This window comes from Streptomyces actinomycinicus, from assembly GCF_016741775.1.
GTDB classification, from domain to species: Bacteria; Actinomycetota; Actinomycetes; order Streptomycetales; family Streptomycetaceae; genus Streptomyces; species Streptomyces actinomycinicus.
Genome location: NZ_JAERRK010000001.1, coordinates 224761 through 686133 on the forward strand (window position 1 = coordinate 224761; position 461373 = coordinate 686133).

At 72.2% G+C, this 461373-nt stretch carries 384 protein-coding genes, 8 tRNA genes and 5 pseudogenes (2 of these 397 cut by a window edge); 221 read left to right on the forward strand and 176 right to left on the reverse strand.

Annotated features, from left to right (window positions below; genetic code table 11):
• The 5 genes from iolC to mmsA (JK359_RS01075) all read left to right on the forward strand — a co-directional run.
• Nucleotides 1–160 carry the end of a 5-dehydro-2-deoxygluconokinase gene (gene iolC / locus JK359_RS01055; RefSeq protein WP_201830618.1) on the forward strand. Its footprint begins 791 nt before the window's first position, so only the last 160 of its 951 coding nucleotides appear in the window; its start codon lies beyond the left edge, outside the window; it ends in the stop codon at nt 158–160.
• Nucleotides 161–234: 74 nt separating this feature from the next.
• Nucleotides 235–1104 carry a Cgl0159 family (beta/alpha)8-fold protein gene (locus JK359_RS01060; protein WP_201831638.1) on the forward strand — a complete coding sequence of 290 codons (870 nt, stop codon included), beginning with the start codon at nt 235–237 and terminating at the stop codon, nt 1102–1104.
• A 7-nt stretch (nt 1105–1111) separates the two neighbouring features.
• Nucleotides 1112–1951 carry a 5-deoxy-glucuronate isomerase gene (gene iolB / locus JK359_RS01065; RefSeq protein ID WP_201830620.1) on the forward strand — a complete coding sequence of 280 codons (840 nt, stop codon included), beginning with the start codon at nt 1112–1114 and terminating at the stop codon, nt 1949–1951.
• On the forward strand, nt 1948–3825 hold the full coding sequence (gene iolD, locus JK359_RS01070; RefSeq protein WP_201830621.1) for a 3D-(3,5/4)-trihydroxycyclohexane-1,2-dione acylhydrolase (decyclizing): 1878 nt from the start codon (nt 1948–1950) through the stop codon (nt 3823–3825). The genes iolB and iolD overlap by 4 nt, the downstream gene beginning before the upstream one ends.
• 16 nt (nt 3826–3841) lie before the next feature.
• Entirely contained in the window at nt 3842–5344 is a 1503-nt protein-coding gene (mmsA, locus tag JK359_RS01075; protein WP_201830624.1) for a CoA-acylating methylmalonate-semialdehyde dehydrogenase, read from the forward strand.
• Nucleotides 5345–5399: 55 nt separating this feature from the next.
• Here the strand turns inward: mmsA (JK359_RS01075) and JK359_RS01080 are convergent, their stop codons facing one another.
• A complete protein-coding gene (locus tag JK359_RS01080; RefSeq protein ID WP_201830625.1) occupies nt 5400–6230 on the reverse strand; it encodes an SCO4651 family lipoprotein in 831 nt (276 codons plus the stop codon).
• 431 nt (nt 6231–6661) lie between these two features.
• On the opposite strand from JK359_RS01080, the pseudogene JK359_RS01085 reads away from it, so the two are divergent.
• The 4 genes and pseudogenes from JK359_RS01085 to JK359_RS01100 all read left to right on the forward strand — a co-directional run.
• Nucleotides 6662–8047 (forward strand): annotated as a pseudogene (locus JK359_RS01085) (APC family permease); the annotation flags it as partial.
• Nucleotides 8048–8328: 281 nt separating this feature from the next.
• Nucleotides 8329–10980 (forward strand): CocE/NonD family hydrolase, encoded by a 2652-nt coding sequence (locus JK359_RS01090; RefSeq protein WP_201830627.1) that lies wholly within the window; start codon nt 8329–8331, stop codon nt 10978–10980.
• A complete protein-coding gene (locus tag JK359_RS01095; RefSeq protein ID WP_201830628.1) occupies nt 10977–11831 on the forward strand; it encodes an ABC transporter permease in 855 nt (284 codons plus the stop codon). Before JK359_RS01090 ends, JK359_RS01095 begins: the two co-directional genes overlap by 4 nt.
• Before the next feature lie 109 nt (nt 11832–11940).
• The gene (locus JK359_RS01100; protein ID WP_201830630.1) at nt 11941–13959 is read left to right on the forward strand and encodes an AMP-dependent synthetase/ligase; all 2019 of its coding nucleotides are present in this window, start codon (nt 11941–11943) and stop codon (nt 13957–13959) included.
• A 52-nt stretch (nt 13960–14011) separates the two neighbouring features.
• On the opposite strand, the gene JK359_RS01105 is transcribed toward JK359_RS01100, so the two are convergent.
• Nucleotides 14012–14416: a rodlin gene (locus JK359_RS01105; protein ID WP_201830632.1), complete on the reverse strand. Its 405-nt coding sequence runs from the start codon at nt 14414–14416 to the stop codon at nt 14012–14014.
• A 247-nt stretch (nt 14417–14663) separates the two neighbouring features.
• Between JK359_RS01105 and JK359_RS01110 the strand changes: the two genes are divergently transcribed.
• Nucleotides 14664–15062: a rodlin gene (locus JK359_RS01110; protein WP_201830634.1), complete on the forward strand. Its 399-nt coding sequence runs from the start codon at nt 14664–14666 to the stop codon at nt 15060–15062.
• 237 nt (nt 15063–15299) lie between these two features.
• Nucleotides 15300–15527 (forward strand): chaplin, encoded by a 228-nt coding sequence (locus tag JK359_RS01115; RefSeq protein WP_201830635.1) that lies wholly within the window; start codon nt 15300–15302, stop codon nt 15525–15527.
• Between the two features lie 250 nt (nt 15528–15777).
• Here JK359_RS01115 and JK359_RS01120 read toward each other — a convergent pair whose 3' ends face one another.
• Both JK359_RS01120 and JK359_RS01125 read right to left on the reverse strand, forming a co-directional pair.
• On the reverse strand, nt 15778–17034 hold the full coding sequence (locus JK359_RS01120) for an FAD-dependent oxidoreductase (protein ID WP_201830636.1): 1257 nt from the start codon (nt 17032–17034) through the stop codon (nt 15778–15780).
• Complete coding sequence (locus JK359_RS01125; RefSeq protein WP_201830637.1) at nt 17034–18317, reverse strand: carboxylate--amine ligase; 1284 nt, start codon at nt 18315–18317, stop codon at nt 17034–17036. Before JK359_RS01125 ends, JK359_RS01120 begins: the two co-directional genes overlap by 1 nt.
• A 179-nt stretch (nt 18318–18496) precedes the next feature.
• Between JK359_RS01125 and JK359_RS01130 the strand changes: the two genes are divergently transcribed.
• Complete coding sequence (locus JK359_RS01130; protein ID WP_201830638.1) at nt 18497–19672, forward strand: glycoside hydrolase family 26 protein; 1176 nt, start codon at nt 18497–18499, stop codon at nt 19670–19672.
• Between the two features lie 83 nt (nt 19673–19755).
• Here the strand turns inward: JK359_RS01130 and JK359_RS01135 are convergent, their stop codons facing one another.
• The 8 genes from JK359_RS01135 to JK359_RS01170 all read right to left on the reverse strand — a co-directional run bounded on the left by JK359_RS01135 (nt 19756) and on the right by JK359_RS01170 (nt 29860).
• On the reverse strand, nt 19756–20883 hold the full coding sequence (locus JK359_RS01135) for a GNAT family N-acetyltransferase (RefSeq protein WP_201830639.1): 1128 nt from the start codon (nt 20881–20883) through the stop codon (nt 19756–19758).
• On the reverse strand, nt 20880–21530 hold the full coding sequence (locus JK359_RS01140) for a YveK family protein (RefSeq protein ID WP_201830640.1): 651 nt from the start codon (nt 21528–21530) through the stop codon (nt 20880–20882). The genes JK359_RS01135 and JK359_RS01140 overlap by 4 nt, the downstream gene beginning before the upstream one ends.
• A complete protein-coding gene (locus tag JK359_RS01145; RefSeq protein ID WP_201830642.1) occupies nt 21527–22729 on the reverse strand; it encodes a glycosyltransferase in 1203 nt (400 codons plus the stop codon). Before JK359_RS01145 ends, JK359_RS01140 begins: the two co-directional genes overlap by 4 nt.
• Complete coding sequence (locus JK359_RS01150; protein WP_201830643.1) at nt 22726–23487, reverse strand: polysaccharide deacetylase family protein; 762 nt, start codon at nt 23485–23487, stop codon at nt 22726–22728. The genes JK359_RS01145 and JK359_RS01150 overlap by 4 nt, the downstream gene beginning before the upstream one ends.
• A complete protein-coding gene (gene murJ, locus JK359_RS01155; RefSeq protein ID WP_372445341.1) occupies nt 23471–25423 on the reverse strand; it encodes a murein biosynthesis integral membrane protein MurJ in 1953 nt (650 codons plus the stop codon). Before murJ ends, JK359_RS01150 begins: the two co-directional genes overlap by 17 nt.
• A gap of 475 nt (nt 25424–25898) precedes the next feature.
• Nucleotides 25899–27263 (reverse strand): O-antigen ligase family protein, encoded by a 1365-nt coding sequence (locus tag JK359_RS01160; RefSeq protein ID WP_201830645.1) that lies wholly within the window; start codon nt 27261–27263, stop codon nt 25899–25901.
• A 3-nt stretch (nt 27264–27266) separates the two neighbouring features.
• Complete coding sequence (locus JK359_RS01165) at nt 27267–28688, reverse strand: exopolysaccharide biosynthesis polyprenyl glycosylphosphotransferase (RefSeq protein WP_201830647.1); 1422 nt, start codon at nt 28686–28688, stop codon at nt 27267–27269.
• On the reverse strand, nt 28685–29860 hold the full coding sequence (locus tag JK359_RS01170) for a glycosyltransferase (RefSeq protein WP_201830648.1): 1176 nt from the start codon (nt 29858–29860) through the stop codon (nt 28685–28687). The genes JK359_RS01165 and JK359_RS01170 overlap by 4 nt, the downstream gene beginning before the upstream one ends.
• 520 nt (nt 29861–30380) lie before the next feature.
• Here JK359_RS01170 and JK359_RS01175 point away from each other — a divergent pair.
• From JK359_RS01175 to JK359_RS01210, 8 genes are all read left to right on the forward strand, one after another.
• Complete coding sequence (locus JK359_RS01175) at nt 30381–30620, forward strand: chaplin (RefSeq protein WP_201830650.1); 240 nt, start codon at nt 30381–30383, stop codon at nt 30618–30620.
• 197 nt (nt 30621–30817) lie between these two features.
• Nucleotides 30818–31846, forward strand: coding sequence for a hypothetical protein (locus JK359_RS38720; RefSeq protein ID WP_236677114.1), 1029 nt, complete (start codon nt 30818–30820; stop codon nt 31844–31846).
• A gap of 134 nt (nt 31847–31980) precedes the next feature.
• On the forward strand, nt 31981–32268 hold the full coding sequence (locus JK359_RS01185; RefSeq protein ID WP_201830652.1) for a hypothetical protein: 288 nt from the start codon (nt 31981–31983) through the stop codon (nt 32266–32268).
• A 154-nt stretch (nt 32269–32422) separates the two neighbouring features.
• Nucleotides 32423–32926: a DUF5949 family protein gene (locus JK359_RS01190; protein WP_201830654.1), complete on the forward strand. Its 504-nt coding sequence runs from the start codon at nt 32423–32425 to the stop codon at nt 32924–32926.
• Nucleotides 32926–33510 carry a vitamin K epoxide reductase family protein gene (locus JK359_RS01195; protein WP_201830656.1) on the forward strand — a complete coding sequence of 195 codons (585 nt, stop codon included), beginning with the start codon at nt 32926–32928 and terminating at the stop codon, nt 33508–33510. Before JK359_RS01190 ends, JK359_RS01195 begins: the two co-directional genes overlap by 1 nt.
• A 100-nt stretch (nt 33511–33610) precedes the next feature.
• Nucleotides 33611–34123: a hypothetical protein gene (locus JK359_RS01200; RefSeq protein WP_201830658.1), complete on the forward strand. Its 513-nt coding sequence runs from the start codon at nt 33611–33613 to the stop codon at nt 34121–34123.
• A gap of 123 nt (nt 34124–34246) precedes the next feature.
• On the forward strand, nt 34247–34774 hold the full coding sequence (locus tag JK359_RS01205; RefSeq protein ID WP_201830660.1) for a tyrosinase family oxidase copper chaperone: 528 nt from the start codon (nt 34247–34249) through the stop codon (nt 34772–34774).
• Nucleotides 34758–35624, forward strand: coding sequence for a tyrosinase family protein (locus JK359_RS01210; protein WP_201830661.1), 867 nt, complete (start codon nt 34758–34760; stop codon nt 35622–35624). The genes JK359_RS01205 and JK359_RS01210 overlap by 17 nt, the downstream gene beginning before the upstream one ends.
• A gap of 141 nt (nt 35625–35765) precedes the next feature.
• Here JK359_RS01210 and JK359_RS01215 read toward each other — a convergent pair whose 3' ends face one another.
• Nucleotides 35766–36062, reverse strand: coding sequence for a chaplin (locus tag JK359_RS01215; protein WP_201830663.1), 297 nt, complete (start codon nt 36060–36062; stop codon nt 35766–35768).
• Between the two features lie 213 nt (nt 36063–36275).
• Here JK359_RS01215 and JK359_RS01220 point away from each other — a divergent pair, with 213 nt between their 5' ends.
• Nucleotides 36276–36926, forward strand: coding sequence for a DUF2087 domain-containing protein (locus tag JK359_RS01220; protein ID WP_201830665.1), 651 nt, complete (start codon nt 36276–36278; stop codon nt 36924–36926).
• Nucleotides 36927–36928: 2 nt separating this feature from the next.
• On the opposite strand, the gene JK359_RS01225 is transcribed toward JK359_RS01220, so the two are convergent.
• The 3 genes from JK359_RS01225 to JK359_RS38725 all read right to left on the reverse strand — a co-directional run bounded on the left by JK359_RS01225 (nt 36929) and on the right by JK359_RS38725 (nt 39841).
• Nucleotides 36929–37888 carry a D-2-hydroxyacid dehydrogenase family protein gene (locus tag JK359_RS01225; protein WP_201830667.1) on the reverse strand — a complete coding sequence of 320 codons (960 nt, stop codon included), beginning with the start codon at nt 37886–37888 and terminating at the stop codon, nt 36929–36931.
• Between the two features lie 364 nt (nt 37889–38252).
• Nucleotides 38253–38426, reverse strand: coding sequence for a hypothetical protein (locus JK359_RS01230; RefSeq protein ID WP_201830668.1), 174 nt, complete (start codon nt 38424–38426; stop codon nt 38253–38255).
• A 92-nt stretch (nt 38427–38518) separates the two neighbouring features.
• Entirely contained in the window at nt 38519–39841 is a 1323-nt protein-coding gene (locus JK359_RS38725) for a GNAT family N-acetyltransferase (protein WP_236677116.1), read from the reverse strand.
• Nucleotides 39842–40190: 349 nt separating this feature from the next.
• On the opposite strand from JK359_RS38725, the gene JK359_RS01240 reads away from it, so the two are divergent.
• Nucleotides 40191–40850, forward strand: coding sequence for an NADPH-dependent FMN reductase (locus tag JK359_RS01240; protein ID WP_201830670.1), 660 nt, complete (start codon nt 40191–40193; stop codon nt 40848–40850).
• 212 nt (nt 40851–41062) lie between these two features.
• Here JK359_RS01240 and JK359_RS01245 read toward each other — a convergent pair whose 3' ends face one another.
• The gene (locus tag JK359_RS01245) at nt 41063–41311 is read right to left on the reverse strand and encodes a DUF7660 family protein (protein WP_201830672.1); all 249 of its coding nucleotides are present in this window, start codon (nt 41309–41311) and stop codon (nt 41063–41065) included.
• Nucleotides 41312–42036: 725 nt separating this feature from the next.
• Nucleotides 42037–42109: transfer RNA gene (locus JK359_RS01250), tRNA-Arg, on the reverse strand.
• A gap of 321 nt (nt 42110–42430) precedes the next feature.
• Here JK359_RS01250 and JK359_RS01255 point away from each other — a divergent pair.
• From JK359_RS01255 to JK359_RS01295, 9 genes are all read left to right on the forward strand, one after another.
• Complete coding sequence (locus JK359_RS01255) at nt 42431–44038, forward strand: dynamin family protein (RefSeq protein WP_201830674.1); 1608 nt, start codon at nt 42431–42433, stop codon at nt 44036–44038.
• A gap of 273 nt (nt 44039–44311) precedes the next feature.
• Nucleotides 44312–46570: a GTPase gene (locus JK359_RS01260; protein ID WP_372445342.1), complete on the forward strand. Its 2259-nt coding sequence runs from the start codon at nt 44312–44314 to the stop codon at nt 46568–46570.
• Between the two features lie 542 nt (nt 46571–47112).
• On the forward strand, nt 47113–47586 hold the full coding sequence (locus tag JK359_RS01265; RefSeq protein ID WP_201830684.1) for a single-stranded DNA-binding protein: 474 nt from the start codon (nt 47113–47115) through the stop codon (nt 47584–47586).
• 247 nt (nt 47587–47833) lie between these two features.
• Nucleotides 47834–49270 (forward strand): Cys-Gln thioester bond-forming surface protein, encoded by a 1437-nt coding sequence (locus JK359_RS01270; RefSeq protein ID WP_201830686.1) that lies wholly within the window; start codon nt 47834–47836, stop codon nt 49268–49270.
• A 410-nt stretch (nt 49271–49680) separates the two neighbouring features.
• Nucleotides 49681–50295 carry a DUF1326 domain-containing protein gene (locus JK359_RS01275; protein WP_201830687.1) on the forward strand — a complete coding sequence of 205 codons (615 nt, stop codon included), beginning with the start codon at nt 49681–49683 and terminating at the stop codon, nt 50293–50295.
• A complete protein-coding gene (locus JK359_RS01280) occupies nt 50292–51056 on the forward strand; it encodes a DUF2182 domain-containing protein (protein ID WP_307787924.1) in 765 nt (254 codons plus the stop codon). Before JK359_RS01275 ends, JK359_RS01280 begins: the two co-directional genes overlap by 4 nt.
• Before the next feature lie 169 nt (nt 51057–51225).
• Complete coding sequence (gene ettA, locus JK359_RS01285) at nt 51226–52890, forward strand: energy-dependent translational throttle protein EttA (RefSeq protein ID WP_201830689.1); 1665 nt, start codon at nt 51226–51228, stop codon at nt 52888–52890.
• 6 nt (nt 52891–52896) lie between these two features.
• Complete coding sequence (locus JK359_RS01290) at nt 52897–53310, forward strand: acyl-CoA thioesterase (RefSeq protein WP_201830690.1); 414 nt, start codon at nt 52897–52899, stop codon at nt 53308–53310.
• On the forward strand, nt 53307–53984 hold the full coding sequence (locus JK359_RS01295) for a DUF8185 domain-containing protein (protein ID WP_201830691.1): 678 nt from the start codon (nt 53307–53309) through the stop codon (nt 53982–53984). The genes JK359_RS01290 and JK359_RS01295 overlap by 4 nt, the downstream gene beginning before the upstream one ends.
• 464 nt (nt 53985–54448) lie before the next feature.
• Here JK359_RS01295 and JK359_RS01300 read toward each other — a convergent pair whose 3' ends face one another.
• The gene (locus tag JK359_RS01300) at nt 54449–54853 is read right to left on the reverse strand and encodes a globin (RefSeq protein ID WP_201830693.1); all 405 of its coding nucleotides are present in this window, start codon (nt 54851–54853) and stop codon (nt 54449–54451) included.
• A gap of 75 nt (nt 54854–54928) precedes the next feature.
• Between JK359_RS01300 and JK359_RS01305 the strand changes: the two genes are divergently transcribed.
• Nucleotides 54929–55906, forward strand: a complete 978-nt coding sequence (locus tag JK359_RS01305) for a methyltransferase domain-containing protein (RefSeq protein WP_201830695.1) — start codon at nt 54929–54931, stop codon at nt 55904–55906.
• 154 nt (nt 55907–56060) lie between these two features.
• On the opposite strand, the gene JK359_RS01310 is transcribed toward JK359_RS01305, so the two are convergent.
• The 15 genes from JK359_RS01310 to JK359_RS01380 all read right to left on the reverse strand — a co-directional run bounded on the left by JK359_RS01310 (nt 56061) and on the right by JK359_RS01380 (nt 76677).
• On the reverse strand, nt 56061–57914 hold the full coding sequence (locus JK359_RS01310; protein ID WP_201830698.1) for an FHA domain-containing protein: 1854 nt from the start codon (nt 57912–57914) through the stop codon (nt 56061–56063).
• Between the two features lie 84 nt (nt 57915–57998).
• A complete protein-coding gene (locus tag JK359_RS01315; protein WP_201830699.1) occupies nt 57999–59342 on the reverse strand; it encodes a vWA domain-containing protein in 1344 nt (447 codons plus the stop codon).
• Between the two features lie 104 nt (nt 59343–59446).
• On the reverse strand, nt 59447–60736 hold the full coding sequence (locus JK359_RS01320; RefSeq protein WP_201830701.1) for a PP2C family protein-serine/threonine phosphatase: 1290 nt from the start codon (nt 60734–60736) through the stop codon (nt 59447–59449).
• Nucleotides 60737–60739: 3 nt separating this feature from the next.
• A complete protein-coding gene (locus tag JK359_RS01325; RefSeq protein WP_201830702.1) occupies nt 60740–63211 on the reverse strand; it encodes a serine/threonine-protein kinase in 2472 nt (823 codons plus the stop codon).
• Entirely contained in the window at nt 63208–64488 is a 1281-nt protein-coding gene (locus tag JK359_RS01330; RefSeq protein WP_201830703.1) for a coiled-coil domain-containing protein, read from the reverse strand. Before JK359_RS01330 ends, JK359_RS01325 begins: the two co-directional genes overlap by 4 nt.
• 41 nt (nt 64489–64529) lie before the next feature.
• On the reverse strand, nt 64530–65558 hold the full coding sequence (locus JK359_RS01335; RefSeq protein WP_201830705.1) for a glutamate ABC transporter substrate-binding protein: 1029 nt from the start codon (nt 65556–65558) through the stop codon (nt 64530–64532).
• A gap of 14 nt (nt 65559–65572) precedes the next feature.
• Nucleotides 65573–67012 (reverse strand): GlnX family signal transduction membrane protein, encoded by a 1440-nt coding sequence (locus JK359_RS01340; protein WP_372445331.1) that lies wholly within the window; start codon nt 67010–67012, stop codon nt 65573–65575.
• Nucleotides 67013–67173: 161 nt separating this feature from the next.
• The gene (locus tag JK359_RS01345; protein ID WP_201830706.1) at nt 67174–68625 is read right to left on the reverse strand and encodes a purine-cytosine permease family protein; all 1452 of its coding nucleotides are present in this window, start codon (nt 68623–68625) and stop codon (nt 67174–67176) included.
• A gap of 66 nt (nt 68626–68691) precedes the next feature.
• Nucleotides 68692–69678 carry an N-acetylglucosamine kinase gene (locus JK359_RS01350; RefSeq protein WP_201830708.1) on the reverse strand — a complete coding sequence of 329 codons (987 nt, stop codon included), beginning with the start codon at nt 69676–69678 and terminating at the stop codon, nt 68692–68694.
• A complete protein-coding gene (locus JK359_RS01355) occupies nt 69669–70934 on the reverse strand; it encodes a 6-phospho-beta-glucosidase (protein ID WP_201830709.1) in 1266 nt (421 codons plus the stop codon). Before JK359_RS01355 ends, JK359_RS01350 begins: the two co-directional genes overlap by 10 nt.
• Before the next feature lie 90 nt (nt 70935–71024).
• Nucleotides 71025–71918 (reverse strand): carbohydrate ABC transporter permease, encoded by an 894-nt coding sequence (locus tag JK359_RS01360; protein WP_201830711.1) that lies wholly within the window; start codon nt 71916–71918, stop codon nt 71025–71027.
• 2 nt (nt 71919–71920) lie between these two features.
• The gene (locus JK359_RS01365) at nt 71921–72862 is read right to left on the reverse strand and encodes a carbohydrate ABC transporter permease (protein WP_201830712.1); all 942 of its coding nucleotides are present in this window, start codon (nt 72860–72862) and stop codon (nt 71921–71923) included.
• A complete protein-coding gene (locus JK359_RS01370; RefSeq protein ID WP_201830713.1) occupies nt 72862–74205 on the reverse strand; it encodes an ABC transporter substrate-binding protein in 1344 nt (447 codons plus the stop codon). Before JK359_RS01370 ends, JK359_RS01365 begins: the two co-directional genes overlap by 1 nt.
• 114 nt (nt 74206–74319) lie before the next feature.
• A complete protein-coding gene (locus tag JK359_RS01375; protein ID WP_201830716.1) occupies nt 74320–75543 on the reverse strand; it encodes an ROK family transcriptional regulator in 1224 nt (407 codons plus the stop codon).
• 306 nt (nt 75544–75849) lie between these two features.
• A complete protein-coding gene (locus JK359_RS01380; protein WP_201830717.1) occupies nt 75850–76677 on the reverse strand; it encodes a hypothetical protein in 828 nt (275 codons plus the stop codon).
• Between the two features lie 307 nt (nt 76678–76984).
• Between JK359_RS01380 and JK359_RS01385 the strand changes: the two genes are divergently transcribed.
• On the forward strand, nt 76985–77617 hold the full coding sequence (locus JK359_RS01385; RefSeq protein WP_201830718.1) for a hypothetical protein: 633 nt from the start codon (nt 76985–76987) through the stop codon (nt 77615–77617).
• Between the two features lie 93 nt (nt 77618–77710).
• Here JK359_RS01385 and JK359_RS01390 read toward each other — a convergent pair whose 3' ends face one another.
• Entirely contained in the window at nt 77711–78820 is a 1110-nt protein-coding gene (locus tag JK359_RS01390; RefSeq protein WP_201830719.1) for a mechanosensitive ion channel family protein, read from the reverse strand.
• A gap of 316 nt (nt 78821–79136) precedes the next feature.
• Here JK359_RS01390 and JK359_RS01395 point away from each other — a divergent pair, with 316 nt between their 5' ends.
• The gene (locus JK359_RS01395) at nt 79137–79673 is read left to right on the forward strand and encodes an HNH endonuclease (RefSeq protein WP_201830720.1); all 537 of its coding nucleotides are present in this window, start codon (nt 79137–79139) and stop codon (nt 79671–79673) included.
• A gap of 107 nt (nt 79674–79780) precedes the next feature.
• On the opposite strand, the gene JK359_RS01400 is transcribed toward JK359_RS01395, so the two are convergent.
• The 5 genes from JK359_RS01400 to JK359_RS01420 all read right to left on the reverse strand — a co-directional run bounded on the left by JK359_RS01400 (nt 79781) and on the right by JK359_RS01420 (nt 84595).
• The gene (locus JK359_RS01400) at nt 79781–80419 is read right to left on the reverse strand and encodes a hypothetical protein (protein WP_307787927.1); all 639 of its coding nucleotides are present in this window, start codon (nt 80417–80419) and stop codon (nt 79781–79783) included.
• Entirely contained in the window at nt 80416–81735 is a 1320-nt protein-coding gene (locus JK359_RS01405; protein WP_201830721.1) for a hypothetical protein, read from the reverse strand. The genes JK359_RS01400 and JK359_RS01405 overlap by 4 nt, the downstream gene beginning before the upstream one ends.
• Nucleotides 81735–82505 (reverse strand): ATP-binding cassette domain-containing protein, encoded by a 771-nt coding sequence (locus JK359_RS01410; protein ID WP_201830728.1) that lies wholly within the window; start codon nt 82503–82505, stop codon nt 81735–81737. The genes JK359_RS01405 and JK359_RS01410 overlap by 1 nt, the downstream gene beginning before the upstream one ends.
• Nucleotides 82506–82889: 384 nt before the next feature.
• Nucleotides 82890–83990 carry a zf-HC2 domain-containing protein gene (locus tag JK359_RS01415; protein ID WP_201830729.1) on the reverse strand — a complete coding sequence of 367 codons (1101 nt, stop codon included), beginning with the start codon at nt 83988–83990 and terminating at the stop codon, nt 82890–82892.
• Nucleotides 83987–84595, reverse strand: a complete 609-nt coding sequence (locus tag JK359_RS01420) for an RNA polymerase sigma factor (RefSeq protein ID WP_201830731.1) — start codon at nt 84593–84595, stop codon at nt 83987–83989. Before JK359_RS01420 ends, JK359_RS01415 begins: the two co-directional genes overlap by 4 nt.
• Before the next feature lie 156 nt (nt 84596–84751).
• Here JK359_RS01420 and JK359_RS01425 point away from each other — a divergent pair, with 156 nt between their 5' ends.
• Genes JK359_RS01425 through JK359_RS01435 form a run of 3 tightly spaced genes read left to right on the forward strand, consistent with a single transcriptional unit; the run spans nt 84752 to nt 87447 of the window.
• Nucleotides 84752–84997, forward strand: coding sequence for a hypothetical protein (locus JK359_RS01425; RefSeq protein ID WP_201830732.1), 246 nt, complete (start codon nt 84752–84754; stop codon nt 84995–84997).
• Nucleotides 84998–87118, forward strand: a complete 2121-nt coding sequence (malQ, locus tag JK359_RS01430; protein WP_201830733.1) for a 4-alpha-glucanotransferase — start codon at nt 84998–85000, stop codon at nt 87116–87118.
• 47 nt (nt 87119–87165) lie between these two features.
• Nucleotides 87166–87447 carry a hypothetical protein gene (locus JK359_RS01435; protein ID WP_201830734.1) on the forward strand — a complete coding sequence of 94 codons (282 nt, stop codon included), beginning with the start codon at nt 87166–87168 and terminating at the stop codon, nt 87445–87447.
• A 279-nt stretch (nt 87448–87726) separates the two neighbouring features.
• Here the strand turns inward: JK359_RS01435 and JK359_RS01440 are convergent, their stop codons facing one another.
• On the reverse strand, nt 87727–88227 hold the full coding sequence (locus tag JK359_RS01440) for a MarR family winged helix-turn-helix transcriptional regulator (protein ID WP_201830735.1): 501 nt from the start codon (nt 88225–88227) through the stop codon (nt 87727–87729).
• A gap of 119 nt (nt 88228–88346) precedes the next feature.
• Here JK359_RS01440 and JK359_RS01445 point away from each other — a divergent pair, with 119 nt between their 5' ends.
• The 3 genes from JK359_RS01445 to JK359_RS01455 are packed head-to-tail and all read left to right on the forward strand — an operon-like array spanning nt 88347 to nt 91254.
• Nucleotides 88347–89291: an EamA family transporter gene (locus JK359_RS01445; protein WP_201830737.1), complete on the forward strand. Its 945-nt coding sequence runs from the start codon at nt 88347–88349 to the stop codon at nt 89289–89291.
• A gap of 34 nt (nt 89292–89325) precedes the next feature.
• Nucleotides 89326–90282 carry a DMT family transporter gene (locus tag JK359_RS01450; RefSeq protein WP_201830738.1) on the forward strand — a complete coding sequence of 319 codons (957 nt, stop codon included), beginning with the start codon at nt 89326–89328 and terminating at the stop codon, nt 90280–90282.
• Between the two features lie 54 nt (nt 90283–90336).
• Nucleotides 90337–91254 carry a LysR family transcriptional regulator gene (locus tag JK359_RS01455; protein WP_201830739.1) on the forward strand — a complete coding sequence of 306 codons (918 nt, stop codon included), beginning with the start codon at nt 90337–90339 and terminating at the stop codon, nt 91252–91254.
• A gap of 52 nt (nt 91255–91306) precedes the next feature.
• Here JK359_RS01455 and JK359_RS01460 read toward each other — a convergent pair whose 3' ends face one another.
• The 4 genes from JK359_RS01460 to JK359_RS01475 all read right to left on the reverse strand — a co-directional run bounded on the left by JK359_RS01460 (nt 91307) and on the right by JK359_RS01475 (nt 96294).
• On the reverse strand, nt 91307–91789 hold the full coding sequence (locus JK359_RS01460) for a DUF1203 domain-containing protein (protein WP_201830740.1): 483 nt from the start codon (nt 91787–91789) through the stop codon (nt 91307–91309).
• A gap of 178 nt (nt 91790–91967) precedes the next feature.
• Nucleotides 91968–94535 (reverse strand): aminopeptidase N, encoded by a 2568-nt coding sequence (gene pepN / locus JK359_RS01465; RefSeq protein ID WP_201830741.1) that lies wholly within the window; start codon nt 94533–94535, stop codon nt 91968–91970.
• A gap of 181 nt (nt 94536–94716) precedes the next feature.
• Nucleotides 94717–94968 (reverse strand): hypothetical protein, encoded by a 252-nt coding sequence (locus tag JK359_RS01470; RefSeq protein WP_201830742.1) that lies wholly within the window; start codon nt 94966–94968, stop codon nt 94717–94719.
• Nucleotides 94969–95274: 306 nt separating this feature from the next.
• Entirely contained in the window at nt 95275–96294 is a 1020-nt protein-coding gene (locus JK359_RS01475) for an aspartate-semialdehyde dehydrogenase (RefSeq protein WP_201830744.1), read from the reverse strand.
• 473 nt (nt 96295–96767) lie between these two features.
• Here JK359_RS01475 and JK359_RS01480 point away from each other — a divergent pair, with 473 nt between their 5' ends.
• Both JK359_RS01480 and JK359_RS01485 read left to right on the forward strand, forming a co-directional pair.
• On the forward strand, nt 96768–97301 hold the full coding sequence (locus tag JK359_RS01480) for an RNA polymerase sigma factor (RefSeq protein WP_201830746.1): 534 nt from the start codon (nt 96768–96770) through the stop codon (nt 97299–97301).
• A gap of 1 nt (nt 97302) precedes the next feature.
• Entirely contained in the window at nt 97303–98445 is a 1143-nt protein-coding gene (locus tag JK359_RS01485) for a hypothetical protein (RefSeq protein ID WP_201830748.1), read from the forward strand.
• Nucleotides 98446–98659: 214 nt separating this feature from the next.
• On the opposite strand, the gene JK359_RS01490 is transcribed toward JK359_RS01485, so the two are convergent.
• The 4 genes from JK359_RS01490 to JK359_RS01505 form a co-directional block, all read right to left on the reverse strand.
• Nucleotides 98660–99316: a class F sortase gene (locus JK359_RS01490; RefSeq protein ID WP_201830749.1), complete on the reverse strand. Its 657-nt coding sequence runs from the start codon at nt 99314–99316 to the stop codon at nt 98660–98662.
• A gap of 44 nt (nt 99317–99360) precedes the next feature.
• Nucleotides 99361–99834 carry a sortase gene (locus JK359_RS01495; RefSeq protein ID WP_236677118.1) on the reverse strand — a complete coding sequence of 158 codons (474 nt, stop codon included), beginning with the start codon at nt 99832–99834 and terminating at the stop codon, nt 99361–99363.
• A gap of 355 nt (nt 99835–100189) precedes the next feature.
• The gene (locus tag JK359_RS01500; protein ID WP_201830751.1) at nt 100190–103486 is read right to left on the reverse strand and encodes a S8 family serine peptidase; all 3297 of its coding nucleotides are present in this window, start codon (nt 103484–103486) and stop codon (nt 100190–100192) included.
• Between the two features lie 154 nt (nt 103487–103640).
• Nucleotides 103641–104183 (reverse strand): CGNR zinc finger domain-containing protein, encoded by a 543-nt coding sequence (locus tag JK359_RS01505; RefSeq protein WP_201830752.1) that lies wholly within the window; start codon nt 104181–104183, stop codon nt 103641–103643.
• Nucleotides 104184–104289: 106 nt separating this feature from the next.
• Here JK359_RS01505 and JK359_RS01510 point away from each other — a divergent pair, with 106 nt between their 5' ends.
• The 6 genes from JK359_RS01510 (at nt 104290) to JK359_RS01535 (ending at nt 110766) form a co-directional block, all read left to right on the forward strand.
• Nucleotides 104290–104736, forward strand: coding sequence for a VOC family protein (locus JK359_RS01510; protein ID WP_201830753.1), 447 nt, complete (start codon nt 104290–104292; stop codon nt 104734–104736).
• 2 nt (nt 104737–104738) lie between these two features.
• Nucleotides 104739–105704 carry a pyridoxamine 5'-phosphate oxidase family protein gene (locus JK359_RS01515; protein WP_201830754.1) on the forward strand — a complete coding sequence of 322 codons (966 nt, stop codon included), beginning with the start codon at nt 104739–104741 and terminating at the stop codon, nt 105702–105704.
• A gap of 16 nt (nt 105705–105720) precedes the next feature.
• Complete coding sequence (locus tag JK359_RS01520) at nt 105721–106209, forward strand: NUDIX hydrolase (RefSeq protein WP_201830755.1); 489 nt, start codon at nt 105721–105723, stop codon at nt 106207–106209.
• Nucleotides 106210–106409: 200 nt separating this feature from the next.
• Nucleotides 106410–108182, forward strand: coding sequence for a TIGR03767 family metallophosphoesterase (locus tag JK359_RS01525; protein ID WP_201830757.1), 1773 nt, complete (start codon nt 106410–106412; stop codon nt 108180–108182).
• Nucleotides 108183–108276: 94 nt separating this feature from the next.
• Nucleotides 108277–109431 carry a serine hydrolase domain-containing protein gene (locus tag JK359_RS01530; protein ID WP_201830759.1) on the forward strand — a complete coding sequence of 385 codons (1155 nt, stop codon included), beginning with the start codon at nt 108277–108279 and terminating at the stop codon, nt 109429–109431.
• 141 nt (nt 109432–109572) lie between these two features.
• On the forward strand, nt 109573–110766 hold the full coding sequence (locus JK359_RS01535; protein ID WP_201831644.1) for a glycosyltransferase: 1194 nt from the start codon (nt 109573–109575) through the stop codon (nt 110764–110766).
• 19 nt (nt 110767–110785) lie between these two features.
• Here the strand turns inward: JK359_RS01535 and JK359_RS01540 are convergent, their stop codons facing one another.
• From JK359_RS01540 to pepN (JK359_RS01550), 3 genes are all read right to left on the reverse strand, one after another.
• Nucleotides 110786–111592: an SGNH/GDSL hydrolase family protein gene (locus JK359_RS01540; protein WP_201830761.1), complete on the reverse strand. Its 807-nt coding sequence runs from the start codon at nt 111590–111592 to the stop codon at nt 110786–110788.
• A 173-nt stretch (nt 111593–111765) separates the two neighbouring features.
• Entirely contained in the window at nt 111766–112815 is a 1050-nt protein-coding gene (locus JK359_RS01545; protein WP_201830763.1) for a hypothetical protein, read from the reverse strand.
• Between the two features lie 207 nt (nt 112816–113022).
• Nucleotides 113023–115605, reverse strand: coding sequence for an aminopeptidase N (pepN, locus tag JK359_RS01550; RefSeq protein ID WP_201830766.1), 2583 nt, complete (start codon nt 115603–115605; stop codon nt 113023–113025).
• Between the two features lie 141 nt (nt 115606–115746).
• Between pepN (JK359_RS01550) and JK359_RS01555 the strand changes: the two genes are divergently transcribed.
• Nucleotides 115747–116409 carry a DsbA family protein gene (locus tag JK359_RS01555; protein ID WP_201830768.1) on the forward strand — a complete coding sequence of 221 codons (663 nt, stop codon included), beginning with the start codon at nt 115747–115749 and terminating at the stop codon, nt 116407–116409.
• Nucleotides 116410–116429: 20 nt separating this feature from the next.
• Here the strand turns inward: JK359_RS01555 and JK359_RS01560 are convergent, their stop codons facing one another.
• From JK359_RS01560 to JK359_RS01595, 8 genes are read right to left on the reverse strand one after another with little or no spacing between them, the layout of a single operon-like run.
• Nucleotides 116430–117857 carry an FGGY-family carbohydrate kinase gene (locus JK359_RS01560; RefSeq protein ID WP_201830769.1) on the reverse strand — a complete coding sequence of 476 codons (1428 nt, stop codon included), beginning with the start codon at nt 117855–117857 and terminating at the stop codon, nt 116430–116432.
• Between the two features lie 16 nt (nt 117858–117873).
• The gene (locus tag JK359_RS01565) at nt 117874–118899 is read right to left on the reverse strand and encodes a 2-hydroxyacid dehydrogenase (protein WP_201830770.1); all 1026 of its coding nucleotides are present in this window, start codon (nt 118897–118899) and stop codon (nt 117874–117876) included.
• Nucleotides 118896–119969: an ABC transporter ATP-binding protein gene (locus JK359_RS01570; RefSeq protein WP_201830771.1), complete on the reverse strand. Its 1074-nt coding sequence runs from the start codon at nt 119967–119969 to the stop codon at nt 118896–118898. The genes JK359_RS01565 and JK359_RS01570 overlap by 4 nt, the downstream gene beginning before the upstream one ends.
• On the reverse strand, nt 119947–120771 hold the full coding sequence (locus JK359_RS01575; RefSeq protein WP_201830777.1) for a DeoR/GlpR family DNA-binding transcription regulator: 825 nt from the start codon (nt 120769–120771) through the stop codon (nt 119947–119949). Before JK359_RS01575 ends, JK359_RS01570 begins: the two co-directional genes overlap by 23 nt.
• Nucleotides 120768–121856, reverse strand: a complete 1089-nt coding sequence (locus JK359_RS01580) for an ABC transporter ATP-binding protein (protein WP_201830778.1) — start codon at nt 121854–121856, stop codon at nt 120768–120770. The genes JK359_RS01575 and JK359_RS01580 overlap by 4 nt, the downstream gene beginning before the upstream one ends.
• Nucleotides 121853–122737 (reverse strand): carbohydrate ABC transporter permease, encoded by an 885-nt coding sequence (locus JK359_RS01585; RefSeq protein ID WP_236677119.1) that lies wholly within the window; start codon nt 122735–122737, stop codon nt 121853–121855. Before JK359_RS01585 ends, JK359_RS01580 begins: the two co-directional genes overlap by 4 nt.
• Nucleotides 122734–123618 (reverse strand): carbohydrate ABC transporter permease, encoded by an 885-nt coding sequence (locus JK359_RS01590; RefSeq protein ID WP_201830780.1) that lies wholly within the window; start codon nt 123616–123618, stop codon nt 122734–122736. Before JK359_RS01590 ends, JK359_RS01585 begins: the two co-directional genes overlap by 4 nt.
• The gene (locus JK359_RS01595; protein WP_201830782.1) at nt 123618–125054 is read right to left on the reverse strand and encodes an ABC transporter substrate-binding protein; all 1437 of its coding nucleotides are present in this window, start codon (nt 125052–125054) and stop codon (nt 123618–123620) included. Before JK359_RS01595 ends, JK359_RS01590 begins: the two co-directional genes overlap by 1 nt.
• Before the next feature lie 180 nt (nt 125055–125234).
• Here JK359_RS01595 and JK359_RS01600 point away from each other — a divergent pair, with 180 nt between their 5' ends.
• Entirely contained in the window at nt 125235–126656 is a 1422-nt protein-coding gene (locus JK359_RS01600) for an FGGY-family carbohydrate kinase (RefSeq protein ID WP_201830784.1), read from the forward strand.
• Between the two features lie 125 nt (nt 126657–126781).
• Nucleotides 126782–127393, forward strand: a complete 612-nt coding sequence (locus JK359_RS01605; protein ID WP_201830786.1) for a histidine phosphatase family protein — start codon at nt 126782–126784, stop codon at nt 127391–127393.
• Between the two features lie 108 nt (nt 127394–127501).
• On the opposite strand, the gene JK359_RS01610 is transcribed toward JK359_RS01605, so the two are convergent.
• The 8 genes from JK359_RS01610 to JK359_RS01645 form a co-directional block, all read right to left on the reverse strand.
• Nucleotides 127502–128149: a superoxide dismutase gene (locus tag JK359_RS01610; RefSeq protein ID WP_201830788.1), complete on the reverse strand. Its 648-nt coding sequence runs from the start codon at nt 128147–128149 to the stop codon at nt 127502–127504.
• Between the two features lie 120 nt (nt 128150–128269).
• Entirely contained in the window at nt 128270–129652 is a 1383-nt protein-coding gene (locus tag JK359_RS01615) for an amino acid permease (protein WP_201830790.1), read from the reverse strand.
• Nucleotides 129653–129773: 121 nt separating this feature from the next.
• Nucleotides 129774–130670 (reverse strand): TauD/TfdA dioxygenase family protein, encoded by an 897-nt coding sequence (locus tag JK359_RS01620; RefSeq protein WP_201830792.1) that lies wholly within the window; start codon nt 130668–130670, stop codon nt 129774–129776.
• Nucleotides 130671–130684: 14 nt separating this feature from the next.
• Complete coding sequence (locus tag JK359_RS01625) at nt 130685–132031, reverse strand: LLM class flavin-dependent oxidoreductase (RefSeq protein WP_201830794.1); 1347 nt, start codon at nt 132029–132031, stop codon at nt 130685–130687.
• Nucleotides 132028–132762, reverse strand: a complete 735-nt coding sequence (locus JK359_RS01630; protein ID WP_201830796.1) for an ABC transporter ATP-binding protein — start codon at nt 132760–132762, stop codon at nt 132028–132030. Before JK359_RS01630 ends, JK359_RS01625 begins: the two co-directional genes overlap by 4 nt.
• The gene (locus JK359_RS01635; RefSeq protein ID WP_201830798.1) at nt 132738–133586 is read right to left on the reverse strand and encodes an ABC transporter permease; all 849 of its coding nucleotides are present in this window, start codon (nt 133584–133586) and stop codon (nt 132738–132740) included. The genes JK359_RS01630 and JK359_RS01635 overlap by 25 nt, the downstream gene beginning before the upstream one ends.
• Nucleotides 133583–134626 (reverse strand): ABC transporter substrate-binding protein, encoded by a 1044-nt coding sequence (locus JK359_RS01640; RefSeq protein WP_201830806.1) that lies wholly within the window; start codon nt 134624–134626, stop codon nt 133583–133585. Before JK359_RS01640 ends, JK359_RS01635 begins: the two co-directional genes overlap by 4 nt.
• A gap of 217 nt (nt 134627–134843) precedes the next feature.
• Nucleotides 134844–136043, reverse strand: coding sequence for an ROK family transcriptional regulator (locus JK359_RS01645; protein WP_201830808.1), 1200 nt, complete (start codon nt 136041–136043; stop codon nt 134844–134846).
• A gap of 424 nt (nt 136044–136467) precedes the next feature.
• On the opposite strand from JK359_RS01645, the gene JK359_RS01650 reads away from it, so the two are divergent.
• The gene (locus tag JK359_RS01650) at nt 136468–137049 is read left to right on the forward strand and encodes a biotin transporter BioY (protein WP_201830809.1); all 582 of its coding nucleotides are present in this window, start codon (nt 136468–136470) and stop codon (nt 137047–137049) included.
• A 94-nt stretch (nt 137050–137143) separates the two neighbouring features.
• Here the strand turns inward: JK359_RS01650 and JK359_RS01655 are convergent, their stop codons facing one another.
• Nucleotides 137144–138562 carry an amino acid permease gene (locus JK359_RS01655; RefSeq protein WP_201830810.1) on the reverse strand — a complete coding sequence of 473 codons (1419 nt, stop codon included), beginning with the start codon at nt 138560–138562 and terminating at the stop codon, nt 137144–137146.
• A 214-nt stretch (nt 138563–138776) separates the two neighbouring features.
• Between JK359_RS01655 and JK359_RS01660 the strand changes: the two genes are divergently transcribed.
• Together JK359_RS01660 and JK359_RS01665 are read left to right on the forward strand one after the other, a co-directional pair.
• Complete coding sequence (locus JK359_RS01660) at nt 138777–139262, forward strand: ribose-5-phosphate isomerase (protein ID WP_201830811.1); 486 nt, start codon at nt 138777–138779, stop codon at nt 139260–139262.
• A 314-nt stretch (nt 139263–139576) separates the two neighbouring features.
• Nucleotides 139577–140386, forward strand: a complete 810-nt coding sequence (locus tag JK359_RS01665; RefSeq protein WP_201830812.1) for an Fpg/Nei family DNA glycosylase — start codon at nt 139577–139579, stop codon at nt 140384–140386.
• A gap of 49 nt (nt 140387–140435) precedes the next feature.
• Here the strand turns inward: JK359_RS01665 and JK359_RS01670 are convergent, their stop codons facing one another.
• Nucleotides 140436–141677: a GNAT family N-acetyltransferase gene (locus tag JK359_RS01670; RefSeq protein WP_201830813.1), complete on the reverse strand. Its 1242-nt coding sequence runs from the start codon at nt 141675–141677 to the stop codon at nt 140436–140438.
• 161 nt (nt 141678–141838) lie between these two features.
• On the opposite strand from JK359_RS01670, the gene JK359_RS01675 reads away from it, so the two are divergent.
• Together JK359_RS01675 and JK359_RS01680 are read left to right on the forward strand one after the other, a co-directional pair.
• Entirely contained in the window at nt 141839–142996 is a 1158-nt protein-coding gene (locus JK359_RS01675) for a PP2C family protein-serine/threonine phosphatase (protein WP_201830815.1), read from the forward strand.
• A gap of 147 nt (nt 142997–143143) precedes the next feature.
• Nucleotides 143144–143617 (forward strand): HD domain-containing protein, encoded by a 474-nt coding sequence (locus JK359_RS01680; RefSeq protein WP_201830817.1) that lies wholly within the window; start codon nt 143144–143146, stop codon nt 143615–143617.
• Here JK359_RS01680 and JK359_RS01685 read toward each other — a convergent pair.
• The gene (locus tag JK359_RS01685) at nt 143607–144692 is read right to left on the reverse strand and encodes an acyltransferase family protein (RefSeq protein WP_236677120.1); all 1086 of its coding nucleotides are present in this window, start codon (nt 144690–144692) and stop codon (nt 143607–143609) included. The genes JK359_RS01680 and JK359_RS01685 overlap by 11 nt on opposite strands.
• Before the next feature lie 531 nt (nt 144693–145223).
• On the opposite strand from JK359_RS01685, the gene JK359_RS01690 reads away from it, so the two are divergent.
• Nucleotides 145224–145418, forward strand: a complete 195-nt coding sequence (locus JK359_RS01690) for a hypothetical protein (protein ID WP_030648672.1) — start codon at nt 145224–145226, stop codon at nt 145416–145418.
• Nucleotides 145419–145689: 271 nt separating this feature from the next.
• Here the strand turns inward: JK359_RS01690 and JK359_RS01695 are convergent.
• A tRNA-Gly gene (locus JK359_RS01695) sits at nt 145690–145760 on the reverse strand.
• 161 nt (nt 145761–145921) lie between these two features.
• On the opposite strand from JK359_RS01695, the gene JK359_RS01700 reads away from it, so the two are divergent.
• The 5 genes from JK359_RS01700 (at nt 145922) to clpX (ending at nt 150713) form a co-directional block, all read left to right on the forward strand.
• A tRNA-Pro gene (locus tag JK359_RS01700) sits at nt 145922–145998 on the forward strand.
• 179 nt (nt 145999–146177) lie between these two features.
• Nucleotides 146178–147548: a trigger factor gene (tig, locus tag JK359_RS01705; RefSeq protein WP_201830821.1), complete on the forward strand. Its 1371-nt coding sequence runs from the start codon at nt 146178–146180 to the stop codon at nt 147546–147548.
• 367 nt (nt 147549–147915) lie between these two features.
• Nucleotides 147916–148521, forward strand: coding sequence for an ATP-dependent Clp protease proteolytic subunit (locus JK359_RS01710; protein WP_201831645.1), 606 nt, complete (start codon nt 147916–147918; stop codon nt 148519–148521).
• Nucleotides 148522–148590: 69 nt separating this feature from the next.
• The gene (locus tag JK359_RS01715) at nt 148591–149256 is read left to right on the forward strand and encodes an ATP-dependent Clp protease proteolytic subunit (RefSeq protein WP_201830822.1); all 666 of its coding nucleotides are present in this window, start codon (nt 148591–148593) and stop codon (nt 149254–149256) included.
• Between the two features lie 170 nt (nt 149257–149426).
• Complete coding sequence (clpX, locus tag JK359_RS01720; RefSeq protein WP_030648610.1) at nt 149427–150713, forward strand: ATP-dependent Clp protease ATP-binding subunit ClpX; 1287 nt, start codon at nt 149427–149429, stop codon at nt 150711–150713.
• Nucleotides 150714–150784: 71 nt separating this feature from the next.
• Here clpX and JK359_RS01725 read toward each other — a convergent pair whose 3' ends face one another.
• Entirely contained in the window at nt 150785–151741 is a 957-nt protein-coding gene (locus tag JK359_RS01725; protein WP_201830823.1) for a hypothetical protein, read from the reverse strand.
• A 134-nt stretch (nt 151742–151875) separates the two neighbouring features.
• Between JK359_RS01725 and JK359_RS01730 the strand changes: the two genes are divergently transcribed.
• The 11 genes from JK359_RS01730 to JK359_RS01780 all read left to right on the forward strand — a co-directional run bounded on the left by JK359_RS01730 (nt 151876) and on the right by JK359_RS01780 (nt 167587).
• On the forward strand, nt 151876–154500 hold the full coding sequence (locus JK359_RS01730) for a valine--tRNA ligase (RefSeq protein ID WP_201830825.1): 2625 nt from the start codon (nt 151876–151878) through the stop codon (nt 154498–154500).
• 355 nt (nt 154501–154855) lie between these two features.
• Nucleotides 154856–156370 (forward strand): bifunctional tetrahydrofolate synthase/dihydrofolate synthase, encoded by a 1515-nt coding sequence (folC, locus tag JK359_RS01735; protein ID WP_201830827.1) that lies wholly within the window; start codon nt 154856–154858, stop codon nt 156368–156370.
• 9 nt (nt 156371–156379) lie between these two features.
• Nucleotides 156380–156742, forward strand: coding sequence for a DUF4233 domain-containing protein (locus tag JK359_RS01740; protein WP_201830829.1), 363 nt, complete (start codon nt 156380–156382; stop codon nt 156740–156742).
• A gap of 66 nt (nt 156743–156808) precedes the next feature.
• Nucleotides 156809–157222 (forward strand): nucleoside-diphosphate kinase, encoded by a 414-nt coding sequence (gene ndk / locus JK359_RS01745; protein WP_201830831.1) that lies wholly within the window; start codon nt 156809–156811, stop codon nt 157220–157222.
• Nucleotides 157223–157521: 299 nt separating this feature from the next.
• On the forward strand, nt 157522–158541 hold the full coding sequence (locus JK359_RS01750; protein WP_031158632.1) for a rod shape-determining protein: 1020 nt from the start codon (nt 157522–157524) through the stop codon (nt 158539–158541).
• A 166-nt stretch (nt 158542–158707) separates the two neighbouring features.
• Entirely contained in the window at nt 158708–159646 is a 939-nt protein-coding gene (mreC, locus tag JK359_RS01755) for a rod shape-determining protein MreC (RefSeq protein ID WP_201830833.1), read from the forward strand.
• 14 nt (nt 159647–159660) lie between these two features.
• A complete protein-coding gene (gene mreD / locus JK359_RS01760) occupies nt 159661–160338 on the forward strand; it encodes a rod shape-determining protein MreD (RefSeq protein ID WP_201830836.1) in 678 nt (225 codons plus the stop codon).
• 146 nt (nt 160339–160484) lie between these two features.
• Nucleotides 160485–162737, forward strand: a complete 2253-nt coding sequence (mrdA, locus tag JK359_RS01765) for a penicillin-binding protein 2 (protein WP_201830838.1) — start codon at nt 160485–160487, stop codon at nt 162735–162737.
• Nucleotides 162734–163930: a rod shape-determining protein RodA gene (rodA, locus tag JK359_RS01770; RefSeq protein ID WP_201830840.1), complete on the forward strand. Its 1197-nt coding sequence runs from the start codon at nt 162734–162736 to the stop codon at nt 163928–163930. Before mrdA ends, rodA begins: the two co-directional genes overlap by 4 nt.
• 122 nt (nt 163931–164052) lie before the next feature.
• Nucleotides 164053–165555, forward strand: a complete 1503-nt coding sequence (locus JK359_RS01775) for a CYTH and CHAD domain-containing protein (RefSeq protein ID WP_201830841.1) — start codon at nt 164053–164055, stop codon at nt 165553–165555.
• Nucleotides 165556–165625: 70 nt separating this feature from the next.
• Nucleotides 165626–167587 (forward strand): TIGR03960 family B12-binding radical SAM protein, encoded by a 1962-nt coding sequence (locus tag JK359_RS01780; protein WP_201830843.1) that lies wholly within the window; start codon nt 165626–165628, stop codon nt 167585–167587.
• A gap of 306 nt (nt 167588–167893) precedes the next feature.
• On the opposite strand, the gene JK359_RS01785 is transcribed toward JK359_RS01780, so the two are convergent.
• A complete protein-coding gene (locus JK359_RS01785) occupies nt 167894–168364 on the reverse strand; it encodes a hypothetical protein (protein WP_201830845.1) in 471 nt (156 codons plus the stop codon).
• Between the two features lie 1340 nt (nt 168365–169704).
• Nucleotides 169705–170442 carry a hypothetical protein gene (locus JK359_RS01790; RefSeq protein ID WP_201830847.1) on the reverse strand — a complete coding sequence of 246 codons (738 nt, stop codon included), beginning with the start codon at nt 170440–170442 and terminating at the stop codon, nt 169705–169707.
• A 111-nt stretch (nt 170443–170553) separates the two neighbouring features.
• Here JK359_RS01790 and JK359_RS01795 point away from each other — a divergent pair, with 111 nt between their 5' ends.
• Nucleotides 170554–170985 (forward strand): hypothetical protein, encoded by a 432-nt coding sequence (locus JK359_RS01795; RefSeq protein ID WP_201830849.1) that lies wholly within the window; start codon nt 170554–170556, stop codon nt 170983–170985.
• Between the two features lie 502 nt (nt 170986–171487).
• Here the strand turns inward: JK359_RS01795 and JK359_RS01800 are convergent.
• From JK359_RS01800 to JK359_RS01810, 3 genes are read right to left on the reverse strand one after another with little or no spacing between them, the layout of a single operon-like run.
• Complete coding sequence (locus tag JK359_RS01800) at nt 171488–171907, reverse strand: arsenate reductase ArsC (protein ID WP_201830851.1); 420 nt, start codon at nt 171905–171907, stop codon at nt 171488–171490.
• A 30-nt stretch (nt 171908–171937) separates the two neighbouring features.
• On the reverse strand, nt 171938–172681 hold the full coding sequence (locus tag JK359_RS01805) for an MIP/aquaporin family protein (protein WP_201830853.1): 744 nt from the start codon (nt 172679–172681) through the stop codon (nt 171938–171940).
• Entirely contained in the window at nt 172678–173058 is a 381-nt protein-coding gene (locus JK359_RS01810) for an ArsR/SmtB family transcription factor (protein ID WP_201830854.1), read from the reverse strand. Before JK359_RS01810 ends, JK359_RS01805 begins: the two co-directional genes overlap by 4 nt.
• Nucleotides 173059–173141: 83 nt before the next feature.
• Here JK359_RS01810 and JK359_RS01815 point away from each other — a divergent pair.
• From JK359_RS01815 to JK359_RS38730, 11 genes and pseudogenes are all read left to right on the forward strand, one after another.
• Nucleotides 173142–173330, forward strand: a pseudogene (locus JK359_RS01815) (hypothetical protein); the annotation flags it as partial.
• 105 nt (nt 173331–173435) lie between these two features.
• A complete protein-coding gene (locus tag JK359_RS01820; protein ID WP_201830855.1) occupies nt 173436–174050 on the forward strand; it encodes a nucleotide-binding protein in 615 nt (204 codons plus the stop codon).
• Entirely contained in the window at nt 174047–174277 is a 231-nt protein-coding gene (locus JK359_RS01825; RefSeq protein WP_201830856.1) for a hypothetical protein, read from the forward strand. Before JK359_RS01820 ends, JK359_RS01825 begins: the two co-directional genes overlap by 4 nt.
• Before the next feature lie 293 nt (nt 174278–174570).
• Complete coding sequence (locus JK359_RS01830; RefSeq protein ID WP_201830857.1) at nt 174571–175839, forward strand: vanadium-dependent haloperoxidase; 1269 nt, start codon at nt 174571–174573, stop codon at nt 175837–175839.
• Between the two features lie 170 nt (nt 175840–176009).
• Nucleotides 176010–177083 (forward strand): zinc-dependent alcohol dehydrogenase family protein, encoded by a 1074-nt coding sequence (locus JK359_RS01835; protein WP_201830858.1) that lies wholly within the window; start codon nt 176010–176012, stop codon nt 177081–177083.
• Between the two features lie 472 nt (nt 177084–177555).
• Complete coding sequence (locus tag JK359_RS01840) at nt 177556–178314, forward strand: SDR family oxidoreductase (RefSeq protein ID WP_201830859.1); 759 nt, start codon at nt 177556–177558, stop codon at nt 178312–178314.
• Between the two features lie 143 nt (nt 178315–178457).
• The gene (locus tag JK359_RS01845) at nt 178458–179075 is read left to right on the forward strand and encodes a VOC family protein (protein WP_201830861.1); all 618 of its coding nucleotides are present in this window, start codon (nt 178458–178460) and stop codon (nt 179073–179075) included.
• Nucleotides 179076–179176: 101 nt separating this feature from the next.
• On the forward strand, nt 179177–179710 hold the full coding sequence (locus JK359_RS01850) for a hypothetical protein (RefSeq protein WP_201830863.1): 534 nt from the start codon (nt 179177–179179) through the stop codon (nt 179708–179710).
• A gap of 7 nt (nt 179711–179717) precedes the next feature.
• Nucleotides 179718–180728 (forward strand): hypothetical protein, encoded by a 1011-nt coding sequence (locus JK359_RS01855; protein ID WP_201830864.1) that lies wholly within the window; start codon nt 179718–179720, stop codon nt 180726–180728.
• 23 nt (nt 180729–180751) lie between these two features.
• The gene (locus JK359_RS01860; RefSeq protein WP_201830866.1) at nt 180752–182086 is read left to right on the forward strand and encodes a Dyp-type peroxidase; all 1335 of its coding nucleotides are present in this window, start codon (nt 180752–180754) and stop codon (nt 182084–182086) included.
• Between the two features lie 450 nt (nt 182087–182536).
• On the forward strand, nt 182537–185173 hold the full coding sequence (locus tag JK359_RS38730; RefSeq protein WP_307787929.1) for an amino acid permease: 2637 nt from the start codon (nt 182537–182539) through the stop codon (nt 185171–185173).
• A 45-nt stretch (nt 185174–185218) separates the two neighbouring features.
• Here the strand turns inward: JK359_RS38730 and JK359_RS01870 are convergent, their stop codons facing one another.
• The gene (locus JK359_RS01870; protein ID WP_201830868.1) at nt 185219–186175 is read right to left on the reverse strand and encodes a GlxA family transcriptional regulator; all 957 of its coding nucleotides are present in this window, start codon (nt 186173–186175) and stop codon (nt 185219–185221) included.
• 94 nt (nt 186176–186269) lie between these two features.
• Nucleotides 186270–187385 (reverse strand): tetratricopeptide repeat-containing glycosyltransferase, encoded by a 1116-nt coding sequence (locus JK359_RS01875; protein ID WP_201830870.1) that lies wholly within the window; start codon nt 187383–187385, stop codon nt 186270–186272.
• Nucleotides 187386–187538: 153 nt separating this feature from the next.
• On the opposite strand from JK359_RS01875, the gene JK359_RS01880 reads away from it, so the two are divergent.
• Nucleotides 187539–189032: a glycosyltransferase family 39 protein gene (locus JK359_RS01880; RefSeq protein WP_201830872.1), complete on the forward strand. Its 1494-nt coding sequence runs from the start codon at nt 187539–187541 to the stop codon at nt 189030–189032.
• Between the two features lie 261 nt (nt 189033–189293).
• On the opposite strand, the gene JK359_RS01885 is transcribed toward JK359_RS01880, so the two are convergent.
• Nucleotides 189294–190085 (reverse strand): hypothetical protein, encoded by a 792-nt coding sequence (locus JK359_RS01885; protein ID WP_201830874.1) that lies wholly within the window; start codon nt 190083–190085, stop codon nt 189294–189296.
• Nucleotides 190086–190450: 365 nt separating this feature from the next.
• Here JK359_RS01885 and JK359_RS01890 point away from each other — a divergent pair, with 365 nt between their 5' ends.
• The 14 genes from JK359_RS01890 to JK359_RS01955 all read left to right on the forward strand — a co-directional run bounded on the left by JK359_RS01890 (nt 190451) and on the right by JK359_RS01955 (nt 212649).
• A complete protein-coding gene (locus tag JK359_RS01890) occupies nt 190451–191050 on the forward strand; it encodes a DUF3159 domain-containing protein (RefSeq protein WP_201830876.1) in 600 nt (199 codons plus the stop codon).
• Nucleotides 191051–191087: 37 nt separating this feature from the next.
• Nucleotides 191088–192221: a hypothetical protein gene (locus JK359_RS01895; RefSeq protein WP_201830878.1), complete on the forward strand. Its 1134-nt coding sequence runs from the start codon at nt 191088–191090 to the stop codon at nt 192219–192221.
• Between the two features lie 46 nt (nt 192222–192267).
• On the forward strand, nt 192268–193044 hold the full coding sequence (locus JK359_RS01900) for a TIGR03936 family radical SAM-associated protein (protein WP_201830880.1): 777 nt from the start codon (nt 192268–192270) through the stop codon (nt 193042–193044).
• A 261-nt stretch (nt 193045–193305) separates the two neighbouring features.
• Nucleotides 193306–197814 (forward strand): Rne/Rng family ribonuclease, encoded by a 4509-nt coding sequence (locus JK359_RS01905; RefSeq protein ID WP_201830882.1) that lies wholly within the window; start codon nt 193306–193308, stop codon nt 197812–197814.
• Nucleotides 197815–198157: 343 nt separating this feature from the next.
• Entirely contained in the window at nt 198158–198478 is a 321-nt protein-coding gene (gene rplU, locus JK359_RS01910) for a 50S ribosomal protein L21 (protein WP_030653874.1), read from the forward strand.
• A 14-nt stretch (nt 198479–198492) separates the two neighbouring features.
• Nucleotides 198493–198747 carry a 50S ribosomal protein L27 gene (gene rpmA / locus JK359_RS01915; RefSeq protein WP_023550764.1) on the forward strand — a complete coding sequence of 85 codons (255 nt, stop codon included), beginning with the start codon at nt 198493–198495 and terminating at the stop codon, nt 198745–198747.
• 140 nt (nt 198748–198887) lie between these two features.
• Nucleotides 198888–200336, forward strand: a complete 1449-nt coding sequence (obgE, locus tag JK359_RS01920; protein WP_201830884.1) for a GTPase ObgE — start codon at nt 198888–198890, stop codon at nt 200334–200336.
• Nucleotides 200337–200500: 164 nt separating this feature from the next.
• Nucleotides 200501–201916: an FG-GAP-like repeat-containing protein gene (locus JK359_RS01925; RefSeq protein WP_201830889.1), complete on the forward strand. Its 1416-nt coding sequence runs from the start codon at nt 200501–200503 to the stop codon at nt 201914–201916.
• A gap of 30 nt (nt 201917–201946) precedes the next feature.
• Nucleotides 201947–203443: an FG-GAP-like repeat-containing protein gene (locus JK359_RS01930; RefSeq protein ID WP_201830892.1), complete on the forward strand. Its 1497-nt coding sequence runs from the start codon at nt 201947–201949 to the stop codon at nt 203441–203443.
• Nucleotides 203444–203472: 29 nt separating this feature from the next.
• Complete coding sequence (locus JK359_RS01935; protein WP_201830902.1) at nt 203473–204936, forward strand: FG-GAP-like repeat-containing protein; 1464 nt, start codon at nt 203473–203475, stop codon at nt 204934–204936.
• Nucleotides 204937–205217: 281 nt separating this feature from the next.
• On the forward strand, nt 205218–206765 hold the full coding sequence (locus JK359_RS01940; protein ID WP_201830909.1) for an alkaline phosphatase D family protein: 1548 nt from the start codon (nt 205218–205220) through the stop codon (nt 206763–206765).
• Nucleotides 206766–207403: 638 nt separating this feature from the next.
• Nucleotides 207404–208900, forward strand: coding sequence for a bifunctional cytidylyltransferase/SDR family oxidoreductase (locus tag JK359_RS01945; RefSeq protein WP_201830910.1), 1497 nt, complete (start codon nt 207404–207406; stop codon nt 208898–208900).
• Between the two features lie 157 nt (nt 208901–209057).
• Nucleotides 209058–211178, forward strand: coding sequence for a CDP-glycerol glycerophosphotransferase family protein (locus JK359_RS01950; RefSeq protein ID WP_307787931.1), 2121 nt, complete (start codon nt 209058–209060; stop codon nt 211176–211178).
• A gap of 265 nt (nt 211179–211443) precedes the next feature.
• Nucleotides 211444–212649 carry a glycosyltransferase family 2 protein gene (locus JK359_RS01955; protein ID WP_307787932.1) on the forward strand — a complete coding sequence of 402 codons (1206 nt, stop codon included), beginning with the start codon at nt 211444–211446 and terminating at the stop codon, nt 212647–212649.
• A 238-nt stretch (nt 212650–212887) separates the two neighbouring features.
• Here the strand turns inward: JK359_RS01955 and JK359_RS01960 are convergent, their stop codons facing one another.
• Nucleotides 212888–214294, reverse strand: coding sequence for a polysaccharide pyruvyl transferase family protein (locus JK359_RS01960; protein WP_201830911.1), 1407 nt, complete (start codon nt 214292–214294; stop codon nt 212888–212890).
• A 244-nt stretch (nt 214295–214538) separates the two neighbouring features.
• On the opposite strand from JK359_RS01960, the gene proB reads away from it, so the two are divergent.
• From proB to JK359_RS01985, 5 genes are all read left to right on the forward strand, one after another.
• The gene (gene proB, locus JK359_RS01965; protein WP_201831652.1) at nt 214539–215666 is read left to right on the forward strand and encodes a glutamate 5-kinase; all 1128 of its coding nucleotides are present in this window, start codon (nt 214539–214541) and stop codon (nt 215664–215666) included.
• Between the two features lie 157 nt (nt 215667–215823).
• A complete protein-coding gene (locus tag JK359_RS01970) occupies nt 215824–216249 on the forward strand; it encodes a DUF8830 family protein (protein ID WP_201830912.1) in 426 nt (141 codons plus the stop codon).
• Nucleotides 216250–216409: 160 nt separating this feature from the next.
• Entirely contained in the window at nt 216410–217696 is a 1287-nt protein-coding gene (locus JK359_RS01975; protein WP_201830913.1) for a glutamate-5-semialdehyde dehydrogenase, read from the forward strand.
• Nucleotides 217697–217814: 118 nt separating this feature from the next.
• On the forward strand, nt 217815–218378 hold the full coding sequence (locus tag JK359_RS01980) for an SCO2584 family spore wall biosynthesis protein (protein ID WP_307787933.1): 564 nt from the start codon (nt 217815–217817) through the stop codon (nt 218376–218378).
• 87 nt (nt 218379–218465) lie between these two features.
• Nucleotides 218466–219536, forward strand: a complete 1071-nt coding sequence (locus JK359_RS01985) for an SCO2583 family membrane protein (RefSeq protein ID WP_201830917.1) — start codon at nt 218466–218468, stop codon at nt 219534–219536.
• 51 nt (nt 219537–219587) lie between these two features.
• Here the strand turns inward: JK359_RS01985 and JK359_RS01990 are convergent, their stop codons facing one another.
• Nucleotides 219588–220673 carry a M48 family metallopeptidase gene (locus JK359_RS01990; RefSeq protein WP_201830919.1) on the reverse strand — a complete coding sequence of 362 codons (1086 nt, stop codon included), beginning with the start codon at nt 220671–220673 and terminating at the stop codon, nt 219588–219590.
• A 101-nt stretch (nt 220674–220774) separates the two neighbouring features.
• Here JK359_RS01990 and JK359_RS01995 point away from each other — a divergent pair, with 101 nt between their 5' ends.
• From JK359_RS01995 to JK359_RS02025, 7 genes are all read left to right on the forward strand, one after another.
• Nucleotides 220775–220939 carry a hypothetical protein gene (locus JK359_RS01995; RefSeq protein WP_201830921.1) on the forward strand — a complete coding sequence of 55 codons (165 nt, stop codon included), beginning with the start codon at nt 220775–220777 and terminating at the stop codon, nt 220937–220939.
• 166 nt (nt 220940–221105) lie between these two features.
• Complete coding sequence (locus JK359_RS02000; RefSeq protein ID WP_201830923.1) at nt 221106–221270, forward strand: hypothetical protein; 165 nt, start codon at nt 221106–221108, stop codon at nt 221268–221270.
• Nucleotides 221271–221326: 56 nt separating this feature from the next.
• A complete protein-coding gene (gene nadD, locus JK359_RS02005; RefSeq protein WP_201830925.1) occupies nt 221327–222013 on the forward strand; it encodes a nicotinate-nucleotide adenylyltransferase in 687 nt (228 codons plus the stop codon).
• Nucleotides 222014–222029: 16 nt separating this feature from the next.
• Complete coding sequence (locus JK359_RS02010; RefSeq protein ID WP_201830927.1) at nt 222030–223748, forward strand: LCP family protein; 1719 nt, start codon at nt 222030–222032, stop codon at nt 223746–223748.
• Nucleotides 223749–223862: 114 nt separating this feature from the next.
• Nucleotides 223863–224306 carry a ribosome silencing factor gene (gene rsfS, locus JK359_RS02015; protein ID WP_201830933.1) on the forward strand — a complete coding sequence of 148 codons (444 nt, stop codon included), beginning with the start codon at nt 223863–223865 and terminating at the stop codon, nt 224304–224306.
• Nucleotides 224306–224974 (forward strand): histidine phosphatase family protein, encoded by a 669-nt coding sequence (locus JK359_RS02020; RefSeq protein WP_201830934.1) that lies wholly within the window; start codon nt 224306–224308, stop codon nt 224972–224974. Before rsfS ends, JK359_RS02020 begins: the two co-directional genes overlap by 1 nt.
• Nucleotides 224975–225095: 121 nt before the next feature.
• A tRNA-Ala gene (locus JK359_RS02025) sits at nt 225096–225168 on the forward strand.
• Nucleotides 225169–225243: 75 nt separating this feature from the next.
• Here JK359_RS02025 and JK359_RS02030 read toward each other — a convergent pair.
• Nucleotides 225244–225408, reverse strand: a complete 165-nt coding sequence (locus JK359_RS02030) for a hypothetical protein (RefSeq protein WP_372445333.1) — start codon at nt 225406–225408, stop codon at nt 225244–225246.
• A gap of 585 nt (nt 225409–225993) precedes the next feature.
• Here JK359_RS02030 and JK359_RS02035 point away from each other — a divergent pair.
• On the forward strand, nt 225994–226227 hold the full coding sequence (locus tag JK359_RS02035) for a hypothetical protein (protein ID WP_030653820.1): 234 nt from the start codon (nt 225994–225996) through the stop codon (nt 226225–226227).
• On the opposite strand, the gene JK359_RS02040 is transcribed toward JK359_RS02035, so the two are convergent.
• The gene (locus tag JK359_RS02040) at nt 226217–227428 is read right to left on the reverse strand and encodes a glycosyltransferase 87 family protein (protein ID WP_236677123.1); all 1212 of its coding nucleotides are present in this window, start codon (nt 227426–227428) and stop codon (nt 226217–226219) included. The two genes, JK359_RS02035 and JK359_RS02040, sit on opposite strands and share 11 nt — an antisense overlap.
• 114 nt (nt 227429–227542) lie before the next feature.
• On the opposite strand from JK359_RS02040, the gene JK359_RS02045 reads away from it, so the two are divergent.
• Nucleotides 227543–227615: transfer RNA gene (locus tag JK359_RS02045), tRNA-Ala, on the forward strand.
• A gap of 218 nt (nt 227616–227833) precedes the next feature.
• Here JK359_RS02045 and JK359_RS02050 read toward each other — a convergent pair.
• Both JK359_RS02050 and JK359_RS02055 read right to left on the reverse strand, forming a co-directional pair.
• On the reverse strand, nt 227834–229444 hold the full coding sequence (locus tag JK359_RS02050; protein ID WP_201830937.1) for an NADH-quinone oxidoreductase subunit NuoF family protein: 1611 nt from the start codon (nt 229442–229444) through the stop codon (nt 227834–227836).
• A complete protein-coding gene (locus JK359_RS02055) occupies nt 229441–230712 on the reverse strand; it encodes a cytochrome b/b6 domain-containing protein (RefSeq protein WP_201830938.1) in 1272 nt (423 codons plus the stop codon). The genes JK359_RS02050 and JK359_RS02055 overlap by 4 nt, the downstream gene beginning before the upstream one ends.
• Before the next feature lie 401 nt (nt 230713–231113).
• Here JK359_RS02055 and leuS point away from each other — a divergent pair, with 401 nt between their 5' ends.
• The 9 genes from leuS (at nt 231114) to JK359_RS02100 (ending at nt 243311) form a co-directional block, all read left to right on the forward strand.
• Nucleotides 231114–233987 (forward strand): leucine--tRNA ligase, encoded by a 2874-nt coding sequence (leuS, locus tag JK359_RS02060; RefSeq protein WP_201830942.1) that lies wholly within the window; start codon nt 231114–231116, stop codon nt 233985–233987.
• A 288-nt stretch (nt 233988–234275) separates the two neighbouring features.
• Nucleotides 234276–234995, forward strand: a complete 720-nt coding sequence (locus JK359_RS02065) for a hypothetical protein (protein ID WP_201830943.1) — start codon at nt 234276–234278, stop codon at nt 234993–234995.
• 72 nt (nt 234996–235067) lie between these two features.
• A complete protein-coding gene (locus JK359_RS02070) occupies nt 235068–235913 on the forward strand; it encodes a DegV family protein (protein WP_201830944.1) in 846 nt (281 codons plus the stop codon).
• Nucleotides 235914–236866: 953 nt separating this feature from the next.
• Nucleotides 236867–237607 (forward strand): ComEA family DNA-binding protein, encoded by a 741-nt coding sequence (locus JK359_RS02075; protein ID WP_201831654.1) that lies wholly within the window; start codon nt 236867–236869, stop codon nt 237605–237607.
• Entirely contained in the window at nt 237604–240369 is a 2766-nt protein-coding gene (locus JK359_RS02080) for a ComEC/Rec2 family competence protein (RefSeq protein WP_372445334.1), read from the forward strand. The genes JK359_RS02075 and JK359_RS02080 overlap by 4 nt, the downstream gene beginning before the upstream one ends.
• 86 nt (nt 240370–240455) lie before the next feature.
• Nucleotides 240456–241295 carry an arylamine N-acetyltransferase family protein gene (locus JK359_RS02085; protein WP_201830945.1) on the forward strand — a complete coding sequence of 280 codons (840 nt, stop codon included), beginning with the start codon at nt 240456–240458 and terminating at the stop codon, nt 241293–241295.
• Nucleotides 241296–241510: 215 nt separating this feature from the next.
• A complete protein-coding gene (locus tag JK359_RS02090) occupies nt 241511–241756 on the forward strand; it encodes a hypothetical protein (RefSeq protein WP_201830946.1) in 246 nt (81 codons plus the stop codon).
• An 87-nt stretch (nt 241757–241843) separates the two neighbouring features.
• Nucleotides 241844–242833: a DNA polymerase III subunit delta gene (gene holA / locus JK359_RS02095; protein ID WP_201830952.1), complete on the forward strand. Its 990-nt coding sequence runs from the start codon at nt 241844–241846 to the stop codon at nt 242831–242833.
• An 82-nt stretch (nt 242834–242915) separates the two neighbouring features.
• Entirely contained in the window at nt 242916–243311 is a 396-nt protein-coding gene (locus JK359_RS02100) for a nuclear transport factor 2 family protein (RefSeq protein WP_201830954.1), read from the forward strand.
• 190 nt (nt 243312–243501) lie between these two features.
• On the opposite strand, the gene rpsT is transcribed toward JK359_RS02100, so the two are convergent.
• Nucleotides 243502–243768, reverse strand: a complete 267-nt coding sequence (gene rpsT / locus JK359_RS02105) for a 30S ribosomal protein S20 (protein WP_201830956.1) — start codon at nt 243766–243768, stop codon at nt 243502–243504.
• A 225-nt stretch (nt 243769–243993) separates the two neighbouring features.
• Here rpsT and lepA point away from each other — a divergent pair, with 225 nt between their 5' ends.
• The 4 genes from lepA to hemW all read left to right on the forward strand — a co-directional run bounded on the left by lepA (nt 243994) and on the right by hemW (nt 251308).
• Nucleotides 243994–245868 (forward strand): translation elongation factor 4, encoded by a 1875-nt coding sequence (gene lepA, locus JK359_RS02110; protein WP_201830958.1) that lies wholly within the window; start codon nt 243994–243996, stop codon nt 245866–245868.
• A gap of 262 nt (nt 245869–246130) precedes the next feature.
• Nucleotides 246131–248005 (forward strand): AMP-dependent synthetase/ligase, encoded by a 1875-nt coding sequence (locus tag JK359_RS02115; protein ID WP_201830960.1) that lies wholly within the window; start codon nt 246131–246133, stop codon nt 248003–248005.
• A gap of 217 nt (nt 248006–248222) precedes the next feature.
• Nucleotides 248223–250049 (forward strand): SpoIIE family protein phosphatase, encoded by a 1827-nt coding sequence (locus JK359_RS02120; RefSeq protein WP_236677125.1) that lies wholly within the window; start codon nt 248223–248225, stop codon nt 250047–250049.
• Between the two features lie 26 nt (nt 250050–250075).
• The gene (gene hemW / locus JK359_RS02125; protein WP_201830962.1) at nt 250076–251308 is read left to right on the forward strand and encodes a radical SAM family heme chaperone HemW; all 1233 of its coding nucleotides are present in this window, start codon (nt 250076–250078) and stop codon (nt 251306–251308) included.
• 175 nt (nt 251309–251483) lie between these two features.
• Here hemW and JK359_RS02130 read toward each other — a convergent pair whose 3' ends face one another.
• Both JK359_RS02130 and JK359_RS02135 read right to left on the reverse strand, forming a co-directional pair.
• On the reverse strand, nt 251484–252350 hold the full coding sequence (locus JK359_RS02130; RefSeq protein ID WP_236677126.1) for a DUF3097 domain-containing protein: 867 nt from the start codon (nt 252348–252350) through the stop codon (nt 251484–251486).
• Nucleotides 252351–252436: 86 nt separating this feature from the next.
• The gene (locus JK359_RS02135) at nt 252437–253159 is read right to left on the reverse strand and encodes an MBL fold metallo-hydrolase (RefSeq protein WP_201830963.1); all 723 of its coding nucleotides are present in this window, start codon (nt 253157–253159) and stop codon (nt 252437–252439) included.
• Nucleotides 253160–253323: 164 nt separating this feature from the next.
• On the opposite strand from JK359_RS02135, the gene hrcA reads away from it, so the two are divergent.
• The 10 genes from hrcA to JK359_RS02185 all read left to right on the forward strand — a co-directional run bounded on the left by hrcA (nt 253324) and on the right by JK359_RS02185 (nt 264368).
• Entirely contained in the window at nt 253324–254340 is a 1017-nt protein-coding gene (gene hrcA, locus JK359_RS02140) for a heat-inducible transcriptional repressor HrcA (RefSeq protein WP_201830965.1), read from the forward strand.
• The gene (dnaJ, locus tag JK359_RS02145) at nt 254341–255477 is read left to right on the forward strand and encodes a molecular chaperone DnaJ (protein WP_201830967.1); all 1137 of its coding nucleotides are present in this window, start codon (nt 254341–254343) and stop codon (nt 255475–255477) included.
• A gap of 301 nt (nt 255478–255778) precedes the next feature.
• Nucleotides 255779–256855 carry a nitronate monooxygenase gene (locus tag JK359_RS02150; protein ID WP_201830969.1) on the forward strand — a complete coding sequence of 359 codons (1077 nt, stop codon included), beginning with the start codon at nt 255779–255781 and terminating at the stop codon, nt 256853–256855.
• Nucleotides 256852–257598 (forward strand): 16S rRNA (uracil(1498)-N(3))-methyltransferase, encoded by a 747-nt coding sequence (locus tag JK359_RS02155; RefSeq protein ID WP_201830971.1) that lies wholly within the window; start codon nt 256852–256854, stop codon nt 257596–257598. The genes JK359_RS02150 and JK359_RS02155 overlap by 4 nt, the downstream gene beginning before the upstream one ends.
• Nucleotides 257599–257615: 17 nt before the next feature.
• Nucleotides 257616–258008: a VOC family protein gene (locus tag JK359_RS02160; RefSeq protein WP_201830973.1), complete on the forward strand. Its 393-nt coding sequence runs from the start codon at nt 257616–257618 to the stop codon at nt 258006–258008.
• 126 nt (nt 258009–258134) lie between these two features.
• Complete coding sequence (locus JK359_RS02165; RefSeq protein WP_201830974.1) at nt 258135–258647, forward strand: hypothetical protein; 513 nt, start codon at nt 258135–258137, stop codon at nt 258645–258647.
• Nucleotides 258648–258750: 103 nt separating this feature from the next.
• Entirely contained in the window at nt 258751–261945 is a 3195-nt protein-coding gene (locus tag JK359_RS02170) for a S41 family peptidase (protein WP_372445343.1), read from the forward strand.
• A 147-nt stretch (nt 261946–262092) separates the two neighbouring features.
• A complete protein-coding gene (locus tag JK359_RS02175) occupies nt 262093–262446 on the forward strand; it encodes a histidine triad nucleotide-binding protein (RefSeq protein ID WP_201830975.1) in 354 nt (117 codons plus the stop codon).
• A 6-nt stretch (nt 262447–262452) separates the two neighbouring features.
• Entirely contained in the window at nt 262453–263358 is a 906-nt protein-coding gene (locus JK359_RS02180; RefSeq protein ID WP_201830976.1) for a ribonuclease Z, read from the forward strand.
• 20 nt (nt 263359–263378) lie between these two features.
• Nucleotides 263379–264368 carry an adenosine deaminase gene (locus JK359_RS02185; protein ID WP_201830977.1) on the forward strand — a complete coding sequence of 330 codons (990 nt, stop codon included), beginning with the start codon at nt 263379–263381 and terminating at the stop codon, nt 264366–264368.
• Nucleotides 264369–264469: 101 nt separating this feature from the next.
• Here JK359_RS02185 and JK359_RS02190 read toward each other — a convergent pair whose 3' ends face one another.
• Nucleotides 264470–265789: an MFS transporter gene (locus JK359_RS02190; protein WP_201830978.1), complete on the reverse strand. Its 1320-nt coding sequence runs from the start codon at nt 265787–265789 to the stop codon at nt 264470–264472.
• 277 nt (nt 265790–266066) lie between these two features.
• Here JK359_RS02190 and JK359_RS02195 point away from each other — a divergent pair, with 277 nt between their 5' ends.
• The 7 genes from JK359_RS02195 (at nt 266067) to JK359_RS02225 (ending at nt 273144) form a co-directional block, all read left to right on the forward strand.
• On the forward strand, nt 266067–266963 hold the full coding sequence (locus JK359_RS02195) for a 5-dehydro-4-deoxyglucarate dehydratase (protein ID WP_236677127.1): 897 nt from the start codon (nt 266067–266069) through the stop codon (nt 266961–266963).
• Nucleotides 266960–268249 carry a glucarate dehydratase family protein gene (locus JK359_RS02200; protein ID WP_201830980.1) on the forward strand — a complete coding sequence of 430 codons (1290 nt, stop codon included), beginning with the start codon at nt 266960–266962 and terminating at the stop codon, nt 268247–268249. Before JK359_RS02195 ends, JK359_RS02200 begins: the two co-directional genes overlap by 4 nt.
• Before the next feature lie 75 nt (nt 268250–268324).
• Nucleotides 268325–269479: a carbohydrate kinase family protein gene (locus JK359_RS02205; RefSeq protein ID WP_201830982.1), complete on the forward strand. Its 1155-nt coding sequence runs from the start codon at nt 268325–268327 to the stop codon at nt 269477–269479.
• A gap of 415 nt (nt 269480–269894) precedes the next feature.
• Nucleotides 269895–270965 (forward strand): PhoH family protein, encoded by a 1071-nt coding sequence (locus JK359_RS02210; RefSeq protein WP_201830983.1) that lies wholly within the window; start codon nt 269895–269897, stop codon nt 270963–270965.
• Between the two features lie 15 nt (nt 270966–270980).
• Complete coding sequence (gene ybeY / locus JK359_RS02215) at nt 270981–271478, forward strand: rRNA maturation RNase YbeY (RefSeq protein WP_201830985.1); 498 nt, start codon at nt 270981–270983, stop codon at nt 271476–271478.
• Nucleotides 271479–271486: 8 nt separating this feature from the next.
• On the forward strand, nt 271487–272788 hold the full coding sequence (locus JK359_RS02220; protein WP_201830987.1) for a hemolysin family protein: 1302 nt from the start codon (nt 271487–271489) through the stop codon (nt 272786–272788).
• Nucleotides 272785–273144 (forward strand): MmcQ/YjbR family DNA-binding protein, encoded by a 360-nt coding sequence (locus JK359_RS02225; protein WP_201830988.1) that lies wholly within the window; start codon nt 272785–272787, stop codon nt 273142–273144. Before JK359_RS02220 ends, JK359_RS02225 begins: the two co-directional genes overlap by 4 nt.
• 130 nt (nt 273145–273274) lie before the next feature.
• On the opposite strand, the gene JK359_RS02230 is transcribed toward JK359_RS02225, so the two are convergent.
• On the reverse strand, nt 273275–274696 hold the full coding sequence (locus JK359_RS02230) for an MFS transporter (RefSeq protein ID WP_201830989.1): 1422 nt from the start codon (nt 274694–274696) through the stop codon (nt 273275–273277).
• A 147-nt stretch (nt 274697–274843) separates the two neighbouring features.
• Between JK359_RS02230 and JK359_RS02235 the strand changes: the two genes are divergently transcribed.
• The 5 genes from JK359_RS02235 (at nt 274844) to JK359_RS02255 (ending at nt 279397) form a co-directional block, all read left to right on the forward strand.
• Nucleotides 274844–275665, forward strand: coding sequence for a helix-turn-helix transcriptional regulator (locus JK359_RS02235; protein ID WP_201831670.1), 822 nt, complete (start codon nt 274844–274846; stop codon nt 275663–275665).
• Nucleotides 275666–275693: 28 nt separating this feature from the next.
• Nucleotides 275694–276047 carry a cytidine deaminase gene (locus JK359_RS02240; protein ID WP_201830990.1) on the forward strand — a complete coding sequence of 118 codons (354 nt, stop codon included), beginning with the start codon at nt 275694–275696 and terminating at the stop codon, nt 276045–276047.
• A gap of 239 nt (nt 276048–276286) precedes the next feature.
• On the forward strand, nt 276287–276763 hold the full coding sequence (locus JK359_RS02245; RefSeq protein ID WP_201830991.1) for a hypothetical protein: 477 nt from the start codon (nt 276287–276289) through the stop codon (nt 276761–276763).
• Between the two features lie 185 nt (nt 276764–276948).
• Nucleotides 276949–278277, forward strand: coding sequence for a WxL domain-containing protein (locus JK359_RS02250; protein ID WP_201830992.1), 1329 nt, complete (start codon nt 276949–276951; stop codon nt 278275–278277).
• Nucleotides 278278–278377: 100 nt separating this feature from the next.
• On the forward strand, nt 278378–279397 hold the full coding sequence (locus tag JK359_RS02255) for a WxL protein peptidoglycan domain-containing protein (protein ID WP_201830993.1): 1020 nt from the start codon (nt 278378–278380) through the stop codon (nt 279395–279397).
• On the opposite strand, the gene JK359_RS02260 is transcribed toward JK359_RS02255, so the two are convergent.
• Together JK359_RS02260 and JK359_RS02265 are read right to left on the reverse strand one after the other, a co-directional pair.
• Nucleotides 279291–279629 carry a P-II family nitrogen regulator gene (locus JK359_RS02260; RefSeq protein ID WP_201830995.1) on the reverse strand — a complete coding sequence of 113 codons (339 nt, stop codon included), beginning with the start codon at nt 279627–279629 and terminating at the stop codon, nt 279291–279293. The genes JK359_RS02255 and JK359_RS02260 overlap by 107 nt on opposite strands.
• Complete coding sequence (locus JK359_RS02265; RefSeq protein ID WP_372445335.1) at nt 279626–280981, reverse strand: ammonium transporter; 1356 nt, start codon at nt 280979–280981, stop codon at nt 279626–279628. Before JK359_RS02265 ends, JK359_RS02260 begins: the two co-directional genes overlap by 4 nt.
• Before the next feature lie 221 nt (nt 280982–281202).
• Between JK359_RS02265 and era the strand changes: the two genes are divergently transcribed.
• Complete coding sequence (gene era, locus JK359_RS02270; RefSeq protein WP_201831000.1) at nt 281203–282156, forward strand: GTPase Era; 954 nt, start codon at nt 281203–281205, stop codon at nt 282154–282156.
• 93 nt (nt 282157–282249) lie between these two features.
• Here era and JK359_RS02275 read toward each other — a convergent pair whose 3' ends face one another.
• The gene (locus JK359_RS02275) at nt 282250–283110 is read right to left on the reverse strand and encodes a helix-turn-helix transcriptional regulator (RefSeq protein WP_201831001.1); all 861 of its coding nucleotides are present in this window, start codon (nt 283108–283110) and stop codon (nt 282250–282252) included.
• A 134-nt stretch (nt 283111–283244) separates the two neighbouring features.
• On the opposite strand from JK359_RS02275, the gene JK359_RS02280 reads away from it, so the two are divergent.
• A complete protein-coding gene (locus JK359_RS02280) occupies nt 283245–284090 on the forward strand; it encodes an NAD-dependent epimerase/dehydratase family protein (protein ID WP_201831002.1) in 846 nt (281 codons plus the stop codon).
• A gap of 1 nt (nt 284091) precedes the next feature.
• Here JK359_RS02280 and JK359_RS02285 read toward each other — a convergent pair whose 3' ends face one another.
• The 4 genes from JK359_RS02285 to JK359_RS02300 form a co-directional block, all read right to left on the reverse strand.
• A complete protein-coding gene (locus JK359_RS02285; RefSeq protein ID WP_201831003.1) occupies nt 284092–285345 on the reverse strand; it encodes an MFS transporter in 1254 nt (417 codons plus the stop codon).
• A complete protein-coding gene (locus JK359_RS02290; RefSeq protein WP_201831004.1) occupies nt 285342–286655 on the reverse strand; it encodes a GH1 family beta-glucosidase in 1314 nt (437 codons plus the stop codon). Before JK359_RS02290 ends, JK359_RS02285 begins: the two co-directional genes overlap by 4 nt.
• Nucleotides 286656–286851: 196 nt before the next feature.
• The gene (locus JK359_RS02295; RefSeq protein ID WP_201831006.1) at nt 286852–287118 is read right to left on the reverse strand and encodes a protealysin inhibitor emfourin; all 267 of its coding nucleotides are present in this window, start codon (nt 287116–287118) and stop codon (nt 286852–286854) included.
• Nucleotides 287119–287139: 21 nt separating this feature from the next.
• Nucleotides 287140–288210, reverse strand: a complete 1071-nt coding sequence (locus tag JK359_RS02300; protein ID WP_201831014.1) for a M4 family metallopeptidase — start codon at nt 288208–288210, stop codon at nt 287140–287142.
• 333 nt (nt 288211–288543) lie between these two features.
• Here JK359_RS02300 and leuA point away from each other — a divergent pair, with 333 nt between their 5' ends.
• The 6 genes from leuA to JK359_RS02330 all read left to right on the forward strand — a co-directional run bounded on the left by leuA (nt 288544) and on the right by JK359_RS02330 (nt 296619).
• Nucleotides 288544–290265: a 2-isopropylmalate synthase gene (gene leuA, locus JK359_RS02305; protein WP_201831016.1), complete on the forward strand. Its 1722-nt coding sequence runs from the start codon at nt 288544–288546 to the stop codon at nt 290263–290265.
• Between the two features lie 272 nt (nt 290266–290537).
• On the forward strand, nt 290538–291233 hold the full coding sequence (locus tag JK359_RS02310; RefSeq protein ID WP_201831024.1) for a TerB family tellurite resistance protein: 696 nt from the start codon (nt 290538–290540) through the stop codon (nt 291231–291233).
• A gap of 137 nt (nt 291234–291370) precedes the next feature.
• On the forward strand, nt 291371–293452 hold the full coding sequence (locus tag JK359_RS02315; RefSeq protein ID WP_201831029.1) for an MMPL family transporter: 2082 nt from the start codon (nt 291371–291373) through the stop codon (nt 293450–293452).
• A gap of 22 nt (nt 293453–293474) precedes the next feature.
• Nucleotides 293475–294689: a sensor histidine kinase gene (locus JK359_RS02320; protein ID WP_201831030.1), complete on the forward strand. Its 1215-nt coding sequence runs from the start codon at nt 293475–293477 to the stop codon at nt 294687–294689.
• Complete coding sequence (locus tag JK359_RS02325) at nt 294686–295348, forward strand: response regulator (RefSeq protein WP_201831032.1); 663 nt, start codon at nt 294686–294688, stop codon at nt 295346–295348. Before JK359_RS02320 ends, JK359_RS02325 begins: the two co-directional genes overlap by 4 nt.
• A gap of 80 nt (nt 295349–295428) precedes the next feature.
• On the forward strand, nt 295429–296619 hold the full coding sequence (locus tag JK359_RS02330; RefSeq protein ID WP_201831034.1) for a sialidase family protein: 1191 nt from the start codon (nt 295429–295431) through the stop codon (nt 296617–296619).
• 130 nt (nt 296620–296749) lie between these two features.
• Here JK359_RS02330 and JK359_RS02335 read toward each other — a convergent pair whose 3' ends face one another.
• Genes JK359_RS02335 through JK359_RS02355 form a run of 5 tightly spaced genes read right to left on the reverse strand, consistent with a single transcriptional unit; the run spans nt 296750 to nt 303270 of the window.
• Nucleotides 296750–297697 carry a dihydrodipicolinate synthase family protein gene (locus JK359_RS02335; RefSeq protein WP_201831036.1) on the reverse strand — a complete coding sequence of 316 codons (948 nt, stop codon included), beginning with the start codon at nt 297695–297697 and terminating at the stop codon, nt 296750–296752.
• Nucleotides 297698–298702, reverse strand: a complete 1005-nt coding sequence (locus JK359_RS02340) for an oligopeptide/dipeptide ABC transporter ATP-binding protein (protein ID WP_201831038.1) — start codon at nt 298700–298702, stop codon at nt 297698–297700. It abuts the gene before it with no gap.
• Nucleotides 298699–300675 (reverse strand): dipeptide/oligopeptide/nickel ABC transporter permease/ATP-binding protein, encoded by a 1977-nt coding sequence (locus tag JK359_RS02345; protein ID WP_201831039.1) that lies wholly within the window; start codon nt 300673–300675, stop codon nt 298699–298701. Before JK359_RS02345 ends, JK359_RS02340 begins: the two co-directional genes overlap by 4 nt.
• Complete coding sequence (locus JK359_RS02350; RefSeq protein WP_201831040.1) at nt 300675–301631, reverse strand: ABC transporter permease; 957 nt, start codon at nt 301629–301631, stop codon at nt 300675–300677. Before JK359_RS02350 ends, JK359_RS02345 begins: the two co-directional genes overlap by 1 nt.
• Before the next feature lie 4 nt (nt 301632–301635).
• The gene (locus JK359_RS02355) at nt 301636–303270 is read right to left on the reverse strand and encodes an ABC transporter substrate-binding protein (protein ID WP_201831041.1); all 1635 of its coding nucleotides are present in this window, start codon (nt 303268–303270) and stop codon (nt 301636–301638) included.
• Between the two features lie 225 nt (nt 303271–303495).
• On the opposite strand from JK359_RS02355, the gene JK359_RS02360 reads away from it, so the two are divergent.
• Nucleotides 303496–304131, forward strand: coding sequence for a hypothetical protein (locus JK359_RS02360; protein ID WP_201831042.1), 636 nt, complete (start codon nt 303496–303498; stop codon nt 304129–304131).
• Here JK359_RS02360 and JK359_RS02365 read toward each other — a convergent pair.
• Complete coding sequence (locus tag JK359_RS02365) at nt 304128–304403, reverse strand: DUF397 domain-containing protein (RefSeq protein WP_201831672.1); 276 nt, start codon at nt 304401–304403, stop codon at nt 304128–304130. The two genes, JK359_RS02360 and JK359_RS02365, sit on opposite strands and share 4 nt — an antisense overlap.
• A gap of 21 nt (nt 304404–304424) precedes the next feature.
• Nucleotides 304425–305068, reverse strand: a pseudogene (locus tag JK359_RS02370) (helix-turn-helix domain-containing protein); the annotation flags it as partial.
• Nucleotides 305069–305314: 246 nt separating this feature from the next.
• Between JK359_RS02370 and JK359_RS02375 the strand changes: the two are divergent.
• The 6 genes from JK359_RS02375 (at nt 305315) to JK359_RS02400 (ending at nt 310644) form a co-directional block, all read left to right on the forward strand.
• Nucleotides 305315–305530 (forward strand): hypothetical protein, encoded by a 216-nt coding sequence (locus JK359_RS02375; protein WP_201831043.1) that lies wholly within the window; start codon nt 305315–305317, stop codon nt 305528–305530.
• A 111-nt stretch (nt 305531–305641) separates the two neighbouring features.
• On the forward strand, nt 305642–306073 hold the full coding sequence (locus JK359_RS02380) for an effector-associated constant component EACC1 (protein WP_201831044.1): 432 nt from the start codon (nt 305642–305644) through the stop codon (nt 306071–306073).
• Nucleotides 306060–307613, forward strand: coding sequence for a caspase family protein (locus tag JK359_RS02385; protein WP_201831046.1), 1554 nt, complete (start codon nt 306060–306062; stop codon nt 307611–307613). The genes JK359_RS02380 and JK359_RS02385 overlap by 14 nt, the downstream gene beginning before the upstream one ends.
• Before the next feature lie 39 nt (nt 307614–307652).
• Entirely contained in the window at nt 307653–308399 is a 747-nt protein-coding gene (recO, locus tag JK359_RS02390; RefSeq protein ID WP_201831048.1) for a DNA repair protein RecO, read from the forward strand.
• A gap of 30 nt (nt 308400–308429) precedes the next feature.
• Entirely contained in the window at nt 308430–309278 is an 849-nt protein-coding gene (locus JK359_RS02395; protein ID WP_201831050.1) for an isoprenyl transferase, read from the forward strand.
• Nucleotides 309279–309318: 40 nt separating this feature from the next.
• Entirely contained in the window at nt 309319–310644 is a 1326-nt protein-coding gene (locus JK359_RS02400) for a histidine-type phosphatase (RefSeq protein WP_201831056.1), read from the forward strand.
• 238 nt (nt 310645–310882) lie between these two features.
• On the opposite strand, the gene JK359_RS02405 is transcribed toward JK359_RS02400, so the two are convergent.
• The 4 genes from JK359_RS02405 to JK359_RS02420 form a co-directional block, all read right to left on the reverse strand.
• Nucleotides 310883–311293 (reverse strand): Fur family transcriptional regulator, encoded by a 411-nt coding sequence (locus tag JK359_RS02405; RefSeq protein WP_201831058.1) that lies wholly within the window; start codon nt 311291–311293, stop codon nt 310883–310885.
• Nucleotides 311294–311354: 61 nt separating this feature from the next.
• A complete protein-coding gene (locus tag JK359_RS02410; RefSeq protein ID WP_201831060.1) occupies nt 311355–312257 on the reverse strand; it encodes a metal ABC transporter permease in 903 nt (300 codons plus the stop codon).
• Nucleotides 312257–313027, reverse strand: coding sequence for a metal ABC transporter ATP-binding protein (locus JK359_RS02415; RefSeq protein ID WP_201831062.1), 771 nt, complete (start codon nt 313025–313027; stop codon nt 312257–312259). The genes JK359_RS02410 and JK359_RS02415 overlap by 1 nt, the downstream gene beginning before the upstream one ends.
• Nucleotides 313028–313038: 11 nt before the next feature.
• Nucleotides 313039–314001, reverse strand: coding sequence for a metal ABC transporter substrate-binding protein (locus JK359_RS02420; protein WP_201831063.1), 963 nt, complete (start codon nt 313999–314001; stop codon nt 313039–313041).
• Nucleotides 314002–314161: 160 nt separating this feature from the next.
• On the opposite strand from JK359_RS02420, the gene JK359_RS02425 reads away from it, so the two are divergent.
• A complete protein-coding gene (locus tag JK359_RS02425) occupies nt 314162–315544 on the forward strand; it encodes a glycine--tRNA ligase (protein WP_201831065.1) in 1383 nt (460 codons plus the stop codon).
• Nucleotides 315545–315719: 175 nt separating this feature from the next.
• On the opposite strand, the gene JK359_RS02430 is transcribed toward JK359_RS02425, so the two are convergent.
• Nucleotides 315720–316832 (reverse strand): endonuclease/exonuclease/phosphatase family protein, encoded by a 1113-nt coding sequence (locus JK359_RS02430; RefSeq protein WP_201831067.1) that lies wholly within the window; start codon nt 316830–316832, stop codon nt 315720–315722.
• 203 nt (nt 316833–317035) lie between these two features.
• Nucleotides 317036–318091, reverse strand: coding sequence for a chitinase (locus JK359_RS02435; protein WP_201831069.1), 1056 nt, complete (start codon nt 318089–318091; stop codon nt 317036–317038).
• Between the two features lie 187 nt (nt 318092–318278).
• Between JK359_RS02435 and JK359_RS02440 the strand changes: the two genes are divergently transcribed.
• Both JK359_RS02440 and JK359_RS02445 read left to right on the forward strand, forming a co-directional pair.
• On the forward strand, nt 318279–319289 hold the full coding sequence (locus JK359_RS02440; protein ID WP_201831077.1) for an aldo/keto reductase: 1011 nt from the start codon (nt 318279–318281) through the stop codon (nt 319287–319289).
• 26 nt (nt 319290–319315) lie between these two features.
• The gene (locus tag JK359_RS02445; protein ID WP_201831079.1) at nt 319316–319909 is read left to right on the forward strand and encodes a TetR/AcrR family transcriptional regulator; all 594 of its coding nucleotides are present in this window, start codon (nt 319316–319318) and stop codon (nt 319907–319909) included.
• 258 nt (nt 319910–320167) lie between these two features.
• Here the strand turns inward: JK359_RS02445 and JK359_RS38740 are convergent, their stop codons facing one another.
• Together JK359_RS38740 and JK359_RS02450 are read right to left on the reverse strand one after the other, a co-directional pair.
• The gene (locus JK359_RS38740; protein WP_236677130.1) at nt 320168–320368 is read right to left on the reverse strand and encodes a hypothetical protein; all 201 of its coding nucleotides are present in this window, start codon (nt 320366–320368) and stop codon (nt 320168–320170) included.
• Between the two features lie 112 nt (nt 320369–320480).
• Nucleotides 320481–321908, reverse strand: a complete 1428-nt coding sequence (locus JK359_RS02450) for an MFS transporter (RefSeq protein WP_201831081.1) — start codon at nt 321906–321908, stop codon at nt 320481–320483.
• 101 nt (nt 321909–322009) lie between these two features.
• Here JK359_RS02450 and JK359_RS02455 point away from each other — a divergent pair, with 101 nt between their 5' ends.
• Together JK359_RS02455 and JK359_RS02460 are read left to right on the forward strand one after the other, a co-directional pair.
• Entirely contained in the window at nt 322010–322921 is a 912-nt protein-coding gene (locus JK359_RS02455; protein ID WP_201831082.1) for a helix-turn-helix transcriptional regulator, read from the forward strand.
• A 52-nt stretch (nt 322922–322973) separates the two neighbouring features.
• Nucleotides 322974–323384: a PALP domain-containing protein gene (locus JK359_RS02460; protein WP_201831083.1), complete on the forward strand. Its 411-nt coding sequence runs from the start codon at nt 322974–322976 to the stop codon at nt 323382–323384.
• Between the two features lie 187 nt (nt 323385–323571).
• Here JK359_RS02460 and JK359_RS02465 read toward each other — a convergent pair whose 3' ends face one another.
• Nucleotides 323572–325023 carry an MFS transporter gene (locus JK359_RS02465; protein WP_201831084.1) on the reverse strand — a complete coding sequence of 484 codons (1452 nt, stop codon included), beginning with the start codon at nt 325021–325023 and terminating at the stop codon, nt 323572–323574.
• Nucleotides 325024–325104: 81 nt separating this feature from the next.
• On the opposite strand from JK359_RS02465, the gene dusB reads away from it, so the two are divergent.
• Nucleotides 325105–326244 (forward strand): tRNA dihydrouridine synthase DusB, encoded by a 1140-nt coding sequence (gene dusB, locus JK359_RS02470; protein ID WP_201831086.1) that lies wholly within the window; start codon nt 325105–325107, stop codon nt 326242–326244.
• A 289-nt stretch (nt 326245–326533) separates the two neighbouring features.
• On the opposite strand, the gene JK359_RS02475 is transcribed toward dusB, so the two are convergent.
• From JK359_RS02475 to JK359_RS02490, 4 genes are all read right to left on the reverse strand, one after another.
• Entirely contained in the window at nt 326534–328102 is a 1569-nt protein-coding gene (locus JK359_RS02475) for an alkaline phosphatase family protein (protein WP_201831673.1), read from the reverse strand.
• Nucleotides 328103–328670: 568 nt separating this feature from the next.
• Nucleotides 328671–329321, reverse strand: coding sequence for a tetratricopeptide repeat protein (locus JK359_RS02480; protein ID WP_201831087.1), 651 nt, complete (start codon nt 329319–329321; stop codon nt 328671–328673).
• 76 nt (nt 329322–329397) lie between these two features.
• Nucleotides 329398–331335 (reverse strand): amylo-alpha-1,6-glucosidase, encoded by a 1938-nt coding sequence (locus JK359_RS02485; protein ID WP_201831089.1) that lies wholly within the window; start codon nt 331333–331335, stop codon nt 329398–329400.
• A complete protein-coding gene (locus JK359_RS02490; RefSeq protein ID WP_201831091.1) occupies nt 331332–332822 on the reverse strand; it encodes an MGH1-like glycoside hydrolase domain-containing protein in 1491 nt (496 codons plus the stop codon). The genes JK359_RS02485 and JK359_RS02490 overlap by 4 nt, the downstream gene beginning before the upstream one ends.
• A gap of 120 nt (nt 332823–332942) precedes the next feature.
• Here JK359_RS02490 and JK359_RS02495 point away from each other — a divergent pair, with 120 nt between their 5' ends.
• Nucleotides 332943–334163 carry an ROK family protein gene (locus JK359_RS02495; RefSeq protein ID WP_201831093.1) on the forward strand — a complete coding sequence of 407 codons (1221 nt, stop codon included), beginning with the start codon at nt 332943–332945 and terminating at the stop codon, nt 334161–334163.
• 415 nt (nt 334164–334578) lie between these two features.
• Nucleotides 334579–337299 (forward strand): pyruvate, phosphate dikinase, encoded by a 2721-nt coding sequence (ppdK, locus tag JK359_RS02500; protein WP_201831094.1) that lies wholly within the window; start codon nt 334579–334581, stop codon nt 337297–337299.
• A 288-nt stretch (nt 337300–337587) separates the two neighbouring features.
• Here ppdK and JK359_RS02505 read toward each other — a convergent pair whose 3' ends face one another.
• Nucleotides 337588–338316, reverse strand: coding sequence for a DUF5710 domain-containing protein (locus JK359_RS02505; RefSeq protein WP_201831095.1), 729 nt, complete (start codon nt 338314–338316; stop codon nt 337588–337590).
• A 270-nt stretch (nt 338317–338586) separates the two neighbouring features.
• On the opposite strand from JK359_RS02505, the gene JK359_RS02510 reads away from it, so the two are divergent.
• The gene (locus JK359_RS02510; protein WP_201831097.1) at nt 338587–339807 is read left to right on the forward strand and encodes an MFS transporter; all 1221 of its coding nucleotides are present in this window, start codon (nt 338587–338589) and stop codon (nt 339805–339807) included.
• A 48-nt stretch (nt 339808–339855) separates the two neighbouring features.
• Here the strand turns inward: JK359_RS02510 and JK359_RS02515 are convergent, their stop codons facing one another.
• Nucleotides 339856–340533 (reverse strand): TetR/AcrR family transcriptional regulator, encoded by a 678-nt coding sequence (locus JK359_RS02515; RefSeq protein WP_201831099.1) that lies wholly within the window; start codon nt 340531–340533, stop codon nt 339856–339858.
• A gap of 80 nt (nt 340534–340613) precedes the next feature.
• On the opposite strand from JK359_RS02515, the gene JK359_RS02520 reads away from it, so the two are divergent.
• Nucleotides 340614–342068, forward strand: a complete 1455-nt coding sequence (locus JK359_RS02520; protein WP_201831101.1) for an MFS transporter — start codon at nt 340614–340616, stop codon at nt 342066–342068.
• Nucleotides 342065–342481, forward strand: a complete 417-nt coding sequence (locus tag JK359_RS02525) for a cupin domain-containing protein (RefSeq protein WP_201831103.1) — start codon at nt 342065–342067, stop codon at nt 342479–342481. Before JK359_RS02520 ends, JK359_RS02525 begins: the two co-directional genes overlap by 4 nt.
• A gap of 58 nt (nt 342482–342539) precedes the next feature.
• On the opposite strand, the gene JK359_RS02530 is transcribed toward JK359_RS02525, so the two are convergent.
• On the reverse strand, nt 342540–343052 hold the full coding sequence (locus tag JK359_RS02530; protein WP_201831104.1) for a DUF4232 domain-containing protein: 513 nt from the start codon (nt 343050–343052) through the stop codon (nt 342540–342542).
• Nucleotides 343053–343324: 272 nt separating this feature from the next.
• On the opposite strand from JK359_RS02530, the gene JK359_RS02535 reads away from it, so the two are divergent.
• From JK359_RS02535 to JK359_RS02545, 3 genes are read left to right on the forward strand one after another with little or no spacing between them, the layout of a single operon-like run.
• Nucleotides 343325–344575, forward strand: coding sequence for an ABC transporter substrate-binding protein (locus JK359_RS02535; RefSeq protein WP_201831105.1), 1251 nt, complete (start codon nt 343325–343327; stop codon nt 344573–344575).
• The gene (locus JK359_RS02540; protein ID WP_201831106.1) at nt 344572–345474 is read left to right on the forward strand and encodes a carbohydrate ABC transporter permease; all 903 of its coding nucleotides are present in this window, start codon (nt 344572–344574) and stop codon (nt 345472–345474) included. Before JK359_RS02535 ends, JK359_RS02540 begins: the two co-directional genes overlap by 4 nt.
• Nucleotides 345467–346300 (forward strand): carbohydrate ABC transporter permease, encoded by an 834-nt coding sequence (locus JK359_RS02545; protein WP_201831107.1) that lies wholly within the window; start codon nt 345467–345469, stop codon nt 346298–346300. The genes JK359_RS02540 and JK359_RS02545 overlap by 8 nt, the downstream gene beginning before the upstream one ends.
• A gap of 183 nt (nt 346301–346483) precedes the next feature.
• Here JK359_RS02545 and nirD read toward each other — a convergent pair whose 3' ends face one another.
• From nirD to JK359_RS02565, 4 genes are all read right to left on the reverse strand, one after another.
• A complete protein-coding gene (nirD, locus tag JK359_RS02550) occupies nt 346484–346834 on the reverse strand; it encodes a nitrite reductase small subunit NirD (RefSeq protein ID WP_201831108.1) in 351 nt (116 codons plus the stop codon).
• A complete protein-coding gene (gene nirB / locus JK359_RS02555; RefSeq protein ID WP_201831111.1) occupies nt 346831–349449 on the reverse strand; it encodes a nitrite reductase large subunit NirB in 2619 nt (872 codons plus the stop codon). Before nirB ends, nirD begins: the two co-directional genes overlap by 4 nt.
• Nucleotides 349450–350739, reverse strand: a complete 1290-nt coding sequence (locus JK359_RS02560; RefSeq protein WP_201831112.1) for an NAD(P)/FAD-dependent oxidoreductase — start codon at nt 350737–350739, stop codon at nt 349450–349452.
• A gap of 414 nt (nt 350740–351153) precedes the next feature.
• Nucleotides 351154–352041 carry an NAD(P)-dependent oxidoreductase gene (locus JK359_RS02565; protein WP_201831114.1) on the reverse strand — a complete coding sequence of 296 codons (888 nt, stop codon included), beginning with the start codon at nt 352039–352041 and terminating at the stop codon, nt 351154–351156.
• Nucleotides 352042–352139: 98 nt separating this feature from the next.
• Here JK359_RS02565 and JK359_RS02570 point away from each other — a divergent pair, with 98 nt between their 5' ends.
• Nucleotides 352140–352484: a winged helix-turn-helix transcriptional regulator gene (locus tag JK359_RS02570; protein ID WP_201831116.1), complete on the forward strand. Its 345-nt coding sequence runs from the start codon at nt 352140–352142 to the stop codon at nt 352482–352484.
• A 144-nt stretch (nt 352485–352628) separates the two neighbouring features.
• Here JK359_RS02570 and JK359_RS02575 read toward each other — a convergent pair whose 3' ends face one another.
• From JK359_RS02575 to JK359_RS02585, 3 genes are all read right to left on the reverse strand, one after another.
• On the reverse strand, nt 352629–353267 hold the full coding sequence (locus JK359_RS02575; RefSeq protein WP_201831118.1) for a class F sortase: 639 nt from the start codon (nt 353265–353267) through the stop codon (nt 352629–352631).
• A 155-nt stretch (nt 353268–353422) separates the two neighbouring features.
• On the reverse strand, nt 353423–353950 hold the full coding sequence (locus JK359_RS02580; RefSeq protein WP_201831120.1) for a hypothetical protein: 528 nt from the start codon (nt 353948–353950) through the stop codon (nt 353423–353425).
• A 322-nt stretch (nt 353951–354272) separates the two neighbouring features.
• A complete protein-coding gene (locus tag JK359_RS02585) occupies nt 354273–355922 on the reverse strand; it encodes a M4 family metallopeptidase (protein WP_201831121.1) in 1650 nt (549 codons plus the stop codon).
• 138 nt (nt 355923–356060) lie between these two features.
• Between JK359_RS02585 and JK359_RS02590 the strand changes: the two genes are divergently transcribed.
• Nucleotides 356061–356489, forward strand: coding sequence for a gamma-glutamylcyclotransferase family protein (locus JK359_RS02590; RefSeq protein WP_307787937.1), 429 nt, complete (start codon nt 356061–356063; stop codon nt 356487–356489).
• A 227-nt stretch (nt 356490–356716) separates the two neighbouring features.
• On the opposite strand, the gene JK359_RS02595 is transcribed toward JK359_RS02590, so the two are convergent.
• The 3 genes from JK359_RS02595 to JK359_RS02605 form a co-directional block, all read right to left on the reverse strand.
• Complete coding sequence (locus tag JK359_RS02595; protein WP_201831123.1) at nt 356717–358819, reverse strand: molybdopterin oxidoreductase family protein; 2103 nt, start codon at nt 358817–358819, stop codon at nt 356717–356719.
• A 110-nt stretch (nt 358820–358929) separates the two neighbouring features.
• Entirely contained in the window at nt 358930–360399 is a 1470-nt protein-coding gene (locus JK359_RS02600) for a membrane-associated oxidoreductase (protein WP_201831124.1), read from the reverse strand.
• A gap of 1 nt (nt 360400) precedes the next feature.
• Nucleotides 360401–361081 carry a SanA/YdcF family protein gene (locus JK359_RS02605; protein WP_201831129.1) on the reverse strand — a complete coding sequence of 227 codons (681 nt, stop codon included), beginning with the start codon at nt 361079–361081 and terminating at the stop codon, nt 360401–360403.
• Between the two features lie 161 nt (nt 361082–361242).
• Here JK359_RS02605 and JK359_RS02610 point away from each other — a divergent pair, with 161 nt between their 5' ends.
• From JK359_RS02610 to JK359_RS02630, 5 genes and pseudogenes are all read left to right on the forward strand, one after another.
• The gene (locus tag JK359_RS02610) at nt 361243–362097 is read left to right on the forward strand and encodes a sirohydrochlorin chelatase (RefSeq protein ID WP_201831131.1); all 855 of its coding nucleotides are present in this window, start codon (nt 361243–361245) and stop codon (nt 362095–362097) included.
• A 152-nt stretch (nt 362098–362249) separates the two neighbouring features.
• Nucleotides 362250–363524 carry a deoxyguanosinetriphosphate triphosphohydrolase gene (locus JK359_RS02615; RefSeq protein WP_201831132.1) on the forward strand — a complete coding sequence of 425 codons (1275 nt, stop codon included), beginning with the start codon at nt 362250–362252 and terminating at the stop codon, nt 363522–363524.
• Between the two features lie 104 nt (nt 363525–363628).
• Nucleotides 363629–364891: an NAD(P)/FAD-dependent oxidoreductase gene (locus JK359_RS02620; RefSeq protein WP_201831133.1), complete on the forward strand. Its 1263-nt coding sequence runs from the start codon at nt 363629–363631 to the stop codon at nt 364889–364891.
• Between the two features lie 126 nt (nt 364892–365017).
• Nucleotides 365018–366925: a DNA primase gene (gene dnaG, locus JK359_RS02625; protein WP_201831134.1), complete on the forward strand. Its 1908-nt coding sequence runs from the start codon at nt 365018–365020 to the stop codon at nt 366923–366925.
• 171 nt (nt 366926–367096) lie between these two features.
• Nucleotides 367097–368300, forward strand: a pseudogene (locus JK359_RS02630) (RNA polymerase sigma factor).
• Between the two features lie 121 nt (nt 368301–368421).
• Here the strand turns inward: JK359_RS02630 and JK359_RS02635 are convergent.
• The 4 genes from JK359_RS02635 to JK359_RS02650 form a co-directional block, all read right to left on the reverse strand.
• Complete coding sequence (locus JK359_RS02635) at nt 368422–370350, reverse strand: ABC transporter ATP-binding protein (RefSeq protein WP_201831136.1); 1929 nt, start codon at nt 370348–370350, stop codon at nt 368422–368424.
• Nucleotides 370350–372083 (reverse strand): ABC transporter ATP-binding protein, encoded by a 1734-nt coding sequence (locus JK359_RS02640; RefSeq protein WP_201831137.1) that lies wholly within the window; start codon nt 372081–372083, stop codon nt 370350–370352. Before JK359_RS02640 ends, JK359_RS02635 begins: the two co-directional genes overlap by 1 nt.
• A gap of 148 nt (nt 372084–372231) precedes the next feature.
• Entirely contained in the window at nt 372232–373683 is a 1452-nt protein-coding gene (locus JK359_RS02645) for a xylulokinase (RefSeq protein ID WP_201831139.1), read from the reverse strand.
• Nucleotides 373684–373839: 156 nt separating this feature from the next.
• Nucleotides 373840–374145, reverse strand: a complete 306-nt coding sequence (locus tag JK359_RS02650; protein WP_201831140.1) for a YtxH domain-containing protein — start codon at nt 374143–374145, stop codon at nt 373840–373842.
• A gap of 158 nt (nt 374146–374303) precedes the next feature.
• On the opposite strand from JK359_RS02650, the gene JK359_RS02655 reads away from it, so the two are divergent.
• The 6 genes from JK359_RS02655 to JK359_RS02680 all read left to right on the forward strand — a co-directional run bounded on the left by JK359_RS02655 (nt 374304) and on the right by JK359_RS02680 (nt 378090).
• Nucleotides 374304–374376, forward strand: a tRNA-Asn gene (locus JK359_RS02655).
• A 6-nt stretch (nt 374377–374382) separates the two neighbouring features.
• Nucleotides 374383–374455: transfer RNA gene (locus JK359_RS02660), tRNA-Asn, on the forward strand.
• Nucleotides 374456–374630: 175 nt separating this feature from the next.
• Nucleotides 374631–374707, forward strand: a tRNA-Ile gene (locus JK359_RS02665).
• Between the two features lie 228 nt (nt 374708–374935).
• Nucleotides 374936–376405 carry a serine/threonine-protein kinase gene (locus JK359_RS02670; protein ID WP_201831141.1) on the forward strand — a complete coding sequence of 490 codons (1470 nt, stop codon included), beginning with the start codon at nt 374936–374938 and terminating at the stop codon, nt 376403–376405.
• Nucleotides 376406–376732: 327 nt separating this feature from the next.
• Entirely contained in the window at nt 376733–377140 is a 408-nt protein-coding gene (locus JK359_RS02675; RefSeq protein WP_201831142.1) for an STAS domain-containing protein, read from the forward strand.
• Nucleotides 377137–378090 (forward strand): anti-sigma factor RsbA family regulatory protein, encoded by a 954-nt coding sequence (locus JK359_RS02680; protein ID WP_201831145.1) that lies wholly within the window; start codon nt 377137–377139, stop codon nt 378088–378090. The genes JK359_RS02675 and JK359_RS02680 overlap by 4 nt, the downstream gene beginning before the upstream one ends.
• Nucleotides 378091–378265: 175 nt before the next feature.
• Here JK359_RS02680 and JK359_RS02685 read toward each other — a convergent pair whose 3' ends face one another.
• The 5 genes from JK359_RS02685 to JK359_RS02705 form a co-directional block, all read right to left on the reverse strand.
• Nucleotides 378266–379303: a rod shape-determining protein gene (locus JK359_RS02685; RefSeq protein WP_201831146.1), complete on the reverse strand. Its 1038-nt coding sequence runs from the start codon at nt 379301–379303 to the stop codon at nt 378266–378268.
• A gap of 159 nt (nt 379304–379462) precedes the next feature.
• Nucleotides 379463–383074 carry an SAV_2336 N-terminal domain-related protein gene (locus JK359_RS02690; protein WP_201831147.1) on the reverse strand — a complete coding sequence of 1204 codons (3612 nt, stop codon included), beginning with the start codon at nt 383072–383074 and terminating at the stop codon, nt 379463–379465.
• Nucleotides 383064–384080, reverse strand: a complete 1017-nt coding sequence (locus tag JK359_RS02695; protein ID WP_201831148.1) for an AAA family ATPase — start codon at nt 384078–384080, stop codon at nt 383064–383066. Before JK359_RS02695 ends, JK359_RS02690 begins: the two co-directional genes overlap by 11 nt.
• Nucleotides 384081–384122: 42 nt before the next feature.
• Nucleotides 384123–385913, reverse strand: coding sequence for a VMAP-C domain-containing protein (locus JK359_RS02700; protein WP_201831149.1), 1791 nt, complete (start codon nt 385911–385913; stop codon nt 384123–384125).
• Nucleotides 385913–386314, reverse strand: coding sequence for a CU044_2847 family protein (locus JK359_RS02705; RefSeq protein WP_201831151.1), 402 nt, complete (start codon nt 386312–386314; stop codon nt 385913–385915). The genes JK359_RS02700 and JK359_RS02705 overlap by 1 nt, the downstream gene beginning before the upstream one ends.
• A gap of 224 nt (nt 386315–386538) precedes the next feature.
• On the opposite strand from JK359_RS02705, the gene JK359_RS02710 reads away from it, so the two are divergent.
• Nucleotides 386539–390207, forward strand: a complete 3669-nt coding sequence (locus JK359_RS02710) for a S8 family serine peptidase (RefSeq protein WP_201831152.1) — start codon at nt 386539–386541, stop codon at nt 390205–390207.
• A 37-nt stretch (nt 390208–390244) separates the two neighbouring features.
• On the opposite strand, the gene JK359_RS02715 is transcribed toward JK359_RS02710, so the two are convergent.
• A complete protein-coding gene (locus tag JK359_RS02715; RefSeq protein ID WP_201831153.1) occupies nt 390245–391600 on the reverse strand; it encodes a carboxyl transferase domain-containing protein in 1356 nt (451 codons plus the stop codon).
• A complete protein-coding gene (locus tag JK359_RS02720) occupies nt 391593–393077 on the reverse strand; it encodes an acyl-CoA synthetase (RefSeq protein ID WP_372445336.1) in 1485 nt (494 codons plus the stop codon). Before JK359_RS02720 ends, JK359_RS02715 begins: the two co-directional genes overlap by 8 nt.
• 197 nt (nt 393078–393274) lie before the next feature.
• Here JK359_RS02720 and JK359_RS02725 point away from each other — a divergent pair, with 197 nt between their 5' ends.
• Nucleotides 393275–394153 (forward strand): ATP-grasp domain-containing protein, encoded by an 879-nt coding sequence (locus tag JK359_RS02725; RefSeq protein WP_201831154.1) that lies wholly within the window; start codon nt 393275–393277, stop codon nt 394151–394153.
• Nucleotides 394154–394226: 73 nt separating this feature from the next.
• Here JK359_RS02725 and JK359_RS02730 read toward each other — a convergent pair whose 3' ends face one another.
• Entirely contained in the window at nt 394227–394793 is a 567-nt protein-coding gene (locus tag JK359_RS02730) for a hypothetical protein (protein ID WP_201831155.1), read from the reverse strand.
• Nucleotides 394794–394938: 145 nt separating this feature from the next.
• On the opposite strand from JK359_RS02730, the gene JK359_RS02735 reads away from it, so the two are divergent.
• Together JK359_RS02735 and JK359_RS02740 are read left to right on the forward strand one after the other, a co-directional pair.
• Nucleotides 394939–395712, forward strand: coding sequence for an IclR family transcriptional regulator (locus tag JK359_RS02735; RefSeq protein WP_201831156.1), 774 nt, complete (start codon nt 394939–394941; stop codon nt 395710–395712).
• Nucleotides 395709–396554, forward strand: a complete 846-nt coding sequence (locus tag JK359_RS02740; protein WP_201831157.1) for an SMP-30/gluconolactonase/LRE family protein — start codon at nt 395709–395711, stop codon at nt 396552–396554. The genes JK359_RS02735 and JK359_RS02740 overlap by 4 nt, the downstream gene beginning before the upstream one ends.
• A gap of 104 nt (nt 396555–396658) precedes the next feature.
• On the opposite strand, the gene JK359_RS02745 is transcribed toward JK359_RS02740, so the two are convergent.
• The 4 genes from JK359_RS02745 to JK359_RS02760 form a co-directional block, all read right to left on the reverse strand.
• Nucleotides 396659–398053 (reverse strand): NAD(P)/FAD-dependent oxidoreductase, encoded by a 1395-nt coding sequence (locus JK359_RS02745; RefSeq protein WP_201831158.1) that lies wholly within the window; start codon nt 398051–398053, stop codon nt 396659–396661.
• The gene (locus JK359_RS02750) at nt 398046–399275 is read right to left on the reverse strand and encodes an MAB_1171c family putative transporter (protein ID WP_201831159.1); all 1230 of its coding nucleotides are present in this window, start codon (nt 399273–399275) and stop codon (nt 398046–398048) included. Before JK359_RS02750 ends, JK359_RS02745 begins: the two co-directional genes overlap by 8 nt.
• On the reverse strand, nt 399272–399901 hold the full coding sequence (locus JK359_RS02755; RefSeq protein ID WP_201831161.1) for a toxin-antitoxin system, toxin component family protein: 630 nt from the start codon (nt 399899–399901) through the stop codon (nt 399272–399274). Before JK359_RS02755 ends, JK359_RS02750 begins: the two co-directional genes overlap by 4 nt.
• 127 nt (nt 399902–400028) lie before the next feature.
• On the reverse strand, nt 400029–402983 hold the full coding sequence (locus JK359_RS02760) for a glycoside hydrolase family 35 protein (protein WP_201831163.1): 2955 nt from the start codon (nt 402981–402983) through the stop codon (nt 400029–400031).
• Nucleotides 402984–403058: 75 nt separating this feature from the next.
• On the opposite strand from JK359_RS02760, the gene JK359_RS02765 reads away from it, so the two are divergent.
• The 3 genes from JK359_RS02765 (at nt 403059) to JK359_RS02775 (ending at nt 404812) form a co-directional block, all read left to right on the forward strand.
• The gene (locus JK359_RS02765) at nt 403059–403517 is read left to right on the forward strand and encodes an RrF2 family transcriptional regulator (protein ID WP_201831165.1); all 459 of its coding nucleotides are present in this window, start codon (nt 403059–403061) and stop codon (nt 403515–403517) included.
• Nucleotides 403518–403609: 92 nt separating this feature from the next.
• Nucleotides 403610–403813, forward strand: a complete 204-nt coding sequence (locus tag JK359_RS02770; RefSeq protein WP_201831167.1) for a hypothetical protein — start codon at nt 403610–403612, stop codon at nt 403811–403813.
• 348 nt (nt 403814–404161) lie between these two features.
• A complete protein-coding gene (locus tag JK359_RS02775; RefSeq protein ID WP_201831169.1) occupies nt 404162–404812 on the forward strand; it encodes a DUF4360 domain-containing protein in 651 nt (216 codons plus the stop codon).
• A 212-nt stretch (nt 404813–405024) separates the two neighbouring features.
• Here JK359_RS02775 and JK359_RS02780 read toward each other — a convergent pair whose 3' ends face one another.
• The 8 genes from JK359_RS02780 to JK359_RS02815 form a co-directional block, all read right to left on the reverse strand.
• Nucleotides 405025–406860, reverse strand: coding sequence for a pyridoxal phosphate-dependent aminotransferase (locus tag JK359_RS02780; protein ID WP_201831171.1), 1836 nt, complete (start codon nt 406858–406860; stop codon nt 405025–405027).
• Nucleotides 406861–406979: 119 nt separating this feature from the next.
• On the reverse strand, nt 406980–408134 hold the full coding sequence (locus JK359_RS02785; protein ID WP_201831173.1) for an aldose epimerase family protein: 1155 nt from the start codon (nt 408132–408134) through the stop codon (nt 406980–406982).
• 137 nt (nt 408135–408271) lie between these two features.
• Nucleotides 408272–409516, reverse strand: a complete 1245-nt coding sequence (mmsB, locus tag JK359_RS02790) for a multiple monosaccharide ABC transporter permease (protein ID WP_201831175.1) — start codon at nt 409514–409516, stop codon at nt 408272–408274.
• On the reverse strand, nt 409513–411063 hold the full coding sequence (mmsA, locus tag JK359_RS02795; protein WP_201831176.1) for a multiple monosaccharide ABC transporter ATP-binding protein: 1551 nt from the start codon (nt 411061–411063) through the stop codon (nt 409513–409515). Before mmsA (JK359_RS02795) ends, mmsB begins: the two co-directional genes overlap by 4 nt.
• Before the next feature lie 43 nt (nt 411064–411106).
• The gene (gene chvE, locus JK359_RS02800) at nt 411107–412207 is read right to left on the reverse strand and encodes a multiple monosaccharide ABC transporter substrate-binding protein (protein WP_201831177.1); all 1101 of its coding nucleotides are present in this window, start codon (nt 412205–412207) and stop codon (nt 411107–411109) included.
• Between the two features lie 5 nt (nt 412208–412212).
• The gene (locus JK359_RS02805) at nt 412213–413214 is read right to left on the reverse strand and encodes a hypothetical protein (protein ID WP_201831178.1); all 1002 of its coding nucleotides are present in this window, start codon (nt 413212–413214) and stop codon (nt 412213–412215) included.
• Between the two features lie 188 nt (nt 413215–413402).
• A complete protein-coding gene (locus JK359_RS02810) occupies nt 413403–414416 on the reverse strand; it encodes a zinc-dependent alcohol dehydrogenase (protein ID WP_201831180.1) in 1014 nt (337 codons plus the stop codon).
• Nucleotides 414413–415570 carry a mandelate racemase/muconate lactonizing enzyme family protein gene (locus JK359_RS02815; protein ID WP_201831181.1) on the reverse strand — a complete coding sequence of 386 codons (1158 nt, stop codon included), beginning with the start codon at nt 415568–415570 and terminating at the stop codon, nt 414413–414415. Before JK359_RS02815 ends, JK359_RS02810 begins: the two co-directional genes overlap by 4 nt.
• 200 nt (nt 415571–415770) lie before the next feature.
• Here JK359_RS02815 and JK359_RS02820 point away from each other — a divergent pair, with 200 nt between their 5' ends.
• Nucleotides 415771–416649: an SCO2400 family protein gene (locus JK359_RS02820; protein WP_201831183.1), complete on the forward strand. Its 879-nt coding sequence runs from the start codon at nt 415771–415773 to the stop codon at nt 416647–416649.
• A 187-nt stretch (nt 416650–416836) separates the two neighbouring features.
• Complete coding sequence (locus tag JK359_RS02825; RefSeq protein WP_201831185.1) at nt 416837–417994, forward strand: serine hydrolase domain-containing protein; 1158 nt, start codon at nt 416837–416839, stop codon at nt 417992–417994.
• Between the two features lie 70 nt (nt 417995–418064).
• On the opposite strand, the gene JK359_RS02830 is transcribed toward JK359_RS02825, so the two are convergent.
• Both JK359_RS02830 and JK359_RS02835 read right to left on the reverse strand, forming a co-directional pair.
• Entirely contained in the window at nt 418065–418484 is a 420-nt protein-coding gene (locus tag JK359_RS02830) for an organic hydroperoxide resistance protein (RefSeq protein ID WP_201831186.1), read from the reverse strand.
• A gap of 98 nt (nt 418485–418582) precedes the next feature.
• On the reverse strand, nt 418583–419611 hold the full coding sequence (locus JK359_RS02835; RefSeq protein WP_201831187.1) for an NADP-dependent oxidoreductase: 1029 nt from the start codon (nt 419609–419611) through the stop codon (nt 418583–418585).
• Between the two features lie 89 nt (nt 419612–419700).
• On the opposite strand from JK359_RS02835, the gene JK359_RS02840 reads away from it, so the two are divergent.
• Nucleotides 419701–420138, forward strand: a complete 438-nt coding sequence (locus tag JK359_RS02840) for a MarR family winged helix-turn-helix transcriptional regulator (RefSeq protein ID WP_201831196.1) — start codon at nt 419701–419703, stop codon at nt 420136–420138.
• Nucleotides 420139–420177: 39 nt separating this feature from the next.
• A pseudogene (locus JK359_RS02845) lies at nt 420178–420966 on the forward strand (EI24 domain-containing protein).
• On the opposite strand, the gene JK359_RS02850 reads toward JK359_RS02845, so the two are convergent.
• A complete protein-coding gene (locus tag JK359_RS02850) occupies nt 420956–422248 on the reverse strand; it encodes a pyroglutamyl-peptidase I (RefSeq protein WP_201831198.1) in 1293 nt (430 codons plus the stop codon). The pseudogene JK359_RS02845 and the gene JK359_RS02850 overlap by 11 nt on opposite strands.
• A gap of 324 nt (nt 422249–422572) precedes the next feature.
• Between JK359_RS02850 and JK359_RS02855 the strand changes: the two genes are divergently transcribed.
• Nucleotides 422573–425011: a glycoside hydrolase family 3 protein gene (locus JK359_RS02855; RefSeq protein WP_201831200.1), complete on the forward strand. Its 2439-nt coding sequence runs from the start codon at nt 422573–422575 to the stop codon at nt 425009–425011.
• 123 nt (nt 425012–425134) lie between these two features.
• Here JK359_RS02855 and JK359_RS02860 read toward each other — a convergent pair whose 3' ends face one another.
• Nucleotides 425135–426019, reverse strand: a complete 885-nt coding sequence (locus JK359_RS02860; RefSeq protein ID WP_201831202.1) for an SGNH/GDSL hydrolase family protein — start codon at nt 426017–426019, stop codon at nt 425135–425137.
• Between the two features lie 256 nt (nt 426020–426275).
• On the opposite strand from JK359_RS02860, the gene JK359_RS02865 reads away from it, so the two are divergent.
• The gene (locus tag JK359_RS02865) at nt 426276–426770 is read left to right on the forward strand and encodes a DUF3145 domain-containing protein (RefSeq protein WP_201831204.1); all 495 of its coding nucleotides are present in this window, start codon (nt 426276–426278) and stop codon (nt 426768–426770) included.
• A gap of 71 nt (nt 426771–426841) precedes the next feature.
• Here JK359_RS02865 and fabF read toward each other — a convergent pair whose 3' ends face one another.
• The 5 genes from fabF to JK359_RS02890 all read right to left on the reverse strand — a co-directional run bounded on the left by fabF (nt 426842) and on the right by JK359_RS02890 (nt 431812).
• Nucleotides 426842–428104 carry a beta-ketoacyl-ACP synthase II gene (gene fabF / locus JK359_RS02870; RefSeq protein WP_201831206.1) on the reverse strand — a complete coding sequence of 421 codons (1263 nt, stop codon included), beginning with the start codon at nt 428102–428104 and terminating at the stop codon, nt 426842–426844.
• 86 nt (nt 428105–428190) lie between these two features.
• Complete coding sequence (locus JK359_RS02875; protein WP_030341284.1) at nt 428191–428439, reverse strand: acyl carrier protein; 249 nt, start codon at nt 428437–428439, stop codon at nt 428191–428193.
• Nucleotides 428440–428520: 81 nt separating this feature from the next.
• Nucleotides 428521–429552 carry a ketoacyl-ACP synthase III gene (locus tag JK359_RS02880; protein ID WP_201831208.1) on the reverse strand — a complete coding sequence of 344 codons (1032 nt, stop codon included), beginning with the start codon at nt 429550–429552 and terminating at the stop codon, nt 428521–428523.
• A gap of 17 nt (nt 429553–429569) precedes the next feature.
• Entirely contained in the window at nt 429570–430517 is a 948-nt protein-coding gene (locus JK359_RS02885) for an ACP S-malonyltransferase (protein ID WP_201831210.1), read from the reverse strand.
• A gap of 89 nt (nt 430518–430606) precedes the next feature.
• Nucleotides 430607–431812, reverse strand: a complete 1206-nt coding sequence (locus JK359_RS02890; protein ID WP_201831212.1) for a PucR family transcriptional regulator — start codon at nt 431810–431812, stop codon at nt 430607–430609.
• 165 nt (nt 431813–431977) lie between these two features.
• Between JK359_RS02890 and JK359_RS02895 the strand changes: the two genes are divergently transcribed.
• Nucleotides 431978–432628 (forward strand): pirin family protein, encoded by a 651-nt coding sequence (locus JK359_RS02895; RefSeq protein ID WP_201831681.1) that lies wholly within the window; start codon nt 431978–431980, stop codon nt 432626–432628.
• A gap of 95 nt (nt 432629–432723) precedes the next feature.
• Here the strand turns inward: JK359_RS02895 and JK359_RS02900 are convergent, their stop codons facing one another.
• Together JK359_RS02900 and JK359_RS02905 are read right to left on the reverse strand one after the other, a co-directional pair.
• A complete protein-coding gene (locus JK359_RS02900; protein ID WP_201831214.1) occupies nt 432724–433545 on the reverse strand; it encodes a serine hydrolase domain-containing protein in 822 nt (273 codons plus the stop codon).
• A 19-nt stretch (nt 433546–433564) separates the two neighbouring features.
• The gene (locus JK359_RS02905; protein WP_201831216.1) at nt 433565–434041 is read right to left on the reverse strand and encodes a GNAT family N-acetyltransferase; all 477 of its coding nucleotides are present in this window, start codon (nt 434039–434041) and stop codon (nt 433565–433567) included.
• Between the two features lie 94 nt (nt 434042–434135).
• Between JK359_RS02905 and JK359_RS02910 the strand changes: the two genes are divergently transcribed.
• A complete protein-coding gene (locus tag JK359_RS02910; protein WP_201831218.1) occupies nt 434136–434600 on the forward strand; it encodes a MerR family transcriptional regulator in 465 nt (154 codons plus the stop codon).
• Nucleotides 434597–435613 (forward strand): aldo/keto reductase, encoded by a 1017-nt coding sequence (locus JK359_RS02915; RefSeq protein ID WP_201831220.1) that lies wholly within the window; start codon nt 434597–434599, stop codon nt 435611–435613. The genes JK359_RS02910 and JK359_RS02915 overlap by 4 nt, the downstream gene beginning before the upstream one ends.
• A 49-nt stretch (nt 435614–435662) precedes the next feature.
• Here JK359_RS02915 and JK359_RS02920 read toward each other — a convergent pair whose 3' ends face one another.
• From JK359_RS02920 to JK359_RS02930, 3 genes are all read right to left on the reverse strand, one after another.
• On the reverse strand, nt 435663–436514 hold the full coding sequence (locus JK359_RS02920; RefSeq protein WP_201831222.1) for a DUF4429 domain-containing protein: 852 nt from the start codon (nt 436512–436514) through the stop codon (nt 435663–435665).
• A 66-nt stretch (nt 436515–436580) separates the two neighbouring features.
• Nucleotides 436581–437798, reverse strand: a complete 1218-nt coding sequence (locus tag JK359_RS02925; protein ID WP_201831224.1) for an alpha/beta hydrolase — start codon at nt 437796–437798, stop codon at nt 436581–436583.
• Between the two features lie 104 nt (nt 437799–437902).
• The gene (locus tag JK359_RS02930; protein WP_201831226.1) at nt 437903–438529 is read right to left on the reverse strand and encodes a TetR family transcriptional regulator; all 627 of its coding nucleotides are present in this window, start codon (nt 438527–438529) and stop codon (nt 437903–437905) included.
• Between the two features lie 111 nt (nt 438530–438640).
• Here JK359_RS02930 and JK359_RS02935 point away from each other — a divergent pair, with 111 nt between their 5' ends.
• Nucleotides 438641–440260 carry an MFS transporter gene (locus tag JK359_RS02935; protein WP_201831228.1) on the forward strand — a complete coding sequence of 540 codons (1620 nt, stop codon included), beginning with the start codon at nt 438641–438643 and terminating at the stop codon, nt 440258–440260.
• 236 nt (nt 440261–440496) lie between these two features.
• A complete protein-coding gene (locus tag JK359_RS02940) occupies nt 440497–440799 on the forward strand; it encodes a small hydrophobic protein (RefSeq protein ID WP_201831230.1) in 303 nt (100 codons plus the stop codon).
• A gap of 22 nt (nt 440800–440821) precedes the next feature.
• Here the strand turns inward: JK359_RS02940 and JK359_RS02945 are convergent, their stop codons facing one another.
• Both JK359_RS02945 and aceE read right to left on the reverse strand, forming a co-directional pair.
• Entirely contained in the window at nt 440822–441565 is a 744-nt protein-coding gene (locus JK359_RS02945) for a potassium channel family protein (protein ID WP_201831232.1), read from the reverse strand.
• 328 nt (nt 441566–441893) lie between these two features.
• A complete protein-coding gene (gene aceE, locus JK359_RS02950) occupies nt 441894–444641 on the reverse strand; it encodes a pyruvate dehydrogenase (acetyl-transferring), homodimeric type (protein WP_201831237.1) in 2748 nt (915 codons plus the stop codon).
• 396 nt (nt 444642–445037) lie between these two features.
• On the opposite strand from aceE, the gene JK359_RS02955 reads away from it, so the two are divergent.
• From JK359_RS02955 to JK359_RS02980, 6 genes are all read left to right on the forward strand, one after another.
• Complete coding sequence (locus tag JK359_RS02955; RefSeq protein ID WP_201831239.1) at nt 445038–445475, forward strand: DUF3052 domain-containing protein; 438 nt, start codon at nt 445038–445040, stop codon at nt 445473–445475.
• 129 nt (nt 445476–445604) lie between these two features.
• Nucleotides 445605–446063, forward strand: coding sequence for a peroxiredoxin (locus JK359_RS02960; RefSeq protein WP_201831241.1), 459 nt, complete (start codon nt 445605–445607; stop codon nt 446061–446063).
• Between the two features lie 138 nt (nt 446064–446201).
• Nucleotides 446202–446777, forward strand: a complete 576-nt coding sequence (locus tag JK359_RS02965) for a calcium homeostasis/redox stress adaptation protein (RefSeq protein WP_201831249.1) — start codon at nt 446202–446204, stop codon at nt 446775–446777.
• 96 nt (nt 446778–446873) lie between these two features.
• Nucleotides 446874–447452, forward strand: a complete 579-nt coding sequence (locus tag JK359_RS02970) for a TerD family protein (protein WP_201831251.1) — start codon at nt 446874–446876, stop codon at nt 447450–447452.
• 76 nt (nt 447453–447528) lie between these two features.
• Entirely contained in the window at nt 447529–448668 is a 1140-nt protein-coding gene (locus JK359_RS02975) for a DUF475 domain-containing protein (protein WP_201831252.1), read from the forward strand.
• 88 nt (nt 448669–448756) lie between these two features.
• The gene (locus JK359_RS02980; protein ID WP_201831254.1) at nt 448757–449494 is read left to right on the forward strand and encodes a TerD family protein; all 738 of its coding nucleotides are present in this window, start codon (nt 448757–448759) and stop codon (nt 449492–449494) included.
• 109 nt (nt 449495–449603) lie between these two features.
• Here JK359_RS02980 and JK359_RS02985 read toward each other — a convergent pair whose 3' ends face one another.
• Complete coding sequence (locus tag JK359_RS02985) at nt 449604–450371, reverse strand: TerD family protein (RefSeq protein ID WP_201831256.1); 768 nt, start codon at nt 450369–450371, stop codon at nt 449604–449606.
• A gap of 177 nt (nt 450372–450548) precedes the next feature.
• Here JK359_RS02985 and JK359_RS02990 point away from each other — a divergent pair, with 177 nt between their 5' ends.
• Genes JK359_RS02990 through JK359_RS03000 form a run of 3 tightly spaced genes read left to right on the forward strand, consistent with a single transcriptional unit; the run spans nt 450549 to nt 455110 of the window.
• Nucleotides 450549–451754 (forward strand): HpcH/HpaI aldolase/citrate lyase family protein, encoded by a 1206-nt coding sequence (locus JK359_RS02990; protein WP_201831258.1) that lies wholly within the window; start codon nt 450549–450551, stop codon nt 451752–451754.
• 27 nt (nt 451755–451781) lie between these two features.
• Nucleotides 451782–454280, forward strand: coding sequence for a phosphoribosyltransferase (locus JK359_RS02995; protein ID WP_201831259.1), 2499 nt, complete (start codon nt 451782–451784; stop codon nt 454278–454280).
• The gene (locus JK359_RS03000; protein ID WP_201831260.1) at nt 454280–455110 is read left to right on the forward strand and encodes an HAD family hydrolase; all 831 of its coding nucleotides are present in this window, start codon (nt 454280–454282) and stop codon (nt 455108–455110) included. The genes JK359_RS02995 and JK359_RS03000 overlap by 1 nt, the downstream gene beginning before the upstream one ends.
• A gap of 180 nt (nt 455111–455290) precedes the next feature.
• On the opposite strand, the gene JK359_RS03005 is transcribed toward JK359_RS03000, so the two are convergent.
• Nucleotides 455291–455521, reverse strand: a complete 231-nt coding sequence (locus tag JK359_RS03005) for an FmdB family zinc ribbon protein (protein WP_201831261.1) — start codon at nt 455519–455521, stop codon at nt 455291–455293.
• Between the two features lie 416 nt (nt 455522–455937).
• Between JK359_RS03005 and JK359_RS03010 the strand changes: the two genes are divergently transcribed.
• The 3 genes from JK359_RS03010 (at nt 455938) to JK359_RS03020 (ending at nt 460553) form a co-directional block, all read left to right on the forward strand.
• On the forward strand, nt 455938–457929 hold the full coding sequence (locus JK359_RS03010) for a transglycosylase domain-containing protein (RefSeq protein ID WP_201831263.1): 1992 nt from the start codon (nt 455938–455940) through the stop codon (nt 457927–457929).
• Nucleotides 457930–457972: 43 nt separating this feature from the next.
• Nucleotides 457973–459265 (forward strand): polysaccharide deacetylase family protein, encoded by a 1293-nt coding sequence (locus JK359_RS03015; protein ID WP_201831265.1) that lies wholly within the window; start codon nt 457973–457975, stop codon nt 459263–459265.
• 187 nt (nt 459266–459452) lie between these two features.
• Complete coding sequence (locus JK359_RS03020) at nt 459453–460553, forward strand: amidase domain-containing protein (RefSeq protein ID WP_201831266.1); 1101 nt, start codon at nt 459453–459455, stop codon at nt 460551–460553.
• Here the strand turns inward: JK359_RS03020 and JK359_RS03025 are convergent.
• Nucleotides 460541–461134: a DUF4383 domain-containing protein gene (locus JK359_RS03025; protein ID WP_201831268.1), complete on the reverse strand. Its 594-nt coding sequence runs from the start codon at nt 461132–461134 to the stop codon at nt 460541–460543. The two genes, JK359_RS03020 and JK359_RS03025, sit on opposite strands and share 13 nt — an antisense overlap.
• Nucleotides 461135–461216: 82 nt before the next feature.
• Nucleotides 461217–461373 carry the final stretch of a coiled-coil domain-containing protein gene (locus JK359_RS03030; RefSeq protein ID WP_201831270.1) on the reverse strand. It continues 1250 nt past the right edge of the window, so only the last 157 of its 1407 coding nucleotides appear in the window; the start codon falls outside the window, past its right edge; the stop codon is at nt 461217–461219.

Below are 461373 nucleotides of genomic sequence, written 5' to 3' on the forward strand. Positions count from 1 at the left end.
CTCCCTCTGCGACGGCCTCCTCGAGGGCCGGGACCTGGAGACGATCATGCGGCACGCCAACGCGGCCGGCGCCATCGTCGCCTCCCGCCTGGAGTGCTCCTCGGCGATGCCCACCCCGGCCGAGGTGGCCGCCGCGCTCGAGGCCGGAGCGGTCCGGTGAGGGCGGGCCGCGTCGCGGGGACGCACGCCCACGGCGGCGACGGCGTCCGGCGCTCCCGCGTCGACGTCGCCGAACTGGTCCGCCTCCGCACCTACCACCCCGAGGCGATCGCCGAGGCCGCCGCCCGGCGGGCCCGCCGGCCCCTGCTGAACGAGAACGGCAGGCTGATGATCGTCGCCGCCGACCACCCGGCCCGCGGCGCCCTCGGCGTCGGCGACCGCAGGCTCGCCATGGCCAACCGCGCCGACCTGCTCGAGCGCCTCTGCCTCGCGCTGTCCCGGCCCGGCGTCGACGGCGTCCTCGCCACCGCCGACATCCTGGACGACCTGCTCCTCCTCGGCGCCCTCGACCACAAGGTCGTCATGGGCTCCATGAACCGAGGCGGCCTGCAGGGCGCGCGCTTCGAACTGGACGACCGGTTCACCGGACACCGCCCCGAGGACATCCAGCGCCTCGGCTTCGACGCGGGCAAGCTGCTGCTGCGCGTCGACTACGACGACCCGGGCTCCCTGACCACCCTGGAGTCCACCGCCCGCGCCATCGACGCCATGGCCGAGCGCCGGCTGCCGGTCTTCGTGGAGCCGTTCATCAGCCGCCGCACCCCCGAGGGGAAACTGCGCAACGACCTGTCCGCCGAGGCGGTCACCCGGTCCATCGCCATCGCCTCCGGCCTCGGCGGCTCCTCCGCCTACACCTGGCTGAAGGTGCCGGTCACCCAGAACCCCGACGACATGGCCCGGGTCATGGAGACCTCCACGCTGCCCGCCGTGCTGCTCGGCGGGGACATCGGCGACTCGCCCGAGGACCAGGTCGCCGCCTACGAGAAGTGGCGCGGCGCGCTCCAACTCCCCACCGTGCGCGGCCTGGTGGTCGGCCGCTCACTGCTGTACCCGGCGGACGGCGACGTGGCCGCCGCCGTGGACACCGCCGTAGGACTGCTGTGAGGGCCGTATGACCAGCACCGACCTGCATCTGCCCGCGGGCACCACCGCGAACGCGCAGTACGCCGTCGACATCGACCCCAAATCGGCCGGCTGGACGCACAGCAGCCTGCGCGTGGTCGAGCTGGCACCCGGTGGCAGTCACACGTTCACCACCGGGGACAGCGAATGGATCGTGCTTCCGTTGCAAGGCGGATGTACCGTACAAATCAAGACCCCGCCGACCGAGAACGGCGAGTTCCAACTCCGGGGCCGTGAGAGCGTGTTCGCCGGAGCCTCCGACTTCGTGTACGCCCCCCGGGACACCCGGGTCCTGATCGCCTCCGGCGCGGGAGGCCGCTTCGCCCTGGCAGGAGCGAAGTGCGAGCGACTACTCCCCGCCCGCTACGGCCCCGCGCCGGAGGTCCCCGTCGAGGAGCGCGGCAGCGGCAACTGCGCCCGCCTGGTGCGCAACTTCGCGTCCGCGGACTCCTTCGACTGCGACAGGCTGATCGCCGTGGAGGTGATCACTCCGGGCGGCAACTGGTCCTCGTACCCGCCGCACAAGCACGACGAGCACCGGCCGGGCGAGGAGTCCGAGCTGGAGGAGATCTACTACTTCGAGATCGACGGCCCGGGCGGCCTCGGCTATCAGCGGGTGTTCCCCTCACGCGAGGGCGGCTCCGACCTCCTCGCCGAGGTCCGCACCGGCGACGCCGTCCTCGTCCCCGACGGCTGGCACGGCCCGTCGATCGCCCAGCCCGGACACGACATGTACTACCTCAACGTCATGGCGGGCCCGGGCGAGACACGGGAGTGGCGGATCTGCTTCCACCCCGGCCACACCGACACCACAGGGGGCTACCGATGACGACCCGGCTCACCGTCGCCCAGGCACTCGTCCGCTTCCTCGCCGCCCAGTACACCGAGCGGGACGGCCGGCGGCAGCGGCTGATCAGCGCCACCTGGGGCATCTTCGGCCACGGCAACGTCGCCGGGATCGGCCAGGCCCTGGTCGAGTACGCCGACGCCATGCCGTACCACCAGGGCCGCAACGAGCAGTCCATGGTGCACGCGGCGGTCGGCTACGCCCGCCAGTCCAACCGCCTGTCGGCACACGCGGTCACCACCTCCGTCGGCCCCGGCGCGACCAACCTCGTCACCGGCGCCGCCCTCGCCACCATCAACCACCTCCCGGTCCTGCTGCTGCCCGGCGACGTCTTCGCCACCCGCCCCGCGGACCCGGTCCTGCAGCAGCTGGAGGTGCCGTACGCGGGCGACGTGTCGGTCAACGACACCCTGCGCCCGGTGTCGAGGTACTTCGACCGGATCACCCGGCCCGAACAGCTGATCCCGAGCGCGCTCCAGGCCGTGCGGGTCCTCACCGACCCCGTCGAGACCGGCGCCGTCACCCTTGCCCTGCCGCAGGACGTGCAGGCTGAGGGCTTCGACTGGCCGGAGGAGTTCTTCGCCGAGCGGGTGTGGACCGTACGCCGGCCGGGCGCCGACCCGGCCGAGCTGGCCGAGGCGGTGACCGCGATCCGGGCCGCGAAGCGGCCGCTCCTCGTCGCCGGCGGCGGAGTCCACCACAGCCGCGCCGAGGCGGCACTCGCCGAGTTCGCCGAGGCCACCCGCATCCCGGTCGCCTCCACCCAGGCCGGCAAGGGCTCGCTGCGGTACGACCATCCGCAGGACGTCGGCGGGATCGGCCACACCGGGACCGCCACCGCCGACGAGCTGGCCCGCACCGCGGACCTGGTGATCGGCGTCGGCACCCGCTGGACCGACTTCACCACCGCCTCCGGCACCCTCTTCGCCCACCCGGACGTCCGCTTCCTCAACCTCAACATCGCGCCCTTCGACGGCCACAAGCTGGGCGGGCTCGCGTTGGTCGCCGATGCCCGCAGCGGGCTGGGCGAGCTGACCGAGGCGCTGGTCGTGCACGGGCACACGGCCGCAGGCTCCTACGTCACCGAGTACACCGAGGACAAGGAGCGCTGGGAGCAGCGCGTCGACGCCTGCTTCGAGGCCGACGAACCGGACGCCCGGCCGACCCAGCCGCAGGTCGTCGGCGCCCTGGACGCCCTGGTCGACGAGTCGGACATCATCATCAACGCCGCCGGCTCCCTCCCCGGCGACCTGCACAAACTGTGGCGGACGCGGTCGTACGACCAGTACCACCTGGAGTACGGCTACTCCTGCATGGGCTACGAGATCCCGGCCGCGCTCGGCGTGAAACTCGCCGCGCCGGAACGCAACGTGTGGGCGCTGGTCGGCGACGGCACCTATCTGATGATGCCCACCGAGATCGTGACGGCCGTGCAGGAGGGCGTCGCGATCAAGATCCTGCTGGTGCAGAACCACGGGTACGCCTCGATCGGAGGCCTGTCGGAGTCGGTGGGCGGCGAGCGGTTCGGCACCGCCTACCGGTTCCCGACGGACGAGGGGACGTACACGGGCGCCCCGCTGCCCGTCGACCTGGCCGCCAACGCCGCCAGCCTGGGCATGCGGGTGCTGCGCGCGAGGACCGTCCGGGACCTGCGGGAGGCGCTCGCCGAGGCGCGGGCAGCCGACACTCCCACATGTGTCTACGTGGAGACCGAAACGTCCGACACTGTGTCGGGCGCGCCTCCGGCGCAGGCCTGGTGGGATGTTCCTGTGGCCGAGACCGCGACCCGACCGTCGGCGGTCAAGGCACGTGAGCTGTACGAACGGCACGTCTCGACCCGACGCCGTCATCTGTAATAAGGAGTCTCTGGGCATGACGAAGATCGTCAACCACTGGATCGGCGGCAAGACCGTCGAAGGTGCGTCGGGTACGTACGGGCCGGTCACGGACCCGGCGACCGGCGCGGTCACCACGAAGGTCGCGTTCGCGTCGGTCGAGGAGGTGGACGCGGCGGTCGCGACGGCCAAGGACGCCTTCGCGACCTGGGGCCAGTCCTCGCTGGCCCAGCGCACCTCGATCCTGTTCAAGTTCCGCGCGCTGCTCGACGCCAACCGGGACGCCATCGCGGAGCTGATCACCGCCGAGCACGGCAAGGTGCACTCGGACGCCCTGGGCGAGGTCGCCCGCGGTCTGGAGATCGTGGACCTCGCCTGCGGCATCAACGTGCAGCTGAAGGGCGAGCTGTCCACCCAGGTCGCCAGCCGCGTCGACGTGGCCGCGATCCGCCAGCCGCTCGGTGTCGTCGCGGGCATCACGCCGTTCAACTTCCCGGCGATGGTCCCGATGTGGATGTTCCCGATCGCCATCGCGACCGGCAACACCTTCGTGCTGAAGCCGTCCGAGAAGGACCCGTCGGCCGCCGTCAAGATCGCCGAGCTGCTCTCCGAGGCCGGCCTGCCCGACGGCGTCTTCAACGTCGTGCACGGCGACAAGGTGGCCGTCGACCGTCTGCTCGAGCACCCGGACGTCAAGGCCGTCTCCTTCGTCGGCTCCACCCCGATCGCCCGCTACATCCACACCACAGCCTCCGCCAACGGCAAGCGCGTGCAGGCCCTGGGCGGCGCCAAGAACCACATGCTGGTGCTGCCGGACGCGGACCTGGACGCGGCGGCCGACGCCGCGGTGTCCGCCGCCTACGGCTCCGCGGGCGAGCGCTGCATGGCCATCTCGGCGGTCGTGGCGGTCGGCGCCATCGGTGACACGCTGGTGGAGAAGATCCGCGAGCGCGCCGAGAAGATCAAGATCGGCCCGGGCAACGACCCGGCCTCCGAGATGGGCCCGCTGATCACCAAGGTCCACCGCGACAAGGTGGCCTCCTACGTCGAGAACGCGGCGGCCGAGGGCTGCGAGGTCGTCCTGGACGGCACCGGCTACACGGTCGAGGGCTTCGAGGACGGCCACTGGATCGGCATCTCGCTGCTCGACAAGGTGCCGACCAGCGCCAAGGCCTACCAGGACGAGATCTTCGGCCCGGTGCTGTGCGTGCTGCGCGCCGAGACGTACGAGGAGGGCGTGGCCCTCATCAACGCCTCGCCGTTCGGCAACGGCACCGCGATCTTCACCCGGGACGGCGGCGCCGCCCGCCGCTTCCAGCTGGAGATCGAGGCCGGCATGGTGGGCGTGAACGTGCCGATCCCGGTGCCGGTGGGCTACCACTCCTTCGGCGGCTGGAAGGACTCGCTCTTCGGCGACCACCACATCTACGGCAACGACGGCACGCACTTCTACACCCGCGGCAAGGTCGTCACCACGCGCTGGCCCGACCCGGCCGACGCCCCGGCCGGCGTGGACCTGGGCTTCCCGCGCAACCACTGAGCCGGACAGCACGGTGCCCCCGGCCTCCTCGCGGAGGACGGGGGCCCCGGTGTGTTCAGCCCTGCTGCCTCTGCTGCCTCGCGATCACGTCGGTGAGGTCGGCGGTGCGCGCGGCGGGCGGGGGCGTGACGCTGACCGTCTTGCCGAACTTCTCGAAGTCCATGGTCACCGTCATGGCACCCATCTTCTGCTTCAGCCGCACCGGGAGGTCGTCGGAGCCGACCCACACCTCCATGACGATCGAGCTCGCCCCGGTCGCCCGGCTCAGCGGGCTGCCCTCGCCGTAGGCGTCCTTGAGCTTGCCCATGTGGTCCTGGTCGACCACGGCACGGTAGTGCGTGGTGCTCCGGCCGTTCACGGTCTGCTTGCCGAGGTTCTCGGTGTCGTGGGCGTACTTCAGGCCCTTCATGGACGCCGAGGGGCTGCCGTTGTCGCCGGCGAGGGCCTGGGCGCCCTTCTTCCCGAACACGGCCGAACCGTCGACCTTGATCCAGTCCTTGCCCTTGTAGGGGCCGGCAGTGAAGGCGTCGACGTCGTAGTAGTAGACACCCTTGACGAACAGGACGTGCGTCTTCGGGGCGTGGTGCACGGCCTGCATGTTCGCGGCCCTGGTGTCCATCTGCACGTCGAAGAGGTAACCGTCGCCCCAGGAGTAGGTGCCCTCCATGGCGATCGGGCCGCTGGTGCCGGTGTCGGTCGTCATGCGCACCTCGGCCGAGCCGAGGGCCTCCGTCCGGTCCGTCGCCCGGGTCAGCGCCGCCATCACGCCGTCGGCCTTGCCGACCGCCTTGACGGCCGACTGCGCGCTCTCCGTGCCGCAGCCGGAGACGGCCACCAGCGCCGCCGTCGTGCATCCCACCCAGGCAGCGGTGTGCCGCTTCCTCATGTCCCACCCCAAATCCCGTGTGCCTGTCGTGCGGGGCGCACTCTATCGGCCACTACTGACATGAACGCGACCGATTTAGCGGTCCGGATAGCGGACAGCTGACATTTTTTTGAAACGTCGGTTGCGGTTCCCGTTCAGGCAGGACGAAACGGGTGACGAAGGAGATGGCGCGAGATGTCCTTCGAAACCAAGGTCACATCCGGCTGGGGCTTGATGGATGCACCAATCGGGCGTCATGACCTGGGAAAGTGATGTGACGCCTGATCCTTCGTAAGTACGGATTCCGAAGGTAAACGGGCATTGACGTGCTGGTTTTCGTCGGGGTTCGCTATGCAGCGCCGGGAGCGGACGAGATGACGTACGACGATCCGCCGGAGGCGATAGCGCTCCCGCCCCCCACCCTCATCGCACGAGTCGATCGGAACCGCCGTATGAGCGACACGCTCCAGAAGTCCGTGGCCGACACCGCCCCAGCCCCCGCACCGGGGCTGAAGCGTTCCATCGGTGTCGTCGGCGGCACCCTGCTGACGCTGTCCTGCGTCACGCCCGCCTCCACGCTCTTCGTCGTCGTCCCCGACCTGTTCGGTTCCCTCGGCACCGCCACCGCCCTGACGATCGCCATCGGCTCCCTCCTCTGTATCGCCGTGGCCTTCTGTTACTCCGAGCTGGGCACCCTCATCCCCAGCGCGGGCGGCGAGTACGCCATGGTGTCGACGATGGCCGGGCGGCTCGCCGGCTGGCTGGTGTTCGTGCTGTCCCTGCTGGTCGTGATGATCGTCCCGCCGGTGATCGCCATGGGCACGGCGGACTACCTCGCCCCGATCGTCCACCTCGACCCGTCGATGACCGGTGCCGGCGTCATGCTGCTCGCGACCCTCGCCGGCCTGCTCGACCTGCGCGCCAACGCCTGGATCACCGGCATCTTCCTGGTCCTGGAGGTCGTCGCCGCCGGCGTCGTCGCCGTGCTCGGCTTCTCGCACAGCCACCGCGGGGCGGGCAGCCTGGTCTCCCTCCAGGTGGCCGGCGCGAACGGCCACACGGACACCGTGACGGCCATGCTGGTGGTCTCCGGGCTCGCCATCGCCCTCTTCGTCACGCAGGGCTTCTCGACCGCCGTCTACCTCTCCGAGGAACTCGAGAACCCGCGCCGCAACGTCGCCCGCACCGTGCTGGCCACCCTCGCGATCTCCACCGTCGTCATCCTCGTGCCGGTCGCCGCCATCACCATGGGCGCCGGGAGCCTGACGGAGCTGACCGGCGGCGACATCAGCTCCATGGTCACCGCCTGGTCCAACTCCGCGGTCGGCACCTTCGTCAGCCTCTGCGTGGCCCTCGCGATCATCAACGCGGGCATCGTCATGGTCATCCAGAACTCCCGGGTGCTGTTCGCCTCCGCCCGCGACAAGGCCTGGCCCGGCCCGGTCAACACCGTCTTCGCCAAGCTCGGCCGCTTCGGCTCCCCCTGGGTCGCCACGCTCGCCGTCGGTGTCCCCGGCGCGGTGCTCTGCTTCGTCAACCTGGACACCCTGTACGGCGTCACCGGCGTCTCGGTGACCGGCATGTACCTGCTGGTCGCGGTCGCCGCCCTGCTGAGCCGCCGCGGCTCCCACAAGCACACACCCGCCTGGCGGATGCCGCTGTGGCCCGCGGTGCCGGTCCTGCTGATCGCCGTCCTCGCCTACATCCTGACCCAGCAGGAGACCGGCTACCTGCTGTGGACCGGCGGCATCACCGCCGCCGCCACCCTCTACTGGGCCCTGTACCTGCGTCCGCGCCGCGACACCCGCTGGCTGGTGTCGATCCCGGAGGACGCCCGGCTGCCGGAGGTCCACCTGCCCGCCCAGGCCCAGGAGTCCCCGCTGCCCGACCCGGCCGCCGACCCGGCCCGGGCCTGAACCGCGGCCGGGGGTGCCTCCCCCGACACCCCCGTCCGCAGGCCGCCGCCCCCGTCACCCACTGCCAGGTTGGGTGCCGGGGGCGGCGGCGTTCGCGTACCGCGCCCGGTGTACGCCGGGCCGGGGCCGTACTCCTCGAGGAGGGGCCGGGGTTCCGCCCCACGGCAGCAGCGGTTCCCGGTGGCGGCCCGTACCGTTGACGCATGGATCTTCGACTGTCCGCGCTGCGGGCGCTGCTGCGCCGGCCGCGCCGGCTCACCGCCGCCGCGGCCGCCGTCGTGGTGCTCGCCGGCGCCGGGACGTGGACGGCGGCCGTCGCCTCCGACGACCCGCGGACCGTGCGCAGCAGCGAGCGGGTCATGGCGGTCGACGGAGTACGCCTGGACACCTCGTTCTTCGCCCCGGCAGACGGTGGCCGCCACCCCGCCGTGCTGCTCGCGCACGGCTTCGGCGGCAGCAAGGACGACGAGCGGCAGCAGGCCGAGGACCTCGCCCGGGACGGGTACGCGGTCCTCACCTGGTCCGCGCGCGGCTTCGGCCGGTCCACCGGGAAGATCGGGCTCAACGACCCCGAGGGCGAGGTCGCCGACGTCTCCCGGCTCGTCGACTGGCTGGCCGAGCGGCCCGAGGTGCGGCTCGACCGGCCCGGCGACCCGCGCGTGGGCATGGCCGGCGGCTCCTACGGCGGCGCGATCTCCCTGCTCGCCGCCGGACACGACCGGCGCGTCGACGCCATCGCCCCGGCGGTCACCTACTGGAACCTCGCGGACGCCCTGTTCCCGAACGGGGTGTTCAAGAAGCTGTGGGCCGGCGTCTTCTTCAACACCGGCGGCGGCTGTGAGGAGTTCCAGCCCGAGCTGTGCCGGATGTACGACCGGGTCGCCGAGTCCGGCACCCCGGACGAAGCCGCCCGCAAGCTGCTCCAGGAACGCTCGCCGTCCGCCGTCGGCGCCCGCATCAAGGTCCCGACCCTGCTGGTGCAGGGGCAGACCGACTCCCTGTTCACCCTGGGTCAGGCCGACGCGGCCGAGAAGGCGATCCGCGCGAACGGCGCACCCGTCGCCGTCGACTGGATCGCCGGCGGACACGACGGCGGCGACATGGAGACCAGCCGGATCGAGGCACGCGTGAGCGCCTGGTTCGACCGGTACCTGAAGGACGACGAGAACGCCGGCACCGGCCCGGCCTTCCGGATCACCCGCAGCGGAGGCGTCGACTCCACCGACGGCACCGCCCAGCTGCGCGGCGCGAGCGCGGCGGCCTACCCCGGCCTGCGCGACCACCGGCGCACCATCGCCCTCACGGGCGGCACCCAGCACGTCACCAACCCGGCCGGCGCCAGCCCGCCCGGCGTGTCCGCCCTGCCGGGCCTCGGCGGCTCCGGCGGCCTCGCCCAGCTCTCCGCGGTCGGGCTCGGCGTCTCCCTGGACTTCCCCGGCCAGTACGCGAAGTTCGACTCCGCGCCCCTCGCCCGCGACCTGCGGATCACCGGCGCCCCGACCGCCACCGTCCGCATCACCTCCACCCGCGACGACGCCGTCCTCTTCGGCAAGGTCTACGACGTCGGCCCCGACGGCGCCCGGCAGGTGCTGCCCGCCCAGCTCGTCGCGCCGTTCCGGGTGACCGGCGCCAAGGCCGGCAAGGACGTCACCGTCACCCTCCCGGCGATCGACCACGAGGTGCAGAAGGGCCACCGGCTCCGCCTGGTCCTGGCCTCCACCGACCTCGGCTACGCCTCACCGGCCGCACCGGCCGGCTACACCGTCTCCCTGAAGGGAGCCCTGAGCGTGCCGACGGCACCCGCGGTCACCACGGGCACCGCGCCGCTGCCCGCCTGGGTCTGGTGGCTCCCCGCGGCCGGCGCGGCCACCGCCCTCGCCCTGCTGCTCACCGCCCGCCGCCGCGCGGACGCCCCGGCACCCGATCCCGAGCTGGCCGAAGTCCCGCTGGTGATCACGGACCTGAGCAAGCGGTACGCGAAGTCCACCGACAGGTACGCGGTGCGGGAGCTGTCCTTCCGCGTCGAGAAGGGCCAGGTCCTCGGCCTGCTCGGACCCAACGGCGCCGGCAAGACCACCACCCTGCGGATGCTCATGGGCCTGATCCGGCCGGACGACGGCGAGATCCGCGTCTTCGGCCACGCCGTCCGGCCCGGCGCGTCCGTACTGTCCCGGGTCGGCGCCTTCGTGGAGGGCGCGGGCTTCCTGCCGCACCTGTCCGGCCGGGAGAACCTGGAGCTGTACTGGCGGGCCACCGGCCGCCCGCCCGAGGACGCCCACCTGGCCGAGGCCCTGGAGATCGCCGGGCTCGGCGACGCCCTCGCCCGCGCGGTGCGCACCTACTCCCAGGGCATGCGCCAGCGCCTCGCCATCGCCCAGGCCATGCTCGGCCTGCCCGACCTGCTCATCCTGGACGAGCCCACCAACGGCCTCGACCCGCCCCAGATTCGGGAGATGCGCGAGGTGATGATCCGCTACGCGGCCGGCGGCCGCACGGTCATCGTCTCCAGTCATCTCCTCGCCGAGGTCGAGCAGTCCTGCACCCACCTGGTGGTGATGGACCGCGGCCGGCTCGTGCAGGCCGGCCCGGTCCGGGAGATCGTCGGCTCCGGCGACACCCTTCTGGTCGGCACCGCCACGCCCGTGGAGGAGCCGGTGGTGGACAAGGTGGGCGCACTGCCCGGCGTCGCCACCGCCGTGCGCACCGACGACGGGCTGCTGATCCGGCTCGACCCCGGCGGCACGGCCGAGCGGCTGGTCGTGGAGCTGGTCCGGCTCGAGGTGCCGGTCGCCTCGGTCGGCCCGCACCGTCGTCTGGAAGACGCCTTCCTCACCCTGATCGGAGGTTCCGCATGAGCACGCTCACCGAGGTCGCCTCCGGCTATCAGGCGGGCCGCACCCTGCCGCTGCGGGTGGAGCTGGCCCGCCAGCTCAAGCGGCGCCGCACCCTGGTCATGGGCGCGATCCTGGGCGTACTGCCGTTCGTGCTGCTGATCGCCTTCGCCGTCGGCGGTGACCCAGGCAGCCGGAACGGCCAGATCACCCTGATGGACACGGCCACCGCCTCCGGAGCCAACTTCGCCGCCGTGAACCTCTTCGTCTCGGCGGGCTTCCTGCTGGTGATCCCGGTCGCCCTGTTCTGCGGGGACACGGTCGCCTCGGAGGCGAGCTGGTCCTCGCTGCGCTATCTGCTCGCCGCGCCCGTGCCCCGGGCCCGGCTGCTGTGGTCCAAGCTCGCCGTGGCGCTCGGGCTGAGCCTCGCCGCGATGCTGCTGCTGCCGCTGGTGGCCCTCGCCGCCGGTACGGCCGCCTACGGCTGGGGGCCTCTGCAGATACCGACCGGCGGCGCGCTGGACACCGGCACGGCGGCCCAGCGGCTGGCACTGGCCGTGGCGTACGTCTTCGTGTCCCAGCTGGTCACGGCCGCGCTGGCGTTCTGGCTGTCGACGAAGACGGACGCCCCGCTGGGCGCGGTCGGCGGCGCGGTCGGCCTCACCATCGTCGGCAACGTCCTGGACGCCGTCACCGCCCTCGGCCACTGGCGCGACTTCCTGCCCGCACACTGGCAGTTCGCCTGGGCCGACGCCGTCCAGCCGCATCCCGAGTGGTCCGGCATGATCCAGGGCACCGCGCTCTCCGTCACGTACGCCCTGGTGCTGTTCGCCCTGGCGTTCCGCGGCTTCGCGCGCAAGGACGTCGTCAGCTAGACCGCCGCCGGCCGATCCCGTCCGCCCCATTGACCTTCTCTTACCTGTGAGTAAGTTAGCTGTCCCGCACAGGGATTCGGCACGCCACGCACCGCGACCGGGAGCCGTCATGGGCGCACGCAGGGATCTGGAACGGGCACGGAGGCGCACCGGTCCGGCGGCTCGCGCCCCGGTGGAGGTCGTCCGGGACGCGACCGGCACGGTCCGTGAGGTGCGTGCCGCGCCCCTGGCACCCCCGCTCACCACGGGTTCCCTGGCCGATCTGCCCTTCGCACACGCGGCCGAGGCGCCGGACGCGGTGCTGCTGCGCCGCCGCGGGCAGGGCGCCTGGCAGCCGGTCACGGCGGCCGTGTTCGCCACGGAGGTGACCGCCGCCGCCAAGGGCCTGATCGCCGCCGGACTCGAACCCGGCGGCCGGGTCGTCGTCATGTCCCGCACCCGTTACGAGTGGACCGTCCTGGACTTCGCCGTCTGGGCGGCCGGCGGCCAGTCCGTGCCGGTCTACCCGACCTCCTCCGCCGAACAGGTCGAGTGGATCGTCCGCGACTCCGGCGCCCGGTTCGCCGTCACCGAGACCGCCGAGCACACGGCCGTCGTGACCGCCGGCACGGCCGGCCACCCCCGGCCGCCGCGGATGTGGCAGATCGACCCGGGTACCCCGGGCGGCGCAGCGCCCCGAGACGGCACGGGGGACCGCACGGCGGTCCACGACGTCGCAGCCGGTCCACGGCCCGCGACGGCCCGCCCGGCGGAACCCCTGGCCGGCCTCGTCGCACTCGGCCGGGACGTCCCCGACGACGACGTCACCAAGCGGCGCGGCGCACTGACCCCCGACACCATCGCCACCGTCTGCTACACCTCCGGCACCACCGGCCGACCCAAGGGCTGCGTGCTCACCCACGCCAACCTGCACGCCGAGGCCGCCAACGCCGTCGAGCTGCTGCACCCCGTCTTCCGGGCCGCCACCGGCCTGGACGCCTCCACACTGCTCTTCATGCCGCTCGCCCACATCCTCGGCCGCACCCTGCAGCTCGCCTGCCTGCTGGCCCGGATCGAGACCGGCCACTTCCCGAGCGTGAAACCCGACGAACTGCGGCCCGCGCTCAAAGAGTTCCGGCCCACGTTCCTGGTCGGGGTGCCGTACCTCTTCGAGAAGATCCACGACACCGGGCGCGCCACCGCCGAGAAGATCGGCCGCGCCGCCTCCTTCGACCGCGCCGAGCGCATCGCCGTCCGCTTCGCCGAGGCCCACCTGCGCAAGTTCCTCGGCACCGGCAAGGGGCCCGGTCCCGGCCTGTACGCCGCCTGGGCCCTGTACGACCTGCTGGTCTACCGCCGTATCCGCGGCGAGCTGGGCGGCCGGGTGCGGTACGCCATCAGCGGCGGCTCCCCGCTCGACCGCAACCTCAGCCTGTTCTTCCACGCGGCCGGCATCGTCGTGTACGAGGGCTACGGCCTGACCGAGACCTCCGCCGCCGCCACCCTCGTGCCCCCGCTCGGCCCCCGCCCCGGCACGGTCGGCCTGCCGGTCCCCGGGGTGTCCGTACGCATCGCCGACGACGGCGAGGTGCTGATCAAGGGCGGGATCGTCTTCGGGTCGTACTGGAACGACCCCGCCGCCACGGACGCCGTGCTCCACGACGGCTGGTTCGCCTCCGGCGACCTCGGTGCGCTCGACGAGGACGGCTACCTCACCATCACCGGCCGCAAGAAGGACCTCCTCGTCACCTCCGGCGGCAAGAACGTCGCCCCGGCCGTCCTGGAGGACCGGCTGCGCAGCCGGTCGCCCGTCGGCCAGTGCCTGGTCGTCGGGGACAACCGGCCCTTCGTCGCCGCCCTGATCACCCTGGACCCGGAGGCGGTCGCCCACTGGCTGGCCGTCCGGGGGCTGCCGCGGGACACCCCGACGGCCGAGCTGCTCCGCGACGAGCGGCTGCGCGCCGAGGTGCAGAAAGCAGTCGACTACGCCAACGAGGCCGTCTCCCGGGCCGAGTCCATCCGCGCCTTCGCCCTCGTGGAAGGGGAGTTCACCGAGGAGAACGGACTGCTGACCCCCTCGCTGAAGGTCAAGCGGCACGCGGTCACGGCCGCGTACGCCGAGCAGATCGAGGCGCTGTACCGCCGCTGAAACGGCGGAGCGGGCCGCCGAGCCACTCGGCGACCCGCTCCTGCGGCCGGGATCAGCTGCCCGCCTCGGTGTTCTGGGACAGGACCGACACGTCCTCCAGCAGGTGCGCCAGCGCGCCGTCGCGCTTGACGTTCGAGGAGTTCTCGGTGCACTGCTGCTGCATGTGGTCCGACAGGATCGGCAGGTCCTGGACATTGACGCCGATGAGGGCGCCGACTCCCACCGGAATGTCGTTGACCGCGATGCACGGCTTGTTGAACGAGCCCTGGATCAGGGCGATCTGCGGGCTCATGTTCCCGTACGTGGCCGAGTTCCCGTAGCTCTGCCACCCCGCGTTGCCGTTCGCGACGGTCGGGCCGTCGTCGTTGCCGATCGCCAGCGCCTGCGGTGCCGCGGCAGCGGAGGCGCCCACGGCGGAAGCGGCGACGGCCGCAGTGGCAACAATCTTCTTGATCACTGGCCAGTCCTTTCTGAGGAAACCCCGTCCACCGGAGCCATCTGGTCAACTCCGCGGGGTGCCGGTGGTTTCTCCCGTTCACCCCGACGGCCGACGGGGCGGACTGGTCGTGTGTTTTTCGGATTGGTGACCTCCCGTCACCTCCCGGGCGTTTGCGATCCAACCGAGTGAATCAGCGGAACCATTCCCGATGCGCCGGGTTGATCTCGCCGTAGGGCATGCGTCGCTACGAGGAAAGGAACGCGAAGTGCTCAAGAAGGCAATGGTCGCCGCTGCGACCGCCGCTTCTGTCGTGGGAATGGCGGTGGCGGCCGCGCCGCAGGCGCTTGCCATCGGCAACGACGACGGACCGACCGTCGCGAATGGCAATGGTGCCGTGTCGTCGTTCGGCAACTCGGCGACGAAGGGCGACATGAGCCCGCAGCTCTCGCTGGTGCAGGGCACGCTCAACAAGCCGTGTGTCGGCGTCCAGGACGTCGACGTCGCCGTCGACGCCCTCATCGGTGTCACGGTCCAGGACATCCCGATCGCGTCGGACCACCTGCAGCAGCAGTGCTCCGACAACTCCTCGAACAGCAAGCGGGACGGTGCCGTCTCGCACGTTCTGGAGGACCTGTCGGTTCTCTCGGCCAACGGCGAAGGCTGAGCCGTCCTGGCCGGCCCGGGCCGCCCGCTGCATCGTCTGCGGGCCGCCCGGGCCTTTTTCGCGAATTCAGAAGAGGGAAAACGTATGAGGAAACGGTGCGATCGGGTGATTGTCGCGCGATCCGCGTTCCGTGCTCTCCCGTTGTGTCAATCCCTCGTTCCGTGTCGTGCCCGTTCTCGTGGTGCGCACACGGTTCTGGCCGTCATCGGGGCATGACCCCAGAGGAAGGGACTATTCATGAAGAAGACCGCTGCTCTCGTTACGGGTGCCATCCTGGCCCTGGGCCTGGCCGGACCCGCCTTCGCCGACGCCGACGCCACGGGCACGGCCAACAACTCCCCGGGCGTCCTGTCCGGCAACGTCGTCCAGGTCCCGATCCACATCCCGATCAACCTCTGCGGCAACACGATCGACATCATCGCCCTGCTGAACCCGGCGCTCGCCAACCACTGCTCCAACAGCTGACGGCGCAGCACGTCACACCAGCCCCGGCTGTGTACCGGCCGGCCTCGGACGCGTCGAACACCGGTTCTTCGCCCCGAGGCCGGCCTCTCCACTTCCATGAGCAGGAACAGCACAGCATGCGCCTCCCGCCGGGGAGCACAGCACGCTTCGGGGCGGCGGGCACGGTACGCCTCCCGGCGCGGGCCAGACCCCGCCTGCGCACGCCGGCGGTGGCGGTGCGCCCCCTCCGCCCCGCCGGCCCCGCCACCGCTCAGCCTCGTACCGTCTCCGGTTCCCCGGTGGGCCGGGCGGCCGGGATCTGCCGGTGCGCCGGGCCCTTGCGCAGCCGTCGCCTCACCCCGCGTACCAGCGTGCCCGCCGTGAAGGCCGCGCCGTGCACGAACCGCATCGCCGGACCGAAGCCCGAGGCCGTGATCAGACCGGCCAGGAACAGACCGGGATACGAGGACTCGAACTCCGGCCCCACCGCCGGTGCGCCGTCGGCGCCCGTCGCCAGCAGCGCGCGCAGGTCGGGGGAGAGCAGCCGCAGCCGGTCACGGGTGGCCCGGAACCCGGTCGCGGCGATGACGTGCCCGGTCTCCAGCACCACCGGACCGCCCCGCCGGGACAGGGTCTCCAGGCGCAGCCCTTCCGGGACCTCGTGGGCCGTCACCACCTCACGGCCGAGCAGCAGTTCCACCCGGTGTTCCACCCGCTCGCGCACCCACCAGGCGCCGGCCGGACCGAGCGCGCCGGCCGCGATCCGGGTCCGGGTGCGCTCGGGCAGCCGCCGGTACAGGCCGGGCCGCTCGGCGTAGAACCAGTTCCGCCAGCCGGGGCCGAGGCCACTGTGCGGGGAGCGGGCCGAACGCCACCAGGGGCGCTCCCACGGTGGTGGCGCGTCGTTCCAGCACAGCCGGTCGGCGCGGGCCAGCACCCGTACCCGGGTGCCCTGTTCGGTGAGGAGCGCGGCCGTCTCCAGGGCCGCCTGACCGCCGCCGATCACGGTGACGTCCTGGTCGCGGAACCGGCCGAGGCCGCCGTGGTGACTGCTGTGCGACACCAGATCCGCCGGCAGGCCGTGCAGGGCGGCCGGGACCTCGGCGAACGGCAGTACGCCCACGGCCAGCGCGACCGTCCTCGCGGTGCAGGCCTCCCCGTCCTCGGCGACGGCCTCGAAGCCGCCCGCGCACCGTGCGACCCGGACCACGGTGCGCTCGTCGACGCCGGGGACGGCGTTGCGTGCGAACCACAGGCCGTACTCGGCGAACACCTCCAGCGGGATCGGCTCGGCGTGCCGGGCCGTGATGCCGCGGAAGGCGCAGAAGACGTCGAGCCGCCAGCGGCCCTCGGGGTCCGACAGGTTGGAGGCCCACGGCTCCGACTTCAGGAACATGCCGCTGGGCATGTGGTCCCGCCAGGAGGCCATGGGCCGCCCGAAGACGCGGACCTTGAGCCCGGCCGTGGCGGCGTGCGACGCGATGGACAGGCCGTACGGGCCGGCGCCCACCACCAGCAGGTCGTACATCAGCAACTGCTCGCTTTCTCGTCGTCGGACAAGCCGTGGGGGAGGGCCGCGACACCTGCCCGGGGGCCCGGGACGGGCAGGGGAGCCGGCGGCGCCGCCGGTGCCGGCCCGGGATGCAGCCGGCCGGCGATCCGGCCCGCCACGTGCCGGGCCCACAGTGCCCGCATCGCCCGGCCCGGCGCCGGGTCGTCGGCCGCGTGCCAGGCCAGTTCACGGCCGCGGGGCGCGGGGCGCAGCGCGGCCAGCGGCGCGTAGTTCTCCACCACGAACTCCCGCCCCGGCCGCGGCACCCCGTCGGGCAGCGGACGGTGGGTCAGGTCCAGATGCAGGGCGCGTACGACGTCCAGGCCGGCACTGTCGGTGAACAGCCGGAACTGGGCGCCGGGGCGCGGGTTGAAGTCGAGCAGGTGGTAGCCGCCGGTGCCGGCGCCGCGGCGGAAGTCCAGGTCGAAGATGCCCCGGTAACCCAGCCCGCCGGTGAGCCGCTCGGCCAGCGCCTGCACCTGCGGGTTGGGCGTCCAGCGGCCGACGGCGGTCAGCCCCGCCCCGCGCGGCCAGGCCAGCTGCTTGCGGCCGGGCCCGCCGGCGCGGAGGGCCCCGGTGCGGTCGGCGTACCCGTGGAAGAACCAGTCGCGGTCCGGGCCGGGCGGCAGGAACGCCTGGAGCAGCAGCGGGCTGCCCGCCTCCCCGGAGCGCAGGAACAGCTCCCGCGCCTGTGCCGCCGAGCGCAGCAGCACGGTGGAGCGCAGCCCGCTGCCGGCCGGCAGCAGCCAGGGCCGGCTCCACTTGGCCACCACCGGCAGCCCGAGCCGCCGGGCGGCAGCCGCCGCCTCCGCGGCGCCGTCCGGGATCAGCGTGGGCGGGTGCGGGACGCCGGAGGCGGCACACATCTCGGCCAGCCGCGCCTTGTCGGCCACCCGGGCGGGCAGTGTGCCGGGCTGCTGCGGCAGCAGGTAGGCGGGTGCCAGCTCCTCGCGCAGGCGGCCGGCCGCGAGGGCGCTCGCGTCGTCCAGCGGGATCAGCACCGCCGGCCGGGCGACCCGGGACGCGACCTGGCGCAGCACGGCGGCGATGTCGGCCAGGGCCGCGCCGGGCGCCGGTGGGGGATGCAGCTGGCGCACGAATCGAGAGGTGCGTACCGGGCTGTCCGCGGTGTCGGCGACGACATGGACCTCGACGCCGGCTCTGCCGAGCGAGCGTACGGCTCCCAGGGTGCCGTGGTGGAAGGGATTCCGGTCGATCCGCAGCAGTACCGCGGGGACTTGGTCGTCCAGCAGCGACACGGTTTTTTCCTTTTCTCGATCCGTTCGCCCGTGCGGGGGTTCGGGCCACCTGAAAGCCGTAATCGCACTGGCGGAATTCATATCTGTATGACTGTGTGTCAATAACGCTTGGCGTTGCCCGGTCTCTGTCACCGGTGCGCGTGGCGCGACGAAGCGGTCGAGCGGAGAGAGGCGCAGGCATGGCTCCACAGCAGCGACGGAACCGGCACCGGCGGCTGACCGTGGCCGCGGCGGCGGTCGCCGCGGCGGTCGCCCTGGCGAGCGGTCCCGGGTCCGCGGTGGGGGTGGTGCGGAGCGCCGGCCCTCCCCCGCCCGCCACGGCGCTACCGCCCTTCGGGGCCTTCCTCGACTCCGGGCCCCGCGGGGTCGCGCGCATGGCCGAGCTGAGCCGCTGGCTCGGCGGGACCGAGCTGAAGGTCGCCCACACCTATCTGCCCGGCGACCGCTGGCGGGACATCGAGGGCCCGCCCGGCTTCCTGGACGCATGGGCGCGCTGGCGGCGCCAGAAGGCGGACCGGACGCTCGTCCTCAACGTGCCGATGCAGGAACGCAACGAGGAGAACGTACCGGACGGCGAGGTGCGGGAGCTGCTGCGGCAGGCCGCCGCCGGTGCGTTCGACTCCCACTTCAAGACCCTCGCCGAACGGCTGGTGAAGCTGAAGGTGCCGGACACGGTGATCGTGCTCGGCTGGGAGATGAACGGCATCACCTACACCCACCGCTGCGGACCGGACCCCCGGGCCTGGAAGACGTACTGGAACAGGATCGTCACCACCATGCGCTCGGTGCCGGGCCAGCATTTCCGGTTCGACTTCACGCCGAGCCGCGGCCGGGACGCCGTGCCCTGGACCGAGTGCTATCCGGGGGACCCCACGGTCGACATCATCGGCATGGACTCCTACGACCAGCCGAGCGGACTGACCTTCGACGAACAGGTCGACGAGCCCTACGGGCTCCAGCAGCAGGTGGACTTCGCGAAAGCCCACGGCAAGCCGATTTCCTACCCGGAATGGGGACTCTTCCGCAACGGGGACAACGCCGAGTACATGCGGCGCATGCTCGCCTGGATCGCCGAGCACAGACCGCTCTACAACACGCTGACCGACTACTGCCCGCACGGCGTGTGGCAGTGCACCGCCAACCCCCGGTCGTCGCTCGTCTACCGGACGGCCCTGTACGGCCGCACCGACCAGCCGGCGCCCGTGACCACACCGACCCCGACCCCCACGCCCGAGCCGGCGCCGACGCCCGATCCACAGGTCAACTGCGCCCCGCTGGACCTCGGCGACTGGGTCGAGTACTGGCTCGGCGGGAAGCTCTGCGTCCGCTTCGACTGGTGGTCGCGGAGCCGCTAGGGCCTCTCTTCCGGATCTTGCCGGGGTCGCGGTCGGCCGGAAGGCATCGTCGCCCGGAGCCGGCCTGATCCGAAAGAAAGGCCCTAGCCCCGCCCGCGTTCCCGCCACCGGTGCAGCACCTCCTTGCCCCGCTGCCGGGCGGCCGCGTCGCACAGCGCGGCCGCCAGCAGCGGGGCGGTGCGCCGCCGTGCCATGAGCAGCCGCCGGTTGACGACCCGTTCGGGCCGCCAGTGATGCTTGTACGGCTCCTCGCCCCGCAGCAGGCTCAGCGTGCCGCGCTCGCCGCCGCCCGAGTGCTCGGCGCAGGCGTCCAGCAGCATCACCGCCACGTCCGCCTTGTGCCTGCGCAGGTCCGGATGGGCTCCGTAGAGGTAGCCGCCGGCCAGGCTGCGCGAGAGCAGGGTCAGATCGACGGCCACCACCTCGTCGTCGACCCGGAACTCGGTCACCGCCGCGGTCCCCGCCCGCACCATCGGGCCCACGGCCCGCACCAGGTGCTCACGGAACCGGGGCTGCATGTGCTCGCTCGTCACCTTCCGCCCCTGCCACTGGAGCCGGTGCAGCGCCAGCAGCCGGCCGAGCGCCGCGTCCACCTCCTGCGCTCCCACCGTCTGCCGCTGCACGCCCAGCGCGGTGAGCCTGCGCAGCTTGGCCCGGACCCGCTGGCTGGACTTGGCCGACGGCAGCCGGGCGATCAGCTCGTCCATGGGTACGGCTGGCAGTTCCAGGCACACCGAGTCGCACACCGTCCGGCGCGGCCCGCGCCAGCGGTCGTAGACCCGCTCCACCGCGCCGCCCGGACGCACCTCGCGGAAGTCGACCAGCGCCGTGCGGGCCGCGCCGGCGAGCGCCTCGGCCAGGGCGCCGGCCGCCCGCCCGTCGTCCGAGTCGTCCAGCAGCACGTCCGCATAGTCGGAGATCGCCCCGCCGAGCGGTACCAGCGCGGGCAGCGGCCGGCGGACCAGCATCAGGGGCGCGACGGCCGCAAGCTCCGCGCCGTCCCGCACCACCAGCAGCCGGAGCCGCCCCGGCCTGCCGTAGGACAGCCACCACGAGTGCAGCCAGGCATGGCTCTGGAACGGGGTCGCGGCGGCGCACCGCCCGTACAGCCGCCCCCAGGCCGGGCCCAGCGCGGCGAAGACGTCCTCGTCCGTGACGAGTTCCGCGGTCGGGGCGGGACGCGCGGTGCGCGCCGTGAAGGTCGCGGTCACAGCTTGCCGTGCGCGTCGGCGGCGACGGCGGGGCCGGGCACCGAGACGGCGCGGACGGTCTCCTCCGGCCGGCTCCGCGGCCTGGCCAGCAGCGCGAGGGCGCCGAGCAGCCCGCCCGCGCTCGCCCCGACCAGTCCGGTCACCGCGGCCGGGGCCGAGGCGGGCTCGGCCGGCTTCACCGCGCGCGAGAACTGCAGGAGTCCGACGTGCGTGTCCGCCTTGGACGCGTTGGCGTGCCGGGTGAGGGCGCGGGCGACCGCGTTGGCCATGTCGGCCGCCTCGGCCGGCCGGGCGGACGTCGCGGAGACGGCGACCATCGGGGCGTCCGGCGAGGTCGCCGTGCGCACACTGCTGCGCAGGGTCGACAGCGGGACCCCGGCCCAGACCTGGGCGTCGCCGAGCACCGCGACCTGGGTGGCGACCCGGCCGTAGGCCTGTGCGAAACCCAGCGCGGTGGCGGTGTCGGACCGCTCGGCCGGGACGGCGACGACATAGCTGGTCGCCGTGTACTCCGGCGGCTTGAGCAGGCCGTACCCGCCGCCGAGCAGGCCGCCCGCGAGGACGCCGGCAGCCACCAGGGACCAGGGCGGCAGCACGCGGGCACGGGAAAGACGGGAGGTGCGGAGCTGGGCGTGGTGGTCGGTCATGACGGGCTGACTCCCTGAGGGGACTGAGGGGGCTGGGGGCACTGAGGGGACTGAGGGGGCTTAGGGGAGCGGGCCCCGGGGGCCGTGCGGGCGAGCGCCGCCGCGTAGACGTCCATGAGCCGGGCGGCGCTGCGGGTGATGCAGTAGTGGCGGGCCGCCTCGGGGGCGGCACGCGGGCCGGGCCCGGCGGCGCGCACCCCGGCGAGCGCGCGGGCGTACGCGCCGGCGTCGCACGGGACCCGCAGCGCGCCCGGGGCGGCCCCGGACGGCAGGTCCTCGAGCGCCGGGCAGGAGGTGTAGCGCACCGGCAGCCCGGCCGCGAGCGCCTCCACGACGGCGAGGCCGAACGCCTCCTCGGGGGAGGGAGCGGCCAGCACGTCCATAGCCGAGGCCAGCGCGGGCAGGTCCGGGCCCGACGAGCCGTCGGGCAGATACGGCCGCTCCCCGGCGAACAGCACCCGGCCGGCGACCCCCGCCCTCTGCGCGGCCCGCCGCAGCGCCGGCTCCTGCGGGCCGCCGCCCACCAGCAGCAGCCTGCAGTCGGCGGGGAGTCCGGCGAGGGCGTCGATCAGGACGTCGAAGCGCTTGCCGGGCGCGAGCCGGCCGACGCCGCCGACGACGAACGCGTCCTCGGGCAGCCCGAGCAGGGCCCGGGTGCGCCGGCGGGACGCCGGGTCGAAGCCGAACCGCGCCAGTTCGATGCCGTTGGGCACGACCGCGATGCGCGGCTCGGGCACACCCCAGCGGGCGAGCCGGGCGGCGACGGTCGGCGAGACGGCCACGGTGGACCGGCCGAGCCGCTCGCCCATCAGATACAGGGCGCGGACCCCCGAGGTCAGCGGCCGTCCCTCCATCTGCGAGTCACCGAGGGAGTGTTCGGTGGCGACGACCGCCCGCACCCCGGCCAGCCGGGCGGCGATCCGCCCGTACAGGCAGGCCCGGTACAGGTGCGTGTGCACGAGGTCGTACCGGCCGCGCCGGACGAACCGGGCCAGCCGGGGCAGCGCGGCCAGGTCCCGGTTGCCGGCCATACCGAGGTGCACCACCCGCACCCCGTCGGCCGTCAGCCCCGCGGCGACCGGCCCGGGGTTCGTCAGCGTCACCACGTCGCACTCGACGGGCAGGTGCCGCAGCAGCAGCCGCAGTTGCTGCTCCGCACCGCCCACGCCGAGCCCGGTGATGACGTGCAGGACCCTCACCGCAGCCCCGCCACGGGCCGCCGCCGCAGCCGGTGCAGCCGGTACTTCAGGAACAGGCGTACGGCGGTGTCGTCCTGCCCCACGTGCACGCGCGGCAGGACGTGCAGGCCGGACAGCTCACCGGGGTCGATGGCGCAGGCGTAGCCGTAACCGGCCTCCTGCACGGCCGCCACGGCACGGCGGTCGACCGTGCCGTACGGATAGCAGAAACCGGTGACCGGCGCGCCCGTCAACTCCTCCAGCACGGCCCGGCTGCGCGCGGTCTCGGCCGCCAGCAGGGTGTCGTCGGCGCGGGTGAGGTCGACGTGGGTGAGACCGTGCGAGCCGATCTCCACACCCGCGGCGGCGGCCTGCCGGACACCCTCGGCACTCAGCAGCGGCTTGCGCGGGCCCAGCGGATCCCACGCGTTGTCGCCGCCGAGCCGGCCGGGCAGTACGAACAGGGTGGCCGTGCACTCCCAACGCGTCAGCAACGGTAAGGCGTTGTCGAGGAAGTCGGCGTAGCCGTCGTCGAAGGTGAGGCCCACCAGATCCCGTCCCCCGCCCTGCGCCCGGGCGGCGAGCAACTCGGCCACCGACACCCCGCGCAGCCCTCGCCGGCGCAGCCACCGCAGCTGTCCCTCCAGCCGGTCCGGGGTGACCGTGATGCGGTACGGGTCGTCGGAGCAGTCGCCGACCGAGTGGTACATGGCGATCCACGGGACCGGGCCGGCGGCTGCTGTCCGGGTCGGTACCGGGGACTCAACGGAGGACGGCATGGACGAGCCTTCCGGTCAGGGTGCGGACGGAACGGAATGCGGACGCGAAGCCCTGGGCGCCCAGGGCCCGGCCGAGCAGGACGAACACCACGGTCACCGTGGCGCCGCCGGCGGCGAGTCCGGCGAGCGGAGCCGACGTCCAACTCGCCACCAGGCCGCCGGCCACGGCGGCCACGGCCGCCGCCCGCAGCGGCCGGCTCAGCTCGCGCAGCAGCGGCCCGGTCCGGATCGGCATGCCGCGGCGCCCCGTGCCGGCGAGCAGCAGGACGGCGGTGAGGGTGATGCCGGCGGCGTTGGCGGCGGCGATCCCGGTGACTCCCCACGGACCGACCGTCAGGGCACCGGTCCAGGAGGTCGCGACGACCCCCGCGGCCATCGCCGACACCGGGTACCAGGTGGCCCGGCCGGCCGAGAAGTAGGAGCGGACCAGGACGCCGGTCAGGGTCTGGGCGAGCAGCCCGAGCGCGTACACCCGCATCACGCCGGCCGTCGCCGCGGTGTCCCGGGCCGTGAACGCGCCCCGCTGGAACAGCAGCCCGACCAGCTGCGGGGCACAGGCCACGACCACGGCCGTGCCGAGCAGCACCAGGCAGGCGGCCAGCACCAGATCCCGCTCCACCCGGCTCCGGGCGCGCTCGGTGTCGCCGTCGGCCAGCGCCCGCGCGACCACCGGGAAGGTGACCGTCGACAGCATCGTCGACAGGCTCATCGGGATCTGCGCGACCTTCTGCGCGTAGTTCAGGTGCGAGATGGCACCGGCGGTCAGACCGGAGGCGAGGAACCGCTCGATCAGCACCTGCGACTGCCGGCACAGCGCGAACAGCAACACGGTGGCCAGCAGCGCCACGTCCATGCCCGCCGCCCCGGCGGACCCCTTCGGCGCGGGGGATGCGCCGGGGGGCGGGGTGGGGGCGGGGTACTTGGTGGTGAGCCGTGTGCGGGTGGGGGGAGTGCGGGTGGGGCGCTCGGTGGCGGCGGGTGCGCCGGTGGGCCGGGCCCGGGTTGAGTCCTCCGCTGCCGGGGGTACGGCCGTCGGCCGGGCTTCGGCGGAGTCCCCGGCCGCCGGGCCGGCGGTCCGTCCGCGACACAGTTGCCGCACGAGGGACGGCAGCTGGACCAGGATCATCAGACAGCCGCCCGCCGCCACCCCGAACGCGGCCGACCGCACCCCCCACTGGGCGCCGAGGGCGTACATCGCCGTGACGATGCCGACGTTGTAGACGATGTAGATCGCGGCCGGCGCCAGGAACCGGCGGTGCGCCCGCAGGGCCGCGCTGCAGTACCCGGCGACACCGAAGCTCAGCACACAGGTCGCCGTGAGCCGGGTGCAGTCCACGGCGAGGGCCGGGTCGGGAAGACCCGGCGCGAGCACCGCGACGAACTGCGGCGCGGCGAGCGCGAGCAGCGCACCGACCGCCGCGAAGGCCAGCGCCAGCCGCGGCAGCGTGCCGGCGACCAGCGACCGCACCGGATCCCCGGGGGCGCCCTGTGCCCGGCGGGCCAGCGCCTTGCTGAACGCCGGGATCAGCGCGAAGGCCAGCCCGTCCTCGATGAGCAGCGTGGCCGCGAACTCCGGCACGGTCCAGGCCACCAGAAAGGCGTCCGTGTCCCGCCCGGCGCCGAACAGCCGGGCCAGCGACTGGTCCCGCACCAGCCCGAGCAGCGCCGCGGCGACCGAGAGCCCGGCGGTGATCAGCGTGGCCCGCGCGAGGAACCGCCGGGTGAGCGGGGTGTGCTCGGGCGCGGGGGGCGGTGCGTCGGGGGCGCACCGAGCGGGGGGTACGGCGGAGCGAGCCACCGGCAGTGCGACCGCGCCGGACGCGCCCTCACCCCCCGACCCCGCGTCCACAGCCGGCTGAGCCGCACCGGCCATCGGCTGAGCCGCACCGGCCATCGGCTGAGCCGCACCGGTCATCGGCTGAGCCGCGCCGGTCATCGGCTGGGCCGCGCCGGCCGTCCGCTGAGCCGCGCCGGTCATCGGCTGAGCCGCGCCGGTCATCGGCTGGGCCGCGCCGGCCGTCCGCTGAGCCGCGCCGGTCACCGGCTGAGCCGCGCCGGTCATCGGCTGGGCCGCGCCGGTCATCGGCTGGGCCGCGCCGGCCGTCCGCCGAGCCGCGTGGCCCGCCGGCTGGACCGCTCCGCCCTCCGGTCCAGGCACCCCACCGGTTCGAGGACCCGTCATCGCACCGGCCTCCGGCCTGCCCCGAGCGAACGCCTCCGGCACTGACCGGGCACCGGCCTCCGGCACTGACCGGGCACCGGCCACCGGCACTGACCGGGCACCGGCCACCGGCACTGACCGGGCACCGGCCACCGGCATCGACCCGGCCCCGGCCCCGGCATCAGCACCCGCACCCGCACCCGGTTCCGGTTTCGGGTCGCCGCCCGGGGTGTGCACGGTGCCGTCCTCCTCATCGCCGGGCCGCCTTCACGGTCGCCGCATCCCGCGCCGCCGGTGCGGTGGGGGGCTCGTCGGGGCGGATGCCGTCGCCGCCCACCAGGGACCACCAGGCGACCAGGCCGAAGCACACGGCCGTCAGCACGGTGGAGGGGCCGCCGATGTCGGCGTACGCGAAGTCCACGAGCTGCCACACCAGGAGCCCGCACGAGACGAGCGCGCAGTCCAGGCCCCGGCCGCCGGCCGCGTGGGTCCGCCACAGGCCGCGCAGGGCACGGACCAGCAGGGCGAGCCAGCCGCCGGCGAGACAGAGCAGACCGATCAGGCCCTGCTCGCTCAGCACCAGCAGGTACATGTTGTGCGGGGAGAGCAGCGGCTGCCGGCGGAAGGCCGCGCCCGCGCCCTCGGTGTCGCTGCCGGAGGACAGCGCGAGCGAGGCGTGCCCGTCGCGGTACTCGGGAAAGCCCTTGAGGCCCACACCGGTCAGCGGGCGGTCGCGCCACATGTCGGTGGCCGCAGCCCACATCGTGTACCGGTCGGTGACCGACTGGTCGGGCGCGTCGGTGACCTGGGTGATGCTGTCGATCCGCTCCTGCAGCATCGCCGTACCCACCCCGATCCCGCCCACCAGCACCACGCCCGCCGCGACCACGACCGCCGCGACCCGTACCGCCCGGCGCGGGCCGGCCAGCACCAGCTGGACGACGAGCGTGACCGCGGTGGCGATCCAGGCGCCCCGGCTGAAGGACAGGGCGAGGGGAACCGTCAGGGCGAGCGCACAGCACGCGGCGACCGCGCGCTCCCGGGCGGCGGGGCGGCCCAGCGCCAGACCCACGGCGCACACCAGCCCGAACGCCACCACCGTCGCCATGCCCATCACGTCCGACGGCCCGAAGGTGCCGACCGCGCGGATGTCCTCGCCCTGGTACGAGGCGCCGGTCCCGGTGACGTACTGGTGCACGCCGACCGCACCCTGCCAGCCCGCCAGGCCCACGAACGACCAGGCCAGCAACCGGAAGTCGGCCCGCCCCCGGACGAGGAGCACGACGGCGGCGGGGACCAGCACGAAGACCTGGAGGTAGCGGCCCAGGCCGGTGATCCCGGCGCCCGGCGAGACCGCGTGCACGGCGGCCAGCGCGAGCCCGGCCACCGGCAGGCCGAGGATCACCGCGGCGGTCCGGCCCAGCGGACGGCGGCGCGCGCGCAGCAGGCGTACCGCGCAGAAGACGACGACCAGCGCGGACAGCGCGTCGGCGGGTCCGGCGCCGCCGCCGTCGCCGGGAGCGAGCGGCAGCGCGAGCAGCGCGACCACGGCCACCACCGGCAGCACCGGAGAGAGCCGGACCGGACGGCGGCGGATCGGCAGGGCGAGGGCCATCGGTCAGCTCCCCGTGGGACGCACGAGCGTGGCGGCGGTGCGCAGCAGGATGCAGACGTCCTGCCACAGCGACCAGTCGTCGATGTAGGCGTTGTCGAAGCGGGCCCGGTCCTCGATGGAGGTGTCGCCGCGCAGCCCGTTGACCTGGGCGAGCCCGGTGATCCCGGTCTGCATGCGGTGGCGGGCCGCGTAGCCCGGGTAGGTCCTGCTGAACTGGGCGACGAAGTACGGCCGTTCCGGGCGTGGCCCGACCAGGCTCATGTCACCCCAGAAGACGTTCCACAGCTGGAGCAGCTCGTCCAGCGAGGTCTGCCGCAGGAAGCGGCAGAAGGGGCTCATCCGCCGCTCGCCGGCCACGCTCCACCGGGTGGCCGCCTCGTGCTCGTCGACCGGGCGGTGCGTGCGGAACTTCAGCAGCGTGAAGGGCCGGCCGCCCTTGCCGATGCGCTCCTGCCGGAAGACCACCCCGGGCCCGTCGGTGAGCCGCAGCACCACCGCGCACACCAGCAGCACCGGACTGACCAGCACCAGCAGCGTCCCGGAGACCAGCACGTCCAGCAGCCGCTTGCCGGCGTTGCCACGCCGCCGGGGGCCGAGGTCGAGCCGGCGTACCGAGAACCCGGCGAGCCGGTCGCGCATCTCGTACGCCGGGGTGTCCGCCTCCACCTCCCACAGCGAGCAGCCCGACCCGGCGAGCGCCCGCAGCAGCGGCCCCTTCTCGGCGCGCACGGTCGGGTGCACGGTGAGCACGACCCGCACCCCGTTCTGGATCAGCGCCCGCTCCACCTCCTCGTCGGTGGTCAGCACCGGCAGACCCCCGGCGCCCTCCGGGCGCTCCGCGACCACACCCACCGGCCGCACCCCGCAGCGCGGATGCCTGAGCAGGGCGGACGCCACGCGCTGGGCCGTCGCGGCGGACCCGATCACCAGGGCGGTACGCGGGTGGCGCACCAGCGCCACCCGGCGCCGCCAGTGCACCGTGCCCCGGCCGGCACAGGCCGCCACCGCGTGCAGCGCCCAGCCGAGCAGCAGGGCCGGGGCGGTGAGGGCCCGTTCCGGGTCGTGGGCGGCGAGCAGCGTGGCGAGGCCCAGCCAGGCCACCGCGATCCGCCCGCACACCCGGGGCAGTTCGTCGAGCACACCGGGCACCGGCCGCGCGGGCTGCGGGCGCAGCAGCAGCGCACCGGCGGCCAGCACGGCGACCAGCACCGGCCGGCGGGTGGCCTCGTCCAGCGAGACCGCGCCCACCAGTGCGGCGAGCAGGTCGGCGGCGAGCAGGGGCAGCGGTGAGGCGGGCCGCGCGGGCGGGCGCCGCGGCGGCAACCGGAAGCTGCCTGAGGCGCGGGCCGGCAGGACCGAGACGGATGGGAATCCGTGGTCCCGCGGCTGCGCGCCGGGCGAGGAGACGGTACTTTCCGCAGTCACGAGTGGATGGACTCCCTGCGCTCGGAGGGCACGGGCTGGGCTGTTTCCGTGTGCGCCGCGGGGGTGCGGCCGAGAAGCTCGCGGTAGAGCGCGGCGACCCGTTCGGCGGTGAGCCGAACGTCGTGCGTGGCCAGGACGTGCCGGCGGCCTCGGTCGCCGAGTTCCGCGAGCGACCGCGGATCGGACAGCAGACCGACGACCGTCCCGGCCAGCGCCACGGGGTCCTCCGGCGGCACCAGGCAGCGTGCGGCCAGGGCGGCCGGCAGGCTCTCGCGGGCGCCGTCGACGTCGGTGAGCACCACGGGCCGGCCGCAGCCGAGCGCCTCCAGCGGGGCGAGCGCCATGCCCTCCCAGCGCGAGGGCAGCACCACCAGGTCGGCGGCCCGGTACCAGGGCACGACGTCGTCCACCGCGCCGGCGAACTCCACGGACGGGTGCGCCCGTTGCTCCAGGGTCGCCCGGTCGGGACCGTCACCGACCAGCACGAGCCGCGCCCGCGGCAGCACACCGACGACGTCCTGCCAGGCCCGCAGCAGCACGTCCTGACCCTTCTGGCGGCACAGACGGCCCACACAGACGACGAGGGGCCCGGTGCCGTCGGCGGACCGCGGTGCCGGCGGGTGCGCCGGGGCGAAGCGGAGGGTGTCGATGCCGTTCGGGATCACGGCGTACGCGGCGTGTACCCCGGCGCGCAGTCCCGTCGTGCGCTCCGCCTCGCTGACGCACACCACCCGGTCGGCCCAGCGCGCCCCCCACCGCTCCCAGCGCAGGGCGACCGCCGCGGTGAGTCCGCCGACCGCCTCGAAGGACCAGGCATGCGGCTGGAAGACGGTCGGGACCCGGCCCCGGACGGCGAGCCGTGCGGCGAGGCCCGCCTTGGCGCTGTGTGCGTGCACCAGTGCGGGCCGTACCTCCGCGATCAGATGTGCGAGCCGTCGCACCTCGCCGGGCAGCGCCGGCCCCGGCGAGCGGCCCGCCCGCCAGTCGCGTACGTCGGCGCCCAGTTCGCGCAGGCCCGCGGCCAGTGCGCCGCCGGGGCAGGCCGCGGTGACCTGGACACCGGCCGCGAGCTGAGCCCGCGTCAGATCGAGCACGACCCGGGCGACGCCGCCGTCGACGGGTTGCGCGAGGTGCAGTACCCGGGGCGGAGGGTCGGCTGCTGACTGGTGCATTCGCGGGTTACCTCGCTCACGGGGGCGCTCGGACTGCGGTCGTGAACGCGCCTCGGTTGCCGGCGTGCAGGGCGACGAAGAGCACGCCGGAACCACGCCGCGTCCGCGTGGGGAACGAGCCGGAAGCCCTGCTGGTCACCACTGTGAAGCAGAGCCGTGCCGAGATCGAACACGTCGGGGCCGTGGCTGAGCGTGTCGGCCTAGGCCGGAACCTGGAGGGCCGGTACGGCGCCCGGTGCGACGGGTGTGCGCCGGAGCCCGGAGGAGAGCGTGAGCGTCGCGCCCGCCCCGCCCCCGCCGCCCTTGCCCCCGCGCCGTCCCCGTCGCCCTTGCTCCCCGCTGCCCCTTGCCCCCGCACCGCCCCCGCCGCCCTTGCCCCCGCCGCCCCTTGCCCCCGCACCGCCCCCGCCGCGCCTGCGCACATCACTCCATCGGCGGCACAACTCCCGGAGCCGCCGCGCGTTGACACAGCGCCGGGCATCCGCCCGGATGTTGTGTCGATCCCAAGGAGCACCTCTCCATGTCGCGTATCGCGAAGGGCCTGGTCCTGACCTCCGCCGCCGTCGCGGCCGTTGCCGGCGGCGCCGGTGCGGCCTCTGCCGACTCCGGGGCCAACGGTGTCGCTGCCAACTCGCCCGGCGTGATCTCGGGCAACGTCATCCAGGTCCCGATCCACATCCCGATCAACGTCTGCGGCAACACCGTCGACGTCATCGGGCTGCTGAACCCCGCGTTCGGCAACGCCTGCGTCAACGACTGACGTCAGTACGCAACCCTTCGGCCGGCCGTCCGCCCCGCGCATCCGCCGCGGGGCGGACGGCCGGTTTTCCGCTCCTTGCCGTTACTCCCTCGGACGGATCACAAGGAGTGTCGAGCGGTTGCGGAGAGCGACCGGTGAACAGACGGTGGGCTCAGGTCCCACCGTTCAGGTCCCATCGTTCACCGAAAGGAACTCCCATGCGTGATCTGCCTGCCCGGCGTCTCGCGTCCACCGTTCTCTGCGCGGCCGTCCTGGTCGGCATCACCGGCCCGGCTGCCGTCGCCGCCGACTCGGCCCGGGAGCACGACCGCGCCGCGTCCCGGGCGCCGGTTCCCGCAGCGGAGAGGGAGAAGCTGCTCGCCCAAGTGAGGGCCCTCGGCAATACCGGCGCCGTCCTCGACCCGGTCGTCGATCTGCTCAACCAGTCCCTGCAGAAGGGCCGGCTACCCGCCGACGAGGCCAGAAGACTGGGCGAGGCCGCGAAGAAGGCCATCGCCGACGCCGTGGCGGACCCGGCGTCCCTCACCCCCGCCGCCCTGGCCACCCCCACGGCTCCGGCCCAGCAGGCGACCCCCACCGCCCCGGCCCAGCAGGCGACCCCCACCGCCCCCGCCGAGCAGGCAGCACCCACGACCTCTGCCGCGCCGACGACTTCGGCCTCGCCTGCGACGGCCACCAAGCCCGCCGCACCCACGGCTCCGGCTTCGCCCACGACCGCTGCCAAGCCCGCCGCACCCACGGCTCCCGCGTCCCCGACGGCCACGAAGCCCGCCGTTCCCACCGCCCCGGCGTCCCCGACGGCTTCGGCCGCCCCGGCGACCGCCGCGAAGCCCACGACCCCCGCCTCGCCCACGGCGCCCGCCGCGTCCAGCAGCCCGGCCGCCCCCACCGTCCCCGCGGCTCCGTCCATCCCGGCGGCCTCCGCCGCCATGATGCCGGTGAAGCACACGGTCGTCGTCGGCAGACTGCCCTCGTCCCGTGACATCACCAGCGACGCGCTCGCCGCCCTGGAGGACGCGATCGACAACCTGGTGAAGGCGGTCACCGACAACCTCAGCGGCCTGCTGTCGTCCGCGACCAGCGTGGTCGGCGGCCTGGTCGACCTGCTGACGTCGACGCTCCTCGGCAACGACCTGCCCGCCCCGGACGTGGCCGCGCTGCCGTCCCTGCCCTCGCTGCCCCCGGAGCCGAGCCTGCCGGGTCTGCCGTCGGCGACGACCAGCTGACACGGGCGACCCCGGCCGGCTCCACAGGGATCTCATATGTCTTCTCCGCACGCAGTTTCCGGCCCGCCCGGCAGTCGTTAGGCACGGCGTCCGGATTCCCTGGGGTGACGTGAGTCGCCGAGGAAAGGAACACGATGAAGTCCCTGAAGGCTGCCGCCGTTGTCGCCGGTACCGTGGCCCTTGCCGGCGTCGCCGCTCCCGCGTTCGCCTACAACGCCCACGACCTGCCGCCGATGAGCCTCAACGGCGCGCTCGCCGAACTCGCCGAGAAGCCCCCCACCTTCAAGGACCTGATGCCGTTGCAGCACCAGTCGGACGCACTCGACACCGAGAACAAGGGTTCCGCGCTGAGCACCGTCAAGGGCGCCACCACGACCCTCAACCGGAAGGGACTGCTCGGCGGCCTGCCGTTGCAGCACTGACGCCCCGTCCCCGCACGGGCCGGTACCGCACCGCGGTGCCGGCCCTCGGCGTGTCAGGGACGGGTCCCTCGTTCGTGTGGAGCGTCCCCGGGCGTTGCTCCGGAAGGGTGAGAAGCCGCCGGGGCCCGCCGCGGCCCGTCGGTATGGTCGCGCGGTGACCTCAGTATCGAGCGAAACCCGTCCCTCCCGCACCGCCGACCTCGGCACGCTCGCCCTGCTGGCCTGGATGGCCAGGAACCAGGAGGGCGAAGGCAGGACCCCCTGTCTCCTGGCCTGCTCCCTGGGCGACGGCCCGGGCGGCCCGGAGGCCGCGTCCGCCGCAGTCGAGCGGCTCCTCGGGGACATGGGTCTGCCCGTCGGCGGTGAGCCGGTCAACGGCACGAGGCGGCCGAGCCTGAAGGTCAGCATGCTGGTCGCCGCCGGGCAGATCGTGCTGCAGATGCCGAACGTCACCAGCCAGGTCAGCCCGCCCGCGGACTGGCTGAAGGCGGTCGAGAAACTCGGTTACACCTACTTCATGTTCACCACGCGCATCTGCCCCTCCACCGGGCCGCGGCAGCCGGTGGCCGGGAAGGAACTGGCCGCGTTCGCGGGCGACCCGGAGACCACGAAGGCCGCCGCGCACGTCTACCTGCCCGCCCGCAGCCTGCGCGTCTGATGCGCCCCCAGGTGGGCGGCGGGCGCGGCCCCGCCCTGCTGCTGGTGCTCTGCGGGGCGGCCGGGCTGCTCGCCTCCTGGGTCATCACCCTGGACGAGTTCAAGCTGCTGGAGAACCCGGCCTTCGTCCCCGGGTGCAGCCTGAACCCGGTGGTGTCCTGCGGCAACGTGATGAAGAGCGACCAGGCGTCCGTCTTCGGCTTCCCCAACCCGATGCTGGGCCTGGTGGCCTACGGCATCGTCGTCTGCGTCGGCGTGAGCCTGCTGGCCGGCGCCCGCTTCCCCGGCTGGTACTGGCTGCTCTTCGAGGCCGGCTGCCTGTTCGGCGTCGGATTCGTGTCCTGGCTGCAGTTCGAGTCGCTGTACCGGATCAACGCACTGTGCCTGTGGTGCTGTCTGGCCTGGGCCGCCACGATCCTGCTGTTCTGGTACGTCACGTCCGTCTGCGTGCGCCACGGCTTCATCCCCGCGCCCGCCTGGCTGAAGACGTTCTTCGCGGACTTCACCTGGGTGCTTCCGGTGCTCCACATCGGTGTGGTCGGCATGCTCGTACTGACCCGGTGGTGGGACTTCTGGACGAGCTGACCACTACGGCATTCGGGGGAATTGTGCACTGTGGGGGTTTTCCGCTCGTTACGCGGTACGGACGTCGAATCCCCGCATCCTGAAAGGGACCGTACCTGACATGAAGCCGACCACCCGAGGAACCCTTGCCGCCGTCGTCACGGGCGTCGCGGCCACTGTGGGGGCAGCCGGTCCCGCCGCGGCGGCCGGCACGGTCCCCGTCCCCGTGCCCATGGGCGGTGTCTCCAAGGCCCTCAGCATGGAGGTGCCGCACCTCGGCGCCCAGCTGCCGCTGCTGACGGCGGGCGCCCCCGACGGGCCCCGGTACGTCACGGGCCGGCTGCTGCCCGACCGGACACTGCCCCAGCTGCCGGTGTACAGCGGGCTGCCCGGCCTGGACGCCAGGGCCCCGCTGCCGCACCCCCTCGGTGACGACTTCGACCACCTCAGCGTGGGCGCCCCCGCCAACGACCTGCGGGCGCTCACCCCCGGCCTCTCCCTGGACGCCCCCCTGACCGCGCCCGGCGCGAACACCTCCGGGCTCCCGGGCCCCAAGCTCCCCCAGGCCGGCGTCCTCGCCCCGGCCCTGCAGACCGTCGGCGACGCGAACCTGGCCACGGGCCCGGGGCGGTAGCCCCCGTCGGTGAGCCCGGCCGTACCTCCTACTCCCTACGGCTCCGCGGCAGTGACCCCGCGCGGCCTTCGCCGGTTAGCCGGTACGGACATCTGAACCCGGACGAGGGACGAGGAGCGAGCGATGGTCGTCGGTGTCGGCGGAGCGCCGGTCGGTGCGGAGCAGCAGGCCAGAGCGGGGGCGGCCGGGCCGTCCCGGAGGGAGGTGGCGCGCGGGCTGGTGGCCTCCGCCGCCGCCGTGGCACTGGCCCCGCTGGTCGCCGCCTCCCGCCCCGTGCCCCCCGCCGACGGCCTCGTGGGCAACTCCTTCGACGAGGTCTACCGGGGCCGCCGCATCCAGGGCGCCCTGGTGTCCGCGGAAGGAGCCGTAGCGGCCCGGCGCGACTGGCGGATCACCGTCGACGGCCGCCCGCTGCACCTCATGCGCCGGGCCGACGGCGGCTGGCTGAGCATGGCCGACCACTACACGTCGTACCGGACGCCGTTGGAGGCGACCCGGGCGGCCGTCGACCAGATCGGCCCCGGTCAGCGGCTGCGCGACCTGGCGCCGGGACCGGTCGGCGGTGTGCAGGGGGTACCGGGGGCTCAGGGAGTACCGGGCGTGCAGGGGGGACACATGCACATGGGGGGACGGCATGGCGTACGTGCGTAAGGACGTCAGCACGCTCACCCGCACCGAGCGCCGGCGGTTCGTCAACGCGCTGCTGGAGCTGAAACGGCGCGGCGAGTACGACGAGTTCGTGCGCATGCACATCGACTTCTACACCTCCGACGGCGAGGACGGCCTGCGCACGGCCCACATGGCGCCGTCCTTCCTGCCCTGGCACCGCCGGTTCCTGCTGGAGCTGGAGCGGGCACTGCGGCGCGTCGACTCGTCGGTGACGGTGCCGTACTGGGACTGGACGCGGGACCGTACGACCACCTCCGTGCCCTGGACGAGGGACCTGCTCGGCGGGAACGGGCGCCGCTCCGACCGGCAGGTGACGACCGGTCCCTTCGCCTACTCGGCGGGTCACTGGACCATCCGCGAGGGCGTCACGAACGGCAAGTTCCTCACCCGCGACCTGGGCCGTGCCGCCGCCCCTATCCACCTCCCCACCCGCAGTGAGCTGCAGGGGGCGCTCGACGACCCCGTCTACGACGCCTGGCCCTGGGACTCGACCGTGCGCAAGGGCTTCCGCAACAAGCTCGAGGGCTGGGGCAGCGGCACCGGCAGCGCCTCCTGGCGCAATCACAACCGCGTGCACCGCTGGGTCGGCGGCGCGATGCTCGGCGGCGCGTCCGTCAACGACCCGGTGTTCTGGCTCCACCACGCATTCGTCGACCTGGTCTGGTACCGCTGGCAACGGGCCCACCGCACCCACCGATACCTCCCGGCCCAGCCGCCCGGAGCCTCCGACCACCAGCACGGGCGGGTCGTCGCCCGCCACGAGAAGCTGCCGCCGTGGGAGGAGACCCCGGACCAGCTGGAGGACGTCAGCCACATCTACCGGTACGCGTGAGGCAGCGGACTCGGTGAGGGACAGAAGCGTGAGGCACCGGACCCGGTGAGGGACAGAAGCGTGAGGCACCGGACTCGGTGAAGTAAGGGAAGAGCCCCGGCGCTCGGAATGCCGGGGCTCTTGACTGTGGTGCCGGTCGGCTCAGTTGCCGTAGCCGTCGTCGTGGCCCGGGCCGGGCTTACCGGGCGTGTCGTGGCCGCTCTGGTTCGCGCAGACGTTGCCGAACGCCGGGTTGAGCAGGGCGATGACGTTGACGGTGTTGCCGCACACGTTGACGGGCACGTGCACCGGCACCTGGACCACATTGCCCGACAGGACGCCGGGGGAACCGACGGCCGCGCCGTGAGCACCGGCGTCGGCCATGGCCAGCCCGGATCCGCTGATCACCACGGCGCCGGTGCCCAGAGCGACCGCGGCCGCCTTCGCGATGCTAGACATCACGTTCTCCTTTTGTAGCTCGGAAAGTGCAGGCGGCAGACCAGCCGCCGCACTTCCCGTTCAACGGCGCCGCGGGGGGCTGGTCACGGTGATCAGCCCCGGATCACTCTTTCAACGGTTACCGCCCCCACCAGGCAGCCCAGGCGGCGGCCCCCCGCCGGCCCCGCCGTTATTCACGGGCACCGCACCGGGAGGGTCGCCTACCCTCCGGCCATGGACAAGGACAACGTTCCCGACGCACGTGAGCGGTCCCGGCAGCTGATCGGTCTGCTCGCCGACGAGAACCGGCTGCGGGCCTTCGCCGCGGTGGCGCTGGGCGCGACCAGCCCCGAAGAGGTCGCCGGAAGGGCCGGTCTGTCACCGAAGGCCACGGCGCTCGCGCTGCTCAGACTGCGCGAACAGGGCGCCGTGACGGGGGCCGGGACGGGGACCGGGACCGGGGCCGGGGCCGGGGCTTCGGCAGGCGCCGTGACTGGGACCGGGACTGGGACCGGGACCGGGAGCGGGAGCGGGGCGGGCGGGGCCCTGGCCGTTTCCTACGGCCTGCTGCGCGAGCTGGCCCGCCCGGACCGGTCCGCGCGCCCGGCCGGCACCGACGTGGTGAGCACCTTCGTACGGGACGGCCGACTGCTACGGCTGCCGGCCCAGTGGACCCGTAAGCAGCAGGTGCTGCGGCACATCGCGGAGCAGACCTTCGAGCCCGGCGTCGCCTACCCGGAGCGGGTCGTGAACGAGCGGCTGCGGACCTGGTGCGAGGGCTCGGACGAGATCGACCATGTGACGCTCCGGCGCTACCTGGTGGACCTCCACGAGCTGCGCCGGAGCGACGGTGTCTACGAGCGGGCCGCGGCCCCGGCCCCCTGACCTCAGGGCAGTCGCCGTACCGGAGAACCCGCCAGATAGGCCTGGATGTTCTCCACCGCCTGACCGTAGTACGTCGTGTAGTTGGCGTGCGAGACGTAGCCGAGGTGGGGGGTGGCGAGCAGCCGGGGCGCGGTGCGCATCGGGTGGCCGGCGGGCAGCGGCTCGATGTCGAAGACGTCGACACCGGCGCCCGCGATCCGGCCCTCGTGCAGGGCGGCCAGCAGCGCCTCCTGGTCCACGATCGCCGCGCGGGAGGTATTGACCAGATAGGCGGTCGGCTTCATCAGGGCGAGTTCGGCGGCGCCGACGAGTCCGCGGGTACGGTCGCCGAGCGCGAGGTGCACGGAGACGAAGTCACTCTCGCGCAGCAACTCCTCCTTGGAGGCGGCCAGTTCGACCCCGGACTCCGCGGCCCGCTCCTTGTCGAGGCTCTGGCTCCATGCGCTCACCCGCATCCCGAAGGCGAGCCCGACCTGTGCCACCCGGCTGCCGATCTTCCCCAGCCCGAGGAGACCCAGCCGGCGACCGTGCAGATCGGCCCCGACGGTCGACTGCCAGGGGCCGTTGTCCCGAAGGGCGTTGTTCTCCTGCACGATGCCCCGGGCCAGTCCGAGCAGCAGCGCCCACGTCAGCTCGACCGGCGGAGTGCTCGAACTCGCCGTACCGCACACGGTCACCCCGTGCGCCTCGGCGGCGGCGTAATCGATCACGCTGTTACGCATCCCCGAGGCGATGAGCAGCTTCAGCCGGGGGAGCCGGGCGATCAGCGAGCCGGGAAAGGGAACGCGCTCGCGCAAGGTGACGACGATGTCGTAGCCGACGAGAGCCGAGGCGAGAGCGTCCTCGCCTTCGATGTGCTCCCGCAGCGCGACGACCTCCACCCGCTCCCCGACCGCCGCCCAGTCGGCCGACGCGACGGCCACACCCTGAAAGTCATCCAGCACGGCACAACGAAGCAGCACGCCATCTCCTTTCCGGAATCCGACTGTAACGACCAGCGCCTGGCCAGGCCCATCCCGGGCCCTCCGCCCGCGACCCCGGCCCCCGCACGTGCTCCAGATACTTCTCATCACTGGGCTGCGTCACGTACGGGAAGCAACCTGGGAGTTGGGACACGCGACCTGGAACGCCCGGCGGAAGCCACGAATACCGCTCGCGTACACCGGGTGGGATGCCGCCGTCACCGGAACACGCTCAGGCGTAGCAGTCCTCCGCGTCTCCGAGTGGACGGCCCGCGAATGACGCATCAGTGCCGCGTACTCGTCGGACGAGACGGGGAAGACCTTCTTCCCCGGTCCGTCGGCGGGCAGCCGCTTCGTGACCGCGTCATCTGCTGCAGGCGGCAACGATGCCCAGAATCACCAGGGCCACGAAGAACATCGCCACGCAGCCGCCTACGGCGCTCTCCGTCTCCGCGACGATCCCCTTCGGCTTCGGGCGGGACTTCTCGTAGTCCCGTATCCCTCGTGCCACCGCGCGCCTGATCTCGTCTTCGTCCACCGTGTGTCCCCCAAGCCGGCCCGCTGTGCTGCGAACGGTCACGGTGAAAACTACCTGCCGCACCACCTCTGCGCGCCCCATCGGCGGGTGAGTCAGTCATGCCGCGAACTCGGTACGCCGGTGTCGGAGCCGAGGCCGGTGGAGGTGGTCAGCGCGTGGGCCGCGGTTCTCAGATCGTGTTCCCATCCCGGAAGCAAGTCGGGGCTGAGCCATTCGCTGTACTCCGCTGCGACGGAGAGGAACCGGGTTTCCTCCTGGGTGCGGGCTGCGACCGTCATCGACAGCCGGTCGGCCACGTCCCTGGGACTCAGCTCGCCCCGCGTGAGACCGGACGCGAGGCTCGCGAGGAGGCGCCGTCCGGCTGTCTCCTCGTCGGGAAGAGGTATGCCGAGTTCGTGCAGGGCTTCGACGTACAGGTCACGGATCTCGGCCACGTCGCCCCTGCGCGGCAGTCCCGCCAGCTCGCGCAGGGCCGGGGAATCACACCCGTCGACGAGCGCATGAGCGGCGAGCATCGGGAGGTCCTCGGGTGCGAGTACCTCCGCCACGTACTGCCAGGCGCTGCGCTGCAACCGATCCGTGCGGCCGTCGCGGAGGCGATCCACGCGGCCGTCGCGGAGGCGATCCACGCGGCCGTCGCGGAGATGATCCACGCGGCCGTCGCGGAGATGATGCCGCCCGCCTGCGACGCGGGCGGCTGCGAGGGGACGCCAGGACAGGCCGAGGCTGCGGTGGAGGCGGACGGCGGCGGTGTTCCAGCCGTCGACGATCAACGCGGCCACGCCGTGGTCGGCGACGAGGCTGTCCAGGACGAGACTGCACACGGCCGTGCCCATACCGCGCCCACGCGCTTGTTCCGCGGTGGCGACCCCCGCAAGGAATCCGACGGTCGGCGCGCTCCAGGCGTCGGCCGCACATGCCAGCAGCGTGCCGTTTGCATCGCGGGCGCCGGCCCAGCGACGCACGCCCGGCCGATCCGGCCGGGCGTAGGAATCCGGGAACGCCTCGTCCAGCAGCGCGGTGATGTCGGAACGATCCGACGCGGTCAGCCACGCGGCTCCGTCACGGCGGCTGGTGGCGGTCTCCGTCTGCATCCACCCGAAAGCGTCGGCGATCTCCAGTTCCGGAACGCATGTCACGAGGGTGCGGATGAGTTCCTCGTCGCCGATGGGCCGGAAGGTCGGGCCGACTTGCGGCAGAACCGCGCGGATCAGGTCTGCGGCGTCGGCGGCCGGGCCGGTGACGGCGAGCCGGTCGCGGCAGGACAGCGCCGGCGCCACCACCGCGCTGGCCTCACCGAGGGCGAAGGCCCGCGTGCCGTGCGGTAGATCGCCCGCGGCCCACAGCAGCAGCGGATCACCGTTCGCTGCGCTGCGGACGTCGCGGATGGAACACAGCTCACGCAGGTCGGCCATGGGCGCAGGATAATCGGCGCGACGGTCAGGCTGCTCTCGTCTTTTCCCGGGTGTGAACCGGTGCCCGCTCACCGCGGTGCAGGTGCCGTCAGGCCGATGACCCCCAGGTACGGGGGAGTGGATGAGAGTTCAATGAAAAGCGGGACGGAGAGTGGCCGAACCGGAACATCGAGGCACGGGTGAGCCTCCCGGCACCGGTCGCTGCGCACGACTCAGTGACCGAGCCACCGTCCTGACCGGCTCCGGGCCTGCCGGTTTCCGGCCCTGTCGCAGGACGCCGACCGGGAAACCACACTGGTGGGTGGGGCGTCGTCTCGGCGGCGCCCGCCCGCGACGGAAGGACGACTCCATGCCCACGGACACGCTTCCCGGCCCGCTGCGATTCCTCGTCTTCGGCGCGGCCCTGCGGGCCGATTCGAGCAACGTTCGCCTCGCCTCCCTGGTGGCCCGGCTCATCTCCGACACCGGTGCCGCCGTCGACCTCGCCCACATGCGCGACTTCGACATGCCCCTGTACGACGGCGACATGGAGGCCGGCGAAGGGCTGCCGCCCGGAGCCCTCGCCCTGCGCGACCGACTTGAGCAGTGCGACGCCTTCGTCATCTCCTCGCCGGAGTACAACGCCTCGGTGCCGGGAGTGCTGAAGAACGCGATCGACTGGGTCTCGCGTGTCCGGCCGCAGCCGTTCAAGACCAAGCACGCGCTGCTCGTCTCCGCCTCGCCTTCGCTGATCGGGGGCAACCGCGGGTTGTGGGCTCTGAGGGTTCCCTTGGAACATCTGGGCACCCGCGTCTACCCGGACATGTTCAGCGTGGCCAACAGCTACCAGGCCTTCGCCGAGGACGGAACGCTGACGGACCCAGGGCTGCAACAACGTCTCACCGAGACCGTGTCGGGCTTCCTCAGCCTCGTCGAAGCGGACGTGCGTTACGTCTGCCTCGAACGCCGCTGGTACGAGTTCCTGGGAGACCGCACCGAGGCGGCCATTACTCAGCGGGCCGAGAAGTGAGTCCTCGGAGTACGAGGACGCCGGTCGGCGTCAACTCGGCGGCGGCGGCCGGAAGAACATCGCGAAGCCCCTGACCGCGGCCCCCATCGCCCTGCTACGGCCGGGCCCGCCGAGTTCGCACCGGTCCTGCCGAGTTCGCACCGGTCCTGCCGCCCTTTTCATGCCGCGCGCGTCATCGACTGCTCTTCTACACGCATCCGACACGGCCCGCCCTACTCGTACATGGTCGCCGCTTGCAGAGCCCGGGCGAAGAACGTCCAGTCACCGCCGGGCGGCAACTCCCGGCCGGTGTTTCCGTACCAGCCGTCAGCGTCGTCGATCCAGGCGGCCAAGGCCTCCAAGAAGCCCGACAGGTCCGTGTTCTCCCATGAGTCTCCGTCCTCGGCATGACCGCGGTGCAAGGAACGAACGAAGGCCGCCAGGTCTTCTCTGCTGCCGACGCGATCGGGAGAGGTGGTCATGCCTGGGGACCCTACTCGGCACGCCGGTATGCGGCGCCCCGTGAGCGGAGTACGACAACCGTCATGACCATGATGCCCTCAGCCGGGAGAGCTGCTCCTGCGTGTGCCATCTGCTCCCCCTCGGATCGACACGCCCCACGGGCCACCGCAGCATCACGGCACGTAAGACACAGGTCAAGCCGTGATCACAATGAGGGCCGCCGTCGCGCTGTTGCGGGCGCAGTCAGCCCAGTTCGCACCTGCGGCCGTCCGGACGGCTCCTCGCGCATGCGGGTTCAACACGAACCGGCGCCCGGACGCACCCCGCACGTGGTGACCATTCTCAAGTGGATCGAGAGCAACTGCGGCCCACGACCCGGAACAGCCGTGCGGGTGGAGGACGTGACACTGCCCGAGCCCGACGCCGATGACCAGTGCCCTCACGCGCATCCTGCGGCAGCACATCGCCCACGGACAGCTCCAGCCGGGTGATTCGCCGTTCCGAGGTGAATCCGACGGCGTCGTCCTCACCGGCTCCGGCAGCCGCCGGCGTGGCGCAGCACGCGGAGGGCCGTGCTGCCGGCGGCGGCGTCGCCGTGCTCCTGGCCGCCGGTGCCCCTTGTGCGGACGGGCAGCTGCCGCGCCTTTGATCACCAAGGGGTGTCTGGGGCTGCCGTATCGAGCGGAACCACCCCTGCGTACCTGACCAGCAAAAAGCCCTCCCGAGGGGGAGGGCTGAGGGTGGGCGCCCCCGGCAGGACTCGAACCTGCGGCCAAGCGCTTAGAAGGCGCCTGCTCTATCCACTGAGCTACGGGGGCCGGGTGGGTTGGCCTCGTGAGCGGGGCCCTGGTGCGGGCTGGTCCGTGACGTTGCCGGGGTCAAGGATAGGGCTCCCGGTTCCTTGACCCGGTCGCTTCGCCTCCGTGGCTCGATGTGGAGGTTCGGTGAAGCGGTCCTGATAATCGCAGGCAGGTACGAATCGTGCACCGCTTTTGGCGGCTGACGCACCGGGTGTTGTGTACTCGTTATGCCTGGACTGCGCCCGCGTCCCGGTCGTCCCATCCGTCCGTTCCGTTCCGTCGGCGCGCAGACATGTCCATATGCTTCAGAATTCCCCTAAAATTGGGCATTCTTCGCATGTGGTGACCTTGGACGTACGGCCTCAGCTGCTCGACACACTCTCCGCTCTGCGCGACCGTGTCGCCGCCGCACGCTTTCCGCTGCCCCTGGCCGGGGCCCCACGCGCGCGTGCCAACCGCGACGAACTCCTCGCGCAGCTCGACGACTATCTCGTACCCCGCCTACGGGCGCCCGAGGCGCCGCTGCTGGCGGTCGTCGGCGGCTCCACCGGCGCGGGTAAGTCGACGCTCGTGAACTCGCTCGTCGGCCGCCGGGTGAGCGAGGCGGGCGTGCTGCGGCCGACCACCCGGACACCGGTGCTCGTCTGTCATCCGGAGGATCATCACTGGTTCAGCGGCATGCGTGTGCTCCCCGACCTCACGCGCGTGTGGGTGCCCCATCGGGATCCGGCGGACGACCTCCTGGGGACGGAGGCGGATCCGGGGCGCGTACTGCGCATCGAGACCGCCGACACCCTCCCGCGCGGCCTCGCCCTCCTCGACGCCCCGGACATCGACTCCCTGATCGCCGGCAATCGAGTCCTCGCCGCCGAACTGATCTGCGCCGCCGACATCTGGATCATGGTCACGACGGCCGCCCGGTACGCCGACGCGGTCCCCTGGCACCTGCTGCGCACCGCCAAGGAGTACGACGCGACCCTCGTCACCGTCCTAGACCGGGTCCCCCACCAGGTCGTCTCCGAGGTCTCCCGGCAGTACGGCGCCCTGCTCACCAAGGCCGGGCTCGGCCACGTACCCCGCTTCACCGTGCCCGAGCTGCCCGAGTCCGCGTGGGGCGCGGGTCTGCTGCCCGGCACCGCCGTCGCACCTCTGAAGACCTGGCTCGTCCAGCACGCACAGGACCCCGCCGCCCGGCAGCACGCGATGGCGCGCACGGCGTACGGGCTCCTCGACTCGCTCAAGTCGCGCATGCCGGAGCTGGCCGGCGCCTCCGCCGCACAGTACGCGGCGGCCCTCCGGCTCACCTCCGCCGTGGACAGCGCCTACGACAGCGAGCACGCGCGCGTGCGGGGCCGGCTCCAGTCCGGTGCCGTACTCGCCGGGGACGCCCTCAAGCGCTGGCGCGCCTTCCCGCTGGACTGCACCGCCGGGGAACTCCTGGACGCCCTCGTGGAGAGCCTGGCGGCCCTGCTGCTGTGCGTCGTCACCGCCGCCGACGAGCGCATCGACGACACCTGGCGGCGCGAGCCCGCCGCGGGCGCCCCGGGCCTCGCCGACCGTGTCACGTCACTGGAGCACGCCGAGCACCGCATCGGCCTTGCTGTACGGCGCTGGCGGCGCGAACTGGAGGAGTACGCCGAGGACGAGGTACGGCACCTGGAGCGGTCTGCCGCCGTCGACGCGGAGGTCGTCGCCGCACTCGTCGCCACGGCGGTGCTCGGCGGGCGCCGGGCGCGGTCCGCGGGCGAGGGACTCGCCGAGCGGCTCGGCGCCCACGGTGCGCTGCGGCTGCGCGACCGGGCCGGGAGGCTGCTCGGCGAGCACGTGGACCGCGTCATGCAGGGCGAACGCGAACGGCGCCGCGCCCCGCTCGACGCCCTGGACGTCCACGCCGAGCAACAGGCCGAACTCATCGCCGCGCTGTCCGTACTGCAGAAGGAGAGGTGACCGGTGACCGCCGTCACTGACCACGACCACACGGATCACACCGACCACATGACGCGCATCGATCACGGCAGCGACAGCGACAGCGGCAGCGCCGAACACGGCAACGGCAGCGCTGGACACGGCAACGGCAGTGGCAATGGCAGCGGGAACGGCAACGGCAGCGGCAACGGCAACGGCGAGCGGTCCATGGAGCACCAGCACTCCGGTTCCGGTGGCGCGGGGGACGGTGACGCCGGGCGCGCCGACGGTCCGACGGACGACGGTCTGAGCCTCGTGAAGGGCGGCCGCGGGTCCGGTACCGGCCGCACCGCGGACGCCTGCCCTGCCGAGGGAGCGGAGGCGCCCAGGGGCGGGGATTGGAACGGAGGCGGAGGCCCGGACGCGGGCGGGGACCGGAGCGGGGGTGGCCACCGGAGCGGCGGCGACCTGGACGAGGGCAGGGGCAAGGATGCCGTCGGCGGGCCGCACGCGCGCGTGAAGGAGGCGAACGCCGAGCGTGACCGCCCCGCGCGCGGGCTCGGTACCGAGGACGCCGTGCCCGTTCCACGTCCGCACTCCCCCTCGTCGAAGCTCCTCTCGCCCAAGCCCCGTACCGCCGCGGAAGCCGCGCCCAAGCCCCTCGCCGCCCCCGCCCCGGCCGATGACGGCGCCGGCGGGACCGACTGCGCCGCCGCTCCGGACTCCGCCGGCCCGGATTCCTCCGCTTCGGATTCCGCCGGCCCGGATTCCCCCGCCTCGGATTCCGCCGCTTCGGGTTCCACCGGCCCGGATTCCGCCGCCGGCTCCGGTTCCCCCGCCGACTCCGACTCCCAGGACGCGTGGGACGACGGACTCATCGCCCGGCGCGTCACCGAGACCTCCGCCGCCGCCCTCGCCGTCGAGCGCGCCTCCGCGCTGGAGACCACGCACCGCGGCCCGGGCAGCCGCGTACCCGCGCCGCTGGCGTACGACGGCCCGCTGCGCTCCCGCCTGGACGCCCTGCGCGAACTCGTCGGTCTCTCGCGCACCCGCCTGGACAGCCACACCCTCGCCGAGGCGGGCCGCGTCCTGGACGAGGCCGCCGCGCGCCGCAAGCTGTCCGGCCGGCACACCGTCGTCGCCCTCGCCGGAGCCACCGGCAGCGGCAAGTCACAGCTGTTCAACGCCCTCGCCGGGGTGGCCATCTCGGAGACCGGCGTGCGACGCCCGACCACGGCCGCGCCCATCGCGTGCAGCTGGAGCGACGGCGCCGCGAGCCTCATCGACCGGCTCGGCATCCCGGGCCGGCTGCGCCGCCGCCCGCTGCACAGCCCGGAGAATGAGGCGCAGCTGCGCGGCCTGGTCCTGGTCGACCTGCCCGACCACGACTCCGCGGCCGTACAGCACCGCGAACAGGTCGACCGGATCCTGAAACTCGTCGACGCGGTCATCTGGGTGGTCGACCCCGAGAAGTACGCCGACGCCGTCCTGCACGAGCGCTATCTGCGGCCCATGGCCGGCCACGCGGAGGTCATGTTCATCGTCCTCAACCAGGTGGACCGGCTGCCCGGCGACGCCGCCGACCAGGTCCTGGACGACCTGCGGCGGCTGCTGGACGAGGACGGCATCGCGCTCGGCGAGCACGGCGAACCCGGTGCCACGGTGCTGGCGCTGTCCGCGCTCACCGGCGACGGTGTCGCTGATCTGCGTGAGTCGCTCGGCCAGTTCGTGGCGGAACGCGGCGCTGCGGCCCGCCGGGTGGCGGCCGACCTGGACGCCGCCGCGGTCGAGCTTCGGCCCGTCTACGCCACCGGGCGGCGCAGCGGCCTGACCGAGGAGGCGCGCGAGGAGTTCGCCGCGCGGCTCGCGGACGCGGTGGGCGCCACGGCGGCCGGCGAGGCCGCCGAGCGTGCCTGGCTGCGCAACGCCAACCGCGCGTGCGGCACGCCCTGGCTGCGGCTGTGGCGCTGGTACCAGGGCCGGGGCGAGTCCACGACCGGCCGTATCGCGGTGCGTGCCCAGGCGGACGAGGAGACCACGGCGCGCCAGCGGGTGGAGCAGGCGGTCCGTACGGTGTCCGAGCGGGCGTCGGCCGGGCTGCCCACGCCCTGGGCACAGGCGGTGCGCGAGGCGGCGGTGCGCGGCGCGAACGGGCTGTCGGAGGCGCTGGACGACCTGGCGGCGCGGGCCGGACTCCCGCCCGGCCGCCCGCCGCGTCCGGGGTGGTGGCCCGTGGCCGTGCTGGTCCAGGCGGCGATGACCCTGCTGCAGATCGTGGGCGGCGCGTGGCTGGCGGGGCAGATCGCCGGTGTGATGGCGCCCAACCTGGGTGTTCCGGTGCTGCTGATGGTGTGCGGCATCGTCGGCGGGCCACTGGTGGAGTGGGGCTGCCGGATGGCGGCGCGGGGGCCCGCACGGCGCTACGGCCAGGACGCGGAACGGCGGTTGCGGGAGGCGGCGGCGAGCTGCGGCCGGGCCCGCGTGCTCGACCCGGTGGCGGCGGAACTGCTGCGGTACCGGGAGGTGCGCGAGCAGTACGGGAAGGTGGTGCGGAGCGGGGCTTCGGGCGGGTGAGGCCGGAGCCGGTCGGCGGGGCGCACGAGCGGGGAGCCCTCCGGGTGGGCGCGGGGGCGCCGGTTGTGTGGGTGGGGTGTCAGCGGCGTCGGTGGTGTGGATGTGCGGGCGAGCCGCGCACGGTGCTGGTGATGCGGGGCGGGCCGGAACGGGGCTCGTGATGCGTGGCGGGGCCGGAACGGTGCTGGCGGGGGCCGGTTGTCCGGAACGGTGCTGGTGAGGGCCGGTTGTGAGGGGGTCGGCGAGGGGGTGGGTGAGGCGTGCGGTGATGGGTGGTCACTCGTGCGGGTGGTGGGGTTTTCCACAGCCTGGTGGCCGTCCACAGCGCTCAGCGGGCTCGGCCCGGCGGAGGCAGTCTGAGGTCACGGCGATCGCACGGCGGGTCCGGCCGGAGGCACGGCGGACACGGCGGGCTGTCGGCGGGACGTGCGGGCGCGTACGGAAGTCGTGCGCGCCGGCGCGGCAGACGCAGCCGTACGGGACGGGCCCGTAGGCGTGTCCGCCCGGCCTGCGGGCCACGGGCGGTGGAGGGGAGCGAGGACGTGAACGAGACCTTCGTGTGTGTGGTGGGCAACGTGGCGACGCAGCCGGTGTACCGCGACGTGGCGGCCGGGCCGTCGGCCCGGTTCCGGCTGGCGGTGACCGCGCGCTACTGGGACCGCGAGAAGAGCGCCTGGACGGACGGGCACACCAACTTCTTCACGGTGTGGGCCAACCGCCAGCTCGCGGTCAACGTGGCCGCGTGCGTGGAGGTGGGGCAGCCGGTCGTCGTGCAGGGCCGGCTGAAGGTGCGTACGGAAGCGCGCGAGGGACAGCAGCAGTGGGCCTCCGCCGACATCGACGCCGTGGCGATCGGCCACGACCTGGCGCGGGGTACGGCGCTCTTCCACCGCGCGGCCAAGCAGGACACGCCACCGGCGGCCCGGCCGGAGCCGAACTGGGAGACACCGCCGCCGGCCGACCCGCAGGACGGCGGAGCGGCACAACAGCGGCAGGAACCAGCGGTGGTGACATGACGTCAGTCACATCTGCCGCCACCGGCCACGGTGCCACGTTCCGGACGGACTGTGGATACCGCGTGAACACGCTGTACAGGCCGGTGGATTTGTCGATACGGCCAGCTCACGGACGGGGCCCGGCGATAACGATTATGGATCGGATCGGCCATCGGATGATCGGACCGGCCGGTGAGGCTGCGGCTGATCCATAGGATGCCGGGCGTGCCCCTAGGGGCTGCCGATTCTGCTGGTGGGACCGTCCCCCATGTCCAACGGGTCCTGCTCGAAGGGGAATTCTGTGCTTGCTGCGCTCTCTGGGATCTGCCGGTCCACCGGAACGGCCCGTCTGGCGGCCGCCACGGTGACCGGGCTCGTGGCGGCCGGTGTGCTGTCCGGCGCCGGTACGGCCGTGGCCGAGGAGGCACCGCAGACCCAGGGCGGCGCGACGGCGACGATCAACGGGCTGAAGACCTACGGCCAGGCCGTGTTCCACGAGAGCGGCGGCGAGCAGCGGGTCGCCGCGGGCCTGTTCGAGATGTCGGTGGACGGCGGGGGCGCCCTGCAGACGTACTGCGTCGACCTCCACAACCCCACCCAGGGGGACGCCAGATACCAGGAGACACCCTGGAGCGGCACCTCGTTGGGCACCAACAAGGACGCGGGCCGGATCCGCTGGATCCTGCAGAACTCCTACCCCCAGGTCAACGACCTCGCCGCCCTCGCACGACGGGCGGGTGCCAGCGGGCTGACCGAGCAGGACGCGGCCGCCGGCACGCAGGTGGCGATCTGGCGCTACTCCGACGGCGCGAAGGTCGACGCCGTCGACCCGCAGGCCGAGAAGCTCGCCGACTACCTGGAGAAGAGCGCCCGCAACGTCGCCGAGCCGCAGGCCTCGCTCTCCCTGGACCCGCCCGCGGTCTCCGGCCGGCCCGGCGACCTGCTCGGACCGGTGACCGTGCACACCAATGCGGGCGCGGTCACGGTGACCCCGCCGGCGGACGCGGCCACCAGCGGGCTGCGGATCATCGACAAGACCGGCAAGGTGATCACCACGGCGAAGAACGGCACCCGGCTGTACTTCGACGTACCCGAGGACGCGGCGGACGGGACGGCCGAGCTGACCGTCCAGGCGTCGACGACCGTGCCGGTGGGCCGGGCCTTCGCCTCGGAGAGCCGCAGCCAGACCCAGATCCTGGCCGGCTCCAGCGAGTCCACGGTCTCCGCGACCGCGACGGCCGGCTGGTCCGCCGAGGGCGCCATACCGGCGATCTCGGCCCGCAAGAACTGCGCCGGGGGAGGCGTGGACATCATCGCGGCCAACAAGGGCGACAAGCCGTTCACCTTCACGCTGATGGGCGGCGAGCACACCATCCCGGCCGGCACGACCCGCACGGTGACCGTCCCGGTCCAGGAGGACCAGGCCTACGACTTCACGATCACCGGACCCGCCGGCTTCAGCCGGCGCTTCACCGGCGTCCTGGACTGCAAGACCCAGGGAGCGATCACGACGGAGACGGCCCAGCTCCGCAGCGACCCCAGCCCCGCCACGGTGGGCGGCGACACGGTGGACACCACCGACCTGGCCGCGACCGGCGGCTCGGCGATCACACCCCTGATCGCCGGACTGGCCATCGGCCTGGTCGTGATCGGCGGCGCGGTTCTGATCCTGCTGCGCCGGAAGGAAACCCGCACCGGCGACTGACCCCGCCCCTGCCCCCGCCCCCGGCCCGTCCCGCACGGCCCGCCCCAGCCGGGTCCGTCCCGCCCCGCCCCAGCCGGGGCCTGGCCCGCCCCGCCCCGGCCTCGGCCCCCGGCTCGACCCGGCACGTGGCTCGGCGGTCGCCGGGCAGGCGGCGCTCGCCGGGCAGGCGGACGAACGGCCCGATCCCGGGTCCGGGGCTAGCCTGGGAAGTGCTCGGGCGGCCGTTTCGGCTGAGGACTCTCCCGATGCCGGTCATGTGGTCGGCGGACGCGTGGCAGTCGTCCGCGGCCCCGAATTCCCCCTGAGGCCGAGACGCCGCACAGGCGGCGCCCGCATCGGGCCATGCCCTCCGCCGGCCGGACACGGCTTCGCGTCACCGACAGGCGGGTGAACCAGGCAGGAGTACGGAGATGGCTTGGAACGTGAACGGTACCTACCTCGAAAGCTGCAACTGCGACAGCGTGTGCCCGTGCACCACCTCGGGCCTGACGGCCCCCGCCGACAACGAGCGCTGCCAGGTGACTCTCGCCTTCCACGTCGCACAGGGTGAGGTCGACGGCGTGGACGTGTCGGACCGCAGCGTCGTCGTCTTCGCGGACGCGCCGCGCGTGATGGCCGACGGCGGCTGGCAGGTCGCGCTGTACGTGGACGCCTCGGCCGACGACCGCCAGGCGGACGCGCTCGGCAAGGTCTTCTCCGGGCAGGCGGGCGGACCCATGGCGGCGCTCGGCCCCCTCATCGGCGAGGTCCTCGGTGTGGAACGCGTCCCCATCGAGTTCCACGACGACGGCAGACGGCACACCGTCCAGGTGGCGAACGCCATCGACATCGAGATCGAGGACCAGGTGGCTCCGCAGTTCGGCGAGAGCGGTCCCGTGATGAGACTGACCGGCATGTTCCACCCCGCGAACAGCACGCTGACCGTCGCCCGGTCGACGCGGGCCGTCGGCCACGGCGTACACGGGCGCTCCTGGGACTTCACCGGCCGCAACGCGCACTCGGCGCCCTTCTCATGGTCGGCGTGACCCGGACGGCGATCACCGCCCGCCGCCCCGTGGCCGGCATCGGACTGCTGCTGCTCACGGCTGCCGCCGCCTGGGCCTGGACGGTACTGCGCCGGGACGACATGGCTTCCCCGGACATGACAGGGGAACTGCCCGCCTTCCTGGGCACCTGGACGATCATGATGGCCGCGATGATGCTGCCGGCCACCGCGCCGGCCGCCTCGCTGTACGCACGGACGGCGCCCGTGCACCGGACGCCGCGCCTGGTCGCGTTCACCGCCGGCTATCTGCTGATCTGGGCGGCAGCGGGGCTGCCGGCCTACGCCCTGGCCTTCGGTGCGACGCAGACCGCGGCCACGTATCCGGCGGCGGGGACGGCACTGGCCGCCGCCGTGTTCGCCGTCAACGGGATCTACCAGCTCACCCCGCTCAAGGACCTCTGCCTCACCAAGTGCCGCTCACCGGTCGCTCTGCTGCTGCACTACGCGTCGTTCCGCGGCCCCGCGCGCCACGTGCGTTCCGGAGCCCACTACGGGGCGTTCTGCCTGGGATGCTGCTGGTCCTTGATGCTGCTGCTGACCGCGTTCGGTGTGATGGACCTCTGGGCCATGGTGGGCCTGGCCGCCGTCATCACCGCGGAGAGACGCCTGCCACGGGGACATCTCCTCGCCCGCGTCGTCGGGGTCACCTCGCTCGCACTCGCGATCGCCGTCTTCTGGGTGCCGTCGCTGGCCCCGAATCTCACCGGCGGCGGCATGACCGAGATGAGCCTCGGCCACTGAACCGAAAAAACGCACCACCGGAGCGCGCCCCGTCTGCGTCCACCGCGGCCGATAAGGAAAGCGCAGGTCAGCGGGCCGGACTGCGGCGGGTTACCACCCAAGGCTGGCGGTCAGGCAAGATGGGGTGTATCTGCCCACTGCCAGATTTCAAGCTGCCGGACGGTTTCTCTTGGCTGAGTACATCTACACCATGCGCAAGACGCGCAAGGCCATCGGCGACAAGGTCATCCTTGACGACGTCTCGCTGAACTTCCTGCCCGGCGCGAAGATCGGTGTGGTCGGCCCGAACGGTGCCGGTAAGTCGACCATCCTGAAGATCATGGCGGGACTGGAGCAGCCGTCGAACGGCGATGCCTACCTGTCGCCGGGCTACACCGTCGGCATCCTCCTGCAGGAGCCGCCGCTGAGCGAGGACAAGACCGTCCTGGAGAACGTCCAGGAGGGTGTCGCCGAGGTCAAGGGCAAGCTCGACCGGTTCAACGAGATCGCCGAGCTGATGGCGACCGACTACTCCGACGCGCTGCTCGACGAGATGGGCAAGCTGCAGGAGGAGCTCGACCACGCCAACGCGTGGGACCTCGACGCCCAGCTGGAGCAGGCCATGGACGCGCTCGGGTGCCCGCCCGGCGACTGGGCCGTCACCAACCTCTCCGGTGGTGAGAAGCGGCGCGTGGCGCTGTGCAAGCTGCTGCTCGAAGCCCCCGACCTGCTGCTCCTCGACGAGCCCACCAACCACCTCGACGCCGAGTCGGTGAACTGGCTGGAGCAGCACCTCGCCAAGTACGAGGGCACCATCGTGGCCGTGACCCACGACCGGTACTTCCTCGACAACGTCGCCGGCTGGATCTGCGAGGTCGACCGCGGCCGTCTCCACGGCTACGAGGGCAACTACTCCAAGTACCTCGAGACCAAGCAGACCCGTCTCAAGGTCGAGGGGCAGAAGGACGCCAAGCGCGCCAAGCGCCTCAAGGAAGAGCTGGAGTGGGTGCGGTCGAACGCCAAGGGGCGTCAGGCCAAGTCCAAGGCCCGTCTCGCCCGCTACGAGGAGATGGCGGCCGAGGCCGACAAGATGCGGAAGCTGGACTTCGAGGAGATCCAGATCCCGCCGGGCCCGCGGCTCGGCAACATCGTCGTCGAGGTCTCCAACCTCACCAAGGGCTTCGGCGACAAGCTCCTCATCGACGACCTCAGCTTCACCCTGCCGCGCAACGGCATCGTGGGTGTCATCGGCCCCAACGGCGCCGGCAAGACCACCCTCTTCAAGATGATCCAGGGTCTGGAGACCCCGGACTCCGGTGACATCAAGGTCGGCGAGACCGTCAAGATCTCGTACGTCGACCAGAGCCGCGCGAACATCGACCCGAAGAAGACCCTCTGGGCCGTGGTCAGCGACGAACTCGACTACATCAACGTCGGCCAGGTCGAGATGCCGTCGCGGGCCTACGTCTCCGCCTTCGGTTTCAAGGGCCCCGACCAGCAGAAGCCGGCCGGTGTCCTCTCCGGTGGTGAGCGCAACCGCCTCAACCTGGCGCTCACCCTCAAGCAGGGCGGCAACCTGCTGCTCCTCGACGAGCCGACGAACGACCTCGACGTCGAGACGCTGTCCTCCCTGGAGAACGCGCTCCTCGAGTTCCCCGGCGCGGCCGTGGTCGTCTCCCACGACCGCTGGTTCCTCGACCGGGTCGCCACCCACATCCTCGCCTACGAGGGCGACTCCAAGTGGTTCTGGTTCGAGGGCAACTTCGAGTCGTACGAGAAGAACAAGATCGAGCGGCTCGGTCCGGACGCCGCGCGTCCGCACCGTGCCACCTACAAGAAGCTGACCCGGGGCTGATCGGTCTTGCGCCACCTCTACCGCTGTCCCCTGCGCTGGTCCGACATGGACGCGTACGGACATGTCAACAACGCGGTCTTCATCCGCTACCTGGAGGAAGCCCGCATCAACTTCCTGTTCCGCCCGGACAAGGAGTTCAAGCAGGGGTCCGTGGTGGCGCGCCACGAGATCGACTACAAGCGGCAGCTCGTCCACCGGCACCACCCGGTCGACATCGAGCTGTGGGTCAGCGAGATCAGGGCCGCGTCCTTCACCATCACCTACGAGGTGAAGGACGACGACCTGGTCTACGTGCGCGCCTCGACGGTGGTCGTGCCGTTCGACTTCGAGGCCCAGCGTCCGCGCCGGATCACCGCGGAGGAGCGCGCCTTCCTCGAGGAGTACACGGACGAGGCCGACGAGGAGGCCGTCGCCGCATGACGGTGCTGCACCTGGCCGACGAGACGGAGGCGGCGGACCTCGCCGCCTTCCTCGCCCGGCTGCTCCACTACGACCGTGGAGCCGCGGTGCGCCTGCAGGCGGCCGGCACGGCCCTCGCCGTCTTCGGCCGGCCGCCGTCCTTCGAGGTGCTGGCGGTCCGCGCCGTGCGGCTGGCGAAGCCGTACGAGCACGGGCTCGACGTCACCCTGGACGTGACGGTCTCCGCCGGCGAGTTCCTGGAGTCCGTGGACGAGCGGGCGGCCACCGCCGCGGTGCCGCGGGCCGTCACCGGACCGCCGTGGGCCGGTGTGCTGCCGCCGCGGGCCGGCTGGCAGTCCGAACCGGGGCTGCCCGCGCCGGACGCGCTGCGGACCACGGTCGCCGCCGCGGTCGCCGAGTTCCGGGCGCGTACCGAGGAGCTGGCGCCCGAGGGACGTACCCGGGCGGAGCTGGACCGGATCGGGCGGGACATCTGGTCGAGGCAGATCAAGGGGACCCGGCTGCCGGTCCGTGCCGTGCACGCGGCCCAGTCCCTCGGCTTCCTGCGGCCCGGGACCCGGGCGGAGGACATGGGGCTGCTCTCCTCGGGGGCGTGGCTGCGGCTGCGCACCCCGTACGGCTCGGTGGCCGTACGACAGGCGGGGCTCGGGTCCTTCGGACTCAGCGTGCGCTGACCGCACGCCTCCGACTCCGTTCCTCCGGCTCCGCTTCTCCGGACCCCGGCGTGCGCTGAGCCGCGCATGGCGTACTCGCGGGGCCGGCCGCGGGGAGCGGGGCAGGGCGTACGGTCCCGAGCGGTGCAGGGTCCGTACGTGCACCGGTAAGCCGTCGAAGGTCCTGCGGGCACCCGCGCGAACGGCGGCGGCCCGTTCGGCCGGCCCGGAATCCGACCTTCAGTGACAGGCCGTCAGTCCACGAGTCCGTCCCGCATCACGGCCCCGCATGACACTCCCCGATGGCCGTCCCGCATCTCGGTCCCGCGTGACACTCCCCGATGGCCGTCCCGCATCACGGCCCCGCATGACACTCCCCGATGGCCGTCCCGCATCTCGGTCCCGCATGGCGCTCCCGCATCACGTCCCGCATGACGGCTCCGGATGACGGTCCCGCATCACTCCGGCCTTACCGTCCCGGGCGATCACTCCGGGGTGTTCACCATCGACGCCGCGGCATACGTCAGGTAGTTCCACAGCGTCTGCTCGTGCTCCTCGGATAGCCCCAGTTCGTCCACGGCCACCCGCATGTGCCGTAGCCAGGCGTCGTGCGCCGCCCGGTTCACCGTGAACGGGGCGTGCCGCATGCGCAGCCGGGGATGGCCGCGGTTGTCGCTGTAAGTGGTGGGGCCGCCCCAGTACTGCATCAGGAACAGCGCGAGCCGCTCCTCGGCCGGGCCCAGGTCCTCCTCGGGGTACATCGCCCGGAGTTCCGGGTCCTCGGCGACCCCTTCGTAGAAACGGTGGACGAGCCGGCGGAAGGTCTCCTCCCCGCCGACCTGCTCGTAGAAGGTCTGCTCCTGAAGCGTGCCGCGCCGAATCTCTTTCACGGCTCCATGGTCTCAGACCGCGCGACCCAGGACTCAAGCCCTAGGACCCGGCCCGCTCGCCCCTACTGTGGACCCATGGGCGCCTACGACACGGAGATCGAGGGTCTCGCCGCCGCGGCGCGGGCCGCGCTGGTGCGGGAGATCGACGCCGACGGAGCCTGGGGCGGGGACCCGGTGTGGCGGGAGGCGTTCGCGGCGGTGCCCCGGCACCTGTTCGTGCCGTACTACTACGTCGCCGGACCCGGCGGCTACGAACGCCGCTGGGGCGAGAGCCGCGATCCGCGGGCCCGGGAACGCTGGGTGCGCGGCGCCTACGAGGACGTACCGCTGGCCACCCGGCTGCGCGACGGCGAACTGCTCTCCTCCAGCAGCCAGCCCTCCCTGATGGCGCGGATGCTGACCGCCCTGGACGTCGAGGACGGCGACCGCGTGCTGGAGGTGGGCGCCGGCACCGGCTACAACGCGGCCCTGCTCGCCCACCGGCTCGGCGACGACGGCCTCGTCACCACCGTCGACCTCGACCCGGAGATCACCGAGTCGGCCCGTCGGCACCTGTCGGAGGCCGGCTTCCACCCGGTCGTGGTCACCGGCGACGGAGCGCGCGGGGTTCCCGAACGCGCCCCCTTCGACCGGATCATCGCCACCTGCGAGCTGCCGACCGTCCCCCGTGCCTGGCTCGCCCAGTGCCGTCCCGGTGCCCGCATCCTCACCCCGCTCGCCACCGGGCTGCTCGCCCTGTCCGTGCGGGACCCGGAGCACGCCGAGGGCCGCTTCCTGCCCACGGCCGCCTTCTTCGTGCCGCTGCGCGGCGAGGGCAAGGCGGAACCGGAGGGCGTCTCCCTGGCCGGGCTGCCGGGCCGGGCCCGCGAGCAGGAGCCGTTCCGCTTCCTGCTCACGCTGACCCGGGGCACGCTCGAGCCGGCCGAGGCGTACGCGCTGTGGAAGCGCGAGGGCGAGCCGGACCGCGAGCGGTACGGCGTCACCGTAGACGGCGAGCACGCCTGGGCCTGGCTGGACGAACCGGAGGGGCCGTTCGCCTGGCCCCTGCCCTAGTCGTAAGCCTCGCCGGTCGCCGGTCGCCGGTCGTCACCAGCTGCCGGTCGCCGGTCGTCACCGGCTGCCGGTCGCCGGACATCACCGGCCACCGGACATCACCGGCTGCCGTTCGCTGTCGTCGGACGTCACCGGCTGCCGTTCGCCTGTCGGCTCAGCCCCGGCGGACCGTGATCGTCGTCCAGGCGCCCACGTGCACCCGGTCGCCGTCCTGCAGCGGAACCGGCACGAACGGCTGGATCGGCTCCTCCGACATGTTGACCGTCGTGCCGTTCGTCGAGTTCTGGTCGACGACCGCCCAGCTGCCGTCCGGCTGCTGCACCAGGACCGCGTGCTGGTGCGAGACGCCCGGGTCCTCCGGCGGCACCGCCAGGTCGATGTCGGGGGTGTCGCCGGTGGAGTGCCGGCGGCGGCCGATGGTGACCTGGTTGCCGCCGAGGGTGCGCTGCTGCTCGGGCGAGTACGCGGGCAGGTTCAGGCCCGCGGCCTCGGGGCCGGAGCGATGCATCATCGCCATGAAGTACTCGCGGTCCGGGCCGATGGTCGCGGTCCACGTCGCCGGACCCTGCGGCGCCGGCGGGAAGCCGTTGCCGGGCGGGGCCTGGGTGGCGCCGGACTGCGGGTAGCCGTACCCGCCGCCGGGGCCCTGGCCGGGTGCCTGTCCCGGTCCGGACTGGCCGGCGGAGGAGGGCGGGGAGATCACCCAGTCGTCGTCACCGCCGCCGAACGGGCCGGCGGACGGGCCGCCGGCCGGGGGACGGCCGGTCTCCTGCGGGAACGCGGGCGGCGCCGACGCACCGGCCTGCTGGAACGCCTGCGGCGCACCGCCGGGACCGCCGGGCGGCGGCACGGCACGTGACGGATCGCCGCCGAAGCCGGAGGGCTCGCGCCCGAACCCGGGCTGGCCGGGCTGACCGGTGCCGGGACCCTGCCCGGGGCCGCCGAAGCCGGACGCGCCGCCGGGACCGGGTCCCTGCCCGGGGCCGCCGAAGCCGGACGGGCCGCCGGGACCGGGACCCTGTCCGCCGCCGAAGCCGGGCTGGCCGGGCTGACCGGTGCCGGGTCCCTGCCCGGGGCCGCCGAAGCCGGACGCGCCGCCGGGACCGGGACCCTGTCCGCCGCCGAAGCCGGGCTGACCGGGCTGACCGGAGCCGGGGGTCTGCCCGGGGCCGCCGCCGAAGCCGGACGCGCCGCCGGGGCCCTGCCCCTGCCCCTGTCCGCCGCCGAAGCCGGGCTGGCCGGGCTGGCCGGAGCCGGGACCCTGCCCGGGGCCGCCGCCGAAGGGGGGCCGGCCGGACGGGCCGCCGGGCCCCGGAGGCTGGTTCTGGCCGCCGCCGAAACCGGACGGGCCCGCGGGGCCGCCGGAACCCTGGCCCGGCACCGTGCCCTGGCCGCCGCCGAAGGCCGGCGGAGGGCCGGGCGGACGCTGGTTGCCGCCGCCGAAGGCGGACGGGCCCGCGGGGCCGGGGGAGGTCGGCGGGCCGGACGGGGCGCGCTCGCCGCCGAACGGCGTGGGACCCGACGGCTCGCTGCCGAAGGACGGGATCGGCTCGGCGGGACGGTTCATCTGCGAGGGCCGCGAGCCCTGGTACTCGTACGCGTCACCGCCGCCGTACGTCGCGCTCGGCGGCTGGAACCGCGGCTGCGGCGAACGCGGGGCGGCCGGGGTGTACGAGGTCGCCGTGTTGGTCAGGAAGTTCCACCGGCACTCCTCGCAGAAGGGCGCGCCGCCCTCCCGGGGCGTACGGCACTGCGGGCACAGCTCCGGCTCCGGGGCGGGCCCGGCGGACGGGTGCGGACGGCCACCGCCCTGCGCGCCGGGACCGCCCTGCGCGCCGGGACCGCCCTGCGCGCCGGGACCACCCGGTCCGGCGGGCGGCGGAAAGCCGTAGCCACCGCCGGCCGGGGGCGGCGGAGGGGGCGGAGGTACGGCACCGGCCATGCGGTGACCGCAGACCTCGCACCAGTCGTCGGAACCCGACTGGTGTCCGTTCGGGCAGGTCGGCATGTCGGTGCTTCCCCTTCTCCTCAGGGTCCGTCTGGATCGCCGCGGCCGCTGTGAGCGCTGTGAGCGCTGCGACCGCTTCCGAGGTCACTTCTTTACACGGACAGTCTTCGTGGACCGGGTCTCCAGAGTCATCTCGTCGGCCTCCGCGATCCTCGTCTTCAACCGCACAGTACCTGTCGCGGCGTCGACCACGTCCACCACCTTCGCAAGCAGTTTCGCAGTATCCGCGTTCCCCGAGGCGCTCGCGAGCTGAACCGCGCGCCCCAGTTTGGCCGTTGCCCCATCGAAATCGCCCACTTTGCGCAGATCGAGTCCTTGCTGGATGACTTGCGCCAGTTCGGCCTGGCCGGTGTAGTGGGCGACTTGGGGGTTCATCGCGGTGGAGGCCGTCATGTCGTCGGTCCACACGGCCCGTACGAGTCCCTGGGCGCCGAGGTTCTCCACGCTGCCGTCGGGTTGCGGCACCACCAGCGACACCCGTGCGGCGAGCATCTCGCGGCCGATCCCGGCCGGCGGGACCGTCACGCACAGGTGGTAGTCGCGGGACTCGTCGCCCCAGGAGCCGGTCGGGTAGTCCCCGGCACGCGGTCCGGCCTCGGTGCGCCGGACGGTCAAGTCCTCCACGCTCGGGGCGACTTGCTTGACGAACCGGATGGTGCTGCCGACCGGCGTCCACACCCGCAGGGCGACGTCGGCGACCTCCTTGCCCATCGCCGTCTCCATCATCCGCGTGAAGTCGGCGGCGAGACCGGCCGGGTCGGCGACGATGTCGGCGGTGCCGAGCAGCGCGGAGGCGATCCCTGTGACTTCTTTCACTTCCCAGTCGGTGCCCACGCCCCGCGCGTCGCAGGTGAACCGGCCGGCGCACGCGTCCAGCGCGGCCCGCAGGTCCTCCGCGGACTCGTGCTCGTTACGGCCGTCGGTGAGCAGGATGCCGTGCCGGATGGTCACGTCCGCCGACGACAGCAGCCGGTCGGCGAGCCGCAGCCAGGTGCCGATGGCCGTACCGCCGCCCGCGCTCAGCCGGCGCAGCGCCTGCTTGGCCTGCTCACGGGTGACGGCGTCGGCGACCGCGACCCGCCCGCCGCCCGGGTAGACCTCCTTGGCGACATGCGTGCCGCCGATCACCGCGAAGTGTGTGCCGTCGCGCAGGGTGTCGATCGCGGCGGACGTGGCGTCCCGGGCGTTGCGCATCTTGGTCGCCGGGTAGTCCATGGAGCCCGAGCAGTCGACCATGATCGCCACGGCGGCGGACGGCCGCCGCCCCGGCGTGTACACGGGTGCGGCGGCGGCACCGCCGATGGTGCCGCCGCCGGTCGCCGTCACCGTGACGATGGCGTTGACCTCGCTGCCGCCCTCGGGCAGGTACTCGTTCTGGTAGACGTCCACCGAGAACTGCGGCACGTTCGGCTTCGCGAAATTGGCCATGCTGGTTCACATCCCCCTCGGATACCCCGCTCGCGCGAGGCAGCAGCGCATGACGACGGACCGGTCCCCTCCGGTCCGTCGAGGCCTCCCCGTTCTGTACGGCCTCAGGCCGATCCTGCCCCCTGCGACGGCGCCGGGAACGGCAGGACCGCCACTGTTACGTTGTCGTGGCCCCCGCCGTCGAGGGCGTGGCCGACCAGCACCCGGGCGCTGTGCAGCGGGCGGACGGCCGCGTCCGGCGGTACGGCCTCGCACATCTCCTCGGCCGTCTCGGCGTAGTTCCACAGCCCGTCGGTGCACACCACCACGGCCCCGGGCCGGTCCGGCTTGAAGGAAGCGGTGTGCGGCTCCAGTTCGTAGGCGTCCGCACCGAGCCAGCCGGTGATCGCGTGGGCCCGCTCGTCGGCGTACGCCTCGGCCTCGCTCATCAGGCCGGCGGCCACCATCTGCGCGGCCCAGGAGTCGTCCTCGGTCAGTCGCGCGGGCGGTGCGCCGCGGTCGTCGGGAACCCAGTAGGCGCGGCTGTCGCCGACCCAGCCGACGACGAGCAGCCCGGAGGTGACCACCGCGCCGACGATCGTGCAGGCCGGCGCGTTCTGGTGCGGGGCGTGCTCGCGGGCCGTGGCGGGCTCCTCGGCGAGCGCGTTGACGGCCTGCGAGGCGGCGACGATCGCCTCGTGCATCGCCGTCTGCGGGTGGGTGCCGCGCGGCAGCGCGGCCAGCAGGGTGTCACCGGCCACCTGGGAGGCGGCCAGTGAGGCCTCGTCGGGGCGGGTCGCGGAGGACACGCCGTCGCAGACGATCGCCACCGCGGCCGGGGTGCCGTCGGGCAGCACGGTGTGGCCCACGGCGAAGGCGTCCTCGTTGCGGTGGTGGCGCAGCCCGCGGTCGCTGACCGCGGCGACCGGACCCGACTCCCGCTCGACGTGGTCGCGTTCGCGCGGCTGGGCGTGCCCGCAGTTCTCGCAGTAGCCGTCGCTGTCCACCCGGCCCGCCCGGCAGGCGACGCAGACCTGCGCCGGGTCGGCCGGGGCGGCGGCACCGGCCAGCCGCGGGTCGGGTGCCTGCAGCGGGTACTCGTCGGGCTCCGCGGGCCGGTCGAACCGCACCCCGGAACCGGTGGACCGCTCGGGCTCGTGCCCCGGCAGCGGTGTGCCGCCGGAGTCCGTCCCGGGCCGGCCGGCCGGCTGGTGCGCCGGCGGGTTGCCGGTGCCGCCCGGGCCGTCCCCGGGCTCGGCGACGCCGGTCATGGCCAGCGTCGGATGGTCCTGCGGAGGGGCGGGCACCACCGAAAGGTCGTGTCCGCACGCTCCGCAGAACAGGTCTCCCGACTCGACGGGCTCCGCGCAGCTCGGGCACTTCTGCAGTGCGGCCTGCTGGGGCTTCTGCGACATCGACTACACCCACGTCCGGGGGCGGTAACGGTTGGCCCGTTCCACCAGCTCGATCCTCTCCTCGCCGCCGGGCGCCAGCCGGGCCAGCGTGCGGTAGGCGCGTTCCAGGCCGAAGCGGAGGCCCCGCTCGTCCAGCCCGCTGCCCAGCAGCACCCGGCCTCCGGCGGCGGGCCCGGTGCCCTGACCCCCGGAGAGTATCCAGTCCAGCGCGCAGCCGAGCACCTCGGCCGACAACTGCTCACGCCGGGCCGGGTCCAGACCGTAGGCCTGGAGCGCCTCGACCTGACCGGCGGCGGCCGTCAGGTCGTCCAGGAACGGTACGTCACCGGCGCTCGCCGTGCGTTGTCTGAGCCGGGCCCGGACGGCGGCGACCCGGGCGGCCGTGTAGTGGATGGAGGACTCCGCGACCGACTCGAGCGTCCGTACGGCGCTGTGCCGGTCCCCGGCCGCGAGCTGCACCCGGGCCAGCCCGAACGCGGCGCTCACATAGCTGGGATCGGTCGCCCACACCAGCCGGTAGTACTCGGCGGCGTTGTCCAGCTGGCCGAGCACCTCGGCGCACAGACCGAGCGCCAGCTTGGGCGCGGCCTCACCCGGGAAGGCGTCGTAGATCGCGTCGAAGGCGAGCGCGGCGCCCTCGAAGTCGCCGGTGACCAGGGCGGCCACGCCCCGGTACCAGACGACCCGCCAGTCGTCGGGCCGCTCCTCGTCCAGTTTGGCCAGGGACATCAGCGCCGCCTGGTGGTCGCCGCTCTCCAGCCGGGCGCGGATCTGCCGCAGCCGGGTCTCCACGGTCTGCGCGGGCGCCGCCGCCAGCGCGCCGATCAGCTCGGCCGGCGCGGAGGCCATCAGGCCCGCCAGGAAACCGGCGTTGGGGTCGTTCGGGTCGACCAGCGGCACCGGCAGGGCGAGGGCGGCGGCCCGGACGTCGACGGGCCTGACCAGGGCCGGCGGCACGGCGACCGGTGCCCCGGACCGCGCGGCCTTGCCCACCGGACGCGCCCCCAGCCGCGACACGTCCCCGTCCAGCCGCGGGAACAGCTCCGTGTCGGTGACCTTCACCTCGGGCCCGAACAGGGTCGACAGCGCGGGCCGGGCCTGCCCGGTCTGCAGCGAGACGACCTCCCGCAGCACGCCCGTCAGCTGCTCGGACATCTCCTGCGCGGAGGCGAACCGGCGGGCCGGGTCGGGGTCGGTGGCGCGGACCAGGAGCCGGTAGAACGACTCGTACCGGCGGAAGACCTCGATGGTGTCGGGGTCGGGCAGGGAGTCCACGTAGACGTTCGTGTAGCCCTGGAAGTCGAAGGTGAGCACCGCGAGGGTCCGGCCCACCGTGTACAGGTCGCTGGCCACCGACGGGCCGACGTCGGCCACCTCGGGCGCCTGGTAGCCGACCGTGCCGTAGATGGCCGACTCGTCGTCGTCCATCCGCCGGACCGCGCCCATGTCGATCAGCTTGAGCTGGTCCTCGGTCTGGATGGCGTTGTCGACCTTGAAGTCGCAGTACAGCAGGTTGCGGCTGTGCAGATGGCCGAGCGCCTCCAGCGCCTCGATGCCGTACGCGCAGGCCTGCTCCACCGGCAGCGGGTCGCGCCGGCCGTCGGACGTGCGGCGGGCGTTGGCGATCTCCTTCAGGGACTTGCCGCCGACGTACTCCATGACGATGTAGCCGTCGAGGGAGCCGGTGCGCTGGTCCAGGTGCTCCACGAAGTTGTAGATCCGCACGATGTTGGCGTGCTCGATCTCCGCGAGGAACCGCCGCTCGGAGATCGCCGCGGCCATGGCGTCCTGGTCCCCGGTGTCCAGCAGGCCCTTGAGGACCACCCACCGGTCGGACACGGCACGGTCGACGGCGAGGTAGACCCAGCCCAGGCCGCCGTGCGCGAGGCACCCCGCGACCTCGTACTGGCCGTGCACGATGTCCCCGGCCTTCAGCTTGGGCACGAAGGAGTACGGGTGCCCGCACTTGGTGCAGAAACCTTCCGTGCGGCCCGGCCGGTCACCCCGGGCCCGGCCCACCGGCGCCCCGCAGTCCGACCGCGAGCAGAACCGCTTGCGCTCGGGCACCTCCGGGTTCTCCAGCACCATCGCGCGCGGGTCGGGCCGCGGCACCTGCGGCACGGAGACCAGCCCGGCGCCCAGCCGGCCGCGTGCGGAGGTGCCCGAGGAGGAGCCCGAGCTGCGCACCGACACCGAACGGCCGGTGGACTTCCCCGACAGCGAACGGGACAGCCGCCCGGACACCGAACGGCGCGACCGCGACGACTGCGAGGACGTCCGGGAACTGCGCGCACTGCCGGAAGTGCCGTTGCTCGACGAGCCCCTGGTGACCCCGGTGGGCGGCGAGCCCACCATCCCCGTGGCCGACACCACGGGCGCCAGACCGCACGTGTCGCAGTACAGCTCGCCGCCGCCGACGTCCTCGTACGCCCCCTCGCACCCCGGCCGCTGGCAGGTCTGTCCCGGCTGGCTCATGACTGGTCCCCCTTACGGTCCTCCGGCGCGCCCGGGCCCGCGAGCAGCTCGGCCGCCAGCTGCTGGTAGCGCAGCACGGCCTGCTCGGCCACCCGCAGGTCGCAGGGCGCACTCCACAGCATGCGGCGGGCCGCGTCGTACCGCTCGACGAGGAACGGGTCCTCGGCGAGACCGTGCCGGGCGACCTTCGCCTTGTAGGCGTCGAGCCGGCCGCGCAGCTCCGCGCGGACCGCGAGCGGCGCGGTGACCGCCGTCAACGACTCGCGGGCGCGCAGCAGTTCGTCCTCCGCCTTCCGCTCCAGGGACTCCAGCAGCGGGGACAGCCGGTGCCACTGGGCCTGCCTGCGGTACTCGGCGGCGGTCGCCAGCTGCTCCTGCAGCACGGTCGGCGGCCCGCTGACCACCGGCACCTCGGTCGCGGCGATCTTCGCCAGCACCTCGCCGCGCGCGGTACGGGCCTCCGCCAGGGTGCGGTCGGCCCGCGAGAGCACGTCCCGCAGCCGGATCAGCCGCGCCTCCGCGTCCTGGCGCACCGTCAGCACGGCGTCGATCTCCCGCCGTACGTCCTCCAGGGCGCGCGCCTCACGGTCGTACACCGTCGTGTCCGGGCGGCCGCCGCCGGGCGCCGAACTGCCCTCGGCCGGCACCCAGAAGGTGAGCGGGTCGGAGACCACGTCCTCGCGCAGCCTGGTCAGCGTGCGGGTGATCCGCTCCAGGTCGTCGCCGGCCGGGTGCTCGCCGGGGCGTACGCCGACGGAGTGCGCGAGGTGCCGGGTGCGCTGGAGTTCCGCGGCGAGTAAATCGATCCGGGCGGGCAGCGCCGACCACACCGCGTCGGCGGCGACGATCACGTCCAGGCTCGTCGCGTACAGCTCGTTCATCCGGTCCACCAGCGCGGACAGCGAGAACGTCTCGCTCAGCCTGCCGTTGCCGCCGCCGGGAAGGGTCACGGACGCGCCGCGCAGCAGCCCGGTGAGTTCCGTCAGGTCCTCGCGGCTGGACCAGCGGCGCCGGGCACGGATCTCGCGGGCGCTGCGCAGCGCGGCCGTGTAGGCGTCGAAGCACGTCCACAGCAGGGTGATGCGGTCCTCCGTGGACTGCCAGCGTTCCCGGGTGACCCCGGTCAGCTCGGCGCCTTCGAGGAGCCTGCGGCCCGCGTGGTCCTGCAGCGCCAGCAGCGAGGTCTCGATCGCCTCGTGCTCCTGGCCGAGCCGCGCCAGCGCACGGTCCACCTCGTCCCGGTCCATCACCGGCCCGGCGGGGTCCGTGACGCCCATCGATCACCTCTCACTTGCTGTCTGTTCCGGTCGGGTGCGGCTCAACTCGACTGCAGGTACTGCGGCTGGGGCGGCTTCGACGCGGCCGCGTCCTTCCCCAGTGTCGCCGACAGCCACTTGTCGTACGACGCCTGCCAGCCGTTCGCGCGGTAGCCCACCAGCACGTGATTGACCCGGCGTACCAGATCGGTGGCACCCTTCTTCATCGCCACGCCGTAGTACTCGGTCGTGAACGCCTCACCCTTGAGTTCGACGGTCGGGTCCTGGGCGGCCTGGCTCGCGGCGAGCGCGCCGTCGGTCACCACCGCGTCGACCTCGCCGAGTTGCAGCCGGACCAGACAGTCGAGCTGGTTCGGCACGGTGGTGGAGATGTCGGTGGAGGCGGGCAGCCGGCCGGACTTCCGGTCGGCGTCCAGCTTGGTGTACGCCGTCGAACCCGCCGCCGTGCACACCTTCTTGTGCGCCAGCGAGCCGTCGTACCCGGTGACCGGCGACGACTTGGGGGCGAGGACCTGCTGGCCGGTCTTGAAGTAGGGCGCGGAGAAGGCGACCTGCCGGAGCCGGTCGCAGGTCATCGTCATGGTCCGTACGACCATGTCCACCCGGCCGTTCTCGATGGCCGGGATGCGCTGGCTGGTCGGTATCGCCTTGAACTGCACGGCGTCCGGGTCGCCGAGTATCTCCTCGGCGATCCGGTGCACGAGGTCGATGTCGAAGCCCTCCAGCTCCGCGCCCTCGGTGTTGGGGTTGCGGTAGCCCCAGCGGTAACTGTTCTGGTCGACGCCGACGACCAGCTTGCGCTTGGCGCCCGTACGGGCCTTGATGGCGTCGATCGTCGGACCGTCCGCGCCGGACGGGGCGAGCGTCCGCTCGTGCACGTCGGCGTCGCTGCACCCGTCGGTGGCGTCGGCCTGGGTGCCGGTGGCCACCCGCTGCCCGGCCCGGACCGGCTCCGGCTGCTGGGTCCGCGGCAGCAGCAGGACGAACGCCAGCGCCAGCGCGCACAGCACCGCCATCGCGGCGACCCCGCCCCAGCCCCGCCAGGACGGCCGTGCACGGTTCACGTCCATCGCCCTGCCCCCTGTCACCGGTACTCCGAAAGCCTGCGGCCGACACCGGCGACCGCGCCGGCCGCGGCCAGCACCCCGAGGACGGCCGCACCGACCGTCAGCCCGGTCATCGCGGCCCGCCCGTCACCGGCCGCCTGCCGGAACTCGGTCTGCTCGTGGTCGATGGCCCGCGCGAGATTGCGGTCGACGCTGTCGAAGCACTCGCCGGTCGCGCCCTTCGCACCGATCACCTTGTCCAGCGCCTGCTGGTAGTTGCCGTTCTCGTCCTCGGCCCGCGCCGCGGCGTGGCGCTGCTTCCACACGGCCATGTTGCCCTCGGCCGCCTTGACCGGCGCGCTGCCCCCCTGGTCGTCGGCGAGGTTCTCCGCCACGGTCAGCCCCTTGCCGAGCACGGACATGTCCTTGTCGAAGTCGTGGTAGTAGGCGTCGTACGGCTTTCCGCCGACCGTGACGGTCTCCGCGCCGCGCGCCACCAGGCTCAGGTTCTCGTTGCCGCGCGCCTTCAGGGAGGCGATCCGGGCGTCGTGCAGCACGGTGAGAGAGCGGATGCCGCTGTCGTACGAGCCGTCGAGTTCCGCACGGGCGACCGCGTGGCCCACGACCAGCCACAGCAGGGCGACGGTGGTGGCGGTGCTGGCGGCCACCAGACCGTGGTTGAGGACGCGGTTGGTGCGCCGGTACATGCGGTGCTGGGCCCAGCCGAGCCCGGCGAGGGCGAGCACCCCGAGGGCGATCGCGGCCCACGGGTACGGCCTGGCGTCGCCGTAGTCGGCGTCCAGGCGCCGGTTCTCCGTCGTGTAGAGGTCCTCCGCCGCCGGGAGCATCTCCTTCTGCATCTTCTCGTTGGCGTAGCGCAGATAGGCGCCGCCCACCGGGTAGCCCTGCCGGTTGTACGTCCGCGCCCGCTCGATCAGGCCCTTGTACTCGGGCAGCAGCCGGTTCAGCCTGGCGATGGTCGCCTCGGATGCCGAACCGGGCTCGGCGTTGGCGGCGGCGGTGACGAGCCCGGAGGCCGCGGTGCGGATGTCCTTCTCGTACCGGTCGCGGGAGGCCGCGCTCTCCTGACCGCCCGCCAGGAAGCCGCTGGAGGCGGCCGTGTTGGCGTCGGCCAGCGAGCGGTAGATGCCGGCCGCGCCGGAGCTGAGCGGCTGACTGCGGTGCAGCACGTCGTCGGCGGCGGCCGAGCGCTCACTGGTCTGCCAGGCGGTGACCGCCCCGAACGCGACGACGAGCAGGGCCAGTACGGCACCGATGATCCGCAGCCGGCCCGGTTCGGTCGTCGCGGCGGCGCGCAGGCGCTCGGCGCCCTCGGCGAAGGCGGTGCGCCGGGCCGGCGGCACGGGTGGGACGACGGCCGCGGGCCGGCCGGGCTGGACGGGAATGCCGGGTGCGCCGGGGGGACCGGTGGGCCCGGCCGGCGGCGGCGCCGTGCTGCTCTTCGGCGGATGTGTCACCCGACCTCCCCCATGGTCATCCGTTCGCCGCCAAGTATCGCCGCCCGGACCGGCATCCGCACCGGCCTTCACCCGATCTTGATCGGATCGCAGCGTGCGCTGCTCATGTATACGCCGGGCGCGTATGTTCGGTTCCACCAGGCACGGCCCGGCCCGCCCGCTCAGGGCTCCCGGTGTTCGTGGGCCGCCTGCTCCAGTGCCTCCGCCTCCGCCTCGGCCACCCGGGTCTCGGCGGCCACGTCGATGGAGCGGGTCATCCACCAGTACAGGAGCGCGGAGACCGGCAGCCCGATGAACAGGGAGATGTCGGCGCCGCCGAGGGCCTTGGCGGCGGGGCCGACGTACAGGGTCCCGACGGAGAAGAACGGGACCATGGCGGCGAAGCCGACGAGGTACGAGACGATGCCGTGCCAGCCCCAGCGGCCGTAGATGCCGTGCGGGTTGAAGATCTCGGCGATGGCGTAGTGCCCGCGGCGCACCACGTAGTAGTCCATGAGGTTGACCGCGGTCCACGGGATGAACAGGTAGAGCACCAGCAGCAGGAAGTTCTCGAAGTTCTCCAGGAAGTTCGAGGTCGCGGCCAGCGCGCCGACCAGGGAGAGCGCCGCGGTGAACGCGATGGTGGCCAGGCGCACGGCGAGTGTCGGCCGGACCCGCTTGAACGAGTCGATGGCGCTGATGAGGGTCAGGGAGCCGCCGTACATGTTCAGTGCGGTGACCGACACCAGGCCCAGCGCCGAGAACAGCAGCACGATCGCACCGAACCCGTCGAACACCTTGTCGCCGGCGGCGTTGATCGACGGGATCGTGTCGAAGTCCTTGCCGGCCCAGGCGGCCAGCAGCGCGCCGAGCACCATCAGCCAGACGCCGCCGAGCGCGGAGCCGAAGTACGTCCAGTAGAAGGTCTTGCGGACGGTCACGTCCGGCGGCAGGTACCGCGAGTAGTCCGAGACGTAGATGGCCCAGCTGATCTGGTAACCGGCGACGACACCGAACTGGGCGAGGAACGGCGTCCACTTGAAGCCGCCGATGTCGAAGGAGCCCGCCGGGTAGTGCAGGGTGACCAGGACGCCCACGGTGAAGATCCCGAAGATCACCAGGAAGGTGTACGTCAGGACCCGCTCGGCCTTGTGGATGACGTCGTAGCCCACCAGCGCGATGACCAGCGCGACCACGGTGACCACCACGATCCACAGCTTCACGCTGCCGTGGACCGTGGTGTGCAGCGCGTCGGCGGCGAGGCTGCTGTTGAAGACGTTGAACCCGGCGTACTGCACGTAGGCGAAGAGCCACACGAGCAGGGCGCCGACGTAGCCGAACTGGGGCCGCGACTGGATCATCTGCGGCAGCCCCAGCTGGGGCCCCTGGGCCGAGTGGAACGCCATGAAGAAGGTGCCGATGACGGTGCCGGAGACGATGGCCAGCAGCGACCAGACGAGGTTGCCGCCCTCGGTGATGCTGACCAGTCCCACCGCCAGAGTGGCGATCTGGGCGTTGGACATGAACCACAGGGGGCCCAGGTGCCACAGCTTCCCGTGCCGCTCGTCCAGGGGGACGTAGTCGATGGACCGGACCTCGATGCCGGACACCCTTGGTTCGGCCGATGTGCTCATGGCGCCTCCCGAGTACCGGTCGGTCTCCCTGGTCACTGTGTTCCCCGGCTCCGCTCCGGTGACGCCTCAGTCGGCCTCCCAGTGCCCCCGCGCCCGCCGCTGTGCCTCGGCCCCCGCCCCCAGCCGGTCCAGGCCCAGCAGCGCCGCGCCCAGCACCGGGCTCGCCCGCACCACCCTGACGTCGGCCTTGGGGGCGCGGGCCGCCAGCAGGTCACGGACGGTGTCGTTCAGCTGCGGGTGGCCCGCCGTGAGGACGCTGCCGCCCAACAGCACCGGTGTCTCCTCGGTGAGCAGGTCCAGGCGGGTCAGGGCGACGGTGGCCATCACCGTGACCTCCTGCGCGAGCCGGGTGACGATCGTGCGGGCCACCCGGTCGCCGTCCGCCGCCGTGGCGAACAGGACCGGGGTCAGCTCGTGCCGCCGGCCCTGGTCGACCCGCTCCAGGTGCAGCGCCTCGATCAGGGCGTACATGGTCGGCAGGCCGAAGTGCGCGGGAAGCGTGCGGGCCAGGGCCGTCGGCTCGCCCCGTCCGTCCTCCGCGCGCGCCGCGTGCCACAGCGCCTCCTCCGCCAGGCCCCAGCCGCCGCCCCAGTCACCGGAGATCCGGCCGATGGCCGGGAAGCGGGCGGTACGGCCGTCGGGACGCATGCCCACGCAGTTGATGCCCGCACCGCACACCACGGCCACCCCGCGCGGCTCGGCGACACCCGCGCGCAGGATCGCGAAGGTGTCGTTGCGGACCTCCACCGCGGTACCCCACGCGCGCGCGTGCAGCGCGGTCGCCAGCTGTTCCTCCTCCACGGGGAGGTCGGCGTTGGCCAGACACGCCGACACCTGGGTGACGGCCCGCACCCCGGCGTCCGCGAACGCCCGGGCCACCGGGTCCGCCAGCGCGTCCAGCGCCGCGGCCACGCCCACCGCGGGCGGCCGGAAGCCGCCGCCGCGGGCCGTGGCCAGGACCTCACCGGCGCCGGTGACCACGGCCACGTCGGTCTTGCTGTTGCCCGCGTCGATGGCGAGGACCGTCGGGGCGGCAGGTGCGGTCAGGCCCACGCGAGGTGCTCCCGGTTGTGTGCGATCAGCTGGTCGGTGAGGGTCTCGGCGTACGCGTACTGGCCGATCAGGGGATGCGCGAGCAGTGCCCGGAAGACGCGGTCCCGGCCGCCGCGCAGGGCCGCCTCCAGGGCCAGGTCCTCGTACGCCGTCACGTTCGCGATCAGGCCCGAGAACAGCGGGTCCGGCTCCGGGACCGGCAGCGGGACCGGTCCCGCCGGGCCGACCGCCGCCTGCACCTCGATCACCGCGTCGTCGGGCAGGAAGGGCAGCGTTCCCTTGTTGAGCGCGTTCACCACCTGGTACGGGCTGCCGCCACCGCCCAGCAGGGCCGCCGCCAGGTCCACGGCCGCCTCCGAGTAGTAGGCGCCGCCCCGCTCGGCCAGCAGGGCCGGCTTCTCGTCCAGGGCCGGGTCGCCGTACATCGTCAGCAGCTCGCGCTCCATGGCGGCCACCTCCGAGGCGCGCGAGGGCTTGGTCCGCAGGTCCCGCACGACCTCGTCGTGGGCGTAGTAGTAGCGCAGGTAGTAGGAGGGGACGACGCCGAGGCGGTCCAGCAGGGGGCGGGGGAGGCGGAGGTCGCCGGCGATGGCCTCGCCGTGCTCGGCCAGCAGCTTGGGCAGGACGTTCTCGCCCTCCGGGCCGCCCAGCCGCACCACCGTCTCCCAGGTGAGGTGGTTGAGGCCGACGTGGCCGAGGTGGACTTCGGCCGGGGCCGTGCCGAGCAGGCCCGCGAACTTCCGCTGGAGACCGATCGCCACGTTGCACAGGCCGACCGCCCGGTGCCCGGCCTGGAGCAGGGCGCGGGTGACGATGCCGACCGGGTTGGTGAAGTCGATGATCCAGGCACGGGGGCTGGCGCGGCGGACCCGTTCGGCGATGTCCAGCACGACGGGGACCGTGCGCAGGGCCTTCGCCAGGCCCCCGGCGCCGGTGGTCTCCTGGCCGATGCAGCCGCACTCCAGCGGCCAGCTCTCGTCCCGTTCCCGGGCGGCCTGGCCGCCGACGCGCAGCTGCAGCAGGACCGCGTCGGCCCCCTCGGCCCCCGCGTCCAGGTCTGCGGTGGTGACGATCCGGCCGGGGTGGCCCTGCCTGGCGAAGATGCGGCGGGCCAGGCCGCCGACCAGCTCCAGACGGTCGGCCGCCGGGTCGACGAGGACGAGTTCCTCGACGGGCAGGGTGTCGCGCAGGCGCGCGAAGCCGTCGATGAGTTCGGGGGTGTAGGTCGAGCCTCCGCCGACCACGGTGAGTTTCACTGGAGGTTCCCTCGCTTCCATGAGGTGCGGGCAGCAGTCATCGGCCGGGGGTCCGGGGGTTGTCCCCCGGGGCAGCACGGCATGTGTGGTTCAACCCTTCACCCCGGTGAGCGTGACGCCTTCCACGAACGCCTTCTGGGCGAAGAAGAACACGAGGATCACGGGGGCCATGACCAGCACCGTCGCGGCCATGGTGAGGTTCCAGTCGGTGTGGTGGGCGCCCTTGAAGGACTCCAGGCCGTAGGACAGGGTCCAGGCGCCGGGGTTCTCCGACGCGTAGATCTGCGGGCCGAAGTAGTCGTTCCAGGCGTAGAAGAACTGGAAGAGGGCCACGGCGGCGATCCCCGGCTTCGCCATGGGCAGTACGACCCGCAGCAGCGTGCGCAGGTCCCCGCAGCCGTCGACGCGGGCCGCGTCCAGGTACTCGTTCGGGATCGTCATCAGGAACTGGCGCAGCAGGAAGACGGAGAACGCGTCCCCGAACGCCATCGGCACGATCAGCGGCCACAGCGTGCCGGACAGGCCCAGCTGCTTCGCCCAGAACAGGTACATCGGGATGACGACCACCTGCGGGGGCAGCATCATCATCGAGATCACCAGCATGAGTGACAGATTGCGGCCCCGGAAGCGGAACTTGGCGAGCGCGTACGCCACCGGGACCGAGGACACTACGGTCAGGACGGTGCCGAGACCGGCGTAGAGCGACGTGTTCCGCCACCAGGTGAGGAAGCCGGGGGTGTCCAGCACGGTCTTGTAGTTGCCCCACTCCCAGGTGTGCGGGACCAGATCCCGGCTGAGCGCCTGGGAGTCGCTCATCAGCGAGGTCAGGAACACGAACACGAACGGCAGGGTGAAGAACAGCGCGGCGGCGACGCCGAGCGAGTGGACGGCGATCCACTCCAGCACCGCCCTGCGGCGGGCGGTGCGCTCGGCGCCGGAGACGAGCGGCGCCGATTTCACGGGCGGGTCCAGTACCTGGGTCATGGTCAGTCACCTGCCTGGATCAGGCCGCCGCGGCGCCGCATGAGCAGCGCGGTGAACGCCATCGACAGCGCGAACAGCACCAGCGCCACCACGCAGGCCGAGCCGTAGTCGAAGCGCTGGAAGCCGAGGTTGTAGACGAGCTGGGGGAGGGTGAGCGTGGACTTGTCCGGGTAACCGGGCTCGAACTGGGTGCCCGCGCCCTGGATCACGCCGGAGGCGACTTTCCCGGCGACCAGCGGCTGGGTGTAGTACTGCATGGTCTGGATCACCCCGGTGACGACGGCGAACATCACGATGGGGGAGATGTTCGGCAGGGTCACGTACCGGAAGCGCTGCCACGCCGAGGCGCCGTCCAGCTGCGCCGCCTCGTACTGCTCCGTCGGGACGTCGAGCAGCGCGGCCATGAAGACGACCATCAGGTCGCCGACGCCCCACAGGGCCAGCAGGGTCAGCGCGGGCTTGGACCAGGCGGGGTCGTTGAACCAGCCCGGTGCCGGCAGGCCGGTCTTCTCCAGGATCGAGTCGACCGGGCCCGTGCCGGGGTTGAGCAGGAACGCGAAGGCCATGGTCGCCGCGACCGGCGGGGCCAGGTACGGCAGGTAGAAAAGGGTCCGGAAGACTCCCGTCCCCGTCTTGATCCTGGTGATGAGCAGACCGATGCCCAGTCCGAAGACGACCCGGAGGGACACCGTCACCACGACCAGCCACAGGGTGTTGCGCAGGGCGGGCCAGAACAGCGGGTAGTGCTCGAAGACGTAGGTCCAGTTCTTCCCGCCGCTCCACTGCGGCGGCCGGAAGCCGTCGTAGTGCATGAAGGAGAAGTAGACCGTGGAGATCAGCGGGTAGGCGAAGAAGACCGAGAAGCCGATCAGCCACGGGGACATGAAGGCGAGCGTGCGCAGGGCCGAGCGGCGGCGTCTGGCGGCGAGGGTGGCGGTGGTCATCACTGCGCCTGCGCGATGTCCGTGTCGATCTGCGCGGCCGTCTTCCTCAGTCCGGCCTTGAGGTCGGTGACCTTGCCGCTCTCGTAGTCGTAGCCGAACTGCTGGATGGTCACCAGGTACACACCGCCGTTGATCGAGGCGGGCGTGGTGGTGGAGTCCGGGTCGGCTGCGATGTCGAGGAAGGTCTTGAAACGCGGGTCGTACTTCAGCTTCGGGGACTTCAGGGCGGCCAGGGTGGAGGGCACGTTGTGGATGTCGTTGGCGAAGCCGACCACCGCGTCCGTGTCCGTGGTCATGTACTTCACCAGTTCCCAGGCGGCGTTCTGCTTGTGGCTGGTGGCGGCGATGCCCGCGATGGTGCCGGTGATGTAACCCTTGCCGTACTGGTCGGCCCGGTCGTCGGGGACGGGCAGCGGGGCCACCCCGATCTCGAAGCCGGGATCGGTCTCCTCGGCCATGCCGAGCCGCCACTCGCCGTCGAGCTGCATGGCCACCTGGCCGGTGTGGAAGGGGTGCTTGGGGCCCCACTCGTCGCCCAGGGTGGCCCGGAACTTCTCCAGCCGCTCGAATCCGCCGAGTTCGTCGACGAGTTTCTTCTGCAGCGTGAAGCCCTGCTCGAAGGCGGGGTCCTCGGCGAGGCCGGACTTGCCGTCCCTGTCGAAGTAGGCCGGCGAGAACTGCCCGAGGTAGTGCTCGGTGGTGGACTCCCAGCCGTGGTAGTTCGGCATGAAGCCGAGCTGCTTGTAGCCGTCGCCCTGGCGGACCGTCAGTTTCCTGGCGTCGGCCAGGAACTCGGACCACGTCTTCGGCGGGGCGGTGATGCCCGCCTTCGCGAACGCGGTCTTGTTGTAGTAGAGCCCGTACGCGTCACCGAGCAGCGGGACCGCACAGCGGTTGCCCTCGAACCGGGTGTACTCGTTCATCGGCTTCGGGAACGTGGTCTCCGGGTCGATGTGCGACTTCTCGAAGAACGGGTTCAGGTTCACCAGCGCGCCCGAGGAACAGAACTTGCCCACGTTGTTCGTGGTGAAGGAGGAGATCACGTCCGGCGCCTTGTCGCCGCCCGAGCGCAGCGCCTGGTTGATCTTGTCGTCGGTCATGTTGCCGACGACGTTCACGTGGATGTTGGGGTGCGCCTGTTCGAAGCCGGCGACCAGCGACTTGACCGCCTTCACCTCGTTCGGCGCGCTCCAGGCGTGCCAGAAGTTGATCGTCGTGTCCTTCGACGGGTCGTCCGTGGCGCCCGAGCCGGACTGGCCGGTACAGGCGGTGGTGAGGAGCACGGCGGAAGCAGTCAGGGCGAAAGCCGCTTTTCGGGCGAATTCGGGTATGGGTGTGGGCATGTCGAGGTCTCCCAGGGACGGGGGCGGGAAGGCTGGGGGGAAAGACGGGACGGGAAAGACGGGGGGAAGACGGGGCAGAAAGAGGCGGGCCGGGGAAGGGCGGAGCGGGGGCGCTCAGCGCGAGGTGTCGAAGACCTCGTCGCGGGTCGTGGCGAGGGCGGACTCCAACGCGCCGCGCAGCACGGGATGTTCCCGGACGTCGCCGACGACCAGCCGGGGCCGGGCCGCGGCCAGCTCTTCCAGCTCGGCCTGGACGAGGGCGCGCAGCACCTCGCCGCCGGCCGTCAGGGCGGAGCCGCTGAGGACGACGAGTTCGGGATCGAGGACGGAGACGAGCGAGGCGAGACCGGTGGCCAGCCGGGTCGCGTAGGTCTGGAGCAACTTCCGCTGCGCGCCGGTGCCGTCGCCGCCGGCATGGTCGGCGGCGCGGGCGACCAGCGTGGCGGCGGCCTCGGTGTACGGCCCCGACGGCACGTCAGGGATGCCGAGTTCCCGGGCCAGCTCGGGTACGGCCTGGGAGCCGGCCAGCTCCTGGTAGCCGCCGCTGTTGGCCTTGGTGACCTGGCGGACCAGCGGGGCGCCCGGCACCGGCAGGAAACCGACCTCGCCGGCGCCGCCCGTCCAGCCGCGGTGCAGCCGGCCGCCGAGGACCAGGGCGGCGCCGAGGCCCTCCTGGTTCCACAGCAGCACGAAGTCGTCGTGGCCGCGGGCCGCGCCGAGCCGCTGTTCGGCGATGGCGGCGAGGTTGACGTCGTTCTCGTACTCGACCGGCATCGGCAGCGCCGCCGCGAGTTCGTCCAGCAGTGTGGGGGAGTGCCAGCCCGGCAGGTGGGAGGCGTAGCGCAGCCGGCCCGTGTTGGGGTCGAAGGCGCCGGGGGTGCCGATGACCAGCCGGTGCACCTCGGACCGGGCGAGCCCGGCCGCCTTCACCGCGCCGTCCAGGGCGTCGGTGACCTGCTGGACCACGGGACGGCCCGTCCGGCGGCCCGGGGTGGGCAGCTCGTACTCGCCGACCGTGCGGCCGGTGACGTCGGAGACGGCGGCGCGGATGCGGTGCGGGGTGACGTCCATTCCGGCGGCGTACGCGGCGGCGGGGTTGACCGCGTACAGCTGGGCGTTGGGGCCCGGCCGGCCCTCGCTGGTGCCGGTGACCCGGACCAGGCCGGCCGCCTCCAGACGGGCCAGCAGCTGGGAGGCGGTGGGCTTGGACAGGCCGGTGAGCTTGCCGATCCGGGTGCGCGACAGCGGCCCGTGCTCCAGCAGCAGATCCAGGGCGGCGCGGTCGTTCATGGCGCGCAGGACGCGCGGGGTGCCCGGCGTGCCGGCGGTTCCTGCCATGGGATCGACACCTGCCTTTCAGCCGCCCAGCTTTTCAGTGGCCCGGGCGCGGCGTCCAGTCTTGATCACCGGACGTCCCGCCTGATCACTGTTAGGAAAGTTTCCTATTTGGGTGGGAGGAACGTAAGCCCAGGACGAAGAGGGCGTCAATAGACAACGCCCCCGAGGCAACAGAGTCGTTACCTCGGGGGCGCGGTGGTACGGGCCGGGCGGGCGGGGCGGCGCGGGACGGGGCGAGCGCGGTCATGCCGGCCCGGGCGAGCGCGGCGGTGCGGTGCGGGGCCGCGCGGCTCGGGTGGGTGCGGGCTACTTCACGGTGACGTGGTCACCGGCGGACGTCTTCGCGCCCGTGGTGGCCGTGCCGGCGAAGACGAAGCGGTAGGTGCCGCTCCGGGTCGCCTTCACCGTGGTGGACAGGGCGCCGCCGGCGCCGGAGGTGATCCCCTTGACGTTCGCGTACGAGCCGCCGTCCGCCTTGAACTGCAGGACGACCTTCTGGCCCTGGTAGCCGGCGTACCTGCCGGTCGACCAGTTCGCCCGGGACAGCTTGCCCTTGACGGTCAGCGTCCTGCCCTTCACCACGGGCTCCGGGGCGGCGTTCGCGGTGAGCAGGGCGGCGCGCCGCACCGGCACGGAGCCCAGGTTGCCCCAGACGGTGACGTCGTTCTCGCCGTGCAGGTAGTCGTCCGAGACGCTCCCGTCGCTGTGGGCGTAGAGTCCCGCGGCCTTCCAGGTGGTTGCTTCGGCGGCCTCGTAGACCGACTCGCCCGGGGTGACGACGATCTTCTCGGTGCAGCTCTCGGTGACCGTCGTGTCCGTCGTGGCGGTCGCCTTGCAGGCGGGCGGCGTGTCCGGGCCCAGGTCGTTGTCCATCGACCTCAGCGTTCCGAGGTACAGGAACACCGCCTGCACGGTCTTGTCCTGGTCGATTACCAGGTCCTTCGGCCGGGTCAGGGTGTACGTCACCGGCACGGTCACGGCCTTGGCGGTGCCGACCACGATCGGCTTGCCGTTGTTCACGGTCACACCGGCGAACGTCAGGTCCGGCGTGCCGGTCGCCGACGCGGCGGGCGCGGCCAGGCCGGTGAGAGCCAGGGCACCGGACAGGGCGGTGCCTATGGCGAGCTTGCGCATGTTTCCCCACATTCGAGGCGGGCCCCCGGGCGACGTCGCGCTCCGGAACAAGGGGCCGCTGTGGGGGTGACCTTAGAGGACCGCGGGATGCGGACGGAACGCGGGGTTCCTGTGAAGACGATCTGCATCCGCGGTCTGGTCACGAATGCACCCCGGATGTGGTTTCCGCTGGTCACAGCGCCTATATTCACAGGCGCCCACCTCACAGGCACCTGTATGCACCGGGCCTGTGCGCACAGCCGCCTCGATCGGATCGCGGCAAGGGACGCGCCCGGGGGCGGGGCAGCACGAGGGGACGGCTGGGCGAATGCATGACCGAAGAGCGCTGAGCAGGCCGTGGCTGGGCGCGGTGTCCGGCTTGCTGCTGCTGGGGGCGGTGGCGTGCACGGCACCGCAGCAGCCGAAGGCCCGGCCGGCGGCGGCCGCCGCGGCACCCTCCGCCTCACCGTCGTGTGCCTCCGGTGCCCTCCGCTGGGGCAGCGTGCGGCAGGAGACACGGCTGATCGGGCTCTCTCCCGCGGTCACGGCCGGCAAGCACGACGGATGGACCACCTTCCGCAACGCGACCGTGCGCGTGGTGGCCGCCCGGGTCACGACGGACGGCGCGGACGTCTCCGGGCGGCGGGTGGTGGCCCTGCTGGCGCGGCACCTCGGCTACGACTCCGGCGACCTGATGCCTCCGGGGCAGAACACGGCCCCTCACATGCCCGCGCGTGAGCGGATCGGCTCCCGCGGCGCCGGCCGCATCGCCACCACCGAGGGGGTGAAGGTCGTGGACGCGAGCTTCGTCGTGCAGTGCCCCGACGGGCCGCACTACGGCAGCCTCACCACCTGGCTCGCCCCCGTCCGGAGCGACTCCATCGGCTGCGGCACCGACCCCGGCCGGGACGCCTGGCTCCGCGAGGCCTACCGGCTGGCCTGCGGCCCGCTCGATCGGTGACGAAGGTGCCGGTGCCGGTGCCGGTGCCGGAGCCGGTGCTGGTGCTGGTGCTGGTGCCGGGTCAGGGGCAGGGGCCGGGAGCGACCGCGTGCCCTACTTCGGCGCCGGCCGTTGCTGCGGAGCGATCGGCGTCGCCGCCGCCGACTGCGGCGAGTCCGCGTTGGAGTACACCGACGGGGCCGCCACCGCCGCCGTCGGGTCCGGGGTGTCCGCCAGGTCCTCCGCCGCCGTCGCGCCGCCCACGATGCGGATGTGTGCCGCGTCGAACGCCCGCTTGATGCGCCAGCGCAGCTCGCGCTCGACCGTCACCGACTTGCCCGGCATGGTCTTGGCCGACACCCGGACCACCATCGAGTCGATCAGCACCGAGTCCAGGCCGAGCACCTCGACCGGGCCCCACAGCAGCTCGTTCCAGGGCTCTTCCTTGCTCATCTTCTCGGCGACCTCGTCCAGCGTGGCCCTGACCCGGTCCAGGTCCTCGCTCGCCTTCACGGTCACGTCGACCCCGGCCGTCGCCCAGCCCTGCGACATGTTGCCGATCCGCTTGACCTCGCCGTTGCGGACGTACCAGATCTCCCCGTTGTCGCCGCGCAGCTTGGTCACCCGCAGCCCGACCTCGATCACCTCGCCGGAGGCCACCCCCGCGTCGATGACGTCACCGACGCCGTACTGGTCCTCCAGGATCATGAACACGCCGGACAGGAAGTCCGTGACCAGGTTCCGGGCGCCGAAACCGATCGCCACACCCGCGACACCGGCCGAGGCCAGCAGCGGCGCCAGATCGATCCTGAAGGTGCCCAGCACCATCAGCGCGGCCGTGCCGAGGATCAGGAAGCTGGCCACCGAGCGCAGCACCGAACCGATCGCGGCCGAACGCTGCCGCCGCCGCTCGGCGTTGACCAGCAGGCCGCCCAGCCCGCTGCCGTCCACCGCCTGCGGGGCCCGGCCCATCCGGTCTATCAGCTTCGTGATCGCCCGCCGCACCACCGCCCTGAGGGCGAACGCCACGACCAGCACCAGCAGGATCTGCAGACCCATCGCGAGCCACGTCGACCAGTTCTGCTCGACCCAGCTCGCCGCGTTCGTCGCACTTTCCTGAGCATCCTGGAGCGTCGGCACGGCCGGGGTCGTCGACCCCGAGGGCGACGGCGACGGGGACGGCGATGCACCGGCGGCCGGCAGGACGGCGGGCAAGGTCGACACGGCAGGTACCTCCAAGGTGCTGCACGGTCCGTACCGGCGGGCGGTCAAGGTCACGAAAAGGTCACCGGACGGACAGGACCACCACACTAACGGGGCATTGTGAGCGGCTCGTGCGGATCCGCACAGGAGGCGCGCAGGAGAGACACGGCTCACGTGGGCTTGAACCGGCCATGATCCGGGGGATGCATCAGGTGTGGTCGAAAACACTCCCAGCCCGTTACCGGGACATGGTGGCGCTACCACCAGGCATGAGGAGAGACTGACTGCAGATCGTCCCGGCGCGAGCCACGCGCCGCCGACGCCCAAGGAGGCACCCGTGCCGCACGTCCTGGTCCTCAACGCGTCGTACGAGCCGCTCGGCGTCGTACCGCTCCGCCGCGCGCTCGTCCTCGTCCTGGAGAACAAGGCCGTCTCCCTCGAGGAATCCGGCGCCTACCTGCACAGCGCGACCGTCACAGTCCCCGCACCCAGCGTGGTCCGGCTCAAGCGATTCGTCCGGGTTCCCTATCGGGGGCCCGTTCCTCTTACCCGCCGTGCGCTCTTCGCGCGGGACGGGGGCCGGTGCATGTACTGCGGTGGCGTCGCAACCAGCGTCGACCACGTCATCCCGCGCAGTCGCGGGGGCAAGCACGTCTGGGACAACGTGGTGGCCTCCTGCCGCCGCTGCAACCACGTGAAGGCCGACCGCCACCTCGTCGAGCTGGGCTGGCGCCTGAGGCACAAACCCGCACCCCCCACCGGCCTGGCCTGGCGCATCATCGGCACCGGCCACCGGGATCCGCGCTGGCTGCCCTACTTGCAGCCGTACGGCGCGGACGACGCCTTGGCCCGGATCGACGGCATCTCCGCCTAGTCGCTCCGGGCCGGTCGTATGTGCACACGGGGCGCGGCGGTGCCGTGGACGCGCGGGGGCTGGGCGCAGTCCCCGCGCCCCTTCGGGCCGGCGTCGCCTTGCGTGGCTCAGCCGCGCGAACCCTCCGGGCGGGCACCACGCACCGCGTACAGAGTCGCCCCCACCACGAACGCCGTCAGCGCCGCCGCCCACGCGCCGGGCTGGGCGCCCGGCTGCGTCGGCCACGCCCACACCGTGGCCGCGCGGCCGTGGGCGGTGGTGGAGCCCAGGTAGACGGCGGTGACGTAGCCGAACGCGGGCAGCCAGCTCAGGCGGGCACCCAGGAGCACGGCCGCCGTCGCCGTGAGACCCGTACAACCCAGGGTGTTGCGGAGCACGGCGGGCGGCCCGAAGGTCTCCGGGTGGCCGAGTACGGCCGGTGTGAGCAGCAGCGCGGCCAGTGCGGTCAGAGCCGCCAGCTGGGCCAGCCGGCGTGGCCACCAGGGGCGTACGGCCGTGCGGTCCAGCTCGTCCGACGCGCTGTACAGGCTCGCCCCGATCACCGCCGACGCCAGCAGCGGCGCCAGCGCGACGATCGGCACCCGGCGGTCGGGATCGAGATAGGCGTCCAGCCGGCCGGCCGCCCAGACCGCGAAGGCGGCCGTACCGGCGAGCGCGGCCACCGTGAGAGGGAGCGCCCGGGAGCGGGCGTAGAGCAGGGGGCCGCGGGTCGTCGTCACCGCGCGGGCGACGTGGGTCGTCGTCACAGTGCGGGAACCCCCTTCGCATCGCAGGCCGCGCGGGCCGCGAAGTAGGCCGACAGCCACTCCCGGCGCTCGTGCTCGTCCATCCCGGCGAGCCTGGCCCGGGCGGCTAGGAGCTTGCGCTCCTCGGCCGGGCCGTCCCCGGGCACCTTGCCGCTCTTCTGCAGGGAGTTCGGCGCGAGGTAGGACTCCACCGCGTCGTCCGCCCACATCACGCGGGTGGTCCTCGCGGAGTCGGGGCAGTCGTAGCCCTCGAGCGCGGCGACGGCCTCCCACGCGAACTGCTGCGGATCGGCCAGCCGCCCGCGTACGACCGACCAGCCCAGCGTGATGCCCGGCAGTGCGGCCTCGTCGGCGCGCGGCTCTCCGTCGTGGCCCGCCCAGCGCACCGGCAGGTTCCGCACCCCCCGCAGCTTCCCCGTGACCCCCGACAGGGCGTCACTGACCTGCGGGAGCATCCCGGCGTACCGGGCGTTGACACAGACCGCCGGAGTCACGGAGGTGTCGCACACCTGGCGGCGGCCGAGCGGGTCGGTGTGCCAGAGGCCGTCTCCGGTCTGTGCGAGCAGGGCGCCCGCGGACAGTGCGGCGGCCAGCGGGAGCAGGGCCGTCACCCGGCGCCGGGCCGCGTACGCCAGCGCGGCGGCGACCGCCAGCCCGCCCGTCCACGCGGCCATGGCCCACGGCTGCCACCACACCGGCAGCCCGCCGTTCAGCGACGACGTGGTCGGACTCAGGGCGCGGCCGGTCTCCGAGCCGTCGGCCGTCATGAGCCCGAGTCCCACGTATCCGGCGACCGCCAGCAGAGGGGCCATCAGCCGCGTGGGCGCCACCCGGCCCGCCACGTGTCCGGCCAGCGCGCCCGCCGCCATGGCGGCCGTGTCCCCCGGCAGCAGCACCAGGTGAGGGCGGTCACCCTGGGTGTAGGGCCAGGTGGCGAGCAGGGCCCCGGCCGCCACGAGCAGATAGCCGACGGCCACCCACACCGCCACGGGCAGCGCCGCCACCAGCAGGCGGGTCAGCGGCGGCCGTACGGTCGTCGCCCACAGGTCTCCGGTACCGCGCCGCCGCTCCCGGCCGCCCTGCCAGCAGCCCGCCGCCACGGCCAGCGGAAGGGTGATCAACATCCCGGTGTGCACCAGGTCCGCGGTCTCCGCCCAGCCGCCCTGCCACTGGTCCGCCTTCGCGGACACCGGGATTCCCAGTGTCAGCAGCACGGCGACCCCTGACCACGGCGCGAACCCTCGCACCCACTCGGCCCGCAGTGGATGCGGCACCCGCCCGCGCGCCGGCGCCTTCGGTTCGGTGACGAGGGCCATCACACCGCCTCCCGCTCACCCGGCGCCCGGTGCGCCCGCAGCGCCGCCGTGTACCCGCGCTCGATCGGATGGTCTCCCGGCCCGTCGGAGGACTCGCCCAGCACGGTCAGCGCCTCGGGCGTGCCCCGGTACGCGACCCGGCCCGCGTCCAGCAGCGTGACCTCCGTGCACGCGGCGGCCACGTCCTCCACCAGGTGGGTGGAGACCACCACGGTCGCCGAGACACCCAGCTCCCGCAGCAGTTCACGGAACTCCACCCGCTGCTCGGGGTCGAGCCCGGCGGTCGGCTCGTCCAGCAGCAGCACGGCGGGGTCGTTGACGACGGCCTGCGCGATGCCGACCCGGCGGACCATGCCGCCGGACAGCGTCCGGACCTTGGCGTCGATGCGGTCGGCGAGGCCCACCCGGGCCACCGCCCGCTCCACGGCCGCCGGCACCCGCGCGGCCGGCATCTCCTTCAGCCAGGCCACGTACGCCACGAACTCCCGCACGGTGAAACCCGGGTAGTAGCCGAACTCCTGCGGCAGATAGCCCAGCCGGCGCCGCACCCCGGCCAGCCCGCGGTGGCCGGCGACGTCCTCGCCGAGCAGTTCCACCCGGCCGGCGTCGGGCCGCGCCACCGTGGCCAGCACCCGGATCAGCGAGGTCTTCCCGGCCCCGTTCGGCCCGAGCAGCCCGTGCACACCGGTGCCGAGATCCAGGTCGAGCGAATCCAGGGCGAGGGTCTTGCGATGCCGGACCCGCAGGCCGGTCGCGCGTATGGACGTCATGTCTCTCCAGGAGAGTGCGGGGGACCACGACGGTGGGCGGGTCCCGGCGATCGATCGGAAGGGGGAGGGGAGCGGTGGGGCTACGGAGGTGGAGGCTCCCGGAGTTCGGGCGCAGTGGCGGGCTACGCCCGCGGGTGGCCCCGCTGTTCGGGAGGAGGGGGAGTGCCGGCGCCACGGCGGTGGGTGGTCCCGGTGTCCGGGCGGAGCGGGGTGGAGCGCCGGGACCACGACGGCCGGTGGTCCCGCCGCCCGGCCGGAGGTGAGCGCAGCGAGGCGCTTCCGGCGGGGGCGGTGGCCATCGTCAAGGACCCGCCGGAGGTGAGCGGAGCGAGGCGCTCCCGGCGTGGGCGGTGGCCACCGTCAAGGACGCGAGGGTGGCCGCCGTTACGGACGCAGCGGACGGTCGTACGCCGGGCGGCGCGCGCCCAGCAGGACCGCACTCACCACGGCCGCCGCCGCCCACGCGCCCTGCGCGGCGGTGCCGTCCAGGCACCGGGAGAGCTGCTCGGCGAGCTCGGCGGTCGCCGTACCGGTCGGCGCGACGGCCATCGGCGCCAGCACGGCGCACAGCCAGCCGCCGCCCGTCACCCCGGCAGCCGCCCGGCAGCCGACGAAGGTGGCCAGGGCCAGCGACGCCAGCGCCAGTGCCAGCCCGGGCAGCAGCCATGCCGCCGCGGCCGGGGCGCCGGAGGCGGGCAGCAACAGCCCGGCGAACGTCAGCAGCGGCAGGCTCACCGCGAGTACGGCGACCGTACGGGTCAGTGCGAGCCGCAGCCCCCCGCCCGGCGTGGCCGCGGCCACCTCGTGCAGCGGGTCGGCGTGCGGACCGTAGGACAGGGCCACCCCGGCCACGGGCAGCACCGGAGCGATGGCCAGCAGCAGGGCCCGCATCCCCGGGACACCGGCCCCGTACGACAGGGCAAGCGCGCCCAGGGCCACGCCCAGCACCGCCGGCAGCCAGGCCCCGCGCACGGCGGGCCCGGCGGCCCACAGCAGCCGGGCCGGCCGGGACAGCGCGGACTTGCCGGCCGGCCTGGCGGAGAGAGCGGACTTGCCGGCCGGCCTGTCGGTCAGAGCGGACCTGTCGGCTGCCCGGCCGGACAGTGCGGACCTGTCGGCCGCCCGGCCGGACAGCGTGGACCTGTCGGCCGCTCCGGCGGACAGCCGTCCCGCCGGTACGACGGCCGCCGGTGCCGGTGTCTGCTCCGGTACCGCCGACGGGGCGGCTTCCGGTGTCTGCTCCGGAATCACCGACAGGGCGGCTTCGGGTGCCGGTGTCGCGTCCAGCACCGCCGCCCGCACCTGTGCGAGCACCGCCCCCGCCGCCGTGTCGCGCACCGCGGCCGACACGCGGGACGCGCACCCCGTACAGCCCTCCAGATGCTTCTCCAGGGACCATGCGTCGGCCTCCGGCAGGACGCCGCCGGCGTAGCGGGTGACCAGGTCGTCGGAGGCGTGCCAGGGCCGCCTCTCACGGTTCGTCATGCCGTGCCTCCCAGCGGGGACGGGTTCAACTGTTCGAGCGCTGCCCGTAGTTCCGCGCGGGCCCGGCGGGCCCGGGACTTGACCGTGCCCTCCGGTATGCCGAGCAGCCGGGCCGCCTCACGGGTGCTCAGCCCGTCGACGACCGTCGCCCGCAGCACCTCGCGCAGCTCGGGTGAGATCCGGTCCAGCGCCGTACCGACATCGCCGTACTCCAGCCCCGCCAGCACCCGCTCCTCGGCGGACGGCGCCGCGGCCGGCTCGTACCGCCCGGCGAACCCGGGCTCGGGCACCGGTTCGGCGACCCGCGCGGTCCGCTCCTGCGCCCGCCGCGCGTCCACCAGCCGGCGCGCCGCGATCGTCCACAGCCAGCCGCCGGCCTCCTGCCCACGGTGCCCGGCCGCCGACCGCCACACCGTGACGAACGTGTCCTGCAACACCTCCCGCACCATCTCGGGATCACCGCAGCGCCGCGTCAGCCGCGCGTGCAGCCAACCGGCGTGCCGGTCGTACAGGTCGGCCATCGCCGTCGCGTCACCCTGCGCGACGGCCCGGAGCAGGGCCGCGTCGCCGCCGGTCCCGTCGTCCTTCTTCCGCTGGCCCCCCACGGGGCGGAACAGTCTCACACCCCCTCTATCGACCGGCGGACCGGTACCGGATCACTCGGGCCGCGGTTTTGCCGGGCGTGGCGACGGCATCACTGGGTAGGCCTGCCGTAACCCGTCCAAAGCCGAAGCACCCCGCACACCGACAAGGAGGCCCCCGTGGCCGCACCGGCACGACTCATGATCCCGGCCCAGCTCAAACCCGTGGCGGACCCGTCCGCCGAGACCGACGAGATGCCCGCCTGCGTCTTCAGCGCGGAGAGCGCGTGCGCGCAGACGCCGCTGACCAGCGAGCCGCCGCTGCCCGACGCCGAGCCCCTGACCAGCGAGCCCCCGCTCGCCGAGGCCGCTCCGCTCACCAGCGAGTCCGACCCGGTCCCGGACTTCTACGCGCCGGGGCTGTAGATGGCCGCGGCGCGCGACGAGCACCCTGCGGAGGACCTCACCCGGCTCGCCGGGCTGCACGGGGTCGCCACCTCCTACCGCCCCGCCCCGGACCGCACCGTCCAGGTCCCCGCCGCCGCCGTGACCGCCGCCCTCACCGCCCTCGGCGTCGACGCGACCGGCCCCGACGCCGTACGCACCGCCCTCGCCGCCCGGGAACGCGAACTGCGCGAGCGCCTGCTGCCGCCGACCCTGGTCCGCTGGGCGGGTGCCGAGCCGCCCGCCGCCCTCACCGACCTGCCGGCCGGCACCCGGCTGCGCGTCGAGACCGAGGACGGCGACGACCGGGACTCAGCCGCGGACCTCCCGCTCGGCGTCCACCGGCTGACCGCCACCACCCCCGACGGGCGCACCGGCGAGGCGACGTACGTCATCGCCCCGGACCGGCTGCCCACCCCGTCCGGCCGCTGCTGCGGCCTCCTCGTCCAGCTCTACTCCCTGCTCTCCCACCGCTCCTGGGGCATGGGCGACCTCGCCGACCTCGCCGAACTGGCCGGCTGGGCAGGACGCACCGCCGGCGCCGGATTCGTCCAGGTCAACCCGCTGCACGCGGCCGTACCCGGCGCCCCCACCGACCCCTCCCCCTACCGCCCCTCCTCCCGCCGCTTCCCCGACCCCGTCCACCTGCGCGTCGAGGACGTCCCCGAGTACGCGTACGCCGAGGACCGCGAGCGGCTGGCCGGACTGCTCCAGCAAGCCGAACGGCTGCGCACCGCCGTCCTCGACAAGGGCGCCCTCATCGACCGGGACGCCGTCTGGGAACTGAAGCGCGAGGCACTGGAAACGGTCCTGGCCGTCCCCCTCGGCCCCGGCCGCCAGGCCGCCTACGACGCCTTCCGCGCCGCCCACGGACAGGCCCTCGACGACCACGCCACCTGGTACGCCCTGGCCGAGGTGCACGGCTCCGACTGGCACACCTGGCCGGACGGCCTGCGCGACCCCCGCTCGGCGGCGACCGCCCGTGCCCGCACCGACCTCGCCGACCGCATCGCCTTCCACACCCGCCTCGCCTGGCTCACCGACGGCCAGCTCCGCGCCGCCCAGCGCGCCGCTCGTGAGGCCGGCATGCCCGTCGGGATCGTGCACGACCTCGCCGTCGGCGTGCACCCCGCCGGCGCCGACGCCTGGGCGCAGCAGGACGTCTTCGCCGCCGGCACGTCCGTCGGCGCCCCACCCGACGCCTTCAACGCCCGCGGCCAGGACTGGGGCCTGCCGCCCTGGCGCCCCGACCGCCTCGCCGCCACGGGGTACGCCCCCTACCGCGACCTCCTGCGCGCCCTCTTCCGCTACGCCGGCGCGCTGCGCATCGACCACGTCATGGGCCTCTTCCGGCTCTGGTGGGTCCCCCAGGGCAGCCCGCCCACCGACGGCACCTACGTCCACTACGACGCCGACGCCATGCTCGCCGTCCTCGCCCTGGAGGCCCACCGGGCCGGGGCCCTCGTGATCGGCGAGGACCTCGGCACCGTCGAACCGGGCGTCCGCGAGACGCTCCAGCGGCGCGGAGTCCTCGGCACCTCGGTGCTCTGGTTCGAACGGGACTGGGAGGGCGACGGCCGCCCGCTGCCCCCCGAACACTGGCGCGCCGACTGCCTGGCCACCGCCACCACCCACGACCTGCCGCCCACCGCCGCCCGCCTCACCGGCGACCACGTGGACCTGCGCGACCGCCTGGGCCTGCTGACCCGTTCGGCGGCGGAGGAACGCGCCGAGGCCACCGCCGACGCGGCCGAGTGGCTCGCCCTGCTCGGCAGCCTCGGCCTGCTGGACACCCCGGCGGCCGGACCGCCCGGCTCCGACGAGGAGGAGGAGATCCGCGCCGTCCACCGCTTCCTGCTGCGCACCCCCGCCCGGCTGATCGGCGTCTGGCTCCCGGACGGGGTCGGTGACCGCCGTCCGCAGAACCTGCCGGGCACGTGGGACCAGTACCCGAACTGGCGGCTGCCGATCGCGGACCGCGACGGCAGGCCCGTGCCCCTGGAGGACCTGGTGGCCTCGGCACGGCTCAGGGGACTTCTCGAGGTACTCCGCCCGGTCGCCGCCCGCCCCGGCGAGGCACCGGGTCCACGCCGGCCCCGGTAAGGCACCCCGGGCGCGCGGCTCCGACGAGGGTTCGCTAACTTGATTCCGTGGACAAGAAGAACGCCCTGCGCGCCGGCGCCCTGGCTGCCGGTACGACGCTGATGATGCTGCTCATGTCGTCCCCCGCGCTCGCGCTGACCCGCGACGACGGTGACGACCCCGGCCAGGGCCTGAGCGTCATCGAGACGCTGGGCCTCTACGTGTTCCTCCCGGTGGTGCTGTTCCTGGTCATCGCCGGTCTGGTGATGGCGCTGGACAAGTCCCACAAGAAGAAGGACACCACGTCGTCCAACATCAACGTCAAGTCCGACGCCCGGGCCAAGGCCTGACCGGACTGCCCTTCCGTTCGCCGGGGGCGCCGCTCCTCCCGCCGGTACGCGCACACGCCGTACCCGGGTGAGACCGGCGCCCCCGGCGTTTTCCCGTGCCAGGACCCTCAGGGATTCGGCGCGGTCAGATACCGCTGCACCGTCGGCCCCTCGGCCCCTCGGCCACCACGGCAACCATGAACTGACGCCCGGTCGCGGCCCCTCGGCCACCAAGGGCGCCGCGAAGCGCCGTACCTCGCAGGGCGGTCCGGTCCCGTGGGCCGACGCGCTCAGGAACGGCTACTCGGCCGTCGTGCTCAGTAGCTCCCGCAACAGGTCGGCCAGCTGGCCGGCCTGTTCGGCGTTCAGGGCGGAGAGCGCGGCGCTCTCCTCGGCCAGGCCCGCGCCGACCGCGTCGTCGATCAGCCGCAGGCCCTCCTCGGTGAGGGTCACCTGGAGGCCGCGCCGGTCGTGCGGGTCGGGGGAGCGGCGCAGCAGACCCGCCCGCTCCAGCTTGTCCAGGCGGCCGGTCATCCCGCCCGTGGTGAGCATGAGGGTGGCCGAGAGCTGGCGCGGCGAGAGGGTGTACGGCTCGCCGGAACGGCGCAGGGTGGCCAGGACGTCGAACTCGCCACGGGAGATGCCGTAGGGCTTGTACGCCTTCTCCATCCGGTCGCCCATCGTGCGCGAGAGCCGGAAGATCCGGCCGAAGACCTCCATGGCCCGGGTGTCGAGGTCGGGGCGGACCCGGGCCCACTGCTCGACGATCGCGTCCACGGGGTCGGCGGGCTGTTGCTGCATGCGGTGAGTATCGACCCCATCCAGGTTGTTCGCAAGAAAGCCTCTTGCTGATAAGTAGCTTAATGCTAAGCTACTTGTCACTGACCTAGTCTGAAGTGAATCGGGAAAGGGGCCTCGTCATGGCCATCAGTCGCCCGGGCACGACCGCCGTCATCGCCCTCACCGCACTCGCCCCTGCCTCCTGGGGCACCACCTATGCGGTCACCACCGAGTTCCTCCCGCCGGACCGCCCCCTGTTCACCGCCCTGATACGGGCCCTCCCCGCCGGTCTGCTGCTGCTCGCCCTGACCCGGGTGCTGCCGCGGGGCGTCTGGTGGGCCAAGGCGGCCGTGCTCGGGGCGCTGAACATCGGCGCCTTCTTCCCGCTGCTGTTCGTCGCGGCGTACCGGCTGCCCGGCGGGATGGCCGCGGTCGTCGGCTCGGCCGGGCCGCTGTTCGTCGTCGGGCTCTCGGCGCTGCTGCTGGGGCAGCGGCCGGCGCCGCGCACCCTGCTCACCGGGCTGGTGGCCGCGTTCGGGGTCAGCCTCGTCGTGCTGAAGGGGGCCGGCGCGCTGGACCCCGTCGGCGTCCTCGCGGCCGTCGCCTCGACCGGCTCGATGGCTGCCGGGACCGTGCTGACCAAGCGCTGGGGCCGCCCCGAGGGCGTCGGCCCGCTGGCCCTCACCGGCTGGCAGCTCACCGCGGGCGGGCTGCTCATCGCGCCGGTCGCGCTCCTGGCCGAGGGTGCCCCGCCGGCCCTCGACGCCCCCGCCGTCGGCGGCTACCTCTACCTCGCCCTGGCCAACACGGCCGTCGGCTACTGGCTCTGGTTCCGCGGCATCGGCCGGCTCACCGCGACCCAGGCCGCGTTCCTCGGTCCGCTGTCCCCGCTGACAGCGGCGGTCGTCGGCTGGGCGGCCCTCGGCCAGGCGCTCACCCCGGTGCAGATGGCCGGCATGGGGCTGGCCTTCGCGGCGACGCTGGCGGGGCAGTTCACCGGCGGTCCCCGCCGATCGTTCAGGATCCCTGAAAAGAACGGTCGAAAAGATTCGATGGACCTGACGGTTGCCGCGCTGCGACGGTAGGGGCACAGCCACCACCGTTCAGGAAAGGACCCCTGTGACCGCAGTCGCGCACCGGACCACCCCCGCCCCCACCGCCACTGCCCCCGCCCCCCGGGCCGCCGCCCCCGCCGCCCCCGGCCCGCGCCCGGCCCTCGCCCCCCTTCTCGGTCTCGTCTGTGCCGCGCTCGCCACGGTCGTCTGGTCCGGCAGCTTCGTCACCGCCCGCGGTCTGCACGACAGCGTCCCACCCGTCCAGCACGCCTTCTGGCGCTGGGTGATCGCCCTGCTCGCCGTGGCCCCCTTCGGCGCCCGGCAGGCCTGGCGGCAGCGAGCGCTGATCCGCCGGCACGGCCGCTACGTCCTGATCACCTCGCTCCTCGGCGTGGCCGTCTACAACACCCTGGTGAACCAGGCCGGTCTCACCACCCCGGCCGCCACCATGGGCATGATCATGGCCGCCTCGCCGGTGCTCATGGCGGTGTTCGAGCGGCTGGGCGGCGCCCGGCTGGGCGCGCGACGCGCCACCGGGCTGCTCCTGGCCTGCGCGGGCGTCACGCTGCTCGTCGGAGGCGGCGCGGACTTCTCCTCCGGCGCACTGTGGATGCTCGCCGCCGCCTCCTGCTTCGCCGGCTACAGCGCCCTGCTGCGCCGCCGGCCGGCCGGACTCGGCGGCACGGCCTTCCTGTTCACCACGTTCCTCGTCGGCACCGTCCTGCTGCTGCCCGCCCAGGCGGTGAGCGTGACCGTCCAGGGCTCCTTCCACCCGGCCCCCGGTACGGTCCTGCCCCTCCTCTACGTCGGTGTGGCGTCCTCCGCGCTCGCCTTCTTCGCCTGGAACAAGGCCATCGCGCTGATCGGCGCGACCCGCGCCGGCATCGTGTACTACCTCCAGCCGGTGTGCGTGGCCCTGCTGTCCTGGGCGGTGCTCGGCGAGCACACCGGCCGGGCCCGACTGCTGTGCATGGCACTGATCCTGGCCGGCGTCGTGCTGGGCGCGGGCTCCCGCCGCTGACGCCCCGGCGCCCCGGACCCGGGCCGCCCGGGGAGCGGCGTGTACCGTGCGCGCATGGCCGAGTGGGACCTGAGGAAGCTGCGGATTCTGCGGACCCTGCGCGAACGCGGAACCGTGACCGCGACGGCCGAGGCCCTGCACATGACCCCGTCCGCCGTCTCCCAGCAGCTCACCAACCTCGCCGCCCAGCTCGGCGTGCCCCTGCTGGAGGCCCAGGGCCGCCGGGTCCGGCTCACCGGCGCGGCCCGGCTGGTGCTGGCGCACACCGAGGCGGTGTTCGAGCAGCTGGAGCGGGCGGACGCGGCGCTCGCGGCCTACGCGCACGGGGAGGCCGGCGAGGTCCGCGTCGGCGCCTTCCCGACCGCCGTGCCCGCCCTGGTCGTACCGGCCGTACGGGCCCTGCGCGCCAGCCATCCGCAGGTGACCGTCCGCGTCCGCGAGGCTGAGGCGGGCGAGGCCTACGAGCTGCTGGCCGCCGGCGAGGTCGACCTCGCCCTGTCCCTCGCGGCCGAGGCACCGAGCGCGGCAGACCCGCGCTTCACCCACGTGCCGCTGCTGGCCGACCCGCTGGACGTGGCCCTGCCCCCGGACCACCCGCTCGCCCGCGCCGCCCGGCTGACCCTCACCGACCTCGCCGCCGAACCCTGGATCTTCGGCGGCAGCGGTCCCTGGTCCGACATCACCCGCCGCGCCTGCGAATCGGCCGGCTTCAGCCCCCACCAGGGCCACTCGGCCTCCGGCTGGACGGCGATCCTGGCCATGGTGGAGGCGGGGATGGGGGTCGCCCTGGTGCCCCGGACGGCCGCTGCCCGCCGCGAGGGCGTGGTGATGCGGGAGCTGGGGGCGGACCGGCCGGTACGGCATGTGGTGGCGGCCGTGCGGAAGGGGGCGGAGGCGGGCGCGGCGGCCGGCAGGGTGCTGGAGGCTCTGCGGGATGTGGCGGGACCCGCCGCCGGGGCCGCTCGGGCGTGAACGGGGCCGCGTCCGGAGATGACCGCCCGCAGCGGGACCGGTTCGCCGCCGTCTACCGGGGCCGCCGCACCTCGTACAGGAAGCACCCGTACTCCACCGCCCGCACGTGCACGAGGGCCACCGCCGGGTCGGCGAAGGCCTCGGCGAAGGCCGGTTCGAAGCCGGAGCCGTCCTCGACCAGCCGGCCGCCGAGGATGCGGCCGTCGGCGGAGTAACGGCGGACCGTACGGTGGGCGTTGCTGAAGGGCAGAGCGCCGGTGGCCGCCGGGCCGGGGCACTCGCCGGCGTGGATGAAGACGGGGCCCTGCTCGTCGTAGGCACCCGGGTCGGTTCCCGTCTCGGCCGCCCAGCGGCGCAGGGGCGCGTACGAGACCAGGGCGAGGCGTTCGCCGGGTGCGCTGCGGCGCAGACAGCAGCGCAGCGGGGCGCCGCCCTCCCGGTCGGTGAAGGCGGACGTGGCGCGGCCCGCGTCGTCGCGGGTGCGCAGCTCCTCCAGGACCGTGGGCGTCAGTGCTCGTGCGGTGTATGCGGTCATGGACCCAGCGTCCTGCGTCGCCGGGCCGCGCACCGGCGGTATCCGGACGTCGTGCCGGGACGCGACGGCCTGCCGGTGCCGCCTCCCGGCGCCCGAGCCGCACGGCGGGACGCGCGGGCCGAACGGAGAAGGGGCGCCCGGTGCGGGAGGCACCGGGCGCCCCTTGCCGGGCGGAGGACTACCGGGCGTCCGCCGCCTGGGCCTTCAGCGCGCGTTCGATGCCCGAGCGGGACTCCGAGACGAGGCGGCGCAGGGCCGCGTTCGGCTCGGCCGAGGCCAGCCAGGTGTCCGTCTTGGCCAGGGTCTCCGCGGAGACCTGGACCGAGGGGAACAGGCCGACGGCGATCTGCTGGGCGATCTCGTGCGAGCGGGACTCCCAGACACCCTTGACGGCCTCGAAGTACTTGTCCGTGTACGGCGCGAGCAGCTCCCGCTGGTCGGTCTGCACGAAGCCGCCGATCACGGCCTCCTGCACGGCGTTGGGAAGCTTGTCGGAGTCGACGACCGACGCCCACGCCTCGGCCTTGGCCTCGGCGGTGGGCCGGGACGCGCGCGCGGTCGCCGCGTGCCGCTCACCGGCGGCCGTCTTGTCCCGCTCGTACTCGCCGGCGATCTCCGCCTCGTCGTACCGGCCGACGGCCGCGAGCCGCTGCACGAACGCCCAGCGCAGCTCGGTGTCGACGGCCAGGCCCTCGACGGTCTGGCTGCCGTCCAGCAGGGCCTCCAGCAGGTCCAGCTGCTCCGGGGTGCGGGCGGTGGCCGCGAACGCACGGGCCCAGGCCAGCTGGTGGTCGCTGCCCGGCTCGGCCGTGCGCAGGTGGGCCAGCGTGGCGTCGGTCCAGCGGGTCAGCAGGGACTCGCGGGCGGCCGGGTCGGCGTACAGGTCGATGGCCAGCTTGACCTGGCGGTGCAGGGACTGCACGACGCCGATGTCGGACTCCTTGCCGATGCCGGACAGGGCCAGCGCCAGGTAGTCGCGGGTGGCCAGTTCGGCGTCCCGCGTCATGTCCCAGGCCGAGGCCCAGCACAGGGCGCGCGGCAGCGACTCCGCGAAGTCGCCGAGGTGCTCGGTGACGGTCTTCAGCGACTCCTCGTCCAGCCGGACCTTGGCGTAGGAGAGGTCGTCGTCGTTGAGCAGGACCACGGCCGGGCGGCGCTTGCCGGTCAGCTGCGGCACGGCGGTCAGCTCGCCGTCGACGTCCAGCTCGATCCGGTCGGTGCGGACCAGCTTGCCGGAAGCGGCGTCCAGGTCGTACAGGCCGATCGCGATGCGGTGCGGGCGCAGTGTGGGCTCGCCCTGGGCGCCGGCGGGCAGGGCCGGGGCCTCCTGGCGGACGGCGAAGGAGGTGACGACCCCGTCGGCGTCCGTGGCGATCTCCGGCCGCAGGATGTTGATGCCGGCCGTCTCCAGCCACTTCTTCGACCAGGTCTTCAGGTCACGGCCGGAGGTCTCCTCCAGCGCGCCCAGCAGGTCGGACAGGCGGGTGTTGCCGAAGGCGTGCCGCTTGAAGTAGGCCTGCACGCCCTTGAAGAACTCGTCCTCGCCGACGTAGGCGACGAGCTGCTTGAGCACGCTCGCGCCCTTGGCGTAGGTGATGCCGTCGAAGTTGACGAGGACGTCGTCCAGGTCGCGGATGTCCGCCATGATCGGGTGGGTGGACGGCAGCTGGTCCTGCCGGTACGCCCAGGTCTTCATCGAGTTGGCGAACGTGGTCCAGGCGTGCGGCCACTTCGAGCCGGGCGCCGCGGTCTGGCAGGCGATGGAGGTGTAGGTGGCGAACGACTCGTTCAGCCACAGGTCGTTCCACCACTCCATGGTGACCAGGTCGCCGAACCACATGTGGGCCAGCTCGTGCAGGATCGTCTCCGCGCGCACCTCGTACGCCGCGTCGGTCACCTTGGACCGGAAGACGTACTGGTCGCGGATGGTGACCGCGCCGGCGTTCTCCATCGCGCCCGCGTTGAACTCGGGCACGAACAGCTGGTCGTACTTGGCGAACGGGTAGGCGAAGTCGAACTTCTCCTGGAACCAGTCGAAGCCCTGCCGGGTGACCTCGAAGATCGCGTCCGAGTCCAGGAACTCCGCGAGCGAGGGCCGGCAGTAGATGCCGAGCGGCACGGACTGGCCGTCCTTCTCGTACACGCTGTGCACCGAGTGGTACGGGCCGACGATCAGCGCGGTGATGTACGACGAGATCCGCGGGGTCGGCTCGAAGACCCACACGTTGTCCTGGGGCTCGGGGGTCGGCGAGTTGGAAATGACGGTCCAGCCCTCGGGCGCCTTCACGGTGAACTGGAAGGTGGCCTTCAGGTCGGGCTGCTCGAAGGAGGCGAAGACGCGGCGGGCGTCCGGCACCTCGAACTGGGTGTAGAGGTAGGCCTGCTCGTCCACGGGGTCGACGAAGCGGTGCAGTCCCTCGCCGGTGTTGGTGTAGGCGCAGTCCGCGACGACCCGCAGGACGTTACGGCCCTGAAGCAGCCCCGGCAGCGCGATCCGCGAGTCCTTGAAGACGTCGGCGGGGTCCAGCTGGTCGCCGTTGAGCACCACCTCGTGGACGGCCGGCGCCACCAGGTCGATGAAGGACTCGGCGCTGCCGCGGGCGACGTCGAAGCGCACCGTGGTCACGGACCGGTAGGTACCGCCCTCCTGCGCGCCGGAGAGGTCGAGATCGATCTCGTACGAGTCAACGGTGAGCAGCTCTGCCCGCTGCTGTGCCTCTTCGCGAGTCAGGTTTGTGCCAGGCACGCGGTCATCTCCTCGTTATGTGTCGGTTGCGCCATCCTTCCATGGGATCCACACGTGACGCGATGTCCGGATCCCGACGGTGCCCGCACGGGCCCCGGCACGCCACCGCCGGACGGCTGGAAGACCGTCCGGCGGTGGCTCAGGGGCTCAGCGGTCCACGACCGCGTTCAGCCGACCACGCTCAGCCGACCACGACCACCACGACCCCACCGCCGAAGCCGAAGCCGTTGTTGAAGCCGAAGCCGTTGCCGAAGAAGTTGTTCCGGAAGCCGCCGCAGCCGTTCCAGCCGCCGCCCCAGCAACCACCGTGAGACGGGACCTGGGCGGGAGTGGCCGCCGAGGCCGTACCTGCCGCGCCGAGCGCGGTGCCACTGGCCAGGACGATGCCGATCGCGGATGCTGCGAAGAGACGCCTCGCGCGTAGTGCTTTCATGGGCCTACCTTCCTTCCACGCCCTCGCGGGGTTTCCGGTTCGGGGGCGATGGCCGCGGCCTCCGTGGGTACGGGCTTGGCGCGGTCTTAGCTGTTGCCGCGGGGGACGAGGGACAGGGCCTGCGCCGCGGGGGGCTTCTCAGCCCGCTGAGCAGGGCACTCGTCTGGCACCGGGCACACCGCCCGATCGCGGCCCTCATCCATCACGCTAGCGGCCGATCGTCGGCTCGGCATCTCGGACGGTGACGGCCGGGAACGCGAGGAGGGGCGGCCACGTGATCGTGACCGCCCCTCCTGGCCGGGCGTGTTACTCGGCGGACAGCTCGGCCGCCACCAGCTCCGCGATCTGCACCGCGTTCAGCGCGGCACCCTTGCGGAGGTTGTCGTTGGAGATGAACAGGGCCAGCCCGTTCTCCACCGTCTCGTCGCGGCGGATGCGCCCGACGTACGACGGGTCCTTGCCGGCCGCCTGCAGCGGGTTCGGGATCTCCGAGAGGGCGACACCCGGGGCCTTAGCGAGCAGCTCGGTGGCCCGCTCGGGCGGGATCGGGCGGGCGAAACGGGCGTTGACCTGGAGGGAGTGGCCCGAGAAGACGGGGACGCGCACGCAGGTGCCGGAGACCTTCAGCCCGGGGATCTCCAGGATCTTGCGGGACTCGTTGCGCAGCTTCTGCTCCTCGTCGGTCTCGTTCAGACCGTCGTCGACGATGCTGCCCGCGAGGGGGAGCACGTTGAAGGCGATGGTGCGCTTGTAGACCTGCGGCTCGGGGAAGTCGACCGCCTCGCCGTCGTGGGTGAGCTTGTCGGCGTCGGCGGCCACCTTCTGCACCTGGCCGTGCAGCTCGGCCACGCCCGCGAGCCCGGAGCCGGACACGGCCTGGTAGGTGGCGACGATGAGGGCCTCGAGACCGGCCTCCTCGTGCAGCACCTTCAGCACCGGCATGGCGGCCATGGTGGTGCAGTTCGGGTTGGCGATGATGCCCTTGGGGCGGTCGGCGACGGCGTGCGGGTTCACCTCGGCGACCACCAGCGGGACCTCGGGGTCCTTGCGCCAGGCCGAGGAGTTGTCGATCACGACGGCGCCCTGGGAGGCGACCTTCTCGGCCAGCGCCTTGGAGGTCGAGCCGCCCGCGGAGAAGATCACGATGTCGAGGCCGGTGTAGTCGGCGGTCGCCGCGTCCTCCACCGTCACGCCGTCCAGGATCGTCCCCGCCGAGCGGGCCGAGGCGAACAGGCGCAGCTCGTCGACGGGGAAGTTCCGCTCGGCGAGGATCCTGCGCACGACCGTGCCGACCTGGCCGGTGGCTCCGACGATTCCTACCTTCACGGGGACTCCTCTGCGTGACGTGCGTGTACGTTCCCGGGCGGCCGGGACCCTCCCATCATGCGGGGGACCCGGGCGCCCGTGTCCAATCGTTTGCCCAAGGGATGGACGGGTACTCGGCCCGGTCGCGCATCTCGATCACCCACTCGCCGACCGCCCCGACGTGGAGGAATGCTTCCGAGATGCGGCAGAAACCGGAAGTTGCGGTGACTTTCCGCCGGGGGAAGTGGTTTTCGTCCAGCCGGCAGAGGTGCTGGATGCCGCCCGTGGAGACGTACGACACCTCGGCGTCCGTGCCGGTGTGACGTACGACTCCGTACGCGGTGCCCGGGTCCCGCCGGTGCCCCGGGTCCGCCGGCCCAGCGGCGGTGCCCCGGAGGGATCCCGGGAAAGGGGCCGAACATTCCCGCAGCCGGGGCGAACGTTTCCGCCCCCTCCCGCGTCCTAGGGGAAACGCGGCGAGGGGAGGGGTGGCTGTGCTGCGCGGAAAGGTTCGCCGTGGTCAGGGGAGAGACCATGGTGCCGGCGATCCGCTGGACGCGGCCCAGGAACGCCGGGTGCGGGCGGTGCTCGCGCTCGGCGGCGTGCCGCAGACGGACCTGCCGGACGGTGTCCAGCAGGTGAGGCTGCGACTGCTGGAACGGGCGGCGAGCGGACATGAGGCACCGCGTGACGTGTCCGCGTGGGCGGCGGTGGTCGCCTCCAACCTGGCCATGGACTGGCACCGGGCCAAGCGGCGCCAGGAACGGCTCGGGGAGCGGCTGGCCGCCCTGCACGAGCCCGCGCACCCCTCCGGCGAGGAGACGAGCCTGCTGTCCCTCGCCGTCGCCCGGGGCCTGGACGAACTGCCCGCCGCGCAGCGGCAGGTCGTCGTGCTGCGCTTCTTCGCGGACCTTCCCGTGCGGGACATCGCCGAGGAGCTGGGCATCCCGGAGGGCACGGTCAAGAGCAGGCTGCACACGGCGGTCCGCGCGCTGCGCGACCGGCTGCACGAGGACGAGGTGGTGTGAGGTGACCGCCGGACACGAGGGCGCACGCGGCGCCGGTGGCGGGGAGTACGGCGGCATGGACGCCCTGATGGCCGCGATCACCGGCGACCCCCTGCCGGAGGAGGCCCGGCGTGACGCCGCGTTCCTCGCCGACCACCGGTCGGCGCAGGCCGACGTCGCGGTGCTGCGGGGGCAACTCGCCTGGATGGCGGAGGCGCTGACGGGCGAGCTTGGGGAGACCGGCGAGCCTGGCGGTACCGGCAAGATCCGCGAGACCGGCGAGACTGGCAGTACTGGCGGTACTGGCGGTACTGGCAGTACCGGCAGTACCGGCAGTACCGGCAGTACCGGCAGTACCGGTGAGACGGGCGAGACCGGGGAGACCCGGGAGACCGGCGAGATCGGCGAGGCCCACGAGGCCTACGAGGCCCACGAGGCCCGCAAGACCGCGGAGAGCGGCGAGACCGGCGAGATCGGCGAGAGCGGTGGGTCGGGGGAGAAGAGGGGGCCGGTGAACAGGCCGGGGTCCGGTGTCGCCGGGCCCGCCGTGCCCGGTGCCGGCCCGCCGCAGTCGGCCTCCGCCCGGCGCATCCGCAGCCGTACCCGTCCCGCGGGGGCGGGCAGGCCGCCGCGGCCGGGTGGGCCCCCGCGTGCCCTGCGTGTCGCGCTGGGCACACTCGCCGGGGCCGCGGCCTTCTCGCTGGCCCTCGGGTTCGGCTGGCTGGTCAGCCTGAACGGCATGGGCGGGGCCGACACCGACAGCGGGGCGGCGTCGGCCAAGAGCGCCGGCGACGCCGGGCGCGAGGTGGCCGGGGACCCCGGGCGGCCGGCGGAACCGGAACGCGAGCTGGCCTGCTCCCGGCTGGTGGTGGAGGGCACGGTGGCGAAGGTGGAGCGGCAGCCGGGTTCCTCCCGGAGCCGCGTCACGCTGACGGTGATCCGCTCCTACAAGCCCGCGCACGGCCCGGCGGAGGCCGGCTTCCTGCTCGACGCCGGCGCGGCTCCGGCGCCACGCGCGGGACAGCACGTCCTCGTCGCGGTGCGGCAGGGCCGGCAGAGCGCGAGCCTGTGGGCCGTCGGCGATTCCCGGGTGGCCGGCAACCGCGCCTGGATCACCGGCGCCCTGCCCGGCTCCCGGCACCTGACCTGCCCTTCCGGCACCTGACCTGCTCTTTTGGCGACTGACCGGCCCTTCCCGCGACTGACCTGCCCTTCCGGTACCTGACCTGCTCTTCTGGCGACTGACCGGCCCTTCCGGCACCCAACCTGCTCTTCTGGCGACTGACCTGCCCTTCCCGCGACTGACCGGCCCTTCCGGCACCTGACCTGCCCTTCCGGCGACCAGGGGCCGCCGTCGCGAACGGGGGCGGCCGGCTACCTCACCGCTGTCTCACCGCGGTCAGCGACGCGTACACCACGACGTTGCCCAGGTAGCCGGTGCGCCTGGTGTAGCCGCCGCCGCAGGTGATCAGCCGGAGTTCGGGCCGGCCGGAACTGCCGTAGACCTTCTCGCTGGGGAACCCCTCCCTGTCGTACAGCTCGACGGCGCGGACGGCGAACACCGCTGTCCGCCGGTCCGCCCGGCTGATCTCGATGGTGGCGCCCTCGGTCAGGGCGCCGAGGTCGTAGAAGACCCCCGGGTCGCCGGCGGGGGTGTCCACGTGCCCGGTGGCGACGGCGGTCCCCGCCGAGCCGGGCGTGGTGCCGTCCCCGTACCAGCCGGCGAGGCCGGGTTCCTCGGGCGGCGGAGTCCGCAGCGCACCCTCCGCATCGAGGCCGACGCGCGTCATCGGGGCGTTCACGCCGATGGAGGCGATCCGGATCCGGACCGGCTCCGAGGGGGGCAGCGGACGGACCGTGGGGCCGGCGGGGTGCGCGGGACCCGGCAGGGCGTGAGCCGCCGACGGCCGCGGTGGCTCCTCCTTGTGCACCCCGCTGAACAGCAGCACCGCACCTGCCGTCAGCGCGCCGCCCACCACGAGCACTCCGGGGAGGAACGGATCCCGGGGAGTGCCGGTGCGGTGCCTGGGTGCCATCGCGGTGGGGCCTCCGCTCTCACGGCGGGTGCGGATCAGGACGATCAGGCGTGCTTGTCCTCGGGGCGGCGCCACAGCCAGACCGCACCGCCGGCGGCGGCCGTGACGAGCAGCCCGCCGCCCAGCGCGAGCGCGGTGCCCGAGCCGTCGGCGGGTCCGAAGCCGGCGTTGACCGAGCCGCTCGGCGACCGGCCGGTGACCTGGTACGTCTCCGTGACCTTGGTCAGTGGCGGACACTTCAGGGTGACCGTGTCGCTGCCCGGCCCGGCTCCTTCGGGGATCTGGAACTGGCCGGTGAGCACCCCCTCCTCGTCGCCTTCGAAGAGGTGGAAGTCCCCTGCCACCTCCGAGTTGCCCTTGCCGTAGTCCGCGTCGGGGTCGCAGGCACTCGTACTGACCGTGACCGTGGAACCCGGGGCGGCGTTCCACGGGTCGATGCTGACCTCCGAGTCGTCGGCGGCAGCGGCCGGGATCTGCAGTCCCAGGGCACCGAGAGCCAGGCCGATACCTGCACCCATGTGTCTGTAACGCATGCGAATCCTCCAACGGGACCGGTGTCCGGCCTGTCTGCGTGGCGTCTCTGCGGTGTTTACGCTCACGAGGCAATCGACAGACCGTCAGCTCCGCAACCTGACGGACCGCCACATGTGTCGGCCAGTCAGGTGTCACCGGGCCCCTCTTCCGTTCGCTTGCGCAGGTCACCGCCGCGAAGATCACCGGTACCGGTCACCCCGCCACCCGGGACCCATATCGGTGAAGGCCGGCCGATGCGCTCCCCCCGGTCCGGCACCGTCGCGGGCGTGGCCGCGCCGCCGACGGCAGGAGGGGCGGGCGTCCGTCTGGACACCCGCCCCTCCCGCTCGGATCACTCCGTTACGGCGTGACCTTCTCGATCTTCACGCTGCCGCTGCCCGCGACCGTGCCGCGCGCGTTCACCAGCTGCACCCGGCCGAAGAACTCACGGCCGGCCGGAGCCTCCGCAGCGGCCGTGACCTGGCCGGACACCGTCGCCGACGCGCCCGTGCCGAGCTTGACCGGGGCCGAGCCGTCGACCGTGACGGAACCGAGCGTGGGGGAGAAGAACACGTCCCGGTAGTCGTAGTCGGTCGAGCCGGACGGGACCGAGTAGCCCACGACCTGGATGGTGTAGGTGCCGGCGGCCGGGGACGGCACCGAGACCGCCTCCTCCGAGTCACCGTCGGCGGACTGCGCGACCTGCTTGCCGCTCGCGTCGTACACCGTCAGATCGAGGTCGGCGGCCGTGTCGGAGACACCGCCGATCGCCACGTCCAGGGACTTGGCGCCGGCCGGGACCTCGACCGTGGTGGTCTGGGTCTCGCCCTGCTTGATCGCCGGGCGGGCCGACTTCGCGGAACCCAGCGGGCCGCCGACCAGCTTGCCGTCCAGCGCCGCGAACGTGTTGGTCACCTTCCAGGAGGCGGCGGCCGGGGTGCCCACCTTGACCTCGGGGACGGTCACGGTCTCCGGGTCGAAGGCCGCGCCGAGAACGGCGACGTCCAGCTTGTACGGGTTGTCCAGCAGCGGGGACGTGCGCCGGGCCTCGACCTCGACCTCCCAGACGCCGGGCTGCGGGTCGGCGTACGAGCGCACGTCGGGCTTGCAGCCGTTGCCGTCCAGGTAGTTGTTGTAGCAGTACGGGGTCGACGTGTTGTCGGACGGCACGCCGTACGGGTGGATGGCGATGAACCGGGTCTGGCTCTTGTCCTTCAGCCCGCCGATCGCGACCTCCAGCGACTTGGCGCCCTCGGGCACGGTCAGGAAGTACGACTGCGTGCTGTTGCGCTGCACCGAACCGGCCGCGGAGTAGGTGTAGTCCACCGGGGCCGCCACCACGACTGTGGAGAGGACCTGCTTGTCGATGCCCTCGGTCTTCGGGTCGTCGACCTCGAGGATCGCGCTCTTGAGGCCCGCGGACTCCGGGGCGGCCTGCACCTTGACGGTCACCGGCTGGTTCAGCGGCAGCTTCACCACGTCGTCGCCGACGATCCGGAACGTGTGCCCGGCGTTGTTCTCGAAGTGCAGCTCGTGCCGGACCGCCTTGTCCGGGCCGGACGTACGGGTGATGGTCACGTCGTACGTCTTCTTCTGGCCCGCCTTCAGACCGCCCTCGCGGTCGTACAGGCCGGTGCCGAAGCCCGGGGTCTTCAGGGCGTAGTCGATCGCGGTGTCGACCGGCGCCTTCACCGTGTAGTCGTGCGCGGTGGCGCCGTCCTTGACGGCGTCCCACGCGTCCACGACGTTGATGAGGCCCGCGCCCTCCTCGTACGCCTGCACACCCTTGATGTGGTCGGCGGTCGACATCAGGGCCGTGCGCAGCGTGGCGGGCGGCAGGTCGATGCCCTTCTGCTTCGCGGCGCTCAGCAGCAGCGCGGAGGCGCCGGCGGCCTGCGGGGACGCCATCGAGGTGCCCTGGAGCATCGAGTAGCCGGCCGGCAGCGAATAGCCCGCCTCGGCGACCGGGGAGCCCGGCAGCCAGGTCTGGGTGGTGTTGATCGCGGCGCCGGGCGCGGTCAGGGTCGGGGTGAAGCCGCCGTCCTCACGCGGGCCGCGCGAGGAGAAGGGCATCATCGCGTACTTCTTCTCCACGGCCGAGCCGTAGTTGGCCGCCCAGGTCTCCTTGGAGATGGCGGCGCCGACCGAGATCACCTTGTCGGCCAGACCCGGGTCACCGATGGTGTTGGCGCCGGGTCCGGAGTTGCCGGCGGAGATGACCAGCTGGACGCCGTAGGTGTCGATGAGCCGGGTGTACAGCTCGGCGCGCGCGTTGTTGCCGTCGTTGAGCGCCGGCAGGCCGCCGATCGACATGTTGACGATGTCGACGCCGCGCTTGGTGACGAGGTCGATCATGCCCTCGGTGAGGGCGACGTTGGTGCAGCCGCCGCTCCAGGTGCAGGCCCGCGACGAGACGAGCTTGGCACCCGGGGCCGCGCCGTTCATCCTGCCGCCGAACAGGCCGTTGGCGGCGGTGATGCCGGCGACGTGGGTGCCGTGCTCGGACTCGATGACGCCGATGTTGACGTAGTCGGCCTTGGCGCCGGAGGAGTTGTAGACGACGTCCTTGCGGGTCTCGACCACGAACGGGACGCGCTCGGCGACGTCCGTCGAGGGGTCGTCGGTGCCGAAGTAGCCGACCTGGAAGTCGTCCTTGTAGGGCTTCATCGGCGTGTCGTCGGTGAAGTCCAGGTTGTCGTTCGTGTCGACGCGCACCGTGCCGGTGGCCGGGTCGTACAGCACGCCCCAGGCGTCGGTGGTGTCGCCGTCGCGGTTGAGGTCGCCCTTCTCGTCACCGCCGGCGGTGGCGGACTCGTACATGTAGTTGAACTTGTACGAGCCCTCGGGCGCCGTGAACTTCTCGGTGCCCTGCGAGGCGGTGCTGATGGAGAAGGAGGGGCCGGAGACACCGGTGGTCATCCGCCGCCAGGTGCCGTCGCCGTCGGACACCGGGTCGGTGGCGGTCACCCAGTCGACGATCTTCCGCTCGCCGGTGCTGGTCTTCTGCAGCGCCGGGTGCCCGAGGTCGATGCCCGAGTCCAGGATGCCGATGGTGATGCCGCGGCCGTCCGCCTTCGGGTGGTCCTCGACGAAGTCGACGGCACCGGTCTCGAAGGACGGGTTGTACGGGTTCTCCGCCGGCGTGTTCTTGCCCGGGGCCGGGTAGGCGGCCTTGCCCGTCGCGGACTTGGCGCCGCCGGGCGCCGGGTCGTCGAGCGGGATCTCCTGCTTGAGGTCGATGGCCTGCACGGAGGACAGCTTCGCGGCGGCGGCGATGGCCGAGTCGGCCTTCGCGGTCGGGACGGTGGCCCGGACGTAGCCGAGCTTGTCGTCGGTACGGCCGACCAGGCCGCCCTTGACCGCGTCCAGCTCCCCGGCGACCTGCTCCGTCTTCCCGGGCGAGGTCGCGATCATCATCGTGACGTTCTTGTCGCCGTCGGCCTTGGCGTCGGCGAGCAGGGCGGCGTCGTCCGAACCGAGCTTGTCGTCGGCGGACTTGACGCCGGCGTCGGCGGCCGGGGCGGGCGGCGTGTCCGCGGCGAGGGCCAGGGGTATCGGCCCCGCCGCGGAGAGTGCGGCCACGACACCCACGGCCACGGCTATGCGGGCCAGGCGTCTCGGGCCGGGTATGGGATCACGCTCGGGCGTGTGGGTCATCGGCATCCCTCAGGTAAAGGAACGAGCGGACGAGAGCGCTCAGCCTTACCCAAGGGCCCCCTCGCAGGGGACCGTTGACCGAATCGATATGAATGTATGGGGAAAACCCGCGATGGGATGTGAGCGGATACGGGCTGATCAGCCCCGAATGTGCTCAGTTCTCCTTGGAGCGGGCGTAATGCCGGGACGCCTTGGCCCGGTTGCCGCACGCGGCCATCGAGCACCAGCGGCGGGTGCCGTTCCGGGACGTGTCGAGGAAGTACAGGATGCAGGCGCCGCCGGCGCAGGTGCGGATCCGCTCCGGGGCCCGGGTGAGCAGCTCCAGGTAGTCACGGGCGGCCAGCCAGGCGGGGCCCCAGGCCGGGTCGGCGAACTCGGCCTCCTCGGCGGGGCCCGTGGCGGTCAGCCGGGCCCGGATCCGGCCGTGCGCCAGTACGGCGTCCACCAGTGGCACCGCCCGCTCGTCCGCCCCGTCCACCGCGGCCTTGATCGCCTCGCGGGCCTCCCGCAGATGTCCGAGCACCTCCGGGCTCGCCGGGTGGGCCCCGGCCAGCCCGTTGCTCCCGAGCCACACCGCGAGGCCCTCCGGATCCGCGAGCAGGTCCTGGGTGACGCCCTCCTTGTTCCACCGGGTGTTGAGCAGGTCCAGCGCGAGGGGCTCACCGGTGAGCGGGCGGGGGTCGCGGGTGGCGGACATGGGCACTCCTTCGCGTCTAACCCCTCAAGGGTACGTCGCCGGTTGACCTGTCCCGTCTAACTGTCTAATGTGAATGACGAAGGTTAGACATCCTCAAGGGGGAGCCATGATCCTGCGCACCGCGCACACCGGCCTGAACGTCACCGACCTCGACCGCTCGCTCGCCTTCTACCGGGACGTGCTCGGCTTCGCCCTGCTCGCCGAGGGCAAGGAGGACGGCCGGCGCTACGCCTACCTCGGCGACGGCGGCGACCGCCCGGTCCTCACCCTCTGGCAGCAGGCGCAGGGGCCGTACGACGCAGGCCGGGCCGGACTGCACCACCTCGCCTTCGCCGCCGGCTCGATGGACCGGGTCCGGGAGTACGAGACGGCACTGAAGGCGGCCGGCGTGGAGTTCGCCCACGAGGGTGTGGTCGCCCACCGGGAGGGCTCCGCCTCGGGCGGCCTCTTCTTCCACGACCCGGACGGCACCCGCCTGGAGATCTCCGTACCGGAGGGCGCCGAGGAGGCCCCCGCCCCGCACGCCTCCGCCCCGACCTGCGGCTTCTTCTAGCCGTGGGCGGCTATCACGCGGGCTCGCGGGCCGTGCAGGACCTGGCCGGCGTCCGCGACCGCGCCGACCATGTCGGCCGCTCCCTCGGCCAGGACATCAAGGCGGTCGCGGCGGCCTTCCTGGAACTCCAGCCGCTGCTCGTCGTCGGCGCGGCGGCCCCGGAAACGGGCAGGGTGTGGGCATCGGCCCTCACGGGCACTCCGGGTTTCGCCCGCGCGACGGGCCTCCGGCGGATGTCCGTCACCCGGGACACCGCCCCCACCTCCGTCCGACGGCCGGCCGGCCGGCCCGAAGGGGCGCGGGGAACTGCGCGGGCGACCACGCACGACCCGCACCCGGACGGCGGCGCGGACCCCCTCGCCCGGGCCCTGAGAACGGCCGGTACCTTCATCGGCACCCTCGCCCTCGACCCCCGCACCCGCCGCCGCATGCGCCTCAACGGCCGGCTCGAACCCACGGCGACCGGCTTCGCGGTGGCCGCGGACCAGGTGTTCTCCAACTGCCCGAAGTACATCCAGCGCAGGCAGTCCTACGAGTACGTCCCGGCCCGCACGCCGGGCAGCCCCCACCGGCTCACCGAACTCGGCGCCGAACAGGCCGCGTTCGTCCGGGCCGCCGACACCTTCTTCCTCGCCACCGTGCACGCCGCCGGCACCGACGCCGGCCACCGCGGCGGCAACCCCGGCTTCGTGCGAGTCGTTTCACCGCACGAACTGGCCTGGCCGGACTACCCGGGCAACGCCATGTTCCTCAGCCTCGGCAACCTGCGCACCGACCCCCGCGCCGGCCTGCTCATCCTCGACTGGGACACCGGCACCACCCTCCAGCTCACCGGCGAGGCCCGTACCGAGTTCGCGGCCGACGGCGCACGGACGGTCCGCTTCACCCTCGCCGAGGCCCTGTGGACCCCGGCCGCCCTGCCCCTGCGCTGGTCCGCGCCGGAGTACTCACCGGCCAACCCCGGGTAACGGTTAACTTCAGGACATGCGACGGAACTTGAGGGTGGCGGCCTACGCCGTGTGCGTCCGCGACGGACAGATCCTGCTGGCCCGCTCACCGGCCCCTGACGGGACGCCCGAGTGGGTGCTGCCCGGCGGCGGCATGGAGCACGGCGAGAACCCCTACGACACCGTCCGCCGCGAGGTCACCGAGGAGACCGGCTACCGCATCGAGGTGACCGGTCTCCTCGGTGTGGACTCCCGCCGGCATCTCTTCCGCGGTCGCGGGCCGCGCCGCCGCACCGACCACCACGCTCTGCGGCTCATCTACACCGGGGAGATCATCGGCGGCGAACTCCGCCATGAAGTAGGCGGATCCACTGATTTCGCTGCATGGCAGGACCTTTCGGTCCTTTCGGACCTGAACCGGGTGCGCCTGGTCGACGTGGCGCTGCGCCTGTGGCGGGAACGCCCCGCGAACGGTCATCTCGCCGCCGAGGACCGTCCCCTACCCCGAGAGATGAACGGGGAGTAACTGCCCCCCGGCCACCCGCAATCCACTCCATGACCGCACCAGGTACCCCGTGATCCACGTACGGTGATCGGCGCTGCGCGTTGCCGCCGCGTTCACGCGCAGGTCATCCCCGCTGCCAACGATCCACAGTGAGCGGGACGTTCGCGTCCGCGACGACCCGCGACCACTGCCGACGCGTTCGCACTCGGGGAGATCGCGCCATGTCGCGCATACGCTCTGTCGCCACCTCCGCTCTGGGGGTCAACCGCCGTACCGTCCTCGCCGCCGCCGGAGCGGTCTCGCTCTCCGCGGGTGTCGGCTACGCCCTCCGTCCCACCGACAGCGAGGCCGCCACCGCCCCGCCGGCGGCGGCACCGGAGGCGGAGGCGCCCGTCGCGCACTCCGGACGGGCCGCCGCGGCGGCCCCGCTCGCCCCCTACACCAAGGGCACCACCGTCGCCTCCGTCGCCGCCCCGCGGAACAGCTCCGGCTACCGCCGGCTCGGTGACGGGGCCGGCTGGAAGCGGGTCGTGCGCAGCGAGCTGGCGGCGCCCAAGTCCGGGCGCGCCGCCCGCCGTACGGCACTCGCCTCCTTCGTGCAGTTCACCGACCTGCACCTGATGGACGTCCAGCACCCGCTGCGCCTGGAGTACCTGCGCTCCCACGACGTGCACGCCTGGCGCCCGCACGAGGCCCTCACCGTGCCCGGCGCGATCTCCCTCGTGGAGCGGGTCAACGCGCTGCGCGGCGCCCCCGTCACCGGCGCCCCGCTGCACTTCGTGATGACCACCGGCGACAACACCGACAACAACGCCCACTCCGAGCTGGAGTGGTTCATGAAGGTGATGAGCGGCGGCCGGATCACCCCGAACTCCGGTGACCCGAGGCACTACGAGGGCGTGCAGAACAGCGGTCTGAAGCTGTACTGGCAGCCCGGCACCACCACCCGCGACAACGACAAGGCGCTCGGCTTCCCCCACCTCGGGGGCTTCCTGGCCGCCGCGATCCGCGAGGTGCGCAGCCCCGGCCTCGACGTGCCCTGGTACTCCACCGTCGGCAACCACGACTCCCTGCCGCTCGGCTGCTACGGCTCCCACGGCGACCGCTACCTCGCCGAGGCGGCCATCGGCGGCAAGAAGCTGATGAGCGTCTCCGCCGCCGACGCCAAGAAGCTCCAGGACGCCATCAAGAACGCCAAGGACCCCAAGGGCACCGGCTACCGCGACTTCCTCAAGGCCCACGCCCGCTCGATGCGCTCGGTCACGGCCGACGAGAAGCGCGCCCCCTACACCCAGGCCGACTACCTGAAGGCCCACCTGGACCCCGCCCACCAGGGCCACGGCCCGGTCGGCCACGGCTACTCCTCGGCGAACCTGGACGCGGGCACCCAGTACTACGCCTTCCGCATCTCCGACGACGTCATCGGCATCAGCCTCGACACCACCGACGCCGGCGGCCACTACGAGGGCTCCCTCGGCACCGCCCAGCTGAAGTGGCTGGACAGGACGCTGAAGGACAACAAGGACTCCTACGCCGTCGTCTTCAGCCACCACACCAGCAAGACGATGACCAACACCCGCCCCGACCCGGCCCGCCCCGGCGAGAAGCGGCACGGCGGCGCCGAGGTCGTCTCCGTGCTCTCCTCCCACGCCAACGTGCTGGCCTGGGTGAACGGGCACATCCACAAGAACGTCATCACCCCGCACAAGGCCTCCGGCGGGCGTTCCTTCTGGGAGATCTCCACCGCCTCCCACGTCGACTACCCGCAGCTCGCCCGGATCATCGAGCTGGTCGACAACAAGGACGGCACGATCTCCCTGTTCACCACCCTGATCGAGTCCGCCGCCCCGCACCGCACCGACTACGCCGACCTGTCCCAGACCGGTCTCGCCGCCCTGTATCGCGAGCTGTCCTACAACGCCCCCGGCGCCAACAAGACCCTCGCAGGCACCACGGCCGACCGGAACACCGAGCTGGTGCTGAAGAAGGGCTGAAAGTCACTCAACCGGCCCACACAAGGCAACCTTCGCGAAACTCCCCCGGTCCCTTCCCCCGACCACACCGGCACATCACACGTTGGGGGAAGACATGCGTGCACGCGCGACCCTGGTGGGCGGCACCGCCCTGCTCCTCACGGCGGCCCTGGCGGCTCCGGCCCTGGCGGCCACCGGGGGCCGGTCCGACGGCGGCCGGCCCGGCACGGGCCACGCCGCCACCCGCGAGGCGATCGAGGAGGCGGTCGAGGCGGGCGTGCCCGGCGTGACCGCCACCGCGAACGACACCCACGGCACCTGGTCCACGACGGCCGGCACCGGCGACCTCCGCACGGGCGCGCCCCGCTCGGCCGCCGACCGCTACCGCGTGGGCTCCATCACCAAGTCCTTCGTGGCCACCGTCCTGCTCCAGCTGGAGGCGGAGGGCCGGCTATCCCTGGACGACACGGTGGACCGCTGGCTGCCGGGCGTCGTGCGCGGCCACGGTCACGACGGCCGTCGCATCACCGTCCGCCGGCTCCTCAACCACACCAGCGGCATCTACAACTACACGGCCGACGAGGACTTCGCCCGCAGCTACTTCCTCAGGGACGGCTTCTTCCGGCACCGCTACGACACGGTCACCCCGCGCGAACTGGTCGCCGTCGCGATGCGGCACGAGCCGGACTTCGCACCGGGCACGTCCTGGAACTACTCCAACACCAACTACGTCCTGGCCGGCCTGGTCATCGAGAAGGTGACCGGCCACCCCTACGCCACCGAGGTCCGCCGCCGCATCATCCGGCCCCTGCACCTGACGGCCACCTCCGTGCCCGGCACCCGGGTCACCGTGCCACGGCCGAGCAGCCGCGCCTACTCGAAATTCACCGAGCCCGCGACGAGCCGGACGTACGACGTCACGAACCTCAGTCCCACCATTGCCTTCTCCGCCGGGGAAATGATCTCGAATTCCGCGGATCTGGACCGCTTCTACAGTGCCCTGCTGCGCGGGAAGCTCCTTCCGGCGCGGCAGCTGAAGGAAATGAAGACGACGGTGAAGATCGAAGGGGCCCCGAACATCGGCTATGGCCTCGGTCTCATGGACACCAAGCTGACCTGCGGTGTCCATGTCTGGGGTCATGACGGAGGCATTCACGGCTCGGCCTCCTCGGCCGCGACGACGGCGGACGGCCGGCATTCCCTCGCGCTCAATTTCAACGGGGACTGGGCGGGTGACACGGCGGCCGTGATCGAGAAGGAGTTCTGTTAGCCGACGTTTCGTCGGCGTCATTGCGCGTTAACCGGGACGTAATGTCCGTACCGCCTCATATCGGCTATCCCGCTGTGGACGGGGATGGCTCGATTCTTGTGCAAGGCGGGTGGTCGTGTGCGCGCGAGGCACGAACTGCGTGTGCTGTCGGTCTACGAGGGGTTCTTCTCCGGAGGAGCCCGCATCGTGCACACCGACGTCGTTCTGGGGCTGGCCGAGGGCGGCCAGTCCCACCAGGTGCTCAGCATCCATGGTGAGGTCCACCGCGAGGCCACCCGGCAGCGCATGGAGGATGACGCCTGCTACCGGTCGCTGACGGCCGGCGGGGTCGGCGTGACCTCGCTCGGCCGTACCGCGGGCCTGGTGGACGGCACGGTCGCGGCGAACGTTTTCAGCGGCCCGGAGCTGGCCGAAACCGCTCGGTCCATGGCCGGGGCGGACGTGATCCTGTCGCTGAAGGAGCAGCCGCTGGCGCTGCTGAACCAGGCCGGGCTGCCCCGCCGCCCGGTCGTGGTCGGCCTGCACCGCTCCGACCCCGAGAACCAGGGCCCCGCCCTGGACGAGCTGAAGGCCGCGATAGCCGACGGCACGGTGGTGGCCTGCGTGTGCTGCGCCGAGTCCACGCGGGCCGCGTACGAGGCCGCGGGCGTCCCGGGCGAGGTGCTGCACGTCATCCCCAACGGAGTGGACCTGCTCCGCTTCCGCCCGGACCCGGCGGCCCGGCTCGCGTTCCGCGCCTCGCTGGGCATCCCGGCCGCGGCACCGGTGATCGTCTTCGCGGCCCGCTACGCCACGATGAAGAACGTCCCGCTGCTCCTGCGTGCCGCCCGCGCCTGGCTCGCCCGCGAGCCCGAGGGCCAGGTCCTGATGTGCGGGGCGGGCATGAACGCCGGCAACCCGGCGCTGTGGGCCGACATCGAGATCGCCTTCGGAGCGGACCGGCACCTTGCAGAAAGGATTCGTCTGCTCGGTGTGCGCCGCGACATGGAGACCGTCTACGCCGGCTCCGACGTCGTCGCCCTGACCTCGGCCTCGGGCGAGGCGGCGCCGCTGTGCCTGATCGAGGGCATGATGTGCGGTGCCGTGCCCGTGACCACGGACGTGGGCGACAGCGCGGAGATCGTCCGGGGCCACGGCTTCGTGACCCCGCAGGACCCGGAGGCCGTCGCCCGGGCCTGGACGGCGGCGGTCGCCGGCCGTGCCGGCTTCGCCCCGGCGCTGGCGGCGAGCCGTGAGCGGTTCAGCCGCACCCGCATGATCGCGGCGTACGCGGCGCTGCTCGACGGCGTCCACAACGAGTCCGCGCGCGTGCCGACGCTGCCCGAGCCGCTGTAGCGCGCGCCCGCCGGCCCGGTCAGGTCACCCGGCTGAGCACCGGCAGGTAGCCCAGGGACTGGCCCGGTGCCGTGGGGTGGTACGACTCGGTGATCGCCAGCACGTCCACGCTGTGCAGCCAGGGCCGGGAGGAGCAGATCTCGTGGCCGGCGAAGGTGCCCGTGACGTCGGCGAAGGTGAACCCGTGGTCGACGGCGCGCTTGGCGATCACCTCGTTGAGGTGGTCCACGGCGGCATTGATCGCGGAGCGCTGCGCCTCCGGCAGGCCCACCACGCAGGCGCCCCTGAGGTGGTACAGGTGCGGATAGCCGAGCACCACCACATGGGCGCTCGGCGCCCTGTTCCGGATCGTCGTGTAGAGACGGTTCAGGTTCTCCGCGAGGGGCCCGTCCATGGTGGCGCGGGCACTGGAGACGGCGGACGCGCACCGGGTGCCGCCGCCCAGCGCGCAGACCGTCATGACGGTGGCGAAGCCCGAGTCGCTGCCGCCGACGGTGAGCGTGACCAGGCGGGTGCGCGCGCCGAGCCGGTCGAGCTGGTCGGTGAGGACGTCGCTCGCGCGGGCGCCGTTGCAGGCGGCGAAGCTGAAGGACGACGGCGAGTGGACCTCGGCCCACAGGACGGGGTACGCCCGGCTGCTGCGCTTGCAGCCCGTGCCGGAGGGCAGGTAGGCACCGGCCCCGACGCCGGCGGAGTAGGAGTCGCCGAGGGCCACGTACTCGGCGGCGGCGGTCTGCGGGACCTCTGCCGTCGCGGGGTCGGCGAAGGCGCAGGCGGCCGCGAGGAGGAGGGAGGCCGTGCAGGCCGCTATCCGGGACTGTCTCATGAGTCTCCTGTACCGCGGCCCGCTCACCCCCCGCCCGCCGTGTTCGTCCGTTCCGGTGAGCCCTCACCCGGGCGGCGCAGCAGAAGTGGACACGGCGGCGCGCACGAGGACGGGCCACCGGTGCCGGTCCGGTGGCCCGTCCTCTCCCCTCCTGATGCCCGCCCGGCCGGTCACTACCGGGGCAGCACCACGACGTACGCGGCCGGATCGCGGTCGCCCGACGCCATCAGCGCCGTGCGGACCACCGCCGCCTGCTGCTCCAGGGACTCCCTGAGCTTCCTGGGGGTGATGTGGACGACCGTGATCCCGAGGCGCTCCAGGTGCTCGCGCTTGCGGGCGTACTCCGACCACAGCTCGTCGTCGTCCTGCCGGTGGTCCTGGCGCGGTGCCCGCGTGTCCAGTTCCACCGCCACCGCCTGCTCCGGCCAGTAGGCGTCCAGGCCGCCGAGGTGGGGGCCGCCGGGCAGGCGCAGGTCCACGTTCCACACCGGGTCGGGCAGGCCGTACTCCAGGACCATCCGGTACAGCCGGTCCTCGGCGATCGCCCGGCCCTCGGCCAGCAGCGAGTCCACCGCGTCCACCACGTGCGGCCGGCCCAGCAGCTTGGCGTTCGTCAACTCCCGTACCACGGCGGCCGGTTCGCAGTGCCCGCCGCGCACGGCCTCGGTCAGCAGCCGGCGTACCGCCTCGGCGTCCGTCAGTTCCGCCACCGCGTCCGCCAGCGCCCGCGGCACCGGCGCCACCGGCAGGCCCGTCACGGTGTGCGCGGGGGGCAGGGCGGAGGTGCGCAGGACGCGGACGTAGCCCGAGGAGCGCAGCCGGCGCATGCGCGGGATCAGGACGTCGACGCGGTCCAGGGACAGCAGCGGCGGGGTGGACGCGAAGCCGTGCAGGGTCAGCGCGGCCAGTCCCGTGACGACGGCCTCCGTGTACACCGGCCGGTGCGGGTCCCCGGCGCCGGGCTGGGACGGGACCGCGGGTGCCGTTTCGCGCGCCGCGTACAGCAGCGCACCGTGCAGCCGCTCCTCGCTCGTCGGCGGGCCGGGGTGGAGCAGGACCACGCCCGGCAGCAGGACTTGCCAGGGGCCGTCCGGGCGGCACTGCTCGGTCAGTTCGGCCTGGGTCACGCCGTGGGCGCGGAGCCGGCCGGCCGTCAGGACGCGGCGGTGGGCCTCGGCGAGGTGGTGGAGGGGGCGGGGGGAGAGCGGGGTGTTGTGCGTCATGGCGACGGGATTCCCGCCCCCGGTCCCGTCTTTAACCGCTGTTACACGGCCGTCGAAAATTCCGGACAAGACGGTACTAAAGGTCAGGTGTTCGGGTGCCGAGTAGGGACGGAAAACCCCTGGTCCAATCAGGTGTGGACCAGGGGTTACGGCTGTGTTTGCCCGAATTTCGTAACGGTCACCCAGGCGGAAAGCCCAGGCCAGAGGTCAGTGGTCCGCTGCCGTCGCGTCGCACGCCTGTGCGCGCAGCGCCCGCGCCAGGTCGTCCCGCGCCTCCAGCACCAGCCGGCGCAGCGCGGGCGCCGCCTCCCGGTGCGCCTCCAGCCACGCGTCCGTGGCGTCCAGGACCTCCTGACGGTCCTGGAGCGCCGGGAACAGGCCCCGCACCACGTCCATGCCGATCTGGATCGACCGCTCCTGCCACACCCGCTCGATCGCCGCGAAGTACAACTGCGCGTACGGCGCGGTCAGCTCCCGCTGCGACGGCTGCCCGAAGCCCGCGATCGTCGCCTCAACCAGCGCGTTCGACAGCGCGTCGGACTCCACCACCTGCGCCCACGCCTGCGCCTTCACCGCCGCCGAGGGCCGCGCGGCCAGGCAGCGCACCTGGTGCCGCTTGCCCGACGCCGTGTCGTCCCGGGCCAGTTCGGCCGCCAGCACCGACTCGTCGGCCACCGCGTGCGCCGCCAGCGGCTCCAGGAACGCCCAGCGCAGCTCCTGGTCCACCTCCAGACCGTCGACCGAGGTGGTCCCGTCCAGCAGGTCCTTCAGCAGCTTCAGGTCCGGCTCGGCACGGGCCACGGCCGCGAAGAACCGCGCCCACGCCAGCTGGTGCTCACTGCCCGGCCCGGCCGCCCGCAGCTCCCCGAGCGCACCCTCGGCCAGCAGCTGCCCGCCGGTCTCCCGCCACTGGGGCGCCGCGTAATGCACCAGCGCCGAGTTCGCCCAGGCGTGCAGCATCTGCAGCACACCGATGTCCGACTCGCGGCCCGCGAACCGCAGCACGAGAGCGATGAAGTCCCGGGCCGGCAGCAGCCCGTCCCGGGTCAGGTTCCACAGCGCCGACCAGCACAGGGCACGGGCCAGCGGATCCGTCAGCGCGCCCAGGTGCGTCCGCAGCGTGGCCAGCGAGGTCTCGTCGAAACGGATCTTGCAGTAGGTGAGGTCGTCGTCGTTGACCAGCACCAGCTCCGGCGCCTCGGCACCCGCCAGCTCCGCGACGACCGTCCGCGGGCCGTGCACATCCGTCTCCACGCGCGCGTACCGCTCCAGCGCGCCCTCGGGCGTACGCCGGTACAGGCCCACCGCGATCCGGTGCGGGCGCAGCTCCGGGTGCGACTCCGGGGCCTCCTGGAGCACCGCCAGCTCGGCGATCCGGCCGCCCGTGGTGTCCAGCAGCACCTGCGGGGTCAGCGCGTTCACGCCGGCCGTCTGCAGCCAGGACCGCGCCCACTCCGACATGTCCCGGCCGCTGGTCTCGGCCAGCACCGACAGCAGGTCGCCCAGGCGCGTGTTGCCGTACGCGTTGCGCTTGAAGTAGCGCCGGGCACCCTCCAGGAACGCGTCCTGGCCGACGTACGCCACCAGCTGCTTCAGCACCGAGGCGCCCTTGGCGTAGGTGATGCCGTCGAAGTTCAGCTTGGCGTCCTGCAGGTCGCGGATGTCCGCGGTGATCGGGTGCGTGGACGGCAGCTGGTCCGCGCGGTACGCCCACGCCTTGCGGCGGTTGGCGAAGGTGATCCACGCGTCCGTGAACCGGGTGGCGCCCACGTTCGCGAAGGTGCCCATGAAGTCGGCGAAGGACTCCTTCAGCCACAGGTCGTCCCACCAGACCATGGTGACCAGGTCGCCGAACCACATGTGCGCCATCTCGTGCAGGATGACGTTGGCCCGGCTCTCGTACGAGGTCTGCGTCACCTTCCCGCGGAAGATGAACTCCTCCCTGAAGGTCACCAGCCCCGGGTTCTCCATCGCGCCCAGGTTGTACTCCGGCACGAACGCCTGGTCGTACTTCCCGAACGGGTACGGGTAGTCGAAGTGGTCGTGGAAGAAGTCCAGGCCCTGCTTGGTGACCAGGAAGACGTCGTCGGCGTCGAAGTGCGGGGCGAGACCCTTGCGGCACAGTGCGCCGAGCGGGATCTCCAGCTTGGTGCCGTCCTCGAAGGTGCGGGTGTACGAGTCCGTCACGTAGTGGTACGGGCCCGCCACCACACACGTGATGTACGTCGAGATCGGCTTCGTCTCCGCGAACCGCCACACACCGTCGGCCAGTTCACCGGCGCCGTTGCTCCACACCGTCCACCCCTCGGGCGCCCGCACCTCGAACCGGTACGGCGCCTTCAGGTCCGGCTGCTCGAAGTTCGCGAACACCCGGCGGGAGTCGGCCGGCTCGTACTGCGTGTACAGGTAGACCTCGCCGTCCTCCGGGTCGACGAAGCGGTGCAGGCCCTCACCGGTGCGCGAGTACGCGCACTGCGCGTCCACCACCAGCTCGTTCTCGGCGGCCAGGTCCTCCAGCGCGATCCGGGAGCCGTCGAAGACCTCGCCCGGGTCCAGGTCCCGGCCGTTGAGCGACACCGAGGTCACGCCCGGCGCGATCAGATCGGCGAAGCTCGACGCGCCCGGCTCGTTGCAGCGGAAGCGGATGGTGGTCACCGAGCGGAACGTGCGCGGCTCACCGTCCCCGTCGCCCACGGCGGACCGGATGTCCAGGGACACGTCGTAACCGTCGACGGACAGCAGGGCGGCCCGCTCCCGGGCCTCGTCGCGGGACAGATTCTCACCGGGCACGGACGGCACTCCCTCGTGATCGCGTGAATGGTGACTGATCAGGACCGATCCTGCCATGTGCTCCTGACGGCGGACAGCGGGGAATGCGGACGGCCACGACCCGGTTGAACCCTGAAACCGAGTGTTTCGCTGAGGAGCCCCATGTCCGAGACCGCCGCCCCGTCCGGAAAGACCCCCGTCGACTTCTGGTTCGACCCGCTGTGCCCCTGGGCCTGGATGACCTCCCGCTGGGTGCTGGAGGTGGAGAAGCTCCGCGACATCGAGGTCCGCTGGCACGTCATGAGCCTCGCCGTCCTCAACGAGGACAAGCTCGACGAACTGCCCGAGGACTACCGGAACATGCTCGCCCGTACGGCATGGCAGCCGGTGCGCGTGGTCACCGCGGCCTGGCAGAAGCACGGGGACGACGTCCTCGGCCCCCTCTACACCGCGCTCGGCACCCGCATCCACAACAACGGCGAGGGCCCCACCCTGGAAGCCGTCGCCGGCGCCCTCGCGGACGTCGGCCTGCCCGCCGGCCTCATCGACTACGCCGAGCAGGAGAACTTCGAGTTCGACGCCGAGCTGCGCGCCTCCCACAAGGAGGGCATCGAGAAGGTCGGCCAGGACGTCGGCACCCCGGTCATCGCGCTGCCCGGCCCCGACGGCGAGCAGATCGCCTTCTTCGGCCCGGTCGTCACCCCCGCCCCGAAGGGCGAGGACGCGGCCCGCCTGTGGGACGGCACCGTCGCCGTGGCCTCCGTCCCGGGCTTCTACGAGATCAAGCGCACCCGCACCAAGGGCCCCGACTTCAGCAACCTGTGACCCCCGGCGACGGGCCCGGCTCAGCGCCGGGCCCGTTCCCGTGCCCCGGCCAGCAGCTCCAGGTGCTCCTCGTACCCCTTGGCGTAGCACGCCGCCCGGTCCGGGTCCGGCTCGACCGTACGGGCCGGCTCGGTCCAGGCCGCCGCGTCCAGCGGCACCCCGTACCGCTCGGCCGCCGCGAGCACCGCGCCCCGCGCGCCGACCTCGCCCTCCACCACCCGCAGCGGCCGGCCCAGCACGTCGGCCAGCAGGCCCACCCAGGCGGGGCTGCGGGTCCCGCCGCCGCACACCGCGAGCGAGCCGGTCAGGCCCGCGGCCTCCAGGCAGTGCCGGGCCGCGTACCCGATGCCCTCGCAGGTCGCCCGGACCAGATCGGCGGGCGTCGACTCCAGGCAGACCCCGAGGAGTTCGGCCCGCAGGCCCGGCTCCACGAAGGGGGCGCGCTCGCCGGACGGCGCGAAGTAGGGCAGCACCCGCACCCCGTGCGCGCCGGGCGGAGCGGCGGTCAGCAGGTCGTCCAGCTCCTCGTGCCGGGCGCCCGTCGTCCGCAGCACCCAGTCCAGCGCCGCCGTGCCCACCATCGCCGGCATCGCCCGCAGCAGCCGCCCGGGCCGGTCGGTGGAGATGTACAGGCCCGCCGGTTCGCCGCCGAGGTCCAGCTCGGTAGTGGCCACCAGGCTCGCCAGACAGGTGCCGACGATCAGCAGTCCGTCACCGGGCGCGGTGACGCCCGCGCCGAGCGCGCAGGCGGGCAGGTCGTACGGGCCGTTCGACAGCCGGGTGCCGGCCGGCAGGCCCTCGCCGCTCGCCTCACCCGTCGCGATCGGATCGCCGATCGCGGGCAGCAGCCGACGCCGGCCGGTCAGCCCGAGCAGCTCCACGACTCCGTTGTCGTAACGCCGGGTGCGCGGATCCAGGAACGGCATCGACGCGTCCGACACGTCCGTCACCGCGCGCCCCGCGCCGGTCAGCCGCTGGAAGACCATGTCCTTGCAGTAGACGGCCGCCGCCGCCCGCCGCAGGGCGTCCGGCTCGTGCCGGTCCAGCCAGGCCAGCAGCGGCCCCGGACAGCCCGGGAACATGGCGCTTCCGGTACGCCGGAAGACCGTCTCGAAGGTGCCGTCCGCCAGCCACTGGTCCACCAGTTCGTGCGCCCGGCCGTCCATCCACGAGATCGCCGGCCGCACCGGACGGCCCGCGGCGTCCACCAGCCACACCCCGTCCCCCTGCCCGGTCAGCCCGGCCAGCTCCACGGGCCCCGGCACCCGCGCGGTCAGCGCCTCCAGCACGGCGACGACGGCCGCGCACACCTCCGCCATGTCCTGCTCCACGGCCCCGCCCCGCAGGTCCAGGCCCACCGGCCGCGCCTCGACGCCCAGCTCCCGCCCGTCCCGGTCGAAAGCGGCGGCCTTCACCATGGACGTACCCACATCGATCCCGACGTACATGACACCCCCTGGGTGCTCAGACCAGACGGTGCGCGAGCGGTTCCCCGCGCACCCACCGCCCCACCTCGGCCGCCGCGATCCGGGCGGCCTTCTCCGCCACCGCGCGGCTGGCCCCGCCGAGGTGCGGGGTCAGCACCACCCGGTCGGCCAGCGCCCGCAGCCGGGCGTCCGGCGGAAGCGGCTCACGGGCGTAGGTGTCCAGGGCCGCCGCACCGAGCCGCCCGTCCGCGAGCGCGTCGCACAGCGCGTCCTCGTCCAGCAGGGGACCCCGCGCCGCGTTGACCACCACCGCGCCCGGCGGCAGCAGCGCCAGCTCCGGGGCGCCGATCAGGCCCCTGGTCTCCGCGGTGAGCCGGGCGTGCAGGGTGATCACGGCCGAGCGGCGCAGCAGGTCCTCCAGCGCGGGCAGGCGCAGCCCGAGCACCTCGCCGCGCACGTACGGGTCGTACACCATCACCCGGGCCCCGAACGCGCCCAGCACGCGGGCGACCCGGCTGCCCACCGCGCCGTAGCCGACGAGCCCGACCGGCAGGTCCTCCAGCTCCAGGCCGCTGTGCTCGTAGGTGTAGTACGACGACCCGGCCCAACTCCCCTGTCCGGCCAGGAGTCCGTGGGCCTGCGGGATGCGGCGCAGGGCGGCGAGCAGCAGGCCGACGGTGAACTCGGCGGTGGCGGCGGCATTGCGGCCCGGCGCGAAGCACACGCGCACACCGTGCCGTGCCGCCGCCTCCAGGTTCACGTTCACCGGGCCGCCCCGGCAGACCACCACCAGGCGCAGCGCCGGGCACGCCGCGAGGACGCGTCCGGTGACCGGGCCCATCTGCGTGACCAGGACCTGCGCGTCCGCGAGCGCGCCGATCAGCTCCTCCTCGGCGTCACTGGCCTCGCTCACCTCGGCGACCGGCCCGAACGGCTCGAGCGGCCAGCCAAGCGTCAGCTCCCGCACCGTGCAGTCGGCCTCCTTCTCGAGCGCCCGGGTGATGAGGGACGGCAGGACGAAGTGGTCGCCGGCGGCCACCACACGCACACCACTGGAAGTCATCGCAGGGAGTCTCCCGTCTCGGCGTCGAAGACATGGACGAGTCCGGCCGCCACCCGGACCTGCTCGCCGTGGGCGAGCCGCACCTCGGGCCCGGTCAGCACCACCAGATGCCGTTCCACCCCGGGCAGGGCGAGGGTGGCGATGCCCGACTCCAGCAGGGGCTCGTGGGCGACGACCCGGGCGGGAAGGCCGTCGGCGCCGGTGAGTCCCAGTTCCTCCGGGCGGATGCCGACCAGCACCGGGCGGCCCTCCGGCACCGGCACCGGCAGCGGGATCCGCACCCCGGCGGAGAGCCGGGCACGGCCGTCGGCGCCGGCGACGCCCGGCAGCAGGTTGATCGCGGGTTCGCCGACGAAGTCCGCCACGAACGCGGTGGCGGGACTGTCGTAGATCTCGTAGGGGGTGCCGAGCTGCTGGATCACGCCGTCCCGCATGACGGCGATCCGGTCGGCGAGGGACAGGGCCTCCTCCTGGTCGTGGGTGACGAGGATGGTGGTGTGGCCCAGGTCCCGCTGGAGGCGCTTGAGTTCGCGGCGGGTGGTGTCGCGCCGGGCCGCGTCCAGGTGCGACAGCGGCTCGTCCAGCAGGAGGACGTCCGGCTCCCGGACCAGGGCGCGGGCGAGACAGACGCGCTGCTTCTGCCCGCTGGACAGGCCGGCCGGGCGGGCATCGAGGATCCCGGTGAGACCGACCCGCTCGGCGATCTCGGCGACCCGGCGGGAGACGTCCTCGTCCCGGCTCCCCCTGCGGGCCCGCAGTCCGAACGCCAGGTTCTCCGCGACCGTCAGCGGCGGGTACAGCGCGTAGTTCTCGAAGGCGACCCCGATGTTGCGCCGCTGCGCCGGCCGGTCCGTCACCGACGTGCCGCCGACCAGGATGTCCCCGCCGGTCACCGCCTCAAGACCCGCGATCATCCGTAAGGTCGTGGACTTCCCGCAGCCCGACGGCCCCAGCAGGCCCAGCAGTTCACCGGAGTCCAGGCGCAGGTCGATGCCCCGGACCGCCTCCACCGGCGGGCGGCCCCGCGCCCGGTAGGTCTTGCGCAGCTCACGTAGCTCCAGCGCGGTCATCGCCCTCCCTCGGATCGGTGGCGCACACCTCATGACGCACCTTGTGCTCGTCCAGGTCGCGCAGCGCCTCCGGCGAGGCTCCGTCGTCCACCAGCAGCAGGTCGAAACGGGAGAGGGGGGCCACCCGGTGCAGGGCGACCCGGCCCAGCTTGGTGTGGTCGACCAGGAGCACGTTGCGGGCGGCCACGTCGAGCATGGCCCGCTTCACGGAGACGATGTGCTGCTCCTGGTGGTAGGCGTAGCCGCCGTGCACGCCCGAGGTGGACACGAAGCCGACGTCGACCCGGAGCTGGCCGACCGCTTCCACGCAGGACACCCCGAGGAAGGAGGAGTGCAGCCGGTCGTAGTCCCCGCCGAGCGCCATCAGATGGATGCCCCGCTGGCCGGCGAGGAGATTGATGGCCTCCAGGAAGTTGGTGACGACGGTCAGCGGGGTGATCTCGCCGAGCCGCAGCCGGCGGGCTATCTCCAGGGTGGAGGTGGAGTCGTCCAGCAGGATCGCCATGCCGGGCTCGATCTGCCGCAGGGCGTGCTCGGCGAGCGCGGCCTTCTGCGGGCGCATGGTCTTCAGCCGGTACTGCACGTTCGACTCGAACACACCGGAGGGCTGTGCGGTCACCCCGCCCCGCGACTTGCGGACGATGCCCTGCCGTTCGAGTTCGTCCAGGTCCCGGTGGATGGTCATCAGGCTGACACCGAACCGCTCGGCCAGCTCGGCCGCGGTTGCCGAGCCCTCGGCGAGGACGAGTTCGGCCATGGCGGCCTGCCGGGCCGCGGGTCCCTGTGCACCGGTGCTGCTCATCGTCGCTCGATCCGTCGTCCTGGGCGCCCGGGCCGGTCGGCCTCGAACACGAGCAGGTTCTCAGGCCGGACAGCCGGGCGGACCGGGTCGTCGGGGCGCAGTCCGGCCGCCTCGCCGCGGGCCGCCACGAGCGACAGCGCCTGCCCGCCGATCCGCACGGTCACCTCCACGGACCGGCCGAGCACCTCGGTGACGTACACGGTGCCGGTGAGGCGGTGCCCGTCGCCGGTGAGCGTCACGTCCCGGGGCCGCACCCCGACCAGCACCTCCGTGCCGGGCGGCACCCGCGTGGGCAGCGGCAGTCCGAACGCCCCGTCGGCCGACCGGAAGTGCCCGGTACCGGTCACCGCGCCGGGCAGCAGATTGATCCGGGGCCGCCCGAAGGCGCGGGCGACCTCGGTGTCGTACGGCCGGTACCAGATGTCCTCGCGGGTGCCGGTCTGCACGATCCGCCCGTCCCGGATGACCCCGATCCGGTCGCCGAGCGCCAGCGCCTCCACGGCGTCGTGGGTGACGTACAGGGTGGTGGTGCGGCGGACGGCGCCGATCGCCTTCAGCTCCGCCCGCATCTGCTGGCGCAGCTTGGCGTCCAGGTGGGACAGGGGCTCGTCCAGCAGGAACGCCCGGGCCGGGCGGACCAGTACCCGGCCGAGCGCGACCCGCTGCCGCTGCCCGTTGGACAGCTGCCCCGGCATCCGGTCCAGCAGGCCGCCGATGCCGAGCAGACCGGCGACGGCGCCGACCCGGTCCCGGGCCTCGGCGGCCGGCAGCCGGTGGCGCGGGGAGCGCAGCGGTGAGACCAGGTTGTCGTACACGGACCGGTGCGGATACAGGGCGTAGCTCTCGAAGCACATCGCCACGCCCCGGTCGTACGGTTCCACGTCCCGCATGTCCCGGCCGTCGATCTCGACGGTGCCGGCCTCGGGCCGCTCCAGCCCGGCGACCGTCTTCAGGGTGGTGGTCTTGCCGGCCCCGGACGGTCCGAGCAGGCAGAAGAACTCGCCGTCCCGGACGTCGAGTTCGAGACCGTCCAGGGCGGTGGTGCGGCCGTACGACTTCCGTATCCCGCGCAGCGCGATGCTCACGACTTCACCGCCCCGAAGGACAGTCCGCGCACCAGGTACCGCTGGATGGTCAGCGCGAGCAGCAGCGGCGGGACGACGGAGACGAGGGCGGCGGCGGCCGTGAGGTTGTACTTGGGCCGGTCGCCGCCGAGGAAGGACAGCGCGCCCACGGTCACGGTCTGGGCCTCGTTGGAGGTGAGGATCAGCGGGAAGACGAAGTTGTTCCAGGCAAAGATGAACGCCAGCAGCGACACGGCCGCGACGCCCGGCTTGACCAGCGGCAGGGCGACCTTGAAGAACGCCTGCGTGCGCGTGTACCCGTCGAGCAGGGCCGCCTGCTCCAGCTCCGGGGTGAGGTCCGCGAAGTACGAGCGCATGATCCACACCACCAGCGGCAGCGTGATCAGCTGCAGCACCCACACCATGCCGACGTACGTGTCGAACAGCCCCAGTTTCTGGTACAGCACGAACAGCGGGACGATCACCGTGAGTTCGGGCGCGAACCGGAACGACAGCAGCGTGAACATCAGGTTCTCGGAGCCCTTGAACCGCAGGCGCGCCGAGGCGTACGCGGCCGGCAGGCCGACCACCAGCGACAGTGCGACCGCGCCCACCGACACCACCAGGCTGTTGCCGAAGAAGCGGGTGAAGGGGATGCCCTCGCGGTCGCCCAGCACGGTCCGGTACGACTCCAGGGTCGGGGTGAAGGAGAAGTAGGTGCTGAACAGCTGGTCGGCCGGTTTGAGGGAGAGGATCAGCATCCAGGCGACCGGGAACAGCGCGAAGACGAAGTACAGGATCAGGGCGGCGTCCGCCAGCCACCCGCCGAGCCGCCCCCGCGCCCGGACGCCCGCGGCCTGCCGCCCCCGCGCCCGGACGCCCGCTGCCTGCCGCCCCTTCATCCGGACACCTCCGCGGCCTTCCGCTGGATGCGGCCCAGACTCCGGACCAGCACCGCCGCCGCCAGGTAGACCACGGCCCACAGCACCACCGTGTAGCTGATCCCGAACGAGTACCGCTGGAACCGGATCGCCTCCAGATACGCCCGGATCTGCAGCACCACCGTGGAGTCGCCGGGGCCACCCTCGGTCAGCGCGTAGATGATGTCGAAGACCTTCAGCGAGTCCATGAACCGGAAGATCACCGCGACCAGGACGTACGGCCACAGCATGGGCAGGGTCAGCCGCCGGAAGGTGTACCACCAGCCGGCGCCGTCCACGGCCGCCGCCTCGAACGGGGAGGCGGGCAGCGACCGCAGCCCGGCCAGGGCGAGGATCGCCACGAACGGCGTGTACACCCACACGTCCACGGCGATCGACGACAGCAGCGCCCCCGTCGGCGTGTCCGTCCACTGAACCCCGCCCAGACCGAGGGGTCTCAGCAGGTGGTTGACCACCCCCACGGACGGCTGGAGCATCAGCTTCCACATGATCGCCGCGATCACCGGGGCGATCATCAGCGGCAGGATCAGGATCTTCTCCAGGACCCTGCCCACCAGCGACGAACGGTGCAGCAGCAGCGCCACGGCCACCCCGAGCACGGTCTCCACCCCGGCCGCGCCGACCGCGTACAGCACGGTCACCCAGGCCGAGTTCCAGAAGGCGTCCTGGGTGAACACCGTCCGGTAGTTCTCGAGGCCGACCAGGTCCGGCTGCGGTTCGGCCGCCGAGAAGTCGAACAGCGTGTAGTACAGGCCGAGTCCGAACGGGTAGAGGATCCCGCAGGTCAGCAGCAGGGCCGGGAGCACGAGGAGGTACGGCCGCAGCGCGGGGCGCGGGCGCATCAGCCGACCTTCGGCTTCAGGTCGCCCGCGAGGCCGTCCAGCACGGACTTCGCGTCCTTGCCGCCGTAGATCTCCTGCAGGGCCGCCGCCCAGCTGGTGGTGGCGTCGAAGAACTGTGCCTGCGGGGTGAACTGGATCTTCGTCTGGTCGGCGACCGTCTCGAAGGTCTCGATGAAGCCGGGCAGGTGCCTCATCTTGTCCTTGTACGCGCCGTCCTGGCTCACCGACCTGCGCACCGGGTCGATGTGGTGGTGCGCCAGCGCGGCCCTGCGCAGGTGCTCCTTGCCGGTCGCCCACTGCAGGAACAGCCAGCTCGCGCTCTTCCGTCTGCTCCTGGCGTTCATGCCGAGCGACCAGATCCACATGTTGGTGGCGAGCGAACCGTCCGGCCCCTTCGGCCCCGGATGGAAGGCGATCTTCCCGGAGGCGGGGCTCGCGCCCTTCACGGCCTGGAAGTAGGCGGCCGTGTCGGCGTCGAACAGCATCGCGGCCTTCCGCGCGCCGAGGTCGCTGGAGCACTGGTACCAGGTGTACGACGTCCAGGACGGCGGCCCGCCCTGCTTCACCATGGCCGCCCAGTCCTCGGTGAAGGCGACCGCCTCCGGGGAGTTCATGGCGGGCGTGAGCCTGCCGCCGTCGACCGTGAAGTCGCGCAGCCCGTTGCGGGCGTACATCGTCATGAACCCGGGGTGGATGGTCGCCCAGCTCCGCGACCCGCGCACGGCGATCCCGTACATGCCGTCGAACCCGGCGCCCGGAGCCTTCCGCTTGATCACCCCGGCCAGCTCGCGCAGCTCCTCGAACGACTCGGCCGGTTTCAGCCCCAGTCTGCGGAACACCTCGGTGTTGTAGGCGACCACGTTGGTCTCCCAGCCCCACGGCAGCGCGTACTGTCCGCCCCGGCCGAGCGGCGCGCCCGCCTTCAGTGACCACTGGTCGGCCCGGAGCAGGTTCGGGAAGAAGTCCGCCCGGTCCCATTCGGCTCCGGTCGCCGAGGAGTTGCGCATCCACGGGCCGAGGTCCTCCAGCCAGCCCGGCGGACCGTACTGCCAGACCATGTAGGCGCCGAGCATGAAGACGTCGTAGGAGGCGCGTCCGCTCGACAGGTCGACGGTGAGCTTGTCGAAGTAGTTGTCCTCCGGGAAGACGTCGTAGCTCACCTCGATGCCGGTCTTCTCGGTGAACGACTTCAGGTCGGCGATCAGGGCGTCCGTGTACGGGTGCTTGTTCAGCAGCGCCTTGACGGTGGTGCCCTTCTCCCGCTTCCAGTCGAAGGCCCCGGTGACGTCGTCCGCGGCCGAACCACCGTCCCCGTTGCCGTCGTTGCCGCCGAAACCGGTGCCGCAGGCCGAGAGCAGCGGGGTCGCGGCCGTACCTGCGGCGAGGGCGCCGGCGAGAGCGAGGAAGCGTCGGCGGTCGTGCACGTGCCTGTCCATCCGGGACCTCCGTCGGTGGGGCGGTGGGGTCTGGCGGGTTAACAGTGCGAGTCGACTCGACAACAGAGGGTGTAACGGCGACGAAGGCCCGTCAATCCCTTGTGCACGGGGAAACCAGGGGCAAATCTCAGAGGGGAGTGGGAAGTTCACAGAGCCGGTCGCGATGAGCGGGAGGTTCGGATGGAGTGGGCGTGGCTCGGGGTGGACCTCGGCACGCAGGGAGCGCGGGCCCTGCTCGTCACGGCCGACGGCAGGGTGCTCGGCGGCGGGACGGCACCACTGCTGCGCGGGCGCCGGGAGGGCGTACGGCACGAACAGGACCCGGCGGAGTGGTGGGAGGCGGTGTGCACGGCCTGCCGGGCGGCGCTCGACGGGGTGCGGGCGCGGGTGGGCGGGCTCGCGGTGTGCGGGACCTCCGGGACCGTGCTGCTCACCGACGGCTCGGGCCGCCCGCTGGCACCGGCCCTGATGTACGACGACCGGCGGGCCGCGGCCGAGGGCGCGCGGCTGCGGTCGGCCGGGCTCGCGGTGCAGGACACCTGGGCGCTGCCCAAGGTGCGCTGGCTGGTCGACCGGCACGGTGCCGGCCGGGTCGCGCACCAGCCCGACGTGATCACGTCCCGGCTGGTCGGACACCCGGTGCCCAGCGACTCCAGCCACGCCCTGAAGACGGCCTACGACCTGCGGCGCGCCGCCTGGCCGGACATCACCGGGCTGCCCGCGGGCGTGCTCCCGGACGTCGTCCGCCCCGGCACCCGGCTCGGCGAGGTCTGCGCGGCGGCCGCCGACGCCACCGGCATCCCGGCCGGCACGCCCGTCATCGCCGGCATGACCGACGGCTGCGCTGCCCAGATCGCCGCCGGCGCGCTGCGCGAGGGCGCCTGGAACTCGGTGCTCGGGACGACACTGGTGCTGAAGGGCGCGGCCGCCGAGCCGGTGCACGACCCGGCGGGCGTGGTCTACAACCACCGGTCGCCGGAAGGGGCCTGGTGGCCGGGCGGCGCCTCCAGCGTCGGGGCCGGCATCCTCACCGCCCGCTTCCCGGGCGCCGACCAGGCCGCGCTGGACGCCCGGGCGGCCGGCTTCGAACCGTCGAGCGCGGTGGCCTACCCCCTCGTCTCACCCGGTGAACGCTTCCCGTTCCACGCCCCCGGGGCCACCGCCCTCCTCCTCGGCGACCCGGAGTCGGACGCCGACCTGTGGGCGGCCCTCCTGCAGGGCGTCGCCTTCGCGGAACGCCTCTGCCTGGACTACCTCCACCACCTGGGCGCCCCCCTCGACGGCCCCCTCACCTTCACCGGGGGTGCCGCCCGCAGCGCCTACTGGACGCAGCTCCGCGCCGACGTCCTGGGCCGCCCGGTGCGGGTACCGGCCCGCACCGAACCGGCCCTGGGCATGGCGGCGCTGGCCGCGTACGGCACGGGGGCCGGGCCGGCGCTCGCGGACACCGCCGAGGGCATGGTGCGCTCCGGTACGACGGTCGACCCCCGCCCGGAGCGCACGCCCCGCTTCACCGAGCCGTACGCCCGGCTGGTGGGGGAGCTGGAGGCGCGGGGCTGGCTGCCGCGCCCGGTGGCCCGGCATGCGCGGGGCCGGTTGTGAGGGACGGCCCGCGCAGGGTCCGGCACCGCCGGTCCGTGCCGTCACCGTCGCCCGGCGCCGCGGCGGACGAGAAGCCGGCCGCGAAGGACGCCCCCGGCGGCGGAAGACCCGCGATACTGCTGCCCATGACCTCCGCCACCCTCCTCCTGGCCCGCCACGGCGAGACTGTCTGGCACGCGGAGAACCGGTACGCGGGAGTCAGCGACGTGTCCCTGACGGACACCGGGCGGGCGCAGGCCGAGGCGCTGGGCCGGTGGGCGGCCGCACATCCCGTGGAGGCGGTCTGGACCTCGCCGCTGTCCCGCGCGGTCGCCACCGCCGAGCCCGCCTGCCGGGCCCTCGGTGTCACCGCGCGCAGTGAAACGGGCCTGCGGGAGTGCGACTTCGGCGTGGTGGAGGGCCGTACCCTCGCGGAGTTCGCGGCGCAGGACCCGGACGCGGCGGAGGCGTTCCGCACCGACCCGGTGGCACACCCGTTCCCCGGCGCCGAGGACCCCCGCGCGGCGGCGGAGCGCGGCACGGCCGCCCTGCGCCGGATCGCGGCCGCCCATCCCGGCGGCCGGGTCCTGGTGGTCGCCCACAACACCCTGCTGCGGCTGGTGCTGTGCTCGCTCCTCGGCATCCCGCTCGCCGAGTACCGCAGGGTCCTCCCGCGGCTGCGCAACGCCGCCGTGACCGAGGTCCGCATCGGCGCTGAACACACCGCACTGCTCTCGCTCAACGTGCCCTGCGCATGAGAGGACCCCCGCGAGTCACGTCCTCGCGGGGGTCCTCCCCTCATCCGCCTGCCCGGTGAAAGGTGAGAAGACGATCACGAGGCAGGACGTTTCCCGGGCGGGGCCGGCTCAGGGGGCGAGCAGCAGCACGTCCGTGCGCGACGCGGCGGCCGCGTACCGGCGGGCCACGTCCTGCCAGTCGACGACCTGCCACATCGCCTCGATGAAGTCCACCTTCTGGTTGCGGTACTGGAGGTAGAAGGCGTGCTCCCAGGCGTCGAAGACCAGGATCGGGGTGGTGCCCTGGCCCACGTTGCCCTGGTGGTCGTAGACCTGCTCCACGATCAGGCGCCCGCTCAGCGGCTCGTACGCCAGCACGCCCCAGCCCGACCCCTGGGTGGTGGCCGAGGCCTTGGACAGCTGGGCCCTGAACGCGGCGAAGGAGCCGAACGACTCCTTGATCGCGTCGGCCAGTTCGCCCACGCCGTCGGCGGCCAGCGGCTCGCCGCCGCCGTCCTTCGGGCCGGTCATGTTCTGCCAGTAGATCGAGTGCAGGATGTGCCCGGAGAGGTGGAAGGCCAGGTTCTTTTCCAGCCCGTTGACCGAGCCCCACGACTCCTTGTCACGCGCCTCGGCGAGCTGCTCCAGGGTGTCGTTGGCGCCCTTCACGTAGGCGGCGTGGTGCTTGTCGTGGTGCAGCTCGATGATCTCGGGGCTGATCACGGGGGCGAGCGCCGCGTAGTCGTAGGGCAGGTCGGGCAGCGTGTACACGGGCATGGGTGATCCCCTCCGGAACCTTATTGCAAGTAGCTTGCAACTACACGCTAGCAATAACAACGTCGGAACAACAGAAAGGCCCCCACGTGTCGCACGTGGGGGCCTCTTCGGGCAGGAGGGTCAGCGCCGGGCGCGGGCCCGCTGCCAGGCGTATCCGACGGCCGCCAGGACCAGCGTCATCGCGCCCGTCGAGTACAGCTGGACCCGGGTGTCCGGCTCCCGCGCCATCAGGACGAAGATGGCCACCATGCCGGCCAGCGCCACCCAGGTCAGCCACGGGAACGCCCACATCCGGACGACCAGCTTCTCGGGGGCCTCGCGTTCGATCCGCCGGCGCAGCATGAGCTGGGAGACCGCGATGAAGATCCAGACGACCAGGATGACCGCGCCGATCATGTTGAGCAGCCAGGGGAAGACGTCGTCCGGGCGCCAGTAGCTCAGCAGCACGCAGACGAAGCCGAAGAAGCACGACGTGAGCACCGCGATCCGGGGGACCCCGCCGGACAGCTTCGCCAGCACCTTCGGGCCCTGGCCGCGCTCGACCAGCGAGTAGGCGATCCGCGAGGAGCCGTAGATGTTGGCGTTCATCGCGGACAGCAGGGCCACCAGCACGACCACGTTCATCAGCTGGCCCGCCCCCGGGATGCCGAGGTGGTCGAGCGTGGCCACGTACGGGCCCTTCTCCACGACCTCCTCGGAGTCCCACGGGACCAGGGTGACCACGACCGCCATCGAGCCGATGTAGAAGAGCGCGATGCGCCACATCGCCGTCCGCACGGCGGAGGCCACGCCCCGTACCGGGTCCTCCGACTCGGCGGCCGCGATGGTGACCGTCTCCAGGCCGCCGTACGCGAACACCGAGGCCAGCAGGCCGACCAGCAGGCCCTCGCTGCCGTGGGGCATGAAGTCGGTCAGGTTCGAGGCGCCGGGCGCGTCGACGTCCGGCAGGACACCCGTCATGGCCAGCACGCCGAGCACGAGGAACAGGCTGATCGCGCCGACCTTCAGGGCCGCGAACCAGAACTCGAACTCGCCGAAGTTCTTCACGGCGGCCAGGTTCGCCCCGCAGAACACCACCATGAACAGGGCCACCCACATCCACTGCGGGGTGCCCGGCAGCCAGCCCTGGACGATCTTCGCGGCGCCGATGCCCTCCAGGCCTACCGCCGTGCAGAGCAGCACCCAGAACGACCAGCCGGCGGTGAAGCCGGCCCAGGGGCCCATCGCCCGCTCGGCGTGCGCCGAGAAGGAGCCCGACGACGGGTACGCGGCCGACATCTCGCCGAGCATCCGCATCACCAGCATCACCAGGAGGCCGGAGACGGTGTAGGCGATCACGATGGACGGGCCGGCTGCGGCGATGCCCGCACCGGAGCCGACGAACAGGCCGGCGCCGATCACGCCGCCGAGGGCGATCATCGACAGGTGGCGCTGCTTGAGGCCGTGCGAGAGGGAGTCGGGCTGCTCTTGCGGCGGCGTCTGTGTGGTCGTGCTGCTGGGCATGGGTGCGGCTTCCCCAGTGCAATAGGAGGGTAAAAACCCAGCCAGTCTGGGCGGCCCGTCCGCTGAGGCGAAGGGGCCGCCCACTATCCGGACACCCCCTGCACACAGGGTGAACCCGCGGTCACGCTGCCGTGAGCACCGGCGTGTAGTGCGAGGCGTCGCCCTCGATCGAGTAGCTCTCCTTGCCGTCGATGCCGGCCGGCACGTCACCGGCGACGGTCACCCGGTGCAGCCGCCGTGGCCGTCCGTCGTAGTTGTCGACGGCGTAGTGCTGGGTGATGCGGTTGTCGAAGAGGACGAGCTGGTTCTGCGACCAGCGCCACCGCAGCACGTTCTCCGGACGGGTGACGTACGCCTGGAGCAGGTCCAGGATCCTTCGGGACTCACCGGCCGACAGGCCGACGATCCGCTGCGCGAACCCGCCGATGAACAGCCCGCGCTCGCCGGTCAGCGGGTGCACCCGGACCACCGGGTGGGCGGTGCGGTACGTGATGGACGTGAACTCGGCCCGCTGGGCGGCCCTCTCCTCGTCCACCTCCTCGTCCGGCACCGCGTAGTCGTAGTCGTTGGTGTGCTCGGCCCACAGGGTGTCGGCGAAGCGGCGCAGCGGCTCGGGCAGGTCGCGGTAGGCCGCCGCCGCACTCGCGATCAGGGTCTCGCCCCCGTACGGCGGGACCGTGATGCTGCGCAGGGTGCTGGCCTGCGGCGGGTTGAGGACGAAGGTGACGTCGGTGTGCCAGTGGTTGGCGCGGCCCCGTTCGCTGTCGACCGGCAGCACGTGCGGGGCACCGTCGACCGCGCCGACCGTCGGGTGGGCGGTGGTCAGCTCACCGAAGTGCCGGGCGAAGGCCTGCTGGCCCTCGTCGTCCAGGCGCACGTCGTCGAAGACGAGCGCCTTGTGCACGTTGAGGGCTTCCCGGACCGCGGCGACCTCCTCCGCGGCGAGCGGCCGGGAGATGTCGACGCCGGAGACCTTCGCTCCGATGCGTGCGGTGACCTTGGTGATCTCGATGGACATGTGCGCTGGTCCTTTCAGACGAGGGCGGGGAGGGAGGTGAGGTACTGGTTGACGGGGCGGGGCAGGCCGTAGCGCTCCCGCAGCGTCTGGTGGGGGCGGCCGTCGTACCCCGTGCGGAGCAGGCCGCGGGCGCGCAGGAGCGGTACGACGTGCTCGACGAAGGCGTCCAGGCCGGAGGGCAGCACGGCCGGCATGATGTTGAAGCCGTCGGCGGCGCCCTGCGTGAACCAGGTCTCGATCTCGTCGGCGACCTGCTCGGGCGTCCCGGCGAAGGTGAGGTGCCCGCGCCCGCCGCCGAGCCGGCCGATCAGCTGCCGCACGGTGAGCCGCTCGCGCCGGGCCAGCTCCACGATCAGCGTGTAGCGGCTCCTGGCGCCCTCGATGGCGGACTCGGGCGGCAGGCCGTCGGGGAGCGGGGCGTCCAGCTCGAGGGTGCCGGGCTCCAGCCGCAGCAGGTTCTCCAGGCGGTCCACCCCGTGCGCGTGCACGATGTGGTCCTCCAGCAGCTGCTCCGCCGCCCGTGCCTCGGCCTCCGTGGACCCGAGCACGGGGACGATGCCGGGCAGCACCTTGATGTGCCCGGGGTCGCGTCCGGCCTGTGCGGTACGGGCCTTGAGGCCGGCGTAGAAGGCCTGCGCGTCGGCGAGGGTCTGCTGGGCGGTGAAGACCGCCTCCGCGTACCGGGCGGCGAACGCCTTGCCGTCCTCCGAGGAGCCCGCCTGCACCAGGAGCGGATAGCCCTGCGGGCTGCGCGGCACGTTGAGGGCCCCGGCGACGCTGAAGTACGTCCCCTGGTGCCGGGGCGGATGGACCTTGCTGTCGTCGCCCCAGACGCCGGCCGACTTGTCGGCGACGATCGCGTCGTCCTCCCAGCTGTCCCACAGCTTCAGGGCGACGTCGACGAACTCGGCCGCCCGGGCGTACCGCTCGGCGTGCGCGGGCTCGTGCTCCAGTCCGAAGTTGCGGGCCGCCTCGGCACCGGCGGTGGTGACGATGTTCCAGCCCGCCCGGCCGCCGCTGATGATGTCCAGCGAGGCGAACTTGCGGGCCAGGTTGTAGGGGGAGTTGTAGGAGGTGGAGGCGGTGGCGATCAGGCCGATGTGCTCGGTCGCCGTCGCCAGCGCGGTCAGCAGGGTGAGCGGCTCCAGGGCGCCGGCCGGCCGCTGGGCGAGGTTGCCCCACAGCTGGGGGCCGTCGGCGAGGAAAAGTGAGTCGAAGGTGCCGCGCTCGGCGGTCCGCGCCAGTCCGACGTAGTGGGCGAGGTCGACGTGCGCGTACGGGTCGCTCTCCGGGAGCCGCCAGGACGCCTCGTGGTGGCCGGTGTTCATCAGGAACGCGTTGAGGTGCAGTTGCCGGGTCATGCGTGGTCCTCCGTGACGCCGAGCGCGGCCAGCAGCCGCTCCCGGTACTCGCCCAGCACCGGCTCCCGGTAGGAGCGCGGGTGGGGGTGGTCGATGGTCAGGTCGAGGCCGATCCGGCCCCGCTCCAGGACGAGCACCCGGTCGGCGAGGACGATCGCCTCGTCCACGTCGTGCGTGACCAGCAGCACGGACGGCCGGTGCCGCTTCCACAGGTCGCGCAGCAGGCTGTGCATCTTGATCCGGGTCAGCGCGTCCAGCGCGCCGAACGGCTCGTCCGCCAGCAGCAGTTCGGGCTCGCGCACCAGGGAGCGGGCGAGCGCCGCCCGCTGGGCCTCGCCGCCGGAGAGCTGCCCTGGCCAGGCCCGCTCCCTGCCCTTCAGGCCGACCTCCGCCAGCGCGGCCCGGCCGCGCTCCACGGCGTCCTTGCCGTCCAGGCCGAGGAGTACGTTGTCCAGCACCCGGCGCCAGGGCAGCAGCCGGGAGTCCTGGAACACCACCGACACCCGCTCCGGGGCGGTGAGCTGCCCCGTGCCGGCCACCCCGTGGTCCAGGCCGGCGACGGCCCGCAACAGGGTGGACTTGCCGGAGCCGCTGTGCCCGAGCAGGGCCGTGAACTGGCCGGCGGGCAGGTCGAGGTCGATGCCGTCGAGGACGGTACGGCCGTCGAACGACCGGGTGAGGCCCTGGAGCCGGACGGCGGGACGGGTCAGCTGCTCAGTGTGCGGCGCCATGACAGCACCCTCCGTTCGATCAGACGGACCACGCTGTCGGAGACCAGGCCGAAGACGCCGTAGATCAGCAGGCCGACCAGGATGACGTCGGACTGGCCGTAGTTCTGCGCCTGGAACATCAGGTAGCCCAGGCCGCTGGTGGCGTTGATCTGTTCCAGCACCACCAGACCCAGCCAGGAGCCGGTCACACCGAGCCGGAGCCCCACGAAGAATCCGGGCAGCGCGCCGGGGATCACCACCTGGCGGACGAAGGCGAACCTCGACAGGCCCTGCACCTCGGCGAGTTCGACGTACCGGCTGTCGATGCCGGACAGCGCGGCGTGCGTGTTCAGGTAGATGGGGATGTAGACGACGATCGCGATGATGGCGATCTTGAAGGTCTCTCCGATGCCCAGCCAGAGGATGAACAGCGGGATCAGGCCGAGGGTGGGGATCGCCCGGTTGAGCTGCACGGTGCCGTCGATCAGGGCCTCCCCGGCCCGGCTGAGTCCGGAGGCCAGGGCGAGGGTGATCCCGGCGGTCAGACCGATCGCGAAGCCGTACGCGGCCCGTTGCAGGGAGGTCAGCACGTCACCGGGGAGCGTGCCCTCCGTCCACAGGTGGGCTGCCGTCTTCAGGACCGTCCAGGGCGCCGGGACCGCGCCCGGGTCGAGCCGTCCGGCGGCCGAGGCGGCGGCCCAGAGGGCGACGACCAGCAGCGGGCCGGCCAGCCGGGCGGCGGGCAGCCGGCGGCCGGGGGAGAGGCGGCGGCGCCTGCGGACCTGGGGGAGTTCCCCGGTCACCGGCGCCGGCGCGGCGGTCGTCGTGGTGGTCACGGCGGTCATTTCCGGTACTCCTCGGGTACGGCGTCGGCGGCGATCGACTCGAAGCGGTGGTCGAAGAGCGAGGAGACGTCGAACTTCTTCACGAAGCCGCCCCCCGCCAGCAGATCGGCCGTCTCCTGCTCCCACTTGATCGCCTCGTCCCAGCTGGGCGGGAACAGCGGCTTGTTCGCGAGGTCCGTGATGGACTTCGCCTGCTGCGGGGTCAGGTTCTGGGTCTTGACGTAGAATTCCTCGTTCCACTGGTCCGGGTGCTCGTACTGCCACACCTGGCCCTTGGCCCACTGCGGGACGTAGGCGGCGATCGCGGCGGCCTTCGCCGGGTCGTTCAGCACGGACTGCGGTGCCCACAGGAGGTTGAGCAGGTCGACGACGTCGGTCTTGATGACGTGGGCGCCCTTGCCCCCGTACTGCTTCAGGTAGGCCGGGGACTGGCTGTTGGCCAGCGGGGCGATGTCCACCTGTCCCGACTGCAGGGCTGTCAGGAACTGGTTGCTGGTCAGCGGGACCAACTCCACGTCGTCGTAGGCCAGGCCCGCCTGCTTCAGCGCCCGCAGCAGCACGACACCCTGCGCCTGCCCCTGCGAGAACGCGAGCTTCCTGCCCCGGAAGTCCTGGACCGAGCCGATGTCGCTGCCGGGCTTGGTGGCGAAGAGGTAGTTCGGTTTACGGGTGATGCCGATCGCCACGATCTTCGCGTCGAACCCCTGGTAGTGCGCCTGGATCGGCGGGATCCCGGCGTTGTTGGCGACGTCCAGGGATCCCGCGCGGAAGGCGTTGATGACGTCCGGTCCGGCCCCGATGTTCGCCCAGCCCGACACCGTGAACGGCAGCGCGGGCAGTTTCGCCAGCCTGAACTGCAGTTGCTGCTGGCCCTGGTAGGAGGCGATCTTCAGGCTGGTCCCGGCGGGCACCTCGGCCGCGAGCGGCCTGGTGGCGGCCCCCTTGGTCTCGGCGGACGCATCGCCCTTGGCGCAGCCGCTGAGGCCCACGGCGGCGGCGGACGCGCCGAGCAGGGACGTGAGAAAGACACGACGGTGCATGGGAGGACTCCCAGGAGAAAGGGGGAAGGAAAAGCCGTGAAAGGCAGGAAGGATTCCGGGAAGAACAGGCCGGAGGAAGAAAACTCACGCAGCAGGAAACACGCGCTTCATGCGCGGCAATATGTCAGCAACAGAAGGTGCGACAGCTGGTGAGGAGGCTCATGACCAGCATGTTCCTGGCCATGAGTGCTTCCTGTCAACATTCCGAGTTTCTGAATTAAATATCATCAGGTGATGCGCCCAACGGGTCCCGGAACAGCGTGTCCAGCACCACTGATCCGCCCGCCACCGCCAGCACGGAATCCGGAAAACTGGTCGGGAGGACACCCGCCGGGCGCGCCGTGCCGACGGCTTCCCGCAGGGCGGCGAGGCAGTCCTCGAAGTGCATGACGCCCACCTCGGTCACGACCACCGTCTCCGGGTTGAGCACGTCCAGCAGCAGCCGTGCGGCCCGCCCGGTCGCGCGGGACCGCTCCACCAGCAGCCGCCGGGCCACCGCGTCCCCGGCCTGCGCCGCGGCCACCACCTGCATCGGATTGGCCGAGCCGGCGACCCCGGCCGCCCGGGCCCGCCGGCACAACGTCCGCTCGCTCAGCTCCACCTGCAGGCAGCCGCGGCGGCCGCACGGGCACGGCTCGCCTCCCCCCGGAACCGGCAGGTGGGCGATGGCGCCGGCCGCCGAGCGCGGCCCGTGGTGCACCTCGTCATGGGTGGCGAAGGCGGCGTCGACCACATTGCCCACGAACAGATGCAGCAGACTGCGGCTGCCCCGGGCCCGCCCGAACAGCCGCTCCCCGTTCACCAGCGCCCGCGCATGCCCGTCCACCTGGACCGGCAGGCCCGTGCGCGCGCCGAGCAGTTCCCGTACCGGCACCTCCCGCCAGCCCAGCAGCTCGTGTTCGACCACGGTGCCCGTCTCCCGGTCCACCCAGCCGCCCACCGCCACCCCGACCCCCAGCGGACGCCGGCCCGGTGCCCCGGCGAGCAGCCCCGCGAGCCCTTCGGCGGCCCGCGCCAGCACCCAGCCGGGGTCGGTCCGTTCGTGCTTCAGCTCCCGCCGGCCGACCACCCGGCCGCGCAGGTCCAGCAGGGCGACCGTGGTGTACGGCACCGCCACATGCACCCCGGCGACCAGGAACCGGGTGTCGTCCAGGTCGACGGGGACGTGCGGCCGGCCGACCCCGCCCGAGCGGCGGGGTGCGGCGGACTCCCGGATCAGACCGAGGCCGGTGAGCCGGGCACAGTGCTCCGTCACGGAGGCGGGCGACAGGCCGGTCAGCCGCGCGATGGTGCTGCGCGCGACCGGACCGTGCTCCAGCACGGACCGCAGCACGACGCTGGCGCTGGTGCGCCGCCGGTCGCTGTCGGCGGCACGCGGAACGGGGGAGGAAAGGGTGGATGCCGTGGTACGGGGCATGGAGAACCGTCCTCGGGAACAGGGCCGACACGTCACGGAGGACAGGGGCGTGCCGGAGCCTGCCCCTACCCGGGACGGCGACAGGTGGCCGTGCCCTGGCGTCGCAGGTCCACATAGCGACGCGAGGTGAAGTACCGGGACTGGGCGGCCATGGCCGGAAGGGTATGCCAGCAGAGGTGAATCCCACCAGAGCACTAGGATTCGTTTGGTGGAACTCCACAGTCCGTCGAGACCGCGGCGAGTGAGCGAAACGTCCCTGCCTCCGTGATCAGCGTCACGCTCGGGCCGGTGTAACCAGCACTCTTTGTCCAGAGCCCACCAAGCCGTTGTCGCGCCCTTTGTCGAGCGCTGACGGTGATCGGCTCGACCGGGCTGGGATAGCGTCGCCGTGTCCCAACATGTTCCCGTCACCCGCGGAGTCCCCATGAGCACCGCCACCGTCACCACCCGCCCCGGTGCAGTCCTCGCCGACCTGCTGCCGGCGTCCCGCGTCCGCGACGTCGCCCGCGTCGTCGGCGGCGCCGCGCTCACCGGTCTCGCGGCCCAGCTGTCGGTCCCGGTGCCCGGCTCCCCGGTGCCGGTGACCGGCCAGACCTTCGCCGCGCTCCTCGTCGGCACCGCCCTCGGCGCCCGCCGCGGCTTCCTCTCCCTCGCCCTCTACGCGGTCGCCGGTGTGGCCGGCGTGCCGTGGTTCGCGCAGGGTGAATCCGGCGCGGGCATGGTCTCCTTCGGCTACGTCATCGGCATGCTGCTCGCCTCCGCGGCCGTGGGCGCCCTGGCCCGCCGCGGCGCCGACCGCTCCCCGCTGCGCATGGCCGGCACGATGCTCCTCGGCGAGGCCGTCATCTACGCGGTCGGCGTCCCCTACCTCGCCCTCGCCGCCCACCTGTCCGCCTCCCAGGCGATCGCGGCCGGCCTCACCCCGTTCCTGATCGGCGACGCCCTCAAGGCCGCCCTCGCGATGGGCGCCCTGCCCGCCGCCTGGAAGCTCGCCGGCAAGCGCTGACCGCCGTACGGCGCGTGCGCCGCGGAACGCAACATGGCCGCATGATCTGACAGATTCCGTCAGATCATGCGGCCATGCCGCTACTGGGTCCGGATCAGCCGACGGACACCTTGTCGGCCGGGGCCTCGGCCGCCGGGGCCGGCCGGCTCGGCGTGAGCTTCTGCTTGACGAACGCGATCGCCAGCACGACCGCCGCGACCATCAGCGACAGCAGCACGGTCTCCCGGCCGTCGTGCTCGGTGTCGAACAGCATGTAGACCAGGACGCCCACGATCATCAGGGCCGTCGCCCACGTCAGGTACGGGTACAGCCACATCTTCACGACGAGCTTCTCCGGGGCCTCGCGCTGGAGGATCTTCCGCATCCGCAGCTGCGAGAAGCAGATGACCAGCCACACGAACAGGGCCACCGCGCCGGAGGAGTTGACGAGGAACAGGAAGATCTTGTCCGGGGACAGGTAGTTGAAGAAGACGGCGACGAAGCCGAACACGACCGACGCGAGGATCGCCGTCATCGGCACGCCCCGGCTGTTGACCCGTGCGAACGCCTTGGGCGCGTCGCCGCGCTCACCGAGCGAGAAGGCCATGCGGGAAGCCGTGTACATGCCGGAGTTGAGGCAGGACAGCACCGAGGTCAGCACGATGAAGTTCATGATCTCACCGGCGTGCGCGATGCCCAGCGAGTCCAGCGCGGCGACGTAGGAGCCGTCCTTCGCGATGGACTTGTCGTCCCACGGCAGCAGCGAGACCACGACCAGGATCGAGCCCAGGTAGAAGACGCCGATCCGCCAGATGATGCTGTTGGTGGACTTGGTGACCGCCCGCTGCGGGTCCTCGGACTCGCCGGCCGCCAGGGTGGCGATCTCACTGCCCATGAAGGAGAAGACGACCAGCAGCACACCGGTGAGGATCGCGCCCGGACCGTGCGGCAGGAATCCGCCGTGCGAGGTGAGGTTGGAGAAGGAGGCCTTCTCGGCGTCCACGCCCGGGAGCACGCCGAACACGGCGAGCAGGCCGACGACGATGAACGCACCGATCGCCACGACCTTGATACCGGCGAACCAGAACTCGAACTCGCCGTAGGAGCCGACGGAGACCAGGTTGGTCGCGGTCAGCACGATCATCACGATGAGCGCCCAGCCCCACTGCGGGATGTCTGGGATCCAGCCCTCGAGGATCTGGGCACCGGCGGTCGCCTCTACGGCGAGCACGACGACCCAGAAGAACCAGTAGAGCCAGCCGATGGAGAAACCGGCCCAGCGGCCGAGCGCACGGTCGGCGTGCGCGGAGAAGGAGCCGGAGGTCGGATTCGCGGCGGACATTTCACCGAGCATCCGCATCACCAGCACGACGAGCGTGCCGACGAGGGCATAGGACAGAAGAATGCCGGGGCCCGCGGTGGCGATACCGGCCTTGGAACCGACGAAGAGGCCGGCTCCGATGACGCCACCGATCGCGATCATCGACAGATGGCGGTTCTTGAGTCCTGCTTGAAGGCCCGAACCAGGGGTCATGGACGGATTTCCTTTGCGCCAGGTAGAGCTTCCCGTACGAGCGGTGTACGAGTCGGTCCAGTGAATCCGAGGCGAACGGATTGGGGAACCTCTGAATCCGGATCGTTACTTGAGGTTTTCTTGAGGATCTATGGCCTGGCTCACAGATTTCAAGGTCATTTATGCGCCGGCACCCGGGGCTGCTGCCCTGAAACAGCCGTGTCACACTCGTTGCATGCGCGTGTATCTCGGCTCCGACCATGCGGGCTACGAACTCAAGAACCACCTCGTCGAGTGGCTGAAGGCCGCCGGGCACGAGCCCGTCGACTGCGGGCCGCTCATCTATGACGCCCAGGACGACTACCCGCCGTTCTGCCTCCGTGCGGCGGAGAAGGCGGCCGCGGACCCGGAGGCCCTCGGCATCGTCATCGGTGGCTCCGGCAACGGTGAGCAGATCGCCGCGAACAAGGTGAAGGGTGTGCGCGCGGCGCTGGCCTGGAGCGAGGAGACGGCGGCGCTCGGGCGTCAGCACAACGACGCCAACGTGGTGGCCGTGGGTGCGCGGATGCACAGCACGGAGGAGGCGACCAAGTTCGTCGAGGTCTTCCTCAACACGCCGTTCTCCGGCGACGAGCGGCACGTGCGTCGCATCGACATGCTGGCGGCGTACGAGACGACGGGCGACCTGCCGCCGATCCCGGCGCACCACCCGCAGCAGTAGCCCACCACCGGCCCTGCCGCCCGGCTCGGCCGAAAGGCCCACCCCCGGGGGCGACGGCCCCGCCTCCGGGCACGGCCCCGCCTCCGGGCACGGCCCCGCCTCCGGGCACGGCCCCGCCTCCGGCCACGGCTCCAGCCTCGGCCCCGCCCCTGGGCCCTCGTCCCCCGCCGCCCGGCCCGGACGGCGGGGATGTCGGGCCGGTGGGGCCCGGTCAGCCGGAAAGTCCGGCCGGTCGGCTCGGTTCCCTCGTTCATTTCTCGGCCCACCGAGTCGGGTGGGCGGTGGGCGGGGCGTCAGGAAAGGACACCTCCGCCTTGCCGGAAGGGCACACCATCCACCGGCTGGCCCGGGACTACGCCGAGCGCTTCTCGGGGCGGCCCACCCGCGTCACCAGCCCCCAGGGCAAGTTCTCCGACGCCGCCGCCCTCCTGGACCGTACCGAGCTGACCGCCACCGAAGCCCACGGCAAACACCTCTTCCTGGGGTTCCGGGACACCGACTGGGTCCACATCCACCTCGGCCTCTTCGGCAAGGTCGGCTTCGGTGACGCCCCCGCGCCCCCGCCGACGGACACCGTCCGCCTCCGGCTCGCGAACACCACGTCGTACGTCGACCTCCGCGGCCCCACCACCTGCGCCCTGATCACGGACGCCGAGAAGCAGGCCGTCCACGACCGGCTCGGCCCCGACCCGCTGCGTACGGACGCCGACCCGGCCGTCGCGTACGGGAGGATCTCCCGCAGCCGTACGACCATCGCCGCGCTGCTCATGGACCAGAAGATCGTCGCCGGCGTCGGCAACGTCTACCGCGCCGAGGTCCTCTTCCGGCACGGCATCGACCCGTACCGCGCGGGCCGGGACGTCACCCCGGCCGAGTGGGACGCCCTCTGGACCGACCTGGTCGCACTGATGCGCGAAGGCGTGCGGAACAACCGGATCGACACCGTCCGCCCCGAGCACACCCCGGAGGCGATGGGCCGCCCGCCCCGCGTGGACGACCACGGCGGCGAGGTGTACGTCTACCGCCGCGCGAACATGCCCTGCCACATCTGCGGCGGCGGCATCCGCACCGCGGACCTCGCCGCCCGCAACCTCTTCTGGTGCCCCGGCTGCCAGCGGTCCTGAGCGGGTGCCAGCGCCTCTCTTTCGGATCGTGCCGGGGTCGCGAAAAGCCCTAGAAGCCGTGGGACAGCCACGGGGCCACCGGTGAGCCGAACCCCACCGACGCCTCGGTGAGCGTCCCCGGCCGCAGCTCCCGTACCCGCCCGGCCGCCGCCAGCGACAGCAGGGTCACCCCGCCGAGGTAGGCCGCACCCAGCTCCCGCGCCGAGAGGGCGACGTCGGCCGCGTCGGTCGTACGCTCGCAGGACGCCCCCTTCGCATCGCCCGTCAGCCGCCAGCGCCCCGCGTTCCAGGGGCAGAAGGCGTCCTCGACCTCGAACACGACGTCCACCGGTGCCACGTAGGTGCGCGCCGACAGGGCCGCGCCCACGTCCACGAGCCGGATGTGCCCGGCGTCCCGCAGCCGCGGCAGACAGCGGCGGATGTCGGAGACCTGGTGCTGCCAGGCCTCGTCGACCGGCCGGCCCCGCAGCCGCAGCGTCGTCATCAGGTCGATCCCGAACAGGAAGCGCCACAGCGCAGCCTCGGTGACCGGGTCCAGCGCGGCCAGATCCGCCAGCGACACCGTGCCGTCGTGCCCGCTCGGACCCCAGCCGGTCTTCGTGCGGAAGCGCGCGTACCCGGTGATCCGGCCGTCCCGCTCGGCGACGACGCACTGCAGGGCCGACGCCCCGTCCCGCTCGCTCTCCGGGTCGAGCAGGGCGGCCCGCTCCCAGCCGGGCTGCCGGGCGAGCATGCCGGGGCGCAGGGGCACCAGGGCCGCGTACACCGCCTCGCACTCGTCCAGCACCTCGGCCGGCGCCGCGTAGCGCACGCGCACCTCGTCGGTGCCCGCGGGCAGTTCCAGCGCGACCCGGCCGGTGTCGATCTCCGCGCTGAGCTGGAAGGTGGCCGCGCCGAACCCGAAGCGGCCATAGATCGCGGGCTCGGAGGCGAACAGCGCCGCCAGCGGTTCGCCCGCGGCGTGCGCGTCGTCCACCAGCCGCCGCATCATCGCGGTCAGGACTCCGCGCCGCCGGTGCGTCGCGGCCACGCTCACCATCGTCACGCCGGCGGTGGGCACCACGGCCCCGCCCGGCACGGACATCCGGAAGCTGAACGCCCCGGACGTGCCGACCATCACGTCCCCGTCCCACACGGCCAGGGAGCGGTCGAACTCGGTGACGGATTTGTCCAGTTCGCGCTCTTCGGTGGAGGCCGGACCGCCGCCGAAAGCGCGGTACAGGTGGTCCCACCACCGGTCGAACTCTTCCGGGCGCAGCAATTTCAGCTCGGTCCCGTGGTCAGTCCCCATGTGCCATGAGTATCAGGGCATTGGGGGACGAGCCAGTGAATTTCTCCCGGGCGGAGAGCGCCGGCGGATCCCGTCCCGGACCACGAAGCGGAGCCTCGCACGGGGGACAAGTGGGGCCTCCCGTGCCAAGCGGCCGGTCCGCTGGATAGGGTCCCGGACTAATGGCAGCAGGACGACAACGGCGCTCGAAGGCCGAGACACTCACGGCCCGGTGGAAGATGCAGTGGCACCGGGTCCGCGTCGGCCTGCGCAGAAGCGCCGTGGACTACTTCCGCGGCGACGGCTCGGACTGGATCGCCTTCGCCGGACTGCTGCTGACCGTCCCGCTCCTCGCGGCCGTGACGCTCGTCGACTCGGTGTGGTGCTCCCCGGCCACGCTGGTGCTGCCGATCGTGGCGGGCGGCCTGGTGCTGCGCCCGGCCAGCCTGCTCGGCCTGTACGCGGCTGCGGCCACCGCGCTGATCGTGGAGTCGGTGCGGCTCGGCCCGTACACCGAAGGCCCCTCCCGGGTCACCCCCGGCGTGGTCCTGGTGGTCGCCGCGTGCGGTTTCTTCGGACTGCTGACCGCGCAGTTCCGCAGCCGGGTCGGTGTGCCCTGGCGGCGCGGCGGCACCATGCTCTTCGACCTGCGCGAGCGGATCCGGGTGCAGAGCAAACTGCCGAAGCTGCCGCAGGGCTGGCACCACGAGATGGCGCTGCGGCCGGCGGGCGGGCAGTCCTTCTCGGGTGACTTCGTCGTCGCGTCCCGTACGAACGGCGGCCGGACCCTGGAGGTGGTCCTCACGGACGTGTCCGGCAAGGGCATGGACGCGGGCTCGCGCGCCCTGCTGCTGTCCGGCGCCTTCGGCGGCCTGCTCGGCTCCCTGCCGCCGCACGCCTTCCTCCCGGCCGCCAACGGCTATCTGCTCCGCCAGGACTGGGACGAGGGCTTCGCCACCTCCATCCACCTGGTCCTGGACCTTGACTCCGGGGACTACGAGCTGTATTCCGCCGGCCACCCCCCGGGGCTGCAGCTCAGTGCGGGCAGCGGACGCTGGGAGGAGAAGGCCGCCGAGGGCCCGCTGCTCGGTGTGTACGACGGCGCCCAGTTCGACCCCGTGAAGGGCTCGCTCCGGCCCGGGGACGTGTTGATGCTGTTCACGGACGGACTGGTGGAAACCTCCGACCGCGACATCGTGGAGGGCATCGACCGTCTCACCGGCGAGGCCGACCGCTATGTCGCAGGCGGCTTCCACGGCGCCGCCTGGCACCTCATCGAGGCGGTGGCCAAGGACGTCAACGACGACCGGGCCCTGCTCCTGATCTGCCGCCCGGCCTGACCCCGCCCCACCGCCCGGCCCGGCGCCGAGCCACCGCCGGGCCTGCCCCCCGACCCGCCGCCGGGCCTGACCCCGAACCACCGCCCGGCCCGGAGCCGTCTGCCGGAGGGCCTGACGTCGCCCCCCGTCAGCCCCGACACTGAGGGCATGACCCACCTCACCCTCGCCCAGGTCGAGACCCTCGCGCGCGCCGCCCATCAGGGGCAGACCGACAAGGCGGGCCGGCCGTACGCCGAGCACCTCGCGGCCGTCGCCCGGGGCGTGCGCGTGCGCGGCGGCGACGCCGAGCAGATCGCCGCGGCCTGGCTGCACGACTCCGTGGAGGACGACGCGCTGAGCGAGGAGTGGCTGGAGGCGGCCGCGCTCTCGGCGCGGACCAAGGCCGTCGTGCGCGCCCTCACCAAACGGCCGGGGGAGCCGCCGGAGGCCTACGCGCGCCGGATCCTCACCACCCCGGGCGCGCTGCTGGTGAAGGAGGCCGACCTGGCGCACAACGCCGATCCCCGGCGCCTCGCGGTGCTGGACGAGCCCACCCGGAAACGACTGACCGAGAAGTACGCCCGCATGCGCGCACTTCTCGGTCTGGAACAGGGCCCCGAGCCGGAGCCGGCTAGACGCTGACCGTCTCCCGCTGCTTCTGCCGCTCGCGGGCCAGTTCGGCCGCGTCCTGCTTGAACGCCCACGCCATCTTCGGCTCCATCGCGAAGCGGAAGATCCGCTGCACGGGCCGGGTGCACAGCGCGGTGACGGCGGCCGCGGCCAGCACGGTCACCAGGATCTCGCCGAGCGGGCGGTGCAGCCAGGGGTGCTCGAACCAGCCGCGGTAGTCGCCGAACTTCACCAGGAAGCCGTGCAGCAGGTAGCCGTAGAGCGTGCCCGCGCCGAGCGCGGTGAACCACATCCGCCGGCGCGGCACCCAGGCGAAGAAGCAGGCCGTCAGCACCAGCGAGCAGCCCATCATCGCGAGCGTCATCACCGGGCCGCACCACCACGGGGCACCCAGTTCCTGTGCGGAGTCGCGGTGGTAGAACCACGCGGTGTTCATCCGCGGCACCGCCCACCAGCCGACCGCCAGCGCCGTCGCGAACACCGGCACCGAGGCGATCCGCACCGAGCGGCGGCGCACCAGGTGGAAGTGCTCGGGCTTCATGCACAGCCCGAGGACGAAGTACGGCAGGAACTGCAGGACCCGCTGGAGATCGAGGTCGTCACCGATGTTCGGGGTGACGGTCGCCAGCATGGCCAGGCCGAGGGCCAGGGGCAGCGGCCAGCGCACCGTCTTCCACAGGGGCGTGGTCATCCGCCAGACGAACAACGCGACCAGGAACCAGGTGAGATACCAGGGATCGAGGAGGCTGATCTCCTCGTGCGAGCCGGTGACGAGGTTCTTGAAGAGCGGGTACGCCGTCTCGAACAGGACGTACGGCACGGCGACCCCGGTGATCAGCCGCTTCAGCCGGTCCGGGCGCATGTCGAAGCTGCGTGAGAAGAAGCCGGAGATGATGATGAACGCCGGCATGTGGAAGGTGTACACGACGCTGTACGCGCCCTCCAGGATCCGGCTGTCGCCCTTCAGCGGTTCCCAGGCGTGCCCCATCGCGACGAGCGCGATGGCCAGGTACTTGGCGTTGTCGAAGAACGCATCGCGTTGTCTGCCGGGTCTGTCCGCCTCCGACTGCCCCTTCTGCGCACTCATCGGGGTACGCGGACCGGGCACTCCGTTCGCCGGCGGCTGTGCCGGGGGGAGCGGCCTGCGGTTCTGGCCGGGGGACGAGGCGGCTTCAAACATCTCAGGCACCCTAGCGTCGTCTGCGGGATTTCGTAAAACCCCCGCAGTCATTCCTGGTTATCGCCTTCGGGTACCCGCTGATTTACAGAACTTGCCACCCGTGTCCACGTGATGGTGCGCACACAGACGTCGTTCGTTCACCCGTGATGTCCCGATTCATCCTGACTAATTGGGGCATACGACGCCTCGGTGTCATCAATTCGAATTAGCTGCGCACATGATGTGTGGGCACGGAAACGAAGCCGGGCAATTTCTCGTCGAGTCATGTGCGGGCGGCTGCTCGAAATGCTGTACGGGGCATCGCCCGCGCCGGGTCGTCATCCGACGTTGTGTCACGGGCCGCATGGGGCGGCCGGGTTGGTGGCACGATGGTTCTGGCGGGGGTGCGTGGCCGTACCTCCGGGCCGGGAGAGCGGACCGACCGAGGGTGTGATCAGTGTGGCCATTTCACTGTCTGTGGTGCTGCTGTTGGCGATCATCCTGGTGGTGCTGATCCGAGGGGGGAACATCAAGGCCGGCCCCGCCATCGTCGCCATCCTCTTCGGTTTCTTCCTGGCCTCGACAGGCATGGCCCCGTCGATCAATCGCTTCCTGAACTCGATAGCCGAGTCGATCAACTCGATCAGGTTCTGACCGGCGAGTCGGGCAGCAGAGCTGATTGCCGTTTCAACCACTCTTGCCGGGTGCGGAGACACACACTCCTGCGCCGGGGGTGCGGAGACACACACTCCTGCGCCGGGGGTGCGGAGACGTGCACTCCGCCGGGGGTGTGAAGACGCGCACTCCTGCCGGGGTGCCGAGACACGCCGGGGGCACGGCGGGCCCACGAGGGCTGAAGGGCCCCGGGGAACGCCGAAGGCCCAGGGAGGGGAAACCACCTCTCACCTGGGCCTTCGGCATCCAGAGCGGGCGACGGGAATCGAACCCGCGTAGCTAGTTTGGAAGACTAGGGCTCTACCATTGAGCTACGCCCGCAACACTGCGCCGCAGGTCGGCGACCGCGGCACTGGAGGCATCGTAGCGGGTCGCCCGCCGCCGAGGCCAACGAATCGGGTCCCGGGGCCGTCCTCCGTGCCCCCTCCGGGAATGCGGCCGACGCGCGGGGCCCGGGCATGTAGCCTACGTGTCGCACCGAACGGGGTGTGGCGCAGCTTGGTAGCGCGTCCGCTTTGGGAGCGGAAGGCCGTGGGTTCAAATCCCGCCACCCCGACCACCGGCTCACGACGTCGTGATGATCGCCTTTTGGGGCGCTGACCGGCTGCGGTTACTATGCAAGCTGCGCGCCCGTGTGTCCCGGCCCACTCGGCCTACGAACTCCTCCGGGCGGCGAAATCCGCCGGACCAGTCTGGCTCCGGCAGAACCCAAGCAGTCAGCCACAAGGAGACCGAACCGTGAAGAGCGCCGTGGAGACCCTGAACCCGACCCGGGTTCGGCTCACTGTCGAGGTGCCCTTCGAGGAGCTCAAGGACAGCCTCGACGCGGCGTACAAGAAGATCAACCAGCAGGTCACGGTGAAGGGCTTCCGTAAGGGCAAGATCCCGGCCCGCGTCATCGACCAGCGGTTCGGCCGCGGTGCGGTGCTGGAGGAGGCCGTCAACGACGCGCTGCCCAAGTTCTACACCGAGGCGGTCAACGAGGCCGAGCTGAGCCCGCTGGGCCAGCCCGAGGTCGACATCACCGAGCTGAAGGACGGCGAGACGCTGAACTTCACCGCCGAGGTCGACGTCCGCCCGGCCGTGGAGATCCCGGACTACTCCGGCATCGAGGTCGAGGTCGACGCCGTCGAGGTCACCGACGAGGACGTCGAGAAGTCGGTCGAGCAGCTCCGCGAGCGCTTCGCGTCGACCTCCCCGGTCGAGCGCGCCGCCGAGGACGGCGACGTCGTCACCATCGACCTGGAGGCCAAGGTCGAGGGCGAGGTCCTCGAGGACGGCATCGCCAACGGTGTCTCCTACACCATCGGCTCCGGTGAGCTGCTGGACGGCATCGACGACGCCGTGAAGGGCAAGTCGGCCGGCGAGGAGGCCACCTTCACCTCCGAGCTGAAGGGCGGCTCCGCCGCGGGCAAGGAGGCCGAGGTCACCGTCAAGGTCACCCAGGTCGCCGCCCGTGAACTCCCCGAGCTGGACGACGAGTTCGCGCAGCTCGCCTCCGAGTTCGACACCCTGGAGGAGCTGAAGGCCGACAGCCGCAAGCGCCTCGCGAACATGAAGCAGTTCGACCAGGCCACCCAGGCGCAGGAGCGCGTCCTGGAGAAGCTGCTCGAGCTGGTCGAGGTCCCGGTCCCCGAGAAGCTGCTCGAGGACGAGATCAACACCCGCAAGCACAACCTCGAGCACCACCAGCTCGGCCAGATGGGCCTCACCCTCGACAAGTACCTGGAGATCCAGGGCAAGACCGCCGAGGAGTTCGACACCGAGACCCGCGAGGCCGCGGTCAAGGGCATCAAGACCCAGTTCGTCCTGGACGAGCTGGTCAAGAAGGAGCAGCTCAACGTCAACCAGGAGGAGCTGACCGAGCACCTCATGCGGCGTGCGGCCTCCTCCGGCATGTCCCCCGACCAGTTCGCCCAGGCCGTCGTCGAGGGCGGCCAGGTGCCGCTCCTGGTCGGCGAGGTCGCCCGCGGCAAGGCCCTGGCCGTCGTGGTCGAGGCCGCCACGGTGAAGGACACCAACGGCGAGGTCGTCGACCTGGACGACGAGGAGGAGGAGACCGAGGCCGCCGAGGCGTCGGAGACCTCCGAGGAGAACGCCGAGGGCTGAACCGCCCCGCGGCGCCTCTAATGGCGTGGACGGGCCCCCGGGAGTGTCTCCCGGGGGCCCGTTCGTCGCACCGAGGGGCGTGAGCCGCCCCCCGGGGGGCGCGGGGAACTGTGCGAACGATCCGAACGCGCCCGCAGTCCGAAGACCGCCCGCATCACCCCTGTGCACCGCACCGGCCCGCCGCGTGAGCGCTACGCCCCCGGCGAACACCCCCATCTCCGGGATTCCCCGAAGGGACCTGAGCGTTAGGGTCCATGAATACGGGGGCAGGGGAGTCTCCTGACAGCCCCCGCCAAGCCTCCGGCAGGACGACGTGAGACGGCCCGGCGCCGTCGTAAGACGAGCAGGTGGATACGTGACGAATCTGATGCCTTCAGCCGCCGGCGAGCCTTCCATCGGTGGTGGCCTCGGCGACCAGGTCTACAACCGGCTGCTCAACGAGCGGATCATCTTCCTCGGTCAGCAGGTCGACGACGACATCGCCAACAAGATCACCGCGCAGCTGCTGCTCCTTGCCGCCGACCCGGACAAGGACATCTACCTCTACATCAACAGCCCCGGCGGTTCGGTGACGGCCGGCATGGCGATCTACGACACCATGCAGTACATCCCGAACGACGTGGTCACCATCGCCATGGGCATGGCCGCCTCGATGGGCCAGTTCCTGCTCACCGGCGGCGCCCCGGGCAAGCGTTTCGCGCTGCCCCACGCCGACATCATGATGCACCAGGGCTCCGCGGGCCTCGGTGGCACGGTCTCGGACATCAAGATCCAGGCCGAGTACCTGCTGCGCACCAAGAAGCGCATGTCGGAGCTGACCGCGCAGCACTCCGGCCAGACGGTCGAGGCGATCATCCGCGACGGCGACCGCGACCGCTGGTTCACCCCGGAAGAGGCCAAGGAGTACGGTCTCATTGACGAGATCATCACGCACGCCTCGGGTGTTCCGGGAGGCGGCGGCACCGGTGCCTGACCGGCCAGGCCACGCCACGCACCGCCGAGACCCAAGCCCCCAGAACGCCACCAGGACGGTGAACACCCCATGAGCAACTTCCCCGGCGCCGCCAGCGGCATGTACGAAGGGCCCCGCCCCGACAGCCGCTATGTCATCCCGCGCTTCGTCGAGCGCACCTCCCAGGGCATCCGCGAGTACGACCCGTACGCGAAGCTCTTCGAGGAGCGCGTGATCTTCCTGGGCGTCCAGATCGACGACGCCTCGGCCAACGACGTCATGGCGCAGCTGCTGTGCCTGGAGTCGATGGACCCGGACCGGGACATCTCGATCTACATCAACAGCCCCGGTGGCGACATGACCGCCCTCACGGCGATCTACGACACGATGCAGTTCGTGAAGCCCGACATCCAGACGGTCTGCATGGGCCAGGCCGCCTCCGCGGCCGCCATCCTGCTCGCCGCCGGCACCCCGGGCAAGCGCATGGCGCTGCCGAACTCCCGCGTGCTGATCCACCAGCCGGCGGGTTCCACCGGCCGCGGTCAGCTCTCCGACCTGGAGATCATCGCGAAGGAATTCACCCGGATGCGTGACCAGCTGGAGCAGATGCTGGCCAAGCACTCGAACCAGCCGCTCGAGAAGATCCGCGAGGACATCGAGCGCGACAAGATCCTCACGGCCGAGGAGGCGCTGGAGTACGGCCTCGTCGACCAGATCATCTCCACCCGCAAGCTGAACAACGCTTCGGTCCGCTGACGCGGAACGGGGCACTCTGAGCCCCTCTTGGCACGGTGCACGTCAAAGTGAACCCTGCCAAGGGGGGCCCGAACACCGGGCCCGGCAAGGTACCGTCGGACATAAGGCAGCACCAGGAGCCGCTGGACTCATGACGTCCAGGCGTCTCCCAGGCGAAGGGGAAGCACACCGTGGCACGCATCGGTGACGGCGGCGATCTGCTCAAGTGCTCGTTCTGTGGCAAGAGCCAGAAGCAGGTCAAGAAGCTCATCGCAGGGCCCGGTGTGTACATCTGCGACGAATGCATCGATCTCTGCAACGAGATCATCGAGGAGGAACTCGCGGAGACCAGCGAGGTGCGCTGGGAGGAGCTGCCCAAGCCCCGCGAGATCTACGAGTTCCTCGAGGGGTACGTGGTCGGCCAGGAAGCCGCCAAGAAAGCCCTCTCCGTCGCGGTGTACAACCACTACAAGCGGGTCCAGGCGGGCGAGAACGGCGGCGCGAGCGGCCGTGACGACGCCATCGAGCTGGCGAAGTCCAACATCCTCCTGCTGGGCCCCACGGGCTCCGGCAAGACGCTCCTCGCGCAGACCCTGGCCCGCATGCTCAACGTCCCGTTCGCCATCGCCGACGCGACGGCGCTCACGGAGGCCGGCTACGTCGGCGAGGACGTCGAGAACATCCTGCTGAAGCTGATCCAGGCGGCGGACTACGACGTCAAGAAGGCCGAGACCGGGATCATCTACATCGACGAGATCGACAAGGTCGCCCGCAAGAGCGAGAACCCGTCGATCACCCGTGACGTCTCCGGTGAGGGCGTCCAGCAGGCCCTGCTGAAGATCCTCGAGGGCACCACGGCCTCCGTCCCGCCCCAGGGCGGCCGCAAGCACCCCCACCAGGAGTTCATCCAGATCGACACGACGAACGTCCTGTTCATCGTGGGCGGTGCCTTCGCCGGCCTGGAGAAGATCATCGAGGCCCGCGCCGGCGCCAAGGGCATCGGCTTCGGCGCCACGATCCTGTCCAAGCGGGAGCTGGAGTCCAAGGACGTCTTCGAGGACGTCATGCCGGAGGACCTGGTCAAGTTCGGCATGATCCCCGAGTTCATCGGCCGTCTGCCCGTGATCACGAGCGTGCACAACCTGGACCGCGAGGCCCTCCTCAAGATCCTGGTCGAGCCCCGCAACGCCCTCGTCAAGCAGTACCAGCGCCTGTTCGAACTCGACGGCGTGGAGCTGGACTTCGAGCGCGAGGCGCTGGAGGCCATCGCCGACCAGGCCATCCTCCGCCAGACCGGCGCCCGTGGCCTGCGCGCCATCATGGAAGAGGTCCTCCAGGGCGTGATGTACGAGGTCCCGTCCCGCAAGGACGTGGCCCGCGTGGTCATCACCGCCGACGTGGTCCTCTCCAACGTCAACCCGACCCTCATCCCGCGGGACGCACGGGGACGGGGCTCCGGGGAGCAGAAGACGGCCTGACGCACGGGATGTACGCCAAGGGGCCCCGGCCGACCGGCCGGGGCCCCTTCGCGTACCGTGCCGCGCCGGCGTCAGGCCTTGACGCGGACCTCGTTGCGGAACTTGGCGGCCAGCTCGGCGTCGTCGGCCGGGTCATTGCTGCGGCCCGCCACGAGGCCGGCGTAGTCCATCGGCATGACGAACCCGAGCGTGCTGTGGTCGGCCCAGATGCAGATCGAGAGCGTCACGTCCTTCGGACCGCTGCTGGTCGCGCCGGTGGGAGCCGAGGCCTGCTGGCACTTGAGGACGGCACCCTTGAGCGAGGCCGGGTTGTACTCCTTCGGCTCGCCCTTCAGGGAAGCCTCCTTGCCACCGTCCTTCTGCGACTCGGACTCGAAGTACGCGAACATCGCGTCGACGGTCTTCTCGGGGTCGTCGATGGTGCCGTAGACACCGGCGAACTTGATCTCCTTCTTGCTCAGCGGATTGTCCGGGTCCCCCGACGCGTATGCGGCGCTGACGTCATGGGGGTCCTGCACACCCCACTTCTTGGCGTCGGCCTCGTCGCTGTCCGTCATGGAACCGCTGTCGCTGTCGGACTTCTTGTACTCCGTCAGCACCGTGTTCGGCGTCGTCAGCTTGTGCGGGCCGTCGTCCGCGATGTCGCTGCTGCTGCCGCTGAGCACGAAGTACGCGCCGACCGCCACGGCGGCGACCACGGCCACCGCGCCGATGATGAGGCCCGTCTTCTTCTTCCCCCCGGCCGGCTGCGGCGGGTGCGGGACGTTGTACGGCTGCTGGCCGTAGGGGCCGCCGGGCTGCTGGCCGTACGGGTTCGGCTGCTGCGGCACACCCTGCTGCGGGTAGCCGTAACCCGGCTGCGGCGGCGCCGCGGGGGCCTGCTGGGGGTAGCCGTAGCCGGGCTGCGGAGCCTGCGGCTGCTGGCCGTAGGGGCCCGGCTGGCCGTACGGCCCAGGCTGCCCCGGCTGGCCGTACGGACCCGGCTGCTGGGGCTGCTGGCCGTACGGGCCCGGCTGGTTGTTGCTCATTCCTGGGTTCCCCTCCTGCTTATGTGTTCCTGACATCCTGGCTCAGGCCCGGGAACCGCACGGCACCGGGGGCCGCACCGTTACAGAACAAACGCGTTTCGGGACCGCGCCGTGACACCCCTAAACTGACCCCCGTGACCGAGAACGCTCAGCAGCAGCCACCCGCGCCCGACTCCGAACTGCCGACCCAGTACGCGCCGGCCGACGTAGAGGGGCCGCTGTACGAGCGCTGGGTAGAGCGCGGTTACTTCGAGGCGGACGCGAAGAGCGACAAGCCGCCGTACACGATCGTCATCCCGCCGCCGAACGTCACCGGCTCGCTGCACCTGGGCCACGCCTTCCAGCACACGCTGATGGACGCCCTCACCCGCCGCAAGCGCATGCAGGGCTTCGAGGCGCTGTGGCTGCCCGGCATGGACCACGCCGGCATCGCCACCCAGAACAAGGTCGAGCAGCAGCTCGCCGAGGAGGGCAAGTCCCGCCACGACCTGGGCCGCGAGGAGTTCGTCGAGCGTGTCTGGCAGTGGAAGGAAGAGTACGGCGGCAAGATCCTCGGCCAGATGCGCCGCCTCGGTGACGGCGTCGACTGGTCGCGCGAGCGCTTCACCATGGACGAGGGCCTCACCAAGGCCGTCCAGACCATCTTCAAGAAGCTCTACGACGACGAGCTGATCTACCGCGCCGAGCGCATCATCAACTGGTGCCCGCGCTGTCTGACGGCCATCTCGGACATCGAGGTGGAGTACCAGGAGGACGACGGCGAGCTGGTCTCCATCAAGTACGGCGAGGGCGACGAGACGCTGGTCGTCGCCACCACCCGCGCCGAGACCATGCTGGGCGACACCGCCGTCGCCGTCCACCCCGACGACGAGCGGTACAAGCACCTGGTCGGCAAGCGCATCAAGCTGCCGCTGACCGACCGCAGCATCCCCGTCGTCGCGGACACCCACGTCGACCCCGAGTTCGGCACGGGCGCCGTCAAGGTGACCCCGGCCCACGACCCCAACGACTTCGCGATCGGCCAGCGCCACGGCCTGGAGTCGATCACGGTCATGGACGAGCGCGCGGTCATCACCGTGCACGGCCCCTTCCAGGGCCTGGACCGCTTCGAGGCCCGCTCCGCGATCGTCGCCGCGCTGCGCTCGCAGGGCCGGATCGTCGCCGAGAAGCGGCCGTACGTCCACAGCGTCGGCCACTGCTCGCGGTGCAGCACCACGATCGAGCCGCGCCTGTCCATGCAGTGGTGGGTCAAGGTCGGCCCGCTGGCCCGGGCCGCCGGTGACGCCGTCCGCGACGGCCGGGTGAAGATCCACCCCGAGGACATGTCGAAGCGGTACTTCGACTGGGTCGACAACATGCACGACTGGTGCATCTCGCGCCAGCTGTGGTGGGGGCACCGGATTCCGGTCTGGTACGGCCCGCAGGGCGAGGTCGTCTGCGTCGGCCCCGACGAGGAGCCGCCCGCCGGCGAGGGCTGGCGCCAGGACACCGACGTCCTGGACACCTGGTTCTCCTCCGGCCTGTGGCCGTTCTCCACGCTCGGCTGGCCCGAGCGGACCGAGGACCTGCAGAAGTTCTACTCGACCGACGTCCTGCTCACCGGCCACGACATCATCTTCTTCTGGGTCGCCAGGATGATGATGTTCGGCCTCTACGCGATGGACGGCGAGGTCCCCTTCAAGACCATCGCGCTGACGGGTCTGGTCCGCGACGAGCGCGGCAAGAAGATGTCGAAGTCCTTCGGTAACGTGGTCGACCCGCTGGACTGGATGGACAAGTACGGTTCCGACGCCGTCCGCTTCACCTTGGCCCGCGGCGCCAACCCCGGCACCGACGTCCCGATCGGCGAGGACTGGGTCCAGGCGTCCCGGAACTTCGCCAACAAGATCTGGAACGCGACCCGCTTCGCGCTGATGAACGGCGCGACCGTCGAGGGCCCGCTGCCCGCCCCGGAGCAGATGTCGGCCACCGACCGGTGGATCCTGTCCCGCCTCAACAAGACCGTCGCCGACGTCGACGCGTTCTACGAGGACTACCAGTTCGCGAAGCTCAGCGACGCCCTGTACCACTTCGCCTGGGACGAGGTCTTCGACTGGTACGTCGAGCTGTCCAAGACCGTGTTCCAGGCGGGCGGCGAACCGGCCGAGGTCAGCAAGCGGGTCCTGGGCGAGGTCCTGGACGTCACGCTCAGGCTGCTGCACCCGGTCGTCCCGTTCGTCACCGACACCCTGTGGACGACGCTCACCGGCGGCGAGTCGGTCGTGGTCGCCGAGTGGCCCGCGGACAGCGGCTTCCGCGACCCGGCGGCCGAGCAGGAGATCTCCTCCCTCCAGTCGGTCATCACCGAGGTCCGCCGATTCCGCGCCGACCAGGGCCTGCAGCCGGGCCAGCGGGTCCCGGCCCGGCTGACCCTGGACGGTACGGCCCTCGCCCCGCACGAGGCCGCCATCCGCAGCCTCCTGCGCCTCCAGCCGGAGGGCGACGCCTTCACGGCCACGGCCACCCTGCCGATCGCCGGCGCCGAGGTCGCCCTCGACCTCTCCGGCACGATCGACGTGGCCGCGGAGCGCAAGCGCCTGGCGAAGGACCTGGCCGCCGCCGAGAAGGAGAAGGCCCAGGCCACGGCCAAGCTCGGCAACGAGGCGTTCCTGGCGAAGGCCCCGGACAACGTGGTGGACAAGATCCGCACGCGCCTGTCCAAGGCGGAGGAGGACATCACCCGCATCCAGTCCCAGCTGGACCGGCTGCCGCAGGCGTAAGCGCCCCCACGGCACCGAAGGCCCCCGGCACCACACGGCACCGGGGGCCTCGGCATGCCCCACAAGGGGCGCGGGAAACTGCGCGCCAAACCACGACGCACCCGCACCCACCGGACGCTCGCAAGCCACCCCGCAAGGGGCGCGGGGAACTGCGCGACGAACCACGACGCACCCGCAGCCGCCGACCGGACCGGCCCACCCCGAACGGCCGCCAGTAACCCGCGCCCACCCGACCGGACCAAGCCCCCGAACGGCGAGCCCCCCGAACGGTGCCCAAGCGACCCGCACTCGAACGGCAGTACAAGCCACCCGTACCGGCGCCGCGAAGCCCCCGCCCGCTCCGTAGACTGGCCTCGTGAGCGACCACCCCGGCACCAGCGACACCCCCGACCCCCTCGACTCCTTCGACGAGATCATCGCGGCCGAGACCGACCGCGACCCCGACCTCGCCGTGATCGAGGCAGGCAGCCGCACCCTCCGCACCCAGGGCGGCCCGCCGCAGGCCGACGTACCCGCGCGTCCCGAGGACCCCGAGGTCGACAACGCCCTGCGCGAGGTGGAGGCGGAGCTGGCCACCCGCTGGGGCGAGACCAAGCTGGAGCCCTCGGTCAGCAGGATCTCCGCGCTGATGGACGTCCTCGGTGAGCCCCAGCGCTCGTACCCGTCGATCCACATCACGGGCACCAACGGCAAGACCTCCACCGCCCGCATGATCGAGTCCCTGCTCGGCGCCTTCGAGCTGCGCACCGGCCGCTACACCAGCCCCCACGTGCAGTCGATCACCGAGCGCATCAGCCTGGACGGCGCCCCGATCTCCGCCGAGCGGTTCGTCGAGACGTACCAGGACGTCAAGCCGTACGTCGAGATGGTGGACGGACAGCAGGAGTACCGGCTCTCCTTCTTCGAGGTGCTCACCGGCATGGCGTACGCGGCCTTCGCGGACGCCCCCGTGGACGTCGCCGTGGTCGAGGTCGGCATGGGCGGTTCCTGGGACGCCACCAACGTCATCGACGGTGACGTGGCGGTCGTGACCCCCATCGATCTCGACCACACCGACCGGCTCGGCGGCACCCCCGCGGAGATCGCCGTCGAGAAGAGCGGCATCATCAAGCAGGACGCGACCGTCATCCTGGCCCAGCAGCCGGTGGACGCGGCGCAGGTGCTGTTGAAGAAGGCCGTCGAGGTGGACGCCACCGTGGCCCGCGAGGGACTGGAGTTCGGTGTCGTCGCCCGGCAGGTCGCCTTCGGCGGGCAGCTGCTCACGCTGCGCGGCCTCGGCGGCGAGTACCCCGAGGTGTACCTGCCGCTGCACGGCGCCCACCAGGCGCACAACGCGGCCGTCGCCCTCGCCGCCGTCGAGGCGTTCTTCGGCGTCGGCGCCCAGCGCGCGGAGCCGCTGGACATCGACACCGTCCGCAAGGCCTTCGCGGCCGTCTCGTCCCCGGGCCGGCTGGAAGTCGTACGGCGGTCTCCCACCGTCGTCCTGGACGCCGCGCACAACCCGGCGGGCGCCGAGGCCGCCGCCGAGGCCGTGCGGGAGGCGTTCGACTTCACACGGCTGATCGGCGTGGTCGGCGCGAGCGGCGACAAGAACGTGCGGGGCGTGCTGGAGGCCTTCGAGCCGATCTTCGCCGAGGTCGTCGTCACCCAGAACTCCAGCCACCGCGCGATGGACGCGGACGAGCTGGCGGCGATCGCCGTCGAGGTCTTCGGTGACGAGCGCGTGCAGGTCGAACCGCGGCTGCCGGACGCCCTGGAGGCCGCGATCACGCTGGCCGAGGAGGAGGGCGAGTTCGCCGGCGGCGGCGTGCTGGTCACCGGTTCCGTCATCACCGTCGGCGAGGCCCGGCTGCTGCTGGGGAAGGGCTGAGGTTTTCCCGTGCGTACTCTCTGTGCATCCACCCTGATCGGCGAACTGTTCGTCATCGGCTTCGCCGGGCTCGTCGCCATGAAGGACCCGGATCTGTCCGTGACCACGGTGTGGCTGGTCAGCGGCATCGCCATGCTGCTGTGCCTGCTGCTGTGCGGCATGGTGACCCGGCCCGGCGGGGTGGCCCTGGGCTGGGCCCTGCAGATCGGTCTGATCGTCTCCGGCGTCTTCGTCCCGACCATGTACTTCATGGGCGCGATCTTCGCGGGGCTGTGGTGGGCATCGGTGCACTTCGGGAGGAAGGTGGACGAGGCGAAGGCCAGATTCGCGGCCCAGGCCGAGTCCTCCTCCTCAACGGCTGACGCTGCGTAACAGGTGCCCCGACACGCCCTGTAACCTCGTCCCACCGCACCCTGTACGTCGCGTAAGGAGCCTCCCGTGAGCCAGCGCACCCTCGTCCTCCTCAAGCCCGACGCCGTCCGTCGAGGCCTGACCGGCGAGATCATCAGCCGCATCGAGCGCAAGGCCGGCTGGCAGATCACCGCGCTGGAGCTGCGCACCCTGGACCGCGGCACGCTGGAGCAGCACTACGGCGAGCACGTGGGCAAGCCGTTCTACGAGCCGCTGGTCGAGTTCATGTCCTCCGGCCCGGTCGTCGCCCTGATCGTGGAGGGCGAGCGGGTCATCGAGGGCGTGCGCCAGCTGGCCGGCCCGACCGACCCGATCGCCGCCGCGCCGGGCTCGATCCGCGGTGACTACGGCGTGATCGTCCGCGAGAACCTCATCCACGCCTCCGACTCCGAGGAGTCCGCCGAGCGCGAGGTGAAGATCTTCTTCCCGGGCCGCGCCTGACGGCGTGCCGCCCGGCGGCCGGCGCGGTACGCGCGGGCCGCGGCGGAGTGTCCGGGGGCTCGTCCCCCCGGACCTGCTTTTTCTGGCATGAGTACCGGCGATTGAGGGAACGAGCGTCCCCGAACGCCCGTCTCCACAAGCGAGGCGGCACGCCATCTGGTGACAATGGCGGAGACCCTCGCGCAGTGTTCGTGCAGGCGCGTTTACGATGGAAGCCTTCACGTCACAGCACCCGCCTCGCCGACCTGACATGCCCTCAAAAGCGCAGGAAGGCCAGATGAATCCGGATGGGGAACTCAATGTCGTTCATCGGCCGTGACATGGCTGTCGACCTCGGGACCGCCAACACGCTGGTGTACGTCAGGGGTCGCGGGATCGTACTGAACGAGCCGTCCGTCGTCGCGATCAACACCAACACGGGTGGGATCCTCGCGGTCGGCGCCGAGGCGAAGAAGATGATCGGCCGGACGCCGGGCAACATCGTGGCCGTCCGCCCGCTGAAGGACGGCGTGATCGCCGACTTCGAGATCACCGAGCGGATGCTCCGCTACTTCATCTTGAAGATCCACAAGCGGCGGTACCTGGCCCGCCCGCGGGTCGTCGTCTGCGTGCCCTCCGGCATCACGGGCGTCGAGCGCCGCGCGGTCATCGAGGCGTCCTCCCAGGCCGGCGCCCGTCAGGTGCACATCATCGAAGAGCCCATGGCCGCCGCCATCGGCTCCGGTCTGCCGGTGCACGAGGCCACCGGCAACATGGTGGTGGACATCGGCGGCGGCACCACGGAGGTCGCGGTCATCTCGCTCGGCGGCATCGTCACCGCCCAGTCCATCCGCGTCGCCGGCGACGAGCTGGACAACGCGATCATCCAGTACATCAAGAAGGAGTACAGCCTCCTGCTGGGTGAGCGGACGGCCGAACAGATCAAGATCACGATCGGTTCGGCGTACGACCTCGACGCCGACGAGCACACCGAAGTCCGCGGCCGCGACCTGGTGTCCGGGCTGCCGAAGACCGTCGTCATCTCGGCCGCCGAGGTGCGCAAGGCGATCGAGGAGCCGGTCAACGCGATCGTGGACGCGGTCAAGACGACCCTCGACAAGTGCCCGCCGGAGCTGTCCGGCGACATCATGGACCGAGGAATCGTTCTGACCGGCGGCGGAGCCCTGCTGCGCGGGCTCGACGAGCGGCTGCGGCGGGAGACCGGCATGCCGATCCACATCGCCGAGGACCCGCTGGACAGCGTCGCGCTCGGTTCCGGCAAGTGCGTCGAGGAGTTCGAGGCGCTGCAGCAGGTCCTGGACGCCCAGCCGCGCAGATGACGTAACTCTTCGATTCCGCCGTACGAGACGTTCTCCTCTCGTGCGGCGGATCGTTGATATAGAGGCATAAGCTCCCCCGAATGGGCCTCTTCGGTTTGCGCCGCATCATCCGCGTTTTCCAGGGGGTCCCCGAATTCCTACTTGAGGAAGGGCACGGCCGCCGCACGTGAGGGACACGAAAGAGAGCCGGCTGCTCCTGGTCCTGCTGGTCGCCATCGCGTTCGCGTTGATCACGGTGGACATCCGAGGGGGCCGCAATTCCCCCGTCGACGGTGCCCGGCACGCCGCAGCAGCGGTGTTCGGCCCGGTCGAGAACGGACTGTCCTCCGCGGTCGACCCGGTCGGCAACGCCGTCTCCGCGATCCGTGAATCCGGCAGTCGCCACGACCGGCTCGCCGCGCTGGAGAAGGAGAACGCGGCCCTCAAGGCGAAGCTCGGCAGCGACGACCGCAACCGCAGCCGCCTCAAGCAGCTCGAGAAGGTGCTGAAGATCGCCGGCGACGGCCAGTACGGCATCAAGGGCGCCCAGGTCATCGCCATAGGGTCGGCCCAGGGCTTCTCCTGGACCCTCACCATCGACGCCGGCGCGGACGACGGCATCAAGCGGGACATGACCGTCCTCAACGGCGACGGACTGGTCGGACGGGTCACCACCGTCGGCCCCAGCACCGCCACCGTGCTGCTGGCCAACGACCCCGACTTCACCGTCGGCACCCGCATGGAGGCCGGCGACGAACTCGGCTTCGCCTCCGGGCAGGGCGACCGCCCGCTGCGCGTGGAACTCCTCAACGGCAAGGCGGAGGTGAAGAAGGGCGACCGACTGGTCACGTTCGGCTCGCAGGCGGACCGGCCGTTCGTGCCGGGCGTCCCGGTCGGTGTGGTCTCCAGGGTCGACCCCTCCGGCGGCGGACTCACCCGCACCCTCTACGTCACCCCGTACGTCAGCTTCACCAAGCTCGACATCGTCGGCGTGGTCGTGCAGGCACCCAAGAACGACCCGCGGGACACCGTGCTCCCGGCGAAGCCCAAGCCGGTGCCGACACCGACGGTCACCGTCACGGTCACACCGTCGGCGAACGCCCCCGACACCGACGAGCAGCAGTAGGAGCCTGAATCCCCATGCGTGTCAACCGGATCCTGCTCTCCACCGCGCTGGTCGTCGTGGCCCTGGTCGTCCAGGTGAGCGTCCTCGCCCGGCTGCACCTGCCCGGTGCCGTCCCCGACCTGCTGCTGCTCACCGTCCTGGGCCTGGCGATGGTGTACGGCCATGTCGGCGGCGCCCTCGTCGGTTTCGGCGCCGGCCTGCTGGCCGACCTGGCCCCGCCCGCCGACCACGCGGCCGGCCGCTACGCCCTCGTGCTGTGCGTCATCGGGTACCTCGCCGGGCTCATCCGCCCGGAGAACGGCCGCCTGAAGTCGGCGACCGGCCCGATGGCCGTCGTGGTCGCCGCGGCCGTCGGCTCCACCCTGCTGTACGCCGGCGTGGGCGCCCTCGTCGGCGACACCGCCGCCCGCCACGTCGGGCTGACCGGGCTGCTGTTCTCGGCCGCCCTGTACGACCTGCTGCTCGCCCCGTTCGTGGTGCCCGGAGTCATGTGGCTGGCCCGCCGCGCCGACAACGACCCGCTCACCGAGACCGGCCCCGCGGCCAAGGCCGGTGACATCTCCTCCGGCTGGCTCTCCTCCGGCACCGGCCTGCGCATCGGCGACCAGCGCGGCGGCCTCGGGGCCCTGAAGGCCAAGGCCCGCACCCGCTCCGCCAGGGTCGGCCGCATCAAGGGGGTCAAGCGGCTGTGAGCGCCGGGAAGTTCACCCGAACGGGTCAGCTGTCCCGGAACGCGGGTTCACAGGCTGGTCGTTCATCATTCGTACGCGCGCAGGCGGTTCGCACACAGGCGCCGCACGCACGGACGTCCGTGCACTGAGAGGGGGCGACAGCCGCAGTGACCAACATTCCCGAGACCGGTCGGACCCCACGGGTCCAGATCCGGCTCGTCGTGATCCAGATCCTCGTCCTCTCCCTCCTCGGCACACTCGGTGGCCGGTTGTGGTACCTGCAGATCCGCCAGGGCGCGGAGTACCAGAAGGAGGCGTCGGGCAACCACGTCCAGCAGGTCGTCGACCCCGCCGTGCGCGGCGACATCCTGGACGCCCGCGGCGTGCCCCTCGCGGACAACGAGACCCGGCTGGTCGTCTCCGCCTCCCGTACCGACCTGCTGAAGCAGAAGGACGACGGCAGGGCCGTGCTCACCAAGCTGGCCCGCGTCCTCGGCATGAGCCCCGGCGACGTCATGCAGAAGGTCCGGCTGTGCGACGCCAAGACGCCCCAGCCCTGCTGGAACGGCTCGCCGTACCAGCCGATCCCCATCACCGACGAGGCCACCGCCAAGCAGGCCCTGCAGATCCGCGAGCGCTCCGAGGACTTCCCCGGCATCACCGCCGAGCCCGAGGCCGTCCGCCGCTACGCGGGGCCGGGCAAGTCCAACACGGCCCAGGTGCTCGGCTATCTCTCGCCGGTCACCGACTACGAGATCCAGAAGGCCAAGGACACCGACTCGCCCTATCTGCGCTCCGACATGGTGGGCCGTTCCGGCCTGGAGCGGACCTACGACAAGGTGCTGCGCGGCAAGGCCGGCGTCACCCGGTACGAGGTCGACAACCTCGGCCGGGTCATCGGCAAGGCCCGGTCGGACGCGGCCGAGTCCGGTTCCAACCTGGTCACCAGCATCGACTCCCGGGTCCAGCGGGTCGCCGAGTTCGAGCTGAACAAGGCCATGAAGAAGGCCCGCGAACAGTTCGACAAGATCACCGGCGAGAACTACAAGGCCGACTCCGGCGCCGTCGTCGTCATGGAGGCCAAGACCGGCCGGATCGTCGCCATGGCCTCCGCGCCGACCTACGACCCGAACGTCTGGGTCGGCGGCATCTCCGCCAAGGACTACAAGGCCCTCACCGGCAAGAACTCCGACTACCCCCTGCTCAACCGGGCCATACAGGGTCAGGCGGCCCCCGGCTCCACCTTCAAGGTGGTCTCCACGGCCGCCGCGGTCCAGGCGGGCTACGTCTGGGACGGCGGCTACCCCTGCACCAGCTCGTACTCCGTCGGCGGCCAGGTCTTCAAGAACTTCGAGGGCGAGAGCTTCGGCCCGATCTCGCTCGGCCGGGCGCTGGAGGTCTCCTGCGACACCGTCTTCTACGGCCTCGCCGACCGCGAGTGGAAGAAGGACGGCGGCATCAACCCCAAGAAGGGCCAGCCCAAGGACTGGTTCTTCAAGACCGCCCACCAGTTCGGCCTCGGCAAGGAGACCGGCATCGACCTGCCCAACGAGGTCACCGGCCGCGTCCCCGACCGCCAGTGGAAGCTCGACTACTGGAAGGCCAACAAGGACGCCTGGTGCAAGACCGGCAAGAAGGACGGCTCCTACGTCGAGAAGATCGCCTACGAGAACTGCCTCGAAGGCAACAAGATGCGCGAGGGTGACGAGATCAACTACTCCATCGGCCAGGGCGACACGCTCGTCACGCCGATCCAGGAGGCCGTGATCTACGGCGCCGTCGCCAACGGCGGCACGATGTACCAGCCGACCATCGGCAAGGCGATCATCAGCGCCGACGGCAAGTCGGTGCAGGAGATCAAGCCGAAGAAGAACGGCAGGCTGCCGGTCAGCCAGGCCACCCTCGACGGCATGAACGACGCCTTCGCGGGCGTCATCACCCGCGGAACGGCCGCCTGGAAGTTCGGCGGCTGGCCCCAGGACAAGATCACGCTGCACGGCAAGACCGGTACCGCCGAGGTCTACGGCAAGCAGACCACGTCCTGGCTGGCCACCTACTCCAAGGACTACACGGTGATCATGACGATCGCCCAGGCCGGTACGGGTTCCGGCGCCTCCGGTGAGGCCGTGCGCAACATCTACAGCGCGCTCTACGGCGTCCAGGGCGACGGCTCCATCGACCACAAGAAGGCGCTGCTGCCCGAGCCGCAGAAGGGCCTGCCCAAGGTCCGCCCGGACGGCACCATCGCCTCCCCCAAGGTCACCGGCGACCCGGCGAAGGACGCCGAGGCAGCCCAGAAGAACAACCCCACCAACGGCGACGACCAACAGCCCGCGGGCACCACGGCCTCGCCCGGCACCGGCAACCGTGACACCCGCAGGCGGGCCCGCAGGAGGGGAAGCCGGAGGATGCCCTCATGACCGGCACGAACAGCTTCTCCGTCTCCGGCTACGGCCCCGAGCGGGCCGGCTGGACCAGGATCTTCGCCCGGGACTCCCTGACCCGCCGGCTCGACTGGCCGATGCTGCTGGCGGCCACCGCGCTGTCCCTGATGGGCTCCCTGCTGGTCTACTCGGCCACCCGCAACCGCACCGAGCTGAACCAGGGCGACCCCTACTTCTTCCTGGTCCGGCACCTGATGAACCTCGGCATCGGGATCGCCCTGATGATCGGCACCGTCTGGCTCGGCCACCGCGCCCTGCGCAACGCCGTGCCGATCCTCTACGGCGTGTCGGTCATGCTGGCCCTGGTGGTCCTCACGCCGCTCGGCGCGACCATCAACGGCCAGCGCAACTGGCTCGTCATCGGCGGGTTCTCGCTCCAGCCCGCCGAGTTCCTCAAGGTGACGATCATCCTCGGCATGGCCATGCTGCTGGCCGCGCGGGTGGACGCGGGCGACAAGCCGTACCCCGACCACCGGACCGTGTTCCAGGCGCTGTGCCTGGCCGCCGTACCGATCCTGATCCTGCTCCTCATGCCGGACCTCGGCTCGGTGCTCGCCATGGTGGCGATCATCCTGGGCGTGCTGCTCGCCTCCGGCGCCTCCAACCGCTGGATCTTCGGCCTGCTCACCGCGGGTGTGATCGGCTGCATCGCCATCTGGCAGCTGCACATCCTGGACGAGTACCAGATCAACCGGTTCGCGGCCTTCGCCAACCCCGACCTGGACCCCGCGGGCGTCGGCTACAACACCAACCAGGCCCGCATCGCCATCGGCTCCGGCGGGCTCACCGGCGCCGGACTCTTCCACGGCTCGCAGACCACCGGCCAGTTCGTGCCCGAGCAGCAGACGGACTTCGTCTTCACGGTCGCGGGGGAGGAACTGGGCTTCCTCGGCGCCGGCCTGATCATCTTCCTGCTCGGGGTCGTCCTCTGGCGCGCCTGCCGGATAGCACGCGACTCGACCGAGCTGTACGGGACGACCGTCGCCGCCGGCATCGTCGCCTGGTTCGCCTTCCAGTCCTTCGAGAACATCGGCATGACCCTCGGCATCATGCCGGTCACCGGCCTGCCCCTGCCCTTCGTGTCGTACGGCGGCTCGTCCATGTTCGCGGTGTGGGTGGCGGTCGGCCTGCTGCAGTCGATCAAGGTGCAGCGACCGATGTCAGCGTGAGAACACCGGCCCCGGGCAAGGTCCGGCGCGCGGGCGTTCACCGGGCGGATGGCGGAAGTTTTCCGGCCATTCACCCCGGACGGCCTCTGCCGCCCGGGCCCGCCGCCCACTAGATTCGGTTCATGGCGGATGCGAAACGCGAGATAGAGCGCAAGTACGAATCCGACGACAGCGGGCTGCCCGACCTGACCGGCGTCGGGGGAGTGGCCGCGGTCCTCGACAAGGGCCTGGTCGAACTGGACGCCGTGTACTACGACACCGCCGACGAACGCCTCACGGCGGCCTCGCTCACCCTGCGCCGCCGCACCGGCGGCTCGGACGCGGGCTGGCACCTGAAGTTCCCGGTCGCCCCCGGAGTGCGCGACGAGATCCGGGCACCGCTCTCCGACAGCATCCCCGAGGAGATCGCCGCCCTCGTCCGCTCCCGCGTCCGCGACCGCGTGCTGGCCCCCCTGGTCCGGCTGCGGTCCGCCCGCGACGTGCGGCACCTGGTCGACGCCGAGGGGACCCTGCTGGCCGAGGCGAGCGTCGACACCGTGACCGCCGCACGGTCCACCGGCGAGGGCGGAGCCGCCCAGTGGACCGAGATCGAGGTGGAACTGGCCGACGGCGGCGACCCGGCCTTCCTGGACCAGGTGGAGAAGCGGCTGCGCAAGGCAGGCGTACGGCCCTCCGCCTCCCCGTCGAAACTGGCCCGCGCCCTGGAACAGACCCGGCCCGGCCGCCACGGGAAGAAGCCCCGGCCCGCCCGGCCCACCACCGCCGGCGACCACGTCCTCGCCTACCTGCGCGCGCAGCGCGACGTGCTGGTCGAACTGGACCCCGCCGTCCGCCGGGACATCCCCGACTCCGTCCACCGGATGAGGGTCGCCACCCGGCGCGCCCGCAGCACCCTGCGCACCTTCCGCAACGTCCTGGACCGCACCGTCACCGACCCCGTCGCCGCCGAGCTGAAGTGGCTCGCCGGCGAGCTGGGCGTGGACCGCGACCAGGAGGTCCTGGCCGAACGCCTCACGACCGCCCTGGACGCCCTGCCGCCCGCCCTGGTCACCGGCCCCGTCGCCGAGCGCCTCGCCTCCTGGGCGGAGATCCGCCGCGGCGGCGCCCACGCCCACCTCACCGGCGTCCTGGACTCCCGCCGCTACCTGACCCTGCTCGACACCCTGGACACCCTGCTCACCGGCCCGCCCCTGCGGAAGGCGGCCGGGAAGAAGCCGGGCAAGGTGCTCGACAAGGCCGTACGCAAGGACCTGGCGAAGCTGTCGGCGCTGGTCGAGCAGGCGCTGGAGCTGCCACCGGGCGAGGACCGCGACCACGCCCTGCACGAGGCCCGCAAGAAGGCCAAGCGCACCCGCTACGCGGCCGAGGCGGTCACCGACGCCCTCGGCACCCCTGCGGCTTCCCTCACGAAGTCCATGAAGTCCCTGACCACCCTCCTCGGCGAACACCAGGACAGCGTCATGGCCCGCCACACCCTGCGCGAGCTGTCCGCGGTGGCCCACGCGACGGGCGAGGACACCTTCACGTACGGCCTGCTCTACGGCAGGGAGGAGGCCGGCGCGGCCAGGACGGAGGCGGAACTGCCCGCGCGGTGGAAGAAGATCAGGTCCGGGGCCGACGGCTGAGCGTTCAGGGGAGGCCGTCGTCCGGGTTACGCTGAATGGTCACCCCTGTCAGCTCATGAAGGTTCGCGAGATGCCTGTCGAGTCGGTTTTCCCGCAGCTCGAAGCTCTGCTCCCGCACGTGCAGAAGCCGATCCAGTACGTCGGCGGAGAGCTAAACTCCACGGTCAAGCCGTGGCACGAGTGCGACGTCCGCTGGGCGCTCATGTACCCGGACGCGTACGAGGTCGGCCTGCCCAACCAGGGCGTCATGATCCTCTACGAGGTCCTCAACGAGCAGGAAGGCGTCCTCGCCGAGCGCACGTACAGCGTGTGGCCGGACCTGGAGGCGCTGATGCGCGAGCACGGCGTCCCCCAGTTCACGGTCGACAGCCACCGCCCGGTGAAGGCCTTCGACGTGTTCGGACTCAGCTTCTCCACGGAGCTGGGCTACACCAACATGCTCACCGCGCTGGACCTGGCGGGCATTCCGCTGGAGTCCAAGGACCGCACCGTCGACGACCCGATCGTCCTGGCCGGCGGCCACGCGGCCTTCAACCCGGAGCCGATCGCCGACTTCATCGACGCGGCGATCATCGGTGACGGCGAGCAGGCCGTGCTCGACATGACGCGGATCATCAAGGAGTGGAAGGCGGAGGGCCGCCCCGGCGGCCGCGAGGAGGTCCTGCTCCGCCTGGCCAAGACGGGCGGCGTCTACATCCCGGCGTTCTACGACGTCGAGTACCTGCAGGACGGCCGCATCGCCCGCGTCGTCCCCAACCGCTCCGGCGTCCCGTGGCGCGTGTCCAAGCACACGGTCATGGACCTGGACGAGTGGCCGTACCCGAAGCAGCCGCTCGTCCCCCTGGCCGAGACGGTCCACGAGCGCATGTCGGTGGAGATCTTCCGCGGCTGCACCCGAGGCTGCCGCTTCTGCCAGGCCGGCATGATCACGCGCCCGGTGCGCGAGCGCTCCATCACCGGCATCGGCGAGATGGTCGACAAGGGCCTGAAGGCGACCGGCTTCGAGGAGGTGGGCCTCCTCTCCCTCTCCTCCGCGGACCACTCGGAGATCGGCGACATCGCCAAGGGACTCGCGGACCGCTACGAGGACGACAAGATCGGCCTCTCGCTCCCGTCGACCCGGGTCGACGCCTTCAACGTCGACCTGGCGAACGAGCTGACCCGCAACGGCCGCCGCTCCGGTCTGACCTTCGCCCCCGAGGGCGGCTCCGAGCGCATGCGCAAGGTCATCAACAAGATGGTCTCGGAGGAGGACCTGATCCGGACCGTCGCCACCGCCTACGGCAACGGCTGGCGCCAGGTGAAGCTGTACTTCATGTGCGGCCTGCCGACGGAGACCGACGAGGACGTCCTCCAGATCGCCGACATGGCGACCCACGTGATCCAGAAGGGCCGCGAGGTCTCCCGGTCGAACGACATCCGCTGCACGGTCTCGATCGGCGGCTTCGTCCCCAAGCCGCACACCCCCTTCCAGTGGGCCCCGCAGCTCTCCGCCGAGGAGACGGACGCCCGCCTGGAGAAGCTCCGCGACAAGATCCGCGGCGACAAGAAGTACGGCCGCTCGATCGGCTTCCGCTACCACGACGGCAAGCCGGGCATCGTCGAGGGTCTGCTCTCCCGCGGCGACCGCCGCATCGGAGCGGTCATCCGCGCGGTCTACGACGACGGCGGCCGCTTCGACGGCTGGCGCGAGCACTTCTCCTACGACCGCTGGATGGCCTGCGCGGACAAGGCCCTGGAGCCCTTCGGCGTGGACGTCGACTGGTACACCACCCGCGAGCGCACCTACGAGGAGGTCCTGCCCTGGGACCACCTCGACTCCGGCCTGGACAAGGACTGGCTGTGGGAGGACTGGCAGGACGCCCTCGACGAGACGGAGGTCGAGGACTGCCGCTGGACCCCGTGCTTCGACTGCGGCGTCTGCCCGCAGATGGACACTCACATCCAGGTGGGCCCGACCGGCAAGAAGCTGCTGCCGCTGACGGTCAAGAACGCGGGTCCGACCCCGGCCGCGAGCGGTCACGCGCACTGAGGCGGGCGAGGCACTCGACCGGGTGATTGAGGCGATGACAGCGGCGAGTGAGGAAGAGGTGGCTGCGGTGCTTGCCGCTGTCGGTGCCTCTCGTCGTCGCCCTGCGGCGCCGCCGACGGTGTCTCGCACGCCGCTACCGGAGGCTGGCGGCCCGCTTCACATCGTCTCCGAGGTGGAGTGGGTCTGACCCCTCCTGCCTCGTGAACGGTTGGACGACGCGTTAAGCCCCTTCCCAATCAGGGAGGGGGCTCGTTGCTGTCTTGAACACGAAAGGGAGCAGTCGCTGGCTAGGACGGGTCGCGCCGATCACGAAGAGTCCTTCGCCTTGCGGCACTCGCCAGTAAGGCTGGAAGAGTCCAACTCCCTGATCAGTCCAGTGCGGCGGGCGTCGAGCTGGTTGTCCCTGTCGACATCTTCTGGGGTGGCGTACCCTTCGCCCACCCTGGTGTCTCGAAGATCACCGAGTTCGATCGTGACCGAAGCCAGCTCCGCGAATCGGTTGAGCGTTGTGGCAAGAGGCTGCCAGGTGTCATCGAGCCGTGCGGCTTGAGCAGCCTTGTCTGCCGCCTCTTCCAGACTTGGAAGGGTCTTGTTACGTGCCGCTTGCCGCGCGGTGCTGTCCGCAAGCGGATCACCCGTAGATGCCCGGTACTTCACGGCGCACGCCTCTCGGGCGAGGCTCAGTGCGTGGCCTTGAGCGTCGTCTGCGCAGGCAGCCCGAGCCAGTGCGGCGAAAGCGAAGATGATGGTACTGCCGAAGCGGCTACGTCTCTTCACGTTGTCCCTCCCGATGCGTCAGTCATTCTGCACGCGCCGGGCGTGACGTTCGGAGGTTCTCCAGGAAGCTGACTGAGGACGCGCGCACTACCCTGCCTGCAATGGACACGGCAAAATCGTGCCCATGGATCAGGGGGTAGCTGCGGTCTGGGCTGCTGGCTTAGCAGGGTTTGCGAGCGCGGCAGGAGCTGCGGTGGGGGCTGGGCTGGCCGCTCGTGGAGCTCGCGTGCAGGCGCTACAGACGCGTGAGCTGGACAAGCAGACCAGGGACGAAGAGCGCCTGCGTCAACATCATGACTGGCGCCGTCAGAGCTGTCTGGCCTTCCAAGCGAAGCTTGGGGAGGCTGTCGATGCGCTCGATGAGCTGGTGGATGCCCTAACCGACGGGAAGCCATTGGACGAGGTGCGTGGCAAGCTACGGAAGGCAGAAGGATCAGTACTCCGCGGACATTATGACCTCGTGATCATATGCGAGGTGCCCGAGCTTGAGCGTATATCTGGCGCGGCTCTTCGATGGCTAGAGCAGGCGCTTTTTGCCGTTGACGCTTTGCGGCGGAACCCCACACAGCTCACCAATCGCGACTCAAATTTGAGTCAGCATTGCCTTGATCAGCGGCGGGGCCTGCTTGGGGCGTATGACATGTTTTCTAAGGCGCTCCCCCTAGTTCTGCCCATGACGTAACCATAAGATTGCCTCGAACTCAGCCGACAAGTGAGTGCGTTAAGCCGTTCATCCGCAGGTGGACACCCACATCCAGGTGGGCCCGACCGGCAAGAAGCTGCTGCCCTTGACGGTCAAGAACGCAGCTCCGACGCCGGCTTCGAGTGGTCACGCGCACTGAGGCGGGCGAGGTACTCGACCGGGTGATGGAGGCGCTGGCTGAGGCGAGCGAGGACGAGGTAGCTGTGGTGCTTGCTGCGCTTGGTGCCTCTCGTCCTCGCCTCGCGACACCACCGGTGGTACTGCGAACGCCGCTGCCGGAGACTGGCGGCTCACCTCGCATCGTCCGAAGTAGAGTGGATCTGACCCCTCCAGGCTCATGATCGGGTGTACGACGCATTGGGCCCCTTCCCAATCAGGGAGGGGGCTCGCTGCTGTCTGAAACGTGTCCTCTACTCAGCCACTGCGGAACCTCGTGGGCTTGGCTCCACCGAAGAATGCTTGTCTTCGGGTCTTCCGGCCAAGCTGAAGACCGAATCGCACCGTCTCTCGTGATAGGTGAAGCCTCCGGGATCCCGAATGCCTGGAAGAGTTCGCCAGCTAGTGGCGCGGTCGCTTGGACGAGAGCCCGTCCGCCGTCTGCAAGATCGTCCAGAAGAGCGGCGCCCTCGGAGTATGCCTACTCGCGGAACTGCGTGCTGAGCGGTGCTCGCATGCCGAGCGAACGATTATAGCCGTCGATACGCAACGGAAAGAGGGGGTGCAGATTAGGCTTAGCCGGTCCCGCAGGATGGGCATGGGGAGCCTCAACCAGAGCAGCTTTGACGAGGGCGGTGCTAGTTGCGCCGGATCGGTCACGGGCATGAGAGCCGAGCAAGTGCAGTGCGGACAGCCGGCCATAGACCACTGTGTCAGGCTCAACCCACGCAAATTCGATCATGTCCGCGTTGGAAACGCGATGTCCCAGCCGCATCGCCCACGTACCCGAACCATCGCAATGCAGCTCGGAATGGCAGTACCAGGGACCATTCGCCCACCCGCCACGGGTGATGAAGCGTCGGGATCCGCTCCGGACGTCAGTGAGAGGCGCACTGTCTTTCCCGAGCAGCCACGCTGTCGTGAGCAGCTCGTTCTTGTATGTGCTGAAGGAGTCCTGAGTGATCTGCATGTCCCCAGGGACTTCAGGAGACAGTGACACGACGAGATGGGCCACATTGCTCTCAGGAAGACTCTGGAGCAGTTCGCTCTCGACAGCCGCTAGGCGTTGGCTGCGGTCGGCGAATGCGTCATGCCGTTCCGTGTCAGCGAGTCGGATCTGACCGCCATGAACCAGGCCCACGTGGGCACGATGAGCGACACCGAGATGGACGAGTTCATCGATCGCCACAGCATCATGTACGGGCGTGGCGAACCCCATGACTATGACTACATCTCCCGTCCCACCAACATGGGAACAGAGCATTACTTCCACTCCCGTGTCTTCGGTCGGCTGAGATTCCTCTGAGGACGGAGAAGAGAGAGACCACACGTGGCATTCACGTACATCTACAAGAGACGTATCGGCTCGTGGGGGCTCGTCGCCCGCGTCAGCCTCGACGTCCAGTCCATGGACGAGCCGCCGGGCGTGGGGCGGAGAATCGACGACTCACGCGTCTGGTGGCTGCCGCCGCAGGGGATCGCCGCAACGGACGAGAAGTGGATGGCGTTCGGCCTCGGACTGGTGGTCGGGCAGCTGGAGGCTTTGAGGGACGGCGCCGCTGCCCTGTTGGTACGCGTGGACGACTGGGACGTACCCATGCTCACGGACTACCAGGAGGAAGTCGCCGCCGCGGCGGTCATCGAGTGCTTGCAGGAGTACTGCGGCATCGATGGCGTCGACATCGGCCTGACCCTCGACCGAGAGAGGAATCGCTACCGGTTCACCTGGGACGGCGCGTCGGCGGAGCCGGGCCTGGGTTGATCCAGAGGGTGGTGACCAGCGAGTTGATCGGTTATGGGGCTGTTGGAGTATGGCCGCAGATGGACCCCACATCCAGGTGGGCCCGACCGGCAAGAAGCTGCTGCCCTTGACGGTCAAGAACGCAGCTCCGACGCCGGCTGCGAGCGGTCACGCGCACTGAGGCGGGCGAGGCACTCGATCGGGTGAGGGAGGCGCCGGCGGGGTGAGTGAGTGGGTCTGAGGGCCCGCTCCGTGCCTGTGCGCGCCCGCACAGCTTTGAGCCCCCTCTCGTATCGCGAGGGGGCTCAACTGGTGCCCGAGGGCGTTGGAGTTGGGTGGTGTGCGATCCATGCGACCGCAACGCTGCGGCGGTCGATGAGCACGACGTCACGCCGTACGCCGTGGTGCCGGCCGATGCGTTCGCGTGTGCCGATGACGTTCATCGATGCCGAGTCGGTAGATGCTCAGGACCTCGTCGGCGTGTTCGGGGCCATGGCCGTGACGCGTACCGCGGTCTCGGCAGTCACGCCCGGCTCGCCGGGATCTCGTCGAGCAGGCCGCGGATGCGCTTTTCGATCTCGGCGCGGATGGGTCGGACGGCGTCGACGCCCTGTCCGGCCGGGTCGGGGAGCGTCCAGTCGAGGTAGCGCTTGCCCGGGAAGACGGGGCAGGTGTCGCCGCAGCCCATGGTGATGACCACGTCGGAGGCCTGGACGGCTTCGACGGTGAGCACCTTGGGTACCTCCGCGGAGATGTCGATGCCTGCCTCGGCCATGGCTTCGACGACGGCCGGGTTGACGGTGTCGGCGGGTGCGGAGCCGGCGGAGCGGACCTGTACGCGCTCGCCCGCCAGGTGGGTGAGGAACGCGGCGGCCATCTGGGAGCGCCCGGCGTTGTGGATGCAGACGAACAGCACGGAGGGACGTTCGGCGGGGAGGTTCATGGCCGGTGTGTCTTTCTGGGCGGAGGCCGGTCAGGGGAGGGCGGGAGCGGTGAGTTCGGGTTCGCCCTGGCGAGGGGCGGGGGTGGTCCGTGCGGGTGCTGGTCGTCCGAACACGGCGAGTACCAGTCCGAGTCCCAGTGCGGCGCCCACCAACTGGGCCGCGATGAAGGGGACGAGCGAGCCGGGGGCGATGCCGGCGAAGGTGTCGGTGAAGGCACGGCCGATGGTGACCGCCGGGTTGGCGAACGAGGTGGAGGACGTGAACCAGTACGCCGCGCCGATGTAGGACGCCACGGTCACCGGGGCGAAGTGGGCGCGGCCGGTGCGGGCCAGGCCGAAGACCAGCAGGACGAGTCCGGCGGTCGAGATCACCTCGCCCAGCCACAGGTGACCGGCGGACCGGTCATGGGTGGACCACTGGACGAGCGGCTTGCCGAACATGGCGTCGGCCACGAGGGCGCCGGCGATGGCTCCCGTGATCTGGGCCGGGATGTACGCCGCGACATCCCGCGCGGTCAGCCCGTCCTCACTGCGGCGGCCGGTGAGCCAGGCCGCGAGGGTGACGGCCGGGTTGAAGTGCGCGCCGGAGACCGGACCCAGGAGCGCGACGAGCACGCCCAGGCCGAAGACCGTGGCCAGCGAGTTGGCCAGCAGTTGCACGCCGGCATCCTGGCTCAGCTCAGTGGCCTGGATGCCGGAGCCGACGACCACCGCGACCAGGGCGGCCGACCCCACGGCTTCCGCGACGGCCCTGCGGCCCAGCGGGGCGCTCACGCGGTTGCCTCGGCTGTCTGCGACGCCTTCAGGAAGGCGGCGAGCCGGTCGAGGGTGGCGGGTAGCGCCCAGTAGTAGACCCACGTGCCGCGCCGCTCGCAGTCGATCAGACCGGCCTGCCGCAGCAGCTTGAGGTGATGCGAGATCGTGGGCTGGGACAGGTCGAAGGCCGGAGTCAGGTCACAGACGCAGACCTCACCGCCCGACCGTGAGGCGATCATCGACATCAGACGCAGCCGTACCGGGTCGCCCAGCGCCTTGAACAGCTTGGCCAGATCCGTCGCCCGGTCCTCGTCCAAGGGCGCCGTCACCAGCCCCGGGCAGCACGCGCCGCTCTCGTCGCTCTGGCCGAGCACCACAAGCTCTTGCTTCGACATACGTCTATGTTGACAGTCTTCGATGCAGTGCGCAATGTTGCATCGATAAACATCAATACAACCCGATGGAAGCCCTGCCATGGGACAAGGTCTGGGTCCACGGCCCCGGCAAGGAGCCCTGGGAGGTCTACGTCGTGAAGGCCGACGCCGACAGCCTCGGCGAGAGTGCCGACCCCGACGCGACCGGCGACGGCTGCTGCACCACCCAGGCAGCCGAACCGGCCACGTTGCTCGACGCAGGGGGCGCCGGACGTGTTAGCCCGCGGGAATGATTCGTCGGCGCCGCAGGGTGAACCGAGCAGGGCGGCTCCGTGCCGACGACGGTCGCCGGCGCGCGGCCGTTAGCGTCGGCTCCTGTGCCGCTGAGCTATGCATTCGTGAACCTCAAACCCGGGGTGGGCAAGACGACGAGCGCCGTCTGGTTGGCCCACGCGCTGCACGCATCGGGCCTGTCACCGTTGCTCGTGGACAGCGACCCCGCTTCCTCCGCGCTGCGCTGGAGCGAACTGGCGGGCGGCTTCCCCTTCCCCGTGCTCGCCCTTCCCGTCGGCGACGTGCACCGGCGCGTGAACGACTTCCTCGACCACCGGCAGGCGGTGGTGTTCGACGCCCCGCAGCTGGAGGACCACGCGCACATCGCCCGGGGCGTCATGCGGTACGCCGACGAGTGGATCGTGCCCGTGACCCCGGCCCCGATCGAGCTGGACCGCATGGCGCCCATCGACCGCGAGATGGACGACATGCAGTCCCTGCGCTCCCATCCGGCCAGGGCCGCCGTCCTGCTGAACCGGACCAATCGCCCCGACGCCACGCGTACCGGCCCTGATGCCGATGCGCGCGAAGCCCTGGCCGAGCGGGGATTCGACGTGCTGTCCACGCACATCCCGCGCCTGGACCTGTACTCGCAGTCCTTCGGCAGCCACGTCGAGGTGAAGGGCACCGCATACACGGACCTCGCCGAGGAGCTCATCAAGCGTCAGGACACGGTATGAACCAGCGTAAGGACGCCTATCGGGCCGCCATGCGGCCCCGGCAGGACACGGCAGCCGCCTCGCCTCCGCCCAGGAGGGTCACCGCACTGGACACCCGCTACCTCAAGGTGACTGTCGAACTGGATCCCGCCTTCGCACGCGACCTCACCAGCTGGGCCGGACCACCGCTGGCCGCGCTCGCGCGCGTGGGCGAGGCGGTCCTACGGCCACTGAGGCAGGGCCGCTGAGGCAGGGCCGCTGAGGCAGGGCCGCTGAGGCAGGGCCCCTGAGGCGGGGCCCCTGAGGCGGGGCCCCTGAGGCGGGGCCACTGAGGCAGGGCCGCTGAGGCAGGGCCGATGAGCGCTGTGGTCGCCAGGGCTGCCCGGTTCGCGGCGAGTTGTCTTGAATCGGGTAGTGGGCCGTTGCTAAGCCTTGGGCACTCGACCCCAGGGAGCACGCTGTGCATCGAGAGCCCCCTCCTGCCGTTCGTCCGCGTTCACGTGCCCGGGCATTCCTCTGCGCCGTCGCGGCCGTCGCCCTCGTGACGCTCACCGCCGCGGCACGTCCCCCCGGCCAGGACACCCGGTCCCCGGCGGACCCGGCAGCCGTGGTCCGCGAGTGGAACGCCATCGCCACCGACACGATCAAGACCAGCCTCGGCCCACGTCCCTCCGGGCAGGCGGCGATCTGGGAGGGGTTCGTCTCCGTCGCCGTGTACAACGCCGTGGTCGGGATCGAAGGCGGCTACGCCCTGTACAAGTGGCACGAGCACGGTCCGGCCAAGGCATCCCCGGCGGCGGCCGCCGCCACCGCGGCCCACGACGTGCTGCTCGCCTGCTTCCCCGCCTTCAAGGAGCGGATCGACACCGCCTACGCGCACTCGCTCGCCGCTCTTCCGGCCGGTCAGGCCAGAGACCGGGGCGTCGACTACGGAAGGCGCGCCGCCGCCCGCGTCCTCGATCTGCGGGAAGGGGACGGCAGGTTCGCGGACGTTCCGTTCACCGCTGCCCCGGCACCGGGGGTCTGGCGGCCCACCCCGCCCGCGTTCCAGCCCTTCATCGACACCTGGCTCGCCAGGCTCCGCCCCCTCCTGCTCTCCTCACCGCACCAGTTCCGCCCCGCCGGGCCCCCCGCCCTCTCCTCGGCCGCCTACGCCGGGGACGTCCGGGAGCTGAAGGTGATGGGTGCGAAGACCGGCTCGGGCAGGAGCGCGGGGCAGACCGAGACCGCCCTCTTCTTCAGCGGCAACCTGATCGAACAGGTCCAGACCGCGCTACGAGACCACGCCGCCCGGCACCGGCTGGGCATCGCCGAGACGGCCCGGCTGTTCGCCGCGGTGAACGCGTCGGCGACGGACGCCGTCGTCACGGCTTGGGACGCCAAGCTCCACTACGGCTTCTGGCGGCCGATCACCGCCATCCGCCTGGCCGCCACCGACGGCAACCCCGCGACGACGGCCGACCCGGTCTGGGAACCGCTGCTCCCCACCCCGCCGCACCCGGACTACGTCGCCGGTCACACGACCGTCGCCGGCGCCGTGACCCGCGCCCTGACCGGCGTCCTCGGGACCTCGCACATCGACCTCCACGTCCCCTCCGAGGTCACGGGCACCACGCGGTTCTACGGGTCCGCGGACGACTTCAACCGGGACGTCGTCGACGCCCGCGTGTGGGGCGGCGTCCACTCCCGCACGGCGGACGTGGCCGGCTGCCGGGCCGGCACCGACGTGGCCGCCTGGGCGCTGGACCACTACTTCCAGCCGGTCGCCGCTTCCGGTGGCCCTCACCGTCCGGCTTCACCGCGCTGCTGAGCCGCCCGTCCCCGGCGCTCGGCCCCGGAACAGCTGACTCGCCGCGGCACCGCAAGCCGCCGTCGGGAATCTTTCCGGGGCCGGGCGTAGCGTGAGAGGACGGATTCACCGCCCGAATCACAGCGGTTCCTCAGGCGCTGGGAGACGAGAGGTCACTCATGCCCCGGTCCATGCGCGCGCTCGTGGCCGCGGAGGTCGGCGAGCCTGCCGATGTCCTGCGGCTGGAATCCCTGCCTGTTCCCGCCCCGGAAGCCGGTCAGGCGTTGATCCGTGTGAAGGCGACTCCGGTCCACGCCAGTGATCTGCACGTCCTGCGTGGCCGCTACGGTTTCTCCGCCGAGTTCCCCACTGTCGGCGGTCACATGGAATGCGTGGGCCGTATCGAGGCCCTGGGCCCGGACACCGAGGGGTTGAGGGTCGGCGAGCGCGTGGTGGCCGCTGCGGTCCCGGCGGTGCCCGGGCCCCAGGCGGCCGGCACTTGGCAGGAGTACCTCGTCGCCGATACGCGAAGGCTCCTGCCGGTCCCCGACCGGCTGAGCGACTCCAGCGCCTGTCAGCTCGCCGTCAACCCGTTGACCGCGCTGCTCCTCGTGACGCGTGAACTCGACGTACGGCCGGGCGAATGGCTGCTGCAGACGGCCGCGGGCTCCACCGTCGGCCGGCTCGTCATCCAGCTGTCCAGGCATCTGGGGATCCGCACGATCAACGTCGTACGGCGGCGCGGTGCCGTGGAGGAGATCAAGGCGCTCGGTGGTGACGAGGTCATCTGCACGGAGGACGAGGACCTCGTGCAGCGGGTGGCCGAGACCGCAGGACCGGCCGGCGTGCGCAAGGCCGTCGACTGCGTCGCGGGGCCCGTGGGAGCCCAGGTGTCCCAGGCACTGGCACCGGGAGGGGAGGTCGTGGTCTACGGCGCGCTCTCCACCCACCGGCAGACCGATCCGGCAGCGCTGACGATCCCGCTGCAGGCACGCTCTGTCATCTACGAGACCAAAGCGGTCCGTGGCTTCTGGCTGAACCGCTGGTTCGGCGCCGCCTCACCCGAGGATGCGATGCGCGCGCTGTCCGAGGTGCGCGGTCTCGTCGTCGACGGAGTGCTGAGCATCCCCCAGGGCCGGCCGTTCCCGCTCGAACGTTTCGCCGAAGCCGTCGCGCTCGCCGAGTCACCGGCACACGGCACCAAGCCCCTCTTCGTCTTCGAGGACGGCCGGGACGAAGAGGGCGGGGACGAAGACGACAGGTAGGGGAGGGGTACTGCCTGTGCGGCAGCGGCGGTGCGCCGCAGCGGCCGCGGCGGGCCGTGAGGGACCGGCGCTCGCCGGCCGTCGGGGTACGGACCGCAGCCGCAGGCCGCCGCGGCGGTCGTGGCCCGGATGCACGTGAGGCGGGCGGGTGCCAGACTGAGGATCCGGAGTCGGCGGTCCGTGACGGAGCGCTTGGAGTGCCCGCCGCCTGACCGCTGCGTGATGCAACCGGCGGTCGTCGATCCTCTCGGTCGTCGATCCTCTTGGTCGTCGACCCTCTCGGTCGTCGATTCTCGCCGACCAGTCGGAAGTTGTCCGTCCGTGGCCCCTGCCGCACGGTGCCCTCGGAAGAAGCCGTTCCACCGGCCGGGCGGAGGGCCTGGCAAGGGCCCGGCAAGGGCCGGCAGGAGGTGATCATGCGCGGCGGACGCAGGGACGTACGGGAGCCGCGTCGGGACGGCGGTGGCCCCCGGTGAGCGGGCCCGGGGGAGGAGCCGGCGGGGCGCGTGCGGGGCTGGCCGGGCAGACGGTCGTGGTGGTGGGAGGCAGCGCGGGCATCGGGCTGGAGACCGCACGTCAGGTGCGGGCGGCCGGTGGCGAGGTGGTGCTCACGGCCCGGAACGCCGAACGCCTGCAGCGGGCGGCGGACGAGGTGGACACGGTGCGCACGGCCGCGTTCGACGCCCATGACACCGTAAGCCTGGAGGGCTTCCTGCGGGAACTGCCCGGGCAGGTCGACCATGTGATGCTCACGGCGGGCAGCCCGTCGTACACGCCCCTGGCCGAACTCGATCCGGCCGAGGCCGGACGTGACTTCGGCGGGCGTATCGCGATGACGGTGGCGGTCGCGCGGGCGGGCCGGGAGAAGGTCAGGGCCGGCGGATCGCTGCTGTTCATGGGCGGAACCGGCGGTCGGCGGCCCGCGGCCGGGATGGCCGTGACGGGCGCCCTCACCGCGGCGTCGCCGGCGCTGATCGCGAACCTGGCCCTGGAGGTCGCCCCGGTCCGGGTCAATCTGATCGCGGCCGGCTTCGTGGACACCCCGCTGTCCGCCTCCCTCCTCGGCGACCGGCTCGACGCCCGGCGGGAGCAGCTGAGGAGGACGCTGCCCATCGGCCGGGTGGTCGGTCCGGCGGACGTCGCCGCCCTGGCGCTGCACCTCATGACCAACGACGCCCTCACCGGCGCCACTTACGACGTCGACGGGGGGCAACAGCTCGTCACACCCTGATCGCCCGGCCGCCTCAGGAGCCGGGCCGTCCGGGCGCGGCCGCACCGGGGCTCGGCGGTGACGTGCGCGCCCAGCCTCCGGCCGCGTCCGCACCGTGGGTCGTGGCCGCATCCGTATCCCCCGAGTGACAGGAGGCGCAAGCCATGGACATGAAGCTCGAGGTCGTCGTGGTGCCGGTGTCCGACGTGGACCGGGCCAAGGACTTCTACACGGCGTTGGGCTGGAGACTCGACGCGGACCTGACCGCGGAGGGTGACTTCCGGGTGGTGCAGGTGACCCCTCCGGGCTCCCCGGCGTCGGTCATCTTCGGCACGTCCGTCACGGACCAGGCACCGGGCTCGGCCCAGGGCCTGCACCTGATCGTCGACGACATCGAGGCCGCTCACTCGGAGTTGAAGCGGAACGGTGCCGACCCGAGCGAGGTGTTCCACGATGCCGGCGGCGTCTTCCACCACGCCGGCACCGATGCCCGGGTGCCCGGACCCGCGCCGCACCGCGGCAGCTACGGCTCTTTCCTTTCGTTCCGTGACCCGGACGGCAACGGCTGGTTCCTGCAGGAGGTCACCACCAGGCTCCCGGGGCGGCTCGACTCCGGCACCACCGCGTACGCGTCGGCCGAGGACCTGGCGGGCGCACTGCGGCGGGCCGCGGCGGCGCACGGCGAGCACGAGGCCCGCACCGGTGCGGAGGACCCGGACTGGCCGGACTGGTACGCGCGCCACATGGTGAGCGAGCAGGCCGGCACGGAACCGCCGTCCTGAGCCGCCGGGCGGGGCAAGCGGTTGCATGGAACGATGAGAGCGGCGAGCGCGACGAGCGTGACCGGGGGCGGCCGGAGTCCTGGAAAGAGGGAGGACCGGGCATGGAGATCAAGCCTCAGGCAGTCGTCATCCCCAAAGACACCGATCATCTCGAGCAGGGCAAGTACGGGCCGGTGTTCCCCAGGACTCCGGCCTGCTACGGGTTCACCGTCGTCGCCCGGGTCAAACCGGGGCACGCCGACGCGATGCGCGAGTACGGCAACGCACTGGCGAAGGCCCTGGAACAGGACCCGTATCTGCTAGCGCCGCTCAAATTGCACTACCTGCGCTGGGTGCTGTTCGACGACGACACGCGCTTCATGTACCAGGGCATCTTCGACACCGACTTCGACAAGTACACCGAGGACGCGGTCGCCCTGTTCTCGAAAGCCGGCGTGAGCACCGCTTTCGAGCACCTGGAAGGCTTTCCGGAGGACTGGCGCACCAATCCGGACGCATTCGTCAGGTTCGTGCGCGAACACCACTGTCCCAGTTTCATCGAGTACGGCGAGTACCCGTACGTGACGGCGGACGAGATCAAGAAGGCGTTGCGCGTCAGGAACTCCCTCTCCGAGATCCTCGACCAGATGCAGTGAGGCAGCCATGAGCCAGGCCGGCACAGCGCGTACGTACAACCAGCGGCACGTTCCCCGCGCGTACACGCCGGGCGGGCGGCGCGTGAGCATCTACGTCTCCTGGAGCTATCCGGCCGAGGCGGGCCGGAACGCGGCCGAGCTGGACAACCGCTTCTCCACCATGACCGAGGTCAGGCGGGTGGCGTGGCCGGCGTACGAGGACCCGAAGTGGTCGGACCCGTACCGGTTCCAGCAGGGCATCGCGGGGTCCCTGGAGCTGTTCTTCTGGGCCTGGGCGCCCTTCCAGGAGTTCGTGCAGGAGGTCACCGGACATCCCGTACCCGTGTACCAGCGCATCGACCAGGCCGGCTTCCACACCCCGCTGGACGAGCGCGTGCTCGACGACACCGACATCCTGTTCGTGTTCGGACTGGACCACATGATCACGGGACAGGAGGCCCGGCCCGGGGAGATCGAGGCGCTGCGGGCGTTCCTCGCCCGGGAGGACGCCTGCCTCGTGCTGGGACCCCACCACGACGTCGGCGCGTCGGACGACCTGGCCGTGCGGGACGTGGAGTACCGCCACCACGGCGATCCCCTCGTACCCCGCCAGCAGCGCTTCGCCACCTACGTCAGGGACCTGATGAAGGGGCTGGGCGTGCCGGTCGTGAACCGCTACGGGCTGCGCCCGGCCACCGGCGAGGGCGACCGGATCGCTCCGCTGACCACCGTCCGGGACCTGGACGAGAAGGGCTGGCTGCACGGGGTCACGAACTTCAACTTCCACCTGCACCTGCCTCACTACGCGGTGACCACGGACGAACCGAAGGCCGTTCACGTGCTGGCCCGGCAGCCGGTCGACACGTCCCGGCCGCACCCGTTCACCGAGGAGGGCAACACCGAGTTCAACATGTTCCTGTGGATGCCGCCCGGAGGCGACCGCGCGGGTGACGTGCTCCTCGCCGATTCGACGATCTTCAGCACGCTGTTCGGTGCCGACGAGAGTCTGCGGAACTTCTGGCGGAACCTCGTCTCGTGAACGGCACCGCAAGGAGGCCGGCAGTGGGTGCGCCCAGCGCGGTGAAACTCGACCTCGACGACATACAGCGCGGGGTCCTCAGTCCCCGGCCGACGCCCTACGCGGCGATGTACCTGGCCTTCCGCATCGACGACGCGGCGCATGGGCGGGAGCTGATGCGCAGGCTGAGCGGTGCCGTGACCTCCGCCGCGGACTCGGCCAGCCCGCTGGGCGAGACGTGGGTCAGCGCGGCCGTCACCTGTACCGGGCTGGAGGCGCTCGGGGTGCCGCGCTCGTCACTGGAGACGTTCGCGTGGGAGTTCCGTCAGGGGATGGCGGCCCGTGCCAGGGCACTGAGGGACGTGGGGGAGAGCGGCCCGGAACACTGGGAGGCGCCGCTCGGCACCCCTGACGTGCACGTGGTGATCACCGCGGTCGCGCCCGACTCCCCGCGGCTGGAGGCGGCCGTGGACCGTGCCCGGCCGGTCTACGAACGGCTGTCCGGTGTCACGGCGGTCTGGCGGCAGGACTGCCATGCCCTGCCCACCGAGACCGAGCACTTCGGCTACCGCGACGGGGTCAGTCACCCCGCCGTCGAGGGAAGCGGCATCCCGGGGTCCAATCGGCTGGAAGTGCCCCTGAAGGCGGGTGAGTTCGTCCTCGGCCACCCGGACGAGATCGGCGGCGTCCAGCTGCCGCAGCCGGCCGTGCTGGGGCGCAACGGCAGTTACGCGGTCTTCCGCAAGCTCCACCAGAGGGCCGCCGAGTTCCGGCGCTATCTGCGGGACAACTCCACCGGTCCCGAGGACGAGGAGCTGATCGCGGCGAAGATCATGGGCCGCTGGCGCAGCGGGGCACCCCTGGCGCTGGCCCCGGAGCGCGACGACCCGGAGCTGGGCGCCGATCCGTACCGCCGCAACACCTTCCTGTACGAGCAGGACGATCCGGCGGGCTTCACGACGCCGGGCGGCTGTCACATCCGCCGGGCCAATCCGCGCGACGCCTCGGTGGCCGGCGAGGTGCGGCTGCACCGGATGATCCGGCGGGGCGCGGTGTACGGTCCGGCCCTGCCCGAGGGAGTACTGGAGGACGACGGTGCCGACCGAGGCCTGATGTTCGCGTTCATCGGCGCACATCTGGGCCGGCAGTTCGAGTTCGTCCAGTCGGAGTGGATGAACGACGGCGTGTTCTTCGGGGCCGGTCACGCGAGGGACCCCGTCACCGGGGCCGCCGAGGGGGACGCCGGCTACACCGTCCCGCGCCGGCCACTGCGCCGACGCCTTGCCTCCCTGCCCCGGTTCGTGGTCACCCGGGGCGGTGAGTACTGCTTCCTGCCGAGCCTGACCGCGCTGCGCTGGCTCGGCGACCTCCGCGACTGACCGCGACTGACAGGGACCGGCCGTGCATCGCCGCCGCCTCAGCCACCGGACTCCGCCACCGCCTCGCCGGGCCCCGCTCCACGTCGCCGGGCGTCCGGAGGCTCCGCCTCGCCAGGTCGTCCGGACGTGCACGGGACTCGGGCAGCGCGGCGATGATCCGCCCATGACGGTGTCCCCGATTCCTTCCGGACCCGTGCCGCGTCCCCGTCCTCACCGGATCACACCTCGGCCGGGGCTTCGGGTCCGTCGTCCCAATGGTTCAACGACGGCGGTTCCGCGGCTCGTCCGACCAGGGGGAGGACACGCCCGTGCGCCGGCGGCGGCACCGGCGGCTTCACGTCCCCGGCACCCCGTCCCGCCCCCTCCCGGGCCGCCCGGCCGGGTGCCGGGCGGCCCGGGTGCCCGCTCCGCGCTGTTGCGGGGGGACGGGACCCGGCGTTGGAATCAAGTGTGAGGCACTTTGGCGGCGTCGAGTCCGCCGGCCGCCCCGCTCCCGGGACCGGGGTCGGCCGGAAGGGGCTGAAGAACGATGCCCTCGGCATGTTCTCCTCGGTGGCGATGGGGCTCGCCTCCAGCGGCCCGGCGTACAGCCTGGCGGCCACCCTGGGCATCATCGTGGCCGGAGTCGGCTTCCAGGCACCCATCGTCATCATGCTGGCGTTCGTCCCGATGGTGTTCGTGGCGTGCGCGTTCCGGGAACTGAACGCGAGCAACGCCGACTGCGGGACGACCTTCAGCTGGGCCACCCGCGCCTTCGGGCCGCGCAGCGGCTGGATGGGCGGCTGGGGTCTCATCGTCGCCAACATCCTCGTCATGGCGAACCTCGCCGGGATCGCCGCCGCCTACGGTTTTCGGCTGGTGGGCCTGGACGGCCTGGCGGAGAGCAGGCTGTGGACCACGGTGGCGGGCGTCGTCTGGATCGTTCTGCTGACCGCGGTCTGCTACGTCGGCATCGAGTTCTCGGCCGCCGTCCAGCGCTGGCTGCTGTGCCTGGAAGTGGCGGTGCTGCTCCTCTTCGCCGTCGCCGCGCTGGTCCGTGTCTACACCGACCCTCCCCCGACGGCGGTCCATATCTCCGCCTCCTGGTTCAACCCGTTCGAAGTGCCCTCGATGAGGGCGCTGACCTCGGGCGTCCTCGTGGGGGTCTTCATCTACTGGGGCTGGGACACCGCGTTCTCGGTCAACGAGGAGACCACCGACGGCGACTGCGTCCCCGGGCGCGCCGCGATCCTGTCCACCGTGCTGCTCCTCGTCATGTACGCGCTGGTCTCCACCTCGTCGCAGGCGTTCGCGGGAATCGGCACCTCGGGCATCGGGCTCGGGAACCCGGACAACGCGGACGATGTGTTCTCGGGGCTGGGCAAGGCCGTGTTCGGGAGCAGCGACAGCGGGGTGTTCCTGTCCAGACTGCTGATCCTGATGGTGCTGACCTCCGCGCTGGCCTCGGCCGAGACGACCATCCTGCCCCTGGCCAGGACCGTCTTCTCCATGGCGGTCCACAAGGCGGTCCCGTCCCGGTTCGCCCGGATCCACCGCAGGTACCTCACCCCGACCTGGGGAACCATCGGCATGGGAGCGGCCTCGATCGCCCTGCTGCTCCTGCTGACCTCGTTCAGCGAGCACGTCCTGGCCGACTCGGTGGAGTCGGTGGGTCTCGCGATCGCGTTCCAGTACGGCCTGACCGGCTTCGCCTGCGTCTGGTACCACCGCAAGGTCCTCACCCGCAGTGCCGGAGACCTGGTCTTCAAGGGCGTGCTCCCGGCGCTCGGCGGGCTGATCATGGTCGTGCTGTTCCTCTACGCCGCCTTCGTGGTCTACGCGAACCCCGGGTACGGCATGACCACCGTCGACCTGCCGCTGATCGGCGAGACGGGCGGGGTCACCGTCCTCGGCGTGGGCGCCCTGCTGATCGGTCTGCTGCTGATGCCGTTCGTCACCCGCGGCCACAGCGTGGCGCTGAGACTCCAGCGGGGCCTGCTCCCGGGACACCTGCCGTCGCACGCCGCCGTCGACACGGCGAGCCGCTACCTGCCCGCCGACAGCGGGTCCGGAGTGGGCGGCGACTGGTACGACGTGATCCCCCTGTCGGGGACCCGGGTCGGCCTGGTCGTCGGGGACGTGCTCGGTCACGGCCTGCGCGCGGCGGCCACCATGGGGCGGCTGCGCACGGGGGTGCGGGTACTGGCCAGGCTGGACCTGACCCCGGACGAGCTGCTGTCCCGCCTGGCCGACCTGGTCGAGCAGACCGCGCAGGAGGGCGGGCCCGGCCGCAACCCGGGCCAGCCGCGCCCGCGCGTCGACGCGGCCCTGGGCGTGAGCTGCCTGTACGCGGTCTACGACCCGGTCTCGGGCAAGTGCAGCCTGGCCCGGGCCGGCGAGCCGGTGCTGGCGGTCGTCGGACGCCACTCGGGTGCCGTCGCCTTCCCGGAGCTGCCGCCCGGACCGCCGCTGGGCGTCCCCGGCCTGCCCTACCGGAGCATGGAGCTGCAGTTCGAGCCGGGCAGCGTCGTCGCCCTGACCACGGGCGGCCTGCTCCAGGACGCCGACGACCGCGCCGCCGGGCTCGCCCGGCTGAGCCGCGTCCTCACCGGGCCCCCGCAGTCCCTGGAGGTGCTGTGCGACAGGGTGGTGGCCACGCTGCTGCCCGGGCCGGTGGACGTGGACGCCACGCTGCTCGTGGCCCGCACCCGGCTGCTCGACCGGAGGCAGTTCGCCGAGTGGGCGCTGCTCCCGGATCCGGCGGCCGTGGCCACGACGCGCACCGCCGTCAGCAAGCAGCTCGGCGACTGGGGCCTGGAGGACCTGGCGTTCACCACCGAGCTGATCGTCAGTGAACTCGTCACCAACGCCATCCGCTACGTCGGCGGTCCGATCCAGGTCCGTGTGATCCGCGACCGGACGCTGATCTGCGAGGTCTCCGACACCGGTCACACCTCGCCCAATCTGCGGCACGCCGCGAGCGACGACGAGGGGGGCCGGGGCCTGTTCATCATCGCCCAGATGACCCACCACTGGGGCACGCGCTACACCCCCACCGGCAAGACGATCTGGACCGAGCAGGACCTGCCGGAGTCCGACGGCAAGTAGCGCCCCGGGGCGGGCCGGGAGGCACACCGGCGGGGCGGGGCCGGGTCAGGTGCCGCGCAGGGCCGATGTGGTCCTGCCGGTGCGTTCGCGGAGCAGTACGCGCAGGGTGTTGGCGTGCTCGTAGCCGACCTTGCGGGAGATCACCTCGAGCGGCAGGTCGGTCGTGCGCAGCAGGTGGGAGGCGCGTTCGATCCTGAGGTCCTGGACGAACCGCACGGGGGAGGTGCCGAGCACGCGCTGGACGGTGCGTTGCAGGGTCCGCTCGCTGATGCCCAGGGACCTGGCCGCGTCCGGGATGCTGATCGGCTCGGCCAGCCGCTCGCGCGCCCAGCGTTCGAAGGCCGCAACGGTCGGGTCGCTCTGGGCCAGGGCGCTGGGGATGGTGTAGGCGGACTGCGAGGGGCGGTCGTCGACGACCAGGTAGCGGGCGATGAGGTCGGCCAGGGCGGGGCTGCTCGCCCGTACGATCGCCAGGGCGAGGTCGACGTGTCCGAAGGCCGCGCCCGCCGTGGTGACCTCGCCGGACGCGACGACCATCTTGCTCTGGTCCAGGTGGACCGCGGGGTAGCGGGTCCGGAAGACGGGGGCCAGCCACCAGCTCGTGGTCGCCCGGCGGCCGTCCAGCGCGCCCGCTTCGGCGAGCAGGAACGTGCCGGTGCACGCCGAGGCGATGGGCGTGCCCTGCGCACGCGTCCGGTTGATCAGGTCCCGGGCGGGCAGCGAGGCGTCCCCGGCGACGTGGTCCAGCAGTGCCTCGGGCCGGCGTTCGGCCAGGGCGGGGACGATCAGCAGGCCGGCCGTCCGGGCCCGTTCGACCGGCTCGGCCGTCACGAGGTGCCCGGCCCCCGTCGTGACCTGCGGACGGAAGCCGACCTTGGTCACGTTCCAGGTCGGCGGGTCCGCGATCTGCTCGCCCATGGCGTTCGCGCCGTCGAGCACGTCGAGGATGGCCGCGAGCCCGGAGTCGAACACCCCGTCGTACACGAGTACCGCAACGTCCATGACGGAAACCGTATCAGTGTAGCCGTATCCGACAGCAGGGTCGGCAGCAGTGGAGGTGACGGCAGGGGTGAGGTGACGGCAGGGGCGGCGGACGTCAGTCGGACACGCCGGCCGGTTCCGGTGGCGGGGTGCGCCGGCTGCCGACGGCCAGCCTGGTCCGTGCGAAGTCGCGGTTGGCCACCACCCGGTCGCGGTGGGCTTCGGGCAGCTTGCCGCCGTCCAGGAGCTTCTCGCAGCACTCCAGCGACTCGCGGTAGGAGCCCGTCCAGTACGCCGCCACCGCCAGCTCGTCCAGGGCCCGCCAGTCGTACCAGGCGTGTTCGACGAACAGGATGTCGTCCGGCCGCGGGATCTCCACCGCGCGCCGCGCGAACAGGTAAGCGAGCGGCCAGCGTTCGCCCTGCACGCGGCAGAGGTGGGCGAGTTCGCCGAGCGGTTCGGCGCGGGCCGGCCGGTATTCGTGGGCGTCCAGGAAGCGGGACAGGACCTCGGGTGTCTTGCGTCTGAGCGTCAGGGCGAGGCGGGCCGCGTAGAGCCGGGCGCAGAACGCCTCCTCGGCGAAACCGCCCATGGCGGCCCGCCGGTCGTAGGCGGCGAGCGCCTTCGCCGGTTCCCCGGCGTCGCGCCAGCTCTGGGCGAGGTAGAAGACGTACCGGGCGTTGTCCGGTTCCTTGGCGAGTCCGTCCTTCAGGACGGCCGCGTCGCGCAGGTACTTCGCGCGCTGGTCGCCCTTCTGGCGTCCGCCGCCGCCCATGATGACCATGCGGGTGCCGCCGAGGGACGCCCGGCTGAACGGTGCGCCGCACTCCAGGTATTCGTGCAGGACGCCGACGTACCGCCAGGGCAGGCGGGTCGACACCATCGTCGGGCGCCAGTGGACGACGGGGCCGTGGTGCACCTCGATGTCGTAGCAGTCGTGGGTCAGGTCCGGCATGGTGAAACCGGGGTTGGTCTCCATCACGTCGTCCGCGTCGATGAACAGGAGGTAGCGCGCCCTGTCCCGGGCCCGTTCGATCGCCTCCGAGCGGCTCAGGTCGAAGCCCTTCCACGGGCTCTCGTACAGCGCGCCGGGCAGTCCGGCGAACGTGTCGCGGATGACCTCCTGGGTCCCGTCGGTCGAACCGGTGTCGAGGATCACCCAGGTGTCGACGAGGGGCCGTACGGATTCGAGGCAGCGGCGGATCACATGCGCCTCGTCCTTGACGATCATATTAAGGCAGACCGTTTTCATTGGCTTTTTCTTTTCCCCGGGGTAAAGGACCGGCCGGTGAATTTATCGAGCCGCGGCGGTCCGTACAAGCAGCCACCGGCAGGTCGCCCTGTATAAGTGGGGAGTTCCAGACGCCGGCCCGGGGAGATTCTCATGGTGATCACCGCGCAGCTGCCCCAGCCCCGCGAAGGATTCCGGCCCGGCGGGCCCGGGTCCGGACGGCGCCGGGCGATGCTCTGGCTGTGCCCCTTTCTCCTGACGTTCGCCGTCTGCGGTTACGGGCTGACCGATGCCCTGCTGGGCCGCGACGAACTGGTCACCTGGGACGTGGTGGGCCGGGATACCGGCCGCATTCTGGCGATGCTGCGGAACGTCGACGCCGTGCACGGAACCTATTACCTGCTGATGCACGGATGGGTCGCGGTGTTCGGGGATTCCGTCGTTTCCCTGCGATTGCCGTCCCTGTTGTCCGTGGCCGGCGCGGCGGCCGTCGTTTCCCTCCTCGGGGACCGGCTCTTCGGATACCGGGCCGGAATTCTCGCCGGGATTCTGCTGGCGCTGGTCCCGGCGGTGAGCCGCTACGGCCAGGAGGCCCGCGGCTACGCCGTGGTGATGCTCGCCGTCGCCCTCGCCACCCTGCTGCTGCTGCGGGCGCTGGACGAGCCGCGCAGCATCCGGCGGTGGGCCGCCTACGCGCTCGGGCTGGCCTTCGCCGGGCTGCTGCACCTGATCGCCCTGTCCGTCGTACTCGCCCACGCCTGCCTGCTCGCGGCCCGGGCCCGTGCGGACCGTTCGCTGTGGTGGAAGTCGGCTCTCGTCCTGGTGACGGCCGCCGTGTGCGTCGCACCGGTGGCCGTGCTCGGCAGGTCCCAGGTCCGGCGGCAGCTGTACTGGGTGCCGGAGCCCGGCGGCTGGGAACTCGTGTCCCTCGTGCGGGACGCGTTCGCCTCGGTGCTGTGCGCCGGAGTGCTGATCACCCTCGCCCTTCTGGCCCGCTCGCCGCGCCGGGCACCGCTGGTGCTGTGCGGCACCTGGGCGCTGCTGCCGCCCGTCCTCGTCTGGGCCGCCTCCCACGGAGAGGTCTCCTACTTCCGCGACGTCTACGTCCTCTTCACCCTCCCGGCCTGGGCGCTCCTCGCCGGTGCCGGCCTCGCCGCGGCCTGCCGGTCCTGGAAGGGGGCCGTGGCCCTGACGGTGGCGCTGGGCGTCCTCGCCCTGCCCGACCAGCGGCAGATGCGCCAGCCGTTCGAGCACGACGCACCGGTGCCGCTCGACTACGCGGCGGCGGCCGGCGTCGTCGAGCGGCTGCACCGGCCCGGCGACGCCGTCGTCTACGACCGCGCCGACACCTGGCAGCTCGACGGCGGGGTCCGCTACTACCTGCCGCGCGCACTGCGGATGCGCGACGTCTTCCGGGCCAGGACCGCCGCGCAGATCGACGACCTCTACACGCCGGAGTGTGCCGTCCCGGCCCGGTGTCTGCGGGGTGAGCGGCGCATCTGGCTGCTGACCCAGGGCCCCGGTTTCCCGTTCGGCGCCATCGCCCCCGCACAGGCGAACGCCTTGCAGGCCGGGTACTCGGTCTCCATGAGCAGGCAGGTGACGGGCATGACCGTGAGCCTGCTGGAGCGCAGGAACGGTAAATGACCGGGGGACGGCAAATAGCCGCGCGAGGACGGGAAACGGCGGCGGGCTCGGCGGGCGCGGCCCGGGGACGGGAAGCGGCGGCGGGCGCGGCGGGCGCGGCGGGCGTGGCACAGGGACGGGAAGCCGCGGCGGGCGCGGCGGGCGTGTCCGGCTCCGGCAGGGCAAGGGGTGTCCGGCGGGCTCTGCGGCCCGCCTGACACCCCTGGTGCGATGCGCCGCCCGGTCGCCCTCATGCGGCGCGGACCGGGTGGGGCACCCGCGTCACGGCGTTCCGTCGTTCACGGCACCGGGACTGGGCTGATGGATCACCAGGTTCCAGGAGCCGTTGCAGGTGACGGTGGCGGGGTGGTCATTGTTGTTCTCGGAGCAGGTGGTCTCCCACACCTGGCCCAGGGTGGTGATGACGTCGACGTTGATCGGGTTGTTCTGGCCCTGGCTGTGGGCGTTGACGGAGACCCCGCAAGGCGTGCCCGTCGCGAGCCGGTTGGGATAGTTGGGCAAGCCGCTGAGGTCGGTCCAGCGCAGGAAGTGGTCCGGGTCGCTGCCGCGCAGGTCCCGGATGCCGATGTAGGTCCTCCCGTCGGGGGTCACCGCCGCCCGCAGCTCGAACTCGGCCGAGTCCTGCTGGGCGTCGATCTCGGAACACACCCCGGCACCGGTGGCGCCCGTCGCACCCGTGGCGCCCGTGGCACCGGTGGCACCCGTGGCTCCACCGGCCGGACCGGTCGCGCCTGTGGCACCCGTCGCGCCCGTCGCACCGGTGGCGCCCGTGGCGCCCGTGGCGCCGGTCGCTCCCGTGGCTCCATGGCAGTTGTCATGATCGTGATCCCCACCCGTCGGGTCCGCGGACTCCTTGGGCTTCTGGGGATCGCACTCCTGACCCCCGTACTGCACGACAGCCGGCCTGTGGTCGGACACGGCGCGGGCTGCCGCCGCGGCCGGCGTGACCACACCGGCCGCCACGACCAGGGTGAGGGAAGCCAGCATTGCGGCCTTCTCGCACCTTGCCCGGGCCAGCGGCCCGAAACGCGCGGTCCTGCGTTCAGGACTCATGGGCGTGCTCCTCGACTCGAAGCGGTCCGGGCAAGACCCCGGACAGCGGTCCGGGTGACCCCCGGACTCCAGAGCGAGCCTGACCCGATCGCCGAGGGCCGGCCGATCCGTACGAGCCGAATGGGGTGATTTATCCTCAAGTCGGACGAATCCACGCCGTCCAATGGCTCAGTCTTCACCCGGCTTCATCCGGTCGCTCCAACTCACCCCAGCCGGGGGCCTCTTCGAAGGGCGGGGCCGGCCCGGAGCGGCCGTTCCCGCGGCCGTGGACGCGCTGTCCCGGCGCCCGGGAGGCGGCCCGCGGCCCAGCGGCGGCACGATGGGGGAGGAGGGGGTGGCCGCGAGACCCGGCGGAAGGGACTCCCATGGCTCAGCAGACGGCGACGAAGGCCCCGCCCAGGAAACCCGTCGGCGCCGGTGGCGTCTTCCTCTCGTTCGCGCCCTGGATCATCTTCGGAGTGGTCGCGAGCCCCAGCACCTGGGAGTACGCGGCCCTCGCCGCCCTGATCGCCTCGATCGCCCTGTCGAGCCGGGACATGCTGCACGGCAGACTCCGCCCCCTGGACGTGACCGGCATCGTGTTCTTCGCCGTGCTCTCGGTCCTCGCGCTGGCCCTGGGGCGCGGGGAACTCCTGTGGCTGGAGACCTATGCGCAGGTCATCTCCAACGGGCTGGTGGCCGTCGTGGCGCTCGGCTCGCTGTTCGCCGACCCCTTCACCGCCCAGTACGCCCGGGAGTCGACACCCGCCGAGGTGTGGGACTCGCCCGTCTTCAAGCACATCAACAAAGTGCTGACGGCGGTGTGGGGGCTGGTCTTCGCCCTCATGACGGTCTCGACCTGGCTGGCCGTCCGGTACCCGGCCCAGGACGACTGGCTCAACTGGGTCATCCCCGTCGCCCTGCTCGTCGCGGCGGTAAAGTTCACCGAATACTATCCTGAATCGTACAAAACACGCACAAAGTGATGGGATCCGAACGCGTGTCGCCGGCGTCTAGGCCTGTATGGATCTGCAGAAGCCGCCACCCCCGGCGCACCAACCGCCACCGCCGGCGCAACAACCCGGAGGATGCCTCGTCGTCGCCGTCCGCCTGCCCGTGCGGATCGTCGTCCTGGTCCTGGTCGTGCCCGTGCGCATGGTGTGGGACGTCCTCGTGGCCGGCGGGCGGCTTCTGCGTGACACCGTGCTCAGGCCGCTCGGCCGGGCCCTGCTGTGGGCCGGAAAGGCCCTGTTCGTGTGGCCGTTCGTGGCGCTGTGGCGGTACGTCCTGGTGCCCGTCGCCAAGGCGCTCGCCTGGCTCGGCACCATGCTCTTCGTCGTGCCGGCCCTGTGGCTCCACCGCTGGGTCCTGACCCCCGTCGGGCACGCCCTCGCCTGGCTGGCACGGGGGGCCGGCGCCGGGTTCGCGTGGCTGTACGCGCGCGTGCTGTCCCCGATCGGACACGCCTTCACCTGGCTGCTGAAGGGCATCGGCGCGGTGCTCGCCGCCGTCGGCCTGGGCGTGTACACGGTCGTCGCCTGGCTGCTGCGGTACCTCCTCGTCGCGCCGGCGCGGCTGCTGTACACCTGGGTCCTCGCCCCCGTCGGACGCGCCGTCGCCTGGTGCGCCCGCGGGCTCGCACAGCTGGTGGTGCTCCTCGCCACCGGTGCCGGCCTCGCGCTGTACTGGACCGCCCGTGTCCTCTTCGTCCTGCCCGCGCTCGCGCTGTGGCGCTGGGTGCTCGCCCCCGTCGGCCGGTTCCTCGCCCTCGTGGGGCGCGAGATCGCGGACGCGGTCGGGCACGCCTGGCGGGTCGCCGGGCGGATCTCACGGGCCGTCGGGCGGGCGCTCGGGACCCTCTTCCGGTGGATCTTCGTGGAGCCGGTGCGCTGGGTGTACCGGACCGTGCTCACGCCGGTCGGCCATGCCGTGCGAGACGCCGTCCTGCGTCCCGTCGCCGCGGGCGTGCGCGCGGTGGGCCGGGTCACCCGCGAGGCGCTGGCCTCGGCCCGGGAGACGATGCGGCAGGTCCGTGCCGACTTCCGCCGCACGCTCTTCGGCGAGCCCAGGCAGCCGGCCGCGGTGGACCGGCGGGAACCTTCGGGCGCGGCGGCACGTAGTCTTGGTAGCAGTACGACCGCTCTCACGAAGGACTAGGACACTGGGCAAGCGACAGCCCGAAGGCCCGCCGCCCGCACCCGCGGTGCAGCGCATCCGACTGCGCTACACCAAGCGCGGCCGCCTGAGGTTCACCAGCCACCGAGACTTCCAGCGCGCCTTCGAGCGTGCGTTGCGCCGCGCCGAGGTGCCCATGGCGTACTCGGCCGGGTTCACGCCGCATCCGAAGGTGTCGTACGCCAATGCCGCACCCACCGGCACGGGCAGTGAGGCGGAGTACCTGGAGATCGCGCTCACCGCATCGCGCGACCCGGAGACCCTGCGTGTCCTCCTCGACGAGTCGCTGCCCCCGGGCCTCGACGTCGTCGAGGCGGTCGAGGCACGGACCTCCGGCCTCGCCGACCGGCTGACGGCTTCCGTCTGGGAGCTGCGGCTGGACGGCGTCGACCCGGCCGACGCCGAGCGCGCGGCCGAGGCCTTCACCGGCGCGGCCACCGTCGAGGTGCAGCGGATGACCAAGAACGGCGTCCGTACCTTCGACGCCCGCCCGGCCGTGGTGAGCCTGGAAACGCACGGTTCGCCGGCTGATAGGCCGACCGACCAGCCCTGTGCGATACTGCGGCTGGTTGTTCGGCACGTGACGCCTGCCGTACGACCCGACGACGTCCTGTCCGGTCTCCGCGCCGTGGCCGACCTGGCGCCGCCGGTCCCCGCAGCGGTGACCAGGCTGGCGCAGGGGCTGTTCGATGAAGAGACCGGCACGGTGACCGACCCGCTCGCGCCCGACCGCGAGGCAGCCGAGGCCCGGACGGCCGCACCGGCTGCCGCCGCGACGGCGCCGACGCCGGAAGGTTCCGCGTAAGGACGGACGTCGTAGCGCCGCCCTCGTACTCGGGAGCCACCTGGGTCGGGCAGCGCACCGACCAGAAGACTTTCGCCAGGCCGTACCGACAAGGCGTACGGAACCGGCGAGACAAGACACAGAGTGCTCCCGTGCGGCGCCCGCGCCCCGGACGGCGGCCATCGCGCATCGCGCGGGCCGCGGACGTCAACGGCGGACGGTCCAACGGACCGACGTCGGACCAGGCGCGGCGCCCGGGAGCCTGACGGGAGAAACGCCCGCATGCTCGAGCCGACCGAACCCAACGAGGGTTCCGAACTGAACACTCCGAGCGACACCCTGCCGCCGCGCAGGCGTCGCCGTGCCGCCTCCCGCCCGGCGGGCCCGCCCGCCGCGGCCGCGGAGGCGCCCGCCGAGGTCACCGTCCCGGCCATACCGGCCGCGGACGCCGACGAGGTCGCCGAGGTGACCGAGGACGTCGAGACCCCCGAGGCACTCCAGACCGCGGAGGCCGCGGTGACCGCAGAGGCGGAAGAGACAGCAGAGGCGGAAGCGACCGCAGAGGCCGTGCAGCCGGCCACGGCGGACGAGGCCGCCGCCGCCCCGGCCGCCCGCCCGCGCCGCCGGGCCACCCGCCGCGCTTCGGCACCCGCCGGTTCGCCCGGTGCCGCGGAGGCCGGTGAGACGGCCGAGACCGTCGTACCCGCCGCTTCCGCCGCCGAGCAGGCTCCCGCCCCCGTCGCGGAGGCCGGCGCCGTCGTGGTCGGCGAGGAGGCCGCACCGCGGCGTACCCGGCGCCGTGCCACGCGCACCGTGACCGCGCCGGCCGCAGCCCCCGAAGCCGCAGCCCCCGAAGCCGCGGCTCCTGCGGCCGCCGCGCCCGAGGCCGCTGCTGCCGTGGAGGCCGCCGCGCCCGCCGCCGCCGTGACCGAGGCGGCTGCCGAGGCCGCGCCCGCCGCGCGCCCGCGCCGCCGCGTGGCGCGTCGTGCGTCGGCGCCCGCCGGTTCGCCCGCCGCCGAGACCGTCGCCCCGGTCGCTGCCGAGGCCGCCGAGACCGTCGCCCCGGTCGCTGCCGAGGCCGGGACGGCTGCCGCCGCCGAGACCGACAAGGAGCAGGAGCCCGCCGCCGAGGCCGCCGCTCCGGCCGCCCGTCCGCGCCGCCGCGCCACCCGGCGCGCGTCCGCCCCCGCGGGCGCCCCGCAGGCTGCCGAGGAGACCTCGGCCGCCGCGGTCGTGCAGCCGGCCGCCGAGCCCGTTGCCGCCGAGCCCGTTGCCGCCGAGGCCGTGCCGGCCGGCCGGGACGTGCCGGAGGAGGCCGCCGCCGAGGAGACCGCGCCGCGTCGTACGCGCCGCCGCGCCACCCGCCGGGCCACCGCACCCGCCGCCGCCGTGACCGAGGAGGCCGCCGTGGCCGAGGCCGACGAGAAGGCCGGCGAGGCGGAGGAGCCCCCGCGCGCCCACACCCCGGAGGTCCCCGCGACCACGCACACCACCGAACCCGCTCCCGCCGCGCAGGCGCCGCAGGCCCCCGCCGCCGAGGCCGGCGCGCCGCGTCGCGCCCGCCGCCGGGTGGTCCGGGCCGCGTCCGGGTTCTCCGAGCCCGCCCGGTCCGCCGAGGGCGCCGAGGGCGACGGTCCGCGCCGGCCCGCCCGCCCCGCCGTCGCCGTCTTCCAGGCGCCGGTGTTCGCCGAGCCGCGGTTCCAGACCCCGGAGCGCGCCGCCGCCGAGGCCGCCGCCGAGGCCGCCGAGGTGGAGGAGACCGAGGAGTACCCGGAGGAGCGTGCCGAGACCGGTTCGCGCCGCCGCCGGCGCCGCCGCGGTGCCGCCGCGGAGGAGACCCGTCCGGCCGAGGCCACCGCCGAGACCGAGGAGACCGCCGAGACCGCCGAGACCGAGGAGACGGAGGAGGCCGAGGAGGCCCCCGAGTCCGCCGAGGACCTTGCCGAGGGCGAGGAGGGCGACGAGGCGGAGGGCGCCGAGGGCTTCGAGGAGTCCGGTTCGCGCCGCCGTCGCCGCCGTGGTGGCCGTCGTCGCCGTCGCGGTGAGTCCGCCGACGGCGAGGGCGCGGACGCCGAGGCCGGGGAACTGGCCGCCGAGCAGGCCGCGCAGGACGCCGAGGACACCGCGGAGCAGGAGGAAGAGGACGCCGAGGACGCCCACGACGAGGAGGGCGCGGGTTCCAGCGCCAGCAGCCGTCGTCGCCGTCGCCGCCGGCGCCGGGCCGGTGACACCTCCACCGACACCGAGCCGTCCGCCGACGACCCGGAGCGCACCGTCGTCAAGGTCCGCGAGCCGCGCAAGCCCAGCGAACCGTCCGACGAGGTGCAGTCCATCAAGGGCTCGACCCGCCTGGAGGCCAAGAAGCAGCGCCGCCGGGAAGGCCGTGAGCAGGGCCGCCGCCGCGTCCCGATCATCACCGAGGCCGAGTTCCTGGCCCGCCGCGAGGCCGTCGAGCGCGTCATGGTCGTCCGCCAGCACGGCGAGCGCACCCAGATCGGCGTCCTCGAGGACAACGTGCTCGTCGAGCACTACGTCAACAAGGAGCAGGCCACCTCGTACGTCGGCAACGTCTACCTGGGCAAGGTCCAGAACGTGCTGCCGTCCATGGAGGCCGCCTTCATCGACATCGGCAAGGGCCGCAACGCCGTGCTGTATGCCGGTGAGGTCAACTTCGAGGCGCTGGGCATGGCCAACGGGCCGCGCCGCATCGAGTCCGCCCTGAAGTCCGGCCAGTCCGTCCTCGTCCAGGTCACGAAGGACCCGATCGGGCACAAGGGCGCCCGTCTGACCAGCCAGGTCTCCCTGCCGGGCCGTTACCTCGTGTACGTCCCCGAGGGCTCCATGACCGGCATCAGCCGCAAGCTGCCCGACACCGAGCGGGCCCGGCTGAAGACCATCCTCAAGAAGATCGTCCCCGAGGACGCGGGCGTCATCGTGCGCACCGCCGCCGAGGGTGCGAGCGAGGACGAGCTGCGCCGGGACGTCGAGCGGCTGCAGGCGCAGTGGGAGGACATCCAGAAGAAGGCCAAGAGCGGGAACGCCCCGACGCTTCTGTACGGCGAGCCGGACATGACCGTCCGGGTCGTGCGCGACATCTTCAACGAGGACTTCTCCAAGGTCGTCGTCAGCGGCGACGACGCCTGGTCGACCATCCACGGCTACGTCTCGCACGTCGCCCCGGACCTGGCCGGCCGGCTGTCGAAGTGGACGTCCGAGGTCGACGTCTTCTCCACCTACCGCATCGACGAGCAGCTCGCCAAGGCTCTGGACCGCAAGGTCTGGCTGCCCAGCGGCGGTTCGCTGGTGATCGACCGGACCGAGGCGATGGTCGTCGTCGACGTCAACACCGGCAAGTTCACCGGCCAGGGCGGCAACCTGGAGGAGACGGTCACCAGGAACAACCTGGAGGCGGCCGAGGAGATCGTGCGCCAGCTGCGGCTGCGCGACCTCGGCGGCATCATCGTGATCGACTTCATCGACATGGTCCTGGAGTCCAACCGCGACCTGGTGCTGCGCCGCCTGCTGGAGTGCCTGGGCCGGGACCGCACCAAGCACCAGGTGGCCGAGGTCACCTCGCTCGGCCTGGTCCAGATGACCCGCAAGCGGGTCGGCCAGGGCCTGCTGGAGTCCTTCTCGGAGACCTGCGTCCACTGCAACGGCCGCGGCGTCATCGTCCACCTGGACCAGGCCACCGTGAACGGCGGCGGTGGCGGCGGCAAGCGCAAGAAGCGCGGCGGCCGGGGCGGCGAGGTGCAGGAGCACGTGCACGAGACCGCCGCCGTGGCCGTCGAGAGCGGCGAGGCCGTCGAGCCCGAGGTGGAGACCGCCGCGGAGGTGGCCGCCGAGGCCGCCGAGCCGGTCGCCCTGCCCGCGCCCGACTTCGCGCCGGACGAGGAGCTGTACAGCAGCGTCGCCGAGGCGGAGGCGGCGGCCACCCGTGGCCGTTCGCGCCGCCGGGCGAGCCGCCGCGCGTCGGCTCCGGCGGGCGCGCCGAAGGCCGAGACCCGCAGGGGCGAGAAGGCCTCCCGGTCCGAGCGTCCGGCCGGGGCCGAGGAGGCCGCGCCGGAGGCGGTGCCGACCGCGCAGGACGTCACGGCCGAGGAGGCGGCGGCACGCCCGGTGCTGCCGGAGCCGGCCGCCGAGGCGCTGGCCGAGCCCGTGGCCGCCGAGGACCAGGTGGTTCCGGCGCCGCAGGCCGAGGCCCCGGCCGCCGAGGAGGCGGCGCCCAAGGGCCGCACGCGCCGTCGGGCCACGCGGAAGGCGTCGGCTCCGGCCGGTTCCCCCGTGGGTGCCGAGGCGTCCGTGGTGACGGTGTCCGAGGCTCCCGCGCAGGAGGCCCCGGCCGTCGCCGAGGCCGCGGCCGAGCCCGCCGAGGCGCCGGTCGCCGAGGCCCCGGTCGCGGAGAGCGCCGCTCCGGCCCGTCCGCGGCGCCGTGCCGTGCGCAAGGCCACCGCGCCGACCGCGTCCGAGGAGACGGCCGTCGTGGTCGTCCCGTCGGCAGCGCCCGAGGCCGCCGCGGTGGCCCCGGCCGAGGCGGCACCGGAGGCCCCGGCGGGCGAGGTGACGCCCGAGGAGGTCGCCGAGGTGACGGCTCCGGCCAAGAAGGCGGCCCGCAAGACCGCCGCCAAGAAGACCGCGGCGAAGAAGACGGCCGCCAAGAAGACCGCGGCCAAGAAGACGGCCGCCAAGAAGACGACGGCCAAGAAGGCGACGAAGACCGCCAAGACGGCCGCCGCGAAGTCGACGGCGAAGAAGACCACCACGGTCCCCGCCGCCGGCGACGAGGGCTGACGCCCGGGTGTGCGGCCGGCCGGGTCATGCCGACCGGCCGGCCGCACACCGCGTGGGGCCCGTCTCGAGTCAAGGGCCGCACACCGCGTGGGGTCCTTCCGAGTGACGGGCCGCGCACCGTGTGGGACCCGTTCCGAGTGACGGGCCGCACACCCCAGGGGCCCGGTTTGACCCCCTCGGCCGTGGCCCCGTAACCTTGACCGTCGGCGTGTCCACTGCACACGCCACATCCCCGTAAACCTCTTCCTCCCGGACGCAAGGCGGGCCGGGAGAGGTCGTCCGTGGTGTTCCTGGACGACTGGCCTGCGGGGGTGCCGTTTCTTCGAGCGAAAGTGAGATCCGCGTGTACGCCATCGTGCGCAGCGGTGGTCGCCAGCACAAGGTTGCTGTCGGCGACATCGTTGAGGTTGACAAGATTTCCACTGCCAAGGTTGGCGACACGGTCGAGCTCTCGACCCTGCTCGTTGTCGACGGCGACTCCGTGACCAGCGACCCGTGGGTGCTGGCCGGCATCAAGGTCCAGGCCGAGGTCGTGGACCACCACAAGGGCCAGAAGATCGACATTCTGCGCTACAAGAACAAGACCGGCTACCGCCGTCGTCAGGGCCACCGCCAGCAGTACACGGCGATCAAGGTCACGTCGATCCCCGCGGCTGCGAAGTAAGGGACTGAGGAGAAATGGCACACAAGAAGGGCGCATCGTCCACCCGGAACGGTCGCGACTCCAATGCCCAGCGGCTCGGCGTGAAGCGCTTCGGCGGTCAGGTCGTGAACGCGGGTGAGATCCTGGTCCGCCAGCGCGGCACCCACTTCCACCCCGGCGCCGGCGTCGGCCGTGGCGGCGACGACACGCTGTTCGCTCTGCAGGCCGGTGCGGTGGAGTTCGGTACCCACCGTGGCCGCAAGGTCGTGAACATCGTCCCGGTCGCCTGAATCGTCTGATTCACGGCTTCGACCGAGCGACTCGTTCGAACCTTTCGCGAGGCGGACCTCACTTCCCGGTCGGGAAGGCGGGTCCGCCTTTCGCGTGTTACGCAGTAGACATTCCCGTATGTATCTGGAGGCACTGAACCATGACCACCTTCGTGGACCGCGTCGAGCTGCACGTCGCCGCGGGTAACGGGGGCCACGGCTGTGCCTCCGTCCACCGTGAGAAGTTCAAGCCGCTCGGCGGCCCCGACGGCGGCAACGGCGGCCGCGGCGGTGACGTCATCCTGACCGTGGACCAGTCGGTGACCACCCTGCTGGACTACCACCACTCCCCGCACCGCAAGGCCACCAACGGCAAGCCCGGCGAGGGCGGCAACCGCTCCGGCAAGGACGGCCAGGACCTGATCCTGCCGGTGCCGGACGGCACGGTCGTGCTCGACAAGGCGGGCAACGTGCTCGCCGACCTGGTCGGCCACGGCACCTCGTACATCGCCGCGCAGGGCGGCCGTGGCGGCCTCGGCAACGCGGCGCTGGCGAGCGCCCGCCGCAAGGCGCCCGGTTTCGCGCTGCTCGGCGTGCCCGGCGACCTGCAGGACATCGTCCTGGAGCTGAAGACGGTCGCCGACGTGGCCCTGGTGGGCTACCCGAGCGCCGGCAAGTCCTCGCTGATCTCCGTGCTGAGCGCGGCCAAGCCGAAGATCGCCGACTACCCGTTCACCACGCTGGTCCCGAACCTGGGCGTGGTGACCGCCGGCTCCACCGTCTACACCATCGCCGACGTGCCGGGTCTCATCCCCGGCGCCAGCCAGGGCCGCGGCCTCGGCCTGGAGTTCCTGCGGCACGTGGAGCGGTGCAGCGTACTGGTGCACGTGCTGGACACCGCGACCCTGGAGTCCGACCGCGACCCCGTCTCCGACCTCGACATCATCGAGGAGGAGCTGCGGCAGTACGGCGGCCTCGACAACCGGCCCCGGATCGTCGTCCTGAACAAGGTCGACGTCCCGGACGGCAAGGACCTCGCCGAGATGGTCCGGCCCGACCTGGAGGCCCGCGGCTACCGGGTCTTCGAGGTGTCGGCCGTCGCCCACATCGGCCTGCGCGAACTGTCCTTCGCGCTCGGTGAGTTGATCGCCCGGGCGCGCGCGGCCAAGCCGAAGGAGGAGGCGACGCGGATCGTCATCCGGCCCAAGGCCGTGGACGACGCGGGCTTCACCGTCGTCCGCGAGGAGGTCGGTGGCGAGCCGCTGTTCCGGGTGCGCGGCGAGAAGCCCGAGCGCTGGGTCCGCCAGACCGACTTCAACAACGACGAGGCCGTCGGCTACCTCGCCGACCGGCTCAACCGCCTCGGCGTGGAGGAAGAGCTGATGAAGGCGGGCGCCCGGGCCGGCGACGGCGTCGCCATCGGCCCGGAGGAGAACGCGGTCGTCTTCGACTGGGAGCCGACCGTCATGGCTGGTGCGGAGATGCTCGGCCGACGCGGCGAGGACCACCGCTTCGACGCCCCGCGTCCCGCGGCACAGCGCCGCAGGGACAAGGAAGCGGAGCGGGACGAGGTACTGCGGGCGTACGACGACTTCGACCCGTTCGAGTAGGAGGCACGGCCGCTCCCTCCCACCCGGCAAGGTGAACGCCGGGAAAATTGGTGGCGGCCGTGAGGGCAACCCAACCCCGCCCCGGTGAGTCGAACCGTGCGGCACGAAGAGGATCTTGGTCCTTTTCGTGCCGCATTCTCTGTTTCCCGACTTCCGGAGCCGACGTGCCTGACCAGCCCCGTCCCTTCACGCGCCGCACCCTGGCCCTCGCCACCGGCATCGCCCTGGCCGCCGGTGCGCTGCTGGCGGTTCCCGCGGCGGACGCCGCCCCGCAGCCGCCCGCCGAGCAGGTGCGCGCCGACTTCAACGGCGACGGGTACGGGGACCTGGCGGTCGCCGCGCCGTACGCGTCCGTGAGCGGCAGGACCCACGCCGGGTACGTGGCCGTGCTGTACGGGTCGCCCCGGGGGCTCTCCGCCAAGAAGGTGTACACGCAGGCGTCCCCTGGCATACCCGGAGCAGTGGAGAAGTCCGACCTCTTCGGTATCCGGCTGGTCGACGCGGACCTGGACGGCGACGGCTTCACCGATCTGCTGGTCGGCTCCGGCGGTGAGCGGTGGACGCAGGACGGCATCGACCGCGAGAGCAGCAGCACCGTGCTGTGGGGCGGCCCGAAGGGGTTCGCCTCCGGGACGGTGCTGCCCGCCCAGGGCACCAGCCGTTACCAGGACGCGCTGACGGCCGCCGGTGACTTCGACGGCGACGGGCACCAGGACCTCGCGCGCGGCGGGCGGGTGCTGTTCGGCCCGCTCGGCCGGGACGGCCGCCCCGCCCGCACCCAGGAGGGCGCGGAGTTCGGTGACGGCGACGTGAACACGATCGCGGTGGCGGCGGGGGACACCGACGGCGACGGCATCGACGACATCGTGGCGCTGACCCGCGCATGGGACCGGGACGACGAGGGCGACTACGGTCACGCCGTGTTCGTCGTGCGCGGCAGCCGCGAGGGACTGCGCACCCCGGTCGGCCTGAAGGACTTGAGCGGACCGGAGGGCGACGGCATCGCGCTCGGCGACCTCAACGGTGACGGCCGGGCGGACCTGGTCGTCGGCGGCCAGACCCTGCGGATCGTCTACGCGGGCAAGCAGGGCCTCGGCCCCGGCCGGCCCCAGGTGATCAGCCAGGACACCCCCGGGGTGCCCGGCACCCAGGAGGCCGGGGACGGATTCGGCCACGCCCTGGCCGTCGGTGACATGACCGGCGACGGCCGCGCCGACATCCTGGCCGGCGTCCCCTTCGAGGGCTTCGGCGGGCTGCGCAGCCCAGGCACCTTCGCCGTCGTACCCGGCGGTCCCTCCGGTGTGACGGGTGCCGGGACCAAGGTGTTCAGCCAGGACAGCGCCGGTGTGCCCGGAACGGCGGAGAAGGACGACTGGTTCGGTGCCGCCGTGCACCTCGTCGACGGCAACGGTGACGGCAAGGCCGAACCGGTGGTCGGTGCGCCGTCGGAGGACACCCGCGCCGGTGCGTTCTGGGTGTTCCCGGGCCGGACGAGCACCAAGGGGTCCTTCACCGTCGGCGCCCGTGCCCTCGGTACGACCGCGGCCGGCGCCGAACTCGGCTCCGTCTTCCCCAACTGATTCCTTCGTACCCACGATTCCAGGACATTCATGAACGTCTCCTCCCAGCGCCGGGCCCTGCTGGCGACGGCCACCGGCATCGCCCTCGCGGCCGGCGCCCTCGCGGTGCCCGCCGCCGCGGCCCCCGCGCAGGCGGCCGCGGCCGCGAGCAGCAAGCACCTGCACGACGACTTCAACGGCGACGGCTACGCCGACGTCGCCATCGGCGCCCCCGGTACCGCCCTCGGCAGCCAGCGCGGTGCGGGCGCCGTCACGGTGCTGTACGGCTCGGCGAAGGGCCTCTCGACCGCCCGCAAGCAGGTGCTGACCTGGTCGGGCCGGAAGAACGCGGAGTCGCCGGAGGGCGGTTACGGCAGCAGGCTGCGCACAGCGGACCTCGACGAGGACGGCTACGCCGATCTGCTCTCGACCGTGTCGTGGACCCCGATGGACGGCGACCACGGCACCTTCATCGAGGTCAACTGGGGCGGACCGAAGGGCCTTTCGGCCACGCCGACGCTGCTGTCGGGGCTGCCGGACGCCACCGCGATGAAGGACTTCACCGTCGCCGACGTGGACGGCGACAAGCACCCCGACCTGGTGCGGCTCGGCGTGCACCCCGAGACCGACCCGAAGGCGGACGGCGCCGTGCAGCACGGGCCGTTCACCCGCGCCAACCCCGTGGGGACCAGGACGACGTACTTCACCGTCGACCCGGACCGGATGGAACTGACCCAGTCCCTGACCGCCGGCGACGTGAACGGTGACGGCATCGCCGACCTCGCCGTGCGCACCCGTTCCATGGACGAGTCGGACTCCCGGGGCACCGCCCTGCTCCTCGGCGGACCCGGCGGCTTCACGAACAAGGGCTGGCTGTCCGACACCGAGCACCGGTCGATCGGCGGCGAGCAGGTGGTGATCGGCGACCTCAACCACGACCGCTACGGCGACATCGTCGTCGGCCACTCCGACGACGGCTACGACAGCGACGCCTGGATGCCGACCAAGGGCGGGGCGCTGGGTGTGGTCTACGGCGGCCCCCAGGGCACCTCCACCACGCTGAAGCCGGTGTGGATCAACCAGGACACCGCGGGGGTGCCCGGTGCCGGCGAGTTCCACGACGGCATGGGCGCCGCCCTGTCGATCGGCGACACCGACGGCGACGGATACAACGACCTCGCCACCGGCCTGCCCGGCGAGGACTTCGACGGCCTGACCGACGCGGGCACCGTGCTGGTGCTGCGCGGCAGCGCCAAGGGCCTGACCGCCAAGGGCGCCAAGGTCCTCCACCAGAACGCCGCGGGTGTGCCCGGCACCGCCGAGAAGGGCGACCGGTTCGGCCGGGCGACGGCACTGATCGACGCCGGCGGCGACAAGAAGACCGAGCTGATCGCCGGCGACCCCGACGAGAACACGGGCGAGGGCGCCGTCTGGGCCTTCCCCGCGACGACCGGCGGTATCACCGCGAAGGGTGCCTTCTCCTTCGGACCCGCCACCGCCGCCCTGCCCACCTGGCAGGCCTTCCTCGGCGCGTCGCTCGGCGACTGATCCACCGAAACAGTCAAGGGAGCAGGACCATGAACAGACGCAGAGCGGTCTGGAGCAGCGGGCTCGCCGTCGTGCTCGCCGCGACCGGTGCCGCCGCCCTGCCCGCCGTGCCGGCGGCGGCCGGTCCGGCCGCCGCCGCGAAGCTGCACGACGACTTCAACGGCGACGGCTACGCCGACCTCGCGGTCACGGCGCCCGGGGCGTCCGTGAGCGGCCGCAAGGGTGCCGGCTACGTGGCCGTCCTCTACGGTTCGGCGACCGGCCTGAAGACCTCCACCAAGCAGGTCTTCAGCCAGAACAGTGCCGGTGTGCCGGGCAGCGCCGAGGCCGCTGACCGGTTCGGCAGCGCCGTCGCCACCGCCGACCTCGACCGGGACGGCTACGCCGACCTGATCGTCGGAGCGGGCGGCGAGGACACCACCGCCGGCACCGACGCCGGCACGGTCACCGTGCTCTGGGGCGGCAAGACGGGGCTGTCCGGCGGGGCGACGCTGGGCGGCGGGGCGGAGTACGACGGGCTCGGCGACCGGGGGCACCTGACGGCCGGAGACGTGAACGGGGACGGCGCGCCGGACGTGGTCACCGTCGTGAACGCGCACGATCTGCGGGTGCAGAACGGGCCGTTCGCCCGGGACGGCTCGGCCGTGCACGGCACGCAGGTGGTCAAGGACGAGTTCGACAGCCGGTATCTCGACCTGGCCGCCGGTGACCTCGACGGCGACGGCATCACCGATGTCGCCGCCACGGCGAACGATGGCGACGAGTGGGATGCCCGCCGTGTCGTGTACTGGACGGGCACGCACGACGGGCTCACGCCCTCCGAGGTGGTCCGCGGCAACGAGCCGGCGGGCCGGCTCGAAGGCGGCGAGCACCTCGCCGTCGGCGACGTGAACCGGGACGGCCGCGCCGACATCGTGGTGGGCCGGGCCCTCGAGGGCGCCGACAGCGATGTGGACACCCCGCTCGCCAAGGGCGGCCGCATCGCCTGGATCCCGGGTACGGCGAACGGGCCCGACGGGACGCAGGCCGTGGTCATGAACCTGGACACCGCCGGGGTGCCGGGCACCGCCAAGCCGGGCTCCGGCTTCGGCACCGGTCTCTCGGTGGCGGACGTGGACGGTGACCACTACGGGGACGTCGCGGTCGGCGCGCCCGGAGTCTCCACCGGCGGGCAGGTCATCGTCCTGCGCGGCACCGCCAAGGGGCCCACGGGCACCGGCGCGAAGGCGTTCGGCCAGGACACCGCGGGTGTGCCCGGCGCCGGTGAACCGGGCGACGCGTTCGGCGCGGCCGTCCGTCTGGTGGACGCCAACCGGGACGGCCGGGCGGAACTCGCCGTCGGTGCGCCGGGTGAGAACACCGGGGCCGGGTCGGTGTGGGTGCTGCGCGCCACCGCCTCCGGGATCACCCCGAGCGGCTCGTTCACCTTCGCGAGCGGCACGCTCGGCACGGTGGCCGCGGACGGCCGGCTCGGATCCGCCTTCGGCTCCTGAGCCGCGGGCGCTCCCGTGCCGTCCGGCTCCGGTCCCTGAGGCGGAGGCGGACGGCTGGGGCGCGTGTCGGCTCCTGAGCCGTAGGCGGCGGGACGGATTCCGACCTACCGTCAGACCCGTTGTGGCGCCAGGGTTTTCCCGTGCCGCAACGGGTCTTCTGTTGTCTGCCCATTTGTCATGCTCGCGATGGGGCTCGTTCAGCAGGCGGACCGTCCGGCCGTGGGAACTTCCGAATGTCCGACAGACCAGTCAAGTGGCCACTGTGGCAAGGGAGTCAGCGCATGACCGCACCATCGCCCGACCGCCGCCGCATCCTGACCGCCGGTGCCGCCCTGCTCGGCGCCGCCGCCTCCGCCCAGCTGTGGCTGCCCGGCACCGCCCGCGCCGCCGACACCCCGTTGCCCGACGGGGTGTTCACCCTCGGCGTCACCTCCGGCGACCCGCTGCCCGACGGCATCGTCCTGTGGACCAGACTCGCGCCCGATCCACTGAACGGCGGCGGGATGCCCGACGCGGTCTTCCCCGTGGAGTGGGAGATCGCCGAGGACGACCGGTTCCGCAGGATCGCCCGCCGGGGCAGCGCCCAGGCCCGCCCCGAGCTCGGTCACAGCGTCCACGTCGACGTCCGCGGCCTGCGCCCGGACCGCTCGTACTGGTACCGCTTCCGGGCCGGCACCCAGCTCTCTCCCACCGGCCGCACGCGCACCGCACCCCACCCGCACCAGCGCGGCGGCTCGCTGCGCGTCGCCCTCGCCTCCTGCCAGAACTGGCAGCACGGCTATTTCACGCCGTACGCCGACATGCTCGCCCAGGACCCCGACTTCGTCCTCTTCGTCGGCGACTACATCTACGAGTCCGGGCCGTCCGCCACCGCCGTACGACGGCACGAGGGCAAGGGTGAGCCGTACACCCTCACGCAGTACCGCAACCGGTACGCCCAGTACCGCACCGATCCCGACCTCGCCGCGATGCACGCGAACGCCCCCTGGGTGGTCACCTTCGACGACCACGAAGTGGACAACGACTGGGCCGGGGAGATCCCGCAGGACCCGGACAAGCAGCCGCACGACAAGTTCGTGGCCCGGCTCACCGCGGCCTTCCAGGCGTACTACGAGCACATGCCGGTGCGCGCCACGGCGATCCCCACGGGTCCGCACATCCAGATGTACCGCCGTCTGGAGTTCGGCCGGCTGGCCCGGCTGAACGTCCTGGACACCCGCCAGTTCCGTAGCGACCAGGCCACCACGCAGGAGGGTGCCGAGGCGCCCGCGCAGACCATGCTCGGCGCCGAACAGAAGCAGTGGCTGCTGGACGGGCTGTACGACTCCCCGGCCCGCTGGAACCTCGTCGCCTCGCAGATCATGATGGCCGAGACCGACCTGCTGCCCGGCGAGGGCAAGCTCTGGTACTACGACGCCTGGGACGGCTACCAGGTCGAACGCAACGCGCTGCTGGAGGAGTTCGCCGACATCCGCAACCCGGTCGTGCTCAGCGGCGACCGCCACCTGACGATGATCAGCGACCTGAAGACGGACTACGCCGATCCCGACTCCGACGTGGTCGGCGCCGAGTTCGTCGGCACCTCCATCTCCAGCAGCGGTGACCAGGACCAGGACGAGTTCCACCGGCAGTGGGACCCGCTGAAGGCGGACAACCCGCACTGGAAGCTCATCGACGCCCACCGCGGCTACCACCTGTTCGACATCCGGCGCGACGGCATCGACGCGCGGGTCCGGGTCGTCGACACCGTGCTGAAGCCGCAGGCCACGGCGAGCACCCTGGCCCGGCTGCGGGTCGAGTCGGACGAGCCGGGCGTCCGCCTGGCCTGACCGCCGCCCGAACCCGCCACGATCGAGCCCCCGTCCGTGATCACCACGGGCGGGGGCCGCCGCGTGCCGTCGAGGTCCTGTCCGGGAGACCGCCGTACGCCGTCGGAGCACGGCCCGGGAGACCGCCGTACGCCGCGAGGCCCTGGCCGGGCGCCTCGCGGGTCCGCACGGTCAGGACTGCCCAGGTGACCTTTCCGGTCAATTCCGGACATCAGCCCTGGATTCTACCGATTACGGATACTCCCCGGCCGTCTGACCGCTCGGCCGGACCGAGACCGAAATGCTGCGGAATCTTGATGTGGAATTCCGTCGCAATGGACTCACGGAACAGCTGTATTCCCGTCCGGTCCGGGACGGCACCCCGCCGCATATGGAGAACGCGTGCAGCCTCCCGCCCCGGGCCGTGAAGGTCTCCCCGCCCCGCCCGGCTGCCGGGCGCCGTACCGTGTCCGCCCGGACCTGTGGACTTACTCACAGCAAATTCACGGGGGTTCACAGCGCCCGCCGCCAATCACCAGGAGCGGAAGGTGAATGACAGGTTGCGCCCACATATGCATGGGACGTCACTCACCTTGCACTGCGGTTACCCGAGGTGGGACCATTTCACGGTTCCCTGTCGCCGCAAGGTAGGTCAGCCTGTGTCCCAGCACATAGCCAAGCCCCGAACCACCGCAGTGATCCTGGCCGGTGGCACCGGTCAGCGGGTGGGTCTGTCGATCCCCAAGCAGCTGCTGAAGATCGCCGGCAAGGCAGTCATCGAGCACACCCTGACCACCTTCGAGAACGCCGACTCGATCGACGACGTCATCGTGCTGATGGCTCCAGGCTACGTGCCGGACATCGAGAAGATCGTCGCCAAGGCCGGCTTCACCAAGGTGAAGAAGATCATCGAGGGCGGCTCGACCCGGAACGAGACCACCGAGCGCGCCATCTCCGCGCTGCGTGAGGGCCTGGCCGAGGGCGAGGACCTCAACGTCCTCTTCCACGACGCCGTGCGCCCGCTGCTCTCGCAGCGTGTCATCGACGACTGCGTCAGCGCGCTCGAGCGCTACCAGGCCGTGGACGTCGCCATCCCGTCCGCGGACACGATCATCGTGACCCGCACGCACGGCGAGGACGGCGAGTTCATCACCGAGATCCCGGACCGCTCCCGGCTGCGCCGTGGCCAGACCCCGCAGGCCTTCAAGCTGTCCACGATCCGCCGCGCCTACGAGGTCGCCGCCGGCGACCCCAATTTCCAGGCCACGGACGACTGCTCGGTGGTCCTCAAGTACCTGCCGGACGTGCCGATCCACGTCGTCGCGGGTGACGAGTACAACATGAAGGTGACCCAGCCGGTCGACGTCTTCATCGCCGACAAGCTCTTCCAGCTCGCCTCCACGGCCGCCCCCGAGCAGAACGGCGAGGAGGCCTACCGCGAGCTGCTGACCGGCAAGACGGTCGTCATCTTCGGCGGCTCCTACGGCATCGGCAAGGACATCGCCGAACTCGCCGAGTCCTACGGCGCGAAGGTCTACGCCCTGGGCCGCTCCACCACCGGCACCCACGTGGAGAACCCGGAGGAGGTCGACGACGCGCTGTCCAAGGCGTACGCCGAGACCGGCCGGATCGACTACGTCGTCAACACCGCGGGCGTGCTGCGCATCGGCAAGCTCGCCGAGACCGACAACGCCACCATCGAGGAGGCGCTGAAGGTCAACTACCTGGCCCCGGTGCAGATCGCGCGCTCCTCCTACAAGTACCTGTCCGAGACCAAGGGCCAGCTGCTGCTCTACACCTCCAGCAGCTACACCCGCGGCCGCGCCGAGTACTCCCTGTACTCCTCCACCAAGGCCGCCATGGTGAACCTCACCCAGGCGCTGTCCGACGAGTGGGCCGGCGACGGCATCCGCGTCAACTGCATCAACCCCGAGCGCACCGCCACCCCGATGCGCACCAAGGCCTTCGGCCAGGAACCGGCGGGCTCGCTGCTCTCCTCCGAGGCCGTGGCCCGCACCTCCCTCGACGTGCTGCTGTCGGAGCTGACCGGCCACGTCATCGACGTCCGTCAGCAGGACCCGACCGCGGGCGCCGCCAAGGCCTCCGGCTTCGAGCAGGCGCTCGCCACGGTGCTGGACCGTCAGGACGGCGTGTAATAATCGGGATCATTGAGATTTCAGGAATTCAGGCCTCTGTGGGTACCCGTTCAACGGGTATTCGCAGAGGCCTGAATCCGTACCCCGCACGAATTACCGGCACCTCCCGGCATTTCTGTGCAAAACAGGCACCCTCCCCTCCCAGAGCAGGTTCTCCGTGATATCCACCGCTATTCGCGTCGCCCGGGTGGGCAGCGCGGCCCAGCTGGCCGCGGCGGCCCTCCTGATGCTGGGCTTCCCGGCCCTCATGCTGGCCGCGCTCGTCCCGAGCGTTCCCGCCTTCGCGGCCTTGGCCGCCGTGACGTACCTGGCGGACCACTATCTGCACCGCAAGGGCAGCTACCTGATCAACCGCCTGAGCAAGGTCCGGGCGGGCCTGTCGATCCGCTTCCTGATCCGGCAGCTGCTGCTGATCCTGCTGCTGGCGCGGCTGTCTCTCGCGGGCGACCTGATCTTCTACGGCGCGGTCGCCTGTTTCATCGCCTTCTACGGCCTGCAGGCCCCGCACGGTGCCCTGGTCACCCTCATCCGCAACCGCCGCCGGATGCCGGTCGCCACCCGCAACATCGACCTGAAGTCCCGCATCCGCATCCCGGACGCCCCGCCGCGCCGCCTGCTGCACCGGTCCGCGGAGAAGATGCTCCACCTCGACCTGTTCGCGATCGTCGGCGTCCTGGTCTCCGCCGAGCTTGAGTCCGCCGTCGCCGGCTTCACCGGCATCGGCCTCACCGTCGGCCTCGGCTGCCTCTACGTCCTCGTGCTCGTGCCGTACGTGCGCGGCCGGAAGATCCCGCCGCGGGCCGACGTCGTCCTCGCCGCCCTCGACGACTGGCTGGCCGCCTACCGGCCCGAGACGGTCCTGTACTTCTCCGGCTCCAAGGACTCCGCCTACCAGGTCAACATGTGGCTGGAGACGATGGAGCAGCTGGACACCCGGCCGCTGATCATCCTCCGCGAGCGCGCCATCCTGAACAGCCTCGCGCCCACCACGGTCCCCGTCGTCTGCGTGCCCGGAGGGGTGCACCTGATGAACATGGACCTGTCGACCGTGCGCGTGGCCCTGTACGCGGCCAACGTCGGCAAGAACATCCACCTGCTGCGCGTGCCCACCATGAAGCACGTCTTCATCGGCCACGGCGACAGCGACAAGCTGGCCAGCGTCAACCCGTACAGCAAGGTGTACGACGAGGTGTGGACCGCCGGCCGGGCCGGCCGCGACCGCTACGCCATCGCCGACGTCGGTGTCCGCGACGACGACATCGTGGAGGTCGGCCGCCCGCAGCTCGCGCCCATCCAGAGCTGGCAGGGCGTGCCCGAGGACCGTATCCCCACCGTCCTGTACGCCCCCACCTGGGAGGGCTGGGACGGCAACCCGGGCAACACCTCGATCGTGCTCGCCGGCGAGAACATCGTCACCCGGCTGGTGACCGCGGACCCGCCGGTTCGCGTCCTGTACAAGCCGCACCCGTTCACCGGCACCGTCAGCAAGGAGGCCGGCGCCGCCCACAAGCGGATCACGGCCATGGTCGAGAAGGCCGCCGCCGAGCGCGCCGCCGACTCCCGCTTCACCGCCGACACCGCCGCCCAGGAGGCGGCCAAGGCCGAGCTGGCCCGCATCGAGGCCCGCCTCGCCGAGCTGGCCGGCACCGGCGGCAACCGCCGCGACGAGGCCGAGGCCACCCGTGACGGCATGGTGGACGTGCACAAGCACGAGGAGATCGCCCGGCTGCGCGCCGAGTGGAACACCGCCTACTGGCGCTCCTTCCCGTCGTACGAGCACCGTGTCATCACGGGCGCCCAGCCGCGCCTGTACGACTGCTTCAACGTCTCCGACGCGATGGTCTCCGACATCTCCTCGGTGGTCTCGGACTTCATCGCGAGCGGCAAGCCGTACGCCGTCACCGACTCCGCCGAGGTGGGTGCCGAGGAGTTCAAGCGGCACAACACCGCCGTACGCGCCGCGGTGATCCTCTCCAACAGCGCCGCCGAGCTGGGCGGCGTGCTGGACGCCGTGCGCGACCCGTCCGCCGACCCCCTCGCGGGCGAGCGCGGCGAGCTGAAGCAGTACCTGCTGGGGCCGGACGAGCCGAAGTCGATCGACCAGTTCAACGCCGCGGTCGCCGACCTGGCCCGCAAGGCCGAGACCCGCAACGCCGGCCAGCAGGCCCGGCTGGGCGCGGCGAACGCCGACCCCGCCGAGGCGGCCGAGCTGACCAACGCGCTGCCGGGCCAGCGCACCGCGTCGGCCGGAGACACGGACGGCGTGAGCGCGGGCTGACCGACGGGCCGTCCGGCCCGACCGCCGGCCCTGAGCGCAGGGGCCCTCGAGGAGCGATCCCCGGGGGCCCTTTCTCTTGCCCCCCTCTCAACCCGAGCTGAACGGCTCTTACCCACGGTGCGTACTGTCGGTGACATCCAGGTGTGAGGTGCGCCACTCATCACCGTGGGTGAGGCAACCGCTTCCCGTGGGTGCTCGTCTAACAAAGTGCGATTGAGGCGATAACGGGGGAAATAATCCGTGGCAAGGGGGAAGAGTGACCGTCGTGACGCAACCTGATGTCAGCGTGATCATCGGGGCGTACGAAGCGATGCCGTACCTGGTCGAATGCCTGGCATCCGTCGAGGCGCAGACCATCGATCCGGCGCGCATGGAGGTCATCGCGATCGACGACGGCTCGACGGACGGCACGGGGGAGTGCCTGGAGGAGTTCGCGGCCCGCGCCGCCATGCCGGTCACCGTCGTCCGCCAGCAGAACTCCGGCGGCCCCAGCGGCCCCCGCAACGTCGGCCTGGGCAAGGCGACCGGCCGTTACGTGTTCTTCCTCGACGCCGACGACAGGCTCGGGCCCGAGGCCCTCGAGCGCATGGTCGCCATGGCCGACAAGAACGGCACGGACGTCGTCCTCGGCCGGGTCGAGGGCGTCAACCGCACCGCGCCCAAGTCCATGTGGGGCAAGACGCTCGACCGGACCGACCTCTACACGTCCAACATCAAGTTCACGCTGAGCGCGCAGAAGCTGTTCCGCCGCGCCCTGCTGGACGAGCACGGCATGCGCTTCGACGAGTCGCTGTGGACCGGCGAGGACGCGCTGTTCACCATGGAGGCGTACCTGCGGGCGGACGGCGTCTCCGTGATCGCCGACTACACCTGCTACTACCTGGTCGGCCGTGACGACGGCAAGCACGTCACCAAGTCCGGCGGCTACACCCTGCGCTTCGATTCCGCCCGCGCCCTGATGAAGCTGATCGCCGACATGGTCCCGGCCGGCGACCAGCGTGACATGCTCATGGTCCGGCCGTTCCTGATCACGCTGCTGCCCCAGTTCGGGCCGAAGTTCCTCACCGACAGCGAAGAGGTGCGCTGGCACAAGATGGAGCTGGCCAAGCCGCTCATGGAGGCCTACTGGAGGCCCGGGGTGGCCCACCGGCTGAAGGTCCACGAACGGCTGCGGCTGCACCTGGTCGCCATGCAGCGGTCCGATCTGCTGCTGGACGTCGTCAAGTTCGTCAAGGCGAAGAAGCAGGCCGCCGCCGTCCTGGAGAAGCGCGGTACGCGTCTGTACCTCGTCTACCCGCACTTCCGGTCCCGGGCGGCCGGCATCCCCGACGAGATCTACCTCGCCGAGGCCCGCGAGGCCCGCGCCTTCGAGGGCTACCGGGAGGCCGCCGCCAACTCCTTCCTGCGCCGCGCCGTGCGCAAGGTCCGCAGGATGCTGCGGGCCAGGGGCTTCGGCACGGCCGCGGTCTGAGACGGCCACGTCGTGACGGCCGCGGTCCGGGCCACCTCGGCACGGCCGCGGTCTGAGCCGGCCACGTCGTGACGGCCGCGGTCTGAGCGGCTTCGGAACGGCCGCGGCCCGGGCCACCTGCCCGGCCCGGCGCGGGTCCCGGGAGGGGCGTGCGGCTGTCGCCCCGGGATGTCTGCCCATGCGGTGACGGGTCCCGGCCGGAGGTGGTCGGGACCCGTCAGGTCGCCGGAGGGGGCCGTTACCGGCCCGACTGCAGCGCGCGCCGCAGGGGACGGCCCACCACGCGCCGGGCGCGGCGGTAGACGGACGCTGCGGGGGCCGGTATCGCCGCCGCGGCCTTCTGCTTCACCTTCTGCGCCTTCGCCAGCTCCCGCCGCAACTGGGCGTTGTCCTGGCTCAGCTCGCTCACCTGGGTGTGCAGCCAGCCGAACCGGCTGCTCAGCGAGGCGAGATCGGTCTCGTTCCACGGCTGGATGCCCGGCGGGAACGCCAGCGAACGCATCCGCTGCTCGAAAGCCGCGCCGCCGTCGCCGTGCGTGAAGGTGTTCCGCAGTCCGTTCTTGTCCAGGAACCGCACGAACCGGTCGAAGCGCTCCGCATGGCCGCCGACCAGCCCGCTCAGGTCCGCCTGCTCGTACAGCCGGACCGGATCCGCCGCCTCGGGGTCCTTGGCGACCTCGTTCAGCCGGCGGTGCGGGATCTCGAAGTACCGGCACAGCTCCAGCGTGCGCGAGTCCCCGCACAGCACCGTCGCGGGCGTCCCCGCCAGCAGCGCCGCGATGTTGCCGTGGATGCGGGAGCCGAAGGAGAAGTCGTACGACCGCAGGTCGTCGATCCAGGTGACCGGATCGACGTACACCCGCGCCTTGCCCTCCCGGTACATCGGGTGCTCCGGGTGCGTCGGCATCGCCGTGACCCGGGCGTTCGGGTCGCTGAGGTCGCGCCAGTGCAACTGCCGTGCGTCGCTGAGGTTCTGTCCGATGAAGCACAGGTTCGGGTGGCGGGCGTGGGCCCGGGCGATGATCCGGTCCAGGCCCTGCTTCTGCACCGCGCTGTGCGAACCGTTCACCGCGATCCGTGCCTCCGCGGTCAGCTCGGGCACCTTCTTGCGCACGTCCAGCTCGCGGCCGTACAGGAACAGCGACGGGCAGCCGATGACCTCCACGTCGCGGAAGCCCATGTCCCGCAGGTACTGCTCGGTGAACTCACCGCGCACCCCGATCGAGGCACTGTGATCCAGCACCGCCGCGCAGAACTCGCGCACCGTCTGCTCCATCGGCTTCAGCCGCGCCGGGTCGTAGCTCAGCCCGGTCTGCGCACCGACGCCCAGCACCACCACGGGGATCCGCAGCTTGCCGATCAACCGGGTCAGCCGCTTCAGCCGGCCCTCGAACGACGGCCGGAAGGCGTTGGCGAGCGGCACGACGAACGCGTCGAACTCCTCGTTGATCCGGGCCGCGGCCGACAGGTCCGTACCCATGCCGTTGGAGACGACCTCGGTCTCCGGCGTCTGCAGGATCTTGTGCGCGGCGTCGCTGAAGATCAGGTTGCCGGAGTTGGTGGCGATGACGTCCCGGTGGAGTGCTTCCTCGACGGACAGCACGTCGTACGGGCTCTTGCCCGAGCGCAGCAGAATGCGCTGCACGGGGCGAACGGGGCGAACGGTAGGTGACACAAAGTTCAACTTATGTTGGGACAGGATTTAATTTCTACAAGCAACCAACACAACCTTTTTGCCGTACGCGAACGGTGAGGGAACGACTACGCACCGCCTGTCCGGGAGCTGGACCGGTGCGCACCGACCGATCCGCTTCGCGTAGATTGCCGCAGAGGCAGCCGGCAGTGCGCGCGAGGGGACAGAGGACACGGTGGCAAGGGCAAGGCAGGCCGTGGGCGAGGCCCGCAGGATCGTCGTCAAGGTGGGCTCCTCGTCGCTGACGACCGCCGCGGGCGGCCTGGACGCCGACCGCGTCGACGCACTCGTCGACGTCCTCGCCAAGCTTCGCAGCGGGGGAGAGAAGGAGATCGTCCTCGTCTCCTCCGGCGCCATCGCCGCCGGCCTCGCCCCGCTGGGCCTGCGCCGCCGCCCCAAGGACCTCGCCCGCCAGCAGGCCGCCGCCAGCGTGGGCCAGGGCCTGCTCGTCGCCCGCTACACCGCCTCCTTCGCCCGCTACGGCGTCCGCGTCGGCCAGGTGCTGCTCACCAGCGACGACATGAGCCGACGCGCCCACCACCGCAACGCCTCCCGCACCCTCGACAAGCTGCTCGCCATGGGTGCCTTCCCGATCGTCAACGAGAACGACACCGTCGCCACCGACGAGATCCGCTTCGGCGACAACGACCGTCTCGCCGCCCTCGTCGCCCACCTCGTCCACGCCGACCTGCTCGTCCTCCTCTCCGACGTCGACGGCGTCTACGACGGTGACCCCAGCAAGCCCGGCACCTCCCGGATAGCGGAAGTGAAGGGCCCGGAGGACCTCGCCGGCGTCGAGATCGGCAGTGCGGGCAAGGCGGGCGTCGGCACCGGCGGCATGGCCACCAAGGTCGAGGCCGCCGCCATCGCCGCCGCCGCCGGCATCCCGGTGGTGCTGACCAGCGCCGTCCACGCCGCCGACGCGCTCGCCGGCGGCGACACGGGCACCTACTTCCACCCCACCGGCAAGCGCTCCGCGGACCGCCTCCTGTGGCTCCAGCACGCCTCCACCCCGCAGGGCGCCCTGACCCTGGACGACGGCGCGGTGGACGCGGTCGTGAAGGGGCGCAAATCGCTGCTGCCCGCCGGAATCGCCACCGTGGAGGGCGAGTTCAGCGCCGGCGACCCCGTGGAGCTGCGGGACGCGACGGGCCGCCCGGTGGCCCGGGGGCTCGTCAACTTCGACGCCAGGGAGATCCCCCGGCTGATCGGGCGTTCGACCCGCGAGCTGGCCCGCGAGCTGGGGCCCGCGTACGAACGCGAGGTCGTACACAGGGACGACCTCGTGCTCCTGCACACCCGGCACTCGCAAGACCACTCGTAAAACGGGGCGCAAGGAACGACCCCGGTGGGGGACGTTCCGTAAAACCGCCACGCGGAGCCCTGCGGCCTGCTCAACTTTGTCTCGGGACATGTTGAAGGGACACGTTCCGTCAAGGGGCCATGCGAGGGCATGCGAGTCATGCGTGAAGGAGGCCGTCGTGAGACGAGTGCGCCCTGGGGCGGCGTCCCGCGGTGCTCTGACGAGCGTCGCGGCCGGGGACACCTATGAGGAGCCCACGGACCTGCCCCGGCTGTGGCACATCACCCTCAGCGTCTCCGGGGAGAAGGTCCCCCTGTCCGAGCTGCGGCGGGCCCTGGAACAGCTTGCTCACGACCACCCCTTCCTGCTGACCAGCAGATACGCGACCGATCACGCGGAGATCCGGTACTGGGAAGAGGCCCGCGACCTGCACGACGCCGCGGCCGTCGCGCTGCGCCTGTGGGGCGAGCACCGGCAGAGCGCGGGCCTGCCGCCCTGGGAGATCGTCGGCCTGGAGGTCATCGACCGCGAGACCTACCACTACCGCATTGCGGAGGGCTACGGGCCACGGCCGGCCACGCCGGTGGGAGTACATCCCTTCTGAGCCTGCGGGCGCGGGCCGTGGGGTGTCAGGTGTGCGGCGTCAGGTGTGCGGCGTCGGGTGCGGGGTGCCGGGGGCCGGCCGGTGAGTTCAACCCTTTTGTGATGTCTCGGGGTGTGGGACGACCGCTGAACCGCCCCGCCCCGCGCACTACCCTTCCCTCATGACCTCGCTCTCGCCGTACGACTCGATGTCCCCGGTCACCCAGGCCGCCTACCGGGCCAAGGCCGCCGCCGCCGACCTCGCGCCGCTCCCGCGCGCCGTGAAGGACGACGCGCTGCTCGCCATCGCCGACGCCCTGGAGGTCCGGACCGCCGAGATCGTCGAGGTCAACGCCAAGGACGTGGCCAAGGCCCGGGAGAGCGGCACCAGCGAGGCCATCGTCGACCGGCTCACCCTCACCCCCGAGCGGGTCCGCGCCATCGCCTCCGACGTCCGCGACGTCGCGAAGCTGCCCGACCCGGTCGGCGAGGTCGTCCGCGGCTCCACCCTCCCCAACGGCATCGACCTGCGCCAGGTCCGTGTCCCGCTCGGCGTCGTCGGCATCATCTACGAGGCCCGCCCGAACGTCACCGTCGACGCCGCCGCCCTCTGCCTGAAGTCCGGCAACGCCGTGCTGCTGCGCGGATCCGCCTCCGCCTACGAGTCGAACAGCGCCCTCGTCCGCGTGATCAGGGACGCCGTCGGCGGCGCCGGGCTGCCCGCCGACGCCGTCCAGCTGGTCCCCGGCGAGAGCCGCGACTCCGTGCGTGAGCTGATGCGCGCCCGCGGCCTGGTCGACGTCCTCATCCCGCGCGGCGGCGCCTCCCTGATCCAGACCGTGGTCAACGAGTCCACCGTCCCCGTGATCGAGACCGGCACCGGCAACTGCCACGTCTACGTCGACGCCCGGGCCGACATCGACATGGCCGTCGAGGTCCTGATCAACTCCAAGGCCCAGCGGGTCAGCGTCTGCAACGCCGCCGAGACCCTCCTGGTCCACCAGGACATCGCCGCCGAGTTCCTGCCGCGCGCCCTGGACGCCCTCGCCGAGGCCGGCGTCACCGTCCACGCCGACGAGCGGGTCATGGCCTACGCCAAGGACTCCAAGGCCACCGTGGTCGAGGCGACCGCCGAGGACTGGGAGACCGAGTACCTCTCCTACGACATCGCCGCCGCCGTCGTCGACTCCCTCGACAAGGCCGTCGAGCACATCCGGCTGTGGACCTCCGGCCACACCGAGGCCATCGTCACCACCTCCCAGCAGGCCGCCCGCCGCTTCACCCAGCTGGTCGACTCCACCACCGTCGCCGTGAACACCTCCACCCGCTTCACCGACGGCGGCCAGTTCGGCTTCGGCGCCGAGATCGGCATCTCCACCCAGAAGCTGCACGCCCGCGGCCCGATGGGCCTGCCGGAGCTGACCAGCACGAAGTACATCGTCACCGGCGACGGGCACGTACGCCGCTGATCCCCACCCGTTCGGCCGAGGCACGGGCGCACGGCGCCGCGGCCGAAAGGCGTCTCACCAGGCAGACGAATTTCCATACCGTCTGCCCAAATTGACCCCCCAGGTCTACTCTGGACCCGTGCCGGAGGACGTGGGGGGCACGCCGTTCCCTGACGGCTGGGAGCCCGACGACGACCACGACCGCGGGGTGTCGGACGAAGAGTTCGCCTCCGTGGTCTTCGACGAGGCCTTCGTGCAGGCGGCCCCGGTCCACGAGCCGACCGCCGTCGAACGTCTCCTGGCCGCCGCGCAGGCCAGAGCCGAGGCCTCCGAGGCGGAGGCCCGCCGAGCCCACGCACGGAGCGAGCGCTACGAGGACGGCTACGGCCCCGAGAGCGGCGAATTCGGCCAAGATCCGGACGACGACGAACTCGACGACACCTACGTCCTCGGCGACCACCACGGCCCCTTCGGCAAGCAGATCCGCTGGCACCGTCCCGTGGCCTGGGTCCTCGCCGTCGTGATGGGCATAGGCATGGTCGCCCTCGCCTTCGCCGCCGTCTACCGGGGAGGCTCCTCGGGCACCCGCGACCGGGTCCCCGCCACCACCTCGACCGGCCTGGAACAGGGTGGCGCCTCCGCTCCCGGCGCCTCCGCCGACCACCCCCGGCCGACCGTCTCGGCCATCCCGCCCGCCCCCTGAACAACCGCCCGCGCTTGGTGAGAACCTGTCAGAAGTTGTCGCACGGCGGGGCGTTTACCTGAGGCCCCCGAGACCTACTCTGAAGGTATGGGCGGGCCTGGAGACCCACCGGAGGGGACACCCGAGGGCGGCCCCGGCGGTGCTGAGGACGAATACCGATCCGTCGTGTTCGACGAGTCGTTCGTCCGCGCTGCCCGCCTCCAGGAGTACTCCGCCGCCGAGCGGATGACCGACCACGCTCCCGCCGTGCGCCGCCGCCCGCCCCTGCACCGCGCACTGACCCGGCAGCTCCTGATCCTCGCCGTACTGATCGCCGTCGCCTTCGGCACCGCGATCTACATGGGCGTCCGCCAGAACTACAGCCCCCCGCAGTCCCGGCGCACCGTGGAGCCCCTGCGGATGACCGTCATCCCGCTCGCCCCGCAGGGCAAGGTGCCCGGCACCGCCGACGCCGAGAAGCTGTACGCCCGCAGCCCCGCCGCCCCGTACGAGGTCGGCGCCGAGGGCATCCCGCTGCCCGCCTCCCGCAGCACCGCCCACTTCTCCGACAGCCAGGTGGTCACCGCGCTGACCACCGTCAAGGACTACATCGTCCGCTCCGCGCTCTACCCCGAGGTGCTGACCGGCCGCGACGTGCACCCCGCCCGGGCCCTGCTCGACTCCGACCAGCTCGACCAGTTCGACCAGAGCTTCGACCACCCCGCCGCGGACGGCCGGCACGCACCCACGGGCTGGGTCGTCCGCCTCGACCCCGCCCGGGCCCAGCTCGCCGACGACCGGATCCGCGTCCAGGGCAGCATGCACGTCTCGGAGACCGGCTCGGCGATGCTCGAGGTCACCGCGGACCACACCTTCGTCTACGCCCTGCGCCCCACCGGTGCCACCGCCGACGCCCCCGCCTCCCTGTTCACGGTCCGCCGCGAGCTGACGTTCCGCTTCGACCACGACGACCTGCGCACCCACCAGGTCCAGCTGGTCACGTCCTACGTCCTGGCAGGTCCCCTCGCCTGCGCCGAGGACTCCACGTCCTACCTCCGCCCCCTCCTGGCCGGCCAGACGGCCAGGTCGGGCGGCCCGGCGGGCACCGACCCCTACGAGACCGACGGTGCGACGGCCCTGTGCGGGACGCTGGCCGCCGGAGCCCAGCCGAAGGTGTGAGCGTGGGAGCGCAGGTGGGCGGGGCCTCACCCGGTCCTCGCCGGTCGGTCCCTACTCGTCGTCCCCGCCGGTCGTGCCCCCCTTGCCGGGCGGCGGGTTCTTGAAGCCGTCGAAGCCGCGCCGGACCCGGCCGCCCAGGTCCCCCGCGCCACCCGCGAGATCGGTGACCAGCTTCATCAGCGGGTCCTTGGAGGTCTTCACGTCGCTCGCGTAGCTGGCCGCCGACTCGCGGAAGGAGTCGCTGACGGAGGTGTCCTTGTCCTCGCTGCGCCGCGGGTAGTGCCCGTCCATGATCCGCTGGTGATCACGAGACTCGGCCCACTTCTTCAGCTCGGCCGCCCGGATGGTGGCGAACGGGTGCGAGCGGGGCAGCACGTTCAGGATCTTCAGCACCGAGTCGCGCAGGTCACCCCCGGCCTCGTACTCCTCGGCCTGCTCCAGGAACGCGTCCACGTTCATCTCGTGCAGGTGGTTGCCGCCCGCCATCTTCATCAGGCCCCGCATCGAGGCCCGGACGTCCTGGCCCACCAGCAGCCCGGCCCGGTCGGCGGACAACTCGGACTTGCGGAACCACTCCCGCAGCGCCGTGACGATGGCCATGATCGCCAGATTGCCCAGCGGGATCCAGGCGACCTTCAGCGCGAGGCTCGTCAGGAACAGCAGGACCGTGCGGTAGACCGAGTGCCCGGACAGGGCGTGCCCCACCTCGTGCCCGACGACCGCCCGCATCTCCTCCTCGTCGAGCAGCTCCACCAGCCCCGTGGTGACCACGATGACCGGCTCGTCCAGCCCGATGCACATCGCGTTCGGCTGCGGGTCCTGCGTGACGTACATCGGCGGGACCTTCTCCAGGTCCAGGATGTAACAGGCGTCCAGCAGCATGTCGTGCAGGTGCGAGAACTGCCGCTCGGAGACCCGCACCGAGTCGGACAGGAACAGCAGCCTCAGGCTCCGCTCCGGAAGCAGCCCGCTGAGCGCCTTGAAGACGGTGTCGAACCCGCTCAGCTTGCGCAGCGCCACCAGGGCCGAGCGGTCGGCCGGGTGCTCGTACGCCCGTGAGGAGATACCGGGGAAGCGCCTGCGCTGCCTGCTCGGCACGCTCTCGTGCCCGGTGTGCTGGTGGCCGTCGTCGGACATGTCTTCCCCCATGTGCGTGTGAGTGCCCTGTGCCCCCGAGGCGGGGCCCAGCCTAGGCCGAGATACCGTGGACGAGCAGTACACCCGAAGGAGTCCGCGTCATGGAGCACCACCCCACAGCCTCCTGGCTGAGCGAGGCCGCCACGAGCGCCGTCCAGCAGCACGGGACGGGAAACCTGCTCCGCGTCGTCATCGTCGTGATGGTCCTCGGCTGTGTACTGACCGCCTGGTTCCTGCTGCGCGGCTACAAGCGGAAGGACGACTGACGCACGGCGAAGGTTCCCCGCCGGCCGCTGCGGAGCAAGCGCCGCCGCGAGCGGCCCACCGGCGCCGTCCGTCCCAACGGCGGAGTCGGCGTGATCGCCGCGACGCCGCCCGCATACGATGAGCCGACATCTTTATCCCGCCCACACGCGATAGGTCCTGCCGAAGATGAGCTTCCACAGCGCCGCAGCCCAGTTGGTCACCCTCGCCGCCGAGGGCGAGCCGCACGGCGGAAACCACAACAGCCTGAACCCGGCCGTCACCGGCGGCGGGGCCCTGATCATCCTGCTCCTGCTGCTGTGGATCACCACCCGCTTCAACCGCGACCGCTGAGCGGGGAACCCGTCCCCGGCCGGACGCCCGAGGCCGGGCCGGTAGGGTCTGCACGCATGGGAGAGCAGGACATGCCTACCGGTCCGGCGCACGAGAAAGCCGACGACACGGTGAAGCACCCGCAGTACGGACCGGGCAACGGCCCTGCCCACACGGGCAAGCGGCGCCTCGGCGTCATGGGCGGAACGTTCGACCCGATCCACCACGGGCACCTCGTGGCGGCCAGCGAGGTCGCCGCGCACTTCCACCTGGACGAGGTCGTGTTCGTGCCCACCGGCCAGCCGTGGCAGAAGTCCCACCGCAAGGTCTCCCCGGCCGAGGACCGCTACCTGATGACGGTGATCGCGACCGCCGAGAACCCGCAGTTCTCCGTCAGCCGCATCGACATCGACCGCGGCGGCCCCACCTACACCGTGGACACCCTGCGCGACCTGCGTGCCCTCAACCCCGACACCGACCTGTTCTTCATCACCGGCGCGGACGCCCTCGCCCAGCTGCTGACCTGGCGCGACTCGGAAGAACTGTTCTCCCTGGCGCACTTCATCGGTGTCACCCGCCCCGGCCACCACCTGACCGACCCCGGCCTGCCGGAGGGCGGCGTCTCGCTCGTCGAGGTGCCGGCGCTCGCCATCTCCTCCACGGGCTGCCGTGCGAGAGTCGCCAAGGGAGACCCCATCTGGTACATGGTGCCGGACGGAGTCGTGCGCTACATCGACAAGCGCGAGCTGTACCGCGGCGAGTGAGCCGAGAGGGGCACCGGTGAACGACCGATACGACGCGGGGTACGGGGACGGCCCGTACGAACTCGTCGGCTACGACGAGTACGGCCGGCCCGTGTACCGGCAGGTCCCGGCGCACCATGCACCGGCCCAGCAGGACCCACACGCTCCGCAGGCGTCCTACGACCCGTACGCCCCGCAGCAGGGCTACGACTACGACCCCTACGCCACCGGCAGTCAGCCGCACGCCTACGCCTCCGGCCGGCCCGAGGCCGGCTACGACCCCTACGGCTCCCGGACGCCGTACGACCCGTACGCCACCGGCGGCCAGGACACCGGCCACGACCCCTACGGGCAGGCGGCGACCAGCGGGCAGCAGCCCCGGGTCGCCGAGCAGACCGCCTACATCCCCCAGCAGGCCGGCCCCGCCGAGGACCACCCGCGCACTCCGCAGGACCCCGAGCCCGCCGCGGGCGAACGCGACTACCGCACCGAGCAGTTCGCCTTCGTCGAGGAACCGGACGGCGACTCCGAGGACGTCATCGACTGGCTGAAGTTCACGGAGAACCGCACCGAGCGCCGCGAGGAGGCCCGTCGCCGCGCCCGCAGCCGGATCGTCGCCCTGCTCGTCGTCCTCGCCCTCGTCGCCGTCGGCGGCGTCGGCTACCTCTGGTACGCCGGAGAACTGCCCGGCCTGTCCTCCTCCGACGGCAAGCCCGGCACCGGCACCCCCGTCAGCGCCCAGAAACGCGACGTGATCGTCGTCCACCTGCACAACACCGCCAAGGGCGGCACCTCCACGGCGCTGCTCGTCGACAACACCACCACCAAGCAGGGCACCACCGTCCTGCTGCCCAACTCCCTCGGGCTGACCGGCGAAGACGGTTCCACCACGACGCTCGCCAAGTCCGTGGACGACGACGGCGCCTCCGGCACCCGCGACCAGCTCGACACCGTCCTCGGCACCAGCATCCAGGGCACCTGGCGGCTCGACACCCCCTACCTGCAGAACCTCGTCGACCTCGTCGGCAACATCGAGATCGACACCGACGCCGACGTACCCGACCCCGCCGCCAAGAAGAAGGGCACCGCGCCCCTCGTCCACAAGGGCCGGGGCCAGACCCTGAGCGGCAAGATGGCCGTCGCCTACGCCACCTACCGGGCCGCCGGCGAGGCGCAGAACGCCCAGCTGGAGCGGTTCGGCCAGGTCATGCAGGGCGTGCTGCGCAAGGTCTCCTCCGACCCCTCCTCGGCCACCGTCACCGTGCAGACGCTCGCGCAGATCCTCGACCCGCCGCTCACCGACAAGGACCTCGGCGCCTTCCTCGCCAAGCTCGCCGACCTCGCCAAGAGCGGCGACTACAAGACCGCCCTGCTGCCCGTGCAGTCCGACGGCACACTGACCGCGCAGACCGGCGACAGCGTGGTGAAGGACATCCTCGGCGGCACCGCCAAGAGCCCCGACGCAGGCTCCGCGGTCCGGGTCTCGGTGCAGAACGCCACCGGCGTGAAGGACGACACCGAGAAGGCCCGCGTCGTACTCCTCAACGGCGGCTTCACCTTCCTGGAAGGCGGCAGCGCCTCCGGCTCCCGGGCCACCTCGCAGGTGATCTACGCCGACGCCGCCCACAAGGCGAACGCCACCGAGGTCGCCAAGACCCTCGGCCTGCCCGCGACCTCTGTGACCAAGGGCACCGTCTCCTCCGGCGCCGATGTCTCGGTGGTCCTCGGAGGCGACTACAAGCCGTCCTCCTCCTGAGCGGAGACCCCCCTCCGCCCCGGAGGGACCGCGCACCCCACGAAATCACGTGGGGTGCGCCCGGCGGTCCGTGAGACCCTTGAGGTCAAAAGACCGCCGACGGAAAGCCGTGTAGTGACCGCCACCGACCGTTCCCTTGAGCTCATCAACACCGCCGCCCAGGCGGCGGCCGACAAGCTCGCCCACGACGTCATCGCCTACGACGTCAGCGACGTGCTGTCGATCACGGACGCCTTCCTGCTGGCATCCGCGCCGAACGACCGCCAGGTCAAGGCCATCGTCGACGAGATCGAGGAGCGCCTGCAGAAGGAACTCGGCGCCAAGCCGGTCCGCCGCGAGGGCGACCGCGAGGCCCGCTGGGTTCTGCTCGACTACGTCGACATCGTCGTCCACGTGCAGCACAGCGAGGAGCGGGTCTTCTACGCCCTGGAGCGGCTGTGGAAGGACTGCCCCGAGATCGAGCTGCCCGCCGACGCCAAGGCCACCCGCGGCAAGGGTGAGGAACACGCCCGGCTGCAGGAGGCCGAGGCCGACCAGGAGCCGGGCGGGGTGTGGTGATGAGCGCCACAGGAGAGGTGACCGACCGCAAGGACCGGGGCCGCCGCATCATCCTGTGGCGGCACGGCCAGACCTCCTGGAACGTGGAACGCCGCTTCCAGGGCTCCACCGACGTGGAACTGACCGAGATGGGCATCGGCCAGGCCCGCCGCGCCGCCCGGCTGCTCGCCTCCCTGCGGCCCGACGCGATCATCTCCTCGGACCTCCGGCGTGCCGCGCACACGGCCGCCGAGCTGGCCGCCCTCACCGGCCTCGACGTCACCCGCGAGGAGGGCCTGCGTGAGACCTACGCGGGCGTCTGGCAGGGGCTGACGCACGACGAGATCATCGCCCGCCACGGCGAGGAGTACGCCGCCTGGAAGCGCGGTGAGCCGGTCCGCCGCGGCGGTGGTGAGCTGGAGACCGAGGTCGCCGACCGCGCCGCTCCCGTCGTGCTGCGGCACGCCGAGAAGCTGCCGGAGGACGGCACCCTGGTCGTCGTCAGCCACGGCGGCACCATCCGCACCACCATCGGCCGGCTCCTCGGCCTGGAGGCCCGGGCCTGGGAGAGCCTCGGCGGCCTGTCCAACTGCTGCTGGTCCGTGCTCGGCGCAGGCGCCCGCGGCTGGCGGCTGCTGGAGCACAACGCGGGCACCCTCCCGGAGCCCGTCCTCGGCGACGACGACTGACCGTCCCGCACGCCACAGGACCCCGGATTTCACTTTCCGGCAGGTCACAGGCTAAAGTTCTTCTTGTTCGCCCCGCCGAGCGGGGCGAAACGAGACACGCGGCTCCGGTCGCGTGGCACGAGGGGCTATAGCTCAGTTGGTAGAGCGCCTGCATGGCATGCAGGAGGTCAGGAGTTCAATTCTCCTTAGCTCCACTGATCGACACTCGATTGAGTGTCAAAGATCGGTGATGAAGGTCCCGCCCCCTCAGGGGGCGGGATTTTTCGTTTTCACCGCAGGACGCTTCCGGTGAACTGTGGCCTCGCCGGAGGCCCCAGCTGCTCTCTGCGCTCTCCGAGTGCCGCCACCTTCTCGCCCGTCTCCGCGTCCTCCGGCGTGTAGACCACGATCCGGCACTCGGGCATCCCGTCGACGGACAGTGACTGCGAGGTCATCCGCAGCTCGCCCACCGCCAGGACTGGCCGCTGTGGTCCTGGCTGTCGCCGGCCGCGGCCCTGGTGCTCTTCGCCCTGTTCTGCGGCTACGAGTCCGGGCACGCCCGGCGCGGCGGCGCCCCGCTCATCACGCCCCCCGGTGGGCTGCCGGCGACCGTTGCTCAGCTCGGTCAGCTGATCGGCGTGGCTGTTTTCGGCACACTGTTCCTGAACCGGCTTGAGTCATTCGCGGCGCCGGGGTCGTATAGCTCTGCGCAGGCGTTCTCCGTATGCGTCCGGGCGCTGGCCGGAACCGCTGCGGTGGGGGCCGTGTCCGGAATGGTACTGAGGCGTCGCTGACCGTATTGGTCCGGCCGTGGCAGAATCAAACGGCCGGAAGGGGGCGCGGCCCGACGGGAGGGAGTAGCGATGCCTGCGAGCATCCTTGAGGAGGGCGGCCACCTCCTCGGTGCAGCGTTGATACGGGGTACGACCACCCGGCTGAGCTGCCCTTCCTGTGGTTCCGCGCACGTGGCGCAAGTTCTCGGCGACAACGGCGGAATCTCCTACGTGTGCACGGCCTGCGGCCACAGCTGGAGCTGATCGATGGGTGCACACAGGCGAAAGTGCGACTGGTGCGGGAGCGGCACCCCGATCGTCCGCGACATGGAGCCGATCAATCCCGATTACCAGTACTGGTGCGAGGAATGCGCGCGGGCGCTGATCATAAAAGGCGACCCGATCGAGACGTACCGGGAACTGGAGGGCGAGCCGATCTACGGCCGGCTCCTGGAGGAGCACTGCACGCTCAAGCGGTTCTACCAGTTCGTCACGGCTTGACGCCGAGCGTGGCGGACCGGGTTCTCGGCAACGATGTCCGGGTCACCGCCAGGAAGAGGGCGCCTGCTCCTCCGTAGAGGGCCGAGAGCGTCAATTCCGCTCCTTCGAGCCGCAGTTCGGGCCGCCCGTCGCCGTGCGGCACCCACCACGGGGCGTACGACCAGAAGACCAGCAGCGTGCCCAGGGCCGCCGCCCGGTGCCCGCGCGTCCACAGGAGCAGCACCAGCGGCACGCACCACACCCAGTGGTGAGTCCAGGACACCGGGCTGACCAGCAGGGCGGTGAACGCGCACGCGCACACCGCCCACGCGTGCCGCCCCCGCAACTCCGCCCGTACGGCCACCGCGAGGCCCAGGACGGCCGCCAGGGCCGCGCAGACGATCCAGAGGGCACCCGGGTCGGCCGTGTGCAGAACGCGGGACAGGACGCCGCGCAGGGCCTGGTTGGCGGCCTCCTCCGCACGGCCGACCCGGTCCGTCCGGAAGAGGACGTCTGTCCAGAACCGCCACGAGTCGTGCGGCAGGACGGCCGCCGCGAGCAGGGTCGCCCCGGCGAACGCGAGGGCCGCCCCGCGCGCGTGCCGCAGCCACGGGGCCCCGTCCCGGCCTGTCAGCCGGGCCGCGAGGCCCGTGGCGAGCAGGAACACCGGGAACAGCGCGGGCGTCAGCTTGACCGCTGCGGCCAGCCCCAGACCCATCCCCGTCCAGCGGTCGTACCCTCCGGCGGGCCTGCGGGTGAGGTCCCACAGCACCAGGACGGCCAGCAGCAGGTTGACCTGGCCGTAGCGCAGTGTCGTCCAGACCGGCTCGCACCAGACGGCGACCGCCGCGGCCCACCAGACGGTCTCCACGCGCGCGGAGCCGACGAGTTTCAGCGACAGCCGCACGAACAGCACCAGCAGCACGAGGTTGGCTGTCGTCGCCAGCGCGCGCAGGAGCGCGACGTCCAGCAGGGGCAGCGGGGCGAACAGCAGGGCGGCGAAGGGCGGGTAGGTGGAGGGCAGCCGGGCCGCCGTCGCCCGCAGGGCGTACAGGTCGCCGCCGGCGCACACGACGGCGCCCTCGGCCCGGTAGACCATCAGATCGATCATCGACACGTGCGCGGCCCGCTGTGCGGCCCAGAACGCCGTGAAGGACACCAGGCACACCACCAGGGCGACCGTGACCCGGCGGCGGCCTGCGGACGGCGTGATCACGGTCATGAAGCCGACATTAGCTGCCATATCGGTGCGAGGCTGAAACCGATTTGGTGCTGCGTCCCCGGGCCTGTAATGTTTACGTCGTCGCCAGGGGAACCGGGCGGAACAACAGAACAAGGGGCTATAGCTCAGTTGGTAGAGCGCTTGCATGGCATGCAAGAGGTCAGGAGTTCAATTCTCCTTAGCTCCACAGAAGTCGAAGGCGGACCATCCGATGGATGGTCCGCCTTCGGCGTGTTGTGCAAGACGTCACAGCGGGACGAGAGGGCGGGACGAGGGACGGAAAGAGAGGGCGTAAGGGCAGGGCGTGACGAGGGGCGGAGCGAGAGGGTGTAAGGGGACGGCGTGACGAGGGGCGGAGCGAGAGGGCGGGTCACCCCGGCCGGGTGACCCGCCCCCTCCGTGCGTTCAGCGGCCCAGGGCGCGCCGCCCCCGTCCCTGGGAGAGGACCGGAAGATTCCGCGTCGGTGCCTGCCCGCGCGTGTCCTCCTCGATCCGCAGGGCCAGCGCCGGACAGCGGCGCACCGCGCGCAGCGCCTTCGCCTCCGCGTAACGCGGCACCTGCGCCTGGGCGACGGTCGGGAAGCCGTCGGCACCCAGTTCGAACACCTCCGGGAGGATGTCCGCGCACAGCCCGTGCCCCCGGCACAGCGTCCAGTCGACGTAGATCTTCTGGCGGCTGCCGCCCGTGTCCTCGGGCTCTGCGCCGCCCGTGATGCCCGCTGGGGCCCTGCCTCCCTCGAAGAGCGGCAGAACGCCCTCCACGGGCCTCCCGCAGCCGTTCCCGAGGACGTGGGCGGCCAGGTCGTCCGTGAACGCCTTGATGGTCGATTCCAGGAACATCGCCGAGCCGTCCGGGTGCGAACACGCCCCGCGCCGTTTGACGTTCTTCGCGACCTGCTTGAGCGCTTCCAGGGCGGCCGGTCCGCCGCCGTTGAGGATGTCCTCCAGCCCGCGTGCGGCGGCGGGCAGTCCGAGGTAGCAGGGGCCGCACTGGCCGGCGCTCTCCTCCGCCAGCCACTGCGCCACCCGCAGTGACTCACCCAGCGGGCAGGTCTCCTGGCTGATGGGCAGGATCGCGCCCGCGCCCAGCGAACCGCCCACCGCGTCGAGCGAGTTGCGCGAGACGATCGCCTCGTCGACGGTCGCCGCATCGATCCACTTGCCGTGATAGCCGCCGGTCAGCACGCCCTGCGGCACCGGCGGGGCGCCCGCCAGCTGCAGTACGTAGCGCAGCGGCACGCCCGTGGGGACCTCGAGCACCATCGGGCGGGCGACGGCGCCGGACACGGTGAGCATGACGGTGCCCGGCTCGTCGTACAGGCCGGTGTTGCCGTAGCGCTCCGGTCCGATCCGGGCGGCGATGGCCAGCTGCGCGAACGTCTCCGCGTTCGACAGCAGCGTGGGCGCCCCGCCGACGCCGGTCTGCGAGGCGCTGATCTTGCGGCCGGGCGGGATCGCCGGGCCGCCGTCGATCGAGCGGATCAGCGAGGCGGCGGCGCCGGTGACCATGCGGACCGGATTGCGCTGCACCCACGCGCGTAGCGCCGATCTACGGCTGTTGCTCAGACCGCGTTCGGCGAGCGCTGCCTCCATCGAGCGCTGTGTGGACTCCCGGGTGACGCCGATGACGAGCGTGCGGGCGCCGAGCGCCTCGGCGCACAGCAGCGCGCCGTCCAGGATCAGGTGCGGCGCACGGTTGATGAGCACCGTGTCCTTGCGGCAGGCCGGTTCGTCCTCGCTGCCGTTGACCACGACGACCGGCCGCACCCCGCGCTTGATCGCCGACTCGGCGACCGAGCGCAGCTTCTTGTGGAAGGGGAAGCCGGCGCCGCCGCGGCCCTTGAGATTGATGCGTTCGGCGAGCTGGGCGAGCTGCTCACCGCCGAGGGGGTCGAGCGGCCCGTGCACCTTCAGGTGCATGGGCAGATCGAGTCGCTCCACAAGGTCGAAGCCCGACGTGAGCTGAGGAAGCCCGACCACGCGGACTTCTGGGACGTCGGGCAGGGCCTCGTTCACTTAAAGCCTCCGGAAGGCGTGTTCCAAGGTTCGCCCGAACCCGGTGCCTCGTAGGACGAGCCGGGCAGCGTTTCGGTGGCGGGACCGCTGTTGTACGTGTCACTCGGGTTGTACGTGCCGTAGAGGCCGTTTGTCTCACCGGTGTCGTACACGTCACTTCCGCCGTATCCGCCGGCGCCCGGATTGCCGTAGGCCGGGATGTTGTATCCGGTGTCCTGCAGCGGGTCGTAGGCGGACGGCGGGGCCTCGCCGACCGGCGGCGGGGACGGGATCGGCCAGCTGCCCGAGGTGCTGGAGGGGCCGTCCACGCGCGGGACGGCCTCCGTGGCCTGGAGGTCCAGCGGGAGGTCCATGCGGGCGGTCTGGGCGGCCGTGAAGGGCTGCTGGGGGCGGCCCGGGGTGGACACCGCGCGGTAGGCGGCCGCGAAGCCGGAGGCGGGCTCGGCGGCCGGGGTCTGGTAGAGCGGACCGGAGGCCGTCGCGGCTGCCGGCCTCGGCTCACGGCGGGCCTCGAAACCGGGCATCCCGGACTCGGACGCCCGGGAGCGGCTCGCGTCCAGCTCGTCGAGTCCGGGCCGCTCGGAGCTGCCCAGCAGCGCCACCAGCCGGTCGGCGACCTTGCGCTTGACCGGGCGCGGGGCCGCGCGGAGCGCGAGGGCGCCCATCACGCCGAGCAGGGAGAGGCTGTAGAGGATCACGAAGATCGGCTTGGCCGCGCGACCCGCGTAGAGGCCGTGGATCAGCGCCGCGCACCAGGCCGGGTAGGCCAGCATGTGCATGGCCCGCCAGCGGGCGGCGACCGGGGCCGGGGTGGCGAAATTGCTGCGCAGGGCGCCGGTGATGCCGACGAAGATCATCAGCAGGCCGGCCAGCGAGCCCAGCCCGATCAGACCGCCGATCCCGGTGAGGCCGAGCGAGAACGGGATGATCGCGGCGATCAGCTGGGTGTGGTCCATCGCGATCTTCGTGGTGATGTGCAGCAGCAGGAACGCGATCGAGGCGACCGCGGTCGTCCGGTGCACCGCCTGGCCGACGATCCGCTGGCGTGTGTTCAGGAAGATCCGGTCCTGGGCGAACAGGCCCCAGATCACCGAGCAGCTCAGCGAGACGAGGGACAGCACGCCCGCGCCGAAGTTCAGGAAGTCGCGGAACTGGCTGCCTCCGACCAGCACGACCACGGGTATCAGCAGCAGGACTACGGCGGACGCCACCCCATAGGCCGACCGGCCGGGTTTGGGGAGCGAGCTGGTACTACGACGAGGGTTCATGGGGGCAACTCCGAGCAGTTTCGGGAAAGCGGTCCCGCTGCCGCACTCTAAGTGGCGCCATACCGATCAGTACGGGGTTTGAGTTATTGCGTTGTTATCAACGGACAATGCGACTGGGGCGGTGTCCCTTAGGGGACGGTACGCGAAGTAATCATTGACCTTCGTTCAGTTCCGGCGGGCTTCGTGACATGTCCATCAGGGATACGGAAGCGCGTCGCGGCTTGCTCAAGGGCTGCGGTACCCTACCGACATGCGTGCCGTACGCCTTCTGCTTAGCGGGCCGCGCTGATCAGTACCGACCCCCGGTCAGCCGTGAGGTCGGCATCGGCGCGGCGTCCCCTCCTGTGCGAGGGGATTTTTCGTTTCCGCAGGCAGAGACGATCGATGGAGCTTTGAGGATCATGAGCGAGACGAACCCCGCTGCCACCGCCGAGGTGGCCGCGCCGCACCGCTACACGGCCGCCGTGGCAGCCGAGATCGAGGCACGCTGGCAGGACTTCTGGGACGTCGACGGCACCTACGCGGCGCCGAACCCCACGGGCGACCTGGCGGGCGACCCCGAGCTGGTCGCCAAGCCCAAGAAGTTCATCATGGACATGTTCCCGTACCCCTCCGGTGCGGGCCTGCACGTGGGCCACCCGCTGGGCTACATCGCCACCGACGTCTACGCCCGGTTCCAGCGCATGACCGGCCACAACGTCCTGCACACCCTGGGCTTCGACGCCTTCGGCCTGCCCGCCGAGCAGTACGCCGTGCAGACCGGCACGCACCCGCGCGTGTCCACCGAGGCCAACATCGAGAACATGAAGGCCCAGCTGCGCCGGCTGGGCCTGGGCCACGACAAGCGCCGGTCGTTCGCCACGATCGACCCGGAGTACTACAAGTGGACCCAGTGGATCTTCCTGCAGATCTTCAACTCCTGGTACGACGACGAGGCGAAGAAGGCCCGCCCGATCGCCGCGCTGATCGCCCAGTTCGAGTCCGGTGAGCGCGCGGTCCCGGGCTCCACGCGCGCGTGGAACGAGCTGACCGCCGCCGAGCGCGCCGACGTCCTGGGCGAGTACCGCCTGGCCTACGCCTCCGACTCGCCCGTGAACTGGTGCCCCGGCCTGGGCACCGTCCTGGCCAACGAGGAGGTCACCGCCGACGGCCGTTCCGAGCGCGGCAACTTCCCCGTCTTCAAGGCCAAGCTGCGCCAGTGGAACATGCGCATCACCGCCTACGCCGACCGGCTGCTGGAGGACCTGGAGGAGCTGGACTGGCCCGAGGCCATCAAGCTGCAGCAGCGCAACTGGATCGGCCGCAGCGAGGGCGCCCGCGTCGACTTCCCGATCGATGGCGAGCGCATCACGGTCTTCACCACCCGCCCGGACACCCTGTTCGGCGCGACCTACATGGTGCTGGCGCCCGAGCACCCGCTGGTCGACAAGTTCACCCCCGAGGCGTGGCCCGAGGGCACGCACGAGGTGTGGACCGGCGGCCACCCAACCCCGGCCGAGGCCGTCGCCGCCTACCGGGCGCAGGCCGCCTCCAAGTCCGACGTCGAGCGGCAGGCCGAGGCCAAGGACAAGACCGGCGTCTTCACCGGCGCGTTCGCGACCAACCCGGTCAACGGCGAGCAGGTCCCCGTCTTCATCGCCGACTACGTCCTGATGGGCTACGGCACCGGCGCGATCATGGCCGTCCCCGGCCATGACACCCGCGACTTCGCCTTCGCGCGCGCCTTCGAGCTGCCGATCCGCTGCGTGGTCGAGCCGACGGACGGCCGCGGCACCGACCCGGCCGCCTGGGACGACGCGTTCGTCTCGTACGACGCGAAGATCGTCAACTCTGACAGCGACGACGTGAAGCTGAACGGCCTGGGCGTCACGGACGCCAAGGCGCGCATCACCGAATGGCTGGCGCGCAAGGGCATCGGCGAGGGCACCGTCAACTTCCGCCTGCGCGACTGGCTGTTCAGCCGCCAGCGTTACTGGGGCGAGCCCTTCCCGATCGTCTACGACGAGGACGGCATCGCCCACGCGCTGCCCGAGTCGATGCTGCCGCTGGAGCTGCCCGAGGTCGAGGACTACTCCCCGCGCACCTTCGACCCGGACGACGCCGACACCCAGCCCGAGACGCCGCTGTCGCGCAACGAGGAATGGGTCAACGTCACCCTGGACCTGGGCGACGGCCCCAAGAAGTACCGCCGCGAGACCAACACCATGCCCAACTGGGCCGGCTCCTGCTGGTACGAGTTCCGCTACCTGGACCCGCACAACGAGCGGCAGCTGGTCGACCCCGCGATCGAGCAGTACTGGATGGGCCCGCGCGAGGGCCAGCCGCACGGCGGTGTCGACCTGTACGTCGGCGGCGCCGAGCACGCCGTGCTGCACCTGCTGTACGCCCGCTTCTGGTCCAAGGTCCTGTTCGACCTGGGGCACGTCTCCTCCGCGGAGCCGTTCCACAAGCTGTTCAACCAGGGCATGATCCAGGCCTACGTCTACCGTGACAGCCGGGGCATCGCGGTGCCGGCCGCCGAGGTGGAGGAGCGCGACGGCGCCTACTACTACCAGGGCGAACAGGTCAGCCGCCTGCTGGGCAAGATGGGCAAGTCCCTGAAGAACGCGGTGACTCCGGACGAGATCGCCGCCGAGTACGGCGCCGACACGCTGCGCCTGTACGAGATGGCCATGGGCCCGCTGGACGTCTCCCGGCCGTGGGACACGCGCGCGGTGGTCGGCCAGTTCCGGCTGCTGCAGCGGCTGTGGCGCAACATCGTCGACGAGAACACCGGCGAGGTCACCGTCACCGACGCCGAGCCGGACGAGGACACCCTGCGCGCCCTGCACAAGGCCGTCGACGGCGTGCGCCAGGACCTGGAGGGCCTGCGCTTCAACACCGCCATCGCCAAGGTCACCGAGCTGAACAACCACCTGACCAAGGCCGGTGCCGCGGTGCCGCGGTCCGTGGCCGAGCCGCTGGTGCTGATGGTCGCGCCGCTGGCCCCGCACATCGCCGAGGAACTGTGGCGCAAGCTGGGCCACACCGACTCGGTCGTCCACCGGGACTTCCCGGTCGCCGACCCGGCCTACGTCGTCGACGCGAGCGTGACCTGTGTCGTGCAGATCAAGGGCAAGGTCAAGGCGCGGCTGGAGGTGCCGCCGGCCATCTCCGAGGAGGAGCTGGAGAAGGTGGCGCTGGCCGACGAGAAGGTCGTCGCGGCGCTGGGCGGCGCGGGCATCCGCAAGGTGATCGTGCGGGCGCCGAAGCTGGTGAACATCGTCCCGGCGTGAGTTGCGTGACCGCGTGATCGGCCTCGCCCGCGGCACCGGTGTGTGGTGGGCGTGACCGCCTGACCGCCTGACCGCGTGACCGCGTGACCGCGTGCTCTGCGGCGTCGGTGCGTGGCGGCGTGATCGAGACCGCGTGATCGTCGGTCGCCTGGTGCGGCCGGCGTCGGGGGTGTCGGGGTAGTCCCCTACGGGCAGGTTCGGGGTTCGGCCGGAACTCCGGGCCTGCCCGCTGCGTTTACCGTGGAGAGCGCAGCGGCTCGGGCCGTACCGGACAGGAGGAGGAGCGTCATGGAGGTAGTGCTGGCCGTGTTCGCCCTGCTCTTCCTGGTCTTCGTCGGCCTGGGCGCGTACGCCACGGTCAAGGCCGTCGGCGCCGCCAAGCGCGGCGTGGACCGGACCGTCGCGCAGGCTCGCCGTACGGTCGAGGACCACACCCTGCGCGCCAAGTCCTTCGCCCAGATAGGACCGGCCGGCGAGATCGCCCAGCTGCGGCTCGCGTTGCGCACCTCGATGCGCGCCACGCAGGAAGCGCTGCACGCGGGCGCGGCCGAGGACGATTCCCTGAAGGAGTCCCTCGGCCTCTTCGAGCGGCTCAGCGAACATGGCCGCGAGCTGGACGCCGACCTCAAGCGACTGGAGTCAGAACCGGACCGCGTGACGCTCGCCGCGCATCTGCCCGAGCTGCGCAGCCGCACCGAGCGCATCACCAAGTCCGCGGACTCCCTGCGCTGGGCCGCCCGCGACCGGGCCCGCCGCTTCGCCGACGACGACCTCGGCACCCTCAGCGCCCAGATCGACATCGAAGCAGGGGCCTTGCGCCACTGGACCGACGCCGCGCAGGCACCCGCGCAGCGGCCCGCCGCCGGTGCCCGGAACGCGCGGCCGACGCGGGCCGAGACGCCCGCTTCCGGGCCCGCCGAGGAGACGGGCCCCGAGGCGATCGCCCCGGCGTCCTGGCGCCCCACCACTCCCTGGCAGAAGAAGCCCCGTCCCGAGAGCACCACATGAGCGGGCCGCTCCAGGGCCGCACACCCGGGGCCGGGCTGCCGCGCGAGCACTACGCCAGGTAACCTCCAGCTCATGTCCCGCCATGTCGCGATCGTCACCGATTCAACGGCCTACCTGCCGCCCCGGACGATGGAGCGCCACGGCATCACCACGGTCCCGCTGACCGTGGTCCTCGGCGACCGGGCGCTGGAAGAGGGCACCGAGATCTCCACCCGCTCCCTCGCCCAGGCGCTGCAGAAGCGGCGGTCCGTCACCACCTCCCGCCCCAGCCCCCAGGTGTTCGCCGAGACCTACCGCCGGGTCGCCGAGTCCGGTGCGACCGGCATCGTCTCCCTGCACCTGTCCGCCGAGCTGTCCGGTACCCACGACGCGGCGGTCCTCGCCGCGCGCGAGGCGCCGGTGCCCGTGCGGGTGGTGGACACCGGAATGGTCGCGATGGCCCTCGGTTTCTGCGCACTCGCCGCGGCCGAGACCGCCGAGGCCGGCGGAACGGTCGACGAGGCCGTCACGGCCGCCGAGAAACGAGCCGCGGGGACGGCCGCCTACTTCTACGTCGACACCCTCGACTATCTGCGCCGCGGCGGCCGTATCGGAGCCGCACAGGCCCTGCTCGGCTCCGCACTCGCCGTCAAGCCCCTCCTCCAGCTGGACGGCGGACGCATCGAGTTGCTGGAGAAGGTCCGCACGGCCTCCAAGGCGATCGCACGCCTGGAGGAGCTGGCCGCCGAGCGGGCGGGCAGCGCCGAGGTCGACATCGCCGTCCACCACCTCGCCGCCCCGGACCGCGCCGCCGCACTCGCCGACCGGCTGCGGGAACGCGTCCCGGGCCTGGCCGACCTGCATGTCAGCGAGGTCGGAGCGGTGATCGGGGCACACACCGGGCCGGGGCTGCTGGGCGCGGTCGTCTCGCCTCGCTGACGCGGAAGCCGCCGGTTCCGGTGGCCCGTCAGGTTCCTGGCGCGGCACCGGTTCTGCAGCGGCGTTCTTCGGTCGCTGCCGCGGTCGTTGCTTCCGTCGTTGCTTCTGTCGTGGCTTTCGTCGCGGCTTCGGTCCGCCGGCGTGGTTCTGTCGCGGCCCAGGTCGCCCGTCAGCCGTGTGTCCTGGATCGCCTCACTCGTGTGGGTGGCGATGATTTCCACAACTCTCGGGTGATCCACGGGAATTGAGCAAGATCATTGCCGGATGGAGGAATGCCCCATCCTCGTCGTATGGCACTTCGATCACGTTCACGCACGGCAACTCCGACCAGCGGCCCGGGCCGTGGGCCCACCTCCGACGGCCGCGTGCGCCGTCGCCGATACACAGACGTACGCCGGTCCACCGATCACCGCCGATCCGCCGGCCACCGCCGATCCACGGACCACCGCCGGGCCACCGAACAGCGCCGACCCGCCGGCCAGGAAGGGCCCGCCGTCCGTCGTACCCGGCACCGGTCGCCCGCGGCCGCGGACGAGCTGCGTCGACGGGCGGACCTCCTCTTCGGTGAACGCGCGGTGCAGTGGCGGGAATCGGGGAACGCGCCGCCGCACAGGGACGCTCCCACGGATGCGGCCTCAGCGACGGCAGCCGTGAGGAACACGGAGGACAGGGAAGCCACGCGGGACGCGGGGGACGCGGGGGACGCGGGGGGCGTGGGGGGCGCGGGGAGCACGTGGGACGTCGGGGTCGCGGGGGGCACGCGGGACGTGGGGGACGTGGGGGACGCGGAGGGCACAGGAGGGGTCACTGTCGCATCCGTGCCGGCCACGCCACCGGGCGAGGAAACGCCGCCCGCCTCGTTCGGCGGGGCCGGCATCGGCCGTGACGCGGGCCGTCCCCTCACCCCCGACCAGGCGCACGGCGGCACGCCAGCGGCTCATCCCGTCGGTGGGATGCGGCCTTCCGAGTCGCGGGAACCCCGGGTCCCGGACTGGCGGGAGCGGACCGGAATGGCGCTGCGTGAGCGGATGCCGGTGTGGCTGCAGGCACGGTGCGGGGTGGAGCGGCGGGGCGTGCTGGCGCTCGCCGTGGTGCTCGTGGCCGCCGCCGTCTTCGCCGTGCAGCACTTCTGGACGGGCCGGCCCCAGTCCGTGAGCGCTCCTCAGGTCGTGCGCGCGGGAACGCCCTTCGCCAAGAAGGAAGAAGGAGGCGGGGGCGGTGCGGCAGCGGTCCCGTCGACGACACCGGGTGCGGTGATCGTGGTGGACGTCAGCGGCAAGGTCCGGAAACCGGGGATCCGGCAGTTGCCTGCCGGCGCTCGGGTGGCCGACGCGCTGCGGGCGGCCGGCGGAGTGCGGTCCGGCGTGAGCACGGAAGGGCTCAACCGCGCCCGCTTCCTGGTCGACGGCGAACAGATCGTCGTCGGCGCCCCCGCCGGAGCCGCCGCTCCGCCCGCCCCCGCGGCGGGACCGCTGTCCGGACCGGCGGGCACAGGCCCCACGGCGCCGGTTTCCCTCAGCACGGCCACTGTGGAGCAGCTCGACGCCCTTCCCGGAGTCGGCCCGGTGCTGGCTCAGCACATCATCGACTACCGCACCGAGCAGGGCGGCTTCCGCTCGGTGGACGAACTGCGCGAGGTCAGCGGCATCGGCGACCGCCGCTTCACCGATCTGCGCGACCTGGTCCGGCCATGAACCGCGCGGCGGACGAGACCGCCCTGCCCGCGGAGCCCGAGGAGCAGTCGACCCCGAGCGCCGGCAGCGCGGGCCCCTTGGACCTGCGCCTGGTGCCGTCCGCACTGGCGGCCTGGGCCACGGCGGCCCTGACCCTGGATGCACCGGTGGCCTGGATCGCCGGGATCGTGGGGGTCTGCCTGGCCGGGGGAGTGATCCTCCTGCTGGTGCGGCGGCCGGGAGACGGCCGACGTGACCCCTGGACCGGGCCGGGACCGCGCGCAGTCGGGGCGGCGGGAGCCGGGGGAGCCGAGCCGCTCGGGCGGACGGCGCGGAGAGCCGCGCCGGACGGAGCGGCGGCGTGGGACGGATGGACGCGCGGTCGGTTCGGCTGGGCTCGGACCACTGTCGCCGCGATGTTGCTCTGTACGGCCGCGGCAGCCGGGTCCGCCGGTCTGCACGGCGCCGACGTCCGCCGCGGGCCGGTGCCCGAGCTGGCCCGGAGGTTCACGACCGTGACCGCCGAGGCGGAGGTGACCGGCGACCCCTGGCTGAGCAGGCCACGGGTGCTCGGTGACCACGCGGCACCCGTCGCCGTGCTGCTGCGGGCCGAGGTACGCGGCATCGAGGACGCCGACGGGAGACGGGTGCGGACGCGGACTCCTGTCCTGCTGATCGTCGACGCGGACGTGCCGGCGCCCGAGGAGCGTGCCGTGGGGCTGCGGAGGGCGGCGCCGCCGTCGGCCGGTGCCGGCGGGAACAGGCCGGACGGACGTGCGGCCTGGCTCGCACTGGTGCCGTCCACGCGGCTGCAGGTGGGCGGCCGGCTGGCGCCGGCCCTGACGGGCGGGGACCGGACCGCGGCGGTGCTGCGGGTGCGGGTCCGGCCGAAGCCACGGATCGTGGCAGGGCCGAACGGGCCGCAACGCCTCGCGGCGCGGCTCAGGGCCGGCCTGAGGGAGGCGACCGAGGGCCTGCCGGGAGACGCGCGGGCGCTGCTGCCCGGGCTGGTCGTGGGGGACACCTCGCGGATCACGCCCGAACTGGACCATGCCTTCCAGGAGACGGACCTTGCACACACGCTCGCCGTTTCCGGCAGCAACCTGACCATCCTGCTCGCGCTGCTCATCGGGCCGCCAGGCCTCGCCCGGCAGGCCGAGCGCCGTGGCCTGGCCCCGCGCCTGGGGCTCTCACTGCGAGCGACGGCTCTGTTCGCGGGAGCGCTGACGCTGGGCTTCGTGGTCGTCTGCCGGCCCGACCCCAGCGTGCTGCGGGCCGCCGCCTGCGGTGCGGTCGCCCTGCTCGCCCTGGCCACCGGGCGCCGCAGGTCCCTCGTGCCGGCGCTGGCCACGGCCGTCCTGCTGCTCGTGCTGTACGACCCGTGGCTGGCCCGCAGCTACGGCTTCCTGTTGTCCGTGCTGGCCACTGGGGCACTGTTGCTGCTGGCGCCGGGCTGGAGCGAGGCGTTGCGGCGCTGCCGGGTGCCTCCGCAGCCGGCCGAGGCACTGGCGGCGGCTGCCGCGGCGCAGGCCGTGTGCGCGCCGGTCGTGGCGGTGCTGTCGGCCCGGGTCAGCCTCGTGGCAGTGCCGTGCAACCTGCTGGCCGAGGTGGCGGTGGCACCGGCCACGGTGCTGGGGTTCGCGGCGCTCGCCACGGCGCCGGTGCTCATGCCGGCCGCCAAGGCGCTGGCCTGGTGCGCGAGTTGGCCGGCCGGGTGGATCGCCGGGATCGCCCGGACCGGTTCGGCGCTGCCCGGCGCGGGAGTGGACTGGCCGGGCAGCTGGGCCGGGGCGCTGGCGCTCGCGATGGTCACCGTGGCCGTCGTCCTGGCCGGACGGAGACTGGTGCGGCACCCGTGGTGGTGCGGGGTGCTCGGGGTCCTGCTCGTGCTGCTGGTGACCCGGCCGGCGCCGCTGACCCGCGTGATCACGGGCTGGCCGCCGCCGGACTGGCGGTTCGCGATGTGCGATGTCGGCCAGGGCGACGCCACCGTGCTGGCGGCGGGCGAGGGCGCCGGGGTGGTCGTGGACGCCGGACCCGACCCGGCGCTGGTCGACCAGTGCCTGCGGCAGCTGGGCATCACCCGTGTCCCCCTCCTGGTCCTCACCCACTTCCACGCCGACCATGTGGCGGGCCTGCCCGGTGTTCTCCGGGGACGCTCGGTGGCCGCCATCGAGACCACGGGGTTCGCCGAACCGGCGGACCAGGCGGAGTTCGTCAGGAGAGAGGCGGCCGCGCGGCACATCCCGGTCACCACGGCGGCCGCGGGGGAGGAGCGGCGCACCGGGCCGCTCACCTGGCGGGTGCTGTGGCCGCCGCCGCGGGACAGGCCGCCGTCCACCGGCATGCGGGTGCCCCAGGCCGTGCCCCCGCCCTGGCCGGGCGGCGCCGGCTTCGAGCCGGACGGACCGAACGACGCCAGCGTCGCGCTGCTCGTGCGCACGGGCGGCCTGCGGCTGCTGCTGCTCGGAGACCTCGAACCTCCGGCCCAGCAGGCGCTGCTGCGGTCCTCGTCGGCGGCCGGACTGGCCGGCGTGGACGTACTGAAGGTGGCCCATCACGGTTCGGCCTATCAGGACCCGGAACTGATACGCCTCGCCGCGCCCAGGGTCGCACTCGTGTCCGTCGGCGCGGGCAACCCGTACGGTCACCCGGCACCGGGGACCGTGGCCGCGCTGCGGACCGGCGGGGCGGTGGTCCTGCGCACCGACCGGGACGGACCGCTCGCCGTGACCGGAACCGGAGGCGGGAACGGCTCCGTGCACGTGACGAGAGGGAATTGAAGAGCGGACCGAAGAGGACTGGAAGAGGACTGGAAACGTCAGAAAAGATCAGGACATGATGCCCGGCTGCCGCCCAGACTGGGGTCATGACATCAGTACAGGTCGACGCCTACCTCCAGCGACTCGGTGTCGCGCGCCCGCAGCGGCCCACCAGTGCGGCGCTGCGCGAACTGCACCTGCGCCATCTGCGCACCGTCCCCTTCGAGAACCTGTCGGTCCACCTCGGCGAGGAGATCGTGCTGGAGGAGAAGCGGCTGCTGGACAAGGTCACCGAGGCCCGTCGGGGCGGCTTCTGCTACGAACTGAACGGTGCGTTCGCGACGTTGCTCACCGCCCTCGGTTACGAGGTGGAGCTGCTCGCGGGACGTGTGTACGGCGACGAGGGCCGGCTCGGGATCCCCTATGACCATCTCGCCCTGCGGGTGCGGACGGCGGACGGGGACACCTGGCTCGCCGACGTCGGGTTCGGGGCGCACAGCCTCTACCCGCTGGCCTTCGCGGAACGCGGGGAACAGGCCGACCCCAGTGGCACGTTCCAGGTGCTGGCGGCCGGGCCGGACCCGGCCGGGGTGCGTGGCGGTGATGCGCCGGGCGCCGGGGACCTGGACGTCATGCGGAACGGCGCGCCGCAGTACCGGCTGGAGACCCGCCCCCGGGCGCTCGGAGACTTCGCCGCCGGCGCCTGGTGGCACAGCACCTCGCCGCTGTCGCACTTCACCCGGTCGCTGATCTGCTCCCGGGTCACCGAGGACGGGGGGAGGGTCACGCTCAGCGGCCGCAGGCTGAAGACGACTGCCGCGGACGGTACGCATGAGGCGCGGGAGCTGGAGACGGACGAGGAGGTGCTGACGGTCTACCGGGACTGCTTCGGCATCGAGTTGAGCCGCGTGCCGACCGTGCGCAAGCCCGAACGCACCACGACCTGACGCCGCGAACTACCCCACCGCCGATACGCGTCCTGCCCGGGCTCCGCGAACCCGGGCCCACCTCTCCGACCCCGACCAGCCCCGCCACGACGGATACGCGTCCTGCCCGGGCTCCGCCAACCCGGGCCCACCCCTCCGACCCCGACCAGCCCGGCCCGCCCTCCCGCACTCCGGCCTGCCGTTCCGGCTCCGTCCCGGTGCCGGAGAATGGGCCCGTGAGCGATGTGAGACACGTGCTGGTGCTGCCCGACCGCGAGGCCGCCGAGGAGGTCGCCGAGGCGCTCGGGGAGCGGTTCGGGGTCGACGAGGAACCCCGGCTCGTCCGGGACGCGCTGGCCGGCGAGGACGACGCCGAGGACGCCCAGTGGCTGGTGGTCCTGCGGGACGAGGCCGAGCGGCTCGACCCCGCCCAGCTGGACGCGTTCGCGGGGGAGTGGGACGGCTGGCGCGAGGAGCCCTGACCCCGAGACGCACTCGGGGTGCGGTCCGGGCCCGGTCAGGGTGTGCGGGCCGGTTCGCTGTCAGTGCCCCGTGGGATGCTGTAAGCGATGGCCAGGAAGACTGCGAATGACGACCCTCTCGCCCCGGTGACCCTTGCCGTGGGCCAGGAGGACCTCCTGCTCGACCGTGCCGTGCAGGAGGTGGTGGCCGCCGCCAAGGCCGCCGACGCCGACACGGACGTACGTGACCTGACCCCGGACCAGCTGCAGCCCGGCACACTCGCCGAGCTGACCAGCCCCTCGCTCTTCGCCGAGCGCAAGGTCGTGGTCGTACGCAACGCGCAGGACCTGTCCGCGGACACGATCAAGGACGTGAAGGCGTACCTCGGTTCGCCGGCCGAGGAGATCACGCTCGTGCTGCTCCACGCCGGCGGCGCCAAGGGCAAGGGGCTGCTGGACGCCGCGCGCAAGGCGGGCGCGCGGGAGGTGGCCTGTCCGAAGATGACCAAGCCGGCGGACCGGCTGGCCTTCGTCAGAGGGGAGTTCCGTTCGGTCGGGCGGTCGGCGACCCCCGAGGCGTGCCAGGCGCTGTGCGACGCCATCGGCAGTGACCTGCGGGAGCTGGCCTCGGCGGCCTCGCAGCTGGTCGCCGACGTGGAAGGGACGATCGACGAGGCGGTCGTCGGGCGGTACTACACCGGGCGGGCCGAGGCGTCCAGCTTCACGGTGGCCGACCGTGCCGTGGAGGGGCGTACGGCGGAGGCGCTGGAGGCGCTTCGGTGGTCGCTGGCGACCGGGGTGGCGCCCGTCCTGATCACCAGTGCGCTCGCGCAGGGCGTGCGGGCGATCGGGAAGCTGTCCTCGGCGCGCGGCGGCCGGCCGGCCGACCTTGCGCGGGAGCTGGGGATGCCGCCGTGGAAGATCGACCGGGTGCGGCAGCAGATGCGGGGATGGACACCGGACGGCGTCGCGGTGGCGCTGAGAGCGGTGGCGGAGGCCGACGCAGGTGTGAAGGGGGGCGGGGACGATCCCGAGTACGCGCTGGAGAAAGCGGTCGTGACGATCGCCCGGGCCGCGCGGTCCAGGGGCCGCGGCTGATCGGGTCGCCCGGCAGCCGGCGGCGAGGAAAATCGTACGTGTCAGCCGTACATCGCCGACGCAAGGGAAGGTGGCGATCTCCATGGCTGAACACCCGCACGCGACCCTCGTCCGCAGGGGCTACGAGGCACTCCTGCGCTCCGACATGGACGGCCTGCGCGGACTGATGACGGCGGACGTCACCCACCACGTGCCGGGCAGCCACCCGCTGTCCGGTGACTTCAAGGGCCAGGACGCGGTCATCGGGATGTACGGCCGGATGTTCCAGGAGACCGGCGGCAGTTTCCGGGCCGAGTTGCGCAGCGTGTACGCCGACGGCCGGGGGCATGCCGTGGCCCTGCACCACGTCACCGCCGAGCGTGAGGGCAGGCGGTTCCGCGGGGACGGCTGCCTGGTCTTCCGGATCGTCGGGGACAAGATCACCGACATCGACGAGTGCGTCGAGGACATCGAGAAGCAGGACCGCTTCTGGGGCTGAGCCCGGGTGCATGCCGAAGGCCCCGGTGCCTGCCTTGGGGAAGGGAGAGGTACCGGGGCCTTCGGATCAAGCTGGTGAGCCCGTTCCCGCGTGGCGAACGCAGGCCGCGAACAGGCTCGTGGGTACCGGACGGAAGCGGATGAGAGAGGGCCCGCTCTGGGTCCTTCCGGCGGTCAGATCAAAAAGGGGTTCAGCCCTTGAGGGTCGCGACCTTGGAAGCAAGCGCCGACTTCTTGTTGGCGGCCTGGTTCTTGTGGATGACGCCCTTGGAGACGGCCTTGTCGAGCGCACGCGCGGCAGCGCGCTGCAGCTCGGTGGCCTTCTCGACGTCACCCGAGGCAGCAGCCTCACGGGCCTTGCGGATCGCGGTCTTCAGGGAAGACTTGACGGCCTTGTTGCGCAGCCGGGCCTTCTCGTTGGTCTTGATCCGCTTGATCTGGGACTTGATGTTCGCCACGAAGGAGCCTTTTCAGGTTCTGGTGCGGGCCGCACGGGTCCCGTACCGGTGATCCAAAATTTCTCTGAAGCGCCTCACACTGAGAGGGCATGAGGCACAGCCATCTACAGTACCAGTGGCCCTGCGACCGGCCCAAAACGGTCCTCGGTCCCTCCGCGTGGGACCATGGAGACTACGTATCGATCCGACCCGAGGCATAAGGCGCCTCAAGAGACAGGACCCTGCGTGCCCGCGACCCCTAACCATGTGCCCGAGCCGAGCCGTACCGACCCGGCGCTGATCCGCAATTTCTGCATCATCGCGCACATCGACCACGGCAAGTCCACGCTCGCCGACCGGATGCTCCAGCTGACCGGTGTGGTCGAGCAGCGGCAGATGCGTGCTCAGTACCTCGACCGGATGGACATCGAGCGCGAGCGCGGCATCACGATCAAGTCCCAGGCGGTGCGTCTGCCCTGGGCCCCGACCGAGGGCCCCGACCAGGGTGCGACCCACATCCTCAACATGATCGACACCCCGGGTCACGTCGACTTCACCTACGAGGTCTCGCGGTCGCTGGCCGCCTGCGAGGGCACCATCCTCCTCGTCGACGCCGCCCAGGGCATCGAGGCGCAGACCCTCGCCAACCTCTACCTGGCGATGGAGAACGACCTCACGATCATCCCGGTCCTCAACAAGATCGACCTTCCCGCGGCCCAGCCGGAGAAGTTCGCCGAGGAGCTGGCCAACCTGGTCGGCTGTGACCCGGAGGACGTGCTGAAGGTCTCCGCGAAGACCGGTCTCGGCGTGGACGCGCTGCTGAACAAGGTCGTCAAGGAGATCCCGGCGCCGGTCGGGGTCGCCGACGCGCCCGCCCGCGCGATGATCTTCGACTCGGTCTACGACTCCTACCGCGGTGTGGTGACGTACGTCCGTGTCATCGACGGCCAGCTCAACAAGCGCGAGCGCATCAGGATGATGTCGACCGGCGCCACGCACGAACTGCTGGAGATCGGCGTCAGCTCCCCGGAGATGCTGCCGGCGGACGGCCTCGGCGTCGGTGAGGTGGGTTACCTCATCACCGGTGTGAAGGACGTCCGGCAGTCCAAGGTCGGTGACACGGTCACCAGCCAGCAGAAGGGCGCCACCGAGGCGCTCGGCGGCTACAAGGACCCGAAGCCGATGGTCTTCTCCGGTCTGTATCCGCTGGACGGCTCCGACTACCCGGAGCTGCGCGAGGCCCTGGACAAGCTGCAGCTGAACGACGCCGCGCTGGTCTACGAGCCGGAGACCTCCGCGGCCCTCGGCTTCGGCTTCCGCGTGGGCTTCCTCGGCCTGCTGCACCTGGACGTGATCCGGGAGCGCCTGGAGCGCGAGTTCGGTCTCGACCTGATCGCCACCGCGCCGAACGTGGTCTACCGCGTGGTGATGGAGGACGGCTCCGAGCACACGGTCACCAACCCGAGCGAGTTCCCCGAGGGCAAGATCAACGAGGTCTTCGAGCCGGTCGTGCGCGCCACGATCCTGGCGCCGACCGAGTTCATCGGCTCGATCATGGAGCTGTGCCAGACCCGGCGCGGCACCCTGCTCGGCATGGACTACCTCTCGGAGGACCGCGTCGAGATCCGCTACACGCTGCCCCTGGCGGAGATCGTCTTCGACTTCTTCGACCAGCTGAAGTCCAAGACCCGCGGCTATGCCTCGCTGGACTACGAGCCCACCGGCGAGCAGACCAGCTCCCTGGTCAAGGTCGACATCCTGCTGCACGGCGACAAGGTGGACGCGTTCTCCGCGATCACCCACAAGGACCAGGCGTACGCGTACGGCGTGCGGCTCGTCGCCAAGCTCAAGGAGCTGATCCCGCGGCAGGCCTTCGAGGTGCCGGTGCAGGCCGCCATCGGCTCGCGGGTCATCGCCCGCGAGACCATCCGCGCCATCCGCAAGGACGTCCTCGCCAAGTGCTACGGCGGTGACATCTCCCGTAAGCGGAAGCTGCTGGAGAAGCAGAAGGAAGGCAAGAAGCGGATGAAGATGGTGGGTTCGGTGGAGGTTCCGCAGGAAGCCTTCATCGCCGTCCTGTCCAGCGATGACAGCGCGGGGTCGGGCAAGGGCAAGAAGTAACCAGAGGTAACAACCGGTTACGTCCGCAAACCGGGCATGTGGGGGCCCGTCGTGCGAAAGCGCGGCGGGCCCCCGTGCGCGCGTGGCGTCGCTGCGGGTGGAAAGTGACAGGCCGAAGCCCCTTACGCAGCGGGCGGTCGCGCCTTACCCTGATGCCTGCTCGATAGTTACTCGCGAGTTAAACAAGAAGTCCGAATCCCCACCGTGAGTTAACCCAGCCGCACCGAGTACAGCCGCACTGTCGCGGGTCCCGGAGGATGTCGTGAGCGACACACAGACCTTGATCGAGAACCGTCCGCCGTCCGTGGCGGCCCTCTTCCTGGAGCGCGTGGCGGCCACACCGGACGCGGAGGCCTACCGCTATCCGGTCCCGTCGTCCTCCGGTCAGGGCCCGGACGACTGGAAGTCGCTGAGCTGGGCGCAGGCGGCCGACCGGGTGTACGCGATCGCCGCCGGACTCATCGAGCTGGGCATCGAGCCCGAGCAGCGGGTGGCGCTCGCCTCCTCCACCCGTGTCGAGTGGATCCTCGCGGACCTCGGCATCATGTGCGCGGGCGGTGCCACCACCACCGTCTACCCGCAGACCAATGCCGACGAGTCCGCGTTCATCCTGTCCGACTCCGAGAGCCGGGTGCTGATCGCGGAGGACGCGGCCCAGCTCGCCAAGGCCGTCGAGAAGCGCGGCGAGCTGCCCGCGCTGACCAAGGTCGTGGTCGTCGACCCGGCCGGCGTGGAGAGCGGCGACTGGGTGCTCACCCTCGCCGAGCTGGAGCGGCGCGGCGCCGCCTATCTGGAGCAGCACCCGCAGTTGATCAAGGAGCGGGTCGGTGCGATCACCAGGGACCAGCTCGCCACCCTCATCTACACCTCCGGCACCACCGGCCGCCCCAAGGGCGTGCGCCTGCCGCACGACAACTGGTCGTACATGGCGAAGGCGATCGCCGGGACCGGGCTGATCAGCGGCGAGGACGTGCAGTACCTGTGGCTGCCGCTCGCGCACGTCTTCGGCAAGGTGCTCACGTCCGGGCAGATCGAGGTCGGACACGTCACCGCCGTCGACGGCCGCGTCGACAAGATCATCGAGAACCTGCCGGTCGTGCAGCCGACCTACATGGCGGCCGTGCCGCGCATCTTCGAGAAGGTCTACAACGGTGTGGCGGCCAAGGCCCGCGAGGGCGGCGCGGCCAAGTACAAGATCTTCCAGTGGGCCGCCGAGGTGGCCCGCGAGTACGCCAAGGCCAGTCAGGACAACTTCCGCCGCACCGGCACCGCCTCCGTGCCCTTCGGGCTGGCCACCAGGCACAAGGTCGCCGACACGCTCGTCTACGGCAAGCTCCGCGAGGCCTTCGGCGGCCGGCTGCGCGCCTGTGTCTCCGGTGCCTCCGCGCTCTCCCCGGAGATCGGCTACTTCTTCGCCGGCGCCGGCATCCACATCCTGGAGGGCTACGGCCTCACCGAGACCTCCGCCGCCTCCTTCGTGAACCCCGGTGAGGCCTACCGCACCGGCACGGTCGGCAAGCCGCTGCCCGGCACCGAGGTCCGCATCGCCGACGACGGCGAGATCCTGCTGCGCGGCCCCGGCATCATGGAGGGCTACCACCAGCAGCCCGAGAAGACGGCCGAGGTGCTGGAGTCCGACGGCTGGTTCCACACCGGTGACATCGGCGAGCTGTCGCCCGACGGCTACCTGCGCATCACCGACCGCAAGAAGGACCTCATCAAGACCTCCGGCGGCAAGTACGTCGCTCCGGCCGAGGTCGAGGGCCAGTTCAAGGCGGTGTGCCCGTACGTCTCCAACATCCTGGTGCACGGCGCCGACCGGAACTACTGCACCGCCCTCATCGCCCTGGACGAGCCGTCGCTCGAGGAGTGGGCCAAGGAGAACGGCCTGGCGGGACGGTCGTACGCGGAGATCGTCGCCGCCCCGCAGACGGTGGAGATGGTCGACGGGTACGTGCGGCAGCTGAACGCCGGGCTCCAGCGCTGGCAGACCATCAAGAAGTTCCGGCTGCTGCCGCGGGACCTCGACGTCGAGCACGGTGAGATCACGCCGAGCCTGAAGCTGAAGCGGCCGGTGGTGGAGCGGGAGTACAAGCACCTCATCGACGAGATGTACGCCGGGACCAAGGAGGCCTAGCGGCCTTCGGGAGTTCCTGCCGAGGCGGGTGGGGCGGCCGGGGCCGGCCAGGGGCCGTGGGGCGGGGGCCTCTGCCGCCCTCGGGGCGGGTCGCATACCGACAGAGCCCTGTGCCCCTTGGGGAGATTGTGCCCGGCCCCGCTCGAAACGTTCCCTCTTCTGTCCGTTTCGGTGACTCGTTGCGTCTGGCTGCCTCCGGTCTGTCACGCTGAGCCGCATGGACAGGGCGGCCATACCGACGCAGCGGGAGAGCGAGCCCCGGGCCCGGCAGACCCGGGGCCGGGCCACGCTGCCCGGCAGTCCCCTCGCCCCCGCCTCGGCGCGCGGGCTGCTGCGGGCTGCGCTGGCCGAGGCGCCCGGGGTGTCCGCCCGGCTGGCCGACGACGCCATGGCCGTCGTCAGCGAACTGGTCACCAACGCCGTCGTGCACGCCGGTACCGAGGTCGAGGTCGACTGGCGCCTGGAGGAGACCGGCGCGTTCGTCGTGGAGGTGGGCGACCGGCACCCCTCCCGCGCCCCGCGGGACGCGTGGAGCGGGGAGGGCACGTACGACACCGCCGAGTACGGGCGCGGCCTGCGCCTCGTCACCACGCTCGCCGAGTCCTGGGGCGTCACCTACCGCACCGGTGCCAAGACCGTGTGGGCCAGGCTGCCCCCCGGCGGCAGCGACGCCCTGGACGGACCGGGCCCCGGCCCCGCCCTGGAGATCGCCGAGGACCTCGCCCCGCAGCCGCACCGCGCCGAGGGCGACCGGGACTGGCTCGGCCGGGGTGCGCTGTCCTTCCTCGCCGAGGCCTCCGACCTGCTCGCCGGACAGCTGGACGAGAACCTGGTCGCCGCGCTCACCGGGCAGCTGATCGTGCCCCGGCTCGCCGACTGGTGCGCCGTGTGGCTGGAGGACGAGGCGTCCGTGCGCGGCGGCGCGGGCGGCGGGCCCGCGCGGGTGTGGCACGCCAGCGAGGCCCGCATCGAGGAGCTGCGGAGCGCCCTGGAGAAGGAGCCGCCCGGTGCGCCGGACGGGCTGCGCTCCGGCCCCGAGCCGTACGCCTGGCCCGGCCACGCGCTCGGCCCGCAGGGCTCCCTGGGGACGGCCCTGTCGTACCGGCTGATCGCGGGCGGCCGGCCGCTCGGCACGCTGGTCATCGGCCGGTGCGGCCCGGCCGGCTTCCCCGACGAGGTCACCGGGCTGGTGGAGGACCTCGGACGGCGGGTCGCCCTGGCCATCGGCGCGGCCCGCCAGTACGCCCGCCAGGCCACCATCAGCGCCGTCCTGCAGCGCGGCCTGCTGCCCGGCGCGGTCGCCGAGATCCCGGGGATGCGCAGCGCCCTGGTCTACGAGCCCTGCGACAAGGGCGGCCCGAGCGGCGACTTCTACGACCTGTTCCCGGCCGGCGACGGCCGCTGGTGCTTCGCCGTCGGCGACGTCCAGGGCAAGGGCCCTGAGGCGGCCGTGGTGATCGGCCTCGCCCGCCCCTGGCTGCGCCTCCTCGCCCGCGAGGGCTACGGCGTCGCCGACGTCCTGGACCGCCTCAACCAGCTCCTCCTGGACGACGCCACCGAGGCCGCCGACGCCGCCGCGCGCGCCCTGGTCGCCGCCGGCGGCCGGGCCCTGGCCTCCGCGGACGGCGCCCAGACCCGCTTCCTGTCCCTCCTCTACGGCGAGCTGACACCCCACGCCGGCGGGGTCCGCTGCACCCTGGCCTCCGCCGGCCACCCGCTGCCCCTGATCCTCAGCCCCGACGGCACCGTGCGCACCGCCGCCCGCCCGCAGACCCTGCTCGGCGTGGTCGAGGACGAGACCTACACCAGCGAGACCCTCGACCTGCTCCCCGGCGACAGCCTGCTGTGCGTCACCGACGGGGTGACCGAGCGGCGCTCCGGCTCCCGCCAGTTCGACGACGGGGACGGGCTGGCCCGCGCCCTGGCCGGCTGCGCCGGACTCGGCGCAGAGCCGATCGCTGAAAGGATCCGCCGCCTGGTCCACGACTTCGGCGGCGGGCTTCCCGAGGACGATCTGGCCCTGCTGGTGCTCCAGGCGGAGTGACCGCCGTCGTACGGGACAATGGGGGCATGCCTTCCGCACTCCCCGACGGCGAGTCCGTCCCCGCCGACGGCGCGCTGCCCGCGCAGGCGCTCGCCGGGGCCACGGGCCGCCCGCTCGGCTTCTACCTGCACGTCCCGTACTGCGCCACCCGCTGCGGCTACTGCGACTTCAACACGTACACCGCGACCGAACTGCGGGGCACGGGCGGGGTCCTCGCCTCCCGGGACAACTACGCGGACACACTGGCGGACGAGGTCAGGCTGGCGCGGAAGGTGCTGGGCGACGACCCGCGCGAGGTCCGCACGGTCTTCGTCGGCGGTGGTACGCCGACGCTGCTGGCCGCCGACGACCTGGTACGGATGCTGGCCGTGATCCGCGACGAGTTCGGGCTCGCGGCGGACGCCGAGGTCACCACGGAGGCGAACCCGGAGTCCGTCGATCCGGCCTACCTCGGCACCCTCCGCGAGGGCGGCTTCAACCGGATCTCCTTCGGCATGCAGAGCGCGAAGCAGCACGTCCTGAAGATCCTCGACCGCACCCACACCCCCGGCCGCCCCGAGCGTTGCGTCGCGGAGGCGCGGGCGGCGGGCTTCGAGCACGTCAACCTGGACCTGATCTACGGCACGCCCGGCGAGAGCGACGACGACTGGCGGGCGTCCCTGGAGGCCGCGCTGGGCGCCGGCCCCGACCACGTCAGCGCCTACGCGCTCATCGTCGAGGAGGGCACCCAGCTCGCCCGCCGGATCCGCCGGGGCGAGATCCCGATGACGGACGACGACGTGCACGCGGACCGCTACCTGATCGCCGAGGAGATGCTGACCGGGGCGGGCTTCGACTGGTACGAGGTCTCCAACTGGGCCACCTCGGAGGCGGGCCGCTGTCTGCACAACGAGCTGTACTGGCGGGGCGCCGACTGGTGGGGCGCGGGACCGGGAGCGCACTCGCACGTGGGCGGGGTGCGCTGGTGGAACGTCAAGCACCCCGGCGCCTACGCGGCGGCGCTGGCGTCAGGACGGTCGCCGGGCGCAGGCCGGGAACTGCTGTCCGAGGAGGACCGCCGGGTGGAGCGGATCCTGCTGGAGCTGCGCCTGCGGGAGGGCGTGCCGCTGTCCCTGCTCAAGGAGGAGGGGCTCGCGGCCTCCCGGCGCGCGCTGGCGGACGGCCTCCTCCAGGAGGGCCCGTACGAAGAGGGCCGGGCCGTGCTGACGCTGCGCGGGCGGCTGCTGGCGGACGCGGTGGTCAGGGACCTGGTCGACTGACCGGCTGACCGGCTGACCGGCTGACCGGCTGACCGGCTGACCGGGCAGACCCACTGGCCGTCGCGGTCGACCGGTCGTCCGGACGTCTCGTCGCGATCGACCGGGCGTCGCGATCAACCGGTCGTCGCGGTGGTCGCGGTCGTCGCGGAGCGCCCGCGGTACGTCGCCGCCCCGGTCACTGCGGAGCGGTGACGAAGTCGATCAGTTCCTCGACCCTTCCCAGCAGCTCCGGCTCCAGGTCCTTGTAGGAGTTCACCCGCCGCAGGATCGCCTGCCAGACCGCCCCGGTGTTCTCCGCCGGCCAGCCCAGCGCCCGGCACACGCCCGTCTTCCAGTCCTGGCCCTTCGGGACGGTCGGCCATGCCGGGATCCCCAGCGAGGAGGGCTTCACCGCCTGCCAGACGTCGATGTACGGGTGGCCGACCACCAGCGTGTGCTCGCCCGGCACCGACTGCGCGATCCGCCACTCCTTCGTGCCCGGCACCAGGTGGTCCACGAGGACGCCCAGGCGGGCGTCGGGGCCCGGGGCGAAGGACGCCACGATCGCCGGCAGGTCGTCCACGCCCTCCAGGTACTCCACGACCACGCCCTCGATGCGCAGGTCGTCACCCCAGACCTTCTCGACCAGCTCGGCGTCGTGCCGGCCCTCGACGTAGATGCGCCCGGCGCGGGCCACGCGCGCGCGTGCGCCGGGGACGGCGACCGAACCGGAGGCCGTGCGGGTGGGCCGTACCGGGCCGCCGGACGGCGGGCGTACGAGCGTCACGACCCGGCCCTCCAGCAGGAAGCCGCGCGGTTCCAGCGGGAACACCCGGTGCTTGCCGAAGCGGTCCTCCAGGGTCACCGTGCCCGCCTCGCAGCGGATCACCGCCCCGCAGAACCCCGTGCCGGGCTCCTCCACGACCAGGCCCGGCTCGGCGGCCACCTCCGGCACGGGCCCCGGCTTCTTCCAGGGAGGGGTCAGGTCGGCGGAGTACACGCGAGGGCGCGGGCCCGGACGGCCCTCGTCGGAAGGGCGCTGGCGGGAGACGGGTGGGCGCATTCGGATGACGATAGGAGAAGCCGCGCGCCGGTGCTCACGACACGCCGTGAGTGGCTCAGCTCACGCCGAACCGCGGTGCCGGGGGCTCAGCTCACGCCGAACCGCGTTGCCAGGGCGTCCCGTTGGCGACGGACGAAAGCCGCGTCCACCACCGCTCCGTGGCCGGGCACGTAGAGCGCGTCCTCGCCGCCGAGTGCCAGCAGCCGGTCGAGCGCGTCCGGCCAGCGAGAGGGGACCGCGTCCGGGCCCGCCTGGGGTTCGCCGGACTCCTCCACCAGGTCGCCGCAGAAGACCACCTCCGGATCCCCCGGCACCAGGACCGCCAGGTCGTACGCGGTGTGGCCGGGACCCACGTTGGCCAGCAGTGCCTGCCGGCCCTCGCCGAGGCCGAGGGTCCACTCGCCGGAGACCAGGTGGCCGGGCGGGACCAGCGTGTCCACCGCCTCCTCCGCGGCGGCGGGCGGCAGGCCGTTCCTGAGCGCGTCCAGGCGCAGTTCCTCCCGCTCGTACGCCAGTACCGCGTCCAGGCCCACGGCCGCGTACACCTGCGAACCGGCGAACGCGGGCGCACCGAAGACGTGGTCGAAGTGGGGGTGGGTCAGAGCGAGATGGGTCACACGGCCGCCGGCCAGTTCCTCGGCCTGGGCCCGCAGCCGCGCGCCCTCCGCGAGGCTCGACCCGGCGTCCACCACCAGCGCCGTACCCGCGCCGACGACCAGCCCGGCGGTGCAGTCCCAGCCGGGCAGCCGGCACCGTCCCACCCCGGCCGCCAGCCGTTCCCAGCCCAGCTCTTCCCAAGTCACGGTCATACCGGCGACGCTAGCGGTACGACCCGGTACGGCGGCCCGACCTTGCCCAGTGTGTACCCGACAGCCGTACACTGGGCCGGGGAACGCTGGCACTCGCAAGGGAAGAGTGCCAGGCGGACGATCCGAAGGGACCGAGGGGACGGACGTGCTGGAGGTGCGCGCGAATGCTGAGTGAACGCAGGCTTCAGGTACTGCGCGCCATCGTCCAGGACTACGTGGGCACCGAGGAGCCGGTCGGTTCCAAGGCGCTCACCGAACGGCACAGCCTCGGCGTCTCCCCGGCGACCGTCCGCAACGACATGGCGGCCCTGGAGGACGAGGGGTACATCGCCCAGCCGCACACCAGCGCCGGGCGCATCCCCACCGACAAGGGCTACCGGCTGTTCGTCGACAAGCTCGCGGGCGTCAAGCCGATGACCGGACCCGAGCGGCGGGCGATCCAGAACTTCCTGGAGGGCGCCGTCGACCTCGACGACGTCGTGGCGCGGACCGTGCGGCTGCTCGCGCAGCTCACCCGGCAGGTCGCCGTCGTGCAGTACCCGTCCCTGACCCGGTCCACCGTCCGGCACGTGGAGCTTCTCTCACTCGCCCCCGCGCGCGTGATGCTCGTGCTGATCACGGACACCGGCCGGGTCGAGCAGCGGATGGTCGACTGCCCGGCGCCGTTCGGCGAGGCCTCGCTGGCGGATCTGCGGGCACGGCTCAACAGCCGGGTCGCGGGCCGCCGGTTCACGGACGTGCCGAAGCTGGTCGAAGACCTGCCGGATGCCTTCGAGCACGAGGACCGCGGTACGGTCACCACGGTGCTCTCCACCCTGCTGGAGACACTCGTCGAGGAGAACGAGGAGCGGCTGATGATCGGCGGTACCGCCAATCTCACCCGCTTCGGACATGACTTTCCCCTCACGATCCGGCCCGTCCTGGAGGCCCTCGAGGAGCAGGTCGTGCTCCTCAAGCTCCTGGGCGAGGCGAAGGACCCGGGCGTGACCGTGCGCATCGGCCACGAGAACGCCCATGAAGGACTCAACTCCACCTCTGTCGTGTCGGTCGGTTACGGTTCGGGCGGCGAGGCAGTTGCCAAGCTCGGCGTGGTCGGACCGACCCGCATGGACTACCCGGGAACGATGGGAGCGGTACGCGCAGTGGCACGGTACGTCGGACAGATCCTGGCGGAGTCGTAAGTGGCCACGGACTACTACGCCGTTCTCGGCGTGCGCCGCGACGCGTCGCAGGATGAGATCAAGAAGGCGTTCCGTCGGCTCGCGCGCGAGCTGCACCCGGACGTCAACCCGGATCCGAAGACCCAGGAGCGGTTCAAGGAGATCAACGCCGCTTACGAGGTGCTGTCGGACCCGCAGAAGAAGCAGGTCTACGACCTCGGCGGCGACCCGCTCTCCCAGTCCGGCGGCGCCGGCGCGGGCGGCTTCGGGGCCGGCGGCTTCGGTAACTTCTCGGACATCATGGACGCGTTCTTCGGTACGGCGTCGCAGCGCGGGCCGCGCTCGCGCACCCGGCGCGGCCAGGACGCGATGATCCGGATCGAGGTCGAGCTGGACGAGGCGGCCTTCGGGACGACCAAGGACATCCAGGTCGACACCGCGGTCGTCTGCAACACCTGCAACGGCGAGGGCGCGGCTCCGGGCACGTCGGCCCAGACGTGTGACATGTGCCGTGGCCGCGGTGAGGTCTCCCAGGTCACCCGGTCCTTCCTGGGCCAGGTCATGACCTCCCGGCCCTGCCCCCAGTGCCAGGGCTTCGGCACGGTCGTGCCGACGCCGTGTCCGGAGTGCGCCGGCGACGGCCGCGTCCGCTCGCGGCGCACGCTCACCGTGAAGATCCCGGCCGGTGTCGACAACGGCACGCGGATCCAGCTCGCCGGGGAGGGCGAGGTCGGGCCGGGCGGCGGTCCGGCCGGTGACCTGTACGTCGAGATCCACGAGCTGCCGCACGCGGTGTTCCAGCGGCGCGGTGACGACCTGCACTGCACGGTCACCATCCCGATGACCGCGGCGGCCCTCGGCACCAAGGTGCCGCTGGAGACCCTGGACGGCATGGAGGAGGTCGACATCCGGCCCGGTACGCAGTCCGGGCAGTCGATCCCGCTGCACGGCCGGGGCGTCACGCACCTGCGTGGCGGCGGCCGGGGTGACCTGATCGTGCACGTCGAGGTCACCACGCCGACCAAGCTCGATCCCGAGCAGGAGCGGTTGCTGCGGGAGCTGGCCAAGTTGCGGGGTGAGGAGCGGCCGCAGGGGCAGTTCCAGCCGGGGCAGCAGGGGCTGTTCTCCCGGCTGAAGGACGCGTTCAACGGGCGCTGAGCAGGAGGTGCAGTTCAAGGGGCTCCGCCCCTTGGACCCCGCCTGGGGGCTCCGCCCCTTCAACCCCGCCAGGGGGCTCCGCCCCCTGGACCCCCGCCTCGCCCACCCACCACCCGACTCGGTCGGCCGGGAGGTGGCCGGGACTTCCCCCGGTTCGGTCGGCCGACAGGTGGCCGGGACTTCCTCCGGTTCGGTCGGCCGGGAGGTGGCCTGGACGTGTTCGGTTCGGGGGCGGGAAGTGGCACGTGCCAGGGGTAAGGCCGGATTCGGACTTGTTCGAAGGACGTGGCACCATGCGGTCATGTCCTCCGCGCTGACCGGTCTCTTCCCCCACCCGATCGTGCAGGCCCCCATGGCGGGCGGTGTCTCCGTCCCGCAGCTCGCCGCCGCCGTCTGTGAGGCGGGCGGTCTCGGGTTCCTCGCCGCCGGATACAAGACCGCCGACGGCATGTACCAGGAGATCAAGCAGATACGGGGGCTCACCAGCCGCCCCTTCGGCGTGAACGTCTTCCTGCCGCAGCCCGGGGACACCGAGTCCGGCGCGCTGGAGGTCTACGCGCATCAGCTGGCCGGTGAGGCCGCCTGGTACGAGACCGAGCTGGGCGACCCCGACAGCGGACGGGACGACGGCTACGAGGCCAAGCTCGCCGTCCTCCTCGACAACCCGGTGCCGGTGGTCTCCTTCCACTTCGGCGTGCCGAACCGCGAGGTCTTCGACAGGTTCCGCCGCGCCGGCACCTTCACCCTGGTCACCGCGACCACCGCCGAGGAGGCCCGCGCGGTCGAGCGGGCCGGCGCGGACGCGGTGATCGCCCAGGGCGTGGAGGCCGGCGGGCACCAGGGCGCCCACCGGGACCTGCCGGAGAACGACGGCTCCGGCACCGGACTGCTGGCGTTGGTCGCACAGATCCGCGAAGCGGTGCGCATCCCGGTCGTGGCCGCCGGCGGCATCATGCGCGGCAGCCAGATCGCAGCCGTCCTCGCGGCCGGCGCGAGCGCGGCACAGCTGGGCACGGCGTTCCTCGCCGCCCACGAGTCCGGCGCGCACGCCCTGCACAAGCAGGCGCTGACCAGCCCCCTGTTCGCGCGCACCGAGCTGACCCGCGCCTTCTCCGGACGCCCGGCGCGCGCCCTGGTCAACCGCTTCGTGCGCGAGCACGGGCCGTACGCGCCCGCCGCCTATCCCGACGTCCACCACCTGACCGCGCCGCTGCGCAAGGCCGCCGCCAAGGCCGGGGACGCTCAGGGCATGGCCCTGTGGGCGGGCCAGGGGCACCGGCTGGCCCGGGAGCTGCCCGCCGGGGAGCTGGTGGAAACGCTGGCGGCCGAACTCGCCGCCGCCCGGACAGCGTTGTCGGCCGGGGGTGACGTCCGATGACCGCCCCCGTCTTCGTCGTCGAGCACTTCGACCCGGACGGCCACCGGTACGTCCTGGACGGCCCCGAGGGACGGCACGCGGTCTCCGTGAAGCGGCTGCAGCCCGGCGAGGAGGTCGTGCTCACCGACGGCGCCGGACGCTACGCCGTGTGCGAGGTGATCGGCAGCGAGGGCAAGGACCGGCTGATCGTCCACATGTCCGGTGTGGACGAGGAGCCGGAGCCCAGCCCCCGGATCACCGTCGTCCAGGCGCTCCCCAAGGGCGACCGGGGTGAGGTCGCCGTCGAGACCATGACCGAGGTCGGTGTCGACGCCATCGTGCCCTGGCAGGCGGCCCGCTGCATCACCCAGTGGAAGGGCGACCGCGGACTGAAGGCCCTCGGCAAGTGGCGGTCCACCGCCCGTGAGGCCGGCAAGCAGTCCCGCCGGGTCCGCTTCCCCGAGGTCGCGGCCGCGGCGACGACCAGACAGGTGGCCGCGCTCCTGGCCGGGGCCGACTTCGCCGCCGTACTGCACTCGGACTTCGAGCACGCCAGTGCACACCTCGCCACCGCCGAACTGCCCGCCGAGGGCGAGATCGTGCTCGTCGTCGGCCCCGAGGGCGGGGTCTCCCGCGACGAGCTGGCGCTCTTCAGGGAGGCGGGCGCCGAGCCGTACGTCCTCGGCCCCTCCGTGTTGCGCACGTCCACCGCCGGCACCGCCGCCGCGGCCCTCCTCCTGGGCCGTACCGGCCGCTGGTCCTGACCCGTCGGGAGAACACCGTGGAACTCGCCCAAGTCCGGCTCCTGGTCACCGACTTCCCGGCCTGCTACCGCTTCTACGCCGACGTCCTCGGCCTCAAGCCGCAGTCCGGGGCGACCGAGGGCCCGTACGAGAAGTTCAGCCCGCACATCGGCTCCGCCGGGATCGCGCTGCAGGACCGGGCGATGATGGCCCGGCTCCTGAACGAGCTGGAGGAGACCGCCACCGGGCACCGCTCCCTGGTCGTGCTGCGGGTCGACGCCCTCGACCCGTACTGCGCGGAGATCGCCGCTCGGGGCGCCGTCCTGCTGCACGGCCCGGCCCCGATGACCGACCGCATGCGGGTGGCCCACCTCAAGGACCCCGAGGGCAACCTGGTCGAACTCCAGGAGTGGCTGCTGATGGGCGGCTGACCTCTGCTCCTCCCGGCAGCCGGTGGTGACGGTGCGTCGAACCGGGGGCGGGCGGTCCGGGCCACGAACGGGTGAGTGGCCGTATGCGGTCTTCCGTGTCGCCCGGGCCGGTGGCACGCTGCCGGTATGGGGGCATGGAGACGGATACGGCGCGGGCCGCGGGCGGTGGCCGTCGCGGGGCTCGTCGTGGTGGCCACCGGAGCCGCGGTGGCGTGTCAGCCGGGCGGACTCGGATCGGCGACCGTCGCGTACACCACCGACCAGACCGCGACGGCCGCGCTGGAGCGGCGGCACGTGAACGTCGCCTGGCTCACCTGCACCGGCAGTTACGGCGGGGACGCGCGCGGCAAAGCGCCCTCACCGACCGAGACCACGGTCGTGAAGGTCGACTGCCAGGGTGAGACGGACGACCGGCGGAAGATCGTCGTCACCGGGCGGGTGACCAAGGCCGTCGACGGCGCCTGCGTGCGCGGCGACCTCACCGCGAAGGTCGACGGCAGACAGGTCTTCCACGTCGACGGGCTCGGCGACTGCGACGCCGGGCCGGGACCGACGTACCGCCCGCCGGCCCCGGGCGGGCCCAACCCCACCGTGACCGTCACCGTCACCCGGACCATCTGGCCCGTGCAGGGCAAGTGATCGGAACCGGGAGCGGACACACCGGGTCGCTGCGTAGAGTGACGGCGTGACTCAGGCTGCTCCGACGGGAACGCAATCCGCCGCCTACCTCCGATTTCCGCATCTGCACGGGGACTTGGTGGCCTTCGTCGCCGAGGACGACGTCTGGCTCGCGCCGCTCGACGGGGGCCGGGCCTGGCGGGTCAGCGCCGACAACCGGCCGGTGACGCTGCCCCGCATATCGCCCGACGGCAGACACCTCGCCTGGACCTCCACCCGGGACGGCGCACCCGAGGTGCACGTGGCGCCGCTCGACGGCGGGCCCGCCGAGCGGCTGACGTACTGGGGCAACCGCCGTACCGAGGTACGCGGCTGGACCGCGGACGGGAGGGTGCTCGCGCTCGGCGCACAGGGCCGGCACAGTCTCCGGCACACCTGGGCGCACGCCGTCCCGCTGGACGGCGGACCGGCCGAGACCCTGCCGTACGGCCCGGTCGGCGACGTGGCGTTCGGCCCGGCGACCGTCCTGCTGTCCGCCCCCATGGGCCGCGAGGCCGCCTACTGGAAGCGCTACCGGGGCGGCACCGCGGGCAAGTTGTGGATCGACCGGGACGGCAGCGGGGAGTTCGTGCGGCTGCACGAGGAACTCGACGGGAACATCGAGTGCCCCGTCTGGGCCGGGACGGGAGTCCCCCCGGTCCGCGCGGAGCCGAGCACGTGGGGGAGGATCGCGTTCCTCTCCGACCACGAGGGCACGGGCGCCGTGTACTCCTCCCTCGCCGACGGCTCCGACCTGCGCCGGCACACCCCGCTCGGCGGCTTCTACGCCCGGCACGCCGCCGGCGACGGCACCCGGATCGTCTACAGCTCGGCCGGTGAACTGTGGCTGCTGGACGACCTGGAGGGCGCCGAGCCGCGCCGGCTGGACGTCCGGCTCGGCGGGCCGCGCATCGATCTGCGCCCCCGCCCGGTGAACGCCGGGCACTGGTTCGGCGAGGCGTCTCCCGGACACACCGCCCGCGGCAGCGCCGTGTGCGTGCGCGGCGGAGTCCACTGGGTCACCCACCGCTCCGGGCCCGCCCGCGCCCTCGCAGCCACCCCCGGGGTCCGCGCCCGGATGCCGCGCACCTTCCGCGCCGAGGGCGAGGAGTGGGTGGTGTGGGTGACGGACGCCGAGGGCGACGACGCCCTGGAGTTCGCCCCCGCGACCGGCACCGTCCCCGGCTCCCCGCCCCGCCGGCTCGCCGCGGGACAGCTCGGCCGGGTCCTGGAGCTGGCCATGGCACCCGACGGCAGCCGGGCGGCCGTCGCCGCGCACGACGGCCGGCTGCTGCTCGTCGAGCGGGAGACCGGCGAGGTCCGCGAGGTGGACCGCAGCGACGACGGCGAGGTCTCCGGCCTCGCCTTCTCACCCGACTCCGCCTGGCTCGCCTGGGCCCACCCGGGACCCCGCCCGCTCTCCCAGCTGCGCATCGCCCACACCACCGACCTCTCGGTCACCGAGGCGACCCCGCTCCGCTTCCAGGACTACGCGCCCGCCTTCACCCTCGACGGCAAGCACCTCGCGTTCCTCTCCAACCGGGCCTTCGACCCGGTCTACGACGAACACGTCTTCGATCTCGCCTTCGTGGTCGGCACCCGCCCGCACCTGATCACCCTGGCCGCCGTCACACCCTCGCCGTTCGGCCCGCAACGCCACGGCCGGCCCTTCGAGACGCCCGACAAGGACGAGACCCCCGACAGCGAGGGCACCCCCGCCACCCGCATCGACCTCGAAGGCCTCGCCGACCGGATCGTGCCCTTCCCGGTGGAGGCCGGCCGCTACTCCGGGCTGCGGGCCGCCAAGGACGGCGTGCTCTGGCTGCGCCACCCCGTGCACGGCGTGCTCGGCGCGTCCCGTGCCCACCCCGAGGATCCCGCCCCGCACAGCGAGCTGGAGCGCTACGACCTGGCCCAGCGCCGCCTGGAACACCTCGCGTCCGATGCCGATCACATCGAGGTCAGCGGCGACGGCAAACGCGTCCTGCTGTGGAGCGACGGTCGGCTGCGGGTCGTGCCCAGCGACCGCCGCACCGGCTCCGACGACGACGGCGACACCAGCGTCACCGTCGACCTGGCCCGCGTCCGGCAGACCGTCGACCCGGCCGCCGAGTGGCGGCAGATGTACGACGAGACCGGCCGCCTCATGCGCGACCACTACTGGCGGCCCGACCTCGGCGGCGTCGACTGGGACGGCGTCCTCGCCCGCTACCGCCCGCTGCTCGCCCGGCTCGCCACCCACAGCGACCTCGTCGACGTGCTGTGGGAGGTGCACGGCGAACTCGGCACCTCGCACGCCTACGTCACCCCGTCCGGCGGCTCCGGGGGCGCCCGGCACGGCCTGCTCGGCGCCGACATCTCCCGTCACCCGGACGGCAGTTGGCGCATCGACCGCATCCTGCCCGCGGAGACCTCCGACCCGGACGCCCGCTCCCCGCTGGCCGCACCCGGCGTCGCCGTCCGCCCCGGTGACGCGATCATCGCCGTGGCCGGTCACCCCGTGGACCCGGTGACGGGCCCCGGCCCGCTGCTGGCCGGCACGGTCGGCCACCCCGTCGAACTGACGGTCTCCCCGGCCGCCGGCGGCGAACCCCGGCACACGGTCGTCGTCCCCGTCGCCGACGAGGAGGCCCTGCGCTACCACGCCTGGGTCGCCGGCCGCCGCGCCCACGTCCACGCGGCCTCCGGCGGCCGGCTCGGCTACCTCCACGTCCCCGACATGCAGGCCCCCGGGTGGGCCCAGATCCACCGCGACCTGCGCGTGGAGGTCACCCGGGAGGGTCTGGTGGTCGACGTGCGCGAGAACCGGGGCGGCCACACCTCGCAGCTCGTGGTCGAGAAGCTGGCCCGCCGGGTCATCGGCTGGGACCTGCCCCGGGGCATGCGCCCCACCAGCTACCCGCTGGACGCACCGCGCGGCCCGGTCGTGGCCGTGGCCAACGAGTTCTCCGGCTCCGACGGCGACATCGTCAACGCGGCCATCAAGGCCCTCGGCATCGGCCCGGTCGTCGGCACCCGCACCTGGGGCGGTGTCATCGGCATCGACAGCCGCTACCACCTGGTCGACGGCACCCTGGTCACCCAGCCGAAGTACGCGATCTGGCTGGAGGGCCAGGGCTGGGACGTGGAGAACCACGGGGTGGATCCGGACGTGGAGGTGGTGCAGCGGCCGCAGGACTGGGTGGAGGGGAGAGACGCACAACTGGACGCGGCGATCGCGCTCGCGCTGGAGGCACTGGACGCGGAGCCGGCGAAGACCCCGCCGCAGCTGCCGGCGTAGAGCGGTCCGGGGCCGCATCGGCATGCGGCTCCGCCGCGTGGGCGCGAGAAGCCGCGGACGCCCCGCAGCCGAACGACTAGCATGCCCCTGTATTGATCACCTGTATCCATCACCTGTATTGATCACCGGCGAAGGAGAGCGCAGCCCATGGCGGGAGAACCGCAGGACGACTGCCTGTTCTGCAAGATCGTCGCGGGTACGATCCCGGCGACGATCGTCCGCGAGACGGACACCACCGTCGCCTTCCGGGACATAAACCCCCAGGCACCCACCCACATCCTGGTGATCCCCAAGGCTCACTACGAGAACGGGGCCGCCCTCGCGGCAGGCGCCCCGCAGATCGCGGCGGACGTCCTCGCGGAGACGCAGGCCGTCGCCGACGAGGAGAAGCTCGACAGCTACCGCACGATCTTCAACACGGGCTCCGGTGCAGGCCAGACCGTCTGGCACGCCCACGCGCACGTCCTCGGAGGCCGCGGCCTCCAGTGGCCCCCCGGGTGAGCAGGCGTGTCCGTCCGTGAACTGGTGGTCCTCGGCACCGCGAGCCAGGTCCCGACCCGGCACCGCAACCACAACGGCTATCTGCTGCGGTGGGACGGCGAGGGCATCCTGTTCGACCCCGGCGAGGGCACACAGCGTCAGATGCTGCGCGCCGGGGTCGCCGCGCACGACCTGAACCGGATCTGCGTCACGCACTTCCACGGCGACCACTGCCTGGGCCTCGCGGGAGTCGTCCAGCGGATCAACCTGGACCAGGTGCCGCACGAGGTCACCGCGCACTACCCGCGCTCCGGGCAGCGCTTCTTCGACCGGCTGCGGTACGCGACGGCGTACCGGGAGACGGTCGGCATCACCGAGGCGCCGGTCGCCGCCGACGGCATCCTCGCGGTGACCCCCTCGTACACCCTGGAGGCCCGCAGGCTCTCCCACCCCGTGGAGTCCTACGGCTACCGGCTCATCGAGCCCGACGGCCGCCGGATGCTGCCCGGCCGGCTCGCCGCGCACGGCATCAAGGGCCCGGACGTCGGGCGCCTCCAGCGCGCGGGCCGGCTCGGGGAGGTCACGCTGGAGGACGTCAGCGAGGTGCGGCACGGGCAGCGGTTCGCGTTCGTCATGGACACCCGGCTCTGCGACGGTGTACACGCCCTCGCCGAGGGCTGCGACCTGCTCGTCATCGAGTCCACGTTCCTCGACGAGGACGTCCAGCTCGCCGTCGAGCACGGCCATCTGACCGCCGGTCAGGCCGCCGCGGTGGCGCGTGACGCCGGCGTACGGCACCTCGTCCTCACCCACTTCAGCCAGCGCTACACCGAACCCGAGGAGTTCGAGCGGCAGGCGCGGGCGGCGGGCTTCGAGGGAGAGCTGACCGTGGCCCACGACCTGCTCCGGGTGCCGGTTCCGAAACGGCGGTGAACCAGCCGTACGATGCTTCGATGCCCCTCCCGAAAGCCGAACTGCACCTCCATGTCGAAGGCACCCTGGAGCCGGAGCTGGCGTTCACGCTGGCGGCGCGCAACGGCGTCCGGCTGCCCTACGCGGACACGGACGCCCTCCGCACGGCCTACCGGTTCAAGGACCTCCAGTCCTTCCTGAACCTCTACTACGAGCTGATGGCCGTCCTGCGCACCGAGCAGGACTTCGCGGACCTGGCGAACGCCTACCTCGCCCGTGCCGCGGCCCAGGGCGTGCGGCACGCGGAGATCTTCTTCGACCCACAGGCCCACATCGCGCGGGGCGTGAGCCTCGGCACGGTGGTGGAGGGACTGTGGCGGGCGCTGGGCAGCAGTGAGCGGAACCACGGCGTGTCCACGAAGCTGATCATGTGCTTCCTGCGGGACGAGTCCGCGGACTCGGCGCTGGAGACGTTGCAGGCCGCGACGCCGTACCTGGACCGGATCACCGGCATCGGCCTGGACTCCGCCGAGGTGGGGCATCCGCCGCTGAAGTTCCGTGAGGTGTACCAGGCCGCCGCCGCGCTCGGGCTGCGCCGCGTCGCGCACGCCGGCGAGGAGGGGCCGCCGGCGTACATCACCGAGGCGCTGGACGTGCTCGGCGTGGAACGCGTCGACCACGGGCTGCGCTGCATGGAGGACCCGGAGCTGGTCGAGCGGCTGGTCCGGGAGCGCGTGCCGCTCACCCTGTGCCCGTTGTCCAACGTCCGGCTGCGTGCCGTGGAGACGCTGGCCGAGCACCCGCTGCCGGCCATGCTCGACGCCGGCCTGCTGTGCACGGTCAACTCGGACGACCCGGCGTACTTCGGCGGATACGCCGGTGACAACTTCGACGCCGTACGGGACACCCTGCACCTGAGCGAGGACCGGCTGCGGGAGCTGGCCCGCAACTCCTTCCTCGCCGCCTTCCTGGAGGACGACGAGGAGCGGCGGGCGCGGTACCTGGCCGAGGTGGCGGCGTACGAGTTCTGAGGCGGCCGGCCGCCGCGCCCGCCGGCCGCCTGTACTCGGCCGACAGGCCGGTGACCAGCGCCGGTAGTCGGTCATGAGACCAACGTCATGACCGAGTACAGCTAGGGGGCGGGGGAGGCGGCGGCCTTCCCGTAGGCGCCCCGGGTCGGCACGGCCGGGCTGTCCACCGGGATCTCCACCACCGGCGGCACCCCGCGCCCGGCGCGCAGCGCGACCGCGGTCAGCGGTGCGGCGACGACCAGCAGTCCGGCCGCGAGGACCGCGCCCATGACCGGGAAGCCCGCCTGCGCGGCCAGCACACTGCCGGTCAGCGGGCCGGCCGCCGTGCCCAGCGAGGAGGCGGAGCCCACGAGCACCGCCCAGCGGCCCTGTGCGTCCAGGGACGCGGCGAGGCCGATGAGATACGACAGCACGATCGGGTAGAGCACGTTCCAGGCGATCTCGCCCGCGGCGAAGGACGCCAGGCCGGTCGCGGACGCGCTCAGCGCGACGCAGGCGGCGATCAGGGCGGTGCCGGCGCCGATGGGCAGTGCCCGGCCGAACCGCGGGCCGAGCACCCTCGCGCCCGTCACCCCCAGCAGCCCCGCGCCCAGTGCGACCGCGAACACCGCGCCCACCGCCGACTCCGTGAGCCGGGCCTGGACGAGGCCGATCCGGCCGCTGACCCCCCACAACGCGTTCTGCGCCAGGGACCAGCAGGGCATCGCGGCGGCGAGGACCACTCCCTGGCCCGCACGGGGCAGGCGCGCGGCCCGCTGCCGGCGGGCACCCGGTGCGGTCGGTGCGGTCGGTGCGGTCGGTGCGGTCGGCGCGGTCGGTGCGCGGCCGGCCGGTGCGGCGCCGGTGCTGCGGGCGGGCAGCCGGCCGGTGAACGGCCACACCGCGCATGCGGTGAGGGCGAGCGCGGCCTGCGGCTGGGCGTGTCCGGCGCCGAGGTGCGGCACCGTCAGGCAGAGCGCGCCGGCGAGCGCTGAGACGCCGAGGAGGCCGAGGGTGGTGACCCGGTGCGGGTCCCGCTGGGCCGCGATGCCGCTCACGGCGACCGCCGTGACCGTGCCGGAGCCGAATCCGCCGACCACCACGCCCGCCACGACGGCCGGTACGACGCCGGTGAGGGCGGCGCCGCCGTAGCCGAGGGCGGCGAGGACGAGGCCGGCGCGGGCGAGGGCGCGAGGTCCGATGCGGTCGGCCCTCCCCCACGCTCTCGACTTCGCTCGAGCAGGGGGGACCCCCATCGCCAGCAGGAAGCCGGCCGTGGCCGAACTCAGCAGCAGGGCACTGCCGATGGCCCCGGCCTGGGTGGCGGTGAGCGGAAGCCCGCTGTCCAGTCTGCCGACGGTGGTCGGCAGCAGGTACGGGGCGAGGTACCCGGCCGTGAACAGGGCGACGAGGGGCCAGGGCGGGGTGCGGCGGGCGGACACGGGCGTTCCCAGGGCAGGCGAAAGGAGCGGCTCGGAAAGGGGGGAGGGGGCGACGACCGTCGACGGACAGGAACGCGCGAGCAAGTTGTATCAAGCACGCGGTTCGGCGAAGAAGGCCGCTGGGAGTGATCCGGGTCACGATTCCGTTTGGGGGCGGCGGTGCAGGGTAGAAGCGTCTAGCCTCCGTTCTCATATGTAGACGGTATTCATAAGAGGAGATGGTCAAGTGGGCGGCGACCCGGCTCCGCGGGACGTGGCACGGCGACTGCGGGAGGGGATGGCACGCGGTGTCCTGTCCTTCCCGCTCACCGCGTTCCACGACGACGGCACCCTCGACCCCGACGGCTTCCGCACCCACGCCGCCGACCGGCTCGCCGCCGGGCCCGGCGCGCTCCTCCCGGCCTGCGGCACCGGTGAGTTCTTCTCGCTCGACGAGGACGAGTACCGGACGGTGGTCACCGTCGCCGTCCAGGAGGCGGCCGGCAGGGTGCCCGTCGTGGCCGGCACCGGCTACGGCTGGGCGCAGGCCGCCCGGTTCGCGCGGATCGCCGAGGAAGCCGGCGCCGACGCCCTGCTCGTGCTGCCGCACTACCTGACCGACGCCCCGCAGGACGGCCTCGCAGCCCAGCTCGAGCAACTCGCCGCCCGCACCCGGCTGCCGCTCATCGCCTACCAGCGCGGCCGAGTCGCCTATACGGCCGCCTCGTTGCGGCGCATCGCCCGCGTCCCGAACGTCATCGGCCTCAAGGACGGCCACAGTGACCTCGACCGGCTCCAGCGCCTCACCCTCGCCGCACCCGACGGCTTCCTCTTCTTCAACGGCGCCGCCACCGCCGAGATCCAGGCCCGCGCCTACGCCACCGTCGGCATCCCCGCCTACTCCTCCGCCGTACACGCCTTCGCCCCGGAGATCGCCGGCGCGTTCTTCGCCGCACTGCGCGAGGACGACCACGGCACGGTCGACAAGCTGCTGCGCGCCTTCTACGTCCCCTTCGTCGAACTCCGCGACCGCGCACCCGGGTACGCCGTGTCCCTGGTGAAGGCCGCGGCCCGGCTGCGCGGGCAGCCCGTCGGCCCCGTGCGCGCCCCGCTCACCGACCCCGCAGCCGCCGACCTCGCCGACCTGAAGGCCCTGCTCACCACCGGACTCGACCTCGTAGGAGCCGCGCTGTGACCCGTGACCTGACCATCGCCGAGGTGCGCCTGACCCCGATCCTGGTGGCCGACGCGCCCCTGCTCAACACCCAGGGCGTGCACCAGCCGTACACCCCACGGCTGATCGTCGAGGTGGTCACCGCCGAAGGGATCACCGGGCTCGGCGAGACGTACGGCGACACCAAGTACCTGGAACTGGCCCGGCCGCTAGTCGAGCAGCTCACCGGACGATCGGTCATGGATGTGAACAGGATGTTCGGGATCGACCTTGCCGTCGACGCCTCCCGGGTCGAGGGACAGGCGGACGCCGGCGGGCTGCGCGGTGTGCAGAGCGCCGGCAAACTGCGGCTGTCCGTGCTCTCCGCCTTCGAGGTCGCCTGCCTCGACGCCCAGGGCAAGGCGTTCGGGCTGCCGGTGCACGCGCTGCTCGGCGGGAAGGTCCGGGACGCCGTCGACTACAGCGCCTACCTCTTCTACAAGTGGGCCGGGCACCCGGCGGGCGTCCCCGCCGAACCCGACGAGTGGGGCGCCGCCCTCGACCCGGACGGGGTGGTGGACCAGGCACGCCGGCTCAGGGAACAGCACGGGTTCGGCTCCTTCAAGCTCAAGGGCGGCGTCTTCCCGCCGGACGAGGAGATCGCCGCCGTGCGCGCCCTCGCCGAGGCGTTCCCCGGCGACCCGCTGCGCCTCGACCCCAACGGCGCCTGGTCGGTGGAGACCTCGCTGAAGGTGGCCGGGGAACTCGGGGACGTCCTGGAGTACCTGGAGGACCCGACGCTTGGCACCCCCGCCATGGCCGAGGTGGCGGCGGGCACGGGGGTGCCGCTCGCCACCAACATGTGCGTGACCGCCTTCGGCGAGATCGAGGAGGCGTTCACCGCGGGCGCCGTCCAGGTCGTCCTCTCCGACCACCACTACTGGGGCGGACTGCGCAACACCCAGCACCTCGCCGCGATCTGCGCCGCGTTCGGGGTCGGGGTGTCCATGCACTCCAACACCCATCTGGGCATCAGCCTCGCCGCGATGACCCACGTCGCCGCCACCGTCCCCGGCCTGCACCACGCCTGCGACTCCCACTACCCCTGGCAGTCCGAGGACGTCCTCAGCGAGCGGATCGCCTTCGAGGGCGGCCGGGTCGCGGTGTCCGACGCGCCCGGCCTCGGCGTCGAACCGGACCGGGACGAACTGGCCCGGCTGCACCGGCGGTGGGCCGAGGACGACGGCACCTTCCGGGACCGCGACGACGCGGCGGCGATGCGCGCGGCCGAACCGGGCTGGCGGACACCGGTGATGCCGCGCTGGTGACCGTCGCCGTACGGGGTCCCGTGGCGCGGCCTGGTGCACACTGGCCAGAACCCGCACCACGTCAGGGAGCGCACCGTGACCCCGTCGCACACCCTCACCGGAGAGGAACCGGAACACCTCACTCAGGCAGCGCGCTGCCAGGCCCAGGTCGACCCGCTCGTCGCGCTGCGCGCGCCCGGCGACCCACCCTGGGACGTCTACCTCACCGGCACGGTCTTCCTCGACATCATCTTCACCGGCCTGGACTCGGCGCCCGTGCGCGGCACCGAGTCCTGGGCCCGGGGCATGGGCTCCAGCCCCGGCGGGGTCGCCAACATGGCCGCGGCGCTGGCCCGGCTCGGCCTGCGGACGTCCCTCGCCGCGGCCTTCGGCGACGACCACTACGGCGAGTACTGCTGGGACGCGCTGGAGCAGGGCGAGGGCATCGACCTGTCGGCCTCGCGGACCGTGCCCGGCTGGCACTCGCCGGTGACCGTCTCCATGGCGTACGAGGGTGAGCGGACCATGGTGTCCCACGGGCACGAGCCGCCGCCCGGCGAGGCCGTGATCCTGCAGGAGGGCGCGCAGGAGTGCCCGCCCCGCGCCCGCGCCGCCATCGCCTCCCTGACCCCCGGGGCACGGGAGACGTGGATCGCCCGGGCCGCCCGCGAGGGCACCCGGATCTTCGCCGACGTCGGCTGGGACGACACCGGGGCGTGGAGTCTGTCCGGGCTCGCCGACCTGGAGCACTGCGAGGCGTTCCTGCCGAATGCGGAGGAGGCCATGCGGTACACCGGGGCGGACTGCCCGCGGGCCGCCGCGCACGCGCTGACCGAGCACGTGCCGGTGGCCGTGGTGACCCTGGGGGCGGAGGGGGCGTACGCGGTGGACCGGCGGACCGGGGAGACGGCGGAGGTGCCGGCGATCGCGGTGGAGGCGCTGGACCCGACGGGGGCGGGGGACGTGTTCGTCGCCGGGTTCGTGACGGGGTCCCTCGCGGGGTGGCCGCTGGCCGACCGGCTGGCGTTCGCGGGGCTCACGGCGGCGCTGTCGGTGCAGGAGTTCGGGGGGTCGCTGTCGGCGCCGGGGTGGTCGGAGATCGGGGCGTGGTGGCGGAAGGTGCAGTCCGTGCAGGAGCCTGCGGCGCTGCGCCGGTACGCGTTTCTGGAGGGGCTCGTGCCGGAGGAGCTGGACCGGCCGTGGCCGTTGCGGCGGGCGGTGCCGACCATCGGGTTCCGTCGGTCCGGGTGACGTCCCAGGGGGCTCCGCCCCCCGGACCCCCCGGAACCTTTCCCACCCGCCCACCCGACTCGGTCCGCCGAGAAGTGACCCCCGGGGCATCCCGGCTCGGTCCGCCGGGAAGTGGCTCCCCCCGGGATGTCGCGGCTCGGTCCGCCGAGAAGTGGTTCCCCCCGGGATGTCGCGGCCCGGTCCGCCGGGAAGTGGCTCCCCCCGGGACGTCGCGGCTCGGTCCGCCGGGAAGTGGTCTTCCCCCCAGGGGGTCGCGGCTCGGTCCGCCGGGAAGTGGTTCCCCCGGGGTGTCGTGGCTCGGGGTTGGGAAAAAGGCCTACTGGGTTGTCTGTGGGCCGTCGTACTCTTGAAGCGCGAGGCCGTGCTCAGTGCTCGGCCGTGACGAGGAGGAAGCGCAGGCCTTAGGCGCCGGCCCATGACAGAGACACCCACAGCTCACACTCCCGCGCAGGAGCAGGCGAGAACGCAGTTGACCGTCCCCGCCCAACACCCCATGGTCACCGTGCTGGGTTCCGGCGACTCCCTCCTGCGCGTGATCGAAAAGGCCTTCCCGGCGGCCGACATCCATGTCCGGGGCAACGAGATCAGCGCAGTGGGCGACCCCGCGGACGTCGCCCTCATTTCGCGCGTGTTCGACGAGATGATGCTGGTGCTCCGCACCGGGCAGCCGATGACGGAGGACGCAGTGGAACGCTCGATCGCCATGCTCAAGGCGAGCGAGAACGGGACGAGCGACGGGCCGGAGACTCCCGCCCAGGTACTGACGCAGAACATCCTGTCCTCGCGAGGCCGCACCATCCGCCCGAAGACCCTCAACCAGAAGCGGTACGTCGACGCGATCGACAAGCACACGATCGTCTTCGGCATAGGCCCCGCCGGCACCGGCAAGACCTACCTGGCCATGGCCAAGGCCGTACAGGCCCTGCAGTCCAAGCAGGTCAACCGGATCATCCTGACCCGCCCGGCGGTCGAGGCCGGCGAGCGGCTCGGGTTCCTGCCCGGCACGCTCTACGAGAAGATCGACCCCTACCTGCGCCCGCTGTACGACGCGCTGCACGACATGCTCGACCCGGACTCCATCCCGCGGCTGATGGCGGCGGGGACGATCGAGGTGGCGCCGCTCGCGTACATGCGCGGCCGTACGCTCAACGACGCCTTCATCATCCTGGACGAGGCCCAGAACACGAGCCCCGAACAGATGAAGATGTTCCTCACCCGCCTGGGCTTCGACTCGAAGATCGTGATCACCGGTGACGTGACGCAGGTCGACCTGCCGAACGGCACGAAGAGCGGTCTGCGACAGGTGCAGGAGATCCTGGAGGGCGTCGAGGACGTCCACTTCTCCCGGCTGTCGTCGCACGATGTCGTCCGGCACAAGCTGGTGGGCCGTATCGTCGACGCGTACGAGGTGTACGACAACAAGCACGGCACCGAGAACGGCACCCACAAGGGCGGCCGGGGCCGGTCCGGGCACAAGGGGAAGTAGAGACACGGCACCACCATGTCGATCGACGTCAACAACGAGTCCGGAACCGAGGTCGACGAGCAGGCGATCCTCGACATCGCCCGCTACGCACTCGCGCGGATGCGCATCCACCCGCTCTCCGAGCTCTCGGTGATCGTCGTGGACGCCGATGCCATGGAGCAGCTCCACGTGCAGTGGATGGACCTGCCCGGGCCCACCGATGTCATGTCGTTCCCGATGGACGAGCTGCGGCCGCCGTCGAAGGACGACGAGGAGCCGCCGCAGGGCCTCCTCGGCGACATCGTGCTGTGCCCGGAGGTCGCCGCCAAGCAGGGCGCCGACGCCCCGACGCAGCACTCCATGGACGAGGAGCTTCAGCTGCTCACCGTCCACGGTGTGCTGCACCTGCTCGGGTACGACCACGAGGAGCCCGACGAGAAGGCCGAGATGTTCGGGCTCCAGGCGGCCATCGTGGACGGCTGGCGGGGCGAGCGCGGCCTGACCGGGCCGTCCCCCGCGCCGACCGTCTCGTAAGCGCCTCCATGAGTCCGCAGATCGTGATCGGCGCGATCGCGCTGGTCGTCGTCGCCTGGCTCGCCGCCTGCGCGGAGGCGGGCATCGCGCGGGTCTCCAGCTTCCGCGCCGAGGAGGCGGTCAAGTCCGGCCGCCGGGGCAGCGCCCGGCTCGCCCAGGTCGCCGCCGACCCGACCCGCTACCTCAACGTGGCCCTGCTGGTCCGCGTGGCCTGCGAGATGGCCGCCGCGGCCCTGGTGACCTACGCCTGCCTGCAGGAGTTCGACGCGACCTGGCAGGCCCTGCTCGTCGCCATCGGCGTGATGGTGCTCGTGTCGTACGTCGCCGTGGGCGTGTCCCCGCGGACCATCGGCCGCCAGCACCCGATCAACACGGCGACCGCGGCGGCCTACGTGCTGCTGCCCCTGGCCCGGGTGATGGGACCGATCCCGTCCCTGCTGATCCTCCTCGGCAACGCGCTCACCCCGGGCAAGGGCTTCCGGCGCGGCCCCTTCGCCTCCGAGGCGGAGCTGCGCGCACTGGTCGACCTCGCCGAGAAGGAGTCGCTGATCGAGGACGAGGAGCGCCGCATGGTGCACTCGGTCTTCGAACTGGGCGACACGCTCGTGCGCGAGGTCATGGTCCCGCGGACCGACCTCGTCGTCATCGAGCGGTACAAGACCATCCGGCAGGCCCTCACCCTCGCGCTGCGCTCCGGGTTCTCCCGGATCCCGGTCACCGGTGAGAGCGAGGACGACATCGTCGGGATCGTGTACCTGAAGGACCTGGTCCGCAAGACGCACATCAGCCGGGACGCGGAGGGCGACCTGGTGTCCACGGCGATGCGTCCGGCCGTCTTCGTGCCCGACACCAAGAACGCCGGCGACCTGCTCCGCGAGATGCAGAAGGAACGCAACCACGTAGCCGTCGTCATCGACGAGTACGGCGGCACCGCCGGGATCGTCACCATCGAGGACATCCTGGAGGAGATCGTCGGCGAGATCACCGACGAGTACGACCGGGAACTCCCGCCGGTCGAGGACCTCGGCGACGACCGCTTCCGGGTCACCGCCCGGCTCGACATCACCGACCTCGGCGAGCTGTACGGCCTGGAGGAGTACGACGACGAGGACGTGGAGACCGTCGGCGGACTGCTCGCCAAGGCACTCGGCCGGGTGCCCATCGCCGGTGCGTCCGCCGAGGTCGAACTGCCCGACGGACGCCGGCTGCGGCTGACCGCCGAGGCCGCGGCCGGCCGCCGGAACAAGATCGTCACCGTGCTGGTGGAACCGGTCCCCGTACCGGCGGCCGAGGAGGAGAAGCCCGAGTGACCCCCCAGGAGCTGCGCGCCCTGTGCCTGTCCTTCGACGCGGCAGTGGAGGACTTCCCGTTCAACCCGGAGACCTCGGTCTTCAAGGTGCTGGGCAAGATGTTCGCCCTGACGAACCTGGGCGCGCGGCCCCTGACGGTCAACCTCAAGTGCGACCCGGAGGACGCGGTCCGGCTGCGGACCGACCACGAGGGGCTGATCCTCCCCGGCTGGCACATGAACAAGCGCCACTGGAACACCGTGACCGCCGACGGCGACCTCCCCGACCGGCTCGTGCGGGAACTGGTCGAGGACTCCTACGACCTCGTCGTCGCCGGCCTGCCCAGAGCGGAACGGCTGCGTCTGGACCGGCCCTGAATTCCTTTGCCGGACCGTCTTGACCCCGTGTCACTTCGAGCGGACCGGGCGGGCCGAGCCGACGTGGACGGCCGGCTGTCGCGGCATCCACGCTCAGCACCGCCGCGCAGGGGAGCCGTTCGCCCGGACGTCAGACCCCGGACCGAGCCGGGCGCAGGCCCAGGCCGACCAGTACGGCGGCGGCGAGGACGATCACCGCGTCCAGGGCGAGGACCGTGTGCACGCCGGCCAGCAGGTCGCCGGAGGTGGTGGCCAGGACACCGAGCAGCGGGATGCCGACCGTGAGCCCCACCTGCTGGGTGGACGTCACCAGGCCGGTGGCCAGGCCCTGTTCCTCGTCCGGGACACCGGAGGTGACGGTGAGGCCGTACGAGACGATCGCGCCGAGGTGGCACATGCTCGCCAGGGACACCGCGGCCGTGGCCAGCCACACCGACCAGGTGTGCGCGTTCAGCAGGAGCAGCGCCGCGACCAGGGCTCCCTGGCCGGCCAGCGAGCCGACCAGGGTGCGACGGGCACCGAAGCGGCCGATGACCCTGGCGGCGAGGGTGCCGGCGACGGCCGACAGGACGCCCTGGACGCCGAAGACCAGGCCCGTCTCGAAGGCGGACAGGTGCAGGACCTCCTGCAGGTACAGGGTCAGGGCGAAGATCACCGTGGACATCATCGAGAAGGTGACCAGACCGCCCACGTTGCCCCACGCCACCGTGCGGCGGCGCAGCATGGGCAGCGAGACGAGGGGAGCCGCCGAGCGGGACTCGATCGCCGTGAACGCGGCGAGCAGCAGCAGGCCGGCGATCAGCGCCGCGATGACGTCGGCGCGGCCGAAACCGTGGTCGGCGGCCGTGGACAGGGCGTAGATCAGCGACAGCAGACCGGTGGTGACGGTGACCGCGCCGGGCACGTCCAGGCGCGGGCGCTCCGGGGTACGGGACTCCGGCAGCAGGCCGGGCGCGAGGGGCAGCACGATCACCGCGAACACCGCGAGCAGCGCCATCGTGGAGCGCCAGCCGAGGGTGTCCGTCAGCACACCGCCCGCGATCATGCCGACGGTGAAGCCCAGGGACAGCAGCGTGCCGGAGATGCCGAGGGCGCGGTCGCGGGCCGGGCCCTCCGGGAAGGTGGTGGTCAGCAGGGACATGCCGGTCGGCACGATCGCCGCCGCGCCGAGGCCCTGCAGCGCCCGCCCGGCGAGGAAGGACGCCGGGTCCCAGGCCAGCGTCGCCAGCAGGGAGGCGGCCCCGAACAGGGCCAGCCCGGCGAGGAACAGCCTGCGGCGGCCGTACAGGTCGCCGATGCGGCCGAAGAGGAGCAGGAAGCCACCGGAGGGCAGGGCGAACGCGGTGACCGCCCACTGCAGGGCGGAGCGGCTCATGCCGAGGTCGGAACCGAGGCCGGGCAGGGCCACGTTGAGGACGGAGAAGTCCAGTGCGACCATGAACTGGGCCGCGCAGAGCACGAACAGCACGAGCTTGTCACGCGTCGAGAGCCGCGGGACGCCGAGCGGTTCGCCCGCGGTCGTGGTGGGTCGGGTGGTGGAGTCGATCGCCATGGCACGAGCTTCGGGCCGTCGGAATACGGCTGGGGAGTCGGAACTTATGGTGGTGGTGGCACCACCAGACAGCACGAGGGGGAGCGGTACGTGCCGGTTGTCGATGCGACGAAGAGCCCGCGGCGGAGCGAACTGCGCGAGTTCCTGATGAGCCGGCGGGCCCGGGTGAGCCCCGAGGAGGCCGGACTGCCGGGCGGCGGCGGCCGGCGCCGGACGCCCGGACTGCGCCGTGAGGAGGTCGCCGTGCTCGCCGGTGTGGGCGCCTCCTGGTACCAGTGGCTGGAGCAGGGGCGGGACATCTCGGTCTCCCCGCAGGTCCTCGACGCCGTCGCCCGGGTGCTGCGGCTGAGCGACGCCGAGCGGCGGCACCTGTACCTGCTGGCCGGGCTGAACCCGCCGACGCCCCAGGTCGTCCCCGACCGGCGGGACATGTGCGACGGGCTGCAGCGGCTGATCGACACCTGGATGCCGTACCCGGCGCACATCATGGACCTGTACTACAACTGCGTGCTGTACAACGACGCGGCGGCCATGGTGCTCGGCATGCGGCCGGAGATCACACAGAACTGCCTGGTCGACTTCTTCACCGACCCGCTGTACCGGTCGCGCAGCAACAGCTGGGAGCGGAACGCGCGCACGGTCGTGGCGCAGTTCCGGGCCGCGTGTGCCGCACGGCCGGACGACGAGGGGTTCCAGTCGGTGCTCGCCGAGGTGTCGGCGCTCAGCCCCGAGTTCGTGGCGCTGTGGGCCGAGCGGGACATCGAGGACCAGGGGCAGGTGCGCAAGGAACTGGACCACCCCGTGGTGGGGCTGCTGGTGGTGGAGGCGACGGTGCTGAAGGTGCCGGCCCGGCCGGACCTGATGATCGTGCTGCACGCTCCGCTGGACGAGGCGAACACCGCGGCCAAGCTGGAGTGGCTGGCGTCTCCCGAGGGGCGGCGCGGCACGATGTACCCCGTGGCGGGGTGAAGCCGCCGGGGCTTCGTATGCTCTGGGCATGACCGAGAGCAACGCGCTTGACCCCGAGGACCGCAAGATCGTCACCCTGGCCCGTTCCGCGCGGGCCCGCAACGGTGTGCCCGAGGGGGCGGCCGTACGGGACGACACGGGGCGTACGTACGTGGCCGGGTCGGTGGAACTCGCCTCGCTGAAGCTGAGCGCGTTGCGTACGGCCGTTGCGATGGCCGTGGCTTCGGGGGCGCGGTCGCTGGAGGCGGCGGCCGTGGTGAGCGACGCGGAGGCCGTGCCGGACGAGGACCGGGCGGCCGTCGCCGACCTGGGGGGTGCGGGTACGCCGGTGCTGCTCGCCGGGGCCGACGGCGTCGTGCGGCGCACCGTCACCGCCGGCTGACGCACCAGTGGGCCCCGCCCCCTGGACCCCGCTCGCGGCGACCGAACAAAAGGTCGGCTGGAATTCAACCTTGTTGGGGCGGTGCCGTCGCGCATCAATGGGGCCATAGGTTCCGACGACCCGTCAGATCCGCACCGCCGGTGCCGGTGTCCGCATCCGCTCGCCCGGCCTGCCGTTCGTCGGCGCACCTTCCGACCATCCCCACATGGCATCCCCACAGGGAAGGGAAGCGGATCCCCATGAGAGGAAAGCGCACGGCAACAGGTGCGGCGCTGGTCGCCGGGGCCCTCGCGGTCACCGGCCTGACCCTCGCGCCGACCGCGGCCGCCGTCACCCCCCAGTCGGCGACCATCACCGCGAGCTGCGGCATCTTCGGCGGTGGCTCGGCCACGCTCACCGCCACCCAGAACAGCACCTCCGCCACCGTCACCCTCACCTCCTCCGCGATCAAGGCGCCGGTCGCGGTGGCCCAGGACTCCATCACCTCCACGCTCACCCTGGTCAAGGCGAGCGGCGGCACCACCGTGTTCAGCGGGACGAAGAACCCGGCCATGCCCAGCGGTTCGGCGGTCAGCGTCGGCCCGCTGCCCGGCACCGTGGCCTCCGGTGACAGTCTGGAGGCGTACGGCGGCTCGCTGAAGATGGTGATCTTCGGTGTCACCGTGACCTGCAAGGCCACCGCCAGGCAGTCGCCCGGCCCGTTCGTCTTCGACTGAGCCGACCGGGCGATCCGGTTGAGCGACATGTTCCGGATCGTGCCGTAACCCCCTGGGATGCCGCAAAAACTGATGATCCGTCAGATTTCTGCGGCATCTCCATTGACTTCTCACCCCCGCTCCACATCAATGCCCCCTGTCGGCGCAGATGAGCCGCTGCGCCAGCAACCCTCAGGAGGGGGCCCATGGGTTCGACACCCCGAAGAGCCCGACGGTGGCGCTGGGCGTCACTGTTCGGGGCGACCGCACTCGCGGTCACCGCGGGCGGCGCGCTGGCCTGTCCGGCCGGTGCCGCCGGCACGAACGTGGACTTCGCCACGCACTGCATCCCGCCGGCCGTCTCGGGTCTACCGCCCATCGACGGCACCACCACCGCGAACGTGTCGGTGGACAACACCAGTCCCAAGGTCGGCGACACGGTCACCGTGACCTACACCGTGGTCACGGCCGCCGCCAGCAACCCCACCGACCTGGCCCTGCCGGCCGACATCATGACCCCGACCGGCAAGGTCGCCCTCGGTGGCGCCCAGACCGGTGCCGTCACCGTCACCGGACCGAAGAAGAACCCGCCGGTGCCGGGGAAGGCCGCGTTCCCGTCCTTCTCCATGACCGGCACGTTCACCGTCACCAAGGCCGGGCAGATCACCCTCTCTCCCGGCGACTACAACATCCACACCAGCTACATCCTGGAGCTGGACACCCCCTGCACGGTCATCACGCCGCCCGCCCCGGTCTCGCAGACCGTGACCGCGACCGACGGCACCCCGTCCAACACCCGGGCCATCTCGCTGGGTTCGGCGTCCGGTGACCCGGGTGCCGGTGTCACCGTCAGCGGGACGAACTTCACGCCGGGTGCGACCGTCACGCTGGCCGGGCGGGCCGGTGACACACAGACCGCGGACACCGCGACCGTGACCGCGAACGCCCAGGGCGCCTTCAGCGGTTCCCTCGTCGTCAACGACAAGACGACGACCGGGATCGTGGCCTACGAGGGCGGCTCCTGGAACCCCGACAAGGGCGCCGGACCCGCGGCCTACGTCGTCAACGACAACACGCCCGTCCCGGCCGGCAGCCAGAAGCTGACCACCACCGTCAAGGCGGGCACCCTGTCCATGTCCCAGGCCGGCGACTCCGTCGCGCTGTCGGCGGTCGACTTCGGCCAGGGCGGCGCCTCGACCGGGCGCCTCAACTCGGTGACGGTCAAGGACTTCCGCGGCGGGCCCGCGGGCTGGTCCCTGACCGGCAAGGTCACCGAGTTCACCGGGCCCGGCGCCAAGATCGACGCGAGCAAGCTCAGCTGGAGCCCCGCCTGCGCGACCAAGGCGGGCAGCCCCAGCACCTGCAAGGCCGGTTCGGCGGGCACCGTCGGCAGCGCGGGAGCGACGCTCGCGTCGACCCCGAACGGCACGCTCACCGGCGGTGAGTTCACCGTCGACGCCGGCCTCTCCCTGGACGTTCCGGCGTTCACGCCTCCGGGCTCGTACTCCGGCGTCCTGACCCTCACCCTCACCTGACCGACCGAACCAGGACACCGGTGGCCGGGCGCCCCGCCGTACGACCGGGGCCGCACCCGCCCGACCGCCACCGTCCCGAGCCCGTGGGGGGTCCGCACCCATGCGCAAGCCGTACGTCCTCCTCCTGAGCCTGGCCGGTCTGCTCCTCGGTGTCGGCGCGGTCCCCGCGCGGGCCGCCGACAACGGCAGCTGGTCCGTCTACCCGGTCGCCTCGAAGATCGCCGCGCGGCCGTACTTCACCCTCTCCGCCGAGCCCGGCCAGACACTCACCGACAAGGTCGCGGTCCAGAACAAGACGGCCCGCCCGCTCACCTTCCGGCTGTACGCGGCCGACGCCTACAACACCGCCCGGGACGGCGGGTTCGCCGTGCGCACCCTGAAGGAGAAGATGAGCGGGGTGGGGGCCTGGGCGAAGCCCGCGAAGTCCCGGATCACCGTGCCCGCGCACAGAACCGTCACCGTGCCCGTCGTCCTGCGCGTCCCCGAGGGGGCGGAGCCCGGCGACCACCCCGGCGCGATCGTCGCCCTGGACGAGAAGGTGGACCCCGGCAGCGGCAGGCTCGCGCTCGGTGTGCAGCGGGCCGTCGGCGCTCGGGTCTATCTGCGGGTCGGCGGTCCCACGCTCCCCGCGCTCTCCGTCGAGCAGGTGCGGTTCGGCCACCACCAGCCGCTGCTGCCGGGCCTCGGCGACAGCACGGCGACCGTCTCCTACACCCTGCGCAACACCGGGAACGTGACCCTCAGCCCCAAGGTGGAGCTGAAGGCGCGCGGGCTGTTCGGCCGTACGCTGCTCGACCGGGACCTGACCCGGGTGCCCTCCGAACTGCTGCCCGGGCAACGGGTGCGGCTCACGGAGACCTGGCGCGGGGCGCCCCAGCTCGACCGGGGGAGCGTGACCGTGACCGCCAGTGCGCCGGGCACCCGGCAGTCGGCCGGCGCTTCCTTCCTCGCGCTGTCCTGGCTGCTGGTGGCGCTCGTGTTCGCCGCCGGGGTGCTGACCGGGGCGCTGCTGGTCAGAGCGCGTCGGGTCCGCGCTCGCCGGTCCGCACCCGTACGACCGTCTCCACCGGAACGGACCACACCTTCCCGTCCCCGATCTTCCCCGTCTGCGCGGCCCTGACGACGGCGTCGATCACGTCGTCGGCGACCGCGTCCTCCACCACGACCTCGATGCGCACCTTCGGCACCAGGTCGACCCGGTACTCCGCCCCCCGGTACACCTCGGTGTGGCCGCGCTGCCGGCCGTAGCCGCTCGCCTCGGTCACGGTCAGCCCGTGCACACCCAGCTCCTGCAGGGCCGTCTTGACCTCGTCCAGCCGGTACGGCTTCACGATCGCGGTGATGAGCTTCATGCCTGGGTGTCGACCTTCTTCGTGCCGGCTGCGGTGAGGACGGAGTGGGAGACCGGGGCGCCGTGGCCCAGGACGCCGTGATCGTATGCCGTCTCGGCGTGCACCGTAAGGTCCAGGCCGGTGTGCTCCTGCTCCTCGCTCGCGCGGAAGCCCAGCGCCTTGTCGATGAGCTTGCCGAGGCCGTACGTCACCGCGAAGGCGTACAGCGCGACGACGGCCACGGCGAGCAGCTGCCTGCCGAGCAGGGCGAGCCCGCCGCCGTAGAACAGGCCCTCGGTGCCGCCGGTCATCGTCTTCTCGGCGAACAGGCCGATCAGCAGGGTGCCGATGACGCCGCCGACCAGGTGGACGCCGACGACGTCCAGGGAGTCGTCGTAGTTCAGCCGGAACTTCCAGCTCACGGCGTACGAGCAGACGACACCGGCGGCGAGGCCCACGACGAGGGCGCCGAGCAGCGAGACCGTGCCGCAGGACGGGGTGATCGCGACCAGGCCGGCCACCGCGCCGGAGGCGGCGCCCAGGGTGGTCGGGTGGCCGTCGCGCCGCTGCTCGACGAAGAGCCAGCCGAGCAGTCCGGTGCAGCCGGCGGCCAGGGTGTTGAGGAACGCGGCGGCGGCGAGGCCGTTCGCGCCGAGCGCGGAGCCCGCGTTGAAACCGAACCAGCCGAACCAGAGCAGACCGGCACCGAGGACCACCATGGGCAGGTTGTGCGGGCGCATGGCGTCCTTCTTGAAGCCCAGGCGGGGGCCGAGGACCAGGCAGAGGGCGAGCCCGGAGGCGCCGGAGGTGATCTCGACGGGCAGTCCGCCGGCGAAGTCCAGCGCGCCGAGCCGGTCGAGGATCCAGCCCCCCGGGCCCCACACCCAGTGGGTGACCGGAACGTATACGAGGAGGGTCCAGACCGGCACGAACACCAGCCAGGCCGAGAACTTCGTACGGTCGGCGACCGCGCCGCTGATCAGCGCGGCGGTGACGACGGCGAAGGTCAGCTGGAAGGTGGCGAAGAGGAGGGCGGGGACGGTGCCGTGGACGGAGTCCGGGCCGATGCCGTGCATCCCCGCGTGCCCGAACCCGCCGATCAGGCCGCCGCCGGCGTCGTCGCCGAAGGCGAGGGAGTAACCGGCCGCCAGCCACACCACCGTGACCAGGGCGATCGACACGAAGCTCATCATCAGCATGTTGAGGACGCTCTTCGTGCGGACCATGCCGCCGTAGAACAGGGCGAGACCCGGCGTCATCAGCAGGACGAGGGCGGTCGCGGCGAGCAGCCAGGCGGTGTCGCCGGTGTCGAGGGGAGTCCCCCCTGTGCGAGCGGAGCCGAGAACTCGGGGGAGAGCTGCGGCGAGGGTCACGGGCGTCTCCAACGGTGTGGTGGGTGCGTCAGAGCGTCACGGGTGTGGGTTTCCGGTCGCGTACAGGTGTGTTTCCGTGACGTTTCGTTGCGTGTGGGTTTCCGGAAGCTCACGGGAAGAAGGGGTGCCGGCCGTTGGTCCGGCGTTGGTACGGGAGGGGTGCCGGCCTTTGGTTCGGCGTTGGTACGGCAGGGCTCCGTGGATCAGGGAGAATGGGCGGCATGAGTGTTCGTACCCAGTCATCCGAGCAGCCGGCGGAAACCGTCCACCGCGCCGGCTTCGCCTGCTTCGTGGGCCGCCCCAACGCGGGCAAGTCCACCCTCACGAACGCTCTGGTCGGGCAGAAGGTGGCGATCACGGCGAACCAGCCGCAGACCACGCGGCACACGGTGCGCGGCATCGTGCACCGGCCCGACGCCCAGCTGATCCTGGTGGACACGCCAGGGCTCCACAAGCCGCGCACGCTGCTCGGTGAGCGGCTCAACGACGTGGTGCGGACGACGTGGGCCGAGGTCGACGTGATCGGCTTCTGTCTTCCGGCGAACGAGAAGATCGGTCCCGGTGACCGCTTCATCGCCAAGGAGCTGGCGGGGATCAGGAAGACCCCGAAGATCGCGGTCGTCACGAAGACGGACCTGGTCGACTCCAAGACCCTCGCCGAGCAGCTGATCGCGATCGATCAGCTGGGCAAGGACCTGGGCATCGAGTGGGCGCAGATCGTGCCGGTCTCGGCGGTCGGCTCCAAGCAGGTGGATCTCCTGGCCGACCTTCTGATCCCCCTGCTCCCCGAGGGGCCGGCGCTCTATCCCGAGGGCGACCTCACGGACGAGCCGGAGCAGGTGATGATCGCGGAACTCATTCGTGAGGCCGCGCTGGAAGGTGTCCGGGACGAGCTGCCGCACTCCATCGCGGTGGTCGTGGAGGAGATGCTGCCGCGTCCGGACCGGCCCGCCGACCGTCCCCTCCTGGACATCCACGCGAACGTCTACATCGAGCGTCCCAGTCAGAAGGGCATCATCATCGGGCCCAAGGGCAAGCGTCTGAAGGAGGTCGGCATCAAGTCCCGTAAGCAGATCGAGGCGTTGCTGGGGACGCCGGTCTTTCTGGATCTGCACGTCAAGGTGGCCAAGGACTGGCAGCGCGACCCGAAGCAGCTCCGCAAGCTGGGCTTCTAGGCCCCCGCCCGCCCACCCACCCGACTCGGCCCCTCGAGAGACCACCGCCACGGGGTTCCCCCCGGCCCCAAGCGTTTGGTGGGCGTCGGGGTGTCAGGGGTGGGTCGGGGTGGGGTGGGGGGTCATGTCCTGCAGGCCTACCACCCGTAGCAGCTGGAGTTTTTCGTGGGAGGCCGTGCCGGGGCGGGCCGTGTGGATGACGAGGTGGTGGTGGGCCTCGTGGCTGAGGAGGACCCCGCAGTCCAGTTCCAGCAGGCCCACCACGGGGTGCAGGAACCGCTTCGTGGCCGGTCGCCGCAGGGACACCTCGTGTTCGTCCCAGAGACGGGCGAACTCCTCGCTGGCCGCCCGGAGTTCCGCCGCCAGCGCGGCCGGCACCGGGTCGTCGGGGCGGGCCGCGGCCACCGCGCGGAGGGCGGCCACATGATCGTGGGCGTGTCGCGGCAGGTCCTCGGGCGGGAAGAGGGCGCGGGCCGTGGGGTCCAGGAAGAAGCGGCGGGTCAGGTTCCGCTCGCGCGGCGGGCGGGCCGACGCGTCGCCGACCAGCGCCTTGGCCAGCGCGTTCTGCGCCAGCACCTCGCCGCAGTCCGTGACCACCTGCGCCGGTGAGTCGTACAGCCGGTCGAGGACCAGCAGCAGACCGGGTCTGACGTGGGCTGAGGACGTGTCCCGGCGCGGCGGCTCCTCGCCCGTCAGGTGGAAGAGATGGTCCCGTTCGTCGTCGGTCAGGCGCAGCGCGCGGGCCAGCGCGGCGAGCATCTGGCGGGACGGCCGCGGGCCGCGGGACTGTTCCAGGCGGGTGTAGTAGTCGACCGACATCCCGGCCAGCGACGCCACCTCCTCCCGGCGCAGTCCGGGCGTGCGGCGGCGGGCGCCGGGCGCCAGGCCCACGTCGGACGGTTCCAGGCGGGCGCGGCCACGGCGCAGGAAGTCGGCGAGTTCGGCTCGGTTCACCTCCCCAGGCTGCGGCACCACGGCCGGCTTATCCAGGGACTGTCGATCCCCTGATCGGAAGGTCTCTCCCGTCGTGCCCGTCGGCGGCCGAGGCTGGAGCACCGAAGCGAGGTCCGACCGAGAGGAACACCATCATGCTGACCCTGGTCACCGGCGCCACCGGACAGGTGGGGCGGGGTTTCGTCCCCCGGCTGCTCGGGCAGGCCCGGCCCGGCGAGCGCGTACGGGTGATCGTCCGGGACGAGTCCCGGGCCGCCGCCCTCGCCGAGCGCGGCGCCGAGGTCGTCGTCGGCGATCTGCGCGACGCCGACGTCCTCGGCAAGGCGCTGACCGGAGCGGACGCCGTCGTCAACATCGCGGCCTCCTTCCGGGGCGTGCCCGACGAGGAGATGCGGGCCGTCAACCGGGACGCCGCACTCGAGCTGGGCCGCGCCGCCCTCGCCTGCGGGGTACGCCGGTTCGTACAGGCCAGCACCATCCTGGTGTACGGCCTCGGCCGCGGACGGCCGCACGTCGAGGACGATCCGACCGTGCCGGGCGGCCCGATGTGGATGACGTACCCGGAGTCCAAGGAGGAGGCCGAGCGCGGGCTGCTCGCGCTGGACGGCCTCGACGTGCGGGTGGGCCGTCTCGGCTTCGTCTACGGCGAGGGCGATCCGCACCTGCCGGGCATCACCCGCTGGACCGCGCGGCAGCCGGCCACCAAGCGGCACCACCTGGTGCACGTCGCCGACGTCGCCCAGGGCCTGCTGCGCCTGCTGCACGCCCCCGGCGCCGGCGGCAGGATCTACAACATCGCCGACGACGCCCCGGTCACGGTGCTGGAGATCCACCGGCTCCTCGGCGTGGAGCCGCCGGCGGACGGGCCCGACGACGACCCCTGGTACGGCATCGCCTCCACCGACCGCATCCGCCGCGAACTGGGCTACCGGCCGCTGTACCCGACCCTCTGGGCGGCCCGCGACGCCGGGGCGCTCTGAGCTATTCGACCCCTCTGATCCTGCCCACGAGCACCGCCCCGCCCAGCCCGGTCAGCGCCGCCACCAGGTACAGCACGCGGTAGCCGCCGAGGTGGGTGACGACCGGCGCGGCCAGGGCGGGGGCGGCGACCTGGGGGAGGGCGTTGGCGATGTTGATCATGCCGAGGTCCTTGCCCCGGTCCAGCGCCGTCGGCAGGACGTCCGTCATCAGCGCGAAGTCGACGGACGTGAAGACACCGAAGCCGACCCCGAGCACGGCCGACGCCACGATCGCGCCCGGCCAGGTCTGCCAGCCGGCCAGGGCCGCCGTCGCCACGGCCATCAGCACGCCCGACCAGACGACGAACGGCTTGCGCCGGCCCACCCGGTCCGACCAGATCCCGCCCGCCAACACCGTCGCCATCAGCGTCACGCCGTTGACCGCGGTGAGGACCAGGACGCCTTGCTCGGGGTCGGCTCGGTGCAGGCGGTCGCGCAGGTAGTAGAGGAGGTACAGCAGGACCAGGGAGTTGCCGAGGTTGATGAGGAACCGGGTCAGCCAGGCCCAGGCCAGGTCGGGGTGGCGGCGCGGGCTGAGCCGGAACCCGGCGAGGAACCCCCGCCAGGACCAGGCCGGCCGGTCCGCCCGGGCCAGCGGCAGATCCGCGTACCGCAGGACGTACGGCAGCACGCCCGCCACCGTGAACACCGCGCACGCCGTGTACCCGGCACGGGTCCCGCCGGCGAGCGTGGCCAGCCCCGTGCCTCCGACCACGCCCAGGATCTGCGCCGCGCCCAGCCAGCCGCCCACCCTGCCGCGCTGGAGCCGCGGCACCCGGTCCGGCACGGCCGCGGTGACCGCGGCGAAGGCCGCGTTCAGCGTGAGCTGCACCAGGCACCAGCCCGCTGTCATCGTCCACGGGCCGCCGGCGCCCGCGAGCAGCAGCAGTGACAGCGCACCGCCCGCCGTCCCGGCCACGATCCACGGGGTACGGCGGCCCCGGCGGGCGGTGGTCCGGTCCGACAGGGCGCCGAAGAGCGGGTTCGCGAGCAGCGACACCACGGCGCCGGCGCCGGTCACCCACGCCAGCAGTGTCTCCTTCGGCATCCCGGCGCCGGGTGCGAAGTCCTTCGCCTGGGCGGCGAGCAGGATCTGCAGCGGGCCGAACCAGCCCACCCAGACGGCCCCGTTGGCCAGTGCCAGAGCCGCCGTCCAGCCCCGGCCGACGGGGTCGACGGGTTCGGCGAGGGCGGCCGAGGCGCGGGCGGTGGTCATCTGCGGTCCCGCAGGAGGTCCCTGAACCAGTGGTAGGAGGCCTTAGGGGTGCGCTCCAGCGTCTCGAAATCGACGTGCACCAGGCCGAACCGGCGGGCGTACCCCTCCGCCCACTCGAAGTTGTCCATCAGGGACCACACGAAGTAGCCGCGTACGTCGACGCCGGCCTCGACCGCCCGGTGCAGGGCCCGGATGTGTCCGTCGAGGTAGGCGATCCGCTCCTGGTCGTCGATGCCCTCGTAGGAGCAGCCGTTCTCGGTGATGACGACCGGCGGGAGCCGCTCGCCGTACCGTTCCCGGAACCCGGTGAGCAGTTCGGTCAGCGCCTCGGGCACGACCGGCCAGCCGAAGTCGGTCACCGGCCGGTCCTCGATCTCCCGCAGCGAGAAGGGGAGTTCCGCGGGGAGTGGCAGGCCCCCGTACTCGGCGTCACCGCCGCCGGGAGCGCCCACGCGGGTCGGGGCGTAGTAGTTGATGCCGTACCAGTCGACCGGCTCGGAGATGACCTCGAGGTCCTCCCGCACGTCGCCCGGCATCAAGTCGCCCATGCCCTCCGGGTACTCGCCGAGGATGACCGGCTCGGCGAACAGCCGGTTGAGCAGGACGTCGTAGAAGCCGGCCGCCTCCAGGTCCGCCTGTTCCCGCGAGGCGGGCCAGGTCGGGCCGTGCGAGTTGGCGATGCCGATGTCGCCCGCACCGGCCGCGCGCAGCGCCCGTACGGCCAGGCCGTGGGCCAGCAACTGGTGGTGGGCGACCGGGAGCGCGTCGAAGAGCAGTTGCCGGCCGGGGGCGTGGGCGCCCAGCGCGTGGCCCAGCAGGGTGTGTTCGGCGGGTTCGTTGAGGGTGATCCACTTCCGCACCCGGTCGCCGAGCCGCTCGGCGACCACGGACACGTAGTCGGCGAACCGGGCCGCCGTGTCGCGTTCCAGCCAGTCCAGCGAGGCGGGCAGGTCCCAGTGGAAGAGGGTCGGCACCGGCCGTACGCCCGCCGCGCACAGCTCGTCGACCAGCCGGTCGTAGAAATCGAGGCCGCCGGGGGAGTTCACCCGGGGCCAGGAGACCGAGAACCGGTACGCGTCCACGCCGAGGCCGGCGAGGAGCGCCACGTCCTCGGGGTAGCGGTGGTAGTGGTCGCAGGCCACGGCCGCCGTCGAGCCGTCCTTCACCCGCCCGGGCCCGGCCGTGAACACGTCCCACACGGACGGCTCGCGCTCCTCGGCCGCTCCCTCGATCTGATGGGCCGAGGTCGACACGCCCCACAGGAAGCCGGCGGGGAACCGGGGGACCGGGTTGACTGCGTCAGTCGCCATGGCCGGATCATCCGTACCCCCGGTAACATAAGTCAACGCCCGTGCGTGAAACGCCAGTTGCGCTGACCGTCCAGGATCACCGGCGGCCCGCGCGAACCCGCCTCCTGCCGCGCGCCGGGCACCCGCCTCCGGCCGCGCGCCGGGCTCCCCACCCGCCAGGCGCCCCACTCCGGCCGCGCGCCGGGCGCCGTGCCCGCTAGGCGCCCTCCTTCAGTACGCGTGACACCAGCTCCCGCTGTTCCTCGGTCAGGCGGGGGTCCGCCGCGTACACCGTGCGGCCGTCCACGGTGATCTCGTAGGAGAAGCCGTCCGGGACCCCCGCCGGAGGTGTGTCCCGGCCGGACGCGAGGGCGCGTTCGGCCAGGGTCTGCCACTCGTGGGCGTCCGGCCGGGCCGAGGTGTCCACCTCGGCCCGGCGCTCGATGCCCGCGAAACCGCCCGTGCGCCGTACTCGGATACGCATGGGTCTCTGTGTAGTACGGAACTACAGCGTCCGCACCCCCACCTGTTCCCACGCCTTCTGCACGGCCTGGAGTTCGTCCCCGGCGCCGTACCGCTCCCGGGCCGCCTTCACGGTCAGCGTGGCGAAGTCGGCGAACAGGGCCTTCTCCTTCAGGTCGCCGCCGGTCAGCACGTCGTACCAGATCTGGCCGGCCTTCTCCCAGGCGTAGCCGCCGAGGGCCGTGGCGGCCAGGTAGAAGGCGTGGTTGGGGATGCCGGAGTTGATGTGCACGCCGCCGTTGTCGCGGCCGGTGCGGACGTAGGCGTCCATGGTCGCCGGCTGCGGGTCCTTGCCGAGGACGTCGTCGTCGTACGCCGTGCCCGGAGCCTTCATCGAGCGCAGGGCGGTGCCGGTGACCCGCGGGGCGAGGAGCCCGGCGCCGATCAGCCAGTCGGCCTCGGCGGCGGTCTGGCCGAGCGTGTACTGCTTGATCAGCGAGCCGAAGACGTCGGAGAGGGACTCGTTGAGCGCGCCGGGCTGGCCGAAGTAGGTCAGGTTCGCGGTGTGCTGGGTGACGCCGTGGGTCAGTTCGTGCCCGATGACGTCGACCGGGATGGTGAAGTCGAGGAAGATCTCGTTGTCGCCGTCCCCGAACACCATCTGCTCGCCGTTCCAGAAGGCGTTGTCGTAGCCCTCGCCGAAGTGCACGGTGGCGTCCAGCGGCAGCCCGTCGTCGTCGATGGAGTGCCGGCCGTACGCCTTCAGGTACAGCTCGAAGGTGGCGCCGAGGCCCGCGTAGGCGCGGTTGACGGTGGCGTCGGAGCCGGCCTCGGAGCCTTCCTCGCGGACCTTGGTGCCGGGCAGGTCCTGGGCGTGCTCGGCGTCGTAGACGGTGCGGTGCGGCCGGTCGGCGGCGGCGCCGGCCGGCGGGGCGACGGCGGGAGCACCGATGACCGTGGTCAGGCGGCGCTTGGTGCGCTGGTAGGCGTCGTGCTCCAGGGACCGGCGGGCCGGGCCGGAGAGCGCGGGGTCCTCGTTGCGGGCGAGCTTGTCGAGGACGTGCGGCGGCACGATCGTGCAGAAGACGGGCTCGAAGCCCCCGTTGGTGGTCATGCCCGGCACCTTTGCACTGTGTGACACGAGTGTCACTAGCTGCCACCATGATTGGTGAAATACCGGGACACGGAACGCAACGCTCCGTGACCCTGTGCTAGGGCGATGTGGTGCAGCGCACTATTTGTCCCTTTTCGTCCCCCGGTCCCGCATACTGGGACAGGCCCGCGCACCCGGACCGGCTCGGCTAGGCTGCGGAACATCATGCGTTTCTGGCTGCTTCTTCTTAGCTGCCGCGGCGAGGGCCTGTAGACGAGGCCGACTCCCTCCCCGCGGAGCTCGGCGTTGCGTCGTCGGCCGTCCTTCCGGACCTCTCGAGGAGCCTCACGCGTCATGGCCAACCGCCAGCAGCCCAGCCCCATGCCGATCCACAAGTACGGCCGTTACGAGCAGGTCGACATCCCCGACCGCACCTGGCCCGACCGGCGGATCACCGTCGCCCCCCGCTGGCTCTCCACGGACCTGCGCGACGGCAACCAGTCCCTGATCGACCCGATGTCGCCCGAGCGCAAGCGCCGGATGTTCGACCAGCTGGTCAAGATGGGCTACAAGGAGATCGAGGTCGGCTTCCCCGCCTCCGGCCAGACCGACTTCGACTTCGTGCGCTCGATCATCGAGGAAGAGGGCGCGATCCCGGACGACGTCACGATCTCCGTACTGACCCAGGCCCGTGAGGACCTGATCGAGCGGACCGTGGAGTCCCTGAAGGGCGCCAGGCGCGCCACCGTGCACCTCTACAACGCCACCGCCCCGGTCTTCCGCCGGGTCGTCTTCCGCGGCTCCAAGGACGACATCAAGCAGATCGCCGTCGACGGCACCCGCCTGGTGGCGGAGTACGCCGAGAAGCTGCTGGGCCCCGAGACCGAGTTCGGCTACCAGTACAGCCCGGAGATCTTCACCGACACCGAGCTGGACTTCGCGCTGGAGGTCTGCGAGGCGGTCATGGACGTCTGGCAGCCCGGCCCGGGCCGCGAGATCATCCTCAACCTGCCCGCCACCGTGGAGCGTTCGACGCCGTCCACGCACGCGGACCGCTTCGAGTGGATGCACCGCAACCTCTCCCGCCGCGAGCACGTCTGCCTGTCCGTCCACCCGCACAACGACCGCGGTACCGCCGTCGCCGCCGCCGAGCTGGCCCTGATGGCCGGCGCCGACCGCATCGAGGGCTGCCTGTTCGGGCAGGGCGAACGCACCGGCAACGTCGACCTGGTCACCCTGGGCATGAACCTGTTCTCGCAGGGCGTCGACCCGCAGATCGACTTCTCCGACATCGACGAGATCCGCCGTACGTGGGAGTACTGCAACCAGATGGAGGTCCACCCGCGCCACCCGTACGTGGGCGACCTGGTCTACACGTCCTTCTCCGGCTCCCACCAGGACGCCATCAAGAAGGGCTTCGACGCCATGGAGGCCGACGCCGCGGCCAAGGGCGTCACCGTCGACGACATCGAGTGGGCGGTCCCGTACCTGCCGATCGACCCCAAGGACGTCGGCCGCTCCTACGAGGCCGTCATCCGCGTCAACTCGCAGTCCGGCAAGGGCGGCATCTCCTACGTCCTGAAGAACGACCACAAGCTGGACCTGCCGCGCCGGATGCAGATCGAGTTCTCGAAGCTCATCCAGGCGAAGACCGACGCCGAGGGCGGCGAGATCACGCCGAAGGAGATCTGGGCGGTCTTCCGGGACGAGTACCTGCCGAACCCCGAGAACCCCTGGGGCCGCATCCAGGTCAGGACCGGCCAGTCGACCACGGACACCGACGGCATCGACACCCTGACCGTCGAGGCCACCGTCGACGGCGAGGACACCGTCCTGACCGGCTCCGGCAACGGTCCGATCTCGGCCTTCTTCGACGCCCTGCAGTCCATCGGCATCGACGTACGCCTGCTGGACTACCAGGAGCACACGATGAGCGAGGGCGCCTCCGCACAGGCGGCCTCCTACATCGAGTGCGCGATCGACGACAAGGTTCTGTGGGGCATCGGCATCGATGCGAACACGACGCGTGCGTCGCTGAAGGCGGTCGTCTCGGCGGTCAACCGCGCCACCCGCTGACGGAGCGCCCCGCCGGGGACGCGGCCGGAGGCCCGCCCGCCGCACCGCCGTCCTGGCGGCCGCGCGGTTCCCCGCGTCCCCCGGGCAGGCCGTCGCGCTCGGCGTCCACTGGTCCTGCCCACCGTCCACCGGTGGGCAGGACCTGTCTATTTCCGGCCATCGTGCCCCGCAGATCACGGAAAGGTCTCTTACGGGGTACTGACTCAGCCTCCGGGATGTGGCTAACATCACGCCAGCGCGGCGATGTTGCCGTGCGGTTACGGAGGTGCGACGTGCTGCCAGTACGGGGACGAGACGACCGTGCCGCCAGGGCTGCGCGCATCCTGGGCGTCCACACCGCGTGGACACCCGTCGGGGACGGCGAGTTCTTCTGCCCCGGCTGCGGCGGAGACCGCAACTACCAGCGGCTCACCGGGCGCCGCCGGCTCACCCTGCTGGGCGTGCCCCTGCTGGCACGCGGGACCACCGGACCGGTCGTGGAGTGCGCCGCCTGCCGCTCCCACTACGGCACCGACGTCCTGGACCACCCCACCACCCGCCGCTTCTCCGCGATGCTCCGGGACGCCGTGCACACCGTCGCCCTCGCCGTCCTCGCCGCGGGCGGCACCGGCTCCCGCACAGCCCTGGAGACGGCCGCCACCGCGGTCCGCGCGGCCGGTCTCGCCGACTGCACGGAGGACCAGCTGGCCGCCCTGGTCGAGGCGCTCGCCGCGGACACCGGCCGCTTCTTCGAGCAGCCGGGCGGCGCCGGCCTGACCATAGAGCTGCACGAGGCCCTGGACCCGCTCGCCCCGCACCTCGCCCCGGCCGGCCGCGAGTCCCTGCTCCTGCAGGCCGCCCGCATCGCCCTCGCCGACGGCCCCTACACCCCCGCCGAACGCGACGCCCTCAGGACCGTCGGCGCGGCCCTCACCATCTGCTCCGACGACGTGACCCGGCTGCTGGCGGCGGCGCGTACACCCTCCTGATACTCCCGCGGGAGTAACACCCCGGACGGGTCACCCCCGGCAGTAGCCCCCAACTCGCCCCCGAGCCCGACGAACCCGCCCCCGCGCACCGGAAGCCTGGAACCGGACCAGACGACCGACCGGAGGGAGATTCGTCCATGGGGGCCGCGAGGAAAGACAGACGGCGCAGGCGGGCCGTGCCCTGGGCGGTGTTCGGGCTGTGGGTGGCCGCACTGCTGCTCGTCGGGCCGTTCGCCGGGAAGTTCGGCGACGTCCAGCAGAACCGGTCGGTGGACTACCTGCCCGACAGCGCCGACTCCACCCGGGTCGCCCGCATCCAGGACGAGCTGCCGGGCGGGCAGGCCACCGACCTGGTCCTCGTGTACCACCGCGACGGCGGGCTCACCGCCGCCGACCGGGCCAGGGCCGCAGGACAGATCGCCGAGATCCGGCGGACGTACCCGCTCACGGGCAGCCCCGCCGCCGTCCCGTCCCGCGACGGCAGCACCCTCATGTACCCCGTCTCCAGCACACAGCCCGGCCAGGACGACGACAAGCGGGACGCGTTCGTCGACGGCGTCCGGGACATCGCGGACGGCGGCGCGGGGCTGAGCGTCGAGGTCGGCGGCCCCGGGGCGCTCAGCGCCGACATGGGCAAGGTGTTCGGCAGCATCGACGGCACCCTGCTCTACACCACCCTCGGCGTGGTCACCGTCCTGCTCGTCCTGATCTACCGCAGCCCCTTCCTGTGGCTCGTGCCGCTCGCCGTCGCCGGGGTCGCCGCCGGCCTGGCCATGGCCGCCGCCTACGGCCTCCACGAGGCCTTCGACGTCACCGTCACCGGCCAGAGCGGCGGCGTGATGACCGTCCTCGTGCTCGGCGCGGGCACCGACTACGCCCTGCTGCTCATCTCCCGCTACCGCGAGGAGCTACGGCGCCACGAGCGGCCCTACGACGCCATGCGCGCCGCGCTGCGCGGGTGCGGGCCGGCGATCCTCGCCTCCTCCGGCACCGTGGCGGCCGGACTGCTCTGCCTGCTCGCCGCCGACCTCAACAGCAGCAGCGGCATGGGCCCGGTCGGCACCGTGGGCGTGCTCGCGGCCCTCGTCGCGATGACCACGCTGCTGCCCGCACTGCTCGTCCTGCTCGGCCGCCGGGTGTTCTGGCCGCTGGTCCCGGCCTTCGGCAGCGAGCCCAGGACGCGACGGTCCCTGTTCGCGGCGATGGGCGGCTCCGCCACCCGGCGGCCCGCCGCCGTCCTGGCCGGCGGTGCCGTCCTCCTCGGCGCGCTCGCCCTGGGCGCCCTCGCGCTGCCCGGCACGCTCCGGCAGGAGGACTCCTTCACCGAGAAACCCGAGTCGATCACCGCCGGCCAGACCCTGGCCCGCGCCTACCCCGGGCACAGCAGCCGGCCCGTCACCGTCATCGCCCCCACCGCACAGGCCGGCGCCGTACTCGCCGAGGCCCGGGCGACGGACGGCGTGGCACAGGCGAAGGCCGGCCGCAGCGGGGGCGGCTGGACCGAGATCTCCGTCTACGCCACCGCCGCCCCCGAGACGGCCGGGGAGACCCGCACCATCGAGGCCCTGCGCGACGGCCTCCACGACAGCCACGGCGCCTACGTCGGCGGACCCAGTGCCCAGCAGCTCGACCTGACCGACAGCCAGGCCAGGGACCAGCGGGTCATCGTCCCGCTCGTGCTCGCCGCCGTGTTCGTGATCCTGGTGGGACTGCTGCGCAGCCTCGTCGCGCCGCTGCTGCTGCTCGCCGCCGTGGTCGCCGTCTGGGGCGCGGCGCTCGGCCTCGGGGGACTGGCCTTCGGGCCCCTGCTCGGCTTCGCCGGCACCGACCCGGGGCTCGGGCTGCTGTCCTTCGTGTTCCTGGTGGCACTCGGCGTCGACTACGGCATCTTCCTGATGCACCGCATGCGCGAGGAGTCACTCGCCGGTGCCGGGCCGACGACGGCCGCGCTCACCGCCCTGCGCACCACCGGCGGCGTGATCGCCTCGGCCGGCGTCGTCCTCGCGGCCACGTTCGCCGTGCTCGCCACCCTGCCCCTGGTCGCGCTGGTCCAGCTCGGGTTCGTCATCGCGGTCGGCGTGCTGCTGGACACCTTCCTCGTGCGGACGTACCTGGTGACCACGGCGAGCGTGCTGCTGGGGCGCCGGGTGTGGTGGCCGGGGCGGCTGTCGCGGGCGCCGCGGCCGCTACGGCCGCAGCGGCAGCGGGAGCCGGTGTGAAGCGCCGAACGCCTGCTGGAGGATGAACCCCGTGCAGCACACCAGGAGACCCGAGCGGATCATGGCCGCGATCAACCGCGACCCGCGGACCGCCCCGCACGGCACCCGTAACGACGCGATCCTGGCCGCCGTCCTCGCGACGGCGGCCGTGGGCCTCGCGCTGCTCACCGACCCCGGCCGCCGCCCGGACGCGCTCGGCTGGACGCTGCTGGCCGCCGCCCACGTGCCGATCGGCTGGCGGCGGCGCCGTCCGCTGCTCGTGCTCGCCGCGGTCGTGGCCCTCGTCCTGCCCTACCACGCCCTCGACAACAACCACCACGCGGCGGCGCCGGTCGCCGTCACCGCCCTCTACACGGTCGCCGTCACCGGCCGCCCCCTGCGCACGATCCTGACCGGCGTCACGGTCCTCACGGCCGCCGTCTGCGTGATGCTGCTGGTCGACACCCGCCAGGCCGTGGAACTGGTGCGCATATCCGGCTGGGTGATCGCGGTGCTGTTCGGCGGCGTCGACGTCCGCTACTACCGGCGGTACGTCGCCGGGATCGTCGAACGCGCCGAACACGCCGAGCGCACCCGCGAGGAGGAGGCCCGCCGCCGGGTCGCCGAGGAACGCCTGCGCGTCGCCCGCGACCTGCACGACCTGCTCGCCCACAGCATCACCCTGATCGGCGTGCAGACCTCGGTCGCCGCGCACGTCCTGGCCGCCGACCCCGAGCGGCTCGACCGGGAGACGGTCGCCAAGGCGCTCGACGACATCGCCGAGACCTGCCGCAGCGCCCGCGGGGAACTGCGCACGACACTGGAGGTGCTGCGCGCCGACGAACACGGCGACGCCCGCGGCCCCCTGCCCGGCCTCGACGGCCTGCCCCACCTGGTGGAGGCCGCGCGCCTCGCCGGCGCCCGTGTCGAGCAGACCCTGCGCATCGGGCAGGCCCCGCCCGCGGTGGGCGCCGCCGCCTACCGCATCGTCCAGGAGGCGCTGACCAACGCGGTACGGCACGCCGGACCCGAACCGGGCGTACGTGTCGACCTGTACGAGGCCGACGGCGCCCTGCACGTGTCGGTCACCGACGACGGCACCGGGCCCGTCCCGGGCGGCAGCCCGGGATTCGGACTGGTGGGGATGCGCGAGAGGGTCCGCAGCGTGGGTGGCACACTCGACGCCGGGCCGCGCACGGAGGGCGGCTTCGCGGTGCGTGCCGCACTGCCGCTGACGACCGGGGAAGGGGCCCGATGACCATCCGCGTGCTGCTCGCCGACGACCAGACGCTGGTACGGGCCGCGTTCGCGATGCTCGTCGAGTCGGCGCGGGACATGGAGGTCGTCGGACAGGCGGGCACCGGCCGCGAGGCCGTGGAGCTGGCCCGCGCCGAACGCCCCGACCTGGTGGTGATGGACATCCGCATGCCCGAGCTGGACGGCATCGAGGCGACCCGGCTGATCGCGGCCGAGGAAGCCCTCGACGGGGTACGGGTCCTCGTCCTCACCACGTACGACACGGACGAGCACATCGTCGAGGCGCTGCGCGCCGGCGCCTCCGGGTTCCTGGTCAAGGACACCCGGCCGGCCGAACTCCTGGACGCCATCCGCACGGTCGCGGCCGGTGAGTCGCTGCTGTCGCCCGGGCCGACGGCACGGCTGATCGCGCGTTTCCTGCGCACCCCGCCGGTGCCGGTGGCGGGCGGGCCGGAGTGCCTGTCGGAACGCGAGCGCGAGGTGCTCGCCCTGGTCGCCCGCGGCCTCAACAACACCGAGGTCGGCGAGGCGCTCGGCCTCAGTCCGCTGACCGCGAAGACCCACGTCAGCCGCATCATGGGGAAGCTGGGGGCGCGGGACCGGGCACAACTGGTCGTGGTGGCGTACGAGTCGGGACTGGTGACACCGGGAACGGTCTGACCGCGTCCCGGGGTCCGGCGGTCCGGGAGATCCCCCGGACGGAGTAAGAACGGCCCCGCCGATGCGGGGAGCATCAGGGCGTGACCCCTCGCAGCCGCTCGCTCCTCACCAGCCTGGTGCTCCTGACCTCGCTCACCGTCCGGCTGCCCGCGCACGCGGCGACCGGGGGCTGCACCTCCTCCGTGCCCTACGCGTCCGGGCAGGGCGGCTACACCACCTTCCGCATCCCGGCCGTGGTGAAGACCCGGCACGGCACGGTCCTCGCCTTCGCCGAGGGCCGGCACGACGGCGCCGCCGACACCGGTGACATCGACGTCGTCCTGCGCCGCTCCACCGACGGCGGCTGCACCTGGGGCCGGCTGACCGTGGTGGCCGCCGGACAGGGCGACACCCGGGGCAACCCGGCCCCCGTCGTCGATCCGCGCACCGGCGCCGTCGTCCTCGTGACCTGCGGCAACGGCGGAACCGTGACGGAGGCCCAGATCATGCGCGGCGAGGTCACGCCGGAGCAGGGCCGCCGGGTGTACGTGCAGCGCAGCTGGGACGACGGACGGCACTTCTCGCCCCCGCGGGACATCACGGCCCAGGTGCGCCTGCCGGGCTGGCGCTGGTACGCCACCGGACCGGGGCACGCCGTCGCCCTCGCCCGGGGCCTGCTCGGCACCCGCCTGCTGATCCCCGCCAACCACTCCGCGGCCCCGCCCGCCGGCTCCCACGACTCCGGCCGGGAGGCCAGGTACTACGGCGGCCACGCCCTGTACAGCGACGACATCGGCCGCACCTGGCACCTGGGCTTCGTGGACACCACCTACGACGGCAGGACCAACACCAACGAGACGAGCGCCGCCCGACTCCCCGACGGCCGCGTCTACTTCAGCGCCCGCGACCAGAACGGCACCGCGCCAGGCAACCGCCTCGACACCTACTCCGGCGACGGCGGCCGTACCCTCGAACGGCCCTACGCCGTGCAGCCGGCCCTGAACGACGTCCCGGTGGTCCAGGGCAGCGTCCTGCAACTGCGGGGCCCCGGCGCCCCGTTGCTGTTCTCGGCGCCCTCCGTGCCGACCGCCCGCCGGGCACTGGCGCTGTGGTCCAGCGCGGACGCCGGCCGTACCTTCAGCAGACTGCTCACCCTCGCGGACCGCCCGGCCGCCTACTCCGACCTGGTCCAGCTCGCCCCGGACACGGCCGGCGTCCTGTACGAGACCGGCACCCGCGGTCCCTACGAGTTCCTGGAGTTCCGCAGACTGCCGCTGCCGCCGACGCCATAGGCGGGGCCGGTCATGGGCGGGGCCGACGCCATGGGGGGCCGGTGCCATGGGCCTGGGCCGGCGCCATGGGGGGCCGGTGCCACGGGCGAAGGCCGGCGCCACGGGTGGGGCCGCCGGGCCGGTGGCGTCCTCAGCGGCCGTGTTCGCAGGGCCCGAGCAGCCCGGCCCCGGCCAGGAACTTGCCGACCTTCTCGACCTCCTCGCCGGACAGCGGGACCTGCGGCTCGGCCGTCACCGGGCAGTCGATGATCCCGCGCAGATGCAGCGCCGCCTTGAACGCGCCCAGCGCCGCCGAGCTGCCGCCCATCCGTGCGGGGTCCCCGACACCGGTCAGCCCGAACAGGGTGCACAGCCGCTCCTGTTCGATCCGGGCGGCCTCCCAGTCGCCCGCCCGGCACAGGCGGTAGAGGCGGACGTACCCGTGCGGGTCGACGTTGGCCAGGCCGGGCACGGCACCGTCGGCACCGAGCGCCAGCGCCGAGTCGGCGATCAGCTCCGAGCCGGTCAGCACGCTGAACCCGGGGTGGGCCCGGGCGCCGGTGACGAGGTCCCGGAAAGCGGCCAGATCGCCGCTGGAGTCCTTGATCCCGGCCAGTACACCGTCCCCGGCGAGCCCCAGCACCAGGTCGGCGGGGAGTTTGGTGTGCACGGCGACCGGGATGTCGTAGGCGATCACCGGGACCGGGCTGGCGGCGGCGATCCGGCGGTAGTGGTGGACGATCTCCGAGGGGTGGGTGCGGGCGTAGAAGGGCGCGGTGACGACGACGCCCTGCGCGCCGGCCGCGGTGACCGCGACCACGTGGTCCAGGACGCGCGGGGTGGTCATGTCGATGGCACCCGCGAGGACGGGCAGCTGACCGCCCACGTGCGAGGTGACGGCCCGCACCACCCGGGTGCGCTGCCAGTCCGTCAGGAAGGCGGCCTCCGAGGTGGAGCCGAGCAGGAACAGGCCGTGCACCCCCGCCTCGACCAGATGGTCCACCAGGCGCAGCAGGGACGGCACGTCCACCTCCCGCTCCGGCGTCAGCGGGGTGCACACGGGAGGGACGACACCGGTGAGGGGGGCGGGGAAGGTCATTTAGGGCTCCGGGCGGGCTAGGTCTCGCGTCGACTGGTCCTCCTCCACAGGATGGTGACACCGGTAGCGGTGTCCCGGCTGCGACGCGGCCGAGAACCCCGGCATCACCTGGGCGCACGTCTCGTCGGCCTTCCAGCAGCGGGTACGGAACGGGCAGCCGCTCGGCGGGCGGGTCGCCGAGGGCACCGGCCCGCTCAGGGGGATCGGGTCGATGGGGTCCAGCAGCCCGGGCGTGGCCGAGAAGAGGGCACGGGTGTACGGGTGCCGGGCGGCGTCGATGACCCGGCCGGCCGGGGTCTCCTCCACGATCCGGCCGAGGTACATGGTGATCACCCGGTCGCTCATCCGCCGCACGGTCTGGATGTCGTGCGAGACGAACACCAGGGCCAGACCGAGGCGCTCCTTCAGGTCGAGCAGCAGGTTCAGGATCTGCGCCCGGACCGAGACGTCCAGGGCGCTGGTCGGCTCGTCGGCGACGACCAGGGCCGGGTCCAGGGCGAGCGCGCGGGCGATGGCGACGCGCTGCCGCTGGCCGCCGGAGAGCTGTCCGGGCAGGGCGTCGGCCAGCGCCGGGGGCAGGCCCACCAGGCCCATCAACTCCCGTACCCGGTCCTCCCGTTCGGGCCGGCTGCCACGCTGGTGCACGTCCAGCGGGTCGCGCAGGATCCGGCGCACCGTCAGCCGGCGGTTCAGGGCGGTCGACGGGTCCTGGAAGATCATGCCGGTGCCCGCGCCGACCGCGGCCCGGCGTTCGGCGGGCGGCATCGCCCACAGGTCCTGGCCCCCGAACGCCACCGTCCCGGCGGCCGGCCGCTGGATGCCCACCAGCACCTTCGCCAGCGTCGACTTCCCGCACCCCGACTCGCCGACCACGCCGACCGTCTCGCCGGCCGCCACGCAGAGGTCGGCGCCGGTCAGCGCGTACACCCGGTCCCGCCGGAACAGGCCGCCGCTGCGCGCCTTGTGCACGACGTGCGCGTCCCGCACCTCCACGACAGCGGTCACTGCAGGGCCTCCCAGCTCTCCGCGGACGTCGGCTCCACCGCCGGGTGGTGGCAGGCGGCCGTGTGCGTGGGGGTGCCCGTGAGGACCGGCGCGGTCGCGTGGCACACCTCGGTGGCGAGCGGACAGCGGTCGGCGAACCGGCAGCCCGCGGGGAAGTCGGCGGGCGACGGGACGACGCCCTTGATCTGTGTCATCCGCTCCTCGGCCGACTCCAGCGAGAGGACGCTGCCGAGCAGCCCGCGCGTGTAGTGGTGGGCCGGTGCCGCCACCAGGTCGGCGGTCACCCCGGTCTCCATGATCTGCCCGCCGTACATCACCACCACCCGGTCGGTGACGTCGGCGACCAGTGCCAGGTCGTGCGAGACCAGGATCAGCGCGAAGCCGAGTTCCGCGCGCAGCCTGAGCAGCAGCTCCATGACCTGGGCCTGCACGGTGACGTCCAGGGCGGTGGTCGGCTCGTCGGCGACGATCAGCTTCGGGTCGCGGGAGAGGGCCATGGCGATGAGCACCCGCTGTCGCTGTCCGCCGGACAGTTCGTGCGGATAGCTGCGCAGGGTGCGTTCGGGGTCGAGCCCGACCAGTGAGAGCAGTTCCCGCGGGCCGCGGCGGCCACCGCGCCGGACGAGCTGTTTCAGCTGGGCGCGGATGGTCATGGCGGGGTTCAGGGAGGACAGGGCGTCCTGGTAGACCATGGCCATCTCGTGGCCGAGCAGCCGGCGCCGCACCCGCATCGGCTCGGCGAGCAGGTCCCGCTGGTGGAACCGCACCTGGCCGCGGACCCGGGCGTCCCTCGGCTGGAGGCCCATGACGGTCAGCGCGGTCAGTGACTTGCCGCAGCCCGACTCGCCCACCAGGCCGAGCACCTCACCGGGGTGCACCTCGAAGCTGACCCCGTCCACGATGTCCACGCCCCCGTGCCGGCCGGGGAAGCCGATGGCGAGGTTCTCCACGGCCAGCACCGGCTGTCCGCCCCGGCCGGGCAGCGGCCGGGCCCGGGAGCGCAGCCGCCGGGCGGCCTCGGTGAGCCCGGGCAGCTGCAGCACCTCGCCGGTGCCGGCCTCCGGGGTCTGAAGGCGGTCCGCCGGTGCCCGCACCTCCCGCGGGGCGGGCGCGGCCCACGCGTCCGAGACGCCCTCGGAGAGGATGTTCAGCGACAGCACGGTGAGCAGGATCAGCAGCCCGGGGAAGACGGTCGCCCACCAGCCGCCGGTCAGCACCATGTTCTTGCCGTCGGCGATGACACTGCCCCAGGACGGGTCCGGGGGCCGGACGCCCGCGCCGATGAAGGACAGCGAGGCCTCGAACACGATGGCCTCGGCGACCTGGACCGTGCAGAACACCAGCACCGGGGCGGCGCAGTTGACGGCGACGTGCCGCAGCACGATGTGCGGGGTGCGGGCGCCGATGACCCGCTCCGCGGTGACGTAGTCCTCGCCGTACTGGTCCAGCACGTTGGCCCGGACGACCCGGGCCACCGGTGGCGTGAACAGGAAGGCGATCGCGCAGATCAGCACGCCGATCCCGCCGCCGAACACGGCGACCAGCACGGCGGCGAGCGCGATGCCCGGGAACGCCATCACCACGTCCAGGCAGCGCATCAGGGTCTCGTCCACGGCCTTGCGGGAGGTCGCGGCGAGCGCCCCGACGACGGCTCCGACGACGAGTGCCAGTGCGGTCGCGCCCAGCCCGATCGCGAGCGACCAGCGGGCGCCGTACATCAGCCGGCTGAGGATGTCGCGGCCCAGGCTGTCCTGTCCCATCCAGTGCGCGGCGGACGGCGCCCCCGTCCCGCCGGCCGGGTCCTGCTGGTCGAGCGGGTCGTGCGGGGCCAGCACGGGGGCGAGTACGGCGACCAGCACGACGAGGGCGAGGAAGCAGACGGCGACCTTGGACGGCAGCGGCAGCCGGCGCCAGCCGCGCAGCCGGACGCCGGGCCGGGAGAACCGCTCGGTGAGGCTCGCGCGCGTGACCATCAGCCCGCCCTCAGTCGTGGGTTGACCAGCAGATACAGGATGTCGATGACGAGGTTGACGACGACGAACCCGGTGGCCGTGGTGAGCACGACGCCCTGCACGACCGCCGGGTCGCCGTTCTGCACGGCGTCGATCATCAGCTTGCCCATGCCGGGCAGCGAGAAGATCGTCTCGATGACGACCGCGCCCCCGAGCAGGTAGCCGACCCGCAGGCCCAGCACGGTCAGCGGGTTGACCAGGGCGTTGCGCAGGACGTTCCGTCCGACGACCACCCGCGGCGGCAGCCCGCTGCCGATCGCCGTGCGGACGTAGTCCTTGTCCAGTTCCTCCACCACGGAGGTCCGCACGATCCGGGTCAGCTGGGCGGCGACCGGCAGCGACAGGGCGAACGCGGGCAGGGCCATGGTCTTCAGCCAGCCGGTGACGGAGTCGGCGGGGTTGATGTAGCCGCCGGTCGGGAACCAGCCGCGGTCCACGGCCAGGTACTGGATCATCAGCAGCGCCAGCCAGAACCCGGGCGCGGCGACCCCGACCAGCGAGACGACCCGGATGGCCTGGTCCGGCAGCCGGTCCCGGTACACGGCCGCCGTTACCCCGCCCGCGAGGGCCAGCACGACCGCGATGGTGAGACCGAGGAAGGTCAGCTGGAGGGTGAGCGGCAGGGCGGTGGTGACCTGGTCGACGACCGGGGCACGGGTCAGGGCGCTGGTGCCGAGGTCGCCGTGGAGCAGCTCGCCGACGAAGTGGACGTAACGCACGGGCAGCGGGTCCAGAAGTCCGTTGCGTTCCCGGAAGTCGTGCAGCTGCTGTGGGGTCGGGTTGGCGCCCTGGAAGAACGCGGACGCGGGATCGACGTCCGAGAACCGCATCACCAGGAACACGAACAGCACGATGCCGAGGAGCAGCGGGACGAGCAGGGCGATGCGGCGGAGCAGGATCCGGGCGACGGCCGTCATGCCGTCAGATCCACTTGGCCTGGAGGAGGTTGATACCGGGGTACGGCTGTGCCCTTATCCCGCTGAGCTTGCGTGCGTCCCAGGCGGTCACCAGCTCGTTGTGGACGACCGGGTAGAGCACGGCCTGCTCGGCGACGACGTCGACGTAGTCCTGGATCATCGCCTTTTTCTTCGCGGGGTCCGGCTCCCGGGTCGCCCGGTCCATGTCCTTGAAGAGCTGCCCCGCGACGGGGTCGCCGGCCCACCGGGTGTACTGCATCCACAGGTTCTGCGGACCGTAGTTGTAGTGCATGATCAGGTCGGCGTCGAGCCCGAACTGGTTGGGGTTGGAGGCCGCCGCCACCACCTGGTAGTCCTGTTTCTGGTCCATCTTGGTGAAGACGGCCGTGGTCTCCTGCGGCGCCAGGGTGGTCCGCACACCGATCGCGTCCCACGAGGCCTTGATGGTCGGCAGGCAGTCGACGATCCAGCTGACGTTGACCGCGAGGATCTCCACCCTGAGGTTCTTCACCCCGGCGGCCTTCAGCAGCGCCTTCGCCTTCGCCGGGTCGTGGTCGTAGACGGTCTTGGCGCGCCGGTAGCAGGGGTTGCCCTCGTTGAGGAACGAGGACGCGGGCTTGCCGTGGCCCTTCAGCGCGACCTGCACCATCTTCTCGCTGTCGATGGCGTAGTGCAGTGCCTGCCGCACGCGGACGTCGTCGAAGGGCTTGTGCCGCGTGTTGAACATCAGGAACAGGTTGTTCATCCCGGCGCCGCCGGCCACCTCCAGGCCGCCCTGCTCCAGCCGGGGGATGTTGGCGTAGGGGATGTTGTCGGCGATCTGTGCGCCTGCCCCGGATCCGGAGATCTTGGCGACGCGCGGTGCCGCGTCCACGATGGTCAGCCAGTTCATCTTCCGGAAGGCGGGCCTGCGCGGGCCGTTGTAGGCGGTGAACGCCTCGAAGGTGGTGTTCGACTTCGGGTGGTGCGCGGTTTGCCGGTACGGCCCCGAGCCCACGGCCAGTCCCTTGATGGCGTCGTCCCAGGCGCCGGGCTTCGAGAACACGTGCTTCGGCATGATCTTGGCGAGGGTGAGCCGGGAGACGCCTTCCGGGAACGGGAACTTCAGCTTCAGCTCGACGGTCCGCGCGTCGACCTTCCGTACGGACTCCAGCCAGGAGACGAAGAACCCCTTGGCGAGGGTCTGGGTCTTCGGGTCCAGGATCCGGTCGAAGACGAACACGACGTCGTCGGCGGTGACGGGCTTGCCGTCGTGGAAGGTGGCCCCGGAGCGGAGCGTGAACCGCCAGGTGGTGGCGCCCGGGTCCTTCGGCACCTCGGTGCCCAGTGCCGGATACGCCGCCCGGGTGATCGGGTCGGTGTCCAGCAGGCCCTCGTAGATGTGGTTGTTGGCGGCCATCGCGAACGCCGACGCGGTCTGCGTGGGGTCCCAGCTGCCGTCGTTGCCGTACCCGATCACGGCGGTCAGCGTCCGGTCCTTGCCGCTGCCGCCGTCCCCGGTGTCGTTCGTGGACTCCGGGCCGGTGGAGCAGCCCGCCAGCACGGGCGGGAGGGCGGCGGCCGCGCCCAGCGCACCGGTGTACTTCAGGAACGACCGGCGGCGCGGTGCCGGTACGTCGGGGGTCACGTCGTCGCGCACGGGTCCTCCAGCAAGTCGGTGGGGGGAGGGGGTGGGAGATACGACGTCCTACGTCCTACGTCCGGTCGGTAGCGCGACCATAGGAGGGCCCCTGGGGGCGGTCAAGACGGCACACACGAATGGCCGAGCCGCCACAGGTCGCACCAATGACGGCCGAGGTGCGGGCGCCGGTCCGGGCCCTGACGATGACGGGGAACAGGATCACCGACCCCTTTGGACGGCCCCATGTCCGTGACCCGAACCGGCTCCCCGAGAGCCGGACGCCGGATCGCCCTGGGCGGCGCTCTCGGCGGCCTCCTCCTCGCCGCCGGGCTCGCCGCCTGCGCCGACGAGAGCAGTCAGCCCCGACGCTCCTCGGCCTCGGCCAGCGCACCCGCTACGCCGAATGCCTCGTCCTTCTCGGGGCAGCCGCCGTCGGCGCTGGAGTCGGCGGCGTCCGCGGCGATCGGCTCCGCCCACGCCGCGGCCTCCGCGGCGGCGTCGTCCGCCGCGGCCCGCGCCTCGGAGTTCGCGGCGTCGGTGGACGCCGAGACGCACCGCAGGAGCGCGACGGCGGAGAAGGAACTGAAGAACGTCGAGGGTCGGGGCAACGCGCTCTCCGAGGTCGGCATGACCGGCATCCCCACGGCACGGACCGGCGGGGTGCTCGCCGTCCTGGTCACGATCACCAACAAGACCCGTGACGAAGCGTCCTACGCCGTGCAGATCGACTTCGAGGACGCCTCCGGCAAGGTGGTCGAGACGCGGTACGTCGGCGCGGAGCACCTGAAGCCGGGGGGCAAGGAACAGCCCATCGCCTTCAGCCACGAGCCACCGGAGCCGAGGCTGACGCCCGTCCTCGCCAAGGCCCAGCGGTACTAGCGCCCCACGGCGCGGACGAACTCCGTCCAGGCGGCGGCACCGATCACCAGCACGGCACCGTCGGCCACCTTGCTGTCCCGGACGGGCACGACCCCGGGGACGCCGTCGGCGACCTCGAGGCAATCCTCACCGCCGCTGCCGCCGCTGTAGGTGCTCTTGCGCCAGGCGGCGCCGGGGAAGTCGTAGCCGACCTCGACGCACGATTCGCCGCCGCTGCCACCGCTGTAAGTACTTTTGCGCCAGCGGGCGTTCGTCAGGTCGTACCTGCGCATCGTCTGTAATCCTTCGCCGCCGAACGTCATCAGTGTCATCATCTTGCCCATCTGGGGGTGCGCACCTGCCGAGAACGGCAGCACCTGCACGAGCGCCTGGCGCTCACGGACCGTGGCTGCGATGTGGTCGAGCTGCCTGGCCATCACCGACGGTGATCCCACCGGGATCCGCAGGGCTGTCTCGTGCATCAGCACCCAATACACCGGGCGTGTAGCGTCTTTGAGAAGTTCGCGCGTTCCAGACGGAGACTGACCATCTCCTCGATGTAATCGTCCGTCGCCAGGGGATTGCTCGCCAGGTACACCGCACGGGCGTAATCAGGGGTCTGGAGGAGGCCCGGCACCACAGCCGGCGCCCAATCGCTGATGCTCGTGGCGACCCGCTCCAGCTCCACGACCTCCGCGAAGTACTCCGCGTACCGCCGGTCGTCAATCAGCTTCCGGCACAGGCGCTCGAAAATGCCGCCGGTTTGCAGGACTTCGTCGATCCGCTGGGCGATATCCAGCTGGGGTTTTCGAATCGCCTGCTCGAACTGTCCGATGTAAGCGCCGGAGACGAAGACCCGCGCCCCCAGTTCCACCTGGGTGATTCCCGCGTCTTCCCGGCGCCTCTTCAGCTCCGTGCCGAAGAACTCCCAGACCGCCTGCCGTGAACCGCTGGCCATAGCCAACCCCCTTGTTCGGCCATGCACTTGTAGGGCGCAGACCGCTGCCGAGTGTAGAGGCGGAGCGTCACGATGGGTGCACGAAGCGTGAAATCCGCAGGAGAAGGGGAGCAGGGTGAAGGCGCGACGTACCACTCACGCGATGCTGTGTGTCGAAGAGGCGGAGGAGACGTTGAAGGAATTGCGGTCGGCACTCGAAAAAGCGGGAGTCGTTCTGCTCGTGGCGGTGCTGACGGGGGTGGCGCGGTGAAGCCTGCCGTCGGCAGCCATGTGATGGACACCCACACCGGCAGGGTCGGCATCGTCATGGGGCACGAAGGGCCGTACGTGCAGCTGAGACCGTACGGCGGCGGGCGGGAATGGGACGCCGAGCCGCGCGCGCTGCGCAGTGCCACCGCGGCCGAGCGGCTGAGCGCGGCGACCGCGCACGCCAACGCCCGCAGCCGCGGAGAGGCGCTCTGACCCTTCTGTGCCCGCAGTCGCTCCATGGTGGCAGATTTCAAGACATGGGCGTCGGGTGCGCCCTACCCTGGGCCGGTCGCGGGCGTCCGCGACCAAGAGGGGGGTCCTCACATGGAGTTACGAGTCAGGGTTGCGCGGATCCGGCCGTCGGGTGACGGTTCGGCCGGCGAACGGGTCGACACCGGGGGGTGGACGGAGTCGTTCGCCGAGTGGATGACCGAGGACCGGAGGCTGGGCCGGTCCGTACGCGAGCGGCAGGGGCGCGTCTCGCCCGGCGACGGCGGGATGTCACCGGACCCGGTGGAGTGGATCAGCCTCGCCGTCGCCTCCGCCTCGCTGCTCACCGACCTGATCGGCCTGTTCGGTGACTTCCGTGCCTCGCTGCCCCGCCGGGAACAGCAGTCGGCGCGACTGGAGCTGGAACGCGGCGGCACGCGCGTCACCGTGTACGGCGAGACGGCGGAGGATGCCGCCCGCGCGGCACGGGCACTGGGCCTGCTGCCGGAGGACGACGGGGAGGCGCCCGGCCGTGCCGCTTCCTGACCCGTCACGAAGCCACGCCGTCCTCATCGGCGTGCACGACTACCGTCACCTCGCTGCTCTGCCCGGTGTGGCGGCCGGCGTCGCCAGACTGGCCGAGTTGCTGGGCGACCCGACGGTCTGGGGGCTGCCCCGGGGCAACGTCACCGTCCTCCCCGGTGACGCCTCTGCCGACGACGTCCTCAGGGCGGTGCGCGGCGCCGGACGGGCGGCGACCGACACGCTTCTCGTCTACTTCGCGGGGCACGGGCAGCGGGAACCCAGAAGCGAGCAGCTGTACCTGGCGCTGGCCGACGCCGACCGGTACGACGTGACGATCGGGGCGCTGCCGGAACGCGAACTGCGCCGCATGGTGAGGCGGGAGGGGCGGTTCGCACGCCGTCACATCACGCTCATCGACTCCTGCTACAGCGGCCTGGCCATCCCCATGGGCGGCTCCGCGGCCGTCCTGGAACGCCCGGACCAGGTCCGGCTGCTGGTCGAGTCCAAGGAGGGCAACGCACCCGGCCCGGGTGACGGCGACGAGGACTTCGGCGGCTATGTGCTGACCTCGGCGTCGGGCACCCAGCGCTCGTTCACCGTGCCCGGCGGCTACCCGGAGTTCACCGGTGCGCTGATCGAGGTCCTGGACAAGGGCATCGCCGGGGCGGGCCCGACGCTGAGCGTCCCCCGCGTCTGGCGGCGCGTCCGGGAGCAGCGAGCCAGAGCCACGCCCCAGCTGAACGGGCTCAACATCGCGGAGGACGAGCCCTGGGTCCGCAACCGCGCCCACGACGCCGGGCGGGACGCCGTGCCGCCGCGGTGCATCGTCCGCGCCGAAGCGGCCCCGGTGCCCCCGGTGCCCCCGGTGCCGCCGGTGCCCCCGGTGGCCGCGCCCGCCGCGGGCTTCCCGTTCGACACCGTCCAGGGCGGCGGGTACCGGATCAGGGCGGTCAAGGAGCAGCTGGACGACGTCCTCGCGAAGGTGAGGGACCCCCGCCGCGGGTGGCAGGCCCAGGCACCCCATTTCCGCACCGTGTCCGGCAGGTGGTTCTGGGGGTACGACATGCGGCAGGTCGACGCCCACATCGAGCGGCAGCGCGCCGAGCCCACGGAGCCGGCCGATGCCCTTCGGCTGCTGCTGGCGCGTCAGGGCATCACCGTCGTACCCGGCGCCGAAGGCAGCAGCCGGGTGAGGGAGAAGTGCGGTGTCCCCGGCACGGAGCGGCTGATCGGGCATCACCCGTCCCGCTTCGCCAAGTCGGGGACGATCGCCTTCACGGACACCCACCTGTGCCTGTACTCCTCCGACCTGCTGCGGATCCCCTACTCCGCGCTGGACGGCATGGCCGTGGACACCTCGTACGAGGAGGTCGACACCGGTGTCGTCAATGATCAGGCCGTGATCCTGGACAAGACCTGGATCGGCGTCACCCAGGTCACCTTCGGGCACCGCACCCTGAGGTTCACAGGAGGGCGCCCGGAGCCGGTGCAGCAGGTGCTGGGCGTCTTCCGGCCCGCGGTCGCCGATCTCCGCAGGCGCCACCCGGAGTGGTTCCGCTAGGCGGCCGGGCGCCCCTTCGGCATGGGCCAGAATGGTGCCATGAGTCTGTTCCGCGACGACGGCATCGTGCTGCGCACCCAGAAGCTGGGTGAGGCGGACCGGATCATCACCCTGCTCACACGCGGTCACGGGCGGGTACGGGCCGTGGCGCGCGGGGTGCGACGCACCAAGTCGAAGTTCGGGGCCCGGCTGGAGCCCTTCTCCCACGTCGACGTGCAGTTCTTCGCGCGCGGGAGCGAACTGGTCGGGCGCGGGCTCCCGCTGTGCACGCAGAGCGAGACCATCGCTCCGTACGGCGGCGGGATCGTCACCGACTACGCGCGGTACACCGCGGGCACCGCCATGCTGGAGACGGCCGAGCGGTTCACGGACCACGAGGGCGAGCCGGCCGTCCAGCAGTACCTGCTCCTCGTCGGTGCCCTGCGCACGCTCGCCCGCGGGGAGCACGCACCCCACCTCGTCCTCGACGCCTTCCTGCTCCGCTCCCTCGCGGTGAACGGCTACGCGCCCAGCTTCAGCGACTGCGCGAAGTGCGGGATGTCCGGCCCGAACCGGTTCTTCTCGGTCGCCTCCGGCGGCTCCGTCTGCGTCGACTGCCGGGTGCCCGGCAGCGTCGTACCGTCCCCGCAGACCCTGGTACTGCTGGGGGCGCTGCTTACGGGAGACTGGGAGACGGCGGACGCGTGCGAGGCGCGGTACGTCCGCGAGGGCAGTGGGCTGGTGTCCGCCTACCTGCACTGGCACCTGGAGCGCGGGCTGCGCTCCCTGCGGTACGTAGAGAAGTAAGCACAGCACGGTCGAGGAGACGAGAAGGACATGGTCGTACGCGGGATCCTGGGGCGCCAGCGGCGCGAGTACAAGGCTCCGGAGCCGCACCCGTCCGGTGCCCGCGCGCCCAAGCTCCCGGGCGAGCTGGTGCCGAACCACGTCGCGATCGTCATGGACGGCAACGGGCGCTGGGCCAAGGACCGCGGACTGCCCCGCACCGAGGGGCACAAGGTCGGCGCCGAGCGGGTGCTCGACGTGCTCCAGGGCTCCATCGAGATCGGTGTGCGCAACATCTCCCTGTACGCCTTCTCCACCGAGAACTGGAAGCGGTCGCCCGACGAGGTCCGCTTCCTGATGAACTTCAACCGCGACTTCATCCGCAAGACCCGGGACCAGCTCGACGCACTGGGGATCCGGGTGCGCTGGGTGGGGCGCATGCCCAAGCTGTGGAAGTCGGTCGCCAAGGAGCTGCAGGTCGCCCAGGAGCAGACCAAGGACAACGACCTGCTCACCCTCTACTTCTGCATGAACTACGGCGGACGCGCCGAGATCGCCGACGCGGCGCAGCGACTGGCCGAGGACGTGAAGGCGGGCCGGCTCGACCCGTCCAAGGTCTCCGAGAAGACCCTCCAGAAGTACCTGTACTACCCGGACATGCCGGACGTCGACCTGTTCCTGCGCCCCAGCGGCGAGCAGCGCACCTCCAACTACCTGCTGTGGCAGAGCGCGTACGCCGAGATGGTCTTCCAGGACGTGCTGTGGCCCGACTTCGACCGCCGTGACCTGTGGCGGGCCTGCCTGGAATTCGCCTCCCGGGACCGGCGGTTCGGCGGCGCGGTCCCGAACGAGGAACTGATCGCCATGGAAGCCGCGATGAAGGGTGAGTCCACCTCGTAGCCATCGAGGGTTCATGCGGGCCGCCGAGGATGCGGGACTCATGAGACGTCTCACCCCTGTCCTCGCCCTCGGCGCCCTGCTGCTCACCGCGCTGCCCGCGCACGCGTCCGACGGCCCCGCGCACCGCGAGAGCTACGGCACGAAGGCGCCGTACGCGCCCCAGCAGCACCCGCACGGCTACCAGGAGGTTCCCGCCGGCTTCGTTCCCGTCTTCACCGAGAACGTCTCCCGGCACGGGTCGCGCGCGGCCACCGACAGCGAGGACGGGGACCTGGTCCTCGCGCTGTGGGACAAGGCCGAGGCGGACGGCGCGCTCACCCGGCGCGGTGCGGACTTCGGGCCGAAGGTCCGCGCCCTGCAGGCCGCCATGGCGAAGGCCGGCTACGGCAACCTCAGCGGGCGCGGCAAGCAGGAACTGGCGGACACGGCCCTGCGCATGGAGCAGCGGCTGCCGTCGCTGTTCGACGAGATCGCCGACGACGGGCGGAAGATCGACGTCGTCAGCTCCGGGCAGGCGCGGGCCGTGGACAGCGGCAACGTGTTCGCGGGCGCCCTCGCCGAGGCCGAGCCCGGCCTGAAGCCGCTGATCGGGCCGGCCCGCACCGACAAGGACCTGCTGTACTTCCACAAGGCGGCGGGCGGCGCCGCGTACCGCGAGTACATTGAGAACGACCAGCGCCTCAAGGACACCCTGAAGGGCATCACCGGCCGGCCCCGCACACAGCAGGCCGCGCACGGCGTGCTGCGCCGGATCTTCAAGGAGTCGTTCCTCGCGCAGATCCCCGACCAGGTCGCCGCCGCCCAGGCCGTCTACAACCTCTACGCCATCGCCCCCGCGATGACCGAGGAGAGCCCCCGGGGCGCCGGCTGGGGCATGGAGCGCTTCGTCTCCCGCGAGGACGCGGCCTGGTTCGGTTACCTGTCCGACGCCGAGGACTTCTACGAGAAGGGCCCCGGCTTCTCGGACAGCGACATCACCTACAAGATGGCGGGCGTCCTCCTCGACGACCTCTTCAAGCAGGTCGAGGCCGAGCGGAACGGCACCAGCGACCTCGGCGCCGAACTCCGCTTCACCCACGCTGAGGAGATCATCCCGCTGGCCGCGCTGATGGGGCTGCCGGGCAGCACGCGCCCGGCGACGCCGGGTGAGCCGTACACGTACGCCGGCAACCCCTGGCGCGGTTCCTCGGTGGCACCCCTCGGCGCGAACATCCAGTGGGACGTCTTCAAGAAGGGCAACCGCTACCTGGTCCGCATGCTCTACAACGAGAAGGAGACGGCCTTCAAGGCCGGTTGCCGCCCCCTCACCAAGGGCAGCGCCTTCTACGACCTGGACGAACTGGAGCGCTGCTTCGGGCGCGCCTGACCGTTGAGCACGGCCGCCGGACGAACGGCTCGTGCACGATCCCGCCTCATGGTCATGGACATGAAGCTGGGGCGGGATCCAGCGGTGGATGCCCGTCGTGCTGGGCTTCGGATCTCCAGGAGCGCCCGAAGGGGCGCGGGGCGGTGTCGACGTGCGGCTCCGCCGCGGGGCGCGACCAGCCACGACGGACCCGCACCCGGCGACGACCCGCACCCCGACGGCGCTGGACCGAGGGCGCTCACCCGGCCGCACACTCCGCGCAGGTGCCGAAGATCTCCACCGTGTGGGCCACGTTGACGTACCCGTGCTCCGCGGCGATGGCCTCCGCCCACTTCTCGACGGCCGGACCCTCCACCTCCACCGCCTTGCCACAGGCGCGGCACACCAGGTGGTGATGGTGTTCGCCGCTCGAGCAGCGGCGGTAGACGGACTCGCCCTCGGTCGTGCGCAGGACGTCGACCTCGCCGGCCTCGGCGAGGGACTGGAGCGTGCGGTAGACGGTGGTGAGCCCGACCGAGTCGCCCTTGTGCTTGAGCATGTCGTGCAGTTCCTGCGCGCTGCGGAACTCGTCGACCTCGTCCAGGGCCGCCGCCACGGCTGCACGCTGGCGGGTCGCGCGGCCCTTAACGGGCGGTCCAGCGGTCGTCACCGGTTGCCTCCTCACGTCTGGCTACTGCCCGGGCCATTGTGCCAGCCCGGACTGTGAGCGGTCAGACGCCGACCTCGTCCCCGGCCCCGCGCGCGACCGGAATCGAGCACTCCGCGGGGTCGCCCGACGGCTGTGCCGCGAGGGCCGCGCGGGCGCGTCGCCGGGCCAGCGGGGCCGCCAGCGCCGTCAGCGCGATGAACGCGCCGATCGTCAGCAGGACGATCGTGGCGCCGGGCGGGACGTCCTGGTAGTACGACGTGATCGTGCCGCTGACCGTCACGGTCACCCCGATCGCCACCGCGATCACGAACGTCACGGCGAAGCTGCGGGTGAGCTGCTGCGCCGCCGCCACCGGGACCACCATCAGAGCGGACACCAGCAGCAGGCCGACCACACGCATGGCGACCGTCACCGTCACGGCCGCGGTGACCGCCGTCAGCAGGTTCAGGGCCCGTACGGGCAGACCCGTGACCCGCGCGAACTCCTCGTCCTGGCTGACCGCGAACAGCTGCCGGCGCAGACCCAGCGTGACCAGCAGCACGAAGGCGGCCAGGACACAGATCGCGGTCACGTCGGACCGGGACACCGTCGAGAGCGAGCCGAACAGGTACGACGTCAGGTTGGCGTTGGAGCCGCCCGGCGCGAGGTTGATCAGCATCACACCGCCGGCCATGCCGCCGTAGAAGAGCATGGCGAGCGCGATGTCGCCGCGCGTCCTGCCGTACCAGCGGATCAGCTCCATCAGGATCGCGCCGAGCACGGAGACGGCCGTCGCCGTCCACACCGGGGAGGCGGACAGCAGGAAGCCGAGGCCGACGCCCGTCATGGCCACGTGCCCGATGCCGTCGCCCAGCAGCGCCTGGCGGCGCTGGACCAGGTAGATGCCCACCGCGGGCGCGGTGATGCCGACCAGGACGGCCGCGAGGAGCGCCCGCTGCATGAATTCGTAGTCGAGGAAGTCCATCAGCTCAGCAGTCCCGTGCGGATCGGTTCGGCGCCCGCCGGTGCGTGCGGGTGTACGTGGTCGTGACCGGGCAGCGCGTGCTGGCCGACCGCCCGAGGGGGCGGGCCGTCGTGCAGCACGCAGCCGTCGCGCAGGACGACCGCCCGGTCGATCAGGGGCTCCAGCGGGCCCAGTTCGTGCAGCACGAGCAGGACCGTCGTACCGGCCTCGACCTGCTGCCGCAGGGTCCGCGCGAGCACCTCCTGGCTGGCCAGGTCGACGCCCGCCATCGGCTCGTCCATGATCAGCAGCTCGGGCTCGGCGACCAGTGCGCGGGCGATCAGCACCCGCTGGTGCTGGCCGCCGGAGAGCGCGTTCACCGAGTCCTTGGCCCGGTCCGCCATGCCGACCAGCTCCAGGGCCTTGCGCACGGCCTCCCGGTCCGCCTTGCGGAAGACGCCGAACCGGGTGCGGGACAGGCGGCCCGAGGAGACGACCTCCGTCACCGTCGCCGGGACCCCGCCCGCGGCCGTCGTGCGCTGCGGCACGTAGCCCACGCGCGCCCAGTCCCGGAAGGACCGGCGCGGGGTGCCGAACAGCTCGATGGTGCCGCCGCTCAACGGCACCTGGCCGATGATCGAGCGGATCGCCGTGGACTTGCCCGAACCGTTGGCGCCGAGCAGCGCGACGACCTCGCCGCGGCCGACGCTGAGGTCGACGCCCCGCAGCACGGGACGCGCGCCGAGTTCGGCGGTCACCCCGCGCAGGGCGATGACAGGTTCGCTGGTCATCTCGTCTCCCGTCACTTGGCGCCCAGGGCCTGCTGGAGTGCCTTGAGGTTGGCCTCCTGGACGGTGAAGTAGTCCTTGCCGCGGGACTTGTCGGTGATGCCCTCGATCGGGTCGAGGACGTCCGTCTTCAGGTCCGCGTCGTGGGCGATGGTCCGGGCGGTCCTGTCGCTGACGAGCGTCTCGTAGAAGACGGTGGTGACGCCGTCGGCCTTCGCCATCTCCTCCAGGTCCCTGACCCGGGCGGCGCTCGGCTCCGACTCGGGGTCGAGGCCGCTGATGGCCTCCTCGGTGAGGCCGTAGCGCTCGGCGAGGTAGCCGAAGGCGGCGTGCGTGGTCAGGAAGACCTTGCTCCGGGTGTGCGCGAGGCTCTGCTCGAACGCGAAGTTCAGCGCGTCCAGCTTCCCGTTCAGCTTCGCGCTGTTCTCCCGGTAGTAGGCGGCGTGCTTCGGGTCGGCCTTCGCGAAGGCCTCGCCGACGCCCTTGGCGACCTCGCCGTACCGCACCGGGTCGAGCCAGATGTGCGGGTCCTTGCCCGCCTCCTCCTCCTCGTGCCCGTGGGTGTCGTGCTCGGCCGCGTGGCCGCCGACCTCGGTTCCGTGGTTCTCCAGCGTGGTCAGCGTGGAGGCGTCGATCTTCGTCCGGACCGGGGACTCGGCCACGGCCTTGTCGACCGACGGCTGGAGGCCCTTCAGGTACAGGGCCGCGTCGGACTCCTCGATCTGGGCGATCTGCTGGGGGCTCAGCTCCAGGTCGTGCGGCTCCTGGCCGGGGGTGGTGAGCGTCACGACGTGGACGTGCTTCCCGCCGATCTGCTCCGCGAGGAAGGCCATCGGGTAGAACGACGCGACGACGTCCAGTTTGCCCGTGTTGGCGACGACCGCTCCGTCTCCGGAGCAGGCGGTGAGGGTACCGATACCCAGGGTGGTGGCCGCGGCGGCCGCGGCCACGGGTATGAGGCGTCGTCGTACGTTCATGACAGTCATTTTCAACTAATATGGAAACCGTTGTCAACAACGCTCATCAGGTGGTCTGAGCGGGGGCCGATTTGGTCGTGGGGGAGCCTGCGCCGGTAACCTGAATCATTCGCTGGAAGCATCTCGCTTCAACGCCCGTCGTCGTAATGAAGAGAGCACCGTGGCCGCCGACAAGATCGACACCATCGTCAGCCTGAGCAAGCGCCGTGGCTTCGTTTTCCCGTGCAGTGAGATCTACGGCGGACAGCGTGCCGCCTGGGACTACGGACCGCTGGGTGTCGAGCTCAAGGAGAACATCAAGCGTCAGTGGTGGCGCTACATGGTGACGTCGCGCGAGGACGTCGTCGGTATCGACTCGTCCGTCATCCTGGCCTCCGAGGTCTGGGTCGCCTCCGGCCACGTCGCCACCTTCACGGACCCGCTGACCGAGTGCACCTCGTGTCACAAGCGGTTCCGTGCGGACCACCTCGAAGAGGCCTACGAGGAGAAGAAGGGGCACGCCCCGGCCAACGGCCTCGCGGACATCAACTGCCCGAACTGCGGCAACAAGGGCCAGTTCACCGAGCCCAAGCAGTTCTCCGGCCTGCTGTCCACCCACCTCGGCCCGACCCAGGACTCCGGCTCCGTCGCCTACCTGCGCCCCGAGACCGCCCAGGGCATCTTCACCAACTTCGCCCAGGTCCAGACCACCTCGCGCCGTAAGCCGCCGTTCGGTATCGCCCAGATGGGCAAGTCCTTCCGCAACGAGATCACGCCCGGCAACTTCATCTTCCGCACGCGCGAGTTCGAGCAGATGGAGATGGAGTTCTTCGTCAAGCCGGGCGAGGACGAGCAGTGGCAGGAGTACTGGATGCAGCAGCGCTGGAACTGGTACACCGGCCTCGGTCTCCGTGAGGAGAACATGCGCTGGTACGAGCACCCGAAGGAGAAGCTCTCCCACTACTCCAAGCGCACCGCCGACATCGAGTACCGCTTCCAGTTCGGCGGCAGCGAGTGGGGCGAGCTGGAGGGTGTAGCCAACCGCACCGACTACGACCTCGGTGCCCACTCCAAGGCCTCCGGCCAGGACCTCTCCTACTTCGACCAGGAGGCCGGCGAGCGCTGGACCCCGTACGTCATCGAGCCCGCGGCCGGTGTCGGCCGCACGATGCTGGCCTTCCTGCTCGACGCGTACGTCGAGGACGAGGCCCCGAACGCCAAGGGCAAGATGGAGAAGCGGACCGTGCTGCGGCTGGACCACCGCCTCGCCCCGGTGAAGGTGGCCGTCCTCCCGCTGTCCCGCAACCCGGAGCTGTCGCCGAAGGCCAAGGGGCTGGCGCAGGCGCTGCGGCAGAACTGGAACATCGAGTTCGACGACGCCGGTGCGATCGGGCGGCGTTACCGTCGCCAGGACGAGATCGGTACGCCGTTCTGTGTGACCGTCGACTTCGACACGCTCGAGGACAATGCGGTGACCGTGCGCGAGCGGGACACGATGAAGCAGGAGCGGGTGTCTCTCGACCAGATCGAGGGGTACCTCGCCAGCCGCCTGCTGGGCTGCTGACCGGCACCGACGCCACCGACCCAGGGGGCTTGGCCCCCTGAACCCCCGAAAACCTCGCCCGCCCACCACCCGACTCGCTCGGCTGGTGGGCGGGCGTTTTGGCGGGGCCGGCCGGGCGGGTTGCAGGGGAGGCGACTCGGTCGGCCGGTGGGTGGGTCTTTTTTTGGGGGGCTCGCTAGGTGTTCACGTCCAGGTCGACGTACAGCGCTGCGTGGTCCGAGGCCTCGTCGGTCTTGTCGTGGACGCTCTTGAAGTGGTTCGCGTGGGCCGCGATGCCGCGGGTCTCCAGGCCCACCCTCTGCACCTTGCTCCACAGGGCGGGCGGGAGCATGACGTAGTCGAGCTTGTCCCGCTTGTGGTGGCAGTTCCCGTGGGTGCCGGGTTCACCGTCGTAGAGGGGGTGGCTCATCACGTCGCGCAGGCCGGTGTCCAGCAGGACCCCGACCGGCTTGCTGTCCGGGGTGTCGTTGAGGTCGCCGGCCACCACGACGTCCGGTGTCCGTTCCAGCGCCGCCCGGTAGATCTCGGCGACCCGCTCGGCCTGGGCCAGGCGCAGCTCCGGTTCGTCGTTGAACTTGCTCTTGAGGTGGTTGCCGAGGACCACCAGGGTCTGTGAGCCGAGCCGGATCTCGAACTCGGGGCAGTCGCGGCTGAACAGGGGCCTCGTCGGGTCCGCCGGGTCCGTTTCGAAGATGTGCGTGCGGACGGACGTGATCGGCAGGCGGCTGAGGATTCCGATGTCGATGCCCCGCGGGTCGTTCCCGTCGATCAGCAGATTGAACGGGTACGGCTGCCAGCCCAGGCCCAGGACATGCTGGTTGAACCGGTCCAGGGTGAGCCGGTCCTCGACCTCGGGCACGAGCAGGACATCGGCGTTCACTTCCCTGACCACCCGTCCGGTGTTGCTGACCGCGGCCATGTCCAGGTCGTCCTGGCCGAGTTCGGCCCAGCCGGCCCATGACCCACGGCCCTCGGCGAGGATCGGCAGCTCGGTCGGCTCCGTCCCCGGCGCGGGCGTGGTGAACAGCCCGCTCTGCGTACCGGGGCGGTTCTGGTTGACGTAGATCAGCGGCGGGTTCTCCGGGTCGCTGCTGTAGGCCCGGTACTCCAGGACGAGCGCGGAGATCCGGTCCTTGTCCCTGGCGGTGTACGTCTTCTTGTCCAGGAGGGCCACCAGGCCGGCGAAGTCCTTCAGGACCCGCTTGCGCGCAGCCGCGTCCGGGAGCCGGAAGGCGGAGGGACGGCGGAAGAGGTTCTCGGTGTTGAAGGTGGCGATACGGACGGCCATCGCGGCCTCCTCGGGCGGCGCTGGGACACCGCGCGGCCGACGGCAGGCGCCGCCTGGGAGACTGCGCGCCGGCACTTCCATTCTCCGAGCGGTGACGCAGGGTGTCCAACGGAACGGGCCGCCGGCGCCACCCTCGCCCGGGCCCGCCCGACGGACCCCGGGGCCGGCGGTGGACCGGTCCGCCCGGTGGACCCCGGCGGGCCTCAACGGCCCTGCAGTGCCCTGACGTTGTCGCCGAAGGTCCAGCTCTTCGCGCCGTCCCAGTTGACCGACCAGGTCATCAGGCCCTTCAGTGACGTCCCGTAGTGCCGCCAGGCCTGGGAGACCAGGGACGGGGACATGTAGCCGCCGCCCGCGCCGGGCTGGGCGGGCAGGCCCGGTACCTGCTTGTCGTACGGCACCCTGACGGTCGTCCCCTGCACCACCAGGCCCTTGTCGAGACAGTCGGTCTGAGCGGTGAAGCCCTGGACCGTGCCGGCCGAGTAGGAGTCCCCGGAACAGCCGTACATGCTGCCGTTGTAGTACTGCATGTTCAGCCACCACAGGCGGCCGTTGTCCGCGTACTTCTTGATGACCGGCAGGTAGGCGCCCCAGATGGAGCCGTAGGTGATGCTGCCGCCGGTGACGTACGCCGTCTCCGGGGCCATCGTCAGGCCGAACCCGGAGGGCATCCGGGCGAGGATCCCGTCGATGATGCGGATCAGGTTGGCCTGGGACGTGGACAGTTGGCCGATGCTGCCGCTGCCGACCAGACCGGTCTCGATGTCGATGTCGATGCCGTCGAAGTTGTACTTCTTCAGGATCGGGACGATCGTCGCGACGAAACGGTCCGCCACGGCAGTGGAGTTGAGGTCGATACCGGCCGCGGCGCCGCCGATCGACAGCAGGACGGTCTGGCCGGAGGCCTTGGCCGCGCACATCTCCGACGGCGTGGCCACCTTCACGCCGCTGTCCATGCCGTCCTCCCAGAGGGCCGTGCCGTCCGAACGGATCACGGGGAAGGCGGCGTTGATCACGTTGTAGCCGTGGGCGGCGATCCGGGAGTCGGTGATCGGGGTCCAGCCGAAGGGCGGGTGGACGCCGTTCGCGGAGCCGTCCCAGTTCTCCCAGTAGCCCTGGAGCACCTTGCCCGCGGGGCGCGGCTTCACGGCGCAGGTCTCGGCGGCGGAGGCGGTGGCCGCGGTGGCGATCGTTAGCGGGGCGGCCAAGGCGGCCGTGGCGAGGGCTGTGGTGAGCAGGCGCAGGGTGCGGCGGAGCATGCGGGCCTCCCGGTGGGGGTGCGGTGAGGTGTCGTAGGCATGACAGTTCGCGTCTTCATGAACAGTGCGCTGGTCCAGACCTACCGTCAATAGGTCTGGACCAATTGACCGGACTTGCGGCCTCGGGAGTGACATCTATGGAATGACAGATATTGAAATCTGTCAGCTGTCATGTCAGTCTGGAGGCATGACGATGCGAACCCGAACCCTCGGAACCACCGGCCCGCAGGTCTCCGCCCTCGGCCTCGGCTGCATGGGCATGTCCGCCCTGTACGGCGACGCCGACCGCGCGGAGTCCGTCGCGACGATCCACGCCGCCCTGGAAGCGGGCGTGACCCTGCTCGACACCGGCGACTTCTACGCCATGGGGCACAACGAGATGCTGATCGGCGAGGCCCTGCGCACCGCGCCTCCGGCCCTGCGCGAGAAGGCGCTGACCAGCGTCAAGTTCGGCGCCCTGCGTGACCCGGAGGGCAACTGGAGCGGCTACGACGGCCGACCGGCCGCCGTGAAGAACTTCGCCGCCTACTCCCTCCAGCGCCTCGGCGTCGACCACATCGACGTCTACCGGATCGCCCGCCTCGACCCGGACGTGCCGATCGAGGAGACCGTCGGCGCGATCAGCGAGCTGATCGAGAAGGGGTACGTCCGGCACGTCGGCCTCAGCGAGGTCGGCGCCGGGACCATCCGGCGGGCCGCCGCCACGGCCCCGATCGCCGACCTCCAGATCGAGTACTCGCTGATCTCCCGGGGCGTCGAGCGTGAGATCCTGCCGACCACCCGTGAACTGGGCATCGGCATCACCGCGTACGGCGTGCTCTCCCGCGGTCTGATCTCCGGCCACTTCTCCCGCGACCGGCAGCTGGCCGCGAACGACTTCCGCGCCCACTCGCCCCGCTTCCAGGGCGAGAACCTCCGGCACAACCTGGACCTGGTCGAGGCCCTCCGCAAGATCGCCGAGCAGAAGGGCGTGACCGTCGCGCAGACCGCCATCGCCTGGGTGCTCGCCCGCGGAGCGGACATCGTGCCGCTGATCGGCGCCCGCACCCGCGAGCGGCTCGAGGAGTCGCTGGGCGCGCTGGACGTGACCCTGGACGCGGCCGACCTGGCGGCGATCGAGGAGGCCGTCCCGGCGGACGCGGCGGCCGGCGACCGCTACCCGGCGGTGCAGATGTCACACCTCGACAGCGAACGCTGATCCCGCCCCCGGGTACGGTCTATGGCATGGCACCGACCACCGAGACCCTGACCGCCGAGCGCATCCTCGAAGCCACCGAGGAGGTGCTGCGCCGCCACGGCCCGGCCAAGGCGACCGTGGTCGACGTGGCCCGCGCGCTCGGGGTCAGCCACGGCAGCGTCTACCGCCACTTCCGCACCAAGGCGGCCCTGCGGGAGGCGGTCACCAAGCGCTGGCTGGACCGGACGGCGGAGAAGCTGGCCGGCATCGTGACGGGCGAGGGCGACCCCGAGACCCGGCTGCGGGCCTGGCTCACGGCCCTGTTCGAGGCGAAGCGGCACAAGGCGGGCGACGACCCGGAGCTGTTCGCCACGTACACGGTGCTGACCGATGAACTCGGTGGCGTGGTCCACGAGCACGTCGCCGACCTGACCGGCCAGTTGACGGAGATCATCGCCGCCGGCGCCGGGTCGGGCGCCTTCTCGGCCCCCGACCCGGCCGCCGCGGCCCGCGCCGTCTTCCAGGCCACCGGCCGCTTCCACGACCCCGGTTACGCCCGCGAGTGGACCACCTCCGCCATCGAGGACGACTTCGCAGCAGTCCTGAACCTCCTCCTCCACGGCCTCACAACCACCCCCTAGCCCCCTCAGGGACGCACCCACACGCCCCCAAAAGGGGCGCGGGGAACTGCGCGACCACCCCCCACGCACCTGCACCGCACCGCGCCCCCAAAGGGGCGCGGGGAACTGCGCGACCAACCCCGACGCACCCGCACAAAGCCACGCGCCGCACCACCCCCTAAAGGGGCGCGGGGAACTGCGCGAACGCCCCACGCACCCGCACCCGACCACGACGCCCAGCCCCCACCACCGGCCCCACCCACCGGCCCCACCCCGCCGTCACCGCGTAGGATCCACCGTCGCCTGATGGGCCTCAGCCAAATGTTCCTCCGCCTTCAGCCACGGCAGGAACTGCGCGCCCTGCCGCCAGCCACACGTGTCGCAGCGGATCGTCCGCTGAACCCCCCTGCGCAACACCTGGACCACGTGTTCCCGGCCGTGCTGGTCCCACCGGCTCACCCTGCTCGTACCTCCCGGCATCACGCCCTGCCCTCCCTCCCCGCGCCGGTCCACCCGGCCGCAAGGAGTGTGCAGCAGGACCGGCGCCCACGGGAGACCGTTCACGCCGAGTTGGGCAAGCCGTGCCCTCCGCTCAGCCGACCGTCCGCGGCAGCCGCAGGCTCAGCAGACCGGTCAGCACGATCCCGGCCACCTGCACCAGCAGCGTGGTGACCAGCGCGTCCCGCATGCCCACGTGCGGTACGAGGGTCAGGAACAGGGTGCCCAGCGTGGCCACGCCCAGCGCCAGCGCCGACTGCTGGGTGGTCACCATCACACCGCCGCCGACCCCGGCCCGGGCGGGCGGCACCTCGGACAGCACGATCCGCATGATGTTGGGCAGTTGGAGCGCCTGGCCCGCGCCGGCCACGGCCGCGCCCGGCAGCAGCGCCCCGAGGCCCAGGTGCGGCCAGTCCCGCCACGCGGCCAGCACGATCAGCAGCACGCCCACGCCCTGCACGACGGACCCGGCGGCGATCACCCGCGTGCCGTACCGGGCGATCAGCCGGGGCCCGGCGAGCGAGACGAACAGGAACGCCACGGCCATCGGCGCGAGCGCGAGCCCGGCCCGCACCGGACCGAGCCCGGCGCCCTGCTGCAGCGCCAGCGCGATCACGAACATGAACCCGCTGAAGCCGATGGCGAACGGCACCAGCAGCACCAGACCGCGCCGCATCGACGCCACCGCGAACAGGCTCGGCGGCACCAGCGGCGTCCGTCCCGCCCGGTCCGCCCGCCGCTCCACCGCCCAGAACGCGCCCGCGGCGAACGGGAACGCGGCCAGCGACAGCCACGTCCACAGCGGCCAGCCCGCGGCCCGCCCCTCGGTCAGCGGCGCGAGCAGGGTCAGCAGCGACACCGCGAGCAGCACCGTGCCCGGCCCGTCGACCGGCTCGGGCCGGTGCGACCGCGTCTCCGGTACGAACCGCGCGGCCAGCACGAGGCCCAGCACGACCACCGGCACGTTGACGAGGAAGACCGACCTCCACCCGGTCCCGGCGACATCGGCGGCGACCAGCACCCCGCCGAGTATCTGCCCGGCCACCATGGCCAGCCCGGCCGTGGCGCCGTACAGGCTCATGGCCTTCGCCCGGCGCCCGCCGCTCGTCGCGGCCTGGATGGTGGCGAGCACCTGCGGCAGCATCGCGGCGGCCGAGGCGCCCTGCGCAACCCGGGCCGCGACCAGGCTCCAGGCGCCGGGCGCGAGCCCGCACGCCAGCGAGGTGAGCCCGAACGCGGCCATCCCGCCGAGGAACATCCGCCGCCGGCCGAACAGGTCCCCGAGCCGGCCGCCGAGCACGAGCAGCACGGCGTACGCGACCCCGTACCCGGCGACGACCAGTTCGAGCACGGCCTCGCCCGCGGCGAGGTCCGAGCCGATGGTCGGCAGGGCCACGTTGACGATGAAGAAGTCGACCAGCGGCAGCGCCGCGGCCAGCAGAACGGTGAACAGCCCGAGCCCGCCGAGTGCGGGTGGCGCGGCCGTCGTCGTGACGGCCCGGGTAGTGACGGTTTCACTCATGCCGTCGAGCTTGCGCCCCTCCCCAGACTGGTACCAGAGTCTCCTCATCCTGGTAGCAGAACTACCTGGCAACAGGATGAGGATGCGGGCACCCTGGAACCATGACGACCACGGCCACCACCCGGGGGACCGCGCAGCAGCCGGGCCGGGGCGCGGAGATCCGCCGGCACGAGCTGGCCGCGTTCCTGCGCAGCAGGCGGGAGCGGATCACACCGGAGCAGGTCGGGCTGCCGCGCGGCGCCCGCCGCCGCACCCCGGGACTGCGCCGGGAGGAGGTCGCCCAGCTCTCCGCGGTAGGGGTCACCTGGTACACCTGGCTGGAACAGGCCCGCGACATCCAGGTCTCCGTGCAGGTCCTGGACGCCCTCGCGCGCGCCCTGCGGCTGGACGCCGGCGAACGCGCCCACCTCTTCCAGCTGGCCGGCGCCACCGACCCGACCCCCGCCGCGAACTGCCCGGGCATCACCCCCGCGCTGCGCGAGATGCTGCACCGGCTGGAGCCGATTCCGGCCTGCATCCAGAACAGCAGGTACGACATCCTCGCCTACAACCGCACCTACGGCCGCCTCCTGGGCGACCTGGACGCGGTCCCGCCCGAGGACCGCAACTGCCTGATCCTCGTCCACACCGACAAGGACTGGCAGGCGGCGATCGTCCACCTCCAGGAGAGCCGGCGCCTGATGGCGGCCCGGCTGCGCGCGAGCCTCGCCGGCCATCTCGGCGAGCCCGCCTGGAAGATGCTGATCAAGCGTCTGGAGGCGGAGTCCCCGGAGTTCCGCGAGAACTGGCGGCGCTACGAGGTGGTCGCCACCCGCTCCAAGACCAAGGAGTTCCTCAACCCCTACGTCGGCCACCTCACCCTGGAACACACGGACCTGTGGCTCGGTCCCGAACTGGGCGCCCGCATGGTGACGTACACCCCGCTGAACGACGAGACCAGGGAACGGCTGGACCGGCTGTACGAGATCGCGGCCGGCGCAGCGGGGGAAAGCCGCGCGTCGACCACGCCATGACCGCCGGCTCCCCGCGAGCTTCGCGGCAGGAAGATCGCTGGGCTTCGGACCTGTGACGGTGACGGCAGAGCGGTCCTCGGCAAACCTTCAGCGGTCTCTGGGCGACCCCGCGATCAGCTACCCGACCGAGGCCTACTCCATCGTCTCCCCGGTCAGCGGCTACCGCGGTGTGGTCGCCGTGGAGGAGAGCGGCGGTCAGGTCCTCGAACTCGGCGACCGGCAACTCGGATCCGCCCACCGGGAGCTGGCCGGCGCCGGCCTGTGGACGGAACTCTCCAGCGCCGCCGGACTCTTGGGCCTGCGCGCGGTCGGCCCCCTGGACGACCTCGAGGGGCCGGTGGTCTGCATCTCGACTTCCAGCGGCTTCAAGAACCTCGGCCTCGGCTCCCGCGCGACCGAGACGGTCACCCCGGAATGGGACGAGGTGCACCGCAGACTGCGCGCGGCGGGAATCGCCCTCTGACCCTCCGGTGCCGGTGCCGGTGCCGGTGCCGGTGCCAGTGCCCGCCCGTGCCGGTGCCCGTGCCCTCCGGTGCCGGTGCCGGTGCCGGTGCCGATGCCGGTGGCCAGTGCCAGTGCCAGTGCCAGTGCCGGTCAGGCCGTCGCCGCCCACGGAACGAACCGGCCGGCACGGGACGCAGGACGCGCTCTCAGACCCGGCCCGAGGCGCCCACGGTCTGACGCACCTCCGCCGACTCCAGTTGTCCGGCCGTCCGTTCGGCGGTGCGGCGGGCCCAGCGGCCGCTGGTCAGCAGGCCGAGGAGGAGGACGGCCAGGCCGCACGCGGTGAGGATCCACCAGCCGGGGCGGGCCGCCGAGACGAACTCCTGCCGGTACGAGGACGAGCCGATGCCGGACGCCAGGACCGCGCCGACCACCGCGACACCGAGTGTCTGGCCCAGCTGCCTGCTGGTGGAGGCGACGGCCGCGGCGACACCGGCCTGGGCCCGGGGCATGCCCGACACCGCCGTGTTGGTGATCGGCGCGTTCACGAAGCCGAAGCCGATCCCGAACAGGACGTAGCCGAGCAGCAGGGTGGCGTTCGACGTCTCCGCCTCGAAGGCCGCGAACAGCACGCCGCTCGCCGTCATCGCCGTACCGGCCACCACCAGGGGCAGGCGCGGGCCGCGGCTGCCGACCAGACGGCCGGACAGCGGGGCGCACAGGAACGTCGGCCCGGCCATCGGCAGCATCCACAGGCCCGCGTGCAGGGCGTCGAGGCCGCGCACGTTCTGCAGGTACAGGGTGGACAGGAACAGGAAGCCGCCCAGCGCCGCGAACGCGCTGATCGCGATCACCGTGGCCCCGCTGAACGGGGCCGAGCGGAAGAAGCGCAGGTCGATCAGGGGCTCGTCGCGCCGGGGCTCGTACCGAAGCAGGGCCAGCAGAGCGGCCACGGCGATCACGGCGAACGGCACCACCGGGCCCGCGCCGGACTCCGGCGCCTGGATGATCGCGTAGGTCAGCGAACCGAACAGGGCGATGACCAGCAACTGGCCGAACGGGTCGGGACGGCGGGCCCTGGGCGCCCGGGACTCGGGGACGAAGCGGAGGGTGAGCAGCAGGGCGGTGAGGCCGACCGGCAGGTTGACCCAGAAGATCGCGCGCCAGCTCACCGACTGCACCAGCAGGCCGCCGACCAGCGGGCCCGCCGCCATGGAGATGCCGACCACCGCGCCCCAGGCGCCGATCGCGCGGGCACGCTCCCGGGCGTCGGTGAAGGTGTTGGTGATGATCGACATGGCGACCGGGTTGAGCATCGAGCCGCCCACCGCCTGGACCATGCGGAACACGATCAGCAGTTCCAGGTTCGGGGCGAGGGAGCAGAGCAGGGAGCCGACGGAGAAGACCACCAGACCGGCCATGAAGACCCGTTTGCGGCCGATCCGGTCGGCGGTGGAGCCCGCGAGCATCAGCAGCGAGGCCAGGACGAGCGTGTAGGCGTCGATCGTCCACTGGAGGCCGGAGGTGCCGGCGTGCAGATCGCGCTGCATCGAGGGCAGCGCCACGTTCAGCGCGGTGTTGTCGAGGCTCACGATCAGCAGGCTCATGCAGCAGATCGCGAGCACCAGCATGCGTCGGCGGTGACTCGGCTCGGGCATGTGTCCATCGTACGCCGATTTCAATAGTGCGTCTAACTAATGAGTGGTACATGATCTTTGCCGATGGGTGACAATGGGGCAATGCCCACGCCCGAGTCCTCCTTGCAGATCGGCCCGCACCCCGTGCAGCCGCCCGTCGTGCTCGCACCCATGGCGGGGATCACCAACGCTCCCTTCCGCACCCTGTGCAGGGAGTTCAGCGGCGGCAAGGGGTTGTTCGTCAGCGAGATGATCACGACCCGGGCGCTGGTCGAACGCAACGACAAGACCATGCAGCTGATCAAGTTCGACGCGACCGAGCAGCCGCGCTCGATCCAGCTGTACGGCGTCGACCCCGCGACCGTCGGCAAGGCCGTCCGCATGATCGCGGAGGAGGACCTGGCCGACCACATCGACCTGAACTTCGGCTGCCCGGTGCCGAAGGTGACGCGCAAGGGCGGCGGATCCGCCCTGCCGTACAAGCGGAACCTGCTGCGGGCGATCCTCCGGGAGGCCGTGTCCGGCGCCGGTGACCTGCCGGTGACGATGAAGATGCGCAAGGGCATCGACGACGACCACATCACCTACCTCGACGCCGGCCGCATCGCCGTCGAGGAGGGCGTCACGGCGATCGCGCTGCACGGCCGCACCGCCGCGCAGCACTACGGCGGCACCGCCGACTGGGACGCCATCGCCCGCCTGAAGGAGCACGTGCCGGAGATCCCCGTGCTCGGCAACGGTGACATCTGGTCGGCCGAGGACGCGCTGCGGATGGTGCGGGAGACCGGCTGCGACGGGGTCGTCGTGGGCCGTGGCTGCCTGGGCCGGCCGTGGCTGTTCGCGGACCTGGTGGCGGCGTTCGAGGGGCGTACGTCCTATGCGCGGCCGACCCTCAGGGAGGTCGCCGACGTCATGGTCCGGCACGCCGGCCTGCTCGGCGAGTGGATCGGCGACGAGTCCAAGGGCGTGGTCGACTTCCGCAAGCACGTCGCCTGGTACCTGAAGGGCTTCGCGGTCGGGTCCGAGATGCGCAAGCGGCTCGCGATCACGTCGTCTCTGGCGGAGCTGCGGGCGGGGCTGGACGAACTGGACCTCGAACAGCCGTGGCCGGCCGGGGCGGACGGGCCGCGTGGGCGGACGTCCGGGAACAACCGGGTGGTGCTGCCGGACGGCTGGCTCAAGGATCCGTACGACTGTGCGGGTGTGAGTGAGGACGCGGAGCTGGACACGTCCGGGGGGTGAGCCGCGCTCCGCGCCCACCCGTCGCCGCGGGGCTCCGCCCCGGACCCCGGATCTTTTGCCCGCCCGCCCACCCGACTCGGTCGGCTGAGAAGTGGCCGACACGGGGCTCCGCCCCGGACCCCGGATCTTTTGCCCGCCCGCCCACCCGACTCGGTCGGCTGAGAAGTGGCCGACACGGGGCTCCGCCCCGGACCCCGGTTTTTGCCCGCCCGCCCAGCCGACTCGGTCGGCTGAGAAGTGGCCGACACGGGGCTCCGCCCCGGACCCCCTTTGCGGGCGGGGGCGGGGGTCAGTTGTTCTTGGGGTGGGGGGTCGAGCCGTAGGCCGTCAGGAAGCGGTCGCGGAAGGCGCTCATCTTCCAGACCGGGGCGTCGTGCGCGGGGCGCAGGCCGTCCGTCCAGTTCCAGTCGGCGATCTTGTCCAGCACCTTCGGATCCTTCGCCACGACCGACACCGGCACGTCACGGCTGGCGTGATTGCCGCTGACCCGGGCGATCGGCTGGTGGTCGCCGAGGAAGACCAGCACCGTGTCCTTGCTCCCGTACCGCTCCAGCCACTCCGTCAGCGCGGTCACCGAGTACTGGATGGACTTCCCGTACTCCTCGCGGGACTTGGTGGTGTCGGCGATGACGTCGGCCGGGTCGTTGCCCGCGGCCTCGATGGACTTGAAGACCGAGCCGTCGCCGAGCTGGTCCCAGCCGACCTTCCGCGGAATGGGCGCCCACGGCTGGTGGCTCGAGGTCAGGATGAGCAGCGACATCCGCGACTTGCCGTCGGCGGGCCGCTTGCTGTGCACGCGCTCCTGGTACTGCTGGAGCGCGTACTGGTCCGGCATGGTCGACCAGCTGAACTTCGGTCCCCGGTAGCCGAGCTGGAAGGCGTTGTAGACCTTGTCGAGGCCGTACCACTTCTGCTCCGGCCACCCCTTCTGCACACCCGGCATGACGCCGACCGTGTCGAACGCGCCGGTCTTCTTGAACGCCTCCGTCAGGCTCATGTGGTCGCTGGCCATGACCGTGCGGTAGCGCTGCTGGTTGCTGATCCACAGGCCCGACATGGTGGTGGAGTGACCGAGCCAGCTGCTGCCGCCGTACGTCGCCGACGTCAGCCAGCCGCTCTTCGCGTGGAAGCCTGCCTTCGCCAGGGCCTCGGTGCGCGCGTCGAGGGTGGCGTCGACGCCGGGCGCCATGACCGGGTCCTCGATCGCGCTCCGCCCGTAGCTCTCGATGAAGGTGAAGATCATGTCCTTGCCCCGCAGGTCCGGCACGAGCTGGCTGCCCGGGGTGTTCCCGAACGCGTCGGTCCGGGCCACCTTCCGGAACTCCGCCTCGTCCCTGAGCGTGTCCGAGACGCGCCGGGCCTGGACCTTCAGCGCGGTCGCGGTGCGGTCGGCGGCGATCGGCACGCCGAACATCTGCAGGCCCAGGGAGGAACAGGTGATCCAGACGACCCCGGCGACCAGGGTGCCCCGGGTCGCGGTGGCGGGGTGCCGGGCGAGCACGTTGCTCAACCGGACCATGGACAGTGCCAGCAGCCCGAAGAGCAGCAGGACGAGGACGACCAGTCCGGCAGCGGCGGCCACGGTGGTCGTGCGGCCGAGGGAGTCCTCCAGGTACGACTCAGCGTCGCTGAGCAGACTCCAGTCGAGCACGACGTTGAAGCCGCGCCCGAGGTACTGGTTGAAGCCCATGTCCAGCGCGTTCAGCACGGTCATCGCCCCGAGCAGCACCCCGGACAGCGCCGCCACGACCACCCGGGGCCGGCGCGGCAGCGCGAGCAGCACGGCGGCCCCCACGACGGCTTCCGCCGGTATCCGCAGGAACTTCGCGGGCCCGAGCCGTACGACCGTGTTCGGCATCACCAGCGCGGCTACGACGAGCGCGGCGGCGAGCACGGTCACGGTGACGGACAGGACCCGGGCGCCCTGCGGGTGCCGCTCCCGCCAGCCCCGCCGCCACTGCGACCAGAAGGTCCACGGAGCCCGCCGGGAAGCACGGGGGACGGGTACGGGCACGGCGCCGGAAGCCTCCTCCGGCTCACCTCCCGCACCCCCGGCCTCCGCGCCACCGGCCTTCTCGATCCCGGTCTCCGCGCCACCGGCCTTCTCGGTTGCGGTCTCCGCACCCCCGGCCTCCGTGCCACGGGCCTTCTCGGTTGCGGTCTCCGCGCCGTCGGCCTCCGCACCTGCGGCCTTCTCGGTTCCGGCCCTCCCGGCTTCGGCCTTCTCGCCTCCGGCCTCCTCGGCTTCGGCCTCCTCGTGCTCCACCACTGCCGGCTGGCGCGTGCTCGTGTCCTGAGACAACCCGGCGTCCTTCCCTGCGAGACCCGTTCCGCGCTCCGGTACGGCTCCCCGCGGGGCAGCGTTCACACCCGACGGGCAAACACCTGGTCAACACGGCCGACGGTACGTCAGGCGGACGCCCGGATCACGGGGCGGGGATGAGCGCGCGGGCCCGCTCGATCCATCCCGACACGGCCTTGGCACCGCAGCTCTCGGCGACCGACCGGGCCTCGTCGAGGTGGCGGTACGCCGTCGACGAGTCGCCGGTTTCGGCCGCGAGGTAGGCCAGTGCCACCAGACCGGCCGCTACTCCGGGCCTGAAGCCGATCTCCCGGCGCAGTGCCACCGATTCGGCCAGCCGCTCGCGGGCCCGGTCGAAGTGGCCCGCATCCTTGTCCGCGAAGCCGAGATGGCGAATCGCATAGGACATCGTCATCCGGTCGCCGACGGACTTCGCCAGCGCGTACGACCGCTCGAAGTACGGCCTGCCGGTGGCGCCGTCGCCCTTGACCACCTGGTGCCAGCAGCCGACCCAGAACAACGCGTCCGCCTCACCCGACGCGTCCCCCAGACGCTCGTACAACTCGGCCGCGCGCTCGAACAGCACCAGTTCCCGGCCGTTCTCCTCGCGGTCGTTCAGGAAACGCACGTGCAGTACCTTGCCTCGCGCCATGGAGAGCGGCGCCTCGACAGCGTCCAGCACGTCATCAGAGCGCTCCAGCGCGGACGTGTCCCCGCCGAACATCGCCGCTTCGAAAAGCTCTCCGGCACGTTCGACCCAGTCCTGCCCCTGCATACGTCGGCCCCTCCCCGTCGGACGATGACACCGCCGAGGCTACCTCCGTGCCCCCGGGGGGAGACGGGAACAAACCCTAAGCGCCCCCGACCGCCGTCAGTAGAGCGAGCGGTGCGGCGGCGGACCGTGCCTCCCTGCCGCACGCGTGCGGATACGGCACCGGCTGCCCGTGCGGAGCACGCCCGTACCCGGCCAGCACCTCCGGCAGCCGGTGCCCCGCCGCCGTCGCCGCGTCGACCAGCCCGTGCGCGACCGTACGGGCCTCGTCGTGCAGCCCGTACCGCGCCAGCCCCAGCGTGATCAGCGCGTTGTCGTGCGGCCAGACGGAGCCACGGTGATAGGAGAGCGGATGGTACGCGGCCTGGCCGGAGGCGACCGTGCGGACGCCCCAGCCGGAGAAGAAGTCCGGTTCCAGCAGCCGCCGGCCCACCGCCTCGCCGTACTCCTTGTCCAGCAGCCCCGACCACAGCAGGTGCCCGGCGTCGGACGCCAGCGCGTCGATCTGCCGGCCCCGCCCGTCCAGGGCCAGCGCCGGGAAGGAGCGCTCCGGCATCCAGAAGTCCCGCTGGAACCGGTCCCGCAGATCGGCCGCCGCCTGTTCCAGCAGGGCGGCGTACGTCTCGTCCGCCCACACCGTGCGCGCCACGCCCGCTGTGCGGCGCAGCGCGTCGTACGCGTACCCCTGGGCGCCCGCCGCCATCACCGCACCCGTGGGCCGGGTGCCGTCGGCGCAGCAGATCGCGCCGGGGGAGTCCTTCCAGTTCTGGTTGGCGAGGCCGCCCTCGTCGGCGCGGTAGACGAGGTAGCCGCGCGAGGTCAGTCCGCCGTGGTCGAGCATCCAGCCCACGGCGGCCCGGGCGTGCGGCTCCAGGCGGCGGCCCAGGGCGGTGTCCCCGGTCTGCTCGACGTACGCGCCGAGCAGGACCAGGAACAGCGGGGTGGCGTCGACCGAGCCGTAGTAGCGGCGGAACGGGACCTGGCCGAAGTGGGCCAGCTCGCCGTGCCGTACCTCGTGCACGATCTTGCCGGGCTGGACGACCGGGGAGAGGCCGGTGCCGGTGGCCTGGGTGGCGGCGAGCGCCGGGAGGGTGGCGGCGGCCAGCTGCGGACGGTAGGGCAGGGCGAAGAGGGAGGTGAGCAGGGCGTCGCGGCCGATGAGGGTGAGGAACCAGGGGGCGCCGGCCGCCGGTACCCGCAGCTCCTCGCCGTCCGGCCCGGTGGCCGTGACCTGGAGCGCCGCCAGGTCCGCGAGCCCGCGGGCGCAGGCCGCCGCCAGTTCCGGCCAGCCGGTCGGGAAGGCCACGCCCTCCACGAACTCGCCCTCCAGCGCGATGAGCTGGCGCTGCACGGCGGCCGGGTCCCGGGGCACGCGCACGGCGCGCCGCTCGCCGTGCGGACGGGCGATCACCCGCAGCAGCAGCTCCGTCGTGGCGTGCGGCGCAAGACCGAGGGTCCACACCAGGCGCCGGGCGCCGGTGCCGGTCTCCTCCACGGCGTCGGGCGGCGGGTCCGCCGTGATCGTCGTACAGGACCGCCATTCGGCGCGCCGGTAGGTGAACTCGATGCCGTCGTCGAGGACCTGTCGGGAGCGTACGGCGCCGGCCTTGACGTAGGTGCGGTGGTCGGAACGGAGTTCGAACTGGTCGGTGAAGTCCGCGTCGACGGTGAGCGCGAGCCGGACCGTGGTGGGTACCGGACGGTTGCTGGTCACCCGCAGGGACTCCGTGAACGAGCTGTTCCCGACGGCCTGCTCACGGAAGAGGGTGTGGCCCGGTGGCTCCTGCCGGCCGCCGCGCGGGACCAGTACGCACCGCGTCGCGTCCCCGTCCGTGACCGGGGTGAGCACCTCGGGCACCGCGCCGTCGACGGTGAGCTGCCAGCGGCTGAGGTGCCGGGCGTCCCGGACGAACAAGCCGTCCGGGGAGCCGCTGCCCCGCACCCCGCTGATGTCGCCCCGGTCGCCCACGGCGGCGAAGGTGGCACCGTGCACGAGCAGATGATGCCGGTCCGTCATCCCCGGTCCCTTCCTCTGTCACTCCTGTCGAACGTGCCGGTGTCCGCGGGGGACACGCCCTTTTGGCGGCTCTTGTCCAGCGTTTGACGATCGTGCGGCGTGCGCCGTCCGTGGAGCAGATCGAGCGCGAGCGCCGCCGTCCAGCTGAAGCCGGCCGCGCCGCAGGCCTCACCGGTGAACGGGTCGACGTACTCGGCGAAGCCGGTCGCCCCGGCCAGCTGCAGCACCGCAGCGCGCAGGGCGTCGGCCGCCGCCGGCTCGCCCTGCACCCGCAGCCCCCGCTCCACCAGCCAGCTCGTGTTGAACCAGGCCGGCCCGCGCCAGTACCGGTGCGGGTCGAAGGCCTCGCCGAGGAGGTCGTAGCTCGGGACCAGCCGGGTGCGGTCGCCGAGCGAGAAGTGCGGGCCGCGCAGGGTGCGCAGGAGTGCCGCGGCGATGCCGCGCGGGAGCCCGGGCAGGAGCAGCGGGACCAGCCCCGAGACACTGCGCTCGGGGAGCAGGCCCCCGCCCCCCAGGTCCCGGCACAGGAACATGCCGGCCTCCGCGTCCCAGAGCCGCGCCACCAGCGCCGCCGTCAGCCGCTCGGCACGGGCCCGCCGGGCGGTGCCGGCCGCGCCCAGCTCCTCGGCGATCCGCGCGAGGGCCTGCTCGGAGGCGATCAGGAGGGCGTTGAACGCGGGATCCTCGAGAGCGAATCCTCCCCCGCCCGCTCCACCCGGGTCCCGGTAGCCGCCGTCCCGGTAGTCGGCCGCCAGGCGCACGTACCGCCCGTAGTCCAGGTCCGTCGGCCGGTCCTCGGGTGCGCTGTGGTCGAGGTCGGCGCGGCGGAAGGAGCGGGTGGGCGCCGGGGTGATCCGGGCCAGCGGGGCGTCCCAGCAGGGGCTGTTGTCCATACCCTGTTCCCAGGGGTGGACGACGGACACCAGACCGCCGCCGCCCAGGTCCCGCCGGTGCAGCAGGTACCGGTGCCAGGCCGCCAGCCGCGGATACACCCGGGCCAGGAACCCGCGGGCGCGGGACAGCCCCGGGTCGGCGCGGTGCACCAGCCAGGCCGCCAGCGCATGCACCGGTGGCTGCACGATCCCGGACGTCTGTACGGTGCACGGAGCGCCGGCGGAGCGGCCCGCGGTGGCGGAGCGCCAGAAGTCGGGGCTCGGGAAGTACGCGTCGAGCGGTACGGAGGGGTTGAAGACGATGTGCGGGATGCGGCCGTCCGCCCACTGGGCCGCCAGCAGCGTCTCCAGCTCGGTCTGGGCCCGCAGCGGCGAGACGTGCCGCAGCCCGATGGCGATGAACGCGGAGTCCCAGGACCACTGGTGCGGGTACAGGTTCCGGGAGGGGACCGTGGAGCTGCCCGTCCAGTTCGCGTCCAGCACCCGGGCCGCCCCGACGTGCAGGGCCGACGTCGTGTCCGGCGGGTCGTATGCGATGTCGTACGCGGTCTCGTACTCCGGACCACGGGTACTGAGCTGGGCAGAGCGTTCCACTCGGGGCTCCCCGGAGACGTCCGGCCGGCCGGCTTCGACGGCGGCTACCGCAGGGTTACGTCTATTTAACACGCAAAACCCACTATGTAATGCAGACTTGAGAAACACAAGGGGGTGCGCATGAGCGGGCGTCCGGGGAGATCGGGGAGAAGCGGGAGCCAGGCCGGCGCCGGCGATCTGCTCGAACTGGTGCGCAGCGGCCGGGCGGTGACGCGCGGCGCGCTCCAGCAGGCGACCGGACTGTCCCGGGCCACCGTCGGCCAGCGCCTGGACCGGCTGTTCCGGGCCGGCTGGCTGCGGGAGGGCGCCGGCGGACCGGTCGGCTCGCCGCTCGGCGGACGCCCCGCCGTCACTCTGGAGTTCGACGGCTCCCATGCCGTGGTCCTCGCCGCCGACCTGGACACCCGGCACGCCCGCGCCGCCGTCCTCACCCTGACCGGCGAGATCCTTGCCGAGCGCGCCGGCACCCTGGTGGTCGAGGACGGTCCCGAGGCCGTCCTCGGTGAGCTGGGCCGCTGGTTCGCCGAGCTGCTGACCGCGGCCGGGCACCGGGCCGGTGAGGTGTGCGGGATCGGGCTCGCCGTGCCGGGCCCGGTGGACAGCGAGACCGGCCGGGTGGTCCAGCCGCCGATCATGCCGGGCTGGGACGGCTACGACATCCGGGGCCGCCTGTCCCGTGCCTTCACCGAGCACACCGGAGCCCCGGCGGTACCGGTGCTGGTCGACAACGACGCCAACCTCATGGCCTACGGCGAACAGCGCACCGGCCACCCCGACTGCAGGGCCTTCGTGCTGGTCAAGGTGTCGACCGGGATCGGCGCCGGGGTGGTCGTGGACGGCTCGGTCTACCGGGGCGTGGACGGCGGCGCCGGCGACATCGGGCACATCCGGGTCGGCGCCGACGCACTGTGCCGGTGCGGCTCGTACGGCTGCCTCGCCGCCGTCGCGAGCGGTGGTGCCGTCGCCCGGCGGCTGGCCGAGTCCGGGGTGCCGGCCGCTTCCGGCTCGGACGTGCGGGACCTGCTGGCGGCCGGGCACCCGGAGGCCGCCGCGCTGGCCCGGGAGGCCGGCCGCCGGGTCGGGGACGTGCTGGCGACGGTCGTGACCCTGCTGAACCCCGGCGTGCTGATGATCGCGGGCGATCTGGCCGGAACACCCTTCCTGACCGGCGTGCGCGAGCTGCTCTACCAGCGGGCCCTGCCCCGCTCGACCGCTCATCTGGACATCGTCACCTCCCGGCTCGGGGAGCGGGCCGGGCTGACCGGTGCGGGAGCGCTGGTCGTGGAGCACCTGTACGCGCCGGAACGGGCCGAGGAGCGCCTCTCCGCCCTGGGCGTGTGACGCGCGGATCGCTCGCCGGGCAGGTCCGCAAGGGGGTCCGCATGGTGAAACCCGGCGGTCTGTGACAGCGTGATTCTCGCCACCCTTGATAAGGGCAGCGCTCAGATGAGCGGATCTTGGGCGCCTGCACTTCTCCAAGGGGTGGCACTGGGTGCCACCCCTTGATCGTTCATCGATCGAAATCACCCGTGCCGAGGCCCGCTCATCTGAGCGGAAAACCGCACCTGTGGGCAGTGTTGCCTTCAAGAAGTGAAAACATACGGCCGGCTTGGCTTGCCAAGCTTTGACTTTCGATCCGCTGGCGGACGGGTGGTTACAGGCGCATGACGGCTGAGTGGACGTACCTATAGACCTTCGATCTGGGTATGTTCCTGGCCGTCAGGGCAGCCACCGTGGCCTCAAGGAGTCGAGACCCGTGTCGGAAAACAAAGAACCCCACGTAGCGAAGTTCGTTTACGACTTCACCGAGGGCAACAAGGACCTCAAGGACCTCCTCGGCGGCAAGGGTGCCAATCTCGCCGAGATGACCAACCTCGGTCTGCCGGTCCCTCCCGGCTTCACCATCACCACGGAGGCCTGCAAGGTCTACCTGGACAGCGGTGAGGAGCCCGCGGCACTGCGTGACGAGGTCAGTGCGCACCTCGACGCCCTCGAGCAGAAGATGGGCAAGAAGCTCGGCCAGGCCGACGACCCGCTGCTCGTGTCCGTCCGCTCCGGCGCCAAGTTCTCCATGCCCGGCATGATGGACACCGTCCTGAACATCGGCCTCTCCGACAAGTCGGTGCAGGGCCTGGCCAAGCAGGCCGGCGACGACCGCTTCGCGTGGGACTCCTACCGCCGCCTCATCCAGATGTTCGGCAAGACCGTCCTCGGCGTCGACGGCGAGCTGTTCGAGGAGGCCCTCGACGCGGCCAAGGCGGCCAAGAAGATCACCGTCGACACGGATCTCGAAGCGGCCGACCTGAAGAAGCTGGTCACCAAGTTCAAGAAGATCGTCAAGGCCGAGGCCGGCCGGGACTTCCCGCAGGACCCGCGCGAGCAGATGGACCTCGCCATCAAGGCCGTCTTCGACTCCTGGAACGGCGACCGCGCCAAGCTGTACCGCCGCCAGGAGCGGATCCCGCACGACCTGGGCACGGCCGTCAACGTCTGCTCGATGGTCTTCGGCAACCTCGGCCCCGACTCCGGCACCGGCGTCGCCTTCACCCGCGACCCCGCCTCCGGCCACCAGGGCGTCTACGGCGACTACCTGCAGAACGCCCAGGGCGAGGACGTCGTCGCGGGCATCCGCAACACGGTTCCGCTGGCGGAGCTGGAGCAGATCGACAAGAAGTCGTACGACCAGCTCATGCAGATCATGGAGACGCTGGAGAACCACTACAAGGACCTCTGCGACATCGAGTTCACGATCGAGCGCGGTCAGCTGTGGATGCTCCAGACCCGGGTCGGCAAGCGCACCGCCGGCGCCGCCTTCCGCATCGCCACCCAGCTCGTCGACCAGGGCCTGATCGACGAGACCGAGGCCCTCCAGCGCGTCACCGGCGCCCAGCTGGCCCAGCTGATGTTCCCGCGCTTCGACGACAGCGCCAAGACCGAGCAGGTCGGCCGGGGCATCGCGGCCTCGCCGGGTGCGGCGGTCGGCAAGGCGGTCTTCGACTCCTACACCGCCGTCAAGTGGTCCCGCTCGGGCGAGAAGGTCATCCTGGTCCGCCGGGAGACCAACCCCGACGACCTCGACGGCATGATCGCGGCCGAGGGCATCCTGACCTCCCGCGGCGGCAAGACCTCCCACGCGGCCGTCGTCGCCCGCGGCATGGGCAAGACCTGTGTCTGCGGCGCCGAGGAGCTGGAGGTCGACACCAAGCGCCGCCGTATGACGGTCCCCGGCGGGCACGTCGTCGAAGAGGGCGACCTGATCTCCATCGACGGCTCGTCCGGCAAGGTCTACCTGGGCGAGGTCCCGGTCGTCCCGTCCCCCGTCGTGGAGTACTTCGAGGGCCGGATGCACCCCGGCGCCGACGACGCCGACGAGCTGGTCGAGGCCGTCCACCGCATGATGGCCTTCGCCGACCGCAAGCGCCGGCTGCGGGTGCGCGCCAACGCGGACAACGCCGAGGACGCGCTGCGCGCCCGTCGCTTCGGCGCCCAGGGCATCGGCCTGTGCCGCACGGAGCACATGTTCCTCGGTGAGCGCCGCGAGATGGTCGAGAAGCTGATCCTCGCCGACACCGAGGAGGAGCGCGAGGCCGCCCTGCGGGAGCTGCTGCCCCTGCAGAAGAAGGACTTCGTGGAGCTGTTCGAGGCGATGGACGGCCTGCCCGTCACCATCCGCCTCCTCGACCCGCCGCTGCACGAGTTCCTGCCCGACATCACGGAGCTGTCGGTCCGCGTGGCGCTGGCGGAGTCCCGCCAGGAGCCGCACGAGAACGAGCTGCGCCTGCTCCAGGCGGTGCACCGCCTGCACGAGCAGAACCCGATGCTGGGCCTGCGCGGCGTCCGCCTCGGCCTGGTCATCCCCGGCCTGTTCACGATGCAGGTCCGCGCCATCGCGGAGGCCGCGGCCGAGCGCAAGTCGGCCAAGGGCGACCCGCGCGCGGAGGTCATGATCCCGCTCGTCGGCACGGTCCAGGAGCTGGAGATCGTCCGCGAGGAGGCGGACCAGGTCATCGCCGAGGTCGAGGCGGCGACCGGTACGAAGCTCAAGCTCGCGATCGGCACGATGATCGAGCTGCCGCGCGCCGCGCTGACGGCCGGCCAGATCGCCGAGGCCGCGGAGTTCTTCTCCTTCGGCACGAACGACCTGACCCAGACGGTGTGGGGCTTCAGCCGCGACGACGTCGAGGCCTCGTTCTTCACGGCGTACCTGGAGAAGGGCATCTTCGGGGTGTCGCCCTTCGAGACGATCGACAAGGACGGCGTCGGCTCCCTGGTGAAGGCCGCGGCGGAAGCGGGCCGGCGTACCCGCCCCGACCTCAAGCTCGGCGTCTGCGGCGAGCACGGCGGTGACCCGGAGTCGGTCCACTTCTTCCACCAGGTGGGTCTGGACTACGTCTCCTGCTCCCCGTTCCGCATCCCGGTCGCCCGCCTCGAGGCAGGCCGCGCGGCGACCCAGTCGGAGGGCAGCGACCACCGCTGACCCACCCGGAACCCCGGAGCCGCCGTTGGTCCCCGACCCTCACCGATCGGCGGCGGCTCCGGCGCACGAAAGAAGGGGCGGCACCCTGTGCGGGGGTGCCGCCTCTCCGCGCATCATGCGCGGAGACCGCAGAGCTACGCCGCTGAAGAGGAAAAATGGCGTTTGCCGGCATGGGACGCCGGTGAACCCAGGAAGCCGGTGTGCCCTCGTTGTGCCCTGAGGGTGCGGCTGGGCTCCGTCAGGCGTCGTCATCACAGAGGCCCCGCCCGGATTGGGCACCCTCCCCGGCTACGCGGTCCCAGTCTGTTGAGGCGGGATGCTCCCGCGGCGCAGCGCATCAGCAGCAATCGACGGCCGGGAGTCCGCTGCCGGCGGAGGCGCCAGGCTGATGCCGGCATCCGTCAGGATGGACAGGTCCATCTCGTAGCTGCGCTCGGACCGGGCCCTCCAGACTTCGAACGCCTCGGCAACGTGCGTGCGGGCCTGCTCTTCCGTCATGCCGGTGACGTTCATAAGGTGCAGCAGCGCTTCCGGAGCCTGTCCACGCAGCTGGGCCAGCCCGAAGTGGGTGACCCTGTGGCAGTCGGTGCACAGGCAGATCAGCCGGCCCAGCCTCTGTACCAGCCGGTCCTCGTCGTACACCCACCGCTCGTGCGCTTCCAGCCAGCGCTTCACAGCACGGTCCTGTGCGGCGCCGCACACCTCGCACCGCCGGCCCGCCCTACCAGTGATCATCCGGCGAAGACGTTCCCAGTCCCTTGGCGAGACGCAGGACCGGACGTTGGTGAACCAGCACGAAGACGGCACCAGGTCGACGAACAGGCCCTGCCCCAGTGTCCGGTCCTCGCCCGGGAGAAGTTCCGGCACGGCGGGGTCGGCGAGCCAGCGCTCCAGGGAGGCTTCGCGACAAGGCGGGGCGTACCAGCGCCGTGCAGTGGCGTCCCATCGGGCGCCGGCTGCTTTTGCCTCGTCCTTCTCTTGGTAACTCACGTCCAGCCAGGTACGCGAGACCCCCATGTCCCCTCCCAGCGCCACAAGTTGCCGACTGCGAGATCTTATGGGGCGTCAGTGGGCCCAAGTGGGCTTATCGGAAACCGCGAGGACCGGATTGCGAGGCCGGCGTGTTCTGAGGCTTCGGTCTCGCGGGCCTCTGTCTCGAAGCCGGCGCCGGTGGCCGTTCCCGTGGCTCTCCCCGGACAAGGGTGCTGTCGCGGAGCTGCGAGCTTTTGTGCCTTTCCTCCTGGTGGACTGGGAGGGTACCGGCGGTCCCCGTACAGGACGGAACCCATGCCCTCCACGACCACAGGCACCACGCAGCCCCACGCAACCGGCCTGCCGGCGCGGTCGCCCCTCGCCGGGTGGCCGGCGGTGGTCTCGGTGATGCTGGGCATCTTCTCGATCGTCACCACGGAGATCCTCCCGATCGGACTGCTCACCTCGATCGGCTCCGACTTCACGGTCTCCGAAGGCATGGCAGGCCTGATGATGACCATGCCGGGCTTCCTCGCCGCCGTCTCGGCGCCCGTGGTCACCGTCGCGACGGCACGCGTCGACCGCCGCCTCATGCTGTGTGTGTTCATGGCGCTGCTGGCCGCGGCCGACTTCCTCGCCGCGGCCGCCTCGCACTACTGGCTCGTGCTGGTGTCACGCGTCGTGGTCGGCATCGTCATCGGTGGGTTCTGGTCGATCGGCGCGGGACTGGCCGAACGCCTGGTCCCCGCCGAGTCCGCCGGCCCCGCGACCGCCGTCGTCTTCTCGGCCGTCCCCCTCGGTTCCGTCCTCGGGGTGCCGGCGGGAACCTTCGTCGGGGACCTCGCCGGCTGGCGTACGGCCTTCGTCGCCATGGGCGTCCTGACGGTCGGCGTGCTGGCCGTGCTGTCGGTCGTGGTGCCCCCGCTGCCGCCCGTCCGGGCCGCCCGTCGGGGCGCGCTGGGCGGCATGTTCCGCAACACCCACACCCGCTTCGCGCTGCTGCTGACGTGCCTCGTGGTGCTGGCCCACTTCGGGACCTACACCTATGTGACCCCGTTCCTGGAACAGGTCACCGAGGCCGGCTCCGGGCGGATCACCGTGCTCCTCCTGCTGTACGGGGCCGCGGGGATCGCCGGCAACTTCGCGGCCGGCTCGTCCGCCGTACGGCGGCCGCGGGTCACCTTCGGGCTCGCCGCGGGCATGGTGTCGGCCGCGGCGGTGCTCCTTCCGGTGCTCGGCCGCTGGGAGTCCGGCGCGGTCGCCCTGCTGATCATCTGGGGTGCCGGGTACGGGGCCGTGCCGGTCGCCTCCCAGGCGTGGTTCGTCAAGGCAACGCCGCACGCGCCCGAAGCCGCCTCGGTACTGTTCACCGCGTCCTTCCAGGCCACGATCTCGCTGGGGGCCCTGATCGGTGGCCGCGTCGTGGACCGTACCTCCCCGTCCACCGTCATGACGCTCGGCGGTGTCACCGCGGCTCTCGCGGTCGCCGTGGTCCTGGCTCACCGTGCGCGCCGCCTGACCTGGCCGGACGAGTGAGCCTGCGGAGCGGAGGTCCGCCGTCGGGGCCCTGAGGGTGGTGGACCGCTATCCCGGGGCCTGGTCCAGGAGTCCGTCGAGCAGCGCCCGCAGCCCCTGCTCGTACGTGTCCTGCGCCGTCAAGGGGGCCCAGCGCGGGGCGATCCGGGACAGGTGGGGGAGTTCGGCCGGGTCGAGGCCGGCGAAGACCCGGTCGCGGTAGGTCGGGCGGTCGTCGGTCGCCCGTCGGCGGGCCGAGGTCGCGCGGACCAGGATCTCGCCGGCCGTGAAGTACCAGATCGCCCGGTAGCCGTGCACGGCCTGCTCGAGGGTGAGTCCGCAGTCCGCCAGTCCGGCGACGATCTGTTCCACGAACCAGAGGGCGGACGCGGACAAGAGGTCGTCCGCCGTCAGCACCTCCACGATCCAGGGGCACGCGGCGAGCACGTCGTGGATGGCCACGGCCGCCGTGAGGATCCGTTCGCGCGGGTCCGCGGGCGGCGGTTCGGGGCGGTGCAGGGACCTGTCCGCGTAGTCGTCCAGGAGGAGGACGAGCAACTCCTCCTTGTCGCGGACGTGGTGGTACAGGGCCATCGGCGTGCTGCCGACCTCCGTGGCGAGCCGGCGCATCGTCAGCCGGTCCACGCCGTCCTCCGACACGATCCTGCTCGCCGTGCGGATGATCTCCTCGCGGGAGATACGAGCAGGCCGGCCGGCGGTTCTGCGGGGCGCGGGCGGTTGTGGCATGGGCTCATCATCCCTCAGGCGGCGGGGAGTCCGGGCGGCGGGTGTCGACACCGGCAACCGGTGCGCGCTAGTTTTCTTACATGTATAGAAACTTACGAGGCCGTCCTGGGGCGGTGCTGGCCGCGGCCGCCGTCGCCCAGTTCGTCGTCGCCCTCGACATGGCCGTCGTCAACATCGCGCTCCCCGACGTCCGCTCCGCACTCGGATTCGCCCCGCTCGACCTGTCCTGGGTCGTCCACGTGTACGCGCTCACCTTCGGCGGGTTCCTGCTGCTCGGCGGCAGGGCCTGCGACCTGTACGGCCGCCGGCGGCTGTTCGCGGCCGGGCTGGTGGTGTTCGGGATCTGCTCGCTGGCGGGCGGACTGGCCCAGGCACCCTGGCAGTTGGTCGCTGCCCGCGCGGGGCAGGGGGCGGGGGCCGCCGCGACCGCGCCGGCCGCGCTCGCCCTGCTGACCACCACGTTCACCGAGGGCCCCGGGCGCGTGCGGGCCCTCGGTGTGTGGAGCGGGATGAACGCCGTGGGCGGTGCGCTGGGCGTACTGGCCGGCGGAGTGCTGACCGAGTACGCCGGCTGGCGCTGGGTGATGCTGGTCAACCTGCCCGTGGTGGCGGTGGCCCTCGCGCTGACGTACGCGGCCGTACCCGCCGATGTGCCACCGGCCCGGCGGGGGCGGCCGGACGCGCTCGGTGCCGTCCTGGCCACCGGCGGCACCGGACTGCTGGTGTTCGGCGTCGTACGCACCGACGTCAACGGCTGGGCGTCCGCCGCCACATGGGGCACGCTCGCCGTCGCCGCCCTCCTGTTCGGTGCCTTCGTCGCCGTCGAAGCGAGGTCCCCGGCCCCGCTGCTGCGGCTCGGCCTGCTGCGCAGCCGCTGGGTCACCGGCGCCGGTCTGCTGGTGTTCCTGGCGGCGGCCGGGCAGTTCACCGCGTTTTACTTCGTGTCCCTGTACCTCCAGCAGGTGCTGGGACTCGGCGCCGCCGCGACCGGCGCCGCGTTCCTGCCGTTCTGCGCCGGCTCGGTGGTGGCCACCGTCGCCGCGACCCACATCACCGCGCGGCGGTCGCCGCGTGCCGCGCTGGTGCCCGGCGCGCTGTTCGCCGCCGCGGGCATGGCCTGGTTCGCCGGGATCAGCCCGCACGGCGGCTTCCTCACCGACGTGCTCGGCCCGTCCGTCCTCACCAGCCTCGGCATCGGCCTGGTGTTCGCTCCCGCGGCCACCGCCGCGACGACGGGCGTCCGGCCCGGCGAGGCCGGCATGGCCTCGGGCGTGTTCAACAGCGCCCGGCAGCTCGGCGGCTGCATCGGCCTGGCCGGCCTGGCCACGGTCGCCGCGCACCGCACCGGCGGCGCGGCCGACCCCACCGGCCCCGCCGCGCTCACCGACGGCTACGCGCTGGGCCTCGCCGTCGCCGCGGCCCTCTTCGTGCTCGCGGCGGCGGTCGCGCTCGGCGTTCTGCCCCGCCGCCGGACTGCCGGCCCCACCGCACCCGCCACCGCCGGCGAACCCCGACTGGAAGGAACCCCGTCATGACCACCGCCCCCGTCACCCCCGTCGACCTCTTCGGCTCGGCCCTGCACCTCCTGCCCGACGGTGACGTCCGGGCCGGTGCGCGGCGGATGACCGACGGCGACCCCGGCGTCTGGCAGGTCGCCGCCTTCCACGTGGAGACCGACGCCGACGTGCACGCCGACCACTGGGAAGCGCATCCCGACGGCGAGGAGGCCGTCTGCTGCCTGTCCGGCGGCGTCCGCCTGTACCTCCGGCCCGTCACCGGGGACGGCACGGAGGACGGCACGGAGGAGATGGTGCGGCTGCGGGCCGGCACCGCCGTGGTCGTGCCGCGCGGTCGCGCGCACCGGCTGGAACTGGACGCTCCCAGCGACCTGATGTCGATCACCCGGCGCCGCGGCACCTACCAGGAGCGGCGCGCCGAGCCCCGCTGAGGGCCGTGCGGGTCCGGCACCGGCCGCGGTGCCGGACCCGCGTCACGGTCCGCTCCGTTCAGAAGGCGCCCTGGACGTTCACCGGGCCGACCTGGAAGGTGCTGGAGCAGATCGTCCAGGGGGCCGGGACCAGGACCGCGGTGCGGGACGCCGGGGGGTAGACCTGGAGATAGGCACCGGTGCGGAGGCAGGGGCCGCCCACCGGGCCGTTGGTGGTGCGGACGACCGCCGAGGCGGAGTGGGCGGGGCCCAGCGTGACGGTGCCGTAGGTCCGGCCGCTGTGGGTGGCGGCCGGACCGATCCGGTGGTGCGCGCTGTCCAGGACGCTGACGCCCGGGTAGCCGCGCAGGGCGCAGTCGGTCGTACTGGTGTTGGTGAACCGGATCGGCCAGTACAGCGAGCCCGCCGCGCCCTCCTTGGTGCCCATGGACAGATACAGGTCGCTCACCGCGCAGGTCCGTACGGCGGCCGTGGTCCGGGCCGCCGCCGGCGTCGCGCTCCACGCGGCTCCGGTGGCCGTGACGCCCACGAGGGCGGCGCCCAGCGCGACCGCGGTGCCGCGCCTGCGCAACGTCCGGCGGAACCTCCGCGGTGGATTCGGACGGTTCGGAGAACTCAAGGGGTTCGGATACGGGAACATGGCACATCCCCCTCCATCGGGCGAATGGGTGGATGAAGGTCACTGAATTGGATGCGTCCCGGAGCGGAAAAGTTGTGCATCGCCGCCAGGAACATCCCGGGCCGCCCGCCCTCCCGGCATTCGGCCGCAATGCCCCTTACGTAATCACCGCGCGGGGTTGATCGTTAGGCCGTGCATCGATGACGAACGTCAGGGGGCACACGATGGGGAGTTTCAGCCGCAGGACGCTGCTGGCCGCGGGAGCGGGCGCCGGGATCCTCACCGCCTGCGGATCGAACACCGGGCGTGGCGGCGGCGGTTCGGGGCCGCGGCTGTCGCACTGGTACCACCAGTACGGCGAGGCCGGTACCGAGCAGGCCGTGCAGCGGTACGCCGCCGCCTACCAGAAGGCGCGGGTCGGCATCGAGTGGCGGCCGGGGAACTACGACCAGCAGACCGCAGCGGCGCTCCTCACCGACTCCGGACCCGACGTCTTCGAGGCCGACGGGCCGACCCTCGACCAGATCCGGGGCGGCCAGGTCCTGGACCTCACGGAGCTGGTGGACGGGGTGAAGGGCGACTTCCGCCCGGCCGTGCTCGGCCCCAAGACGTACGAGGGGAAGGTGTGGGCCATCCCGCAGGTCGTCGACATGCAGCTGCTCTACTACCGCAAGAGTCTCCTCGAGGACGCGGGAGTCGAGCCGCCCACCACCCTGGACGCCCTGGTCGATGCCGCGGGAAAGCTCACCGACGACAAGGTCAAGGGGCTCTTCCTCGGCAACGACGGGGGAGCGGGCGCACTCGGCGGAACCCCGCTGTATGCGGCCGGGCTCCAGCTCGTGACCGAGGACGGCGGGGTCGGCTTCGACGGCCCCGCCGCCGCCCGCACCCTCGGCAAACTGCACCGGCTCCACGCCGACCGCTCCCTGCTCCTCGGTGCCCCCACCGACTGGTCCGACCCGGCCGCCTTCGTCCAGGGGCTGACGGCGATGCAGTGGTCCGGACTGTGGGCGCTGCCGCAGGTGCGGAAGGAACTCGGCGACGACTTCGGGGTGCTGCCCTTCCCGGAGGACGGGAGTGACGGACGGCCCGCCGTGCTCGTCGGCGCGTACGGGGCCGCAGTCAGCGCGCGCAGCCGGAACAAGGAGGCGGCGAAGGAGTACGTTCGCTGGCTGTGGGTCGAACGCATCGACTACCAGCGGGACTTCGCCCTGTCCTACGGATTCCACATCCCTGCCCGGATCTCCCTCGCCGCGCGCGCCCCCGAGCTGGAGGAAGGCCCGGCCGCCGACGCCGTGCGGTTCACCGCCGACCACGGTCATGCCCAGCCGCTGCTGTGGACCCCGGCCTGCCGGACCGCCTACCAGGACGCGCTCAGCCGGATCATCAGGAGCGGGGCGGACCCGGAGAGCGAACTGCGGGCCGTGGTACGGAAGGTGTCGGCCGAACTCGACCGCGTGAAGAAGTCGTCGTGAGGCGCCGCGGAGCGCTGTGGTTCTGGGTGTTCGTCGGGCCGTTCGCGCTCGGGCTGGCCCTGTTCACCTACGTCCCGCTGCTGTGGAGCGTGGCGCTCAGCTTCTTCGACGCGCGCAACACCGTCACGCCCACGGACTTCGTCGGACCGGCCAACTACACGGCGGTGCTGGGGGACGACGGGTTCACGGACAGCCTGCGGACCTTCCTCGTCTTCACCGCCTTCATCGTCCCCGTCACCTACGTGTTCTCCCTCTCCCTCGCCCTGATGGTCAACCGGGTCCGGCGGGCCCGGGCCTTCTTCCGGTCGGTGTTCTTCCTGCCCGCCGCGTGCAGCTATGTCGTGGCCGCGCTGATCTGGAAGATGTCCCTCTTCAGCGGGGTGCGGTTCGGGCTGGCCAACACCGTGCTGGGGTGGTTCGGCGAGGATCCCGTCGCCTGGCTGGCCACGCCGGATCCGCCCTGGTACTGGCTGGTCATCGTGACCGTACGGCTGTGGCTGCAAACGGGGTTCTACATGATCCTCTTCCTCGCGGGACTGCAACGCATCGATCCGGTGCTGTACGAGGCGGCGGCCGTGGACGGGGCACGGCCCGGCTGGACGGTGCTGCGGCACATCACCCTGCCGCAGCTGCGGGCCACCTCGGTCGCGGTGCTGCTGCTGCTCGTCGTCGGCGCCTTCCAGGCCTTCGACGAGTTCTACAACCTGCTCTCCGACGCCAGGGGCTATCCGCCGTACGCCCGGCCGCCGCTGGTCTACCTCTACTACACGGCCCTCGGGCAGGGCCAGAACCTGGGGTTCGGGAGCGCGGGCGCGGTGATCCTCGCGCTGGTCGTCGCCGTCGTCACGGCCGGGCAGGCGCGCTGGCTGAAGCCGGGGAGGACGGACGGCGATGGATGACGCCCTGGTACGCGCCGGGCGGGCGCTGCGGCTGGTGCTCCTGATCTCGCTCGCGCTGCTCTTCCTGATCCCCTTCTACCTGCTCGTGCGCAACGGGCTGTCGAGCGAGCGGGACATCACCTCGCCCGAATGGACCTTCTTCCCCGCCGTGTTGCGGTGGGGGAACGTCCGGGAGCTGTTCGACGACCCGTCCGTGCCCTTCGCCCGGTCCCTGCTCAACTCCGCGCTGATCGCCGTAGCGACGACGCTGGGGACCCTCGTCCTGGCGTCCCTCGCCGGGTACGGGCTCGCCCGCATCCCCTACCGGCACGCGAACAAGGTCTTCCACGGCATCCTCGGCACCCTGCTGGTCCCGGCGGCCGTCACCTTCGTACCGGGCTTCGTGCTGGTGTCGTCGCTGGGGTGGGTCTCCACGCTGCGGGGACTGGTCGTCCCGACCCTGTTCCCGGCGTTCGCCTGCTTCGTCTTCCGGCAGTACTTCCTCGGTTTCCCGCGGGAGCTGGAGGACGCGGCACAGGTGGACGGGCTCGGGTACTGGCGGACGTACTGGCGTGTCGTCGTGCCCAACGCCCGTCCGGTGTTCGCGGCGGTCGGGACGATCGTGTTCCTGGGCGCCTGGAACTCCTTCCTGTGGCCGCTGGTGATCGGGCAGGACCGCGACGCCTGGACGGTGCAGGTGGCGCTGTCGTCGTTCACCACGTCCCAGGTCGTCCGGCTGCACGAGCTGTTCGTCGCGGCAGCCGTGTCGATCCTGCCGTTGCTGCTGGTGTTCCTGTGCTTCCAACGGTGGATCGTGGCCGGGGCGGAGCGGTCCGGGATCGACTGACGGCCCCGACCTGACCGGCTCAGGCCGTGGAGCCGCCGTCGACCACCAGGTCCGCGCCACGTCCAGGGAACCGAACCGGGCCACGTCGGCGGCCACCAGCGCCCGCAGCCCGTCGGCGCGGGACACGCCGGCGGTGACGACGAGCCCCTTGCCGCCCGCGCGCTCCGCGCCACGGGGTGGGGGTCAGGCCGTACGCAGCGCGTAGGCGGCCACCCGCACCGACTCGTCGTCCAGACACTGCCCGCTGGCCAGGTCGAAGCGCTGCTTCAGCAGCGGGGACGCCACGAACGGGCGGCCCCGGTCGGTGCCGGTCAGACCGCGGGACAGGACGGCCGCGCCGGTGAAGGGGTCGCGGTTGTCGATGGCGAACAGCCGGTCCGCGCGGTCGCGGAAGAGGGCCACCTGCCGGCCGTCCGGCAGCAGGGCGGCCACCCCGCGGCCCGGCACCAGTGCGCTCAGGTCGCAGACCGTGAACCAGCCGTCCGCGAGCTGGAGCTGGACCTTCAGGTCGGTGGTCTCGAGTGCCAGGGTCATCGCTGGGCGCTCCCTTCCAGGGCGTCGTCGGCGGGCCGCAGACCGATGTTCAGCAGCGGCAGGTCAGGCTTGATCTGGTCGCGCTCGGGGACGAACGAGACGACCGGGTCCGGGGTGTCCGGGGCGTTCACGAAGGACACGAACCGGGCCAGCTTCTCCGGGTCGGTGACGGTCTCCGACCACTCGTCGCGGTAGTGGGCGACATGTGCCCGCATCAGCTTCTCCAGCTCGTCGCAGATGCCGAGCGAGTCGTGCACCACCACGTCCCGCACGTGTTCCAGGCCGCCCGGGATCCTCTCCAGCCAGGCGCTGGTGCGCTCCAGCCGGTCGGCCGTACGGATGTAGAACATCAGGAACCGGTCGATCAGCCGGACCAGTTCGGCGTCGGAGAGGTCCTGGGCCAGCAGGTCGGCGTGGCGCGGGGTCGCGCCGCCGTTGCCGCCGACGTAGAGGTTCCAGCCGTTCGCGGTGGCGATCACCCCGAAGTCCTTCGACTGCGCCTCCGCGCACTCCCGCTGGCAGCCGGAGACCGCCGACTTCAGCTTGTGCGGCGACCTCAGGCCCCGGTAGCGCAGCTCCAGGTCGATCGCCATCCGGACCGAGTCCTGCACGCCGTAGCGGCACCAGGTGGAACCCACGCAGGACTTCACCGTGCGCAGGGACTTGCCGTAGGCGTGCCCCGACTCGAAGCCGGCGTCCACCAGCCTGGTCCAGATCAGTGGCAGTTGTTCCACGCGGGCGCCGAACATGTCGATGCGCTGTCCGCCGGTGATCTTCGTGTAGAGGCCGAAGTCCCGGGCGATCTCGCCGATCACGATCAGCTTCTCGGGCGCGATCTCACCGCCGGGGATCCGCGGCACCACCGAGTACGAGCCGTTGCGCTGCAGGTTGGCGAGGAAGTGGTCGTTGGTGTCCTGCAGGGCCGCCTGCTCGCCGTCCAGGACGTAGCCGCTCGCGCCGATCGACGGGGCCAGCGAGGCGATGATCGAGCCCACGGCCGGCTTGCACACCTCGCAGCCGTCGCCCCCGCGGGCGCCGTCGCGGCCGTGACCGTCGAGCAGCTCCCGGTACGAGGTGATCCGCAGGGCCAGCACGATCTCGTACAGCTCCTCGCGGGTCTGCGCGAAGCAGCCGCACAGGCCCTTGTCGACCTCGACGCCGGACGCCTCCAGCTCGGCGGTGACCAGCTGCCCCAGCACCTTGACGCAACTGCCGCAGCCCGTACCGGCCTTGGTGCACTTCTTCACCTCGGGTACGGTCGTGCACCGGTGCTCGGTGACCGCCCCGCGGATCGTGCCCTTGCTGACGTTGTGGCAGGAGCAGATGATTGCGTCGTCGGGCAGGGCGGACGGGCCGAGCTGGACCCCCGAGTCCGCTCCGGCGGGCAGGACGAGCGACTCGGGGGAGACGGGGGGCACCGAACCGGTGAGCGCGCGCAGCGTGCCGTACGCCTCCGCGTCGCCCACCAGGACGCCGCCGAGGAGCGTGCCGTCCCGGCCGACGACCAGCTTCTTGTACAGACCGGCCCGCGAGTCGGCGTAGACGACGTCCAGGCAGCCCTCGGTGGTGCCGTGGGCGTCACCGAAGGACGCCACGTCCACGCCGAGCAGCTTCAGCTTGGTGGAGAGGTCGGCTCCGGTGAACGTCACCTGGTCGGCCTCGTCCGCGGCGATGGCCGCGGCCACGGTCTCCGCCTGCTCGTAGCCGGGCGCCACCAGGCCGTACACCCGGCCGTCCACCGCCAGCGCGCACTCGCCGATGGCGAACACGTGCGGGTCGCAGACCGTACGGCACTGCTCGTCCACGGCGATGCCGCCGCGTTCGCCCACCGTCAGACCGCAGTCCCGGGCCAGCTGGTCGCGCGGGCGGACGCCTGCGCTGAACACCACCATGTCGGTGTCGAGTGCGGAGCCGTCGGACAGCTTCATACCGGTGACGGCACCGCTGTCGTCGCTGACGATCTCCTGCGTGCCCACCCCGGTGTGGACCGTCAGGCCCATGCCGGCGATGGTGCGCAGCAGGGCCGCACCGCCGCCCTCGTCCACCTGCACCGGCATCAGCCGCGGCGCGAACTCCACGATGTGCGTCTCGAGTCCGAGCCCCTTCAGCGCGCCCGCGGCCTCCAGGCCGAGCAGACCGCCGCCGACGACCGCACCCCTGGTGGCCTTCGCCCGGGCGTACTCCTCGATCGCGAGCAGGTCCTCGATCGTGCGGTAGACGAAGCAGCCGGTGGCGTCCTTGCCGGGGACCGGCGGGACGAACGGGTAGGAGCCGGTGGCCAGCACCAGGATGTCGTACCCGACGACGAGACCGGAACGGGCGGTCACCTTCCGTGCCTCGCGGTCGACCGTCTCGGCCGGGTCGCCGAGGTGCAGCTCGATGCCGTGGTCCTCGATGAACCCCATGTCGGTCAGGGACAGTTCCTCCGGTGTCTTCCCGGAGAAGTACGAGGTCAGCTGGACGCGGTCGTACGCCGGCCGCGGCTCCTCGCACAGCACGACCACGCGGTGCGTGGCGGTCAGGCCGCGTTCGGCGAGCGCCTCGAGGAAGCGCTGGCCGACCATGCCGTGGCCGACGAGCACGATCGTGGGGGTGGCCCCCGGGGTGGCGGTCATTCAGGAGCCTCCATCGTTGGTGAGCAGGTGGAGCAGGGGGGCGTCGTCGGGGAGCGGCTCTGCTCCCTCCCAGGCGCGGGCGAGCGCGCCGACGGTGCCGAGTTCGCCGACGAGGACCCCGCCGACCAGGCGGTCCTCACGCACGACGACCTTGCGGTAGGTGCCCCGGGTGGCGTCGGCGAGCCGCACCACGTCGTCGCCTGGGCGCGCCTCGGTCTCGCCGAACGCGGCGAGGTCGAAGGGGGAGCCCGGGCCCGTGAGGGTCAGCCGGGTCAGGGAACGGGTGCCCGAGTAGCGGGCGCCGGAGTCGCCCGCGAGCAGCCCGGCGAGCGCGTCGGCCTGCTCCAGCGCGGGGGCGGCCAGACCGTAGACCGTGCCGTCGTGCTGGGCGCAGTCGCCGATGGCGTGGATGTGCGGGTCGGAGGTGCGCAGCGCGTCGTCGACCAGGATTCCCTTGCGGACGGCGAGCCCGGCCTGTTCGGCGAGGCCGGTACGGGGGCGCACCCCGCAGGCGAGCACCACGAGGTCGGCGCCCAGGGCGTAGCCGTCGGCCAGCTCCACCGAGCGGAGCGTGCCCTCGACACAGCGCACGTCCCGCACCCGGCACTCGGTGTGCACCTCGACGCCCAGATCGGTGAGGTGCCGCAGGACCAGAGCGGAGGCGTCCGGGTCGAGCTGGCGCTCCATGAGCCGCTCGGCCTGCTGTGCGAGGACCACCTGCGCACCGCGTACGGCGAGCGCACGGGCCGCGGAGACGCCGAGCAGCCCGCCGCCGATGACGACCACGCGTACCCCCGGCCGGACGGCCCGGGCCAGCCCCAGGCAGTCGGCCATGGTGCGGAACGCGTGGACGCCCTCGGGAAGCCGGGGACCCGGGCCGCCGTGCCTTCCCGTGGGGCGGCCCCCGAGCCCCGGGCCGGACGCCCGGTGCGTGGTCGCGAGGCAGGCGTCCGGGAACAGGCCGCGCAACGGGGGCAGCACCGGGTTGGAGCCGGTGGCAAGGACCAGCGTGCCGTAGGCGATTGAGGTGCCGTCGGCGCAGGTGACGGTCCGGGCGGCCCGGTCGATGCCGGTGACCCGGGTGCGCAGCAGGCCGGACGGCGGCGGGAGGGCGATCACCTCCGGGGCGTACCGGCCGGCCAGCACCTCGGCGAGCAGCACCCGGTTGTAGGGGGCGTGCTCCTCCTCGCCGACGAGCAGCGCGGGCGTGCCCAGCTCACCGAGCCGGCGGGCGAGCCGCACGCCCGCGAGGCCGGCGCCGATCACCACCACACGCGTATTCGAGGTCATGCACCCGAGCGTGCGGCTCCTTCGTTACCCGGTGACATCACCTCTGTTTCCCATGGGGAACGCTGCCCTCAGCGGGCCCGTCACGGACGTGTGAGGGGATTCCCGCCGGCCGGGGACAGGACTGTGCGGCGGAGCAACGGCCGGCGCCGCCCATCGACAACGCCGCGTCGGCAAAGCCCCGTTGGCAACGGACGACCGGCAACGCCCCACCGGCGACGGCTCACCGGCAAGGCCCCACCGGCAACGCCCCGCCGGCGACGGCTCACCGGCAACGGACGACCGGCAACGCCCCGCCGGCGACGGCTCACCGGCAAGGCCCCGCCGGTGACGGCTCACCGGCAATCCCCCGCTGGGCGACGGCCCTCCGGCGCAGGGGCCCTCCGGTGACGGTCCTTGCGCCGGGCGGGCCGGTGGTCACCGGGTGCGGAGCAGGTCCACCAGGCCGCTGGTGTCCTCCTCGCCGTGGCCGTCGTTCAGTCGGCGGCGCATGAGGTCCAGGAACGGGGCGAGCAGTTCGGCGCTCACCCCCTGCTCCGCCGCGGTGCGCAGCAGCGTGTCGGTGCCCGCCACCTGCATGGCCAGGTTGGAGACCACCCCGGTGGTGTGGTCGCCGGACGCCAGCCGTTCGGCCGTGCCGTGCGCCGCGCCGGCCATCGCGTCCAGCCACGGCACGAGCAGTGCGGCGAACTCGCCGAGGGCCACGTCCGCCCCGCGCACCAGGGCGAAGGCGTGCGTGATGCCCGCGAACATGCCGTACATGCCACTGAGCAGGGCCACGTCGTGCAGTGCGGCGAGGCCGGGGTCGGCGCCGACGTACCGGGTACCGGCCGGGACGGCGAGCGCCTGCCGGTGTTCCTCGAACAGCTCCGGGTGGCCGCTGTAGAGGACGAAGGCACCGGGCGCGCCGATCATCGGCGGTACGGCCATGATCCCGCCGTCCAGGAAACGGGCGCCGCGCCCCTCGGCCCAGGTGGCGCGGGTCCGGGCGTCGTCGGGGGTGCCGGTGGTGAGGTTCACCAGGTCCCGGCCGGCCAGGTCGGCGTCCGCCAGTGCCGCGCCCACCGAGGCGTCGTCGAGCAGGCAGACCACGACGAGCCGGTTCGCGGCCACCGCCTCCGCCGCGCTGCCGGCGGCCACCGCGCCCGCGGCGGTCAGCGCGGCCGTGCGTTCCGGCGTGCGGTTCCAGACGGTCAGCGGATGCCCGGCGGCGAGCCAGGCCCGCCCGAGCGCGGTGCCCATCGCACCGGTGCCGAGCAGGGTCAGGGACGTAGGGGTGCTGGGCGAGAAGGAGATGTCGGTCATGGCGACTAGGCTCGCCCGGGGAGCCGCCGCGCAGAAGTACGTACTTTCGAGTGGGTGGTTACCGGAGGGAAAGAGTGCAGGTCGGAAGGGGGAACACCATGCCGGTGGGACGGCGGCCGGGGGCGTACGTCTGTGGGACCGACGCGGCCATGGACATCATCGACGGCAAGTGGAAGGTGTCGATCCTGTGGGCGCTGGGCCGGCGCACCTGCCGCTTCGGCGAGTTGCGGCGCGAGCTGCCGGGCGTCACCGAGAAGGTGCTCGCCGCGCAGCTGCGCGAACTGGAGGCCGACGGCATCGTGCACCGCGAGGAGTACGACGAGGTGCCGCCCCGCGTCGAGTACTCGCTGACCGGGACCGGCACCCAGCTGAACGAGGCCCTGGCGCCGCTCGGGGTGTGGGGGGAACGGCACGTCCTGGGCAGGGCCACGGCGGTGCACTGAACGGCAAGCGGCTCCCCGCCGGCGGCTCCCCGCCGGCGGCTCTCCGCCATCGGCTCCCCGTCAGTGGTCCTCTGTCAGCGGCTCTCCGCCGGCGGTCCTCCGTCATCGGCCCTCCGTCAGCGAACCTCAGTCATCGGCTCCCCGTCAGCGGCTCCCCGTCAGATGGGCGAACACCACCACGTTGCCCTGGTAGCCGGTGGTCCTGGAGTAGCCGCCGCCGCAGGTGATGACCCGGAGTTCGGGGCGGGCGGCGGCGCCGTAGACCTTGTCGTCGGGGAAGTCGCGGGCCGCGTACACCTCCACCGCGTCCACGGTGAACACGGCCACCGTGCCGTCCCGCCGGTCCACCTCGACGGTGGCGCCGCGCTTGAGCGCACCGAGGTCGTAGAAGACGGCGGGGCCCTCGGCGTTGTCGACGTGGCCGGCCACGACCGCGGTGCCGGTCTCGCCGGGCAGGGTGCCGGCCTGGTACCAGCCGGCCAGGTTCTTCTCCCGGGCGGGCGGCACGTCCAGGCTGCCGGAGGAGGTGAGGGCCAGGCCCATCAGCGGGGCGTCGACGCGGATCGCGGGGATGCGGATGCGGACCGGCGGGGAGGGGGCGAGCGCGGCGGCGGCGAGCCGCTCCCCGCCCGGTTCGAAACGGCCCTCGGCGACCGACGGCTGCGGTGGCCTGTGGCTCCCGGCACCGCTGCCGAGCAGCCACACCCCCGCACCGAGGGCCACGACGGTGACCGCGGCTATGGCGGTGTCGCCGAGCCTGCTGCGCCTGCAGCTCCTGCGCATACGAACCCCTCTCCCGGGGGCGCGCCCCCGAACGGGACCCTTCGAGCGGGCCGGCTCCCTGGGACCGGCCCCCTCCCCCTCCGGGCCGCGAGGGGCATCGGACCCGGAGGGGGCGGGACGTGCGGTACCGGCGGACGGACAGCGGAGGGTGTCCGTCAGATCCCGTCGCCTCTCGCCCGGCGATGCAGGAGCCAGGTACCGCCCGCGGCGGCGACGGCCAGAGCCGCCACGCCCGCCGCGGTCTGCACGGGGTCGGGGCCGAGTCCGCCGCCGACCCCCGTCTTCACGCTGCCCCGCGGCTGCACCTGGTCGTGCACCTGGGTCAACGCCACCACGAGATCGCCCGTCACCTGCTTGTCTCCCTCGGCGCACCGGGCGACGATCTCGTACGTCCCGGGCTGCGCGCTCGGCGGCACCCGGAACTGCCCGATCGCCTCGCCCGCGTGCGCGCTGGGCGCCAGCGTGAAGGTGCCGGCGCCGACCGCCCCCGCGTCCCCGGTCGCGGAGCCCTTCTCCCCGCAGGCGGCCGTGTTCACCGTGACCAGGCCGCCGGGCGCCACGGTGGAGGGGTACACGTCCAGGCGGTCGGCCGCGGCAGCGGCCACGGCACCGGCGGCGTGGGCGGGTGCCGCGGCTGCCACGGCGAGCGCCGTACCGGTCAGCAGACGGGCGGTGCGTCGCATGGTGCTCCCCAGAGCTTGTCCGACTCGTGCTCTACCGAGGTAAGTGGCTCCGGGCCCCGCCCGCTTCCTGACCAGCCGTCAGAAATGCGGTGAACGGGTGTCGGCCGCGCCCCCCACACGGGCTAGCCCGCGCCGGGTTCCGGCAGGTCACGAGCGTGCGCCAGGGTGCGGGCGGATAGTCGTACGAAGTGAACACGAATGGCGGCGGGTGCCGGTGAACGAGTGACGTGGCACGCCGCCGGCGCACCACCCCGCCCGGGCCGCGCACGGAGAAGGCCGGTGCCCCGCCCGGGGCACCGGCCTTCGGCTGTCCGCAGTGGGATCAGCTGACGTTGACCGCGCTCCAGGCCGCGGCCACCGCGTTGTACTCGGCGCTGCCGGCGCCGTAGAGGTCCTTCGCCGCGTTCAGGGTCGCCGTCCGCGCCCCCTTGTAGTTCGTCGAGGACGTCATGTAGACGGTCAGCGCCCGGTACCAGATCTTGCCGACCTTGTCCCGGCCGATGCCGGTGACCGTGGAGCCGTTGGACGTCGGCGAGTCGTAGCTGACCCCGTTGATGGTCTTCGCGCCGCTGCCCTCGGCGAGCAGGTACGCGAAGTGGTTCGCGACGCCGGAGGAGTAGTGGACGTCCAGGTTGCCGACCGAACTGCTCCAGTAGTCCGCGGAGCTGCCGTCCTTGGACGGCTTGTCCATGAAGCGCAGGGCGGCCTTGCCGAAGCCGGGCTTCACGATCTTCTCGCCGATGAGGTAGTCACCGGTGTCGGAGGAGTTGTTCGCGTACCACTCGACCATCGTGCCGAGGATGTCGGACGTGGCCTCGTTCAGCCCGCCGGACTCGCCCGAGTAGGTCAGCGCGGCCGTCTTGGACGTCACGCCGTGGGACATCTCGTGCCCGGCGACGTCGAGGGCGACCAGCGGCCCGAACGTGGTGCCGTCACCGTCGCCGTACGTCATGCAGAAGCAACTGTCGTCCCAGAAGGCGTTGTTGTACTTGTTGCCGTAGTGGACGCGGTTGTACGAGCCCTTGCCGTCGCCGGCGATGCCGTTGCGGCCGTGGACGTTCTTGTAGTAGTCCCAGGTCTCGTTGGTGCCGTACTGGGCGTCGACGGCTGCCGTGGCACGGTCCGCGGTGGTGCCCGAACCCCAGTGGTTGTCGGCGTCCGTGAACAGGGTCGCGGGGGCCCGGCTGAAGCAGATGCCGAAGAAACACAGGTCGGTCTTGCCCTCGGCGTCACCGGTGTAGGTGTTGCCGCGCGTCGGGTCCTTGAGCTGGTACGACGAGCCCGACTGGGTGGTCTCCAGCGGCACCGTCCCGCCGTACAGCGACGTGCCGTCGCCGGTGGCCGTCTCGATGCTGTCCCACGCGTCGATCCGGCTGCCGGTGCGGGCGTCGGTCAGCACGGTCCGGGCGACCGGGTTGCCGAGCGAGTCCCGGCCGGCGACATCGGTGCGCCAGGCCAGCCGGGGGGTGCCGTGCAGGGCGTCGACCACCAGCTGGGGCTTGGCCCTGACCTGCTCGAGCCGCGCGCCGAGGTGGGCCGCGCGGAGCGCGTTCACGGCGAGGTCGGCGGCCTTGGGGGCGGAGACCTCCGGCGTGACGGAGGGCAGGGAGATCGCCTGCCGGGTGGCCCGGTCGGCGCCGCGGTAGCTGCCGTCCCCGGCCAGGTGGACGACGAAGTCGCCGCCCAGGACCGGCAGTCGGTGGTAGGTGCGGTCGTAGCGGACGTGCTGGGTGCCGTCCTTGTCCACGATCACGTCCCGGACGCTGGTGTCCTGGGAGGAGGTGAGGCCCAGGCCGGTGGCGTGGGCGAGCAGGGCCGACGCCGCGTTCTCGATCGCGGTGGCCCGGGTCGGTCTGCCGTCGGCGTGGGCGGCGGGGGAGAGACTGACGGCCAGCAGGGTCGCGGTGGTGACGGCGACACCGGCTATGGCCGTGTGGCGGGTTCCTCGGACGTGCTGCCGTATCCGGCTCATCGGTCTCCTCGGGGAGGCGCCAGGCTAGGCGTGGGGGTGGCGCGCTGCTGCCAGAGATTTAAAAGGCCCTGACATGTCATGTCCATAGCCAGTTCATGGAGATGTGTGGGGAGGCGGCGGGGGTACAGAATCGTTTCCGTGACCGCCGAGGACCCCCGCCCCCTGCCCTTCTTCGTCTACGGCACGCTCCGCCCCGGCGAGCCCAACCACGACCTCTTGCTGCGCGGCCGCACCCTCGCCGAGGAACCGGGCCGCCTCCCGGACACCGAGCTGTACGACGGGCCCGGCTATCCCTACGCCGTCGAGCGGTCCGGGGGAGAGGTGCGCGGCGAGCTGGTGACCGCCCGGCCCGAGGGCTACGCCGAACTGCTCGCCGGTCTCGACCGGTTGGAGGAGTACGTGCCGGGCGACCCCCGCAACCTGTACGAGCGCGTCGCCCGGGACGTCGTACGCACCGACGGCAGCGCCGTCCGGGCCTGGGTGTACCTGGCCGCCCCCGGTGTCACCGCCCGGCTGCGCACGGCCGGCACCCGGATCGAGGGCGGCGACTGGCTCGCCCGCCGCTGAGCGGTCCGGCGGCCCCGGCTCCTCGGACACCTCGCCGGACGGTCCGCGCGCCCCGTCCCCGCCCGCCGCGGACCGGGCACCACGGACCGGGCACCACGGACCGGGCACCACGGACCGGGCGCCGGGGAACGGGCACCGCGGACCGGGCGCCGGGGAACGGGCACCGCGGACCGGGCGCCGGGGGCCGCGGACCGGGGACGTGGACGTGGACGGGAGACCGGACCGCCTTATTCCGCCGGTCCCAGGACCTCCACCCGTACCGCGCACGACTTGAACTCCGGCATCCGCGACGTCGGATCGAGGGCCGGGTTGGTGAGGGTGTTGGCGCGGCCCTCGCCCGGCCAGTGGAACGGCATGAAGACGGTGTCCGCACGGATGGCGCCGGTGATCCGGGCGGGTGCGACGGCCCGGCCCCGCCGGGACACCACCGCCACCGGATCGCCGTCGGCCGCGCCGAGGCGGGCCGCCAGCCGCGGATGCAGCTCCACGAACGGGCCGGGCGCCGCCGCGTTCAGCTCCGCCACCCGCCGGGTCTGCGCCCCCGACTGGTACTGCGCCACCACCCGGCCGGTGGTCAGCAGCAGCGGGTACTCCGCATCCGGCTCCTCCGCCGACTCCCGGTGGGCCACGGCCACGAAACGGGCCCGGCCGTCGTCGGTGGCGAAACGGTCCAGGAAGAGCCGCGGCGTGCCGGGGTGCCCGCCCGCCCCCGGCGACCCCTCCGGTTCCTCCGGGCACGGCCAGAAGACGCCGTTCTCCCGCGCCAGCCGGCCGTAGGTGAGGCCCGAGTAGTCGGCGGGGCCGCCCGCACTCGCCCGGCGCAGCTCGCCGAAGACCTCCTCCGGGTCGGTCGGGAAGCCCTTCTCCACCCCTAGCCGGTCGGCCAGCTCGTGCAGGACGTACAGGTCGCTGCGGACGCCCGGCGGGGGAGCGACCGCCCGGCGGCGCAGCAGCACCCTGCCCTCCAGACTGGTCGTCGTGCCCGTCTCCTCCGCCCACTGGGTGACCGGCAGCACCACGTCCGCCAGCCGGGCCGTCTCGGACAGGACGACATCGGCCACGGCCAGGAAGTCCAGCGACCGCAGCCGCTCCTCGACGTGGGCGGCCCGCGGTGCGGACACCACCGGGTTGGAGCCCATCAGCAGCAGCGCCCGCACGTCCGTGCCGAGGGCGTCGAGGAGTTCGTACGCACTGCGGCCGGGCCCCGGCAGGCTGTCCGGGTCCACACCCCACACCCCGGCCACGTGCCGCCGCGCCTCCGGGTCGTCCAGCTTGCGGTAGCCGGGCAGCTGGTCGGCCTTCTGGCCGTGCTCGCGCCCGCCCTGGCCGTTGCCCTGCCCGGTCAGACAGCCGTACCCGGACAGCGGACGACCCGCCCGGCCGGTGGCCAGGCACAGGTTGATCCACGCCCCCACCGTGTCGGTCCCCTTGGACTGCTGCTCCGGCCCGCGCGCGGTGAGCACCATCGCCGCCTCCGGCTCGCAGAACATCCGCACGGCCTCCCGGAGTTCCGGAACGGACACCCCCGTGATCCGCTCCACGTACTCCGGCCAGTGCGCCATCGCCGCGGCCCGGGCCTCCTCCCACCCCGTGGTCCGCTCCCGGATGTACTCCTCGTCCGTCCGGCCCTCGGCCACCACCAGGTGCAACAGGCCCAGCGCGAGGGCCAGATCGGTGCCCGGCCGGGGCGCCAGATGCAGGTCGGCCTGCTCGGCGGTGCGGGTCCGGCGCGGGTCCACCACGATCAACGTGCCGCCGTTCTCCCGCAGTTCCGTGAAGAACCGCAGCGACGGAGGCATGGTCTCGGCCAGGTTCGACCCGACGAGGATCACACAGCCGGTCCGCGGGACGTCCTCCAGCGGGAACGGCAGCCCCCGGTCCAGCCCGAACGCCTTCGTGCCCGCCGCCGCGGCCGACGACATGCAGAACCGGCCGTTGTAGTCGATCTGCGAGGTGCCCAGCACCACCCGCGCGAACTTGCCGAGCGCGTACGCCTTCTCGTTGGTCAGGCCGCCGCCGCCGAACACCCCGAGCGCGTCCGGCCCGTACCGCTCCCGGACGGCCCCGAGCCGCCCGGCGATCCGGTCCAGCGCCTCGGGCCAGCCCGCCTCCACCAGCCGGCCGCCCTCCCGCACCAGCGGCACGGTCAGCCGCACCTCCGGCGACAGCACCTGTGCGGCCGTGCGGCCCTTGCCGCACAGCGCGCCCCGGTTCACCGGGAAGTCCGCCCGCTCGGTCACCTCGACGCCCCCCTGCGGCAGGGGCGTCAGGTTCATCCCGCACTGCAGGGCGCAGTACGGGCAGTGGGTGGGGGTCGCGGCGCTCTCCATGCCGTCCAGCCTGTGCCGGGCGTGTTACGACACCGGTCCGCCTCCGGTTACACCCCCGGCACGGCGACCTCCCCGCCGGCCCGCGCCCGCCGTGAGGTCCCGGCCCGCCCCTACTGCCGGTTCAGGGACCGGGTGACGCCCGCCGCGACCGTGGTGGCCAGCACCCAGCCGGCGGCGATCAGCAGATACGACAGCCACTGGTACCAGCCGCGCGGCGCGAACGCCCCCTCCTGGCCGAAGTCGATGATTGGCAACAGCAGGTCGAGGGCGTAGACGAGGGGATTGAACTCGGGGGCCTCGCCGGGCTTGAGCGCCGGCGGACGGTGCAGCGCGAAGGCGAGCGTGCCGGTGCACAGCAGCAACAGCAGCCAGCCCGCCGCCCGCATCGGGCGGAAGCCGTAACCGACGGCCGCGTCCTGCAGCCAGCCCCACAGCCGGGCGTACGGCGGCAGCGTGCGACGGTGGCGGCGCATCCTGGCCAGCCGGACGGTGCGCGCGGCGGCTTCGTCGCCGACTGTCCGGTAAGCCGTGGTGAGCTGCTCGTAGGGATGGGGAAGAAAGCCCCCGACCTCACGCTCCAGCAGCGGCAGCCGCTGCTCTGCGGGCAGGTGGGGCGACAGGATCCGATAGCTGAGCCCGTCTGTCCGCACGCGCTCGGGCCAGACCTCGGGCGGCACGTGCAGCAGCTCCACCTGGGCTCGGCGCAGATTGACGGCACCCTCGATGGGCGCGGCCTCGCGCAGCCACAGCTCGCCGATGACACTGCTGCTGGCCCGCAGGGCCGGTCCCTCCGGATGGGACAGGCGGGAGTACGCGAGATTGAGCTGGTGGGGAATGCGGGCGCCGCGCAGATTGAACCGCCCGTGGGTGCGCAGCCGCATCCCCCGCAGATCGGTGCCGACCGAAAGGGTCTCGGCGTCCAGCGCCGTGCCGCCGGGGTTCTGCAGCACGGCGTCGTCGAGGTTCACCTGCCCGCCCACGGTGCTCCCCTGCAGCCGTACCTCGCCGTGGGCGACGAGCCCGACGGCCCACACGTCCGTGCCGAACTCGGCGTGGTTGAGCTGGAGGACGGCTTCCTCGCAGAGCTGGTCGAGGCGGCCGAGCCGTGCCTGGTCGGCGAACAGCGCGCCGGAGATCCTGGCACCCGCCAGCCGTACCGGTCCCGTGACGCGGCAGCCGGTCATCCGGAGCACTCCGCCGACGTGGAGGGCGCCCGCGGTGAGCCCCGGCAGGACCGAATCGGTCAGCACCAGGGCGGGGATCGTCGCCCCGTACAGGTTCGGGACCTCGTCGAAGTGGCAGCCTCGCAGCCGGACCGGGTGCTCGACCGTCCCGTACATCAGGTCGAGCACGCCGGTGATGCGTGCGCCCCACACCTTCAGTCCGGCAATCCTGCCCTCCCGCACCGGCCCGTCCAGCAGCAGCTCCCGCAGCACCTCCGCCCGCAGCGTCCGCTCCGGGCCCCACGAGGCGCCCTGCGCGGGGTCCTCGTCGTCGCCCTCCCGGAAGTCGACCCCTTCGCCGAGCGGGAAAGCCGCCCGGACGCGGCGTTCGGCAGGTGTCAGGTCCGTGGTCTCCACGTCAGCCCCGCGCTTGCGCCAGTGCCTCGGTGACCCCGTTCTCCCGGGGCCCGAGGAACGTCGGATCCGGCTGGAACACGGCGTCCAGCACCGCCTTGCCCGCCGCGAACACCTCGCGCGAACCGCCGTAGTACCAGGTCGCGTCGTGCTTGGCGTCGACCCCGACCCCGTAGGAGTCCACCCCCGCCGCCTCGCACAGCGCCACCGCCCGCCGGATGTGGAATCCCTGGCTGATCAGCACCGCCCGGTCCACCCCGAAGATCTTCTTGGCCCGCACACAGGAGTCCCAGGTGTCGAACCCGGCGTAGTCGCTGACGATGCGCGCGTCCGGCACCCCGTGCTCGGTGAGATACGCGCGCATCGCGTCGGGCTCGTCGTACTCCTCGCGGCTGTTGTCGCCGGTGACCAGGACGACCTCGATGCGCCCCGCCCGGTACAGCTCCGCCGCCGCGTCCAGCCGGTGCGCGAGGTACGGCGACGGCTCCCCGTTCCACAGGCCGGCCCCGAACACCATGGCGACCTGCGTCCGCGGCGCGTCCGCCGTCGTGCCCAGCCGGTCCGCCGTGGACACGAACAGCCAGGTCGCCGGCGCAAGCGCCAGCACACACCCGGCCATCACGGTCTGCACCAGCCGCCGCCGGCCCGTGCGGGTGCGTGGCAGCCGCGGTCGACGGATCTTCATAGGGCCCCCAGGATCGGTTCCGACCGCTTCCGACCATGGAGGACGTCATCGGCGGCCGTCCGGTTCGCCTCACATCGAGCATCTGTACGACGTGAAGCAGCGGAAAACCCTCGTGACGGCCCGGCAACGGCCACGCAACCTGACACCGTCAGGATCCTTCCATGACGGCGTCGCATCCTCCACGGTCCGGGTCCCGCGTCCATCTCGGCAGCACGGCGCAGCTCATGGACGGCATCAGCAGCCGGCTCGCCGAGGGGCTCCGGCTGGTCTCCCCGCTCGGCCACCGCCGCACGGTCCCGCCCGTTCTGGTGCTGGCCGCCCACGGCAGCCGCGACCCGCGCGCGCTGGAGACCGTACGGACGCTGGCGGACCGTGTGCGCGAACTGCGCCCCGGCCTCCCCGTCCGCCTCGGCCACATCGAGCTGAACGAGCCCCTGCTGCCGGACACCCTCGCCGCCCTGGGCGGCACCCCCGCCGTCCTGGTCCCGCTGCTCCTCTCCCGCGGCTACCACGTCAAGCAGGACATCCCCGGGATGGCCGCCGCCGCACCGGCACGCGCGCGCGTGGCCGCCCCCCTCGGCCCGCACCCGCTCCTCGTGGAGACCCTGTACGACCGCCTGCTGGAGGCCGGCTGGCCCCCGGCCACGGACAGCACCGTCCGCCGCACCGGCGCTGTCGTCCTCGCCGCGGCCGGCTCCCGCGACCCCGACTCGGCCACGGACACCCGCCGCACCGCCCGCCTCCTCGCCGACCGCCTGGGCGTCCCGGTCGTCCCCGCCTACGCCTCGGCCGCGGCCCCGACGGTCCCGGCGGCGCTGCGCGCGCTGGCGGCACGGGGACGCCACAGAGTGGCGGTCGCCTCTTGCTTCACGGCGCCGGGGCGTTTCGCCACGCAGTGCGCGCAGCAGGCCCCTTGGCTCGCCTCGGCCCCGCTCGGAGCCCACGAGGCGATGGCCCGCCTGGTGCTGCACCGCTACGACCAGAGCCTCGCGACGCCGTACAGGTCGGCGGCCTAGGGGCCGCGAGGCCGGCGCGGTGCACGGCCCCGCCGCGCGGGCGCGACGCGACGGCCGGGGAACGCACCGCCGTCGGCCGAACGACAGAACCCGGCAACCCGTCGGGCACCGGGGACCCCCCGATTGTCAGAGGCGACCCGTACTGTCGAATCATGGAAGGCACCACACCCGAGAACGCCTACGACCCGACCTCAGTCGAACGCTGGGCCCCCGAACCCGACAAACGCCCGGGCCGTACCGCCTTCCAGCGTGACCGCGCCCGCATCCTGCACTCCGGGGCCCTGCGCCGTCTCGCCGGCAAGACCCAGGTCGTCACCCCCGGCACCCGCAGCCACGCCTGGGACGCCAGCCCCCGCACCCGGCTCACCCACTCCCTGGAATGCGCCCAGGTGGGCCGGGAACTGGGCGCGGCCCTCGGCTGCGATCCCGACCTGGTGGAGGCGGCCTGCCTCTCGCACGACCTCGGACACCCGCCCTTCGGCCACAACGGCGAAACCGCGCTGAACGAATTCGCCGACGACTGCGGCGGCTTCGAGGGCAACGCCCAGTCCCTGAGACTCCTCACCCGCATCGAGCCCAAGCGCTTCACCGACGAGGGCTCCGTCGGCCTCAACCTCACCCGCGCCACGCTCGACGCCGCCACCAAGTACCCCTGGCCGCGCGGCGCCCACCCCACGGACCCGGCGTCCCGGAAGTTCGGTGTGTACGAGGACGACCGCCCGGTGTTCGACTGGGTCCGGGCCCACGCCCCCGCGGGCCGCACCTGTTTCGAGGCACAGGTCATGGACTGGTCGGACGACGTGGCCTACTCGGTGCACGACGTCGAGGACGGCCTGCACGCCGGCCACATCGACCCCAACTGCCTGCACGCCGAGCCCGAACGGCAGGCGGTCTTCGAGGTCGCCGTCGGCCGGTACGTGCCCGCCGGCACCGACCCGGCCGAACTCGGCGAGGCCCTGGACCGCCTGCAGGACCAGGAGTGGTGGCCGCACGGCTACGACGGCACCGCGGCCGCCCAGGCCCGCCTGAAGGACGCCACCAGCCAGCTCATCGGCCGCTTCTGCCTGGCCGCCGAGGGCGCCACCCGCGCCGCGTACGGGGCCGGCCGGCTCACCCGGTACGGCGCCGCGCTCGTCGTACCCCGCGAGACCCGCATGGAGTGCGCGGTGCTCAAGGCGGTCGCCGACCGGTACGTGATGCAGCGCGCCGAGCAGGAGCGGCTGCGCGCCGACCAGCGGGTGATCGTCGTGGAGCTGGCGGAGGCGCTCACCGCCCGCGCACCGGACGGCCTCGACCCGCAGTTCCGTGCGCTGTTCGACGCAGCGGCCGACGACCATGCGCGCAAGCGGGTGATCGTCGACCAGATCGCCTCCCTCACGGACGCCTCCGCCCTGTCGCTGCACGCGAGACTGACAGGGCATATGTGAAGGGAAAGTGACCCGCCGTGGCCTGATCGGGTCACTCCCTCTTCCCGCAGCACGCCGGGTGCGGGACGCTCGCATGTGGCGGCACCCTTACGAGGAGGCATCAAGTGGTCGACGCGGATCAGACATTCGTCATCGTCGGAGGCGGTCTCGCCGGTGCGAAGGCGGCCGAGACGCTCCGCGCGGAGGGCTTCACCGGCCGCGTGATACTGATCTGCGACGAACGCGACCACCCCTACGAGCGCCCGCCGCTGTCCAAGGGCTACCTGCTGGGCAAGGAGGAGCGCGACAGCGTCTTCGTGCACGAGCCCGCCTGGTACGCCCAGAACGACATCGAGCTGCACCTCGGCCAGACCGTCGACCGCATCGACCGTACGGCGAAGACGGTCCGCTTCGGCGACGACGGCACCCTCGTGCGCTACGACAAGCTGCTCCTGGTCACCGGCGCCGAACCGCGCCGCCTGGACATCCCGGGCACCGGCCTGGCGGGCGTGCACCACCTGCGCCGGCTCGCGCACGCCGAGCGCCTCAAGGGCGTCCTGCAGCACCTCGGCCGGGACAACGGGCACCTCGTGATCGCCGGCGCCGGCTGGATCGGCCTGGAGGTCGCGGCGGCGGCCCGCGAGTACGGCGCGGAGGTCACGGTGATCGAACCGGAGCCGACCCCGCTGCACGGCGTCCTCGGTCCCGAGCTGGGCAACGTCTTCGCCCAGCTGCACCGCGAGCACGGCGTCCGCTTCCACTTCGGTGTCCGGCTCACCGAGATCGTCGGCCAGGACGGCATGGTCCTCGCGGCCCGCACGAACGACGGCGAGGAACACCCGGCGCACGACGTCCTCGCCGCCATCGGCGCGGCGCCCCGGGCCGCCCTCGCCGAGGCCGCGGGACTGGAGATCGCCGACCGGTCCCACGGCGGCGGGATCGTGGTGGACGAACGCCTGCGGACGTCCGACCCGGACATCTACGCGGCCGGTGACGTGGCCTCCTTCCCGCTCGCCCTGTTCGGCACCCGGGTCCGCGTGGAGCACTGGGCCAACGCGCTGAACGGCGGCCCGGCCGCGGCCCGCTCGATGCTCGGCCGGGACGTCGTCCACGACCGAGTGCCGTACTTCTTCACCGACCAGTACGACCTGGGCATGGAGTACAGCGGCTGGGCGCCGCCCGGGTCGTACGACGAGGTGGTGATCCGCGGGGACGCGGCCAAGCGCGAGTTCATCGCCTTCTGGGTGAAGGAGGGACGCGTGCTGGCCGGGATGAACGTGAACGTGTGGGATGTCACAGAGCACATCCAGAAACTGATCCGGGCCGCGGTGCCGGTGGATCCGGAGGCCCTCGCGGATCCGCATGTGCCGCTGGAATCGCTCGCCTAGGCGTCCGCCGGACCGTGCCGCCGGCCGGACGCGGGCCGCTCGTGGTGGCCCGCGCAGTTCCCCGCGCCCCTTCGTGGGCGCTGCACGCGCCCCATGGGTGTCGGTGGGCCCCCGTAGAATTCACCCGTGGCAGGACGGATCAACGACGAGGACGTGAAGGCGGTTCGGGACGCGGTCCCGATCGACGCCGTGGTCTCCGAGTACCTCCAGCTGCGCAACGCGGGCGGCGGCAACCTGAAGGGGCTCTGCCCGTTCCATGACGAGAAGTCGCCGTCCTTCCAGGTCAGCCCCAGCAAGGGACTTTTCCACTGCTTCGGCTGCCAGGAGGGCGGCGACACCATCACCTTCGTGATGAAGGTGGACCACCTCTCCTTCTCGGAGGCGGTGGAGCGGCTGGCCGCCCAGGCCGGCATCACCCTGCGGTACGAGGAGGGCGGGTACAACCCGGCCCACCAGCGTGGCGAGCGCATCCGCCTGGTCGAGGCGCACAAGATCGCCGCCCAGTGGTACGCCGAGCAGCTCGCCACCAGCCCCGAGGCCGACACCGGCCGGATCTTCCTCGCCGAGCGCGGCTTCGACCAGGCCGCCGCCGTCCACTTCGGCGTCGGCTACAGCCCGCAGGGCTGGGACCACCTCACCCGCTACCTGCGCGGCAAGGGGTTCACCGACAAGGAGCTGATCCTCTCCGGGCTGTCGCAGGAGGGCCGCCGCGGCCCGATCGACCGGTTCCGGGGCCGGCTGATGTGGCCGATCCGGGACATCGGCGGCGAGGTCGTCGGCTTCGGCGCCCGCAAGCTCTACGAGGCGGACAACGGCCCGAAGTACCTGAACACGCCCGAGACGGCGATCTACAAGAAGAGCCAGGTGCTGTACGGCATCGACCTGGCCAAGAAGGAGATCGCCAAGTCCAGCCGGGCCGTCGTGGTCGAGGGCTACACCGACGTCATGGCCTGCCACCTGGCCGGGGTGCCGACGGCCATCGCGACCTGCGGCACCGCCTTCGGCGGCGAGCACATCAAGATCCTGCGCCGGCTGCTGATGGACAACGGCTCGGCCCGGGTGATCTTCACCTTCGACGGTGACGCGGCCGGGCAGAAGGCCGCCCTGCGCGCCTTCGAGGACGACCAGAAGTTCGCCGCCGAGACGTACATCGCGATCGCGCCCGACGGCATGGACCCCTGCGACCTGCGCCTGGCCAAGGGCGACGAGGCGGTCGCCGACCTGGTCGAACCCCGCACCCCGCTCTTCGAGTTCGCGCTGCGCCAGATCGTCGGCCGGTACGACCTGGACACCCCGGCGGGCCGCGCGGCGGCGCTGGACGAGGCCGCCCCGATCGTCGCCCGCATCAAGAACAGCGGCGCCCAGCACGAGGTCGCGGTCGAGCTGGCCGGCATGCTCGGCATCCTCGACACCCAGTTCGTGGTCCGGCGGGTGGCCCAGCTGGCCCGCTGGGCCCGTGACCGCGGCGGAAAGGCACCCCAGCAGGACCGGCAGCACGGCGCCGGCCAGCAGTGGGCCGCCGCCCCGCGCCCCGCGAACTCCGGCCCGGCCCTCACCCTGCGCAACCCCGTCTACGCCGCCGAACGCGAACTCCTCAAGCTCGCCCTGCAGCGCCCGGAACTGGTCTCCCCGGCCTTCGACGCGTACGGCGTGGACGAGTTCACGGCCCCGCCCTACGCCGCCGTACGCCAGGCCGTCGGCGAGGCGGGCGGCGCCGAGTACGGCGTCCAGGACCCCCAGGAGTACCTGGTCCGGGTGCGCGAGGCCGCGCCCGACGACACGGTGCGCGCGATGGTCACCGAGCTGGCCGTGGAACCGATCCTGCGCCGCACGGTCGACGAGGTCTACGCCGGGACGGTCCTGGTGCAGATCCGCCGCCGGGCCGTCGAGCGCCGCATCCGTGACATCCAGTCCCAGCTGACCCGCCTCGCCGCCGGCGGTGACCCGGCCGGGCTGGCCGCCGTGCAGAACGAGCTGTGGGTGCTCCAGCAGTACGACCAGGCCCTGCGGGAGCGGGGCGCGCAGGCCCTCTGAAGCGGGTTTGCCGCTCGCATGGTCCGGCGAGGCGGGTAACCGGCCCGTCACGGACCGGACGCAAAAAGTCACCGCACGCCCCTCGTGGCGGAGTTGTGTCGTACCCCACACTGGGGGCGGTGCCCGAGTCCTCGGAGCGCAGGCCGTCGACTCTCCACTCCCGAAGTACCGCTGCCGCACACCTTCAGCAGCGATCATCCTGGAGGTCGCCCCCGTGCAGACCCAGACCCTCACCCAGACCGACAGCAGCACCAGTACCACCGCGGACGAGCCGGACGCGGAGTCGGACGTTCTCGTGGCCGTGCCCCCGCAGAACCGTGCCGCGCTGCACCCGGAGAGGGCGGCGGGCGAGCCGGCGGAGCCGCCCGCCGAGGCGCTCGAGGCGGAACCCGGGGAGCCCGGCGGGATCGAGGAGGTCACCGAGCCCGTCGGGGCGCCGGTCGCCGCCCGGGCCGATACCGGGGGTCCCTCCGCCGACCTGTTCCGGCAGTACCTGCGCGAGATCGGCCGGATCCCGTTGCTCACCGCCGCCGAGGAGGTCGAGCTGGCCCGCCGGGTGGAGGCGGGCCTGTTCGCCGAGGAGAAGCTGAGCAGCGCCCCCGACCTGGACAGCCGGCTGACGCTCGACCTGGACCGGCTCGTGGTCATGGGCAGGGTGGCCAAACGGCGGCTCATCGAGGCGAACCTGCGGCTGGTGGTGTCCGTCGCCAAGCGGTACGTCGGCCGCGGCCTGAGCATGCTCGACCTCGTGCAGGAGGGCAACCTGGGGCTGATCCGGGCCGTGGAGAAGTTCGACTACGCGCGCGGCTACAAGTTCTCCACCTACGCCACCTGGTGGATCCGCCAGGCCATGTCCCGGGCCCTGGCCGACCAGGCCCGCACCATCCGGGTCCCGGTCCATGTCGTGGAACTGATCAACCGGGTCGTCCGCGTGCAGCGGCGGATGCTCCAGGAGCGCGGGTACGAGCCGACGCCGGAGGAGGTCGCCGCGCACCTCGACCTGCCGCCGGAGCGGGTCGGCGAGGTGCTGCGGCTCGCGCAGGAACCGGTGTCCCTGCACGCCCCGGTGGGCGAGGAGGACGACGTCGCGCTCGGTGATCTCATCGAGGACGGCGACGCGGCGAGCCCCGTCGAGTCCGCCGCGTTCCTCCTGCTCAGGGAGCACCTGGAAGCGGTCCTGTCCACGCTCGGCGAGCGGGAACGCAAGGTCGTCCAACTCCGTTACGGGCTGGCCGACGGCCGTCCGCGCACGCTGGAGGAGATCGGCCGCATCTTCGGGGTCACCCGCGAGCGGATACGGCAGATCGAGTCGAAGACGCTGAACAAGCTGCGGGACCATGCGTTCGCGGACCAGCTGAGGGGCTACCTCGACTGAGTCCGCCGACCGCGGGCGGGCGGGCCGGCCGCGCCCGGGCGACGGAGCCCCATGTCGGTACAGCCCCGCGCCCCTTCGGCGCCCCGCCCCGCCCGCCCGGCCCCGGCACCCGGCGGCGAACTCAGTCGACCTCGGCCACCGCCTGTGCGAACTGCGCCTTGTACAGGCGTGCGTACGCGCCGTCCGCCGCCAGCAGTTCCGCGTGTGCGCCCTGTTCGACGATGGAGCCGTTCTCCAGCACCAGGATCGTGTCCGCGTCCCGGATCGTCGACAGCCGGTGCGCGATCACGAACGACGTCCGTCCGGCCGCGAGCTTCGCCATGGCCTTCTGGATGAGCACCTCGGTACGGGTGTCGACGGAGCTGGTCGCCTCGTCCAGCACCAGGATCGTCGGGTCGGACAGGAACGCCCGCGCGATGGTGATGAGCTGCTTCTCACCGGCGCTGACCCCCGTGCCCTCGTCGTCGATCACGGTGTCGTAGCCGTCGGGGAGCGTACGGACGAACCGGTCGGCGTGCGCGGCCCGCGCGGCCTCCTCGATCTCCCCGCGGGTGACCTCCCGGGACGCGCCGTACGCGATGTTCTCCGCGATGGTGCCGCCGAACAGCCAGGTGTCCTGGAGCACCATGCCGATGCCGGACCGGAGTTCGTCCCTGGTCATGCCGCGGATGTCCACCCCGTCGAGGGTGATCCGGCCGCCGGAGACGTCGTAGAACCGCATCAGCAGGTTGACCAGCGTGGTCTTGCCCGCGCCGGTCGGGCCGACGATCGCCACCGTGTGCCCGGGCTCGACCGTGAGCGACAGGTCCTCGATCAGCGGCTTCTCGGGGTCGTACCGGAACGACACGTGCTCCAGCCGGACCCGGCCGCGCAGCTCCTCGGGCCGCTCGCCCGGCACCGGATCGGCCTGCTGCTCCTCCGCGTCGAGGAGTTCGAAGACGCGCTCGGCCGAGGCGACACCGGACTGCACCAGGTTGGCCATGGACGCGACCTGGGTCAGCGGCATCGAGAACTGCCGCGAGTACTGGATGAAGGCCTGGACGTCGCCGATGGACAGGGCGCCGGAGGCGACCCGCAGACCGCCGACGACCGCCACCAGCACGTAGTTGAGGTTCGACACGAACATCATCAGCGGCTGCATGACGCCGCTGTTGAACTGCGCCTTGAACGCGGCCTCGTACAGTGCCTCGTTCTGCTCGGCGAACTGCTGCGCCGACTCCTCCTGCCGGCCGAACACCTTCACCAGCGTGTGCCCGGTGTACATCTCCTCCACGTGCGCGTTCAGCTTGCCGGTGGAGCGCCACTGCTGCACGAAGTGCGGCTGCGACCGCTTGCCGACCCGGGTGGCGACCACGAACGACAGCGGCACGGTGACCAGCGCGACCAGAGCCAGCAGCCAGGAGACCCAGAACATCATCACCAGGACGCCGATGATGGTCAGCACCGAGTTGATCAGCTGGCCCATCGACTGCTGGAGCGTCTGCCCGATGTTGTCGATGTCGTTGGTCGCCCGGGACAGCACCTCGCCCCGCTGGCGCTTGTCGAAGTACGACAGCGGCAGCCGGGACAGCTTCGCCTGGACGTCCTCCCGCAGCCGGTACATCGTGCGGTTCACGGCCCGGTTCACCAGCCGGGTCGCGATCGCCATCAGCAGGCCGGCGGCCATGAACGTGCCGAGCGCGAGCAGCAGGACGTCGCCGACGGCACCGAAGTCGATGCCCTTGCCCGGAGTGAAGTCGGTGCCCCGCAGCATGTCGGCGATCTGGCCCCGGCCGTGCTCGCGCATGGAGTCCAGGACCTGCTCCTTGGTGGCCCCCTCCGGCATCTCCCGGCCGATGATGCCGGCGAACACCAGGTCGGTGGCCCTGCCGAGGATCTTCGGGCCGATCACGCTCAGGCCCACGCTGATCACCACGCACAGCAGCAGGGCGTAGAGGGTGAGCCGTTCCGGTTTGAACTGGGCGACGAGCCGTTTGCCCGACCCCTTGAAGTCCATCGAGCGCTGGTCGGGGCCGCCCCCGGCCATCATGCGTCCCATGGGCCCGGACATCAGGCGGCCTCCGCTTCCGTCAGCTGGGAGAGCACGATCTCCCGGTAGGTCTCGTTGGCCGCCATCAGCTCGGCGTGCCGGCCGGAGCCGACCACCAGGCCCTCGTCCAGCACGATGATGCGGTCGGCGTCCCGGATGGTCGCCACCCGCTGGGCGACGATGACGACGGTCGCCTCGGCGGTCTCCTGGGCGAGCGCGCCGCGCAGGGCCGCGTCGGTGGCGTAGTCCAGCGCCGAGAAGGAGTCGTCGAAGAGGTAGATCTCGGGGCGCTGCACCAGGGTGCGGGCGATGGCGAGCCGCTGCCGCTGTCCGCCGGAGACGTTGGTGCCGCCCTGTGCGATCGGGGCGTTCAGGCCGCCCTCCAGCTTCTGCACGAAGTCCTTGGCCTGCGCGACCTCCAGCGCGTGCCACAGCTCCTCGTCGGTGGCGTCGGGGTTTCCGTAGCGCAGGTTGGTGGCGACCGTCCCGGCGAACAGGTACGGCCTCTGCGGTACGAGCCCGACCGTCCTCGCGAGCAGCTGCGGGTCGACCTCCTGGACGTTCACGCCGTTCACCAGGACCTCGCCCTCGGTGGCGTCGAACAGCCGGGGGACGAGGCCGAGCAGCGTGGACTTGCCGCTGCCGGTGGAGCCGATGACGGCGGTCGTCTCACCCGGCCGGGCCACCAGACCGATGGACTGCAGCACCGGCTCCTCGGCACCCGGATAGCGGAAGCCGGCGCCGCGGATCTCCAGATGGCCGTGCGTCCGCAGCTCGGAGACCGGCGCGAGCGGCGGCACGACGCTCGAGTCGGTGTCCAGGACCTCCTGGATGCGCTCGGCGCAGACCTCCGCGCGCGGCACCATCATGAACATGAAGGTGGCCATCATCACGGACATGACGATCTGCATGAGGTAGGCGAGGAACGCGGTCAGGTCGCCGATCGCCATCCCGCCGCTGTCGATGCGGTGGGCGCCGAACCACACCACCGCGATGGACGACAGGTTCACCACCGTCATGACGATCGGGAACATCAGGGCGAGCAGCCGGCCGGTGGCCATCTGCATCTCGGTCAGCTCGGCGTTCGCCTTACCGAACCGGCCCTGCTCGTACTCGTCGCGGACGAAGGCGCGGATCACCCGGTTGCCGGTGATCTGCTCGCGCAGCACCCGGTTCACCGTGTCCAGCCGGACCTGCATGGCCCTGAACAGCGGGCGCAGCCGGCGCACGATGAGCATCACGGAGACGCCGAGCACCGGCACCACCGCGACCAGCACCGCCGACAGCGGCACGTCCAGGCCGAGCGCCAGCACGATGCCGCCCACGCACATGATGGGTGCCGACACCATCAGCGTGAACGTCATCAGGGCCAGCATCTGGATCTGCTGTACGTCGTTGGTCGTACGGGTGATGAGGGAGGGCGCGCCGAAGTGACCCACTTCACGCGCGGAGAAGGACTGGACCCGGTCGAAGACGGCGCCGCGCACGTCCCGGCCGAGCGCGGAGGCGGTCCGGGCGCCGTAGTACACGGCACCGATGTTGCACACGACCTGTGCCAGCGAGATGCCGATCATCAGGGCACCGAAGGACAGGATGTACCCCGTGTCCCCCTTCACGACACCGTTGTCGATGATGTGCGCGTTCAGGGTGGGCAGGTAGAGGGTGGCGCAGGTCTGCAGGAACTGCAGCAGCACCAGCAGGGCTATGGGTTTCTTGTAGGGACTGAGGTGGGTCCGCAGAAGTCGTATGAGCACGCTACGTCTCTCGGGTGGTCGGCGGGGGCTGGTCGGTTGCCCTTGGCCCCTATCGTCGAACACTCCTCCTGCGTTACCTCAACCCATTAATCCGGCTGCCCGCTCCAGGAGCCTTGCGAATCCGTCCCGTTACACCCGAATGGTCCCCTTACGCCCTGAACGCTCCCGGATGGGTCTGCTCCCGTACCGCCGTGAACTGCTGCCGCACCGCCTGGCCCACGGCCAGCTCCTCGCCCGGCTCCAGCACCTGCGCGGCAGCGCCCTGCCAGGCCGGCGGGGTCCGCGGGTCGAGGGTGCCCTGCGACGCGCCGAGCGCCCAGGCCGCCTGCCGGGCCGCGCCGATCGCCGCGTAGTCCGCGGGCTGCGGCACGACCACCTGCACGCCGAACAGCGAGGGCGCCGCGGCCTGCACGGCGGGCAGTTCCGCGGCCGGACCGAGCAGGAAGATCCGCCGCACGTCCACGCCCCGGCCGCGCAGCACGTCCAGCGCGTCCGCGAGCCCGCACAGCATCCCCTCGAACGCGGCCCGCGCCAGGTGCTCCGCCTTCATCGACTCGCGCCGCAGTCCGGCGAGGGTCCCCGCGGTGTGCGGCAGGTTCGGTGTCCGCTCGCCCTCCAGGTACGGCAGCAGCACCAGCCCGTGCGCCCCCGGTGTGGACTTCATCGCCAGCTCGGACAGGCTCTCCAGGTCCGGCAGGCCGAGCAGTTCGGCGGTGCCGCGCAGGGTGCGCACGGCGTTCAGGGTGGTGACGACCGGCAGGTGCATGCCGGTGGCGTCGGCGAGGGAGGTGATCATCCCGGACTGGTCCGCGAGCGCCTCCGGGTGCACGGCCATCACGGACCCGGAGGCCCCGAGCGACACGACGGCGTCCCCCAGGCCGATGCCGAGCCCGAACGCCGCGGCCATGGTCTCGCCGGTTCCCGCCGAGATCAGCAGCCCCTCCGGGGTCGTACCGGCCGCGTCCGAGGGGCCGATCACCTCGGGGAGCATCGCCTGGTGCCCGAGGGCCAGCTCGACCAGGTCCGGACGGTAGCCGCCGGTGGCCGCCGACCAGTAGCCGGTGCCGGAGGCTCCGCCGCGGTCGGTGGTCCGGCGTACCGGCCGCCCGAGCAGCTGCCAGACGAGCCAGTCGTGTGCCTGGAGCAGGACGGCCGTGCGCTGCGCGTGCTCGGGCTCGGTCTTCGCGAGCCAGCGCAGCTTCGTGACCGGCTGGGCCGCCTGGGGCACGCAGCCGACCGCCTGCGCCCAGGCCTCCCGGCCGCCGAGGGCGTCCACGAGATCGGCCGCCGCCACCTGGGCGCGCTTGTCGCCGCCGACCATGGCCGGGCGGACCGTGTTGCCCTGGGCGTCCAGCGGGATCACCGCGTTCTGCTGCGCGGACACGCCGATGGCCTGCACGCCCTCCAGCAGGCCGCCCCCCGCGGCCTCGCCCAGGGACAGCAGCCAGGCCTGCGGGTCGACATCGCTCGGGCGTACGCCGTCCGGCGCCTCGACCGGGTGCGGTGCGTAGCCCTGGCGCAGTACGGCACCGGTGTCTGCGTCGCAGACCACGATGCGAGTGAAATCGGACGAGCTGTCCAAGCCGGCGACTATCCCCATGCTGAGAATTTTGCCGCATCGCCGGGGCGGGTTCGGCCGTCGGTGTGCAGTGGCCGACGGGGGGCCTGTCGCCCGGTGGGTGTGCCCCGGTCGTGGCCGGGCGCGTGGCTGCCCGCACCCCTCGGCCGGATCACCTCGGCGCCACCGGGATGTTCCCTACGTGTTGCTCGTGCCCCAGTCGTCGTCGGGCTGGCCGTTCACGTTCCGGTCCCGCAGCGAGCGCACGCGCTGGGCCACGGACTCCGGGACGCGGTCGCCGACCTTGTCGCTGACCGTGTGGAAGGCCTTGCCGGCGTAGACGCGGCCCTGCTGGGCGGCCGTCTCGGCGGTGTTGCGGACCGCGGGGTTCTGCGCGATCTGCCGGGCCGACTTCTTCAGCTGCTCGTAGCGCTCGCGTCCGGCCCTCGTGCCGAGGACGTAACCGAGGGCCACTCCGGCGAGGAACGTGAGCCGGTAGCGCATGGCTGCCACCCTTCCCGTGTCTAGGTCTCTGGTGCGGCGCTGGCGCCGGGGGATACCGATTGGCGGAGCACCCCCCTGCTTGCGCTAATGTATGTGTCGCAGCGAGCGCCCGCCCCCTGGCGAATACCCAGGTAGGTACGTTCGATGCAACGAGGCGATCCTCCGTAGCTCAATTGGCAGAGCAGCCGGCTGTTAACCGGCAGGTTACTGGTTCGAGTCCAGTCGGGGGAGCTTCGGTCCTCCGTAGCTCAATTGGCAGAGCAGCCGGCTGTTAACCGGCAGGTTACTGGTTCGAGTCCAGTCGGGGGAGCGCTGAACGAGGACCCCTACGGGGTCCTTTTTCATGTCCGGGGGGAACCGCCGTGCCTGCGGTGATGTCCTCAAGGTCATGAGCAGCGCAGAAGCCGACCATCCGAAGCAGGAGATCGTATGAGCGGCTATGCTGCGGCAGACGGCGCGCACACATGTACGCGACACGCCGCTATGGGGCGGTAGCTCAGCCGGTTAGAGCAGCGGACTCATAATCCGTCGGCCGTGGGTTCGAGTCCCACCCGCCCCACCAGGCGCTACCCGCGCAGAAACGATGGCACCTGCGGTGACGTGAGAACGGTGGCCGCCACGCCGAGACGGCGGCCCTCGTTCACCCGCGCGGACGACGATCCATGGCGAGGCGGGTCACCCGGACGCCGCCAGGCGGTCGTCGGCACCCGTGGCGGCCCTCTGGACCGTCCCGGCCGCCGGGCCCGCGCCGGGCATGGACGGGCCGTGTCCGGTGGTCATACTTGTCCGCATGGAACGCATCGGGGGATACCTCGTCGAGCGCCGGCTCGGTGAGGGCGGCATGGGCACCGTCTATCTCGCGCGGACACGCGGCGGGCGGCCCGTGGCACTGAAGGTGGCCAAGGCCGAGCTGGCCGCCGACCCCGTCTTCCGGGAGCGGTTCCGCAGCGAGGTCGAGGCGGCCCGTGCGGTGGGCGGCTTCCACACGGCGCCGGTGGTGGACGCCGACGTCGACGGCGAGACGCTGTGGCTGGCCACCGCCTACGTCCCGGGACCGACCCTCGCCGAACGGCTCGCCGCCGACGGCGCCATGGACGAGCCGCAGTTGCGGTCCCTGGGCGCCGCGCTCGCCGAGGCGCTGGAGTCCATCCACTCCTGCGGCCTGGTGCACCGCGACCTGAAGCCCGGCAACATCATCATGGCCGTCGACGGGCCGCGCGTCCTGGACTTCGGCATCTCCCGGGCCGTGGAGTCCAACCGCCTCACCGCCACCGGCACCGCCTTCGGCACGCCCGGCTTCCTCGCCCCCGAGCAGGCCCTCGGCCACGATGTGACCGGCGCGGCCGACGTGTTCGCCCTCGGTGCCGTGCTGGTCGCGGCGGCGGGCGGCAGCGCCTGGGGCGAGGGCACGCCGATGGGGCTGATGTACCGGTCCGTGCACGAGCCGCCGGACCTGGCCGCCGTCCCCGCCGCGCTGGTGGACGTGGTCGCGGCGTGCCTGGCCAAGGAGCCCGCGGACCGGCCCACGCCCGGCGTGCTGCTGGACCGGCTGACGGAGCCCGCACCGGCACCGGCCGGCCCGGACACACCGCCCTACGCCGCCACGCTCGTCGACGCCCCACCGCCGTCCCCCGCGCCCACCCCGGCGACCCCGCCCCCTGCCCCGGCGATCCCGTCCCCTGCCTCGGCGATCCTGTCCCCCGCCCCGGCGACCCCTGCGTCCGCCCCGGCGATTCCCGCGCCCGCAGCGGTGTCCCCGGCGCCCGCCCCGGCGTTCACCCCGCCCCCGCCACCCTCAACACCCCCGTACCAGCCGCCCCTGCAGACCGCCACGCCCCCGCACCCGCCCGCGCAGTCGACGACGCCCCCGCACCTGCCCGCGCAGCCCACGACGCCCCCGCACCTGTCGGCGACGCCCCCGCACCTGTCGGCACAGCCCGCCGCCGCCCCGGCGCCCTACGGGTTCGGGCCGCCGCCGGTGCCGTACGGCAGCCCGGAGGTTGTGCTCGCCGACGCGCAGGCCGGTGTGGTCGTCAGCGCCTCCGGAGTGCTCCTCGAACTCGCCGGGACCACCGCCGACTTCGGGTGGGACGAGATCGCGCACGTCGAACGGCACTGGGTCGGCAACCGGCTCACCGTCACCGTGCGGCTGTGGGACGGCACCGTCTACTCCTGCGAGCTGAACGCCCGCCGCAGGGCGCGGCTGACCGCCTGGCTGGCCCAACTCGACCCCGTTCTCGTCCGTTACCTGACCAGGTAGGCGCAACCGGCATGACGTGCGCACGACTTGAGTCCGTCCAGGCTTGAACCGGCCATGTCGTGGGCACGCACCTCCTACCAGCGTCCAGCCGGGCGGTGTCGGCAGGAGGAGGGCGTCATGGACCGTCGGATCCGGGTACGTGTCAGCCGGCGGCCCGCCGCGCCGCGCGGGCAGGAGATCGACCGCAGGACTCCGTCGGGGCGCGTCCTGCCGTACTGACCCCGCGGACCGCCGCGGCCGGCGCCGTGCGCAGGGGCGTATGCCCCCGGACGCCGGTGCGCGCGGGGCATACTGGGGCATCCGTGTACCCGTGTGGCGGGAGAAGACATGAGCGGACCTGAGCCGGCGCGGCCCGCGCGGGCCGGCGCCGTGCCGACGCCTGCCGTGCCGACGCCTGCCGTGCCGACGCCTGCCGTGCCGACGCCCGCCGTGCCGCGGCTCGACGTGTATCCGCTCACCGGGCGGACCGGGCTCCGGGCGGCGGGCGAGGTCAGCCTGCCCACGCACGGCATCTGGGAACGCGCGCTGGAGCGGGCCGTTCACGAAGGCGAGGACGTGTACTACCTGGAGCTGTCCGAGCTGACCTTCGTCGACGTCGCGGGGGCCGGCGCGCTGGCGGACGCCGCCCGGCGCTTCGGCGGGCGGCGGCTGGTGCTGGACCGGCCGCCGGCCTCCCTGCCCCGCATGCTGGACCTGCTCTGGCCCGGGCTCCCGAAGGTCGAGGTGTCGGCATGACCGGAGTGGCCGACCCCGTGGACACGTTCGCGCATCCCGCGCTGTTCTACGGCGATGCACAGCAGTACCTGGCCGGCACCGTCCCCTTCGTCCGTGCGGCGCTGGCGGCGGACGAGCCGGTCGCGGTCGCCGTCCCCGGCGAGAACCTGCGGCTGATCAGGGATGAACTCGGCGCCGACGGCGCCGCCGTGCGGTTCCTGGACATGCGGGAGGCCGGCCGCAACCCCGGCCGGATCATCCCCGGGGTGCTGCGCGCCTTCGCCGACGCCCAGCCCCCCGGCCGGCCGGTCCGGATCATCGGCGAGCCGGTCTGGGCGGACCGCGGCCCGGCCGAGTACCCGGCCTGCGCCCAGCACGAGGCACTGATCAACACGGCGTTCCGGGGCCGCGCGGCCACCATCCTGTGCCCGTACGACACCGCCCGCCTGGACGCGCGGGCCCTCGCCGACGCGCACGCCACCCACCCCGTCGTCATCCCGGCCGGCTCCGCCACCGGGCGGACCAGCACGGCCTACGACCCCGAGGGCGTGGTCGCCCGCTACAACGAGCCGCTGCCGCCCGTTTTTGGTATGGGTCCGGACGTGCTCCGCGTCGGCTTCGACGAGGACGCGCTCTCCGCGGTCCGCCACCTGGCCACCGGCCACGGTGCCCGGCTCGGCCTGACCGGCCTGGCCCTGGAGAACCTGGCGCTGATCACCGCCGAGCTGACCACGAACAGCGTCGTGCACGGCGGCGGCAAGGGCGCGCTCACTGTGTGGGCCGAGGGCGGGTACGTGCTGTGCGAGGTCCGCGACGGGGGCCGGATCACCGATCCGCTGGCCGGCCGGCGGCCCCCCGGCCGCGACCAGCGCGGCGGACGCGGGCTGCTGCTGGTCAACCTGGTGGCGGACCTGGTGCGCATCCACACCGGCCCGGAGGGCACGACCGTCCGCTGCCACCTGCCGCGCTGACCTGCCCACGTCCCGGACGGACCTGCCCCTGGCGTCCCGGACCTGCTGACCCGCCCCGCGCCCCGGGCGGACCTGCACCAGCGCCGCGTCCCGGCCCCGCCGGCTGTCCGGCAGCGGCGGCAGCGGCGGCAGAGGAGGGAGCCGATCGCCGGACGTGCCGCGGGACCGGAGCGGATCAGGCGGCCAGCGGGTCCAGGGCCAGTGGCTCGATCCGGCCCTCCAGCATGAAGCCCAGGCCCTGGGCCACGCACACGTCGGGCCGCTCGGCGATGTGCACCGGCATCCCGGTGGCCTGCCGCAGCATCTGGTCGAACCCGGGCAGCAGCGCGGAACCGCCGACCATCATGATGCCGCGGTCCGCGAGGTCGGCCACCAGGTCGGGCGGGCAGTCGCGCAGCACCTTGCCGATGCCGTCGAGCACGGCGGTCAGCGGGGTCTGGATCGCGTCCCGCACCGCGGCGGTGTCCACCCGCACGCTGCGCGCGAGCCCCGTCGCCACGTCCCGGCCGTGGATCTCGGTGGACGCCGGGCCGTGCGGGGTGAGCCCGTTGCCCGACAGGGCGAGCTGCAGCGGCCGTACCGACTGACTGGGCAACAGCAGTGCGTGCTGGTGCCGCAGATGCTGCACGATCGCGTGGTCCACGGCCTCGCCGCCCACCGGGATCCGCTGGGCGGTGACGATGGAACCCAGCGAGAGCACCGCGACCTGGGTGGCCGCCGCCCCGCACACCATGATCATGCTGGCCTCCGGCCGCTCCACCGGCAGCCCGCAGCCCACGGCGGCGGCGATCAGCGTGTCCACCAGCTCGACCTTCCGGGCCCCCAGCCCGACCAGCGTCTCGATCGTCGCCCGGGTGGCCAGCGGATCGGCGTCGTGCGGGGTGCAGGCCGCCGCACGCAGCCGGGGCTTGCGGCGCAGCGCCCGGCGCATCTTGTCGCCGAGCAGATGCCGCAGCATGCGCTGGGCCATCTCGATGTCCACCACCGTGCCGCCGGAGACGGGCCGGACGACCCTGATGTAGTCCGGGGTCCGTCCCGTCATCTTCTCCGCGAACTCGCCGACGGCGATGAGCGCGCCGGTGTGGGTGTTCACGGCCCCGACCGAGGGCTGGTCGACGACGAGACCGGCGCCCTTCACGTACACACGGGTGCGGGCCGCGCCCAGGTCGACGGCGAAGTGGCAGCGGCGCAACTGCTCCAGGCTGACGGTCACGGCGGATCCTCCCGAGTGCGCGGGCCTTCACGGTCCCCGCCTGTGCGGCGGGCTCACTGGAATCCTGCGCGGGGCCGGAAGCGGGCGCCTTTCCTGGGCGACCGGGCGGGGCGCGGCTGAACGGGCGTAATTTCCGGCCGTACCGGAGTGTCGCCGGGATCAGAGCGAGTGAGCGGCCTCCAGCAGCGGCTCCAGGGACGACAGGGTGACCTCGCTGCCGCCCTCGCGCAGAGTCCGGCGTCCGGCGGCGGAGGGGGCGTAGCCGATGACGCGCAGACCGAGCTGCTGGGCCGCGGTGAGTTCGGCGACCGAGGAGCTGACCAGGACGCCGGTGCGGGCCGGGGCGCCGAGCGCGTCCAGGGCGCGCAGCAGGCAGTCGGGGTGGGGTGTCAGCAGCCCGAGGTCGTCGCGGCGGCCGTGGACGCCCGCGAAGGGCAGCCGGTAGGGCACCAGATAGCGGTGCACAGCCGGGGTGCCCACGTCCGTCACCACGCTGACCCGGCGGCCCGCCCGGTGCAGGGCGCGGACGAGCACGGGGGACCGGTGGGTGGTGGGCGCGTCGGGGACGGCGGCCAGTTCGAGGTCGTCCAGGCGCGCCCGCAGCAGCGGGCCGAGCCGGTCGTGCGCGAAGGCGCGCAGCAGGTCCAGCGGATGCGCGAACGCCTCCCGGCCGGCGGCGCTCATGACGGGCAGCGGACGGCCCGCCAGCGCGTCCTGCGGGTCGCGGTGGTCGGCCACGATCGCCAGCAGGTCGAGCACGGCCTCCCGTGCCGTCTGCGCCGGGAACAGCCGGGCGAGCGGTCCGTCGAAGCCGATCAGCACCGTTTCGGTGCCGGCGAGGAGGGACGCCAGCCGCCTACGGGACGGAACCGGCGGTTCCGCCGCGGGGGCGGGCGCCCACTCGGGGACCAGCTGCACGGTGTAGGACACCGCGAGCCCGGGCACCGGCCAGTCGTCCACCCCCGCGTTCACCGCCCGCTGGGCCGCGCTCGCCCGGCGCAGCGGATGGCGGCGCGTGACCGGGGCCGCCGTCGCGCACAGGTGCTCCAGCAGCAGGCCGGGCACACCGGTGGCCTCGCCGCGGACGAAGGCGACCGGATCGGCGACGCGCCAGGAGAGCATCACCGCGGCCTTGAACGCGCCCTTGCCGGAACTCGGCAGGGAGACGATGTGCCGGGACTCGTGGGGGGTGAGGTCGACCGAGTAGTACGTCTCCGGGCGCGGCGGCCGGGTGCCGTACGGGTGGATCGGGTCGAGCAGCGTGAGCGGGCCGTCGGGCCGGGTGTGCACGACGGCGGTGCGGCCCGGGGTCGGGATGCCCAGCGCGTGCAGGTCGTGCGCGATGAACGGGCCCTGTACCAGGTCGCGCTCGCCGGACTCCGGGGACCGCGGCCCGAGCAGGCAGTACCAGGCGGCCGGCGGGCTGTCCGGGGAACTGTCCCCGAAGAGCGGCCGGAAACGCTGGGCGCGCTGGGCGGCGGAGCTGGCGGCGAAGTCGTCGTACAGCGCGGGCGGTACGACCACCACGGCATCCGCGGCCGCATCCGGCGGGCGGCCGGACAGCTGCCCGGGCGGCTGTCCGAACGTCACCCGCAGCCGCGGCGGATCGGTCAGCCGGGTGAGCGCCTGGGGGAGTTCCCGCAGGACGGCGACGAGGAGGGGCAGGAGATAGGCGCCGGGCTCGGTGCGCACCAGGTAGCCGTCCGGGCGGACGTGCACCTCGTACTGGCGGGGGCTGAGGGAGCCGCGCGCGAGGATCTCGTGCACGGCGGCCTCGAGGGTGATGCGGGCCTCGGGGCGGCTGGAGAGCGCGTCCGCCGCGAAGCGGATCTCGGGCCGGCCGACGGGGGCTCCCCGCCCCGAGGACAGCTCCGCACCCGCACCCGCCGGCACCCCCCGGTCCACGACCGCCGGCACCTCCCGGCCCACGACCGCAGGCGCTTCCCGGTCCACGACCGCCGGCACCTCCCGGCCCACGACCGCAGGCGCTTCCCGGTCCACGACCGCAGGCGCGTCCCGGTCCACGGTCGTCGGTGGTTCCTGGTCCGTGGTCGGCGGCGCGTCCCGGTCCACGGTCACCGGTGGTTTCTCGTCCGTGGTCGGTGGCTCCCCGTCCCTGGTCGCCGACAGCCGGCGCACGCTGTCCTCGGTGACCGTCGCGAACGGATCGCCCTCCCCGGGCGCCCCCGCGCCGCCCGGGGCGGACGGCACCGACGCCCGGAACTCGCCCGCCGCCCGTCCGGCTCTGCGGTCGATGAACTCCCCGATCCGGCCGAGGAGTTCACTGGTGCGGTGGCGGGCGCTGCGCGGCAGGCCGAGCAGGAGCAGGTCGCGGACGCCGTCCCGGAAGGCGTAGGAGCCGGGCGGGCCGTCCGGGACCGCGGTGAGCATGCCGCTCAGAATGACCTCGGCCAGGTGCTGCGGGCGCGGATCCGGTTCCACCGCGGCCTGCACCAGACGCATGACCGGCAGGTCGGGGCGCCCCACCGCGAGATGCCCGGCCAGCCGGAATGCCTCGGGCGAGGCACTCGCCCGGAACCGCAGGACCAGTTCCCGGGCGGACAGCAGACCGACGTCCGTACGGTCCTCGGCGTCCACGGGCAGTGGACGGCCCAACCGGGCGACCGCGCCGGGGAACTCCGCTCCTCCCGCCGCGGCGAGCAGCCCGGCCCAGTGCGCCAGCCAGCGCGGCCCCGGCTCCAGGACGGGCAGCGGGACGGTGCCGCCGGCCCCGGTGCACTCGTCCTGCCCGTACGGGGTGAACGAGAGCGCCGCCGCGGGTGCCGCGGGGTGCGGGGCCGCGAGCCGGCCGGGGACGGCGGGCAGTGCCGTGTCCCGCCACAGGTGTTCCGGCAGCGGCTGTACGACGGCCAGCGGCATCCGGCGCGCCCAGCGGTGCAGGGTGGCGTACCAGAGGGTGCCGGCCGGGCCCTCCCGCCACTGCGGGCCCATGCAGTCGCTGATCAGGAGCATGACGGTACGGCCGTCGGCGGGAGTGTGCGCGCCGGGGCCGCGTACGGTGCCGTCGGCGGCGGCGCGGTACAGGGCGACCGTGCGGAAGGTCCCCGACTGGACGAGCGTCGTGTGCAGTTCGCGGATCAGGGGCCGCCAGACCGGCATGGTGGGTCCGGCGTCGTACACCAGGTTCAGCCGCAGCCAGCGCTCCCGCGCCGGGCGCAGTACCGGCAGCCACCACTCGGGGCCGGCGCCGAGGCGGGCGATGCGGTCGGCGGTCGCCTGCTCGTCCAGCTCGTGGCCCACGGGCGCGTCGACCCGGCGCCGCAGCGGTCGCAGCGAGCGCTGGAGCGCCAGCGGGTGGCGCAGCATCGGGGGCGCCGGCGCCAGGAGGTCGGCGTGGGGCCGGTCCGCCGCGGTGGCCGGGCGCGGTGAGGGAAGGTGCAGGGGGACACGGGCGGGCGGCCGGGCGGCCGGGGCGGCTCCGGGCGCCCGGGCGGTCTCCGGGTCCCGTGCCGCAGCCGGGAACGGCCCGGGCGGCCGGTACCGGTCCGGGTACGGGGACGCGGGCTGTCCCGGCGTCGGCGTCGGCGCAGGCTCCCGTTCCGGGACCTCCTGCCCGCCGGGGCCGGCGCTCCCGCCGTCGGCGCCGTTGCCGTCGGGTGTCATGTGGGTTGCCAGCCACAGCAGTTCGGCCAGTTCGAGCGGGCTCGGGCGGACCCCCCGGCCCGCCTCGGCCAGCACGTCGGCGAGGCGGGCCAGCGGGTCCGGGCCGCCGGGACGGCCGGCGGGGGAGCCGGGGGCCTCAGAAGACATCGTTCTGTGCGGACTGTCCCAGGTACGGCATCAGCCGTTCGGCCAGCCGGTCCAGGGAGTCGGTGTCCAGGTCCGCGGAACGGGCCAGGTAGATGGCGTTGAGGAGCTGGTCGGTGGCGAGGTCGCCGGCGCCCGACCGGGACAGGAAACGGTCGATCAGGGTCCGCGCGTAGGCGTCGGGTTCACCCAGATGGGCGCGGACGATCTCGGCGAGATGCCGGTCGTCGGGCTGCCGCAGATGCAGCGTGACGCAGCGGCGCAGGAAGGCGGGCGGGAACTCGCGCTCGCCGTTGCTGGTGAGGACGACGAAGGGGAAGGAACGGCAGCGCACCCGGCCGTGTGCCACCGGGACCCGCTGGCCGCCGTCGGCCGGCACCTCGGCGACGCCGCCCGGCGCGAGCCGTGCGGCGCGCACCAGCTCGGGGATCTCGTACTGGCCCTCCTCCAGCACGTTCAGCAGGTCGTTGGGGAGGTCGAGGTCGCTCTTGTCGATCTCGTCGATGAGCAGCGCACGGGGCCGTTCGTAGGGCAGGAGGGCGGTGCCCAGCGGGCCCAGCCGCAGATGGTGCTCGATGCCCGAGCGGTCGTCCGCGCCCTCCGGCCGGTCCCGCCGGGCCGCGTACAGCCGTGACAGGGGGTCGTACTGGTAGAGGCCGTCGTGGAGCGTGCTGCGGCTGGTGATGTTCCAGCGCAGCACAGGGCCGAGCCGCAGTTCACGGGCGACCGCGTAGGCGAGTGAGGACTTGCCGGTGCCCGGCGGGCCGGTGACCAGCAGCGGCCGGCGCAGGTACAGGGCAGCGTTGACCAGTTCGACGGTCTGTTCCGTGGCCTGGTAGGTCTCGGCGCGGTGCGTACGGTCCGGGGAGACGGCGGAGGCGTCGGCCGTCGTGTCCGGCGCCGTGAGCACCGGACCGCCGTCGAAGGCCCGCCAGGGCGGCGGCGGGGGCAGCTTCGCGATGCCGTCGTGCGGCTCGTTCGTACCGGTGTAGACGGGCCACAGGGGCATGGGCTCTTCTTCTCCGTGGGGGGCGGTCGGTCGTGCGGGCGGTCAGGCGACGGGTGAGTGGAGGGACGCGGCCGGCTCGGGGAAGCAGCGTGGGTCGTCCCAGAGCAGCTGCAGGTCCCGGGCCCAGTGCAGGTCCGGCTCCTCGGCGGCGTCCGCGGTCAGCCGCAGCGACAGGACGTGCCGGGGCAGTTCGGCGGGCGGTACCTCGGCGACCGAGGCGGTGAGCTGGTCGAGGAACGCGGCACCCGGGCAGGGCGGTTCGTTCTCCGGGGTGCCCGTGCGCAGGAGTGGATCGCCGGTGCGGGGCGGTTCGCCTCCCGCGGTGCCGGTGCGGGGTGCGTCCCCGTGGCCGGTGCAGGAGCAGCCGGTCCGGGACCACAGCAGGACCGGCACGGGTACGGTGAGACCGACCTCGAAGTGCTGCCGGGCCGTGGGGGGTGCGGAGGCGAAGCCCGCCAGCCCGGCGTCGCCGTCCCACAGCCGCTTGCGCAGGCTCGGCGGGCGCTCCCGGGTGCCGCACTCGACGCGGTGCACCTCGATCCCGCCGCCGGTGTCGAGCTTCTGCCACTTCTTGCGCAGCTGGTGGCGGAGCCGGCCACTGTGGTGGCGGGCCCGGTCGGTCACGACGAGGGGGTAGGCGCAGCCGAGGGGCGTGCTGTCGTCGGCGCCGCACTCCCACTGCGCCACCGCTTCGTTGAGCCACTCGCGCGGCAGCACGAACGTCACCAGTTCGTCGGCGTCGGGGGCGAGCTGCGTGACGGCTTCGTCGATGCGGCCCTGGACGTAGGACCGCACTCCGGTCCGCGGCAGCCGGCGCACGTCCACCCGCCGGCGCTGTCCGTCCCGGTACGCGGACACCTCCACGGTCACCTGATCGGGGCCGGCGCCGCTGTGGTCGATCTCGACGACCACCGGGGACCAGGCCGGCGCGGCCTCGGCAGCGGGCCCGGGCTGTCCTGACCCGGCCGCCGGGGTCTGTAACGCCGGGCTGCCGTCGAGCAGTTCCCGCAGCCGGTCGGCGAACCGGCCCACCGCCTCCGGGTCCGGGACCTCCCACTGCACGTACGCGGCAGCCGCCCACAGGGTGGGGAAACCGCCCGGGGGCAGGGGCGGCCCGAAGGCTTCCACGGCGTCCACGTACAGCCGGTCCGGATCGCAATCCGGGCCGGTGCCGTCCGCGGCCCGGCGCAGCAGGGCGTACAGCCGCCGGCGGGCGTCGTCCCGGTGGCCGGGGGAGGGCACCAGCTCGCCCAGTTCGGGCCAGTACCGGGCCATCACGTCCAGCGGCAGCATCCGGCCCTTGCGCACGTCCGGCGCTCCCGAGGCGGCGGTGACCATGCCGGCCACCCGGCCGTCCGGCAGGGTCGCCGCCGCCCCGCTGAACCCGGCCACGAGCGGCTGCCCGTGTCCGTGCCAGGCCACCAGCTCCAGCCACTCGTCGGCGATCAACTGACCGGACACGGCCTGGTACTCGGCGAGCGTGCCCTCGTCGTAGCCCTCCGGGAAGCCGTACGCGACCAGCTTGGGGTAGGGCTCGGTGTAGGCGGCGTCGGGCGGTGCGAAGCCGGCCGGGACCAGCGGGACGTCGCGGTCCAGTTCGAGTACGGCCACATCGCCGGGGTCGGTGGCCTCACCCGTCCAGCCGCCGTGGGCGACGACCGATGCGGACAGTTCACCCAGCTCCCTGGCGTGCGGGAAGGAGACGCTCACCGCCGCCCGGTCGCTCCACCTGACCACGTGCGCGCAGGTGAGCACCCGGCGGCCGGCGACCAGGAAACCGGCCCCCACCTCGTGGCCGCAGACGATCCGGGCGTGCCAGGAAGCGCTCGTCATCACCGGTCGGCGGACTCCGGGCCGGCCGTGCTCTGGCCCGGGACGGTCCGCACCGGCACGGACCGGCCGGGCGCGGCCTGCTCCGGCTGTCCCGGGGACCAGCTGAGCTTGACCACCAGGTGGCCCTCCGCGGAGCCCTTCGCGATGATCGCACCGGCCTCCGCGGACATCCGCACGCCGAACTCGATCTCCACCGCGTCGGGCCGCAGGCTGCCGTCCCGGAAGACCCGCAATGCGGCCTCCGCCGCCGCCCGTACGCCGTCCAGCGCGCCCTCGAAGGTACGCGTGGCCTGGGCCGGCCCGTCTGCGCGCGAGACGAGCCGGGCGCCGGATCTGGTGGGCACGTCCTCCACCACCACGAGCGCGCCGTCCTCGGTCCTGAACTCGACCAAACCGTCCATGGCGCGCTCGCTCCCCGTCGTTCCCGGTCTCGTGACAACTCCCATGTTACGGACGGTGCTTCCCGTGTCACATCTTCGAACGGACGTACGTGACAGGCACGGACACCGGCGAGAACCCGCCAGGGCACCTTTCCGTCAGCTCCGGGCAACTCCCCTGCGGGCCACGGCACATCACACTCGTCCCAGCACGCGACACGCTCGGCATCGAACGAGAAGAGGCGTGGATGAGTTCAGGACCAGTCAGACCGGGGACGGCACTGGCGGTGGCGGCGCTGATCGGCGCCCTGCTCCCGGCCGGCCCCGCGGCCGCACGGGAAACCGCCGCGGGCACCCCGCCCCCCACCGCGCACACCCCGACCGCCGCCGCCGGCACGACCGTCACCCTCGTCACCGGCGACGAAGTGACCGTGACCGACCTCGGGCACGGCAGACAGACCGTCACCGTGCAGCGGCCCCGCGGGGCCACCGGTGCCGTGCGGACGCGGCGGAGCGACGGCGACCTCACCGTCGTACCGGACGAGGCGCTGCCGTACCTGCGCGCCGGGACGCTGGACCGGCGGCTGTTCGACGTGAGCGGGCTGATCCGGCAGGGGCTCACGGACGCCGGGACGGACGCGCTGCCGCTGATCGTCACCTACGGCACCTCCCGCTCCGCCGCCACCCCGGCCGGCACCGAGCGGACCCGGAGCCTGCCGAGTCTGCGCGGGGCGGCCGTCGAGGCCCGCCGGGGGCGCACCTTCTGGCGGACCTTCGTCCGCGGCGACAGCGTCGGCGAGGTCTGGCTCGACGGCCGGGTGCAGGCCGACATGGCCCAGAGCAACGCGCAGATCGGGACGCGGTCGGCCTGGGACGCCGGGCTCACCGGCAAAGGCGTCACCGTCGCCGTCCTCGACACCGGCGTCGACCTGGGCCACCCCGACCTCAAGGACCGGGTGACCACCACCAAGAGCTTCGTCGAAGGGCAGGACGTCGCCGACCGCAACGGCCACGGCACCCACACCACTTCCACCGTCGGCGGCAGCGGCGCCGCCTCCGACGGCCAGGAGAAGGGCGTCGCGCCCGACGCCACCCTCGCCGTCGGCAAGGTCCTCGGTGACCAGGGCTCGGGCAGCGAGTCCCAGATCATCGCGGGCATGGAGTGGGCGGCGCGGGACGTGCACGCCCGGGTGATCTCGATGAGCCTGGGCTCGACCGAGGCCAGCGACGGCACCGACCCGATGGCCCGGGCGGTCGACACCCTCTCCCAGGAGACCGGCGCGCTCTTCGTCGTCGCCGCCGGCAACACCGGCGCCCCGTCCTCCATCGGCTCACCTGGCGCCGCCGACGCCGCCCTCACCGTCGGCGCGGTCGACTCCGCCGACCGGGCGGCCTGGTTCACCAGCGCCGGACCCCGGTACGGCGACAACGCCCTCAAGCCCGACATCTGCGCACCCGGCGTCGACATCCTCGCCGCCCGCTCCCAGCTCGCCCCCGGCAGCGGCTCCTACACCTCCATGAGCGGCACGTCCATGGCGACCCCGCACGTCGCGGGAGCCGCGGCCCTGCTCGCCCAGGCCCACCCCGACTGGACCGGCGCCCGGCTGAAGGACGCGCTGATGTCCGGCTCCGAACGGCTCGACGCGTCCGCGTACACGCTGGGGGCGGGCCGGCTCAGCGTCTCCGGCACCGTGAAGGCGGACGTCACCGCCACCGGCAGCGCCGACCTCGGCTTCTACAGCTGGCCCTACGACCGGAACGAGCCCGTCACCCGGACCCTCACCTACCGCAACTCCTCCGACCACGACGTGCGGCTGAAGCTCTCCGCCCAGGGCGCGCCGGACGGCGTCGCCGCGCTCGCCGACTCCTCCCTCACCGTCCCCGCGCACGGCACCGCCGCCACCACCGTCACCGGTGACGGCTCCAAGGCGCCGGCCGGCGAGACCAGCGGCCGGATCGTGGCCACCGGCACGGACGGCACCCCGCTCGCGCACACCGTGTTCGGGATGGTCAAGGAGGAGGAGCGGTACACGCTCACCGTCCATGTGAAGGACCGCGGGGGTGCGCCCACCGCCGCCCAGCTCGCCGTGCAGACGCTCGCCGCGGGCGTGGACCCGTACACCGCACAGGTCGGCGACTCCGGCACGCTGAAGCTGCGCCTGGAACCGGGCACCTACAGCCTCACCTCCTTCCTCGACGTGCACGGCAGCCACGGCGCCGACTCGCTCGGCCTCGGCTTCCTCGCCGAGCCCGAGATCACCCTCGACCGGGACCGCGACGTCACCCTGGACGGCCGGAAGCTGCGCGAGATCGCGGCGGACGTCGGCCGGCGCACGGAGACCCGGCAGCTGATCATGGAGTACGACCGCGCGGCGGACGGCGCCGACCTGTTCGACGCGGTCCAGGTGCCCCTCACCTACGACAGCGTCTTCGCCGCGCCCACCCGCAAGGTCGGCCGGGGCACGTTCGAGTACCGGACCGTCTGGCGGCTCGGCAAGCCGATGCTGGAGGTCAAGGGGATCGGCGAGGCGACCGTACAGCCGGGCGGCTCGCTGCTCGAGGGGCGGACCAGGCTGCCGCTGGTGGACGTCGGGGACGGACCGTTCACCGGCGTGTCGGGCAAGGCGGTGCTCGCGCGCCTCGCCGACGGCGCCGACCCGGCCGCTCTCGCCCGGGCCGCCCAGGACGCGGGCGCCAGGGCCCTGTTCGTCACGGACGACGCAGCCGGCCGGCTGATGCACTGGTGGGGCACCGACGACGGCACCGACCGGCCGCTCCAGATCGCCACGGTGAACGCGGCGGACGCGGCGCGGCTGCGCGCGAAGGGCACGGCCGACATGACCGGCACCCGCAACTCGCCGTACACCTACGACCTCTCCCACGGGCACCCGGGCGCGATCCCGGACTGTGACCTCACCTACGCGCCCACCAGGGACCGGCTGGCGTCCGTGCACGTCAGGTTCCACGCGGCTCAGCCGGTGAGCGGCGGCGAGTTCCGGTACTCGATCACCGACACCTTCCAGGTCGGCCTCGGCTTCCAGCAGCGCGCCGACTTCCCGGCCGAGCGCACCGACTACGTCTCCACCGGGCCCGGCCAGCGCTGGCACGAGTCCGTCACCGCCCGCGACGGCGCCCTGGAGGAGCGCAGCGGACTGATCCGCTACGCCGGCGGAACCCGGACGGAGCGGAACTGGTTCCGTCCCGTGTGGCACCCGTGGCTGGGCACCGGGCTCGGCTGGGGCCAGCAACGCGCCGGCAACCAGATCCAGTTGAACACCCCGGGCTGGGGCGACTCCGGGCCCGACCACACCGGCTTCGGCGACGCGTGGAGCCCGGACAGCGGGATGACCCAGACCAGCGCCGTCTACCTGGACGGCACCCTGGTCGACCGGGTCCGCACCGGTTCCGCCTCCTACGTGTGGGACGCGCCCGCCGGCGAGCACACCTACAAGGTGGTCACCGACACCGCGCTGGACGCCGGGACCTGGCAGCCCGCCTCGAAGGGCCACAGCGAGTGGACCTTCCGGTCGGCCGCCGTCCCGGACGACCACTGGACCTACCTGCCGCTGATCAACCTCGCCTTCGACGTCGGCACCGACCTCGCCGGCACGGTGCGCGCCGGGCAGCGGCTGCCGGTCGGACTCGGCGCCGAGTACGTGGCTAAGGCGTCCGGCACCGGAACCATCGGCGGCGGCAGGCTGGAGGTGTCGTACGACGACGGCGCCACCTGGCGGACGGTCCCCCTCACCACCGGCCGGGGCGCCTCCTGGCACGGCTCGCTGACCGTGCCGCGCGGCGCCGCCCACGTCTCCCTGCGGGCCTCGGCCCACGACGACAAGGGCGGCGCGGTGACCCAGGAGATCATCCGGGCGGTGGCCGTGCGGGGCCGTCCCGGGGGCGTGGCCACCAGCGGCTGACGCCGCGGGCCCCCGGGGCTCCGGGCCGCAAGAGCGCTCAGGGGCGGGGGCGGTCCGCGGCGGCGTCGACGATGCCGCGGACCACCCCCAGCTCCACCAGGTCCTGCGGCCGGATGCGCAGCTGGTCCGCGGTCGCCTCCACGTCCTCCGGCCGGCGTTTGAGGATCGCCGCCGCGAGTTCGGGGGCGATCACCGAGAAGTAACTGTCCGGCGTGGCCCAGGTGTTGCCGGGCGCGGCCAGCGCGAGCGCACCGCCGGAGCCGCCCTCGCCGACGACCAGCGTGGTGACCGGCACCCGCGCGGCGGCCACCGCCCCGAACACCTCGGCGATCGCCGGCCCGGCGCCCTGCCGCTCCGCCTCCGCGTCATTGGCCGCGCCCGGGGTGTCCACCAGCGTCAGCACCGGGATGTCGAGCCGGTCCGCGAGCCGGATGAGCCGGGCCGCGGTCCGGTACCCGGCGGGCCGGGTCGCCGTCCCGGTCTGCGCCGCGTACGCCACCGTACGGCCGTCCCGCTCACCGAACCCGCACAGCATCCCGTCGGGATCCGTGCCGCCGCAGCGGTCGCCGTCGATCGAGACCCGGCGGGTGAAGTACGCGTCCAGATAGGCCCCCGCGCGGGGGCGTTCGGGCGAACGGGCCCTGCGGACGGCCTCCCAGCCGGTGCCGGGGAGGCCGGCGGCGCCCAGGGCGTGCGGGACCGGGGCCTCCTGCGCCGGGGTGGTGAGCAGCCGCAGCCACACCCCCAGCGTCTCCCGCAACTCCCCGGGGCGGACCACCGCGTCCGCCGACCCGGCCGCCACCTGTGCCTCCGCCGTGTAGGCGGCCGGATCCGCCTCCGCCGGCCGGACCCGGGAGCCGGCGAAGCCGATCTGGGCGCCGGGGAGCGCCAGCACCACGTCGGCTCCGGCGCCGAGGGTGGCCCAGCCGCCGCCGGTCGTCGGGTCCCGTACCACCGCGATCTGCGGCAGGCCCGCCTCCCGGGTGAGCGCCGACTCCCGGGCCACCCGCTGGAGCTGGGTCAGCGCGAGCATGCCCTCCTGCATCCGGCTGCCGCCGGTGGCGACCAACGGCACGACCGGCAGCCGGTGCGCGCGGGCGTGGTGGTACGCCGCCTCCAGCCGGTCCCCGGTGCGCTCGCCCAGCGAGCCGCCCAGGAAGCCGAACTCGAAGGCGATCAGCACGGCCCGGGTGCCCCCGACGGTCGCGGTGCCGCACACGACCGACTCCTGCTCACCGGTGCGGTCGGCGGCGCGGGCGCGCGAGGCGTCGTAGCCCTGCCAGCCGAGCGGGCCGTCCGGCCGCGGTTCCCTCATGACACCGGGCAGTTCCCGGAAGGCCGACCCGTCCGCGACCAGTGCCAGGATCTCCCGTGCCGAGAGCCGCTCAGACATCGGCCAGCGCCCGCTTCATGATCTTGCCCATGTCGTTGCGGGGCAGGGACTCCAGGTAGCGGACCACCCGGGGACGCTTGTGCGGGGCCAGCCGTCCGGCCACATGGTCCGCCAGCTCCTCGGCGGCGGGCGGCGCCTGCGGGTCGGCCGGGACGATCCAGGCCACGATCCGCTCGCCCAGGTCGGCGTCGGGCTCGCCGGTGACCGCGGCCTCCCGCACCCCCGGATGCTCCAGCAGGGCGTTCTCGATCTCACCGGCCCCGATCTTGTATCCGCCGCTCTTGATGAGGTCGGTGGCCTTGCGGCCCACGATCCGGACGTACCCGTCGGCCTCCCGCACGGCCATGTCCCCGGTGCGGAACCAGCCGTCGGCGGTGAACGCGGCGGCGGTGGCGTCGGGCCGGTTCAGGTACGCGGTGAACAGGCTCGGGCCGCGCACCTGGATCTCGCCGACGCTCTCCCCGTCGTACGCGGTGATCTCGGTGCCGTCCTCCTCCACCAGGCGCAGCTCCACGCCCCGCAGCGGCACCCCGACCGTGCCGGCCCGGGCCTCGCCGTCGGCGCGCACGCTGGTGTTCATCAGCGTCTCCGTCATGCCGTAGCGCTCGATCACCCGCCGGCCGGTCGCCGCGGCGATCCGCTCGTGGTCGTGCACGGGCAGCGCTGCCGAGCCCGACACCAGCAGCCGGGCCCGCGCGAGGGCCCCGGCCAGCTCCGGGTCGTCCGGCAGGGCCTCGGCGATGCGGTGGTACATCGTCGGCACGCCGAACATCATCGTCGCGCCGTCGTTCAGCTCCCGGACCACGCCCTCGGTGCTGAAGCGGCCCAGGTGCCGGACCGAACCGCCGCGCCGCAGCGGCCCGAGGACGCCGAGGACCAGCCCGTGCACATGGAACGGCGGCAGCCCGTGCACCAGGACGTCGTCCGCCGTCCACTGCCAGGCGTCGGCCAGGGCGTCCAGGGTGGTGGCGAGGGCCCGGCGGGGGAGCACCGCGCCCTTGGGCGGGCCGGTGGTGCCGGAGGTGTAGACGACCAGCGCCGGGTCACCGTCCGCCGCCTGCTCCCCAGGGGCGGTGCCGGTGACGGACGCGTCGACGTCGATTCGCGTCAAGTCGCCGAATACCGGCGGTAGTTCGGCGCCGGGCGGGGTGAGGACGAGCGTCGGTGCGCTGTCGGACAGGATGTGCGCCAGTTCCTTCTCGCCCGACTTCGGGTTGAGCGGCACCGCTGCCGCCCCGGCGAGCAGTACGCCGGTCACCGCGACCGCGGTCTCCAGCTCCGGGGTGGCCCACACGGCGACCCGGCCCGCATCCCGGACCCGGGCGGCGACGGCGCCCGCGGCGCCCGCGAGTGCCGCGTACGTCAGGGTCCTGGGCCCGAACCGCAGGGCGACCCTCCCCCGGACTTCGTCCGGGGGGACCCCCATCTCGCTGCGCTCGCCCGGACCGTCCGTCAGAGCGGGGAAGAGAGAGGACACGCGGCGTACTCCTTACCGCCGGCACCGCCGAGGCGCCGGCCACCGGGGACGACAGCACCTTCCTACACCAGGAGCGGAACGTTCCGTGGCCGGGTGGCCCCGACGGCGAAGATCAAATGGGCTGCTTCGGTCCGGCGGCGTTGCTAGCCTCGCAGCCGCACCCGCCCATCGAACCGCCGTACGACAGGGAGCCCGCCGTGCCGCGCATCGCCCTCGCCACCTACGACCCCGGAACCGGGCCGAGCCTGGACACCGATCTGCCGGTCCTGGTGCGGGCGCTGGGGGACGCCGGTGCCGAGGCGGAGGCCCGGTACTGGGACGACCCGGAGGCGGACTGGGGCGGCTACGACCTGGTGGTCATCCGTTCGACCTGGGACTACAGCTGGCGGGCCGCGGAGTTCGCCGCCTGGGTGGAGCGGGTCGGCGCGCTCACCCGGCTGGCCAACCCGGCGCCCGTCGTGCGCTGGAACACCGACAAGTGCTACCTCGCGGAGCTGGCGGCGGCCGGCGTGCCCACCGTCCCCACCCGCTACATCGCACCGGGTGAGCCGGCCGGCCTGCCCGTCGGCCACGAGTTCGTGATCAAGCCGACCTCGGGCGCCGGCTCCCGGTTCGTCGCCCGCTACACGCCCGGCGAACACGCCGCGGCGGCACGGCACCTCGAGCGGCTGCACGCCGACGGCCTCACCGCGATGGTGCAGCCGTACATGCCGGGCATCGACGAGCGCGGGGAACGGGCGCTGCAGTTCTTCGGCGGCCGGCTGCTGCACGCCAGCCGGAAGGGGGCCGTCCTCACGCCCGGCGCCCCGTACGACGCCGACAAGGCCGTCCATCCCGGCCTGGAGCCCTGGCAGCCCACGGCGGCCGAACTCGCCGTCGCCGAGAAGGCGTTGGCGGCCGTGCCCGGCGGAGCCGGACTGCTGTACGCGCGCGTGGACCTCGTCGACGGGGACCACGGCGAACCCTGCCTGATGGAACTGGAGCTGGTCGAGCCGAACCTGTTCCTGTGGCTGCACCCCGGTTCGCTGCCGCACGTCACGGCGGCGATCCTCAGGGCGGCCCAGCCCCCTGCCTGACGGGCGGGACCAGGCCCCGGCGCATCTCCTTCTCCCGTGGACGGACGACGGTGTCCGACCCGCCCGGGCGCCTTCAGGACAGGACCGCCGTCCGCTGGAGCAGCCCCCAGGTGAACTCGGCGACCACCTCGTGCCGTACGCCGTCCCGGTCCGGCGCGGTGAACGCGAGCCCCCACCGGGTGGGGGCCGTGCCCTCCAGCGGGCGGGCCGGGGCGAAGGCGCGGGCGGCCTCGTCCACCGTGCAGGACCAGGGGGTGAGGTCCTCCAGGGTGCGCAGCCGCGGGGCCGGGGTGCCCGGGGCCCGCACCAGCCACTCGTTCCACACCCCGCCGTCGGGGCCGACGAGCACCTCGAAGCGCAGACCGGGCCAGAGCGGCAGGGCCCACTGCCGGGCCTCGCAGTCGACGTCGCCCAGACGGCGGGGCAGGACGGCCGCGGGCTCGCCGAGCACGGAGCGGTAGCGGGCGGCGGCACCCCGGGCCCGCGGCGAGCGGACCATCGCCTGCCAGCGCTTGTTCGTCTCGCGCATGTCCGCGATCGAGGCGCCCAGCTCCCGCCGGGCGTTCTCGACGAGGTCCGGGTTGTGGTCGGCCATGCGGCGCAGCAGCACCAGCTGGAAGTCGAGACGCATGACATCCATGGTGCCCCGCCCGCTCCCGGCCCATTGCCCGGGCAACCCCGCATGACTAGCCTGTGTTCGTCATGCCGATCGCCTGTTGATATCTCGAACATCTCGTGCGGGATATCCCCACACAGACGCTTAGACCCAAGGGAGGGGGCCGGACGTGGGACGCCTCGTGCCTGCCGTGACCCGGGCTCTCGACATTCTGGAGCTGTTCCTCGACGGAGACGGGACGCTCTCCGCCCCCGACATCGTGCGCAGGCTGCAACTGCCGCGCACCACCGTGCACGAGCTGGTCACCACGCTCGCCGCACGGTCCTACATCGTGCAGGTGCCCGGACAGCCCGGACGGTACCGCCTCGGTGTGCGGCCGTACCAGCTCGGCAGCCGCTACGCCGAGCAGCTCGACCTCGCCGCCGAAGGGCAGCAGGTGGCCCGCTCGGTCGCCGAGACCTGCGACGAGACGGTCCACGTGGCCATCCTCGAGGACACCGACGTCATCTACATCGCCAAGGTCGACTCCACGCACGCGGTGCGCATGGTGTCGGCCGCCGGCCGCCGGCTGCCGGCCCACTGCACCTCGGTCGGCAAGATGCTGCTGGCCTCGCTGCCGGAGCAGGAGCTGGCGGCGCGGATCCCGGACGGCGCGGAGCTGACCGCGATGACCCCGAACAGCATCACCGACCCGGCCGCCCTGCGCGAGGCCCTGGCCGGCGTCCGGCAGCGCGGGATCGCCGTGGAGAGCCGTGAGTCCAACCCGGACGTGTCCTGCGTGGCCGCGCCGGTCCGCGACCGCACCGGGCAGGTCGTGGCCGCGCTGTCCGTCTCCGTCCCGATGATCCGCTGGAGCGACGAGCGCCGGGCCGAACTGGAGCGGCTCGCCGTGCAGGGGGCGGAGGAGCTGTCGCAGCGGCTGGGGCACCGGAGCGCGGCATGACCCGGTACGAGGTGGCGGTGCGGGCCGCGGCGACCCTCGGCGAGGGCCCCGCCTGGGACCCGGCGACGGGCCGGCTCATCTGGGTCGACATCCTCGGCATGCGGGTGCACACGTACGACCCGGCGACCGGCCGCCGTACGGTCCGTACGACACCGCAGCACGTCGGCGCGGCCAAGCCCCGGGCGGGCGGTGGCCTGGTGCTGAACCTGCGGGACGGCGTGGGGCTGCTGGACCCCGACGACACGTTCCGCTGGCTCCACCACGAGCCGGTGCCCGGCCGCCGGGCCAACGACGCCGCCGTCGCCCCCGACGGCTCCCTCTGGGCGGGCACGATGCGGTACGACGAGGCGCCGGGGGGTGGCACGCTGACCCGTGTGACCGGCGACGGGACGGCCAAGACGGTCCTTTCCGGCGTCACCGTCAGCAACGGCACGGGCTGGAGCCCGGACGGCCGCCTGATGTACTACACCGACACCCCGACGCGCCGCGTGGACGTCTTCGACCACGACGCCGACGGCGTCCACGACCGGCGCCCGCTGGTGCAGATCGAGGAGGGCGCGGGCTTCCCGGACGGCCTCACGGTCGACGCGGAGGGCTGTGTGTGGGTGGCGCTGTGGGACGGCGGAGCGGTACGCCGCTACACGCCCGACGGCGAGCTGGACCGGGTCGTCAGCCTGCCGACGCCGCGTCCGACGGCCTGCGCGTTCGGCGGCGCCGACCTGACCGACCTGTACCTCACCACAGCCCGCACGGGCCTCCTGGCTCCCCACCCCCTCTCCGGCTCCCTCCTGGTACTACCAGCAGCCGGCAAGGGCCTGCCCCAACCCCCCTTCACCGCCTGAACGAACCACGCCACCCCCAGGGGCGCGGGAAACCGCGCGACCGGCCACGGCTCACCCGCGGCCCGGGACGGTCTCAGGCACCCCGGGACCGGCCCGGGCGGCGTTCAGACCCCCGCGGCGCGCCGCTCCCGTGCCGTCAACGGCGGTGCCGCGAGCGGACGTTTGAGGGGGCCCACCGCCGCTGCCAGGGCGACGCTCGGGGACAGCAAGGTCTCCGCGCCCCGCTCCAGCGCCGTCACGTCGGTCACCCGGCGGGCGACCCGGCCGTTGCCCGTCGCGGTGTACAGCAGCCGGCCGACGTACGCGGCCATGACCCGGTCCCGCAATGTCGGCCCCTTCTCGGTCGCGCCGGGATAGAACACGTCCGCCCCGACGGCGAGGTCCCACGCGGCCCGGACCGTCCGGCCGACCTCCTTCTGCACGTCCCGGGCCAGGCCCGGGCGCCCGAGCCCCTGACGCCGCACCACCTCGCCGAGCACCCGCGCCGACCGGGCGGCGACCGCCATCCCGTGGCCGTAGAGCGGGTTCAGCGCACACACCGCGTCGCCGACGACCACGAAGTTCTCCGGCCACGCAGGCATCCGCTCGAAGTAGTGCCGCCGGTTCGCCGTCGTACGCGTCACCGCGACCTCGCCGAGCGGCTCCGCGCCCCCGCCGAGCAGCTCCCCGATCAACGGGTGCCGCAGCTCCTCGCGGGCGTACCTGGCGAACTCCGCACCCGTGGAGGGCGGTTCGTCGCCACGGCCGCCGAACAGCGTGACGATCCACTTGCCGTCCTCGACCGGCATCAGCACGCCCCCGCGCCCGGTCCCCGCACCCCTCGGATCGGGCTCGACGCTGACGATCGGGAAGCCGTGCCGCGCCTGCTCGGGCGCCCGGAACAGCCGGCTGGCGTACACCAGCCCGGAGTCGACCTCGCGCCGCTCGACAGCTGGCAGCCCCAGGCCGGTCAGCCACCGCACGGCACGGGAGCCGCGGCCCGTGGCGTCCACGACCAGGCCGGCCGGCAGCGTGCGCACCGTGTGGTCGTCGGCGCGGACGCGGACGCCGGTCACCGCACGCTCCGTACCGGTGAGCCCCGTCGCCTCGGCCCGCTCCACGAGTTCGATCCGCCCGTCGGCGAGCACGAGCTGCCGTACCACCCAGTCCGTCAGGTCCCGGCTGGCGGGCAGCATGAACGCGGACTCGCTCCAGCGCCGGTACCAGCCGTACGGGGACAGCGCCACCATGTCCGTGGTCATCGGCACCCGGCTCACCCCGGCCGCCCGCAACCGTCCGATCGCCCCGGGCAGCAGTTCCTCCAGCGCCCGCGCCCCGCCCGACCACAGCTGGTGCACATGCCGGGCCTGCGGCAGCCCCTTGCGCGGCTCGGGCCCGGCGGGCAGCGCGTCCCGCTCCACCACCGTCACCCGGGCTCCGCCGGCGGACAGGGCACGGGCCGCGAGCAGGCCGGCCAGGGACCCGCCGAGCACGACGGCGGTGGGTCTGTGATCACTCATGTACGGCAACGCTCTCTGCTGGGGCGGCCGCCAGCGCGCGGACCGCCTCGATGTCGTCCGGACGGCGGAGGGCTCGGGAGACCGCCCCGATCTCCTGGAGCAGACTGGTGGTGTCGGGCCCGGCGGCAGGCTCGGCCGGCTCCGGCGTACGGCCCTTGGTCTCGACCGCGTCGAGGATGCTCACCGCGGCGGCCAGTGCGCGGGCCCGTTCGGCCGGATGGCCGAGCCCGAGCGCGGCCTCGTACGCGCGTCCGCCCAGCCCGGTGTCGATGTGCCGGGCCAGCGGCAGCAGCACGTCGCGGATGAACGTCTCGCGCCGGGTGAGCCTGAGTTCGGGGGTGGCGCGCAGCACGAACGGCACGCCCTCGCCGCTCGTGCTGCGCATCAGCTGGTACAGGGGCCGCAGTTCGCGGTGGGCGAGCCGGACCTGCCAGCGGTCGTGCAGGTACTGGCCGGCGTGCGGGAGGATGAAGCCGACGGCGATGAGGATGGCGGACAGCGCGGCGACGGGCGGGGCGAGGTCGGTGCTGAGCCAGTCCAGGTCCTGCCCGCACCAGCGGGCGGTGACGGCGGTCAGCTTGATCGCGTCGAAGTTCAGGTTCAGCACGTAGCCGGCGCCGAGCAGTTTCAGGCCCCAGCGCAGCCAGGCGTCCAGGCCCTCGGTGCGCACCCAGTTCCAGATGAGCCGGGAGGTGATGAGACAGGCCACGGCGTGCGCGACGAGGTAGAGCAGGATCTCCTCGCGCATGAACGGCGTCGTGGCGTAGTAGGTGTCGAGGTCCCGCAGCCGCTCCTCGGGGCAGTCGGCGAGTGCGAACAGCACCCACAGGGCGGCGATCACCCCGGCGTACATCGCGATCACCCAGCGCATCGCGCGCCGGGTGGCGGCCGAGCGGTCGGAAAGGCCGTTGCGCCAGGTGATGATGAGCAGCAGACAGGAGCCGCAGAACGCGGTGAGCAGCGAATAGCACCAGGGCGCCGAGATATTGGGCACGCCGGTGAGCCGGTTGACCCGGGCGATGGTGGACGGCGTGCAGAAGACGAACACCGCGCAGGCGAGCAGCAGCAGTCCGCCGACCGCACGCAGCAGCGGGTCGCGCCACAGCCGGATGATCGTGGGCAGCTTGATCACCAGGGCGGCGGTGAGGACGGCCGTGGGGATCCAGAAGGAGATGTAGAACTCGCTGAGGAACCCGGAGGGGTTCAGCGCCAGCACGGTCACCGCCCGGCTCCTCTGCTTCTCGGTGCCCGGTTCGCCCGCTCGCCCCCTCGATAGCCCAGGGAACGCTGGACAGGGTCGAGTGGTGTGTCACGGGTCCCCGAGAGCTGGGACCGGAACCGGGTGGCCAGGCGGTGGCCGAAGTCGTCGGCCTCGGCCTCGTCGGCCTCCCGGGAGCCGTTGCGGGCGGCCACCGTGAGGGCCGCCTCCCGCCAGCCGGGCGCGTCGGCGAGGGCGCGGGCGGCGGTGGCCTCGGCCAGGTGGTGGTGCCGGTGTCCGGCGTGCAGGTGCCACAACTCGTGGCCGAGGATCACCAGCTGCTGCACGGCCTCGGCCCGCTCCTCCACGATGACCAGGTCGAAGTCGGCGAACTCCACCCACAGCCCGGTGACTTCTATCTCGTCCGGGAACCTTTCGAACCGCAGCTCCACGGGCCGGCCGCCGCGCAGCGCGCTCATCTCCTCGCACAGCGCCAGCCCCAACTCCCGCACACCGTCGGGCTGCTCGGGGCGGCTGCGGACGGCGGCGATGAGGTCGGCGGCCAGGGACCGCATCGTCGGTCCGGAGCGGGGGCGGCGCAGCCGGGAGGCGAGCCGTGCACCTGCCCGTCGCGCGCCCGCGATGCTCATCGGTCCCCTTTCTCCCTCCCGGTCACGGCTGGTCCGAGCGTACGCGCCTGGATGTGCCCACGTCATGCGTTCCCGGCGACAGTCGTTCAACGGAAAATGATCCGCGGGCCCGGCCCGGCTCCGCTGATCAGACCGGGCTGACCGGCAGTCCGCCGGCCGCCCTGCCGAGCAGGGTCAGCCGTGCCGTTCCGGGGCCCGACAAAGTGGTGAACTCCGAGAGGACCGCCAGCGCCAGCGTGTTGGTGCCCCGCGTGCGCAGGATGCCGTTGGGCAGCACGAAGGTGTGCTGCGGGCCGACGTTGTTGATGTACTGGCCGAGGTTCCAGCCGTTGAGGAAGATCTGGGCGCGGTAGGCCCGGTACGGGTCGTCGTCCAGGGTCAGGCCGATCGACGCGTCGATGTCGGCGGGTACCGCCAGCCGGAACGAGGTCCGGTACCAGGTCACGCCCTGCCGCCGCTCGGCGCGCGGGAAGGAGGCCTTCTCCCAGTCACCGTCCCGGAAGCCGGGCAGGTGCCAGCCCTCCCGCTCGCCGTACAGGCCGCCGTTGTTCATCGGCCCGCGCACCGGGTCGGCGGGGCCGGCGCCCTGGATGCGCCAGCTCACCTCCGGGGACGCGCCCTCGAAGGTCACCGCGGTCAGGCCGCGGGCCACCTTGTGGGTGTCCAGCGCCTTGCCGTCCTGGTCGTGCTGCATGCGCCGGACGAGGACCGACAGCACGTGCCGGCCGGGGGAGCGCAGCCGCTCGCGTACGGGGAAGACCGCCGTGTCCGCCCAGCTGCCCTTGCGTACCGTGACCTCCTTGTCCGGCACGGGCATCCGGTGAGTGCCCAGCGGCTCGCCGTCCAGCCAGGCCATCAGCAGGCCCTGGGTACCGGTGCTGTAGGCGAGCGAGACCTCCTCGACGCCGCTGGTGTCGCTGAAGGAACCCCGGTACCAGACGTCTCCGTAGTGGAAGCCGTAGTCGTCGGCGAACAACACCGGGCCGCCCTTCGGGACGGCGGTGGTGCTGTACGAGGAGGTCTTGTCGGCCCGCTTCCACGACGAGTCGTCGAAGCCCGGGCCCGCCTCCGGGTTCTCCGTGCGCATCCGCCAGCCGCCCAGCTCGGGCAGCCGCACATCGGGGACGGCCTGCAGCACACCGATGGTCATCACGCTGCCGGCGAGGGTGCTCCGGGTGGGCAGCCTGCGCCCGTTCCACACCAGGGTGTCGATCCCTCGCGGGCCCCACACCTCCACGTTCGTCTCCTGGGTGACGTCACCGGTCAGGTGGACCTCCGAGCCGCGGACCTCGGCGTGGCGCAGCAGCGCCGGGCCGTACACGAGCAGGGTCCCGGACGGGGTGTCGTACGGGAACAGGCGGACGGCGGTGGCGTCGTCGGCGAAGAGCAGCAGCAGCGGGGTCTCCGACTCGCCCTTCTGCACCAGTACCCGGGTCAGGCCGCCCTGGCCGAGGGGCGCGTTCACGAGGAGTTCGTCGCGGTCGTAGACCCAGGCGCCCTCCGGGTCCAGCCGCTGCACGAACGGCTCGACGGGGCACTTCAGCACCAGCTCGGCCATCTCGTCGCGCCGCCCGGTGAACACGGCGATGTCCTGCCGGCCCGCGGTCAGGCACAGCATGGGCTCGGTGGTCGCGTACTTCAGGGTCCGCTCGCCCAGCGGGAGCCCGGTGGTCAGCAGCTTGGCGTCCTTGCCGGGCACGGTGATCCGCAGGTCGCCGGCCTCGGTCGGCAGGTCGGTCGTGACGGCGTCCGTGCCGTCGTTGCGGGCGACGTACACATGTGTGCCGGTGTCCTGGTTGGTGAGGTGGTAGACCTTCAGCCCCTCGGCCTTCACCTCGGCCGCCCGGTCCAGCTTGGCGAAGTCCGGCACGCGCTGCAGCAGGTGTCCGAGCTGGTGCATCGGTGCGATCTTGTCGGTGACGTTGCGGCCCTCGTCGATCGCGGCGCCGTAGTCGTATGACGTGTAGACGACGGGCGCGGGCAGCCAGCCCCAGGAGGTCCCGCCGAAGGTCATGTACACGTTGTGCAGGGTGAGCCCGTTGGCGAGGTTGGTCAGGTAGAAGCGGCGCTCGTAGGCCGCGTCCCGGGTGCGCCGCGACTCGGCGTACCCCTTGCCGTCGAACCACGCCCCGCCCCACGGGTCGAACCAGCCGCCCCCGAACTCGGGCACGAACCCGGGTGTCGACGGCGAGGCCGTGGCCCCGCCCTTCGCCCCGCCGGGTCCGTAGTGCCCCCAGTCCGGCGGGGTCTGGGACGGCGACGGGTACCCGTCGAAACCGTACAGCCAGCCGCCCTTCTCCCCGCCCGTGTCGAACGAGCCGGGCACCCAGTACCCGTTGCGTCCCTTGTCGTTGTGGAACAGCGGAACGTCGATGCCGTCGGCCCGCACCTTCCGGTACAGGTGGGACATGTAGTTCCGGCCGGTGGCCTCACTCACATGGGCGTCGTACTCGTTCTCGATCTGGTACAGCAGCACCGTGCCGCCGCCCTGCGTGAACAGGTACCGGCGGGCGATCCGGTTCACCTGGGTCAGCCATCCGTCGACGTGCGACAGGTACGCCGGATCGTCGGTCCGGGCCCTGCCCTTCGTCGCGGTCAGCCAGCCGGGGAAGCCGCCGCCGTCGACCTCGGCGTTGATGTACGGGCCCGGCCGCAGGATGACGTACAGACCGGTCTCGGCGGCCGTGCGGAGGAACAGGCCGAGGTCCCGGACGCCGGTGAAGTCGTACGCGCCGGGGGCGGGGGAGTGGTAGTTCCAGGCCACGTAGATGCTGACGGCGTTGTAACCGTGCGCCCGCATCTTCTGCAGCACGTCCCGCCACAGGGACGGGCTCGGCAGCCGGAAGGGATGCAGCTCCCCGGACCACACCACCAGCCGCCGCCCGTCCACGAGCAGCGAGTACCGGTCGTACCCGATCGTGTGACGCTCGCCGTCGGCGCTCGGCGGTGCCGGGGCCGGCCCGGTCGGCACGCTGCTGCCCGCGAACGCCGCGGGTGCGCCGGGGCCGCCGCTGCCGCCCAGGGCGAGCCCCAGGGCGGCCGAGCCGGCCAGGGCACTGAAGTTACGTCTGCTGAGCGCCAAGGTGGATCCTCCCGGGCGATCTTACGGGGCGCGGGTCCGGCCATTGTCCATGGCGACACGGCCCACAATGGACGCATGAGGATCTCGGCGCGGGCGGATTACGCGGTACGGGCGGTACTGGAGCTGGCCGTACGGCAGGGTGACGGCCAGGTGAAGGCAGAGGAAATCGCCGCCGTACAGGACATCCCGCACAAGTTCCTCGAGGGCATTCTGGGAGATCTGCGGCGGGCCGGGATCGTCGACAGCCGGCGTGGCGGGGGCGGCGGCTACCGGCTGGCGCGGGAGGCCGCCTCGATCACTGTGGCGGACGTCATCCGGGCGGTCGACGGTCCGATCGTGTCGGTGCGCGGCGAACGCCCGACGGGTCTCGCCTACACCGGCACCGCCCAGCCCCTGCTGCCCCTGTGGATCGCCCTGCGCGCCAACGTCCGCCGGATCCTGGAGGGCGTCACCCTCGCCGACCTCGCGGCGGACGCGCTGCCCGACCCGGTCCGCGCACTGGCGGCGGAGCCGGCGGCCTGGGAGAACCCCTAGCGGACGGCCGGGACGAACCCGTGCGGCGGGCCGGGGGCACCCGCTCGGCGCAACGGTGGTTTCCCCGCCGGGCGTCGTTCGTTGGGCTCCGCATGATCAAGAAGATTGCCTGCGTCACCGTCCTGGCCGCCGCCCTGCTGGCCTCCGCCCCTGCCGCCGAGGCGGCGCCGGGTCCCGTCCCGCCCGCCGGGGTCCCGGGAGTCAGCCTCCTGAGGGGAATCCTCGGATCGCTGGAGGTGGGGCACCCGGCCGCCTCCCCGGCGACGCTCCTGCCCTCGGGCCTCCGGGGCGCCTGAGTCTCCAGGACGTCCGTGTCTCCTGGGCGCCCGGGTCTCCTGGGTGCCCGGGTCTTCCGGGGCGTCCGGGCGGAGTGGCCGCGTGGCCGCCGTGCGAGCGCCCGGTCCGGCGGGCGCGCGCACGGCGGACGCCCGGTCCGGCGGGCACTGCGGCACGGCGGTCCTGGTGCGCACGCGCACGCGTGAAAACCCCGGTGTGAATGGCCGGAGTTCACCCTCCCGGGCCCGGGCGGGGCTTCCTACGATGCCCACGCCTCCATCCCCGTTTCACAGGCAGCACACAGTTTCTTCACCTTTGAACGGTCATGGGAGGGAGGCCGACCCCCCACCCGACAACCGGGAGAAACCATGGCTGGTGGACTCCTCCTGAGCGGCGCCGTCGCCGCTCTCCTCACCACCGCGCTGCCCACGCAGGGCCCTTCCTCCGTCTTCGACGACCCGCCTCCGGACAAGATCGTCATCGATGTGGCGACGGTGAACGGCTCGGGCTGCCCGGCCGGCACGGCCGCCGTGGCGGTGTCGCCGGACAACACGGCCTTCACCGTCACCTACAGCGACTACCTGGCCAAGGCCGGCGGCAACTCCGATCCCACGGACTTCCGCAAGAACTGTCAGCTCAACCTGGTGGTCCACGTACCGCAGGGCTTCACCTACGCGATAGCCAGCGCCGACTACCGCGGCTTCGCCGCGCTCCAGCGGGGTGCCTCGGCCACGCAGAAGGCGTCGTACTACTTCCAGGGCTCTCCGAGCACCGTGCCCAGGAACCACCCCTTCAACGGCCCCTACAACGACGACTGGCAGGCCACCGACTCCACCGACTGGGCGCAACTGGTCTGGGCGCCCTGCGGGGTGCTGCGCAACTTCAACATCAACACCGAGCTGCGCGTGAACGCCGGTACGGCGAACCCCGACAAGGTCAGCTTCATGACCATGGACTCGACGGACGGCGAGATCAGCACGGTGTACCACATGGCATGGAAGCAGTGCCCTAGGCCCTAGCGGCACCGAAGGGCCTACGTGAGTCCGCGTCCCCCTCGGCGAAGGGGGGCGCGGGCACAGACCGGGGTCGGCGCCGAGGCCCACGACGGCCTCGCGGACATCAGCCGTGAACCGCGTCAGCCGTCCCGACCGTCCGGGGGCCGCGGAGCCACGGACCGTCCGGCCGGTGAACCCGTCAAGCGGCAGCGGCAGCGGCAGCCGCAGCCGTGCCGTCAGCCGGCGGCCTGCGCGCCCGCGGCGTTCGGCCAGCTCTGGGCGTTCGGCCAGCCGGTCGCCGGGGCGGGGGTCAGACCCGTGGCGGGGGCCGGCGCCGTCATGCCGCGGACCTGGGCCGCGGTGAGCCCGCCGCGGGCCGGGACGCCGGGCGGGGTGGGAGCGACCGCCACGGCCGCGGCGGGAGCGGCGGGAACGGGAGCGGCCGGAACCGGTGCGGCCGGCACCGGGACAGGATTCGGCGCTGCCAGGGAGGCCGCCGGCACGGGGACAGGATTCGGCGCTGCCAGGGAGGCCGCCGGCACGGGGACCGGACTCGGCGCCGGCGCGGGAAAGGGTGCGGGTGCGGGAACCGGCGGGGGCGTCGGCCCCGGAACGGGTGCGGGTGCTTGCGCGGGTGCCGGCGTCGGCGTCGGTGCGAACGCCGGCAGGGCGGCCGAGGCGGCCATCGGCGGGGTGGCCGGGGCGGCCATCGGCGGGGCGGCCGGGGTGGGCATCGGCGGGGTGGCCGTCGGCTGGGCTGCCGCCGGCATCGGCATCCCGCCGCCGGCCGGAGCCACGGCGGCGGGGAGCGGCATGCCGGTGCCGACGGCGGGAGCGGGGGCGGCCGCGGTGAGCTGCAGGCCGGCCCCGTTGGTCTCGCTGACCAGCCGGTCCACCGCCGCCGTGCCCGAGCTGTAGCTGGTCCCGGCGCCCAGCTCGGGCACGGCGGCTCCCCTCCTGGACCCGTAGAGCACCTGCTCCAGGCCGGACACCAGGCGACGCACGTCGACCTGGGGGCGCACCACGAGCCGCAGGAAGCGGCTGGAGGATCCGATCTTGTTGCCGCACTCGCGGACCAGGATCCGGTGCTCGGTGAGCATCCGGTCCCGGACCACCGTGCCCTCGGCGCCGACGGGCAGGCGCACGAAGAGGAAGTTCCCCTGGGAGGGGTACACGGTGAGGCCGGGCAGTGCGGAGAGCCGGCTGGCCATCTCCAGCCGGTCGCGGCGGACCTGCATCAGGCTCTGCACGTACTCGGAGCCGTGCTCCTTGAGCATGAACACCACGTGCTCGGCGAAGGAGTTGAGGTTCCACTTCGGCAGCATGGAGCGGACCTTGCCGGCGAGCGCCGGGTTGGCGACCAGGTAGCCGAAGCGTATGCCGTGCAGACCGAAGTTCTTGCCGAGGCTGCGCAGCACGATCACGTTGGGGCGGAGCATGGCCTCCTGGACGACGCTCGGTTCGCTCTCCGCGTCGGCGAACTCCAGGAAGGACTCGTCCACGACCACCAGGTCCAGGTCGGCCATCGCGTCCATGAACTGCACGACCTGCTGGCGGCGCAGATAGCCGCCGTCGGGGTTGTTCGGGTTGCAGACGACCGCCACCCTGGTGCCCCTGGCCCGGATGAACTCGGCGTACTGGCCGAGGTCCAGCGCGAAGCCGTTCACCTCCTGGAGCGGGAACATGTCGACCCGCTTGCCGGTCTCCATCGGCTGGTCGGTCCAGCGGCCGAAGGTGGGCACCGGGACGGCCAGGGACTCCCGGACCAGCAGATGGTCGATCCAGGTGATCAGCTCGGTGGAGCCGTTGCCCATCGCCACGCACTGCGGCGGCAGCTGGAGGAGGCCGCACAGCTCACTCGTGATGGTGTCGGCGCTGCTCGGGTAGTACGTGACGATCTCGCGCAGCCGGGCCGACATCTCCTCGAACATGGCGGGTGTCGGGAAGTACGGGTTGCAGGGGATGCAGAAGTCCACCGGGCCGGTTCCGTCGCCGCCCTCCCGCGTCAGCGCCGCCATCGAAGGGCTGTGCGCGGCGGTGCCGCGGAACAACGAGGTGACGTTGCCGGCCAAGGGGACCTCCGTTCAGGGTGGCCCGTGCGGGGGAGCACGGGCCACCCTTGGATACGGAGGCGCCGGAGGTGGTGTTCAACTCGGCGGGCACGTGAGGCGGTTCACAACACGAGTGATCGTCACGTTCCGAAGGTGTGGATGGTCGTCGTCCGGTACGTCCGGCCGGGCCGGAGCACGGTCGACGGGAAGGCCGGGTGGTTCGGTGAGTCCGGGAAGTGCTGGGTCTCCAGGCACAGCGCGTCGCCCTGGCGGTAGGTGTGGCCGCCGGTGCCGGTCAGGGTGCCGTCGAGGAAGTTGCCGGAGTAGAACTGCAGGCCCGGCTGGTCGGTGGCGATCTTCAGGGTGCGGCCGGAGCGCGGGTCGCGGAGCGTGGCGATGTGCTCGGGCTTCGCGGTGACACCCTTGTCCAGCACCCAGTTGTGGTCGTAGCCCTTCGCCTGCACCTGCTGCTCGTGGCCGGCCCGGATGTCCCGGCCGATCGGCTTGGCACGGCGGAAGTCGAAGGGGGTTCCGGCCACCCGCGCCAGCTCGCCCGTCGGAATCAGGCCCGCGTCGGTGGGGGTGTAGCGGGAGGCGGCGATGCGCAGCTCGTGGTCCTCGATCGTGCCGCTGCCCTCGCCGCCCAGGTTCCAGTAGACATGGCTGGTGAGGTTGACGACGGTCGCCCTGTCGGTGGTGGCCTCGTAGTCGATGCGCCACTCGCCGTGCCGGGTGAGGGTGTACGTCACCTTCGTCCGGAGCGTGCCCGGGTAGCCCATCTCGCCGTCGACGCTGGTGTAGTACAGGTGCAAGCCGACGTCCGGGCCCTCGGTGAACGGCTCCACGTCCCACACGTGCTTGTCGAAGCCCTGCTTGCCGCCGTGCAGGCTGTTCACACCGTCGTTGACGGACAGCTGGTGGCTCCTGCCGTCGAGGGTGAACCGCCCCTTGCCGATGCGGTTGCCGTAGCGGCCGATCAGCGCGCCGAAGTACGGCGTCTTCGCCACGTAGTCGTCGATGGTGTCGAAGCCCAGCGAGACATTGGCGTGGCGGCCGTGCCGGTCGGGGATCTCCAGGCGCTGGACGACACCGCCCCAGTCGAGGACCTTCAGCCGCGTGCCGCCGTTCTCCAGCGACCAGCGGTGGATCGTCGTGCCGTCGGCGAGCTTGCCGAAGGGCTCCCGTACCGGCTTCCTGCCTCCCGGGGCGGCCCCGGCACTGCCCGCGCCGAGGGTGGTGGCGGCGAGGCCTGCGGCTGCCGCGCCCGCAATGACCGTGCGTCTGTTCAGTTCCATCTAGCGGCTCCTTGAGAAGAGAGTTGAAAGGGCGCCCGCTGAGCCCCGCGCCCCAAAGGGGCGCGGGGAACTGCGCGACCAGCCCACGACGGCCCGCAGCTTTGATTCGGCCTTCCCAGCGGAGCGTTCGCGCTGACTCACGAACCGGACTTGCGCTTGTTCCACACGTCGAACCCGACCGCCACCAGCAGGGCGAGGCCCTTGATGACCTGCTGCCAGTCGGTGCCCACGCTGAGGAGGTTCATGCCGTTGTTCAGCACGCCGAGGACGAGACCGCCGATGATGGCGCCGAGGACGGTGCCGACCCCGCCGCTCATGGACGCGCCGCCGATGAACGAGGAGGCGATGGCCTCGAGTTCGAAGTTGAGACCGGCCTTCGGCGAGGCCGCGTTCAGACGGGCGGCGACCACCAGACCCGCCAGGGCCGCGAGCACGCCCATGTTCAGGAAGACGTGGAAGGTGACCTTCCTGTCCTTCACGCCGGACAGCTTGGCCGCCGGCAGATTGCCGCCGATCGCGTAGATGTGGCGGCCGAAGACGGCGTTGCGCATGACGTAGCCGTATCCGACCACCAGCGCGCCGAGGATGATCAGCACGATCGGCGCGCCCTTGTAGCTGGCGAGCAGCATCGTGACGACGAGGATCGCGGCGCCGATGGCGACGAGCTTGAGCAGGAAGACGTTGCGCGGCAGCACGTCGAGCGAGAACTCCTGCTGGCGCCTGCGGTCGCGGAACTCCTGCAGGACCGTGAAGACGATCAGGACGACGCCCAGCAGCAGGGTGAGGTTGTGGTAGTCGGTGTCCGGGCCGGTCTCGGGCAGGAAGCCGTTGCCGAGCTTCTGCAGACCGCCGGGGAACGGGCCGAGAGTCTGGCCCTCGAGCAGGATCTCGGTCAGACCGCGGAAGATCAGCATGCCGGCGAGGGTGACGATGAACGAGGGTATGCCGAAGTAGGCGATCATGAACCCCTGCGCCGCGCCGGCCACCGCGCCCACCAGCAGGCACAGCACCAGGGCGACCGGCCAGGCCACACCGTGCTGCACCGTCAGGACGGCCGCGAACGCGCCGGTGAACGCCGTCAGCGAACCGACCGACAGGTCGATGTGGCCCGCGATGATCACCAGCATCATGCCGATCGCGAGGATCAGGATGTGGCTGTTCTGCAGCACCAGGTTGGAGACGTTGCGGGGCAGCAGCAGGTCGCCGTCGGTCCACACCGAGAACAGGACCACGATCAGGCCGAGCGCGATCAGCATGCCGTACTGCCGCATGTTGGTGCGCAGGCCGTCCAGCATCAGCCGCAGCAGGCCGCCTGAGGCCGCGCCGCCGCTCTTCCCGGGCGGCGCCGGGGCCGGGGTCCTGGCGGTCACGTCCGTGCTCATCGGGTTGCCTCCTTGTCCTTGGTCATCTGGCGCATCAGCGCTTCCTGGGATGCCTCGGCCCGGGAGAACTCGCCGGTCAGCCGCCCGGCGGCCATCGTGTAGATGCGGTCGCACATGCCGAGCAGCTCCGGCAGTTCGGAGGAGATGAAGACGACCGCCCTGCCCTCGGCCGCCAGCCTGTCGATGACCGTGTAGATCTCGTACTTGGCGCCGACGTCGATGCCGCGCGTCGGCTCGTCCAGGATCAGGACGTCCGGACCCGCGAAGATCCACTTGCTGAGGACGACCTTCTGCTGGTTGCCGCCCGAGAGCTTGCCCACCGGCTCGAAGACGCTCGGCGCCTTGATGTTCATGGAGGTGCGGAAACGCTCGGCGACCCGCCGTTCCTCGTGCTCGTCGACCACACCGCGCCGGGCCAGCCCGGCGAGGGAGGCCAGCGAGATGTTGCGGTTGACGGTGTCGATGAGGTTGAGGCCGTACTGCTTGCGGTCCTCGGTGACGTAGGCGATCCCGTGCCCGATCGCCTCGGCGACGGTCTTCGTCCGGATCTCCGCGCCGTCCTTGAGCAAGGTGCCGCCCGCGTACCGGCCGTACGACCGGCCGAAGACGCTCATGGCCAGCTCGGTGCGCCCGGCGCCCATGAGGCCCGCGATGCCGACGATCTCCCCGCGCCGCACCTCGAGCGACACGTTGTCGACGACCTTGCGCTGCTGGTCGATCGGGTGGTGCACGGTCCAGTCCCGGATCTGCAGCGCCGGGGCCGTGCCCTCCTCGGCGTGGTGCGCGGTGCGCTCGGGGAAGCGGTGGTCGAGGTCACGGCCGACCATGCCGCTGATGATCCGGTCCTCGGTCGTCTCCGGGGACTTCACCTCCAGCGTCTCGATGGAGCGCCCGTCCCGGAGGATCGTCACCGAGTCGGCGACCCGGCGTATCTCGTTCAGCTTGTGGGAGATGACGATCGAGGTGATGCCCTGCTTCTTCAGCTCCAGGATCAGGTCGAGCAGTGTGCCGCTGTCCTCGTCGTTCAGCGCCGCCGTCGGCTCGTCCAGGATGAGCAGCTTCACCTTCTTCGACAGCGCCTTCGCGATCTCCACCAGCTGCTGCTTGCCCACGCCGATGTCGGCGACGCGGGTCTCCGGGTGGTCGGTCAGGCCGACCCGGCGCAGCAGTTCGGTGGCGTGCCTGAGCGTGTCGCGCCAGTTGATGAGCCCGCGCCTGGCGTGCTCGTTGCCGAGGAAGATGTTCTCCGCGAGTGAGAGGTACGGCACCAGCGCCAGCTCCTGGTGGATGATGACGATGCCGTGGTCCTCGCTCGCCCGGATGTCCCTGAAGCGGCAGACCTCTCCCTCGAAGAGGATCTCGCCCTCGTAACTGCCGTGCGGATGGACGCCTGAGAGCACCTTCATCAGGGTGGACTTGCCGGCGCCGTTCTCGCCGCAGACGGCGTGGACCTCGCCCTGACGTACCGTCAGTGTGACGTCCGAGAGCGCTGTGACACCGGGAAAGGTCTTGACGATCGAGCGCATTTCCAGGACGGGTCCCGCCATGGTGTGCCTTCCGGTCAGTGTGGGGTCGTCGGACGGTCGAGGTTCACTTGAGCTGGGCGTCCGTGTAGTAGCCGCCCTTGACGAGGACCTCCTCGTAGTTGGTCTTGTCGACGCTGACCGGCTGGAGCAGGTAGGCGGGGACGACCTTGGTGCCGTTGTCGTACGACTTGGTGTCGTTGACCTCGGGCTTCTTGCCCTTCAGCAGGTCGTCGACCATCGTCGAGGCGACCTCGGCCAGCTTGCGCAGGTCCTTGTAGACGGTCTGCGTCTGCTGACCGCTGATGATCGACTTCACGGAGGCCAGCTCGGCGTCCTGGCCCGTGATGACGGGCAGCGGCCTGCTCCCGGAGCCGTAGCCGTCCGACTTCAGCGCGGAGAGCACGCCGATGGAGATGCCGTCGTAGGGCGAGAGGACGGCGTCGACCCGCTGGCTCTTGTACGAGGAGGTGAGGATGTCGTCCATGCGCCGCTGCGCGGTGGCGCCGTCCCAGCGCAGCGTGGTGACCTTGTCGAGCGCGGTCTGGCCGGACCGGACGACGAGCTGCTTCTTGTCCATGTACGGCTTCAGCACGCTCATCGCGCCGTCGAAGAAGTAGCGGGTGTTGTTGTCGTCGTTGGAGCCGGCGAACAGCTCGATGTTGAACGGGCCCTTCTCGCCCTTGCCGAGCCCGAGCTTGTCCACGATGTACCGGCCCTGCAGCCGGCCCACCTTCTCGTTGTCGAACGAGGCGTAGTAGTCGACGTTCTTGCTGCCGAGGATCAGCCGGTCGTAGGAGATCACCGGGATGCCGGCGTCCGCGGCCTGCTGGAGCACGCTGTTCAGGGACTTGTTGTCGATGGCCGCGATGATCAGGCCCTTGACGCCCTGCGTGATCAGGTTCTCGATCTGCGAGACCTGCTGCTCGGGGTCGTCCTCGCCGTACACCAGCTTGGTCTTGTACCCCTTGGCCTCCAGGTCCTTCACGACGTTCCTGCCGTCGGAGATCCAGCGCTCGGAGGACTTGGTCGGCATGGCGATGCCGATGGTGGCGCCCTCGGTGCCGCCCGGTTTCTCCTTGCTGCCGCCCTCGCCGCTCTGCCCGCAGGCGGTCAGGGTGAGGGCGAGCGAGGCGGCTGCGGCGAGTGCGGCTCTGCGGTTGCGCATGGGGATCAGTCCTTGTCCTTCTCGTGGATGAGGGGAGCGGGCGCTTCGACGGGGAAGCGGTGGAGCGGCCCAGGCAGCCGGGAGCCGAGCGGCGCCATGCCGCCGTCCGCGCCGTGCCGGGCGAGCAGGTCCAGGGCGAGCCGGCCGCGCCGCACCCGCTCCCGGGCGGTGTCCAGGGTCAGGTCCCGCAGGTGGGTGCCCCACGGGTAGATGCCGGGGGCCTTGGACAGGCCGAACTTCAGGTAGAGCGGTGCGCCGCGCCGGATCAGCTCGGCGACCTCGTACATCCGGACGTAGCCGCCGAGGTCGTCGGGGGCCTCGATGTACATGTCCATGGGGGCGCCGGACACCCGGCGGATCTCGGTGAGGTGCTCCGGCGTCAGATCGCTGGGGACGTTGACGGAATCGGCGCCGAGTCGCTCGTACACGGCGTACGCGGCCGGGTTGACGGGGCCGATCAGCGCCGAGACCTTCAGCGTGGTGTCGGCCGGGACCAGGCCCGACACGCGCGCCCGGTGCAGGGTCCACAGCACGCCCTCGTCGGCGACCAGCAGGCACTTGACGCCCAGCTCGGTGGCGCGGACCGCGTCCTCGACGCAGCCGGCGACGGCGTCGTGGCCCCGGGCGCGCGGCCCGGCCCCGCGCGAGTCGGAGCGCACCGAGCCGCCGATGTCCCAGGTGCCGCGCGGGCCGGTGAACAGGCAGAGTTCGATGCCGCGTTCGGCCGTGGCCGCGACCATCTCGGTGATCTCGGCGTCGGTGAGCATCCACACGCCGCTGCCCTGGCTGATCCGGTGGACCGGCACGTCGAGGCGCGAGGCCTCCTCGAGGACGACCGCCAGCGCCTCGGGACCCTCGCACGAGGGGATCTCGGTGCGCCAGCGGCCGCCGCAAGGGAAGCTGTGGGTGGAGGCGTCGGCGGGGTCGAGGGCGGGAGCGCCCAGGCCGAGCGCGGTGAGCACCTGCTCGCCGGGCCTGCGGGCCGCCGGGGCGGGAGCATCGGTCACAAGCTGTCCTTAGTGTTCGGTATTCCGGACGATGTTCGTGTCTCAGGGCGGGAGAAACGCCGGGTGGTACGCCGGCCGAGGCGCCGTCGGTCACGCCCGGCCGCGCACGGCCGGGGACGCCGTCCGCTCACGCCCCGGCCGGCGTACGGCAAGGGACGCCCCCGGATCACGCCCCGGCCGGCGTACGGTCAGGGGCGCAGCAGGACCTTGCCGGTCTTCGGATCGCCGGCCCCGATCAGCTCGACGGCCCGCGCGAACTCGGTCAGCGGCAGCTCGTGCGTGACCAGCGGCAACGGGTCCAGCAACCCGGCCCCGAACACTCGCACGGCATGCGCCCAGGCGGCCGGCGGTGCCCCGAAGACCGTGCGCACCTCCAGTTGCCGCACGACGAGGGCGGTCGGGTCGAGCCCGTCCGCGCCGGGCGCCGGGATCCCGGTGAGGACCAGGCGCCCGCCGCGCCGGAGCAGCGAGGCCGCGGTGCGCGCGGCGGACGGGGTCCCGGCGGCCTCGATCACGACGTCGAAGTCGTCGGGCAGTGCCGTGCCGCCGGCACCGCCGAGCCGGAAGCCGGTGGCCCCGAACCGCCGGGACAGTGCCTCCCGGTCGTCCCGCGTGTCCACCACCAGCAGCTCGGCCGGTGAGAGGGCGGCCAGGAACTGCACCGCCAGCATCCCGAGCGTGCCCGCGCCGACCACCGCGACCCGCTCACCAGGCCGGGCGCCCGCCTTCAGCGCGGCGGCGGCGGCGCAGGCGGCCGGCTCCAGCAGCGCGGCGGCGGTGAGGTCGGCGTCGTCCGGCAGGGCGTGCAGCAGCCGGGCGGGCAGGGTGAGCGTGGCCGCCATGGCACCGGGCCGGGTGAACCCGGTCTCCTCGTACCCGGCCGTGCACAGCGTGGACTCGCCCGCGTGGCAGCGGTCGCAGACCTGGCAGTTGCGGAAGCCCTCGCCGACCACCTTGCGCCCGACGAGCGCACCGGGCACCCCCGCACCGACCGCCGTGACCGTCCCGGACCACTCGTGGCCGGGCGTGAGCGGGTACCGGACGTACCCCTCGGGCCGGCTGCCCCGGTAGACCTCGCGGTCGCTGCCGCAGATGCCGACGGCGTGCACGGTCACCAGCGCCTCGCCGGGACCGGGCTCACGGGGCGTGTGGGCCTCGATCCGGTGCACGCCCGGTGCCTCGACCAGGATCCGGGAACTCACCGGCTCCCCTTCGGCCTGCGCTGCTCCCAGCCCTCGGCCCACAGGTCGAACCGGGCCTGCTGCTGCGGGAATTCGGCCGCGGCGTCCACGTCCAGCTCGACGCCGAGACCGGGCGCGTGGGACAGCTCGAAGTGCCCGTCCACGACCTGCGGCGCCCCCTTGACCACCTTCTTGATCTCCGCGTCCGCGAAGTCGTTGAAGTGCTCCAGGATCTTGAAGTTCGGTGTGGTGAAGCCGACTTGGAGGGAGGCGGCGGTCAGTACGGAGCCGCCCACGTTGTGCGGGGCGACCAGCATGTAGTGCGTCTCCGCGGTCGCGGCGAGCTTCCGGGTCTCCCAGATGCCGCCGATGTGACCGACGTCGGGCTGGATGACGTCCACGGCCTGGCTCTCGAACAGCTCACGGAACTCGATCCGGTCGTGGATGCGCTCACCGGTGGCGACCGGGACGTCGACCCTGGCCGCGACCTTCTCCAGCGCCTTGAGGTTCTCCGGCGGCACCGGCTCCTCCAGCCACGCCGGGGCGAAGGGGGCCAGCTCCCTGGCCAGCCGGACGGCGGTGGAGGGGGAGAAGCGGCCGTGCATCTCCAGCATCAGCTCGGTCTCCGGTCCGATGGCGTCCCGCACGGCCTCGATCAGTGAGACGGCGTACAGGGTCTGCCGGTGGTCCAGTTCGAAGTGGCCGGTGCCGAACGGGTCGATCTTCAGCGCCCGGTAACCACGTTCCACGACCGCCTGTGCGGCCTTGTGGTACGCCTCCGGGGTCCGCTCGGTCGTGTACCACCCGTTGGCGTACGCCTTGACCCGGTCCGTGACCTTCCCGCCGAGCAGCTGCCACACCGGCACGCCGAGCGCCTTGCCCTTGATGTCCCAGCACGCCATCTCGACGACAGCGATGCCTGACATGACGATCTCGCCCGCGCGCCCGTAGTCGCCGTACTTCATGCGGCGGACGAGATCCTCGACGGCGAACGGGTCCGACCCGAGGACGTGGTTGGCCTCGGCCTCCCGCAGATAACCGATGAGCGCGTCGGTGTGACCGAGCATCCGGGTCTCGCCCACTCCCGTGATGCCCTCGTCGGTGTGGACCTGGACGTAGGTCAGGTTCCGCCACGGCGTGCCGACCACATGGGTGCTGATTCCGGTGATGCGCACGGCAGTTGCCTCTCAGCTGTTCGAGATTTCGTCACGCGTTCGAAATGTTGGCGTGACAGTAAGGAGGGGGCGGCAGGGGTGTCAATGGGTCGAACAGGTAACGCTTCCGGCACGGCTTTCGGCAACTCTCCCGGTCCCGCACCAAACCTTCACAGGGCCGCCTGGAACCGGACCCGCGCGGACTCTAGTCTTCCCGCGTCATGGACTACTGCCTCCCGTGCCAACGGCACCTCAATGGCGCCCTGGCCTGCCCGGGGTGCGGAACTCCGGCCGACCGGCTCGCGGTCACCGCGGGCGCGCCGGCCGCGCATGCGCGCGAGTACGCGCACATCCCCGCGCAGCGACCGCCGACACCGTACGAGGGGCCTTACGGGGGGCATCCGCCCGAAGGGCCGTACGAGGAGCCTGCGTACGAGGAGCCCGCGTACGAGGAGCCCGCGTACGAGGAGCCCGCGTACGAAGAGCCCGCGTATGACGAGGAGGACGAGGACGAAGCCCCCGAGGACGAAGCCCCCGAGGGCGGCGCACCCGTGGGCCGGCGGGCCCGTTCCGGTGTGAGCCGGCGGGACCGCAAGGCCGCCGTGCACCGGCGCCGCCGGCGCCGCACCGTGCTGGTCGCGGCGGGCTTCGTGCTCGCGGCAGGCGGCCTGAGCCTCGCCGAGCTGGGCACGGACGTGCCCTTCTCGCCGTTCACCGGCGACACACCGGCCACGGCAGGGAACACCGCGGCGGACGGCGGCGCTGCCTCCCCCGCGCCGGACCGCACCGCCGGCCCGCTGGACGCCCCCTCCGGTGTTCCCGCTCCGGGCACGGGCGGCTCCGCCTCGGCGGACGCCTCGCCCTCCGCGTCCGCCTCCGGCTCCCCGACGGCCGAGGACTCCGCGTCCCCCTCCCCCGAGGCCACCGGCAAGGCGCAGCACTCGGCCACGACGGGCTCCGGTACGACCGCCACCACGTCCGCCGCCCCGGCCACCAGCAGGCCCGCCGCCACTGCGACCGCGGCCCCGACGACCGCCGCCCCCACCCCCCGGCCGTCGCCCACGAAGACCTGCGACCGCTTCCTGTGGTGGTGCACCTGACCGGTCCGGCGCACGCCGCACCACCCCTCCCATCGGCCATCCGGGCTATCCGTGACACCCGCGAGCCGGGGCGACGGTTGAACCGAACAGGTACCTCTCGCCGTACCGATCGCGAGAACGCCCGGAGCGGCACGCGGGCGTGGTGCCGAGGGGGAGCAGCGGGCAGCGGCTCAGTCGAGGAGAGCGGATGACTCAGGAGACCACCGTCCAGGGCACGGTCGCCGAGGGTTTCGAGGCGGTGCGGGCGGAGTTCGCCGCCTTCGTCGCCGAGGAACGGGACGACTACGAGGGTCAGTTGTGCGCGTACGTCCACGGACGCCGGGTCGTGGACCTGTGGGCGGGCGCGGGGGTGACGGGCGACTCGCTGTACGCCGTGTACTCGGCCACGAAGGGCGCGGCCCACCTGGTCGCGGCGCTCCTCGTGCAGGACGGCACGCTGGAGCTGGACCGGAAGGTCACCTATTACTGGCCGGAGTTCGCCGCCGAGGGCAAGGGCGCGCTGACCCTGCGGGACCTGCTCGCGCACCGCGCGGGGCTGATCGGTACCGACACCGGGTTCAGCCTCAACGAACTGGCCGACGACCGCGTGATCGCCGAGCGGCTGGCCGACCAGCGGCCGTTCTGGCGGCCCGGTGCGGCCTTCGGCTGTCACGCGCTGGTGATCGGCGCGCTGACCGGCGAGATCGTCCGCCGGGCGACGGGCCGCACGCTCCAGGAGGTGTACGAGGAGCGGGTCCGCGTCCCGCGCGGTCTCGACTTCCACCTGGGCCTGCCGGCCGCGTACGAGCCCCGCTTCCGCCCGGTCCGGCCGATGCTGCCGACCCCCGCCCAGCAGGCACAGCTCGACGCCCTGCCGACCGGCCCGCACACCCTCGCCGCGATCGCCTTCAACCGGCACGGCGCGGAGCCCACCGACCTGGCGAGCCTGCCGAACGAGCGGCTGATCCGCGCCAAGGGGCCCGCCTCGGTCGGCGGGACCGCCTCCGCCCGCGGTCTTGCGGGGATGTACGCGGCAATGATCAGCGAGGTCGACGGCGCGGCCCCGCTGCTGAAGGGGGACACCCAGGCCGAGTTCGCCCAGATCCACTCCGTCGGCCACGACCTCGTGGCCCGCGCCCACCGCTCCTTCGGCCTCGGCTTCCAGGCGACGGCCGACACCTGGCACCCCTTCCTGGGCGCCGGCACGCTGGGCCACAGCGGCGCGAACGGCACCCAGGCCTTCGCGGACCCGTACAGCGGCATCGCCTACGGCTACACCCGCCGGCGGTTCGCGTACCCGGGAGAGGCGGCGCCGGAGAACAACAGGCTGGCGGCGGCCGTCCAGAAGGCGGCGCCGGCGTCCTGAAGGGGCGCGGAACGGTGCAGCCGCATCCCACGTCCAGGAATGCGGCTGCCGTCGTGACCAACGACCGGCGTCAGACCAGCGTCACGGTGATGTTGCCGCGCGTCGCCTTCGAGTAGGGGCACACCTGGTGCGCCTTCTCGACCAGGTCCTTCGCGGTCGCCGCGTCGACGTTCGGAATGCTCGCCGAGATCTCCACGATGATCCCGAAACCCTCGTCGTTCTTGCCGATGCCGACCTTGGCGGTGACCGTCGAGCCGGACACGTCGGCGCCCTCCTGCCGGGCGACGACACCGAGCGCCCCCTGGAAGCAGGCGCTGTACCCGGCGGCGAAGAGCTGCTCCGGGTTCGTGCCGGCGCCGTTGCCGCCCATCTCCTTGGGCGGGTTCACGACCACGTCGAGCTTGCCGTCGTCGGTGGCGACACGGCCGTCGCGGCCGTTCTCGGCGGTGGCGACGGCGGTGTAAAGGACGTCGGACTGCGTGATGGGCATGCGGTTGCCTCCTCCTCGGTCCGCCGCGACTCGCGCCCACGATCGCCGACGGATTTCGGAAAGAAGTTACCGCATGCCGAAATCTCCGGGGAAGGCCGTCAGAGCTTGACGACCATCTTCCCGATGTTGTCGCCACGCAGGACCCCGAGGAACGCCTCCAGGTTGTTCTCGATGCCCTCGACCACGGTCTCGCGGTACTTCAGTGCGCCCGAGGCGACCCAGGGGCCCACCTCCTGGACGAACTGGGGCTGGAGGTCGTAGTGGTCGCCGACCAGGAAGCCCTCGATGCGGCCGCGGGTCTGGATGAGGCGGGCCAGGTTCCGGGGGCCGGGGGCGGGCTCGGTGTTGTTGTAGACCGAGATCATGCCGCAGACCGCGATCCGGCCGCCCTCGTTCAGCGCGCCGACGGCGGCCTCCAGGTGGTCCCCGCCGACGTTGTCGAAGTAGACGTCGATGCCGTCGGGCGCGGCCTGGCGCAGCTGCTCGGCGACCGGGCCGTTCTTGTAGTTGAAGGCGGCGTCGAAGCCGTACTCCTCCACCAGCAGCTTGACCTTCTCGTCGGACCCGGCCGAGCCGATGACCCGGGAGGCGCCCTTGAGCTTGGCGATCTGGCCCACCTGGCTGCCCACGGCCCCGGCCGCGCCGGAGACGAACACGACGTCGCCCTCCTTGAAGGAGGCGGTGCGCAGCAGCCCGGCGTAGGCGGTCAGGCCGGTCATGCCGAGGACGCCGAGGTACGCCGACAGGGGCACGGCCTCCGGGTCGACCGTCACGGCCGGGACGGCCGTCGGGCCCACCTTGACGGCGTTCTTCGCGTCCACCGCGGCGTACTCGCGCCAGCCGAAGAAGTGCAGGACGTGGTCGCCGACGGCGATGCCCTCGGCGTTCGACTCGATCACCTCGCCGACCGCGCCGCCCTGCATGACCTTGCCCAGCTCGAAGGGGGCGGCGTACGACTTCGCGGCACTCATGCGGCCGCGCATGTACGGGTCGACGGAGAGGTACTTGTTCCGCACCAGCACCTGACCCTCGCCCGGGGTCGGCACCGGCGCCTCGACCAGGGCGAAGTCCTCGGGCTTGGGCCAGCCGACGGGACGGCTGAGCAGGTGCCACTCGCGGTTGATCATGACAGAGCCTTTCGAAGTTACTTCAGTACCTGAAACAACCATGCTCCTGAATATTTCATGATGTCAAGTAACCGGGTATCCTGGTGGGCATGTCCACCCCATCGAAGACTCACCGCCCCGACGCACTGACCCTGGAGGTCGTCGAGCTGATCGGTGACGTCGTGGCCCGGTTCTACGCGGACTACGAGAAGGCGGCGGGCGAGCACACCCTCACCGGCCCGCAGGCCCGGCTGCTCAGCCTGCTGTCGCTGGAGCCGCTGCCCATGCGCAAGCTGGCACAGAAGCTGAAGTGCGAGCCGTCCAACGTGACCGGGATCGTGGACCGCCTGGAGGCCCGCGGCCTGGTCGAACGCCGCCCCGACCCGGCCGACCGCCGGGTGAAGGTGGCCGTCGCCACCGAGCAGGGCCGCAGCGTCGCCCGCGATCTGCGCGAGGGCCTCCACTTCGCCCGCGAACCCCTCGCCGGTCTCTCCGACGACGAACGCCGCTCCCTGCGGGACCTGCTCCTGCGCATGCTGGACGACTGAGCGCCCACGCTGTCGCACCGAGCCAGTAGAGTCCTCGCCATGCGCGATCTTGGGGTGGGGTTCGGTTATCTGCTGAAGGGCCAGCGATGGGTGGCCCGGCACGGGCGGCAGTACGGGTTCGGGCTGCTGCCCGGACTGATCACGCTGGTGCTGTACGCCGCCGCACTGGTCGCGCTCGCCGTGTGGGGCGAGGACGCGGTCACCTGGGCGACCCCGTTCGCCGACGACTGGTCCAGCCCCTGGCAGGGCCTGTTCCGCGGCTTCCTGACGGCTGTCCTCTTCGCCCTCGGGCTGCTGCTGGCCGTGCTGACCTTCACGGCCGTCACCCTGCTGGTCGGCCAGCCCTTCTACGAGAGCCTCTCGGAGCGCGTCGACGCCGACGTCTCGCCCGACGGCACCGCCCCCCGTTCCGACCTGCCGCTCTGGCGCGAGCTGTGGATCTAGGCCCGGGACAGCCTGCGCGTCCTGCTCCGGGCCGGGCTGTGGGGCGTACTGCTCTTCGCCCTCGGCTTCCTCCCCTTCGTCGGTCAGACCGCCGTACCCGTGATCGGCTTCTTCGTCACCGGCTTCTTCCTCACCGAGGAACTCGCCGCCGTGGCCCTGCAGCGCCGGGGTGTCGAACTCCGCACCCGGCTCACCCTGCTCCGCTCCCGCAAGACCCTGGTCTGGGGCTTCGGCACCCCCCTGGGCCTGGCCTTCCTGGTGCCGTTCGTCGCGGTGTTCCTGATGCCGGGCGCGGTCGCGGGCGCCACGCTCCTCGCCCGTGACCTGCTGGGCGAGGAGAGCGCCGACGACGAGGCCGGGCAGGAGCAGGAGGTCACCTCCTGAACGTGGCCTCCGCGGCCACCGTCACGATGGCCCGCACCTGCGCGATGATGTCCAGCCGGTTCCGCACGAAGTCGGGATCGGTGACCTCGGTGCTGTTCCCGGCGCCGAACTGCAGGACCGGCGTGTGCACGTGTCCGCCGGGCAGCGACTCGTGCAGCCCGAGCCGGTCGCGCAGCAGCGTCGCCCGGTAGGCGATCTCGTTGGAGAGGTAGTCGCCGCCCGCCCCGGCGCGGGCGGTCGACCCGGGGGTCGGCCCGTCCGGCCGTACGACGGGGCCGGTCCCGCCCGCCGGGATCTCGGTGACCTCCGTGTGGTCGTACACGGGGAACCGGCCCGTGTCCGCGGCCACGACGTCCGCGTACGGCAGCGTCGTGCTCGTCCACTGCGGCTGCGACGCGGGGTCGGTGACCGGGACCGTCCCGGTCCGGGAGACGTCGTCGTTGTCCGGGAAGCCGCCGCGCCAGGCGCCGTTGGTGCGCTCGATGTCGAACCGCCCGGCACGGCCCTGGCTCACGGTCGTGAACAGGTCGGCCCGCGGCAGGTACGGCCGCAGCGTCCGCTCCACCGTGCCCTGCGCGAAGTCCTCCCAGCGCACCGGGAACACGGCGGTCTCGATGCGCGCCGGCCCCTCCGCCGTCTCCACGACCGTGCCGTCCAGCGCGAGCGCGGTCGCCCCCGAGGGGTTCGAGATGCGGATGTCCCGATCGAGCGTGAAGGGGTCGAAGCCGGTGAGGAGGATCCGGCGCAGGTGGCCCTCGCCCGGGTAACGGATGTCGGTCTGCCCCCGCGAGGTCCGCTCCAACCGATCCAGCAGACCGGCCCGTTGCGCGTCCGTGAGCCCGAACGCCGGCTGCCAGGTGCGCACCTGCCGGGTCAGCCCCAACCGCGCCCAGTACAGCGGGCGGTCGTCGTCCGGGGACAGGTCAGCCCCCCGCCCGTCACCACCCTCCCGGGCAGCCGCTCCGCGCCCCTGTGGCCCCTTCGTCCCCCGCCCCTGTGCGCGGTCCACGGCCCGCCGCCACAGCGCGGACCCCTCCCGTTCGACGAGGCGGCGGGCCTGCGCATAGGAGTCCGCGCGCTCCAGCGACCGGCCGAACGCCGGGGCCACGTCGTCGAACCCGGAGCGCCGGAGGATCTCCTGCGGCACGGCCCGGTCGAGCCGCTGTTCCTCGACGGTGGGGGCGGGGGCGGCCGGGCCGGCGGAGGCCACGGTCGTGGGCGTGGACAGGCCGGTCAGCAGGGCCAGACCGAGGACGCCGAGGCGAAGGCGTATGCGGGTCAAGGGAGTTCGGGTCCTTCCGTCGCTGTGGGGCGCGTGGTGCGGTGGACGGCGGAAGTATCGCGTGCCGGAAGCGGCCTGCGCCACGGTGCGTGCGATCTCCCCGCGGGCCGTGCGGGATGTGAGTGGGTGCTGAGGTGGTCCGCGGGCCGCGGGTGTGTGACGGGTGCCCGCGCAGTTCCCCGCGCCCCTGGGGCGCGGGCGAGCCGACCGTGCGTTCAGGTCAGCGGTTCGCCCGGCAGGTGCGGGAAATCGCGGAACGCCGCTCTGCAGGTAACGGATGCACGATGGGAGGCACCTGCACGGACTCGACGAGGAGGAACCCCGATGGCGGGATCCCAGCTCACCCCGGCCGAGAACGCCCGCGAGGCGGTCGTGGAGGCCGCCCTCGGAAAACTCGGCCTCGACGCCAAGACCCGGCTGCTGGCCGGCCAGGACATGTGGACCCTGCCCGCCCTGCCCGAGATCGGCCTGAAGTCCCTGGTCATGTCCGACGGCCCGATCGGCGTCCGGGGCGTGCGCTGGACCGCGGACGACCCCTCCGTCGCCCTGCCCTCACCGACCGCCCTCGCCGCCACCTGGGACCCGGAACTCGCGAGCCGGGCCGGGGTGCTGCTCGCCCAGGAGGCCCGGCGCAAGGGCGTCCACGTCCTGCTCGCGCCCACGGTCAACCTGCACCGCTCCCCGCTCGGCGGACGCCACTTCGAGTGCTACAGCGAGGACCCGTACCTCACCGGTGCCATCGGCGCCGGCTACGTCCGTGGCGTCCAGTCCGGCGGAGTCGGCACCACCGTCAAGCACTTCGTCGCCAATGACGCCGAGACCGACCGCTTCACGGTGAACAACCTGGTCCCCGAACGCGCCCTGCGTGAGCTGTACCTGGCCCCCTTCGAGGCGATCGTCGAGAACGCCCGCCCCTGGGGCGTCATGACCGCCTACAACACGGTCAACGGCACGACCATGACCGAGCACCACCACCTGGTCAACGAGGTCCTGCGCGGCGAATGGGGCTTCGACGGCGTCAACGTCTCCGACTGGATGGCCGCCCGGGACACCGTCGGCGCCGTCAACGGCGGCCTCGACGTCGCCATGCCCGGCCCCAGGACCGTATACGGCCCCGCCCTCGCCCAGGCCGTCCGGGACGGCGAGGTCGACGAGGCCACCGTCGACGCCGCCGTCCGCCGCGTGCTGCGGCTCGCCGCCCGCGTCGGCATCCTGGACGGCGCCGGACCGGCGGTCGCCGAACTCCCCGCGCCGGTCGACGGCGAGGCCCTGGCCCGCGAGATCGCCCGCCGCTCCTTCGTACTCGTCCGCAACGAGCGGGGCGCCCTCCCGCTGAAGCCGGGGACCGTGGCCCTGATCGGCGCCGCCGCCCGTGACGCCCGCGTCCTCGGCGGCGGCTCCGCCACCGTCTTCCCGGCCCGCATCGTCTCCCCGCTCGACGGCCTCACCGCCGCGCTGCCCGAAGGCACCCTCAGCTACGCCGTCGGCGCCGACCCGGCCACCGAACTCGCCGTCGCCGGCCAGGGCTTCAGCCTGCGGGCCGTCTGCCGGGACACCGACGGCGAGATCATCGGCACCCGTTCCGCACCGGGCGGCCTCATCCAGTGGATGGGCAGCGACCTCCCCGACGGCGTCACCCACGACACGCTCCACACCATCGAACTGACCGGCACCTTCACCCCGCGCGAGTCCGGCCCGCACACCTTCGGCATCAAGGGCACGGGCGCCTTCACCCTCACCGTCGGCGGGACGACGTACTACGACGACGTCCAGCGCGCCGGCAAGGAGGACCCCTTCGAGGCCTTCTTCGGCGCCCCCGTGCCCCGAGCCCGGGCCGGACTCACCGCCGGCGAGCCGGTCGACGTCTCCCTCACCCACGTCGTCCGGCTGCCCGAGGACACGCCGATGAAGGTGGTCACCTTCGCCCTCGCCCACTCCGGTCCGCAGCGCGACGCCGACGAACTGATCGCCGAGGCCGCCGCGGCCGCCCGCACCGCCGACACCGCCGTGGTCCTGGTCGCCACCACCGACCGCGTCGAGTCCGAGGGCTACGACCGTCGTGACCTGAACCTCCCCGGCCGCCAGGACGACCTGGTCCGGGCGGTCGCCGCCGCCAACCCGGACACCGTCGTGGTCGTCAACTCCGGCTCACCGGTGGAACTGCCCTGGCGGGACGAGGTCGCCGCGGTCCTGCTGAGCTGGTTCCCCGGCCAGGAGGGCGGCGCCGCGCTCGCCGACGTCCTCACCGGTGCCCACGAGCCCGGCGGACGGCTCCCCACCACCTGGGGCGCCCTCGCCGACGCCCCGGTCACCCAGGTCACCCCGGTCGACGGCGAGCTGCCGTACACCGAGAACGTGTTCATCGGCTACCGCGCCTGGGAGCGGGCCGGCCGCACCCCCTCGTACCCGTTCGGCCACGGCCTCGGCTACACCGACTGGGCCTACGACTCCCTCGACGTCGACGGCACCACCGTCCGCGTCCGCCTCCGCAACACCGGCGGGCGGCCCGGCCGCGAGGTCGTCCAGGTCTACGTCTGCCCGGCCGGGCCCGGCCCCGAGCGCCCCGCGCGCCGGCTGGCCGGGTTCACGTCCGTCGAGGCCGGCCCCGGGGAGAGCGCCGAGGTGACCGTGGACCTCCCGCGCCGCGCCTTCGAGGTCTGGGACGAGACGGCGAAGGCGTGGTCGTGTGTGAAGGGTTCGTACGAGATCTCCGTCGGACGCTCCGTCGCCGACCTCAGGCTCACCGCGCCGATTAACGTCTGATCCGGGACAGTCCCCGCACACCGGGGACAAAGCCCCCGCGAACAGCCCCGGTCCGGGACCTGACCCCTGGACCGGGGCTTCACGGCCGCACCCGCCGGAGCCGGACCGGCGGCGGCCGTCAGGTCACGGGTTCCGCGCCGTGATCGCCCGGTACGCGATCTCCGCCAGCCGGGCCTGGCCGTCCTTGCTGGGATGGAACCAGTCCCAGTGACTGAGCTGATCCGTGCCGAACCGGTAGTCGTACACCGCGTTGCGGTCGAAACGGCAGCGGCGGTCCTTGGCGCAGACCTCCTTCAGCACCTTGTTGTACTCGACCACCCGCTGCTGCACCGAGTCCCGCCGCAGCGTCGCCGCGCCGGTCAGGTCGTCCGCGTCGCCCAGCATCGACGGACAGATGCCGAGCTTCCACACCTGCTTGCCCAGCGTGTTCGTCCGGCCCTCGGACCACAGCCGCTTCAGGTTCGGCACGCTCGCCACGTACACCTGCGTCTTCGGCAGCGTCGCGCGCAGCGTGCTCATCGCCTCCTCGAAGTCCGCGCGGAACGCCGACACCGGCGTCATCGCCGACGCCGACGAGCGGCAGGCGTCGTTCGCCCCGACCATCACCGTCACCAGCTCCGGGCTGTGGGCGGCCGCCTGTTCGATCTGCTCCGGCAGGTCGGCCATGCGCGCGCCCGTCACCGCGTAGTTCCAGCTGCGCTCGGCCGCCCCCCGCACACCCAGCAGCCGCACCGCCAGGCTGTCCACCCCGGCGTCGCCGCCCGTCGCCCACGACACCTCCGGACAGTCCGACAGCACCGTGCACGCGTCGAAGCCGCGCGTGATGGAGTCGCCCACCGCGGCGACCGAGTCCGGGCTGCGGTCCCACACCGGCGGCCGGGCCGCGCGCGCCTTCGTGCCGTCGGGCGTGGGCGCACCGCCGTCCACGCCGTCGCATCCGGCGGCGCCCAGCAAGGCGGCCGTCACGACGGCGAGAACGGCCCGCACACGGTGGCTTCGCTTCCGCATCCCTGCTGTTCCCCTCGGTCGACGGTCAGGCGCTCCCTCCCATAACAACGTGCGAGGGTTCCCGGCCGGGAACCCGGGAACGGCGCACCCCCGTACAAGCGTCCCCCTGGGTGAATGGCAGCGTTTTCCTGGCAGCGGGACCGACGGTACGTCACACTCCTTGCGCCGCCGCACGGTAGCCTCGCCATCAACGCGGCCGTCGCGCCACTGCCGCCCAGCCAGTCCGCAAGATGTCCCGCTCTGCCCGGAGGTTCCGGTGACGACACGTGGAGTTCTGTACGTGCACTCCGCGCCGCGCGCGCTGTGCCCGCATGTCGAGTGGGCCGTCGCCGGGGTGCTCGGCACGCGTGTCAGCCTCGACTGGATCCGGCAGCCCGCGGCCCCCGGCACCTGGCGCTCGGAGTTCTCCTGGCAGGCCGAGGCCGGCACCGCCTCCAAGCTCGCCTCCGCCCTGCGCGGCTGGCACCTGCTCCGCTTCGAGGTCACCGCCGAGCCCTGCCCCACCGCCGAGGGCGAGCGCTACAGCTGCACCCCCGACCTGGGCATCTTCCACGCCGTCACCGGCATCCACGGCGACATCCTCATCCCCGAGGACCGCCTCCGCGCGGCCCTGACCCGGTCTCAGCGGGGCGAGACGGACCTGGAAGCCGAACTGGCCAAGCTCCTCGGCAAGCCCTGGGACGACGAACTGGAGCCCTTCCGCTACGCGGGAGAGGGAGCCCCGGTCCGCTGGCTGCACCAGGTGGTCTGACACCACCCCGCCACCGACGGCGATGGCCCGGTCTCCACCGAAGGAGACCGGGCCATCGGACGTCACGGGACTCAGATCGTGCGGAACGCCAGCACCACGTTGTGCCCGCCGAACCCGAACGAGTCGTTCAGCGCGGCGATGCGGCCCTCGGGCAGCTGACGCGCCTCGCCGACGACGACGTCCGCGTTGACCTCGGGGTCCAGCTCACGCACGTTGATCGTGGGCGGAGCCGTACGGTTCACCAGCGCCAGGATCGACGCGACGGTCTCGATGCCGCCGGCACCGCCGAGCAGATGACCCGTCATCGACTTGGTCGCCGAGATGGCCATGTGGTCGACGTCGTCGCCGAAGACCTTGCGCAGCGCCTTGATCTCGGCGACGTCACCCTGCGGCGTCGACGTGGCGTGCGCGTTGACGTGCACGATCTCGGCCGGCTTCAGGTCGGTGTTGTCGAGCAGGTTCTGCAGCGCGTGCGCGATGCCGTTGCCCGACGGCTCCGGCTGCGTGATGTGGTGGGCGTCGGCGGAGATGCCCTGCCCGACCGCCTCGGCGTAGATCCGCGCGCCGCGGGCCTTCGCGTGCTCCTCGGACTCCAGGACGATCACACCGGCGCCCTCGCCGAGCACGAAGCCGTCACGGCCGGCGTCGTAGGGGCGCGAGGCGCCCTGCGGGTCGTCGTTGTTCTTGGACATCGCCATCATGTTGCCGAACGCGACGATGGGAAGCGGATGGATGGCGGCCTCGGTACCACCGGCCACGACCACGTCCGCACGCCCGGTGCGGATCATCTCGATCGCGTACCCGATGGCCTCCGCGCCCGAGGCGCAGGCCGAGACCGGGGTGTGCACACCGGCGCGGGCACCCAGCTCGATACCGACGTTGGCCGCCGGGGAGTTGGGCATCAGCATCGGCACGGTGTGCGGGGAGACGCGGCGGACGCCCTTCTCCTTGAGGACGTCGTACTGGTCCAGGAGGGTCGTCACGCCACCGATGCCGGAGGCGATGACCGCACCGAGACGGTCCGGGTTCACGGACACGTCCTCGCCGGCCTTGGCGGTGAAACCGGCGTCCTTCCAGGCCTCCTGAGCGGCGATCAGCGCGAACTGCGCGGACCGGTCCAGCTTGCGGGCCTGCGGCCGGGGGATGATCTCGCCCGGCTCGACGGCGATCTGAGCGGCGATGCGAACCGGCAGATCGGCCGCCCAGTCCTGCTCCAGGAGGCTGACACCGGACTTGCCGGCGACCAGGGCCTCCCAGAACGAAGCTGCGTCGCCACCCAGCGGTGTGGTTGCGCCGATACCGGTGACGACCACGGTGCGATTGGTCGGGCTCACGGGAATTCTTTCTCCAACGGATGCGGGATTCGACGGCGCCACCGCCGGGTGGCGGGGCCTTGCAGCCTGACGGCCTACAGGGTGGCTCAGGCCTGGTGCTTGAGGATGTAGTCGGTCGCGTCGCCGACGGTCTTGAGGTTCTTGACGTCCTCGTCCGGGATCTTCACGTCGAAGCGCTCCTCGGCGGCGACGACGACCTCGACCATGGACAGCGAGTCGACGTCCAGGTCGTCGGTGAAGGACTTGTCCAGCTGGACGTCCTCAACCGGGATGCCGGCGATCTCGTTCACGATTTCGGCGAGACCGGCGACGATCTCTTCCTGGGTGGCGGCCATGTCAGGCGCTCCTTCTTAGATATTCCAGACGGTTTGTGGCAGTTGTCCCCCTGCCGAATCGCATGATCCGGCACGGAGTGCCTAGGGGAGGGTAACGACCGTGGCGGCGTAGACGAGACCCGCCCCGAATCCGATGACGAGCGCGGTGTCGCCGCTCTTCGCCTCCCCGGTCGCCAGGAGCCGCTCCATCGCGAGCGGGATCGAGGCGGCCGAGGTGTTGCCGGTGGTGCGGATGTCACGGGCGACCGTGACGTGCTCCGGCAGCTTGAGCGTCTTCACCATCGAGTCGATGATCCGCACGTTGGCCTGGTGCGGGATGAAGACGTCCAAGTCGTCCGCGGTGATTCCGGCCGCGTCCAGCGCCTGCTGGGCGACCTTCGCCATCTCGAACACGGCCCAGCGGAACACCGCCTGGCCCTCCTGCGTGATCGCAGGGAACTTGACGTTGCCGTCGCCGTCGAGGGGCAGCTCGGCGAGGTCGCCGATCCTGAACCGGTCCCACGGGACGGTCTGCTTGATGGTCTCGGACTTGTCGCCCTCGGAGCCCCACACGGTCGGCCCGATGGCCGGCTCCTGCGAGGGGCCGACGACGACCGCGCCGGCGCCGTCACCGAACAGGAACGCGGTCGCCCGGTCCTCCAGGTCGGTCAGGTCGCTCAGCCGCTCCACGCCGATGACGAGCACGTACTCGGCGGAACCTTCCACCACCATGCCCTTGGCGAGCGTCAGGCCGTAGCCGAAGCCCGCGCAGCCGGCGGAGATGTCGAAGGCGGCGGCCTTGGCGGTGCCGAGCTTGTCGGCGATCTCGGTGGCGACGGCGGGTGTCTGGCTGAAGTGCGAGACGGTCGAGACGACCACGGCGCCGATCTGCTCCGCGTCGATACCGGCGTCCGCGATCGCCTTGCCGGAGGCCTCGATCGCCATCGCGGCCACGGTCTCCTCCGGGCCCGCCCAGTGCCGGGTCTCGATGCCGGAGCGCGAACGGATCCACTCGTCGGAGGAGTCGATCTTCTCGAGGATCACCTCGTTCGGCACGACCCGGACCGGCCGGTAACCGCCGACACCGAGGATGCGTGCGTACGGGGAGCCCTTGCTGGGCTTGATCTTCGCCATGCTGCTCGGACTCCTTGTCAGGCCGTGTGCTCTGCGATGAGGTCGCGAGCCGCCTCGAGGTCGTCGGGGGTCTTCAGGGCCAGCGTCTTCACGCCGGGCAGCGCGCGCTTGGCCAGTCCGGTCAGGGTGCCGCCCGGGCACACCTCGACGAGTGCGGTGACGCCCAGCTCCTTGAAGGTCTCCATGCACAGGTCCCAGCGCACGGGGTTGGCGACCTGGCCCACGAGCCGCTCCAGCACCTCGGTGCCGGAGGCGACGGTCCGGCCGTCCTTGTTGGAGACGTAAGGGACCTTCGGGTCGGCCGGCGACAGGTCCGCCGCGGCCTTCGCCAGCGTCTCGACCGCGGGGGCCATGTGGCGGGTGTGGAAGGCGCCGGCCACCTTCAGCGCGATGACCTTGCGGACGCCCTCGGGCATGTCCTCGTTCAGCGCGGCCAGCTGCTCCAGCGTACCGGCGGCGACGATCTGACCCGCGCCGTTGATGTTCGCCGGGGTCAGCCCCAGCTTCTCCAGGTGCGCCACGGAGGTGTCGGGGTCGCCGCCGAGCAGCGCCGACATGCCGGTCTCGGTGATCGCGGCGGCGTCGGCCATCGCCAGACCCCGCTTGCGGACCAGACCGAGGGCCGCCGTGTCGCTCAGGACCCCGGCGAAGGCGGCCGCGGTGATCTCACCGACGCTGTGACCCGCGACGGCACCCGGGGTGATCTCGGCGCCCGCCGTGTCGGCGGCGAACGAGTAGGCACCGAGTGCCGCGGCGGACAGAAGGCCGGCGGCGACCAGCAGCGGCTGGGCCACCGCGGTGTCGCGGATGGCGTCGGCGTCGGCCTGGGTGCCGTAATGGGCGAGGTCCAGTCCGATGGCGTCGGACCATGCGGCGACACGGTCCGCGGCACCGGGCAGTTCGAGCCAGGGAGTCAGGAAGCCGGGCGTCTGGGCGCCCTGGCCGGGAGCGACGAGTACGAGCACTCTCACACTCTCTCTTGGGGACGGGCACGGCCGCCCGTGAGGACAGGGACGAAGAACACGGAGGGCTTTTGTGGGCCCTCGACAAAACCCTATGCCTGGGCTTCGGCGTCGGCCAGACGCCCCAGGATGAGCGCAATCCGCAGTGTGAAGGCGGATCGTACATCGGAGGGCGACCATCCGGTGACATCAGTCACACGTCGGAGCCGGTAGCGCACGGTGTTCGGGTGAACGAAGAGCATCCGGGCCGCGCCTTCCAGGCTGCTCGCCTGCTCCAGGTAGACACTCAGTGTTTCCAGCAGCGCCGAGCCCGCCTCTTCCAGCGGTCTGTAGATCTCCTCCACCAGCTGCTCGCGGGCGCCCGGATCGCCCGCGATGGCACGCTCCGGCAGGAGATCGTCCGCCAGGACCGGGCGCGGTGCGTCCTGCCAGGCGGAACAGGCCTTCAGCCCGGCGGCGGCGGCCTGCGCGGACCGGGTCGCGGCCAGCAGGTCCGGTACGACGGGTCCCGCGACCACGGGCCCGGCGGCGTACGGGCCGATCAGCGACCTGGCGACGGCGAGCGGATTCGAGCTGCCGCCGGCGATGACCACCAGCCGGTCCCCCAGCACCCCCGTCAGCACCTGCAGCTTGGCGTGCCGGGCGGCCCGCCGGATGGCCTCCACGGTCAGCTCGCTGTCCCCGTCGGGCGCGGTGCCGAGCACGACGCACACGTGCTCGGGCGAGTTCCAGCCCAGCGCGGCGGCCCGGCTGACGGCGCCCTCGTCGGCCTCCCCGCTGAGCACGGCGTTCACCACCAGCGACTCCAGCCGCGCGTCCCAGGCACCGCGTGCCTCGGCGGCCTGGGCGTACACCTGGGCGGTGGCGAAGGCGATCTCGCGGGCGTACACGAGCAGCGCCTCGCGCAGCACGCCCTCGTCCCCCGGCGCGGCCACCTCGTCGATGGCGCTCTCCATGACCTCGATCGTGGTGCGCACCATCTCCACGGTCTGCCGCAGCGTGATGGCCCGGGTCAGTTCGCGCGGCGCGGTCCCGAAGACGTCCGTGGAGATCGCCTGGGGCGCGTCCGGGTGCCGGAACCACTCGGTGAAGGCCGCGATGCCCGCCTGGGCGACCAGCCCGATCCAGGAACGGTTCTCCGGGGGCATGGCCCGGTACCACGGCAGGGTCTCGTCCATGCGCGCGATGGCCTGCGCGGCGAGAGTCCCGGAGGACTTCTCGAGCCGCTTCAGGGTCGCGGCGTGCAGGTGGGGGTCGGCTGCTGCGGGATCGATGCGGTGGGATTCGGGTTCGGGCACGGGGACAAGACTGCCTTATCCGGACGGGCCCGTGCGCCGCCGGGTCGGCGCCGAGCCGCCCGGGGAGCCTCGGCACGGGTCCGGCCGGGCCGGCGCCGAGCCGCCGTGCGCGCCTCGGGGCGGGTCCTCGGTGCGGTGGCCGCGCGGTCTACGGTGGTGCCCGTGATGGACGTACGGCGCGCCGCGGAGCGCTACCGAGGCGGGGACCCGGAGGCCGGGATCGAGTCCCGCCACGCCTTCTCGTTCGGCCCGCACTACGACCCGGACAACCTCCGCTTCGGTGCGCTGATCGCCTGCAACGAGGAGCGGCTCGTCCCCGGTGCCGGCTTCGGCGAACACCCGCACAGCCACACCGAGATCGTCACGTGGGTGGTCGAGGGGGAGCTGACCCACCGGGACTCCACGGGCCGTGAGACGCGGGTCCGCGCCGGGGACGTCCAGCACCTCAGGGCGGCGGCGGGCGTGCGGCACGTGGAACGCAACGACGGGGAGCTGCCGCTGACCTTCGTGCAGATGTGGCTGGCTCCGCTGCGGCCGGGCGGCGAACCGGCGTACGAGATCGTCCGCGGCATCGCCGACGCGACGCCCTACGCGGTTCCGGCGGCCGGAGCGATGCTGCACGTCCGCCGGCTGGGCCCCGGGGAGCGGGCGGCGCTCCCGGACGCGCCGCACCTCTACGTCCAGGTGGTCCGCGGCGACGTGCGCCTCCGCGGAGACCGGCTGGGTCCCGGCGACTCGGCCCGGATCACCGGGGCGCAGGGTATGGAGACGGTGGCGACGACACCCGCCGAACTGCTCCTGTGGGAGATGACCTGACCCCGTGAGCCGGCCGTCGCCCGCCTGCGGGTGCGTGGTGGCCGGTCGCGCGGTTCCCCGCGCCCCTCGCGGGGCGCGGTTCGCCGCAGGAGGGGTCAGCCTCGTACCTCCGTGAGCAGCGCGTCGGTGAACGGCGGCCACGCCTCCGTCGCCCACGGGCCGAACGCCCGGTCCGTCAGGGCGACCGCCGCAAGTCCGGCGTCGGGGTCGATCCACAGGAACGTGCCGGACTGCCCGAAGTGACCGAACGTGCGCGGTGAGGACGCGCCGCCCGTCCAGTGCGGGGACTTGCCGTCCCGGATCTCGAAGCCCAGCCCCCAGTCGTTCGGGTTCTGGTGCCCGTACCCCGGCAGTACCCCCTTCGTCCCCGGGAACTGCACCGTCATCGCCTCGGCGACGGTCCGCGGATCCAGCAGCCGCGGCGCCTGGACCTCCGCCGCGAACCGCATCAGGTCCGTCACCGTCGACACCCCGTCCTTCGCCGGCGACCCCTCCAGCGACGTCGACGTCATGCCCAGCGGCTCCAGCACCGCCTGCCGCAGATACTCGGCGAACGGGATGTCCGTCGCCTTGGCGATGTGGTCCCCGAGCTGTTCGAAGCCGGCGTTGGAGTACAGCCGCCGCTCCCCGGGCGGAGCCGTCACCCGGTGCTCGTCGAAGGCCAGCCCGGACGTGTGGGCGAGCAGATGACGGACCGTCGCCCCGGGCGGACCGGCCGGCTCGTCCAGCTCGATCGCGCCCTCCTCGTACGCGACCAGCGCCGCGTAGGCGGCCAGCGGCTTGGTGACGGAGGCCAGCGGAAAGCGGTGCCCGACGGGGCCGTGCGTCCCGAGCACGGTCCCGTCGGCTCGTACGGCACCCGCCGCGGCGGTGGGGACGGGCCAGTTCTCGATCAGCGCCAGACTCTGCAACGACATGCGACCGAGCCTATGCGGCTCACAGCAGCAGCCGCATCGACGGGTCCGGATCGCGCCGGAAGCCCAGGGAGGCGTACAGCGGCTCGGCCTCCGGTGAGGCGTTGAGCAGCACGTGCCCGGTGCCCCGGGCCCGGAACCAGGCCAGCAGTTCCTCCATGCACGCGCGCGCGTACCCCCGCCGCCGGGCGTCCGGGTCGGTCGCGACGCAGAAGACGTACCCGACCCGCCCCCGCGGACTCCTGGCGTTCCCGATCCGGTAGTCCACCGACCCCGCCACCAGCGCGGCCAGCGACCCCGGCCGGCCGGGCCGCTCCACGACGAACGCGCTGAAGTCCCCGTCCTCCTCGGCGAGCCGTTCCCGCAGCGTCGGCAGCGACTCCGCGTGCCAGTCGGCCTGCCCGGCGCCCCCACCGGACCACAGGGAATCGATCATCACCTGGCGCAGTCGCAGTACTTCCGCGGCGTCCTCGGGCCGGGCCCGGCGTGCAAGACTCATGCGCCGCACGGTAGTTGCACCGCTCCGGCCCGTCCCGTGGTTTTCTCCCGGACCGGCTTGCTTGGAGTGCACTCCAACCTCATAGCGTGGGGTCATGACGGTGATGCAGACCACGCCAGCGACCATCGAGCCGGCCACCCCGGCCGACATCTGCTCCGCCCCGCCCCGGCGCCATCCCCGCCCCGACGGCGAGGACCGCTACACGATCAGCGAGGTCGTCGCCTTCACCGGTCTGACCGCGCACACCCTGCGCTGGTACGAGCGGATCGGCCTGATGCCGCACGTCGACCGCTCGCACACCGGGCAGCGCCGCTACAGCAACCGGGACCTGGACTGGCTGGGCTTCGTGACCAAGCTCCGGCTGACCGGCATGCCGGTGGCGGACATGGTCCGGTACGCGGAACTCGTCAGGGAGGGCGAGCACACCTACGCGGAGCGGCGGGACCTGCTGGTGTCCACCCGCCGGGACGTCCTGGACCGGATCGCCGAACTGCAGGACACGCTCGCGGTGCTCGACCGCAAGATCAGCTTCTACGCGATGGAGGGGACCACCCGATGACCGACGTCAGGATCCCGACGGTCCGGCTCGGCGCCCAGGGGCCGGAGGCCGGCGTGCAGGGCCTCGGCTGCATGGGCATGAGCGCCATGTACGGGCCCACCGACACCGACCAGGCCCGGGCGGCGCTGGACCGGGCCCTCGAACTCGGCGTCACCCTCTACGACACCGCCGACTTCTACGGCACCGGCGACAACGAGCGGTTCCTCGCCCCCTTCTTCCGGGCACACCGGGACGAGATCGTCATCGCGACCAAGTTCGCCCTGTCCTACGACCCGGACGACCGGACCAAGCGGATCATCCGTAACGACCCGCCGTACATCCGCGACGCCGTCGAGGGCAGTCTGAAGCGGCTCGGAGTCGACGTGATCGACCTGTACTACATGCACCGCCGCGATGTGAACGTCCCCATCGAGGAGACCGTCGGGACGATGGCGGAGCTGGTCGGCGAGGGCAAGGTCAAGCACCTCGGCCTCAGCGAGGTCACCGCCGACGAGCTGCGGGCGGCCCACGCCGTGCACCCGATCGCGGCCGTGCAGTCGGAGTGGTCGCTGTTCAGCCGGGACATCGAGGCGCGGGTCGTGCCGGCCGCACGGGAGCTGGGTGTCGCGCTCGTGCCGTACTCGCCGCTGGGCCGCGGCTTCCTCACCGGCTCGTTCACCGATGCCGGCCAGGACCTCACCGCCGACGACTTCCGCCGCCTCCAGCCCCGCTTCACCGGTGCCAACGCGTCCGCCAACGCGGCCCTGCTGGAGCCGGTCCGCGAGATCGCCGGGGCCCACGGTGCCACGCTCGGCCAGATCGCCCTGGCCTGGGTCCAGCAGCGCGCGACGGTCGACGGCCTGACCGTGGTCCCCGTCCCGGGCACCCGCAGGGCGAGCCGGGTGGAGGAGAACGTGGGGGCGACCCGGATCACGCTCACCGAGGGGGAACTGGCCCGGCTGGAGCCCATCGCGGCCGCGGTGGCCGGCGAGCGCTACGCGGACATGACCTTCGCGTCCGCGGGCCGGGAGTAGCCCCGCCCGCCGGGATCCGCGTCCGCCGGCGGACCGGTCCCGGCAGGCGCTACAGCTCGGCCAGCAGTTCGGCCTTCTTGGAGGTGAACTCCTCGTCGGTCACCAGACCGGCCTGGTGCAGCTCCCCGAGGTGCCGGATGCGCTCCGCGATGTCGGCCGGGTCGCGGCGCGCCGGGGCGACCGGAACCGCGGCGGCAGCCCCGCGCGAGCGGACCGCGGCCAGCACGGCAGCGGCGAACGGCAGGGACTCGTGCACCGGCCCGTACCCGAGGCCGAAGACGACGGCCGCCGGGTCCTGGTCCGGTTGCGCCGCCCGCCCGGAAGCGGGGTCGCGGGGGAGCAGCCGCAGATGCCCCTCGAAGACCTCGGGCGACCGCCACTCCACCCCGCTGAGTTCGGTGACCGCGAAGCTCTGGTCGCCGGCCTTCCACTTCGCCGAGGACGCGCCCGTCCACGACCAGCGGAACTGCACGGACGTGCCGTCGAAGGACGCCTTCCCGTCGTAGGCCTTGAACTGCAACGGCACCTCGGGCGCCGCCACCAGGTGCCGCTCGGCCGGCCCGGACTCGGTCAGCAGGCCCTTCAGTTCGTCGGCGTAGTACTCGGCGAGGGTCTCCCGCTCGGCGGGCAGCACCAGCCGGTACGGGTCGGACCCCTCCTTCAGCTGGCCGTCGGCCGCGTCCATCAGCGGATCGGCGCCCGGGCGGGTCCTCAGGCGCAGGACGACCGTGCCGCGTCTGCCCGGGGCGAGGGTCACCTCCTCGACCGCGGAGAACGGGATCCGCCGCTCGCCGAGCGCCTGGAACAGCTTCGGTGTCCGAATCCCCCGTTCGTAGCGGATGAGCACGGAGTCGGACTCGAACTCCCAGACGGCATGAAAACCCGCCAGTACGTCACCCATGCGGCTCATCGTATGCGGCACGTGCTCCTCCGTCGCCACCCGCGCAGACCGCACTTCCTGCTGTTTCTACGCGCGTCCGGCCGTCATCGCGCCGGACAGACCGGACCGGCACGCATCGTTCTCCCGTGCGCACGTCACCTCGTCGTACGCGCCCACGCCGACGTCGGCGAGGTTGCGCAGACTGTCCGTGCCCGGCAGGAAGTAGCCGCTGTGCCCCTGGGCGTCGCGGGCCGACAGCACCCGCGCCCCGAACGCCGCGGACACCGGGTCCGCGCCGTGCCCGAGGCCGCCCAGCTCCAGGTACGGCACGTCCTGCACCCAGTCGGTGGCGTCCCGCATGGCCCATACCCGGGCCGTGGTGCCCAGGCCGGCGGCGCTGGTGGTGCGCATGCCGGGGCTCGCGGCGACGGCTATGTCGGCCACCCGGCGCGGCATGCCGCGCGCGGCCACCCCGCAGACCACCGAACCGTAGCTGTGACAGAACATCGACACCGGGGCCCGGCCGGGCAGGCCGTGCACCATCTTGTTCAGCCGTACGGCGCCCTCCTGGGCGCGCAGGCCGGTGGCCGCGTCCACACCGAGCCCGTCGGGGGAGGTGTAGTCGGCCCAGGCGATCACGGCCGTGCGGGTCGTGGGGCTCGCCGCGCGCTCGGCCGCGTACAGGGCCTGGGCCATGCCGACCGGGGCGCTGTACTTGCGGTTCGTCCGCTGAAAGGTGAGCAGGTCGGTGTCGACGCCGGGGACGACGACCGAGATCCGCTGCGCCGTGGTGAGGTTCCCGAACACCTCGGCGACCCGGCCCGAGCCCTCGGGGTCGAAGGCCAGGATCTTCCGGCCGGTGCCGAGCAGGTCCTCGTAGCGGTGCATGCGGCGGCCCGCGTCCTGCTGGCCCGCCGTGCTGAGCCGGCTGTCGTGCATGCGCTTGCGCTCGTGTTTGCGGGCCTGCCCGAGGGCGATGCGGTTGGCCTCGTAGCGCAGGGAGACGGGGGCGCCGTTCATGTTGCCGACCGCGAGCGGGTAGCGGTGGGCCAGGCGGTCGCGCTCCTGCGGGGTGAGGGAGGCGAAGAACCGGGCGAGGCGGGCCGGCGGGGCCTCGGGGTCCGGCAGGTGGTGGCCGTGGACGCGGCCGTGCGCCCACTTGTCGAGCGAGGCCTGCAGTGCGGTCGACTCCCGGTGGCTGCGCATGGCGGTCCAGCCGGTGGTCGCGAGCATCACGAACACCACGGCCAGCGCCAGCATTGCGCGCCAGACGTTGAGTTGCGGGGAGGTGTCGAAGGAAGTCACTGGGAGGACACACTAGGAGAACGAGAGGGTCTCGCGGTAACCGAGTGACAGGTATCACGTTTCGATGAGCGCCCGGCCCGGTGCCGGTGATCTGCCCGACTGCCTCACGTGGCGCGCCAGTTGCCGGTGAGCGCCGAACCCACCTGATCGAGGTACACCGCGGTGAGTGTGCGGATCGACTCAAGGCGGAAGTCCCCGCTCGTCCACCAGTGCCGTTCGGAGACCCTCATCACCCCGCCGAACACGGCCACCGCCAGCCGCGGCCGCGGATCCGTGTCCACGTCGACGCCCTCCCGCTCGGCCAGCACGCGGGCGAGGGTCTCCTCCGTCGCCGCCGAGCGGCGCAGATGGGCGGCGAGCAGCGCGGGCGTGGAGTCGATCGTGCGGTACATGCGCAGGTACAGCTCGACCGGGACGGCGGACTCGACGGTCTCGCGGATCGCGTCCCAGCCCTCCAGGAACGCCTGCCGCAGCGCCTGCATCGGCGCCTCCTGCGGCGGACGCGCGCGTACGGCCGCCACGAAGGCCGCCTCCGTCGTCGCCTGGACGGCGAAGGCCACGTCCTCCTTGCCGGCGAAGTAGCGGAAGAAGGTGCGCTGCGAGACGTCGACGGCGTCGGCGATCTCGTCGACGGTCGTCTCTTCGTACCCCTGAGTGGTGAACAGTTCCAGAGCGGCCCGCAGCAGTGCTTCCCGAGTACGCCGCTTCTTGCGCTCGCGCAGCGTCTCCATGACCTCTCCCGTGAACGTCCGGCCTGTTCAGCCTATCGGCCGATGTCGTGTCAGTAACCGCCTTGTGAATTGGTTTGTCAACTGTCAGCGACTGTCACTAGCCTCGGAAGTATGACTAGTCAGACCACCATCGACACCACGGGGCCCGGGGACAAAGCGCCGGCAGCCCCGTCGGAGCCGACCCCGGCCACGGGGCTGCGCGGCCATCCGTGGCTCACTCTGCTCACCGTCGCCGTAGGGGTCATGATGGTGGCCCTCGACGGCACCATCGTGGCCATCGCCAACCCGGCCATCGGCAGGGATCTGCACGCCAGCTGGGCCCAGCTGCAGTGGATCACCAACGCCTACTTCCTGGCCCTGGCGGTCTCCCTGATCACCGCCGGCAAGCTGGGCGACCGCTTCGGGCACCGGCAGACCTTCCTGATCGGCGTCACCGGGTTCGCCGCCGCCTCCGGTGCCATCGGCCTGTCGAACAGCATCGCCGCGGTCGTGACCTTCCGGGTCTTCCAGGGACTGTTCGGCGCGCTGCTGATGCCGGCCGCGCTCGGCCTGCTGCGGGCCACCTTCCCGGCCGAGAAGCTCAACATGGCGATCGGCATCTGGGGCATGGTGATCGGCGCGTCCACCGCGGGCGGCCCGATCCTCGGCGGTGTCCTCGTCCAGCACGTCAACTGGCAGTCGGTGTTCTTCATCAACGTGCCGGTCGGCGCCACGGCCCTCGTGCTGGGACTGCTGATCCTCCTCGACCACCGCGCCGAGAACGCCCCGCGCTCCTTCGACCTGCTCGGCATCGCGCTGCTCTCGGGCGCGATGTTCTGCCTGGTCTGGGCCCTCATCAAGGCCCCGGCGTGGGGCTGGGGCGACGGCCGGACGTGGCTGTTCATCATCGCCTCCGTCGTCGGTTTCACCCTGTTCTCCTTCTGGGAGACGCGGGTGAAGGAGCCGCTCATCCCGCTCGCGCTGTTCCGCTCGGTGCCGCTGTCCGCGGGTGTCGTGCTGATGGTCCTCATGGCCATCGCGTTCATGGGCGGACTGTTCTTCGTCACGTTCTACCTGCAGAACGTGCACGGCATGAGCCCGGTGGACGCGGGCCTGCACCTGCTGCCGCTGACCGGCATGATGATCGTCGGCTCGCCGCTGGCGGGCGCGTTGATCACCAAGCTCGGCCCGCGGATCCCGCTGGCGGGCGGCATGGCCGCGACCGCGATCGCCATGTACGGCATGTCCACGCTCAAGGAGGACACCGGCAGCGGACTGATGTCCGTCTGGTTCGCCCTCCTCGGCCTGGGCCTGGCGCCGGTGATGGTCGGCGCCACGGAGGTCATCGTCGGCAACGCGCCGATGGAGCTGTCCGGTGTCGCCGGCGGTCTCCAGCAGGCGGCGATGCAGATCGGCGGCAGCCTCGGCACGGCCGTGCTGGGCGCCGTGATGGCCTCCAAGGTCGACAGCACCCTCGGGGACAACTGGACGGGCGCGGGGCTGCCGAAGCTGGCCCCGCAGCAGCTGCACCAGGCTGCCGAGGCCGTCCAGCAGGGTGTGGCTCCGGTGCCCAAGGGCACGCCGGGGCCGATCGCCGGGAAGATCACCGAGGTCGCCCACCACACGTTCATCACCGGCATGAGCCTCGCGTCGCTCGTGGCGGCCGGCGTGGCGGCGGTCGCCGTCCTCGTCGCGCTGCTCACCAAGCGGGGCGCGAACACGGACGCGGGCGCGGGCGTGGGTCACATCTGACGCCCGTCTCCCGTCTCCTGCCGGCGAAGTTTCCCCTATCAGGGTGACTCCGCTAAAGATTCCTCGCACTCGGCACGCGCCGCAGGTCACAGTGGGTCAAGTCCTCCGCAGGGCATGGGGGGACGACCGGGCCGCGGCGCGCGCTGTTGGAGGGGGACAGCGCGCGCAGGCCTGCCCCGGCGGAACCGGGGTACCCGCACCGTGGAGCCGAACTGTCCAGATGCCTCAGGGAGTTGATGATGGCGGGCTTCGGAACGCGCGGGTACCCCCGGTCACGTGGCCGGACGTGGCAACGGACCGGGCCGGACCGTGCGACGCTCGGGATCATCGGAGCCATCTGTGCGGTGGCGGGATTCTTCGCGCTGGGGATCGTCCTCGGTCCCGTCGCGATGTTCTGCGGCTGGCAGTCCATGGGGCGCAAGTGGTCCAACGACCGTGACGTCCCTGCCCTGGTCGCCCTGATCCTGGGCGCCATCGACACGCTGCTCGCCCTCATCGCCCTGCTGGGCGCGGCCACATGGGGGAACGGCCTGCTGTAACGCGCCGCCGGGGGGCACCGGTTCAGTGCCGTTGCCGCTCACGCTCGCCGGCCAGCCGGGCCACCTCGGCGCGCAGCAGACGGACCTCCTCGGTCAGCGAGGCGATCGCCTCGGTCTGCCGCCGTTCCTCCACGTCGTCCTTCTCGAAGCGCGAGATGAACCACGCGGCGATGTTCGCGGTCACCACACCCAGCAGGGCGATCCCGGACAGCATCAGCCCGACCGCGATCATCCGCCCCAGTCCGGTCGTCGGCGCGTGGTCCCCGTAGCCGACGGTCGTCATCGTCGTGAAGGACCACCACACGGCGTCACCCAGCGTCCGGATGTTCCCGTGCGGCGACTCCCGTTCCACGGACAGCACCGCCAGCGATCCGAACATCAGCAGACCCACCACCGCGCCGACGACGTACGTCGTCAGCCGGATCTGCGGAGCCATCCGGGCCCGCCGTCCGACCAGCATCAGCGTGGACACGAGCCGCAGCAGCCGCAGCGGCTGCAGGATCGGCAGCACCACCGCGCACAGGTCGAGCCAGTGGCGGCGGACGAACTCCTTGCGCCGCGGGGCGAGGGCGAGCCGCATCAGGTAGTCGACGGCGAACGCCGCCCACACCAGCCACTCCACCATCGTGCACGCGGCCGTCAGGGAGTGGCCGGCGGACGTGTCGACGATCGGAACGGCGTACGCGAGGGCGAAGGCGACCGCGAGCGCCAACAGCGGCCGTTGGGTGTGCCGCTCCCACCGTGCCTGCGCCGACAGTTGCTCCATGCCCGCAATCGTAAAGAAAGAGTAAGGGCGGTGAAGCCCAAGCCCACCGCCCCAGCGCCTCCAGCCCCCCAAAGCGCGCGGACCGCCCCCCCCAGCGCCTCCAGCCCCCCGAAGGGCGCGGACCGCCCCCCAGCGCCCTCAGCCCCCCGAAGCGCGCGGACCGCCCCCCAGCGCCCTCAGCGCCCCGAAGGGGCGCGGGGAACTGCGCGACAGGCCCCCACCGGCCCGCAGTTCCCCACGACCCTTTCGTCGGCTTCCTCGGCCTCGGCTTCCTCGGCTTCCTCGGCCTCGGCTTCCTCCGCTTCGTCGGCCTGAGCCGAGCGCAGCGTCACGCGTCGCCGCCCGCCGCCCCCGGATCCGCCGCCGAGACGTCCAGCAGCTGGTACCGGTCGATGGCCTGCTTCAGCGCGGACCGGTCGACCTTCCCCTCACGGGCCAGCTCGGTCAGCACCGCGACCACGATCGACTGGGCGTCGATGTGGAAGAAACGGCGCGCCGCGCCCCGGGTGTCGGCGAAGCCGAAGCCGTCGGCGCCGAGCGACTGGTACGTGCCCGGCACCCAGCGCGAGATCTGGTCCGGAACCGATCGCATCCAGTCGGACACGGCCACGAACGGACCCTCGGACCCGCTGAGCTTGCGCGTCACGAACGGCACCCGCTGCTCCTCCTCCGGGTGCAGCAGGTTGTACTCCTCGCAGGCCACGGCCTCCCGGCGCAGCTCGTTCCAGGAGGTCGCCGACCACACGTCCGCCCGGACGTTCCACTCCTCGGCGAGCATCCGCTGCGCCTCGAGCGCCCACGGCACGGCCACGCCGGACGCCATGATCTGCGCCGGGACCGAGCCGCCGGTGCCCTCACTGAGCTTGTGGACGCCCCGGACGATGCCCTCGACGTCCACGTTCGCCGGCTCGGCCGGGTGCTGGATGGGCTCGTTGTAGACGGTGAGGTAGTAGAAGACGTCCTCGCCGTGCGGGTGCTCGGCCGAGCTGCCGTACATGCGGCGCAGGCCGTCCTGCACGATGTGCGCGATCTCATAGGCGTACGCCGGGTCGTACGCCACGCACGCCGGGTTGGTGGAGGCGAGCAGCTGCGAGTGGCCGTCCGCGTGCTGCAACCCCTCGCCGGTCAGGGTCGTACGGCCCGCGGTCGCGCCCAGGACGAAACCGCGCGCCAGCTGGTCGGCCATCTGCCAGAACTGGTCGCCGGTGCGCTGGAAACCGAACATCGAGTAGAAGACGTACACCGGGATCAGCGGTTGGCCGTGCGTGGCGTACGCGGAGCCCGCCGCCATCAGCGAGGCCGTGCAGCCCGCCTCCGAGATGCCGTCGTGCAGCATCTGGCCGGTCGGCGACTCCTTGTAGGCCAGCAGCAGCTCACGGTCGACCGATTCGTACTGCTGGCCGAGCGGGTTGTAGATCTTCGCACTCGGGAAGAAGGAGTCCATGCCGAACGTGCGGTACTCATCCGGCGCGATCAGCACGAAGCGCTTGCCGATCTCCTTGTCCCGCATGAGGTCCTTGAGGAGGCGCACAAAGGCCATGGTCGTCGCGATGGACTGCTGGCCGGTGCCCTTCTTCACGGTCGCGTACGCCGAGTCGTCCGGCAGGGCGAGCGGCTGGGAGCGCACGAGGCGGGTCGGGACGTAACCGCCGAGCCCCTTGCGGCGGTCGTGCATGTACTGGATCTCCTCCGAGTCCCGGCCCGGGTGGTAGTACGGCGGCGGGCCGGACTCCAGTTCCTTGTCGGAGATCGGCAGGTGCAGGCGGTCCCGGAAGCGCTTGAGGTCGTCGACCGTCAGCTTCTTCATCTGGTGGGTGGCGTTGCGGCCCTCGAAGTTCGGGCCCAGCGTCCAGCCCTTGATCGTCTTGGCCAGGATGACCGTCGGCTGGCCCGTGTGCTCCGTGGCCGCCTTGAACGCCGCGTAGATCTTGCGGTGGTCGTGACCGCCGCGGCCCAGGTGCAGGATCTGGTCGTCGGTCATGTTCTCGACCATCGCGCGCAGCCGGTGGTCGTCGCCGAAGAAGTGCCGGCGGATGTAGTCGCCGGACTCGGTGGCGTACGTCTGGAACTGGCCGTCCGGGGTCCGGTTCATCTTGTTGACGAGGATGCCGTCCCGGTCCTGCGCGAGCAGCGGGTCCCAGGTGCGGTCCCAGATCAGCTTGATCACGTTCCAGCCGGCGCCCCGGAAGACCGACTCCAGCTCCTGGATGATCTTGCCGTTGCCGCGCACCGGACCGTCCAGCCGCTGCAGGTTGCAGTTGACGACGAAGGTCAGGTTGTCCAGGCCCTCGCGGGCGGCCAGGGTGAGCTGGCCGAGCGACTCCGGCTCGTCCATCTCGCCGTCGCCGAGGAACGCCCATACGTGCGACCTGGAGGTGTCCGCGATGCCGCGCGCCTGCATGTAGCGGTTCATGCGTGCCTGGTAGATGGCACCGAGCGGGCCGAGGCCCATGGAGACCGTCGGGAACTCCCAGAAGTCCGGCATCGAGCGCGGGTGCGGGTAGCTGGACAGCCCGTTCGGGTACTTCGACTTCTCCTGGCGGAAGCCGTCCAGCTGCACCTCGGTGAGCCGGTCGAGCAGGTACGCGCGCGCGTAGATGCCGGGGGAGGCGTGGCCCTGGAAGAAGACCTGGTCGCCGCCGTCGCCCTCGTCCTTGCCGCGGAAGAAGTGGTTGAAGCCGACGTCGTACAGGGACGCCGAGGAGGCGAAGGTGGCGATGTGGCCGCCGACGCCGATGCCGGGGCGCTGGGCGCGGGAGACCATGACGGCCGCGTTCCAGCGGGTCGCGTTCAGGATCCGGCGCTCGATCTCCTCGTTGCCCGGGAAGAACGGCTCGGCCCGGGTGGGGATCGTGTTGACGTAGTCCGTGCTGCGCATCTCGGGCACGGCCACGCGCTTCTCGCGCGCCCGCTCGATCAGGCGCAGCATGAGATAGCGGGCCCGCTCCCGGCCGCGCTCGTCGACGGCGGCGTCCAGGGAGTCGAGCCACTCCCGGGTCTCTTCGGGATCGAAGTCAGGAACCTGACTCGGAAGGCCGCCAATGATGATCGGATTGCGATCGGATCCGGAAGCCACGCTGTTCCTTACCTGTCAGAGGGCCAGTCTTTTTGCACGTGCCTACACCGTTCCCCATCGTGTACCTCGGGAAGGCGTACGTCATCTCCACCGTCGTCTCCACCAGTCAACTTGCAACGATACGCCCGAGGTGTGACGCGTTTGGCAAAGTTGTTCGAGTGGCGCAACGGAGGATGATTCCAAATCGCGCAAACCGGGCACATCGGTGTGATGTGGGCCACGAGGAATCGGGATACGGTGCCAGGAGTTGCGGCGACACGGCCGGGATCGTCACCGTTTCGACGGTCCCGACGGCCGGGTACTTGCGCGATCCGTCCCGCCCGTGTGGACTACGGCCAATGCTTCGCGCACGCGCGTGGCTGAGATATTCACCAAGACATGATCAGGAGGCACCCCGTGAGCGCGACCGCGGACCACGCGGAGGAGCGGACGAACCCTGCCGGCAGGCTGGGGTTCCAGCCCGGGCAGGTGGTCCAGGAGATCGGCTACGACGACGACGTCGATCAGGAGCTCCGCGAGGCCATCGAGGAAGCCGTCGAAGGCGACCTGATGGACGAGGACTACGACGACGTGGCCGACGCCGTTGTGCTGTGGTTCCGTGACGACGACGGCGACCTGACGGATGCGCTGGTGGATGCCACCACGTACATCGAAGAGGGCGGCGCGATCCTGCTCCTGACGCCGAAGACCGGCCGTTCGGGGTACGTGGAACCGAGCGACATCCAGGACGCCGCCACGACGGCCGGCCTGACCGCGTCCAAGAGCGTCAGCGTCGGCAAGGACTGGAGCGGCAGCCGGCTGGCCACGCCGAAGGCGGCCAAGCCCAAGAAGTGACCGTTGCGTCACCACCGGACGGGCCGGCCACCCGGCCCGTCCGGTACCCCGCGGTGATCACTGCGTAGGGTGGACCCGAGCGTTTGCTGTGCTCTCACCCCGAACAGCCCACCGAAGGGATGCACGACCATGGCGATCCAGGTCGGCGACAAGGCGCCCGAATTCGAGCTCAAGGACAACCACGGCCGCACCGTGAAGCTCTCGGACTTCCGCGGCGAGAAGAACGTCGTCCTGCTCTTCTACCCCTTCGCCTTCACCGGCGTGTGCACCGGCGAGCTGTGCGAGCTGCGCGACAACCTGCCGAAGTTCTCGGACCGTGACACCCAGCTGCTCGCCGTCTCCAACGACTCCATCCACACCCTGCGCGTCTTCGCCGAGCAGGAGGACCTCGAGTACCCGCTCGTCAGCGACTTCTGGCCGCACGGCAACGTCTCGCGCGCGTACGGCGTCTTCGACGAGGACAAGGGCTGCGCCGTCCGGGGCACCTTCATCATCGACAAGGAGGGCGTCGTGCGGTGGACCGTGGTCAACGGCCTGCCGGACGCCCGTGACCTGAACGAGTACGTGAAGGCGCTCGACACCCTGTGAGCCCCGACGGCCCGACACCTGTGAATCTTCAGGTCCAGGGTCTCCGGAGGGCGGGAACCCGTCACTAGGATCGGCACGTTGATCCCATATCCGAAGCACGACGGGGCTCCCCGCCCCTGAACACCACATGGAGGACCCGTGGGAGTCAGCCTCAGCAAGGGCGGCAACGTATCGCTGACGAAGGAGGCCCCGGGCCTGACCGCCGTCATCGTCGGCCTGGGGTGGGACGTGCGGACCACGACCGGCACGGACTTCGACCTCGACGCCAGCGCGCTGCTGCTCAACAACTCCGGCAAGGTCATCAGCGACCAGCACTTCGTCTTCTTCAACAACCTCAAGAGCCCCGACGGCTCCGTCGAGCACACCGGTGACAACCTCACCGGTGAGGGCGAGGGCGACGACGAGCAGATCAAGGTCAACCTGGCCGGCGTCCCGGCCGACATCGAGAAGATCGTGTTCCCGGTCTCGATCTACGACGCCGAGAACCGCCAGCAGTCCTTCGGCCAGGTCCGCAACGCCTTCATCCGCGTCGTGAACCAGGCCGGCGGACAGGAGATCGCCCGCTACGACCTGAGCGAGGACGCCTCCACCGAGACCGCCATGGTCTTCGGCGAGCTGTACCGGCACGGTGCGGAGTGGAAGTTCCGCGCCATCGGCCAGGGCTACGCCTCGGGCCTGCGCGGCATCGCACAGGACTTCGGCGTCAACGTCTGACGCGTCAGAGCCCCCGATTCCGGCGCCGCACCGTTTACGGGCGGCGCCGGACGTGCAGGACAACCAGGGAAGTACCACCAGGGGAGGACCAGCATCATGGGCGTCACACTCGCCAAGGGAGGCAATGTCTCCCTCTCCAAGGCCGCACCGAACCTCACCAACGTCCTGATCGGGCTCGGCTGGGACGCGCGTTCCACCACCGGCGCCCCCTTCGACCTGGACGCCAGCGCCCTGCTGTGCGGCGCGGGCAACCGAGTGCTGGGCGACGAGTGGTTCGTGTTCTACAACCAGCTCAAGAGCCCCGACGGCTCCGTCGAGCACACCGGTGACAACCTCACCGGTGAGGGCGAGGGCGACGACGAGTCGATCCTGGTGGACCTCGCCAAGGTGCCGACGCAGTGCGACAAGATCATCTTCCCCGTCTCCATTCACATGGCGGACGAGCGCGGCCAGACCTTCGGGCAGGTCTCCAACGCCTTCATCCGCGTCGTGAACCAGGCCGACGGCCAGGAACTGGCCCGCTACGACCTCAGCGAGGACGCCTCCACCGAGACCGCCATGATCTTCGGCGAGCTGTACCGCTACCAGGGCGAATGGAAATTCCGGGCGGTCGGACAGGGGTACGCATCCGGTCTCCGAGGCATCGCTCTAGACTTCGGAGTCAACGTTTCGTAAAGCTGAGTACGGCGCGGGGGAAACCCTCCCCCAGACTTCGTCTGGGAGGTGCCCCCAAAACATGATGGGGTAGCCAGTGCTTCTCAAAACCTTCGGCTGGTCGTTCGCGGTCACCGCGCTCGGTCTGGTCGCGGCGGCGTTCTACGGGGGGTGGACCGCCTTCGGCATCGTGGCGATCCTGGCCATCCTGGAGATCTCGCTGTCCTTCGACAACGCGGTGGTCAACGCCGGGATCCTGAAGAAGATGAATGCCTTCTGGCAGAAGATCTTCCTCACCGTCGGTGTCCTGATCGCCGTCTTCGGCATGCGGCTGGTCTTCCCCGTCGTCATCGTCGCGATCAGCGCCAAGATGGGCCCGATCGAGGCGGTCGACCTCGCCCTGAACAACAAGGACCGCTACCAGGAACTGGTCACCGACGCCCACCCGGCGATCGCCGCCTTCGGTGGCATGTTCCTGCTGATGATCTTCCTCGACTTCATCTTCGAGGACCGGGACATCCAGTGGCTGCGCTGGATCGAGCGGCCCCTGGCCAAGCTCGGCAAGGTCGACATGCTGTCGGTCTGCATCGCCCTGATCGTCCTGCTGATCACGTCCTTCACCTTCGCCACCCAGGCCCACCAGCACGGCGGCGGCCACGCCGACAAGGCCCAGACGGTCCTGATCGCCGGTATCGCCGGCCTGATCACCTACATGATCGTCGGCGGTCTCTCCGGTTACTTCGAGGACAAGCTCGAAGAAGAGGAGGAGCGCGAGCACGAGGAGGAGGAAGAGGCCGCCCGCTCGGGCAAGCAGAAGCCCGCGATCGTCCTGGCCGGCCAGGCCGCGTTCTTCATGTTCCTCTACCTGGAGGTCCTGGACGCGTCCTTCTCCTTCGACGGCGTGATCGGCGCCTTCGCCATCACCAACGACATCGTCCTGATGGCCCTCGGCCTCGGTATCGGCGCGATGTACGTCCGGTCGCTGACCGTGTACCTGGTCCGCCAGGGCACCCTCGACGACTACGTCTACCTCGAGCACGGCGCCCACTACGCCATCGGCGCCCTGGCCGTGATCCTCATGATCACCATCCAGTACGAGATCAACGAGGTCATCACCGGTCTCGTCGGCGTCATCCTGATCGCCTGGTCCTTCTGGTCCTCGGTCCGCCGCAACCGCGCGCTGGCGGCGTCCGGCGAGGGCACCGACGAGAAGGCCGAAGTCTCCTCCGGGGTGTGACGCCCCGGACGGTGAGGAACGCTCTGAGCGGGGCGGCCGACGTGGTCGGCCGCCCCTACGGCGTCATGACGGGTACCTGGGGGCGGGAATGGGTTTCTTCGACGGACTGCTGGGCGGGCGCGCCGCCGACTTCGACTCGGGCAACGCCTCGACCAACGCCATCGAACTCACCAGGCGGCACCAGACGGTGTCCCTCACCAAACAGGACGCGGCCACCGGCCATCTGCGCATCAACCTCAACTGGCGGATGCGGACCTCCGACTTCGGCGGCGGCCGGAGCACCAGTCTGCTCCGTCACCCCTTCAAGGCCCTGAAACCGCCGGAGGTCCTCGGCCACGGGCAGAGCATGGTCAACGTCGACCTCGACCTGGGCTGCCTGTACGAGCTGGCCGACGGCACCAAGGGGGTCGTACAGCCGCTCGGCGGGTACCTCGGCGACGTCAACGCACCGCCGTACATCAAACTCAGCGGCGACGACCGGTTCGGCTCGGCGTCCGGTGAGACCATGTACGTCAATCTCGACCACCGCGAGGCCCTCAAGAGGCTGCTGGTCTTCGTCTACATCTACGACCAGACCCCCGCCTTCGACCGTACGCACGCGGTCGTCACCCTCTACCCCAGCAACGGCCCCCGCATCGAGATAGGCCTGGACGAACGCCATCCCCAGGCACGCTCCTGCGCCGTCGTCATGATCGAGAACGTCAAGGGCGAACTGATCGTCCGCCGGGAGGTGAAGTTCGTCTACGGCTTCCAGGGCGAACTGGACCGCCTGTACGGCTGGGGCCTCCAGTGGGGCAGGGGCTACAAGGCCAAGGCCGACAAGTGAGCACCCTCAGCCGGACGCGCCCGTCGGGGGCGCGGGGAACTGCGCGACCACCCGACGACCACCCGCAGCCGCCGGACCACCGGAACCCCCGGGCCATCAGGCGAACCGACTACCGCCCGATGAACTGAGGCCCCTGCGGCGGCAGCCGGAAGTTCGGATCGGCCCCCACCGGCACCGGCGCCGGCCGGGACGGAGGGTACCCGTACGCCGGCTGCCCTGACGCCGGCTGCGGATACCCGTACGCCGGCTGCTGCGCCGGAAGCGCGGACGTCGGCAGCTCCGGGGGCAACGGCTGTGCCGCCGGCTCGGCCGGCGCCGGCTCGTCCGCCCCCTCCGACTCGTCCACCGAGATGCCGTAGTCCGTGGCCAGGCCCTTCAGCCCGTTCGAGTAGCCCTCGCCCAGCGCGCGGAACTTCCAGCCCTCCCCGCGCCGGTACAGCTCGCCGCAGATCAGCGCCGTCTCCGCGCCGGTCTCCGGCTTGATCTCGAACCGGGCCAGCGGCTCGCCGTCGGCGACCGCCGCGTCGTACAGCATGATGCACAGCGCCGGTACGTGGTCGAAGGACACCCCGTCCGCCGAGGCGACCAGCAGGACGCGGCCGATGTCCGGTTCGACGCCGGAGAGGTCTGTCTGGATCGTGTCGGTCAGGCCCTCGGCGACCCGCTTCTTGCCCAGCCGCCACACCATGCCGGACGGATGCCGGGGCTGGTTGTAGAAGACGAAGTCCTCGTCCGAGCGCACACGGCCGTCGGGACCCAGCAGCAGCGCCGAGGCGTCCACGTCCGGTACCCCCTGCCCGGGCGTCCAGCGCAGCACGGCGCGCACCGTGGTGGCCTCCAGCGGGACGTTCGACCCCTTCAGCATCGCGTGCGTCATGCGGTCATCCTGCCTTCTCGGTCCTGGTCACGACAATGCGGGGTGGGATGCCGCCGACATGGGCGAGTTACCGGAAATTCATGCCCGCAGGGAACCCACGACATGGATCCCTACGTACTATTACCGGCCACCCTTTACCGAACACACAGACTCGGCGCGCACCGCTCGAGGAGTCCTATGCGTCATTTCGGGCACATCGCCCCCGAGGTGCGGCAGCGCCTCTTCCATCAGGAGCCGTGCGAGTTCACCGCCGACTCCCCGGCCCGGCTGCTCTCCGCGGCCCTGGGCGCCACGCTGTACAGTCCGGCCACCCGGCCGCGGCTCGCCGACGACATCGTCAGACAGGCGGGGAACGGCGTGGTCTCGATGGTGCTGTGCCTGGAGGACTCGATCGACGACGCGGACGTCATGGCGGCCGAGGAGAACCTCGTCCGGCAGTTCGCCGACCTGGACGCCCGCTCGCGGACGCCCGGCCCCGATCGAGCAGCGGGTGCCCCCGCCGCCGCGGAGCCGCCCCTGCTGTTCATCCGGGTGCGCGCCCCCCAGCAGATCCCCGACCTGGTCCGCCGCCTCGGCCCGTCCGCCCGGCTGCTGTCCGGATTCGTGCTGCCCAAGTTCACCGAGGGACGCGGCACACCGTTCCTGGAGGCGCTGACCATGGCCGAGACGGCCGCCGGCCGGCGGTTCTTCGCCATGCCCGTCCTGGAGTCCCCCGAGCTGCTCTACCGCGAGTCGCGCGTGGAGACCCTGGAGGGCATCTTCCGGGCCGTCGACAAGTACCGCGACCGGGTCCTGGCCCTCCGCCTCGGCGTGACCGACTTCTGCTCCTCCTACGGCCTGCGCCGGGCCCCCGACATGACCGCCTACGACGTCCAGATCGTCGCCTCCGTGATCGCCGACGTAGTGAACATGCTGGCCCGTGCGGACGGCACCGGCTTCACCGTCACCGGCCCGGTCTGGGAGTACTTCCGCGTATCCGAACGCATGTTCAAGCCGCAGCTCCGGCAGAGCCCCTTCCTGCAGGTGCAGGCCGCCGAGCTGCGCGAGAAGCTCATTGAGCACGCCATGGACGGACTGCTCCGGGAGATCTCCCTCGACCAGGCCAACGGACTGCTGGGCAAGACCTGCATCCACCCCTCCCACGTCCTGCCCGTGCACGCACTCTCCGTGGTCAGCCACGAGGAGTTCAGCGACGCCCAGGACATCCTGCGGCCGGAACGCGGCGGCGGGGGTGTACTCCGGTCGGCCTACACGAACAAGATGAACGAAGTGAAGCCGCACCGCGCCTGGGCCGAGCGGACCCTGCTCCGCGCCGAGGCGTTCGGCGTCGCCCACGAGGACGTCGGCTTCGTGGAACTGCTCGCCGCCGGCATACCCGGCTGAACCTTTCTCCACCTCTCCAAGGAACGCATGAAGAACGCAGTGAACGACGGGGTCTGGTCCGGCAGCTGGGTCGCCGAGCGGCTCGGGGTCGAACTCGTGGGCGACGACGGGCTGCCGGCCCTCCTCGGCCTCGCCCTGCGCCGCAACCCCAGGCGGGCCCACCTGCTGGTCTCGAACGTCCTCGGCAAGCACGTGCCCCAGGTGCCGTCCGTGGTCTACGGGCACGGCTTCCGGCTGGGCCGCGAGGTCGCCGCGCTGCTCGGCGCGGAGGGGGCCGCCGCCGTCGTCCTCGGCTACGCGGAGACCGCGACCGGGCTGGGGCATGCGGTGGCCGACGGCCTGGGCTCCGTGCCGTACCTGCACTCCACGCGGCGGCCGGTGGCCGGGGTCGCCCCCGCGGGCGGCTTCGAGGAGTCGCACTCCCACGCCACGTCGCACCTGCTGCTGCCGGAGGACGCCGGGCTGCTGGCCGGGGAGGGGCCGCTGGTGCTGGTGGACGACGAGTTCTCCACCGGCAACACCGTGCTCAACACCATCCGCGACCTGCACGAGCGGTATCCGCGGGGCCGGTACGTGGTGGTCGCGCTGGTCGACATGCGGTCCGCCGGGGACACGGCTCGTCTCCAGCGGTTCGCGCAGGACATCGGGGCGCGGGTGGACCTGGTCGCCGCGGCCTCCGGGACGGTGCGCCTGCCGGAGGGCGTGCTGGAGCGGGGACAGCGGCTGGTGGCGGAGTACGAAGCCGCCGCGACCGGGGCCGACCTGACCGGTCGCGCCCTCGCGGCGGAGCCGCACCACGTCCCGCCCCGCGCCGCCCACGGGGCGCACCGGTCCGGCGGCATCCGAGCGGTCGACCTGCACTGGCCCCCCGGCCTCCCCGACGGCGGCCGGCACGGGTTCACGCCCGGTCACCGGCAACGTCTGGAGGCCGCGCTGCCCGCCATGGCCGGCCGCATAGCCGACGCCCTGCCCGCCGGTGCCCGCCGTGTCCTCGTCCTCGGCTTCGAAGAGCTGATGTACGCCCCGCTGCGGCTCGCCCGGGAGCTGGAGGGGCGGGTCGCGGGCGAGGTGCGGTTCTCCACCACCACCCGGTCGCCCGTCCTCGCGGTCGACGACCCCGGCTACGCGATCCGCACCCGGCTGGTGTTCCCGGCGCACGACGACCCGGCCGACGGTCCCGGTGACCGCTACGCCTACAACGTGGCCGGCGGCTGCTTCGACGCCGTCGTCGCCGTGGTCGACTCGGTCGCCGACACCCCCGCCCTGCACGCGCCCGACGGACTGCTGGCCCGCCTCGCCGAGCACGTGCCGCACGTCCTGCTGGCGGTCGTCCCCTCGTACGTCCCGCCCGCTCCCGAAAGGCCGGCCATGCTGCCCGAGCCCCTCCGTGGCCCCGCATTCTCCTCGTACGCGCCGGAGGAGGTCGGCTGGCTGCTGCAGGACCTCTCCGACGTCACCCTGGAGGCGCCGACCGAGGAGCGGGAGGAGGCCATCCAGAGCGGGGGCGCGCACTACGCCGAGTCGCTGCCGGTGGAGTACCAGCCCAGCGCGCAGTACCAGGAGCTGTTCCACACGGCGCTCCAGGCCTCGGCCGCCCGGATCGCGCAGGCCGTCGGTGCGGTCACCGAGACCGTCCTCACCGAGCGGTCGCCCCGCCCGGTGCTGGTCTCCCTCGCCCGTGCGGGCACCCCGGTCGGCATCCTGATGCGCCGCTGGGCCCGGTTCCGCCACGGCCTCGACCTGCCCCACTACGCCGTGTCGATCGTGCGCGGCCGGGGCATCGACGCCAACGCGCTGCGCTGGCTCGCCGCCCACCACGACCCCCGGGACGTCGTGTTCGTCGACGGCTGGACCGGCAAGGGCGCGATCACCCGCGAACTCTCCCAGGCCGTCGCGGAGTTCGAGGAGAGGGAGGGCGTCACCGGCTTCGACCCGGAGATCGCCGTCCTCGCCGACCCCGGGTCCTGCGTGCGCACCTACGGCACCCGCGAGGATTTCCTCATCCCCTCCGCCTGCCTCAATTCGACTGTTTCCGGACTGATTTCGCGAACGGTGCTGCGCGCGGACCTGGTCGGCCCGGACGACTTCCACGGCGCCAAGTTCTACCGGGAACTGGCCGGCTCCGACGTGTCCGTGGCCTTCCTGGACGCCGTCTCCGCCCGCTTCCCGGAGGTCGCCGACGCCGTCGACGGCGCGGTCAAGGAGCTGCTCGCCGCGGACCGGGCCCCGACCTGGGCGGGCTGGCGGGCGGTCGAGCGGATCAGCGAGGAGTACGGCATCCACGACGTGAACCTCGTCAAGCCGGGCGTCGGCGAGACCACCCGGGTGCTGCTGCGCCGGGTGCCCTGGAGGATCCTCGCCCGGGCGGGGGCCGGCGCCGACCTGGACCATGTGCGGCTGCTGGCCGAACAGCGGGGGGTGCCGGTGGAGGAGGTCGGCGAACTGCCGTACACCTGTGTCGGGCTGATCCACCCCAAGTACACACGGGGCGCCACGGGCGCCGACGGGAAGGCGGTGCACGTCTGATGCCGGTGCTGGTGGCGAGCGACCTCGACCGGACGCTCATCTATTCGTCGGCGGCCCTCGCGCTGACCATGCCGGACGCGCGGGCGCCCCGGCTGCTGTGCGTGGAGGTGCACGAGGCCAAGCCGCTCTCCTATATGACGGAGACCGCGGCCGAGCTGCTGACCGGCCTCGGCGACGCGGCCGTCTTCGTGCCGACCACGACCCGGACGCGCAAACAGTACCAGCGCATCAACCTGCCGGGGCCGCCGCCGAAGTACGCGATCTGCGCCAACGGCGGGCACCTGCTGGTCGACGGGGTCACCGACGCCGACTGGCACAGGAGCGTGCAGGCGCGGCTGGCCGACGAGTGCGCCCCGCTGGACGAGGTCCGCGAGCACCTGCTGCGGGCGGCCGATCCGGTGTGGGTGCGCAAGCACCGGGTCGCCGAGGACCTGTTCGCCTATCTGGTGGTCGAGCGCGAGCTGCTGCCCGAGGACTGGGTGAAGGAGCTGGCGGTGTGGGCGGAGAACCGGGGCTGGACGGTGTCCCTGCAGGGCCGCAAGATCTACGCCGTCCCGAAGCCGCTCACCAAGAGCGCGGCGGTCCGTGAGGTCGCCCGCCGTGCCGGCGCGGAGCTGACGCTGGCCGCGGGGGACTCCCTGCTCGACGCCGACCTGCTGCTGGCCGCCGACCGTGGCTGGCGCCCCGGCCACGGCGAGCTGGCCGACAGCGGCTGGACCGCGCCGGAGATCGCCGCGTTGCCGGAGCGGGGGGTGCTGGCGGGGGAGCGGATCCTGCGGGAGTTCCTGAGAGTGGCCCGGGGGTCGGCGGCGGCGGGCCAACCGCTGTAGGCGAACGGGCGCGGGCCGACGCGTGTGGGCCGACGCGTGTGGGCCGACGGGGGCCGGTCAACGGGCGTGGGCCGACGGTTCTCGGTCAACGGGTGCCGGTCAACGGGCGTGGGTGAACGTCCGTGGGCCAACACCCGTAGATCAACACATGCAGACCGATTTCGCTCAGGCGCAGCAGCCTCAGCCGCAGCACCCTCCGCCGCAGCACCCGCCGCCCCCGCCGCCCCGGGGCGCCGGCGCCGGTGCCGCCGCGGAGGCGCGCGACACGCCGCCCACGGCCACGGTCGACAGAAGCTTCACCGTGTCGTCGTGGCCCGCGGGACAGCTCGCGGGGGCGGCGGACTCCGCCATCGGACGGTTCAGTTCGAAGGTGTCGCCGCAGGTCCGGCAGCGGTACTCGTAGCGAGGCATGGGCCCAGGTTAACCGTCGAGGTCCCGCCGGGAGCATCTCAATGTTTCATGAGTGTTGCTTTCTATCCGGCATATGTGCGGGGCATTCGAAAACCTTACTGATAATTTGTGAACGCCGTTGCGAGGATGCTCAGCTCACCCGCGCGAGCAAGACCTAGTGCGGAGGGAGACGCAGGCGTGACCGATGCGTCGCAGGGGGAGGACGGCCCCATGGGGGGTGGCCGTGGCGAGAAGCCGCAGAGCGCCGACGAGACCTTGCATCTGAGGGTCGACGCCCTCAGGGCGGACGAGACCATGCAGCTGCGCGTCCCCCGCCGCCGGAGCCGGCCGCTCCGGGCGGCGGCCGGGCCGAGCGGCGCCGTACCGCGCGCTCCGCCGGGCGGGAGCGCACCGCGACCGCGGCGGCGAGCGCGACCATGGCCGCGCTCGGCCGCCTGGTCGCGCCGCTGGCCCCGTACTGGCGCCGAATAGCCCCGTACGCGCGCCGTCTGAAGCCGGTCTACCCGCGCCCCGGCCGCACCGGCTGGCGGCGCTGGATACCCTCCTGGCGCCAGTGGTTCGGCGCCACCCTGACCTCGTTCGGTCTGCTGAGCGCGTTCCTCGTGACCGCGTACGCGATGACGGACATACCGAGCAATCTCAACACCTACGCCACGCAGCAGGACAACGTCTACTTCTGGTCCGACGGCACCCCGATGGCCCGCACGGGCTGGGTGCAGCGGCAGGCGATGCCGCTGAAGGACATCCCCGAGGACGTCCGCTGGGCGGTCCTGGCGGCGGAGAACGAGAGCTTCTACTCGGACCCGGGTATCTCCGCCAAGGGCATCACCCGCGCGGTGTTCCGCACCCTGGGACAGGGGGACACCGAGGGCGGATCCACTATTACCCAGCAGTACGTCAAAAACGTTTATTTGACCCAGAACCAGACGATCAGCCGTAAATTCACCGAGGCCATGATCGCCCTCAAGCTCGACAACAAGATGAGCAAGGACCAGATCCTCGAGGGCTATCTCAACACCAGCTGGTTCGGCCGCGGCAGCTACGGCATCCAGCGCGCCGCCCAGGCCTACTACGGCAAGGACGTCAGCAAGCTCAACGCCTCCGAGGCGGCCATGCTCGCCTCGCTGCTCAAGGGCGCCGGCCTCTACGACCCCACCCTCGGCAAGGCCAACCACGCGCGGGCGCAGGAACGCTGGTCCTGGATCCTCGACCGCATGGTCAAGATCGGCAAACTGTCCCCGCAGGAACGGGCGAAGTACACCGAGTTCCCCGAGCCGCTCAGGAGCAACCCGCTGTACAACACGGGTGCGCAGAGCGACTACCTGGTGGAGCTGGCCTCGCAGTACGCCAAGAAGGCCGGCCACCTCACGGACAAGCAGTTCGACCTGGGCGGCTACCAGATCTACACGACCTTCGACCGCAAGCGGGAGCAGGCGCTCACCGACGCCGTCACCAAGGCCCGCAAGGAAGCCAGGCGGAGCGATCCGGCGACGGCGAAGGACGGGCACTACGGCGCCGCCTCGGTGGGCGCGGACGGCCGCGTCCTCGCCGTCTACGGCGGCCCCGACCACCGCAAGCAGGGCTACAACGAGTCCAACGCGACCACCGTCCCGGCCGGCACCGCGTTCCTGCCGTTCGTCTACGCCGCGGGACTCGAACACGGTGTGCACAAGACCCGCGGCGGCATCGCAACCCCCGTCACCCCGGACAGCGTCTACAACGGTGACGACGGCGTGCCCGTCACCACGCCGGAGGGGCCGTACTGGGACCGCAGCGGCAAGAAGGTCGCCGCGCACAACGAGGGCAAGAGATCATACGGGCAGATCACCCTGCGCGACGCGCTCGGGAAGTCGGTGAACACGCCGTTCATGCAGCTCGGCATGGACACCGGCCTGGACAGGGTGCGCCAGACCGCGGAGGCGTCCGGACTGCTGTCCTCCAGCATGGGCCCCCAGGTGCCCGCCCTCTCGCTGGGCAACTCCACGCCGAGCGCGATCCGGATGGCCAGCGGCTACGCCACCTTCGCGGCGGACGGCAACCACACCGAGCCGTACTCCGTGCGCCGGATCACCCGCAACGGCTCGCCGGTCGCGCTGGCCACCCCGCGTCCCAGGCGCGCGGTCGGGGCGAAGGTGGCCGAGGAGGTTACCGAGGCGCTCGGCGATTCCTTCCGCAACGCCCACCCGGACGCGGCGGCCGCTGCGACCGGGGTGTCCGGGAAGTCCGGCACCACCGAGAAGGACACCGCCGCCTGGTACGTGGGCACGGCGGACTCCGTGTCCACCGCGATCGTCGTCTACCGCATCGACCTGGCCAAGTCCCTGGAGCCACTGCCGCTCGAGGGTCTGGCCGGTACGTCCCACAGCGTCCCGTATGCCCTCTGGTCGGCCGCGACGGGTATCGGCTGAGCCGTGATCCGTCCACCCTCCCCTCCCGCAGAATGAGCCGAGCATGCCCCGCAACAAGTCAACGACAGGCCGCCGTCGAGCCCCTCGCCGTCGCAGCGCGCCCCGTGCCACCCGGCCCCAGGTGCTGACGCTGGCCGCCCTCCTCGTCGTGGCCTCGCTGGTGGCCGGTTACCTGGTGCTGTCCCGCACGGACAGCACCACGCCCGCCGCCTCCGCGGGCAAGAAGCCCAAGGGCGCCGCGCCGACGGCCGCGCCGACGCCGGAATGGGACGGCAAGACCAAGATCCTCGGTGACGGCTCCACCTCGTACACGGGCCCGCAGAAGGGGCAGCTGAAGCCGAAGCCCCTGAAGCCCGGTGAGAAGCCGCCGCAGTTCGTGGTCTTCTCGTGGGACGGCGCGCTGGAGGGCAGCGACCACCTGTTCTCGCACTACCGGGAGCTGGCCGACCGGTACAACGCCCACATGACCTTCTTCCTCACGGGCATCTACCTGCTGCCCAAGGACAAGAAGGCGCTCTACCACGGCCCCATGCACTCGGCGGGCGACGCCGCGATCGACTACGCCACCGACGACCACATCCGCACCACGCTGGAGCAGCTGGGCAAGGCGTACGAGGACGGCCACGAGATCGGCACCCACTTCAACGGCCACTTCTGCGACGCCAAGGGCGGCGAAGACTGGAGCGTGCAGGAGTGGAAGAGCGAGATCGACCAGTTCTTCTCCTTCGCGGAGCGCTGGAAGACCAACACCGGCTGGAAGGACATGCCGGCCCTGCCCTTCGACTTCAGGAAGGAGGTCGCCGGCGGCCGTGCGCCCTGCCTGGAGGGCCAGAAGAACCTGCTGAAGGCCATCAAGAGCTACGGCTGGCGCTACGACGCCAGTTCGCCGGGCGACTTCCAGATATGGCCCGGCAAGAAGGACGGCATCTGGGACTTCCCGCTGCAACTGCTGCCCTACACGGACAATGTGCAGGCCCTGTCGATGGACTTCAACTTCCTGTTCAACCAGTCCGACGGTGAGACCCAGGGTGACCCCGCCAAGTTCCCCGAGTGGGAGCAGATGACCGTCGACTCGTACATGAAGGGCTTCAACCGGGTCTACTACGGCAGCCGGGCGCCGCTGTTCATCGGCAACCACTTCGAGGACTGGAACGGCGGCATCTACATGCGGTCCGTCGACCAGGTGGTGAAGAACATCTGCACCAAAAAGGGCGTCAAGTGCGTTTCCTTCAAGGAACTCGCCGACTGGCTCGACGCCCAGAAGCCGCAGACCCTGGCCGCGCTGCGCAGCCTGGACCCGGCCCAGTCGCCGGACTGGTCGGCGGTCGTCAAGTGACAAGCGCTCTCGGGGGATTCCACTTGTGCAACCCCCTTCACAAACGCCACACCAGCCGTGGCAAGATGCCGTTCGCCCGGTAGGTGTACCGGCGTAGAGGGGAACATCATTGAAATCAAGAAGACTGAGCCGTAGGCGGAGCCGCACGGCCATAGTCACCGCCGCGGCCGCCTCTGTGGTCGCGGGCGTGGCTCTGGTGCCCAACTGGAGCGCGGGTGCGGCGGTGACCGACGACCCGACGGTGGACGCGGCCACCAAGGCAACCTTCCAGCGGCTGGCCGACGCGGTCTTCACCGACCGTACGCAGGCCCTCGTGGAGGGCGCGGGCAAGGCCGACACCCGGCACACGTCCGGCTTCTCCGGATCCGTGCGCCTGTCCGGCGGGCAGACCGAGGAGCAGAAGTCCGCGCTGGACGAGCTGCGCGACCGCCGGAGCCGGCTGGCCCGGCTGGGCGAGACCTACCGCGCGGGGAGCACCAAGGTCACGCTCGACGCGACCCAGGTGAAGGGCCGGCACGCCAAGGTCGCGGTGACCGAGACGACCACGCTGAACTACGACAAGGCCACCGCGAAGAGCCCGAAGTCGACCGGCTTCCAGGCGCACCACGAGCTGACCTTCAAGGCGGACCGGCACGGCACCTGGCAGCTGACCGGCATCCGGGACACCGACGACGGCTACCTCGCGGTGAACCAGGTCGCCAAGCCCACCGTCGCCAAGGTGAAGACCACCGCCGACGACGGACCGCCCTCGGCGGCCCGCTCGGCCACCACCTGGCCGGCGCCGGCCAACGCGAAGAACTTCTCCGCGACCGGCTACGACTACCAGGCCATGGTGGCGTACGCGCAGAAGTACTGGAGCAAGTACAACCCGGCCTACCCCGACTTCAACGGTCAGGGCGCCGGCGGCGACTGCACCAACTTCGTCAGCCAGGCCCTGAAGGCGGGCGGCTGGAAGCACGTGCCGGGTTACACGTACGACTTCCACAAGTGGTTCGGGAACTCCGAGATCCAGTCCGACTCCTTCGTCGGCGTCAACGAGTTCTCCTGGTTCGCCCTGTCCTCGAAGCGGGCCACCAGCCTCGCCAACGTCTACCAGCTGGACCTCGGCGACGTGCTGCAGATGGACTTCAACCGGGACGGGTCCAAGGACCACTCGATGATCGTCACCTACCGGGACCGCCGGGGCGTGCCGTACGTGTCGTACCACTCCACCAACACCTACAACAGGTCGGTGGCCAGCCTCGTCGCCTCGTACCCGAGCGCGGCGTTCTACGCCTACCGCACCTGACCCCTGCCCGGCTGCGGGCCCTGCCACCGCTGCCCTTCCCGTTCCTGCAGCATCCGCTGCTCGGACGGGGAGGGTCCGGGGTGGCGGGCCCGCCAGTACGGGTTGTCGTGCGGCAGCGCCGAGCCGACCCGGCCGTACATGCCGAAGGTCATCAGCAGCAGCCCCACGATGAAGCTGAAGAACACGTTCTGGATCTTGAACGCCAGGAAGTTGTTGGCCGTGTCCAGCAGGCCGAGGAACAGGAAGCCGTTCAGCAGGAACAGCACACCGAGGACCATGTTCAGGGTCGAGGCGAAGTTGCCGCCGATCACCATGCCGGCCAGCAGCACCGCGCCGATGCAGATCGACAGCACGCTGAGCGTGCCGTTGGTGTTCAGCCCGGTGACCGTGTCACCGCCGGTGTCGAAGAAGCCGATGTGGTCGAGCAGGCCGAGGATGCCGAAGACGACCAGGAACGCGCCGATCAGGCCCGCGCCCACCCGGTAGACCGTGTTGAGCCGGTGGTCGACCGGCAGGTGGTCGTCCAGCCGGATCCGCCGGCGTTCCTCTGCTTTCCTCGTGTGCACTGCGTGTGTGGCCATGTCCGCCTCCTCGGGCGCTAGCGGAGGCCAAGCGTCCATTTCAATATCCGCCTGACCGGCCCCACCCGGCAACACACGCAGCTCAGTGCCCGGCGCCGCGCTCCTCGCGGATCTGCCCCACCACCCGCGCGACGGCCTGCCGTACGGCTTCCGTCTCGGTCAGGAAGTGCCAGTAGTCCGGGTGCCGCCCCTCCAGCGTGCCGATCGCCCGCTCCAGCCGGGCCACGGCGTCGTCCAGC

Excerpts from the sequence above, each read along its gene's own strand:
- iolB (WP_201830620.1), top strand. The coding sequence starts at position 1,112 with ATGACCAGCACCGACCTGCATCTGCCCGCGGGCACCACCGCGAACGCG.
- iolD (WP_201830621.1), top strand. The coding sequence starts at position 1,948 with ATGACGACCCGGCTCACCGTCGCCCAGGCACTCGTCCGCTTCCTCGCC.
- mmsA (WP_201830624.1), top strand. The coding sequence starts at position 3,842 with ATGACGAAGATCGTCAACCACTGGATCGGCGGCAAGACCGTCGAAGGT.
- JK359_RS01080 (WP_201830625.1), bottom strand. The coding sequence starts at position 6,230 with ATGAGGAAGCGGCACACCGCTGCCTGGGTGGGATGCACGACGGCGGCG.
- JK359_RS01090 (WP_201830627.1), top strand. The coding sequence starts at position 8,329 with ATGGATCTTCGACTGTCCGCGCTGCGGGCGCTGCTGCGCCGGCCGCGC.
- JK359_RS01095 (WP_201830628.1), top strand. The coding sequence starts at position 10,977 with ATGAGCACGCTCACCGAGGTCGCCTCCGGCTATCAGGCGGGCCGCACC.
- JK359_RS01100 (WP_201830630.1), top strand. The coding sequence starts at position 11,941 with ATGGGCGCACGCAGGGATCTGGAACGGGCACGGAGGCGCACCGGTCCG.
- JK359_RS01115 (WP_201830635.1), top strand. The coding sequence starts at position 15,300 with ATGAAGAAGACCGCTGCTCTCGTTACGGGTGCCATCCTGGCCCTGGGC.
- JK359_RS01120 (WP_201830636.1), bottom strand. The coding sequence starts at position 17,034 with ATGTACGACCTGCTGGTGGTGGGCGCCGGCCCGTACGGCCTGTCCATC.
- JK359_RS01130 (WP_201830638.1), top strand. The coding sequence starts at position 18,497 with ATGGCTCCACAGCAGCGACGGAACCGGCACCGGCGGCTGACCGTGGCC.
- JK359_RS01140 (WP_201830640.1), bottom strand. The coding sequence starts at position 21,530 with ATGACCGACCACCACGCCCAGCTCCGCACCTCCCGTCTTTCCCGTGCC.
- JK359_RS01150 (WP_201830643.1), bottom strand. The coding sequence starts at position 23,487 with ATGCCGTCCTCCGTTGAGTCCCCGGTACCGACCCGGACAGCAGCCGCC.
- murJ (WP_372445341.1), bottom strand. The coding sequence starts at position 25,423 with ATGACCGGCGCGGCTCAGCCGATGACCGGTGCGGCTCAGCCGATGGCC.
- JK359_RS01160 (WP_201830645.1), bottom strand. The coding sequence starts at position 27,263 with ATGGCCCTCGCCCTGCCGATCCGCCGCCGTCCGGTCCGGCTCTCTCCG.
- JK359_RS01170 (WP_201830648.1), bottom strand. The coding sequence starts at position 29,860 with ATGCACCAGTCAGCAGCCGACCCTCCGCCCCGGGTACTGCACCTCGCG.
- JK359_RS01175 (WP_201830650.1), top strand. The coding sequence starts at position 30,381 with ATGTCGCGTATCGCGAAGGGCCTGGTCCTGACCTCCGCCGCCGTCGCG.
- JK359_RS38720 (WP_236677114.1), top strand. The coding sequence starts at position 30,818 with ATGCGTGATCTGCCTGCCCGGCGTCTCGCGTCCACCGTTCTCTGCGCG.
- JK359_RS01185 (WP_201830652.1), top strand. The coding sequence starts at position 31,981 with ATGAAGTCCCTGAAGGCTGCCGCCGTTGTCGCCGGTACCGTGGCCCTT.
- JK359_RS01195 (WP_201830656.1), top strand. The coding sequence starts at position 32,926 with ATGCGCCCCCAGGTGGGCGGCGGGCGCGGCCCCGCCCTGCTGCTGGTG.
- JK359_RS01200 (WP_201830658.1), top strand. The coding sequence starts at position 33,611 with ATGAAGCCGACCACCCGAGGAACCCTTGCCGCCGTCGTCACGGGCGTC.
- JK359_RS01205 (WP_201830660.1), top strand. The coding sequence starts at position 34,247 with ATGGTCGTCGGTGTCGGCGGAGCGCCGGTCGGTGCGGAGCAGCAGGCC.
- JK359_RS01210 (WP_201830661.1), top strand. The coding sequence starts at position 34,758 with ATGGCGTACGTGCGTAAGGACGTCAGCACGCTCACCCGCACCGAGCGC.
- JK359_RS01215 (WP_201830663.1), bottom strand. The coding sequence starts at position 36,062 with ATGTCTAGCATCGCGAAGGCGGCCGCGGTCGCTCTGGGCACCGGCGCC.
- JK359_RS01220 (WP_201830665.1), top strand. The coding sequence starts at position 36,276 with ATGGACAAGGACAACGTTCCCGACGCACGTGAGCGGTCCCGGCAGCTG.
- JK359_RS38725 (WP_236677116.1), bottom strand. The coding sequence starts at position 39,841 with ATGGCCGACCTGCGTGAGCTGTGTTCCATCCGCGACGTCCGCAGCGCA.
- JK359_RS01240 (WP_201830670.1), top strand. The coding sequence starts at position 40,191 with ATGCCCACGGACACGCTTCCCGGCCCGCTGCGATTCCTCGTCTTCGGC.
- JK359_RS01245 (WP_201830672.1), bottom strand. The coding sequence starts at position 41,311 with ATGACCACCTCTCCCGATCGCGTCGGCAGCAGAGAAGACCTGGCGGCC.
- JK359_RS01270 (WP_201830686.1), top strand. The coding sequence starts at position 47,834 with ATGTCCAACGGGTCCTGCTCGAAGGGGAATTCTGTGCTTGCTGCGCTC.
- JK359_RS01275 (WP_201830687.1), top strand. The coding sequence starts at position 49,681 with ATGGCTTGGAACGTGAACGGTACCTACCTCGAAAGCTGCAACTGCGAC.
- JK359_RS01295 (WP_201830691.1), top strand. The coding sequence starts at position 53,307 with ATGACGGTGCTGCACCTGGCCGACGAGACGGAGGCGGCGGACCTCGCC.
- JK359_RS01305 (WP_201830695.1), top strand. The coding sequence starts at position 54,929 with ATGGGCGCCTACGACACGGAGATCGAGGGTCTCGCCGCCGCGGCGCGG.
- JK359_RS01310 (WP_201830698.1), bottom strand. The coding sequence starts at position 57,914 with ATGCCGACCTGCCCGAACGGACACCAGTCGGGTTCCGACGACTGGTGC.
- JK359_RS01315 (WP_201830699.1), bottom strand. The coding sequence starts at position 59,342 with ATGGCCAATTTCGCGAAGCCGAACGTGCCGCAGTTCTCGGTGGACGTC.
- JK359_RS01320 (WP_201830701.1), bottom strand. The coding sequence starts at position 60,736 with ATGTCGCAGAAGCCCCAGCAGGCCGCACTGCAGAAGTGCCCGAGCTGC.
- JK359_RS01325 (WP_201830702.1), bottom strand. The coding sequence starts at position 63,211 with ATGAGCCAGCCGGGACAGACCTGCCAGCGGCCGGGGTGCGAGGGGGCG.
- JK359_RS01330 (WP_201830703.1), bottom strand. The coding sequence starts at position 64,488 with ATGGGCGTCACGGACCCCGCCGGGCCGGTGATGGACCGGGACGAGGTG.
- JK359_RS01335 (WP_201830705.1), bottom strand. The coding sequence starts at position 65,558 with ATGGACGTGAACCGTGCACGGCCGTCCTGGCGGGGCTGGGGCGGGGTC.
- JK359_RS01345 (WP_201830706.1), bottom strand. The coding sequence starts at position 68,625 with ATGAGCACATCGGCCGAACCAAGGGTGTCCGGCATCGAGGTCCGGTCC.
- JK359_RS01360 (WP_201830711.1), bottom strand. The coding sequence starts at position 71,918 with ATGACCCAGGTACTGGACCCGCCCGTGAAATCGGCGCCGCTCGTCTCC.
- JK359_RS01365 (WP_201830712.1), bottom strand. The coding sequence starts at position 72,862 with ATGACCACCGCCACCCTCGCCGCCAGACGCCGCCGCTCGGCCCTGCGC.
- JK359_RS01370 (WP_201830713.1), bottom strand. The coding sequence starts at position 74,205 with ATGCCCACACCCATACCCGAATTCGCCCGAAAAGCGGCTTTCGCCCTG.
- JK359_RS01375 (WP_201830716.1), bottom strand. The coding sequence starts at position 75,543 with ATGGCAGGAACCGCCGGCACGCCGGGCACCCCGCGCGTCCTGCGCGCC.
- JK359_RS01380 (WP_201830717.1), bottom strand. The coding sequence starts at position 76,677 with ATGCGCAAGCTCGCCATAGGCACCGCCCTGTCCGGTGCCCTGGCTCTC.
- JK359_RS01385 (WP_201830718.1), top strand. The coding sequence starts at position 76,985 with ATGCATGACCGAAGAGCGCTGAGCAGGCCGTGGCTGGGCGCGGTGTCC.
- JK359_RS01405 (WP_201830721.1), bottom strand. The coding sequence starts at position 81,735 with ATGGCCCTCGTCACCGAACCGAAGGCGCCGGCGCGCGGGCGGGTGCCG.
- JK359_RS01410 (WP_201830728.1), bottom strand. The coding sequence starts at position 82,505 with ATGACGTCCATACGCGCGACCGGCCTGCGGGTCCGGCATCGCAAGACC.
- JK359_RS01415 (WP_201830729.1), bottom strand. The coding sequence starts at position 83,990 with ATGACGAACCGTGAGAGGCGGCCCTGGCACGCCTCCGACGACCTGGTC.
- malQ (WP_201830733.1), top strand. The coding sequence starts at position 84,998 with ATGGCCGCGGCGCGCGACGAGCACCCTGCGGAGGACCTCACCCGGCTC.
- JK359_RS01440 (WP_201830735.1), bottom strand. The coding sequence starts at position 88,227 with ATGCAGCAACAGCCCGCCGACCCCGTGGACGCGATCGTCGAGCAGTGG.
- JK359_RS01445 (WP_201830737.1), top strand. The coding sequence starts at position 88,347 with ATGGCCATCAGTCGCCCGGGCACGACCGCCGTCATCGCCCTCACCGCA.
- JK359_RS01455 (WP_201830739.1), top strand. The coding sequence starts at position 90,337 with ATGGCCGAGTGGGACCTGAGGAAGCTGCGGATTCTGCGGACCCTGCGC.
- JK359_RS01460 (WP_201830740.1), bottom strand. The coding sequence starts at position 91,789 with ATGACCGCATACACCGCACGAGCACTGACGCCCACGGTCCTGGAGGAG.
- JK359_RS01470 (WP_201830742.1), bottom strand. The coding sequence starts at position 94,968 with ATGAAAGCACTACGCGCGAGGCGTCTCTTCGCAGCATCCGCGATCGGC.
- JK359_RS01490 (WP_201830749.1), bottom strand. The coding sequence starts at position 99,316 with ATGGCACCCAGGCACCGCACCGGCACTCCCCGGGATCCGTTCCTCCCC.
- JK359_RS01495 (WP_236677118.1), bottom strand. The coding sequence starts at position 99,834 with ATGGGTGCAGGTATCGGCCTGGCTCTCGGTGCCCTGGGACTGCAGATC.
- JK359_RS01500 (WP_201830751.1), bottom strand. The coding sequence starts at position 103,486 with ATGACCCACACGCCCGAGCGTGATCCCATACCCGGCCCGAGACGCCTG.
- JK359_RS01505 (WP_201830752.1), bottom strand. The coding sequence starts at position 104,183 with ATGTCCGCCACCCGCGACCCCCGCCCGCTCACCGGTGAGCCCCTCGCG.
- JK359_RS01510 (WP_201830753.1), top strand. The coding sequence starts at position 104,290 with ATGATCCTGCGCACCGCGCACACCGGCCTGAACGTCACCGACCTCGAC.
- JK359_RS01520 (WP_201830755.1), top strand. The coding sequence starts at position 105,721 with ATGCGACGGAACTTGAGGGTGGCGGCCTACGCCGTGTGCGTCCGCGAC.
- JK359_RS01525 (WP_201830757.1), top strand. The coding sequence starts at position 106,410 with ATGTCGCGCATACGCTCTGTCGCCACCTCCGCTCTGGGGGTCAACCGC.
- JK359_RS01530 (WP_201830759.1), top strand. The coding sequence starts at position 108,277 with ATGCGTGCACGCGCGACCCTGGTGGGCGGCACCGCCCTGCTCCTCACG.
- JK359_RS01540 (WP_201830761.1), bottom strand. The coding sequence starts at position 111,592 with ATGAGACAGTCCCGGATAGCGGCCTGCACGGCCTCCCTCCTCCTCGCG.
- JK359_RS01545 (WP_201830763.1), bottom strand. The coding sequence starts at position 112,815 with ATGACGCACAACACCCCGCTCTCCCCCCGCCCCCTCCACCACCTCGCC.
- JK359_RS01555 (WP_201830768.1), top strand. The coding sequence starts at position 115,747 with ATGTCCGAGACCGCCGCCCCGTCCGGAAAGACCCCCGTCGACTTCTGG.
- JK359_RS01560 (WP_201830769.1), bottom strand. The coding sequence starts at position 117,857 with ATGTACGTCGGGATCGATGTGGGTACGTCCATGGTGAAGGCCGCCGCT.
- JK359_RS01565 (WP_201830770.1), bottom strand. The coding sequence starts at position 118,899 with ATGACTTCCAGTGGTGTGCGTGTGGTGGCCGCCGGCGACCACTTCGTC.
- JK359_RS01570 (WP_201830771.1), bottom strand. The coding sequence starts at position 119,969 with ATGACCGCGCTGGAGCTACGTGAGCTGCGCAAGACCTACCGGGCGCGG.
- JK359_RS01575 (WP_201830777.1), bottom strand. The coding sequence starts at position 120,771 with ATGAGCAGCACCGGTGCACAGGGACCCGCGGCCCGGCAGGCCGCCATG.
- JK359_RS01585 (WP_236677119.1), bottom strand. The coding sequence starts at position 122,737 with ATGAAGGGGCGGCAGGCAGCGGGCGTCCGGGCGCGGGGGCGGCAGGCC.
- JK359_RS01590 (WP_201830780.1), bottom strand. The coding sequence starts at position 123,618 with ATGCGCCCGCGCCCCGCGCTGCGGCCGTACCTCCTCGTGCTCCCGGCC.
- JK359_RS01595 (WP_201830782.1), bottom strand. The coding sequence starts at position 125,054 with ATGGACAGGCACGTGCACGACCGCCGACGCTTCCTCGCTCTCGCCGGC.
- JK359_RS01600 (WP_201830784.1), top strand. The coding sequence starts at position 125,235 with ATGGAGTGGGCGTGGCTCGGGGTGGACCTCGGCACGCAGGGAGCGCGG.
- JK359_RS01605 (WP_201830786.1), top strand. The coding sequence starts at position 126,782 with ATGACCTCCGCCACCCTCCTCCTGGCCCGCCACGGCGAGACTGTCTGG.
- JK359_RS01610 (WP_201830788.1), bottom strand. The coding sequence starts at position 128,149 with ATGCCCGTGTACACGCTGCCCGACCTGCCCTACGACTACGCGGCGCTC.
- JK359_RS01615 (WP_201830790.1), bottom strand. The coding sequence starts at position 129,652 with ATGCCCAGCAGCACGACCACACAGACGCCGCCGCAAGAGCAGCCCGAC.
- JK359_RS01620 (WP_201830792.1), bottom strand. The coding sequence starts at position 130,670 with ATGTCCATCGAGATCACCAAGGTCACCGCACGCATCGGAGCGAAGGTC.
- JK359_RS01625 (WP_201830794.1), bottom strand. The coding sequence starts at position 132,031 with ATGACCCGGCAACTGCACCTCAACGCGTTCCTGATGAACACCGGCCAC.
- JK359_RS01630 (WP_201830796.1), bottom strand. The coding sequence starts at position 132,762 with ATGGCGCCGCACACTGAGCAGCTGACCCGTCCCGCCGTCCGGCTCCAG.
- JK359_RS01635 (WP_201830798.1), bottom strand. The coding sequence starts at position 133,586 with ATGACCGCCGTGACCACCACGACGACCGCCGCGCCGGCGCCGGTGACC.
- JK359_RS01640 (WP_201830806.1), bottom strand. The coding sequence starts at position 134,626 with ATGCACCGTCGTGTCTTTCTCACGTCCCTGCTCGGCGCGTCCGCCGCC.
- JK359_RS01645 (WP_201830808.1), bottom strand. The coding sequence starts at position 136,043 with ATGCCCCGTACCACGGCATCCACCCTTTCCTCCCCCGTTCCGCGTGCC.
- JK359_RS01650 (WP_201830809.1), top strand. The coding sequence starts at position 136,468 with ATGAGCACCGCCACCGTCACCACCCGCCCCGGTGCAGTCCTCGCCGAC.
- JK359_RS01655 (WP_201830810.1), bottom strand. The coding sequence starts at position 138,562 with ATGACCCCTGGTTCGGGCCTTCAAGCAGGACTCAAGAACCGCCATCTG.
- JK359_RS01660 (WP_201830811.1), top strand. The coding sequence starts at position 138,777 with ATGCGCGTGTATCTCGGCTCCGACCATGCGGGCTACGAACTCAAGAAC.
- JK359_RS01670 (WP_201830813.1), bottom strand. The coding sequence starts at position 141,677 with ATGGGGACTGACCACGGGACCGAGCTGAAATTGCTGCGCCCGGAAGAG.
- JK359_RS01675 (WP_201830815.1), top strand. The coding sequence starts at position 141,839 with ATGGCAGCAGGACGACAACGGCGCTCGAAGGCCGAGACACTCACGGCC.
- JK359_RS01680 (WP_201830817.1), top strand. The coding sequence starts at position 143,144 with ATGACCCACCTCACCCTCGCCCAGGTCGAGACCCTCGCGCGCGCCGCC.
- JK359_RS01685 (WP_236677120.1), bottom strand. The coding sequence starts at position 144,692 with ATGAGTGCGCAGAAGGGGCAGTCGGAGGCGGACAGACCCGGCAGACAA.
- JK359_RS01710 (WP_201831645.1), top strand. The coding sequence starts at position 147,916 with ATGCCTTCAGCCGCCGGCGAGCCTTCCATCGGTGGTGGCCTCGGCGAC.
- JK359_RS01715 (WP_201830822.1), top strand. The coding sequence starts at position 148,591 with ATGAGCAACTTCCCCGGCGCCGCCAGCGGCATGTACGAAGGGCCCCGC.
- JK359_RS01725 (WP_201830823.1), bottom strand. The coding sequence starts at position 151,741 with ATGAGCAACAACCAGCCGGGCCCGTACGGCCAGCAGCCCCAGCAGCCG.
- JK359_RS01750 (WP_031158632.1), top strand. The coding sequence starts at position 157,522 with ATGTCGTTCATCGGCCGTGACATGGCTGTCGACCTCGGGACCGCCAAC.
- mreD (WP_201830836.1), top strand. The coding sequence starts at position 159,661 with ATGCGTGTCAACCGGATCCTGCTCTCCACCGCGCTGGTCGTCGTGGCC.
- rodA (WP_201830840.1), top strand. The coding sequence starts at position 162,734 with ATGACCGGCACGAACAGCTTCTCCGTCTCCGGCTACGGCCCCGAGCGG.
- JK359_RS01775 (WP_201830841.1), top strand. The coding sequence starts at position 164,053 with ATGGCGGATGCGAAACGCGAGATAGAGCGCAAGTACGAATCCGACGAC.
- JK359_RS01780 (WP_201830843.1), top strand. The coding sequence starts at position 165,626 with ATGCCTGTCGAGTCGGTTTTCCCGCAGCTCGAAGCTCTGCTCCCGCAC.
- JK359_RS01790 (WP_201830847.1), bottom strand. The coding sequence starts at position 170,442 with ATGGGGTTCGCCACGCCCGTACATGATGCTGTGGCGATCGATGAACTC.
- JK359_RS01800 (WP_201830851.1), bottom strand. The coding sequence starts at position 171,907 with ATGAACCTCCCCGCCGAACGTCCCTCCGTGCTGTTCGTCTGCATCCAC.
- JK359_RS01810 (WP_201830854.1), bottom strand. The coding sequence starts at position 173,058 with ATGTCGAAGCAAGAGCTTGTGGTGCTCGGCCAGAGCGACGAGAGCGGC.
- JK359_RS01825 (WP_201830856.1), top strand. The coding sequence starts at position 174,047 with ATGAACCAGCGTAAGGACGCCTATCGGGCCGCCATGCGGCCCCGGCAG.
- JK359_RS01835 (WP_201830858.1), top strand. The coding sequence starts at position 176,010 with ATGCGCGCGCTCGTGGCCGCGGAGGTCGGCGAGCCTGCCGATGTCCTG.
- JK359_RS01845 (WP_201830861.1), top strand. The coding sequence starts at position 178,458 with ATGGACATGAAGCTCGAGGTCGTCGTGGTGCCGGTGTCCGACGTGGAC.
- JK359_RS01850 (WP_201830863.1), top strand. The coding sequence starts at position 179,177 with ATGGAGATCAAGCCTCAGGCAGTCGTCATCCCCAAAGACACCGATCAT.
- JK359_RS01855 (WP_201830864.1), top strand. The coding sequence starts at position 179,718 with ATGAGCCAGGCCGGCACAGCGCGTACGTACAACCAGCGGCACGTTCCC.
- JK359_RS01870 (WP_201830868.1), bottom strand. The coding sequence starts at position 186,175 with ATGGACGTTGCGGTACTCGTGTACGACGGGGTGTTCGACTCCGGGCTC.
- JK359_RS01875 (WP_201830870.1), bottom strand. The coding sequence starts at position 187,385 with ATGATCGTCAAGGACGAGGCGCATGTGATCCGCCGCTGCCTCGAATCC.
- JK359_RS01880 (WP_201830872.1), top strand. The coding sequence starts at position 187,539 with ATGGTGATCACCGCGCAGCTGCCCCAGCCCCGCGAAGGATTCCGGCCC.
- JK359_RS01885 (WP_201830874.1), bottom strand. The coding sequence starts at position 190,085 with ATGAGTCCTGAACGCAGGACCGCGCGTTTCGGGCCGCTGGCCCGGGCA.
- JK359_RS01890 (WP_201830876.1), top strand. The coding sequence starts at position 190,451 with ATGGCTCAGCAGACGGCGACGAAGGCCCCGCCCAGGAAACCCGTCGGC.
- JK359_RS01895 (WP_201830878.1), top strand. The coding sequence starts at position 191,088 with ATGGATCTGCAGAAGCCGCCACCCCCGGCGCACCAACCGCCACCGCCG.
- JK359_RS01905 (WP_201830882.1), top strand. The coding sequence starts at position 193,306 with ATGCTCGAGCCGACCGAACCCAACGAGGGTTCCGAACTGAACACTCCG.
- rpmA (WP_023550764.1), top strand. The coding sequence starts at position 198,493 with ATGGCACACAAGAAGGGCGCATCGTCCACCCGGAACGGTCGCGACTCC.
- obgE (WP_201830884.1), top strand. The coding sequence starts at position 198,888 with ATGACCACCTTCGTGGACCGCGTCGAGCTGCACGTCGCCGCGGGTAAC.
- JK359_RS01930 (WP_201830892.1), top strand. The coding sequence starts at position 201,947 with ATGAACGTCTCCTCCCAGCGCCGGGCCCTGCTGGCGACGGCCACCGGC.
- JK359_RS01935 (WP_201830902.1), top strand. The coding sequence starts at position 203,473 with ATGAACAGACGCAGAGCGGTCTGGAGCAGCGGGCTCGCCGTCGTGCTC.
- JK359_RS01940 (WP_201830909.1), top strand. The coding sequence starts at position 205,218 with ATGACCGCACCATCGCCCGACCGCCGCCGCATCCTGACCGCCGGTGCC.
- JK359_RS01975 (WP_201830913.1), top strand. The coding sequence starts at position 216,410 with ATGACCTCGCTCTCGCCGTACGACTCGATGTCCCCGGTCACCCAGGCC.
- JK359_RS01985 (WP_201830917.1), top strand. The coding sequence starts at position 218,466 with ATGGGCGGGCCTGGAGACCCACCGGAGGGGACACCCGAGGGCGGCCCC.
- JK359_RS01990 (WP_201830919.1), bottom strand. The coding sequence starts at position 220,673 with ATGTCCGACGACGGCCACCAGCACACCGGGCACGAGAGCGTGCCGAGC.
- JK359_RS01995 (WP_201830921.1), top strand. The coding sequence starts at position 220,775 with ATGGAGCACCACCCCACAGCCTCCTGGCTGAGCGAGGCCGCCACGAGC.
- JK359_RS02000 (WP_201830923.1), top strand. The coding sequence starts at position 221,106 with ATGAGCTTCCACAGCGCCGCAGCCCAGTTGGTCACCCTCGCCGCCGAG.
- nadD (WP_201830925.1), top strand. The coding sequence starts at position 221,327 with ATGGGAGAGCAGGACATGCCTACCGGTCCGGCGCACGAGAAAGCCGAC.
- JK359_RS02020 (WP_201830934.1), top strand. The coding sequence starts at position 224,306 with ATGAGCGCCACAGGAGAGGTGACCGACCGCAAGGACCGGGGCCGCCGC.
- JK359_RS02030 (WP_372445333.1), bottom strand. The coding sequence starts at position 225,408 with ATGACCTCGCAGTCACTGTCCGTCGACGGGATGCCCGAGTGCCGGATC.
- JK359_RS02035 (WP_030653820.1), top strand. The coding sequence starts at position 225,994 with ATGGGTGCACACAGGCGAAAGTGCGACTGGTGCGGGAGCGGCACCCCG.
- JK359_RS02040 (WP_236677123.1), bottom strand. The coding sequence starts at position 227,428 with ATGACCGTGATCACGCCGTCCGCAGGCCGCCGCCGGGTCACGGTCGCC.
- JK359_RS02055 (WP_201830938.1), bottom strand. The coding sequence starts at position 230,712 with ATGAACCCTCGTCGTAGTACCAGCTCGCTCCCCAAACCCGGCCGGTCG.
- leuS (WP_201830942.1), top strand. The coding sequence starts at position 231,114 with ATGAGCGAGACGAACCCCGCTGCCACCGCCGAGGTGGCCGCGCCGCAC.
- JK359_RS02065 (WP_201830943.1), top strand. The coding sequence starts at position 234,276 with ATGGAGGTAGTGCTGGCCGTGTTCGCCCTGCTCTTCCTGGTCTTCGTC.
- JK359_RS02070 (WP_201830944.1), top strand. The coding sequence starts at position 235,068 with ATGTCCCGCCATGTCGCGATCGTCACCGATTCAACGGCCTACCTGCCG.
- JK359_RS02075 (WP_201831654.1), top strand. The coding sequence starts at position 236,867 with ATGCGGCCTTCCGAGTCGCGGGAACCCCGGGTCCCGGACTGGCGGGAG.
- JK359_RS02080 (WP_372445334.1), top strand. The coding sequence starts at position 237,604 with ATGAACCGCGCGGCGGACGAGACCGCCCTGCCCGCGGAGCCCGAGGAG.
- JK359_RS02085 (WP_201830945.1), top strand. The coding sequence starts at position 240,456 with ATGACATCAGTACAGGTCGACGCCTACCTCCAGCGACTCGGTGTCGCG.
- holA (WP_201830952.1), top strand. The coding sequence starts at position 241,844 with ATGGCCAGGAAGACTGCGAATGACGACCCTCTCGCCCCGGTGACCCTT.
- JK359_RS02100 (WP_201830954.1), top strand. The coding sequence starts at position 242,916 with ATGGCTGAACACCCGCACGCGACCCTCGTCCGCAGGGGCTACGAGGCA.
- JK359_RS02120 (WP_236677125.1), top strand. The coding sequence starts at position 248,223 with ATGGACAGGGCGGCCATACCGACGCAGCGGGAGAGCGAGCCCCGGGCC.
- hemW (WP_201830962.1), top strand. The coding sequence starts at position 250,076 with ATGCCTTCCGCACTCCCCGACGGCGAGTCCGTCCCCGCCGACGGCGCG.
- JK359_RS02130 (WP_236677126.1), bottom strand. The coding sequence starts at position 252,350 with ATGCGCCCACCCGTCTCCCGCCAGCGCCCTTCCGACGAGGGCCGTCCG.
- JK359_RS02135 (WP_201830963.1), bottom strand. The coding sequence starts at position 253,159 with ATGACCGTGACTTGGGAAGAGCTGGGCTGGGAACGGCTGGCGGCCGGG.
- hrcA (WP_201830965.1), top strand. The coding sequence starts at position 253,324 with ATGCTGAGTGAACGCAGGCTTCAGGTACTGCGCGCCATCGTCCAGGAC.
- JK359_RS02150 (WP_201830969.1), top strand. The coding sequence starts at position 255,779 with ATGTCCTCCGCGCTGACCGGTCTCTTCCCCCACCCGATCGTGCAGGCC.
- JK359_RS02155 (WP_201830971.1), top strand. The coding sequence starts at position 256,852 with ATGACCGCCCCCGTCTTCGTCGTCGAGCACTTCGACCCGGACGGCCAC.
- JK359_RS02165 (WP_201830974.1), top strand. The coding sequence starts at position 258,135 with ATGGGGGCATGGAGACGGATACGGCGCGGGCCGCGGGCGGTGGCCGTC.
- JK359_RS02175 (WP_201830975.1), top strand. The coding sequence starts at position 262,093 with ATGGCGGGAGAACCGCAGGACGACTGCCTGTTCTGCAAGATCGTCGCG.
- JK359_RS02185 (WP_201830977.1), top strand. The coding sequence starts at position 263,379 with ATGCCCCTCCCGAAAGCCGAACTGCACCTCCATGTCGAAGGCACCCTG.
- JK359_RS02195 (WP_236677127.1), top strand. The coding sequence starts at position 266,067 with ATGGCACGCGGTGTCCTGTCCTTCCCGCTCACCGCGTTCCACGACGAC.
- JK359_RS02210 (WP_201830983.1), top strand. The coding sequence starts at position 269,895 with ATGACAGAGACACCCACAGCTCACACTCCCGCGCAGGAGCAGGCGAGA.
- ybeY (WP_201830985.1), top strand. The coding sequence starts at position 270,981 with ATGTCGATCGACGTCAACAACGAGTCCGGAACCGAGGTCGACGAGCAG.
- JK359_RS02220 (WP_201830987.1), top strand. The coding sequence starts at position 271,487 with ATGAGTCCGCAGATCGTGATCGGCGCGATCGCGCTGGTCGTCGTCGCC.
- JK359_RS02230 (WP_201830989.1), bottom strand. The coding sequence starts at position 274,696 with ATGGCGATCGACTCCACCACCCGACCCACCACGACCGCGGGCGAACCG.
- JK359_RS02235 (WP_201831670.1), top strand. The coding sequence starts at position 274,844 with ATGAGCCGGCGGGCCCGGGTGAGCCCCGAGGAGGCCGGACTGCCGGGC.
- JK359_RS02240 (WP_201830990.1), top strand. The coding sequence starts at position 275,694 with ATGACCGAGAGCAACGCGCTTGACCCCGAGGACCGCAAGATCGTCACC.
- JK359_RS02245 (WP_201830991.1), top strand. The coding sequence starts at position 276,287 with ATGAGAGGAAAGCGCACGGCAACAGGTGCGGCGCTGGTCGCCGGGGCC.
- JK359_RS02250 (WP_201830992.1), top strand. The coding sequence starts at position 276,949 with ATGGGTTCGACACCCCGAAGAGCCCGACGGTGGCGCTGGGCGTCACTG.
- JK359_RS02255 (WP_201830993.1), top strand. The coding sequence starts at position 278,378 with ATGCGCAAGCCGTACGTCCTCCTCCTGAGCCTGGCCGGTCTGCTCCTC.
- JK359_RS02260 (WP_201830995.1), bottom strand. The coding sequence starts at position 279,629 with ATGAAGCTCATCACCGCGATCGTGAAGCCGTACCGGCTGGACGAGGTC.
- era (WP_201831000.1), top strand. The coding sequence starts at position 281,203 with ATGAGTGTTCGTACCCAGTCATCCGAGCAGCCGGCGGAAACCGTCCAC.
- JK359_RS02280 (WP_201831002.1), top strand. The coding sequence starts at position 283,245 with ATGCTGACCCTGGTCACCGGCGCCACCGGACAGGTGGGGCGGGGTTTC.
- JK359_RS02285 (WP_201831003.1), bottom strand. The coding sequence starts at position 285,345 with ATGACCACCGCCCGCGCCTCGGCCGCCCTCGCCGAACCCGTCGACCCC.
- JK359_RS02290 (WP_201831004.1), bottom strand. The coding sequence starts at position 286,655 with ATGGCGACTGACGCAGTCAACCCGGTCCCCCGGTTCCCCGCCGGCTTC.
- JK359_RS02295 (WP_201831006.1), bottom strand. The coding sequence starts at position 287,118 with ATGCGTATCCGAGTACGGCGCACGGGCGGTTTCGCGGGCATCGAGCGC.
- JK359_RS02300 (WP_201831014.1), bottom strand. The coding sequence starts at position 288,210 with ATGACCACCAACGGGGGCTTCGAGCCCGTCTTCTGCACGATCGTGCCG.
- leuA (WP_201831016.1), top strand. The coding sequence starts at position 288,544 with ATGGCCAACCGCCAGCAGCCCAGCCCCATGCCGATCCACAAGTACGGC.
- JK359_RS02315 (WP_201831029.1), top strand. The coding sequence starts at position 291,371 with ATGGGGGCCGCGAGGAAAGACAGACGGCGCAGGCGGGCCGTGCCCTGG.
- JK359_RS02320 (WP_201831030.1), top strand. The coding sequence starts at position 293,475 with ATGAACCCCGTGCAGCACACCAGGAGACCCGAGCGGATCATGGCCGCG.
- JK359_RS02325 (WP_201831032.1), top strand. The coding sequence starts at position 294,686 with ATGACCATCCGCGTGCTGCTCGCCGACGACCAGACGCTGGTACGGGCC.
- JK359_RS02335 (WP_201831036.1), bottom strand. The coding sequence starts at position 297,697 with ATGACCTTCCCCGCCCCCCTCACCGGTGTCGTCCCTCCCGTGTGCACC.
- JK359_RS02345 (WP_201831039.1), bottom strand. The coding sequence starts at position 300,675 with ATGGTCACGCGCGCGAGCCTCACCGAGCGGTTCTCCCGGCCCGGCGTC.
- JK359_RS02350 (WP_201831040.1), bottom strand. The coding sequence starts at position 301,631 with ATGACGGCCGTCGCCCGGATCCTGCTCCGCCGCATCGCCCTGCTCGTC.
- JK359_RS02360 (WP_201831042.1), top strand. The coding sequence starts at position 303,496 with ATGTCCGTGACCCGAACCGGCTCCCCGAGAGCCGGACGCCGGATCGCC.
- JK359_RS02365 (WP_201831672.1), bottom strand. The coding sequence starts at position 304,403 with ATGCGCAGGTACGACCTGACGAACGCCCGCTGGCGCAAAAGTACTTAC.
- JK359_RS02380 (WP_201831044.1), top strand. The coding sequence starts at position 305,642 with ATGGAGTTACGAGTCAGGGTTGCGCGGATCCGGCCGTCGGGTGACGGT.
- recO (WP_201831048.1), top strand. The coding sequence starts at position 307,653 with ATGAGTCTGTTCCGCGACGACGGCATCGTGCTGCGCACCCAGAAGCTG.
- JK359_RS02395 (WP_201831050.1), top strand. The coding sequence starts at position 308,430 with ATGGTCGTACGCGGGATCCTGGGGCGCCAGCGGCGCGAGTACAAGGCT.
- JK359_RS02400 (WP_201831056.1), top strand. The coding sequence starts at position 309,319 with ATGAGACGTCTCACCCCTGTCCTCGCCCTCGGCGCCCTGCTGCTCACC.
- JK359_RS02410 (WP_201831060.1), bottom strand. The coding sequence starts at position 312,257 with ATGGACTTCCTCGACTACGAATTCATGCAGCGGGCGCTCCTCGCGGCC.
- JK359_RS02415 (WP_201831062.1), bottom strand. The coding sequence starts at position 313,027 with ATGACCAGCGAACCTGTCATCGCCCTGCGCGGGGTGACCGCCGAACTC.
- JK359_RS02420 (WP_201831063.1), bottom strand. The coding sequence starts at position 314,001 with ATGAACGTACGACGACGCCTCATACCCGTGGCCGCGGCCGCCGCGGCC.
- JK359_RS02430 (WP_201831067.1), bottom strand. The coding sequence starts at position 316,832 with ATGGCCGTCCGTATCGCCACCTTCAACACCGAGAACCTCTTCCGCCGT.
- JK359_RS02435 (WP_201831069.1), bottom strand. The coding sequence starts at position 318,091 with ATGCTCCGCCGCACCCTGCGCCTGCTCACCACAGCCCTCGCCACGGCC.
- JK359_RS02440 (WP_201831077.1), top strand. The coding sequence starts at position 318,279 with ATGACGATGCGAACCCGAACCCTCGGAACCACCGGCCCGCAGGTCTCC.
- JK359_RS02445 (WP_201831079.1), top strand. The coding sequence starts at position 319,316 with ATGGCACCGACCACCGAGACCCTGACCGCCGAGCGCATCCTCGAAGCC.
- JK359_RS38740 (WP_236677130.1), bottom strand. The coding sequence starts at position 320,368 with ATGCCGGGAGGTACGAGCAGGGTGAGCCGGTGGGACCAGCACGGCCGG.
- JK359_RS02450 (WP_201831081.1), bottom strand. The coding sequence starts at position 321,908 with ATGAGTGAAACCGTCACTACCCGGGCCGTCACGACGACGGCCGCGCCA.
- JK359_RS02455 (WP_201831082.1), top strand. The coding sequence starts at position 322,010 with ATGACGACCACGGCCACCACCCGGGGGACCGCGCAGCAGCCGGGCCGG.
- JK359_RS02465 (WP_201831084.1), bottom strand. The coding sequence starts at position 325,023 with ATGCCCGAGCCGAGTCACCGCCGACGCATGCTGGTGCTCGCGATCTGC.
- dusB (WP_201831086.1), top strand. The coding sequence starts at position 325,105 with ATGCCCACGCCCGAGTCCTCCTTGCAGATCGGCCCGCACCCCGTGCAG.
- JK359_RS02475 (WP_201831673.1), bottom strand. The coding sequence starts at position 328,102 with ATGCCGAACACGGTCGTACGGCTCGGGCCCGCGAAGTTCCTGCGGATA.
- JK359_RS02480 (WP_201831087.1), bottom strand. The coding sequence starts at position 329,321 with ATGCAGGGGCAGGACTGGGTCGAACGTGCCGGAGAGCTTTTCGAAGCG.
- JK359_RS02485 (WP_201831089.1), bottom strand. The coding sequence starts at position 331,335 with ATGACGGACCGGCATCATCTGCTCGTGCACGGTGCCACCTTCGCCGCC.
- JK359_RS02495 (WP_201831093.1), top strand. The coding sequence starts at position 332,943 with ATGAGCGGGCGTCCGGGGAGATCGGGGAGAAGCGGGAGCCAGGCCGGC.
- JK359_RS02505 (WP_201831095.1), bottom strand. The coding sequence starts at position 338,316 with ATGGGGGTCTCGCGTACCTGGCTGGACGTGAGTTACCAAGAGAAGGAC.
- JK359_RS02510 (WP_201831097.1), top strand. The coding sequence starts at position 338,587 with ATGCCCTCCACGACCACAGGCACCACGCAGCCCCACGCAACCGGCCTG.
- JK359_RS02515 (WP_201831099.1), bottom strand. The coding sequence starts at position 340,533 with ATGCCACAACCGCCCGCGCCCCGCAGAACCGCCGGCCGGCCTGCTCGT.
- JK359_RS02520 (WP_201831101.1), top strand. The coding sequence starts at position 340,614 with ATGTATAGAAACTTACGAGGCCGTCCTGGGGCGGTGCTGGCCGCGGCC.
- JK359_RS02525 (WP_201831103.1), top strand. The coding sequence starts at position 342,065 with ATGACCACCGCCCCCGTCACCCCCGTCGACCTCTTCGGCTCGGCCCTG.
- JK359_RS02535 (WP_201831105.1), top strand. The coding sequence starts at position 343,325 with ATGGGGAGTTTCAGCCGCAGGACGCTGCTGGCCGCGGGAGCGGGCGCC.
- JK359_RS02545 (WP_201831107.1), top strand. The coding sequence starts at position 345,467 with ATGGATGACGCCCTGGTACGCGCCGGGCGGGCGCTGCGGCTGGTGCTC.
- nirD (WP_201831108.1), bottom strand. The coding sequence starts at position 346,834 with ATGACCCTGGCACTCGAGACCACCGACCTGAAGGTCCAGCTCCAGCTC.
- nirB (WP_201831111.1), bottom strand. The coding sequence starts at position 349,449 with ATGACCGCCACCCCGGGGGCCACCCCCACGATCGTGCTCGTCGGCCAC.
- JK359_RS02560 (WP_201831112.1), bottom strand. The coding sequence starts at position 350,739 with ATGACCTCGAATACGCGTGTGGTGGTGATCGGCGCCGGCCTCGCGGGC.
- JK359_RS02565 (WP_201831114.1), bottom strand. The coding sequence starts at position 352,041 with ATGACCGACATCTCCTTCTCGCCCAGCACCCCTACGTCCCTGACCCTG.
- JK359_RS02570 (WP_201831116.1), top strand. The coding sequence starts at position 352,140 with ATGCCGGTGGGACGGCGGCCGGGGGCGTACGTCTGTGGGACCGACGCG.
- JK359_RS02575 (WP_201831118.1), bottom strand. The coding sequence starts at position 353,267 with ATGCGCAGGAGCTGCAGGCGCAGCAGGCTCGGCGACACCGCCATAGCC.
- JK359_RS02580 (WP_201831120.1), bottom strand. The coding sequence starts at position 353,950 with ATGCGACGCACCGCCCGTCTGCTGACCGGTACGGCGCTCGCCGTGGCA.
- JK359_RS02585 (WP_201831121.1), bottom strand. The coding sequence starts at position 355,922 with ATGAGCCGGATACGGCAGCACGTCCGAGGAACCCGCCACACGGCCATA.
- JK359_RS02595 (WP_201831123.1), bottom strand. The coding sequence starts at position 358,819 with ATGGAGAGCGCCGCGACCCCCACCCACTGCCCGTACTGCGCCCTGCAG.
- JK359_RS02605 (WP_201831129.1), bottom strand. The coding sequence starts at position 361,081 with ATGAAGATCCGTCGACCGCGGCTGCCACGCACCCGCACGGGCCGGCGG.
- JK359_RS02610 (WP_201831131.1), top strand. The coding sequence starts at position 361,243 with ATGACGGCGTCGCATCCTCCACGGTCCGGGTCCCGCGTCCATCTCGGC.
- JK359_RS02615 (WP_201831132.1), top strand. The coding sequence starts at position 362,250 with ATGGAAGGCACCACACCCGAGAACGCCTACGACCCGACCTCAGTCGAA.
- JK359_RS02635 (WP_201831136.1), bottom strand. The coding sequence starts at position 370,350 with ATGTCCGGGCCCATGGGACGCATGATGGCCGGGGGCGGCCCCGACCAG.
- JK359_RS02645 (WP_201831139.1), bottom strand. The coding sequence starts at position 373,683 with ATGGGGATAGTCGCCGGCTTGGACAGCTCGTCCGATTTCACTCGCATC.
- JK359_RS02650 (WP_201831140.1), bottom strand. The coding sequence starts at position 374,145 with ATGCGCTACCGGCTCACGTTCCTCGCCGGAGTGGCCCTCGGTTACGTC.
- JK359_RS02670 (WP_201831141.1), top strand. The coding sequence starts at position 374,936 with ATGGAACGCATCGGGGGATACCTCGTCGAGCGCCGGCTCGGTGAGGGC.
- JK359_RS02675 (WP_201831142.1), top strand. The coding sequence starts at position 376,733 with ATGAGCGGACCTGAGCCGGCGCGGCCCGCGCGGGCCGGCGCCGTGCCG.
- JK359_RS02680 (WP_201831145.1), top strand. The coding sequence starts at position 377,137 with ATGACCGGAGTGGCCGACCCCGTGGACACGTTCGCGCATCCCGCGCTG.
- JK359_RS02690 (WP_201831147.1), bottom strand. The coding sequence starts at position 383,074 with ATGTCTTCTGAGGCCCCCGGCTCCCCCGCCGGCCGTCCCGGCGGCCCG.
- JK359_RS02695 (WP_201831148.1), bottom strand. The coding sequence starts at position 384,080 with ATGCCCCTGTGGCCCGTCTACACCGGTACGAACGAGCCGCACGACGGC.
- JK359_RS02700 (WP_201831149.1), bottom strand. The coding sequence starts at position 385,913 with ATGACGAGCGCTTCCTGGCACGCCCGGATCGTCTGCGGCCACGAGGTG.
- JK359_RS02705 (WP_201831151.1), bottom strand. The coding sequence starts at position 386,314 with ATGGACGGTTTGGTCGAGTTCAGGACCGAGGACGGCGCGCTCGTGGTG.
- JK359_RS02710 (WP_201831152.1), top strand. The coding sequence starts at position 386,539 with ATGAGTTCAGGACCAGTCAGACCGGGGACGGCACTGGCGGTGGCGGCG.
- JK359_RS02715 (WP_201831153.1), bottom strand. The coding sequence starts at position 391,600 with ATGTCTGAGCGGCTCTCGGCACGGGAGATCCTGGCACTGGTCGCGGAC.
- JK359_RS02730 (WP_201831155.1), bottom strand. The coding sequence starts at position 394,793 with ATGGATGTCATGCGTCTCGACTTCCAGCTGGTGCTGCTGCGCCGCATG.
- JK359_RS02740 (WP_201831157.1), top strand. The coding sequence starts at position 395,709 with ATGACCCGGTACGAGGTGGCGGTGCGGGCCGCGGCGACCCTCGGCGAG.
- JK359_RS02745 (WP_201831158.1), bottom strand. The coding sequence starts at position 398,053 with ATGAGTGATCACAGACCCACCGCCGTCGTGCTCGGCGGGTCCCTGGCC.
- JK359_RS02755 (WP_201831161.1), bottom strand. The coding sequence starts at position 399,901 with ATGAGCATCGCGGGCGCGCGACGGGCAGGTGCACGGCTCGCCTCCCGG.
- JK359_RS02765 (WP_201831165.1), top strand. The coding sequence starts at position 403,059 with ATGAGGATCTCGGCGCGGGCGGATTACGCGGTACGGGCGGTACTGGAG.
- JK359_RS02770 (WP_201831167.1), top strand. The coding sequence starts at position 403,610 with ATGATCAAGAAGATTGCCTGCGTCACCGTCCTGGCCGCCGCCCTGCTG.
- JK359_RS02775 (WP_201831169.1), top strand. The coding sequence starts at position 404,162 with ATGGCTGGTGGACTCCTCCTGAGCGGCGCCGTCGCCGCTCTCCTCACC.
- JK359_RS02785 (WP_201831173.1), bottom strand. The coding sequence starts at position 408,134 with ATGGAACTGAACAGACGCACGGTCATTGCGGGCGCGGCAGCCGCAGGC.
- mmsB (WP_201831175.1), bottom strand. The coding sequence starts at position 409,516 with ATGAGCACGGACGTGACCGCCAGGACCCCGGCCCCGGCGCCGCCCGGG.
- mmsA (WP_201831176.1), bottom strand. The coding sequence starts at position 411,063 with ATGGCGGGACCCGTCCTGGAAATGCGCTCGATCGTCAAGACCTTTCCC.
- chvE (WP_201831177.1), bottom strand. The coding sequence starts at position 412,207 with ATGCGCAACCGCAGAGCCGCACTCGCCGCAGCCGCCTCGCTCGCCCTC.
- JK359_RS02820 (WP_201831183.1), top strand. The coding sequence starts at position 415,771 with ATGGACTACTGCCTCCCGTGCCAACGGCACCTCAATGGCGCCCTGGCC.
- JK359_RS02825 (WP_201831185.1), top strand. The coding sequence starts at position 416,837 with ATGACTCAGGAGACCACCGTCCAGGGCACGGTCGCCGAGGGTTTCGAG.
- JK359_RS02830 (WP_201831186.1), bottom strand. The coding sequence starts at position 418,484 with ATGCCCATCACGCAGTCCGACGTCCTTTACACCGCCGTCGCCACCGCC.
- JK359_RS02835 (WP_201831187.1), bottom strand. The coding sequence starts at position 419,611 with ATGATCAACCGCGAGTGGCACCTGCTCAGCCGTCCCGTCGGCTGGCCC.
- JK359_RS02840 (WP_201831196.1), top strand. The coding sequence starts at position 419,701 with ATGTCCACCCCATCGAAGACTCACCGCCCCGACGCACTGACCCTGGAG.
- JK359_RS02855 (WP_201831200.1), top strand. The coding sequence starts at position 422,573 with ATGGCGGGATCCCAGCTCACCCCGGCCGAGAACGCCCGCGAGGCGGTC.
- JK359_RS02860 (WP_201831202.1), bottom strand. The coding sequence starts at position 426,019 with ATGCGGAAGCGAAGCCACCGTGTGCGGGCCGTTCTCGCCGTCGTGACG.
- JK359_RS02875 (WP_030341284.1), bottom strand. The coding sequence starts at position 428,439 with ATGGCCGCCACCCAGGAAGAGATCGTCGCCGGTCTCGCCGAAATCGTG.
- JK359_RS02880 (WP_201831208.1), bottom strand. The coding sequence starts at position 429,552 with ATGGCGAAGATCAAGCCCAGCAAGGGCTCCCCGTACGCACGCATCCTC.
- JK359_RS02895 (WP_201831681.1), top strand. The coding sequence starts at position 431,978 with ATGGACGTACGGCGCGCCGCGGAGCGCTACCGAGGCGGGGACCCGGAG.
- JK359_RS02900 (WP_201831214.1), bottom strand. The coding sequence starts at position 433,545 with ATGTCGTTGCAGAGTCTGGCGCTGATCGAGAACTGGCCCGTCCCCACC.
- JK359_RS02905 (WP_201831216.1), bottom strand. The coding sequence starts at position 434,041 with ATGAGTCTTGCACGCCGGGCCCGGCCCGAGGACGCCGCGGAAGTACTG.
- JK359_RS02910 (WP_201831218.1), top strand. The coding sequence starts at position 434,136 with ATGACGGTGATGCAGACCACGCCAGCGACCATCGAGCCGGCCACCCCG.
- JK359_RS02915 (WP_201831220.1), top strand. The coding sequence starts at position 434,597 with ATGACCGACGTCAGGATCCCGACGGTCCGGCTCGGCGCCCAGGGGCCG.
- JK359_RS02920 (WP_201831222.1), bottom strand. The coding sequence starts at position 436,514 with ATGGGTGACGTACTGGCGGGTTTTCATGCCGTCTGGGAGTTCGAGTCC.
- JK359_RS02930 (WP_201831226.1), bottom strand. The coding sequence starts at position 438,529 with ATGGAGACGCTGCGCGAGCGCAAGAAGCGGCGTACTCGGGAAGCACTG.
- JK359_RS02935 (WP_201831228.1), top strand. The coding sequence starts at position 438,641 with ATGACTAGTCAGACCACCATCGACACCACGGGGCCCGGGGACAAAGCG.
- JK359_RS02940 (WP_201831230.1), top strand. The coding sequence starts at position 440,497 with ATGATGGCGGGCTTCGGAACGCGCGGGTACCCCCGGTCACGTGGCCGG.
- JK359_RS02945 (WP_201831232.1), bottom strand. The coding sequence starts at position 441,565 with ATGGAGCAACTGTCGGCGCAGGCACGGTGGGAGCGGCACACCCAACGG.
- JK359_RS02960 (WP_201831241.1), top strand. The coding sequence starts at position 445,605 with ATGGCGATCCAGGTCGGCGACAAGGCGCCCGAATTCGAGCTCAAGGAC.
- JK359_RS02970 (WP_201831251.1), top strand. The coding sequence starts at position 446,874 with ATGGGCGTCACACTCGCCAAGGGAGGCAATGTCTCCCTCTCCAAGGCC.
- JK359_RS02980 (WP_201831254.1), top strand. The coding sequence starts at position 448,757 with ATGGGTTTCTTCGACGGACTGCTGGGCGGGCGCGCCGCCGACTTCGAC.
- JK359_RS02985 (WP_201831256.1), bottom strand. The coding sequence starts at position 450,371 with ATGACGCACGCGATGCTGAAGGGGTCGAACGTCCCGCTGGAGGCCACC.
- JK359_RS02990 (WP_201831258.1), top strand. The coding sequence starts at position 450,549 with ATGCGTCATTTCGGGCACATCGCCCCCGAGGTGCGGCAGCGCCTCTTC.
- JK359_RS02995 (WP_201831259.1), top strand. The coding sequence starts at position 451,782 with ATGAAGAACGCAGTGAACGACGGGGTCTGGTCCGGCAGCTGGGTCGCC.
- JK359_RS03000 (WP_201831260.1), top strand. The coding sequence starts at position 454,280 with ATGCCGGTGCTGGTGGCGAGCGACCTCGACCGGACGCTCATCTATTCG.
- JK359_RS03005 (WP_201831261.1), bottom strand. The coding sequence starts at position 455,521 with ATGCCTCGCTACGAGTACCGCTGCCGGACCTGCGGCGACACCTTCGAA.
- JK359_RS03010 (WP_201831263.1), top strand. The coding sequence starts at position 455,938 with ATGGCCGCGCTCGGCCGCCTGGTCGCGCCGCTGGCCCCGTACTGGCGC.
- JK359_RS03015 (WP_201831265.1), top strand. The coding sequence starts at position 457,973 with ATGCCCCGCAACAAGTCAACGACAGGCCGCCGTCGAGCCCCTCGCCGT.
- JK359_RS03025 (WP_201831268.1), bottom strand. The coding sequence starts at position 461,134 with ATGGCCACACACGCAGTGCACACGAGGAAAGCAGAGGAACGCCGGCGG.